General features: G+C 53.1%; 437 protein-coding genes, 11 tRNA genes, 2 other RNA genes, 8 pseudogenes and 1 riboswitch (1 of these 459 only partly in view). Of the genes and pseudogenes, 238 read left to right on the plus strand and 220 right to left on the minus strand.

Annotated elements, in window-relative coordinates:
• Together dnaA and ispD are read left to right on the plus strand one after the other, a co-directional pair.
• Entirely contained in the window at positions 1 to 1362 is a 1362-nt protein-coding gene (dnaA, locus tag NBE99_RS00005; protein ID WP_305879880.1) for a chromosomal replication initiator protein DnaA, read from the plus strand.
• Between the two features lie 44 nt (positions 1363 to 1406).
• On the plus strand, positions 1407 to 2114 hold the full coding sequence (gene ispD / locus NBE99_RS00010) for a 2-C-methyl-D-erythritol 4-phosphate cytidylyltransferase (protein ID WP_250682492.1): 708 nt from the start codon (positions 1407 to 1409) through the stop codon (positions 2112 to 2114).
• On the opposite strand, the gene NBE99_RS00015 is transcribed toward ispD, so the two are convergent.
• Both NBE99_RS00015 and NBE99_RS00020 read right to left on the minus strand, forming a co-directional pair.
• Entirely contained in the window at positions 2111 to 2500 is a 390-nt protein-coding gene (locus NBE99_RS00015; protein ID WP_250682493.1) for a hypothetical protein, read from the minus strand. The genes ispD and NBE99_RS00015 overlap by 4 nt on opposite strands.
• A 94-nt stretch (positions 2501 to 2594) precedes the next feature.
• The gene (locus NBE99_RS00020) at positions 2595 to 3782 is read right to left on the minus strand and encodes an aldo/keto reductase (RefSeq protein WP_250682494.1); all 1188 of its coding nucleotides are present in this window, start codon (positions 3780 to 3782) and stop codon (positions 2595 to 2597) included.
• A gap of 146 nt (positions 3783 to 3928) precedes the next feature.
• On the opposite strand from NBE99_RS00020, the gene NBE99_RS00025 reads away from it, so the two are divergent.
• The 5 genes from NBE99_RS00025 (at position 3929) to lipA (ending at position 8910) form a co-directional block, all read left to right on the plus strand.
• On the plus strand, positions 3929 to 4966 hold the full coding sequence (locus tag NBE99_RS00025; RefSeq protein WP_250682495.1) for a PstS family phosphate ABC transporter substrate-binding protein: 1038 nt from the start codon (positions 3929 to 3931) through the stop codon (positions 4964 to 4966).
• 92 nt (positions 4967 to 5058) lie between these two features.
• The gene (locus NBE99_RS00030) at positions 5059 to 5775 is read left to right on the plus strand and encodes a helix-turn-helix domain-containing protein (protein ID WP_250682496.1); all 717 of its coding nucleotides are present in this window, start codon (positions 5059 to 5061) and stop codon (positions 5773 to 5775) included.
• A 70-nt stretch (positions 5776 to 5845) separates the two neighbouring features.
• Positions 5846 to 6991, plus strand: a complete 1146-nt coding sequence (locus NBE99_RS00035) for a sugar phosphate nucleotidyltransferase (protein ID WP_250682497.1) — start codon at positions 5846 to 5848, stop codon at positions 6989 to 6991.
• Between the two features lie 15 nt (positions 6992 to 7006).
• Positions 7007 to 8011 (plus strand): permease, encoded by a 1005-nt coding sequence (locus tag NBE99_RS00040; RefSeq protein ID WP_250682498.1) that lies wholly within the window; start codon positions 7007 to 7009, stop codon positions 8009 to 8011.
• 2 nt (positions 8012 to 8013) lie between these two features.
• The gene (gene lipA, locus NBE99_RS00045) at positions 8014 to 8910 is read left to right on the plus strand and encodes a lipoyl synthase (protein WP_250682499.1); all 897 of its coding nucleotides are present in this window, start codon (positions 8014 to 8016) and stop codon (positions 8908 to 8910) included.
• Positions 8911 to 9045: 135 nt separating this feature from the next.
• On the opposite strand, the gene NBE99_RS00050 is transcribed toward lipA, so the two are convergent.
• A complete protein-coding gene (locus NBE99_RS00050; RefSeq protein WP_250682500.1) occupies positions 9046 to 9576 on the minus strand; it encodes a Dps family protein in 531 nt (176 codons plus the stop codon).
• A gap of 105 nt (positions 9577 to 9681) precedes the next feature.
• Between NBE99_RS00050 and NBE99_RS00055 the strand changes: the two genes are divergently transcribed.
• Entirely contained in the window at positions 9682 to 9948 is a 267-nt protein-coding gene (locus NBE99_RS00055) for an Asr1405/Asl0597 family protein (protein ID WP_250682501.1), read from the plus strand.
• On the opposite strand, the gene NBE99_RS00060 is transcribed toward NBE99_RS00055, so the two are convergent.
• The 7 genes from NBE99_RS00060 to NBE99_RS00090 form a co-directional block, all read right to left on the minus strand.
• Complete coding sequence (locus tag NBE99_RS00060; protein ID WP_250682502.1) at positions 9945 to 13640, minus strand: right-handed parallel beta-helix repeat-containing protein; 3696 nt, start codon at positions 13638 to 13640, stop codon at positions 9945 to 9947. The two genes, NBE99_RS00055 and NBE99_RS00060, sit on opposite strands and share 4 nt — an antisense overlap.
• Before the next feature lie 115 nt (positions 13641 to 13755).
• Positions 13756 to 14916, minus strand: coding sequence for a PQQ-dependent sugar dehydrogenase (locus NBE99_RS00065; RefSeq protein WP_250683748.1), 1161 nt, complete (start codon positions 14914 to 14916; stop codon positions 13756 to 13758).
• A gap of 28 nt (positions 14917 to 14944) precedes the next feature.
• A complete protein-coding gene (locus NBE99_RS00070; RefSeq protein ID WP_250682503.1) occupies positions 14945 to 15277 on the minus strand; it encodes a hypothetical protein in 333 nt (110 codons plus the stop codon).
• Positions 15278 to 15292: 15 nt separating this feature from the next.
• Positions 15293 to 16459, minus strand: a complete 1167-nt coding sequence (rpoD, locus tag NBE99_RS00075) for an RNA polymerase sigma factor RpoD (protein ID WP_250682504.1) — start codon at positions 16457 to 16459, stop codon at positions 15293 to 15295.
• A gap of 476 nt (positions 16460 to 16935) precedes the next feature.
• A complete protein-coding gene (locus NBE99_RS00080) occupies positions 16936 to 17715 on the minus strand; it encodes a hypothetical protein (RefSeq protein ID WP_250682505.1) in 780 nt (259 codons plus the stop codon).
• A 9-nt stretch (positions 17716 to 17724) separates the two neighbouring features.
• On the minus strand, positions 17725 to 18774 hold the full coding sequence (locus tag NBE99_RS00085; RefSeq protein WP_250682506.1) for a PstS family phosphate ABC transporter substrate-binding protein: 1050 nt from the start codon (positions 18772 to 18774) through the stop codon (positions 17725 to 17727).
• A gap of 629 nt (positions 18775 to 19403) precedes the next feature.
• Positions 19404 to 20366, minus strand: coding sequence for a transposase (locus tag NBE99_RS00090; RefSeq protein WP_399371026.1), 963 nt, complete (start codon positions 20364 to 20366; stop codon positions 19404 to 19406).
• 275 nt (positions 20367 to 20641) lie between these two features.
• On the opposite strand from NBE99_RS00090, the gene pstS reads away from it, so the two are divergent.
• From pstS to pstB, 4 genes are all read left to right on the plus strand, one after another.
• Entirely contained in the window at positions 20642 to 21679 is a 1038-nt protein-coding gene (pstS, locus tag NBE99_RS00095; RefSeq protein WP_250682507.1) for a phosphate ABC transporter substrate-binding protein PstS, read from the plus strand.
• A 114-nt stretch (positions 21680 to 21793) separates the two neighbouring features.
• Positions 21794 to 22762: a phosphate ABC transporter permease subunit PstC gene (gene pstC, locus NBE99_RS00100; protein WP_250682508.1), complete on the plus strand. Its 969-nt coding sequence runs from the start codon at positions 21794 to 21796 to the stop codon at positions 22760 to 22762.
• Positions 22763 to 22770: 8 nt separating this feature from the next.
• Positions 22771 to 23661, plus strand: coding sequence for a phosphate ABC transporter permease PstA (gene pstA / locus NBE99_RS00105; protein WP_250682509.1), 891 nt, complete (start codon positions 22771 to 22773; stop codon positions 23659 to 23661).
• A 22-nt stretch (positions 23662 to 23683) separates the two neighbouring features.
• Positions 23684 to 24484 (plus strand): phosphate ABC transporter ATP-binding protein PstB, encoded by an 801-nt coding sequence (gene pstB / locus NBE99_RS00110; protein ID WP_250682510.1) that lies wholly within the window; start codon positions 23684 to 23686, stop codon positions 24482 to 24484.
• Between the two features lie 3 nt (positions 24485 to 24487).
• Here pstB and gatA read toward each other — a convergent pair whose 3' ends face one another.
• Positions 24488 to 25936, minus strand: a complete 1449-nt coding sequence (gatA, locus tag NBE99_RS00115) for an Asp-tRNA(Asn)/Glu-tRNA(Gln) amidotransferase subunit GatA (RefSeq protein WP_250682511.1) — start codon at positions 25934 to 25936, stop codon at positions 24488 to 24490.
• 203 nt (positions 25937 to 26139) lie between these two features.
• Between gatA and NBE99_RS00120 the strand changes: the two genes are divergently transcribed.
• The 4 genes from NBE99_RS00120 to NBE99_RS00135 all read left to right on the plus strand — a co-directional run bounded on the left by NBE99_RS00120 (position 26140) and on the right by NBE99_RS00135 (position 30417).
• A complete protein-coding gene (locus NBE99_RS00120; protein WP_250682512.1) occupies positions 26140 to 26523 on the plus strand; it encodes a hypothetical protein in 384 nt (127 codons plus the stop codon).
• Complete coding sequence (locus NBE99_RS00125; protein WP_250682513.1) at positions 26520 to 28076, plus strand: DUF697 domain-containing protein; 1557 nt, start codon at positions 26520 to 26522, stop codon at positions 28074 to 28076. Before NBE99_RS00120 ends, NBE99_RS00125 begins: the two co-directional genes overlap by 4 nt.
• A gap of 80 nt (positions 28077 to 28156) precedes the next feature.
• Positions 28157 to 29632 (plus strand): hypothetical protein, encoded by a 1476-nt coding sequence (locus tag NBE99_RS00130; protein WP_250682514.1) that lies wholly within the window; start codon positions 28157 to 28159, stop codon positions 29630 to 29632.
• A gap of 41 nt (positions 29633 to 29673) precedes the next feature.
• Positions 29674 to 30417, plus strand: coding sequence for a DUF1822 family protein (locus NBE99_RS00135; RefSeq protein WP_250682515.1), 744 nt, complete (start codon positions 29674 to 29676; stop codon positions 30415 to 30417).
• On the opposite strand, the gene NBE99_RS00140 is transcribed toward NBE99_RS00135, so the two are convergent.
• From NBE99_RS00140 to NBE99_RS00155, 4 genes are all read right to left on the minus strand, one after another.
• A complete protein-coding gene (locus tag NBE99_RS00140; RefSeq protein ID WP_250682516.1) occupies positions 30414 to 31556 on the minus strand; it encodes a GNAT family N-acetyltransferase in 1143 nt (380 codons plus the stop codon). The two genes, NBE99_RS00135 and NBE99_RS00140, sit on opposite strands and share 4 nt — an antisense overlap.
• A gap of 105 nt (positions 31557 to 31661) precedes the next feature.
• On the minus strand, positions 31662 to 31958 hold the full coding sequence (gene petF1 / locus NBE99_RS00145; RefSeq protein WP_011056851.1) for a ferredoxin PetF1: 297 nt from the start codon (positions 31956 to 31958) through the stop codon (positions 31662 to 31664).
• A gap of 198 nt (positions 31959 to 32156) precedes the next feature.
• Positions 32157 to 35540, minus strand: coding sequence for a glycosyltransferase (locus NBE99_RS00150; protein WP_250682517.1), 3384 nt, complete (start codon positions 35538 to 35540; stop codon positions 32157 to 32159).
• Between the two features lie 104 nt (positions 35541 to 35644).
• A complete protein-coding gene (locus NBE99_RS00155) occupies positions 35645 to 36103 on the minus strand; it encodes a type IV pilin protein (RefSeq protein ID WP_250682518.1) in 459 nt (152 codons plus the stop codon).
• Between the two features lie 465 nt (positions 36104 to 36568).
• Between NBE99_RS00155 and hemE the strand changes: the two genes are divergently transcribed.
• From hemE to NBE99_RS00170, 3 genes are read left to right on the plus strand one after another with little or no spacing between them, the layout of a single operon-like run.
• Entirely contained in the window at positions 36569 to 37600 is a 1032-nt protein-coding gene (gene hemE, locus NBE99_RS00160) for a uroporphyrinogen decarboxylase (RefSeq protein WP_250682519.1), read from the plus strand.
• Positions 37600 to 38547 (plus strand): NAD(P)-dependent oxidoreductase, encoded by a 948-nt coding sequence (locus NBE99_RS00165; protein WP_250682520.1) that lies wholly within the window; start codon positions 37600 to 37602, stop codon positions 38545 to 38547. Before hemE ends, NBE99_RS00165 begins: the two co-directional genes overlap by 1 nt.
• Positions 38548 to 38569: 22 nt before the next feature.
• Positions 38570 to 39037 (plus strand): EVE domain-containing protein, encoded by a 468-nt coding sequence (locus tag NBE99_RS00170; RefSeq protein WP_250682521.1) that lies wholly within the window; start codon positions 38570 to 38572, stop codon positions 39035 to 39037.
• On the opposite strand, the gene NBE99_RS00175 is transcribed toward NBE99_RS00170, so the two are convergent.
• The 4 genes from NBE99_RS00175 to folB are packed head-to-tail and all read right to left on the minus strand — an operon-like array spanning position 39034 to position 43130.
• Positions 39034 to 39576 carry a hypothetical protein gene (locus NBE99_RS00175; RefSeq protein ID WP_250682522.1) on the minus strand — a complete coding sequence of 181 codons (543 nt, stop codon included), beginning with the start codon at positions 39574 to 39576 and terminating at the stop codon, positions 39034 to 39036. The two genes, NBE99_RS00170 and NBE99_RS00175, sit on opposite strands and share 4 nt — an antisense overlap.
• Before the next feature lie 60 nt (positions 39577 to 39636).
• A complete protein-coding gene (gene gcvT / locus NBE99_RS00180) occupies positions 39637 to 40713 on the minus strand; it encodes a glycine cleavage system aminomethyltransferase GcvT (RefSeq protein ID WP_250682523.1) in 1077 nt (358 codons plus the stop codon).
• Positions 40706 to 42757 carry a thioredoxin domain-containing protein gene (locus NBE99_RS00185; protein WP_250682524.1) on the minus strand — a complete coding sequence of 684 codons (2052 nt, stop codon included), beginning with the start codon at positions 42755 to 42757 and terminating at the stop codon, positions 40706 to 40708. The genes gcvT and NBE99_RS00185 overlap by 8 nt, the downstream gene beginning before the upstream one ends.
• Entirely contained in the window at positions 42741 to 43130 is a 390-nt protein-coding gene (gene folB, locus NBE99_RS00190; protein ID WP_250682525.1) for a dihydroneopterin aldolase, read from the minus strand. Before folB ends, NBE99_RS00185 begins: the two co-directional genes overlap by 17 nt.
• 6 nt (positions 43131 to 43136) lie before the next feature.
• Between folB and cax the strand changes: the two genes are divergently transcribed.
• Entirely contained in the window at positions 43137 to 44207 is a 1071-nt protein-coding gene (cax, locus tag NBE99_RS00195) for a calcium/proton exchanger (RefSeq protein ID WP_250682526.1), read from the plus strand.
• Positions 44208 to 44211: 4 nt separating this feature from the next.
• Here the strand turns inward: cax and NBE99_RS00200 are convergent.
• A tRNA-Leu gene (locus NBE99_RS00200) sits at positions 44212 to 44292 on the minus strand.
• Between the two features lie 132 nt (positions 44293 to 44424).
• Here NBE99_RS00200 and NBE99_RS00205 point away from each other — a divergent pair.
• Complete coding sequence (locus NBE99_RS00205; RefSeq protein WP_250682527.1) at positions 44425 to 44841, plus strand: heavy metal-responsive transcriptional regulator; 417 nt, start codon at positions 44425 to 44427, stop codon at positions 44839 to 44841.
• Position 44842: 1 nt separating this feature from the next.
• Here NBE99_RS00205 and pxcA read toward each other — a convergent pair whose 3' ends face one another.
• Positions 44843 to 46228, minus strand: a complete 1386-nt coding sequence (pxcA, locus tag NBE99_RS00210; protein WP_250682528.1) for a proton extrusion protein PcxA — start codon at positions 46226 to 46228, stop codon at positions 44843 to 44845.
• 71 nt (positions 46229 to 46299) lie between these two features.
• Here pxcA and NBE99_RS00215 point away from each other — a divergent pair, with 71 nt between their 5' ends.
• The 8 genes from NBE99_RS00215 to NBE99_RS00250 all read left to right on the plus strand — a co-directional run bounded on the left by NBE99_RS00215 (position 46300) and on the right by NBE99_RS00250 (position 55918).
• The gene (locus NBE99_RS00215) at positions 46300 to 48405 is read left to right on the plus strand and encodes a hypothetical protein (protein WP_250682529.1); all 2106 of its coding nucleotides are present in this window, start codon (positions 46300 to 46302) and stop codon (positions 48403 to 48405) included.
• Between the two features lie 13 nt (positions 48406 to 48418).
• Positions 48419 to 50008, plus strand: a complete 1590-nt coding sequence (gene metG / locus NBE99_RS00220) for a methionine--tRNA ligase (RefSeq protein WP_250682530.1) — start codon at positions 48419 to 48421, stop codon at positions 50006 to 50008.
• 65 nt (positions 50009 to 50073) lie between these two features.
• Positions 50074 to 50772 (plus strand): NYN domain-containing protein, encoded by a 699-nt coding sequence (locus NBE99_RS00225; RefSeq protein WP_250682531.1) that lies wholly within the window; start codon positions 50074 to 50076, stop codon positions 50770 to 50772.
• Positions 50759 to 51988: an LPS export ABC transporter periplasmic protein LptC gene (lptC, locus tag NBE99_RS00230; protein WP_250682532.1), complete on the plus strand. Its 1230-nt coding sequence runs from the start codon at positions 50759 to 50761 to the stop codon at positions 51986 to 51988. The genes NBE99_RS00225 and lptC overlap by 14 nt, the downstream gene beginning before the upstream one ends.
• A gap of 33 nt (positions 51989 to 52021) precedes the next feature.
• The gene (locus tag NBE99_RS00235) at positions 52022 to 52615 is read left to right on the plus strand and encodes a 2OG-Fe(II) oxygenase (protein ID WP_250682533.1); all 594 of its coding nucleotides are present in this window, start codon (positions 52022 to 52024) and stop codon (positions 52613 to 52615) included.
• Between the two features lie 43 nt (positions 52616 to 52658).
• Positions 52659 to 53189, plus strand: coding sequence for a hypothetical protein (locus tag NBE99_RS00240; RefSeq protein ID WP_250682534.1), 531 nt, complete (start codon positions 52659 to 52661; stop codon positions 53187 to 53189).
• Positions 53190 to 53220: 31 nt separating this feature from the next.
• Positions 53221 to 53673 (plus strand): hypothetical protein, encoded by a 453-nt coding sequence (locus tag NBE99_RS00245; protein WP_315897274.1) that lies wholly within the window; start codon positions 53221 to 53223, stop codon positions 53671 to 53673.
• 217 nt (positions 53674 to 53890) lie between these two features.
• Positions 53891 to 55918 carry an IMS domain-containing protein gene (locus tag NBE99_RS00250; RefSeq protein ID WP_250682535.1) on the plus strand — a complete coding sequence of 676 codons (2028 nt, stop codon included), beginning with the start codon at positions 53891 to 53893 and terminating at the stop codon, positions 55916 to 55918.
• On the opposite strand, the gene NBE99_RS00255 is transcribed toward NBE99_RS00250, so the two are convergent.
• From NBE99_RS00255 to glgA, 5 genes are all read right to left on the minus strand, one after another.
• Complete coding sequence (locus NBE99_RS00255) at positions 55911 to 56789, minus strand: carbohydrate ABC transporter permease (RefSeq protein ID WP_250682536.1); 879 nt, start codon at positions 56787 to 56789, stop codon at positions 55911 to 55913. The two genes, NBE99_RS00250 and NBE99_RS00255, sit on opposite strands and share 8 nt — an antisense overlap.
• Positions 56786 to 57934 (minus strand): glutamine-hydrolyzing carbamoyl-phosphate synthase small subunit, encoded by a 1149-nt coding sequence (gene carA, locus NBE99_RS00260; RefSeq protein WP_250682537.1) that lies wholly within the window; start codon positions 57932 to 57934, stop codon positions 56786 to 56788. Before carA ends, NBE99_RS00255 begins: the two co-directional genes overlap by 4 nt.
• A 93-nt stretch (positions 57935 to 58027) precedes the next feature.
• A complete protein-coding gene (hrcA, locus tag NBE99_RS00265) occupies positions 58028 to 59086 on the minus strand; it encodes a heat-inducible transcriptional repressor HrcA (protein ID WP_250682538.1) in 1059 nt (352 codons plus the stop codon).
• Between the two features lie 348 nt (positions 59087 to 59434).
• A complete protein-coding gene (locus tag NBE99_RS00270) occupies positions 59435 to 60733 on the minus strand; it encodes a recombinase family protein (RefSeq protein WP_250682539.1) in 1299 nt (432 codons plus the stop codon).
• A 14-nt stretch (positions 60734 to 60747) separates the two neighbouring features.
• Positions 60748 to 62175, minus strand: a complete 1428-nt coding sequence (gene glgA / locus NBE99_RS00275; RefSeq protein WP_250682540.1) for a glycogen synthase GlgA — start codon at positions 62173 to 62175, stop codon at positions 60748 to 60750.
• Between the two features lie 121 nt (positions 62176 to 62296).
• Here glgA and NBE99_RS00280 point away from each other — a divergent pair, with 121 nt between their 5' ends.
• From NBE99_RS00280 to NBE99_RS00300, 5 genes are all read left to right on the plus strand, one after another.
• Entirely contained in the window at positions 62297 to 63592 is a 1296-nt protein-coding gene (locus NBE99_RS00280) for a glutamate-5-semialdehyde dehydrogenase (RefSeq protein WP_250682541.1), read from the plus strand.
• A 374-nt stretch (positions 63593 to 63966) separates the two neighbouring features.
• The gene (ppsA, locus tag NBE99_RS00285; RefSeq protein WP_250682542.1) at positions 63967 to 66405 is read left to right on the plus strand and encodes a phosphoenolpyruvate synthase; all 2439 of its coding nucleotides are present in this window, start codon (positions 63967 to 63969) and stop codon (positions 66403 to 66405) included.
• Between the two features lie 123 nt (positions 66406 to 66528).
• Positions 66529 to 67194, plus strand: coding sequence for a HEAT repeat domain-containing protein (locus NBE99_RS00290; protein ID WP_250682543.1), 666 nt, complete (start codon positions 66529 to 66531; stop codon positions 67192 to 67194).
• 5 nt (positions 67195 to 67199) lie between these two features.
• On the plus strand, positions 67200 to 68303 hold the full coding sequence (gene cbiD, locus NBE99_RS00295; RefSeq protein WP_250682544.1) for a cobalt-precorrin-5B (C(1))-methyltransferase CbiD: 1104 nt from the start codon (positions 67200 to 67202) through the stop codon (positions 68301 to 68303).
• Between the two features lie 41 nt (positions 68304 to 68344).
• Positions 68345 to 68431: transfer RNA gene (locus NBE99_RS00300), tRNA-Ser, on the plus strand.
• A 67-nt stretch (positions 68432 to 68498) separates the two neighbouring features.
• Here the strand turns inward: NBE99_RS00300 and NBE99_RS00305 are convergent.
• The 3 genes from NBE99_RS00305 to NBE99_RS00315 all read right to left on the minus strand — a co-directional run bounded on the left by NBE99_RS00305 (position 68499) and on the right by NBE99_RS00315 (position 70283).
• Positions 68499 to 68936, minus strand: a complete 438-nt coding sequence (locus tag NBE99_RS00305; protein ID WP_250682545.1) for a peroxiredoxin — start codon at positions 68934 to 68936, stop codon at positions 68499 to 68501.
• Positions 68937 to 69008: 72 nt separating this feature from the next.
• Complete coding sequence (locus NBE99_RS00310) at positions 69009 to 70034, minus strand: ABC transporter permease (protein ID WP_250682546.1); 1026 nt, start codon at positions 70032 to 70034, stop codon at positions 69009 to 69011.
• Between the two features lie 21 nt (positions 70035 to 70055).
• The gene (locus NBE99_RS00315; RefSeq protein WP_250682547.1) at positions 70056 to 70283 is read right to left on the minus strand and encodes a hypothetical protein; all 228 of its coding nucleotides are present in this window, start codon (positions 70281 to 70283) and stop codon (positions 70056 to 70058) included.
• A gap of 135 nt (positions 70284 to 70418) precedes the next feature.
• Here NBE99_RS00315 and NBE99_RS00320 point away from each other — a divergent pair, with 135 nt between their 5' ends.
• The gene (locus tag NBE99_RS00320; protein WP_250682548.1) at positions 70419 to 71231 is read left to right on the plus strand and encodes a lipopolysaccharide assembly protein LapB; all 813 of its coding nucleotides are present in this window, start codon (positions 70419 to 70421) and stop codon (positions 71229 to 71231) included.
• 9 nt (positions 71232 to 71240) lie between these two features.
• Here the strand turns inward: NBE99_RS00320 and NBE99_RS00325 are convergent, their stop codons facing one another.
• Positions 71241 to 72233 carry a glycosyltransferase family 2 protein gene (locus NBE99_RS00325; RefSeq protein WP_250682549.1) on the minus strand — a complete coding sequence of 331 codons (993 nt, stop codon included), beginning with the start codon at positions 72231 to 72233 and terminating at the stop codon, positions 71241 to 71243.
• A 101-nt stretch (positions 72234 to 72334) separates the two neighbouring features.
• On the minus strand, positions 72335 to 72874 hold the full coding sequence (locus NBE99_RS00330) for a peroxiredoxin (protein ID WP_250682550.1): 540 nt from the start codon (positions 72872 to 72874) through the stop codon (positions 72335 to 72337).
• 102 nt (positions 72875 to 72976) lie between these two features.
• Here NBE99_RS00330 and NBE99_RS00335 point away from each other — a divergent pair, with 102 nt between their 5' ends.
• The 8 genes from NBE99_RS00335 (at position 72977) to NBE99_RS00370 (ending at position 85146) form a co-directional block, all read left to right on the plus strand.
• Positions 72977 to 75820, plus strand: coding sequence for a UPF0182 family protein (locus NBE99_RS00335; protein ID WP_250682551.1), 2844 nt, complete (start codon positions 72977 to 72979; stop codon positions 75818 to 75820).
• A gap of 61 nt (positions 75821 to 75881) precedes the next feature.
• The gene (hemW, locus tag NBE99_RS00340) at positions 75882 to 77081 is read left to right on the plus strand and encodes a radical SAM family heme chaperone HemW (RefSeq protein ID WP_250682552.1); all 1200 of its coding nucleotides are present in this window, start codon (positions 75882 to 75884) and stop codon (positions 77079 to 77081) included.
• A gap of 37 nt (positions 77082 to 77118) precedes the next feature.
• Entirely contained in the window at positions 77119 to 79047 is a 1929-nt protein-coding gene (gene htpG, locus NBE99_RS00345; RefSeq protein WP_250682553.1) for a molecular chaperone HtpG, read from the plus strand.
• Positions 79048 to 79072: 25 nt separating this feature from the next.
• The gene (locus tag NBE99_RS00350) at positions 79073 to 80539 is read left to right on the plus strand and encodes a site-2 protease family protein (RefSeq protein ID WP_250682554.1); all 1467 of its coding nucleotides are present in this window, start codon (positions 79073 to 79075) and stop codon (positions 80537 to 80539) included.
• Entirely contained in the window at positions 80540 to 81301 is a 762-nt protein-coding gene (gene larB / locus NBE99_RS00355) for a nickel pincer cofactor biosynthesis protein LarB (RefSeq protein ID WP_250682555.1), read from the plus strand.
• A gap of 42 nt (positions 81302 to 81343) precedes the next feature.
• Positions 81344 to 81640 carry a 30S ribosomal protein S20 gene (rpsT, locus tag NBE99_RS00360; protein WP_250682556.1) on the plus strand — a complete coding sequence of 99 codons (297 nt, stop codon included), beginning with the start codon at positions 81344 to 81346 and terminating at the stop codon, positions 81638 to 81640.
• A 5-nt stretch (positions 81641 to 81645) separates the two neighbouring features.
• The gene (locus NBE99_RS00365) at positions 81646 to 82443 is read left to right on the plus strand and encodes a TatD family hydrolase (protein ID WP_250682557.1); all 798 of its coding nucleotides are present in this window, start codon (positions 81646 to 81648) and stop codon (positions 82441 to 82443) included.
• Positions 82444 to 82707: 264 nt separating this feature from the next.
• Positions 82708 to 85146, plus strand: coding sequence for a phosphoketolase (locus NBE99_RS00370; protein WP_250682558.1), 2439 nt, complete (start codon positions 82708 to 82710; stop codon positions 85144 to 85146).
• Between the two features lie 37 nt (positions 85147 to 85183).
• On the opposite strand, the gene hisF is transcribed toward NBE99_RS00370, so the two are convergent.
• Both hisF and NBE99_RS00380 read right to left on the minus strand, forming a co-directional pair.
• Entirely contained in the window at positions 85184 to 85978 is a 795-nt protein-coding gene (gene hisF, locus NBE99_RS00375) for an imidazole glycerol phosphate synthase subunit HisF (RefSeq protein WP_250682559.1), read from the minus strand.
• A 15-nt stretch (positions 85979 to 85993) separates the two neighbouring features.
• Positions 85994 to 86653: a hypothetical protein gene (locus NBE99_RS00380; protein WP_250682560.1), complete on the minus strand. Its 660-nt coding sequence runs from the start codon at positions 86651 to 86653 to the stop codon at positions 85994 to 85996.
• Between the two features lie 123 nt (positions 86654 to 86776).
• On the opposite strand from NBE99_RS00380, the gene mrdA reads away from it, so the two are divergent.
• From mrdA to NBE99_RS00395, 3 genes are all read left to right on the plus strand, one after another.
• Entirely contained in the window at positions 86777 to 88555 is a 1779-nt protein-coding gene (gene mrdA, locus NBE99_RS00385; protein WP_250682561.1) for a penicillin-binding protein 2, read from the plus strand.
• 77 nt (positions 88556 to 88632) lie between these two features.
• Positions 88633 to 89601: a M23 family metallopeptidase gene (locus NBE99_RS00390; protein ID WP_250682562.1), complete on the plus strand. Its 969-nt coding sequence runs from the start codon at positions 88633 to 88635 to the stop codon at positions 89599 to 89601.
• Between the two features lie 11 nt (positions 89602 to 89612).
• A complete protein-coding gene (locus NBE99_RS00395; RefSeq protein ID WP_250682563.1) occupies positions 89613 to 91721 on the plus strand; it encodes a M3 family metallopeptidase in 2109 nt (702 codons plus the stop codon).
• 8 nt (positions 91722 to 91729) lie between these two features.
• Here the strand turns inward: NBE99_RS00395 and NBE99_RS00400 are convergent, their stop codons facing one another.
• On the minus strand, positions 91730 to 91942 hold the full coding sequence (locus NBE99_RS00400; protein WP_250682564.1) for a DUF2949 domain-containing protein: 213 nt from the start codon (positions 91940 to 91942) through the stop codon (positions 91730 to 91732).
• Positions 91943 to 92142: 200 nt separating this feature from the next.
• Here NBE99_RS00400 and NBE99_RS00405 point away from each other — a divergent pair, with 200 nt between their 5' ends.
• The 3 genes from NBE99_RS00405 (at position 92143) to ssrA (ending at position 95187) form a co-directional block, all read left to right on the plus strand.
• Positions 92143 to 92952 (plus strand): TPM domain-containing protein, encoded by an 810-nt coding sequence (locus NBE99_RS00405; protein WP_250682565.1) that lies wholly within the window; start codon positions 92143 to 92145, stop codon positions 92950 to 92952.
• A gap of 91 nt (positions 92953 to 93043) precedes the next feature.
• Positions 93044 to 94747, plus strand: coding sequence for a helicase HerA domain-containing protein (locus NBE99_RS00410; RefSeq protein WP_250682566.1), 1704 nt, complete (start codon positions 93044 to 93046; stop codon positions 94745 to 94747).
• Between the two features lie 54 nt (positions 94748 to 94801).
• Positions 94802 to 95187: a transfer-messenger RNA gene (gene ssrA / locus NBE99_RS00415) on the plus strand.
• Here ssrA and NBE99_RS00420 read toward each other — a convergent pair.
• Positions 95185 to 96990: an N-acetylmuramoyl-L-alanine amidase gene (locus tag NBE99_RS00420; RefSeq protein ID WP_250682567.1), complete on the minus strand. Its 1806-nt coding sequence runs from the start codon at positions 96988 to 96990 to the stop codon at positions 95185 to 95187. The genes ssrA and NBE99_RS00420 overlap by 3 nt on opposite strands.
• A 273-nt stretch (positions 96991 to 97263) precedes the next feature.
• Between NBE99_RS00420 and NBE99_RS00425 the strand changes: the two genes are divergently transcribed.
• On the plus strand, positions 97264 to 97755 hold the full coding sequence (locus tag NBE99_RS00425) for a metal-binding protein (RefSeq protein WP_250682568.1): 492 nt from the start codon (positions 97264 to 97266) through the stop codon (positions 97753 to 97755).
• On the opposite strand, the gene NBE99_RS00430 is transcribed toward NBE99_RS00425, so the two are convergent.
• Positions 97752 to 97997 carry a DUF6439 family protein gene (locus NBE99_RS00430; protein WP_250682569.1) on the minus strand — a complete coding sequence of 82 codons (246 nt, stop codon included), beginning with the start codon at positions 97995 to 97997 and terminating at the stop codon, positions 97752 to 97754. The two genes, NBE99_RS00425 and NBE99_RS00430, sit on opposite strands and share 4 nt — an antisense overlap.
• Before the next feature lie 141 nt (positions 97998 to 98138).
• On the opposite strand from NBE99_RS00430, the gene NBE99_RS00435 reads away from it, so the two are divergent.
• Positions 98139 to 98723 (plus strand): GerMN domain-containing protein, encoded by a 585-nt coding sequence (locus tag NBE99_RS00435; RefSeq protein WP_250682570.1) that lies wholly within the window; start codon positions 98139 to 98141, stop codon positions 98721 to 98723.
• On the opposite strand, the gene NBE99_RS00440 is transcribed toward NBE99_RS00435, so the two are convergent.
• The gene (locus NBE99_RS00440) at positions 98693 to 99949 is read right to left on the minus strand and encodes an APC family permease (RefSeq protein WP_250682571.1); all 1257 of its coding nucleotides are present in this window, start codon (positions 99947 to 99949) and stop codon (positions 98693 to 98695) included. The two genes, NBE99_RS00435 and NBE99_RS00440, sit on opposite strands and share 31 nt — an antisense overlap.
• A 104-nt stretch (positions 99950 to 100053) precedes the next feature.
• Between NBE99_RS00440 and NBE99_RS00445 the strand changes: the two genes are divergently transcribed.
• The 7 genes and pseudogenes from NBE99_RS00445 (at position 100054) to NBE99_RS00470 (ending at position 106642) form a co-directional block, all read left to right on the plus strand.
• Entirely contained in the window at positions 100054 to 101079 is a 1026-nt protein-coding gene (locus NBE99_RS00445; RefSeq protein WP_250682572.1) for a hypothetical protein, read from the plus strand.
• 62 nt (positions 101080 to 101141) lie between these two features.
• Positions 101142 to 102089: a F0F1 ATP synthase subunit gamma gene (locus NBE99_RS00450; protein WP_250682573.1), complete on the plus strand. Its 948-nt coding sequence runs from the start codon at positions 101142 to 101144 to the stop codon at positions 102087 to 102089.
• 91 nt (positions 102090 to 102180) lie between these two features.
• Positions 102181 to 103170 (plus strand): glycosyltransferase family 4 protein, encoded by a 990-nt coding sequence (locus NBE99_RS00455; RefSeq protein WP_250683664.1) that lies wholly within the window; start codon positions 102181 to 102183, stop codon positions 103168 to 103170.
• 118 nt (positions 103171 to 103288) lie between these two features.
• The gene (locus tag NBE99_RS00460; protein WP_250682574.1) at positions 103289 to 104293 is read left to right on the plus strand and encodes a SpoIID/LytB domain-containing protein; all 1005 of its coding nucleotides are present in this window, start codon (positions 103289 to 103291) and stop codon (positions 104291 to 104293) included.
• A 19-nt stretch (positions 104294 to 104312) separates the two neighbouring features.
• Positions 104313 to 104933, plus strand: a complete 621-nt coding sequence (locus NBE99_RS00465) for a hypothetical protein (RefSeq protein ID WP_250682575.1) — start codon at positions 104313 to 104315, stop codon at positions 104931 to 104933.
• 128 nt (positions 104934 to 105061) lie between these two features.
• Positions 105062 to 105160 (plus strand): annotated as a pseudogene (locus NBE99_RS13385) (hypothetical protein); the annotation flags it as partial.
• A gap of 222 nt (positions 105161 to 105382) precedes the next feature.
• The gene (locus NBE99_RS00470) at positions 105383 to 106642 is read left to right on the plus strand and encodes a hypothetical protein (protein ID WP_250682576.1); all 1260 of its coding nucleotides are present in this window, start codon (positions 105383 to 105385) and stop codon (positions 106640 to 106642) included.
• A 40-nt stretch (positions 106643 to 106682) separates the two neighbouring features.
• Here NBE99_RS00470 and NBE99_RS00475 read toward each other — a convergent pair whose 3' ends face one another.
• Positions 106683 to 107318: a TMEM165/GDT1 family protein gene (locus NBE99_RS00475; RefSeq protein WP_250682577.1), complete on the minus strand. Its 636-nt coding sequence runs from the start codon at positions 107316 to 107318 to the stop codon at positions 106683 to 106685.
• A 45-nt stretch (positions 107319 to 107363) separates the two neighbouring features.
• Here NBE99_RS00475 and NBE99_RS00480 point away from each other — a divergent pair, with 45 nt between their 5' ends.
• A complete protein-coding gene (locus NBE99_RS00480) occupies positions 107364 to 108803 on the plus strand; it encodes a TldD/PmbA family protein (protein ID WP_250682578.1) in 1440 nt (479 codons plus the stop codon).
• 4 nt (positions 108804 to 108807) lie between these two features.
• Here the strand turns inward: NBE99_RS00480 and NBE99_RS00485 are convergent.
• A tRNA-Leu gene (locus tag NBE99_RS00485) sits at positions 108808 to 108889 on the minus strand.
• Between the two features lie 24 nt (positions 108890 to 108913).
• Positions 108914 to 110581 carry a hypothetical protein gene (locus tag NBE99_RS00490; RefSeq protein ID WP_250682579.1) on the minus strand — a complete coding sequence of 556 codons (1668 nt, stop codon included), beginning with the start codon at positions 110579 to 110581 and terminating at the stop codon, positions 108914 to 108916.
• Positions 110582 to 110694: 113 nt separating this feature from the next.
• On the opposite strand from NBE99_RS00490, the gene NBE99_RS00495 reads away from it, so the two are divergent.
• Both NBE99_RS00495 and NBE99_RS00500 read left to right on the plus strand, forming a co-directional pair.
• Positions 110695 to 110768 (plus strand) — tRNA-Arg (locus NBE99_RS00495).
• A 105-nt stretch (positions 110769 to 110873) separates the two neighbouring features.
• Entirely contained in the window at positions 110874 to 111041 is a 168-nt protein-coding gene (locus NBE99_RS00500) for a hypothetical protein (RefSeq protein WP_250682580.1), read from the plus strand.
• Positions 111042 to 111046: 5 nt separating this feature from the next.
• Here the strand turns inward: NBE99_RS00500 and NBE99_RS00505 are convergent.
• Both NBE99_RS00505 and miaA read right to left on the minus strand, forming a co-directional pair.
• Positions 111047 to 111416: pseudogene (locus NBE99_RS00505) on the minus strand (IS701 family transposase); the annotation flags it as partial.
• A 203-nt stretch (positions 111417 to 111619) separates the two neighbouring features.
• The gene (miaA, locus tag NBE99_RS00510; RefSeq protein ID WP_250682581.1) at positions 111620 to 112543 is read right to left on the minus strand and encodes a tRNA (adenosine(37)-N6)-dimethylallyltransferase MiaA; all 924 of its coding nucleotides are present in this window, start codon (positions 112541 to 112543) and stop codon (positions 111620 to 111622) included.
• A gap of 198 nt (positions 112544 to 112741) precedes the next feature.
• Between miaA and NBE99_RS13270 the strand changes: the two are divergent.
• From NBE99_RS13270 to NBE99_RS00590, 14 genes and pseudogenes are all read left to right on the plus strand, one after another.
• Positions 112742 to 114175, plus strand: a pseudogene (locus NBE99_RS13270) (ATP-binding protein); the annotation flags it as partial.
• A 1050-nt stretch (positions 114176 to 115225) separates the two neighbouring features.
• A pseudogene (locus NBE99_RS13275) lies at positions 115226 to 117541 on the plus strand (helix-turn-helix domain-containing protein); the annotation flags it as partial.
• A 38-nt stretch (positions 117542 to 117579) separates the two neighbouring features.
• Positions 117580 to 117766, plus strand: a non-coding RNA gene (ssrS, locus tag NBE99_RS00540) — 6S RNA.
• 10 nt (positions 117767 to 117776) lie between these two features.
• Positions 117777 to 118394: a pseudouridine synthase gene (locus NBE99_RS00545; RefSeq protein WP_250682582.1), complete on the plus strand. Its 618-nt coding sequence runs from the start codon at positions 117777 to 117779 to the stop codon at positions 118392 to 118394.
• Between the two features lie 71 nt (positions 118395 to 118465).
• Positions 118466 to 119629, plus strand: coding sequence for an ABC exporter membrane fusion protein (locus NBE99_RS00550; protein ID WP_250682583.1), 1164 nt, complete (start codon positions 118466 to 118468; stop codon positions 119627 to 119629).
• A 9-nt stretch (positions 119630 to 119638) separates the two neighbouring features.
• Positions 119639 to 120793 (plus strand): ABC transporter permease DevC, encoded by a 1155-nt coding sequence (gene devC, locus NBE99_RS00555; RefSeq protein ID WP_250682584.1) that lies wholly within the window; start codon positions 119639 to 119641, stop codon positions 120791 to 120793.
• 9 nt (positions 120794 to 120802) lie between these two features.
• Positions 120803 to 121498, plus strand: a complete 696-nt coding sequence (locus NBE99_RS00560) for a DevA family ABC transporter ATP-binding protein (RefSeq protein ID WP_250682585.1) — start codon at positions 120803 to 120805, stop codon at positions 121496 to 121498.
• Between the two features lie 41 nt (positions 121499 to 121539).
• On the plus strand, positions 121540 to 122184 hold the full coding sequence (locus NBE99_RS00565; RefSeq protein WP_250682586.1) for a Uma2 family endonuclease: 645 nt from the start codon (positions 121540 to 121542) through the stop codon (positions 122182 to 122184).
• Between the two features lie 40 nt (positions 122185 to 122224).
• Positions 122225 to 122353: a hypothetical protein gene (locus NBE99_RS13205; protein ID WP_256468054.1), complete on the plus strand. Its 129-nt coding sequence runs from the start codon at positions 122225 to 122227 to the stop codon at positions 122351 to 122353.
• Positions 122354 to 122419: 66 nt separating this feature from the next.
• Positions 122420 to 125746 (plus strand): DNA-directed RNA polymerase subunit beta, encoded by a 3327-nt coding sequence (gene rpoB, locus NBE99_RS00570; RefSeq protein ID WP_250682587.1) that lies wholly within the window; start codon positions 122420 to 122422, stop codon positions 125744 to 125746.
• Positions 125747 to 125822: 76 nt separating this feature from the next.
• Complete coding sequence (locus NBE99_RS00575) at positions 125823 to 127691, plus strand: DNA-directed RNA polymerase subunit gamma (RefSeq protein WP_250682588.1); 1869 nt, start codon at positions 125823 to 125825, stop codon at positions 127689 to 127691.
• 19 nt (positions 127692 to 127710) lie between these two features.
• Entirely contained in the window at positions 127711 to 131691 is a 3981-nt protein-coding gene (locus NBE99_RS00580) for a DNA-directed RNA polymerase subunit beta'' (protein WP_250682589.1), read from the plus strand.
• 215 nt (positions 131692 to 131906) lie between these two features.
• Positions 131907 to 132737, plus strand: a complete 831-nt coding sequence (locus NBE99_RS00585) for a M48 family metallopeptidase (RefSeq protein ID WP_250682590.1) — start codon at positions 131907 to 131909, stop codon at positions 132735 to 132737.
• A 2-nt stretch (positions 132738 to 132739) separates the two neighbouring features.
• Positions 132740 to 133405, plus strand: a complete 666-nt coding sequence (locus NBE99_RS00590) for a cytochrome b/b6 domain-containing protein (protein WP_250682591.1) — start codon at positions 132740 to 132742, stop codon at positions 133403 to 133405.
• On the opposite strand, the gene NBE99_RS00595 is transcribed toward NBE99_RS00590, so the two are convergent.
• The 3 genes from NBE99_RS00595 to NBE99_RS00605 all read right to left on the minus strand — a co-directional run bounded on the left by NBE99_RS00595 (position 133389) and on the right by NBE99_RS00605 (position 134430).
• Positions 133389 to 133991, minus strand: a complete 603-nt coding sequence (locus NBE99_RS00595) for an HAS-barrel domain-containing protein (protein WP_250682592.1) — start codon at positions 133989 to 133991, stop codon at positions 133389 to 133391. The genes NBE99_RS00590 and NBE99_RS00595 overlap by 17 nt on opposite strands.
• A 3-nt stretch (positions 133992 to 133994) precedes the next feature.
• Positions 133995 to 134327: a photosynthetic/respiratory NAD(P)H-quinone oxidoreductase subunit S gene (gene ndhS / locus NBE99_RS13390; RefSeq protein WP_250683665.1), complete on the minus strand. Its 333-nt coding sequence runs from the start codon at positions 134325 to 134327 to the stop codon at positions 133995 to 133997.
• Between the two features lie 11 nt (positions 134328 to 134338).
• A tRNA-Ser gene (locus NBE99_RS00605) sits at positions 134339 to 134430 on the minus strand.
• 225 nt (positions 134431 to 134655) lie between these two features.
• Between NBE99_RS00605 and NBE99_RS00610 the strand changes: the two genes are divergently transcribed.
• The 4 genes from NBE99_RS00610 to NBE99_RS00625 are packed head-to-tail and all read left to right on the plus strand — an operon-like array spanning position 134656 to position 138823.
• Positions 134656 to 136413 carry a TolC family protein gene (locus NBE99_RS00610; RefSeq protein WP_250682593.1) on the plus strand — a complete coding sequence of 586 codons (1758 nt, stop codon included), beginning with the start codon at positions 134656 to 134658 and terminating at the stop codon, positions 136411 to 136413.
• Positions 136414 to 136416: 3 nt separating this feature from the next.
• Entirely contained in the window at positions 136417 to 137496 is a 1080-nt protein-coding gene (gene gmd, locus NBE99_RS00615; protein ID WP_250682594.1) for a GDP-mannose 4,6-dehydratase, read from the plus strand.
• A gap of 2 nt (positions 137497 to 137498) precedes the next feature.
• Complete coding sequence (locus NBE99_RS00620; protein ID WP_250682595.1) at positions 137499 to 138440, plus strand: GDP-L-fucose synthase; 942 nt, start codon at positions 137499 to 137501, stop codon at positions 138438 to 138440.
• Positions 138437 to 138823: a GxxExxY protein gene (locus tag NBE99_RS00625; RefSeq protein ID WP_250682596.1), complete on the plus strand. Its 387-nt coding sequence runs from the start codon at positions 138437 to 138439 to the stop codon at positions 138821 to 138823. The genes NBE99_RS00620 and NBE99_RS00625 overlap by 4 nt, the downstream gene beginning before the upstream one ends.
• On the opposite strand, the gene NBE99_RS00630 is transcribed toward NBE99_RS00625, so the two are convergent.
• The 3 genes from NBE99_RS00630 to NBE99_RS00640 form a co-directional block, all read right to left on the minus strand.
• Positions 138820 to 139290, minus strand: coding sequence for a hypothetical protein (locus NBE99_RS00630; RefSeq protein ID WP_250682597.1), 471 nt, complete (start codon positions 139288 to 139290; stop codon positions 138820 to 138822). The genes NBE99_RS00625 and NBE99_RS00630 overlap by 4 nt on opposite strands.
• A 29-nt stretch (positions 139291 to 139319) precedes the next feature.
• Positions 139320 to 139682, minus strand: coding sequence for a hypothetical protein (locus NBE99_RS00635; protein WP_250682598.1), 363 nt, complete (start codon positions 139680 to 139682; stop codon positions 139320 to 139322).
• 181 nt (positions 139683 to 139863) lie between these two features.
• On the minus strand, positions 139864 to 141321 hold the full coding sequence (locus NBE99_RS00640; protein WP_250682599.1) for a pitrilysin family protein: 1458 nt from the start codon (positions 141319 to 141321) through the stop codon (positions 139864 to 139866).
• A 368-nt stretch (positions 141322 to 141689) separates the two neighbouring features.
• Here NBE99_RS00640 and NBE99_RS00645 point away from each other — a divergent pair, with 368 nt between their 5' ends.
• Entirely contained in the window at positions 141690 to 144218 is a 2529-nt protein-coding gene (locus tag NBE99_RS00645) for an EAL domain-containing protein (RefSeq protein ID WP_250682600.1), read from the plus strand.
• Here the strand turns inward: NBE99_RS00645 and NBE99_RS00650 are convergent.
• Positions 144171 to 145589 carry a sugar transferase gene (locus NBE99_RS00650; protein ID WP_399371017.1) on the minus strand — a complete coding sequence of 473 codons (1419 nt, stop codon included), beginning with the start codon at positions 145587 to 145589 and terminating at the stop codon, positions 144171 to 144173. The two genes, NBE99_RS00645 and NBE99_RS00650, sit on opposite strands and share 48 nt — an antisense overlap.
• A 147-nt stretch (positions 145590 to 145736) precedes the next feature.
• Between NBE99_RS00650 and NBE99_RS00655 the strand changes: the two genes are divergently transcribed.
• From NBE99_RS00655 to dxs, 3 genes are all read left to right on the plus strand, one after another.
• On the plus strand, positions 145737 to 146249 hold the full coding sequence (locus NBE99_RS00655; protein ID WP_250682602.1) for a cofactor assembly of complex C subunit B: 513 nt from the start codon (positions 145737 to 145739) through the stop codon (positions 146247 to 146249).
• Positions 146250 to 146353: 104 nt separating this feature from the next.
• Positions 146354 to 146914, plus strand: a complete 561-nt coding sequence (locus NBE99_RS00660) for a DUF3375 domain-containing protein (RefSeq protein WP_250682603.1) — start codon at positions 146354 to 146356, stop codon at positions 146912 to 146914.
• A 104-nt stretch (positions 146915 to 147018) separates the two neighbouring features.
• On the plus strand, positions 147019 to 148932 hold the full coding sequence (gene dxs, locus NBE99_RS00665) for a 1-deoxy-D-xylulose-5-phosphate synthase (RefSeq protein WP_250682604.1): 1914 nt from the start codon (positions 147019 to 147021) through the stop codon (positions 148930 to 148932).
• Here dxs and NBE99_RS00670 read toward each other — a convergent pair.
• Positions 148929 to 150023: a beta-ketoacyl-ACP synthase gene (locus tag NBE99_RS00670; protein ID WP_250682605.1), complete on the minus strand. Its 1095-nt coding sequence runs from the start codon at positions 150021 to 150023 to the stop codon at positions 148929 to 148931. The two genes, dxs and NBE99_RS00670, sit on opposite strands and share 4 nt — an antisense overlap.
• Positions 150024 to 150054: 31 nt before the next feature.
• Here NBE99_RS00670 and cutA point away from each other — a divergent pair, with 31 nt between their 5' ends.
• From cutA to cobU, 13 genes are all read left to right on the plus strand, one after another.
• Positions 150055 to 150432 carry a divalent-cation tolerance protein CutA gene (gene cutA, locus NBE99_RS00675; RefSeq protein ID WP_315897275.1) on the plus strand — a complete coding sequence of 126 codons (378 nt, stop codon included), beginning with the start codon at positions 150055 to 150057 and terminating at the stop codon, positions 150430 to 150432.
• Positions 150433 to 150434: 2 nt separating this feature from the next.
• On the plus strand, positions 150435 to 151601 hold the full coding sequence (locus NBE99_RS00680; protein ID WP_250682607.1) for a DarT ssDNA thymidine ADP-ribosyltransferase family protein: 1167 nt from the start codon (positions 150435 to 150437) through the stop codon (positions 151599 to 151601).
• A gap of 70 nt (positions 151602 to 151671) precedes the next feature.
• A complete protein-coding gene (locus tag NBE99_RS00685; RefSeq protein WP_250682608.1) occupies positions 151672 to 152853 on the plus strand; it encodes an FtsX-like permease family protein in 1182 nt (393 codons plus the stop codon).
• Between the two features lie 3 nt (positions 152854 to 152856).
• Positions 152857 to 154326, plus strand: a complete 1470-nt coding sequence (locus NBE99_RS00690; RefSeq protein WP_250682609.1) for a glycosyl hydrolase family 57 — start codon at positions 152857 to 152859, stop codon at positions 154324 to 154326.
• Positions 154327 to 154354: 28 nt separating this feature from the next.
• Positions 154355 to 155923 carry an NYN domain-containing protein gene (locus NBE99_RS00695; protein ID WP_250682610.1) on the plus strand — a complete coding sequence of 523 codons (1569 nt, stop codon included), beginning with the start codon at positions 154355 to 154357 and terminating at the stop codon, positions 155921 to 155923.
• A gap of 7 nt (positions 155924 to 155930) precedes the next feature.
• The gene (locus tag NBE99_RS00700) at positions 155931 to 156635 is read left to right on the plus strand and encodes a biotin--[acetyl-CoA-carboxylase] ligase (protein WP_250682611.1); all 705 of its coding nucleotides are present in this window, start codon (positions 155931 to 155933) and stop codon (positions 156633 to 156635) included.
• A 69-nt stretch (positions 156636 to 156704) separates the two neighbouring features.
• Positions 156705 to 158048, plus strand: coding sequence for a hypothetical protein (locus NBE99_RS00705; protein ID WP_250682612.1), 1344 nt, complete (start codon positions 156705 to 156707; stop codon positions 158046 to 158048).
• 9 nt (positions 158049 to 158057) lie between these two features.
• Positions 158058 to 158462, plus strand: a complete 405-nt coding sequence (locus NBE99_RS00710) for a DUF3119 family protein (RefSeq protein ID WP_250682613.1) — start codon at positions 158058 to 158060, stop codon at positions 158460 to 158462.
• The gene (locus NBE99_RS00715) at positions 158452 to 159420 is read left to right on the plus strand and encodes a DUF3086 domain-containing protein (protein ID WP_250682614.1); all 969 of its coding nucleotides are present in this window, start codon (positions 158452 to 158454) and stop codon (positions 159418 to 159420) included. The genes NBE99_RS00710 and NBE99_RS00715 overlap by 11 nt, the downstream gene beginning before the upstream one ends.
• Before the next feature lie 24 nt (positions 159421 to 159444).
• Positions 159445 to 160080, plus strand: a complete 636-nt coding sequence (plsY, locus tag NBE99_RS00720) for a glycerol-3-phosphate 1-O-acyltransferase PlsY (RefSeq protein WP_250682615.1) — start codon at positions 159445 to 159447, stop codon at positions 160078 to 160080.
• Between the two features lie 135 nt (positions 160081 to 160215).
• Entirely contained in the window at positions 160216 to 161130 is a 915-nt protein-coding gene (gene argF / locus NBE99_RS00725; protein ID WP_250683666.1) for an ornithine carbamoyltransferase, read from the plus strand.
• Between the two features lie 4 nt (positions 161131 to 161134).
• Positions 161135 to 161986, plus strand: a complete 852-nt coding sequence (locus tag NBE99_RS00730) for an ABC transporter permease (protein WP_250682616.1) — start codon at positions 161135 to 161137, stop codon at positions 161984 to 161986.
• Positions 161987 to 162001: 15 nt separating this feature from the next.
• The gene (cobU, locus tag NBE99_RS00735) at positions 162002 to 162568 is read left to right on the plus strand and encodes a bifunctional adenosylcobinamide kinase/adenosylcobinamide-phosphate guanylyltransferase (protein ID WP_250682617.1); all 567 of its coding nucleotides are present in this window, start codon (positions 162002 to 162004) and stop codon (positions 162566 to 162568) included.
• 8 nt (positions 162569 to 162576) lie between these two features.
• Here cobU and radA read toward each other — a convergent pair whose 3' ends face one another.
• From radA to NBE99_RS00750, 3 genes are read right to left on the minus strand one after another with little or no spacing between them, the layout of a single operon-like run.
• Positions 162577 to 163968, minus strand: a complete 1392-nt coding sequence (gene radA / locus NBE99_RS00740; protein ID WP_250682618.1) for a DNA repair protein RadA — start codon at positions 163966 to 163968, stop codon at positions 162577 to 162579.
• An 8-nt stretch (positions 163969 to 163976) separates the two neighbouring features.
• Positions 163977 to 164465: an FKBP-type peptidyl-prolyl cis-trans isomerase gene (locus tag NBE99_RS00745; protein WP_250682619.1), complete on the minus strand. Its 489-nt coding sequence runs from the start codon at positions 164463 to 164465 to the stop codon at positions 163977 to 163979.
• On the minus strand, positions 164459 to 164779 hold the full coding sequence (locus tag NBE99_RS00750) for a phasin family protein (RefSeq protein WP_250682620.1): 321 nt from the start codon (positions 164777 to 164779) through the stop codon (positions 164459 to 164461). The genes NBE99_RS00745 and NBE99_RS00750 overlap by 7 nt, the downstream gene beginning before the upstream one ends.
• A gap of 109 nt (positions 164780 to 164888) precedes the next feature.
• Between NBE99_RS00750 and secG the strand changes: the two genes are divergently transcribed.
• The gene (gene secG, locus NBE99_RS00755; RefSeq protein WP_250682621.1) at positions 164889 to 165122 is read left to right on the plus strand and encodes a preprotein translocase subunit SecG; all 234 of its coding nucleotides are present in this window, start codon (positions 164889 to 164891) and stop codon (positions 165120 to 165122) included.
• Positions 165123 to 165132: 10 nt separating this feature from the next.
• On the plus strand, positions 165133 to 165630 hold the full coding sequence (locus NBE99_RS00760; protein ID WP_250682622.1) for a GNAT family N-acetyltransferase: 498 nt from the start codon (positions 165133 to 165135) through the stop codon (positions 165628 to 165630).
• Here the strand turns inward: NBE99_RS00760 and NBE99_RS00765 are convergent.
• The 3 genes from NBE99_RS00765 to NBE99_RS00775 are packed head-to-tail and all read right to left on the minus strand — an operon-like array spanning position 165614 to position 168403.
• Positions 165614 to 167008, minus strand: coding sequence for a serine/threonine-protein kinase (locus NBE99_RS00765; RefSeq protein ID WP_250682623.1), 1395 nt, complete (start codon positions 167006 to 167008; stop codon positions 165614 to 165616). The genes NBE99_RS00760 and NBE99_RS00765 overlap by 17 nt on opposite strands.
• Positions 167009 to 167036: 28 nt before the next feature.
• Positions 167037 to 167687 carry a hypothetical protein gene (locus tag NBE99_RS00770; RefSeq protein WP_250682624.1) on the minus strand — a complete coding sequence of 217 codons (651 nt, stop codon included), beginning with the start codon at positions 167685 to 167687 and terminating at the stop codon, positions 167037 to 167039.
• Positions 167684 to 168403 (minus strand): CPBP family intramembrane glutamic endopeptidase, encoded by a 720-nt coding sequence (locus tag NBE99_RS00775; protein ID WP_250682625.1) that lies wholly within the window; start codon positions 168401 to 168403, stop codon positions 167684 to 167686. The genes NBE99_RS00770 and NBE99_RS00775 overlap by 4 nt, the downstream gene beginning before the upstream one ends.
• Before the next feature lie 487 nt (positions 168404 to 168890).
• Between NBE99_RS00775 and NBE99_RS00780 the strand changes: the two genes are divergently transcribed.
• From NBE99_RS00780 to NBE99_RS00805, 6 genes are all read left to right on the plus strand, one after another.
• A complete protein-coding gene (locus NBE99_RS00780; protein ID WP_250682626.1) occupies positions 168891 to 169946 on the plus strand; it encodes a phytoene/squalene synthase family protein in 1056 nt (351 codons plus the stop codon).
• A 93-nt stretch (positions 169947 to 170039) separates the two neighbouring features.
• Positions 170040 to 170912: a 6-carboxytetrahydropterin synthase gene (locus NBE99_RS00785; protein WP_250682627.1), complete on the plus strand. Its 873-nt coding sequence runs from the start codon at positions 170040 to 170042 to the stop codon at positions 170910 to 170912.
• Between the two features lie 3 nt (positions 170913 to 170915).
• Positions 170916 to 171326, plus strand: a complete 411-nt coding sequence (locus tag NBE99_RS00790) for an MAPEG family protein (protein WP_250682628.1) — start codon at positions 170916 to 170918, stop codon at positions 171324 to 171326.
• Between the two features lie 50 nt (positions 171327 to 171376).
• Positions 171377 to 171862 carry a Fe-S cluster assembly sulfur transfer protein SufU gene (gene sufU, locus NBE99_RS00795; protein ID WP_250682629.1) on the plus strand — a complete coding sequence of 162 codons (486 nt, stop codon included), beginning with the start codon at positions 171377 to 171379 and terminating at the stop codon, positions 171860 to 171862.
• Positions 171862 to 172350, plus strand: coding sequence for a Ycf51 family protein (locus tag NBE99_RS00800; protein WP_250682630.1), 489 nt, complete (start codon positions 171862 to 171864; stop codon positions 172348 to 172350). The genes sufU and NBE99_RS00800 overlap by 1 nt, the downstream gene beginning before the upstream one ends.
• Before the next feature lie 29 nt (positions 172351 to 172379).
• Positions 172380 to 172453 (plus strand) — tRNA-Val (locus tag NBE99_RS00805).
• Between the two features lie 105 nt (positions 172454 to 172558).
• On the opposite strand, the gene NBE99_RS00810 is transcribed toward NBE99_RS00805, so the two are convergent.
• The 3 genes from NBE99_RS00810 to clpS all read right to left on the minus strand — a co-directional run bounded on the left by NBE99_RS00810 (position 172559) and on the right by clpS (position 174807).
• Positions 172559 to 172640 (minus strand) — tRNA-Leu (locus NBE99_RS00810).
• 56 nt (positions 172641 to 172696) lie between these two features.
• Positions 172697 to 174412, minus strand: coding sequence for a diflavin flavoprotein (locus tag NBE99_RS00815; RefSeq protein WP_250682631.1), 1716 nt, complete (start codon positions 174410 to 174412; stop codon positions 172697 to 172699).
• Between the two features lie 110 nt (positions 174413 to 174522).
• The gene (gene clpS, locus NBE99_RS00820; RefSeq protein ID WP_250682632.1) at positions 174523 to 174807 is read right to left on the minus strand and encodes an ATP-dependent Clp protease adapter ClpS; all 285 of its coding nucleotides are present in this window, start codon (positions 174805 to 174807) and stop codon (positions 174523 to 174525) included.
• 131 nt (positions 174808 to 174938) lie between these two features.
• Between clpS and NBE99_RS00825 the strand changes: the two genes are divergently transcribed.
• Genes NBE99_RS00825 through NBE99_RS00835 form a run of 3 tightly spaced genes read left to right on the plus strand, consistent with a single transcriptional unit; the run spans position 174939 to position 178184 of the window.
• On the plus strand, positions 174939 to 175316 hold the full coding sequence (locus NBE99_RS00825) for a DUF2237 family protein (protein ID WP_250682633.1): 378 nt from the start codon (positions 174939 to 174941) through the stop codon (positions 175314 to 175316).
• Positions 175317 to 175334: 18 nt separating this feature from the next.
• Positions 175335 to 177404, plus strand: a complete 2070-nt coding sequence (locus NBE99_RS00830; RefSeq protein ID WP_250682634.1) for a zinc metalloprotease HtpX — start codon at positions 175335 to 175337, stop codon at positions 177402 to 177404.
• A gap of 3 nt (positions 177405 to 177407) precedes the next feature.
• Positions 177408 to 178184, plus strand: a complete 777-nt coding sequence (locus tag NBE99_RS00835; protein WP_250682635.1) for a PD-(D/E)XK nuclease family protein — start codon at positions 177408 to 177410, stop codon at positions 178182 to 178184.
• Here the strand turns inward: NBE99_RS00835 and NBE99_RS00840 are convergent.
• The 4 genes from NBE99_RS00840 to NBE99_RS00855 form a co-directional block, all read right to left on the minus strand.
• Positions 178149 to 178784: a ribonuclease H-like domain-containing protein gene (locus NBE99_RS00840; protein ID WP_250682636.1), complete on the minus strand. Its 636-nt coding sequence runs from the start codon at positions 178782 to 178784 to the stop codon at positions 178149 to 178151. The genes NBE99_RS00835 and NBE99_RS00840 overlap by 36 nt on opposite strands.
• A 14-nt stretch (positions 178785 to 178798) precedes the next feature.
• Positions 178799 to 179128, minus strand: coding sequence for a hypothetical protein (locus tag NBE99_RS00845; RefSeq protein WP_250682637.1), 330 nt, complete (start codon positions 179126 to 179128; stop codon positions 178799 to 178801).
• A 75-nt stretch (positions 179129 to 179203) separates the two neighbouring features.
• Positions 179204 to 179929: an amino acid ABC transporter ATP-binding protein gene (locus NBE99_RS00850; protein ID WP_250682638.1), complete on the minus strand. Its 726-nt coding sequence runs from the start codon at positions 179927 to 179929 to the stop codon at positions 179204 to 179206.
• Complete coding sequence (locus NBE99_RS00855; protein ID WP_250682639.1) at positions 179916 to 181316, minus strand: ABC transporter substrate-binding protein/permease; 1401 nt, start codon at positions 181314 to 181316, stop codon at positions 179916 to 179918. The genes NBE99_RS00850 and NBE99_RS00855 overlap by 14 nt, the downstream gene beginning before the upstream one ends.
• A 233-nt stretch (positions 181317 to 181549) precedes the next feature.
• On the opposite strand from NBE99_RS00855, the gene NBE99_RS00860 reads away from it, so the two are divergent.
• Positions 181550 to 182890: a TldD/PmbA family protein gene (locus NBE99_RS00860; RefSeq protein WP_250682640.1), complete on the plus strand. Its 1341-nt coding sequence runs from the start codon at positions 181550 to 181552 to the stop codon at positions 182888 to 182890.
• On the opposite strand, the gene deoC is transcribed toward NBE99_RS00860, so the two are convergent.
• Positions 182891 to 183544, minus strand: a complete 654-nt coding sequence (gene deoC / locus NBE99_RS00865) for a deoxyribose-phosphate aldolase (protein WP_250682641.1) — start codon at positions 183542 to 183544, stop codon at positions 182891 to 182893.
• A gap of 197 nt (positions 183545 to 183741) precedes the next feature.
• On the opposite strand from deoC, the gene NBE99_RS00870 reads away from it, so the two are divergent.
• Genes NBE99_RS00870 through NBE99_RS00880 form a run of 3 tightly spaced genes read left to right on the plus strand, consistent with a single transcriptional unit; the run spans position 183742 to position 186009 of the window.
• Positions 183742 to 184056: a DUF760 domain-containing protein gene (locus NBE99_RS00870; protein ID WP_305879882.1), complete on the plus strand. Its 315-nt coding sequence runs from the start codon at positions 183742 to 183744 to the stop codon at positions 184054 to 184056.
• 3 nt (positions 184057 to 184059) lie between these two features.
• Positions 184060 to 185163: an A/G-specific adenine glycosylase gene (mutY, locus tag NBE99_RS00875; RefSeq protein ID WP_250682643.1), complete on the plus strand. Its 1104-nt coding sequence runs from the start codon at positions 184060 to 184062 to the stop codon at positions 185161 to 185163.
• Positions 185164 to 185217: 54 nt separating this feature from the next.
• Positions 185218 to 186009 (plus strand): site-specific DNA-methyltransferase, encoded by a 792-nt coding sequence (locus NBE99_RS00880; RefSeq protein WP_250682644.1) that lies wholly within the window; start codon positions 185218 to 185220, stop codon positions 186007 to 186009.
• 139 nt (positions 186010 to 186148) lie between these two features.
• Here NBE99_RS00880 and pgl read toward each other — a convergent pair whose 3' ends face one another.
• From pgl to NBE99_RS00940, 12 genes are all read right to left on the minus strand, one after another.
• The gene (gene pgl / locus NBE99_RS00885; protein ID WP_250682645.1) at positions 186149 to 186874 is read right to left on the minus strand and encodes a 6-phosphogluconolactonase; all 726 of its coding nucleotides are present in this window, start codon (positions 186872 to 186874) and stop codon (positions 186149 to 186151) included.
• A gap of 12 nt (positions 186875 to 186886) precedes the next feature.
• Entirely contained in the window at positions 186887 to 188836 is a 1950-nt protein-coding gene (locus NBE99_RS00890; RefSeq protein ID WP_250682646.1) for a DUF3769 domain-containing protein, read from the minus strand.
• Between the two features lie 68 nt (positions 188837 to 188904).
• Positions 188905 to 189021: a photosystem II reaction center protein I gene (locus tag NBE99_RS00895; protein ID WP_011056917.1), complete on the minus strand. Its 117-nt coding sequence runs from the start codon at positions 189019 to 189021 to the stop codon at positions 188905 to 188907.
• A 64-nt stretch (positions 189022 to 189085) separates the two neighbouring features.
• Positions 189086 to 189559: a Tic20 family protein gene (locus tag NBE99_RS00900; RefSeq protein ID WP_250682647.1), complete on the minus strand. Its 474-nt coding sequence runs from the start codon at positions 189557 to 189559 to the stop codon at positions 189086 to 189088.
• Positions 189560 to 189584: 25 nt separating this feature from the next.
• Positions 189585 to 190025: a hypothetical protein gene (locus tag NBE99_RS00905; RefSeq protein WP_250682648.1), complete on the minus strand. Its 441-nt coding sequence runs from the start codon at positions 190023 to 190025 to the stop codon at positions 189585 to 189587.
• A 49-nt stretch (positions 190026 to 190074) separates the two neighbouring features.
• Entirely contained in the window at positions 190075 to 190671 is a 597-nt protein-coding gene (locus NBE99_RS00910) for an ATP-dependent Clp protease proteolytic subunit (protein ID WP_297047399.1), read from the minus strand.
• A gap of 92 nt (positions 190672 to 190763) precedes the next feature.
• Positions 190764 to 191735 (minus strand): L-histidine N(alpha)-methyltransferase, encoded by a 972-nt coding sequence (egtD, locus tag NBE99_RS00915; RefSeq protein WP_250682649.1) that lies wholly within the window; start codon positions 191733 to 191735, stop codon positions 190764 to 190766.
• 30 nt (positions 191736 to 191765) lie between these two features.
• Positions 191766 to 192434: an amino acid ABC transporter permease gene (locus tag NBE99_RS00920; protein WP_250682650.1), complete on the minus strand. Its 669-nt coding sequence runs from the start codon at positions 192432 to 192434 to the stop codon at positions 191766 to 191768.
• Between the two features lie 33 nt (positions 192435 to 192467).
• Positions 192468 to 193385 carry an ABC transporter substrate-binding protein gene (locus NBE99_RS00925; protein ID WP_250682651.1) on the minus strand — a complete coding sequence of 306 codons (918 nt, stop codon included), beginning with the start codon at positions 193383 to 193385 and terminating at the stop codon, positions 192468 to 192470.
• A gap of 65 nt (positions 193386 to 193450) precedes the next feature.
• Positions 193451 to 196339, minus strand: coding sequence for a translation initiation factor IF-2 (infB, locus tag NBE99_RS00930; protein WP_250682652.1), 2889 nt, complete (start codon positions 196337 to 196339; stop codon positions 193451 to 193453).
• A gap of 200 nt (positions 196340 to 196539) precedes the next feature.
• Positions 196540 to 197091: a ribosome maturation factor RimM gene (gene rimM / locus NBE99_RS00935; RefSeq protein ID WP_250682653.1), complete on the minus strand. Its 552-nt coding sequence runs from the start codon at positions 197089 to 197091 to the stop codon at positions 196540 to 196542.
• On the minus strand, positions 197072 to 197686 hold the full coding sequence (locus tag NBE99_RS00940; protein WP_250682654.1) for a precorrin-8X methylmutase: 615 nt from the start codon (positions 197684 to 197686) through the stop codon (positions 197072 to 197074). The genes rimM and NBE99_RS00940 overlap by 20 nt, the downstream gene beginning before the upstream one ends.
• A gap of 179 nt (positions 197687 to 197865) precedes the next feature.
• Here NBE99_RS00940 and NBE99_RS00945 point away from each other — a divergent pair, with 179 nt between their 5' ends.
• From NBE99_RS00945 to mtnA, 3 genes are all read left to right on the plus strand, one after another.
• Positions 197866 to 198357: a CGLD27 family protein gene (locus tag NBE99_RS00945; protein WP_250682655.1), complete on the plus strand. Its 492-nt coding sequence runs from the start codon at positions 197866 to 197868 to the stop codon at positions 198355 to 198357.
• Between the two features lie 43 nt (positions 198358 to 198400).
• The gene (locus NBE99_RS00950; protein ID WP_250682656.1) at positions 198401 to 199348 is read left to right on the plus strand and encodes an asparaginase; all 948 of its coding nucleotides are present in this window, start codon (positions 198401 to 198403) and stop codon (positions 199346 to 199348) included.
• 77 nt (positions 199349 to 199425) lie between these two features.
• On the plus strand, positions 199426 to 200496 hold the full coding sequence (gene mtnA, locus NBE99_RS00955) for an S-methyl-5-thioribose-1-phosphate isomerase (RefSeq protein ID WP_250682657.1): 1071 nt from the start codon (positions 199426 to 199428) through the stop codon (positions 200494 to 200496).
• Here mtnA and NBE99_RS00960 read toward each other — a convergent pair.
• Positions 200493 to 200840: a hypothetical protein gene (locus NBE99_RS00960; protein ID WP_250682658.1), complete on the minus strand. Its 348-nt coding sequence runs from the start codon at positions 200838 to 200840 to the stop codon at positions 200493 to 200495. The two genes, mtnA and NBE99_RS00960, sit on opposite strands and share 4 nt — an antisense overlap.
• A 93-nt stretch (positions 200841 to 200933) precedes the next feature.
• Between NBE99_RS00960 and NBE99_RS00965 the strand changes: the two genes are divergently transcribed.
• Genes NBE99_RS00965 through ilvD form a run of 3 tightly spaced genes read left to right on the plus strand, consistent with a single transcriptional unit; the run spans position 200934 to position 203930 of the window.
• Positions 200934 to 201239, plus strand: coding sequence for a hypothetical protein (locus tag NBE99_RS00965; protein WP_250682659.1), 306 nt, complete (start codon positions 200934 to 200936; stop codon positions 201237 to 201239).
• Entirely contained in the window at positions 201229 to 202206 is a 978-nt protein-coding gene (locus NBE99_RS00970; RefSeq protein WP_250682660.1) for a stage II sporulation protein M, read from the plus strand. The genes NBE99_RS00965 and NBE99_RS00970 overlap by 11 nt, the downstream gene beginning before the upstream one ends.
• A 41-nt stretch (positions 202207 to 202247) precedes the next feature.
• Entirely contained in the window at positions 202248 to 203930 is a 1683-nt protein-coding gene (ilvD, locus tag NBE99_RS00975; RefSeq protein WP_250682661.1) for a dihydroxy-acid dehydratase, read from the plus strand.
• Here the strand turns inward: ilvD and NBE99_RS00980 are convergent.
• The 12 genes from NBE99_RS00980 to NBE99_RS01030 form a co-directional block, all read right to left on the minus strand.
• A complete protein-coding gene (locus NBE99_RS00980) occupies positions 203893 to 204684 on the minus strand; it encodes a cobalt-precorrin-6A reductase (RefSeq protein ID WP_250682662.1) in 792 nt (263 codons plus the stop codon). The two genes, ilvD and NBE99_RS00980, sit on opposite strands and share 38 nt — an antisense overlap.
• The gene (locus NBE99_RS00985; protein ID WP_250682663.1) at positions 204685 to 204861 is read right to left on the minus strand and encodes a hypothetical protein; all 177 of its coding nucleotides are present in this window, start codon (positions 204859 to 204861) and stop codon (positions 204685 to 204687) included.
• A 21-nt stretch (positions 204862 to 204882) separates the two neighbouring features.
• Positions 204883 to 205845: an aldo/keto reductase gene (locus tag NBE99_RS00990; RefSeq protein WP_250682664.1), complete on the minus strand. Its 963-nt coding sequence runs from the start codon at positions 205843 to 205845 to the stop codon at positions 204883 to 204885.
• Between the two features lie 24 nt (positions 205846 to 205869).
• Positions 205870 to 206217, minus strand: coding sequence for a GGDEF domain-containing protein (locus tag NBE99_RS00995; protein WP_250683668.1), 348 nt, complete (start codon positions 206215 to 206217; stop codon positions 205870 to 205872).
• Positions 206177 to 206509, minus strand: coding sequence for a response regulator (locus tag NBE99_RS01000; protein ID WP_250682665.1), 333 nt, complete (start codon positions 206507 to 206509; stop codon positions 206177 to 206179). The genes NBE99_RS00995 and NBE99_RS01000 overlap by 41 nt, the downstream gene beginning before the upstream one ends.
• Positions 206510 to 206625: 116 nt before the next feature.
• Positions 206626 to 207183: a 16S rRNA (guanine(966)-N(2))-methyltransferase RsmD gene (rsmD, locus tag NBE99_RS01005; RefSeq protein WP_250682666.1), complete on the minus strand. Its 558-nt coding sequence runs from the start codon at positions 207181 to 207183 to the stop codon at positions 206626 to 206628.
• A gap of 151 nt (positions 207184 to 207334) precedes the next feature.
• Complete coding sequence (gene ftnA, locus NBE99_RS01010) at positions 207335 to 207886, minus strand: non-heme ferritin (protein ID WP_250682667.1); 552 nt, start codon at positions 207884 to 207886, stop codon at positions 207335 to 207337.
• A complete protein-coding gene (locus NBE99_RS13395) occupies positions 207852 to 208106 on the minus strand; it encodes a FeoC-like transcriptional regulator (RefSeq protein ID WP_399370709.1) in 255 nt (84 codons plus the stop codon). The genes ftnA and NBE99_RS13395 overlap by 35 nt, the downstream gene beginning before the upstream one ends.
• On the minus strand, positions 208103 to 210400 hold the full coding sequence (gene feoB / locus NBE99_RS01015; RefSeq protein WP_250682668.1) for a Fe(2+) transporter permease subunit FeoB: 2298 nt from the start codon (positions 210398 to 210400) through the stop codon (positions 208103 to 208105). Before feoB (NBE99_RS01015) ends, NBE99_RS13395 begins: the two co-directional genes overlap by 4 nt.
• Before the next feature lie 14 nt (positions 210401 to 210414).
• Positions 210415 to 210879, minus strand: a complete 465-nt coding sequence (locus tag NBE99_RS01020) for a ferrous iron transport protein A (protein WP_250682669.1) — start codon at positions 210877 to 210879, stop codon at positions 210415 to 210417.
• Positions 210880 to 211295: 416 nt separating this feature from the next.
• Positions 211296 to 211496: a hypothetical protein gene (locus NBE99_RS01025; protein ID WP_250682670.1), complete on the minus strand. Its 201-nt coding sequence runs from the start codon at positions 211494 to 211496 to the stop codon at positions 211296 to 211298.
• Between the two features lie 45 nt (positions 211497 to 211541).
• Positions 211542 to 211859: a hypothetical protein gene (locus NBE99_RS01030; protein ID WP_250682671.1), complete on the minus strand. Its 318-nt coding sequence runs from the start codon at positions 211857 to 211859 to the stop codon at positions 211542 to 211544.
• A 294-nt stretch (positions 211860 to 212153) separates the two neighbouring features.
• Between NBE99_RS01030 and NBE99_RS01035 the strand changes: the two genes are divergently transcribed.
• From NBE99_RS01035 to NBE99_RS01045, 3 genes are all read left to right on the plus strand, one after another.
• Positions 212154 to 212227: transfer RNA gene (locus NBE99_RS01035), tRNA-Pro, on the plus strand.
• Positions 212228 to 212284: 57 nt separating this feature from the next.
• Positions 212285 to 212938, plus strand: a complete 654-nt coding sequence (locus tag NBE99_RS01040; protein WP_250682672.1) for a DUF3318 domain-containing protein — start codon at positions 212285 to 212287, stop codon at positions 212936 to 212938.
• Positions 212939 to 212940: 2 nt separating this feature from the next.
• Positions 212941 to 213162: a hypothetical protein gene (locus NBE99_RS01045; RefSeq protein ID WP_250682673.1), complete on the plus strand. Its 222-nt coding sequence runs from the start codon at positions 212941 to 212943 to the stop codon at positions 213160 to 213162.
• A gap of 61 nt (positions 213163 to 213223) precedes the next feature.
• Here NBE99_RS01045 and NBE99_RS01050 read toward each other — a convergent pair whose 3' ends face one another.
• Entirely contained in the window at positions 213224 to 214255 is a 1032-nt protein-coding gene (locus tag NBE99_RS01050) for a chlorophyll a/b binding light-harvesting protein (RefSeq protein WP_250683669.1), read from the minus strand.
• Between the two features lie 289 nt (positions 214256 to 214544).
• Here NBE99_RS01050 and NBE99_RS01055 point away from each other — a divergent pair, with 289 nt between their 5' ends.
• Both NBE99_RS01055 and NBE99_RS01060 read left to right on the plus strand, forming a co-directional pair.
• Complete coding sequence (locus tag NBE99_RS01055; RefSeq protein WP_250682674.1) at positions 214545 to 216221, plus strand: diguanylate cyclase; 1677 nt, start codon at positions 214545 to 214547, stop codon at positions 216219 to 216221.
• Between the two features lie 67 nt (positions 216222 to 216288).
• On the plus strand, positions 216289 to 216933 hold the full coding sequence (locus tag NBE99_RS01060; protein WP_250682675.1) for a response regulator transcription factor: 645 nt from the start codon (positions 216289 to 216291) through the stop codon (positions 216931 to 216933).
• Between the two features lie 63 nt (positions 216934 to 216996).
• Here the strand turns inward: NBE99_RS01060 and NBE99_RS01065 are convergent, their stop codons facing one another.
• The 3 genes from NBE99_RS01065 to NBE99_RS01075 form a co-directional block, all read right to left on the minus strand.
• A complete protein-coding gene (locus tag NBE99_RS01065; RefSeq protein ID WP_250682676.1) occupies positions 216997 to 219423 on the minus strand; it encodes a sucrose synthase in 2427 nt (808 codons plus the stop codon).
• Between the two features lie 82 nt (positions 219424 to 219505).
• On the minus strand, positions 219506 to 220936 hold the full coding sequence (locus NBE99_RS01070; protein ID WP_250682677.1) for a sodium/glutamate symporter: 1431 nt from the start codon (positions 220934 to 220936) through the stop codon (positions 219506 to 219508).
• A 54-nt stretch (positions 220937 to 220990) separates the two neighbouring features.
• Complete coding sequence (locus NBE99_RS01075) at positions 220991 to 221896, minus strand: alpha/beta fold hydrolase (RefSeq protein WP_250682678.1); 906 nt, start codon at positions 221894 to 221896, stop codon at positions 220991 to 220993.
• Positions 221897 to 221979: 83 nt separating this feature from the next.
• On the opposite strand from NBE99_RS01075, the gene sat reads away from it, so the two are divergent.
• Positions 221980 to 223176: a sulfate adenylyltransferase gene (sat, locus tag NBE99_RS01080; protein ID WP_250682679.1), complete on the plus strand. Its 1197-nt coding sequence runs from the start codon at positions 221980 to 221982 to the stop codon at positions 223174 to 223176.
• A gap of 759 nt (positions 223177 to 223935) precedes the next feature.
• On the opposite strand, the gene NBE99_RS01085 is transcribed toward sat, so the two are convergent.
• Positions 223936 to 224079: a hypothetical protein gene (locus NBE99_RS01085; protein WP_181495457.1), complete on the minus strand. Its 144-nt coding sequence runs from the start codon at positions 224077 to 224079 to the stop codon at positions 223936 to 223938.
• Positions 224080 to 224328: 249 nt separating this feature from the next.
• Here NBE99_RS01085 and NBE99_RS01090 point away from each other — a divergent pair, with 249 nt between their 5' ends.
• The 3 genes from NBE99_RS01090 (at position 224329) to rlmB (ending at position 228214) form a co-directional block, all read left to right on the plus strand.
• On the plus strand, positions 224329 to 225891 hold the full coding sequence (locus tag NBE99_RS01090; protein WP_250682680.1) for a glycoside hydrolase family 3 N-terminal domain-containing protein: 1563 nt from the start codon (positions 224329 to 224331) through the stop codon (positions 225889 to 225891).
• Positions 225892 to 225987: 96 nt separating this feature from the next.
• The gene (locus NBE99_RS01095) at positions 225988 to 227298 is read left to right on the plus strand and encodes an META domain-containing protein (RefSeq protein ID WP_250682681.1); all 1311 of its coding nucleotides are present in this window, start codon (positions 225988 to 225990) and stop codon (positions 227296 to 227298) included.
• Between the two features lie 28 nt (positions 227299 to 227326).
• Positions 227327 to 228214 carry a 23S rRNA (guanosine(2251)-2'-O)-methyltransferase RlmB gene (rlmB, locus tag NBE99_RS01100; protein ID WP_250682682.1) on the plus strand — a complete coding sequence of 296 codons (888 nt, stop codon included), beginning with the start codon at positions 227327 to 227329 and terminating at the stop codon, positions 228212 to 228214.
• On the opposite strand, the gene NBE99_RS01105 is transcribed toward rlmB, so the two are convergent.
• Positions 228211 to 229419 carry a 4-hydroxy-3-methylbut-2-enyl diphosphate reductase gene (locus NBE99_RS01105; RefSeq protein ID WP_250682683.1) on the minus strand — a complete coding sequence of 403 codons (1209 nt, stop codon included), beginning with the start codon at positions 229417 to 229419 and terminating at the stop codon, positions 228211 to 228213. The two genes, rlmB and NBE99_RS01105, sit on opposite strands and share 4 nt — an antisense overlap.
• A gap of 41 nt (positions 229420 to 229460) precedes the next feature.
• The gene (locus NBE99_RS01110) at positions 229461 to 230648 is read right to left on the minus strand and encodes a 1-deoxy-D-xylulose-5-phosphate reductoisomerase (RefSeq protein ID WP_250682684.1); all 1188 of its coding nucleotides are present in this window, start codon (positions 230646 to 230648) and stop codon (positions 229461 to 229463) included.
• A gap of 118 nt (positions 230649 to 230766) precedes the next feature.
• Here NBE99_RS01110 and NBE99_RS01115 point away from each other — a divergent pair, with 118 nt between their 5' ends.
• Positions 230767 to 231945, plus strand: coding sequence for a DNA double-strand break repair nuclease NurA (locus NBE99_RS01115; protein ID WP_250682685.1), 1179 nt, complete (start codon positions 230767 to 230769; stop codon positions 231943 to 231945).
• Positions 231946 to 231955: 10 nt separating this feature from the next.
• On the opposite strand, the gene NBE99_RS01120 is transcribed toward NBE99_RS01115, so the two are convergent.
• Positions 231956 to 233452 carry a hypothetical protein gene (locus NBE99_RS01120; RefSeq protein WP_250682686.1) on the minus strand — a complete coding sequence of 499 codons (1497 nt, stop codon included), beginning with the start codon at positions 233450 to 233452 and terminating at the stop codon, positions 231956 to 231958.
• A gap of 117 nt (positions 233453 to 233569) precedes the next feature.
• Here NBE99_RS01120 and NBE99_RS01125 point away from each other — a divergent pair, with 117 nt between their 5' ends.
• Positions 233570 to 234271 (plus strand): YggS family pyridoxal phosphate-dependent enzyme, encoded by a 702-nt coding sequence (locus NBE99_RS01125; protein WP_250682687.1) that lies wholly within the window; start codon positions 233570 to 233572, stop codon positions 234269 to 234271.
• Between the two features lie 204 nt (positions 234272 to 234475).
• Here the strand turns inward: NBE99_RS01125 and NBE99_RS13285 are convergent, their stop codons facing one another.
• The 4 genes from NBE99_RS13285 to NBE99_RS01135 all read right to left on the minus strand — a co-directional run bounded on the left by NBE99_RS13285 (position 234476) and on the right by NBE99_RS01135 (position 236058).
• Entirely contained in the window at positions 234476 to 234874 is a 399-nt protein-coding gene (locus NBE99_RS13285) for a type II toxin-antitoxin system PemK/MazF family toxin (protein ID WP_315897277.1), read from the minus strand.
• Between the two features lie 57 nt (positions 234875 to 234931).
• A complete protein-coding gene (locus tag NBE99_RS01130) occupies positions 234932 to 235195 on the minus strand; it encodes a ribbon-helix-helix domain-containing protein (protein ID WP_250682688.1) in 264 nt (87 codons plus the stop codon).
• Between the two features lie 99 nt (positions 235196 to 235294).
• Positions 235295 to 235423: a hypothetical protein gene (locus NBE99_RS13210; protein WP_256468057.1), complete on the minus strand. Its 129-nt coding sequence runs from the start codon at positions 235421 to 235423 to the stop codon at positions 235295 to 235297.
• 86 nt (positions 235424 to 235509) lie between these two features.
• Positions 235510 to 236058, minus strand: coding sequence for a hypothetical protein (locus NBE99_RS01135; protein ID WP_250682689.1), 549 nt, complete (start codon positions 236056 to 236058; stop codon positions 235510 to 235512).
• A 155-nt stretch (positions 236059 to 236213) separates the two neighbouring features.
• On the opposite strand from NBE99_RS01135, the gene cysH reads away from it, so the two are divergent.
• The 3 genes from cysH to NBE99_RS01150 are packed head-to-tail and all read left to right on the plus strand — an operon-like array spanning position 236214 to position 238788.
• Positions 236214 to 236924 (plus strand): phosphoadenosine phosphosulfate reductase, encoded by a 711-nt coding sequence (gene cysH / locus NBE99_RS01140; protein WP_250682690.1) that lies wholly within the window; start codon positions 236214 to 236216, stop codon positions 236922 to 236924.
• Positions 236925 to 236928: 4 nt separating this feature from the next.
• Positions 236929 to 237816, plus strand: a complete 888-nt coding sequence (glyQ, locus tag NBE99_RS01145) for a glycine--tRNA ligase subunit alpha (RefSeq protein WP_250683670.1) — start codon at positions 236929 to 236931, stop codon at positions 237814 to 237816.
• A gap of 24 nt (positions 237817 to 237840) precedes the next feature.
• The gene (locus NBE99_RS01150) at positions 237841 to 238788 is read left to right on the plus strand and encodes a polysaccharide deacetylase family protein (protein ID WP_250682691.1); all 948 of its coding nucleotides are present in this window, start codon (positions 237841 to 237843) and stop codon (positions 238786 to 238788) included.
• Here NBE99_RS01150 and NBE99_RS01155 read toward each other — a convergent pair.
• Positions 238785 to 239291, minus strand: coding sequence for a hypothetical protein (locus NBE99_RS01155; RefSeq protein WP_250682692.1), 507 nt, complete (start codon positions 239289 to 239291; stop codon positions 238785 to 238787). The genes NBE99_RS01150 and NBE99_RS01155 overlap by 4 nt on opposite strands.
• 103 nt (positions 239292 to 239394) lie before the next feature.
• On the opposite strand from NBE99_RS01155, the gene NBE99_RS01160 reads away from it, so the two are divergent.
• From NBE99_RS01160 to metH, 5 genes are all read left to right on the plus strand, one after another.
• The gene (locus NBE99_RS01160) at positions 239395 to 240015 is read left to right on the plus strand and encodes a flavin prenyltransferase UbiX (protein ID WP_250682693.1); all 621 of its coding nucleotides are present in this window, start codon (positions 239395 to 239397) and stop codon (positions 240013 to 240015) included.
• Complete coding sequence (locus NBE99_RS01165; RefSeq protein WP_250682694.1) at positions 240015 to 240542, plus strand: hypothetical protein; 528 nt, start codon at positions 240015 to 240017, stop codon at positions 240540 to 240542. The genes NBE99_RS01160 and NBE99_RS01165 overlap by 1 nt, the downstream gene beginning before the upstream one ends.
• 30 nt (positions 240543 to 240572) lie before the next feature.
• Positions 240573 to 241235: an SDR family oxidoreductase gene (locus NBE99_RS01170; RefSeq protein WP_250682695.1), complete on the plus strand. Its 663-nt coding sequence runs from the start codon at positions 240573 to 240575 to the stop codon at positions 241233 to 241235.
• Between the two features lie 56 nt (positions 241236 to 241291).
• Complete coding sequence (locus NBE99_RS01175; protein WP_399371021.1) at positions 241292 to 241915, plus strand: lysozyme; 624 nt, start codon at positions 241292 to 241294, stop codon at positions 241913 to 241915.
• Between the two features lie 773 nt (positions 241916 to 242688).
• Positions 242689 to 246240, plus strand: a complete 3552-nt coding sequence (gene metH, locus NBE99_RS01180) for a methionine synthase (protein WP_250682697.1) — start codon at positions 242689 to 242691, stop codon at positions 246238 to 246240.
• A 3-nt stretch (positions 246241 to 246243) separates the two neighbouring features.
• Here the strand turns inward: metH and NBE99_RS01185 are convergent, their stop codons facing one another.
• From NBE99_RS01185 to NBE99_RS01205, 5 genes are all read right to left on the minus strand, one after another.
• Positions 246244 to 249405: a DUF499 domain-containing protein gene (locus NBE99_RS01185; protein WP_250682698.1), complete on the minus strand. Its 3162-nt coding sequence runs from the start codon at positions 249403 to 249405 to the stop codon at positions 246244 to 246246.
• Complete coding sequence (locus NBE99_RS01190) at positions 249402 to 252119, minus strand: DUF1156 domain-containing protein (RefSeq protein ID WP_250682699.1); 2718 nt, start codon at positions 252117 to 252119, stop codon at positions 249402 to 249404. Before NBE99_RS01190 ends, NBE99_RS01185 begins: the two co-directional genes overlap by 4 nt.
• A gap of 85 nt (positions 252120 to 252204) precedes the next feature.
• Positions 252205 to 252444 (minus strand): ADP-ribosylglycohydrolase family protein, encoded by a 240-nt coding sequence (locus NBE99_RS01195; RefSeq protein ID WP_250682700.1) that lies wholly within the window; start codon positions 252442 to 252444, stop codon positions 252205 to 252207.
• A 458-nt stretch (positions 252445 to 252902) separates the two neighbouring features.
• Positions 252903 to 253634 (minus strand): type 1 glutamine amidotransferase, encoded by a 732-nt coding sequence (locus tag NBE99_RS01200; protein ID WP_250682701.1) that lies wholly within the window; start codon positions 253632 to 253634, stop codon positions 252903 to 252905.
• 6 nt (positions 253635 to 253640) lie between these two features.
• On the minus strand, positions 253641 to 255236 hold the full coding sequence (locus NBE99_RS01205; protein WP_250682702.1) for a DUF6930 domain-containing protein: 1596 nt from the start codon (positions 255234 to 255236) through the stop codon (positions 253641 to 253643).
• Positions 255237 to 255277: 41 nt separating this feature from the next.
• Between NBE99_RS01205 and NBE99_RS01210 the strand changes: the two genes are divergently transcribed.
• The 5 genes from NBE99_RS01210 to NBE99_RS01230 are packed head-to-tail and all read left to right on the plus strand — an operon-like array spanning position 255278 to position 260391.
• Positions 255278 to 255709 carry a resolvase gene (locus NBE99_RS01210; protein ID WP_250682703.1) on the plus strand — a complete coding sequence of 144 codons (432 nt, stop codon included), beginning with the start codon at positions 255278 to 255280 and terminating at the stop codon, positions 255707 to 255709.
• Between the two features lie 38 nt (positions 255710 to 255747).
• Complete coding sequence (locus NBE99_RS01215) at positions 255748 to 257784, plus strand: ribonuclease catalytic domain-containing protein (protein WP_250682704.1); 2037 nt, start codon at positions 255748 to 255750, stop codon at positions 257782 to 257784.
• 5 nt (positions 257785 to 257789) lie between these two features.
• The gene (locus tag NBE99_RS01220) at positions 257790 to 258173 is read left to right on the plus strand and encodes a YkgJ family cysteine cluster protein (protein WP_250682705.1); all 384 of its coding nucleotides are present in this window, start codon (positions 257790 to 257792) and stop codon (positions 258171 to 258173) included.
• A gap of 28 nt (positions 258174 to 258201) precedes the next feature.
• Positions 258202 to 258594, plus strand: a complete 393-nt coding sequence (locus NBE99_RS01225; RefSeq protein WP_250682706.1) for a hypothetical protein — start codon at positions 258202 to 258204, stop codon at positions 258592 to 258594.
• A 27-nt stretch (positions 258595 to 258621) separates the two neighbouring features.
• Positions 258622 to 260391: an ABC transporter ATP-binding protein gene (locus tag NBE99_RS01230; RefSeq protein WP_250682707.1), complete on the plus strand. Its 1770-nt coding sequence runs from the start codon at positions 258622 to 258624 to the stop codon at positions 260389 to 260391.
• 111 nt (positions 260392 to 260502) lie between these two features.
• Here the strand turns inward: NBE99_RS01230 and NBE99_RS01235 are convergent, their stop codons facing one another.
• On the minus strand, positions 260503 to 260649 hold the full coding sequence (locus tag NBE99_RS01235) for a hypothetical protein (protein WP_250682708.1): 147 nt from the start codon (positions 260647 to 260649) through the stop codon (positions 260503 to 260505).
• A gap of 139 nt (positions 260650 to 260788) precedes the next feature.
• Between NBE99_RS01235 and NBE99_RS01240 the strand changes: the two genes are divergently transcribed.
• Positions 260789 to 261532, plus strand: coding sequence for a pseudouridine synthase (locus NBE99_RS01240; protein ID WP_250682709.1), 744 nt, complete (start codon positions 260789 to 260791; stop codon positions 261530 to 261532).
• Here the strand turns inward: NBE99_RS01240 and NBE99_RS01245 are convergent.
• Entirely contained in the window at positions 261529 to 263844 is a 2316-nt protein-coding gene (locus NBE99_RS01245) for a heavy metal translocating P-type ATPase (RefSeq protein ID WP_250682710.1), read from the minus strand. The two genes, NBE99_RS01240 and NBE99_RS01245, sit on opposite strands and share 4 nt — an antisense overlap.
• Before the next feature lie 265 nt (positions 263845 to 264109).
• On the opposite strand from NBE99_RS01245, the gene eno reads away from it, so the two are divergent.
• Together eno and rsmA are read left to right on the plus strand one after the other, a co-directional pair.
• Positions 264110 to 265390 carry a phosphopyruvate hydratase gene (gene eno, locus NBE99_RS01250; RefSeq protein ID WP_250682711.1) on the plus strand — a complete coding sequence of 427 codons (1281 nt, stop codon included), beginning with the start codon at positions 264110 to 264112 and terminating at the stop codon, positions 265388 to 265390.
• Positions 265391 to 266230, plus strand: a complete 840-nt coding sequence (gene rsmA / locus NBE99_RS01255; protein WP_250682712.1) for a 16S rRNA (adenine(1518)-N(6)/adenine(1519)-N(6))-dimethyltransferase RsmA — start codon at positions 265391 to 265393, stop codon at positions 266228 to 266230.
• Here rsmA and NBE99_RS01260 read toward each other — a convergent pair.
• The 7 genes from NBE99_RS01260 to NBE99_RS01290 all read right to left on the minus strand — a co-directional run bounded on the left by NBE99_RS01260 (position 266165) and on the right by NBE99_RS01290 (position 273761).
• A complete protein-coding gene (locus NBE99_RS01260) occupies positions 266165 to 266953 on the minus strand; it encodes an E3 ubiquitin ligase family protein (protein WP_250682713.1) in 789 nt (262 codons plus the stop codon). The two genes, rsmA and NBE99_RS01260, sit on opposite strands and share 66 nt — an antisense overlap.
• Before the next feature lie 59 nt (positions 266954 to 267012).
• Complete coding sequence (gene bioB, locus NBE99_RS01265) at positions 267013 to 268023, minus strand: biotin synthase BioB (RefSeq protein ID WP_250682714.1); 1011 nt, start codon at positions 268021 to 268023, stop codon at positions 267013 to 267015.
• A gap of 9 nt (positions 268024 to 268032) precedes the next feature.
• Entirely contained in the window at positions 268033 to 270498 is a 2466-nt protein-coding gene (pheT, locus tag NBE99_RS01270) for a phenylalanine--tRNA ligase subunit beta (protein WP_250682715.1), read from the minus strand.
• Positions 270499 to 270538: 40 nt separating this feature from the next.
• Positions 270539 to 271183, minus strand: coding sequence for a ribonuclease HII (locus NBE99_RS01275; RefSeq protein WP_250682716.1), 645 nt, complete (start codon positions 271181 to 271183; stop codon positions 270539 to 270541).
• Between the two features lie 2 nt (positions 271184 to 271185).
• Entirely contained in the window at positions 271186 to 272565 is a 1380-nt protein-coding gene (locus NBE99_RS01280; protein ID WP_250682717.1) for a UDP-glucose/GDP-mannose dehydrogenase family protein, read from the minus strand.
• Positions 272566 to 272578: 13 nt separating this feature from the next.
• Positions 272579 to 273535 carry a UDP-glucuronic acid decarboxylase family protein gene (locus NBE99_RS01285; RefSeq protein ID WP_250682718.1) on the minus strand — a complete coding sequence of 319 codons (957 nt, stop codon included), beginning with the start codon at positions 273533 to 273535 and terminating at the stop codon, positions 272579 to 272581.
• A 73-nt stretch (positions 273536 to 273608) separates the two neighbouring features.
• Positions 273609 to 273761: a hypothetical protein gene (locus tag NBE99_RS01290; RefSeq protein ID WP_250682719.1), complete on the minus strand. Its 153-nt coding sequence runs from the start codon at positions 273759 to 273761 to the stop codon at positions 273609 to 273611.
• Positions 273762 to 273808: 47 nt separating this feature from the next.
• Between NBE99_RS01290 and NBE99_RS01295 the strand changes: the two are divergent.
• Positions 273809 to 274483: pseudogene (locus NBE99_RS01295) on the plus strand (alpha/beta hydrolase).
• A gap of 68 nt (positions 274484 to 274551) precedes the next feature.
• Here NBE99_RS01295 and NBE99_RS01300 read toward each other — a convergent pair.
• The gene (locus tag NBE99_RS01300; protein ID WP_399371023.1) at positions 274552 to 275802 is read right to left on the minus strand and encodes a dihydroorotase; all 1251 of its coding nucleotides are present in this window, start codon (positions 275800 to 275802) and stop codon (positions 274552 to 274554) included.
• Positions 275803 to 276056: 254 nt separating this feature from the next.
• Here NBE99_RS01300 and nuoH point away from each other — a divergent pair, with 254 nt between their 5' ends.
• The 15 genes from nuoH (at position 276057) to NBE99_RS01375 (ending at position 292509) form a co-directional block, all read left to right on the plus strand.
• The gene (nuoH, locus tag NBE99_RS01305; RefSeq protein WP_250682721.1) at positions 276057 to 277175 is read left to right on the plus strand and encodes an NADH-quinone oxidoreductase subunit NuoH; all 1119 of its coding nucleotides are present in this window, start codon (positions 276057 to 276059) and stop codon (positions 277173 to 277175) included.
• 29 nt (positions 277176 to 277204) lie between these two features.
• The gene (gene ndhI / locus NBE99_RS01310) at positions 277205 to 277795 is read left to right on the plus strand and encodes an NAD(P)H-quinone oxidoreductase subunit I (RefSeq protein ID WP_250682722.1); all 591 of its coding nucleotides are present in this window, start codon (positions 277205 to 277207) and stop codon (positions 277793 to 277795) included.
• A gap of 11 nt (positions 277796 to 277806) precedes the next feature.
• Positions 277807 to 278409, plus strand: a complete 603-nt coding sequence (locus NBE99_RS01315; RefSeq protein ID WP_250682723.1) for an NADH-quinone oxidoreductase subunit J — start codon at positions 277807 to 277809, stop codon at positions 278407 to 278409.
• A 9-nt stretch (positions 278410 to 278418) separates the two neighbouring features.
• The gene (nuoK, locus tag NBE99_RS01320) at positions 278419 to 278724 is read left to right on the plus strand and encodes an NADH-quinone oxidoreductase subunit NuoK (protein ID WP_011056517.1); all 306 of its coding nucleotides are present in this window, start codon (positions 278419 to 278421) and stop codon (positions 278722 to 278724) included.
• Positions 278725 to 278799: 75 nt separating this feature from the next.
• A complete protein-coding gene (locus NBE99_RS01325) occupies positions 278800 to 279969 on the plus strand; it encodes an HhoA/HhoB/HtrA family serine endopeptidase (RefSeq protein WP_250682724.1) in 1170 nt (389 codons plus the stop codon).
• Position 279970: 1 nt separating this feature from the next.
• Complete coding sequence (locus NBE99_RS01330) at positions 279971 to 280984, plus strand: DUF3326 domain-containing protein (protein WP_250682725.1); 1014 nt, start codon at positions 279971 to 279973, stop codon at positions 280982 to 280984.
• Between the two features lie 76 nt (positions 280985 to 281060).
• Positions 281061 to 281198 carry a hypothetical protein gene (locus NBE99_RS01335; protein ID WP_250682726.1) on the plus strand — a complete coding sequence of 46 codons (138 nt, stop codon included), beginning with the start codon at positions 281061 to 281063 and terminating at the stop codon, positions 281196 to 281198.
• A 331-nt stretch (positions 281199 to 281529) separates the two neighbouring features.
• Complete coding sequence (locus NBE99_RS01340) at positions 281530 to 282291, plus strand: Rpn family recombination-promoting nuclease/putative transposase (protein ID WP_250682727.1); 762 nt, start codon at positions 281530 to 281532, stop codon at positions 282289 to 282291.
• A gap of 3 nt (positions 282292 to 282294) precedes the next feature.
• Positions 282295 to 283224, plus strand: coding sequence for an Rpn family recombination-promoting nuclease/putative transposase (locus NBE99_RS01345; RefSeq protein WP_250682728.1), 930 nt, complete (start codon positions 282295 to 282297; stop codon positions 283222 to 283224).
• 3 nt (positions 283225 to 283227) lie between these two features.
• On the plus strand, positions 283228 to 284133 hold the full coding sequence (locus NBE99_RS01350; protein WP_250682729.1) for an Rpn family recombination-promoting nuclease/putative transposase: 906 nt from the start codon (positions 283228 to 283230) through the stop codon (positions 284131 to 284133).
• Positions 284134 to 284351: 218 nt separating this feature from the next.
• Positions 284352 to 289535, plus strand: coding sequence for a hormogonium polysaccharide biosynthesis protein HpsA (hpsA, locus tag NBE99_RS01355; RefSeq protein WP_250682730.1), 5184 nt, complete (start codon positions 284352 to 284354; stop codon positions 289533 to 289535).
• A gap of 20 nt (positions 289536 to 289555) precedes the next feature.
• Complete coding sequence (locus NBE99_RS01360) at positions 289556 to 290221, plus strand: hypothetical protein (RefSeq protein ID WP_250682731.1); 666 nt, start codon at positions 289556 to 289558, stop codon at positions 290219 to 290221.
• Positions 290222 to 290232: 11 nt separating this feature from the next.
• Positions 290233 to 291249, plus strand: coding sequence for a prepilin-type N-terminal cleavage/methylation domain-containing protein (locus tag NBE99_RS01365; protein ID WP_250682732.1), 1017 nt, complete (start codon positions 290233 to 290235; stop codon positions 291247 to 291249).
• Between the two features lie 13 nt (positions 291250 to 291262).
• Positions 291263 to 291850, plus strand: a complete 588-nt coding sequence (locus NBE99_RS01370) for a prepilin-type N-terminal cleavage/methylation domain-containing protein (protein ID WP_250682733.1) — start codon at positions 291263 to 291265, stop codon at positions 291848 to 291850.
• A 53-nt stretch (positions 291851 to 291903) separates the two neighbouring features.
• The gene (locus NBE99_RS01375) at positions 291904 to 292509 is read left to right on the plus strand and encodes a type IV pilin-like G/H family protein (RefSeq protein WP_250682734.1); all 606 of its coding nucleotides are present in this window, start codon (positions 291904 to 291906) and stop codon (positions 292507 to 292509) included.
• A gap of 2 nt (positions 292510 to 292511) precedes the next feature.
• Here the strand turns inward: NBE99_RS01375 and NBE99_RS01380 are convergent, their stop codons facing one another.
• From NBE99_RS01380 to NBE99_RS01405, 6 genes are all read right to left on the minus strand, one after another.
• Positions 292512 to 293126 carry a hypothetical protein gene (locus NBE99_RS01380; protein WP_250682735.1) on the minus strand — a complete coding sequence of 205 codons (615 nt, stop codon included), beginning with the start codon at positions 293124 to 293126 and terminating at the stop codon, positions 292512 to 292514.
• A 66-nt stretch (positions 293127 to 293192) separates the two neighbouring features.
• The gene (locus NBE99_RS01385) at positions 293193 to 295436 is read right to left on the minus strand and encodes a heavy metal translocating P-type ATPase (protein ID WP_250683671.1); all 2244 of its coding nucleotides are present in this window, start codon (positions 295434 to 295436) and stop codon (positions 293193 to 293195) included.
• Positions 295436 to 295630, minus strand: coding sequence for a heavy-metal-associated domain-containing protein (locus NBE99_RS01390; RefSeq protein WP_250682736.1), 195 nt, complete (start codon positions 295628 to 295630; stop codon positions 295436 to 295438). The genes NBE99_RS01385 and NBE99_RS01390 overlap by 1 nt, the downstream gene beginning before the upstream one ends.
• Positions 295631 to 295705: 75 nt before the next feature.
• Positions 295706 to 297040 carry a cytochrome c biogenesis protein gene (locus tag NBE99_RS01395; protein WP_250682737.1) on the minus strand — a complete coding sequence of 445 codons (1335 nt, stop codon included), beginning with the start codon at positions 297038 to 297040 and terminating at the stop codon, positions 295706 to 295708.
• Positions 297041 to 298060, minus strand: a complete 1020-nt coding sequence (gene hemF / locus NBE99_RS01400; RefSeq protein WP_250682738.1) for an oxygen-dependent coproporphyrinogen oxidase — start codon at positions 298058 to 298060, stop codon at positions 297041 to 297043.
• A gap of 66 nt (positions 298061 to 298126) precedes the next feature.
• Positions 298127 to 298768 (minus strand): cofactor assembly of complex C subunit B, encoded by a 642-nt coding sequence (locus NBE99_RS01405; RefSeq protein ID WP_250682739.1) that lies wholly within the window; start codon positions 298766 to 298768, stop codon positions 298127 to 298129.
• 85 nt (positions 298769 to 298853) lie between these two features.
• Here NBE99_RS01405 and NBE99_RS01410 point away from each other — a divergent pair, with 85 nt between their 5' ends.
• Positions 298854 to 299381: a L,D-transpeptidase gene (locus NBE99_RS01410; protein WP_250682740.1), complete on the plus strand. Its 528-nt coding sequence runs from the start codon at positions 298854 to 298856 to the stop codon at positions 299379 to 299381.
• On the opposite strand, the gene NBE99_RS01415 is transcribed toward NBE99_RS01410, so the two are convergent.
• The gene (locus NBE99_RS01415; protein ID WP_250682741.1) at positions 299378 to 300742 is read right to left on the minus strand and encodes a CPBP family intramembrane glutamic endopeptidase; all 1365 of its coding nucleotides are present in this window, start codon (positions 300740 to 300742) and stop codon (positions 299378 to 299380) included. The genes NBE99_RS01410 and NBE99_RS01415 overlap by 4 nt on opposite strands.
• A 125-nt stretch (positions 300743 to 300867) precedes the next feature.
• Between NBE99_RS01415 and pheS the strand changes: the two genes are divergently transcribed.
• The 3 genes from pheS (at position 300868) to acnB (ending at position 305260) form a co-directional block, all read left to right on the plus strand.
• On the plus strand, positions 300868 to 301878 hold the full coding sequence (pheS, locus tag NBE99_RS01420; protein WP_250682742.1) for a phenylalanine--tRNA ligase subunit alpha: 1011 nt from the start codon (positions 300868 to 300870) through the stop codon (positions 301876 to 301878).
• A gap of 12 nt (positions 301879 to 301890) precedes the next feature.
• Complete coding sequence (locus NBE99_RS01425; RefSeq protein WP_250682743.1) at positions 301891 to 302526, plus strand: ParA family protein; 636 nt, start codon at positions 301891 to 301893, stop codon at positions 302524 to 302526.
• Positions 302527 to 302653: 127 nt separating this feature from the next.
• Entirely contained in the window at positions 302654 to 305260 is a 2607-nt protein-coding gene (acnB, locus tag NBE99_RS01430; protein WP_250682744.1) for a bifunctional aconitate hydratase 2/2-methylisocitrate dehydratase, read from the plus strand.
• Here acnB and NBE99_RS01435 read toward each other — a convergent pair.
• Genes NBE99_RS01435 through NBE99_RS01445 form a run of 3 tightly spaced genes read right to left on the minus strand, consistent with a single transcriptional unit; the run spans position 305257 to position 307674 of the window.
• Positions 305257 to 305646, minus strand: a complete 390-nt coding sequence (locus NBE99_RS01435; RefSeq protein WP_250682745.1) for a CrcB family protein — start codon at positions 305644 to 305646, stop codon at positions 305257 to 305259. The two genes, acnB and NBE99_RS01435, sit on opposite strands and share 4 nt — an antisense overlap.
• Positions 305633 to 306055 (minus strand): fluoride efflux transporter CrcB, encoded by a 423-nt coding sequence (crcB, locus tag NBE99_RS01440; protein WP_250683672.1) that lies wholly within the window; start codon positions 306053 to 306055, stop codon positions 305633 to 305635. The genes NBE99_RS01435 and crcB overlap by 14 nt, the downstream gene beginning before the upstream one ends.
• A 5-nt stretch (positions 306056 to 306060) precedes the next feature.
• Positions 306061 to 307674 carry a sodium:proton antiporter gene (locus NBE99_RS01445; RefSeq protein ID WP_250682746.1) on the minus strand — a complete coding sequence of 538 codons (1614 nt, stop codon included), beginning with the start codon at positions 307672 to 307674 and terminating at the stop codon, positions 306061 to 306063.
• A gap of 138 nt (positions 307675 to 307812) precedes the next feature.
• Here NBE99_RS01445 and NBE99_RS01450 point away from each other — a divergent pair, with 138 nt between their 5' ends.
• Complete coding sequence (locus NBE99_RS01450; protein WP_250682747.1) at positions 307813 to 308604, plus strand: proteasome-type protease; 792 nt, start codon at positions 307813 to 307815, stop codon at positions 308602 to 308604.
• A gap of 12 nt (positions 308605 to 308616) precedes the next feature.
• The gene (locus tag NBE99_RS01455; protein ID WP_250682748.1) at positions 308617 to 309024 is read left to right on the plus strand and encodes a ferredoxin; all 408 of its coding nucleotides are present in this window, start codon (positions 308617 to 308619) and stop codon (positions 309022 to 309024) included.
• Here NBE99_RS01455 and NBE99_RS01460 read toward each other — a convergent pair.
• The 3 genes from NBE99_RS01460 to NBE99_RS01470 all read right to left on the minus strand — a co-directional run bounded on the left by NBE99_RS01460 (position 308906) and on the right by NBE99_RS01470 (position 310986).
• The gene (locus NBE99_RS01460; RefSeq protein ID WP_250682749.1) at positions 308906 to 309487 is read right to left on the minus strand and encodes a helix-turn-helix domain-containing protein; all 582 of its coding nucleotides are present in this window, start codon (positions 309485 to 309487) and stop codon (positions 308906 to 308908) included. The genes NBE99_RS01455 and NBE99_RS01460 overlap by 119 nt on opposite strands.
• Positions 309484 to 310656, minus strand: a complete 1173-nt coding sequence (locus tag NBE99_RS01465) for an ABC transporter ATP-binding protein (protein ID WP_305879883.1) — start codon at positions 310654 to 310656, stop codon at positions 309484 to 309486. The genes NBE99_RS01460 and NBE99_RS01465 overlap by 4 nt, the downstream gene beginning before the upstream one ends.
• Positions 310657 to 310725: 69 nt before the next feature.
• The gene (locus tag NBE99_RS01470) at positions 310726 to 310986 is read right to left on the minus strand and encodes a ParB N-terminal domain-containing protein (RefSeq protein ID WP_250682750.1); all 261 of its coding nucleotides are present in this window, start codon (positions 310984 to 310986) and stop codon (positions 310726 to 310728) included.
• A gap of 145 nt (positions 310987 to 311131) precedes the next feature.
• On the opposite strand from NBE99_RS01470, the gene NBE99_RS01475 reads away from it, so the two are divergent.
• Entirely contained in the window at positions 311132 to 312466 is a 1335-nt protein-coding gene (locus tag NBE99_RS01475) for an alkaline phosphatase PhoX (RefSeq protein WP_250682751.1), read from the plus strand.
• A 99-nt stretch (positions 312467 to 312565) separates the two neighbouring features.
• Here the strand turns inward: NBE99_RS01475 and NBE99_RS01480 are convergent, their stop codons facing one another.
• The 6 genes from NBE99_RS01480 to NBE99_RS01505 form a co-directional block, all read right to left on the minus strand.
• A complete protein-coding gene (locus NBE99_RS01480) occupies positions 312566 to 313009 on the minus strand; it encodes a DUF4278 domain-containing protein (RefSeq protein WP_250682752.1) in 444 nt (147 codons plus the stop codon).
• Positions 313010 to 313048: 39 nt separating this feature from the next.
• Positions 313049 to 313161, minus strand: a riboswitch (Glutamine riboswitch).
• A gap of 174 nt (positions 313162 to 313335) precedes the next feature.
• Complete coding sequence (rpmA, locus tag NBE99_RS01485) at positions 313336 to 313599, minus strand: 50S ribosomal protein L27 (RefSeq protein ID WP_250682753.1); 264 nt, start codon at positions 313597 to 313599, stop codon at positions 313336 to 313338.
• Position 313600: 1 nt separating this feature from the next.
• Positions 313601 to 313936, minus strand: a complete 336-nt coding sequence (rplU, locus tag NBE99_RS01490) for a 50S ribosomal protein L21 (RefSeq protein ID WP_250682754.1) — start codon at positions 313934 to 313936, stop codon at positions 313601 to 313603.
• A gap of 118 nt (positions 313937 to 314054) precedes the next feature.
• The gene (locus NBE99_RS01495) at positions 314055 to 314453 is read right to left on the minus strand and encodes an FHA domain-containing protein (RefSeq protein ID WP_250682755.1); all 399 of its coding nucleotides are present in this window, start codon (positions 314451 to 314453) and stop codon (positions 314055 to 314057) included.
• A gap of 63 nt (positions 314454 to 314516) precedes the next feature.
• On the minus strand, positions 314517 to 314963 hold the full coding sequence (locus tag NBE99_RS01500) for an Rrf2 family transcriptional regulator (RefSeq protein ID WP_149820677.1): 447 nt from the start codon (positions 314961 to 314963) through the stop codon (positions 314517 to 314519).
• The gene (locus tag NBE99_RS01505; protein ID WP_250682756.1) at positions 314960 to 316501 is read right to left on the minus strand and encodes a SagB/ThcOx family dehydrogenase; all 1542 of its coding nucleotides are present in this window, start codon (positions 316499 to 316501) and stop codon (positions 314960 to 314962) included. Before NBE99_RS01505 ends, NBE99_RS01500 begins: the two co-directional genes overlap by 4 nt.
• 98 nt (positions 316502 to 316599) lie before the next feature.
• On the opposite strand from NBE99_RS01505, the gene NBE99_RS01510 reads away from it, so the two are divergent.
• Complete coding sequence (locus NBE99_RS01510; protein ID WP_250682757.1) at positions 316600 to 317151, plus strand: pentapeptide repeat-containing protein; 552 nt, start codon at positions 316600 to 316602, stop codon at positions 317149 to 317151.
• Here the strand turns inward: NBE99_RS01510 and cbiE are convergent.
• A complete protein-coding gene (gene cbiE / locus NBE99_RS01515; protein ID WP_250682758.1) occupies positions 317142 to 318389 on the minus strand; it encodes a precorrin-6y C5,15-methyltransferase (decarboxylating) subunit CbiE in 1248 nt (415 codons plus the stop codon). The genes NBE99_RS01510 and cbiE overlap by 10 nt on opposite strands.
• Positions 318386 to 319000: a cobalt-precorrin-8X methylmutase gene (locus tag NBE99_RS01520; protein ID WP_250682759.1), complete on the minus strand. Its 615-nt coding sequence runs from the start codon at positions 318998 to 319000 to the stop codon at positions 318386 to 318388. Before NBE99_RS01520 ends, cbiE begins: the two co-directional genes overlap by 4 nt.
• A gap of 36 nt (positions 319001 to 319036) precedes the next feature.
• Here NBE99_RS01520 and NBE99_RS01525 point away from each other — a divergent pair.
• Positions 319037 to 319121: transfer RNA gene (locus NBE99_RS01525), tRNA-Ser, on the plus strand.
• A 146-nt stretch (positions 319122 to 319267) separates the two neighbouring features.
• On the plus strand, positions 319268 to 319564 hold the full coding sequence (locus tag NBE99_RS01530) for a hypothetical protein (protein ID WP_250682760.1): 297 nt from the start codon (positions 319268 to 319270) through the stop codon (positions 319562 to 319564).
• On the opposite strand, the gene murQ is transcribed toward NBE99_RS01530, so the two are convergent.
• Positions 319561 to 320487, minus strand: a complete 927-nt coding sequence (murQ, locus tag NBE99_RS01535; RefSeq protein ID WP_250682761.1) for an N-acetylmuramic acid 6-phosphate etherase — start codon at positions 320485 to 320487, stop codon at positions 319561 to 319563. The genes NBE99_RS01530 and murQ overlap by 4 nt on opposite strands.
• The gene (locus NBE99_RS01540; protein WP_250682762.1) at positions 320484 to 321053 is read right to left on the minus strand and encodes a glyoxalase-like domain protein; all 570 of its coding nucleotides are present in this window, start codon (positions 321051 to 321053) and stop codon (positions 320484 to 320486) included. The genes murQ and NBE99_RS01540 overlap by 4 nt, the downstream gene beginning before the upstream one ends.
• A 405-nt stretch (positions 321054 to 321458) precedes the next feature.
• On the opposite strand from NBE99_RS01540, the gene NBE99_RS01545 reads away from it, so the two are divergent.
• Positions 321459 to 321950 carry a phosphatase PAP2 family protein gene (locus NBE99_RS01545; RefSeq protein WP_250682763.1) on the plus strand — a complete coding sequence of 164 codons (492 nt, stop codon included), beginning with the start codon at positions 321459 to 321461 and terminating at the stop codon, positions 321948 to 321950.
• A gap of 37 nt (positions 321951 to 321987) precedes the next feature.
• On the opposite strand, the gene pdhA is transcribed toward NBE99_RS01545, so the two are convergent.
• The 3 genes from pdhA to NBE99_RS01560 form a co-directional block, all read right to left on the minus strand.
• Positions 321988 to 323016, minus strand: a complete 1029-nt coding sequence (gene pdhA / locus NBE99_RS01550; protein WP_250682764.1) for a pyruvate dehydrogenase (acetyl-transferring) E1 component subunit alpha — start codon at positions 323014 to 323016, stop codon at positions 321988 to 321990.
• 109 nt (positions 323017 to 323125) lie between these two features.
• Positions 323126 to 323602, minus strand: coding sequence for a DUF1877 family protein (locus NBE99_RS01555; RefSeq protein ID WP_250682765.1), 477 nt, complete (start codon positions 323600 to 323602; stop codon positions 323126 to 323128).
• A 38-nt stretch (positions 323603 to 323640) separates the two neighbouring features.
• Positions 323641 to 323973 carry a DUF565 domain-containing protein gene (locus NBE99_RS01560; protein WP_250682766.1) on the minus strand — a complete coding sequence of 111 codons (333 nt, stop codon included), beginning with the start codon at positions 323971 to 323973 and terminating at the stop codon, positions 323641 to 323643.
• Positions 323974 to 324030: 57 nt separating this feature from the next.
• Between NBE99_RS01560 and NBE99_RS01565 the strand changes: the two genes are divergently transcribed.
• On the plus strand, positions 324031 to 324990 hold the full coding sequence (locus NBE99_RS01565; protein ID WP_250682767.1) for an alpha-E domain-containing protein: 960 nt from the start codon (positions 324031 to 324033) through the stop codon (positions 324988 to 324990).
• Between the two features lie 56 nt (positions 324991 to 325046).
• Here the strand turns inward: NBE99_RS01565 and NBE99_RS01570 are convergent, their stop codons facing one another.
• A complete protein-coding gene (locus NBE99_RS01570) occupies positions 325047 to 325685 on the minus strand; it encodes an ATP synthase F0 subunit B (protein ID WP_250682768.1) in 639 nt (212 codons plus the stop codon).
• Positions 325640 to 326146, minus strand: coding sequence for a pantetheine-phosphate adenylyltransferase (gene coaD, locus NBE99_RS01575; RefSeq protein ID WP_250682769.1), 507 nt, complete (start codon positions 326144 to 326146; stop codon positions 325640 to 325642). The genes NBE99_RS01570 and coaD overlap by 46 nt, the downstream gene beginning before the upstream one ends.
• Positions 326147 to 326809: 663 nt before the next feature.
• Between coaD and NBE99_RS01580 the strand changes: the two genes are divergently transcribed.
• Positions 326810 to 327502 carry a hypothetical protein gene (locus NBE99_RS01580; RefSeq protein ID WP_250682770.1) on the plus strand — a complete coding sequence of 231 codons (693 nt, stop codon included), beginning with the start codon at positions 326810 to 326812 and terminating at the stop codon, positions 327500 to 327502.
• Between the two features lie 18 nt (positions 327503 to 327520).
• Here NBE99_RS01580 and NBE99_RS01585 read toward each other — a convergent pair whose 3' ends face one another.
• Positions 327521 to 328252 (minus strand): hypothetical protein, encoded by a 732-nt coding sequence (locus NBE99_RS01585; protein ID WP_250682771.1) that lies wholly within the window; start codon positions 328250 to 328252, stop codon positions 327521 to 327523.
• 77 nt (positions 328253 to 328329) lie between these two features.
• Here NBE99_RS01585 and NBE99_RS01590 point away from each other — a divergent pair, with 77 nt between their 5' ends.
• A complete protein-coding gene (locus tag NBE99_RS01590; protein ID WP_250682772.1) occupies positions 328330 to 329010 on the plus strand; it encodes a response regulator transcription factor in 681 nt (226 codons plus the stop codon).
• Position 329011: 1 nt separating this feature from the next.
• On the opposite strand, the gene NBE99_RS01595 is transcribed toward NBE99_RS01590, so the two are convergent.
• On the minus strand, positions 329012 to 329920 hold the full coding sequence (locus tag NBE99_RS01595) for a ChaN family lipoprotein (RefSeq protein WP_250682773.1): 909 nt from the start codon (positions 329918 to 329920) through the stop codon (positions 329012 to 329014).
• 113 nt (positions 329921 to 330033) lie between these two features.
• Here NBE99_RS01595 and NBE99_RS01600 point away from each other — a divergent pair, with 113 nt between their 5' ends.
• From NBE99_RS01600 to NBE99_RS01610, 3 genes are all read left to right on the plus strand, one after another.
• Positions 330034 to 331293: a bifunctional oligoribonuclease/PAP phosphatase NrnA gene (locus NBE99_RS01600; RefSeq protein WP_250682774.1), complete on the plus strand. Its 1260-nt coding sequence runs from the start codon at positions 330034 to 330036 to the stop codon at positions 331291 to 331293.
• 34 nt (positions 331294 to 331327) lie between these two features.
• Complete coding sequence (gene sixA / locus NBE99_RS01605) at positions 331328 to 331846, plus strand: phosphohistidine phosphatase SixA (protein WP_250682775.1); 519 nt, start codon at positions 331328 to 331330, stop codon at positions 331844 to 331846.
• 90 nt (positions 331847 to 331936) lie between these two features.
• Complete coding sequence (locus NBE99_RS01610) at positions 331937 to 332311, plus strand: hypothetical protein (protein WP_250682776.1); 375 nt, start codon at positions 331937 to 331939, stop codon at positions 332309 to 332311.
• Here the strand turns inward: NBE99_RS01610 and NBE99_RS01615 are convergent.
• Both NBE99_RS01615 and NBE99_RS01620 read right to left on the minus strand, forming a co-directional pair.
• Complete coding sequence (locus tag NBE99_RS01615) at positions 332280 to 332696, minus strand: nuclear transport factor 2 family protein (RefSeq protein WP_250682777.1); 417 nt, start codon at positions 332694 to 332696, stop codon at positions 332280 to 332282. The genes NBE99_RS01610 and NBE99_RS01615 overlap by 32 nt on opposite strands.
• A 79-nt stretch (positions 332697 to 332775) precedes the next feature.
• Positions 332776 to 333273 carry an orange carotenoid protein N-terminal domain-containing protein gene (locus tag NBE99_RS01620; RefSeq protein WP_250682778.1) on the minus strand — a complete coding sequence of 166 codons (498 nt, stop codon included), beginning with the start codon at positions 333271 to 333273 and terminating at the stop codon, positions 332776 to 332778.
• 303 nt (positions 333274 to 333576) lie between these two features.
• Here NBE99_RS01620 and NBE99_RS01625 point away from each other — a divergent pair, with 303 nt between their 5' ends.
• Genes NBE99_RS01625 through NBE99_RS01635 form a run of 3 tightly spaced genes read left to right on the plus strand, consistent with a single transcriptional unit; the run spans position 333577 to position 337473 of the window.
• Complete coding sequence (locus tag NBE99_RS01625; protein ID WP_250682779.1) at positions 333577 to 334674, plus strand: glycosyl transferase; 1098 nt, start codon at positions 333577 to 333579, stop codon at positions 334672 to 334674.
• Positions 334675 to 334682: 8 nt separating this feature from the next.
• Complete coding sequence (locus NBE99_RS01630; protein ID WP_250682780.1) at positions 334683 to 336557, plus strand: tetratricopeptide repeat protein; 1875 nt, start codon at positions 334683 to 334685, stop codon at positions 336555 to 336557.
• Positions 336541 to 337473: a 5'-nucleotidase gene (locus NBE99_RS01635; RefSeq protein WP_250682781.1), complete on the plus strand. Its 933-nt coding sequence runs from the start codon at positions 336541 to 336543 to the stop codon at positions 337471 to 337473. Before NBE99_RS01630 ends, NBE99_RS01635 begins: the two co-directional genes overlap by 17 nt.
• Here NBE99_RS01635 and NBE99_RS01640 read toward each other — a convergent pair.
• The 4 genes and pseudogenes from NBE99_RS01640 to rpiA all read right to left on the minus strand — a co-directional run bounded on the left by NBE99_RS01640 (position 337458) and on the right by rpiA (position 339465).
• Positions 337458 to 337775 (minus strand): hypothetical protein, encoded by a 318-nt coding sequence (locus tag NBE99_RS01640; protein WP_250682782.1) that lies wholly within the window; start codon positions 337773 to 337775, stop codon positions 337458 to 337460. The two genes, NBE99_RS01635 and NBE99_RS01640, sit on opposite strands and share 16 nt — an antisense overlap.
• Positions 337776 to 337840: 65 nt before the next feature.
• Positions 337841 to 338002, minus strand: a pseudogene (locus NBE99_RS13400) (hypothetical protein); the annotation flags it as partial.
• A gap of 207 nt (positions 338003 to 338209) precedes the next feature.
• The gene (locus NBE99_RS01645; protein WP_250682783.1) at positions 338210 to 338644 is read right to left on the minus strand and encodes a hypothetical protein; all 435 of its coding nucleotides are present in this window, start codon (positions 338642 to 338644) and stop codon (positions 338210 to 338212) included.
• Positions 338645 to 338757: 113 nt separating this feature from the next.
• Entirely contained in the window at positions 338758 to 339465 is a 708-nt protein-coding gene (gene rpiA / locus NBE99_RS01650; RefSeq protein WP_250682784.1) for a ribose-5-phosphate isomerase RpiA, read from the minus strand.
• Between the two features lie 197 nt (positions 339466 to 339662).
• On the opposite strand from rpiA, the gene NBE99_RS01655 reads away from it, so the two are divergent.
• Positions 339663 to 341321: an alpha/beta hydrolase gene (locus NBE99_RS01655; RefSeq protein ID WP_250682785.1), complete on the plus strand. Its 1659-nt coding sequence runs from the start codon at positions 339663 to 339665 to the stop codon at positions 341319 to 341321.
• Here the strand turns inward: NBE99_RS01655 and pgsA are convergent.
• From pgsA to NBE99_RS01670, 3 genes are all read right to left on the minus strand, one after another.
• Complete coding sequence (pgsA, locus tag NBE99_RS01660) at positions 341306 to 341812, minus strand: CDP-diacylglycerol--glycerol-3-phosphate 3-phosphatidyltransferase (RefSeq protein ID WP_250683674.1); 507 nt, start codon at positions 341810 to 341812, stop codon at positions 341306 to 341308. The genes NBE99_RS01655 and pgsA overlap by 16 nt on opposite strands.
• Positions 341813 to 341878: 66 nt before the next feature.
• Positions 341879 to 342922 carry a class II fructose-bisphosphatase gene (gene glpX / locus NBE99_RS01665; protein WP_250682786.1) on the minus strand — a complete coding sequence of 348 codons (1044 nt, stop codon included), beginning with the start codon at positions 342920 to 342922 and terminating at the stop codon, positions 341879 to 341881.
• Positions 342923 to 343116: 194 nt separating this feature from the next.
• Positions 343117 to 345351 carry a glycoside hydrolase gene (locus NBE99_RS01670; protein ID WP_250682787.1) on the minus strand — a complete coding sequence of 745 codons (2235 nt, stop codon included), beginning with the start codon at positions 345349 to 345351 and terminating at the stop codon, positions 343117 to 343119.
• Positions 345352 to 345730: 379 nt separating this feature from the next.
• Here NBE99_RS01670 and NBE99_RS01675 point away from each other — a divergent pair, with 379 nt between their 5' ends.
• The 7 genes from NBE99_RS01675 (at position 345731) to NBE99_RS01705 (ending at position 352651) form a co-directional block, all read left to right on the plus strand.
• Complete coding sequence (locus NBE99_RS01675) at positions 345731 to 346375, plus strand: Eco47II family restriction endonuclease (RefSeq protein WP_305879893.1); 645 nt, start codon at positions 345731 to 345733, stop codon at positions 346373 to 346375.
• Between the two features lie 37 nt (positions 346376 to 346412).
• Positions 346413 to 347147 (plus strand): DNA cytosine methyltransferase, encoded by a 735-nt coding sequence (locus NBE99_RS01680; protein ID WP_250682788.1) that lies wholly within the window; start codon positions 346413 to 346415, stop codon positions 347145 to 347147.
• Positions 347144 to 347665 carry a DNA cytosine methyltransferase gene (locus NBE99_RS01685; RefSeq protein WP_250682789.1) on the plus strand — a complete coding sequence of 174 codons (522 nt, stop codon included), beginning with the start codon at positions 347144 to 347146 and terminating at the stop codon, positions 347663 to 347665. The genes NBE99_RS01680 and NBE99_RS01685 overlap by 4 nt, the downstream gene beginning before the upstream one ends.
• Before the next feature lie 75 nt (positions 347666 to 347740).
• The gene (locus NBE99_RS01690; protein WP_250682790.1) at positions 347741 to 348793 is read left to right on the plus strand and encodes a zinc-dependent dehydrogenase; all 1053 of its coding nucleotides are present in this window, start codon (positions 347741 to 347743) and stop codon (positions 348791 to 348793) included.
• Positions 348793 to 349101 carry a DUF2499 domain-containing protein gene (locus NBE99_RS01695; protein WP_250682791.1) on the plus strand — a complete coding sequence of 103 codons (309 nt, stop codon included), beginning with the start codon at positions 348793 to 348795 and terminating at the stop codon, positions 349099 to 349101. Before NBE99_RS01690 ends, NBE99_RS01695 begins: the two co-directional genes overlap by 1 nt.
• 185 nt (positions 349102 to 349286) lie before the next feature.
• Positions 349287 to 351164 (plus strand): sodium:proton antiporter, encoded by a 1878-nt coding sequence (locus NBE99_RS01700; protein ID WP_250682792.1) that lies wholly within the window; start codon positions 349287 to 349289, stop codon positions 351162 to 351164.
• A 128-nt stretch (positions 351165 to 351292) separates the two neighbouring features.
• Positions 351293 to 352651: an S-layer homology domain-containing protein gene (locus tag NBE99_RS01705; RefSeq protein ID WP_250682793.1), complete on the plus strand. Its 1359-nt coding sequence runs from the start codon at positions 351293 to 351295 to the stop codon at positions 352649 to 352651.
• A gap of 3 nt (positions 352652 to 352654) precedes the next feature.
• On the opposite strand, the gene NBE99_RS01710 is transcribed toward NBE99_RS01705, so the two are convergent.
• Positions 352655 to 354043, minus strand: a complete 1389-nt coding sequence (locus NBE99_RS01710) for an NAD-dependent malic enzyme (protein ID WP_250682794.1) — start codon at positions 354041 to 354043, stop codon at positions 352655 to 352657.
• Positions 354044 to 354089: 46 nt separating this feature from the next.
• Positions 354090 to 354530 (minus strand): hypothetical protein, encoded by a 441-nt coding sequence (locus NBE99_RS01715; protein WP_250682795.1) that lies wholly within the window; start codon positions 354528 to 354530, stop codon positions 354090 to 354092.
• 607 nt (positions 354531 to 355137) lie between these two features.
• On the opposite strand from NBE99_RS01715, the gene NBE99_RS01720 reads away from it, so the two are divergent.
• The 7 genes from NBE99_RS01720 to NBE99_RS01750 are packed head-to-tail and all read left to right on the plus strand — an operon-like array spanning position 355138 to position 362634.
• A complete protein-coding gene (locus NBE99_RS01720; protein WP_250682796.1) occupies positions 355138 to 355410 on the plus strand; it encodes an RNA-binding protein in 273 nt (90 codons plus the stop codon).
• A gap of 39 nt (positions 355411 to 355449) precedes the next feature.
• Positions 355450 to 356001, plus strand: coding sequence for a DUF3172 domain-containing protein (locus NBE99_RS01725; protein WP_250682797.1), 552 nt, complete (start codon positions 355450 to 355452; stop codon positions 355999 to 356001).
• 9 nt (positions 356002 to 356010) lie between these two features.
• The gene (locus NBE99_RS01730) at positions 356011 to 356814 is read left to right on the plus strand and encodes an MlaE family lipid ABC transporter permease subunit (protein WP_250682798.1); all 804 of its coding nucleotides are present in this window, start codon (positions 356011 to 356013) and stop codon (positions 356812 to 356814) included.
• Positions 356815 to 356825: 11 nt separating this feature from the next.
• Positions 356826 to 357206 (plus strand): DUF1818 family protein, encoded by a 381-nt coding sequence (locus tag NBE99_RS01735; RefSeq protein ID WP_250682799.1) that lies wholly within the window; start codon positions 356826 to 356828, stop codon positions 357204 to 357206.
• Between the two features lie 30 nt (positions 357207 to 357236).
• On the plus strand, positions 357237 to 360116 hold the full coding sequence (locus NBE99_RS01740) for a GAF domain-containing protein (protein ID WP_250682800.1): 2880 nt from the start codon (positions 357237 to 357239) through the stop codon (positions 360114 to 360116).
• Positions 360113 to 361903, plus strand: coding sequence for a ferrous iron transport protein B (feoB, locus tag NBE99_RS01745; RefSeq protein ID WP_250682801.1), 1791 nt, complete (start codon positions 360113 to 360115; stop codon positions 361901 to 361903). Before NBE99_RS01740 ends, feoB (NBE99_RS01745) begins: the two co-directional genes overlap by 4 nt.
• Positions 361894 to 362634 (plus strand): precorrin-2 C(20)-methyltransferase, encoded by a 741-nt coding sequence (locus tag NBE99_RS01750; RefSeq protein WP_250682802.1) that lies wholly within the window; start codon positions 361894 to 361896, stop codon positions 362632 to 362634. Before feoB (NBE99_RS01745) ends, NBE99_RS01750 begins: the two co-directional genes overlap by 10 nt.
• Before the next feature lie 85 nt (positions 362635 to 362719).
• Here the strand turns inward: NBE99_RS01750 and NBE99_RS13405 are convergent.
• The 10 genes and pseudogenes from NBE99_RS13405 to NBE99_RS01800 all read right to left on the minus strand — a co-directional run.
• Positions 362720 to 363671, minus strand: a pseudogene (locus NBE99_RS13405) (Fic family protein); the annotation flags it as partial.
• Between the two features lie 47 nt (positions 363672 to 363718).
• Positions 363719 to 364174, minus strand: a complete 456-nt coding sequence (locus NBE99_RS01760; protein ID WP_250682804.1) for an NUDIX domain-containing protein — start codon at positions 364172 to 364174, stop codon at positions 363719 to 363721.
• Positions 364171 to 364641, minus strand: coding sequence for a thioredoxin-dependent thiol peroxidase (gene bcp, locus NBE99_RS01765; RefSeq protein WP_250682805.1), 471 nt, complete (start codon positions 364639 to 364641; stop codon positions 364171 to 364173). Before bcp ends, NBE99_RS01760 begins: the two co-directional genes overlap by 4 nt.
• 80 nt (positions 364642 to 364721) lie before the next feature.
• Positions 364722 to 365846, minus strand: a complete 1125-nt coding sequence (locus tag NBE99_RS01770) for a M50 family metallopeptidase (RefSeq protein ID WP_250682806.1) — start codon at positions 365844 to 365846, stop codon at positions 364722 to 364724.
• A 3-nt stretch (positions 365847 to 365849) separates the two neighbouring features.
• A complete protein-coding gene (locus NBE99_RS01775) occupies positions 365850 to 367154 on the minus strand; it encodes a hypothetical protein (protein ID WP_250682807.1) in 1305 nt (434 codons plus the stop codon).
• 140 nt (positions 367155 to 367294) lie between these two features.
• The gene (locus NBE99_RS01780) at positions 367295 to 367888 is read right to left on the minus strand and encodes a peroxiredoxin (protein ID WP_250682808.1); all 594 of its coding nucleotides are present in this window, start codon (positions 367886 to 367888) and stop codon (positions 367295 to 367297) included.
• 95 nt (positions 367889 to 367983) lie between these two features.
• Complete coding sequence (locus tag NBE99_RS01785; RefSeq protein WP_399370754.1) at positions 367984 to 368829, minus strand: amino acid ABC transporter permease; 846 nt, start codon at positions 368827 to 368829, stop codon at positions 367984 to 367986.
• 22 nt (positions 368830 to 368851) lie between these two features.
• A complete protein-coding gene (locus NBE99_RS01790; RefSeq protein WP_250682810.1) occupies positions 368852 to 369646 on the minus strand; it encodes a TlyA family RNA methyltransferase in 795 nt (264 codons plus the stop codon).
• A complete protein-coding gene (locus NBE99_RS01795) occupies positions 369643 to 371265 on the minus strand; it encodes an ABC transporter substrate-binding protein (protein ID WP_399370756.1) in 1623 nt (540 codons plus the stop codon). Before NBE99_RS01795 ends, NBE99_RS01790 begins: the two co-directional genes overlap by 4 nt.
• 14 nt (positions 371266 to 371279) lie before the next feature.
• Positions 371280 to 371352 (minus strand) — tRNA-His (locus NBE99_RS01800).
• A 46-nt stretch (positions 371353 to 371398) separates the two neighbouring features.
• Between NBE99_RS01800 and NBE99_RS01805 the strand changes: the two genes are divergently transcribed.
• The 5 genes from NBE99_RS01805 (at position 371399) to NBE99_RS01825 (ending at position 376313) form a co-directional block, all read left to right on the plus strand.
• Positions 371399 to 371782, plus strand: coding sequence for a DUF4359 domain-containing protein (locus tag NBE99_RS01805; RefSeq protein WP_250682812.1), 384 nt, complete (start codon positions 371399 to 371401; stop codon positions 371780 to 371782).
• Between the two features lie 30 nt (positions 371783 to 371812).
• On the plus strand, positions 371813 to 372622 hold the full coding sequence (locus NBE99_RS01810) for a hypothetical protein (RefSeq protein WP_250682813.1): 810 nt from the start codon (positions 371813 to 371815) through the stop codon (positions 372620 to 372622).
• 28 nt (positions 372623 to 372650) lie between these two features.
• Positions 372651 to 373043 carry a hypothetical protein gene (locus NBE99_RS01815; RefSeq protein ID WP_250682814.1) on the plus strand — a complete coding sequence of 131 codons (393 nt, stop codon included), beginning with the start codon at positions 372651 to 372653 and terminating at the stop codon, positions 373041 to 373043.
• Positions 373044 to 373127: 84 nt separating this feature from the next.
• Positions 373128 to 375722 (plus strand): AAA-like domain-containing protein, encoded by a 2595-nt coding sequence (locus NBE99_RS01820; RefSeq protein ID WP_250682815.1) that lies wholly within the window; start codon positions 373128 to 373130, stop codon positions 375720 to 375722.
• A gap of 153 nt (positions 375723 to 375875) precedes the next feature.
• On the plus strand, positions 375876 to 376313 hold the full coding sequence (locus NBE99_RS01825; protein WP_250682816.1) for an ATP-binding protein: 438 nt from the start codon (positions 375876 to 375878) through the stop codon (positions 376311 to 376313).
• Here NBE99_RS01825 and NBE99_RS01830 read toward each other — a convergent pair.
• From NBE99_RS01830 to NBE99_RS01855, 6 genes are all read right to left on the minus strand, one after another.
• Positions 376310 to 377221 (minus strand): branched-chain amino acid transaminase, encoded by a 912-nt coding sequence (locus NBE99_RS01830; RefSeq protein WP_250682817.1) that lies wholly within the window; start codon positions 377219 to 377221, stop codon positions 376310 to 376312. The two genes, NBE99_RS01825 and NBE99_RS01830, sit on opposite strands and share 4 nt — an antisense overlap.
• 92 nt (positions 377222 to 377313) lie before the next feature.
• Positions 377314 to 378324 carry a DUF389 domain-containing protein gene (locus NBE99_RS01835; RefSeq protein WP_250682818.1) on the minus strand — a complete coding sequence of 337 codons (1011 nt, stop codon included), beginning with the start codon at positions 378322 to 378324 and terminating at the stop codon, positions 377314 to 377316.
• A gap of 47 nt (positions 378325 to 378371) precedes the next feature.
• Positions 378372 to 378836: an MEKHLA domain-containing protein gene (locus NBE99_RS01840; protein WP_250682819.1), complete on the minus strand. Its 465-nt coding sequence runs from the start codon at positions 378834 to 378836 to the stop codon at positions 378372 to 378374.
• A 3-nt stretch (positions 378837 to 378839) separates the two neighbouring features.
• Positions 378840 to 379994, minus strand: a complete 1155-nt coding sequence (locus NBE99_RS01845; protein WP_250682820.1) for an alanine--glyoxylate aminotransferase family protein — start codon at positions 379992 to 379994, stop codon at positions 378840 to 378842.
• A gap of 34 nt (positions 379995 to 380028) precedes the next feature.
• On the minus strand, positions 380029 to 381042 hold the full coding sequence (locus NBE99_RS01850) for a type I glyceraldehyde-3-phosphate dehydrogenase (protein ID WP_250682821.1): 1014 nt from the start codon (positions 381040 to 381042) through the stop codon (positions 380029 to 380031).
• 87 nt (positions 381043 to 381129) lie between these two features.
• A complete protein-coding gene (locus tag NBE99_RS01855; protein WP_250682822.1) occupies positions 381130 to 382692 on the minus strand; it encodes a photosystem II high light acclimation radical SAM protein in 1563 nt (520 codons plus the stop codon).
• A gap of 214 nt (positions 382693 to 382906) precedes the next feature.
• On the opposite strand from NBE99_RS01855, the gene NBE99_RS01860 reads away from it, so the two are divergent.
• A complete protein-coding gene (locus NBE99_RS01860; RefSeq protein ID WP_250682823.1) occupies positions 382907 to 383263 on the plus strand; it encodes a DUF1830 domain-containing protein in 357 nt (118 codons plus the stop codon).
• A complete protein-coding gene (locus NBE99_RS01865) occupies positions 383260 to 384009 on the plus strand; it encodes a RibD family protein (protein ID WP_250682824.1) in 750 nt (249 codons plus the stop codon). Before NBE99_RS01860 ends, NBE99_RS01865 begins: the two co-directional genes overlap by 4 nt.
• On the opposite strand, the gene NBE99_RS01870 is transcribed toward NBE99_RS01865, so the two are convergent.
• Positions 383931 to 384698: an HAD family hydrolase gene (locus NBE99_RS01870; protein ID WP_250682825.1), complete on the minus strand. Its 768-nt coding sequence runs from the start codon at positions 384696 to 384698 to the stop codon at positions 383931 to 383933. The two genes, NBE99_RS01865 and NBE99_RS01870, sit on opposite strands and share 79 nt — an antisense overlap.
• A gap of 56 nt (positions 384699 to 384754) precedes the next feature.
• On the opposite strand from NBE99_RS01870, the gene NBE99_RS01875 reads away from it, so the two are divergent.
• The 8 genes from NBE99_RS01875 (at position 384755) to NBE99_RS01910 (ending at position 393112) form a co-directional block, all read left to right on the plus strand.
• Complete coding sequence (locus tag NBE99_RS01875) at positions 384755 to 385357, plus strand: aminodeoxychorismate/anthranilate synthase component II (protein WP_250682826.1); 603 nt, start codon at positions 384755 to 384757, stop codon at positions 385355 to 385357.
• A 51-nt stretch (positions 385358 to 385408) separates the two neighbouring features.
• The gene (locus tag NBE99_RS01880; RefSeq protein ID WP_250682827.1) at positions 385409 to 386158 is read left to right on the plus strand and encodes an MBL fold metallo-hydrolase; all 750 of its coding nucleotides are present in this window, start codon (positions 385409 to 385411) and stop codon (positions 386156 to 386158) included.
• 166 nt (positions 386159 to 386324) lie between these two features.
• Entirely contained in the window at positions 386325 to 387296 is a 972-nt protein-coding gene (locus NBE99_RS01885) for an ABC transporter ATP-binding protein (protein WP_250682828.1), read from the plus strand.
• Positions 387289 to 388116, plus strand: coding sequence for an ABC transporter permease (locus NBE99_RS01890; RefSeq protein ID WP_250682829.1), 828 nt, complete (start codon positions 387289 to 387291; stop codon positions 388114 to 388116). The genes NBE99_RS01885 and NBE99_RS01890 overlap by 8 nt, the downstream gene beginning before the upstream one ends.
• Before the next feature lie 12 nt (positions 388117 to 388128).
• Positions 388129 to 389670, plus strand: coding sequence for a Gldg family protein (locus NBE99_RS01895; RefSeq protein ID WP_250682830.1), 1542 nt, complete (start codon positions 388129 to 388131; stop codon positions 389668 to 389670).
• Between the two features lie 82 nt (positions 389671 to 389752).
• Complete coding sequence (locus NBE99_RS01900) at positions 389753 to 390943, plus strand: chloride channel protein (RefSeq protein WP_250682831.1); 1191 nt, start codon at positions 389753 to 389755, stop codon at positions 390941 to 390943.
• Positions 390944 to 391127: 184 nt separating this feature from the next.
• The gene (gene psbA, locus NBE99_RS01905; protein ID WP_181495653.1) at positions 391128 to 392210 is read left to right on the plus strand and encodes a photosystem II q(b) protein; all 1083 of its coding nucleotides are present in this window, start codon (positions 391128 to 391130) and stop codon (positions 392208 to 392210) included.
• 101 nt (positions 392211 to 392311) lie between these two features.
• Positions 392312 to 393112: a hypothetical protein gene (locus NBE99_RS01910; RefSeq protein WP_250682832.1), complete on the plus strand. Its 801-nt coding sequence runs from the start codon at positions 392312 to 392314 to the stop codon at positions 393110 to 393112.
• Here NBE99_RS01910 and NBE99_RS13290 read toward each other — a convergent pair.
• From NBE99_RS13290 to NBE99_RS01930, 5 genes are all read right to left on the minus strand, one after another.
• On the minus strand, positions 393082 to 393498 hold the full coding sequence (locus NBE99_RS13290; RefSeq protein WP_315897300.1) for a transposase: 417 nt from the start codon (positions 393496 to 393498) through the stop codon (positions 393082 to 393084). The genes NBE99_RS01910 and NBE99_RS13290 overlap by 31 nt on opposite strands.
• The gene (locus NBE99_RS01915; protein WP_250682833.1) at positions 393428 to 394030 is read right to left on the minus strand and encodes a transposase; all 603 of its coding nucleotides are present in this window, start codon (positions 394028 to 394030) and stop codon (positions 393428 to 393430) included. Before NBE99_RS01915 ends, NBE99_RS13290 begins: the two co-directional genes overlap by 71 nt.
• Positions 394031 to 394207: 177 nt before the next feature.
• Entirely contained in the window at positions 394208 to 394972 is a 765-nt protein-coding gene (locus NBE99_RS01920; RefSeq protein WP_250682834.1) for a hypothetical protein, read from the minus strand.
• 3 nt (positions 394973 to 394975) lie between these two features.
• Positions 394976 to 396322, minus strand: coding sequence for an AAA family ATPase (locus NBE99_RS01925; RefSeq protein ID WP_250682835.1), 1347 nt, complete (start codon positions 396320 to 396322; stop codon positions 394976 to 394978).
• Between the two features lie 246 nt (positions 396323 to 396568).
• Complete coding sequence (locus tag NBE99_RS01930) at positions 396569 to 396895, minus strand: SMI1/KNR4 family protein (RefSeq protein WP_250682836.1); 327 nt, start codon at positions 396893 to 396895, stop codon at positions 396569 to 396571.
• Between the two features lie 252 nt (positions 396896 to 397147).
• Here NBE99_RS01930 and NBE99_RS01935 point away from each other — a divergent pair, with 252 nt between their 5' ends.
• Genes NBE99_RS01935 through NBE99_RS13260 form a run of 3 tightly spaced genes read left to right on the plus strand, consistent with a single transcriptional unit; the run spans position 397148 to position 399138 of the window.
• A complete protein-coding gene (locus tag NBE99_RS01935) occupies positions 397148 to 397351 on the plus strand; it encodes a DUF751 family protein (RefSeq protein WP_250682837.1) in 204 nt (67 codons plus the stop codon).
• A 9-nt stretch (positions 397352 to 397360) separates the two neighbouring features.
• On the plus strand, positions 397361 to 397963 hold the full coding sequence (locus NBE99_RS01940) for a DUF3038 domain-containing protein (RefSeq protein ID WP_250682838.1): 603 nt from the start codon (positions 397361 to 397363) through the stop codon (positions 397961 to 397963).
• Entirely contained in the window at positions 397963 to 399138 is a 1176-nt protein-coding gene (locus tag NBE99_RS13260; RefSeq protein WP_305879884.1) for a DUF4335 domain-containing protein, read from the plus strand. Before NBE99_RS01940 ends, NBE99_RS13260 begins: the two co-directional genes overlap by 1 nt.
• A gap of 4 nt (positions 399139 to 399142) precedes the next feature.
• Here NBE99_RS13260 and NBE99_RS01950 read toward each other — a convergent pair whose 3' ends face one another.
• The 7 genes and pseudogenes from NBE99_RS01950 to NBE99_RS13295 all read right to left on the minus strand — a co-directional run bounded on the left by NBE99_RS01950 (position 399143) and on the right by NBE99_RS13295 (position 408619).
• Positions 399143 to 400564 (minus strand): protein kinase domain-containing protein, encoded by a 1422-nt coding sequence (locus tag NBE99_RS01950; RefSeq protein ID WP_250682839.1) that lies wholly within the window; start codon positions 400562 to 400564, stop codon positions 399143 to 399145.
• Between the two features lie 42 nt (positions 400565 to 400606).
• Positions 400607 to 401251: an FHA domain-containing protein gene (locus NBE99_RS01955; RefSeq protein ID WP_250682840.1), complete on the minus strand. Its 645-nt coding sequence runs from the start codon at positions 401249 to 401251 to the stop codon at positions 400607 to 400609.
• A gap of 162 nt (positions 401252 to 401413) precedes the next feature.
• The gene (locus NBE99_RS01960; RefSeq protein ID WP_250682841.1) at positions 401414 to 402211 is read right to left on the minus strand and encodes a phosphate ABC transporter ATP-binding protein; all 798 of its coding nucleotides are present in this window, start codon (positions 402209 to 402211) and stop codon (positions 401414 to 401416) included.
• Positions 402212 to 402270: 59 nt separating this feature from the next.
• Positions 402271 to 405459, minus strand: coding sequence for an efflux RND transporter permease subunit (locus tag NBE99_RS01965; protein WP_250682842.1), 3189 nt, complete (start codon positions 405457 to 405459; stop codon positions 402271 to 402273).
• A 170-nt stretch (positions 405460 to 405629) separates the two neighbouring features.
• On the minus strand, positions 405630 to 406964 hold the full coding sequence (locus NBE99_RS01970) for a GGDEF domain-containing protein (protein ID WP_250682843.1): 1335 nt from the start codon (positions 406962 to 406964) through the stop codon (positions 405630 to 405632).
• Between the two features lie 24 nt (positions 406965 to 406988).
• Entirely contained in the window at positions 406989 to 407807 is an 819-nt protein-coding gene (locus tag NBE99_RS01975) for an alpha/beta fold hydrolase (protein WP_250682844.1), read from the minus strand.
• Positions 407808 to 407984: 177 nt separating this feature from the next.
• Positions 407985 to 408619 (minus strand): annotated as a pseudogene (locus NBE99_RS13295) (Uma2 family endonuclease).
• A gap of 133 nt (positions 408620 to 408752) precedes the next feature.
• Between NBE99_RS13295 and NBE99_RS01990 the strand changes: the two are divergent.
• From NBE99_RS01990 to NBE99_RS01995, 3 genes are all read left to right on the plus strand, one after another.
• Positions 408753 to 409568, plus strand: a complete 816-nt coding sequence (locus NBE99_RS01990; protein ID WP_250682847.1) for an FAD-dependent thymidylate synthase — start codon at positions 408753 to 408755, stop codon at positions 409566 to 409568.
• Between the two features lie 64 nt (positions 409569 to 409632).
• Positions 409633 to 409767, plus strand: coding sequence for a hypothetical protein (locus NBE99_RS13220; protein WP_256468078.1), 135 nt, complete (start codon positions 409633 to 409635; stop codon positions 409765 to 409767).
• A gap of 32 nt (positions 409768 to 409799) precedes the next feature.
• Positions 409800 to 411422, plus strand: coding sequence for an MBL fold metallo-hydrolase (locus tag NBE99_RS01995; RefSeq protein WP_250682848.1), 1623 nt, complete (start codon positions 409800 to 409802; stop codon positions 411420 to 411422).
• Here NBE99_RS01995 and NBE99_RS02000 read toward each other — a convergent pair.
• From NBE99_RS02000 to NBE99_RS02015, 4 genes are all read right to left on the minus strand, one after another.
• On the minus strand, positions 411419 to 412852 hold the full coding sequence (locus NBE99_RS02000) for a hypothetical protein (protein WP_250682849.1): 1434 nt from the start codon (positions 412850 to 412852) through the stop codon (positions 411419 to 411421). The genes NBE99_RS01995 and NBE99_RS02000 overlap by 4 nt on opposite strands.
• A gap of 79 nt (positions 412853 to 412931) precedes the next feature.
• Entirely contained in the window at positions 412932 to 414101 is a 1170-nt protein-coding gene (locus NBE99_RS02005) for a PP2C family protein-serine/threonine phosphatase (protein WP_250682850.1), read from the minus strand.
• A 47-nt stretch (positions 414102 to 414148) separates the two neighbouring features.
• On the minus strand, positions 414149 to 415285 hold the full coding sequence (locus NBE99_RS02010) for an ABC transporter permease (protein WP_250682851.1): 1137 nt from the start codon (positions 415283 to 415285) through the stop codon (positions 414149 to 414151).
• A 490-nt stretch (positions 415286 to 415775) separates the two neighbouring features.
• Entirely contained in the window at positions 415776 to 416738 is a 963-nt protein-coding gene (locus NBE99_RS02015; protein ID WP_399371026.1) for a transposase, read from the minus strand.
• Between the two features lie 118 nt (positions 416739 to 416856).
• On the opposite strand from NBE99_RS02015, the gene NBE99_RS02020 reads away from it, so the two are divergent.
• The 3 genes from NBE99_RS02020 to NBE99_RS02030 are packed head-to-tail and all read left to right on the plus strand — an operon-like array spanning position 416857 to position 418728.
• Positions 416857 to 417222 (plus strand): AbrB family transcriptional regulator, encoded by a 366-nt coding sequence (locus tag NBE99_RS02020; protein ID WP_250682852.1) that lies wholly within the window; start codon positions 416857 to 416859, stop codon positions 417220 to 417222.
• Positions 417203 to 417958, plus strand: a complete 756-nt coding sequence (locus NBE99_RS02025; protein ID WP_250682853.1) for a pantothenate kinase — start codon at positions 417203 to 417205, stop codon at positions 417956 to 417958. Before NBE99_RS02020 ends, NBE99_RS02025 begins: the two co-directional genes overlap by 20 nt.
• An 8-nt stretch (positions 417959 to 417966) precedes the next feature.
• Complete coding sequence (locus NBE99_RS02030) at positions 417967 to 418728, plus strand: carbon dioxide-concentrating mechanism protein (protein WP_250682854.1); 762 nt, start codon at positions 417967 to 417969, stop codon at positions 418726 to 418728.
• Here the strand turns inward: NBE99_RS02030 and NBE99_RS02035 are convergent.
• The 3 genes from NBE99_RS02035 to NBE99_RS02045 form a co-directional block, all read right to left on the minus strand.
• Entirely contained in the window at positions 418662 to 419939 is a 1278-nt protein-coding gene (locus NBE99_RS02035; protein WP_250682855.1) for an NAD(P)/FAD-dependent oxidoreductase, read from the minus strand. The two genes, NBE99_RS02030 and NBE99_RS02035, sit on opposite strands and share 67 nt — an antisense overlap.
• Positions 419939 to 421672 (minus strand): mechanosensitive ion channel family protein, encoded by a 1734-nt coding sequence (locus NBE99_RS02040; RefSeq protein ID WP_250682856.1) that lies wholly within the window; start codon positions 421670 to 421672, stop codon positions 419939 to 419941. The genes NBE99_RS02035 and NBE99_RS02040 overlap by 1 nt, the downstream gene beginning before the upstream one ends.
• 74 nt (positions 421673 to 421746) lie before the next feature.
• The gene (locus NBE99_RS02045; RefSeq protein ID WP_250682857.1) at positions 421747 to 421986 is read right to left on the minus strand and encodes a hypothetical protein; all 240 of its coding nucleotides are present in this window, start codon (positions 421984 to 421986) and stop codon (positions 421747 to 421749) included.
• A gap of 258 nt (positions 421987 to 422244) precedes the next feature.
• On the opposite strand from NBE99_RS02045, the gene aspS reads away from it, so the two are divergent.
• Positions 422245 to 424056 (plus strand): aspartate--tRNA ligase, encoded by a 1812-nt coding sequence (gene aspS / locus NBE99_RS02050; RefSeq protein ID WP_250682858.1) that lies wholly within the window; start codon positions 422245 to 422247, stop codon positions 424054 to 424056.
• Here the strand turns inward: aspS and NBE99_RS02055 are convergent.
• Complete coding sequence (locus NBE99_RS02055) at positions 424053 to 424475, minus strand: gamma-glutamylcyclotransferase (RefSeq protein ID WP_250682859.1); 423 nt, start codon at positions 424473 to 424475, stop codon at positions 424053 to 424055. The genes aspS and NBE99_RS02055 overlap by 4 nt on opposite strands.
• Positions 424476 to 424543: 68 nt before the next feature.
• On the opposite strand from NBE99_RS02055, the gene NBE99_RS02060 reads away from it, so the two are divergent.
• The gene (locus tag NBE99_RS02060) at positions 424544 to 425224 is read left to right on the plus strand and encodes a response regulator transcription factor (protein ID WP_250682860.1); all 681 of its coding nucleotides are present in this window, start codon (positions 424544 to 424546) and stop codon (positions 425222 to 425224) included.
• Positions 425217 to 426464, plus strand: coding sequence for a cell wall metabolism sensor histidine kinase WalK (locus tag NBE99_RS02065; RefSeq protein ID WP_250682861.1), 1248 nt, complete (start codon positions 425217 to 425219; stop codon positions 426462 to 426464). Before NBE99_RS02060 ends, NBE99_RS02065 begins: the two co-directional genes overlap by 8 nt.
• On the opposite strand, the gene NBE99_RS02070 is transcribed toward NBE99_RS02065, so the two are convergent.
• On the minus strand, positions 426461 to 427093 hold the full coding sequence (locus NBE99_RS02070) for a MarC family protein (protein WP_250682862.1): 633 nt from the start codon (positions 427091 to 427093) through the stop codon (positions 426461 to 426463). The two genes, NBE99_RS02065 and NBE99_RS02070, sit on opposite strands and share 4 nt — an antisense overlap.
• A 247-nt stretch (positions 427094 to 427340) precedes the next feature.
• Between NBE99_RS02070 and NBE99_RS02075 the strand changes: the two genes are divergently transcribed.
• Together NBE99_RS02075 and NBE99_RS13225 are read left to right on the plus strand one after the other, a co-directional pair.
• Positions 427341 to 427829: a HEAT repeat domain-containing protein gene (locus NBE99_RS02075; protein ID WP_250682863.1), complete on the plus strand. Its 489-nt coding sequence runs from the start codon at positions 427341 to 427343 to the stop codon at positions 427827 to 427829.
• 21 nt (positions 427830 to 427850) lie between these two features.
• Positions 427851 to 427973, plus strand: a complete 123-nt coding sequence (locus NBE99_RS13225; RefSeq protein ID WP_256468065.1) for a hypothetical protein — start codon at positions 427851 to 427853, stop codon at positions 427971 to 427973.
• A gap of 100 nt (positions 427974 to 428073) precedes the next feature.
• Here NBE99_RS13225 and NBE99_RS02080 read toward each other — a convergent pair whose 3' ends face one another.
• A complete protein-coding gene (locus NBE99_RS02080) occupies positions 428074 to 428502 on the minus strand; it encodes a PepSY domain-containing protein (protein WP_250682864.1) in 429 nt (142 codons plus the stop codon).
• Between the two features lie 436 nt (positions 428503 to 428938).
• Here NBE99_RS02080 and NBE99_RS02085 point away from each other — a divergent pair, with 436 nt between their 5' ends.
• From NBE99_RS02085 to NBE99_RS02095, 3 genes are all read left to right on the plus strand, one after another.
• A complete protein-coding gene (locus NBE99_RS02085) occupies positions 428939 to 429859 on the plus strand; it encodes an esterase family protein (protein ID WP_250682865.1) in 921 nt (306 codons plus the stop codon).
• Between the two features lie 35 nt (positions 429860 to 429894).
• Complete coding sequence (locus tag NBE99_RS02090; RefSeq protein WP_250682866.1) at positions 429895 to 431577, plus strand: phosphatidylglycerol lysyltransferase domain-containing protein; 1683 nt, start codon at positions 429895 to 429897, stop codon at positions 431575 to 431577.
• 653 nt (positions 431578 to 432230) lie between these two features.
• Positions 432231 to 432740 carry a hypothetical protein gene (locus tag NBE99_RS02095; protein WP_250682867.1) on the plus strand — a complete coding sequence of 170 codons (510 nt, stop codon included), beginning with the start codon at positions 432231 to 432233 and terminating at the stop codon, positions 432738 to 432740.
• Positions 432741 to 432754: 14 nt separating this feature from the next.
• On the opposite strand, the gene NBE99_RS02100 is transcribed toward NBE99_RS02095, so the two are convergent.
• Both NBE99_RS02100 and NBE99_RS02105 read right to left on the minus strand, forming a co-directional pair.
• Positions 432755 to 433180: a hypothetical protein gene (locus NBE99_RS02100; RefSeq protein ID WP_305879885.1), complete on the minus strand. Its 426-nt coding sequence runs from the start codon at positions 433178 to 433180 to the stop codon at positions 432755 to 432757.
• Positions 433181 to 433208: 28 nt separating this feature from the next.
• A complete protein-coding gene (locus NBE99_RS02105) occupies positions 433209 to 435254 on the minus strand; it encodes an NAD(P)/FAD-dependent oxidoreductase (protein WP_250682868.1) in 2046 nt (681 codons plus the stop codon).
• Positions 435255 to 435366: 112 nt separating this feature from the next.
• On the opposite strand from NBE99_RS02105, the gene NBE99_RS02110 reads away from it, so the two are divergent.
• Complete coding sequence (locus NBE99_RS02110) at positions 435367 to 435636, plus strand: hypothetical protein (RefSeq protein WP_250682869.1); 270 nt, start codon at positions 435367 to 435369, stop codon at positions 435634 to 435636.
• Here the strand turns inward: NBE99_RS02110 and ruvC are convergent.
• From ruvC to psb29, 4 genes are read right to left on the minus strand one after another with little or no spacing between them, the layout of a single operon-like run.
• On the minus strand, positions 435586 to 436065 hold the full coding sequence (ruvC, locus tag NBE99_RS02115; RefSeq protein WP_250682870.1) for a crossover junction endodeoxyribonuclease RuvC: 480 nt from the start codon (positions 436063 to 436065) through the stop codon (positions 435586 to 435588). The genes NBE99_RS02110 and ruvC overlap by 51 nt on opposite strands.
• A 5-nt stretch (positions 436066 to 436070) precedes the next feature.
• Positions 436071 to 437273, minus strand: a complete 1203-nt coding sequence (locus NBE99_RS02120) for an NAD(P)/FAD-dependent oxidoreductase (RefSeq protein ID WP_250682871.1) — start codon at positions 437271 to 437273, stop codon at positions 436071 to 436073.
• Positions 437270 to 438016 carry an HAD family hydrolase gene (locus NBE99_RS02125; protein ID WP_250682872.1) on the minus strand — a complete coding sequence of 249 codons (747 nt, stop codon included), beginning with the start codon at positions 438014 to 438016 and terminating at the stop codon, positions 437270 to 437272. Before NBE99_RS02125 ends, NBE99_RS02120 begins: the two co-directional genes overlap by 4 nt.
• The gene (psb29, locus tag NBE99_RS02130) at positions 438003 to 438671 is read right to left on the minus strand and encodes a photosystem II biogenesis protein Psp29 (RefSeq protein WP_250682873.1); all 669 of its coding nucleotides are present in this window, start codon (positions 438669 to 438671) and stop codon (positions 438003 to 438005) included. The genes NBE99_RS02125 and psb29 overlap by 14 nt, the downstream gene beginning before the upstream one ends.
• Positions 438672 to 438745: 74 nt before the next feature.
• On the opposite strand from psb29, the gene NBE99_RS02135 reads away from it, so the two are divergent.
• Entirely contained in the window at positions 438746 to 439090 is a 345-nt protein-coding gene (locus NBE99_RS02135) for a DUF309 domain-containing protein (protein ID WP_250682874.1), read from the plus strand.
• Positions 439091 to 439134: 44 nt separating this feature from the next.
• Here the strand turns inward: NBE99_RS02135 and dnaX are convergent, their stop codons facing one another.
• The 5 genes from dnaX to NBE99_RS02165 form a co-directional block, all read right to left on the minus strand.
• Positions 439135 to 442227, minus strand: a complete 3093-nt coding sequence (gene dnaX / locus NBE99_RS02140) for a DNA polymerase III subunit gamma/tau (protein WP_315897279.1) — start codon at positions 442225 to 442227, stop codon at positions 439135 to 439137.
• 177 nt (positions 442228 to 442404) lie between these two features.
• Positions 442405 to 442665, minus strand: a complete 261-nt coding sequence (locus NBE99_RS02150) for a TM2 domain-containing protein (protein WP_250682875.1) — start codon at positions 442663 to 442665, stop codon at positions 442405 to 442407.
• Between the two features lie 129 nt (positions 442666 to 442794).
• On the minus strand, positions 442795 to 443247 hold the full coding sequence (gene ndhN / locus NBE99_RS02155; protein ID WP_250682876.1) for a photosynthetic/respiratory NAD(P)H-quinone oxidoreductase subunit N: 453 nt from the start codon (positions 443245 to 443247) through the stop codon (positions 442795 to 442797).
• Positions 443248 to 443316: 69 nt separating this feature from the next.
• Positions 443317 to 443988 carry a DUF1614 domain-containing protein gene (locus NBE99_RS02160; protein WP_250682877.1) on the minus strand — a complete coding sequence of 224 codons (672 nt, stop codon included), beginning with the start codon at positions 443986 to 443988 and terminating at the stop codon, positions 443317 to 443319.
• A 17-nt stretch (positions 443989 to 444005) separates the two neighbouring features.
• Entirely contained in the window at positions 444006 to 445250 is a 1245-nt protein-coding gene (locus tag NBE99_RS02165; protein ID WP_250682878.1) for a protein kinase domain-containing protein, read from the minus strand.
• A 242-nt stretch (positions 445251 to 445492) separates the two neighbouring features.
• On the opposite strand from NBE99_RS02165, the gene NBE99_RS02170 reads away from it, so the two are divergent.
• From NBE99_RS02170 to NBE99_RS02185, 4 genes are all read left to right on the plus strand, one after another.
• Positions 445493 to 445565, plus strand: a tRNA-Thr gene (locus NBE99_RS02170).
• A gap of 108 nt (positions 445566 to 445673) precedes the next feature.
• Complete coding sequence (locus tag NBE99_RS02175) at positions 445674 to 447170, plus strand: protein kinase domain-containing protein (protein WP_399370777.1); 1497 nt, start codon at positions 445674 to 445676, stop codon at positions 447168 to 447170.
• Positions 447171 to 447180: 10 nt separating this feature from the next.
• Complete coding sequence (locus NBE99_RS02180; RefSeq protein ID WP_250682880.1) at positions 447181 to 447936, plus strand: MBL fold metallo-hydrolase; 756 nt, start codon at positions 447181 to 447183, stop codon at positions 447934 to 447936.
• Positions 447937 to 447938: 2 nt separating this feature from the next.
• Positions 447939 to 448430 (plus strand): phosphate-starvation-inducible PsiE family protein, encoded by a 492-nt coding sequence (locus NBE99_RS02185; protein ID WP_250682881.1) that lies wholly within the window; start codon positions 447939 to 447941, stop codon positions 448428 to 448430.
• On the opposite strand, the gene NBE99_RS02190 is transcribed toward NBE99_RS02185, so the two are convergent.
• Positions 448407 to 449267 carry a prephenate/arogenate dehydrogenase gene (locus NBE99_RS02190; RefSeq protein WP_315897301.1) on the minus strand — a complete coding sequence of 287 codons (861 nt, stop codon included), beginning with the start codon at positions 449265 to 449267 and terminating at the stop codon, positions 448407 to 448409. The two genes, NBE99_RS02185 and NBE99_RS02190, sit on opposite strands and share 24 nt — an antisense overlap.
• A 155-nt stretch (positions 449268 to 449422) precedes the next feature.
• On the opposite strand from NBE99_RS02190, the gene NBE99_RS02195 reads away from it, so the two are divergent.
• Entirely contained in the window at positions 449423 to 450550 is a 1128-nt protein-coding gene (locus tag NBE99_RS02195; protein WP_250682883.1) for an HhoA/HhoB/HtrA family serine endopeptidase, read from the plus strand.
• Between the two features lies 1 nt (position 450551).
• Positions 450552 to 451814, plus strand: coding sequence for a phospholipid carrier-dependent glycosyltransferase (locus NBE99_RS02200; protein ID WP_250682884.1), 1263 nt, complete (start codon positions 450552 to 450554; stop codon positions 451812 to 451814).
• A gap of 2 nt (positions 451815 to 451816) precedes the next feature.
• Here the strand turns inward: NBE99_RS02200 and NBE99_RS02205 are convergent, their stop codons facing one another.
• From NBE99_RS02205 to NBE99_RS02225, 5 genes are all read right to left on the minus strand, one after another.
• Complete coding sequence (locus tag NBE99_RS02205; protein WP_250682885.1) at positions 451817 to 452179, minus strand: response regulator transcription factor; 363 nt, start codon at positions 452177 to 452179, stop codon at positions 451817 to 451819.
• A 116-nt stretch (positions 452180 to 452295) separates the two neighbouring features.
• The gene (locus NBE99_RS02210; RefSeq protein ID WP_250682886.1) at positions 452296 to 453156 is read right to left on the minus strand and encodes an energy-coupling factor ABC transporter ATP-binding protein; all 861 of its coding nucleotides are present in this window, start codon (positions 453154 to 453156) and stop codon (positions 452296 to 452298) included.
• Between the two features lies 1 nt (position 453157).
• Complete coding sequence (gene cbiQ / locus NBE99_RS02215; protein ID WP_250682887.1) at positions 453158 to 453949, minus strand: cobalt ECF transporter T component CbiQ; 792 nt, start codon at positions 453947 to 453949, stop codon at positions 453158 to 453160.
• 7 nt (positions 453950 to 453956) lie between these two features.
• The gene (locus NBE99_RS02220) at positions 453957 to 454262 is read right to left on the minus strand and encodes an energy-coupling factor ABC transporter substrate-binding protein (RefSeq protein WP_250682888.1); all 306 of its coding nucleotides are present in this window, start codon (positions 454260 to 454262) and stop codon (positions 453957 to 453959) included.
• Entirely contained in the window at positions 454255 to 455031 is a 777-nt protein-coding gene (locus NBE99_RS02225) for an energy-coupling factor ABC transporter permease (RefSeq protein ID WP_250682889.1), read from the minus strand. Before NBE99_RS02225 ends, NBE99_RS02220 begins: the two co-directional genes overlap by 8 nt.
• A 246-nt stretch (positions 455032 to 455277) precedes the next feature.
• Between NBE99_RS02225 and NBE99_RS02230 the strand changes: the two genes are divergently transcribed.
• A complete protein-coding gene (locus tag NBE99_RS02230) occupies positions 455278 to 455583 on the plus strand; it encodes a cell division protein SepF (protein WP_149821405.1) in 306 nt (101 codons plus the stop codon).
• 7 nt (positions 455584 to 455590) lie between these two features.
• Entirely contained in the window at positions 455591 to 455977 is a 387-nt protein-coding gene (locus tag NBE99_RS02235; protein WP_250682890.1) for a hypothetical protein, read from the plus strand.
• On the opposite strand, the gene recF is transcribed toward NBE99_RS02235, so the two are convergent.
• From recF to NBE99_RS02255, 4 genes are read right to left on the minus strand one after another with little or no spacing between them, the layout of a single operon-like run.
• Complete coding sequence (gene recF / locus NBE99_RS02240) at positions 455916 to 457055, minus strand: DNA replication/repair protein RecF (protein WP_250682891.1); 1140 nt, start codon at positions 457053 to 457055, stop codon at positions 455916 to 455918. The two genes, NBE99_RS02235 and recF, sit on opposite strands and share 62 nt — an antisense overlap.
• Positions 457056 to 457544, minus strand: coding sequence for a DUF427 domain-containing protein (locus NBE99_RS02245; protein WP_250682892.1), 489 nt, complete (start codon positions 457542 to 457544; stop codon positions 457056 to 457058).
• Positions 457545 to 457591: 47 nt separating this feature from the next.
• Positions 457592 to 458245, minus strand: coding sequence for a response regulator transcription factor (locus tag NBE99_RS02250; RefSeq protein ID WP_250682893.1), 654 nt, complete (start codon positions 458243 to 458245; stop codon positions 457592 to 457594).
• A 7-nt stretch (positions 458246 to 458252) separates the two neighbouring features.
• Positions 458253 to 459461, minus strand: coding sequence for a M20 family metallopeptidase (locus NBE99_RS02255; protein WP_250682894.1), 1209 nt, complete (start codon positions 459459 to 459461; stop codon positions 458253 to 458255).
• A gap of 268 nt (positions 459462 to 459729) precedes the next feature.
• On the opposite strand from NBE99_RS02255, the gene NBE99_RS02260 reads away from it, so the two are divergent.
• Positions 459730 to 459951 carry a DUF4327 family protein gene (locus NBE99_RS02260; RefSeq protein WP_250682895.1) on the plus strand — a complete coding sequence of 74 codons (222 nt, stop codon included), beginning with the start codon at positions 459730 to 459732 and terminating at the stop codon, positions 459949 to 459951.
• Between the two features lie 46 nt (positions 459952 to 459997).
• On the opposite strand, the gene NBE99_RS02265 is transcribed toward NBE99_RS02260, so the two are convergent.
• Together NBE99_RS02265 and NBE99_RS02270 are read right to left on the minus strand one after the other, a co-directional pair.
• Positions 459998 to 460351, minus strand: a complete 354-nt coding sequence (locus NBE99_RS02265; RefSeq protein WP_250682896.1) for a hypothetical protein — start codon at positions 460349 to 460351, stop codon at positions 459998 to 460000.
• Between the two features lie 67 nt (positions 460352 to 460418).
• Positions 460419 to 461373, minus strand: partial view of a bifunctional pantoate--beta-alanine ligase/(d)CMP kinase gene (locus NBE99_RS02270; protein WP_305879894.1) — the 3' portion only. Its footprint extends 590 nt past the window's final position; 955 of the gene's 1545 nt are visible here — the last part of the coding sequence; the start codon falls outside the window, past its right edge; it ends in the stop codon at positions 460419 to 460421.

The following is a 461373-nucleotide window of genomic DNA, read 5'->3' on the forward strand; positions in this document are numbered from 1 at the left end:
GTGATTAGCTCTGCCGAAGATCTCTGGCACCAAATTTTGGAGCGGTTGCAACTATTGCTCAGTCGCCCGACGTTTGAAACTTGGATTAAGACAGCAACAGTGCAGTCCTTTGATGGTCAGACGTTGACCATTTGTACCCCCAATCCCTTTGCCCGCAATTGGCTACAAAAGTACTATTTGAAAACTATTGCCGATGTGGCACGGGAAATTGTCGGTGAGGCGGTGGAGATTGAGCTGGCGATCGCCCAAGGGGCAGAGCATGACACCAGTATTCGCCCGACCAGTCGTGCTGAGGTAGAGGCCACCACCCCACCCGCTCGCCATCGCGGCACTGAACTGAATCCTAAGTATGTCTTTTCCCGCTATGTTGTTGGCCCCAATAACCGCATGGCCCATGCCGCCTGCTTGGCAGTGGCAGAATCGCCGGGGCGGGAGTTTAATCCCCTCTTTCTCTGTGGTGGTGTTGGCTTGGGCAAGACCCATCTGATGCAGGCGATCGGTCACTATCGCTTGGAAATTGACCCCAATGCCAAGATTTTCTATGTCTCGACCGAGCAGTTTACGAATGATTTAATTGCCGCCATTCGCAAAGACAGTATGCAGAGCTTTCGCGAGCACTATCGGGCGGTGGATGTGATGCTCGTGGATGACATTCAATTTATTGAGGGCAAGGAGTACACCCAAGAGGAGTTTTTTCACACCTTCAACACGCTGCACGAGGCCGGTAAGCAGGTGGTCTTGGCCAGCGATCGCCCCCCCAGTCAAATTCCCCGCCTGCAAGAGCGCCTCTGCTCCCGCTTTTCCATGGGGCTGATAGCGGATATTCAACCTCCCGACTTGGAAACCCGCATGGCCATTCTCCAGAAAAAAGCGGAGTACGAAAATATCCGCCTGCCCCGCGATGTGATTGAGTATATTGCCGCCAGCTACACCTCCAACATTCGGGAACTAGAGGGAGCACTGATTCGAGCCGTGGCCTACATTTCCATCTCTGGACTACCAATGACGGTGGAAAATATTGCCCCAGTGCTCAGTCCATCCATCCGCAAAATTGAGACCTCCCCAGAGGTGATCCTAAAGGTGGTCTCTGAAACCTTGAACGTGTCCATCAGTGATCTCAAGGGCAACTCCCGCCGTCGCGAAATTAGCATGGCGCGCCAAGTGGGGATGTATCTGATGCGCCAATACACGGGCTTGAGCTTGCCGAAAATCGGTGAAGAGTTTGGCGGCAAGGATCACACCACTGTGATGTATAGCTGCGACAAGGTGGCCGAACTCCAGCGCACCGATCCGGAAATGGGCAGTTTGCTGCGACAAATCAGCGATCGCATTAACTTGGCCAGCCGCCCCAGTGAGCCATAGTCCCTTCCTATGCAAAGATAAAAATAGTCTGCAAAGGGGCATAGATGCACATCCTGATTCCCGCCGCCGGCATGGGAAAACGCATGGGAGCCAGCCACAATAAACTGCGTTTGCAGCTGCTTGGTAAGCCCCTTTTGGCGTGGACATTGGAAGCGGTTGCTGCGGCTGAGCGCATTGAATGGATTGGTGTCATTGGCCAACCTGAAGACTTTCCCCTTTGGAAAGCTCTGCTTGCAGACCTAAAGCTACGGCAACCCGTGCACCTTATCCTAGGGGGCAAGACCCGCCAAGCCTCCGTTTTTAATGGTTTACAGGCGCTCCCCGAAACGGCTGACCATGTCCTGATCCACGATGGTGCCCGTTGTCTTGCCACCCCTGATCTGATTGATCGCTGTGCCCAAGCCCTAGAGACCTATGCGGGACTGATTGCAGCGGTGCCTGTTAAAGATACAATTAAAATTGTCAATCGTGAAGGGGTTGTCGTCCAGACTCCAGAGCGAGATTCCCTGTGGGCGGCTCAAACTCCCCAAGGCTTTCGCGTCGAACCTTTGCGTATTGCCCATGAAATGGCGGTGGCTAAAGGCTGGGAAGTCACAGACGATGCTGCCCTCTTTGAACGCTTAGGCTATGCCGTACACATTGTCTTGGGCGAAGAAACCAATCTCAAGATAACGACTCCTAGCGATCTCCCCCTTGCAGAACGAATCTTGCAGCATCGCCGGGAGCAAGGCCACAGGGACACACTACCCTAGGCCAAGGTTTCAGGGCAGTAGCCCAAGCCTTGAATAAACTGTTTGCGAAATGCTTCGATGTCATCGTAGTTGGGGTAGCCATGGGAGACAATCGCCACTTGATAACGGCGCATTACATCCACCATTGACTGTCCGGTTTCCAGTGCCCAGAGAGCCATTTTGAGTGAAATCCCTGGTGTGTAGGGGAATCCCAATTCGTTCAAGAAGGCGCGGAAATTCCCTGCTTGTTCGGCGGAGAGGGGAGAATGCATTTTAATGCGAATCACCCACCCATCCACTTGATGAATCACTGTAACAAACTGAACTGGTAGCTTGGCGTATTCATGCAAGAATTGCACAACCCGCAGGGTAAGGCTGGCATTGCTGAGGTGATAGATGAAATCCATGGTGTTGACCTCTTACCCTTGATACTTTCATTGTCGGCGGCAGGTGGGGCGATCGCCTAGGGGAATTGTCCGCGATTTGCTGGGGGAAACTCCCCTATCCTGAGGACTGGGACAATCGCTGCTGGGGAGTCCCACTCAGCAGATCATGAGCCGCTTGCAAAATCTGTGGGATCTTCTGGCGATGGGGACTGTTCTGTAAAGAGGGCGCTAAATCCAAGTGTTTCACCTGTGCCGCATTCGCTCCCGGAAACCAGTGGCCGCCGTTGCCGAGCAGGTTATAGCGCATACGGGCGTAGTCGAGCAAATCGTAGGCCTGCGCTAGATTCCACAGCCAGAGGATCACTGGGATATTCACTTCAGCGGGAGTGTGCCGATAGTCGGGCAGTCCCTGATGCCAAGTGCGGTACCAGTCTTCCCCTAGGCGCTCAATGGCGGCTTGCTCCAGCTGTGCCAAGATCGGCGGTAGAATCTCCTCCGCCTGATCCAACAGATCTAGGGCCTTGAGGTGCTCATCAAAATCACTGGGACGCGCCGCACCAATACTCAGGGTATGCACTTGGGGATGGGACAGGCAAAAGAGATCGTTAAAAAGCATTGGGCTTAAGGGGGCGCACAGTTCCACAAGGCGTTGGGGTGGTTTGTAGAGCATTCCCCCCTTATCGGCAGGGCTAATGATAAAGACGCCCATATCGCGGGCTTGGGCATCGAGAATCGCCGGCCAATTCTGCTGATTGATGTAGTACCAGTGCAGGTTGACATAGTCAAACACATCGCTGGCGATCGCCTGCCGAATCACCTCTAGGCTGCCGTGGGTAGAAAAGCCAATGAAGCGAATCTTGCCCGCTGCTTGAAACTCCCGCGCCACCTCTAGGCATCCCCGCGGTCGCAGCACCTGTTCTAGATGCTCGGGTAGGTTAATGCCATGGATCCCCAGTAAATCAATGTAGTCCAGCCGCAGATTGCGCAGCGAGGTTTCCAAGGTTTCCCGAAATTCCTTGGCGGTGGGTCGCGGACCCACTTTGGTTTGCACAATCAGTTTTTCCCGAGGTAACCGAGGCAGAATTTTGCCCAACTGCACTTCTGAGGTGCCATAGCCACGGGCGGTTTCAATATGGTTAATCCCCAGCTCCACGGCACGGCGAATCGTCGCCTCTAAATTGCGTTGATTCTCCTCAGGAATTGTACTCGGACTGACATCCTGCCATGAAAACTGATAGCGCATGCCGCCACAGGAAAAGACAGGCATCGGTAGTTGGGTGCGACCAAAGCGACGGTAGCGCATGTTGAACTTAATGAACCTTCCTTCACTATTTTGTCGGAATTGTCAGCCTCTAGTCATTAGCGGCTAACTCAGGAAGACTCAACCGAGCCGCCAACACCAGCCATTGGTTTGGGCTAGGCTAGAAAAAATTACAGCAATTTTTTGGTATGTCTCAAGGGAAAAGTCATTCTCTTCTACCCTTACTTCTTTCCCTGTTTGCCACCCTGGGTCTTTTGGGGATTGGTGGGGTGTTGGTGCTGCGTCTGCTCAATAGTGGCCAGACCATTTCTTTCAATGGGAGTTTGAATCCAAGCACAGGCGGTCAATCCACCTTTAGGCAAGTCAAGGATGTTCCCAGTGGTCTTTTCAATTATGGCGGTAGCACCACTTGGGCACCCATTCGCCGCGATGTCGATCCGCTGCTGCAAGCCGCTTGGCCGAATTTTCAGTTGCGCTACGTGGATCCCCCCGCGGGCACTCCCGGATCGGGGAGTGGTATTCGCATGTTGCTAAACAATCAACTGGCCTTTTCCCAGTCTTCGCGCCCCCTCAAGGAGGAGGAGTTAGCCAAAGCGCAAGCTCAAGGGCTGAAATTACAGGCTATTCCGGTGGCAATTGATGGGCTGGCGATCGCCGTCAACCCGAGGCTGGGGATTCCCGGCCTGACCGTGCAACAGGTGGTGGACATTTACACCGGCAAAGTGACCAATTGGCAGCAGGTGGGCGGGCCAAACGTCAAGATTACTCCCTTTTCCCGTCGTCCTGAGGATGGCGGTACCGTCGAATACTTTATTCAGGAGGTTTTAGGCAAGCAGCCCTTTGGCAGGAATGTAGTCATGGTTCGAGATACCACTGATGGCCTGCGGCGGGTCGCAGCGACCCTTGGGGGCATTTATTATGCCTCTGCTCCAGAGATAGTCGGTCAATGTCGTATCCATCCTCTGCCCCTTGGACGCCAAGCCAACGAATACGTGCCTCCCTATCAAGACCCCTATGTTCCCCCTGAACAGTGTCCCCAGCAGCGCAACCAACTCAATCATCGGGCTTTTCAAGAGGGCACTTATCCCATCACCCGCCGCCTATTTGTCATTACCAAGGAGGACAATAGCCTTGATGCCCAAGCAGGTCGTGCCTACGCTGCCCTCTTGCTTACTGATCAAGGACAAGCGGCCATTGAAAAGGCAGGGTTTGTGCGCCTGCGCTAGGGGATAATCCGTCTAGAAAAAGAAATCTCCTGTTTTGGCACCGCCACCACAGATAATAGATCCTGTCACCTGCTCTCTTCAACTCTGGATCCATGACCTACAAGCGACTCAGTGACAGCGAACGCCAGTGTATCTTTCAACAGTACACCGCTGGGCAAACAATTAAAGCGCTCGCAGCGGCATTTGGTGTGAGTGAAAACACCATTCGGCGTGTCATTAAGCAAATGGAAGAGGACATCGCTGCTCCTGATGCCCAAGAAGCCCCCTTACCCGCTGGAGCGACCGCTGATGCCATAGCTGAGGAGGAGGAGCTGGATGTAGAGATAGCGACGGCAGAGGCCGTTGTCCTTGGCGAGGACGACTACAGCGATGACGCGGATGACGATCTTGAGGACGAAGAGGAAGAGGAACTTGAGGGGGACATTCCCCTGCCGGATTTGGCCGATGTGGAAGTGGTGGAGTCGGTTGAGGTCATTCCCCTTTCGGAAGCGGTGTTGCCCCGTCCCTGTTATGTTGTGGTTGATCGGCGAGCGGAATTGCTGACTCGTCCCTTGGAGGCTTTTCGCGGCTTAGGGGCGCTCTCCAGTGAAGAGGCTCAACAAAGCACCCTGCCTATTTTCGATAGTCGTCCGGTGGCGCTGCGGTATTCCCAGCAAAATCAACGTCTCTATAAGGCGAACGATGTGCAGTGGCGCAAGACGGTGGTTAAAGTACCAGATGGGGAAATGTTACGAAAAGTGCGCAGCTATCTTCAGTCGAAGGGGATTACCCGATTGCTCTACCATGGACGAGTGTATGCCCTTGATTGAGGTAAGCTAGGGGCATTGATAATCATGGGGACAATGTCCCTCGACGTTTGAGGAGATTGGTAAAAGTTTTATGAAAGCAATGATCTTGGCGGCTGGAAAAGGCACGCGGGTACGCCCGATTACATACACCATTCCGAAGCCAATGATCCCAATTCTGCAAAAGCCAGTGATGGAGTTTTTGGTGGAACTCCTGCGGCAGCATGGCTTTACTGAGATTATGGTGAACGTGAGCCACCTTGCCCACGAAATTGAAAGCTATTTTCAGGATGGGCAGCGCTTTGGTGTAGAGATTGCCTACTCCTTTGAGGGCTACATCAAGGATGGGGAACTCGTGGGCAAAGCCCTAGGATCGGCGGGTGGCATTAAGCGAATTCAAGATTTTCACCCCTTTTTTGATGACACGTTTGTGGTACTGTGTGGGGACGCCCTCATTGACTTAGATTTGACGGCAGCGGTGGCTTGGCATCGCAAAAAGGGGGCGATCGCCACTGTGATTATGAAAACAGTGCCTAAAGAGGATGTCTCTAGCTATGGCGTAGTCGTTACCGATGAGAGCGATCGCATTGTCGCCTTTCAGGAAAAACCGGCTGTCGAGGAAGCCTTGAGCAACAATATCAACACCGGTATTTATATCTTTGAGCCAGAAATTATCGACTACATTCCTTCCAATCAAGAGTACGACATTGGCAGCCAGCTGTTCCCTAAATTGGTGGAAATGGGTGCTCCCTTCTATGGCCTAGCAATGGACTTTGAATGGATTGACATTGGTAAAGTCCCCGACTACTGGCAGGCAGTGCGCGGCGTTCTCAATGGCACGATCAAGAATGTCTCGGTTCCCGGCCATGAGCGGTTTCCCGGCATTTACACTGGGCTGAATGTGGCGGTCAATTGGGATAAAGTCACGATCCAAGGCCCCGTGTACATTGGTGGCATGACCAAGATTGAAGATGGAGCAACGATTATTGGGCCGACGATGATTGGTCCCAATTGCCACATTTGTAGTGGCGCTGTCGTCGATAACTGTGTGATTTTTGAGTATTCTCGCCTTGGTTCAGATGTCCGGTTGGTGGACAAATTGGTCTTTGGGCGCTACTGTGTCGACAAAACCGGCACAACAATTGATCTAAAGGCTGCTGCCCTTGATTGGCTGATTACCGATTCGCGCCAAACGGATATTCAGCCCAGTCCCCTTGAATTGAGGGAGATTGTGTCCTAGACGCCGCTCAAGCCCATGACACTTGCGAATCAGTTGCAAAGCGGTTTGACGCTGTTTCTCAGCCTCTTGGTGGAGGCACTGCCCTTTTTGCTGCTGGGCATTTTGCTCTCTAGCGTGCTGCTGCTGTTTGTAGATGAGCAGGCGCTCATTCGTCGCTTGCCGCGATCGCCCCTGCTGGGAGCGTTGGTGGGCAGTTGTATTGGGTTTCTGTTTCCTGTGTGCGAGTGTGGCAATGTGCCGGTGGCGCGGCGGTTATTGGTGCAAGGACTCCCCCCCTCGGTGGCCATTGGCTTTTTGTTGGCGGCACCCACGATCAATCCAATTGTGATCTGGGCTACTTGGACGGCCTTTCGCGATCAGCCAGAGATTGTGGTGTTTCGGGTGCTCTTCTCGCTGGCGATCGCCACGATTATTAGCTGGGTTTTTAGTTTCCAAAAGAATCTAACCCCCTTTTTGCAGCCTACGGTAACCAGTCTGATGCGTCGCCCCCAACCTCAAGCAACGGCTGTGCCGGCCCTGCTCCAGTCGGGCACCTACCTATTGGGGATTCCCGGTCAACCCCTTGCCATGGAAACCCTAACGCTTTCCCCACCTACTGCAACAATTCCTTGGCAGCAGCGTCTGCCCCAAGTCCTAGAGAATGTAGTGCAGGAATTTCGTGAACTGGGGGGAATTTTAGTCCTTGGTAGCCTAGTGGCGACGATCATTCAGGTAGCCGCCCCCCGTGAACTCATCCTCGGCCTTGGCCAAGGGCCGGTGATCTCCATTGTGGCGATGATGATCTTGGGCACCGTAATTTCCATTTGCTCGACTGTTGATGCCTTCTTTGCCCTTGCCTTTGCTGCCACGTTTACGCCGGGGTCAATTCTTGCTTTTCTCGTCCTCGGACCCATGGTGGATCTCAAGGGACTGGGGTTATTGCTGACGATTTTTCGTCCCCGTGCCCTGATGTACATCTTCCTGTTGGTGGCACAATTGACGTTTTCCTTTTGTTTATTTTTGAACTTGCAGTGGAGTTAGCCGTGGTTGTTAAGCCAGAGTGGTTACGGGTCAAAGCCCCTCAATGGCAGCGGGTGGGTTCGGTCAAGGAACTGCTGCGGGACTTAAACCTGAATACCGTTTGCGAAGAGGCCTCCTGCCCCAATATTGGCGAGTGTTTCCATGAGGGAACGGCCACCTTTTTAATGATGGGGCCGGCCTGTACCCGATCTTGCCCCTACTGTGACATTGATTTTGCGAAAAAGCCACTGCCTTTAGACCCCACTGAACCCCAGCGACTGGCGGAAGCGGTGGTGCGGATGCGTCTCAACCATGTTGTCATTACCTCGGTGAATCGCGACGATTTACCCGATGGTGGAGCCTCCCAGTTTGTGGCCACAATTGAGGCAGTGCGGAAGCGATCGCCCCAGACGACCATTGAAGTGCTGATTCCCGATCTCTGTGGCAATTGGCAAGCCTTGGATCAAATTCTCGCCGCCAGTCCAGAAGTGCTGAACCACAACACCGAGACGGTGCCGCGTCTCTATCGGCGGGTGCGTCCCCAAGGCAACTATCAGCGCAGTCTGGAACTGCTGCAACGGGTGCGCGATCGCGCCCCTTGGATTTACTCCAAGTCAGGAATGATGGTGGGCTTGGGAGAAACCCCTGCGGAAGTGACGGCAGTGATGGCGGATCTGCGCCAAGTGGGCTGTGACATTCTCACCATTGGCCAGTACCTCCAACCCAGTGCCAAACACCTACCTGTGCAAGCTTTTATTCCGCCAGAGCAATTTGAAGCATGGCGCCAACTTGGCGAATCCATGGGCTTTTTGCAGGTGGTGTCCTCTCCTCTGACCCGCAGTTCCTACCATGCCGAACAGGTGCGTGCCCTGATGCAACAATATCCTCGCCAGCGTCCTGCAACAAACTCCATCCGATAAATTTATTGCAATTTAATTGCAACTAGGTTAGGCTAAGCAGTAGGAAAATTCTGCATTAAGAAACCCCCAAGATGGGGGAATTTTATGAATAACTGTCATCTTGTGTTAGGGTTCGTTAACCAAAATTGCGAAAGACTACGCCTTCAGGCTGTCATTGGCCAGAAAATGGCCAATATGATAAGCGCGTTCTTCCGTTTGCAGGAGGATTTGATCATACAGATAAGCCGTGGCGCGATCGCCCAAACTTTCTGCTTGGGTCGCCTGTTGCCGCAGAATACTAATAATGGTCTGCTCCGCTTGCAAATCATTGTTAAGCATTTGCCGGCAGTTAAAAGCCCCTTCCGGTTCAGGGGTAAAGCAGCAGAGAGCAGCCAACTGTTGGAAACCAGCCACAGGCACGCCCCCCAGACCATTCAGGCGTTCTCCCAAGTTATGGACATGACCTTGCACCTGCTCATAGCAGTCTTGGAAAAACTGATGCAAGGGATAAAATTCTGCCCCCTCAACGACAAAATGATGTTTTTGGTACTGCAAATACAGGGCTTGAAAACTGGCCAAGAGGCGATTCATCCCCTCGCATACCGGCGTGGTGGTGGCTTTCTCCAGCAACACAACGGTGTCACCCATCTCGCCAAAGGCTTGGCGTGGCACTGCACTGGTCGTCATAGCACGATGCTCCTTTGCGGACACTAGTGAGCTAACTAACTTAGCTCTGACAGCCCGATCTTAAACTACCCACCTGTACATTTTCAATAATGGAGTGCTTATTGAATGTCTATAAACCCCCACGTTATTGCAGTTCAGTGGCAATTACGCTGGCCAATTTACCAACGGTTGACTGAGCTAGAGGTGCCCTGTGAGTACCTTCCCTATCAACCCCTGACCGTGGAGGTCAATTCCCCCCTAGCAGCGCTGCAAGTATGGTCAGTCGTGCGGCAGATGTCTGCTGCCCGTGATACCCTAGTAGATTGGCTGGAACAGTGCTGGCAGTGCCCCTTGACCGATTTAACCGAATACCAAGATTCTGCTGAGCATTAGGGGAATGTACAGCCAGCAGGAGGTGCAGCATTGAATGTGGCAGTCGTGATATTGGTGACTGTTCCTGCGCCACTGGTGCTGATAGCCACGCCACCATTGTTCAAACTGAGGCTAGGAGCATTAACAACACGGAAGGTAACAGGAACATTCTGGGGTTGTAAGCGGAAACCCGCACCACTTGTTTGGATATTACTCAATACGTTTGCACACAGTGTTGCACTATTATCAGCCCGCAGCTCTAAACTTCGGGTGGCAGGGTTCCCTTGAGTGAGGGTGTTGTTACTGAGGGTGGCATTGAGGCGAGAAGTATTTTGAGCACGCAGTCGCACTGCTTCACCGCCAGCCGTTGTTTGGATACTGTTATTGCTCACTTCAAGTTGCAAGCCAGCATTGTTAGTGGTGTCAATTTCTATCCCGCGATCGCTGACACCAGACAGCTGATTGCCGACAATTCTGACCCGTGCCGGTGCTGGACTAGCAGCCGTCGTCGTGAACTCAATGTCAATGCCATCATTACCACCACCAATATTTTGCATCACATTATTTTCAATGTTCAGCACCACCTGTCCCGCACTATTCGACTCTAGGGTGATGGCATCATCATTTAAGATATTGCGTATCTCATTGTTGCGAATCGTGATATTCGCACTGGGATTTGCAATTGGAGCTGCACTGCTGACGATATCAAACGTAATCCCCGCATCAGAAATACTGTCAACCACGTTGTTTTCCAAGACAGCTGTGAGGCTAGCGCCATCCCCAATGTTGAAGTCAATGCCATCACTGCCATCAGCCCCCGTACCAATGTTGCGAATCTGATTGTTCCGAACGGTAACCGTTGCACTCGCGGGAGCCGCACAGTTCGCAAACTGATTATCACTGAAGCGGTCAGGCACCGCAAAGCTATCTCCACGGCAGAGGTTGAATTCAATTCCATCCACACGATTCCCTGCCGTCAGGTTGTTTTCAGTCACGTTATTTTCGATGGTGATATTGGCATTCCCGCGGTTGTTGCGGATGAAGATACTGGATTCTAGATTGGTATCTGTTGCCGTTTGCCCAACATTACGCACAGTATTACCGCGAATAATGACGTTTCCAAGGGCGTTGTCTAGACCAATTCCCTCACCAATGCCACCATTGACAGTGTTATTTTCAATCGTTGCGTTGGTACTTTCAGTGAGGCTGATGCCACGGCGGTTAAAGGCAGGGGCAGCCGTACTGGTAATTGTAACGGTGTTATTGCGGATGACTGGCGATTGGACATTCTGTAAGACAATACCTGCGGCATTTGTTACGGTGATCGTATTATTGTTGACTTGAGGAGTTAACACAGAGTTATTTTGACCACGTAAGCGAATTGCTTCACCTGTATTCGTTAACGTATTGTCGCTGATTTCAATCTCTAGACGAGCATTGTTACTTGTATCGACTTCAATCCCGCGATCGCTGACACCAGACAGCTGATTGCCGACAATTCTGACCCGTGCCGGTGCTGGACTAGCAGCCGTCGTCGTGAACTCAATGTCAATGCCATCATTACCACCACCAATATTTTGCATCACATTATTTTCAATGTTCAGCACCACCTGTCCCGCACTATTCGACTCTAGGGTGATGGCATCATCATTTAAGATATTGCGTATCTCATTGTTGCGAATCGTGATATTCGCACTGGGATTTGCAATTGGAGCTGCACTGCTGACGATATCAAACGTAATCCCCGCATCAGAAATACTGTCAACCACGTTGTTTTCCAAGACAGCTGTGAGGCTAGCGCCATCCCCAATGTTGAAGTCAATGCCATCACTGCCATCAGCCCCCGTACCAATGTTGCGAATCTGATTGTTCCGAACGGTAACCGTTGCACTCGCGGGAGCCGCACAGTTCGCAAACTGATTATCACTGAAGCGGTCAGGCACCGCAAAGCTATCTCCACGGCAGAGGTTGAATTCAATTCCATCCACACGATTCCCTGCCGTCAGGTTGTTTTCAGTCACGTTATTTTCGATGGTGATATTGGCATTCCCGCGGTTGTTGCGGATGAAGATACTGGATTCTAGATTGGTATCTGTTGCCGTTTGCCCAACATTACGCACAGTATTACCGCGAATAATGACGTTTCCAAGGGCGTTGTCTAGACCAATTCCCTCACCAATGCCACCATTGACAGTGTTATTTTCAATCGTTGCGTTGGTACTTTCAGTGAGGCTGATGCCACGGCGGTTAAAGGCAGGGGCAGCCGTACTGGTAATTGTAACGGTGTTATTGCGGATGACTGGCGATTCAGCATTGACTAAAATGATGCCACTGCCATTGGTACTCGTAATTTGGTTATTTGTAATTTGTACACCAGTACTATTCGTTATACTGATACCGCTTGCATTAATAGTCGTAATTTGGTTGTTGAGAATCCGGGGTGGGTTGACGTTATTACCAATAATTGCAGGCTGGCCAAGGGGCGGTGTAATATTAAAGCCATCAATTGTATTATTTCTAGCTAAAACAATAGTGGCAGCAATGGTAGGCTGTTGGTTGCTCGGTGTAAGCGCAGGGATAGTAATCGTTCCGAGTGTACTTGGAAGTTGTCGGTTCACAGTGGCTGCAAGCAGTTGAACTCCATCTTGGAGATTAATGGTGCCTTGACCTCCCGTGTTACCATCCGTGTCAGCAACACCAACCAAGACAATGTCATTTTGAGCAAGGGATAAATCATTAATACGGGCAGCACTACCAGCTCCAGTATCAACTGTAAAAACTCGATAGGGTTGACCCGTGGCAGGATTAATTGCCGCAATTTGATCCTGAACCAGTTCGTTATCAACGGTAATAAAGCTGAGACGCTCTGGGGATTCGCCTAAACGGGCTGCGATATTTTGGCCAATTTCAGGAGCACGGCGACGACTGCCGGTCACGCCCGGAAAAGAAACCCCAATGCCAAACCAAGCCTTTGTACCAAAACGATCATCATTTTGCACAGTCGCACTTAAGCTCAGATATTCGATGGGGCGCATGGCTAAGCGTGCACGGACGCCAATAAAATCAGCAATACTCTCCCCACTGTAGTAGTACAAGCCTGCATAACCCCGCAAATAGTCTTTACCGACTGGAACCAAACGGGTGCCTACTTCCACGTCAAAACCAGTCAGTGCTTCTTGGAAAAGACGATTGCGATCAAGGAGAATCTGGTTATTTTGAATGGTGCCAATAGAGCCAATTGCTTGGTTGAGGAGCACTTGCCGAGTACCTAGGGGAATATAACCGTTGATACGAACATCAACATCGCCTAAGAGTTCTAGACCAAGTCCCAGCTGGTTAAAACCAGCGTCTCCCGTATTGCGAAAGTCATAGGATACATAGCCACCAAGGGAAAATTTTTGATTAGCTATCAGTCCACGGTAGCCCAGCATCAGATTGTAACCCAAGGCCGTATCAGGTGTGGCCATGAGAAGTTTGCCTTCAAAGAAACCAACACTAGCACCCGTCTGCTGAAAGAAAGGAATAAATGTCTCTGCACTGAGGTAGTGGTCAAAGCCAGCGCCTTCACTGTTGAAGCGAATGGTTCCACGGGGCTGAATTCGAGGTCCTAAAATTTCCTCTGCTGAAGATTGACCAATGGCTGCATTGCTGAACCCTAAAATCACACCCAAGCCAAGTAAGCAGCTCCCTAAAAGCTTGCCCCAAGAACCCATATTCACTCCTCAACACCCAAATTGACGGTAGCCGATGATGTGCGACTGCTTTTTATTCCTCGATAAGCGTATTGGTTTACATTTAAGGAGCGATAAAGAACTGCTTAGCTCAACGTTAAGGAATTAGACGCAACAGTCGGCCATTTTGGGGATCATCAGTGAGAACGTATAGGTAGCCATCAGGGCCTTGGCGCACATCCCGTACTCGCTGATCAATGGGGATGCGTCCTTGGCTTGTGACCCTGTTATTGACATTGACCCGAATTTTGCGCACATCTTGGGAGACAAGACCACCGGCAAAGAGGGCACCTTGCCACTGGGGAGCGCGATCGCCCCAATAAACTGCCAGCCCGGACGGCGCGATCGCAGGCGTCCACACCACCAGCGGATCAATCATGCCCGGACGGCGCCGCTCTGTGGTAATTTCTGCGCCCCAATACTCACGGCTGTGGGTGACCACTGGCCAACCGTAGTTGGCACCCCGTTCAATGCGGTTTAGTTCATCCCCCCCTAGGGAGCCATGCTCCGTTGACCACACTGTTTCTGTAACTGGATCAAAGACCAGTCCTTGAATGTTGCGATGACCATAGCTCCAGAGTTCGGGTGCTGCCGTGGGATCACCCACAAAGGGATTGTCTGCTGGAACAGTGCCATCGTCCCGCAGGCGAATAATTTTACCTAAATGACTACGGCGGTTTTGGGCTTGCTCGCGAATTAATTTACCCTCTAGTTCAATTGGGGGATTGCCGCCATCGCCAATGGCCATGAGCAATGTGCCGTCGGAGAGCCAAGTCAAGCGGGAGCCAAAATGTTGTCCCCCACTTTTCGCTTGCGAGACTTCAAAAAGAACTGTCACGTCCTCAAGGCGATCGCCCACTAGACGCCCCCGTGCTAGGCAAGTACGATTAGTGGATACCGTGCCATGGGCATAGGTAAGATAGACCCACTGGTTTTCGGCAAAGCGAGGGTGAAGGGCGACATCCAATAAGCCCCCTTGGCCTTGGGCAAAGACCGGCGGCACCCCACGAATGGGGGCTTCCAAACGCCCTTGGTGAAATCGCCGCAACCGTCCAGGGCGCTCTGTAATCAAGGCACTGCCATCGGGTAACCAAGCCACTGCCCAAGGATGCTCCAATCCTTCGACAACGGTTTCAATGCGTACCGCTAATGTTGGTGGTGGCTCCGATTCTAAGAGTGGTTCAGATGTTGATAAAGACAGCGGGGTATCTGACTGCGCCATCGGACTACAGCCAAGGAATACCCCGATCGCCCCCATAAGGGAGAGTAATTTGATAAATCGATAACTAGGCAATGGGTGTCACATCTTCAGAACGCTCTGCACCTTCAGACTCCGGTAAGACCACCGGCAGTTCCAAAGAGGCAGCATCAGAAGCAGGGGTCGGGGCATCAGTTTGCTGCCGCCGTTGCCAGAGGGTCACCCCCACTGCCGCTGCTGTAATTGCACCTGCACCCAGTCCAAGGGCGATCGGCAACTTGTTGCTATCGAAGAATGAGGAATTGCTCAGACTTTGACTCAACCCCTTGGCATAAGCACAGGCTTGGGCAGAACTGGGTTGCGGCATTGCCACGAGGGTGGCAGACAGACCAACAGTCAGGGCAATGAGGGGACGCAACATAAATGACTCGACTCCTTAACGAATGTATTCTTTGAGGACACTGTTGCGGTTGGGATGGCGCAGTTTCCGCAGGGCCTTGGCCTCAATTTGGCGAATGCGCTCACGGGTGACGTTAAAGAGTTGACCAATTTCCTCCAACGTTTTCATGCGACCATCGTCCAAGCCATACCGCAGTTTTAACACATCTCGCTCGCGGGGGCTAAGGGTGCACAATACCGTTTCTAAATCTTCGCGCAGCAGGTGCTTCGACACTTGATCTTCAGGGGTTTCACCGTCGGATTCAATGAAGTCTCCAAGACGGGAATCCTCTTCTTTACCGATGGGGGTTTCTAGGGAGATGGGGAGTTGTGCCGATTTGGCAATGAAGCGCAGTTTTTCAATCGTCATTTCCATGCGATCGGCAATTTCCTCTTCGGTGGGTTTGCGCCCCATTTCCTGTGAGAGGAGCTTGGTGGTTTTCTTAATCCGCGAAATGGTTTCGTACAGGTGCACGGGCAGACGGATGGTGCGGGATTGATCGGCAATAGCGCGGGTAATCGCTTGGCGAATCCACCATGTAGCGTAGGTGGAAAATTTATAGCCCTTTTCGTGGTCAAATTTCTCGGCAGCGCGGATTAGCCCTAGGCTGCCCTCTTGAATCAAGTCCTGAAAAGATAGCCCCCGGTTCATGTATTTTTTGGCGATCGACACTACCAGTCGCAGGTTCGACTGCACCATTTTTTCCTTGGCTTTGCGACCGACAAAGAGACGATGGCGAAATGCCTGCACCGTCATCCCCAGTTCTTTGGCCCAAGGTTCGGGATTGCGCTCTAGTTCCTCAGGGGTACAGCCCAGTTGTTCGCACAGGCGATCGCGCACTCGCTCCATTTCTAGGAGATCGGCAATTTTACGAGCGAGTTCAATTTCCTCGTCGGCACGCAACAGGCGAATGCGGCCAATTTCTTGCAAATAGAGGCGAATTGAGTCCTCAGTGTAATGTTTTTTCTTGACCTGTGTCCGTCGTCGGCTGGCACGACCTTTTGTGGGCTTGCCGTCAAGATCATCGCTGACCTCCTCAAAGTCCTCGCTCTCCTCTTCCTCGATCTCTACCGCATCAAGGCCATAGTCACTGAGTAGAGCCACCTCATCTTCAAGGGGGGCTGTTGCGGGGTCGTAAACGTCAAGTACATTCGCTTGGGTCATGCCGTTGTCCTCGTAAAATCTCCCTAAAAGTGTATTGTCAGTGTGTTGTCGGCAACCGTTGCCTTCGGTGACGCTAGAATCGTCAGCCACATTTCAATCATGGAATGCAGCTAAGGAAAGCGGTTGGACGGGGGAATAGACTCTAGATTCCACATCCTCAGGAGCTCTGCCGCTGGATCATCTTGAAAAATTTCCTGTGTGACCCACGGGGTCAGGGAGCAGGCAGTAGGGAGCGGTTGAGACTGTGCAGGAATCTTTTGACTAATTTTAACTAAAACCTCATTGATTGTAGCCTTTCTAACAGAAATCGCCCACAGCAAAGGGATAAATTTTTCGGAAATTCAGGGCTAGCGATCGCTTGCGTCAACAACCGCTAACAAATTCTAATTTACTGTTCTCAGATAAAATTTCTATCCCTGCTGAGGGAAATTTCTTGCTTCTAGCCTAGCTAATTTATGCCCGTTTCGCCGCACCCGTTACGTTTGATCACGAACGACACGAAACGCTCGAATCGTGGCTTGCAGTGCCTGAGTGCCCCTGACATCACTGCTGTAATAGAACCGCAGGGGAATCACCCAACCATTCTGCAATTCCAGAGCCAAACGAGCTGATAATCTGCCCTTCTTACCACGGGAGAGCTGTACGACGACATCCTTGAGGTCATGCCAAGGGAAGGTTTTCTTTTCTGTTCTGAGAAGACTACTATATTGCAGCGATACCACGCCTGCACTTTTATCAAAAACCAGCACCAGCACCTTGGCACCGATAAAGATCAGGGGTAAGCCTAGGCTCCAGCCAACAGCTAAGATCAAAAATCCCCACCAGTGGTTGTCTTCCACTAATGTCAAAGGGGGATGTTGCGGTTGCTGCAAAAAGCGACGGATGCGTTCAGCAACGGCTTCCCGACTCTGGCGATCGCGGGTAAATTCACCAAAGGCAATGGAACCCCCGGTGGTTTGTAGATGCACCTGATAGACACGGTAGCGTCGTCCGCGACTAGAGCGCCACTGCTCGATAATGCCCACTTGGAGCCGATTCAGGGGAATGTGGGTGATCTGTACCCCCGTTGCCCCAGATCGCACCCAGCGACAGCGACTATCAATAACGCGAACCTCATGGCGGCACACCAGCTCATAGCGGACTGCAAACCAAATCGGTACAGCAGCACCGACGCAGAATATCAGACCTGCCAGCCACACTCCCCAAGGGCGACTGCGCAAAATCAGTCGCTGCTGAGATTTTTCAATAATTTCCATGCCCCTATTCTAGGGGGTTGGATTATTGGCATGGGCTTCTTGGAAGATCACCTGACGCCGCAGCACCTCTTCAATTGTCACATTGGGTTCAGGCACTCCCTTGAAGGCAGTCCCCACCTCTAGACGAATAAACTGAATGCCTGCCAAGCGATAGCCTTCGGGCGTAAGGGGGACATAGCCGACCTTGGGAACCACTGTCGGTGCCTGCTGGATGTAATACTCCACAAATTGCCGCAGCAGGGGCTTGTCTTGGGCATATTTGGCATTGACATAGAGGAAGAGAGGGCGCGAGAGGGGCTGATAGGTACTGTTTTGCACCGTTTCCACTGAAGGCAGAATGGCGCCTCGGTCATCACTGACCGGCACAGCCCGCACACGATTCTGATTGGCCATGTAGTAAGCATAGGGAAGATAGCCAAGGGCATTCACATCCCCAGCAATACCCGCTACGATTTCGTTATCGTCTTCACTAGCTTTGTAGTCAGTGCGAGAGCCGCGCTGATTGCCAAGAATGGCCTCGTTGAAATAATCAAAGGTACCTGAATCTTGACCCGGTCCCCAGAGCACAATGGGTGCATTCGGAAAGTCGGGGCGTAATTGGTTCCAGCGAGTGAGTTTTTTCTCCGCCGCTTTTTCCCAAAGTTTTTTCAGCTCAGCGACAGAAATTTCCTTCAGCCAAGTATTTTGGGGATGGACGGCGATCGTCAGCGCATCAAAGGCAATGGGCAACTCAATAAAGGGGACACCATTGGCAATGCACTCATTCATTTCGGTAATGAGGATTGGGCGGGAGGCGTCACTAATATCCGTTTTGCCGCTACAAAAGGCTCGAAAACCAGCAGATGTCCCTGAAAAGGCAACAGCAATATCGGCCTCTTGACCATTGGGCGTGGTCTTAAACCCTTCCGCGATCGCCTTGGAAATCGGATAAACCGTGCTCGAGCCATCCACCCGAATCACCCTCAGCATTGGATCATTGGAGGCGGCCTCTGTTGCACAGCCCACAAGGGTGATGGCCACAAGGGGTAAAACTCCGCGCCTCAATTCCTGAAACTTCATAACTCAAGCCTCACTCTAAAAATGACAGGTATTGTATCAATTAGAAAATTAGTAGATTCAACTATTTTTCCACTAAAAAAATCACTAAAAACAATGAAAAAACGCTCTATTCATGCTTCAAAAATGCTTCAAAGATGAGTTGATGATATAAATCCCTCTAAATTAAATTTAGTAGCTTCAATTCAAAAAGTTGAGAATTAATCAAATATTATCTTAAAGAACTTTGTTAGCTCTTCTCCCCAAGGAAAGTATTGCTGAGAATACATCAGAAAACTAACCCTAGAGCTAATTTTAGGCTGCTTTTGGTCTGGGTGGCCTAGAGATTAAGAAAATTTTTATAAATTGCTTCCTTGAAAGTATTCCTCACTACACTTGACAACAAATTAAGCTTAGACTATCCTACCCAAGCTTTGGTTCGGAGCGATAGGCGCTGCAAAACAATAAAAAAACTTAATTAACAGATAGAGTCGTTCTTAACCTAACCTTTACATCGTTCCGGTATTATCTCCCTAGCTTGTTTTTGAGTTGCGATAGATTTGTCGTTGCTATCGAGCAAGCTGTCATGCAGCCCTTGTTCTAAAAACTATGGAGTACCAGAAGTGTTGAATTCTGCAACAAAACTTAACATCCTAAGTGACAAGTAGCTCTGGCTGCCAATCAAAGCTCCAATGCACTATCGAGCAGCGGCGACTCAGTTCCAGTTGCAAATATCGCAATTTGTCTAATAGCTTCCTGCCAAAGTATTCAGGTATCTCCATTAGCTCTAAAATTAAGTACCCAATCAAAACCATATAAATCTGATTTATCACCCCATTCAAACTCTTCGTAATCAGCTTGTCTAATGATAAATGCATCTTTAGAAACTTCCATAAGTTCTCAATCCCCCACCGATGCCGATACAGCTCACTCACTTCCTCATCACTTAGATGCATTAGATTCGTCGCAATACGAAACTCTGTTCCATGCTCATCAAAAAATTGAACCACTCGGTATCTCTCATGATTGAGCTTCATTCTCATGTTATTCTTGATACGCACAACAAATAAACACTTCCTCTCACTCAGCCGCTCTAAAAATCTCCAACTCGCAAACCCTCTATCCATGATGGCAACGGCATTCTCAGGGATCATTTCTAAAATCTCGTCTTGAAAGCTTAGGTCATGTCTCTCCCCAAAAGAGACTACTGCCTTACCCAGGATGTTCTCTGTTAAATCAAATCCTGTAATTAACTTCACTTGATGGTATTTGTAGAACCAAAAGAGCTTACTCGTCAGGGTAATGACGGTTGAATCAATAGGAAACAGCATCAGACTTGAACAACGATGTCTCTTGCGAGCTTGAGACATGAGATGAGTGTAAATCCTCTCAAATAAGGTGGTTGTTCGAGTTTTGTTCGCCTTGGAAAACGTGGACATATCCACTGTAATCCCCGAATGATTCAAGCGATAAAATAAGGCTCTCATGCTGGTTAATCCTTGGTCGAGAATGTAGGTCAACCAGATTTTGAAGAACAATTGAGAGTTGAGGACGGGGTAGTCGCAAGGGCTGAGCTGCTTGAGAATAGACTTGACAAGAACTGAAAAAGATGCCATAGTAAGCTGATTAATTTTTCTTCTTTTGAGGGAAGAATACGACATTTCTTCCCTTTTTTCTAGCCTCTTAAACTATCTTTCAACACTTCTGATGGAGTACATGAACGGGGATGAAATCCTCGTGCCTGCTGTCAGTGCACAGTAGTTCTAACTGTTTTGAGTAGTCTCAATCCTCACGAGAGGGGCTGTAGGTACTGATGCGTCAATGCATTTGTTCATTGTTCTTACTGGCGATCGCGCTTATGATCTTCAAACTCAGAAAATCTCGAATTCTTATGATCCTCTCCGCTATTATTACCGCTGGCATCGTTGTTGCTTGCGGTCCTCAAGGAAATGGCGGTGCACCAACTGGCGAGGTCATTAGCATTAATGGTGCAGGAGCAACATTTCCAGCACCTCTCTACCAAAACTGGTTCAAAACCTACGCCCAAAACGTTGATCCCAAGGTTCAAATCAGTTATCAATCCGTTGGTAGTGGGGCTGGCCTAGAGCAGTATATCAATGGCACGGTGGATTTTGGTGCTTCCGATGCGCCGATGAAAGGCGATCGCCTGAAATCCTTTCAGGAGAAATACAAGGCGAATCCTATTCAGGTTCCCATGACTGGTGGTGCCGTTGTCTTTGCCTACAACCTACCCGGTGTGGATGAACTGAAGCTACCCCGTGAAGTCTACTGTGGCATTGTTACGGGCAAAATTACCCGCTGGAATGATGCGAAACTCGTGGCTGCCAACCCCGGGAAAACTCTGCCAGACAAGGCGATCACCTTTGCTCACCGCTCTGACGGCAGTGGTACCACATTTATCTTTACGAACCACATCAATACTGTCTGTCCTGGCTGGCCGGCGGGTGTCGGAACCTCTGTGAATTGGCCTGTCGGTGTTGGTGGTCAAGGAAATGAAGGGGTGGCTGCTCAGATTCAGCAAAATGAAGGCACCATCGGCTACGTGGAGTATGCTTACGCCAAGCTCAACAACCTCTCGCGGGCACTTGTAGAAAATAAGGCCGGCAAATTTATTTACCCTTCTCCAGAGGCAGCCTCCAAAGCCTTTGAAGGAGCCACGATTCCTGAGGACTTTGGTTTGTTGGTGCCTGACCCCAAAAATCCGGAAGCCTTCCCAATTGCCGGTTTGACTTGGATTATGGTGTACCCTGAGTATGCTGATGCTAAAAAATGGCAAGCGCTGAAAGGTGCCTTGACTTGGGCACTAACCGATGGCAAGTCCATTACTGAAAAACTGGACTATGTGCCGATGCCTCCCGACATCGTCGAGCGGGTTAAAGCAACCTTGGAGAAAGTGAAAACTGCCTAATCCAAGGGGAGGGGGTCAACATGCCCCCTCTAGTCATCGTTGAAATTCATCCCCTAGGATAAGAAGAAACCAATCTTTAGCATTAAGAAATCCTAACTTCCCCAACACAAGACCATGTCTGTCTCAGATAACTCACCTGAAGCTCCTGATGTAGCTGCCATTGAGGCGCGAAAAAATCTACGTTATTACCTTGACCAAGCCTTTTACTACACAACAATGATCTTTGCCCTCGCTCTTGCGGTTGTCTTGGCGTGGATCATTATTCAAATCGGCATTACAGCACTCCCCGCTATTAGCAGATTTGGCCTAGACTTTCTGGCGAGCACCACTTGGGATCCGGTGCGAAATATTTATGGCATTCTACCACAGATCTATGGCACCCTTGTCAGCGCCATTATTGGCCTAGTAGTCGCTGTTCCCCTCGGGCTAGGCATTGCTGTTTTTCTAAGTGAGGACTTCCTGCCGACTTACGTTAGCACCCCCATTACCTTTGCCATTGAGTTGTTGGCGGCCATTCCCAGCGTCGTTATTGGCCTGTGGGGTATTTTTGTCCTGATTCCCTTTCTGCGGCCATTTTACGCTTTTCTGCGTCAATACCTCGGCTGGATTCCGCTCTTTGGGACGGAGCCGCGGGGCAATAGTCTGCTGACACTAGGCCTCGTTCTAGCCTTTATGATCTTGCCCCTGATTACCTCAATCTCGCGGGGCACGTTAGTTTCCCTACCCCCTCACCTGCGTCAAGGGGCGATGGCTCTAGGCGCCACCCGTTGGGAGACCATTTTACGGGTGCTGATTCCCGCTGGATTTTCAGGAATTGTGGGTTCGATTATGCTTGCCCTCGGCCGGGCGATGGGAGAAACGATGGCCGCAGCCATGCTGGTTGGGAATGCTAACCGTATCAACATTTCTATCCTTCAACCTGGCTCGACGATCGCTTCCCTGATTGCTTCTCAGTTTGGTGAGGCCGGGCGCGATCAGGTGGCCGCTCTGCTCTACGCGGGTTTAATCTTGATGATTTTGACACTGATCGTCAATATCTTGGCAGAAATGATTATTAAGAAGTTTCAAAACGTTGAGCGATAGGTTCCACCATGACAGAGAGCAGTCAACCCCATTCTTCAGGCTCGGAGAATATTCAACTCGATCTAGTTTTGACGGCACGTACCCTCTTTGGCTTTTTCATGACAGGCCTAACGGGGCTGTTTGCGGCGATCGCTATTATTCCCCTCGCCGCCATTATCATTAATGTGGCCTCTCAGGGGCTACCTCTGATTAACTTGAACTTGTTTACAAAGCTGCCGCCGCCGCCCGGCTTGAGTGGTGGGGGTCTTGGCAATGCCATTGTGGGCACGTTGATTGTCTTAGCAGTGGCCGTCGTCATTAGTGTTCCCATTGGTGTTTTGGGCGCTGTGTGGCTGTCCGAATTTGGGCGGGGGAGTAAAATCGCCTATTGGGTGCGGTTTTCGGCAAACGTTCTCAGTGGGGTGCCCGCTATTATTGCGGGTTTGTTTTCCTATACGATTGTGGTAATGACCATGGGCACCTTTAGTGCCTTTGCAGGTGGGGTTGCCCTTGCAGTTGTCATGCTGCCCATCGTGATGCGAACCACAGAGGAGGGGCTAGTCTTGGTTCCTGAAGAGGTTCGTCTGGCGGCATTGGGGTTGGGGGCGACTCGTTTTGAAACTGTCAGTCGAGTCGTGCTTCCTGCGGCGTTGCCCTCTATCGCTACTGCGGTAACTCTAGCGGTGGCACGGGCAGGTGGCGAGGCGGCACCTCTACTCTTTACGGCTCTGAATAATAATTTCTGGTCAACGGATCTGTTTCGCCCCATTTCTACGCTTTCAGTGCAGGTTTATTTCTTTGCCATCATTCCCTACAAACCCCAGCAGGAACTGGCATGGGCAGGCGCGTTGGTGTTGCTGAGCATCATTTTGATCGTGAGTATTGGCTCCCGCTTAGTCACTCGTAAGAAACGCTACTAAAGACTTAAAAGGTAACTGTTCTATGACGACTCACCCTAAACCCACTCCCAAAGTGGTTCTCCAAGTCCAGAATGCCTCGATTTTTTATGGCTCATTTCGGGCAGTACGGGATGTGACGATGGACATCTATGCCAATGAAGTGACGGCTCTCATTGGCCCATCGGGTTGTGGTAAGAGCACGCTGCTGCGCTGTTTTAACCGCATGAATGATCTGGTGCCGGGTGCCCGAGTCGAGGGCAAAATTACCTACCACGGTAAAGATCTCTACGCCCCAAAGGTGGATCCCGTGGAGGTGCGGCGGCGCATTGGCATGGTGTTCCAAAAACCCAATCCCTTTCCCAAGTCTATTTATGACAATGTCGTGTTTGGGGCACGGGTCAATAAGTACAAGGGAGACTTAGACGAGCTTGTGGAAACGTCGCTGCGGCAAGCGGCGCTTTGGGATGAAGTAAAGGACAAGCTCAAAGAAAGTGGCCTGTCTCTATCGGGGGGTCAGCAACAACGGCTCTGTATTGCGCGGACGATCGCCACCAAGCCCGATGTCATCCTCATGGATGAACCCTGCTCTGCCCTTGACCCGATTTCTACCCTCAAGGTGGAAGAATTGATCCATGAATTAAAGCAAAATTACACAATTGTGATCGTGACCCACAATATGCAGCAGGCGACTCGGGTGAGCGATCGCACCGCCTTCTTTAATGCCGAGGCCACAGAACGGGGCAACCGAGTGGGCTACCTCGTTGAGTATGATTACACTAGCGTCGTCTTCAATAACCCCAAAGAGCAAGCCACGATGGATTATGTCAGTGGCCGCTTTGGTTAAAGCCTAAAGTTGCGGCTGCTGCTGGTGCCAAGGGGTTGCCTGTTCATAGGCATAGGCAACGTGAAATAGGGTCTCTTCTCCTAGGACGTTGCCAATCAATTGCAGACCAATGGGCAGCCCTTCCTGATCAAAGCCACAGGGGAGGCTCAAGCCCGGTAGCCCGGCAAGGTTGACGGGAATGGTCATCAGGTCTGACAGGTACATACTCAGGGGGTCGGCGGTTTTCTCCCCAGCTTTGAAGGCAGTGGTGGGAGCTGTGGGACAAACCAAAACATCCACCTGTTCAAAGGCTTGGGCAAAGTCTTCTTTGATCAGGGTGCGTACCTTTTGTGCCCGTAGGTAGTAAGCATCATAGTAGCCAGCGGAAAGGGCGTAGGTGCCAATCATGATCCGCCGCTTCACCTCAGCCCCAAAGCCTTGGGCACGAGTTTTCATGTACATTTCAAGGAGATCGCTGGCTCCTCCAGCGCGAAAACCAAAGTTCACGCCATCATAGCGGGCTAGGTTCGCCGATGCTTCCGAAGGAGCAATGATGTAGTAGGTGGGCAGGCCGTAGGCAAAGCGGGGACAGGAGAGTTCAACAATCGTTGCCCCTAATTCCTCTAGGGTTTTTAGGGCGGCCTCAAGGGCAGATTTCACTTCTGGTTGCAACCCTTCACCCACGGTTTCTTGAATCACGCCAATGCGCCTTCCTTTGAGATCGGGTTTGAGGGCTTCGGTGTAGTCGGGAATTGAGACGCTGAGACTGGTGGCATCCTTGGGATCATGCCCCGCGATCGCCCCCAAAAGAATTGCAGCATCGGTAACCGTGGGTGCCAAAGGTCCAATTTGATCTAATGACGACGCATAGGCAACAAGGCCATAGCGCGAGACTAAACCATAGGTGGGCTTAAGGCCGACGACCCCACAAAAGGCAGCGGGTTGACGAATGGAACCGCCCGTATCGGAACCAAGGGCAGCAGCACATTCCCCGGCAGCAACGGCGGCAGCAGACCCCCCAGAAGACCCCCCAGAGACGCGCTCTGGATTCCAAGGATTGGTGGTGAAACCAAAGGCAGAATTTTCAGTGGAGCTGCCCATGGCAAATTCATCGAGATTGGTTTTGCCCACCATAATCGCGCCAGCGGCCTGCAATTTTTGGGTCACGGTGGATTCATAGGGGGGAACAAAGTGCTCCAGCATCTTAGAAGCACAAGTGGTGCGCACGCCGTAGGTGCAAAGGTTATCCTTGATGGCCAAGGGAATCCCTGTGAGTAAACCAATCTCTTCACCGGCCGCAAGACGTTGATCCACCTCAGCAGCTTGAGCAAGGGCGCGATCGCCCGTCACCGTCAAAAAGCTATGGAGTGTTGGTTCGACTTGAGCAATACGGTCTAGATAGGCTTGGGTAATTTCAGTGGCGGAGCGTTCTTTGCGAACGAGTTGACGGTGTAGCTCCTGAATCACTGACATAAATGCACATTCCCTAGTGACAATGCAACACTGGCGATCGCGGGCATGGCCGCAAACAGGCCAATCTTCAGTTTAGCAATGTGGCTGATCATTTATCGCCCAAGATCCAGCACTTCGGCACGGGGCTGTCTCTTAATCAATCAGCGATATATTAGGAATCAAGAAGCCCTGACGACGGTGCTCATGCCCCTGCGGAGTATTTGATGGAACCGCTCGACCCCGTGGATCGGGACGCTTTTACCAACCCGACATTGCAGCGATTGTGGTTCTTTGTCTATTTGCTGCCCATTTTTGGCATGATTCCGGCGCTGTGGCAGTTGAGCCGCCGGGGGAGCGATCGCCAGACCCGACAAGTGAGTCGCCTTGCTGTTCTCATTGGTCTCATTTGGCTGTTGGGCTATGGTCTGCTGAATGGGGCTGCCAGTGTGAGTGAAGCCCAGTCCCTGCATCATGGCCTGTTGCTGTTCCTCAATAGTCTCTGGGGATCCGCTTACTTTCTGGTGAACTTGGGGCTAATGGTGCGCCTATGGCGGGGCCGATCGCTGAAATTGCCCTTCTTACAGCGTCTGATGAAATACCTGCCATGACCCCTAAGCGTTGGTTTTGGCCACTATTGGGATTCAGCGCCATTCTGGTGCTCATCCTCTGGTTAATATCGGCACTCACTTGGCTCTATGTGCAGGTGGCTTTTACGGCGCCCTTTTTGGCCAATCTCTTGGTGCTGATTTTCATTGGTCTATTGGGGGGACTGCTCTATACCTTCTTTCGTTACCTGTATTTACTTGAACGCAAGGGCAACCACAAGCCCGCCACCGCTGTGTCCCAAGCCCCCCTCGATAAAACAGAGGCCGCCGCTGAAAACCTCAAAGCCCTACGGCAGCAACTGAGTCAAATTGAAGATGAGGTGGCACGGCAGGCGCTGTTGGCACGGGCACGGGAGCTAGAGGAGGATTTTTACCGCCAAGAATTGCGCATTGTTGTCTTTGGCACCGGTTCAGCGGGTAAAACCTCTCTCGTTAATGCCCTCATTGGGGAGATGGTGGGGGAAGTGGCACCAACGATGGGCACTACGGAGGTGGGGCAAACCTATCGCTTTTGGCTACCCCATACAGATCAAGAAATTCTCATTACCGATACCCCCGGTATCTTAGAAGCGGGTGTTGCGGGAACCTACCGCGAGCAACTGGCTCGACAACTCGCCGCAGAAGCAGACTTACTCCTTTTTGTTCTTGATGATGACCTGCGCCAGTCGGAATATACCCCCTTGGTCAACTTGGTGGAAATGGGTAAGCGATCGCTCCTAGTCCTCAATAAAATTGACCTGCGCTCCGAGGCCGATCAACTCGCCCTTTTGCGCCATTTACGGCAGCGAGTTAAAGGATTGATTCCGCCCCAAGATGTGGTGGGCATTGCCGCCCGTCCTCAACCCATTCGTTTAGAAACCGGCGAGTGGCTAGAACCCGAACCCCATATTTGGCCGCTGATTCGGCGGATGAGTGCGATTCTCCGCGAGGAAGGAGATGACTTGGTGGCAGACAATATCCTCTTACAGTCGCAGCGCTTAGGAGAGCAGGCGCGCAAAATCATTGATCAGCAACGCCGCCGCCAAGCGGATAAGGTGGTGGAGCGCTACCAGTGGATCAGTGCGGGTGTGGTCTGTGTCACGCCGATTCCCGGAGTAGATCTGCTGGCTGCCGCCGCTGTGAATGCGCAAATGGTGATGGAAATTGGCAAGGTCTATGGCTGTGACCTGAATCGCGATCGCGCCCGCGAATTAGCCCTTTCTTTGGGCAAAACCTTGGTCAGTCTCGGCATAGTCAAAGGTGCCATGAATCTGGTGGGGACGGCTCTACAGTTGAGTGTCGGGGGGCTGGTGGTTGGCAAAGCAGTCCAAGGGATTACAGCCGCCTACCTCACTCGCATTGCCGGCAAAAGTTTTATTGAGTACTTTCGCCACAACCAAGACTGGGGGGATGGTGGTATCGGTGAAGTGGTGCAACGGCAGTTTCAACTCAATCGCCGTGATGAATTTATTCGTTCCTTTGTGCAGCAGGCGATCGCCCGCTTACCCTCACACCTCGGCACCATGATTCCTGAGGCGGTGAAAACTCCCTTATCCCATGAGGAAGAGCGGTCTTAAGGTATTCTTAGGATTCCCCCAAGGGTCTCGGCAAAAACCGCTACTATGTTCAGTAACTATTTTCATGTTGCCGATTTCGGATGAGTCTCTTGACCCGCAGTCCTGATCTTGAGGTGGAACAACTGCCGCAGTTATTGCAGGCGGCTCGGTCTCGTTATTTGGCTGGGGAGCGATCGGCCGCTGTGATGAAGCCCCTCTCTCAAGCCCTGCGAGCCATCCTCGAGCGCAACATTGATGCCCAGCTTAGTCAACGCGGCGGCTATCTCCAACGCCTAGTGGAAGCCTATTTTCGTCTCTTTCCCCGCTGCCTAGAAAACCTGAGCCGCGATCAACTTCAACAGCAGGCGGTGCAAAAAACGGTACAGCGGCTACTGCAAATTCCTGCCACCGTCATTCAAGATGAGTACGATCGCCTGAATCGTGCTCAGTACAACCAGCCCCTCAAGCAACTGGTGCTTGCCTTTAGTCGTCCAGCGCTAGCCAACCGCAATCCCACCCCCGCACTGACCGAGGCCGAGTGTTTCCTTGCCTTTTTTATTCAGTGCCTGCGCCAAGAACTGGGAGCAACCGTTCTCCTTGCACCCCAATTTCGCAACGAGTACCGCGATTTGCTCCGTAGCGTGTGTTTGGCTAGTCCTGATCCGGAACAGTGCCAAAATAACCTCACGGGCTGGCTCTGGGAAGCGATGAAATCCTTTGATCCCCTCAAACCCTTTGGAGCCACCGGCCATGGTCGTCCCACCTTTGAAGCATGGGTGCGCACAGTTATCAGCAACAAACTCGCAGATGAAAAACGCAAACTCCTCAAACGGGAGGCGGATGAACTGCTCTTTTATGACAACCGCGCTCTCCAAGTTTTTCAGGATCGCTATCGAGCGGCTCCGCCTGAGATAAAGCGGGAAATTGATCCCCAAGCTTGCTGTCAGTTGATTACGATTGTGCAAACGGAGATTACCGATCCCCGCATCCGCGCTTCAACGGCTCGTTTGCGCCAGCAAATTGCCCAACTCTTGGGCTGGACGATTGAATACACGCGGGAGACTCATCAACAGGTACGACGAATTCTCGGACGCTATGTCCAGTCCACCCGCTCTCTGAACATTTGCTCCACCGACAGCAACCAAGAGTGGATTGACAACTACCCCGATGCTCGCACCCTGCCAAGTGCCAATGGCCAAGGAGTGGAGTGCATGGTGGAGTTTCTCAATGATCCGCAGACGCCCACGTGGGTCAGGGATTGGTGTGAGCGTCGCCGTACCCAAGCAGAAATTGCTCGCGAACTCTTTGTCAGCCAGCCCACGATTTCTCGCTGCCTTGGTCGTGAATATCGCCTTTGGCTTTACCGTAAATTCTTTCAGGATCCCCAGATTCCGCAATGGATGAGGCGATGGTATGAAACCCAATCAATTCCGAGTCCCCACCAACGACGGCAAGCCCGCCGTGAAATTCACCCTGACTATGCCCGTGGCACCTGCACAGCAAAACAAATCGATGAGCAAATAGAAGCCAAACTTGCCCAGTGGTGTGAGCTGAACGGCATTTACTACCTGCCCTAGGCAGCCTCGCTTTTTCGTACTTGCTTTGGATAACGACAGCTATGACTTCCTTTTTGGCACCGACGGTTCCCATTCGTTCCCTGATATTGGATGCCGCCCATGCGGTGCTTCAGGGATGTCGTCCCACTCGGCAACGGCAGGTGCTGCCCTATTTGGTTGCCCTCTATGCGTTCATTGACTGGTGGGAAAATGAGGGAGTTCCTAGCAAGCAGGATGATTTTGAGGAACTGTTAGACGCTCTCACGTTAAGTACCACATGGTGCGAGCGGCCAGAGGTTCTTGACCTTGTGAACATTGCGGATCTCAATTTGGAAGGGGTGCAGTTATCTATCTATCCTGTCGAGACGGCAGAGTCCCTGTGGATTCATTGCCCGACATTTTTGGGGGTGATTAACGCCGATTTGGCGGTTGCTGTTGGTTTGGATCGCGATCGCCGTCAGGCACAGATGCTGGGTTTTTGCGATCGCCAGACGCTCTTGGACTACTGGCAACACCATCCAGCGGATGCCCAAGGCTATGGCACCTTCCCCCTAGAGCAACTACAACCCATCTTCTACTTGCCCGAGCAGATTAGCTTCCTCAATCCGCTACCCCAAAGTACACCGCTGGCCACCAAGGGCAATACCTACGGTCAACCCCTCGAAAATCTACCGCAGCTCCCGCAGCGCACCGCTGTTGCTGAGCCTGAACGGCTACCCCTCGACAATGAAACCGCAATCCAGCGTCTCCTGCAAGCCCTCCAAGGCTATACTGAAACCTCAGAAATTTCCCTCTCCCAAGATTAGGATTGGGCTTCTGGGGGCGACGTGTTTTCGGGGGGATGCTCGTGGTAGTAGGCCTGTGCTCCCTCTTTGGTATTAATCTGACCCGGTTGAGGACGGCGATGGGTTTGCAGGCCTTGGAGGACTTCTGATAAGGTCAAGCCTTCCGGCAGGGGCGATCGCACTTCCCGTACCTTGTGCCACACCGAGCGCGACATCATTAAACTGCGGCGGATAGGCTCAGCCCAGCGTTCAAGGTAGGCTTCTCGCTCCCCTTGGTAATCCGTCGAAGACAGCAGTAGAGGTACGGGCGAATAGGCCTGCACCAAGCGAGCAATGTGGGTTAGTACCCTTGGATACAGATTTGTATAGGCAGGATGCACCGTTAAGTCTAGCCAGTGGGGCGTGTGTCCATCTTGGCTGGTATGGAGTGTGTAGGAGGCGATCGCCACCTTCCGCTGCGGTTCAAACACGTAGGCACGATGCACTTGTACCTGTTGTGACCAACTGGCCAAACCGTGGTGTAGCCAATCCAAAAGACTCGTTTGAAAGTCCCGATAATGGCGATTAAAGACTTGGCGCACCAATGCCGGCATCGACATCGTATCCAACTCATGTAGCAACCGTGCATCGGCATTCGTGACCTTGAGCAAATTAGGCAAGCAAGGCGTGCCCTGTGCCAGTTCTGCCAACTGATCCGCTGAAATCTGCCAGTAGGTGAGATGTGCCAAGGGTTGAAAGCCATTTTGGCGGTAGAGGTCTAGTGCCTCACGGTGGTCAATATTGATTTCCACCATCCACGTACGGGCTTCCACAAGGGTACTAAAACAGTGGCGTAGGAGTTGTGTACCCACCTCCGTAAACTCTTGGGCGGCCAATTGCTGCACCTGCCATGTGGTGCGACTTTCATTAAAGGGAGCCACCTGCACAACGCCTAACACTTGGTTGTCCCGCTCCGCAACATAGATGCGCTGCTTGCTCATCCCCGTTAGCCACTGCAGGAGATGCAGCGGTGAGGTCATCAGTCCGCCCGCCAAGGACGGCAGACCAAAAGGCTGATCGTGTACCCCTTCATGGCACAGCCGCTGTTCCACCACCTCCACATCCCGATAGGTCAAGGGACGGATAATCAAATCACCAGTGGGGGGCAAGTCGGAAACCATTAGCGGGCACCAATCACTACCTCTATCTTAAGGACTCCAGCCTCAAAATAAAGGGGCGATGCCCAACGACAACCGCCCCAGCAAGATACATTGTGCAAAATTGCCCTAGTAGAGTTCTTCCTCTTGGTTGGTGAGGATTTTGCAGTCAGAGCGGGGATAGGCCACACAGGTGAGCACAAAGCCCTTTTCAATTTGATCATCATCCAGGAAGGACTGATCCGACTGATCGACTTCCCCTTCCAGCAGCTTCCCAGCACAGGTGGAGCAAGCACCGGCACGGCAGGAGAAGGGCAAGTCTAGACCTTGCTCCTCGGCCACATCCAGAATGTACTCATCTTCAGGCACATCAATAGTCGTTTCACTTCCATCAGGACGCACTAGCGTTACTTTGTAAGTTGCCATGAATCTTGTCCTCTCATGTATGGAAAAGGCAGGGAGCCATCACGCTCCAATTTAGATACTAGGGGAAAACCTCAGCCTTGATGGTTGGATTCAAGTCACTCTTTGTATCGTTTTCGTAATTTGAGGCTCCCAAGGTATCTGAAATACTTATAGACATTGAACTCTATGGCGAAAATTAAACAAACTCGATAGCATGAGCTACTCCCCCACTCGATGCCGTGGTGGCACAACCATCTCCCCTGTCCGATACCGATTTACCATTGCAGCTAGCGCCTTCTCCATCTCGCGGCTAAACCGTTGCGGGTTCCACAGGGGCGCATGGCGCTTAGCCTGCCGCAGTTTCCAGCTCACCCGCTGTCGCAGTTCTGGCTCTGTTCCAAAACGAATCCCCCAATTCACATACTCCTCATCATTGAAGGCAATCCCCTCCTCAACCCCGACATTTTTCAGGAAGGTGTAGGTGTGACGCGCTACAAACTGCTGACCCACCTTCGTAACAATCGGCACCTCTAACCACAGGGCTTCGAGACTCATTGCCCCACCTGCATAGGGATAGGTGTCGAGTACCACATCTACATCGTAGAGATTGGCGCGGTGGATCTCGCTTGGATTTGGGGTCAGAAAATAAAGTTTGTTAAGGTCAAAGCCATAAGCTTCCGCAACACTGCGGCACCACTCTTCAAAAACCGAGCTGCTAGCATGGTACTTGATAATGAGTACGGCATTAGGAACTGCTTCAACAATGGCAAATTGCAGCTTAAGCATTTCTGGTTGAATTTTGCTAGCTCGCTGGGCACAGAGAAAGATTACTGTATCGGCACTCAGCCCCAATTGATCGCGAATTCCTGTTTTATTAGCGACCTCATAGCCATCAAGGGAGAGATAACAAGCCGGCAGTCGCCACAGCGTCTCTGTATACCATGCTTGCGCCCCCTCAGGGAGAATGTAGGGGTCAACAATAAAGTAATCTACTGTTGGTATTCCGCTAGCATCAAAACCTACCCATGTTGCTTGTACAGGCGCTGGCTTCAGATGGAGAGCCATCCAAGACATATCAATAGTGCAGCTATCAAGGTCAATCAAGACATCCAAGTCGTCATCATGTATGATAGTAGCAATTTTTTCTGGATCAGGTTCCGTAAGAGGTCGAAAGTAATCAAAAGAAGCCTTGAACCATTCACGCATGCTATCAGATGATTCTTTTCTGTACTCAATGCTGTAGGCGTATAATGTAAGGGTATCTCTATTGCGCATGCGGATAAAAGAGCGGATTTGATTTCCAGCGGGATGTGTTTTGAAACAAACACCAATAAAGCCCACTTTTATTTTTTCAAGTTTAGAAATGTTGTATAAGGAACTTTTCTTTATGCGTTGATACTTATCAAGCTGGTAAAAGAGAGGAACTTTTTCCTGAGCTAATTGGTTTCTGTGGTTGAAAATTGGTTTTAGAAAATCTGGCTGATCAATATGATGTGTTAATGCAAAATAAGAAGAAACGGTATAAAACAAAGTAGGAAGAGTAATATTCTCGCTATTTAAATGTTCATAATAGCTATTAAAATTATCAATGTTATCTAGCCACTGCCTGCACAAATAATCAATTTCTTGCAACAACTTTATATTGTATTTATAAGTCTGCAAAACTTCTATTTTACGGGTCAAGGCCAAATCTTTACCAATTGGAGTTAAATTCAAGGAATCTTCTAGAAGTGAGTTAACACACACTAACGCTAGCTCTGGTGACTTTGACCTAATGAGAGCTGAAGCCAGAAAATGATAGGCAGCAAAGTCAACCACTGAGATTTTCATATAGGTTTTCGCTATACTTTTTGCGATTTTCTCTGGATTATTTAAGATCAGCTCAAATAGCAAATGGCTCATTTCTTTTTGTAAGTTTAGCTGCTCTGCCCAGTTTTCGATCAATTTATTAGTTTCTTCATCAATTTCATAATCAACTAATAGTTTTCTTAATATTTCTAAAACAAATATTTTATCATCTTCTGTTATTTCACTATTTTCAAAGCGAACACTGTTCAAACTACTAATCAGAGACTTAATATCATCAGGCGGTAAAGATAGTTTAATAAATAAATCCAAAAGAGTAGCGGATGTTTCAAGAGTAGCTTGGAACTCATAAGCATAGCTCGCAAAAGCAAATCTATTTTCCAATGAAAACTTTTCATAATTTGCTAAATTAATTAAGATTTTAGACCAATTATGACTAGCATTAAGATACTGCTCCTCAGGATATTCAGTCATACAGAGAGACCATAACAATTGTGCTTCTGTTTCTTTTCCTTGTAGAATGTACGCAGCACCTTGATATGCAAACCAAACAGAATCTTCGGGAAATTTCTCAATCAACTGAATACAAGTATCAATAACTAGTTGATAGTGCCCACTTTTAAGGTGAAATTCAAGACGGCTTTTCCAACTCTCAGCAGTTAATATAACAGGTTGACTATTTATTAAGGACTCTAAGCAATTGATCCACTCATCTGCACGACGTTGCCAAGTATAGTGATCATGGATATATTCGACCTGACTTCGTAAATGACTTTCTAACTTGATATGATTCTCTGGGCAGTAGAATCGCTCTACAATTCGTGCTAGAGCCTGACCATACCTTGCTTGGTAAGTTGGCCAGTCAGTTGTGAATTCCACCAATTCTGCAAAGCCTGCTGTTGTTTCTGGAAGTGCACCTAGTGTAGATGTAACAATAAAGCAACCACTAGCCATTGCTTCAAGGGCAGAAATACAGGAAGTTTCAGGAAAAGTATTGGGATAACTTAAAATAGCAATCTTCTTTAAGGCTTCCGCTAATGTTCTTTGGGAACACGAGCCATGGTAGTTGACTCCTGGAAGATTTTTGAATTTTTCATAGAGTGCCTGCCACCTGTCTTCGGCAGGGCTGACTTGATAAACATTCATACTAGAGTAAACTTGTAACTCTAGATTTGGGTACCTCTGGTACAGCCTTGGATAAATCTCTAATAACTGCTCTAGTCCACGAAAAGGGGTACTTGTGTAAGCAAGCCTTATGTTAGGTAGCTTTTGTTCTAAGATGGATTCTTCTGGAGAAAATAGATGTTCAAAATACGGGCTAACTGCATTACGTAAGACAACGAGCAGGTCAGGCTCAAGCTTAAACTTAGTTAGGTATTGCTGCCGCTGCCATTCGCTGACAACAACAATACGATCTATTAAAGATACAACTACAGGATCACTTAAGTCTTGCACTCCTGGTTGATCAACGTGATGCTGCGTCCACAAAACCAAGCTAGTACTTGTGGGTAGTACTGTTCGTAAATCTTGAATAGAAGAAGTGCTGTTGAGCACAATACAAACATCAGGTTGAATAAAAGTCAAAGTTGCCTTAGAAAGAGCAGATAGTGGTAGATGGAGAATTCCATCAACAACAGCTATCTTTTGACAGTTATTAGCTAGAAAGACCTCCTGCCCTTTCTCATGGAGGGTAGATAGCAAGTAGCAGAGTGCCGATTGTGATCCTCCCAAAGGATCTTTTTTTGGTGTCTCAACTGTATAAGAGAGTGATGAAGGATCAACGAACAGTAAGCGCATAGATATTACTAAGTAGTGGTAAACATATGATAAACAAAAAAGCTAGGAAAAATATTCCTAGCTAAGCTTAAGAGTTATTTTATTCTTGACTGGTTTAACTAGCTTTAGGTGCAGTTAGTTGGTGCATTATTGTTACTACCTGTTACCACAGTTGCACTTGTCGTGCCGGTAGTAGCAGTAACGCAGCCTTGAACACCTGTACCAGCAGTGTCAGTGGCAGTGAGAGAAATTTGTGCTGTTGTCGGGTTGCCACCAGCCATGGATACACTATATCCATCAACAGCAGTAATGGAGGTACCTACACCCAATTCAGTTACGTTGTTAGCAAAGGCGGTCTTCTCCAGACGATAGGCCTGCTGAGCACGGTTGACGGCACCAGCCGCGTTTTTGGCAGCAGATAGGCGGGCTTTGGCGGCTTGGTTGAGCATGGAGGGCAGGGCAATGGCGGCCAAAATACCGATGATGATGACCACCACCAGTAGTTCAATTAGGGTGAAGCCTTCGTTGGCTTTTTTCTTGGCCAGCAGGTGCTGGAGGAATTTCGCTTTCAGTTCGGTTTTCATATTGTTGAGACTCCTTAGGTCAAGACATATTCGCCTCTAGCAATCAACATACCCACCTTCTGCGACAAAATTAACACCCCTGCTAAAAATTTCCTTTACTCCCTCCGATGAGCTTCAGGAAGGGCAGAGAAACAGCGTAGCTGATGATGTGGCTAGGTACACTCCCTTCAACTATGATTCATCGAGCAACGCAATCTGAGCTTGTCTAGGTTCCTGCGGCCATTCAAGGGGGCTATTTGTGTTGGCACAGTCGGCAGATGGCGTGGCGATTCTCAACGAGCCGCAGTTTCAGCCCCGCGCATGGTAAGGCAAGGGAATTCTCTTCTGAGGTGTGGGAGCGATCACCCCCTACGGTATGATTGTAGGGTTAAACTCTGTGAATCGCAGGCAACACCTGACTTCAATAGGGCTTGCTGAGCGAGTCTTCCAGAGCCATTGAAAATGATTGGAATTACACATTTTAGGATGACCACCCCTTTACTTCTACGTGCTGCCCGTGGTGAAAGTGTTGAGCGTCCCCCCATCTGGCTGATGCGGCAGGCTGGACGCTACATGAAGGTCTATCGTGACCTGCGCGATCGCTACCCCTCCTTTCGCGAGCGATCGGAAATTCCTGAACTCGCCATTGAAATTTCGCTCCAACCTTTCCGTGCTTTTGCTCCCGACGGCGTGATTCTCTTTTCGGATATTCTTACGCCCTTGCCGGGGATTGGTATTCCCTTTGACATTGTTGAGAGTAAAGGCCCAATCATCGATCCACCGATCCGCACCCTTGAGCAGGTGCAACAACTCCATCCCTTGGAAGTGGAGGCGGCTTGTCCCTTTATTCGTCCGATTCTCGCGACCCTGCGCCAAGAGGTGGGCGATCGCGCCACGGTGCTGGGATTTGCCGGTGCCCCTTGGACCCTTGCGGCCTACGCCATTGAGGGCAAAAGCTCCAAGGACTACATTGAAATTAAAACCATGGCCTACCGCGAGCCAGACCTGCTCCACAAGTTCCTGAACCATTTGGCCACTGCAATTGCCGACTACCTGTGCTATCAAATTGACTGTGGTGCTCAGGTGGTGCAGCTCTTTGATTCGTGGGCAGGTCAACTCAGCCGCCGGGACTACGATACCTTTGCCTTCCCCTACCAAAAGCAGGTGATACAACAGGTCAAGGCCGTCTATCCCGATGTGCCCATCATCCTCTACATCAATGGCAGTGCGGCAGTTGTAGATCGCATGGCGGCAGCGGGGGTGGACATCGTCAGCCTTGATTGGACCGTGGATATTGGCACGATTCGGCAGCAGTTTCCTGCCAGTGTTGGCCTTCAGGGAAATTTAGACCCCGTGATGCTCTTTGCCCCGCAGCCGGTGCTCAAGGAACGTGCTTTGGAGATTATTGAAGCGGGTCGCAAGGGCAAATATATCTTTAACCTTGGCCATGGCGTTCTCCAAGGAACCCCTGAGGAGAATGTGGGTTTTCTCTTTGATCTGGTGAAGTCCCTCGGCTAATGCGCATCTTGATCACGGGTGCCAGTGGTTGCATTGGTCAATACATCGCTGAGGCGCTGATCCAAGAGACGGATCACCAGCTTTTTTTGCTGGTGCGAGATCCGGCACGGCTGCAAATTAATCCTCACCAAAGAGCCGGGGTGAACGTGATTCAGGGGGATTTGATGGATTTGACCCCCTTGGAACCCTTGCTGCCAACCCTCGATATTGCGATCCTAACGGCAACTGCTTGGGGTGGGGACAATGTCTTTGCCATCAACTACGAGCAAACCTGCCATCTCCTCAAGCAATTGGATCCGCAACGCTGCCAGCGGGTATTTTATTTTTCAACGGCGAGTATTCTCAATCATCAGATGCAGCCGCTGCCAGAGGCAGGTACCCTAGGCACAGAGTATATTCGCTCCAAGTACAAGTGTCTTCATGCGATTGAGCAGTTGCCTGTGGGCGATCGCGTGATTGAACTGTTTCCAACAATGGTGTTTGGCGGTGGTCCTGATGGCAAGCGTCCCTCGTTTATCACCGAAGGCATCCGCGAAATCCTCAAGTGGTTGTGGTTGGCTCGCTTTTTCCGCGCTGATGCCAGTTTTCACTTTATCCATGCCCGCGATATTGCCCAAGTGGTTCTCTACCTGTTGCAGCATCCTGACTATCCGGTGCCGCGGCGGGTGGCTCTGGGTAACCCGCCAATTACTGTCAATGAGATGTTGGCCCAGTTGTGCGCTGCTGCAAAACTTCCCATTTATCTGCAAATCCCTTTGACATTGCCAGTGATCAACTTCTTTGTGCGAGTATTTCGAGTGCAGATGTCGCCGTGGGATTATTTTTGCTTGAACTATCGCAACTTTACCTATGAGACGGTGCTCAATCCTCAAGTCTTGGGCCTGACTCCTTACTGTGCAACCGTTGAGGATTTGCTACGCTGTAGCTTGGGGACGGCAGACCTCTAAACCGACGCTTACCAATGGTTTCATGGCAGGGATTTGGTTACTAAAGTCGGAGCCAAGCGTTTTTTCTTGGCAGGATTTGCAGGCAGCACCCCAACAGACCACTTGTTGGGAAGGGGTACGCAACTACCAAGCGCGCAATTTTATTCGCGATCAGATGCAGGTGGGCGATCGCGTGCTTTTTTATCACAGCAATGCTCAGCCGACAGCAATCATGGGGATTGCCGAAGTCGTTAAGCCCGCCTATCCCGATCATTTTGCTTGGAACCCCGACAGTCGCTACTTTGATCCGAAAAGCACCCCTGACAATCCCCGCTGGTTTATGGTGGATATCCAATATCGCCGTGACTTTGTGCCCCCGATTACGCTTGCGGAACTCCGGCAAACCCCCGGCCTAGAGGGGATGCTGCTGCTGCAAAAGGGCTGTCGTCTCTCGGTACAACCGGTCACTGAACAGGAGTGGCAGATTATTCTCAGCCTACGATCGCCCTAGGGTTGGCGAGGCAGACGGCGCAGATAGGGTAAATTTTTTAGGTGGCGATCGCTAGAGTATTGAAAGCCAAAATCTGCGTACTCTGCGGTATTCACCAGTCGTCGAAAGGCCGATAAGCCAATCCGCCGCTTGCCATCGAGGGTGCTAACCTTTGAACGGGGATTCGCTGGGTCTCCCCCCAACAGTTGAAAAGCCTCTTCAGGAGTCAACCACTCTTTGTTGGGGTCACCAGTGGGAATTTTCTCCTCTAGGTGTTTGAGTTTGATGACGAGGCTTTCCCATAGGTTGCGCCGAGGTTGTTGCTGCTGAGAACGGGAGGTCAGGGATCGCCGCAAGAGTTGCAGTTGTACTCCTAGATACTGGAAAAAACGCTTGATCAACCGCCCGATCTGACTCAAAAGCAGGTGCAATCCCGTGGGTGGCGGTGGCGGCGATCGCTCAATGACCACCATACTCCAACCGCAGGCACTACACACTTGACGGCCAGAAGACAGCGGCTTTCCTAAACGGGCAGAACAGCGAGGGCAGGTTTCCAGCATTCGTTGCGCTTGACCCCTGATGAATCAAAGTTGAATCAAATTTTAGCGGAATTGCAGCGGCTACCGAGGACGGCGATAGAAAGGGCGAGGAACCACCACGGCTGGCACGCGGCGATCGCGCACCTGCACCTCCAGTTCACGACCGATGTGGGCAAACTCTGGAAAAACATAGCCAAGGGCGATCGCCTTCCCCAAGGTGGGAGACAATGTGCCACTGGTGACCTCCCCCACGGCCTGTGCCTCCGCATAGATAGGATAGCCGTGGCGAGCAATGCCTTTGCCCAGCAGTTCTAAACCCACCAATTGGCGTTCAATCCCCTGCTGCTTTTGCGTCAAGAGGGCGTCACGACCGACAAAATCGGGCTTTTGCCAATCAATCAGCCAATCGAGACCCGCCTCTAGGGGCGTTGTTTGCTCATCCATGTCTTGGCCGTAGAGGAGCATGGCTGCCTCTAGCCGCAGCGTATCCCGTGCCCCCAAACCGCAGGGACTAACCCCCGCCGCCAATAGTGTTTGCCACAACTGTTGCCCCAGTTCTGGTGCGACAAGAATTTCCCAACCCTCTTCGCCCGTGTAGCCCGTACGCGCAATCCAAGCGGGCTGTTCCAAGAGCTTGACCTCGCAGTGGCGATAGGTTTTGATCTCCCCTAGGGGGCGATCGCACAAGGGAGCCAGCGTTGCCGTTGCCGCCGGGCCTTGGAGCGCAATGAGCACCTGTGTTGCCGACTCATCAATGAACTCAATGCTAGGGGGCAAGTACTTCTGAAACCATGCCCAGTCCTTGGCAGTGGTGGACGCATTGACAATACAGCGCACTTGGTCATCACCAATGTAGAGAATGACATCATCGACAATGCCCCCAGCCTCATTGAGGAGAACGGTGTATTTTGCTTGGCCGGGTTGCAGACGGCTGAGATTGGTGGGCACCCGTTCTTGCAGTGCGGCAATCGCCTCAGGGCCGCGCAGGAGAAACTTGCCCATGTGGGAAATATCAAACATCCCCACCCGCTGCCGCACCGCTTGGTGTTCCTGCAAAATGCTGCTGTACTGCAAGGGCATCTCCCACTCGCCAAAGGGGGTAAATCGTGCTCCTTGATGCAGGGGATAGAGGGGCGTACGACGCAAGGACTCAGCCATAGTTCACCGCAGGAAATAGAGTCTCCAGTTGTTGTTGCAGTTGGGTGGGGGTCAGCGCCGGTTCACGGCAGCGCAATCCTTCACAGACGAGAGCCACAGGCGCTAGGTCATCGCGAACCTTGAGCACAGCAGTGGGTAGATACCGATCTAAGAGTGAAGTCACCTGCTCAGGGCGGGCTTGGACACAGACAGGGTGGAGATACCACTGCAACGCTGCCAATAGGCTGGGACAGCTCTGGGGGGAGTCCTGTATGAGTTGGCTAAAAAAGCGCAGTCCCTGTTCTGCCTGTTCGAGATACGCAGCATTCTCCGTGAGCAAAAAGAGTTGGATCAGGTTAGCGATCGCCACCCCATTGGCAGAGGGGGTCGCATTATCCACGCCTTCCCGCTGGCGGACGATCAAGTCGGCTCGCTCGGGTGCATTGTAGTAGCCACCATCCCTAGCTCCCAATTCCTGATCCAACAGCGTTTGATACCGACAGGCCAGCTCCAGCCACGGCTGCGCCGCTTCTCCCACGGCTAAACTGGCTTGATGCAAGGCAAGGAGGGCTTGGATCCAGTAGGCATAATCCTCGGCCTGAGCCACCTCGGCCACAGTGCCGCCATAGTTGAGGCGGTAAAGTTTGCCCTGTTGATATTGGTGCTCGTGGAGCCATTGGGCTGCTTTGGCCGCTCGTTGCCAGTAGGCATGCTGTCTCCAGACTTGGGCTGCCGTGGCTAAGCCAGTAATCATCAGGCCATTCCACGCCAAAATCATTTTTGTATCGGTGACCGGAGGAATCCGTCCTGGCCAAGCCCGCTCTTTTGCGCTTGCATTATCGGTGGCCACGGGAAAGGGCTGATCCATGGGCGTATCGGCACCATAGCGGCGGGCAAAGAGGTTGCGCAAAATTGGCACCAGTACCTCAGGATTCTCCGGGGGGCGCACTTGCTTGAGCACAATCTTGCCCTCGAAGTTGCCCTGAGGAGAAATGTCAAAATAGGTTTGCAGTTGCGCAAATTCTGTGGAGGTTAAAACTGCCTCTAATTCTGCATACTGCCAGCAGTAAAAGGCACCCTCCTCGGGTTCCGGATCATGAGCACTAACGAAGCTATCGGCATCTTGCGCCGCATAGAAGTAGCCCTCAGGGGCAGTCATTTCGCGATCGAGCCACTGAATGGTTTGGGCAATTGCCGCCAGAATTTGGGGGGAGCGATCGCCCTGCTGCCACAGCCGCGCCAGATACGTCACAATCTGGCCATTGTCATAGAGCATTTTTTCAAAGTGGGGCACTGTCCATTGGGGATCCACGGTGTAGCGATGCCAACCACCGCCCACATGGTCATAGATGCCCCCCTGCAAGAGGTTGTATCCCCGCAGCCGACACAGGTGCAATAGTTCGGGAGGGTTGGGACTGAAAGCCAAGTCCTGGAGCAGCATTTGGGCATAGGGCATCATCGGAAAGCAGGTGCCTTGGGGGCGATCGCGCAAAATCGGCGTTACTTGGCGAATCCCTGCCCTTAGGAGTTCTTCAGTCAGGGGGACGGCCTCTCCCATCTCAGCGGGGGGGGCGAGATATTGCCAGAGGGTGGCCTGTTGGGCAGCGAGCTTGTCCTTTTCTTGGTCATAGAAGCGGCGCACTGCCTGCAACACCTGTAAAAAGCCCGGACGACCGTAGCGCGGTTGCACAGGAAAATAGGTACCGCCATAAAACGGACGGCGATCCTGAGGCGTGAGAAAGATATTCAGCGGCCAGCCCCCTTGACCCGTCATCAGTTGCAAGGCCTGCATATAGATGCTGTCAATATCGGGACGCTCCTCGCGATCCACCTTAATCGGCAAGAAATAAGCATTGAGATAGGCGGCAATCTCCAGATCCGAAAAGGCTTCCCCCTCCATGACGGTGCACCAGTGGCAACTAGAATAGCCAATCGAGAGAAAAATCACCCGATCCTCCGCAGCCGCCTTGGCGAGGGCTTCATCACACCACGGCCACCAGTCAATGGGGTTTTCGGCATGCTTGCGCAAATAAAGACTTTGGCACTGGCTAAGGCGATTTGGCATGGGGGCGTACCATTTCGACACTAATTTGACCCGTAAAGTTGGGCACTGGCGGGGCAAGTTTCGTCACACGCACAGCAGCCCGCTGCACTTGGGAAGGGGCAAGGCAAAGGTTCAGAATCGCTGCCGCTAGGGTCTCGATTAACTGAAAGCGCTGCTGCTGCATTAACTGTTCAATGGCCTGCAAAAGGGGGCGATAGTCAAGAGTGTCCTCTAGGCGATCGCTGGCCGCTGCTTGTGTCATATCAAACCAGAGCTTAATATCAATCTCAAACCACTGGCCGAGAATTTGTTCCTCTGGTAGGGCGCCCGTATAGCCGTAGTAGCGAATTCCCGAGAGGTGGAGACAGTCAGTTGATGATTCGCTCAAGGGCATGGATCCATGACAACACAGGAAAAAATTCTGCTAGGCCTACTGATTTTTGTACCCCTTGCTCTCCTTAACTTTATCGTCAAAATGCCGCCAATGGTGAGCTTTATCCTCAGTGGCCTTGCCATTGTGCCCCTTGCGGCTTGGATTGCCAATTCTACAGAGGCAATCGCTGAAGTCATTGGCCCTGCCCTTGGGGGACTCTTGAATGCCACCTTCGGTAATGTGACGGAGATGATTATTGCCATTGTCGCCCTGCGTCAGGGTCTTGCAGAGGTGGTGAAAGCCAGTCTCAGCGGTGCCATTATTGCCAATTTGCTTTTGGGATTGGGGCTGGCCATTGTTGTGGGGGGCATCCGGTTTCCAGAGCAGCAGTTCTCGGCACCTGTGGCACGCATTAATGCCTCTGCCCTCACCCTCTCGGTGATTGTGCTGATGACCCCGACGGCGATTCAGGCGGTAGCGCCCAGTGTGCAGCTTCACTTGATTGATCGCTTTTCCTATGCGTCGGCAATTTTACTGCTGATTTTTTACGGTCTGATGTTGCTCTTTTCCATGAAAACCCATCGTCACCTCTACTTGCTGGATGAGACGATCGCTGGCCAGGAACCCTCCCCCGCCGTCAATCTCAAGGTGGCCGTTGCCATTCTGCTGGTGGGTACGATTTTGCTGGTCTTTGTTTCCGACATCCTCGTGGATAGCTTGCAGGACAGCATTAGTGAAATGGGACTGACGCAGTTATTTATAGGCGTATTTCTCATTCCCGTGTTCAGCAGTGTTGTCGAGTTCATCACCTGTATCAAGTTTGCCCTCAATAATTGTATGGAAGGGGCAGTGGCGGTGGCGATTGGGTCTAGCTTGCAGATCATCCTTTTTGTGACGCCAGTGCTTGTGCTGGTGGGCTGGTTCTTGGGTCAACCGCAGATGAACCTGAGCTTTAATGTTTTTGAGTTGTTGGCCGTTATGGCCGCAGTTGCCATCACCAACTCCATTAGCAATGATGGGCGCACGAATTGGCTAGAGGGTGTTTTGCTGATGATCACCTACCTCGTGCTGGCAATCGCCTTCTTTATTCACCCATAAAAAATGCGGATGGCGAGACTCGAACTCGCAAGGCAAAGCCACACGCCCCTCAAACGTGCGCGTATACCAATTCCGCCACATCCGCGTAGCTTCATGATTATAGCGCAGATTAGGCAATTTCTTAAAGGGGTGACCTAGCTGCTAGGGGGCAAAAAATTTAGGATCAAGAGTGGGTCTTCTATGAAATCACTTTAGGATTGATCTTGGGAAAACGGCGATGAATGCTGCCGCCTATCGAATTGGTACTGTTGCCCACAGCAGTGGCCTGCCCGTCAAGACCATTCGCTACTACGAAGAATTGGGGCTGTTGCGAACTGTTGGCAGAACTAGTGGTGGCTATCGCCTCTTTGCTGAGGATGTTTTTGCTCGCCTGAGTTTTATTAAGCGCGCCCAGTCCCTCGGCCTCACCCTGAGTGAAATCAAAGTTTTTCTTGAGGTGTACGATCGTGGTGAGATTCCCTGTGACCGCATCAAGGAAAAGTTAGGGGAAAAATTGGCGGCGATTGAGGCGCAAATTCAGCAGTTGCACATTCTCAAGCAGGAACTCCAAGGCCTCCTGTCCGGCTGGCGATCGCCCGCGCAACCCCTAGAGGGTACCATCTGTCCCATCCTGCAACCCATCGTTCCGTCCTAAGCTATTCGTTCATATTCTTGTAAGTGGCCACCGCTGAAGGGGAAATCTGGTTGAGATAGCGGAAAATCCAGTACTTAAACACCGTATCGAGCATCACCGGAAACGTGGCAATAAACATATTGATAAAGTCCTCATTGCGAGGAAAGCCAAAGTGCTCGAGGGTATTGTTGACCAATACTTCCCAGCCATGGGGGGAGTGGAATCCGACAAATACATCGGTGAACAGGATAATGATAAAGGCTTTGGCACTGTCACTGAGGCCATAGACGACTTCATCCAAAAAGGCCTTGACAATGGCCAGTTGCCGCTGACCTGTGAAAACCAGCACTAGAAAGACGGTAAACCCCAAGGCATCGGAGAGGATATTTTTGAGGGGTTCAATAAGTTCCTTTTGATACTCTGTGGATAGCTCGATTGCCTTCTCGCGGATGCGGGCTTGAATTTCCTCGGCGGAAACAGGGACATTGCTCACCAGACTTTCAAAGCGAATTTTATTTTCAAAGCGAGCCAGTTCATCGAGAATGTTGTCTTCCAATTGTGAGTTAATGATGCGTTCAATCTGCCCTACTGCCTTAAAGTGGTTGACCAAGGGACTGACAATCAGTGCTTTGGAAATTTGCTGAGTTAACAATGGCAGAATTACCAGCAACAGCATAAAGCGCACTGCCAGACGGGTGCGCAGCTTGGAGGTGCGAAAGTCGCGAACGACTTCAGCTTCGGTGGTTTCATCAGAATTGAGTTCACGCCGAAAGCGATCGGCGGTGCGCAAAATCGAGCGGGGAATAAAACTGCTGCTGTCCAGCTTGGAATCATCGGTGAGATCATCACTGATATATTCCGATAGGTAGAGAGAATCGTCCTCAATTTTGTCGAGGGCATCCGCCTGCTGGCGTTGTTGGGGGTCTTGGCGACTGAGGCTGGGACGGGCGAGGGCATTGAGTTCCTTTTTGTGCTGCCGTTTATAGCGGTTGAGAGTGGCGTCAATGACCCGCAGCTTTTCATAAACGCTGGGTTCCGCCGTCGTGCTACTGACGGTAGCCGTCACCGTATAGGTTGCCGTTGCGTCATTGATACTGCCATTCACAGGAGTGGGGGAACTTTGGGGGGGGGCAAGGGGCAAAATTTGACGGCTCGCGCGAAACTCCGTCATCCGTATACGAATGGTTTTCAGCAGTTGTTTTAGCTCTGTCTCGAAATAGCTAGAGACTTCGCCCACGGGTAGATTGAGGGGACTAATGGGTTGACCGTCAAAGTGTTCCAGTTCAATGGCGCGAATTTTCAGAGCGGCTTCATAGGCTTCCTGTAGGGCGCGGTTAGGAGTTGTGAGATACCACTGTTCTGCACGCTTGATCCAGTCTCTGAGGCGAATAAAGGGATTGCTGGACATTGCTGTTGTTCTTAACGGCTACCGCAAAAGCAATAAATCGATAGGATAGATAAAATCGTAGCAAATTGACTTTGCGGGCTTTGTTGGCGGTGTTGCAGTGGATTAGTGGCGGTAGTCGCAGTGGCAAAACCTATGCCCTCGTGAGGGAGTTTGCTGAGTGGCTCCATGAAGGGCAGGACACTTCCCAATCGGTTATTCCCCGCGAGCGATCGCTCCTCTTTTTGACGGATACGGTGGAGGGTCGCCAAGCAATTCAGAGGGAAATTCAGTCTCAATTGGGCAGTGGCTACGCTCCCTACATCGCTACACCCGTGGGATTCATGCAGGACGAAGTGGAACACTTTTGGCCCCTGTTGGTGCAAGTGGGTGCGGTTCATCCCCATCCGCCTTTGCATCTTCCGCCGGAAACGGAACTGGTGTGGGCACAGCGGCTGTGGCAGCCTTGGCTTGAGAAGAATACCTTTGCTGTCCTCAGTGAAAATCGCGATCGCGCCACTCGCCATCTCCTCGATATTTTTCAACTGGCTGCCTTTGCTCGCCTTAGCCTTGATGACCTGCCCCAACTCATTTGGGATCAGCAGCTTGAGATGCCTTCAGAAACCGTGGGGGCGATCGTCAGTGTCCTGAAACAGTGGCAAAGTTGGTGTACTGCCCACAGCCTGCTCACCTACGGCATCACCACGGATTTATTCGGGCGGGTTCTCCTTGACCATCCCCGATACCAAACCTCCTTGGGGCAACGGTTTCAGTGTCTCTTTGCCGACAACACCCACAACTATCCAGCGGTGATGGCAGACTTGCTAGAACGTCTCAAGGAACAGGGGATTAAAATTGTCCTCACCTACCAACCCGTGGGCGCCGTACGTCTTGGCCTCGGAGCCGATCCCAATGCCTTTCTCAGCCTAAAAAACCAAGCGACGGTGACTGAACGACCCCACTGCTCAGAAACCATTTTTGGCAAGACCAATCTCCAAGCTGAAATTCAAGCACGGCTGATGACCCCCCAATCCACCCTGCCTGAGAAAATTACGGCAATTCAAACCACCTCGCGGATGCAACTGTTACAGGAGGTTGTTGAAACCATTGCCACTGCCGTTCATCAGGGGATAGTGCAGCCGACGGAGATTGCTATCCTTGCGCCGGGTTTAGATAGTATTGCCCGCTATGTCCTCAGCACTGAGCTAAAAAAACGCGGCATTCCCCTTGTGATCTTCAATGAGCAACGCCCCTTAATTCAATCCCCCCACGTGCGTGCCCTGTTGACTCTGTTGATTTTTGTTTATCCGCGAACGGGCATTTACCCAGAAGCTACGGCAGTTGCGGAGATGCTCACCGTGTTTCGGCCCCGCGAGATCGATCCAGTACGTGCTGGCTTGCTCTCCCACTATTGTTTTCAGCCGGATCTCGAGCAACCCCAACTGCTGCCGGCCACGCAGTATCGCCACTGGGATCGCTTTGGCCATCGTGCCACCGCGGCCTATGAGGACTTTCGCCATTGGCTGAGGAACCTTGATCCCCAGCAGCTCCCTGTGTATCTCCTTGAGGCTGCCATTCAGCGCTATCTCTGGCCGCAAAATCTAACGACCAGTGAATTGACTCCCCTGCGATCGCTCCTTGAGAGCACCGCCGCCTACTGGCAAATTTATGATCACCTCCCAGAGCACCGAGCCACGCCAACGGCTGAGCGACTGCGGGAATGGATTTATCTGCTACGGCGGGGAACAGTGACGGCAGATCCAGCACCGCCATTGCGGCAATCCCAAGGGGTGCTCCTTGCCACCACGTTTCAATACCGCAGTGCCCAACTGGCTCATCGCTGGCATTTTTGGTTAGATGTTGGAAGTCCGCGCTGGCAGGAGGGCGGTTTGCAATGCCTTTGGCAGGCACCGATCTTTTTGCGTCAAGGAGCGGCCAGTCCTAGTGCGCGGCTGTGGCAATTAGAATCGGAACGTCTAGCGCATCTATTGGTGGATTTATGCTCACGGGTGAGCGATCGCCTGTACCTGTGCCACAGTGATTTGGCGGCCAACGGGAGAGAACAGGAAGGCTCCCTGAGTATATGGGTGGATCTGGCGGTGGGCGATCGCCTCCCCGATTCTCAAGAGGATCAAGCCCAAGCTACGACCCTCGGCACTGATGGCACTATGATAAATAACGCGATTTGCTCAACCCCATAGGGAGAAACACCGCTTGTCACCGCGCTTTTCACTGACTACCCCCCTGTACTACGTCAATGCTCTTCCCCACATTGGCAGTGCCTACACCACAATTGCTGCCGATGTACTGGCTCGTTTTTATCGGTTGCAGGGCTATCAGGTGCGGTTCATTACCGGTACCGATGAGCATGGCCAGAAAATTGAGCGTACAGCACAACAGCGAGGTCTCAGTCCTCAAGCCCACTGTGATGAAATTGCCGCTGGCTTTCAAACCCTCTGGCAGCAACTGCATATCCAGTACGATCGCTTTAGCCGCACCACTAGTCCTCGCCATCAGGCAATTGTCACTGAGTTTTTTCAGCGGGTCTGGGACAACGGCGACATTTACCTCGGTCAGCAGCAGGGTTGGTACTGCGTCGAGTGCGAGGAGTTCAAGGAAGAACGGGAGTTACTTGACGGTCAGCGCTGTCCCATTCATGTCAACCGCGCGGTGGAATGGCGAGACGAGCGCAACTATTTTTTCCGTCTCTCGAAGTATCAGCAAGCGCTGCTGGACTACTACGCTGAACATCCTGACTTTGTGCAGCCCCCTAGCCGTCGCAATGAGGTGCTGAGTTTTATTGAGCGGGGGCTTCAGGACTTTTCCATTTCGCGGGTGAACTTGGCCTGGGGCTTTCCCGTGCCTACAGACCCAGAGCAAACCCTCTATGTCTGGTTTGATGCCCTCTTGGGCTATGTCACGGCGCTCCTTGAACCGGAGGATGAGCCAACCCTCGCCAATGCCCTCAAAACGTGGTGGCCAATTAACCTGCACATGATTGGTAAGGATATTCTGCGCTTCCATGCGATTTCTTGGCCTGCAATGTTGATGTCTGCGGGTTTAGCGTTACCGCAGCAGATCTTTGTCCATGGCTTTCTCACGAAGGATGGTCAAAAAATGGGCAAAAGTCTGGGGAATACCCTTGATCCCTTTGGCTTGGTGGCACAATACGGTGCCGATGCGGTGCGCTACTACTTCATGAAGGAGGTGGAGTTTGGTCGCGATGGGGACTTTAGTGAGACCCGCTTTGTCAATATCCTCAATGCGGATCTGGCCAATGATCTAGGGAATTTGCTCAATCGCACGCTGAAAATGGCGTGGAAATATACCGATGGGAAGGTGCCCAATGTCCAAGGGTCAGCGATTCCACGCGAGCATCCCCTGCGGCAACTGGCAGAACACCTCTGCCAAACCTATGGCCAAGGGTATCGGCAACTGGCCTTCCATGAGGTGTGTCAACAGGCACTGACGCTGGCACGGGCAGGGAATAAGTTCCTTGATGAAGAGGCACCTTGGAAACGCTATAAGGCTGGAGAAACTCAAGCAGTTGCGGAAATCCTCTATTGTGTCTTGGAGTCAGTGCGCCTTGTGGCCTATGTCCTGGCCCCGATTATCCCCCAACTGAGTGAGGCCATCTATGGACAGTTGGGCTACAATGTGAAATTTAAAGGATCAGTTGCCCCAGACCTTTTGGGCGATCGCCAAGCCCAGTGGGGTGTTTTACCTGCGTCACAATCTCTGGCCAATCCAGAGCCGATTTTCCAAAAACTGTCGCTCCCTGCAACCGTCGCCGATTCCCCTTGACGCGCGATACGCTAGAGGTATGACTTCATATTTCGATAACACACTTTTTTTGAGATGATTTCTACATGGTTACATCTTCGTCTTCAGTTATTTACACACCAGAACAGGTGTTACAAAATCGCGGGCGCGTTGCCATCTTTATTGATGGCTCGAACCTCTTCTATGCAGCACTGCAACTGGGTATCGAAATTGACTATTCAAAGCTCCTCTGCCACCTGACCCAAGGCTCGCGGCTCTTTCGCTCCTTCTTCTACACGGGGGTTGACCCCACCAATGAAAAACAGCAGGGGTTTTTGCTGTGGATGCGCCGCAATGGCTATCGTGTTGTCTCCAAGGAACTCGTCCAACTCCCCGATGGTTCTAAAAAGGCGAATCTTGACGTGGAAATTGCCGTGGATATGATGGCACTGGTGGGCTGCTATGATACTGCCATCTTGGTCAGCGGCGATGGCGATTTGGCCTATGCGGTGGATGCGGTGAGTTATCGCGGGGCACGGGTTGAGGTGGTGAGCTTGCGATCGATGACGAGCGATAGCCTCATTAACGTTGCTGATCGCTACATTGATCTGGAGAGCATTCGCGAAGAAATCCAAAAAGCACCCCGACCGACCTATACCTACCGCCCCGTCACGGGTAGCCTGACGCCACCCCCCATTGTGACTCCCCATTGGGGTCAAGAACCTCCTGAAACCCAAGAGACGTCTGCTGCTGAAGACTCACCAGAGACCCTAGACAACCTCGACAATAACAATGCGTCTGCTTAGAAGCACCCTACCACTCTGTCTTTTGCTGGCCTTAGCCGGCTGTGGTTGGGTGGATCAATGGGTAGGCGAGGAGCCATCGCCAGAACCAGAGATTACGGGTGAGGTGCAGCTCCAGAATCTCACCCTGCGCCAGACCAATGAAAAAGGTCAACTCCTCTGGCTTCTGCAAGCGGCGGGAGCACGCTACCAAGATGACGATCGCCAGCAACTGGAGATTCAAAACTTAACGGGAGAATTAAAGGCAGAGGGCAAGCCCGCCTACAAGGTGGCAGCCAAGGTGGTCAAGGTGCGACAGCGGCAGGGACAGCTCTGGATTGAGGGCCGCACCACGCTCACCGATCTCCAGCACAAGGGCAGGATTGTGGCCGATCAATTGGTTTGGCAGGGCGATCGCGGGGTGCTCATTGCCCAGAAAAACCTACAAGCCCGCTATCCCCAAGTCACCGTTACCGCCAAGCGCCTCGAAGCCGATAGCCAACGCCAAGAACTGCGTGCCCTCAATGCTGTTCAGGTGACTTCAGCAGCCAAGGAGGTTAAAGATCTGCGGCTCAACACCGAGAGTCTAGTCTGGCAGCAGCAGCCCAATCGCCTATTGGCAGGGGTTGTGGGTGAAGGGGGCGTCACAGTTGTCGGTGTGGCGGGCGATCGCCAAGGGCAGCGGCTACAAGCCCAAAGGGCGATTTGGTCAATTAGTGATCAAGTGGTCACCCTTGAGGGGGGCGTACAGGTGCAACTTCCTGACCCTGCCCTACGGGTTGATGGAGAAATGGTGCGCTGGTTGATTCCCCAGCAGCAATTGGTGAGCGATCGCCCCCTGCGCGTAGCGTACCCCACCCAAGGAATTCAAGGACAGGCCAATCGCGGTGTCTTCCTGATTGCTGAAAACCGCGCCATCTTTGACAATGCCCAAATCAATAGCCAACCCCAACAGGCGCAACTGCGTGCCCAACGCCTCAATTGGTGGATTCCTCAACAGCGGGTGGAAGCCAGTGGTCAAGTGGAAATCCAGCGCCCCAATGCCCACCTACGCACCGCTCAACTGATCTGGCGCATTCCCCAACAGGAAGTGGAAGCCCAAGGGGGGGTCTTTTACCGCCAGAGCCATCCCCGTCTCCAAGTTCAGGGACAGCGGGCAAAAGGGTGGCTCGATCGTCAGGAGGTGATTGTCAGTGGCAATGTTCAAAGTGAAGTGCCGGTGCAACTACGCCTCCCCTAAACCTATGGTAGAGATAGCGACAATCTTTGCCCTATGAGTGCTGCACCATTGCAAATTCTTGACTTGGGGGGTGAGATTCTCCTCTTCCAGCGTTTGATTCCGGCTCGCCAGTGTCAGCAAGTGATTGCTACGGCTGAGAAGGTGGGGTTTGAGGATGCGCAAATTCTCATGGGGACGGTGGATCGCTCGGTGCGCGGTGGCGGCCTACTACGCTTTGATCCCCAAGACCCTCAACAGGACAAGATGCGGCAGATTCTTCTCCAAGCCACACAAACGATTCAAATCGTCCTCTACCAGCACTATGGCATTCGCTTTCCTGAAATTGAGAACTTCTCGATCCTGCGCTATCGGGTGGGTGAGGGCTATCGCCGCCATGTGGACAACCTATTGCTGGCCAGTCGGCAAATGGAACTGGCACAAGGTATTCCCACGCGGGATGTGAGTCTTGTGGGCTACCTGAACGAGGACTTTCAAGGGGGAGAAACCTACTTCGATCGCCAAGGGGTGAAGGTCACGCCTCGCACCGGTGATGTCGTTGTTTTTCCCGCCTACTACACCCATCCCCATACGGCTTTACCAGTGGTGCAGGGCACCAAATATGCCTTTGCCACTTGGTTATTCTATTGATGGATGAATGATGAACCCTTTAGGCAATAACTAGGCAACGACAATGACTAAACCCCTGCGCTTCAAAACCTCGCCCTTGATTTCTGGAACGCTCATTGCCCTTTATGGTGCCCTCACGCTTCCCCTCCCCCTGCTGGCAGTGCAGACGGCGGCTCCGGTGTCACCTCAGCTGCTTTGGGGAGCGATCGCCCTTGGCGGCCTTTTGCTCTGGGGTGCGCTGAGTCAACGGGTAGAGCTAGATGCTGAGGGCATCCGTCTCACCTATCCCCGCTGGGTCCCCCCCTTCTTGCGGCGGCAGTGGCAACTGGCTTGGTCAGACATTCAGGGTCTTCAGCCCCGCCGTACTAGCCAAGGGGGCTTGGTTTATTACCTTGTGACTGCCACAGGTCAGGGGTATCTCTTGCCGATGCGAGTGGCGGGGTTTGCCCAAATGATGCGTGCCATCGAAGCCCATACGGGGTTGCCTACAGAGGGTGTTAAACCCCTTGCTCAGCCATGGATGTACGGTATTTTGGCAATTTTTACCCTACTGTTGGCAGCGGTTGATCTGTGGGTTTTGACCACTGTGGGATAATAGGGGCGTGTTGAAGTGCTGAGCGATAACCATGAGTGCGAATCGGTTTGTGGCATACCTGCGCCGGGGGCTGCTGTGTGTGCTCCTAAGTGTGTTGTGCTGGTCTAGTATTGCAACTTTGCCGGCGATCGCCACCATTCAAGTGCGACTTTTTGACCTAAGTTACCACGGATGCCCGCCGGAGATTGGTGAAGGTTCAGTCACACCCGGAGGCACCACCCTCAAGGCCAACTGCTATTTGATTACGGGCAAAGCAGAAAATAAATCAGGTAAGACGGTGGTGGATGCTGATGTCTTTGGTCGCATTTATGATGCCAATGGCAATCCTGTCCTGCAAAACCGCACACGGGTTGGCACCATTGAGGTGATTCCACCGGGGATCAGCGATTTTGAAATTCGCATTAGTGTCCCCTACGACCAACCGCCACCTTTACAACTGGAGCAATTTAAGGCCTCTGGCTTTACGGCAAAAGTACGGGGTTAAGCCACTGAGTGCCTCCACAAACTCGCGCTGACGGGTAAAAATTGTGATACCCTAGAACGCTTGATGCTCCCTTTTTTCTGGGAATACTTTGTAGTTATATTCCCAAAGGATCGCGTGTGATTTCTAAACGCTTAGCCATTTTGGGAGGGGTTCCCTGTTCTTTGAGTGCCAATGTTGTGGTTGCTGGACTGGTTCATCTATAGAGGTTTGGGTTCAGGTGCGCATTCCCCTCGATTACTACCAAGTGTTGGGTGTGCCAATTCAGGCAACGCCGGAGCAAATTGAGCAAGCGTTTCAGGATCGGCTGTTGCAACTGCCCACCCATCAGCACTCCCCCACCACCGTTGCCACCCGTCGTGAACTCATTGAGCAAGCCTATGCAGTTCTGCGGGAACCTGAGCAGCGCCATGCCTACGATCGCCAGTGCCGCACCGTTGATTCCGATGATTTGATTGCCCAGTTGGATTCCGATGCCACTGCTCCCCAACTTGAAATCAGTGATCAGCAATTTTCGGGGGCACTCCTCCTGCTCTATGAACTGGGGAACTACTCCCAAGTGGTCAAACTGGGAGAACAATTTCTGAAGGGGGATGCTTTTGATCTCAACCGCCCCTATACTTCCTCTGCCGCCGTTGCCGACATTACCCTCACTGTGGCTTTGGCCTATCTAGAATTGGGACGCGAGGAATGGCAGCGGCAGTCCTACCAAGCAGCCGCCTCTCGCCTAGAAGCTGGTCTCAGGGTACTTCAGCGGGCGAACCTTTTTCCCGACCTCCAGGAGCAATTTCAGACGGAACTGAATCGCCTACGTCCCTACCGAATTCTGGAGTTACTGGCTCTGCCTCTATCCGATAGTGTCAATCGACAGCGGGGTATTTTATTGCTGCGGGAGATGCTCAGCGATCGCGGAGGCATTGAAGGTCGCCATGATGACTACTCTGGCCTAGGGGTGGAGGATTTTCTCAAGTTTATTTTGCAACTGCGCAGCCATTTGACCACCGCAGAACAGCAGGAACTCTTTGAGCGGGAATCGCGGCGTCCGTCAGCGGTGGCGACCTATCTAGCGGTGCATGCCTTGGTGGCACGGGGGGTGCATGAACTTCAGCCAAGCTATATCCGTCGCGCCAAGGATTTACTAGAGCGGCTTCTCCCCAATCAAGATATCTATCTCGAACTGGCCAGTTGCCTGTTGCTATTGGGACAACCCACTGAGGCATTGGCAGCCCTTGAAAAAAGTCAGGATCAGCAGAGCCTCGCCTTTATCCGCCGCCATTCCAGTGATTCCCCAGATCTACTGCCGGGGCTTTACTACTACACCGAACAATGGCTGAGGGAGGAAATTTATCCAGCCTTTCAGGATTTAGGCGAAACCCCCGTTGCCTTGGAGACCTACTTTGCTGATCCCAATATCCAAACTTACCTAGAGGCTCTCAGTGACGACTCTATTGCCCCTGAGCCAACTAGCACCACTGCCTCTGCCCTACCCGAAGTCATTAGACCCACGGTGGCTGTGCCGCCGCCCGTCTCCTTCACAGCGGAAACGTTGCCCTTAGAGTATCATACTGGGCTGGGTCAAGGCTTGTCGGCATCGGCTGCTACCGCTTCTTCAACCGCAACGCAGACAGTCACGCCCCCAGCATCCACTCGCAAACGGCGCAGCCCTCCAACCAGTTGCCATAAAAAACGTCAGGCTTGTTTTTGGATGGGTGCAGGGGTTGTTCTTGTTGGGTTAGGAGCTTTAGCAAAAGTCTATTGGCCAGCCAAAACGGCTGAAGCCCCCACCCCGCCACTGCCAGTGACCCCGATGCCAACTCCTGTGGCAACGCCGACCCCGACGCCACAACCAACGACCTTAGCCACCACCTTAACGCCCGAGATGACGCGCGCTCGCCTCCGTACGTGGCAGCAAATTAAAGCCCAAGCCTTGGGTAGGACGTTTCAAGTGGACAAACTCGCAACCATTTTGGCAGAACCAGAACTCAGCCGCTGGCGATCGCGGGCACAAAGCCTTAAATCTGAGGGTAGCCATTGGGTGTATACTCTGCGGAACCTAGAGGTGAAGGCAGTGCGTCCTCAAGGGGGCGATCGCGTGGAGGTGTTGGCAGAAGTGGATGAGGATGCCCGTTTTTATGAACAGGGGACACTGCGCAATGATATTTCCTATAGCGATCCCTACCGCGTGATCTACACTTTTACTCGGCGGGGCGATCGTTGGCTGATTCAACGGATGCAGGTGGTTAGCTAAGGGGCATGTCTAGCCGTCGGCCAAACTTGAGATTGAAGAGGGACAACGACAGGATAAACAGGAATAAGACCAGTCCCATCGTACAGGCGTAGTTAATCTCCAACCGCTGAAAGGCAGTTTCATAAATGTAATAAACAATCGTCTTGGAGCTATTGAGGGGCCCCCCCTGGGTCATCACATAGACTTCTTCAAAGACCTTCGTGGCAGAAATTGCTGAGATAATGCTCACCAAAAAGATATAGGGACGCATCAGCGGTAAGGTAATGTCCCAGTGTTGTTGCCAGCCCTCACTGCCATCGAGCGCCGCCGCTTCGTAGAGTTCACCGCTAATCCCCTGAAGCCCCGCTAGGTAGATCACCATGTAGTAGCCCAAGCCTTTCCAAACCGTAACCGCCATGACACTAAAGAGCGCCAAGTGGGGACTTGTCAGCCAAGGAATGGGGGTGTCCCGCAGATGCAGACCCTGTACCAGTTGGTTTAGGAGGCCATTAGGGGCATAGAGCCAGCGCCAGGCAATCCCCGCCACCACCATTGAGATAATCACGGGGCTGTAGTAGGCAGCACGAAACCAGCGGATGCCCCGCAGGGGCTGATTGACCAGAATGGCCAGCAGCAGGGGCGCGATCGCCAGAATTGGCACCACCACCACGAGATACAAAAAGGTATTGCCTAGGGTTTTCCAGAAGACGCCATCGCGCCACAATTGGACAAAATTGGCCCATCCCACCCACACGGGCGGACTCAGGAGATCCGTCTCATAGCGGGTGAAACTGAGGAAAAAGGCCTGTAGCGCTGGCCAAAAGACCGTCAGTGTGAGTAACCCCAAGGCAGGGGCAAGAAAGAGGTAAGGGGTGAGCGATCGCCCTTTCATTGGTTGCGGGGATGTTGTTGACGGTAAGCGCGCATTTGCGCCACAAACTCGCCAAAGAGATAATCAGCATCATGCGGCCCGGGGCTGGCCTCCGGGTGATACTGCACTGAGAAAATCGGTAATGTTTGGTGCTTCAGACCGGCAACGGTTTTGTCATTAAGGTTAAAGTGGGTAATCTCAACGGGCGTTTGGGCAAGGGATTCTTCAGTAATGGCAAAGCCGTGGTTTTGGCTGGTAATTTCCACTTCCCGCGTCAGGCCAGCGGGCTGGTTCAACCCTCGGTGACCAAACTTCAGCTTGAAGGTTTCCGCCCCCAAAGAAAGTCCCAACAACTGATGCCCCAGACAAATGCCAAACATGGGACGCTGAGCGGCCAATAATTTTCGTGCTGTCTCAATGCCCTCTTGAACAGCAGCAGGATCACCCGGACCATTCGAGAGGAAAATACCATCGGGGTCATAGCTGAGAATGGTTTCTGCTGGTGTATCCGCCGGCACGACAATCACACGGCAGCCATAGCTGGCCAAGCGACGGAGAATGTTGCGCTTCACGCCAAAATCAATGGCCACAACCGTCAAGGGTGGCTCTTCGGTGGCCGTTTGGGGACGAAATTCCCAAGCTGGGGGCGTCGGTTCTGTCCATTCATAGGGGGTGCGAGTGGTCACCACCTTGGCGAGGTTTTGTCCCTGCATACTGGGAGCGGCAAGGACTTTTTGCAGCAGTTCAACGGGGTCAAGGATTTCCGTGGAGATGCCGCCATTCATGGCACCGACGGTGCGAATTTTGCGGGTGAGGGCGCGGGTGTCAATGCCATAAATTGCAGGAATGCGATGGGCTTTGAGGTAATCAGGTAAGGATTGTTGCGATCGCCAGTTACTAGGCACGTCACAGATGTTGCGAGCAACCGCACCCCGCACTTGCGGCCGATCCGACTCATCATCTTCGGGGGTGGTTCCGGTATTGCCTAGCTCAGGGTAGGTAAATGTCACAATTTGTCCACAATAGCTAGGGTCGGTGAGCACCTCTTGATAGCCCGTTATGCCGGTGTTAAAAACCACTTCGCCAATGGCCGTTCCCGGTGCCCCAAAGGAAAAACCGCGAAAGACGGAACCATCGGCAAGAACCAGCAAGGCGGGTGTAGGCATTTCAATATCTCCAACTGGGAAAGCCCAATAGTTTATTGTGCATGATAAAGTCAGCCGTTGACTGCACAAGAATTCTCTGATGTTTTGATTTCTTTACTTGCGGCGACTCACCTGCTCAGTTAAATAATCTGCCGCTGTGGCCACTAGGGGAATAATCCGTGCATAGGGCATCCGGGTCGGCCCTAGAATGCCAATACTGCCCACGGGCGAGTTCCCGTAGCAATAGCAAGAATACACCAATGTACAAGACTGCATGGGAGCTAGGGTATTTTCGCTGCCAATGCGAATTTGCACCTGCGAGGGGGCTTGGCTATTTGCACCGATTAGCGGGGCGAGTTGATCCTGTTGATCCTCAAGAAGATGCAGCAGCATTTGTACCTGCTCCACTTGGGAGAACTCCGGCTGCTGGAGAACACCGGCAAGACCACTCATGACAAAGGAGGTTCCTTGGTGGCTGTAGCGATCGCTCAATTGCTGAAGCAGGGTTTGCAGCTGCTGGCCGTAGGCCTGAAACTCCAAGTCCAGTTTTTGCCAGTCAATGGCACTGAGTTCCACTAGCGATCGCCCCTGCAACTGATGGTTGAGGAAGTTGGTCAGTACCTGTAGGGTGCGCTCCCGTAGCTCAGGGTTTTCTTCCCCTTGACCCAATTGGATGAGGGCGGATTGGGTTTCGTAGGTATCGAGAACAAGAATCACCATCACCTGATGGGGATCCAAAGCGACCAGTTGAATCACCCGAATCTGCCGCTCCAAACGATTGGGCAGCGTAATCAGCGTAATGTAACCACTGAGATCCGAGAGTAACTGCGCGGCTTGCCGCAAGATCACCTCAAGGCGTTGTTGTCCCCAGATAAACCGCTCACTCAAAAGACTCTCAGCTTTACGGGCGACATCGGGAATGGGCTGGACAAGTTCATCCACATAAACGCGATAGCCAGAATCAGAAGGGACTCGTCCTGCGGAGGTGTGGGGTTGATAGAGCAGGCCACTTTTCTCTAGCAGCAGCATCGTATTGCGCACCGTGGCCGGGCTGACGTTGAGGTTGTATTCGGTGGCGATCGCTTTTGAACCGACAGGTTCTGCCGTGGCAATGTAATGGTTAATCGTGGCGCCAAGAATTTGCTTTTGGCGATCGCTGAGTTCAATCGTCATAACCCCTTACACCTGCGATTTCTTATTGCTGTTTTTTATTTATTTTATTTATCTATAAACTAGCCTTCCCATTTCAGCAATGATGCCCTGCAACGACTGCGGGGGGCGATCGGGTTTTTGTAACCAAAAATAATGAGACTATTAAAGTATATCAATTAAGATTGTGAAGTTTTTTATGCTAAGTCAGCGAAAATTCTCAGTCGCTAGGATCACCTAAGTACAAGCTGCCGCTGCTTTTGTACCCTGATTTAGAAAGGTTGCTCAGCCAACCCTATGAAACCGCAGAACTGCCACAGGAGCGGGAAGCCTATCTCCTCTCTTGGGAGCCAAACACGGCACTGGAAATGGTTAAGAAACACTGCCAATAGGGGATTCCCAAATAAATCGCAGATGGATAGACCAAGGCTGTGGGGGGCGGCTGGTGACCTCTATGGCATGTAAAAACTCCCGTAGATAGAACCGTTGCTCTGCTGCCGAGAGTTGGTACCAAAATTGCGGCTGACCAAGGGTAACCGCCAGTTGCAACAGATTGCTAGGGGGCAATTGTAACCGTTGAGCCTCAAGCTGTGCCCGTTCCCCCGCCAGTTTATAGCGGCGCAGTTGAGCAGTTTCGGTATCCAAAAGGCCTTGGGTTTCTAGTTCGCCAAGGTGGTGCAGTTGGGCTTCAATCGCCTGAATTTCAGCGGTCAGCGGTGGCGTCGGCACCGACAGTTGGGCGATCGCGCGCGGCAGGCGTTGGGCAATTTGATCAATCACAGCAGTCAGGGCTGCGTTGTAGGGGATGCTGCGACACTTGGGGGAGAGGGGACAGTGCAGGGGACGCAAATAGGCGTATTGACTGGGTTGACGATAGGGTTGCACCTGAGTCCGCCCAAAGCGTTGCTGACACTCGCGGCAAACTACCAAGCCTGCCAGCGGATGGGGGGCACTGGCACTGCGACGGGGTAAAGAGCGTTGCCGCCGCAATAACCGATCCACCTGAGCCGCTTCCTCAGGGGCAATGAGGGGGGGATGGGTTTGGGGAATCACCGTATGCCCTTGGTAGTAGAGATGTCCCCGATAGACAGGATGCGTCAACCAGCGGCGACCCGTTGCAATGCTAATCCGCTTGTGATGGGTATTGGCAATAAAGCGCACCGCGGCACTGAGGGAGCCATAGAGGAGAAAATGCTCGACAAAATCCTTGACAACAGCTGCTGCTGCTCGATCAATCACATAGTGCTCCTTGCCGCGGCGATAGCCATAGGGGGCACGCCCAGGGGGAGGACGGTGCTTCAGGCGATTGCGGGCATGGCCATGGCAAAGAGTTTGCTGGTGGAGTTGCTGCTTGACCTGCTCCCAAAGGGATAACAGTTGATCCCCAGTGGGGGGGCGATCGCTCACGTAGCCTTCGGCTAGGGCAATCACGGTAATACCCGCTACCTCTAGATGCCGCAGGCGATCGCTCACTTCGGTAACAGTTCGACCCAAGGCGCTTAACTGCTGTAACAGCCAATAGCCCGGCTCTAGTCGCTGCAACCAGTACCGCAAGTGCGGACGGCTAGCCTCCACATCCAGTAGCCAGTAGTCAATCTCCTGCCCCCACGCCTGGGGATCAGGTAGGGGCTGCCAGAGGGGATCAATGTACTCGTAGGCAAGAATGACCACACTCTACACAGCCATTATCCGGTCATTGCCGGTACTAAGGTTGGACTAGGATTGGGCATGGCGTCTGGGGGCAACCCATAAATCGAGTTATACAGTGCATTGTAGGCTCGTGCTGATTTTGTCCAGCTGAAGTCCTCGCGCATGCCCCGCTGCTGGAGGGTGTGCCACTCCCGTTTGTAGCGATACCCCTCCCATGCCCGCACTAGACAGGTATAGAAGTCAAGGGGTTCATAGCGGTCAAAGCAGTAGCCCGTTCCCGTTTGCCTCTCTGGATCATGGTGAGAAACGGTATCGACAAGGCCACCGGTGCGACGGACAATCGGCACACAGCCATAGCGCAAGGCAATCATCTGGGCAATGCCACACGGTTCAAAGCGACTTGGCATGATGAAGGCATCGGCACCGCCATAAATCCGCCGCGAGAGGACATCACTGTAGAGCAACTGCACACTACAGCGACCGGGAAAACGGGAGGCAATTTGCCACATCTGGGTCTCATAGTAGCGATCGCCCGTGCCCAAGAGAACAAACTGGCTATCGGTGTAGGCTAAAAAGCGATCCAAGACCTGAATGAGCAGATCCAGCCCCTTTTGCTCCACCAAGCGGGTGACCATCCCCACCAAGAAAGCACCGGAGTTCACCTCTAGTCCCAGTTCCTCTTGGAGGGCGATTTTGTTGGCCTTACGCCGCTCTAGGGTATCGGCGGTGTAGTTTTGCACAAGGGCGCGATCGGTAGTGGGATCAAAGACCTCTGTATCAATGCCATTGAGAATCCCCGAAAGCTTACCGCTAATAAAGGACAGCAGCCCCTCCAACTTCTCGCCATATTCCGGGGTTTTAATCTGCTCGGCATAGGTGGGGGAAACGGTATTCACGCGATCGGCATACTGCACCGCTGCGGCCATTGTATTGTGCCCCTGCATATACCACGGGCACCACGTAATTTGCTCGAGGCGCCACCGCCAAGGTCCTTGATAGGCCAAGTTATGGATCGTAAACACAGTGGTAATGTCGGGATCCTGATGCATCCACACTGGGATCATTCCCGTGTGCCAGTCATGGCAGTGGATAATCTGCGGCTTCCAGTAGTTCCAAGCAAATTCTGCTGCCCCATTGGCAAAGAAAGTGAACCGCCAGTCCTCATCCTCCCCATAGTAGATGCGGCGGGGATTAAAGCAGGGATGGCCAAAAAGGTAAAGGGGAACATCCGACCCCGGCAACATGGTTTCATAGACATGGAACGTCTGAAACATGGCATGGCCAATCCAGATGGGATCCTTGGGAATCTCCACCTTGTCTGGCAAGAAGCCATAGTAGGGCATAAAAATGCGCACATCATGCCCCATGCGGCGCAACACCTTTGGCAGGGAGCCAACCACATCTCCCATTCCCCCCACTTTCGCAAGCGGTGCTGCCTCAGCAGCCACAAATAGAATTCGCATGATCCTCCTGAACCTGTCCTTTGGCCAATTCTAGGGCAACGTAATTGCCGTTAACCTACCACAAGTGCGGGACAATTTGGCGTACGATCGCCCTTATAGGTCTTTGGAATTGGCAACCCCTATGGCAGATTCTCCCCTCGTGCAACGGGTCAAAGAAGTTCATGAGCAGGCGCGTCTGTTGGCCACCCTAGATACTGCTGCCCGCAATGATGCCCTAGAACAGGTCGCCTGTGCCCTTGAGGATGCGAGGGAAGAGATTCTGGCTGCCAATGCTGCCGACTGTGAGCAGGCCAAGGCTAATCAGCTCAATCCCTCTCTCTATGCACGGTTGGAACTGAGTCCTAGTAAACTAGCGGCGGCGATCGCCGGCGTACGGCAAGTGGCTGCCCTCCCCGATCCCCTTGGTCAGCGCCAACTCCATCGAGAATTGGACACAGGGCTAGTTCTGAGTCGCGTTACTTGTCCCTTGGGAGTGTTAGGGGTGATTTTTGAAGCGCGTCCCGATGCCGTCGTACAAATCGCTTCCTTGGCAATTAAGTCGGGGAATGGCGCCATTCTCAAGGGAGGCCAAGAGGCCAGTCGCTCTTGCCAAACGATTATGCAGGCCATTCACAGAGGGCTAGAGAAGTCGGCGGTGCCCGCTGGGGCGATCGCCCTCCTGATGCGGCGGGCAGAAATTACGGAATTGCTGCAACTGGATCAATGGGTTGATCTCATCATTCCTCGGGGATCCAATGAATTTGTGCGTTATATCCAGAACAACACGCGGATTCCCGTGCTGGGGCATGCCGATGGTCTGTGTCATCTCTATGTGGATGTGGCAGCGGATCTCGAGAAGGCGATCGCCATTACCCTTGATGCCAAAACCCAGTACCCTGCCGCCTGTAATGCCATTGAGACCCTCCTTGTCCACCGCGGCATTGCCGAAGCATTTTTACCTAAGGTTGCCGTGGCGCTGCAAAAAGCCGGTGTTGAACTCCGCGGCGATGCGATCGCCTGTCACCTTGTGCCCATGACCCTTGCCAGTGAAGCCGACTGGGCGACAGAATACTGCGATTTGATCCTCTCCATCAAAGTCATTCCCGATCTCGATGCTGCCTTGAGCCACATTGCCACCTATGGATCGGGACACACCGAAGCCATTGTTACCGAGGATGCAGCCGCCGCCACCCGTTTTCTCCAAGAGGTGGATGCCGCTGGCGTTTTTCACAATTGCTCCACCCGCTTTGCCGATGGCTTCCGCTATGGCTTTGGCGCTGAAGTCGGTATCAGCACCCACAAATTACCGCCGCGAGGACCGGTAGGGCTAGAGGGATTAGTGACCTACAAATACCAACTGGTCGGGAATGGCCACATTGTGGCGACCTATAGCGGCGCCAATGCCAAACCCTTTACCCATCGTGATTTGGAATCCTGACCAATTTAAGGGATTGTTAAGCAACAAACAAAGCCAATTTTTCTGTTTCAGAATGGAGATGTAGGGCAATAGGGATTTACCACCTTAGCAAATAGAGGCGGCTGCAAACCCTACCCATAAAGTCTCCGTTGGGAATCAATTGCGAACCAGACCGCAATGGCTTTACCCACTGTCCTGCAAAAGGGGGGGCTGGTGTCTGTCAACGGATAAGTGGGACTTGGGAATTGCGTGCAGTTAGGTGATTGACAGATTCACGATAGCAAAGGGAGCCAAAGACACTCAAAACTTTAACGGCTCAAGCACTGCTGTTGCCTCCCCAGAGGGACAGCAAACGGCAATTTAATCAATGAAACTTAATGTTTGGGAGCATAACAATGACTCAATCCATCCCTAGACCGACCAGTGAAATTACCAATCGGGAAACAGCATTTGTTTTAGAACTGAATTCCCTCAGCTGCAAAGACCTGCCCTTGGTGGGAGGCAAAAACTCTTCCTTGGGGGAAATGCTCCAACAACTCACGCCCAAAGGCATTAATGTCCCCGATGGTTTTGCAACCACGGCCTATGCCTACCGCTACTTTATCCAGTCGGGCAATCTCGACACACAACTGCGGCGGCTCCTTGAAGGCCTCGATGTCGAGGATGTAACAGAACTCCACCGGGTGGGGCAAGCGATTCGCTCGCTGATTTTGCACACGCCCTTTCCCCAAGAATTGACGGATGCGATTGCTGCCGCCTACCAAAAAATGTGCGATCGCTATGGCTCGAATACCGACGTAGCGGTTCGCTCCAGTGCCACCGCTGAAGATTTGCCCGATGCTAGCTTTGCGGGTCAGCAGGAAACCTACCTCAATGTCCATGGCCTCAAGGGCGTGCTCGATGCCTGTCATCGCTGCTTTGCCTCACTCTTTACGGATCGCGCGATTTCCTATCGCCAAATCAAAGGTTTTGACCACTTCAGTGTGGCGCTGTCGGTGGGGGTGCAAAAAATGGTGCGCTCCGACTTGGCCTGCTCTGGGGTGATGTTCTCCATTGACACGGAAACGGGCTTTAAGGACACTGCCCTGATCACGGCTGCCTATGGGTTGGGCGAAAACGTTGTTCAAGGCGCCGTCAACCCCGATGAGTACTTGGTCTTTAAGCCCACATTGAAGGCGGGCTATAAACCCATCCTGAAAAAAGCCCTCGGTACCAAAGAAATCCGTATGGTCTATGACCTCGGCGGTACCAAGCTCACGCGCAATGAACCTGTACCGGACACGCTGCGGAAACAATTTGCCCTCACTGACGAAGAAATCCTCACCCTCGGTCGTTGGGCCTGTCTCATTGAGGAGCACTACTCTGCCCTGCGGGGAACCTACACCCCCATGGACATTGAGTGGGCAAAAGATGGCATCACGGGTGAACTCTTTATCGTGCAGGCGCGTCCTGAAACCGTCCAATCCCAAAAAGCCACGAACGTCCTACGCACATACCATCTCGAAGAAAAAGGAACGCTCCTTGCCACGGGGCGTGCTGTGGGGGAAATGATTGGCCAAGGCCGTGCCCGCGTCATTCTCAATGTCAGCAATATCGATCAGTTCCAAGCGGGGGAAGTGTTGGTGACCCACCGCACGGATCCCGACTGGGAGCCAATCATGAAAAAAGCCAGTGCCATTGTCACCGATCAGGGGGGACGCACCTGCCATGCGGCGATTATTGCTCGTGAGTTGGGCATTCCTGCCATTGTCGGTTGTGGTGACGCTACAGAAACGATCCCCAACGGTGCAGAGGTGACGGTCTCCTGTGCCGAAGGCGAAGAGGGTCATGTCTATCAGGGATTGCTGCCCTTCCATGTGGAGGAAGTGGCTCTTGAAAATCTGCCGCGTACCCGCACCCAAATCCTGATGAATGTGGGTAACCCAGAAGAAGCCTTTAGCTTGGCGGCAATTCCCAATGATGGGGTGGGTTTGGCACGTATGGAGTTTATTATTGCCAACCACATTCAAGCGCACCCCTTGGCATTGCTCCACTACGATGAACTCACCGATGAGGTGGCGAAGCTGAAAATTGCCGAGCTAACCCAGAACTACACCGATAAGGCGGAGTACTTTGTCGATAAGTTGGCTCAAGGCATTGGGTCGATCGCTGCTGCCTTTTATCCCAAGCCCGTGGTGGTGCGGATGTCGGACTTCAAGAGCAATGAGTACGCCAATCTCCTTGGTGGGCGGCAGTTTGAACCCCATGAAGAAAACCCAATGATTGGCTGGCGGGGTGCTTCCCGTTACTACGACCCCAACTATGCCGAAGGCTTTGCCCTTGAATGCCGCGCCATGAAGAAAGTCCGCGATGAGATGGGTCTGACGAACGTGATTTTGATGATTCCCTTCTGTCGCACCCCAGAGGAAGGACGGCGAGTGCTGGCAGAGATGGCCAAACATGGGCTGAAGCAAGGGGAAAATGCTCTTCAAGTCTATGTGATGTGCGAACTCCCCAGTAACGTGGTGCTAGCGGATGCCTTTGCCGAAGTCTTTGATGGCTTCTCCATTGGCTCCAATGACCTCACTCAACTCACATTGGGGTTGGATCGCGATTCCGCCTTGGTGGCGCACTTGTTTGATGAGCGCAATGAGGCAGTCAAACGGATGGTGGCGCAAGCCATTCAAACGGCGAAGGCCAAGGGGCGCAAAATTGGCATCTGTGGTCAAGCCCCCAGTGACTATCCTGAGTTTGCCCAATTCTTGGTGGCTCAAGGGATTGACTCCATTAGTCTCAACCCCGATTCCGTCCTGAAGACCATGCTGCAAATTGCTGAGGCTGAAAAACAAGCCTAGAACGCACAACCCAGTGACAACTCCTAAGCTTGAGGGCAGGGAATCACAGCCACGATCGCTCTGCCCTTTTCTGTGGGTAACGCAACCCAGTAGGATCAAAAGAATCAAGTTGAGGACGTTGGCGTGGACACAGCGGCAATTCAGGAACTCATTGCCTCAGCGGATGTGGGCGATCGCCTGCGGGGCATCAATCAACTGCGCAGCCTTGATCCCAATGATGCCTTTCGACTGATCCAACCCCTCAGCCAAGATGAAAATTCCCGTGTCCGCTATGCTGCTGTCAGTCAAATTGCCACCCTAGGGCACGTCAACCGTGATCTCGCCCATGAGCTGTTGCGCGATCGCCTGCTCCATGACAGTGAAATTGATGTCCGTGCTGCCGCAGCGGATGCCATGGCTGTATTACAGGTTCCCTTTGCCCTCGAAGATTTAGAAACGGCCTACCACAGTACCAACGATTGGCTGCTGCAATTCAGTATCATTGCCGCCTTGGGTGCCCTTGGGAATCCTGCCGCTGTTGATCTGCTGATCGAAGCGCTCCACAGTCCCCAAGAATTGGTGAAATTAGCCGCCATTGGTTCCTTGGGTGAACTAAAACAACCTGAAAGTATTGAGCACTTGCGGCCATTTGTTGAGTATCCTGATTGGCAAGTCCGCCATCGGCTGGCGATCGCCCTCGGGCAAATTGGCACTCCAGAGGTTTGCCCCTTGCTTGAACAATTAGCCACTGACCCTGCCGAAGCAGTTGCTGAAGCGGCTCGCACTAGTTTGGCGCAGTTCACTGCTTAGCATCTGTGGGTTACACGCTACCGGTTTTTGCTACTGCTGCTGCTGTCGCTGCCCTACGATGCCTGACCGAAGGCACCTGTCCTCAAGAGGTCACCCTTGCGCTGCTGCGCCCGAATTGCTGTGACAGGTTACCCATTGCCCAAGGGGCACCCTTAGATGACCAGCAGGCTCTAGCTATTACCTATAGTGAACCCAGTGATCCCCTTGATCTCACCCACCATACCCCTATTTGGGCTTGGGTACGCTGGCAAGACCCCGCAACTTCTCCCAAAATTCACATTGAAGGAGGCTTTGGGGTTGGGCGCGATCGCGCCACGGGCGAGGCGGCTATCTATCGCTATGCCCGCTTGTTGCTAACCACCAACCTACTTTTTTACTGTCCTAAGGATCGGGCGATCGCTGTTACGATTCTCCTGCCCCAAGGGCGAGACTTGGCAGAGCGCACCTCCAATGCAGCCTTTGGCATTGTTGACGGACTATCCCTCTTGGGCACAACTGCCTTAGCCCAACCCCTCACAGCCCCTGAGCAACTGGATCGCTATCGCAAGGACTTAGCCGAGAAAGCCGCTCAATCGCCCACCCTCGTCTTTTGCATTGGTGAGAATGGCCTTCAGGTAGCGCAACAACTTCAGATTCCCCCTTCTCTTTGCGTGAAAACCGCCAATTGGCTAGGGCCAATGCTCGTGGCCGCCGCACAGCACAAAGTGCAACAGTTGCTCCTCTTGGGTTACCACGGCAAATTAATTAAACTCGCCGGCGGTATTTTCCATACCCATCACCACCTTGCGGATGCTCGCCAAGAAATTCTCACCGCTTTTTGTGCCCTTGCAGGCTTAAACCCAGAGATTCTACAGCAGGTGTGGCAAGCACCAACGGTTGAAGCTGCCCTCAAATTTTTAGAAACAATGGCTCCCCAAGCCTTACCTGAGATTCTTAGCCAAGTTGCCAACCGCATTGATCAGCGTGCCATTGTCTATATCCATGCCCATTGTGCCGCTCCCATCGGCCGGTCATTACAGGTAGGCTGTGCCTTGTTTGGGCGCGATCGCCAAATTGTCGCCATCAGCGAAGTCGGAAGAATCATTTTAGGCAGAGTTGGCAGCGGCTAGATTTGTCGAAAGCGATCGCTAACGTAAAATATAGAATACTGGGAGAGATGGCAGAGTGGTCGAATGCGCTCGACTTGAAATCGAGTGTGGCAGTGATGTCACCGAGGGTTCGAATCCCTCTCTCTCCGTCTAGTTAGCAAAAAGGCAGCTAGAACTCCTCCAGCCGCCTCACTTAACCCTGACTTTGGGAACGACCTAAAGACCCAGATCCGCCAAAATGTCGCTGGCGTGGGTGTCGGTTTTCACGTTGGTATAAACATGGGAAATGATGCCATTGCCGTCAATCACATAGGTGACTCGCTTGGCATAGCCGCCCCCATCCACGTCATAGGCTTTGATGATGGATTTATCGACATCTGCCAGCAGTGGGAAGGGGAGGTTGAATTTCTCAGTGAACTTTTGGTGTGAGGTTTCGTCATCGGTGCTGACGCCCAAAACGACAATGTCTTTGCCCTGATAAGCCGCATAGTTGTCGCGGAAGCTACAGGCCTCTTTGGTGCAGCCGGGGGTGTCATCCTTGGGGTAGAAGTATAGCACCACGGTTTTGCCTGCGAAGTCGCTGAGGGATACGGTGTTGCCATGGGTGTCTTTGGCAGTAAAGGCCGGTGCGGGTGTACCAACGGCTAGAGCCATGACGGATAACCTCCTAACGTTAAGATTTGTTACGTTGTTTCGTTCTTTATTCTATCGGCAGGTGCCAAAAAGTTAGTAGTGAATGCGAGGGTCAATCCAAGCATTCAGCAGATCAATGAGAATACTGGCGGCGACCACAATCACAGCAAAGAAAACCACAATCCCCTGTACGGTGGGATAGTCCCGCAGAGTAATGGCTTCGTAGAGTCGTTGACCTAGCCCCGGCCAAGAAAACGTCACCTCGGTCAAAACTGCTCCCCCCAAAAGACTGGCAAGGGTCAGACCCAAAACCGTGATCACGGGAATCAGGGCATTCTTGAGGGCATGGTGAATGAGAATCCGATGTTCAGGGATGCCACGGGCACGGGCAGCCTCGACATAATCTGCCACTAAGGTTTGCTTGAGATTTACTCGCACAATCCGCTCAAAGATGCCACTGAGGACGATCGCCAGCGTGAGGGCAGGCAGGAGCAAGTAGGTAGCAGCCGTTAGGAATTGATGGAGATTGCCGTTGAGAAGGGCATCAACAATGTACAAGCCCGTAGGACCTTGGGGGGGTGTTTCGGTGATGGGGTAGCGGGTGCCCAAGGGAAGCCAGCGTAGATTCACGGCAAAAAGCAGTTGTAGTAGCATCCCTAACCAAAAGAGCGGCAAGGCATAGGTGATGATGCCAAAGAGACGCCCACCCATATCCCAAGCGGTTCCAGACTTAACCGCAGCCAGACTGCCAATGAGCACTCCTAAGGCAAAGGCGATCGCCAGACTGGCGAGGCCTAATTCTGCTGTGGCCGGAAAATGCTTGGCAATAATCCCAGTTACTGCTTCCCCCTGACTGGTTAAAGAAGTCCCCAAGTCCAAGCGTAGGAGTTGTCCAAGATAGTTCAAGTATTGCTGCCACAGGGGTTGAGCTAAACCCAATTGCTCTCGCAAGGCCTCCTTGACGGCAGTCGGTGCACGCGGTCCCAAAATGGCATCCACAGGATCACCGGGGGTAGCTCGCAGCAGCAAAAAGACGACGGTGACAATCGTCCACAGCATTAGCGGAGCCAGTAAAAGACGCAGAAGCAAGTAGCCCTGCAACGCACGCAGACGAGACATGATCAAAGCATCTGGAAATACCTATTCTTGGGGCGGGTTAGCCGCTCGCTGGCGATCGCGCTCAATTGAGGCCAAGAGCCGTTTGGGATAGCTATCCGCTGCAATTTGCAAAATTTGATCTAGAGGCGTCTCATTCATAAATTTGCTGGCGGCAGCAATGTACTCGCGGTTGGGACAGCGATCGCCCAAGACACAGCCATTGACACAGGCCTCCGCACAATTGATGGTTTCCGGCGTTAGTTCGCTCATGACACCTCTCCAAGAAATTGCTCAAATTTTAACAAGGGGAAGGCCGCCGACATGAAAATTGGCAACAATTCCTCTGATTCCCTAGGCTAAAATCATACTGGCACAGGCAACGTTGGGCATGCAGTAGGAGGCGAAATGCGCAAGAAATGGATCACCCTGTTAGTGTTGGTGTTGGGCATGATTCCTTTCATTGCCATTTCTGTGATGCCCCTGCTCACCAGTGCCTTTACGGCACCACAAACCACCCCTAGTCCTGTGGCCAGCCCCCCTGCGGGTGACAAAGTTGCCGAACTGCAAGCTCAAGAAAAGGGCTACCAACTGGTGCTAGAGCGTGAACCTAACAATGCCACGGCATTGGAAGGCTTAGTGCTGGCTCGACTGCAATTGATTCAACTGGGCAAAGGGGAAATTGCCAGTGTCATTGACCCCCTGCGACGCTTGGCTGCTCAGCGACCCGAACAAACAGATTATGCGATCTTGCTGGCACAAGCGCAACAACAAACGGGCGATCGCGAGGGGGCTGCCCAAACCTTTCAGGGGGTTCTTGCCAAATCCCCCGGTAACCTCAATGCTCTGCGGGGTCTGGTGGATCTCTACCTCAAGGAAAATCGTCCCCAAGCGGCCATTGGTCTGATTGAAGAGACCCTTCAAGGGGCGGAGCAAGCCAACAAACTCCAGCCGGGGAGTGTGGATATTACGGCGGTGCAGCTTCTCCTTGGCGATGTCTATATGGCGCAAAAACGCTACGATGAGGCCCTGACCCTCTTCCAAAATCTGGGCAAAGAAAACCCCAACGATTTTCGCCCGGTTCTTGCCCAAGCAATGGCGCTAACGGAACAGGGGAAAAAGACAGAAGCTGCTCCCCTGTATGCCAAGGCAGTGGAACTTGCACCTGCCAAGTATAAAGATGCGATTCAGCAAGCTGCTCAGAAGATTCAGCAACCTTAACTTACCCTCCTAAAGGAGCTTAGTAGTCACACTTTTTCTTAAGGTCATGCCAACCGTAAAACCAATGATGAGCACTAGGGCTTGAGTAGCAAGTACCGGATAAAAAATCCAGCTTAACCAAAAGAACGGGTATTTTTCTTTCATTTTTAGACTCAACGTAAAAACGGTCTTGAAAGAAACAGCAGCTTCATCACCAATGTTTTTCATCAGGTCAAACAAAAAACCGTTAAACATTCTCAAAACACACTTTCTGCATAGATAGACAGCTAACCATTTGCTAAAGCCCAAATCTCTAGCGTAATTAAAAATGCGATCCCAAATCTGTAGGTTTTCAAGAAGTTCATATACATCCAACTGCTTTGAAGCATTAGCACCGTGAATACGCCATATGGCTACAGTTTTTTTTAGGTACCTAACCCTGCCATGTTGAGCTAGGCGATAGAGAGATTCCCAATCAGAACTAGGGCTATCAAAAGAGTAAAAGTTGATTAAGGTCGCTTCTTTTCTTTGATAAAGAGTTGCTGCATGTTTGAAAAAGTAACGGCTGTCTGGCAGCTTTTTAAGTAGCTCCTGCCCTAAAATCTCACTTTCTGCTGGTAAACGATAACTGACTGTCTCTCCGTTGGGCAACAATTTGAAGATATTTGCCGCAATAATAACAACCCGTTCATCAATCAGGTCTATAGCGTCACTTACAAAGTGATCATCAATTAAATAGTCATCGCCATCAAGGCAGAGAACCCATTCCCCAGAGGCATAGTTGTAGAGTAAATTCTGATAATTTCTCACCCGACCTAAGTTTTGCTGATTACGAATGTAAATTAATCGAGGATCAGTGATTTGACGAATTAAAAAGGGAGTTTTGTCGGAAGAGTTATCATCACCGACAATGACCTCTAAATTTGGATAAGTTTGACGTAAGGCTGAATGAACTGCCTCAAGAATAAATTGTTCTTGATTATAGGTGGGAATCAAGATGGAAACTTTAGGTAAGTTGCTCATTCGCACCCTTGAGTATTAGGAAGGGAATCAGCAGTCATATCGGGAAATGACGAAAGTCTCATGATGAATGACGATAAGCTTCTCCTTGTTTCGTGACTTCTCTATATTTGCTCCTGCAGTTTTTTTAGGTGCTCTAAGACCTCTTGACTATGAATTGCGGGATTCACTTTGACAAACCGCTCTCGTAATATCCCCTCAGGATCGATGATAAAGCTGTGGCGCAGTGAGACAAACCCCAACCAAGAACCATAGGCCTTGCTGACGCGGCCATCAGGGTCAGACAGTAATGGAAAGGTCAGGCCTTCACTGTCACAGAAATCCTCATGGGAATCCACAGAGTCGGCACTGACGCCAATCACTTCAGCATTGTGGGCATGGAACTGCTCAATATCCCGCTGAAAGCGTTGGGCTTCGAGGGTACAGCCAGAGGTAAAATCCTTGGGGTAAAAATACAGCACCACCCACTTGCCGCGATAGTCTTTCAGAGAAATAGGCTGACCATCAATACTGCTAGGGAGGGAAAAATCGGGTGCGGGAGCATTCAAGGGCGGCAGCTCCCCTCCAAGTGCCAAACTCGGAGCAGTAGAGCTGAAAAGCAAAATGAAACTCAAAAGGCCAACAAGTAGGGAGCGTAAGAACATGGTTGAATCGCTAAACTGGCGTTAGGACAACATCTAGCAGCACTGTACCGTAGTTTTAGCGCTTTTTCGAGGTTGATGCCGTCACTGCCTCTTGTACACTTTATGCCCTGTTGGCTGCGCTGGCTCTGTGCCCTAGTGCTGGCGATCGCCCTTGGGGTGGGGTTGTGTCGCCTAATTGCCGAAAGCCTCTGGTTTGAACAACTGGGGTATCTAGAGGTCGTATGGCAGCGCTGGAGTGTCCAAGCCCTCCTGTTTATTGTGATTACGGGTTTATCGGGGCTATTTTATAGCTGGCAACAACACTGGCTGCGGCGTCAACGCATAGTAACCTTCGATCCCACCCTGACAGCACAGAGTACTTACCGCGGACTGGGGCTATGGCGACTCTTGCTGTGTGCTAGCGGTCTCATTTGGCTACTCATCGTGGCGACTTATCACATTGGGGCGATCGCCCTGCAACTGTGGTATCAGCGCTCAGAAATTACGTTTAACAGCCCTCTGCTACCGCAATTGAGTGTTTGGCGGGTGGCGGACCTATCGCTGCAAGTGGTACAGAATCCTTGGCTACTGGTGCCGAGTTTAGCGGCCTTGGTAGTGGGGCTGTGGTTGCCCCTGCACCTCTTTCAGGGAATAGGCATTCTTTTAAGCCTCGCCATGGGGGCGATCGCTAGCCTCAGTTGGTCAGTGGTTCTCAAGGGACTGTTTGCCGCCAGTGATCCCCACACAGAGCCGCTCTTTCACCATTCGATTAGCTTTTACCTGTTTCAAATCCCGCTGTGGGAACTGCTGCGCCTCTGGTTGGTCAACCTCAGTGTTGTGGGTTTAGCGGGCACAGCTCTCGGTTACCTGCTCGCCAATGAAAGTCTCAGTCATGGCAAGTTCCTTGGCTTCGGGCGATCGCAACGGCGACATTTACAGGGCTTGAGTGCCTTTGTTTTTGCCACAGTGGCTTTGAGTTTTTGGCTAGAACGCTACAAACTCCTCTACTCCACAAATGGCGCTGCTTTTGGGGCAGGTTATACCGACATCACGGTGCGCTTACCCCTCTATGGTTGGCTCTCAGCCTCCGCTTTAGGAGTGGCTTGTTTGCTTGCTTGGTCAGCCATTCGACGGGGTGGAGAACGACAGCGACGGCTCGGCCCCATCGCCCCCGGACTGTTTGGCTTTACATTGGGCTATTTGATCTTGATTGTTGTGGCAGACTGGCTCTTGCCCACAGCGGTTGAAGCAGCCATTGTTCAGCCTAATCAACTAGAACGGGAACTCCCCTACATTCAACGCACCATTACCCACACCCGCGAAGGCTTTGATCTCGAAAAAATGCGGGTGGAACCTTTCCAACCCGAAAATAACCTCAATGCCGAGATCATTGCCGCCAACGCCGCCACCACGCGCAATATCCGCCTTTGGGATACGCGCCCCCTTTTGGAAACGAACCGCCAACTGCAACAACTGCGCTCCTACTATCGGTTCCCAGCGGCCTTTTTGGATCGCTACTATCTGAAACTGGATTCTGAGCAAGACCAATCAGAAATTCGCCAAGTCCTCATTGCCGCCCGTGAAGTGGACTACGGTGCTGTTCAGCGATTTGCCCGCAGTTGGATTAACGAGCACTTGGTCTTTACCCACGGTTATGGCTTCACGATGAGTCCTGTCAATACCGCCGAAGCCAATGGTTTGCCCAAATACTTTGTTCGCGATATTGGCGACACGGGTGAGCTACTGGTCAATCCCCCGCAAATTCGTGAGAGCATTCCTTTTTTCTATCCACGGATTTACTACGGTGAACTCACCAATACCTATATCTTTGCCCCCTCCGATGTTCCCGAACTCGATTTTCCTCGTGGAGCTGAAAATGTCTATAACCACTATGACGGCACCGGGGGGGTTCCCATTGCCAGTTGGTGGCGCCGCTTGGTCTATAGTGTCTATTTTGGTGACTGGCAACTGCTTTTGACTCCCAATTTGCGACCAGACTCACGGGTTCTCTTTCGGCGGTTGATTCAAGACCGGGTGCGGGCGATCGCCCCTTTTTTACGTTTCGACAGTGAACCCTATCTTGTCGTCGCCGATCCACGCTCTGAACACGACATTGCAACTAGTCCGAGCACTGCGGGGGTCAGCTATCTCTACTGGATTATTGATGCTTATACGGTCAGTCGCTACTATCCCTATAGCGATCCGGGCGAGCACTCATTTAACTACATTCGCAACTCTGTCAAAGTCGTTGTGGATGCCTATAACGGCAACGTCACATTTTATGTGGTGGAACCCGACGATGTCATGATTCGCACATGGCAGCGGGTTTTTCCAACGCTCTTTCATCCCCTGAGTGCCATGCCCCACCGCCTCTACCGCCACATTCGCTATCCCATTGACCTGATGCAGGTGCAGTCGGAGCAGCTCCTGAAATACCACATGACAGATCCCGTGGTCTTTTACAACCGCGAAGACCTCTGGCAAATTCCCAAGGAGATTTACCGCGAAAAATCCCAAGCCGTTGCTCCCTACTACTTGATTACCAAACTACCCATTGGCTACACTGAGGAGTTTATTCTCTTGGTGCCCTTCACGCCCGTGAATCGTCCGAATCTGATTGGTTGGCTGGCGGCTCGCTCCGATGGTCAAAACTACGGTAAGCTCCTCCTCTACGTTTTTCCCAAGCAAGAACTGGTGTTTGGCCCCGAACAAATGGAGGCGCGGATCAATCAAGATCCAGTGATTTCACAACAAATCTCTCTCTGGAATCGCCAAGGATCCAGATCGGTTCAGGGCAATCTCCTCATTATCCCCATTGAGCGATCGCTCCTCTATGTCGAACCCATTTACCTTGAAGCCGATCAAAACCAGCTGCCTACGTTAGCGCGAGTCATTGTCATGGACAATCAGCGAATCGTCATGGCGCCCACCCTAGAGGAAGCCCTGCAACAACTCTTTCCCAAATAGGTAAAGTCCTGAAATCCTTCATGACTACAAAAGTGAACGATACAAAGCAGCTAGGAAAACAATGACTACAGCCGCATACATTCATCTGCCCTTTTGTCGGCGCCGCTGCTTCTACTGTGACTTTCCGATTACGGTAGTGGGAGATTCTCCGACGCTCGCAGAATCACTCATCCAAGAGTATGTGGCTGCGCTGCGTCAAGAAATTGCCCACACCCCTGCTGAGCCGCTACCGCTTCAAACGATCTTTTTTGGGGGGGGAACACCGTCTCTAGTACCGCCTCAATACATTGGCCAACTGCTGGAAGCCCTCGATCGCCAGATCGGTATTATCCTAGGGGCAGAAATTTCCATGGAAATGGATCCGGGCACCTTTGACTTAGAACAATTGCAGGGCTATCTCAGGGTGGGGGTGAATCGTGTCAGTTTGGGTGTCCAGGCCTTTGATAATGAGCTATTGCGCGTGTGTGGCCGCAGTCACGATGTGGCCGATGTTGAGCGGGCAGTTGAGATGATTCATAGGGCGGGGGTAGAAAATTGGAGTATAGATTTGATTTCAGGATTGCCACAACAATCCTTAGCGGATTGGCAGTTCTCCCTAGAGCAAGCGATCGCCCTCAACCCAAAGCATCTCTCTATCTATGACCTCATCATTGAGCCAAAAACCGTCTTCAGCAAACGCTATCAACCGGAAGCTGCCCCCCTACCGACCCAAGAGCAGGCCGCCACTGCCTATTGTCTTGGCCACGAGATGTTAAGCGCAGCGGGCTACGACCACTACGAAATTTCCAACTATGCCCGACCGGGGTTTCGCTGTCGCCACAATCAAGTCTACTGGCACAATCAACCCTACTATGGCTTTGGCATGGGCGCCACCAGTTATCTCAGGCATCGTCGCCTCAGCCGTCCGCGTACCCGCCGTGAATACTATCAATGGCTGCAAAGCTTACCAGAGAGCCTCAATCAAGTCAGTCCAGATTCCCTGTGGGATCGCTGGTTGGAAACCCTGATGCTGGGCTTGCGCCTCAGAGATGGCCTCTCTTTAGTTGCTTTAGCGGATGAATTTCCAACGTCGTGGGTTGAGGCTTTGCAAAGGGTAGCCGCAAAAATGTCTCCAGAGACGCTTTCTTTGGCGGGCGATCGCCTGCACTTGACCCAGCCAGCAGGATTTCTGATGGCCAATACCGTCATTGTCACCCTCTGGGAGGAAATGGAGAGATCGGTTTTCCACCAACAGCAAGGGCAGTCGCTACCGATACACTAGAGGGTGTCTGACCAAGAATACACTCACGGGAAGCATCATGTTGGAACAGGGAACCATTTCAATCCACACTGAGAACATTTTTCCAATTATTAAAAAGTGGCTCTACTCCGATCATGAGATTTTCCTGCGGGAACTGGTCTCCAATGCCGTGGATGCCATCCAAAAGCTGCGGATGGTGGCTCGCTCTGGGGAATATAGCGGCGATGTGGATCACCCCGAAGTCACGATCACAATTGACAAGGAGAATAAAAAGCTGGCGATCGCCGACAATGGCATTGGCATGACCGCTGAGGAAGTGAAAAAGTATATTACCCAAGTGGCCTTCTCCAGTGCCGAGGAATTTGTTCAAAAATACAAAGGCGAAGGGGAAGACGCAATCATTGGTCACTTTGGCCTTGGTTTTTACTCCGCCTTCATGGTCTCAGAACGGGTGGAAATTGATACCCTCTCCTACCGCGAAGGTGCCGTCTCGGTGCATTGGATCTGTGATGGTTCGACCGAATTTACCCTCTCCGATGGCCAGCGCACTACTGTGGGTACAACCGTGACCCTCACGCTCCAAGACAGTGAATTGGAGTATCTAGAGCCGGGGCGCATCCGTGAACTCATCCGCAAGTACTGTGACTTCTTGCCTGTGCCCATCAAGCTCGAAGGCGAGCAAATCAATAAGCAAATTGCCCCTTGGAAGAGTTCCCCCAATAGCCTCAGCAAAGAGGACTACCTAGAGTTTTATCGCTATCTCTATCCCTTCCAAGAAGACCCTCTGCTCTGGGTTCACCTCAATACCGACTATCCCTTTGTGGTCAATGGCATTCTCTACTTTCCCAAGCTGCGCCCCGATATTGACGTCACCAAGGGGCAAATTAAGCTCTACTGCAATCAGGTTTTTGTCAGCGATAACTGCGAAGAGATCATTCCTCGCTTCTTGTTGCCTTTGCGAGGGGTCATTGACAGTAGCGACATTCCCCTGAATGTGTCCCGCAGTTTCCTGCAAAATGATCGCACGGTGCGCAAAATTGCCGACTACATTGCCAAAAAGGTGGGCGATCGCCTGAAGGAGCTGTACCGCGAAGACCCGGCGGCCTATGTGCGCTCTTGGCAAGACTTGGGCACCTTTGTCAAATTCGGCTCGATCAATGACGAAAAGTTCAAAAAGCAGGTGGAGGACATTCTCATCTACCGCACCACCGCTGAACTGACCTCTAAAGAAAGTGAGGATGTCTGGGCCAGTGAGGGGGGCATTCACGTCGATGGCAAAACCTACACAACCCTGAAGGAGTACTTAGAGCGCAACAAAGAGCGCCAAGGCAATCGCGTCTATTACTGCACCGATGAGGTGAACCAAGCCACGTACGTGCAGCTTCTCAAGAGCCAAGGGATTGAAGTCCTCTTTATGGACAGTTTCATTGATACCCACTTTGTGCCGTGGCTGGAGCAGAACTACCGCGATGTCAAGTTCCTGCGGGTGGATGCTGAACTCGATGAAACCCTGATTGACAAGAGCAAAGAGAGCGAAATCATTGACCCAGCCACCAACAAAACCCGCAGTGAGCAGATCAAGGCTCTCTTTGAATCCGTGCTGAAAAAGCCGAAACTGACGATTCGCCCTGAAGCCCTCAAAGCCGATGCACCACCGGCAATAATCCTGTTGCCCGAAACCAGTCGGCGGATGCAGGAAATGATGGCGATGATGCAGCAGCAACCCAATGTCCAGTTGCCTGAGGAGCATACCCTTGTTGTCAATACCGCTCATCCCTTGGTGCAAAATCTCCTCAGCCTCAACCAAGGAACGATTATTCAAACCAGCGGCCCCTCGGAAACGGGTGCATTGGTGGAGAAGCTGTGTCAGTATATCTACGATTTGGCCTTGATGTCACAGCGGGCCTTTGATGCCAATGGTATGCAGCAATTTACGGAGCGTGCCAGTCAAGTGCTCACCCAACTGACAACTATGGCCACGCGCTAACGTTTGCAGACGTGGGAGGTAACGCATGATTATTACGGTAGGCTTATTGGCGGGAGCGATCGCCCTACTGGCTTGGGGACTGTACCGCAACCTGCCCTACGGCAAGCTGGGGATTGTGGCTTGGCTGCAAACCTTGGTTCTCATGCTCCCTTGGCTAGTGGTTTTTGGCAGCCTCAGCTTTGGGATTGTGATCAACTTTGCTGCCGTGCTCTTTGGGCTGGTGGTCTCGATCGTGGCCTATGTTGCCCTTGGCCGTTGGTTGCGATCGCTAGCGGCCACCGCAGAACTTCCCTTGCCCTCTGCCCCCTCTGGCCGTTCTGAACTGGAGCAAGCCACCACCGAACAGACTTCTCCCGCGCCGCCTGCCGAAAAACCCAGCCTCCCTGCTGAAGATTTGCAAGCCATTCAAAGCATCTTTAGCGTTGATACCTACTTTGCCACCGACTACATTCCCTACAAAGGGGGTGTGATCTGCCCAGGGAATCTGCGGGGAGAGGCCAAAGTAGTGCATCAGCAACTCACCGAGCGCCTACAGGCCGCCTTGCCCAGTCGCTATCGCCTCTTTATGGTACCCAATAGTGACGGCAAGCCCATGGTTGTGATTTTGCCCATGACGACCGAACCGATTCGCTCTGGCAATCTCCAGAAGCTAGCAGCGGTTTTCTTGGCGGTGGCCACCCTCGGAACCTGTTTGGAGACCAGTGCCATTTTGCAGGGGTTTAGTTTACTAGGGAATCCCACCACTGGCCTCTTTCAGCGATCCCTCCCTTTTGCCCTTGGACTCTTTGGAATTGCTGCTGTGCGGGAACTTGGCCACTGGTTCATGGCGAAACGCTATCAGGCACGCTTGGGGCCGCCCATCTTTTTGCCAGCGTGGCAGTTGGGTACCTTTGGGGCAATGACTCGGCTAGAGTCCTTCTTGAGAAACCGCAGTCAACTCTTTGACATTGGTGCCGCGGGGGCGATCGCCGCCGGTAGTGTTTCGCTGCTGCTGTTGGCCATTGGCCTTGTCCTCTCGCCCACGAGTCAAGGGTTAGAGGTGCCGACCCTCTTTTTCCAAGGATCAATTTTGGTGGGGACGATTGCCAAGCTCTTTTTGGGGTCACAACTGCAAAGCGAGGTAGTGATGGTACATCCCCTCGTCATTCTGGGCTGGCTGGGGTTGATCATGACTGCCTTGAATTTGATGCCGGCAGGGCAACTGGATGGCGGGCGGATTATTCAAGCCATTTACGGTACGAAAACCGCCAAACGACTCACAATTATTACGCTTGTGGTGTTGGGCTTGGTGGCGATCGTCAACCCCTTGGCCTTGTATTGGGCGTTGGTGATCCTGCTGTTGCAGCGAGATGTGGATCAGCCCAGTCTCGATGAGATCACCGAACCTGATGATACCCGTGCGGGTCTTGGTCTGCTGCTGTTGTTCTTGATGGCAGCCACCCTGATCCCGATGGCGCCGGGGCTGGCGGGTCGCTTGGGAATTGGAGGCTAAATGCCCGATTCACTGCGGCAAATTTTAACGGCGATCGCCCAAGGGCAACTGAGCGTAGAAACCGCCTATCGCCAACTGCAACACCTTTCCTACGAGCCTATCGGTGATTTTGCGCGCATTGATCACCAGCGGCAGCAGCGCACCGGCTTTCCAGAGGTGATTTGGGGACCCGGCAAAACCCCGCAGCAGATTGCCGAGATTTTGGAGCGGATGCGTCCCCACTATCCCTGTGTGATGGCGACGCGGATTTCTCCAGAGGTGTTTGAGGCCGTGCGATCGCGCGTCGGGGGACTGCACTATTTTGAAAAAGCACGGATTTGCAGTACAGCCCCCATTTTGCCCCCTCAGTTTCCCCTTCAGGTGGGCTTGGTCTGTGCGGGTACAGCGGATCTGCCCGTGGCTGAAGAGGCAGCAGTGACGTTGCAGCTCTCAGGATTTGGCGTTGAGCGGTTTTGGGATGTGGGGGTGGCGGGGATTCATCGGCTGTTGAGTGTCCGCGATCGCCTGGAGGAGATGGCCGTGCTGATCGTGGTTGCGGGGATGGAGGGGGCACTCCCCAGTGTGGTGGCGGGGCTGGTCTCAGTGCCCGTGATTGCGGTGCCCACCAGTATTGGTTATGGCGCGAACTTTGGCGGTTTGGCGGCGCTGCTGACAATGCTCAACTCCTGTGCTCCCGGCATTGGTGTCGTCAATATTGACAATGGCTTTGGGGCGGCAATGCTGGCAGCCAAGATCTTGCGATCGCTCCGTCAACGGTTATAATGATTATTTGTTCTTAACGTGTGATTGATCATCAGGTGACCTGTGGCTAACATCAAATCTGCCGCTAAACGTGCCCAAATTGCTGAGCGCAACCGTCTTCGCAACAAAGCCTATCGCTCGGCAGTGCGGACGCTAATTAAAAACTACTTGAATGCCATTAGTCAGTACAGCGCCGACCCCACGCCGGAAAACTTGGCGGAAGTCCAGCGGCGACTCAACTTGGCCTTTAGCAAAATTGACAAAGCCGTTAAGCGTGGCGTTCTCCATCGCAACACTGGCGCTCGGCGTAAAGCACGGCTAACCCGAATCCTGAATAAGACCTTGCAACCCGCTGCCTAATCCCCATGTTGGTGGATACCCACGTCCATCTCAACTTTCCAGAGTACGCACCCGATCTGGAATCAGTAGCTGAGCGCTGGCGATCAGCGGGAGTGGTGCGGCTCGTTCATTCCTGTGTCGAACCCGGTGAATTTCCCACCATCCAGAGCCTTGCAGCGCGGTTTCCAGAGCTGTTTATGGCAGTGGGTCTCCATCCCTTGGATACCGAACAATGGCAGCCCGATCTCAAGGAGAAAATTGCCAGCCTTGCCGCCAGCGATCCCAAGGTGGTTGCCATTGGCGAAACGGGTTTAGATTTTTACAAAGCCACCAACCGCGAGCAACAGGAAGCAGCCTTTTGGGCACAGTTAGAGGTCGCCCACACACTGAATTTGCCGGTCATCGTTCACTGTCGGGAGGCTGCTGCTGCCGCACGGGATTTGCTTCAACAGTTTATTCGCGATCGCGGGCAAGTACAAGGGGTGATGCACTGCTGGGGCGGTACCCCCGAAGAGACAGAATGGTTCCTTGACTTGGGTTTCTACATTAGCTTTAGCGGCACCGTCACGTTTAAGAACGCCAAACAAATTCACGCCTCAGCACAAATAGTTCCCAGCGATCGCCTGCTGGTTGAGACGGATTGCCCCTTCCTTGCTCCTGTACCCAAGCGGGGTGAAAAACGTAATGAACCCAGCTATGTGCGCTTTGTGGCCGAAGCCGTCGCCCGTCTGCGACAGTGTGACCTCTTGGACTTAGAACGGCAAACGACCCTCAATGCCTGTCACCTCTTTCGTCTGCCCCTGCCCGCAGAACTAGCGCCCTAACTTTTAAGGATTGTCACAGCCGAACTGGCAAATTCAACGCATTCATATTAAAAAATCTAGCGCATTTGCTGGCCATCCCTTTTGAGCACCTTAGGATGGGGCTATAAGTTAAAGACGGCGGTTTAGGATGTGTCTTCATCACACATGCTTTGGGTAACCTCTGGACGCTTTTGAACGCCTTTGAATGCCGTTGAACCTTGATCGATGGATCGAGGTGGATTTTCTGTTTTCTAAATACTCATGCCGACTTGACGAGGATCCTGTATGGTAAGCTCTCCTCCCCGTCCCACCCAACTCACCGATGATATTCATGCCTTTGGGCCAGCTCGCGCCACGATTCAGGGACAGCCCCTGAGTGCCAGTGAAGTTGAGGCCATGGATGCCTTCTTCCGCGCCTGTAACTATCTGGCAGTGGGCATGATCTATTTACTGGATAATCCCCTGCTCAAAGAACCCCTGAAGCCCGAACACATTAAAAAGCGCCTCCTTGGTCACTGGGGATCGAGTCCGGGTCTGGCCTTTTGCTATCTGCACCTGAACCGGATTATTAAAAAATATCAACAGGAAGTGATTTTTTTGGCGGGGCCTGGCCATGGGGCGCCGGGTGTATTGGCTCCCGTCTATTTGGAGGGCAGTTACACCGAGATCTATCCCAATATCAGTGAAGATGCCCAAGGGCTAAAAAAATTCTTTAAGCAATTTTCCTTCCCTGGGGGTATTGGTAGCCATTGCACCCCCGAAACCCCCGGATCGATCCATGAAGGGGGAGAACTGGGTTATGTCCTCTCCCATGCCTGTGGCGCTGCCTTTGATAACCCTGATTTGATTGTGGCCGCGGTTGTGGGTGATGGCGAAGCCGAAACGGGACCTTTGGCCACCTCATGGCACATCAATAAGTTCTTGAACCCAGCGCGGGATGGGGCAGTCTTGCCCATTTTGAACTTGAATGGCTACAAGATTAACAACCCAACGATTTTGGCACGCATTCCCCACCAAGATTTGGAAAGCTACTTCCGCGGTCTAGGGTACGAACCCTGCTTTGTTGAAGGCTCCGATCGCCCCTCGATGCACCAAGCAATGGCGGCCACCCTCGATTATTGCGTCACTAAAATTAAGGAGATTCAGCGAGCCGCCCGTGAGGAGGGCGTGACGACTTTACCCCGTTGGCCGATGATTATTCTGCGCACGCCCAAGGGGTGGACAGGCCCTGCCGAAGTCAATGGTCACAAGGTAGAAGGTTCTTGGCGAGCACACCAAGTTCCCTTAGCTGATGTTCACACCAACCCCAACAATCTAAAGCTGCTGGAAAACTGGCTGCGTAGCTACCGCCCCGAAGAACTCTTTGATGACAATGGCACCTTCCGCCCCGAACTCAAGGCTTTAGCGCCGACGGGCAACTACCGTATGGGCATGAATCCCCACGCCAACGGGGGTCTGTTGCGCAAAGACCTGAAAATGCCAGACTTTCGTGAATATGGCATTACATTTGACAAACCCGGCCAAATTGAGGTGGAAAACACCCGTCACCTCGGCGTCTTTCTGCGGGATGTGATGCGCAATAACATGACGAATTTCCGCATCTTTGGTCCCGATGAAAATACCTCGAACAAACTCAATGCTGTTTACGAGGCCAGTAAGAAGTTTTGGATTGCCGAGTACTTTGAAGAGGATGCCGATGGCGGTGAATTGTCCCCCAATGGTCGCGTCATTGAAATGCTCAGCGAGCACACCATGGAGGGGATGCTGGAAGGCTACCTGCTGACGGGGCGCCATGGGTTCTTCTCCACCTATGAGTCCTTCGTCCATGTGATTGACTCGATGTTTAACCAACACGCCAAGTGGTTGAGCATTTGCAATGAGCTGTCGTGGCGGGCGGATGTGGCCTCGTTGAACCTACTGATTACGTCCACGGTGTGGCGGCAGGATCACAATGGCTTCACCCACCAAGATCCGGGATTTTTGGATATTGTCTGCAACAAGAGTGCCAAGGTTACGCGCATTTACTTACCTCCTGATGTGAATTCACTGCTGTCGGTGGCAGATCACTGCCTGCGGAGCAAAAATTATGTGAATGTGATTGTTTCCGACAAGCAGTTGCACTTGCAGTACCTGAGGATGGATCAGGCGATTATCCACTGCACCAAGGGAGTCGGCATTTGGGATTGGGCCAGCAATGATCAAGGCCAAGAACCCGATCTGGTGATGGCAAGTGCCGGGGATATTCCCACCCAAGAGGCATTGGCAGCGGTTGCCTTGCTGCGGCAGGAGTTCCCAGAGCTGAAGATTCGCTACATTAACGTGGTGGATCTGTTTAAGCTGCAACCGGAAACCGAACACCCCCACGGCCTCAGCGATCGCGACTTTGATAGTCTCTTTACCCTCGATCGCCCGATTATCTTTAACTTCCATGGCTACCCTTGGTTGATCCACCGTCTCACCTACCGCCGCCACAATCACCGTAATTTGCACGTGCGCGGCTACAAGGAAAAGGGCAATATCAATACGCCCCTTGAGTTGGCCATTAATAATGAGATTGATCGCTTTAGTCTGGCGATCGATGCCATTGATCGTCTGCCGGCTCTTCAAGTAGCGGGTGCCCATGCCAAGGAGAAATTCCGCAACATGCAAATTGAAGCCCGCAACTATGCCTACGAGTACGGTGTGGACAAGCCGGAGTTTAGCCACTGGACGTGGCCGTTCTAGCTAATTGTCTAAGTTGAGGCTCTGCCCCTCTCTTCGCTTATCGGCAAGGGAGGGGTTCTTCTTGGCGCACGGGCACTTGATGCTGATGCAAATAGTCCTTAATTTGGGCGATCGTCAGTTGGCCATAGTGCAAGAGTGAAGCAAGGAGTGCCGCTTCGGCTTTCCCTTCCACAAGAGCAGCGCGAATATGCTCACAGGTGCCCGCCCCCCCGGAGGCAATGACGGGAATTTCGACTCGTTCGGCGATCGCCCGCGTCAGCGCTAAATCATAGCCCGCTTGGGTGCCATCGGCATCCATACTCGTCACCAATAGTTCCCCTGCCCCGCGCTTAGCAACTTCCACAGCCCACTCCACGGCATCTAACCCTGTGGCTTCGCGGCCACCACGGACATAGACTTGCCAACGGGGTTGGTCAGGATCACAATGGGGTTCGCGACGCGCATCAATGGCAACAACAATACACTGGGCACCAAAGCGATCGCTCGCCTGATTCACCAGATCTGGTTGCCGCACTGCTGCCGAGTTCAGGCTGACTTTGTCTGCTCCTGCCCGCAGGAGGTCTTTGATCATCGTCAGAGACTGAATGCCGCCCCCCACCGTCAGGGGAATAAACACTTGATCCGCTGTGCGATAGACGACATCAATAATGATGTTGCGCTCTTCATGGGTGGCCGTAATATCCAAAAACACTAGCTCATCGGCACCCGCTGCATTGTAGGCTTGAGCCAGTTCTACGGGATCTCCAGCATCTCGCAGGTTGACAAAGTTCACGCCCTTGACGACGCGACCTGCCTTCACATCTAAACAGGGCAAAATTCGTTTTGCCAGCATTATGCCTCCTTGGGGCTACTGCACAGTAACACGGCGACCACCGCCACTGACAAAGATAATGGCACGCCCCTCCGCCATCGGTTCCCAACCCACATCAAAGCCACTGCGCCAAGCAATGGCACGGGCTGCGCGAAAACAATCAAAGCTATCGGGACGCACAAAGAAGACGAGGGAATGCCGGCTGGGGGAGAGGCGATCAAGGGTACGGCGAAAGTTGGACGAAGGTTTTTCCAGCGTGCTAAAGGATTCACCACCGCTGCGATCGCGGGGTTCAAAGAGGGTCTGTAAAATGGGTTGCCCTTGGCTGCGCCCTAGACTCAGACGCACATCGTAATAGCGGGTACGGTGGCGAAAGGATTCCAGTTGTTGCTGAATTTGGCGGGAATCCGCAAAGGGGTTTTCACTGAGCCGTCTGAGATGGCGATCAATCGCCTCACTGGCTTGATCCTCCTCAAGGGGCAGGGCGCGATTTTCACGACACTCAAAGAAATACACCTGCTTGCGGGTTTCGCGGGCAATGGGTGTACGTACCAGAGCAGGGGACACTGCCGCCGTCAAGCTAGCAAAGAGGCAGACAAAGATCATCACCCCCACCGTATTGGTGAGGACATCGAGGAACGAGTCCAGATTTTGACTGGGGGCTTGGACTTGGGGACGGGAGCGCGATCGCCTCATGAACCCGCAATATACTGCAATACTCAAGACTTCTTCTAGGTTATCGGAATTCTTGAACGCCTGTCTCAACGCATCTGATACAGTGGCAATTGATATAGATTTAGTCCTCAACTCCTCCCACCTATGGCAATGCTGAAAACGCCCCCTTCTCGTCCCCTGACCTACCAAGCCTACGATCGCGGGGTTGGCAAACAGGGTCGGGTCTTGGTGCTGCTCTCACTCATGACATTGTTTTTGCTGGGGGGCATTGGGAGTCGCTTGGCCTACCTGCAAATTGTTGAAGGCGATCGCAACCGCCAAATGGCTGATGAAAACCGCATTCGCCTCATTCCCAAGCCCCCAGAGCGAGGAAAAATTCTGGATCGCAAAGGGCGGATTCTGGCGGGAAATAAATTTTCCTACTCGGTATTTCTCTGGCCCCTTGCAGCCAAAAAGCCCGAATGGCCGCGAACCGTGAAAATTCTCTCGCGGGTGCTCAATATCCCTGCCAGTGAGATCGAAGCGCGGGTGAAGCAAGCGGGTGTCAATTCTCCCTCTCTGATTCGCATTGCCCAAGGGATTAGCCAAGCCCAAATTGTTGCCCTTGAAGAACACCGCAATTTCCTGACGGGGGTGGAAATTGACCGCGAAGCCATCCGCTTTTATCCCCACGGCGAAACTGCTGCCCACATCATTGGCTACATCGGTGAACTGAATGAGGAAGAACTAGCGGCTCGTCGAGATCAGGGTTACCGTCTTGGCGATGTCATGGGCAAAATGGGCGTGGAGGCCAGCTATGAACAGGTGCTGCGGGGAACTTGGGGCGGTCAGCAGGTGGAGGTGGATGGCCAAGGCAAAGTGATCCGCATTCTGGGGCAAAAGGTGGCGCGACCCGGCAATGACATTACGCTTTCAGTGGATTTAGACTTGCAAAAAGCGGCGGAAGCAGCCCTAGGGAGTCGACCGGGGGCGATCGTGGCCATGGATCCCCGTGATGGCGCAATTCTGGCTCTGGCCAGTTACCCCGCCTTTGATCCCAACTGGTTTGCCCGCCGCATGACCCAAGCTCAGTGGGAGGAACTGCAACGGCGGCAGTTTCCCTTTGTTAACCGTGCCCTTCAGGGCTTTCCTCCCGCCAGTACGTTCAAAATCGTGACAACGGTGGCCGGCTTGGAGTCGGGGAAGTTCAGCCCCGATACCGTACTAATGACATATCCTGCCCTCTACACAGGGGGCTTTGCCTTCCACGATTGGAACCGGGCGGGCTTTGGCCCTCTGGGCTTTGCCGGTGCCATGGCGTGGAGTAGTAACACCTTTTTTGGCCAAGTGGCACGACGCATTGGACCTGAAACCCTCATTCATTGGGCCCATCGCTTTGGTATGGGGTCGAAAACGGGTATTGACTTACCCGGCGAAGCCCCCGGATTTGTGCCAACGCCTCAGTGGAAGCAGGAAACCTTTGGCGAGGGGTGGTATGATGGCGACTCTTTGATTACGTCGATTGGCCAAGGAGCCTTGCAGGTGAGTCCGCTTCAAGCCGCGGTCATGTTTGCAGTACCTGCGAATGGGGGTTACAAAGTGCGTCCGCACCTCATTGCTTCCGACAATCCCCATCGCTGGCGGCAATCCCTGAACCTAAAGCCCTCTACCATTCAAGTCTTGCGTCAAGGCCTACGCCAAGTGGTGACGAGCGGCACAGGGGCTGCCCTGAATGTTCCTGAGGTGGCGATCGCTGGCAAAAGTGGTACGGGGGAAGATCCACCTCGCCCTCACCATACTTGGTTTGGCGCCTATGCCCCTGCAGATAAACCGGAAATTGTTGTTGTTGCCTTTGCTGAAAACTCTGGCGGCGGTGGCGCTTCCGTCGCGGGGCCAATGGTGGTCAAGGTCATTCAAACCTACATGAAGATTCGCGATCGCTAGCCCCTTGCCCGCTAGAAGATTGTCATTCCCCAAGGTTGCGCCTAGAATTTGAAGGAATGCGTGTGGTGAGATTAATCATGATGGAGCAGCGCGTTATCGCCTTTGGGCTAACTGTGGGGCTATTGGCAACAGGCTTAGCTACTCGCCAGAGTCTTGCAGAAACGGCGCCTATCGAAGCAGAAGCGCCTGCAGCGGCTGCCCCTCTTTTGGTGAATCCTGTCCAACCGGTTGAAAGTGACCCCCTTGTTTTCTCCACAGAACCGGTGGATCCACCCCCCGGCAGTGAACCCCTCGAAAACCTGAAGCCCGCCCGCTCCATCCCCGTGGTGATCCAAGAGCGCTCTACAGGCTGTCAAGCGATCGTTAGCGAAGGCATTCCTAATAACATTTGTCAAGCCCAAGGTACTCAACAACCCCCCGTCACCCCTGCCGCCCGCCAACCGTCTGCTCCAGTCTCCCATCGCCCTGTGGTTGCTGCAAAGCCAAGAAGTTTTGTGTCATCTGCCCCAGCGGCTGCGCCGGCCTATGTACGCCAGCCCTTTCCGGGAGCCAATCCCTTGCGTTGGCTGAAAGTCAACAATGGTCAAATGCTCTTTCCCTTGCCTTTTCCGGTGCCCATTACCTCAACCTTTGGCTGGCGCATCCATCCCATTTTTGGCGATCGCCGCTTCCATTCGGGCACGGATTTGGGCGCTCCTGAAGGCACACCGGTGCTGGCGGTTTTTGATGGCCGCGTGGTTGAGTCCAACTGGCTAGGGGGCTATGGCCTCACCGTGATTTTGCAGCACCCACCAGCGCAACACCAAACCCTCTATGCCCACCTTTCACAGCGCTTTGTCAATTCCGGTCAGTGGGTCAAGCAAGGGGATGTCATTGGCCTTGTGGGTAGTACAGGCAACTCCACGGGACCCCACCTCCATTTTGAGATCCACGAAATGACGGCCCAAGGGTTGATTCCCGTGGCTCCTGAAGCGCGGTTAGAATTGGCATTAGCACAGTTAAAGCAGGCGATCGCCCAAGCGCGTCAGCAGTCAAATCGCAGTTAGATAGGATACCCATGGTTATTGCGACCTCCCCTCAGACCGATAATCCGCTTTTGCGGGGCGATGGCTTTCCCCCCTTTGACCAGATTCAGGTGAGCCATGTTGAGCCAGCCGTGCGCCAACTGTTGCAGGAACTCACCCAAGAATTAGAGACCCTTGAGCAATCCTTCACCCCCACATGGGAGGGGTTGGTGGAACCCCTTGAACGTTTGAGCGATCGCCTCGGTTGGACGTGGGGCATAGTTAGCCATCTAACCGGGGTCAAAAACAGTCCCGAACTGCGCCAAGCCTACGAAGCCGTCCAACCTCAAGTGGTCGAGTTCTACACCCGGTTGGGACAATCCCGCCCCCTCTATGAAGGCTTTAAGACCCTTGCTGCCAGTCCTGAATTCCAAACCTTTTCCCCTGCTCGCAAACGCATTGTCGAAGCTGCCATTCGCAATGCCGAACACAGTGGTGTGAGTCTAACGGGGGCTGCCAAGGAGCGCTTCAATGCCATTCAACTGGAATTAGCCGAGCTATCCACCCAGTTTGCCAACAACCTTTTGGATGCCACCAAGGCTTTTCGCCTCAAGCTCACGCAACCCGATGAAGTGGCAGGACTCCCCCCCAGCCTCCTCGCTCTCGCTGCCCAAACGGCTCGCCAAGATGGTATTGAGAATGCTACACCCGAAACAGGTCCATGGCACATTACCCTCGACTTTCCCAGCTATGGCCCCTTTATGCAGCACAGCCAACGGCGGGATCTGCGGGAACAACTCTATCGCGCCTACGTTTCCCGTGCCAGCAGTGGCGAATGGGATAACCGCCCCATCCTAGAGCGCATCCTTGCCCTACGGGTGGAAGAGGCACAGCTCCTTGGGTTTAATACCTATGCGGAACTCAGTCTTGCGAGCAAAATGGCCGACAGTGTGGCCAGTGTGGAAAAACTCCTAGAAGAGCTGCGTCAAGTTAGCTATAGTGCGGCTGCGCGGGAACTCGAAGAACTCAAAGCCTTTGCCGCCGCTCAAGGGGCATCCGAAGCGAATGATCTTCAGCACTGGGACATTGTCTATTGGGCAGAACGGCAGCGGAAGGCGCTCTTTGACTTCAATGATGAGGAACTGCGTCCCTATTTTCCTTTGCCCCAAGTGCTTGAGGGCTTATTTGGGCTAGTGAAGCGACTGTTTGGCGTGACGGTGGTGCCTGCGGATGGGCAAGTGCCCGTTTGGCATCCTGATGTGCGCTTTTTTGCCATCCTTGATGAAAACAATCTGACGATCGCCCACTTTTACCTTGACCCCTACAGCCGTCCTGCGGAAAAACGGGGTGGCGCATGGATGGACGATTGCCTTGGCCGCGCCAAATATCGCATTCAGGGGGAATGGCGCACCCGCTTGCCCGTTACCTATCTTGTCTGCAATCAAACCCCGCCAGTGGATGGCAAGCCCAGCCTAATGACCTTTAGCGAAGTGGAAACCCTCTTCCACGAATTTGGTCATGGCCTGCACCACATGCTGACGCGGGTCGATGAAGCGGGCGCAGCAGGGATTAACAATGTGGAGTGGGATGCGGTTGAACTCCCTAGCCAATTTATGGAAAATTGGTGCTACCATCGGCCGACCCTTTTTGGCATGGCGTGCCACTATGAAACTGGGGAACCGCTGCCAGAACATTACTACGAAAAACTGGTTGCCGCCCGAACCTATCGCGCTGGCAGTGCTCTCTTGCGCCAGTTGCACTTTAGTTTGTTGGATTTGGAACTGCACCACCGCTATCGACCGGGTCAGGGGGAAACACCCCAACAGGTGCGCGATCGCATAGCCCAGACGACAACAATTTTGCCCCCTCTACCAGAGGATGCGTTTCTCTGTAGCTTTGGCCACATTTTTGCCGGTGGCTACGCAGCGGGTTATTACAGCTATCTGTGGGCAGAAGTGCTCAGTGCCGATGCCTTTGCTGCCTTTGAAGAAGTTGGCCTAGAGAATGAGCAAGCCGTTGCTGAAATGGGACGACGCTATCGCGAAACCGTACTTGCCCTTGGCGGTAGCCAACCTCCGATGGAGATCTTCAAAGCCTTCCGCGGTCGTGAGCCGATCACTGAACCTCTACTACGGCACCGAGGATTGTTGTCGAATACTTAGTTTGCGACTTATGGAGCCTTAGGCAGGCGATCGCCTCGCGTTTGATCCAGCCACTCAAAAATCCGATCTAGCTGCTCCAAGGTAATGAAGCCATACTGCCAAAGAATAATCGGCAGCGATCCCCGCTGCTGTTGCCATTGACGCACCGCCATTGCAATGCTCTCTGGGGGGAGTGCCAGCTCCTGTTCAAGATAGTGCAGTAGTTGAGGAGAGTAGGGCATCGCAGGTGAGGAGTGACTGATGAAACAGGGAGAACGGGTTAAGTATTTAGACTTGCAGTATAACAACGGGATGCGCAGGATAGGGCGAGTTTAACAAAAGCTGCATATTGTCTGAGAAGACGGCAGCGCTGATTGCAATGTTTCGCAGCATACCCTTAAGATAATTAAAAAAGATGCCCTATTTGTAAATTTTTATTACGATGCTTCAGCAATTCCGCCGCTGGTTTCGCCAAATTGGTTTAGTGATGGTGCTGGTCAGCCTCTGTTGGTTGGGAGCGATCGCGCCTGCCCACAGCTTCAATAATCCTGAATTGTTGCCGGCAGAACCGACCAACGTTATTGACCTAGCCCAAATCCTCACTCCTGTGCAAAAGGAACGCCTTGACAGCGAGCTAGCAGAGTTTGAAGCCCAGACCGGCTGGAAATTACGGGTTCTCACCCAGTACGATCGCACCCCCGGCCTCGCAGTGCGAGATTTTTGGAACTTGGACGATCGCAGTATTCTCTTGGTGGCCGATACCCGCGGGGGCAATCTCTTGAACTTTAATGTTGGCGACACCGCCTACCGAGTGCTCCAGCGCACCTTTTGGGTTGAGTTGCAAACCCGCTTTGGTAATCAATACTTTGTCCGCGACAACGGCGAAGACCAAGCCATCCTGCAATCTCTCCAAGCCATTGAAACCTGCCTCGCCCAAGGGGGCTGCCGCGCTGTCCCAGGATTACCCCAAGAGCAATGGCTTCTCACCCTTGCCACCTCCATCTTTGGCGGCATCATTTTGGGCTTTGTGGCGCGTCCCCGCCGGGCTGATCAAAAAGTGGCTTGGACATGGATTCTTCTTTTTTCACCGCTGTGGGGCATGCTTTTCTTTGCTTTTGGTTTAGGGCCAGTATTGGTACGCACCCAAGAATGGCTACCCGTTCTCCGTAATGTGGCTGGTTTTGCCCTCGGTGCCATTGTTGCCTTTTTAATTCCTGCCCCTAGTGGTCCCCCGCCCGTTCTAGAAGAATAGGCGCCGTCAGGCTCTTAATTGGAAAATCGCGTAGGATTGAGGTTAACGACATTAGCTCTCTTGACTCTCTTTGGGGTACCCGTCCTGTGCGATGAACAGTAGCCACCCTTCTTCTCGCCACATTGTCGGCATTGTCAAAGGCCCCGGTGACAGCGGTAGCGAGTACGTCTTTATTACCGCCGATGCTCAGCCCGTGCGCATTGGTGAATTTGTCTATTATGAGTTCAGCGATCGCCCAAATGTCTCATTGAATTCTCACACCGAGACGGTTCACCAAGTCCTCGGCAAGATTAGCGGCTGCCGTCTGATTGAGCATCTGCCGGATCGCATGTTTGCCGATCATGAACTCAATCCCGGTGCAGTGGCTGCCCTGATTGGTTTTACCTGTGAACCGGCGGAACTCTACGAAATAACCGTAGAAGTGATGGGGGAATTTCATTCGGTTTTTGGCTTCAATAATTTGCGGCGACTGCCCCTGCCCGGTGCCAAGGTCTATTTGGCTGACGATGCGCTGCTGCGGCACGTCCTCAATAAGAAAAAGCCAGAGGAGCCGGGGGCTGCCCATATCGGTTCACTGTTGTTGCGGCAGGAAGGCGCTGTCCCCATTGCTCTTGATGTCAAGGAACTAGTCAGCACCCACGTGGCCATCCTTGCTGGCACAGGTTCCGGCAAATCCTATACCGCAGGGGTATTGGTGGAGGAATTGCTGTCGCCGAAAAATCGCGCCGCGGTGCTGATCCTCGACCCCCATGGGGAATACCACACGCTGGCGCACCTGAGGGGACATCCCGCTTTTCAAGGGGCGGATGGCTATCAACCCCAAGTGAAGATCATTACCCCAGAAAATGTAAAAATTCGCGTCTCCTCCCTCGAGTTTCACGATATTCTGACACTGCTCCCGCAAATGAGCGATCGCCAGCAGGCCATTCTCAAAAAAGCCCACGATGAAGTGCGCCGCCTCCACAAAAATGGCCATTGGAGTACGCAGGACTTAATTACGGCGGTCTATGCCGTGGATCGCGTTGAAGACGAAGAGGGCAATGTCAAGCAGGGATCCTCTGCCGATGCCTTGGCTTGGAAACTGGAAAAAATGCAACGCTCCGACTATTTCCATGCCTATGAACATTTGCCACCACGAGAGTTATTTGCCCCCGGCCAAGTGACCATCCTGCAAATGAATGAGATTCCCCTTGAGGAGCAGCAGGTGGTTGCCACGGCGATTTTGCGCCAAACCAACCATGCCCGCATCAACACCCACAAAGGCCGCGTGTCTGAGGGGGATGAGCAGTACCTACCCTACCCGGTGTTTATCTTGATTGAAGAGGCGCACCGCTTTGCCCCTGCCCATGAACCTTCCCAATGTAAGCGGGTGCTGCGCACCATTCTCAGCGAAGGCCGCAAATTTGGCCTTGGGGTGGGACTGATTACCCAGCGTCCCGGCAAACTCGATAGCGATGTGCTTTCCCAGTGTATGAGCCAGTTCATGCTGCGGATTGTCAACCCCGTCGATCAAGAGAGCCTTAAGCATGGCGTCGAGGCCGCCGGTCGAGATCTCCTCAAAGAACTGCCTGCCCTCAGCAAGGGTCAAGTGATTATTGCCGGTGCCTGTGTGAACACCCCCGTGCTCTGTCGCGTGCGGCAACGCTTGACTGCCCATGGTGGTGAGACATTGGATGCGCCGGCTCTGTGGCAAGCCTATTTTGACAAGCATAAACAGTTGGATCGCATGGTGGCGATGGCCAATCCGGCGCCGCGTCCTAAACCGCGAACCATTGGCCGGCGATCGCTCGAATAATTAGCCGTTGTCAACTCCAAAAAAATACGCTAGCTTAGGAGTAGCTCTATACAAGGGGCTGAAACGGCTTCGACGTCCTAGTGAAAGTTGGACTGTGAGGCAGGTCGAGAGTGGGCTATCTCTCGTTAATCCAGAGTCCAAACCAAAAGTAACTGCGAACAACATCGTTCCTTTCGCTCGTAAAGCTGCTGCGGTAGCCTAAGACCTCTATACAGGTTCGAGCACTCGTTGTCCGACTCCGTTAAGGGCAGCGGGTTAACCCCAACGGATGCGCTAGACAGTTCTCTCTGGTGGGCTGTTTAGCAAAGACTTGACCAGAGCATCCTACTGTTCGGGATAAGGAACAGTCCCCGCCTGAGGGTCAGAAAGGCTAAACCTGTGAATGAGCAGTCGATGAATAGCTAGGGCGGACACGGGTTCGACTCCCGTCAGCTCCATCATCTTCCACTCAAAAAGTTCAAAATGCCTTGGGCGATCGCCCGCGCCATCTGCGTTCGCCACGCCGGATTCTGGAAGTTGGCAGCATCCTCGGCGCCGGTGACAAACCCTGTCTCCACAAGGGTAGAATCCATTGAGGTGTTACGGATCACATAAAATCGCGCCGAGCGTACTCCGCGATCGCGAATGTTCAAGGAACTGAGAATACTATTGTGAATGGCAGCCGCTAGGCGACTGGAGCGTCCAGGGGCAAAGTAGGTTTCCAAGCCATTCACATCGGGGCGAGCCATACTAATCGCATTGGCGTGAATACTCACAAAGGCATTTGCCCGTGCCCGTTCCGCAATGGCCACACGGGGAGCCAAGTCTAAATCAATATCGCTGGTGCGGGTCATAATCACCTGCACCCCTTGCTGCTGTAAAAATTGAGCCACTTGCAGGCCAATATCTAGCACAATATCCTTTTCGCGAATGCCGCCAATGCCAACCGCCCCCGGATCCCGTCCGCCATGTCCGGGATCAATGACGACGACAAAACGGCCACGGGGAAGGGGTTGACTGGGGGGTTGAGTTGTGGCTGTGGGGGGGACATCAATTGGGGTGGGCGTACTCCTAGGAGGATCATTTGCCCCTTGAAGTTGGACAACAAAGGCTTCAGCCGATAGGGGACGGGGGCCAAGGATGCGAAAATTGGGTGCTGGCGTCAGAAGAATCGAGACCGTTTGATTATCCTCTTGGCGAAATTCAATATTGCTCAGGGGACTGCCGGTGACAAGGCGGGGTTCGCGCAGATTACTGTCCAACTGGGCTTGCCGTAGGCGAATGCGATAGCGATTGCCCTCCCAACCCACGTTATAGAAAAGGGTGCGATCGCCCTGAATCAGTAACTCTCGTCCCCCCAAATCAATGCGTTGAATCGTGGTCAGGGGTGTTTGAGCGCTGGCGGGAGGAATCACACTAGGGCGCGGCAGCGGTGGCGGGGGAGGTGGGGGTGTAATTGCCGTAGTTGAAGGCACAATCACAAAGCCATCATTACGGGGCGTCACTTGCCAATCGGCATCTTGAGGGTCAATGTCGAGGGTAATTTGGACTTGGCGATTGCCTTGGGCACGCATTTCTGCACGGACGCGATCGCGACCAAAGCGGCGCAGTTCCAAGCGCCGAGGACTAAAGTTGCGAATCAGTTCACTATTGCTGAGGAGAATTTCAATGCGATCGCGCCGAGGGCGGCGAATGGTGTAACTTCCTTCGGGCAGGGGGCGATCGGTCAAAACTAAAAAACCGGTGGCATCGGCACGCCAACTGCGGATTTGCAGTGAACCTGTGGGCGTTACTGAAGGAGTGGAAGGAGGAGACGGTGGCGTTGGCGTCGGTAGTGATACTGTTTGCTGCTGGGGTGGGGGCAGTTGCACCAGCCAGTTATTGGCGGTTATGCCGCGAAAGCGCACCTGCTGCGGGTCAATCGTAAAACCGGCCGCATATTCCACCACAATCCGTGTGGTCTGGGGGTCAAACTGGGCAACTCGCACTTGGCGAATGGCACCACTGTAGTTTTGACTAATCTGGGGGCTACCGAGAACTACGCCGGGCAAGTCAATGACAAGACGGGTCGGGTTATAGACCAACTCAGCACGAGGTTGCACAGCGCGCTCTGTGCGAATCTCCAGTTGATTAGTGGCAGGGTTGAGTCGCCAAAATTGGAGGCGGCTGGCCAAAGCAGGTTGAGCCATAACTAAGGCAGCAGCGGGTGCCCATAGGCAGCTCACCACAGCTCGAAATTGCCAAGAACGCCATGGTTGATCCATTCACCTTCCTCCACCAGCGATGCACTATGATACTGTCAAGTTGGCTTGCCAAGCCGCTCGCTCAAACGTGCTCAGCATACTCGATCAGGGACAGGTATGTGAACTGGCACATCCTGCGATTTAGTTTTGCGCGATCGCCCTCGGTTAGATTCAAATTTCAGCCGAGTTGCTTCAAGCTCACTTAGACGCACACCACCCGCAATGGGTTCTCCGATTGCATGATCCAGCGTGCCAGCCCGTAGCTTTGGACAGATAGCGTTTTCGGAGCAATGGATGGCCAGTGGTCGCACCCACGATCGCCTGACGTGGATCGGAATGCCAATTATTGGCTTTACCACGAGCGCCCTTACCCGTGACTGGCTGTGGGGGGCAATTGCCAGTAGTAGCTTTGGTATTGGTGGTTTTCTCCTTAGCCCTGATCTCGATACGCTCTCCTTGCCCTACTACCGTTGGGGCTGGCTACGGGGAATATGGCTACCCTATCAAAAAGCTTTTCGTCACCGCTCCTTTTGGACCCATGGCCCAGTAGTGGGCACGATGATTCGGTTGCTCTATCTGAGCCTTTGGCTGGGGTTAGGACTAGGTCTTGTGGCCGGGGTTGCCGCATTTACAGGACACCTTCCCCTCATGCAAGAATGGCTACATCGCTGGCAGGAAATCGACTGGCACTGGGGACTCGCGATCGCCCTTGGCTTGGAGCTATCGGCGCTGGTGCACGTAATCAGTGATCTGATGGTTTCCCAGTGGCGGCGCTGGCAGCGTTAATGGTGGTGCGTAGGGCAAGGAGGCGCATTAATGGAGCGATCGAGCCAACCCACTGCCTGTTGGAGATGCGCCAACGCTTCAGCCTCATTTTCCTTGAGGAGATAGACAAGAGCCGCGGCTGCTTGTTCGAGGGCACGGGCACGGCGATTCCCCTTGAGGCGATGCCAATCTTGGGGAGTAATTTTAACCGCATCAAGGAGAGCACTAGCTAGTTCTTCTGCACGAGAGGTCGTTGGCACCATAAATGTGGATTAAAAGGAAACTCTACCCCTATTAGTTTAGAAAGTTTCTAGCTTGCCTTAACGCCCTGAACACTGGAACCTTGCCCTTCAATGATGGCGTCTAGACTAAAGGCAGGTGCATCCCGCCAAGGAGAGATAGTGATGGTATCAAAAGTCACCCGCTCCCGCCCCACCTTGATTGTGCTGACTGTCATTGGTCTGGCCTCGGCTGGCACAGCAGCATGGCTAACCCTAAATCCTCCCCGACAGGGAGATTCGGTGCCCAATCCGGCCGAAGTTGCTCAGCAACAGGAAACCCAAATCTTTTGGGTAAAAAATGAGGGAGACAGGTTGGTTTTAGTCCCCTCAACGGTACGTATTAATAGCGCGGCAGCTCGACCGGAACTCTTTATCCAATCCCGTCTGGAGCGGCTCTTGGCAGGTCCTGCCAATCAAGATGTCACCACCAGCATTCCAGAAGATACCCGCGTCAATCGTGTAGAAGTCAAAGCCGATGGCATCCATGTGGATCTCTCCCCAGAATTTACAAAGGGCGGGGGAAGTGCTTCGATGCAAGCGCGGTTAGGGCAGGTACTGTACACAGCCACAGTGAATGATCCCAATGCACCGGTTTGGATTTCCATTGGCGGTGAACCCCTGCGCGTCTTGGGGGGTGAAGGCCTAGAGGTGACGCAACCGATGACCCGTCGCGACTTTCAAACGGCCTTTGCCCTCCGCACCCAATAGTGCCAAGCAAGTCCAAGAAGAATGAGACCACACCCCGATAGCCACACCTCGACTTCGACCCAAAAGGCCAGCCCTAGACAGCTGATTAAACCTGCAACGGCAAGCCAGCGGGGAAATTGTGGCTCCTCCAGTTGCAGTGTGGCAAGGTTGGTAATGGCGTAGTAAATCAGGACGCTAAAGGCACTAAACGACCACGTCGTTTTCACATTGCCAATCAAGATCAATAGGGCAATGCCCCCACTGACAGTCAGGATGGCAGCGATAGGTTGTTTTCCCTTAGCTGGAATCTGAGCCAGCAGGGGAGGTAAGTCTCGCCGTCTTGCCATTGCCAAAACCACGCGGGAGAGACCCAGCAATAGGTTCAGCAAAATCCCCACCATGGCAGCGATCGCCCCCAAAGCAATGAAAGGGCGTAGCCAAGGCACGCCAAAGGTACTAGCTACAACCTCTAGGGAGGCAGCAGTTGTGCGGTTCGCTAGATCGTGACTGCCGAGGACAACGAAGGTGACACTCAGGTACAACAGCAAAACAATGGCAATGGTGAGCAAAATAGCGCGGGGAATGGTTCGACGGGGGGTCTTGACCTCCTCCGCCAGCACAGCAATACGGGCATAGCCGGCATAGGCGACAAAGAGCAGTGCCGTTGCTTGGAGAAGATTCTTGAGCGAGAGCGGTTGCGATGCTGCCGACCAAAGTGACCCTCCTTGCTGTTGGAGATGGCCAATGCCTAGTAGGACAAAGAGCAACACGCTGGTGAACGTGACAAGGAGAATCACGAAATTCACTTGAGCCGATCGCCGGATCCCCAAAAGCACCACGCAGGTCAAGACCGCCAGTAGCCCCAGAGCAGCCATGACTTGCCAGCGCCCGCTGTTGTCTTCTAGGCCGAGCCATTGGAAGAGATAAGCCATAGATCCAAGGGCAGCAGTGGCTGCGGAAGCGCATTTAGCCAGTAAAAACATCCACCCCGCTGTAAAGCCGAAAGGGGGAGAAAGATAGCGATACCCATACTCGTAAGTGCCCCCACTCACAGGATGGGAGGCGGCCAATCGGGCACTACTGAGGCCATTACACAGAGCGATCGTTGCTGCTAGGATCAGGGCTATCAACACCCAAGGGCCGGCGAGGTCAGTGGCAATGCCTAAACTGACAAACAGCCCCGTACCAATCATTGAGCCTAGCCCCATTAAAATGGCGCCCCGCAGTCCCAGTTCGCGTTTGAGCATTTTGGTCTAGTTGGTTCAGGAATGCACGCCTTCTAGCCTAGAGGATAGAGGCAGCGATCGCTATAATTGGAGCAATTCTTAGCACTTGCGCAGGTATTAGGATCATGGCCAGTCCAGAACCCCCTAGCAACCAACCCGACGACCTCCTAGAAAACATCATCAGTGATTTGGGTGAGTTGGACGAGCCTCCCGCACAGGATATTGATCTAAACTCCCTGACGGCTGAATTGGAGTCGCTCACCCTTACCGCAGAACAGCGAGCGATCGCCCAAAACCAAGCCCTACAGGAGCAAATTAGCCAGCTCACCGCAGAACTGAACAACGTTCAACAGCAGCGGGATCACCTGAGCCAAGAGCTTGACCGTCTTCGGCAGGATCATGAAGCCCTCCTAGCCAAGCTCAAAGAATTAGAGACGCACGCAACACCGCCAACTGTAGCAGCCGCCTCCCTTGAAACTGAAATTGCTCGCCTCAGGGAGGAAAATACCACCTTGAGTGGCCTCCGGCAAACCCTCGAACAGGAACTGGCTCAAGCACTCATTCAGCAAGAGGAACTTCAGCAGCAACTGGCTGCACTGCAACTTCAAGCCTCCCAAGTGCAGGAACTCCAAAACCAGCTTGCCTCACTGCAAACAGAAAAGGCCGCTCTCGAACAGCAAATTCAAACGCTCTTGGCTGCTTCACCACCCGCTCCCTTGGAAGATACAGCACTCCTAAGCAATCCACCTGACGTAGGCCTTGCTCAACGATTGGCAGAAGTGACACGCCAATTAACCCAAGTGGAAGGGGAGCGCGATCGCCTGCAAGAGGAACTTGCCCAAGCGCAAAATGAACTGTACGGTCTGCAGCACGATTTAGAGGTGCTGCGCAACCAATCCGCAACCGCTGTTCCCACCGAACTCACCCTTGCAGCGCAGGAAAATCGCCAACTGAAGCGACAACAACAGCAGCGAGAAAAGGTACTGTGGATCAGTGGCATTGCAGCAACAGTCGTCTGCGCCTTGAGCGTGAGCTTGAATCTACCGCAGCCCATTGGCCGCCTCATTCCCCCGATCGCCGCTTTGGCCATTCCCGTGATCACAACGCTGGCTGGTAAGGGGGGGTCAACCGCCGAGCAAAAGACTGCTTAGGCGATCCCCCTCTGGGCTAAAATCTTAGGGCAGGGACGCTTTGCTTAGGAGTTTAAATTACCGTGCCCAATCTCAAAGCTATTCGCGATCGCATCAAAACGATTAAAGATACCCGCAAAATCACCGAAGCTATGCGCCTCGTGGCAGCAGCAAAAGTTCGCCGTGCTCAAGAGCAAGTGATGGCGAGCCGTCCCTTTGCCGATCGCTTGGCGCAGGTACTCTATGGCTTGCAGACCCGACTCCGCTTTGAGGATGCCAATTTACCGCTATTGGCCAAGCGTCCTGTGAAGACGGTGGCGCTCTTGGTGGTGACGGGCGATCGCGGACTCTGCGGCGGTTATAACACCAATGTCATTCGGCGGGCTAAAGAACGCACCCAAGAACTGGAAGCCGAGGGCATCAAATATATTCTGGTGATTGTTGGTCGCAAGGCCGCTCAATACTTCCAGCGCCGTGATTATCCCATTGATGCAGTCTATTCTGGCCTAGAGCAAATCCCCTCCGCCAGTGAAGCGGGTCAAATTGCCAGTGAGTTGCTCTCCCTGTTTCTTTCGGAAACGGTGGATCGGGTAGAGCTAATCTACACCAAGTTTGTCTCCCTCATCAGTTCAAAACCCGTTGTCCAAACCCTGTTGCCCTTGGATCCCCAAGGACTAGAGACTGCGGATGATGAAATTTTCCGCCTGACCACCCGTGGCTCCCATTTGGAAGTCAACCGCGAGAAAGTGACCTCGACGCTGCCCGCTCTACCCCCCGACATGATTTTTGAGCAGGATCCAGTGCAAATTCTCGACGCCCTGCTGCCCCTGTACTTGAATAACCAGTTGCTACGGGCACTGCAAGAGGCCGCCGCCTCGGAATTGGCAGCACGGATGACGGCAATGAATAACGCCAGTGACAATGCCCAAGCACTGATTGGTACCCTGACTCTCTCCTACAACAAAGCGCGTCAAGCTGCCATTACCCAAGAGATTCTCGAAGTGGTGGCGGGTGCTGAGGCTCTTCGCTAGGAGTTGACCTCTGAAGCTGCTTTTTGTCTCCACCTCGGTCGGCCCTCTGGGAACAGGAAAAGGGGGCGGTGTGGAACTGACGATCCTCAATATGGCTCAGGCCTTGGGCGATCGCCAGCACTCAATCCATATCCTTGCCCCGGAGGGTTCCCACTTGCCGGTGATGGCTACTATTGAACCGGTGCCGGGTACTCTTCAAGTGCCGGCGCAGCATCAAAGCCGCGATCAACCCATTACCCTGCCAGTCAATAGTGTGTTAGCCAACATGTGGGCACGGGTGCGACAGCGCCAGCATCAATTTGATGTCATTGTCAATTTTGCCTACGACTGGCTGCCTTTTTACCTGACGCCTTTTCTCAGCCGTCCTGTGGCGCATCTAGTGAGCATGGCCTCGGTTTCTGATGTCATGGATCAGGCGATCGCCCGTGTCATTGACGAATATCCGGGAACCATTAGCGTCTATACCCGTACCCAAGCCGCTACTTTTCCCTTTGGCGATCGCTGTGTCTGTTTGGGCAGTGGTCTTGATCTTTCCCTCTATGACTTTTGTGCAGAGCCAGAGGATGCCCTGTGCTGGCTGGGGCGGATTGCTCCCGAAAAGGGCTTAGAAGATGCCGTTGCTGCGGTCAATGTCACCGGTACCCCTTTGAAAATCATGGGGCAACTGCAAGATATGGACTATTGGCAGCGCATTCAAGCCGACTACCCCGATGCCCCCATTGAATATCTGGGGTTTTTCCCGACACGGGAAATGCAAGCACGCTTGCGGCGGTGTCGCGCCCTCCTGCTCACCTCCCGCTGGGTCGAAGCCTTTGGCAACGTTATCATTGAAAGCCTTGCCTGTGGTGTCCCCGTCATCGCCTACGATCGCGGTGGGCCGAGCGAAATTGTCCGCAATGGTGAAACTGGCTTTCTCGTGACGCCTGATTCGGTCGAGGCCTTGATTACTGCCATTGGCAAAATTGAGCAAATTGATCGGGCAGCCTGTCGGCAGCAGGCAGAACAGGAGTACAGCTTGGGCGTGTATGGGGATAGGGTTGAGCAGTGGCTCCAGCAGGTGGCCGCCCAGTCTCTGTCCTAAATCAGCAAACCTGTATGGCAAATTCCATACTCCCCTATACAATAGGCGAGGTGCTAGTGGAGATAAAACCTAAATGGGCTGGGTTCTGTTCCATGGGACAAAGCAAGGACACGCACCCTTGCTCATTTCATTGGTGATGGCCACTGCGACTAGTGCTGGCTTAGGCGTCGGGTTGTTGCGAAGTTTATCCCCCCCACCTGTTTCCCTGTCGGAACCCCTTCCTTTACCGGATCCCGTTAAACCCCAACGGCCTCTGCCCCGACGAATTTTAGATGGCCGCGATCCCTTACTGGCTCCCCTGCCCAGCAACCCCCCTCAGCACGCAGTCGCTGCCTCCAACTACGCCAAGACGATGCTACCGATAACGCCCCCAGCGGCGCTGCAACCGGTACCCCCTAGCCAAGGCCCTGCCCCTCAAGTGCGGGTGGCGATCGCCCGCGATCAACATCAACTGACCGTTGGCACTACAGTGGCCGCCGCCGTTACGAATGATCAACAGCAAGTAATGACCCAGCTTGCCCCTTCCCAAGGGGTCGTAGTGATGGCTCAGGCGGGTCTTTTGCTCTGGAATGGCCAACCCCTTGCCCCCTCCCTCTGGATTCGCCCCAGTAATTACCTCACGTTTGTTGGCGATAAATGGTATCGTGGGGTTGTCCGCCTCATTGCTCAGGGAAACACGGTTACAGCCGTCAATCAAGTGGACTTGGAACAATACCTCGTGAGTGTTGTGGGTGCAGAGGTCTATCCCGACTGGCCGATGGAGACCCTCAAAGCCCAAGCGATCGCCGCCCGTTCCTACGCCCTTGCCCAAATGTTTCAACCCGCCAGCCGCTTTTTTGATCTAGGAAACGATGAGCGTTGGCAAGTGTATCGTGGGATTGAAACGGAGTGGAACACCACTCAAGCAGCAGTGCAAGCCACGCGGGGTATTGTTCTCACCAAAAGTGGACGAGTGATGGTTTCGATGTATGCAGCAACCAACGACATTGTGCGGGATGTGTTTGCCGGACGTGGGATGAGTCAGACCGGTGCCTATGAACTGGGCAAGCGCGGCTACAACTACCTGCAAATTTTAGGCACCTACTATCCGGGGGCGGGTCTATCGCAACTGCAAACCCAATAACTGTATAGAGGCCAAGTCCATGAAATCTCCTCTTTTAGCGACTGCCCTTGCCCTGACAACGGTGGTCTGCCTTCAGCACAGTGGTCGAGCAGATTCACCCTTAACCTCCACTCCCTTCTACGAAGCCTATACCGATGTGCCCATGGTGATGCGAGCCAAGCGCAGTGGCCGCCTTGATTTGAAAATGTCGGAGTGGCTCTCCTCGCCGCAGGTGCCCACAGATCACAAAGCTGCCCTGATCAACGCCCTCGGCTGGGATTTTAACGGCAAAACCAATGGCCAAGCCTACCGCGCCTATCTTGCCCTAAGACACGGCACCACTCCTGAACATATCCCACTGGAGAGCCTTACCGCTGATGAGTTGATGGCTCTAGGGTATCTAACCGCAATGGATAACTATTTTCAACCGCAACGGGGGATGCCTTTTTTGAATGCAGCACAGGAACGTGACCCCCAGAGCTACACGATCGCTCTAGTACGCGGCCTTGTGGAGGCACAAACCCTATTTGACGTGAGTTGGTGCCAAGTGTGGCAAGCTGTCAATCGGGTGGATGAAAATCGGCAACTAAAGCGAGATTTCCGCCCCAAAGCACGGGAGATCATCCTCAAATATCTGCGCTTATACCGTCGGGATTGCTAGGATTTTAACGATGGGGTGCATCGAGGCATTTATTCAACAGACGGCTCAGCAAAAAAGTCATCTTGCCTTTGCCAAAGGATGGGAAAAGCTAGCGATTAACTAAGTGGCATCAGAACTACTATCGAGCAGTGATCGCAGCTCTCAAGCATGCCTTAGCGATAGATCCCAGTCTAGCCAGATGTTGGTACCTTCTGGGAATCATTAATGGGATTGATAGTGATTTTGAAAAGGCTATCGCAGCCTATGAAAAAGCTATTGAAATCAGACCTGACTGGCAAATTGGCATTGACTTTCTCAAGTGTACGAGGTACTTGATTTACGTTTATAAAGATGTAGAAGAGCTACAGGATTGCCGCCAAAGAATCCGAGAATCGGTTGCCGAGTTCTATCAAACATTTCAAAATTTATCTCTAGATAAAAAACAATATCTCTCTAAATGGCTAGGGAATGTGGGCACATTTTTATTGCCCTACCAAGGGGAGGAAACCCGTGATGTCCAGCAGCAGTACGGGCAGATGCTCCATGAAATTATGACCAGTGTCATTCCATCTGCCAAAGAATGCCCACCAATGCCACCAGTGAAGGCCAATGAGCCATTGCGGATTGGATTTGTTTCTGGTCACTTTCGTGAGCATACGGTTTGGAAATTGATGCTTCACGGCTGGCTTAAACATCTTGATCGAAAACAATTTCAGCTTTATGGCTACTACGTGCGAGATTATCGCGATCGCTGTACGGAGCAAGCAAAAACCTACTGTCATCGCTTTGTCATGGGCAGCAAATCACCCCAAGAATGGTTTGAGCAAATCCGTGCTGATCAATTGCATCTGGTGATTTTCCCGGAACTGGGGATGGATCTGGAACTGATGAAGATTGCTGCTCTAAAACTAGCGCCGATTCAATGTATGTCTTGGGGGCATCCCGACACCTCTGGCCTGCCGACGATTGACTATTTCCTCAGCAGTGAGTTGATGGAGCCGCCTGATGGAGACAAGCATTACACAGAAAAGCTGGTGAGGCTGAAAAATCTGGGAATTGCCTTTAGTCCGCTGCCGCCAGACCCACGATCGCCCATTACCCGCGAGGAATTTGGCCTCAAAGGTGATGGCGTTATCTACGGTTGCCTTCAAAGTGTCTTTAAGTACCTGCCACAGTTTGACAACATCTACCCAGAAATTGCCGCAGCGGTAGGCAATTGCCAATTTGTCTTTATTAGCCACTTGATGACCAAAAATAGCCGCCAGCGGTTTGAACAACGTCTAGAACGTGCCTTTGCAGCCAGAAACTTTGACTATAGGGAGTACTGCTTTTTCTCACGCCCCCTAAACTTCTACGGTTTTACGTCCATGTTGCATTGTCTTGATATTTTTTTAGACAGTCTAGAATGGTCGGGGGGAAACTCTACCCTCGAAGCCTTGTACTATGCTCAAGTCCCTATGGTGACCACACCGGGACGCTTTATGCGGGGGCGGCATACCGCTGCCATTCTCACACTCTTAGGGCTACCCGAATTAATTGCTCCAGATGTCTCTACCTATATTCAAAAGGCCATTGAACTAGGTCAAAACGCTGACTATCACCAGTTCATCCGTGAAAAAATCCAAGACAACCTACCAAAAGTGCTTGAGGATTTAACGGGGGTGCGCTCCCTTGAGGACTTTATTCTCACTGCGGTGCAGGAGTTTGCCACCTCTGGCCGTCTCCTCTAACTGATGACAGATCCTGAATTGGCAGCAGCATCATTAAGGCTCAAGAAAGCTCTGGCATCCCTTGCAAGGCGGTGACAATCGCAAAGATTAAAAATAAAGCACCACCCCCCAATGTCAGTGTCCGCTCTGAGATGCGTCCAGCCATGAGGCCGCCGCCGAGGACAGCGATCGCGGCACAAATCCCGTGGCCAACAATGGCACCGACGGCAACGCCCAAAGCATGGCTAGCGGCCGCAAGGGTAATCGTGGTGATTTGGGTGCGATCGCCCCATTCAGCAACAAAGGTGAGACTAAAGGCCTCCACAAAAGTTGCCCAAGCAGGGTTACTGCCCCAACGGCTGAGATTGGCTTCCGCTTTTTCAACTGTTTCCACTGCCGCTTCACACTCGTCCTCACAGGGGCTATTTCCCATCCGCCAGCCTTGGAACAACATCTTGAGACCAAAAACCGTGAATAGGAGAATTGCGGCGTAAAAGGTAAACGATTTAGGTAAAAGCTGAAAAACCTTGCCCACGGCCACTGAGAGCAGCGTCATCACAATGAGAGCTGCCCATGACCCAAGGAAGACCCACCGCTTGCTATGACGGGTCGCTAGAATCATGGCAATAAAGAAAGTCTTGTCGCCTAGCTCAGAAATCGTGATTAGGGTCAGCCCCGCAGTAAAAGCCGTTAGCATAGGAAAAGAAGCAGATTTCACCATTCCTTAAAGTAGCACGCTGCCATGACTGCACCGAATTTGACTGCTATTTTGAATCAGATTGATTTACCCCTCGATTGGCTAGGGCTGCGTTACGTTGAGGAGATTGTTACGACTCGCAGTGCTCGGGATGGTCATCCTGAAGTGAACCAGCGATCGCGCCAACGGGGTGTCATGGTCGAGGTGCTCGTCAATGGTCAATTTGCCTATACCGCAACCCCAGATTTGCACCCCAGTGTTATCCATCGGGCGATTCAGCAAGCCTATCAACAGGCGAAAACTGCTGCCCATTGGCGAGTCTTTAACTTTACCCCCGCTGCACGGGGCAAGGGCAAAGGACACTATCGATCGCCCCAACAGCAGCCCTTTGATCACCTTTCAGCAGCTGAGTTGAATCACCTCCTCAAGGACATTTGCCATAGCCTCAAGGTGAGTGATGAGATTGTGCAAACCCGTGCCTTTGTGCAAACCGTAGAAACCACCAGCCAGTGGCTCACTAGTGATGGCGGTGAAGTTGAACAGCAGTTTTATCAAGTGCTCACTGACATGAGCGCCACGGCTCAGGGGGCAGGGGTGGTTCAGCAGCGAACCGATCATGGTTGGCTAGCCCGCTGCTATCAAGGGGGGCTAGAGTGGCTCACTGCTGATCAATTGAGCGATCGCGCCCGCCACATTGGCGAGCAGGCCGTTGAACTCCTCAGTGCCCAAGAGTGCCCAGAAACAACAACAACGCTGGTACTTGCCCCCGATCAAATGATGCTGCAAATCCACGAGAGCATCGGCCACCCCCTAGAGCTAGACCGCATTTTGGGCGATGAACGCAACTATGCCGGCAGTAGCTTTATTCGCCTTGAGGACTTTGGTCAGCGGCAGTACGGTTCCCCCCTCTTGAATGTCACGTTTGATCCGACCGTTGCCGGTGAGCTGGCCAGCTACGCCTTTGATGACTTGGGGGTGCCGGCTGAACGCATCTATCTCATCAAGGAAGGACGCCTGCTGCGGGGTTTGGGCAGCCTTGAAAGTCAGCAGCGAGCCGGGGTTGCCGGAGTTGCCAATGCCCGTGCCTGTTCTTGGAATCGTCCCCCCATTGACCGTATGGCCAATCTGAATATCGAGCCGGGCACACAGTCCTTTGCCGAGATCATCGGCAACATTGAGTCAGGGGTGTACATGGAGTCCAATCGCTCTTGGTCAATTGATGATTATCGGCTCAAATTTCAGTTTGGCTGTGAATATGCCAAGCTCATTGAAAATGGCCGCCTCAGCCGCACACTGCGCAATCCCAACTACCGCGGTACTACGCCCGAATTTTGGCACAGTCTCATTGCCGTGGGCGATGCCTCCACCTTTGGTATTTTTGGTACACCATTTTGTGGCAAAGGCGAACCCAACCAAGCCATTCGTGTGGGTCATGCTTCCCCCGTCTGTGCTTTTGCCAATATCCAAGTCTTTGGTGGTGGTTAGTCAATGGGCGAGGTCAGACTCGAACTGACATGGGGAAACCCCGCTACATTTTGAGTGTAGTGCGTCTACCATTTCGCCACTCGCCCTCAGATTTATTACTATACCATGCTTTAGGACGACTGAGCCATCTCCAGAGCGTGACAAGCGCGATCCACAAGGGTCTGTAGGGCAGGAAGGTGCTCGGTGTGTTCTGAGTAGTACAAATTGGCATTGCCGCGATCGGTGTCCTCCCAAAACTTTGGCTGAGCGTGGCGCAGGCGATCGCAATTTTGCTGAAAGAGACGCTTAAACCCCGCCAATCCGAGAATCGCTGCATCCTCCACCATGTCTTCAACGATCCGCTGAGCAAAGTGCGCTTGCTGCCGCGCTAGGTAAAACAGGGCTAGCCCCATTTGCAGAAGGCGGACGCCTGTGCTTTTACCATAGGGGCGATCGCCATTTTGGGGGTGCCGCAGTTCCGGTGGGTTATCTAGGCGGAGCATTTCCTCCAGAAGTTCTAGTTGAAGCTGTTCCTCCCACTGCTGCTCGTTCACGAGGATCAAGACCTTTTTTAGCTCCGCCGCAAAGACATCAACAATGAAGTAGAGGGCAGGACTGTTTTGCGCCAACTCATACACCTCATTGCCATAAGCCCGCAGATAATTCACACATTTTTGAGTGAGCTGTGGCCGCTGGTAATGGACAAGACTTTCGATAAACCGCCGATAGTGAAAGGCCAAGTTATAAAGATTGCGTGCCTCATTGTGACGGCTACCATGTTTGATGGCAAAGCGCATCATCGTATTGAAACGAATAATGATTAAATCCAGCAAAGTGTCATCCCCCATACTGAGAATGCGGTGGGCGATCGCGCACATCTCAGACCCACACAGCGACGCTAGAGGAAACTGCTCCTCCTCCAAAAAGCGCACATAGGCATTTCCTAGTAGCCGAAAACACTTTTGCTCATAGAAGGTATGGTTCTCCTCAATCTGGCTAAATTGGTCAAACATCGTCTTGAAGGCAATATCCCCCATCACCGCACCGCTGAGGCGAAAGAAATAGGCTGGATAGTTGGGCTTGCAACTGATGTAGTGCTGAAGCAGTTCACTGACTGCGCCAATAATCTCGGCCTGCGCTCCCCGAAACGCCACATAGGCCAGCAAATCATCTAATTGGTTCAATCCCGCGATCAGGTGGGCTTGACTACGGCGCAAAAACTGCGGTTGATAGGACACCCCATCCTTAAGAACAACTCCGAGTTGCGTCATGTAGCGATACTGGTGGTGGTAAATTTGCTGCACGACACTTTCCGGTTGGATGGACTTAAGGATGTAAAAGATGTAGGGCAGCGCTGTCAAAATTGCCAAGGGCAAGAGGCCGTATAAATTCAACAGGATGCTGCCAACGGGATGCCTGCCCAAGTCCTGCAAAATCTTGATGTAGAAGATATGGGCACCCCCCAAAACCAAACACCAGACATAGATCAGGCTCGTCCAGTCCTGCATGTACAGTTCAGTAATCTTGGGAATATTTTGCGCCGCAATGGAAATCACAATGATTAACGTGCCGAGGGTAAGGCCAATCACCGACAGCCACACCTCTGGGGCAAAGCCAGTGTCAAAGGTACCGGCAACCAAGCCAGCAAAGAGCCTTGGGGCAGTTGCTTTCAGATGAGCGAGGACAAGGTTAGCACCGCTATCCAACAGGGCAAGGGCAGTCAGACTCAGACCAAAGGCCACCAGCGATCGCGGCAGATGGGGAGTGGTCAGGAACCAGCGGCGGAGTTGCTTCAGCATCTATCCGTTTGGGTCAAGGGTCTCCGTTCCCGACTATGGCACACCAAGGGACAAATTTTCTGTTCCCCCTTTGATATCTCTGAGAATTCATGCTAGGATAATGTTCCTGACTTGGGCTTGTAGCTTAGTGGATTAGAGCGGCTGACTACGGATCAGCAGGTCGGGGGTTCGAGTCCCTCCAAGCCCGTAAAAATTTACCAAAAAAATTGGGTCTAAAGCCCTGCCCTGCTACGCACAACCTAACGGTCTATAGGGTGGCTTTATATAGTCTTTTATGGGATAAAATAAACCCATGCTAGTCAAAGAAGCCAAGCTCCTGCACCGGTCTCCAGCGCAATACCAAACCCTCGATGAAGCTATCCGCACTGCACAGTTCATTCGCAACAAGTGCATTCGCTACTGGATGGATCATCAGGGAGTCGGTAAATCCGCTCTTTATACCCTCTCTAACCGTCTTTAGTCACTTTAGGCAGATGAAAAGATACGTTGCTGGTTCCATTGATGCAAAAGTGGACAAATAAAGGCATTCATCTGATGAATGAGTTGGGCAAAGCCAAACTGTAACGATGGCATCGGAAAGACCCCTAACCAGCGCTTCAGCCCATTGAAGCAAATTAGGGGTTGGATAATCAGTCGCAGGTTGTTTAATAAGTTCTTCCACCTCCGTTGGTTATTCCACCCAGGATGCTGCGCAAACTGCTGCTGGGTGAGCGGACACGACTCGTTGAAATTGCTCAGCAAATAAACTGGCCATCAGAAACGCCCTCATGACTAACTCCCACCATTGCTCGATTTGCTCATAACGGGTCATGCGAAAGTCCGCCAAGGCATCTTTTCTACAAACTGAAGGGTGGGTTGAGCAGGTCTGCTGGTAGACATAGGTTCCTCGATAGTTTCTGCCTATTCTAAATTTCTTCTCTTAATGTGACTCAAGAGGGATATACCTGAATATTTTGCGAGAAAGGTGTTAGATAAATTGCGATATGTGCAACTAGAACTGAGTCGGCGGTGTTCGATTGCCTTGAACTCTCTTGATGCTTAAAAGTTATCTTCTGCCGCAGAACTGTGCCGTTGGCTGTGAACCTCTGCCAGTTGCTCCTCTAGGGTGGTGGCTTGCAGCCAATGAATCCCCGGTTCTGCTCGAAACCATGTCCGCTGACGTTTAGCAAATTGCTGTGTGTGCTGCACTGTGAGGGCAATAGCCTCCGCGAGTGTGACTTCTCCCCGCAGATATTGGCGCATTTCGCGATAGCCCAGTGTATCTAATAGGGGCAGTTCATCACCGTACTGTGCTTGCAGTTGCCGAATTTCATCGAGCCATCCCATGGCTAGCATCTGGTGGGTGCGTTCTTCAATCCGTGCCCGCTGCTGTTGGCGATCGCCCCCCGCTAGGGCAAAGTACCAAATCGGGTAGGGAGGCGGTTCACGTCGCTGCTGCTGGCTGAGGGGCACCCCCGTTACGTAATAGACTTCCAAGGCCCGCAGGGTACGCACTTGATCGTGGGCATGGATGCGTTGCGCCGCCAGAGGATCCACCTGCTGGAGCCATTGATAGCATTCCTGCTGCCCCAGCGCCATCAACTGTGCCCGTAGATGTGGTTGCGGTGGGACTTGGGGCATCGTCAGCCCCTGGGTAATACTGCGGATGTACAAGCCTGTCCCCCCCACCAAGAGGGGCGTGATTCCTTGGGCGTGGTAGTGGGCAATCAGGGCTTGGGCTTTGGCTTGGTAAATCGCTAGGGTCAAAGTATCGCGGGGGTCACAAATATCAATGAGGTGGTGAGGCACCTGCTGTTGCTGGGCTGGGGTGGGCTTGGCGGTGCCAATATCAAAGCCGCGATAGACTTGGCGGGAGTCGGCACTCAAAATCACACTGTTCAATTGCTGCGCGAGGGCGATCGCCAGCACCGTTTTACCTGTGGCCGTTGCCCCCCCGATAACAATTAGCCCTGCATCCCCCACTCAAATACAGCCTGAAAATTTCCTAGAATCGCCTATAACCCTTATGTGCTAAAATTTAGGTCAGATTTGACATTTAGGCAAGTAAAGACGCATTTGCCTCGATTCTATAGCAGTTAGGGAGTTGCCATGACCGCCGAGTATTCCTCTGCCCAGTTGCGGGTGCTAAAAGGCCTTGAACCCGTGCGGACACGACCGGGGATGTACATCGGCAGCACCGGCCCCAAGGGACTCCACCACTTGGTCTATGAAGTCGTGGACAACTCCGTTGATGAAGCCTTAGCAGGATACTGCTCCACTATTTTAGTCCAGATCAATGCCGATGGCTCCGTCACTATCACCGACAATGGGCGCGGTATTCCGACGGATATTCACCCCGATACAGGGGTTTCTGGAGTTGAAACGGTGATGACGGTGCTCCACGCAGGGGGCAAATTTGGCGATGGCGGCTATAAAGTTTCAGGGGGGTTGCACGGGGTTGGTGTCTCTGTGGTCAACGCCCTCTCGGAATGGTTAGAGGTAACGGTGTGGCGCAATGGTTTTGTCCATCATCAGCGCTATGAACGGGGGGTTCCCATCACGCCTCTCGAAAAGACCCCCGATACTGAGGAACAGCGGGGTACGTCAGTGACATTCTTTCCCGATCGCCAGATTTTCACAGAAACGATTGAATTTGACGCCAAAGTGCTGATGACACGGCTGCGGGAACTGGCCTACCTCAATGCTGGCATCCGCATTGACTTCAAGGATTTGCGCGTTACACCCCCTCTGAGTGAAACCTACTGCTATGAAGGCGGCATCCGTGAATATGTCCGCTACATGGTGCAGGAAAAGGAACCGCTTCACCCAGAGATCATCTACATTCAGGGGGAAAAAAACGATGTGCAAGTAGAAGCAGCCCTACAGTGGTGTGCCGATGCCTACAGTGAAAACCTGCTGGGATTTGCCAATAATATCCGCACCATTGATGGCGGTACCCACATGGAAGGACTAAAGGCGGTGCTGACGCGGACGCTCAATGCCCTTGGCCGCAAGCGCAATAAACTCAAGGAAAACGATGCCAACCTTGCCGGCGAAAACATTCGTGAAGGTCTGACAGCCATCATTTCCGTCAAGGTGCCCAATCCCGAATTTGAAGGGCAAACAAAAACCAAGCTGGGTAATACAGAAGTGCGGGGGATTGTCGATGCCATTGTGGGCGAAGCTCTAACGGAATACCTTGACTTTCATCCGACAGTCACCGACACGATTTTGGAAAAAGCCATCCAAGCCTTTAATGCGGCTGAAGCAGCGCGGCGGGCACGGGAAATGGTGCGGCGCAAGTCGGTGTTGGAGTCCTCAACGCTGCCGGGGAAATTAGCAGATTGCAGTTCGCGGGATCCAGCTGTCTCAGAAATCTTTATTGTCGAAGGTGATTCTGCCGGTGGCTGCTTTGCTGGTGATACAAAGGTGGCTCTCGCCGATGGCCGCTACCTCAGTTTTGTGGAGTTAATAGCAGAACAAGCGGCAGGCAAGGAGCATTTTGGCTACACGATTCGCCACGATGGCACAATTGGTATTGAGCGACTGATCAACGTCCGCAAAACCAAAACAAATGCTGAAGTCATTAAGCTCACCCTTGATAACGGTGAGGTGATTATTTGCACCCCCGATCACCGTTTCATGCTCCGTAATGGTCAGTATAAAGAGGCACAGGCGTTAACTCCTGATGATTCCCTAATGCCACTTTATCGAAAAGTATCTAGCAGCGCTGATTCGGGAATGACGATCGATGGCTACGAAATGGTTTGGGATCCTCGATCAAATTCTTGGCTGTTTACCCACATGCTTGCAGATTGGTATAACCGCTGGCAAGGAAAATACACCTTAGAAAGTGGTGAGCATTGTCATCATGTTGACTTCAATAAGCGGAACAATAATCCCACGAATCTGATTCGTCTATCTGCTGATGCACATCTTGAACTTTATCGCCAGCACATTGATAAAACCTTACATCGTCCTGAAGTTAAGGAGAAGTGCCGTCAACTGCGAAAAACAGATGAATTTCGCCTCTACATGAGTCAGCGAATGAAGCACACTGAGACTGCGACTAAGCTGTCTCACAATCCCCAGCAGCAGTGGCAAGATCCTGAGTATAAGGAATTTGTGAAATCAAAATGGCAACAGTTTTATCTAACCCATCCTGAGTATCAAGCTGCAAACCGAAACCAGTTAAATCAAAATCAGAAGACCTACTGGAGTAGTTCAGCTCATCGCCAAGCTCATTCTGAGCGAGTTTCTGCTTACTTTGCTGAACATCCTGAATTTAAACTTTGGTATTCTAAGGTGGCAGCTGCCCAATGGAGTAATCCTGAGCTGCGTCAGTGGCGATCTCAAAAAACCTCTGAACAATGGACTCCTGAGTTCCGTCAGAAGGGGAAAGAAGCACTATCAAAGACCTACTTTGACAAGACAATTAAAGCCCTCAAGAAAATTGAGTTAGAACAAGGTAATATTGATTCAGAGTCTTATCATGAATATCGTTGCCAAACACGTTATACGTCGCTCTTACACTTTGAAACCTTCTGTCATCGTTACTTTGATGGGGATTCAAGCCGCGCCTTAGAAGCAGTCAAAAATTATAACCATCGTGTTGTCTCAATTGAGGCTGTGAATGAAACCATTGATGTTTATGATTTGGAAGTGCCGGGAACCCACAACTTTGCTTTAGCTAGCGGTGTGTTTGTTCACAACAGTGCCAAGCAAGGGCGCGATCGCCGCTTCCAAGCAATTTTGCCGCTGCGGGGCAAGATTCTCAACATTGAGAAGACCGATGATGCCAAAATCTACAAGAATAACGAGGTGCAGTCCTTAATTACTGCCCTTGGTTTAGGGGTGAAGGGGGAGGAGTTTGACCCTGCTAAGTTGCGCTATCACCGCATCATTATTATGAGTGTGGCTGGGGATGAACCGACCCTTGTCATGAATGCCTACGGGCAGGTGGAATTGGTCAAAATCGGTGAGTTTATTGACCAGTGCATTGAGGGACAGCGGATTGCCCAGCACTATCAGGTGATGTCCTTTGATCCACAGACGGGGCAAACTCGCTTTCAGCCCCTGAAGGCGGTGATTCGCCATTCCCATGAGGAACCAATGTATGCGATTCAAACCCGCTACCATCGCTCCATTAAGGTGACAGCCTCCCACAGTGTTTATGTCTATGAAGACGGCCAGATCAAGTTAAAAAAGGGCAATGAGATTCGGGTGGGCGATCGCCTCGTTGCCAGTCGTCGTTTACCGCGTCCTCCAGTCGTTGAGCGCATTGATCTGCTGCACTTGTTTTACCAAGCGGGTCTGACGGAGGGACTGTATCTCAAGGGGGAAGGTGTCAAAGCCCTGTGTGGCCAACAACTGCTGGCACGGGTCGAGTGCTCCTCGGAGTGGCAAGAACCGCGTGTTGCCTATGATCCCCATCTGTGGGAACTCCTACGGCAAGCTCGTCAAGTCCAAGGGCTAAGTCAACAGGCCGTTGCTGCCCAAGTCGGGGTAAAACAGGCCATCACTATTTCCCAATGGGAACGGGGTCAAACCACGCCGACCCTAGAACACTTCCTCAATTATCTAGACGCCATTCAGTGGCAGCACCCACTGCAATACCAAACACTACCGTCAGGGCTTGAGAGTATTCAAAATCAAAGTGACGACAGCCGAAATGCCCCCTACTGCCAAATCAGCGGTTATAAGCCCCTCGATAGCTTTACCCTTGCGGAACTAGCGTACCTCACTGGGGATGTGCAACTCGTAGCCCACCATGACAAAGCCTTTGATCGGTATTTAGCGGTCAATCGGGAGTTACTGTGGTTTTTGGGCTGGTATGTGGCCGAGGGAAGCCTGAGTCAACATCAGGTGAGCCTGAGCCTAGGGCGAAAAGACCAGCCCTTTATCCCTGAACTCTGCCGTACCATTGAAACCCTCTTTGGCGAGTCTCCCCGCTGCTATGCTGACCCTGAAAGTCAAGGGCAAAAACTCTACGTCCACAGTGTCTTGGCAGCCTGCTTACTCAAAGCCCTGGGGGTGGGGGGCAAAGCCCACGAGAGGTGCCTTCCCTCCTTGGTGTGGCGGGTTCCACTAGAGCTACAGTTGGCCTTTTTGGAGGGGTATTTCCTCGGCGATGGGGCGATCGCCCGCAGCCACATTTCTATGACCACCACCTCTCCCACGCTCAAGGATGGCCTTCTCTATCTGTTTGGCCAATTGGGCTGGGTGGCAGGCTGCACAACCTTACCAGCAGAAGCAGTGGCGAATTCACGGGTACAAACCCGCCACGAAGTCTATTGCCTCACTCTGAGCGGCAAGCCCCAACTGGAAGCGGCGCTGCCCATGTGGTATCGTCATCCTCACAGTAAACCCCTGAAAGCCTATGTGGCTTCGCCCCACCGCAAGTCATTGGCTTTTACCCCCATTAGTGAGGACTTAATGGCGCTAGAGGTGACCCAAGTCACGGAAATTCCACCGGTCGGCGAGTATGTCTATGACTTCTCAGTGGAGGGGGATGAAAACTTTATTTGCGGTGTAGGTGGCTTGTGTGCCCACAATACGGACGCTGATGTGGATGGCTCGCATATCCGCACCCTACTACTGACCTTTTTCTATCGCTATCAGCAGGAACTGATTAACCAAGGCTTTGTCTATATTGCCTGCCCACCCCTGTACAAAGTTGAACGCGGCCGCCAGCACTTCTATTGTTATAGCGATCGCGAGCTGCAACAGCAGATTGCCTCCTTCCCAGAAAATGCCAATTACACAATCCAGCGCTTTAAGGGGCTAGGGGAAATGATGCCAGAGCAGTTGTGGGAAACAACGATGAACCCAGAGACGCGCATTCTCAAACGAGTAGAAATTGAAGATGCCGCTGAGGCCGATCGCATTTTCACCATCCTGATGGGCGATCGCGTGGCACCGCGGCGCGAGTTCATTGAAACCTATGGCCCGCAGTTGGCCCTAGAGAACCTCGATATCTAACGCTGAGCCTCCAGAATAGATGTGCTATAGTAGCTCTAGTTTGGCTGCGACGTTGGTGACTGCCAATATTGTTTTGTGATCTACAATTGCAAAACATTTGGGAATCAACACTGTGGGCGGCAGTAAACTGGTCTTCGAGCCAGAAACTTCTAAGTCTGCGGTTAGCATTCCCCCCTAGTCTTTACTAGGTCATAAACTGAGGTAAAACGGCGTCGCGGTTAGACTTTTCCTAACCATGAATCATCGCTACATTCTTCTGTACAAGCCCTATCGGGTTTTGTGCCAGTTTCAAGATCAAGAGGGGCGGTCTACCCTCAAGGATTACGTGCCAGTTCCCAATATCTATCCCGCCGGACGATTGGACTATGACAGTGAGGGACTGGTTTTGCTGACTAACGATGGCTGGTTGCAACACCGCTTGACGGCTCCCCGCTATGGCCATCCGCGCACCTATTGGGTGCAAGTGGAAGGTGACCCCAGCCCAGCAGCCTTGACTCAATTAGCAGCAGGCGTTGTCATCCAAGGCTATCGCACGCGACCTGCCATTGTAGAACTCCTAGAACAAGAGCCACCCTTACCCCCTAGGGAGCCGCCCATTCGTTATCGCCGTTCTATTCCTACCCACTGGTTGAGTCTGACATTGCGGGAAGGTCGCAATCGCCAAGTTCGCCGCATGACGGCTGCGGTGGGGTTACCCACTCTGCGCTTGGTACGGGTGGCGATCGCCAACCTGCAATTGGGTGACCTTGCCCCCGGCGAATGGCGAGAGATTTTGCCCCAAGAACGGCAAGCCCTTTGGCAATCCTGCGGTCGGCGACCGGCTCGATTTGCTGAGCATTCCTTAATCACTTAAGGCGTCTATATTAAATTAGGATGAGGTAATAGTTGTTATTTTTAACTTCACTGCATTCACGAGGTCGTTCCATGGGACATCCGTTTCTCAGCAAAATTGGTCGTCCATGGCTGATCGGGGGGGCGATCTCCGTCGGATTAGGAAGTTTAGTATTCAGTTTGAACTATTGGCAGCAGCTTCAACGTGCCAATGAAGAACAAGAAATTCAGGCAGCCCTTGCCAATCCTATGAGCGATCGCATTACAGCGCTGGGTCGCTTGGAACCGGAAGGGGAAGTTGTCGCTATCAGTGCCCCCTCGATGACCGAACGATTAGGGCAATTGCTAGTACGCGAGGGCGATCGCGTGGTGGCCGGTCAACCCCTTGCCTATTTAGATACCTATCCGGAGCGCAAAGCCGAACGCGATTTGGCCGCCAGTCAGTTGCAGGAAGCCCGCCTACGCTATGAAGCCGAAACCCGCTTAGCCCTTGCTCAAATTGCCGAAGCCGAACGCCGTCGCGATCGCGCCAATGAACCGGCGATTGCCGCCATTCAAGCCCAGCAGGCCACGATTCAACGCATCCAAGCGGAACTTGAGACCGCCAATCGGGAGTATCAGCGCTTTGCCCAACTCTTTGCCGATGGGGCAGTGTCGCAACAGGATCTCGACGATCGCACTGTCCGCGTCCGTAGCCTACAGGAAGAACTACGCAACGCCCAAGCCAACCTTGTTCGCCTGCAGGAAGAGCGCCGCACCGAACTCGCCACTACAACCGCTCAGATCGAAGCGGCTCAAGCCAATCTCGAACGGGTGCAAACCCAAGTGCAACTCCTCTCAGCGGAACGGAATTTGCAACTGGCGGAAGCCCGCCTTGAGCGTACTATTATTCGGGCGCCGCAGAATGGCCGTGTTCTGCGCATCCACACCCGTGCTGGCGAAACCATTAACGAACGCGGCATTCTCGAACTGGGCAATACCGATCAAATGTATGCCGTTGCTGAAGTCTATGAAACCGATGTCCCCCGTGTGCGGGTGGGTCAGCGGGCTGAAATCCGCAGCAGTGCACTGAGTGCCCCCATTACTGGCCGTGTAGCGCAAGTGGGTCTGGTGGTGGCTAAAAATGATGTAACCGATACCGATCCAGCCGCAAAAACAGATGCGCGAGTTGTGGAAGTGAAAATTCGCCTTGATAACAGTGAGCCAGTGGCAGGTCTGACGAATATGCAAGTGGAAATTGCCATGGATCCGCGCTGAGGTTCAAGGATGATTTTTGCAATTCCCTTGGGTTGGTTACAACTGATTCGGGAGCGAATTCGCCTCTTGGTGGCGATCGCTGGCATTGCCTTTGCGGTGGTGCTGATGCTGATGCAGTTTGGCTTTCGTGATGCTCTCTTTAAGGCGGCAGTGCGCTTCCACGAGAGCTTAAACACCGATATTGTCCTCATTAGTCCCCAATCCACCGCGCTGATTGCCATGCGCAGCTTTCCCCGGCGGCGACTCTACCAAGCAGCGGGCTTTGAAGGGGTCAAGTCCGTTTCTCCCCTTTACCTGAGTTTTGGTCTCTGGCGCAATCCCATTAACAAAAGTACTCGCCAACTGATGGTAATTGGCGTGGATCCGATGGCGGTGTCCATTTCCGTCTCCGATACCCCCCATTGGCAGGATGCCATTAAGCTAGCGGATCACGTTCTTTTTGATGCCCAATCGCGAGCCGAGTTTGGTCCGATTCCTGAGCTATACCGCCAAGGGGAAGAGGTCACGACTGAAGTCTCTGGCCGCAAAATCACTGTGGCAGGCTTGTTTCGCATGGGAGCCAACTTTGGTGCCGATGGTAATTTGCTCACGAGCGATTTGAACTTTTTGCGCCTTTTCCCCGAACGTAATCCGGGGCTGATTGATGTGGGTTTAGTACGGGTGCAGCCGGGGGTAAATACCAAGGCACTGGCACGGCGGATGAATGCTTCCCTCGGGAATGATGTGCTGGTGATGACCCGTGAGGAGTTTGCTGCGTTTGAGCGTAGGTATTGGGAAAACAGTACCTCCATTGGCTTTATTTTCTCCCTTGGTGCCCTGATGGGATTTATCGTTGGCTCTGTGATTGTCTATCAAATTCTCTACACCGATGTCACGGATCACTTGGCGGAGTATGCCACCCTCAAGGCCATGGGCTACCGCGATCTGTTCTTCTATGGCGTAGTCATGCAGGAGTCCTTGATTCTTTCCTGTATGGGCTATATTCCCGGATTCATCGTTTCGTTTTTACTCTATATCGTCATTGCCGATGCCACATCACTGCCAGTGTGGATGACAGTAGAGCGCGCCAGCTTGGTCTTTACCCTCACGGTGCTGATGTGTACCCTTTCAGGGGCGATCGCTATGCGGCGAATCCAAGCGGCTGATCCTGCCGATATTTTCTAGGATGGTGTTATGGAGCCAGTGATTCACATCCAAGGCCTCAATCACTACTTTGGTCAAGGGCAACTGCGCAAGCAAATTCTCTTTGATCTGTATGCTCGCATTGAGGCGGGTGAAATTGTGATTATGACCGGGCCTTCGGGGTCAGGGAAAACCACACTTCTAACTCTGATTGGCGCCTTGCGATCGGCCCAAGAGGGCAGTCTGCGGGTTCTGGGTCAGGAACTCCGTAACGCCACCAAAGAGCAACAGATTCAAATTCGTCGCCAAACAGGCTACATCTTCCAAGGTCACAATCTGCTCCATGCCCTGACCGCTCGCCAAAATGTGCAGATGGCGCTGGATTTGCAACCCCAGCTGAGTCCACAGGAAGTTCGAGAACGAGTGGAAGCAATGCTCTGTGCCGTCGGCCTTGGAGACCGCCTCGATTACTATCCCCATGAACTCTCGGGGGGGCAAAAGCAACGGGTGGCGATCGCCCGCGCTCTTGTGGGACACCCCAAAATTGTTCTAGCAGATGAACCCACGGCTGCCCTCGATAAAAAATCTGGTCGCGACGTGGTGGAAATCATGCGTACCCTTGCCCGCGAACAGGGCTGCACCATTTTAATTGTGACCCACGATAACCGTATTCTCGATGTCGCCGATCGCATTATTCACATGGAAGATGGCCGCCTCTCAGAAACCACGATTGGCATTTCCGCCTAGCCTAGAATAGAGGCAGGCAGTGCAGGGCAAATCCGCTGATCATGTTTGCAGCTCCGCAGGGGACAGTGCCAATGTTGGAGAGTGGCGATCGCCTCAGTCGCGAGGCCTTTGAGCGCCTGTATGCCCAATGTCCCCACATTAAAAAAGCGGAACTGATTAACGGAGTCGTGTACGTGGCCTCCCCTGTGCGGGTGGATTCCCACATCCGTCCCCACAGTCTCGTCATGGGCTGGTTGATGGCCTTTGAAGTAGCAACGGCAAACGTCATGGTGCTCGATAATGCCACCGTCCGCTTAGATGCCCAAACAGTGGTGCAACCCGATGCCCTGCTGCGCCATGTCAATGGCACCTCTCGTATCAGTGAGGATGATTATCTTGAAGGGGCACCTGAACTCATTGTCCAAATTGCCAGTCGCAGTGCCGCCTACGACCTCCACGACAAACTAGAGGTTTATTGTCGCTGGGGGGTTCAGGAATACTTGGTCTGGGTGGTACTGGAGCAGGATTTTCACTGGTATCTCAAAGAAGGAACAAGCTACCACCGTCAAGCGCCCGATGACCACGGCATTTTTCGCAGTGGGCACTTCTCTGGATTGTGGCTACACTGGCCAGCCCTGCGAGAGGGTCATTTACCCCTAGTGCTGGAAACCTTGCAAACAGGATTGAAATTGCGGCAAACCCCATAACTATTAGTAAACTGTCGCTTAACTGTAAGAACTCTGTGCTATGGTCATAGGTAGCGGCTTGCAAGCGCGGCAGTGGCACTTGTCAACTCTTCTCGTCTCCAACAGCTTCATCTTGCCAGAGGTCTCCGGCGGCAGTATTTGCCGTAAGCGGGGCTTTTGGTGTGCTTGACAGTGCAATGCCCTTTCCTTTAAGATGCAAGATCCGCGTTTTAGCGATACCCTCTAGAGGATATACATGGCTAGTAATCAGATTTACACGCCACCCGCTTTTACCTTGCCAGACCTTGTCGAGATTCAGCGGGCCAGCTTCCGATGGTTTCTTGAAGAAGGACTCATTGAAGAGCTAGAGAGTTTCTCCCCCATTACTGATTATACCGGCAAAATTGAGTTGCACTTTTTGGCCAAAGACTACCGACTCAAGGAGCCGAAGTATAGCGTCGATGAGGCCAAGCGGCGGGATGCCACCTACTCAATGCAAATGTATGTCCCAACTCGCCTCATTAACAAAGAAAACGGCAATATCATTGACCAAGATGTGTTCATCGGCGATCTGCCCCTGATGACCGATCGCGGGACGTTTATTATCAATGGTGCAGAGCGCGTCATTGTCAACCAGATTGTCCGCAGTCCCGGCGTTTACTACAAATCAGAAACCGACAAAAATGGTCGCCGTACCTACAATGCCAGCCTGATTCCCAACCGGGGCGCTTGGCTGAAATTTGAAACCGATAAAAACGATCTGCTCTGGGTACGCATTGACAAAACCCGTAAGCTCTCAGCGCACGTTCTCCTCAAAGCCTTGGGATTAACTGATAGCGAAATCCTAGAGCGGCTGCGTCACCCTGAGTACTACCAAAAAACCGTAGAAAAAGAAGGGAAGTTCTCTGAGGAAGACGCGCTCATTGAACTGTACAAAAAACTGCGGCCAGGGGAGCCACCCACGGTTTCAGGGGGACAACAGCTTCTGGAGTCGCGCTTCTTTGATCCCAAACGCTACGACCTTGGCCGGGTGGGTCGCTACAAGCTCAACCGCAAGTTGCAGTTGAATATTCCTGACTCGGTGCGCATCCTCACCCCAGAGGATATTCTTGCGTCCATTGACTATCTGATTAACCTAGAGTTTGATCTGGGAACGATTGATGACATTGACCACTTGGGCAATCGCCGCGTCCGTTCTGTCGGTGAATTGCTGCAAAACCAAGTGCGCGTTGGCCTCAATCGCCTAGAGCGCATTATTCGCGAGCGGATGACGGTGTCTGACACAGATTCTTTGACGCCCACTTCACTGGTCAACCCGAAGCCCTTAGTGGCGGCCATCAAGGAATTCTTTGGCTCTAGCCAGCTTTCCCAATTTATGGATCAGACCAACCCCCTCGCGGAACTGACCCACAAACGGCGCTTGAGTGCCCTAGGCCCCGGTGGTCTCACCCGTGAGCGGGCAGGCTTTGCAGTGCGGGATATTCACCCTAGCCACTATGGTCGCATCTGTCCCATTGAAACCCCTGAAGGTCCCAACGCCGGGTTGATTGGCTCCTTGGCGACCCATGCCCGCGTCAATGAATATGGCTTTATTGAGACGCCTTTCTATCCGGTAAAAGATGGTCGCGTCCTGAGGGATCAGCCGCCTATTTACATGACTGCCGACGAAGAGGATGATAAGCGGGTAGCACCGGGGGATGTGCCCACCGATGAAAATGGCTACATCCTTGGGGATGTGGTGCCGGTGCGCTATCGCCAAGATTTTACGACCACAACCCCCGATCAGGTGGACTACGTGGCGGTTTCGCCAGTGCAGATCATCTCTGTGGCCACATCGCTAATTCCTTTCTTGGAGCACGATGACGCCAACCGTGCCCTGATGGGATCGAACATGCAGCGGCAGGCAGTCCCCCTGTTGCGATCGCACCGTCCCTTGGTGGGTACCGGCCTAGAGGCTCAAGCAGCACGGGACTCTGGGATGGTGATTCTTAGCCAGACCAATGGCGTGGTCACCTATGTGGATGCCAATCAAATTCGTGTCAAAACCGATAATGGCCCTGAGATGACCTACACGCTGCAAAAGTACCAGCGCTCCAACCAAGATACCTGCTTGAATCAGCGACCAATTGTCTTTGTCGGCGATCGCGTCCAAGCGGGGCAAGTGATTGCCGATGGCTCCGCCACTGAGGGGGGTGAACTTGCCCTTGGCCAAAACATCCTTGTCGCCTATATGCCTTGGGAGGGCTACAACTACGAAGACGCGATCCTGATCAGTGAACGGCTGGTGCAAGAGGATGTCTATACCTCCATCCACATTGAGAAGTACGAGATTGAGGCGCGGCAAACTAAACTAGGTCCTGAGGAAATTACCCGCGAAGTGCCCAACGTCTCTGAAGATGCCCTGCGGCAGTTGGATGAAAACGGCATTATCCGCATCGGTGCTTTTGTAGAGGCGGGGGATATTCTTGTCGGTAAAGTCACCCCCAAAGGGGAATCGGATCAGCCCCCCGAAGAAAAACTCCTGCGTGCCATCTTTGGTGAAAAAGCGCGGGATGTGCGGGATAACTCCCTGCGGGTGCCCAATGGTGAAAAAGGTCGCGTTGTTGATGTGCGCGTCTTTACCCGTGAGCAAGGAGATGAGCTACCCCCCGGTGCCAATATGGTGGTGCGGGTCTATGTGGCCCAGAAGCGCAAAATCCAAGTGGGAGATAAAATGGCTGGCCGCCACGGCAACAAGGGGATTATTTCCCGCATTCTCCCTGTAGAGGATATGCCCTTCCTGCCCGATGGTCGCCCCGTGGATATTGTCCTCAATCCCTTGGGGGTGCCCTCTCGGATGAATGTGGGGCAAGTCTATGAGTGTTTGCTGGGCTGGGCTGGGGAGTGCCTTGGTCGTCGCTTCAAAATCACCCCCTTTGATGAAATGCACGGCAAAGAAAAATCCCGCGAAACCGTCCATGCCAAGCTCCAAGAGGCCAGGGAGGTCACGGGCAAGGATTGGGTCTTTAACCCCAATGATCCCGGCAAAATGGTGGTCTATGATGGCCGCACGGGTGAACCCTTTGACCGCCCCGTTACCGTAGGGATGGCCTATATGCTGAAGCTCGTGCACTTGGTGGACGATAAGATCCACGCCCGCTCCACGGGGCCCTACTCCTTGGTCACGCAACAGCCCCTCGGTGGTAAAGCCCAGCAAGGTGGTCAACGCTTTGGCGAAATGGAGGTGTGGGCACTGGAGGCCTATGGTGCCGCCTATATTCTCCAAGAGTTGCTGACGGTCAAGTCCGATGATATGCAAGGACGCAATGAAGCCCTCAATGCCATTGTCAAAGGGCAATCGATTCCCCGACCGGGCACGCCAGAGTCCTTCAAGGTGCTGATGCGGGAGTTGCAATCCCTGTGCTTGGATATTTCTGTGCGCAAGGCCAGTATTCCCAGCTTTGATGAGGATGGCGAAATGAAACCTGACCCCGAGGTGGATTTGATGGTGGATGTCAGCCCTCGCCGTACACCGGCACGACCCACAATTGACTACAGTGCCCTCGACGACACGGACGACAAAGAAGGGGCAACGACATTCTAAACACTCAGAACTGAGTCAGCTTGTTTGGGGGCGATCGCCCCCTTGATCCATTCACCGCCAAAGGATTTGTGAGTTTATGCCCAGAATCGAGCAACGCTTTGATTATGTAAAAGTGTCTCTCGCATCACCGGAGCGCATCATCCAATGGGGACAGCGCACCCTCCCCAACGGTCAAGTGGTGGGCGAGGTCACCAAGCCAGAAACGATTAACTATCGCACGCTCAAGCCAGAGATGGATGGCCTCTTCTGTGAGCGGATTTTTGGTCCTGCTAAGGATTGGGAGTGCCACTGCGGTAAATACAAGCGAGTGCGCCATCGCGGCATTGTCTGCGAGCGCTGTGGCGTTGAAGTCACCGAATCGCGGGTGCGCCGCCATCGCATGGGCTACATTAAATTGGCTGCTCCAGTGACCCATGTCTGGTACCTCAAGGGGATTCCCAGCTACATGGCGATCCTGCTCGATATGCCCCTGCGGGATGTAGAACAAATTGTCTATTTCAACTCCTACGTAGTGCTAGATCCGGGCAATCACCCCGCCCTCAGCTACAAGCAGCTCCTGAGCGAAGATCAGTGGCAGGAGATTGAAGAAGAGATCTACAGCGAAGACTCGGAGCTAGAGGGCATTGAGGTGGGCATTGGGGCTGAAGCCATTCAACGCCTGCTTCAGGATTTAGATCTGCAAGCGGAGGCCGACCAACTGCGGCAGGAAATCCTCAACTCCAAGGGTCAAAAACGCGCCAAGCTGATCAAACGGCTGCGGGTCATTGATAACTTTATTGCCACTGGTTCCAAGCCGGAATGGATGGTCTTGACGGTGATTCCCGTGATTCCACCGGATCTGCGGCCAATGGTGCAGTTGGACGGGGGGCGCTTTGCTACCTCTGACCTCAATGACTTGTACCGCCGCGTCATTAACCGCAACAACCGCCTTGCCCGGCTGCAAGAGATCCTTGCGCCAGAAATTATTGTCCGCAATGAGAAGCGGATGCTCCAAGAGGCTGTGGATGCCCTGATTGACAATGGTCGTCGCGGTCGTACGGTGGTGGGCGCCAATAACCGTCCCCTGAAGTCCCTTTCCGACATTATTGAGGGGAAACAGGGTCGCTTCCGCCAAAACCTGCTTGGGAAACGGGTGGACTACTCTGGTCGTTCGGTGATTGTGGTGGGGCCAAAACTGCAAATGCACCAGTGCGGCCTGCCTCGGGAAATGGCCATTGAACTCTTCCAGCCCTTTGTGATTCACCGCTTGATTCGCCAACAAATTGTCAACAACATTAAGGCAGCGAAGCGGATGATCCAGCGCAACGACCCCCAAATTTGGGATGTGCTGGAGGAGGTGATTGAGGGTCACCCGGTGCTGCTCAACCGTGCGCCGACACTCCACCGTTTGGGGATTCAGGCCTTTGAGCCAATTCTGGTAGAAGGGCGTGCCATTCAACTGCACCCCTTGGTGTGTCCTGCCTTCAACGCGGACTTTGACGGTGACCAAATGGCAGTGCACGTGCCCCTCTCGATTGAGGCCCAAGCGGAGGCGCGGATGCTGATGCTAGCCTCAAATAATATTCTGTCGCCGGCCACGGGCAAGCCGATTATTACCCCCAGCCAAGATATGGTTTTGGGCTGCTATTACTTGACAGCAGAAAATCCGAAGCTGCCGGATTATAGCGATCGCTACTATGCCAACTTTCAAGATGTGGTCATGGCCTACGAACAGGGACACTTGCCGCTCCATGCCTTTGTCTGGGTGCGCTACGACGGTGAGGTGGACGATGGCGACACCAGTGAACCCCAAATTACGACCTATGAAGATGGTTCCCGTTTGCTGGAGTATCCCCTGCGGCGGGTCAAGGAGGATGCCAACGGTCAACTGATTTCCCAATACATCCGCACCACTCCGGGTCGCATCATCTACAACCAAACGATTCAAGAAGCCCTAGCCAGTTAATTTGGGAGACCCCAACACCATGACTGAGAAAAAGCCTGTTTTCTTTAACCGCATCATTGACAAAAAAGGCTTGCGGAACCTGATTGCTTGGTCGTTTAGCAACTTTGGCACCGCCCGCACAGCGGAAATGGCCGACAAAGTCAAAGACCTTGGCTTTCGCTATGCCACCCGCGCCGGCGTCTCCATTAGTGTGGATGACCTGCTCGTGCCCCCGAAAAAACAGGAACTCCTCGAAGCCGCCGAAAAGGAAATTAAAACCGCTCAGGAGCGCTACTCGCGGGGTGAAATTACGGAGGTGGAACGCTTCCAAAAGGTGATTGACACTTGGAACACCACCAACGAAGAACTGAAAAACGAGGTGGTACGCCACTTCCGCAGTACCGATGTCCTCAACTCCGTGTACATGATGGCCTTCTCAGGGGCACGGGGGAATCTCTCGCAGGTGCGTCAGTTGGTCGGAATGCGGGGGTTGATGGCCAATCCCCAAGGGGAAATCATTGACCTGCCGATTAAAACCAATTTCCGCGAAGGGCTGACGGTAACGGAGTACATTATCTCCTCCTACGGTGCGCGTAAAGGACTGGTGGATACCGCCCTGCGGACAGCGGACTCCGGTTACCTGACCCGTCGCTTGGTGGATGTCTCCCAAGATGTGATTATCCGCGAAGAGGATTGTGAAACGGAGCGGGGCATTACGCTGCGCAGTATGATGGTGGGGGATAAGGTACTGGCGCTAGAAGACCGCCTTTTGGGTCGGGTGGTGCTCAATGATGTCTGCCATCCGGAAACAGGCGAAGTGCTGGTGGCCAAAAATCAAGCCATCTCTGCTGATCTGGCGAAGAAAATTGTTGATGCTGGTATCGAAGAAGTAGTGGTGCGATCGCCCCTCACTTGCGAGGCTACTGGCTCTGTATGTCGTCTCTGCTACGGTTGGAGCCTTGCCCATGCCCAACTAGTGGATATGGGGGAAGCCGTAGGGATTATTGCTGCTCAATCCATTGGTGAACCCGGCACGCAGTTGACTATGCGTACGTTCCACACCGGCGGGGTGTTTACGGGGGAAGTGGCTCGCCAAGAACGTGCTCCCTTTGCTGGCACGGTGGAGTACGGCAAGAAATTACGGGTACGTCCCTACCGCACTCGTCACGGTGATGATGCCTTTATTGTCGAAACCGCTGGCAAGCTTGTGATCAAAGGTGGTCAGCAAAGCCAAGAATTTGACCTCTCCCAAGGGTCAATTGTGCTAGTGGCGGATGGTGAAACCGTTGAAGCCGGTCAATTGTTGGCGGAAGTGGCGCAGGCCTCCCGCAGTGTCCGCAAGTCCACGGAGAAAGTAACCAAGGATGTGGCCTCGGATTTGGCGGGTCAAGTGAAGTTCGTCAACCTCGAGGCAGAGGAGAAGCGCGATCGCCAAGGCACCACAACGCGCATTGCCCCCAAAGGTGGGTTGATTTGGGTGCTGTCTGGGGAAGTCTATAACCTACCCCCCGGTGCTGAGCCGGTTGTGAAAAATGGCGATCGCATTGAAGCGGGAGCAGTGCTAGCAGAAACCACGGTGAAAACTGAGCATGGGGGCGTGGTTCGTCTCCCTGAACAACAGGACAGCAAAGGGGGTCGCGAGGTGGAAATTATTACCGCCTCGGTGATGCTCGATAAAGCCAAGGTGCTCAAAGAAACGCAGCAGGGACGCGAGCATTACATTATTGAAACCGCTACCGGTCAGCGGTTCTCCCTGAAGGCTGCCCCCGGTACGAAAGTCGCCAATGGTCAAGTGGTGGCTGAACTCATTGACGATCGCTACCACACCACGACCGGCGGTATTCTCAAATATGCCGACATCGAAGTGGCCAAAAAAGGCAAAGCCAAGCAGGGCTATGAAGTCCTCAAGGGGGGGACGCTCCTGTGGATCCCCGAAGAAACCCATGAGGTGAATAAGGATATTTCCCTACTGATGGTCGAGGACAACCAATACGTCGAAGCGGGGACTGAGGTTGTCAAGGACATCTTCTGTCAAAACAGCGGTGTCGTCGAAGTCATCCAGAAAAACGACATCCTGCGGGAAATTATTATCAAGCCCGGCGAACTACACCTTGTGGATGATCCGGAAGCCGCGCGGCTGAAGCATGGTGTGTTGGTGCGTCCCGGTGAAGAGGTACTCCCCGGCCTTGTGGTCGAAACCCTCTCGCAAGTGGACTATCTTGAGGACACCCCCGAAGGACCAGCGATTCTGCTGCGCCCCGTCCAAGAATTTAGCGTGCCTGATGAGCCATCGGTACCCAGCCAAGACTCCAGTGATAGCTCAGGGCAGTCCATTCGCCTGCGGGCCGTACAGCGGTTGCCCTACAAACACGATGAGCGAGTTAAATCCGTTGATGGCGTTGATCTGCTGCGGACGCAGTTAGTCCTTGAAATTGGCAGCGAAGCCCCACAACTGGCCGCTGACATTGAAATTGTGACGGATGAGGTGGATCCAGAAGCCCAGCGCCTCCAACTGGTGATTTTGGAATCCTTGGTGATTCGCCGTGACATTGCTGCGGATCAAACCCAAGGCAGTACGTTTACTTCCCTCTTGGTCAAAGATGGCGATCACATTGGCCCCGGTGCCGTGATTGCCCGCACGGACATCAAAGCCAAGCAGGCGGGTGAGGTGCAGGGGATCTTGCGCAGTGGGGAATCTGTTCGCCGCATTCTGGTCGTTACTGAGAGCGATCGCTTGCGGATCGAGACCAACGGGGCTAAACCCACGGTTAAAGTTGGCGATCTCGTGCGTCCCGGCGATGAACTTGCCACGGGGGTGAGTGCCCCAGAAACAGCAGCGGTAATGGTGGTGGCCGATGGCCACGTGATCCTGCGCTTAGCCCGTCCCTACCTTGTCTCGCCGGGGGCAGTGCTGCAAATTGAGGACGGTGACCTTGTGCAGCGGGGGGATAACCTCGCCCTGTTGGTGTTTGAGCGGGCGAAAACGGGCGACATCATTCAGGGGTTACCTCGGATTGAAGAACTCCTTGAAGCTCGCCATCCCAAAGAAAAATGCGTGCTGGCTGTGCGCCCCGGCACCTGTCAAGTCACCTACAATAGTGATGACAGCGTAGATATCAAAGTCATTGAAGAGGATGGCACAATTCAGGAATACCCTGTCCTGCCGGGTCAAAACCCCTTGGTGGTGGATGGTCAAAAGGTCAATCTCGCTGACCCCCTCACCGATGGCCCTGTGGATCCTCACGACATCCTCTCCATTTACTTTGAGTACTACAAACCCCAAGGGTTACTCAAAGCCGCCCAAATTAGCCTTGAGAAGGTGCAATCCTTCTTGGTCAATGAGGTGCAGTCGGTATATCTCACCCAAGGTATTGAGATTGCCGATAAACACATTGAGGTGGTCGTCCGCCAGATGACCTCCAAGGTGCGGATTGATGATGCGGGCGATACAATCGTTCTCTCCGGGGAACTCATGAGTCTGCGTCAAGCGGAGCAAGCCAACGAACCCATGGCACTCACCGGTGGTGCACCTGCCCAATATACCCCTGTCCTCTTGGGGATTACCAAGGCCTCCCTGAATACCGATAGCTTTATTTCAGCGGCCAGTTTCCAAGAAACGACACGGGTGCTCACGGAAGCGGCTATTGAAGGCAAGTCCGATTGGCTGCGGGGACTCAAGGAAAACGTGATCATTGGCCGTCTCATCCCAGCGGGCACGGGCTTCAATAGCTACGAGGAAAGCACTAACGGCGACGAAGAGTGGGAAGAGGGTGAAGATCGCTTGGGGCAAACCCATGTCATCAGCCCTGAACCTGAACCCCCTTCAATGACGGTCAATGTGACCGCTGACCTCGGTGAGGATGTCCTCATTGACGATGAAACGGCGCCCCACGTGATTGAAAAAATCACTGGACGGACTCGCGATTTTGAATTCGCCAGTAGTGATGCTGACGATGAGGAGGATGACTTCACAGACGAGGACGATGACTATGGGGATGAAGAGGAGGATGACGCCCTCTAACTCAAATTCCCTTGATTGCAGAAGGCTACGGTAGAGGTTAGCACCTAATCTAGGAGTGTCCTGAGGACAAGCTATAGGTGCACTTGCCGTAGCTTCTTTTGGTCTCAGGTCGGAGATCATGCCGAGCACCGCCGAACGTTTTGGCAGGGATGCGAGAAACCTGTGCCATGCCCTAAAATTGGCAGTAGAGGGGTCAAAGTAAAAGTTACTATTTCATGCCTGTTTCAGCGTATTCCAGCCTCAGGGCTGATCAGTTTCGTCATCCCCGCGATCGCGAGGCCACGCAAGCGCTACAACAAGTGCCGGGCTTGGATATTCTGGTGCGAACGCTCTTAGGCTCGGTGGCGGAGCAGGCGTTTTATCTTGAAAACATTGGCAGTAGCCTTCGCCTGAGTGAGCAGCAACTGCCGGAGATTTATGCCCTGCATATGGAGGCTTGCCGTATTTTAGGCTTAGAGCCACCCCAACTGTATCTTAAACAACACCCAGTTCCCAATGCCTATACCTTTGCCATGCGGGGTAAGCAGCCCTTTGTGGTCTTGCACTCTTCGCTGGTGGAACTGCTGACGCCAAAGGAATTGCAGGCGGTGCTGGCGCATGAGTTGGGACACCTGAAGTGCGAACATGGGGTGTATCTGACGATCGCCAACCTACTGCTGTTTGCCACCAGTCAACTCTCCCCTTGGGGCTTGCTCTTGGCGCAAGGACTACAAACCCAATTGATGCATTGGCTGCGCTGTGCTGAACTGACCTGCGATCGCGCTGCCTTGTTGGTGACCCAAGACCCGCGTACTGTGGCCTCGGTGCTAATGAAACTCTGTGGTGGCTCCCCCCAGTGGAGCGATCGCCTGAATCTCGACGCCTTCATTGCCCAAGCCCGCGACTATGAGGCCGCTGATCGGGGTTGGTATTACCTCTTCAAGGAATTGCAAGCCAGTCAACTCACCCACCCACTGCCAGTTCTGCGGGCACGGGAAATTCTGGATTGGGCGGAAACCCAGCAGTACGATTACCTCGTCAAGCAATTACACTCCGCTCGTGAATAACGATGGCCAAGTCCACTCCCTATCAACCCCTTCTGCTGCGCCTTGCCCATGGGGCGATCGCGATTTTGGCACTCCTCGCTCTCATCTCAGGATTTTGGGTCTATAACACCTACGATGGCCGCTGGGGAGCACTGCCCCTACCAAAGATTCCCGATATTCAAGGCCTCCACGGGACGATTGCCCTCGTCCTTTTATTGCTGTTTCCCTTCTTTGCGCTCTACTGCTTTCATTGGGGCGATCGCCGGCTCTTGCACAAGAAATCCTTGGCGCAACTTTCCCAAGGGAATTGGCGCGCTTGGCAACGGTTGGCAAATACCCTAATGCTGGTGGCCGTCACGTTTGCCCTCATCACCGGGCGGATGATGCAGGAGGAGTGGTTGCCCACAGGCGAGCTAAATCGAGGCTGGTACTTGGCTCATTTAGGGGCTTGGAGTGTGGTGCTCCTGAGTTTGCTATCTCACTTGATTCTGGGGGCAAAGGCAGGGGGGAGCCCACTTTTGGTCTCAATGGTAAGTTTTGCAATCCGCCCAGAGGATCGGCGGATCGGAAACTGGTGGCGTGGCGGTAGGCTCAGGCCTTCCAATCAACTGTTGTTGGGTCTAGAAATCATTATTTTTCTGGGGATTGTGATCGCTTTTGTTTTGCCCGCTATCATAACTGCTCGATAATGCCCCGCAGGCGATCGTAGTCATCCTTGAGGAGTCGGTTCAGGTATTGGGCTGCCTGCACCAGCCATTGGCGATCGCGCTGGCGGAGTTGATACAAGGAACGCAACGTTGCCGCTACCAAGGCATCGCCGGGACCATAGCGCAGGGTCAACAGCGTTCGCAAAAAGGTCAATGTGCCACTCAAGGCAATCACTTCCTCAGCGGGACACCCATAGACCTGCTGGTGCATTTGGGGGGGGCGGGGGGGCAAATGGTGATAAAAGCGTTCCTGTTCCTGAAAGCCAATGAGGGCGATCGTGATCTCAGTTTTCAACAGGGCAAAAATATGGGGCTGCTCTTGCCGTAGTTGCTCTAGGGATAGCCCCAAGGCGGTGGCACGGTGAATGGTGTCAATGGGAGCCGTCACCACATAGGCAACAATACCATAAATGACGCGATCGCCGTCAGGAATCCGCACCCAACTACCCAAGGCTGGCACCACGGGAAAATCGAGGCTAGCGGGTTCGTGGCACTGGGCAATGCAGTGATCCGTCGCTGTCTGGATAATTTCCGCAAAGGGCTGGGGGGGAGGCGATCGCCGCGCCATCGTTTACTTTTTGGCTTTCGCTTTTTCCTTGGGCGTGGTCACGACTGGCTCTAGCTCACTGGTCTGAAAAGTAACCAATTTATCCCAGTTTCCTCCCTCAAAGAGCACCGCCACTTTACCATCAGTGACCCGCTGTACAATCCCCTGAAATTGGTAGTAGGTATCGTTGGGATTGGTGACCTTCACGGTCATACCGGGGAGAATCGTCATTGCTAAGTCGCTGGCCATCGTCTTATCCCAAAGATGTTTATGTGAATTTATTATCTCCTGCCCCTGCCCCGTTCGTGCTTTGCTGAGGGGTAGCCAAGGATAAGTGTCAGCTATTGGTTTGATGATATTTTCTTTAACGGAGAGGGAGGGATTCGAACCCTCGGATAGGAGTTACCTGCCTATCAACAGATTAGCAATCTGCCGCTTTCGACCACTCAGCCACCTCTCCTTTTTGAGGGTTCCTTATTCTAGATCAGTTTTCTCCCCCTTTTCAATCCTCGTGGTCTGCGGCTGTTGCTCTAGGGGGCGATCGCAATCGAGAATCCATGCTAGAGTTTTGCAGAATGGGTGTGTTGTGGGAGTGAAGCAGATGGCTGGATGCTGGCAATCTTCAGCGGTGCTTGGGCGAATTCCTACAGGGGTTGAGTTGAGTAGGTTGTGCGTCTAAGTCCTCATGATGAATGATCTGGCCTTGAATCCCAAGAAAATCCTGATGGCGGGACTCCTCGCGATCGCCCCCATGACGTTGCCTAGCCTTGTTCAAGCTACACCCACAACGACTCCAGTGGCACAGGCATCTTCCCAAACACCAACCTCGGATGCCCTCACGCCTCTCAACCCCAATCCCGATAGACTGGCGCTTCCTGAGACGGTCAAGATTGATCTCAATCAACCCCTCACCCTCGAGCAAGCGATTGAGGTGGCCATTCGCAATAACGTTGGCCTACAAATTAGTGAGCTACAACTGCAACGGGCACGGGCACAACTGCGACAGGTGCAAGCACAGCTTTATCCCACCCTTGCGTTTCAAGCCAGCATTGGCCAAAATACCTCCCCCGGTGGCCAGCCTGCCTACCTTCCCCTCAACTTTCAGCAGCAGCTCTCCCTGCAACAGCAGCAACAGCAACAAGCCCAACAACAGCTTCTCGCTCAGCAACTGGCCGCCAGCAGTATTTTGAATACTCAGGTGCAACGGCTGCAACAGCGATTTCAAGGCCCCCAACTAACGGCGTTTACGGATCAGCAGAATCTTGAATTGCAACAGCAACTGCAACAACTACAAAACAGTGCCAGCCAAGCGGCTACGCCCACCAACTTCAGCCCAATTACCCTTGCACCAGTCAATCAGCTGAACTACAGAAATTTTTTCACTAACCTTTTTGGTGCCACCAGTGGCGCAACTGCTAACGCAGCCTTGGTGATGAACTATACGCTTTTTGCTGGGGGCGGGCGATCGGCGGCCGTTCAGGCGGCCCGTGACCAAGTGCGCTTCAGTGAACTGGAGGTGCAGCGTCAACTCCAACAACTGATCCTTGATGTAACCAATGACTATTACTTGGCGCAACAGGCCAAGGTTCAGGTGCAAATTGCTGAAGCAGCAGTGGCCAATGCCCAAGTGACTCTGCGGGACGCGAGAGCCTTTGAGCAAGCAGGGATTGGTACGCTATTGGATGTGTTGACCGCGGAGGTGAGCCTTGCCAATGCTCAGCAAAACTTGAGCCAAGCTCGCAATTTGGAAATCACGACCCGGCGACAGTTGGCACAGCGATTGAATGTGAATCAGACGGTGGATGTGGCGATCGCTGAGCGTGTTGAACCCACAGGGGAGTGGAACCTTTCTCTAGAGGAAAGTATTATCCTTGCCTACGAAAACCGTGTTGAGTTAGAGCAGCGGTTACTCCAGCGCACGATTGCCCTGAAAAATCGTCAGGTGGCATTGGCGGCCAGCCGTCCTCAACTGAGTCTCTTTGCCAGTGGCAATCTGCTGGACAAGGTCACCGATGAGCTGGCACCTCGTTTTGGCTATGGGGTGGGGCTACAAATGCAATTAGCCCTCTTTGATGGTGGGGATGCCCGTGCCAGTGCAGCTCGTCAAGAAGCGCTTGCCGCCAGTGCTGAGGAACAATATGCCAACCAAAAGGATCGCATCCGTCTAGAGGTGGAAACAGCTTACACCAATCTCAGAGCCAATCAGAAAAACATTGCCACCGCCCGAACTGCCGTTACCCAGGCTACAGAAGGACTGCGTCTAGCGCGGTTGCGTTTTCAAGCGGGGGTAGGGACGCAACAGGAGGTGACCAATGCGGAAACCAATTTGACCCAAGCCCAAGGGAATCTTCTCGCCGCCATTTTGAACTACAATCGCTCCCTAGCAGCACTAAAGCGTGCTGTCGGTTATCCAGAACAAACACGTTTAGGTGGAAGACAATAGCGGATGGGCGATCGCAAGCGGGCATTAATCACAGGTATCACCGGTCAAGATGGCTCCTATTTGAGTGAGCTGCTCCTAGAGAAAGGCTACGAAGTTCATGGCATTATTCGCCGTACCTCGACCTTCAATACCGATCGCATTGATCACATTTACGTTGACCCCCACCAAGAGGGCGCGGCTCTACGCCTGCACTACGGTGATCTCACCGATGGCGGTACTCTACGGCGGATTTTAGAGCTGAGCCAGCCGGATGAAATTTACAACTTGGGGGCGCAATCCCATGTGCGGGTGAGCTTTGACGCTCCGCAATACACCGTAGAAACAGTGGCCATGGGCACGCTGCGACTCCTAGAGGCGATTCGGGAATACCAAGAGCGCACGGGCAAACAGGTGAAATTTTACCAAGCGGGATCTTCCGAAATGTTTGGCTTGGTGCAGGAAGTGCCGCAGCGGGAAACAACCCCATTTTATCCCCGCAGTCCCTATGCCTGTGCCAAAGTGTATGCCCACTGGCAGACGGTGAACTATCGGGAAGCCTACAACCTTTTTGCTTGTAATGGGATTCTTTTCAACCACGAAAGCCCGCGGCGGGGTGAAACGTTTGTGACCCGCAAAATTACCCGTGCCGTTGCCCGCATTGTCGCTGGCCAGCAAAACAAGCTCTATTTGGGCAACCTAGATGCCAAGCGGGACTGGGGCTACGCCAAGGACTATGTGCGGGCGATGTGGCTAATGCTGCAACAGGAGCAACCGGATGACTATGTAGTGGCAACAGGAGAAACCCACTCCGTGCGGGAATTTCTAGAGCTGGCCTTTGGGTATGTGGGTCTCAACTGGCAGGACTATGTGGAATTTGACCCGCGTTATCTGCGTCCTACGGAGGTGGACTTACTTTTGGGGGATCCGACCAAGGCAAAAACGGTGTTGGGCTGGCAGCCCTCGGTTACCTTTCCTGAACTGGTGGCGTTGATGGTGGAAGCGGATCTCCATGCTGTGGGCATCCAAGGAACAAGCCCCAAAACCACCTCCGACACTGTGCTGGATCTCATTGCCCAGCGGCAGTTTATCAGTAAGGCAGACTAGCCATGGATCTCAGTGAAAAAAGGATTCTCGTCACGGGTGGGGCGGGATTTTTGGGACGCCAAGTGGTGGCGCAATTGCAAAAAGCAGGAGCCGTGCCTGAGCAGATTACCGTAGTGCGATCGCGCGACTACGACCTACGCCAACTATCTGCCTGTCAAGCGGTTGTTCAAAACCAAGATATTGTCATTCACCTTGCTGCCCATGTGGGAGGGATTGGCCTCAACCAAGCCAAGCCGGCTGAGCTGTTTTATGACAACTTGATGATGGGGGCACAACTCATTGACTGTGCTTATCGCGCTGGCGTCGAAAAATTTGTCTGTGTGGGCACAATTTGTGCTTATCCCAAATTCACCCCCGTTCCCTTCAAAGAAAGCGATCTTTGGAACGGCTACCCCGAAGAAACCAACGCCCCCTACGGGATTGCTAAAAAAGCCCTTCTCGTGCAGTTGCAAGCCTATCGGCAGCAGTATGGCTTTAATGGCATCTATCTCTTGCCGGTGAATCTCTATGGGCCGGGGGATAACTTTGACCCCTTGAGTTCCCATGTGATTCCTGCTTTAATTCGCAAAGTTTACATTGCTCAGCAACACGCGGAGAGGGTGATTCCCGTGTGGGGGGATGGTAGTCCTAGCCGCGAATTTCTCTATGTTGAGGATGCTGCCCGCGGCATTGTCATGGCCACTCAAGCCTACGATCATCCCGATCCGATTAACCTCGGTACAGGCGAGGAAATCACCATTAAGAAGTTAGTTGAACTCATCTGCAACCTAATGGACTTTCAAGGGCAGATTGAATGGCAAACGGATAAGCCCAATGGCCAGCCCCGCCGCTGCCTTGACACCACTAAGGCAAAAGAGGCTTTTGGGTTTCGTGCCCAAGTTTCCCTCAAGGAAGGCCTAGAACGGACAATTGCTTGGTACCGTCAGCAGGCTGCATCGCTATGAGACACTGGCTCCAGCTCATTCAAGAGATTGCCGAAGACATCTTCCAAGAACTGGGAAGTGGTTTTAGCGAAGCCATCTACCAAAAGGCCTTTGAGGTTGCCCTGCGGGAGCGGCAAATTGAGTACGAAGAACAGCGCAAGGTACCGATTTTCTTCCACGGCTATTTTGTGGGTGAGGCCATTCCCGATCTGATTGTGCGTGACAATGGCCAAGCGGTTGTTGTGATTGAACTCAAGGCTGTTCAGAATATTGGCGATAAGGAAGTCAAGCAAGTCAAGAAGTACATGGAGACCCTAAAAATTCCGGTGGGGGTTGTGGTCAACTTTCCGACTTCTACAGCTGTAGATCACCCGCAAATGATCGAGGTAAGCCTCAATTCTTAATAACCATTCAGGCTTGGTATATCCCAGAGGCTCTGCCGATACTGAGCTAGTAGGGCAATGACCTGCATCAGCACCTCTCCGTTATGGGGCGAGGGGTCAACTAGAAAGTTGAGGAATGCAAGATCGCGTTCAGCTTGGATTCTAGCTCGGCGAGCCGCTCGTTCTGCTTCTGCAATTCGGCGTTGTTCCTCAATAATTCTTCGTTGCTCTTCTGCAATTCTTTGAGCTTCTGCTCGTGCCCAGCGATCTGTTTCTCGATTTCGACGGTTCCACTCAACGCCGAGATTAACCACTGCCACTAGGAGGGCTGCCACGGTGAGTCGGTTGCTCCAGATGCGGGGGTGGGCAAGGTATCCGAGGAGGGTGAAGTCGGTTTGGTCATAAAATCTCAGAAAAGCAATGCTGATGACTAAAATCGTGAGGATGGTATTAGGGAGCAGGGCAAGCAGGTTAACCCAACGGCTCATACTCGGATCCTACTCCCTTGTATTCAGCATTACCCCAGTTGATTGAGGGGAGGCTGGCCACGCAGTTGCCGTAGGGCATTTAGACACAGGGGACAATCACAGCCAAATAGCGCGATCGCGGCATTGCTCTCCTCCTCCGTAAACTCCAGCACAGGAGGTGGTAGTGAACCATTATCACGGCTAGCTTGCAGAGTTGTTTCCTGAGCACCTAGGCGGGTGCAGACCAATTGAAATTTTTGGTGAGGATTTGAAATACATTCGCCCGTTTCTGGGGGTAGCACGGGAATAGGCGTGCTGAGTTGGGCATGGGCAGGTGCAATCAATGCGACCAAGCTGAGGACGGATCCCAAAAAGGTAGGGCTGACTAAAAAAGCCAGACGCAAAGCTGACATAGGTTTTCCTCACAACTTGTTACTTGATGATGAGCAATGTAAGTTACGACCCTTTTCGCAACGGTAGAGCGTGTTCAGCAGTACCGCATATTTTGGAAAAGGTCCGTACCGCTAGTCTAACGATGATTGCTTGATTTGGTGCACCCGCGCAATATTCTGAATGCCAAGACTCATCGTGCCCTTAGGATTGATGTTGTCGTTGCTGGCAATTTGTCGTAGGGCAGGGGATAGGAGCGCCCACAATCAGGGTACGCCACTGTTCTGGCTTTAAGCGGGTTTGTGCCACCCGTTGCAGATCCGCTGCTGTTGCTGCTTTGACGGCTCGCTGATAGCGGAAGATAAAATCCTTGGGCAAATCATAGTATTCGTAGCGTAGGAGGCGATTCAAAATTTGTAGGCGATCGCGAAAATTAAAAACAAAGGAATTGAGAATACTATCCTTGGCGTAGTTTAGTTCTGCGGCACTCACGGGTTCTTGTTGCAGTCGCTGGATTTCCTGCCGTAGGGCGTTGAGAAACTTGGCTGTGGTCTGGGTTTGGGTTTGTCCCACCCCATAGAAGACTCCCGGATAGTCAAATTCAGGACTCCAAGCGGCATAGACACTGTAGGCCAAGCCTTGGCGCGATCGCACTTCATTGAAGAGACGCCCGCCAAAGCCATTGAGAACCCCATTGAGGACATAGAGGTTAAACACGTCCGCATCCTTGAGCGTCCCTCCCAACTGCCCCGTGTAGATATAGCTTTGGGAGAGATAGGGGCGATTGATCACCACCGTTGTGGGCGAGGTATCCACGGTTACAGTCGGTACAGGGGGCAAGGGCGGTAAGTCCGGCAAATCCTGCCATGAGCCAAAAATCGCTTCAAGGCGATCGCCCATTTGCGAGGCATCAAAATCGCCCACCAAGCCCAAAATACAGCGGGAGGGAGCGAGGTACCTGCGGTAAAACTGCTGCACATCCGCTGGTGTGATCTTGGCAAGGGTCTCTAACTCTTGGGTGCGGGCATAGGGACTCTCAGCACCGTAGATCAGCTTGGAAAATTCCCGTTCTGCTTGGGCATTGGGTTGATCATCGCGGCGTTGAACCATCCCTTGCCGTCGGCGAATGGCCAGTTCAAATCGCTCTGGTTCTACTGCTGGCGCTTGGAGCATCTCCGCCAGTTGGTTTAGAACCGCTTCACTGTGTTCCTTGAGGCTGTTGAAATTGATCCGTCCTAAGCTTTTGCCGACACCCGATTCAATGGCTGCTGCTCGATCCTCAAGCCACTGGTCAATTTCGGCAGCACGGTGAACTTGGGTGCCCCCTGTGCGAATCAGATCGCCACTCACTTCTGCCAAACCCACTTGATCGGGTGGATCCCAGCGACTACCTGCCCGAAAAACTAAGGTTCCGCGCACGAGGGGCCACTCGTGATCCTCAAGGAGATAGACCACCATGCCATTGGTCAACTGACGCCGCTCATAGGGCGGGAGCTGAATGTCTGGTAAGGGGGGAAATGTCAGCTCGGTGTAGTGCTTGGGGGTCATGGCTGTGGCCGCTGGCGGTGGGATCAAACATAGCAGTAAAGTAGAGAGAACAAAAAGGCAAAGCGATCGCCCCAAGGAGCGGTAGGGTTGGGCACGGACAGCCATGGTGAGCATCGGCGAGGAATGAAAACAATACAATCGGGTGAAGTCAATTCAGTATCGATATGGTAAGCGAAGATGACTCTACTAGAGAACGGCTAACTTACAGCCCTTTTCTGAAATAGGAGATCCATCAAGCGAATAAAATGCTTTCAGGCAATGGCTTTCACCGCTTCGAGTCTGTTCCATCCTTGTGAACAGGGCTGTCTTTATAGGAAGTGTAGTGTTAAGAAAACATTGCATTACAATCAAGAAAATTTCCTGCAAACAGGATAAAATCTCACGCCCTAGAATAGTCAAGTGGGTCTCTTCTCAATGTTTTTTACTTGGGAAGTTTCTAGCCAAAACGGTTCCCTCAACTCCAACTTGCCGAGGCCATTGATGTGAAGTCTGATCCCCCGAAGAAGTGGCGCCATCTCCTCGTTATTGAGGATCAGGAGGGTCGGCGTACCATTCCCCTAGAAGCCAGCACCTATACGATTGGGCGACATCCCAGCAACACGATTGTCCTCAAGTCGCCGATGGTTTCCCGTCAGCACGCTGTGTTGCTACGGGTGTTGGATCCCAGCAGTGGTAATTTTTTCTTTCGCCTGATTGATGGCGATTTACAAGGGAAGCGCAGTGTCAATGGTCTGACAGTCAATGGCAAGCCCTGTCAATCCCACATTCTCCAGCATAAGGATTTGATCGTCTTTGGCGGTGATGTGCGTGCCCGCTACCACGCGATCGCGAATATTTCTGACTCCGGATTCAATCGCTACACCCGTGCCCTTGAAGCATCAAGCATCTCGGATCAAGACGTGGCCTCTTTGGGGGGCGCCTTCATCAGCAGTGAAATGTCTGAGGTGACCGAAATCCAACTGCTACGGTTGTCCTCCTTTCCAGAGTTAAGCCCCTATCCCATCATTGAACTGGCTCCCAACGGCCAAATTACCTATCTCAACCCAGCCGCCATTCAGGAATTTCCCGATCTAGGGGAACCAGATGTGAAACATCCGCTGCTATCGCGCCTCAAAAGCTGGTCGTTGCAGGAAAAGCGATTTTCTGTTGAAGAAATCAACGTTGGCGATCGCACCTACGAAGTGACCATTCATATCCTGCGGGAGAGTCAGTTAATTCGCTGCTATATCACCGACATTACCGAGCGTAAACGTTCAGAACTGGCTCTGCGCATTAGTGAGGAACGCTACGCCCTTGCGGCTGAAGCGGCAAATGATGGTCTTTGGGATTGGCAGATTAGCGATCGCTCAATGTACTATTCCCCCCGCTGGGAACTGCTGATTGGCGAAACCCCCGGTACCCTACAACCCACCATCGAGGAATGGTGGCGGCGTGTCCACCCCGATGACCTAGAGCGGTTGCGCCTGAACATAAAGGAACACCTCTTGGGCACCCGTCCCTACTTCGAGTGTGAATTTCGGATTAAACATCGCGATGGCAGTTACCGCTGGATGCGATCGCGGGGCAAAGCCCTGCGCGATGAGAAAGGCCAGCCCTACCGCATGGCTGGTTCAATGACCGATGTCACGGAGTACCACCTGATTCAGGAGCAAATTCTCCACGACGCGCTGCACGATGCGATGACGGGTCTGCCCAACCGCGTTCTCTTTATGGATCGGCTGACTCAAGCCATTACCCGCCGGGTGCGGCGTCCCAACTCCCTCTTTGCGGTGCTGTTTTTGGATGTGGATCGCTTTAAGGTGATCAACGATAGTTTGGGGCACTTGGCAGGGGATCAACTCCTGATTGGCATTGGCCAGCGACTCACGACCTGTACTCGCGCTGAGGATACGATCGCCCGCCTTGGGGGGGATGAATTTGCCATTCTCTTGGAGGAGTTAACGAATCCCGCTCAAGCGATCGAAGTGGCAGAACGAGTGCTGGCGGCCTTGAGCCGTCCTTTTCTCCTTGAGGGGCATGAAGTTTTTACAAGTGCCAGTATTGGCATTGCCTTCCTTAGTGAGGAAAGTAAGACAGCTGAGGACTTACTGCGGGATGCAGATACGGCGATGTACCGCGCTAAATCCCTTGGCAAAGCTCGCTATGAGGTCTTCAGTATGACGATGCGTGCCCAGAGTGTTGCCCTGATGCAAATGGAAACGGATCTACGACGGGCAGCAGAGCGGGATGAATTCTTGGTATACTATCAACCAATTGTCGATCTGTCAACCCTCAATATTGTTGGCTTTGAAACGCTGCTGCGCTGGCAACATCCCGAACGAGGGATTGTCTCCCCCGGTGAATTCATGACTGTGGCCGAAGAAACGGGGCTGATCCTACCCATTAGTTGGTGGGTGATGGCAGAGGCCTGTCGCCAAATGCAACGCTGGGCAGCGGTCTTTCCCCGCAGTCGAAGTCTAAGTATTAGTGTCAACCTCAGTGGTCGTCATTTCCAACAGGCAGATCTGCTACTTAATTTAAGATCCATTTTGTCAGAAACTGGATTTCCAGCTGAGCGGCTGCGCCTTGAGGTGACGGAAGGGATTCTCATTGATAACAAGGAAGTGGCGATCGCCACCCTTGAGGAAATTCGTGCCATGGGCATTGGCTTGTATATGGATGATTTTGGCACGGGCTATTCTTCCCTGAGCTATTTGCACCGTTTTCCCATTGACACGCTAAAAATTGATCGCACGTTTATTGCAGCCCTCAATAATGAGGAATCTTCGGCAACAATTGTACACACTATTCTTATGTTGGCTCACTCCTTGCGCCTGAAGGTGGTGGCGGAGGGGATTGAAACCCGTCAACAGTATCGCGTTCTCCAAGCCCTAGGGTGCAACTATGGTCAAGGCTATTTCTTTGCCCGCCCCCTTTCCGCCCAACAGGTGGAACAATTATTTGCGAGCCAATCTTTGCCGCACCTAGTACGCTCCGCTGCCAAAAAGCACAATACGCACGGTCTCCACTAGAATTTCCAAATCCAGATTAAGAGACCAATTGTCAATGTAGTAGAGATCAAGGCACGCCGCTTCATCAAAGTTACCAATCTCAGAGCGGCCAGAAATTTGCCACAGCCCCGTAATTCCCGGCATGACCTGATGGCGAATATGATGCCAAGAATGAAAACGGGCAACATCCCGCAGGGGAAGCGGACGCGGCCCCACCAAACTCATGTCTCCCCAGAGGACATTAAACAGTTGCGGCAGTTCATCAATGCTGGTCTTGCGCAGGAAACTGCCGAGGCGGGTGCGGCGGGGGTCGTTTTTCACCTTAAAGAGAATGCCATCGGCGGATTCATTTTGTGCCTCCAACTGAGCTTGGAGTTGGGGTGCATCGGCACGCATGGTGCGAAATTTCCACATCTGAAAGACCTGTCCATGGAGTCCCACCCGCTCTTGGCGGAAGAAGATAGGGCCAGGGGAGGTGAGTTTGATGGCGATCGCCACCACGATAAATAAAGGCGCGAGCACGACAATGCCAATGAGTGCCAAGATCACATCCAAATAGCGCTTCAGCCGATACTCCCAGCCATTGAGGTAGGTCATATCCACCCGTAGGGTCGGCAAAGCGGCAACAATTTCTGGCGTACCACGGCGGTAGAGCATTTCCAAGCTGGAGGGGATTAAGCGTAGGGCAATGCCATGTTGTCGTAGTTGCCAATAGAGTGCTGAAGCAAGATGGGCTGGGGGGAGGCCTTCCACAATCACCTCTTGGGCTTGACAGTTGAGAATCTCGGTCAAGGTTTCTGGTTCATTGGCCATGGTGGCGATCGCGCTGCCGACAATTTTGTAATTGGAACGTTGCTCCAGCAGGCTACTGAGATACGCCTGCCGCTCTGGAGGCGCTACGAGAAAAGCCCGTATCGGTCGCCGTAGGGTCCAAATTTTGAAGGCTAAACTCACGCCTAAACGCAGGATCACGGGGAATAGAACACTGAGACTCCAAGCACTAAAAAACAGCGAGCGCGGCAAATCTACCTTGGGATCATAGAAGTAGGCGATCGCCAGCGCCAACAAATAGCCCAAGCTCAGCACCTTGGCCAGCCGCAGATAATTTTTCCAATGGCCGCGCGGGTGATACAGCCCACTCACGGCAATCAAAAACAACAGACCCGCTGCAAAGAACCAAAAAACACTGGGCAATCCCAGCCAGTACCAAGCCGCCAGATCAGGAGGTAACGGCGCATAAAAGCGATTCAGTTGCAGCCCGAGTTTCCAAGCTAGCACCAACCCCACTAAATCACTTGCCAATAGCAACAGGGCAAAGGCGGTTTCTGAGCGCAACCACATCCGACGGCAGCGAGGTGCCCGAATATCACGGGGAGAAGCTTGAGACCGCATCATGGAGCAGCACAACAACAATGGCTAGGGTTTAGTATTCCGCAGAACCGCAGGGGGCGATCGCGGTGCAATATCTCTTTGCAGACTCCAATAAATGCTTGAGAATGAGGGATAGACAGCCTATGAACCAAAATCCCTCAAGCGCCCATGTCCAGCGATTTCATTTACCCTTCCACCCTCTTGCTCACCAGCCTCCTGGCCGTCGGATTTGTGTTTTTTATTCGTGCCTCTACGAAAGAACGCATTGAAACCAAAGAATGGCTCATTGCCCAGCCCATTGCCGAGCTAGCTCCCCGTCTCAAGCAGTATTTTCAGCAGCGTGGCTACCGCCTGCACAGCGTCAGTGCCGATGGCAGTGAAGTGACCTTTCAGGGAAATGTTGCCGCCAGTCCCTTTGTGGCCGCATTGCTCCTTGCCTTGGCCGTTTCCAGTGCCACCGCCATTGCCCTTGTACTGACCGTTCTCTTTCCCGATCGCGGCATTCTTGCCTTTGGCCTGATTGGTCTGACCCCCATTGCCCCTTGGTTTTATTGGCGAGGTGCCCAGCGACTTGAAACGGTTAGGCTCTCGTTGCAACCCCAATCGGATATCACCCAAGTCACCCTAGAGGGACATCGCGATGAACTAATCACCTTCGAGGATACATTGCTGCGGGCTTAGGCCTAGGTGGGGGGTATTCTCAAGTCAGGTGCATAACCAAGGAAACAGCACAGGATAATCTTTTGACCACCTGTGATAGAAGGACAATAACTTACTCCCCAACCATGACTGACACCGACCAGCGCACCTTTGGTCAGCTCCTTCTTGACCTTGACATTCACCTTAGTCCAGAAGCGGTGGATCGTTTGGAGGGCAAATTTCGGGTTTATTTAGCCTGTAGGGGGTATCCCTTAACGACAGTGCCCTACTGTAGTGTCGAGCGCCACACTGACAGCAATGGTCGCTTGATTGCCGAAACGGTCAAGCCCAGTTCCCTTGAAATGAGCGCCTCCTTTGAGCGGGCTTGTCAATGTGCTCAGATGTCCCTGAGTCACCTCAGTGCGATGACCGAACGCTTCCTAGCGGACTTGCACGAGTTGGCAACTGGCCATGGCTATCCGCGACGGTTGGGCACTGACTTAGCACGGGGCATTTTGGCCAATTATTGGCAGGACTGGAGCCAAGAGCGTTTTTACCAATGGGCAATGTGGCTCGTGGAAAATTACACCAATGAATCGACGGAAGAAATTCGTGAATTGAGCGAACTCTATGAAACAGCCTTAGAAATTTATGATCAGTTGTTTCGGGATTATTGCGGCTTTTCACCACGTCTAGGGGCGAAATAATGCCCAACTTCGGTGGGGGACTTTGCTAGAATCAGTCAACAGATAGTTTTTCTGTGGTCAGTGGTAAGCTATCCCCCCTAGGTATCTTGCGAGGTCGGGTTTCTATGCACTTAAGTGAACTCACCCATCCCAACCAGTTGCATGGGTTGTCTATTGCCCAATTAACCCAAATTGCCGCCCAAATCCGTGACAAACATTTGGAAACGGTGGCAGCAACGGGGGGACACCTTGGACCGGGCTTGGGGGTTGTCGAACTCACCCTCGCACTCTACCAAACCCTTGACTTAGACAGAGATCGCGTGGTTTGGGATGTGGGACATCAAGCCTACCCCCACAAGATGCTAACGGGTCGCTACAACAATTTCCATACCCTGCGGCAAAAAGGGGGGATTGCTGGCTATCTCAATCTACGGGAAAGTCCCTTTGATCACTTTGGGGCAGGTCATGCCTCCACGAGTATTTCGGCAGCTTTGGGGATGGCGATCGCCCGCGATCTCAAAGGAGAGAAGTTCAAAGTCGTGGCCATTATTGGCGATGGTGCGCTGACGGGGGGAATGGCGCTAGAAGCGATTAACCATGCCGGCCACTTGCCCCACACTAACCTGATGGTGGTGCTCAACGACAATGAGATGTCCATTTCCCCCAATGTGGGCGCGATTCCCCGCTATCTGAATAAAATCCGCCTCTCACCGCAGGTGCAATTTATTACTGATAACCTCGAAGAGCAGTTCAAACATATCCCCTTCTTTGGTGAAAATCTAACCCCGGAGATGCAGCGCATTAAGGAGGGCATGAAACGCCTTGCGGTTCCTAAGGTGGGTGCCGTCTTTGAGGAATTGGGCTTTACCTACGTTGGTCCGGTGGACGGCCACAATTTGGAAGAACTCATTACCACATTCCAACATGCCCATACGATTCCCGGTCCTGTGCTGGTTCACGTGGCAACGGTTAAGGGCAAAGGCTACGCGATCGCCGAAAAAGACAAGGTGGGCTACCATGCCCAAAATCCCTTTGACCTAGTGACGGGCAAAGCCAAGCCCTCCAGCAAACCCAAGCCCCCTAGCTATTCCAAGGTCTTTGGTGAAACCCTGACCAAATTGGCGGAAAATGACCCGCGCATTATTGGGATTACGGCAGCCATGGCGACGGGAACGGGTTTAGATATTCTGCAAAAACGGGTACCGAAGCAGTACATTGATGTTGGGATTGCCGAGCAACACGCTGTCACGATGGCCGCAGGCATGGCCACCCAAGGAATGCGCCCTGTCGCTGCGATTTACTCCACTTTCTTGCAGCGCGCCTACGATCAAATTGTCCACGATGTCTGCATCCAAAAACTGCCAGTCTTTTTCTGTATGGATCGGGCGGGGATTGTCGGTGCCGATGGCCCAACCCACCAAGGGATGTACGACATTGCCTATTTGCGCTGCCTGCCCAATATGGTGCTGATGGCACCCAAGGACGAGGCGGAACTGCAACGGATGATTGTGACCGGGATCAACTACATCGAGGGCCCGATCGCCCTGCGCTACCCACGCGGCAATGGCTATGGTGTCGCCCTCATGGAGGAAGGCTGGGAACCCCTCGAAATCGGCAAAGGGGAACTCCTACGCCCTGGTGAAGATATTCTCTTGGTGGCCTACGGCTCAATGGTCTATCCGGCGATGCAAGTGGCGGAAATCCTCAAGGAACACGGCATGAGTGCCGCAGTGATCAATGCCCGCTTTGCCAAACCGCTAGATACTGAGTTGATTCTGCCTTTGGCGAAACAAATTGGCCGCGTGGTCACTTTAGAAGAAGGCTGTCTGATGGGGGGCTTCGGCTCAGCGGTACTCGAGGCGCTCCAAGAGGCGGATATTCTGGTGCCGGTGTTGCGTTTGGGAGTACCGGATATCTTGGTGGAACACGCTAGCCCCGATGAATCAAAAGCTGACTTAGGACTCACACCCCCACAAATGGCTAAAACGATCATGCAAAAGTTTGGGGTTGCTCAACCAACGGTTGTCACTGCCTCTTAGGGATGGGCGAGGACAATCACGGCGTTTTGCCCGCCAAAGCCATAACTACAGCAGAGAATGTGCTCTAAATGGGCAGAACGTGTCTGTTGGACAATGTCCAAGTTGAAGTCGGGGGTCTGACAGCCAACGCAGGGGGGAATTTGCTGCTCCCGTAAGGATAAGCATGAGAGGGCAATCGCGATCGCGCCCGCAGCACCGAGGGTGTGCCCAAGGGCACCTTTGTGACTGGTGACGGGAATGGCTTGGCCAAAGAGGGTCTGAATCCAAGCCGCTTCAGCAGCATCATTGCGCAGTGTGCCCGTACCGTGACTATGGATACAGTCAATGTCTGGCGGTGTCAGCTGAGCCTGAGCCAAGGCTTTTTGAATGGCAAGGAGGGCACCTGTCTGGTTGACGCTGGGAGCGGCGATATTCTCGGCATCGGCACTTAGACCCACCCCAACAATTCGGGCATAGGGTTCAATGCCTCGCGATCGCGCCCGTGCCTCGGACTCTAAAACCACAATGGCACCGCCGGCCGCTAAGCCAAATCCCTGCCGCTGGCGATCGAAGGGAGCTGCCCGCTCCTGAGCCAATACCCCCAACTGGCGAAACCCGGCTAAGGTTAAGGGCGAGACCGCCGACTCGACCCCGCCCGCCAACACTAGATCACACCTGCCCTGTTCAATGAGGAATGCCCCTTGGGCAATCGCCCATAATCCTGTGGCACAGGCGGCTGTGGGGTTGAGAACTATCCCTTGAATGCCGGCAATTTGTGCCACTTGCTGAGATACAGCGGCGGGTAAGGTTTGTAACCAAGTCTGTCGCGAAAGAGAAGGCTGCCGTAACCATCTTTCCCACTGAGCTTGAAAGCCCCGACTGGATCCGACCACTACCCCAGCACCGCCCAGGGGAGCTGTTAATTTTGCATCGTTGAGCGCTTGAGTCGTCGTCGTTGCAATGATTTTCTCGACCGCCAAGGTTGTTGCTCCCACCAGCCCGTCAGGCGTGGCTATCAGTGCCGTTTTCCCCTGACAATAGCGCTGCCACGTGGCGATCGCACTCTCCCCCAGCGCTGTCCACAGCCCAATGCCAGTAATAACAACATTCACTGCACGATTTTATTGAAGATTTGTTCAGGATATGATCGACATCATCAAGGGTGACGCGAGGACAGTAGGCTTGGAAACGGCAACAGAGTACTGTGTGGTGATTGTTACCACTGCTACGGAAACTGAAGCACTCTCTTTAGCCGATCAACTGGTGGCTGAGCACCTAGCCGCCTGTGTGCAGGTTCTACCTATTCGATCAATATACCGCTGGCAGGGGGCAGTGCATCGCGATTCCGAATGGCAACTGCTGATTAAAACCCGTACTGCCCTGTTTGAGCAGGTGCGCGATCGCCTCCTGACATTACACAGTTATGAAGTTCCAGAAATCATTGCCCTGCCAATTATTGCCGGTTCTCCTACCTACTTGAGTTGGATCAAAGACCAAACTCAAAAAATCTCTAGAGGTTAAGAATGCCTGAATTCAAGATCAAAAGCTTGTATTACATTACCCATGTGAACAACCTTCCCTCTATCTTCCAACATGGAATCCTTGCACATGAGCAAGTCGTAGAACGCGGTCTTTCCCCCACACCCATCTATAACGCAGAAATCGTTGCGCGTCGGCAACACCGTCTCACGCCAAATGGTCAGAGTCTATGGCAGTATGCCAACCTCTATTTTCAACCCCGAAATCCCATGCTTTATAAAGTACTCAGTGAAATCAATAAAAGCAATGTTGTCATTTTAGGAATTAAACCCCGTGTCCTAGATACCAAAGGAACCTTGATTGCTTTAGGGAATGCAGCCCACTCAGTTACTGAAATCCGCGATGTTAAAACTGGATTACAAATCATCTATCGCGATTATTGGAGCATTCTCTATAATGACTGGTGGAAAACTGAAGATGGCACAAAACGAAAAATTATGGCAGAATGCCTGATTCCAAAAGTGGTTCCCCCCACTGAGATTCATTCTGTCTATGTTGTAAATCAAGAGATGGCAGAGCGCCTTCGACAACAGTTCAGTTCTGTCGAAGTCGTAGTTGAACCACACATGTTTTTCCAGCCCCGACGACGTGCTGCAATTACGAGCCATCTATCTTGGGTGGATGGAGATATGTTCTTCTCCCAAATGCAAACCTTAACAATTAGTGTCAATACTGTCGGTGTGATGGGTAAGGGATTAGCCTCACGGGCAAAATATCAATTTCCGGATATGTACGTCGTCTATCAAGATGTCTGCAAGAAAAAGCAACTTACAATGGGCAAACCATATTTGTATAAACGTGAAGCTTCCCTAGACAGCGATTTAGCGGATGAGCCTTTGAGCTTACCCAACTTGAATGCTAATAAATGGTTTTTACTCTTTCCGACTAAAACTCACTGGAAACAATCGTCTGACATTACAGGAATTGAGCGAGGCTTGCAATGGTTAGTGGATAGCTATCAAGCAGAAGGCATTCAATCTCTTGCTGTTCCCGCCCTTGGCTGCGGCTTGGGGGGTCTAGACTGGAGAGAAATAGGACCACTGATGTGTCGTTATCTTTCACAAATGCAGATTCAAGTTGCTATTTACTTGCCCCAAGAACAAGAGGTGCCGGCAGAGTTTTTAACGAGGGATTTTCTACTAGCCGCCTAAGGTGGCCGTTATTGCCCCAACTGCCTAGCAGGGTCTAGACATGCCCCCACCGCAAACTTAAGATAGAAAAATGGTCTCCCTTGCCCGCAAAAATCTCTTAGAAGACTTTAGCCGCTTTCTTGTTGCCCAACTAGGTATTACGTTTGCCGTTAGCCTCGTCACGGTTCAAACTGGACTCCTTGAGGGATTTGGTCGCTCCGCCACTCTCTTGGTGAATAGAAGCCAAGCGGATTTCTGGATTGCCTCGAACGAGCTGCGTTATTTTGGCCTGACGTTACCCATTGAGTATCAAGTTGTCCTCGATGCCCAAGCAGTTGAAGGGGTTGCAGCCGCAGAACCGCTCCTGATCCAATCAGCTATGTGGCGGCGTTCAGAGACAGAGGCGATCGATCCGGTGCAAGTGGTTGGCCTTGAACCTAGGGGAACGTTGCTGCCTTTGACAACCGTTGCTGGTGCAGCCCTGACGGAGCTAGAGAAACCCTACAGTGTCATTGTGGATCGCATTGACCTCAATGCCCTTTCCCTCACAGCTCTAGGGGAGCAAGGTCGCGTGAATAACTACCCAGCGACGGTCATTGGCTGGAGCCGTGGTGTGAAATCAATTGTCTCTAGCCCCTATGTCTTTACTTCCCTAGAAACTGCCAATCTTTATCTAAATTTTCCTCGATTTGACACGAGTGAACCGATACCGGAATTTTTGCCCCTTGTCTCCCCTAGTACCCGTATCACCTATGTCATGGTGAAAGCTAAGCCGGGAGAAGATTTAGCAAAGGTACAGGAGCGATTGCGGGCAGCCTTTCCCAACTATCAAGTGCTCAGTCGTGCTGCCCTGACTGAAATGACGCGGCGCTATTGGTTGGCCAGTACCAGTGTGGGGTTCATTTTGGGACTAGGAGCAGGGGTGGGCATGGTTGTAGGGGTCGTGATTGTTAGTCAGATTCTCTATTCCTCGGTGAGCGATCGCCTCCAGGAATATGGCACGCTCAAAGCCATGGGTGCCTCTGACTGGTATTTGTATCGAATCATTATTGAACAAGCTCTCTGGATGGCTGTACTGGGGTACCTACCCGGCCTAGGCCTCTGCTGGGGACTCGGCATCTGGACCATGCACGCCCGTGCCATCCAAATTGTCATTACACCCCAACTTGCCTTAGCCGTTTTTAGTGCCACCGTGGCCATGTGTGTCAGTGCTTCGCTATTGGCGATTCAAAAAGTGATGCGTCTTGATCCCGCCCAAGTTTTTCGAGCTTGAATCATGCCCCGCCCTACCCTCCCTTGGTCAACCTGTCCGCCTCAAGGGGAACCTGTTCTCAGTGGTTGGGAACAGCAGCTGAGCCAGCTCCCTCGCCAATCTCCTTTGCCGCCTCAAACGATCGCCCCCATTCGCGCCGCCTTTGCCTGTGCGCTCCACATGCACCAACCAACCATTCCGGCGGGGGAAGGAGAACGCCTGATCAGTCACTTGCAGTATATGCTGCTGCATCCCGAAGAGGGAGACAATCACAACGCGACTCAATTTCTCTGGTGTTATCGGCGCATGGGGGACTGGATTCCCCAGTTAGTGGCTGAAGGTTGTCAACCCCGCATTATGCTGGATTACTCTGGCAACCTTCTCTGGGGTCTAGAGCAAATGGGACAGGAGGATGTGCTCGACGCCCTGCGGCGGATTACCGTCGATGCTTATGCTCCCTACGTGGAATGGCTGGGCACCTGCTGGGGACATGCGGTGATTCCCTCCACTCCAATCGCCGACATTGAGTTGCATATTCGCGCTTGGCAGCATCAATTTGTGGCACTCTTTGGCGTTAAGGCGCTGCAACGGGTACAGGGCTTTTCGCTGCCAGAAATGCACCTCCCGAACCATCCGGATATGCTCTTTACCTTGGTGACCTGCCTCAAACGCTGTGGATACAGTTGGTTGCTGGTACAGGAGCACAGTGTCGAACAGTTGGACGGTTCACCCCTGCCCGATGCTGCTAAATATGTGCCCAATGTGTTGGTGGCTCGTAACTCCCAAGGGCAGGTGGCGGAAATCCCGGTGCTGATTAAAACCCAAGGCTCGGATACGAAACTTGTGGCGCAAATGCAGCCTTATCACGAAGCTAGGCAGCTGGCCACTCACTGGCAAGCCCCCCTGTCTCCCCCCTGTGTGAGTCAAATTGCCGATGGTGAAAATGGCGGTGTAATGATGAATGAATATCCCCGCGATTTTATGCCGGTGTGGCATGAAATCAAGGCCAATCCACAGGCGGGTGTGGTGGGTCTCAATGGCAGTGAGTACCTTGCCCTCTTGGCGGCTCAGGGGGTGACTAGTGATCAATTTCCTCGCTGTCAAGCGGTACACCAACCTCTACTCTGGCAGACCTTAGGGGATAGCCCAATGACGCCAGAAAGGGTTGCGGCGGCGATCGCCCACCTCGAACAAACCAATCCCCACTTCTCCATGGAGGGTGTCTCTTGGACGAATCACCTCAGTTGGGTCAAGGGCTATGAGACAGTTCTGCAACCGATGGAACGCCTGAGTGCCGAGTTTCACCGCATCTATGATCCTTTAGTGGCGGCCAATCCCCAAATCACCCAAACCCCTGCCTATCGGGAGGCACTGCTCTATGTGCTCACGTCACAAACGAGTTGTTTTCGCTACTGGGGGAGTGGTCGCTGGACAGACTATGCAAAAACGATTTGCGATCGCGGGATGGCACTGCTGAAGGAAACTAGCTTTTGAGGGGAGTTTGCTAAGGCGCTGTAGAACGATGACATGGCAGCACTGGTACATACCGCCTTTGGGGGCGATTGTGGCGGGTTCGCTCGCCGTTACTCTAACCCGTGAACCACTGCCTGTGGTGGTGGTCAGTTCTGCGGGGGCCTTGGTGGGCACATGGGTGCAAGATCGTCAACGTCATTCCCTAACCCCCCAGATTGAAGACCTCCTCCAACGTTTAGAGGAAAGACTGGAACACCTTGAAACCCAAACTTCTGGGAATGGCTCGCGTTGTACCGCTATTTTCTACGACATTGAAAACCTGATCAAAGGCTACAACATCAAAGCCGCAGATGTGGCCAAAATCTCCCTCGCTGCCATCCAAGCCCATATTCGCCAAGCGTATCCCATTGAGCGGGTGCTGCTGCAACGTGCCTATGCCAACTGGAGTGATGCCCGCCTTGGGTCGCTGCGCCGGGAGATGCACCAATTGGGCATTGAACCTGTACAGGTCTTTGGTTTTTCCTACGAAAATCGCAAAAATGCTGCTGATATTCAATTGGCCATTGATGTGGTGGATTTGATTTTTCAGGATGACCGCTTTGATACGTTTGTGATTGTCTCCGGCGATGGTGGCTTTGGCTCCCTTGCCAAGAAGTTACGGCAGTACGGCAAAACAGTCATTGGCTGTGCCTACGAAGATGCGGCGGGCAAGAGTTTTCAGGCCATTTGTGATGCCTTTGTCCACATCCCTGATCCAACCCTAAAACCCCGCCCGCCTGTCCCTAGTCCCGCTTCCCCCATTGAAGCTCCGCCGCCGAGCATCCCACCCTCCGCCATTCCCTTAGATCCCGATAATCGTCGTTTGTGTGCGGATTTGAGTGTCAGCTTGGCTCGCCATGCCGAGGGGGCGATCGCCAAAACGCGGGAGATTCTCGATTGGTATCGCCGTGATCCAGAGTGCAGTAAACTCCTGCGGGAAGAAGGGCTACCCATTAGCAAAGTCCAAGGGGCGGTGCAAGCCCTACTGCCCAACTTTGACATTTTGCTGTTGGGGATGGTCAAGTTCTCGGAATACTTGCGCTACGTCTGCAAAAACACGATCTTCTGCGTTTTTCATCGTCAGGGCAGTGCCAATCAACTGCGTCTTGGCCTACGGGAGCATTTACCCCCTGCTGCTGTGGTGATGGCCAATTTTGAAAAGCGTCCCCTCCATAGTCTGGCAACCTATCGCGCGCTCTTGAGTCACGCACGGGTGGCGATCGCCCCGCCGCACACCTTGGCCTATGTTTTGGCTTGCCTCCTTGACCATCGCGATCGCGCTGCTACTCTAGAAGAACTGGCCACCATGATTGAGAAAACCGCGCCAACGGAGCTTAGTCGCAGTCAAATTGAGATTGCTTTGAATAACTGCCAAGCGGCGAATATTCTCGTGCCAGCTCCCCACACGGGCGATCGCTATTTTGTCGCTGCGAAAATCACAACACTCCCCGAAGGCTATGCAGCACTGGCGCAGTGGCTAGATCAGACCCTTCGGGTGTTTTTTGAACGGGTGGGGGGACAGCCGAAACCAGAACTCTTGCGGGCATTAATTGAGCCATCGGTTTCCGTTCCTAAGTAGGTGAGCCATGACCTTTCCTTGGTTGGTGTGGCTAGAAACCTGTGAGAGCACGAATACGTGGGCATTGCAGCATGCCGATCAACTCTATGGTGGTCAAGTCATCTATACTCAGGCTCAAACCCACGGCCGCGGTCAGTACAACCGCTCTTGGCAATCTCCGAAGGGGGTGTTAACAGCCTCATTTATCCTCCCCCAATCGCGGACGATCGCCGCCCCAAGTCTTCAAGCAGGAATAGCCGTGATGCGAGCGCTAAGTGCATTGCGACCGCAGGTGGATCGGGAGTTACAACTGAAGTGGCCAAATGATGTGATAGCACGGGGCAAAAAACTCGCGGGGATTCTCTGTGAAAGTCGCTCCCCTTGGCTGGTGGTGGGAATTGGTCTCAACCGCTGTGTTGATGTTGCAGCAATGGGTCTTCCTCAGGCCATTAGCCTCCACACGCTCCTCTATCCGTCTCAGGAGGTTCCTACGGATTTGGAACTCTTAGCAGCAATTCGCGCTGAACTCCTTTGGTGCTGGCAAGGGTTACAGTGGGCGGGGATCTCGGCGGAACGCGATTTTTTACGCGGGCGATCGCTCACCCTTGTCCAAGGAGAACAGGAATGGCAAGGAATCGGCGTGGGCATTAGCGATCGCGGGACATTACAGGTGCGCCTCAGCAATGGCGAAGTGCGGGAATTTAGCAGTGGCCATGTGATCTACAACCCCTAGAATTGATTGCTGAAGTGGGTAGTCCGTCTGCGAAAATTGTCCTTGGTACTACAACAGTCTGAGGTTGGCATGAAGGGTTGGCAGGTCTGTTGGCAACGGGCGATCGCTTTCGTTCTCAGCATCGTTCTCCTGTGGTCAGTGGGAGGCATCGCCGCGGCAAAATCCAGTGGCTCGCTGGCAGAGGTGGCGGCTCCTGTGGCTATTGAGGATATGAAGGATTGGTTCGATCGCTACGAACCTCGGCTAAAAATTCTCACCCCCGCCGCTAACCAAACCCTCGAAAGCCGCGACGTCACCGTCAAGCTGAGTGTCCAAGGGCTACGCCTTTTTCGAGATGAACGCACCAGTCTAGGTCCCCATGTGGAGGTGGTACTCGATGATCTGCCCAGCCGCAGTGTCTATGACCTGAGCACCCCCATTGAATTTACTAATCTTGAGCCGGGAACGCACCTTCTCCGTGCTTTTGTCGTCTATCCGTGGGGTGAAAGCCTGAAAAATCCCCTTGCCTACGCCCAAACCGTCTTTCATCTTTACACCGCAGATGAGGACACTCGAATTGCCAAGCTGCCTCTCCTCACCTACAACCAACCCGCCGGCACCTACGGGGCTGAGCCGGTGCTCCTCGATTTTTATCTCAGTAACCTGCCTTTAGATCAGCAATTGAACAATGAAAAAGTATGGCAGGTGCGGTGCACGATTAATGGTCAATCCTTCACCGTCGATCGCTGGCAGGCGTACTATCTCACCGGACTCAAGCCGGGAGACAACTGGGTGCGCCTCGAACTCCTTGATGGCAATGGTCAGCGTATCCCCTCTCCCTACAATCCCATTACCCGCCTCGTGACCTATCAGCCCAATGGTAAGGATGTCCTCTCACGCTTACTGCGGGGAGAACTGGCAGCCAAAAATCTCCAAAGTAGCCTCAGTCCGGATCTCCCCAGCAACCTACCCCCTGAACCGACCCCAGAGCCACCACCTGTCGTTGAGACATCTCCCCCTCCCTCCGAAGCGACCCCAGAGCCACCACCCATCGTTGAAGAATCTGCCGCTCAGACCCCCGTTGCTGAGGAATCTGCACCAACGTCAGCGGTAGAGGCACCGACACCCACTGTTGAACCTGTAGAGGAAACGCCCGTTGCACCAGAGCCAACGCCAGAACCCGCCGTCAAAGCAGCCGAGGAGACACCGCCCCCCACGCCGCAAAAACCCTTCTGGCAGCGCCTGAATCCCTTCAAGAAAGCAGAAAGCCCGACTCGTTCTGTTCTTGTCAGCCCGCGAGCTCTATCCAAGCAGTCCCCACCTTTGGAACAACCGACTCCAGCGACCACTGCGCCTGAGGTTACTGAACAGGAAACTGCTGCCACTGCAGCGGATTTGCCAAAATTAGAAGAGCCAACTACCCCTCAGGAGTAGAGTAAAACCATGCAAGGAACCTCCTTGGCCACTGTTCGTCTTCAACCCTCATTTGCTGTCCCTATGGGGGTTCTGCTGTTGAGTTTGCCCCTGTGGTGGCTGCGCTGGTGGCTGGGCTTGCCCCTTGCCCTGTTTGCGCTATTCTTGGCTGTGCAGGCGGCGACGCTGCGCTTGGAGTTTACGGCAACCGCTCTCGATGTCTATCGCGGCAGCCAACAGATTCGCCACTTTCCCTATCAACAATGGCAGCACTGGGAGGTCTTTTGGCCAGCCTTTCCCGTCCTCTTTTATTTTCGGGAGGTCAAGAATATCCACTTTCTGCCGATTCTGTTTGACGCCAAAACTTTAGTACAATGCCTGCAAGAACGCTGCCCACGCACAGCCTTTATTTCCACGGTTCGCAATGACGGATGACCCTACGGTGACCGCTCCCTCTGAACCCACCCCAGAGGAACTAACTGCCCTCAAAGCTCAACGCGATGCCCTCAAAGCTGAAATTCAAGCCCTCGATGCTGAGTTTCATCGTCTCGTCCACGATCGCCTCAAGTCCCTTGAAGAGCGGCAACAAAGTCTGCAACTCACCATTGAGCAACTAGAACGGCGCAAGGAACGCATTGAACAGGAGCTACGCCGCAACTTTGTGGGTGCCTCCCAAGAACTCGCGATTCGAGTGCAGGGGTTCAAGGAATTTCTAGTCAAGAGCATGCAGGAGTTGGCGGCCACGGTTGAGGAAATGGAATTGCTGCCCCCGACGCCGGCTATAGCGGAAACTGCCCCTGCTCCAGAAGAAACAGCGACAACGCCGCCCAAGTTAGTTCTTGATGAGGGATTTCAGGAGGAAGCGGATCGGATTCGCCGTTTGCTAGAGCAATATCGCAGTAGCCCCAACTACTATGGCCCCCCTTGGCAGTTGCGACGCACGTTTGAGCAAGTTCACGCTGAGCGGGTAGAAAGTTGGTTCTTTGATCTCGGAGGACGGGGTGCTCTGCGATCGCTCCCCAGTCGTTTGCAGAACATCCTTGTTGCCTCGGCGATCATCTCAATCCTGCGGAACTTCTATGGTGATATGCTGCGGGTCTTAGTCTTGGCAGACTCGCCAGAGCGTCTAGGAGACTGGCGACGGGGCTTGCAGGACTGCTTAGGAATTAACCGTCAAGATTTTGGCCCCGATCAGGGGGTGGCGCTCTTTGAATCTGCGGATGCTTTGGCCTTTCGGGCCGATCGCCTCGAGCAGGAGGATTACATTCCCCTAATTCTCATTGATGATTCCCAACCCCAAGTCAGCCTTTCTCTGCTGCAATATCCCTTGCTCTTGGGCTTTGCCCCTGGACCCCAGTTACGTCCTAGCCGTAGTTCTGATTTCTTTGAGTAGTTTCAGTCACCCTTGGAGGCTCCCGTGACCACTGCATTGATCCTTGGACTACTGGCGCTCATTAGTTACCTGCTCGGCTCGATTCCCACAGGCTACCTCTTGGCGAAAGCACTGCGGGGAATTGATATTCGTGATCATGGCTCTGGCTCAACGGGGGCGACCAATGTGCTGCGGGTGGTGGGCAAAGGCCCCGGACTGGTGACGTTTTTAGTCGATGTGGGCAAAGGGCTAGGGGCAGTTCTTTTGGCGCGATGGGTCTTGGGGCAATCGTGGAATACAGTACCGGCCAGTGGGGTTGAATTTGTGCTGCTGGCGATCGCCTTCATTGCAGTTCTAGCCCACAGTAAGCCAATTTGGTTGGGCTGGCGCGGTGGTAAGTCCGTTGCCACTAGTTTAGGGGTGCTCCTTGCCCTCAATGCCCCCACGGCTTTGGCCACCTTTGGGGTGTTTCTAGTAGTCTTGGCGGCCAGCCGCATTGTCTCCCTAAGTTCAATCACTGCTGCTATCGCCTTGCCCTTCTGGTTTTGGTTCTTTACGCAGTCGTGGCCGTTTGTCGGCTTTAGCGTGATTGCAGGTGTCTTTGTGATTTGGCGACACCAGAGTAATATTCAGCGCCTCCTTGCAGGGACAGAACCACGGTTGGGTGCCTCGGAGGGATAGACCTCTGAGAAGGTCACTTTTGGACAGGTTCGGAGTTTGCCCCCCACATTTGAGAAAAGGGTTGTATTTGTACATTTGGAAGGCCTCTGAGGTTGCTACCATGAGTGGATACCAGTTGTGGTGGGGAGATTTGTGATGGAAACACTGCGGGGGCGTGATTTGCTGAGCATTGCTGACCTTTCACGGGCAGAGGCGGAGTATCTGCTGGATTTAGCAGCACAGATGAAAATCGGCAAGGTGGCTCCCCATTGTCCCAAGGTGCTGGGGCTATTGTTTCAAAAGGCTTCAACCCGCACGCGCGTCAGCTTTACGGTGGCAATGTACCAACTGGGAGGGCAGGTGATTGATCTCAACCCCCAATCCACGCAAGTAGGGCGCGGTGAACCATTAGCCGATACGGCACGGGTACTGGATCGCTATCTAGATGCGGTGGCGATCCGCACCTATGGTCAAGCAGAACTGCAACTCTTTGCCGACTATGCACGGATGCCTGTCATTAATGCCCTCACGGATCGCGAGCATCCCTGTCAAATTTTGGCGGATCTGCTGACGCTGCGGGAATCCTTTGGCACACTGGCAGGACTGACCCTCTGCTACATTGGCGATGGCAACAATGTGGCGCATTCTTTACTACTGGGCTGTGCCCTGTTGGGGGTAAATATTCGTGTAGCTTCACCACCGCAGTTTGCACCCTTGCCTGATATTGTGGCGCAAGCCAAGGCATTGAGTGGCGGTAAGAGTGAAGTGACTGTTCTCACGGATCCCCAAGAGGCGGCGAGGGGTGCCCATGCGCTTTATACCGATGTGTGGGCAAGCATGGGACAGGAAGCAGAAGCGGGCGATCGCCAGCCCATTTTTCAGCCCTACCAAATTAATGATCAACTGCTAGCCCTTGCCGACCCTCGAGCGGTTGTTCTCCACTGCCTGCCGGCTCACCGCGAGGAGGAAATTACCGCCAGTGTCCTTGAAGGGCCACAGTCTCGCGTTTGGGAGCAGGCGGAAAATCGTCTCCATGCCCAGAAGGCTTTGCTTGCCAGTCTCTTGGGATAGGGTGATGCTCTACTACCGTTGGCAGAAATTCAGCCTCTCGGATCGGCTATTGCTGGTGGGAGCGGTTATTTGTGGAACTTTTGTGCTGCTGGCGGTTCTTGCTCCCCTTGGCCAAGCCCTCGGTTGGATTGCCAATCCCCAGGAATTTCTTGACTTTCCCATTCACGCGCCGCCTTCGCCACAGCATTGGTTTGGCACGAATCGCTTGGGCTATGATGTCTTTTCCCGCACGATCTTTGGTGCTCAAGCGGCTCTACAGGTGGTCTTTGTCGCAACCCTCCTCAGCTTAGGGATAGGCGTACCCCTAGGATTGCTCAGTGGCTACCGCGGGGGCTGGCTCGATCGCGGGCTGCTCTTTGTGATGGATACGATCTATACGTTGCCGGGGCTACTGCTGGCAGTCACGGTTGCCTTTGTCGTGGGCAAGGGGATTCTCAATGCCGCGATCGCCCTCAGTGTCGCCTACATTCCCCAGTACTATCGTGTTGTCCGCAACCACACGGTGAGCCTGAAAAATGAGGTCTTTATTGAAGCTGCCCGCGCCCTTGGTGCTTCTACACCGCGAATTCTTCAACGGTATCTCTTTGTCAATGTCCTTCCCAGTATTCCTGTGCTCTTCACCCTCAATGCTGCAGATGCCATCCTGACATTAGCGGGACTAGGGTTCTTGGGCTTGGGGCTACCACCTGAGGTGGCGGAGTGGGGGCACGATTTGCGACAGGCCTTGGATGGGTTATCCGTGGGCATTTGGTGGACCACCCTCTTTCCTGGACTAGCCATGAGCTTACTGGTGGTGGGTCTCTCACTCCTTGGCGAGGGGCTAGGGGAGCGTCTCGATCCGCGACACTTGAATTAACGTGAATTACCAACAATGCCTGATCATGTCTTGGTGACTGGACCCAGTCGCAGTGGCAAAAGTGAGTGGGCAGAATGCCTTGCTGCCCAAAGCCAACAACCAGTGATTTATATTGCGACGGCGATCGCCCCCCCAGAGGACACGGAATGGCTGCAGCGGATTGAACAGCACCGTGCTCGCCGCCCCCCTGAGTGGGAATTGCGGGAGTGTCCCCATGGGCTTGCTCCTCTCCTGCGTGAGCTGCCGTCCAATGCCTGCGCCCTAGTGGACTCGCTGGGAACATGGGTGGCGAATTGTCTAGAGCAATCCCAAGATCAATGGCAAGAAACCGTTACTGAATTGCTAGCGAGTGTCCAAGGGTGTGCAGCTCAACTCATTTTTGTCGCCGAAGAGGTGGGCTGGGGCGTTGTTCCTGCCTATGCCAGTGGTCGCTGTTTTCGCGATCGCCTTGGCGAACTCTGTCAGTCCCTGAGTCCCCTGATGGCGGCAGTTTATCTCGTCACTGCTGGGTTTGCGCTGCCGCTGCACAAATGGGCAATTCCCCTCAAACGTCTTGGGAGCAATCGCGACTTGTTGCCCTAAATACCTTTTCACGAGGATTCATCAGAGGTGAGCGGTGCAAGGGCAGCAACAATGGCATCACTGACACGACGCACCGGATAAATATCTAAGCCAGCGATCGCACAGGCTTGGCTTTCGGGAATAATGGCACGGCGAAAGCCCAACTTCAGCGCCTCCCGCAGCCGTAACTCCAACTGGGAGACTGCCCGCACCTGACCCCCCAAGCCGACTTCACCAATAATCACCGTTTGGGGTTGTACCCAGCGATCGCGAAAACTAGCCACAACAGCCACCGCCACCCCCAGATCAGCAGCGGGTTCCGCCACATTCAGCCCCCCAGAGGACGCGACATAAGCATCCAGCTTTGAGAGGGGAACCCCTAAGCGCTTTTCCAAGACCGCTAAAATTTGCAAAAAGCGGTTGTACTCAATGCCCGTGGCCGTGCGGCGAGGAGAGGCATAACTGGTGGGACTGACCAAACTTTGCAATTCAACCACCAGAGGACGGGTGCCTTCACAGGCGACAATGGTGGCGGTACCAGGGGTAGGCTCGCGATCGCCCAAAAACAGTGCGGAAGGATTGGTTACTTCTACTAAGCCCTGCGCTCCCATTTCAAAAACACCAATTTCTTGACTGGCACCAAAGCGGTTTTTTACGGCGCGTACGAGGCGGTGACTGGCAAAGCGATCGCCCTCAAAGTAGAGGACAGTATCCACGAGATGTTCCAGCACCTTGGGGCCAGCGATCGCCCCCTCCTTTGTGACATGACCCACAATAAAGAGACTCATCTGCTCCCGCTTGGCCAAGCGCATCAAGGCTGCCGTTCCCTCGCGCACCTGAGATACTGATCCGGGAGCTGCCGTCAGCTGGGGCAGATAAACTGCTTGGATGCTATCAAGAATCGCCAGATGGGGTTGCAGATGGCTCAGTTCCTGCAAAATAACGTCTAAATCCGTTTCTGCCAAAAGGTAAAGGGAAGGGGGGGCAGCAATGCCCAAGCGTTGCGATCGCAATTTCACCTGTTGCGCCGATTCCTCAGCACAAACATAGAGCACCCGCCACTCTTGCCCCAAAGAGGCTGCCATTTGCAACAACAGTGTGGACTTGCCAATCCCCGGTTCCCCTGCCACCAACACCAGTGAGCCAGCAACAATTCCCCCTCCCAAGACGCGATCCAACTCGGCAAATCCAGAGGAAGAACGACTTTGTGCCTGTTCGCTAATCTCTCCTAGAGCTTTGGCACTGAGGGGTTGGGGAGTTGTCGATTTTCGGGGGGTTGTGCGTCGAGCAGCGGTCTCTACTGGGGTAACCACCTGCTCATCAAGGGTATTCCACTGACCACAATTGGGACAGCGACCAAAGTATTGCAGAGACTCGGCACCACACTCGCGGCAGATGTACAGTACTTTAGGCTTGGGCATTCCTTGCCCTATTGCACAGCCAACAGTTCAACGTCAAAAATCAGTGTCGCATTGGGTGGAATCACCCCGCCGGCACCGCGTGCACCATAGCCTAAGTTTGGGGGAATAATCAGCCGCCGCTGCCCCCCCACCTGCATCGAGCCAACTCCTTCATCCCAGCCTTTGATGACTTGACCGACACCAATTTGGAACTGGAAGGGTTGACCGCGATCGCGGGAGCTATCAAAAATGCGGCCATCGGTGAGCATCCCTGTGTAGTGCACTGTCACCCGATCGCCCACTTGGGGCTGTACCCCTGAACCAACAACAATGTCCTCGTATTGCAAACCTGAGGGGGTAGTCACCACCTTTGAAGAACCCATCAGTCCCGCAGCCTCCGTTGACGCCTCTAGCGGTACACTGGCGATCGCGCTCGGAGCGGCCACCATCCATACCACCACTAGGACAATACCACAGAGAAGCCAGCCGTAGGCTCGATGCACCTGTTGTCTTACCATGAGCGATTTCTTAACTCCCTAACATCCCGTTCTAGGCGGTCAATACGTCCCCGCAGTTCGTCAATTTCCGACTGCTTTGGCACCCCCAAGCTTTCTAAAAATTGGCGCGTTTGCCGTTGTACGGCTTCATCGAGGGAGGCGGCATCTTCCCTGAGGTGAGCAAGGACATCCTCCACCATTGCCTTGGCTTGGTCGGCATTGAGGCGTCCCTCCTTTACCCATTGGTCGCTCACTTGACGCAACTTTTCGGCCACGAGGGAAGTGGTGCCAACACCAATTAAAAGCAATTGCTGAAGCAGATTGTGCTGGTTCATGGGGCACGTTCAAAACGCCTATCTTGTATTGTGCCACCGCCTCCTAGGCTTGGGTTAAGATGAGAAGGATATCAAGTTGTACGGGTTGGCATTGCCAGCGAGGTTGAGGATGGTTGAAAAAATTGCCATGGGTCTGTGGGCGTTTTCAGCAGTCGGCCTGATTGTCTTGGTCTTGCTCCACAGTCCGAAGGGGGATGGCCTTGGTGGTATTGGTGGTCAGGCACAGCTCTTTACCAGCACCAGAAGTGCAGAAACCACATTAAACCGTGCCACTTGGACATTGACAGTGTTGTTCATGGCACTTACGGTTGCCCTGAGTGCCGGTTGGTTGCGCTCGATTTAGCTGAAGTCGGGTGTCTCTCTCCTTTGCGATTCGCGCCGCTACACCAGCGGATGTGCCCACTATTTTCCAACTGATTCAGGCGCTTGCCGCCTATGAAAAGCTCAGCCATGCGCTAAGCGGTACAGAGGAGGCGCTGCGGCAGCACTTGTTTGGCGATCGCCCCTATGCCGAGGTACTCCTTGCCCACACCCCCTCAGATGTCATTGGCTACGCCCTCTTTTTCACCACCTACTCCACGTTCCTGACTCGCCCCGGTCTTTGGTTAGAGGATTTGTTTGTCCTACCCGCCTATCGTCGCCAAGGGGTGGGCACAGCATTACTCAAAGCCCTAGCACAACTAGCCAGCGATCGCGACTATGGCCGCATCGAGTGGAGTGTTTTAGACTGGAACACGACGGCAATTCAGTTCTATGAACGCATCGGTGCCACCGTTCTACCAGACTGGCGCATCTGTCGTCTCAATGGTGAACCACTCCAGCGTTTGGCAAGTTCTAAGAAGGCTGAATGACCTGTCGCCCTACATACCGCCCAAGAGTATAGGCCAACCACTCTAAATCCCTTGGTGTTAAGTACACGGAGCTTTCTACCAGTTCAATGGCTTGGCTGCCGGCCCGAATCACCAGTTTACTAGGTACCTCCTCGCGATCGCCCTCCCTACTGCGGCGGATGTGCCGAGGCTGAAATTCAATGTGGTCAATCACATCAAGGGGTAAGACTTTTGGCGGATGCCAGCACAGGCCTAGGATGTGTTCTTGGAATCGCACCTCTTTTGCTGTCACCGTCAGTACCTGCCATCCCAAGAGGGTGTAGAGAATCGTGCCAATCAGACTCAAGCCAACGGCAAGGTGGCCAATGGCAAAAACAGCCATCAACCAAAAGCCGGAGCTAATGGCCAAGCTGTACCAGACCACCAAAAAGGCATTCCATCCTAGGGCAAAGGGAATTAAAAAGAAAAGGCCAGGATGAAACCCCAAGGGTGGAATGCGGACAAGTAAGCGTTGCGGTGTTTCTTGAACCCGCAGGCGGCAACCATAAGGGGAATCTGTGGTGGTCAAGGATAGACTCGCAGGAGCATCCTCCAGTTGCTTGAGGGCTTGGCGTGCCGCTGTGGCTGAATCAAACCGTTCCTCAAGGGCAGGGGCGACCATTTTTTCTAACCAACGAACAAAAGGAGGACTGAGGGAAACCAAGGGTTGAAACTGAACCCGCAGTTCCTTTTGCGGCAACTCAGCGGGGGGCGTGCCCGTTGCCAAGTGAATCAGCGTCATCCCCAAGGCATAGAGATCACTGGCGGGCAGGGTTTTGCCACCAAATTGTTCGGGGGGCATATAGCCGTAGGTACCGACCACGGTTCGGGTATTGCCGGCGATCGCGGTTTGTACCGCCCCAAAATCCACAAGATAGACTTGGCCAAGATCATGACCGGAGCGATCGCCCAAGAGAATATTCGTCGGCTTAATATCGCGGTGAATCACTGGTGGCTGGCGGCTATGGAGATAGATCAAAATGTCGAGCAGGCGATCGGCCAGTAGCCGCAAATCCTCTTCACTAAAAACGCGCCCTTCCACTTGCCAAGTCGCGAGGGATTTTGCCTCAATGTAGGTTTGGACGAGGGCAAAGCCCTTGAGATCAGGGGTATTGATTTCAAAATAGTCGAGATAACGGGGAATAGCTGGATGATCTAATGTTTGCAGGACAGCGGCCTCTCGTTCAAAGAGCTTAAAGTCCTCCCACGTCATTCCACCCCCAAAGAGCAGGAGCTTCAGCACCACCGGTTCATAGCGCCGCCGATCCAAAGCGAGATACGTCCGCCGCCCTGGATGAGACCCCAGTTCCCGCAGCAGTTCATAGCGATCGCCCAAAATTTCACCGACGAGCTGCCCCACAGCATTCTCCAAACTGGCCACCCCTATCTTAGCTATTGAGTTGCTGCACAATCGCCGGCGCAATTCTTTCTAGCACCTTGAGGGCTTGAAGACTCCCTTGAATTAACCGTGCCGCCGCAACGGGGTTGCGAACCATTGCCATAGTGAGTGCCCACGGGCGCAAATTGCCCTTTACATCAAAGGCTTGACTCAAATCCGGCAGGTCGCGATCGCCCCCATCACTAATGACACGCACCATGACCACTGGAATCCCCGCTAAAGCCTTGAGCAGCGGTACCCCCTCCATATCCACCACCTCCACCCCCCAGCGGGCAGCAAGATCTTGCTTTTCCTGCACCCTAGAAAGGGTTTTCTCAGTTGTAATTGCCTTGACCCGTCGCCACGCCGGCTCTAACTTTGCCACCAACCTCTCGTCCAAGGGATAGGCCTGCCCAGCCTCATCCTGACAAGTTGTATAGACGACAATGTCACCAACTCGATCATCAGGATGCAAGCCCCCACAGACCCCCAAGACCAGCACCATTGGCGGCGGATTTTTGAGGGCAGCGATGAAGGCAGGTGTGGTCACGACAGCTGCTCCGGCTCGTAGGGGAATAATAGGGATGCTGTACGGCTGTAAGCCCCGCTGTACCGCTTGGGATTCTGCTCCTTGGGGCACAAGGACAAGGCATGGACTCATTGTTTGGTCATAGGGAGCGCTACTGCTAGGACATGGGCAAGCGCGTGGGTCAACATCGCTGCTTCTAGACCATACTGCCAAAACAAGTACCCCGCCAAAAGGCCAAAGAGCGTATTGCCGCTGAGCATTAAAGACACGCTTGTTAAGCTTGGGTGACTTCCTGAACTATCGAAGACTGGCAAATGGGATAGCCCAAAAATGACCGCACTCAGGAAAATAGCCGTACCCATCCAAACCACCGAGATTTGACCAACTCCCCCTTGACCCATCCGCCACCCTAGCCAAGCCAAAAATGTCATCACTCCCCAGCGCATCAAGACTTCTTCGGTAATGCCGCCATAGAGCAAACCCACAATTAAGGGGAGCGATCGCGATGCTGGTAAAAGCTGCGAAAAGCCCCAGATAATTACACCCCCCATTACCCCGCCGACAAAAACAGGTAAGACTTGAGAGTGCAGAGGCATTAAAATGTCTTGGTCCTTCAGCAAGGCAAACAATAGGGGGCAGCGCAGTCCGACGTCATCCGCTAGCCTTGTGCCCACAACCGCAGCAGTCGCTGTCAGAAACGCACTTTGTGCCAGCGTTATGATTTGCAAACTCGTCAGCGAAAGGGGCAAACTGCGCCCATCCAAGAGTACAGGCAGAGCCAAGGTAGCGGTCACAATGCTCCCCGGCAGCGCCATGAGAAAGAGACTAAAAGCGAGTTGCCAATTCATAGATCACTCCATGTCGATGAACTTTGCTGTGCTGCCCTGCTAACAGAACCCGCTACGCTGGGAGTACACCTTTTCGAGCTGACCAACGTCTTAACTTTTGGATAGGCCGATCGCGGGCAATTTAGAAACTGACCAATAGAAAGAGTGTCACACTCAAGCGTCCGCTATGGTGGACGAAAGGCAGTTTCCGCCAAATCTGATACCGTTAATTGTTGAAGCTATGTTATTGTTCTGGCAACTCGTTACCTATCCCCTATGCGACTGGAGACAATCTGGGCAACTGTCACAGGCCACCTAGACAAACAAATATGAGTATGATAGCTATAGATTTTGCTCAATCCTTGTTTGTGGAAAGTGTGTCCTGTTGGGTTGCGATCGCGAGACCTCTTCAGAGAATCGCGAGTGGAGTGTCTTAAAGCGTTGGCTTGAGTAAGGGTCGAGGATTGACTCAACTATCGATCAATTATGTGTAGGAGTGAACCCCCATATGATTCAAATGGTGCTGGAGAACCCAGTTTCCGTCAAGGATGCCGAGCGCTTTTGTCAAGAGATATTACCCCAAGTCTCGCGCACATTTGCCCTCAGTATTCGCTTTCTCCCCGGAAATCTGGGTCGGGCGGTTCTGGTTGCCTATCTGATTTGTCGCATTGCCGATACCGTTGAGGATGATCCCGTCGCCAGCGTCCCCGCGAAAACCGCCCTCTTGGATCACTTATTGGAGTGCTTTGACAGTCCCGATCTGGCCAATAGCTATGGTGAAACGGCACGGGGGGTTCAGGGGGAGCCAGCCCATGTAGAACTGGTGAAAAATACCGGCCTTGTCTTTGCCCTCTACCGGTCTTTACCGCTCACCTCTCAACAGCATGTCCAACGCTGGGTGAGCGAAATGGTGCATGGGATGAAAAAGTTTGTCAACCTCTATCCCAATGGCATCCGTATTCAAACCCTTGAGGAATATAAAGAGTACTGTTATTACGTTGCTGGAACCGTTGGCTATCTGCTCACGGATTTGTGGTACGAGCATTCCCCCAGCATTGGCACCGAAGAATATCAGGTGCTGCTCAAGCGCTGTGGAGCCTTTGGCGAAGCTCTGCAAACCGTGAATATTCTCAAGGATATTGCTTGGGATGCGGAGCACGAAAACTCGATTTATATCCCCAATGAATCTTTACTGCTTCAAGGCAGTAGCCACCAGTCCATCCTCAGTGCCGAGTACCTTCAACAAAATCATGCGGCCATTAAGGAATTGATTGCCCTCGCTTGGCACGATTTGGATGAAGCTCAAGCCTACTTACTATCGGTACCCAAAGCCGCTATTCCCATTCGTCTCTTTTGCGTCTTACCACTATTGTTTGCCTATGCCACGTTGCGGGAGCTAACCCATTCGACCGCCATGCTCCAACCCGGCGGGGTCGTTAAAATCAGTCGCTCAGAGGTAAAATCGCTGATGGTCATGGGGCCTCTGTCCATTCTCAGCAACCACAGCCTCCGCTGGCTGATTGGCCAAGTGCGGCAAAAACCCTTCATCCTTGGCGGACTTTAGGGAAATGCGTTAAAAAAGCCAATGGTTGGAGGAACCAGAATCCGCTAGGATAGGGGAGGATGGCTGAATTGTTACAAATCTTCATAACCCGACATGGATTGCATTATTCACCGCCGCGCTGAGTTTGCCGCCAGTCATCGCTACTGGTTGCCGGAGTGGTCTGAAGTGGAGAATTTGGCTCGGTTTGGTGCCAATAGTCGCTTCCCCGGTCACGGCCACAACTATGAACTGTTTGTTTCCATGGGGGGCGCAGTGGATGAGTTGGGCATGGTGTTGAATCTATCGGATGTCAAGCACATCATTCGCCGTGAAGTCATTGAACCCCTGAATTTTTCCTACCTCAATGAAGTGTGGCCAGAGTTTCAAGCCACGTTACCAACCACGGAACACATTGCGCGGGTGATTTGGGATCGATTGACCCCCCATCTACCCCTTGTGCGCATTCGCCTGTTTGAACATCCCCGCCTTTGGGCGGACTACACGGGAGACCCTATGGAAGCCTATCTTTCTGTTGGTACTCACTTTAGTGCGGCGCATCGCCTTGCCCTTGAAGATCTTAGCTACGAAGAAAACTGCCGCATCTATGGCAAATGTGCCCGCCCCCACGGCCATGGCCACAACTACCACGTGGAGATTACGGTTAAAGGGGCAATCCATCCGCGGACGGGCATGATTGTTGATTTGGTCAAGCTCGAGGAAGTTCTCAAGGAACAGGTGATCGAACCTCTAGATCACACATTTTTGAATAAAGATATTCCCTACTTTGCGACGGTGGTGCCGACGGCAGAGAACATTGCCATTTACATTGCCCAGTTGTTGCAGGAGCCGATTCGCCAGTTGGGAGCGACACTCCACAAGGTGAAGTTGATCGAAAGCCCCAATAACGCCTGTGAAATCCTCTGTGAGGAATTGCCCTCTAGGGAGGGGGTTCTCAGTGGTGCCCTACCAGTCTTGGAGCGAGTTTAGGTGATGCTGAGCAATATCCCTTGGCTACTGGCAGTAAGTTTACTCACAGCAACGTTGTTGATCTATTTTCCCTACATTTTTGTTGTGGTCGGTCGCTTACAGGCGGGCTTTGATATGGCGGCTCCCCGTGCCCTTTTTGAGAAGTTGCCTCCCTTTGCCCAGCGGGCGGTGTGGGCACACGAAAATAGCTTTGAAACGTTTATGCCCTTTGCAGCGGCGGTGTTGCTGACTCTCTTTGCAGGGGTGAATAATTCAATGGTGGCGATCGCCAGCCTCAGTTTTGTTGTTGCCCGCTTTTTGTACAGTATCTGCTACATTGCCAATTTTCCCCTTGGTCGCTCGCTCATGTTTGGGGTGGGAACCGCGGCAACGCTGACGCTCTTTTGGCAAAGTCTCACCACCCTTGCCCGTTAATATCGTTTATAAAACCCTTGAGGAAATGCACTGAGCATAGAGTATTCTAAATGTCTCTTGATAATCTCCGCACCCTCTACCAGCAGGTCATTCTAGAGCACTACAAAAAACCCCGCCACCGTGGCCGCACGCAGCCGGTGGATCGCCAACAGCGGGGGCATAACCCCTCCTGTGGAGACACGATTGATTTAACCGTTGCCCTAGAGACCAATGAGCAGGGGGAAACGATCATTAAGGATATTCAGTTTGAGGGGGAAGGCTGCGCGATCGCCATGGCCTCAGCAGATTTGATGGCCGATGCCCTGCGAGGACAACCCGTGAGTCGCGCCCTACAAATGGTGGAGCAGTTCCAAGCAATGATGAAGGGGCAATTTGAGTTTCCCCGCGAATTCCGCAAGCTGAACGTGATGCAGGGAGTGGCGCAGTTTCCCGTGCGCATTAAATGTGCCACATTGACATGGCATACCCTGCGCGCAGCATTGCAGCAAGATCAAGCCCCGGTGAATGGCTTTGTCAGTAATGAGGAGGAAGAGTAGTGCTGACGCCCGCCGATTTTGCCACCTATAGCCGTTGGGCAGGAATTGCCACCCTTGTCATGGCGGCTTTGACTGTCCTCACCTTTGTTTTCCGCTGGGGCGTGCGCTTTCGCTTTGTTGGTATCACGGGTTTCTTAGGGGTAGTGACCGTAGGCTTGTTTGCCCTGAGTATTGTGCCCATTGTTCACTCCCCTGTACCCGGCGCCGGCAAATACACCCTCGTCTATGACAATGGGGCGACTCAAGTGGTCATTAAAGTGCCGGCTGACATTGACAGCCCTACCCTTGAGGCAACGCTGGTACAGGCCGCTAATGATTTATTTTCCTTGGGACGGCTAGGCCGAGGGGGCGATCGCCTGACCGTGATTGCCCGAACCATCGAACATCCTGAACCGGGGGTGACTGAACCCGTCATTTTAGGGGTGGCCACCCGTTCCTTGAGCGATCGCACCGATACAAATGTAACGGTTAGACTACTTAAAACCTAACCGCAGGTGTGGTATATTAGTAAGTCCGAGGACGCATAGCTCAGTTGGTTAGAGCACCACGTTGACATCGTGGGGGTCACTGGTTCGAGTCCAGTTGTGTCCATCTTTACAAAATCTTCAAGCTCCCAAGAGGATTCAGGGAAGGCTTTTGCCAACGCTTTCTTGGCTGCTAACTGTAAACTTTGCCCTTAAGTGCTGATCTTTTGAATGCGGACGGAGGGACTTGAACCCACACACCTTGCGGTACTAGAACCTAAATCTAGCGCGTCTGCCAATTCCGCCACGTCCGCAGCAAACCTAGTTTAGCGCACTTTTGGTAGGGGACGATCGCCCTCATGGCCGAAGTTTAGTAATGATTCCCCACTTTGCGATGGTGAACAGCGGTCATGCCATCGGGCTTTGAGACACGGCCATTGTCCACAGTACTATAGACAATCCAGTGATCGTGGGCATCCAGACGGCTGACAACGGTACATTCCATATAGGCAAGGGCATCAGCCAAAATGGGACTGCCATTACTGGCCGGATAGGTCTTCACATGGGCAAAGCGATCAGCTCCCGGTGGGAATCGCTTCAGGAAGTGGCGCATCAGGGGCTGGTAGTTCCCTTCTTCGAGAACGTTGAGCACAAAGGTATCCCCCACGTGCAGAAAGGACTCAATGGCCCGATCCTTGGCCACTGCAATGGAAACGCCAAGGGGTTCGGTACTGGCCTGCGCCACCCAAGAGGCCAACATGGCACTGTTGATAGCACCTTTTTGGGCGGTGATAATGTACAGCCCACCACTCAGCCGCCCAAGGGCTTTATCGAGGTCAGTGTCCAAGGCTTTCATCTGCTTGACCGTGCGATCGCGCAACAGCCATTGACCCATGTCGGTACCCGCTTCTTCCGCCTCTTGAAAGAGGGCATCGGTGGGAGTTGCTGTTACTCGAATCACAGGAAACGAGGGCGTCAAACCGGCATCCCGAAACTGGTTGAGTAGGGGATAGGCGGGTTCAGCATCAGCCACGCCACTTTCAAAAACACCAATCGCCTGTTTGGCATGGGCAGCGGCGCGAATCGTACTCAAAGCAGTTTTAGCCACAGCGGTGGTGGGGGGGGTGCCAATAATAATCCCAGCGGCAATCTCGGTGAGTTCGCGAATATCTTGGGGTTCAGCGGTGAGTAGATCCATTTTTTCAACCACCACACCGGTTTTGGCTGCCCCCCGTTCGATCGCTTCTGCTAGGGCATTGGCATAGCCATAGTTGGCCGCATAGAAAATGGCCACCGTGGTCGCAGCTTTGGCCTGCTCTTGACTCCAACTGCGGTAAGACTCTAGCCATTGCTCCAAATGATGGCGCAAAAGAGGGCCATGGCCTGTGGCGACCAGTTGTACTGGGGGAAGCGGTTCCAAGCGCTTGAAGGCGGAGAGCACGGAGCGGGCATTGGGCCCCATCAGACAGTCGTAGTAAAACTTGAAATCGGGTTCTAGCAGTTCTGGCTCGGTGTCAAAGGGATCATCATTGCAGAAGTGGGCACCAAAGACATCGCAGGTAAATAGAGTCTGGGTGCCGTGGTCATAGGTGAGGATGGTATCCGGCCAGTGGAGATTGGGCGCCATGATGAATTCGAGGGTATGCCCTTTGCCCAAGTCAAGGCGATCGCCATTTTTCACTTGGCGCTGACTAAAGGGCTGGTGGATCAGATCCCCAAGAAACTGTAACGCCACCTTTGAGGCCACCACGGTCACATGGGGTGCTTTGGCCAACACCTCCTTGACCAAGCCACTGTGGTCTGGCTCTGTATGGCTGACAATCAAATACTCAAGGTCATTGGGATCCACTAGTTGCCACAGTTGCTCTAGGTAGCGATCGCCAAACTTGGCATGGGAAGTATCCACAAGGGCAATGTGGTCACCCCTGATGAGAAACGAATTGTACGTGGTGCCATTTTCCAGGGCAAACTCAATATCAAAACGATCGCGATCCCAATCCAGGCAACGAATTGCCGTCGTATCAGTGGCGATCTCCAACACCTGAAGGGTTAAGCGCAGTGGACGCTTAGGCGTACTGACGGCCATCGGTAGTTCCTCAACGTTATGAAACTACCTTTTATCCTGACATATGAAGAAAGGTAACAGGATTCAAAGTTTTTAATGGCGGTGATAATACTCGTTACAAACGGCAGTGCCTATTCGGGTTCGAGGGGCGCCATCGTCAGACCCGCCCGTAGGAGCTGCTCATGGTACAGTTCAGCCTGTTCTTGCGGCCCTATCCAAACAATGGCTTGGCCTTCATAGTGCACCTGATTGGTTAATTCCCAAGCGCGATCGCTCGTCATGTTGGGAATATATTTCATCAAACAGGCAGCCACGTGCTGAAACGTGTTGAAGTCGTCGTTCAGGACAATGACTTTATAGTTGGGGTAGTGCTTGCGAGTAACCTGTTGCCGCTCTTGGGGAACAACGCTAGGCATAGGTCAAACAGGACGATAGCAGTACTGCCTCCTAGTTTAGCTCATAGGGCACAGATTGGCTGCGACTAGCACGTTGGGCGAATGGCTATGCTATAGCTAAACTTAGGGTTGAGGACTTGGGGGCATCTGTAATGACGGCATTGAACGTGTTGGGAACACCCTTGGTGTGCTGCTGTCAAAATCCACTCACAGGATTCTATCGCGATGGTTTTTGTCGAACAGGGGCAGGGGATGTGGGTGCCCATGTGGTTTGCGCCGAAATGACCGCCGAATTTCTCACCTTTACCCGCTCGCGGGGCAATGATCTTTCCACTCCGGTACCTGCCTACCAATTTCCCGGTCTGAAACCGGGCGATCGCTGGTGTCTGTGTGCCTCCCGTTGGCGTGAAGCCCTAGAGGCTGGCGTAGCACCACCCGTCATTCTAGAGGCGACCCATGTCAGTGCCCTTGAGTACGTCTCTCTAGAGGATTTGAAAGCCCACGCCCTTGGTGGTCGCCAGCAACCGTGATCGGGGAAATACTGAGGTATGCCCGACCCAGCAGCGGATTTTCGCCTAGATCCTCGCTATGTTGCCGGTTTAGCGGCCTTCAACCGCGGCGATTATCAACTGGCGATCGCTGCCTTCAAAGCCGTGATTGCCACCCATGGTCAACGCCGTGAAGGTCTCAAGGCTCACCTACACCTGATTAAAGCCTATGCCCACACCCACCAGTGGCAAGAGGCCATTGATCTGTGTCAACTCCTAGCGCGATCGCCCCTCCCCCCCATTCAGGCTTGGGCACAAAAGCATCTACCAGAGTTAGAACGCTGCTTGGATGAGGAACCCACCTCCCCCCATCTTGAGTTTGTCCCAACGCCTAGTTCAAGACCGCCTATTCAACTGCGGCGAGTGCCTCGCCTCTATCTATGGCTGAGTCAGGGGGCAACGCTGCTGCTAATCGCTTGGCTGCTCCAAAAACCGCTACAGGGACTGATCGCCAGTCTCCTTAGCTACCCCAATGATCAACTAATGCTCCTGCGGGGTTGGGAAGGGGTAATAGCGTGGTTTCTGCTGGGCTGCTTGGGGGTGGGGCTACTCAGTGGTGGCAGTTGGTTCTGGTCGTGGCGATTGCGAACCTGCTATGGCCTGCGTCCCGTCAGTCTTGGAGAGTTAGAGGAGTACAGCCCCGAAACAGTAACATTGTTGGGACGCTTACAGTGGTCGTGGTGGCAACCCCGTCCTCAAGTAGGCTGTCTGGTGACGGCAGCACCAATCATTTTTAGCTATGGACGCTGGCAACCCCGAATTATTGTCAGTGAAGGCCTATTGCGATCGCTCTCTAGCGAGGAACTGTTGGCCTTAATGGCCAGTGAGATTGCCCAAGTGCGATTGGGGCTGAATACCCTAGTAACCCCCTTGGTTCTGCTGTTGCAACTGCCCTATGACCTCTACTGTTGGTGTAGCCGTTGGGGCGATCGCCTTGCACCGCCTTACGGCAAGGATTGGGGCGCGTGGTTTGTCAAAGGTGTAGCCTATCTCCTCTGTGCCCTCGTTAGTCAAAGCAGCTACCTCCTCTTTCGCGGCCTAGAAATGCTCTGTTTCTCGAGCAATCAACTGCGCCAGTCCTATAGCGATCGCCACGGCGCTGCCCTGATCAGTAATCCCAATACCCTTGTGATGGCTTGGTTTCGCCTCATGGAAGCCACAGCAACGACGGCGCGTGCCCAAGGGGAAATTGGTGCTCCCCTAGAGTCCTTGCGTCTCCTTCTCCCTCTCAACCCCACCCAAGCCGCCCTTTGGGGCGATCAACCCCTCGATTGGCCAACGCTGATCCGCTGGGATACCGCCCATCCACTGCGGTATTGGTTTCGCCTGACCTCCTCCCATCGTCCCCTTGGACTGCGCCTGCAAGCCCTCATGACCGATGCCCGTCAATGGGGACTGCGCCCCCTCCTCTCACTGCCTACCCTTTCCTCCCCTCGCTGTCAACGGGCTGGGCAACAACTGGCACCCTTCTGGGGAGCGATCGCGGGAGTCATCATGACGATTATCCTCACGAGCATTGGTCAATTTGCGCTGCGGGCGGGGACGATCGCATCTCCCCTTTGGTGGTTAGCAGATGGGTCAACCTTGGTGCGCAGCTTCATTTCCATTGGCATTGGTTTAGGTCTATTTCTGCGGTTCAATGCCTACTACCCACCCCGGCAACCCCAAACCTACACCCTTGGTCAACTCCTCTATCATCCTTTAGCTTTGCCCCTCGATAGTACCGTCGTTAAGCTAGAGGGGGTTTTGTGTGCCGCTAAAGGACTGCGCAATGGCTTAGGACAGCACCTCTGGCTCGATACAAAAGCGGGTCTGTTTCCGCTGCGCTGCTACAGAAGTTGGGGATCGATTTGGCCACTGCTTGAGCCAGCCTATCTCAAAAACTTAGGGGGGCGATCGCTGGTCATCCACGGTTGGTTTCGACGGGGTACGGTGCCCTTTGTTGAAGTGAAGGAGTGGCACACCCTCGACCAACAGCACCAACGATCCTGGGCAGCCCCCTATTGGGCGATCGCCATTGCCACGCTCTGGATCCTCTACGGCATCATGACACTATTGGGTTGGCTCTGAACGATGCAACTTTCCCAAGCCCACTTGCGCACCCTCCAAACCTGCCCACGGCAATATCAATACCGCTATCTCGATAGCTTAATCCTGCCAGACGCCACGCAGTTGACAGAGACGACAGCCCAAAAGCGCGGTCGCGATTTCCACCGCTTAATGCAGCAGCACTTCCAAGGACTGGATATTTCCCCGATTCTTGAGGCGCAGCCCAAATTGCAACCGTGGTTCGAGGCCTTTCAAACCATGCCACCGCCGATGATTGAGGGCCAAGGGGAAGCAGAGCATGTCCGCAGTCTGGGTTGGCAGGAGTTCACCCTTGTCGGCGTTTACGACTACATCATTTTTGGCCAAGGGCAAGCCCAAATTCTTGACTGGAAAACCTATGCCCACCCCCCCGCCCCAGAAACATTCACCCGCCATTGGCAAACTCGCCTTTACTGTTATCTCCTAGCAGCCACCAGTCGCTACTCCCCCAGCCAGATTTCTATGACCTATTGGTTTGCCCAAGGAGAGAAGGGTGCCAATGCCTACACATTTACCTACAGTGAGGCTATCCACCAGCAAATCCACCAGACTTTAGAGCAGTCCCTCACCCAACTGCGCCAATGGCTGCAAGCCTATGCACAAGGGCAAAACCTCCCTCAAGTTCCCGAAGCCCAGAGGTCGAAATACTGCTATGAGTGCGCCTTTTGTGAACGGTGCCAACGGTGTGAGCCAAGTGCAAGTGCTGTCTCGACCCTTGATCCGTTTCTAGCCATGTTCAAAGACTTGGGTATAACCCGCTAAGTCCAGATCCACAATGGCGGGTAGGCAGCTCAGGGCTGTTTGGACTAACTCAAACCGTTCCTCCCGCTTCAGCATGGCTGTGAGGTGCTGGCGCAGGGGAATTAGATAGCGCACATCATTAGCGGCATAGCGGATTTGATCTTCCCGCAGTGCCATCGCATTGCCCCAGTCCGAGCTTTGGGCAGATTTATCAATCTCTATGCCCAGCAAGTCCAAGACCAAATCCTTGAGGCCATGGCGGGGTGAATAGGTGCGGGCAATTTTACTGGCAATTTTCGTGCAGAAGACGGGGTGAACCCGAATGCCCAAGTGGTAGCGCAACGTGGCCATATCAAAGCGGGCATAGTGAAACACTTTGGTAATGCGGGGATGCTCTAGGAGTTGCTGAAGGTGGGGTGCCTCCCGCTGCCCACGGCCAATTTTGACGACCGCCACTTGCCCCTCTGGATCGCACAACTGTACCAAGCACAGGCGATCGCGGGGGATATTCAAGCCCATGGTTTCCGTATCCACGGCCAACTGATCCGCATTGAGAAAGTGAGCTAAGGCCGTAGCACTTAAATCGTAGTCAAAACACTCCAAAGGGAAATCCAGCTCCATGACTCGCTCGCAAACTATGTGGGGGGCACTTCTGAGGACGGCTCTTTGGATACATCAATCCGTTCCAACTGCCAAAGAATTTGATTGCTTTCGCGGCGAACGCGGGAGATCTGCCAGTTGCGCCATGTCCATTCTTCACCGCGGCTTGTCACCGCACTAGCGTGTACATCCATTAACTCTGCCAATTCCCCACTGGTAATCAAATACTTACCAGCGGCCAGTTCATCGGCAATCCGCAGGGTCACAATTAGTTCTTCAAGGCGGGAACGGCGCTCAGACCACTGGGGTGATTTTCCCCCCAACCATTCACCGTCACCATCAAGCCCCAAGGATGGTTGCACCATGGCTCTTTTCTCGCGATCAACCTTGCTCCAAAAATCTTAGCGAGAAATGGCGCGTTCACCAAGGTGACTCCCTGCTCAGGTCAGCATTTGCTCTAAAAATTGGCGGGCGCGATCGCTCTGGGGAGAACGGAAAAAAATTTCAGGAGGCGAATCTTCAGCCACAACGCCGCGATCCAAAAAGAGAATTCGGCTGGCCACTTGCCGGGCAAAGCCCATTTCATGGGTCACAATGGCCATGGTCATTCCCTGTTCGGCGAGCGATCGCATCACCTCTAGCACTTCCTTCACCATTTCTGGATCCAAAGCAGACGTGGGTTCATCAAACAGTACCATCTCCGGTTCCATCGCCAAAGCGCGGGCGATCGCCACCCGTTGTTTTTGTCCGCCAGAGAGCATAGCGGGATAGACCATTGCCTTATCTGCCAGTCCCACTTGGCTCAAGAGCCTCATAGCCAGTTCTTCAGCAACAGCGGGTTTGAGTTTGCGCACCTTGATGGGTGCATAGGTGAGGTTTTGCAGCACCGTCATATGGGGAAACAAATTAAAATGCTGAAACACCATCCCCAACCGCTGACGAATCTGGCGAATATTTAGACCGGGTTCGAGAATGTTGACCCCATTAAAAAAAATTCGTCCTTGGGTGGGTTCCTCGAGCCGATTGAGACAGCGCAAAAACGTTGATTTGCCGGAGCCTGAAGGTCCCAAAATCGCCACCACTTCCCCTGCATGAATCTCCGTACTCAAGCCCCGCAATACCGGCAGCGGCCCATAGCATTTGTGCAAATTCTCAACCCGAAGCACTACGATTCATCCTTTGTTCTAGACGGCTAGTGGCGAAGGTCAACAGCATCACCATTCCATAGTAGATAGCGCCCACCAGAATCAATGGCTCAAAGTACAGGTACGTTTCTGCCCCGACCACATTGGCACGGCGCAATAGATCCGCAGCTCCAATCGTTGACACGAGTGCCGAATCCTTGAGTAAGTTAATGAGTTCATTGGCAAGGGCAGGCAAGATATTTTTAAGTGCTTGGGGCATGATAATGTCCTGCATCATCAGCCAATAGTCCACCCCAAGGGACTGAGCGGCCTCCCACTGCCCCCGATCCACGGCCAAAATGCCACCGCGTAGCGTTTCAGAGACGTAGGCGCCTGAATTGAGGGTAAAAGCAATGACTCCCGCTTGGAAGGCTGGAATATTGTAGCCCGTCAGTTGGGGAGTGGCAAAATAAACAAGGGCAATTTGCAAGATCAAGGGTGTACCGCGAAAAACCGAGGTATAGGCTGTGGCCAACCAGCGCAAAGGAGCGACTTTGCTAATTTTCGCTAGCACGAGCACGATCGCCCAAAGAAACCCACCAATGGCAGACACTACGGTAAAGGAGAGCGTTACAGGGAGACCTCCTAAAATATATGGAATTGAGCTGGCAATCTGCTGCCAACCGCTTGGGCGTTGGGCGTCAGTATCCGTAAGCCATTTTTGGGTCAACCTTGTCAGTGTGCCATCCGCTTTCATTTTGGCAATGACCTGATTAAAGGGCGCCACAAGGGGTGACCCCTTGGGAAACGCAATGGCATACCCCCCACTGCTCTGCGGTAACACGGTAAACATCAGATCTGGAAAGGCCTGAGTGTAGCCTAGGGCAACCGATTCCTCAATCAGGGCAGCATCAACACGACCGGCTTTCACCTCTTGAATTAAATCCGGGATACGATTGTAAACCCGCACTTGCGCTTGGGGAATGCGGCTAGCTAGCTCCTGTTGCGTACTGCCCAACTGTACCCCCACTGTTTTACCCTCAAGGCTAGCCAAGGTGGTGAGGGGGCGGTCTTTTGGCGTCACAATCGTGTCGTACACCTCGTAGTACAGCTCTGAAAAGTCCACATTTTGGCGCCGCTCCGGAGTAGGGGTCATTCCCGCAAGGACAAAATCCACCCGTTTGGCACTCAACGCAGGAATGAGGCCATTAAAGTCCATATCCTTAATTTGCAGGGCAAACCCCAACTCAGCCGCAATGTGTTTGGCGACATCAATATCAAAGCCAACGATTTGCTCGCTACCTGCCGTTGTTTCGTAAAAGGCAAAGGGTTTATAGTCTGCTGAGGTTCCCATCGTCAATTCCTTGGGAATGGCCGTTGCGCTGCTGATCCACAGTCCCCACCCCAGCAAAAGGCCAAAAAGAATCATCCTTTGGTGTTTTCTACTGAACCACTTCACGTTGGCCACCCCGCGCATACACCCCTTTTCTAAGATATTCGCCACACCCAGAGCTTTTTGCCAATTTTGAGGGTTTGCTGACCGTGCTCAATCCTTGTGAAACGGTTGATTGCTGGACTTGTGGCAGTGTTCACGATCGCCCCCAGTGCCAAGGATAGGGCTAGAATAAGCTTAAGATTTGTTAATTAGTGGATCCAAGCGCCATGACGGTAACTTTGACCCCTGCCTTAACCCTCCATGAGCGGGTCGCCATGATCGCCCGCCGCCTTGGTATTGAAAAATTTGACCTTGGTGGCTCCCATGTGGATGAGATCAGTGTTCAAGTGCAGCAGGGGGAACCTAAACAGGTGAAGGCCTCCCAGCGTTCAGGAATTACCGTACGGGTGTGGAACGCAACGGGTCGCTTGGGCGTGGCCAGTACAACACAACTCGATGATCGCGGTCTGGAAACAGCCCTAGAAATGGCAAAAGAGGCCAGTGCCTTTGGCGTCACAGAGGACATCCCCAACTTTAGCCCCTTGGCCACAGCGCCCCTTGGTGACTCAACGGTCATGATGGCGGATTTGCCCCTTGCCTCGGCAAAAACTCTCTTGGATCAACTGATTGCTGCGGAACGGGAGCTGTTGGGACGCCACCCAGCGATCGCCAGTGTTCCCTACAATGGTCTCAGCCAGCGGCGGTTAGAACGGTTTTATCTCAACAGTGAGGGGGCCAATCGTCAGCAAACCACCACCACGACCACGCTCTACCTCTACAGCAAAACCGAGGAGGCCGGCCGCAAGCCCCGCAGTGCCGCTGCCATTCGCATCAGTGCCGACCTTGAACACTTAGATATTACGGGTTGTATTGATGAGGTGGCCGACAAAACCATTCGCCACTTGGCCTATGAACCGATTGCCTCTGGCCAGTACCCAGTGCTCTTTTCGCCTTCAGCGTTCCTCAGCTTGCTCAATGCCTTTAGTAATCTCTTCAATGCCCAAAACATTTTGGATCGCCAGAGCCTTTCAACGCCGGAGTCCCTCAATCAGGCGATCGCCAGCCCCCTTTTGAGCGTGTACGATGACGCCCGCCACCCCCAGAATGTGGGTCAGCCCCTCTTTGACGGCGAAGGTACGCCCACCCGCCGCACCCCCTTGATTGAGCAGGGGATTCTCACAGGTCTCTACCACAGTGCCGGTACTGCCCGTCGCTTTCAAACCCAGCCCACGGGTCATGCCAACTTGGGGGCAAAAGTCACCGTCAGTGGTCACTTCTACGATGTCCCAGCGGGTGGGGGGGGCGATCGCCCCGATGGCCTTGTTTGGATTGACGAACTCCATGCCCTCCACGCCGGTGTCAAAGCCTTGCAAGGGTCATTTTCCCTACCCTTTGACGGCTGGCTATGGCGCAACGGTGAAGCCATTAGCATTGAAGCCGCCACAGTGGCTGGAGACATTCGCAGCCTGCTGAAAAATATTCTCCATCTGGGCACTGAGGTTGAAGTCACCCCCTACGGCTGCTGTCCCCCAGTATGGGTGAGTCCCCTTGCCATTACCGGTGAATAGCTAGACCTGCATCAAGTCAAGACTGCGGGACGTGCCCAAGCGAGTGGCACCCGCATTAATCAGTTCAAGGGCTTGTTCCCGGGTACGAATGCCACCAGAAGCCTTAATGCCCACGCGATCGCGACTCAAATGTTTGAGAAGACGCACATCGGCAGCCGTTGCGCCCCCGCGCCAGCCCGTACTGGTTTTCAAGAAAGCCACCCCCGCATCTAGGCAAATATCTACGGCCAGTTGTTTTTCCTCTTCCGTCAGCACCGTCGTTTCTAAAATCGCTTTAACCGTTACACCCGTTTCAGCACAAATTTGGGCAATATCGCGATAGACGGCCTCCGTGTTTCCCTCCTTCAGCCAACCCAAGTTGATTACCACATCCAACTCAGTCGCACCACTGTCAACCGCCTCTTGAGCCTCATAAAGTTTGGTCGGACTGGTGTGGGCACCACTGGGAAAGCCAATCACAGTACAGACTTTCACGGGTGTGCGATGGAGCAACTGGACTGCCGTTTTCACCCATACGGGCATGACACAGACGGCGGCAAATTTCCATTGTTCCGCTTCTGCACAGCAACGTTCAATGTCAGCGGTGGTTGCCAAGGGGTGAAGCTGGGTATGATCAATGTAGGGTGCAAGGTCAAACAAATCATGTTCCGTCATACGGACTTACCAAGAACAACCCTATTTTTAGTACTTGAATAATAATAAAAATGGGGACGGAAAATGAGACCTTGGGAGATCGGTTCTCCCACCCCCCACTGAAAATTTACCCTTGCTAGATTAAATCTAGGCTATCACAGGCAAAAACACCTGTGCGCCGAACTACCTTTTTGGGAGGACACTCTATGGAGCCAACCATGAACCCTCGCAATCTTCAGGAAAGTGCTGATTCCCTCTGGAACTATCTGCAAAGTTTGGATGCAGAAGTGGTGGCTCGCCTGTCCCGTCCCGCGTCGCCAGAAATGGCTATTGTGATGGAACGTCACATTGGTAACCTGCTGGGCTACTTGCCACCGGAGGGGTTTGAGGTTTCCATTACGACCAATCGGGAGCACCTTGGGCGTCTTTTGGCTTCAGCGATGATGAGCGGTTACTTCTTGCGAGGTGCCGAACAACGCCTTGAATTCGAGCGATCGCTCCAAGCGGCTGCCCAAGCAGAAGACGGCAAATAACCCATGCCAACAATCCAAGACAGTGAGGGCGGGTATGCAGGACCTGCCCTTCGTTTTGCGCTTTTACAGTGGTACCAGCAGCAGGGACGGGATTTACCTTGGCGGCACACTCGCGATCCCTACGCCATCTGGGTCTCAGAAATCATGCTCCAGCAAACCCAAGTGGCCACCGTGATTCCCTACTACCAGCGTTGGCTAGCCACCTTTCCCACAATTGCCGATTTAGCCGCTGCGGATCTAGAAACTGTCCTGAAACTGTGGCAGGGATTGGGCTACTATGCGCGGGCACGTCATTTGCACCAAGCTGCCCAGCAAATCGTGACAAACCATGGGGGTGAATTTCCCCGTACCTACGAAGCAGTTGTGGCCTTGCCGGGGATTGGTCGCAGTACCGCAGGAGCCATCCTCAGTGCTGCCTTTAATCAGCCACAGCCGATTCTCGATGGCAATGTCAAACGGGTGCTTGCCCGTCTCTATGGACTCACTATCCCTCCCAAGCAAGCAGAAGCCCAACTGTGGCAGTGGTCAGCACAACTGCTCTGTCCCCAGTCCCCTCGTGATTTTAATCAAGCGCTGATGGATCTAGGGGCAACCATCTGTACACCCCGTCAACCCCTGTGTCATGCTTGTCCTTGGCAACACCATTGCGTGGCGCATCGCCACCAGTTAACCCATGAAATTCCCCGCAAAATGAGTCGTTCCCCCTTACCCCATAAAAAAATTGGTGTCGCTGTTATCTGGAATACTGCGGGTCAGATTCTTATTGATCGCCGGCCACCCACGGGTTTATTGGGAGGACTCTGGGAATTTCCGGGGGGCAAAATTGAACCCGGCGAGACCGTTCAAGAATGTATTCAACGGGAAATTCGTGAGGAATTGGGCATTGAGATTAGTGTGGGTGAGCATCTCATTGACATTGATCATGCCTACACCCATTTTCGGGTGACGCTCCATGTCTATTACTGCCAGTATCTTTCAGGAACTCCTCAGCCCTTGGGGTGCGATGCCATCCGTTGGGTCACCCCTGAGGAATTAGATCAGTTTCCCTTTCCGAAGGCCAATACTGCAATTATTCAGGCCATTCACGAGCGGGGCATCCCCAGCTAGTACTCGTTGGATCAAAAACGAGGAGTATAATTGACGCACTGAGGAGCATTTGCATTGGAAACATCAAAAACATTTTATTCTAGTGAAAACATTATCATTATTAATGATGATATTCTGACGACGAGCGCTATTGAACCAAATAGCATCGATCTGATTGTCACTTCTCCACCTTACAACGTTGACATTCAATACAATTCCCATCGGGATGATATTTCATACCCTGAATATTTAGAATTTACTCGCGCTTGGCTATCAAGGTGCCTGCAATTCTTAAAAGATGATGGCAGATTTTGCTTGAACGTTCCACTGGACAAAAATAAGGGAGGGCAACAAAGTGTAGGAGCCGACGTTACCACGCTTGCTAAGCAAATCGGCTTTCAATATCACTCCACCATCATATGGAACGAAGGCAATATCTCGCGGCGCACAGCGTGGGGTTCTTGGATGAGTGCGACTGCTCCATTTGTCATTGCCCCTGTCGAACTGATCATTGTTCTGTATAAGAAAAGCTGGCGCAAAGCCAATGGCACTAGAAAGTCAGATATCACCAGATCTGAGTTTATGAACTGGACGAATGGTCTTTGGACATTTAGCGGCGAAAGCAAGAAAAAGATAGGACATCCAGCGCCATTTCCCCTTGAATTGCCACGTCGTTGTATAAAGCTCTTCAGTTTTGTTGGCGACTCTGTACTAGACCCTTTTGCTGGTAGTGGCACTACTTTGATCGCTGCATCAATGCTGAACAGAACTGGAATCGGTGTAGAAATTGATCCTCAGTATTGTGAATTAGCTAAAGAGCGTATTTTATCTGCACCGGAATTGATCCAGCCTAGTTTACCTTTTTGAAAGACTCATGGTCAATAAAACGATTAGTGAACTCGTTAATGTCTGTTCAACATCCCCTTTCGTCAAATGCAGCCCTTGTCACAATGTTTGGACAGACTCAAACTAGTCAAACGAAAGGACATGGCTCATGATCACTTGACTAGGTATGCTCAACCACACCCTCAGCTGCTGACTGATCTAAAAACCAAAGGGCATTCCCCGTAATTAGCCGCGCCGGATACTGCTGCGGATCACCCGTTCCAGAGAGAATATGACGCAGGGCGGTTTGTTTATTGGCACCCGTCACGAGAAAGAGAATTTGACGCCCATGGTTAATGAGGGGAACCGCGAAGGTGAGGCGGGGTTGGCCATCTTTGTTGCCCACAGTAATCAGGCGATCGCTCACCGTCAGCGCTGCGGTGTGGGGAAAAAGCGAGGCCGTATGCCCATCGGGTCCCATGCCTAGCAAAATCAGATCAAAACTGGGAAACTCCCCTTCACGGACACCAAAGGTGTGGCGCAGGATTTGCTCATAGCGATCGGCAGCGGTCTGTGGATCGGCATCCTCTGTGGGCATTGGGTGAATCTGAGTTTTGGGAATCGGTACATGATTGAGCCATGCCTGAAAGGCCATCCCCGCATTGCTATCGGGATGATCAGGGGGAACATAGCGTTCATCGCCCCAAAAAATGTGCCACTGTGACCAAGGGGTATCGGCAGAGACAAGGCTCTCATACAACGGTTTAGGCGTGTTGCCACCGGCCAAAGCAAGCATGAATTGTCCCCGTTGAGCGATCGCCCCAGTGGCCTGCTCAAGAACAAACTGCTTTGCCGCCGCCGTCAGAGCAGCCAAATCTGGAAAAACACGTACGTTGGCTGTAGGCATAGAAGAACAACCCTAATTGGAGCGAATCACACCATCAGTCGCCCTGCCCAGTCCAGGACTGGAAAAGGGATCAGCATTGCCACGCCAGTTAAAACCATTAATGCGCAAAAGAATCGTCGCTAACTGGCGATCGAGGTTATAGCGAAACACCACCCCATAGGTGCGACGGCTATATTCCACAATAATGTCGGTATCGAAAACTGTGCCAGTATCCACATTAATCTGCATTTGGGCACCCGCTCGCAGCGGACCGTAAATCTGCTGCAACAATCCCACATTGAGCACACTAAAGTCCGTAATCCGATCAAAAAGAAAAGGTGAGGATGGCTCACTCAATGTCTGTGTAAATCCCACATCAAAACTGGTGTAGTCAAACCAATTACGGGAAAAATGACCCACTTGACCACGAAAACCTGCCCCTGCAACTAACGCGGGTTGGGTACTGCCATTGGTATAGTAGTTCGCTACACCGCCCAACTGACTATAAAACTGCAAGAAGGGTTGTACAGGACGGGGGCTATAGCGCAGGCCTTGGGTTCGCGTAGGCGGTAAGGGAGTGCCCCGCCAAATGGGCATGGCCCAGTTAAGACTTGCGGCAGCTTGAAGACGACCTAGGCTTGGCTTAGGAGGTAGGGATGGATCATCACTGGCCGCCGTGACGTATTGACCTCCCAGAAGATAACTGAGTGCTAGGCCTTGAGTTAAGGGAATGCCTGTACCGCTAAACGTGCCCCCAAAGCTACTGGTAATTTCCTGCTCCCCAAGGGAACGATTAAAGACGCGCTGACGATAAATGGCAGAGACGGTCAGCAGATTGCGGGCATCAAGATTGTGGAATAAGTCTGCCCCTGCCCGTGACGTACTCGGCCAGTCGTTAGGGTTTAGTGTATTCAAGAAGCCGTAACCGCGTACACGAGTCTGCGGAGTGAACCGATGCCCTAGCTCGATCGCCCCTCCATAACTTTTGGCATCAAAGAGATCAAAGTCGTTGTTAATGATGCGCTCTAAGTAAATGGATGGCAGGAAGGTAACTTGGGTATTGGGGGTATTGATTGCTCTGTACCGATAGGCAAGAAACACCCCGCCCCGGTCTTGCTCATCATAGCCAAACTCAAAGGGCAACACTTCGTAGGGGCGACCGACAACAAATCGCCGAAGCACAATTGGTAAGGCCACGCGCTGATCAAAAACGACTCTGCCCCGTTGTACGTTCAGCACGGTTTCATCGGCACTGAGGGGTTCGGCGGTGGCTTCCTGTGCCCGTGCTTCCAGTTCCGGCGGACTAAAGGGATCATTGGTAATCCGCAGATTGGTCGCCAACCAGCGACGGCCATCAAATTCTAGGCGATCGGCCTCAAAGCGCAACCGATCAAATGTTTCCGTTACTTCTGCTTGGGGAGCTGTGCCCTGTGCGCCAAAGCCAAGAAGGGTACTAATGGGTAGAGGGTCAGGAGAACGAGTGAGGCTGAAGTCTTGATCCACCCGCGCGGTATTGACCACGCCGCGGGCATTTGTGAGAGAGCCTTGATCGAGTCTGAGGTTATATTCCAAGCGATCGCCTTGCAAGACCTGATCACCGCGTGTAATCGTCACATTGCCTTCCGCCACCAGAATTTGGGCGTCAATGTCGGTTTGAATACGATCAGCGGTGAGTTCGGCTTCCTTGAAGCGGAGAAAGACATTGCCAATGGCATTAAACAATCGCCGCATCAGGTCAAACTCTTGGCGATCGGCCGTCACCTCTAAGGGTTGATCACGGACAACGGGCGTTTCAGCATTGGCCTCCCCAAGGCGGAGGGGGGATTTAAAATCCGGTGTTGGCCTAGGGCTGATCGGCGTTGTACTGCTGAGATCAGGGGCTACTGTCGTTCCCAGTAAATCCGCTTGTGATGCGCCGATGACCTCAGTAATTTCTGCGGGTTGTGTCGGGGGGGGCAGACTAGCAAAAAGGGGTAAGAACAACAACGGCCAAACTTCCTCACGACCACTGCCTAGTTACGTTACCCGATGCCCACCCCCTTTGGCGAGGATTACTCAAGATCCTTACGTTTGGGGTTACGCGCTGGGTCACCCGAAAGGAACCCGAAAACAAACAGCAGGACAAAGAAGGTCACAACGATATAAACAGTGATTTTGAGTGTTTCCATGATGTTGTCGTTTCTCGTAGCGTCAACTTCTGATCATACGGGATGAGGGACTCCCTCGCATCCCCTAAAACACTTGGCTTTTTGTGGCATCCGACAGCGTGGGAATTTCGGCATAGATACCCCGCACAGACTGCACCACCGCATAGACGACGCCAATCACCGTGGCAATAAAGACAAAGTTGAAGAGCACTTTAATCAGCAGGTCAAAACTAGCAACGCGGATCAGCAATTGTACCAGTAGTTGGACAATAAACAGCACAATCCCCATCAACAGTGCCTGCATGGTGTTGTAGCGAATAAAGAGACTCATACGGTTGTTGCGTACCACTAGCAGGTACAACAGCATAAAAACAAGTAGCCCCGCAAAGGGAATTGAGTAGATCAAGGCAACGGGCAGTACCACCAACACCAGTGCTTGCAGCGGCGGAAACAACTCAAATAAAAAGCCGCCAAAGGGCATGACGTAAAAGAGCGGTAGCAAATACGCCAAGCTGGCAAAAATCCGATCTGGGACGGTGGTGGTGGCACGCCAAGTCATGGGGTTCTCCTTGTAGTTGTGACAGTTATCGGCTCATCACCTGCATAATTAGCTCAGGGGCAATCATATTGCATTCCACTGCTTTGCTAATCAGCGGTGGTCCAACCCGCGAGGCAATGATGGATTGCAGATCGGGGCTGTTTTTAATTGAGAGCATGACCGCACCAATGATCGAGTTGGGATCGGGTGCTGGATTGCTGCCATTGGTGGGGAGCATTTTGATCAACTGGGCAATGTCAGTACAACTAGCTCCCGACACGTATTTGGCAAGGGAGTCACTCACCTGCTGAACCGTGGTCTTCATCATTTCTGGTGGCAGAGGGCTAGCGGCTTGGGCACGCACGGGCTGACTCGTTCCCAAGGTGATGAGGGCACCCGCCAGGAGAGGGAGGCTGCTAGCAGATAAGCTAATGCCTACGGCACGCTTTGGCGAATACCTACAGCACGCTTGCGCGACTTGCAACATAGTAAACCTCAATATTTCAATAATGTTTTATGTCACTAGTGCAGGCAAACTAGTTGGGACGCTCCTCAATCACCCGATCAATCAAGCCGTAGTTTTTTGCCTCTTCGGCAGACATGAAGAAGTCGCGATCCATATCCCGCTCAATTTTTTCGAGGGGCTGGCCGGTATGGTAGGCATATAGCTCATTGAGTTGCCGCCGTACCCGTAAAATTTCGCGCGCTTCGATTTCAATATCCGTGGCTTGACCACGGGTGCCACCAGAGGGCTGGTGGATCATGATGCGGGAGTGGGGCAGTGCCAACCGTTTGCCTTTGGTGCCGGCTGCAAGGAGGAAAGACCCCATCGAGGCAGCCAGACCCACACAAATGGTGACGACGTCGGATTTAATATGTTGCATGGTGTCATAGATTGCCATGCCAGCGGTGACGGAGCCACCGGGGGAGTTGATGTAAAGCATGATGTCTTTGCCCGGATCTTCGGAGTCAAGGTAGAGCATCACCGCCACAATTTGGTTGGCAATCTCATCATCGACTTCTTTACCAAGAAAAATAATCCGCTCGCGATAGAGACGGTTGTAGATGTCAATCCATTGGGTGTAGGGTTCACCGGGCATCCGGTAGGGGACTTTGGGTACTCCGATGGGCATAGAATCCTTCCACGCTGAGCTATCAACGCCGCAACCTGAGCCATGAAGGCGGCTTTTCTCCCTGATTCTAACCTATTCCAAAGGCCTTCGCTCTAAACCTGGCAGAGGCAGAGGGCAAACCACTGCTGCGGATCAGTAAAGGCGTTGATCCATCGAAATCCAGCAGCGGTTAATGCCTCCTTGAGGGCAGCAAGGTCAAACTTACGGGAGATTTCAGTGAGGATGGGTTCACTGGCGGCCAGTGTGCACTGAAAATCAAGGGCAGCCAAAGTGATGGTTTGCTGCTGCTGTGAGTCGAGATACATCTCAATTTGCTGGGCAATCGGGTTATAGATGGCGCGGTGGGCAAAGGCTTCGGGCTGAAAGTTTCCTTGGAATCGCCAGTTGAGGTGATGGAGGATATTGCGGTTAAACGCAGCCGTCACTCCTTGGGCATCGTTGTAGGCGGGGAGCAAAATGCTGGTATCTTTGATGAGATCGACGCCTAACAAGAAATAGTCCCCAGCCTTGAGGACGTGGTGAATTTGCTGAAACAGATTTTGACAGTCTTCAGGGGAGAGGTTGCCAATGGTACTGCCAAGAAAGCAGAGCAAGCGCCGCGGCGCTAAGGACGGTGGTAAGTGTTCTAATCCCACTTGATAAGTGCCAACAAGGCCATGAATGGTGAGCTGGGGATAGTCAGCAAGGAGAGCCATGGCACTGGTTTTGAGGATCGAGCCACTGACATCGATGGGACGATAGTAAAGCCGAGGTTGTACATGGGCATAGGCGGACAGGAGGAGGCGAATTTTGCGATCGCTGCCACTGCCTAGTTCCACGAGTTCACAGGCTCCCGTCAATTGGGCGATCGCCGCGGCGGCAGTCTCTAAAATGCCCAATTCTGTCCGCGTAGGATAGTATTCCGGTAGCTCACAGATTTGCTCAAAAAGGCGCGATCCCGCTGCATCGTAGAAGTAGTAGGAGGGAAGAGACTTGAGCTGCTGAGTGAGACCTCGGATCACATCTTGGCCGTCTCCTGCGGTGGAGAGGCTGGGTAAATGGGTGAGGTGCAGGCGATCGCTCACAGAGAAAGCAGCTCCAGAATGATATAGGCTCTAGGACATTTTAGCCTTTAGCCGTTGCTCCAAACGTCGCCCCCACGACGCAATCGGCAAACTCATCAACAGGTAGAGGATTAAGGCGAGAGTATAGAGGGGAAAGGGATTGCTACTGTTGCGAATCACCCATACCCGCATCACAGACGTCAAGTCGACCCCAGCAATCACACTGACAATGGCTGAATCCTTCAGCATGTAGATAAAGTCATTAATCAACGGTGGGATCACAATCTGAATCGCTTGGGGGAGAATAATGCGGACAAATCCCTGTTGCTGGCTCATGCCTAAAGAGAGGGCAGCTTCCCGTTGACCCACGTCCACCGCCTGCAACCCCGCCCGAAAGACCTCTGCTTCATAGGCGCCATAGTTCAAAGCCAAGGCCGTCACCCCTGCTGTCCACGCATTCACCCAAGAGGCAAGGTTCATTTGGGCCAATACTGCACCGACACCGTAGTACAGGAGCAAGAGTTGGGTAATCATTGGGGTGTTGCGCATCAATTCAATAAAGCCTACGGCCGGCCAACGCAGAAACAGAAAGGGTGAGGTGGTCATGGCTGCGAGGACAATGCCTAGCAACACGGCTAGGGGAAAGGAAATGCCACAGTAAATTAGCGTATTCAGTGCCCCCCGCAAAAAGGCCGGTAGGGCGGCTTGGATGAGTTCCATTGAAACTTCTGGGTTACGCCTATAAGTTACTGCCTAAACAATACCAATTTGAGTCTGTTGATCATTCCATAGTTTCCAGTTTTCATAAATGCGTCGCAATGTGCCGTCTTTTTTGAGGAGGTCGAGGGCTTGGTTGACCTCCGTTTTTAGGGTTTCCCCCTTAGGACTATTGGCGTTAAAGGCAATCACATAGTTATTCAAAAAGATTGGGGCACCAATCGGACGCAAAGCAGGATTGACGGTTCCCCCAGGGCCTGAACCTAGAATATAGTAGGCAATAATCGGGTAGTCCAGCATCACTGCATCAATGCGCCCCTGAGCTAGATCATCAAAGGGTAAGTTGCCATCGTAGGCACGGGTTTTAATCTTGGGGTCTTTCTCAAGAATTTCTTGGGCTTTGTAGCCAATGCCAGTGCCAACAGTCATGCCTGCCAGATTCGCAAGTGTGACTTCACTGGTGGCAGTGTATTGCTGAAAACGGGGATCATCTGCTCGCACCACAATCTGTTGGCCATAGCGATAGTAGGGCTGGGAAAAAAGTTGCGTGCGCTCGCGATCCGCGGTAATTTCCCAACCGTTGAGAATCATATCAAAGCGGTTGGCGGCAAGGGCAGCCGACAGTTGATCATAGGCAGTGGCCACAAAAACCGCATTCACCCCCATTAAGTGGGCGATCGCGTCGGCAATTTCCACCTCAAAGCCAATCAACTTACTGGGATCAACTGGGTCGTAAAAAACGTAGGGAGCACCACTAATGGCCTCAGCCCCCCAAGCCAATGTACCGGGATTGAGGAGACCATTGCTGGAGACGGTGCCCGTAGTTGAGGTTCCAGAGGTTGAATCTACGTTGCCAGCACAGGCCGTAAGTAGGGTTTTACTAGTGGTGGCGATCGCGATCGCCACCATCCCCTGTGCCATACGGCGCAAAAATGTACGACGGTGCAGTCCCATAGCGCTCTCCTCACATCAGGTTGATCATGAATTTAGAGTTATCAATTGATCAACTCTGACTCAGTTTAGTTTCTATCGCTACCGCTGCCAAGACTACGACGTTTTGTCACTGTTTGGAAGGCGTAAATAATATCTCCTTCTTGCCATTGTTGGAAATCATCCAAGCGCACACCACATTCGTAGCCCGCCGCAACTTCGCGGACGTCGTCCTTCATCCGTTTAAGCGAACTCAAGATGCCCGTGTGAATGACATTTTGCTGGCGCAGCACCCGCACTTTGCAGTTGCGCACGAGCTTGCCATTGAGGACATAACAACCGGCCACAGCCCCTTTGCTGAGGGGGAAGATAGCTCGCACTTCAGCTTGACCCAGTTCTTCCTCAACCAGTTCGGGTTCCAGCATCCCCTCCATTGCCCCTTGAATATCATCGAGGAGCTTATAGATGATGTTGTATTCGCGAATATCAACGTTGTGCTGTTCTGCTGCCTGGCGTGCCCCTGAGGCAAGGGTAGTATTAAAGCCAATGATGACAGCACTACTAGCGGCGGCAAGGTCAACATCAGTTTCAGTAATTTCGCCGGGGGCAGCCAACAAGACTCGCAACTGTACTTGATCTTGAGGCAGTTGGTTGAGGGCCGCCAAAATCGCCTCGACGGAACCTTGAACGTCGGCTTTGAGAATGAGATTGAGTTCTTTGAGTTCCCCTTCGCGGGCTTGACTGGACAACGAGGTAAGGGAGACCCGTCGGGCGGCTGCGGCTTGGGCAAGGCGGGATTGGCGTTGGGCGGCAGCTCGCTCCTCCGCAAGGGCACGGGCGGCTTTTTCATCGCTGAGGACTTCAAATTCATCCCCGGCAGCAGGGACATCCGCCAGACCCAAGACTTCGACTGCAAAGGAGGGGGTTGCTGCCTCGACACGCTGCCCGCGATCGTCAATCATGGCGCGAACTCGACCAAAACAGGCACCTGCCACCAGAATATCACCGACCCGCAGGGTACCGTTTTGTACCAGCAATGTGGCCACAGGTCCGCGTGCCCGATCCAAGTGGGCTTCAATGACGGTGCCTTTGGCGGGGCGATCGGGATTGGCGTAGAGATCCTCCACTTCAGCCACAAGCAGGATCATTTCTAGGAGCGTATCGAGATTTTGCTGTTGCAGGGCACTGACGGGCACCATAATCGTGTCGCCGCCCCACTCTTCGGGCACCAGACCGTATTCAGTGAGTTCCTGCTTGACCCGCTCCGGTTGGGCAGACTCTTTGTCAATTTTGTTGATGGCGACAATGATCGGAACTTTGGCTGCTTTGGCGTGACTAATGGCTTCAATGGTTTGGGGTTGTACCCCATCATCGGCAGCAACAACAAGAACGGCAATATCGGTGACCCGTGCCCCCCGTGCCCGCATAGCGGTAAAGGCTTCGTGACCGGGGGTATCGAGAAAGACCACCTGATGTTTCTCGCCGTTGTGTTCGACATCCACGTGGTAGGCGCCAATGTGTTGGGTGATACCGCCTGCTTCCCCTTGGGCAACCTTGGCATTGCGGATGGCATCGAGAAGGCTGGTTTTGCCATGATCCACGTGACCCATAATCGTAACCACGGGCGGACGCCGTTGCAGGTGATCGAGGTCGCTCGACTCCAGCATTTCGGTGACTTTTGTGGCCTCGGCTTTGTGCTGTGCCGTTTCCACCGTGATCCCTAATTCTTTGGCCACGAGTTCAATCGTTTCCACCTCAAGGGTTTGGTTGATGGTGGCAGCAATCCCCTTAAAGAAGAGAATTTTAATGATTTCCGCTTCGGGTCGACGCACTAAACTGGCCAACTCCTGCACTGACATCGGGCCTTCAATCGTAATGTGATCGGGCGGTGGTGCTTCGGCTGGCTCTTCGTGACGGCGATCGCGGTGGCGGGGTTGTTTTTTCTCGCTGCTTTTTTCGGTTTTCGCCGCTGGCGTGACGGGGCGGGCGGGACGAGGCGCCTTGGGCTTGGGTGGCCGTTGCAGTGATTGACTGACATCGACCGTTACTTGGTGTACCCCGACCAAACGGCTGGTGAGTTCGAGTTCTTCTTCTTCATCAATAACTTCTTCCCGCAACTTGACGACGCGGGAGGATTTCCGTTTGTTTTCCTCATCATCAAAGTCTTTGTGACGGTGGCGGTCTTTGATAACTTTGCTAACGGACTTGTCATCGAGTACCTCAACGGTCTCTATGACGGGCTTCGGTGGATTCGGTGGCCGCAGGACTGGGGGAATGGGTTTTGCTGGTGGCGGTTGTAGCTCCGGCATGGAGGGCTTGGGCGCTATTTCCGAAGGCTTGACGGGTGCAAGGGGAACTGCCCGCTGGACAATTTCAATGCGATCTTGACTGCTGGGTTTGGCGGGAGCGATCGCCACCTTTTCTTTTTTAGGGGGTTCCTTTAGCTCCTTGCGGGGCGGGGGAGCCGCAGCGACTTTTTCCACTTTCTTCGTGGGGCGGGCGGGCGGAGGGACTAAAGCAGGGGCTGGGCGCGGTGGTGTCGGTTCGGGTTTTGTGGGGGGTGTAGGGGGCTTGGGCGCCACAGGTTCCACTGGCTTCGTGGCAACAGGTTCAGGGGGAGTGGGTCGCGCAGGGGGTTGCGGCGGTTGGGGGCGAGCGGGAGGTTGTTGTAATTGAGGCTTGGGCGCTTCTGGCATCTCAGAGCGGGGTTGAGTGTGCACAGCAACAATCTGCTGTGTTTTTGGAGGGGCTGAGGCTTTCTTCACTGGAGGCGGTGTTTTTGAAACTTTACGGGGAGGGGCACTATGGGGTTGATAGGTTTTGGCAGCGTCGCGAATGCGATCGGCATCGGCATCGGAAATTGTGCTGCTGTGACTCTTATAGGCAATTCCCAACTGTTCACAGATCGCCAATAAATCTCGATTATCTAGGTTGAGTTCTTTTGATAGGTCATAAATGCGAACTTTACCAATGCTCATGCTGTCTCTCAAAGGCTCTGAAATCTCTACGAAAGGGCAAACGGTAGGGCGATCGCGATCGCTCAGGTAAAGGCTACCGTCAAGGTGGAATTAACGGGTTTTAAGGGATGGGTTGGGGCAACTCACTCAACAACAATCTCAAGAGTCGGGGCTAAAAAAATAGAAGTATCCCTATTATTAACGATTTTGGTAGGGATTGATCAGGGCAACAGCCCCAAGGGGGGATCAATTTCAATTCTTCGGGCTGCTAGATCAACCACCGGCACGATGGCTGGCACAAAGGGAATATACACCGATCGGGGGGCTTCTTGCGCTGGGTCGAGTAACTGCACTTCTAGTAAGTCATTGCCCGCATTGACCAAGCCCACCACTTCGCCAACCCTCTGACCTTGGTGATACACGGCGAGTCCAATCAAGTCCATGAGGTGGTATTCATTAGCCGCAAGGGGTGGGCGATCGCTGGCGGGGACTAAAATTTCTGCCCCCTTGAGCGCCTCCGCTGCGCTGCGATCGCTGACTTCCGCAAAGGTAACCACAAACTGTTCGGCACGGGGTAAAAATCGCCCGCGCAAGAGCGTAACAGCATAGGGTTGGGGCTGCCGGGGCGATCGCAACCAACGAGAACCCGCCACTGTAAAGCGTTCGGGAAAATCACTCAAGGGCTTGACCTTGACCTCCCCCCGCAGGCCGTGGGCGCCGACAATTTGGCCAATACAGAGCCAGTCACTCGCCTCAGGGCAGGGGGTCACCATAGGCCGTCCAAGCTAACTTCAGTAAACCGTTCATAATGGCTGTGGCAACGCTCACACCCCCCTTGCAACCCTTAATGGAGATGTGGGGCACCCAAGACTTTTGCAGCCGATCCAAAATGGGGGGGAGAAAATTGGGGGCAGCGTCAATAATTAAGGCAGGACGAATTTCCTGAGCTTCCACTAGGGTCAGTAGGGGTTCTAGGGCTGAATGATCACTACTGAGGACAAAAATGGCTGTGGGATGGCGCCGTGCCAAGGTTTCAATGCCAAAGGCAATGCGAGACTTCTCCTGCTGCGGACGGGTAAAGGTTTCAGCACCGCAGTAGATGGGGTTGCCAAAGGTGTTTTGGGTGTAGGAGAGCACCCCCACCTGCACCATCGTGACATCGACCACAATCGGGGTATGAGCGGCAAGGGCAGCTACACCGGATTGCAGAGCCTGCTCTGAATAGACAATCAAATTCAGATATTCTAAATCCCCCGTCGCATAAATCACACGGCGCGTAATATCGTACTGTGCTGGACTCAGGTTGTGCCCGGCCAGCAACTGGTCAATCAGCCGTAATTGCGCAACATCAGATTGGTGCCATTCCATCAACGGTGCCGCAAGGGAGTTAGGGAATAATCAATATAGCAACAAAGTTTCCGCCCCACTAGGCGAAAGTGACACCCTCTAGTGTACGGGGCGATCGCCCGATTTCATGCATACTGTGGCGATCCACGATTTCAGCGAGACTGGTATGCTGGAAACAGCGTCCTTGAACTTGTGCCACTGTGTCTCAGATTCTCTGTCCTGTCCCGGCAGATCAACGACCGATCAACGAATATCGTGACCTCAAAGCCTCTTGGTTTTTTGAATGGTCGAGTTGGCCGCGTCCGCGTTTTCAACGGCGTTTGCTACTGCTGTGGGGGATGGCTTGGCTGGTCAGTGGACCGGTGGCGATCGCCAGCTTTTCTCTGAAAGAGGCACCCATTCAGACGTTCTTGGCCGGTGCCCTAGGCGCCAATTTCCTGCTGTTACTCATTCTCCTGCGCCTTGTGTTGGGTTGGGCCTACGTCGGCGATCGCCTGCAACGTCCCACCGTGGTCTATGAAGAAACGGGCTGGTATGACGGTCAAGAGTGGCAAAAACCCGAAGCTGAATTGGCCCAAGATCGCCTGATCTATACCTACGAGTTGCGCCCGATTTTGCAACGGTTACAGATGACCCTTTTGGCGCTTGTGATCTTTTCGTTGGGACTGGCCCTTTCTTGGGCACTCCTGTAGCTGTTGCTGATATTGTTGCTCATTTACCCGCATGACCGAACCTATGTCCAAACGCACCCAAGCCCCTGCCCTCGATATTTGCTTACTGCGGGAAGGGATTGTTGAGTCGCGCCATCATGCCCATGCCGTTGTCTGTGATGTCCGAGGTCGAATTCTTGCCCTTGCGGGAAATGCTGAAACCGCTGCGTTTATTCGCTCTGCCCTCAAGCCCTTTCAAGCCTTGGCAGTGACCACCACGGGAACGATGGAGCGGTTTGATTTGAGCGATCGCGACCTTGCGATTATCTGTAGCTCTCACCAAGGCCGTATTGAGCAAGTCCGCCAAGTCTTTAACATCCTCTGGCGTGCCGATGTGGATCCCACCGCTTTGCAATGTCCCGTTCCCCCCGGCCGTCAAGGGGCACTTCAGCACAACTGTTCGGGTAAACACGCGGGAATGCTGGCGGTTTGTCAACAGCGCAATTGGCCATTGGCAAGTTATCTCCACAAAAATCACCCCGTCCAGACCTTAATCCTCTCGAAGGTGGCGGAACTGCTGAAGATGCCAGCGGCCGAGTTTATCTGTGCCCACGACGACTGTGGGGCGCCCACGTACTTGATGCAACTGGTGCAGATGGCTACCCTTTACGGCCAACTGGCCTCGGGCAATGACTGGGCAATGGAGCGCGTCGTTCGTGCCATGACCCATCACCCTGATTTTGTTGCCGGTCCTGGTGCCTTTGATAGCGAGCTGATGCGCCTTACGGAGGGGGAAATCCTCAGTAAGTCCGGGGCTGAGGGGATTCAGTGTGTAGGTCGTGTCGGTGAAGGGATGGGATTGGCAATTAAAGTCAGTGATGGTGCTAAGCGTGCTAAATATGCCGTTGCCATTCAACTATTGAAGCAACTGGGCTGGATTACTCCCAGTGTGGCGGAAGCCTTGGGAGAGCAGTTTCTGATTCCCAACCAATTTACCCGTCTCGAGGTGAATGGTGAACTGACCTTTGCCTAGGGGGCTAAATTCTAGCCTGAATAGGCTCTCCCTTGGGTTATGATTTGTATTCAATTTTAGTGAGCACGGAGGCTGTTGTGGCTGTTACGGCAAATATTGGTATTGGAACGATCTTTCCCGTGGTGTGGGCGGGCGATCGCGTGCAATTAATTGATCAAACCCGCTTGCCAGAGCAGTATGAACTTAGGGACATCACCACCGCAGCAGAGATGGCCACCGCCATTCGGACGATGATTGTACGGGGTGCACCAGCGATTGGTGTAGCAGCAGCTTTTGGTATGGTTTTAGGGGCACGGGAATACAGGGGGAGCGATCGCGAGGGGTTCTTGGCACACCTTGAAAAGGTTGCCTCAGAATTGCGGCAAACCCGCCCAACAGCCGTGAATTTATTTTGGGCCATCGATCGCATGCTAGCAGCAGCCCAACAGCCCACAGCCACTGTTGAGGAACTCCAGAACCACCTTCTAGAAACCGCCCAAACCATTGCCCGTGAAGATGTGCAAACCTGTCAAGCCATTGGTGCAAATGGTCTTCATGTCCTGCCGAAAACCCCTGAGAAATTACGCCTGCTTACCCACTGCAATGCCGGGGCCCTAGCAACGGCGGGCTATGGCACTGCCCTAGGAGTGGTGCGTGCGGCTTGGGCAGCGGGTCGCTTAGAGCGGGTCTATGCCGATGAAACCCGTCCCCGCCTTCAAGGGGCTAAGTTAACCGCTTGGGAATGTGTCCAAGAGGGCATTCCCGTCACCGTGCTTGCCGATACGATGGCGGCGCACTGTATGCAGCGGGGGATGATTGATGCGGTGGTGGTGGGTGCCGATCGCATTGCCCTGAATGGCGATACCGCCAACAAAATCGGTACCTACAGCGTTGCCCTAGCCGCCAAAGCCCACAACATTCCCTTCTTTGTCGCCGCACCCCTTTCAACAATTGACACCAAAATTGCCACTGGAGCGGAAATTCCCATTGAGGAGCGACACCCCCAAGAAATTTATCAGGTGGGGTTTAGCCGCATTACCCCTGCTGGGGTAGATTTTTACAATCCTGCCTTTGATGTTACCCCTGCCCATTTAATTAGTGGCATTATCACAGAGCTAGGGGTTTTTGCTCCCGCTGACCTCGCACGGGGTATTGGCGCAGCAGGTTAACGGCGGCAGACCGCACGGGCAATATCACCCGCTATCGTCCCGGCAGGATAGCTTTTGGTTCCCGTCCAATCCCAGCCGTAATAATCACTCTTAACATCGTAGGGATTACAGGAGGCCGTTGCCCGATGCCAGTAATCGTCGCCAAGGGTTGAGAGGCTAAAATCCACTTGGATAATGCCATTGCTGTTTCTATAAAAGCGACGGGAATCCATATCCACAGTGTAAACACGACCTTTACTGTCGCGAGCCACTTGCACTTCCATTTCTGCTAAAACAGGGGGGGCGATCGCCAGACCAAGGCTCAACGTTGCTGCCCCCACAAAAGCAACAGATGTACGAGACATCGTTTTAAAACCTCATTTATCTTGTTGTGTCGCCATCCTAGCAACTGTGCTAGAAAATCGTTATTCCCAATTCAAAAAGCTTTATAGATAAAGATGATTTCCTCGCCATCCTCCTTAAGCACAACCGACCTCAACGCCCTCGCCGAACGCATTCGTATGGCGGCTGCCCAAGCGAATGGAGATGTTCATGCTCTTTTAGCCCTGCTGCGGCTTTTGGAGCAATTGCATCGCGAAATTTGTGACAATCGGTTTCAGGCGGCTTTGCCCACCAACCGCCAAGCTCTGTATAAACTCCTGCGGGATATTGAAACCAATGGCGGCTGGCCCTATATTCCCCGCAAACGCCTAGAGTCCTTTTTGGGGGCGATTCAAGAGGAATCCCATCAGCATGAATGTTGAACGCTGGCTGATCCGCCAAGAGCCACAATGGCTAGAGCTGGAGCAACTCCTCAACCGTGCGGAGACGGAGGGGATTCAGAGGTTATCCGCCGCTGAAATTTGCCGCCTCAGTCAGTTGTACCGCCTTGTCAGTGCCGATTTAGCACGGGCAAAAACGCGCCGCTTGGGCAGCAGCATCGTCAACTATTTGCAGGGTCTCACCTTGCGGAGCTACAGCCAAGTCTATCAGGGTCAGCGCTCCCAAGATTGGCGCAAGGTCTGGTGGTTTTTCCAGGGGGGTTTCCCGGCAGTTGTCCAGCAAACATGGGTCTATACGGCCTTTGCTTTGGGGGTGTTTCTGGTGGCGGCTGCGATTGCTTGGTGGTATGCTTGGCGCGATCGCCCGTTTTTGGAACTGCTGGTGCCCGCAGACATCCTTTCCCTTGTGGAAGAGGAGGGCAAGCTATGGATGGGATCGATCGTGGGGGTTGAACCCTTGGCCTCTAGTGCCATTATGACCAATAACCTGAGTGTTGCCTTTGCAATGTTAGCGGGAGGCATTCTTGGGGGACTAGGAACGCTTTATATCCTCTGGAACAACGGTCTGCACATCGGAGCAATCGCTGCCCTTGTGGCGCAAAACAACCTAGAGTATCCCTTTTGGGCCTTTGTCAGTCCCCATGGTGCTTTGGAGTTGCCCGCCATTTTTCTAGCCGGTGCTGCGGGTCTATTGCTGGGGCAGGCGATTCTCTTGCCGGGGCGATACCCCCGCTTTAGGGCTTTGAAACGCAATGGTGCCTTAGCCGCGCAACTGATGTTTGGGATTGTCCCGCTCTTGGTGATTGCGGGTATTATTGAGGGGTTTTGGTCGCCCAATCCGTTAATTCCCAACAGTGTGAAGTATCTTTCTGGTCTAGGCTTGTTTGCTGCTTTAGGGTTTTATTTGGCTTGGCCTCTAGAGCGATCGCCCACGGGTGAGGGAAAATAGAAGAATGCTTTATTGACGTTTAGGCCGATCGCGAGAACACTATGGCAGAAAACTGGCGCAGTCGCATCATCACAGAAGGCATTCAACGCACCCCCAACCGTGCGATGTTGCGAGCCGTTGGCTTTAGGGATGAGGATTTCAACAAGCCCATTGTTGGGGTGGCCAGTGCCCACAGTACGATTACCCCTTGCAATATGGGGATTGCCGCCCTTGCCAGTCGCGCCGAAGCAGGCATTCGGGCAGCGGGGGGGATGCCGCAGTTGTTTGGCACAATTACGGTCAGCGATGGGATTTCCATGGGCACGGAGGGGATGAAATACTCCTTGGTCTCGCGGGATGTGATTGCTGATTCGATTGAGACCGCCTGTAATGCCCAAAGTATGGATGGGGTGCTGGCGATCGGTGGCTGCGACAAAAATATGCCCGGCGCGATGATTGCCATGGCACGGATGAACATTCCCGCCATTTTTGTCTATGGGGGCACGATTAAGCCTGGTCATTGGCAGGGTCAAGACCTTACGGTTGTTAGCGCCTTTGAAGCGGTGGGTCAGTTTAGTGCCGGCAAAATGGATGAGGCGACGCTCCATGCCATCGAGCACCATGCTTGTCCGGGGGCGGGTTCCTGTGGTGGCATGTTTACCGCAAACACCATGTCCTCAGCTTTTGAAGCCATGGGCATGAGCCTGATGTACTCCTCAACAATGACGGCAGAGGATGCTGAAAAGGCTGACAATACAGAGCTAGCGGGCAAGGTGCTGGTGGAGGCGATTCGCAAGAATATTCGACCGCGCGATATTATCACCCGCAAATCCATTGAAAATGCCCTCAGTGTGATTATGGCGATCGGTGGCTCGACGAATGCCGTGCTGCACTTTCTGGCGATCGCCCACAGTGCCGAGGTACCTCTCACCATTGATGACTTTGAAACCATTCGCCAACGGGTGCCCGTTCTCTGCGACCTCAAGCCCTCCGGTAAATACGTCACCGCCGATCTACATCAGGCAGGGGGTATTCCCCAAGTGATGAAAATACTCCTCAATGCCGGCTTGCTCCACGGGGATTGCCTGACAATTACGGGGGAAACCATTGCCGAGCGGCTGCGGGATGTGCCCGATACCCCTGACCCCAAGCAAGATGTGATTCGTCCTTTCGATCAGCCCTTGTATGCCACGGGTCACCTGACCATTCTCAAGGGCAATTTAGCCAGTGAGGGGGCTGTGGCCAAAATCTCCGGGGTGAAAAATCCCCAAATTACTGGGCCGGCTCGCGTCTTTGACTCCGAGGAAGCCTGTCTTGATGCCATTCTTGCCGGCAAGATCAATCCCGGCGATGTCATTGTCATTCGCTATGAAGGCCCTGTGGGTGGTCCGGGGATGCGGGAAATGCTGGCTCCCACCTCTGCTATTATTGGTGCCGGTTTAGGGGATAGCGTCGGCCTCATTACCGATGGTCGCTTCTCTGGTGGGACCTATGGCATGGTCGTGGGTCACGTGGCTCCGGAGGCGGCGGTGGGTGGGACAATCGCCCTTGTGGAGGAGGGAGACTCGATCACCATTGATGCCCACCAGCGGCTGCTGCAACTGAATGTCAGTGAGGAAGAATTGGCGGCGCGGCGGGCTAAATGGCAGCCCCCTGCTCCCCGCTATACCCGTGGGGTATTGGCCAAATATGCCAAATTGGTGTCTTCTAGTAGCCTTGGGGCGGTGACTGATCGCTTTGTCTAGAGCCGGCTAATTCCTGTAAAAAGGCCTCGATACCAGCGAGATCCCTCGTTTGGCGTGGATAAATCATAGGCGGGCGTTGCAGCGTAATCAGCTTCACCCCCAGCTCACGGGCAAGGGTCTGCTTGATCTGCTCACTCTCGGTGCCTGAGGCCTTGGTGACCACCGTTGTAATCTGCCACTGTTGCCAGAGGGCACGCTCTAGCTCGAGGGACACGGGTGGGAAAATGGCAATTAAGCGCTGGCGATCGAACCCCGCCGCTAGGGCAGCTTCCAAGGCAGTGACTGTGGGCAAAATCCGTGCAAAGAGCGTTGCTTGACGCTGGAGAGGGGCAAAGGCCGCCAACAGTTTTACCCCCAAGGTTAACAACACCCGCTCACCCACCAAGAGCTTACCTTGCAGCAGCGTCGCTACATCTGTATAGATACCCGCTGCTTGGGGCAAATCTGGGCGTTCAAACCGCAGGTAAGGCAGCCCCAGTTCTTGACTGATCTCAATGGCAAGGGCAGAAATGTCAACTGCAAAGGGGTGGGAGGCATCCACAATCCCTTGAATGGCGTGTTGCTGAATTAACTGGCGGACGCGGTCAGGAGTCAGGCGCTCCACATGGCACGTGAGCAAGGGATGGGCTGCATAAAGCTCAGAGGCGGCTGGTGTGGTTACGCTCACCCAGCAAGGAAACCCTTGGCATAGGATTAAATCAGCAATCCAGCGACTCTCATGGGTGCCGCCAATCAGCCAAATCGCCCCCCTCACCTAGCCCAGCAGTGCGCGGCGAAAGTTTTCCCGATAGGACTTATTTATGAGCAGCGGTAGCCACAGCACACTGAGGACAAAGCGCGATTGTGTGTAGTAGGTGCGGTGAAACCCTTGCCAAAAGCGCAGGGCAATCAAGAAGTAGAGAACAATTGCACCCAGACCAAGGAGTTCCATAAAGACATTGGTGAATCTGAACTACCACTTCCACATTACTGGATTTTCCAGATCAAGGGTGGCGATGACCGGCTGGCTAATTTCATCGAGCATGGCCAAAATCGACTCATCCAAGTGGAGGTCAGCCGCTTTGATATTTTCTAGCACCTGCTCTGGATGGCGGGCACCGACAATGGCACAGGTTTGCGGTTGATGGAGTAGCCACGCCAAGGCTAAATTCCCTACCGTTGTGCCCAAGCTGGTGGCAATGGGTTTCATCAACTCAATGGCTTCGAGGGCACGGGCGTAGGTTTCCCCCTGAAAGAGTTGGTTTTTGGCACGGTTATCTTCAGGATCAAACTGGTGGCCGGGGCCAAAGCGACCCGTGAGTAACCCTTGGGCAAGGGAGGAGTAGGCCAAAACCGTAATCTCATGCTCAATACAAAAAGGAATTAATTCTGTTTCTGCCCAGCGCCAAAAGAGGGAATAGGGGGGCTGGATACTGTCAATGCGTCCGTACTGCATTGCTTCGGCCAGTTGGGCACGGGAGAAGTTGGAGACACCAATGGCACGGATTTTGCCGGCGACTTTCAACTCCACCATTGCCTGCATGGTTTCCGCAATGGGCACGATTTCTGAGCCAAAGGAACCGGCTGGCCAGTGAATTTGGTAGAGATCAATGTAGTCGGTGTTGAGGTTGCGGAGTGATCGCTCGCAGGCGGCAATCACGTCTTTGTAGCGCAAGTGATTGGCAAAGACCTTCGTCGCATAGACACAGCGATCGCGCAAGTTGCCCACAGCAGCAGCCACAATCCGCTCTGAATGACCATCCCCATAGACCTCAGCCGTATCAATGGTGGTCATCCCTGCTTCGACAGCGGTACGAATCGTGCGAATGGACTCCTCATCTTCAATACTGACCCACCAACGTTTGCCCGCTTGCCAAGTGCCAAGAATCAGCGGTGTGATTTGAATTTCTGTGCGGCCGAGGAGACGAGTTTGCATAAAATTCTTCCCTTAAAGGAACAGCTAGTGAGGGACGGTGGGAGACTGCACAATGGGTTTGACGACAACGCGGTTGCGCCCTTGGCGTTTGGCATCATAAAGCGCCTGATCCGCTGCATTAAAAAGCTCTAAAGGAGAATCACTGCCCCTCGGAATCAGAACTGCTACCCCAAAGCTCAGACTCACACAACAGCCCACTGAAGAATATTCATGGACAATGTATCTCCCTTGAATAACCTCCTGCAACTGCCGCGCCACCAACTCCGCACCGCCAATGTCTGTATTCGGCAAGATGATCACAAACTCTTCACCGCCATAGCGGGCAACAAAATTACGGGGACGGCGTACCCCCTCCCGCAAAGCCTCTGCCACCTGCTGCAAGCATCGATCGCCTGCATGGTGGCCATAATTGGTGCATCCGTGCTAGGAGTTCGTCCCCCTTGATATTTGGCATGATGTAGCCGAAGAGCACCAAGGCAATCTCGTACTCCTCTTGCTGTAGCTCACTCATCAAGGCAAGGGCATCTGCACCATCTTCTGCGGTTTCCACAATGCACTCCTCTCCGAGAGCACGCCGCAGTTCAATCCTTAAGCTCTCAAGTACGGCTGGCTCATCATCCACACAGATGACAACAGGCTTACGGTGTATTGGTTGATTTTTCACGGGGGTGGGCAATATGTGTAGGAGCTTTTGAAGGGTACTGAGGAAACTTTACTTACCATAGCCTAGGAGAGTGATCATCTTCCGTATTCTTTGCTATCAAGTTCGCTCCTTGAATGTCAATTTTTGCAACAAGCCAAGAAGAGTACTGTCGTGCTGCCATAAGTTTTAATGCGTTGCTGCTGCCAACCGATCGCTAGAATCGCCTCCAAATCTGGTGGATTTTTTGTGCGGCACTCAACAGCAATTTCCCCCTCAGGGCTGAGACGCTCCTCCTGCCAAAGCAACTGGAGAACGGGTAGATATAGGTCACTATTGTAGGGGGGGTCAAAGTAGATAAAGTCAAACTGAGGCACAGGGACTTGGGGCAATTTCTGGCGTACATCCCCCCGCAAAACCAAGGTGTGCTGGTGGGGTTGGGCAAGGGCTGACCAGTTTTGACGGATGACTTGACAGGCTTGGGGAGACTGTTCGATCGCCACCACCCATTGGGCACCACGCAGCAGGGCTTCTGCTCCCATTGCACCAGTGCCGGCACACAAATCGAGCCAATGACATCCCTGAAGGCGACCCTGCCAGATATTGAAAATGGCTTGGCGGACTTTGGCACTCGTGGGGCGGGTGCTGTGACCCGGCAGCGTTTTGAGCGATCGCTGGCCAGAAATTCGCAAGGGCATATTTTTTAACGTAGCGGTTTTCGCCCCAAATAAAAAGCCCCGGGAGTCTTGCCGTGTTTCGACCCCAGGACTTTTGTTTGCGAATCACTCCTCACTACCTAAAAGATACGCTGAGTCCTTGGGAATGCCTATAGCGACACATGACACTTTCTCAAGCGGCACCCTTTTCTCTTTGGGCTGCGGGTGTTGACTGCATTGTAGTGGTTGCTTTGGTTTGAGCTAGCTTGCCGATTTCCTGATCAATAAAGAAGAGTCCTTGCCCCTGTATGCCAATCAGTTCAATTTTGTCAAGGATACTCTTGAACAAAAACTCTTCTTGATGCTGCTCGGCCACATACCACTGCAAAAATTGCAACGTCGCATAGTCAGGCTCCGTATCCGCTAACTGTACTAACTCATTAATCTTGCGAGTCACAAACTGTTCATGCTCATAAACTTTACTGAACATCTCCTTCAGGGACTGAAATGTGTGGGGGGGAGCCTCCATACCGCCTAGGATTGCCAAGGCACCGGTTTCATGCATGTAGTTCAAGAGCTGCCGCATGTGTGCCATTTCCTCATCAGCATGTTGACTGAGGAACGCCGCACAACCCTCGAGGGCTTTGTGGGCACACCAAGAACTCATCTGCAAGTAGAGATGTGCCGAGTAAACCTCAAGGTTGATTTGTTCATTGAGCCGATTGGTCATTGCTAGGGATAGCATTGTTTATTCTCCATTCGTAAAGTACAAGAGCGTGGGAGCCGCACTGATGACAGCTTCCACAGCGGCTAGGGATGATTTTTTTCACACGTCCTTTTCGGATGAGTTGGCTAAGGATCAGTTCAATCATCGCTGGCGGTACCTGAAAATGGGCAACCAATTCTTCCAAGGAAACCACGTGGTGCTTCTGAATATAGTCCTGTAGTTGCAAGAGCATCATCATGTCCCCTGTGGCGAGGAAACCCGCTGGCGATCGCCCCAATACTTCAGGGCCATGATCACCACCCCCATCACTGCCCCTAGGCCTAATAACCAGACCAGCGAGAACATTGGATGCGCTGCAAATGTCATGAGTTGGTAGTAGGCAGTGGCGACCCAGTAGGCCAATCCCGTTGTCCAAACCGATACAAACATGGTCCAGCCCAAATTGGTTTCTCGATAGACAGCGGCAGTGGCCGACACACAGGGGAAGTAGAGTAAAACAAAGAGTAGGAAGGCGATCGCCGCCGCGGGCGTACCGAACCGCCGTGCCATCTGGCCAAAGGTCGTGTAGTGCACATTCTGAATTTCAGCCGCTGCTTCGGGGTTATCCGCCTTTTGCAACACATGGAACCCTAAAGGATCAAGCACCCGTTGCCCCAGCTCACTGAGATTTTTGGGAATGCTGAGCACTGCTTCCTTCAATCCCCCCAAAACTGAAAAGGGTTCTTCTGGTGTATCCCCAGCTTCAGTGCTTTGAGCTTCTTGGCGAGCTAACTCTGTATAGAGGGCATCCATTGTTCCCACCATCACCTCCTTGGCAAAGATCCCCGTAAAGAGTCCCACGGTTGCTGGCCAGTTCTCAGACTGAATCCCCATGGGTGAAAAAATGGGTGCGATTTGGCGACTAAAGGCGCTCAAAATCGATTGAGTACTATCCTTTTGGCCAAAGCTACCATCGGTGCCGACAGAGTTGAGAAGTCCGAGGATGACCACAAGGACAACAATCATCTTGCCCGCTCGACTAATAAAGGTTTTTAGCCGCTCCCAAGCCCGCAGGAGTATCCCCCTGAAGGTAGGTAAATGGTACGGGGGCAATTCCATCACAAAAGGGGCAATCTCTCCTTGAAAGAGGGTGCACTTCATCAGGAACCCTGTGAAGATGGCTGCTGCAATTCCCAACACATAAAGCAAAAACACGATATTTTGGCCGTTGTGGGGGAAGAAAGCAGCAACAAACAGGGCATAGACCGGTAGGCGGGCACCACAGGACATAAAGGGATTCATCAGAATCGTCATTAGGCGATCGCGCCGATTCTCCAGTGTGCGGGTGGCCATAATGCCGGGGATATTGCAGCCAAAGGAGACCATCATCGGTACAAAGGACTTACCGGGTAAGCCCAGCCAGCGCATCAGCCGATCCATGACAAAGGCTGCCCGTGCCAAGTAACCGGAGTCCTCAAGAAGCGTGAGAAAGATAAAGAGCAAACCAATTTGGGGAATAAATGTTGCCGTTGTTTGGATACCGCCCCCCACACCCTCTGCCAGAAGACCAATGAGCCAACCGGGGGCATTTAATGTTTCCAGCACCTGTGTCGGCCAACCCACGACCAGCGTTCCTACACCAATATCAAAAAAGTCAATAAAGGCACCCCCCACGTTAATTGAGATGAGAAACACCAAGTACATGACGGCTAGGAAAATGGGAATTCCCAACCAGCGGTTGAGCACAATGCGGTCAATACGATCAGAGACTGTTGCTGTCAGGCGATCGCCCTGTTCCAAAACGCCAGTCATCAACTGCTGAATCCAGCGATAACGACTATCGGCAATCAGAAGGTCAATGTCTTCTCCTAGGGTGCGGTGAATTCGCTCTCGCCATTTGCGCAGTGGTGCGACAACATCATTGGGAACTGATTCAACATATTGCAGCCAAGCCAAGGCCTGTGCCCGATCTTTGACACCTTGAGTCAGCAAATCAGCAATAGCCTCTTCAATCACAGCGGGTTGGGGCACTTTGGCAGGGGAGATGGGGGGCGCCTCCAAGCCTGTGCGAATGGCTTGCCGCAGTTGAGCAAAATGCTGTTGTTGTTTGGCACAAAAGGGTAGAACTGGAAGACCTAAGCGCTGGCTCAAGGCCTTGATATCAATCTTGATTTTGGCGGCACGAGCCACATCCATCATGTTGAGGACAAGGATGAGGGGGACTCCCAGATCAAGCAACTGCGATGTGAGGTAAAAATTGCGCTCTAAGTTAGCGGCATCCAGAATATTCACTACCAAGTCATATTCCCCCGCCAACAGAAACTTGCGGGCAATTTGCTCGTCTAAGCCAGTGCTATCCTCAGCATCGAGGGCATAGACCCCCGGTAGATCCACGACTTGGACAGTGAGGTCGCGATCGCGATAGCGGCCTTCCTTGCGCTCAACAGTAACTCCTGGCCAGTTTCCCACCCGCTGATTTGCCCCTGTAAGACCATTGAAAATGGTTGTTTTGCCACAATTTGGGTTGCCAATCAGAGCAATTGTTGCTGCCACGTCACACTCCTTTGCTAGAGCAGATGAACTTTGAGAGCATCAGCTTCATCCTTACGCAAGCTCAAATGAAAGCCTCGCACCCTAATCTCTGTGGGATCACCCAAGGGGGCATGGCGGACAACCTCAACTTCGGTGCCAGGGGTTAAGCCCATTGCTAATAATTTGCGTTTGTAGCTGGGGGCAGTGGAGGCATAGCCAATAATGCGTAGGCGAGTCCCAATGGGGGCAGTGCGTAGGTTCACCACTGGTAGTTCTAGTAGCTTGAGGAAGATGCTTTGGGCTAGCTCATGGTTAATGCAAAACCGCTTTGAGTCAAGAGCCACCATGACTGCCCCGCGATCGCTCCGATGTAGGATACTGATTATTGCCCCCGGTGCCAGACCCATCCCCAACAGTTGCTGAGTATTGCTGCACATTAATTTCACAAGGCAATAGCGATCGCCCACCTTAGCTTCAGCAAGGGAAATCAGGTTAGACACGCTGCGTCTCCAGCGCTGCCTTTGAGAATGGAGGTCGGCGATATAGGTAAAGGGGGACCACAAGGGTGATGACATATTGCATTTGATAATTCTTTGGAAGCTTCTTGTTGCGGATAATTCTCAATTTATAGCACGGTTTTGCAATGAAACTACGACTTTAGCAAATCTTAATCTGTCTGCGATCATCCTGAGAGCTGGAGCTATTTGAAAGTTTTGGTGTAGCGTTCGTCTTGAATGAGATAATTAGACTTACAATAATTCTTTTTATGAGACACTTAATCTCATAAGAGATATTATAAAAAACTAGCCTGAAGGGACGGGCAAAGCTGCTGTAATATCACCTCAGCGTTAGGGCACGGGGATCAAACGTGCTCAAAACCACGAAAGTCCCTATGGGTTTAGAAACCACCCTTATCTCATAGAGGCAGTTTGAAAAGTTGCCTGAGTTTTGTCGTCAGCCAAGTTTTGATGGTCTTTTTCTGAGCTTGGGTCATCTCCGCCTCAATGAAACAAATAAACAGACGAGCGAGGTCAACGCTTTTGATTTCCAAGTAGCGCAAGTAGCGTTTGAACTCATTGGGTTCCTCAGGCCAGTGGGGTAGCGTGTCATCGCCCATGCCTAGGGCTTTGGCAGCAACGATTCAATCGTAGTAATCGGTGTACTAAACCTCTGGATCTTCCATGTCGGGAAAGAGCCGAGCGTTGCTAATCAGATGCAGGAGAGCGACTAGGATAGCCTTTCTGGTGCGGTAGAGCTGTCTCGGCGGACAATGTTCTGCTGTAAGCAGATGAACAAGACGCATCAGGGCAAACACTCGATCTACGGTGATCTCAAAGTCTGACCGCCCTCGAGCGGGAGGATGCTTTTCTCCTTGGCCATAGGTCGTTTGCGGTAGGTTATCGTGCTGAAGCCGTGCTGCTTTTAGCTTTGCCGTAGAAACATTGGCCGTGGATCGCAAGAGAACCGCAAAGAAGCGCATCTTACTCGTTCCTAGGAAGGAATTTTGTCATGGAGTCTTCATCAAGGTTTACAGTTGCCATCACTAGAGACAACGGTTGGCATCGAACACTTGGAAAACGGCTCCACCTGACTGGTTCTCTCTGACCGATTGTGGGTGCCACAATAGAGCAGATTTTTCAAACTCGCTTCTAAAAAGGGTTTTTACTGCCCTAGTTTAGACTATGGACTAAAACTGGACTAAATTTTTTTCTTGCCCCAACTGCTCCATCGCGATTGAGGAAAACCCTAGCAAGTGTTATCTTAGATAAGTTGTCGGGATGTAGCGCAGCTTGGTAGCGCACTTCGTTCGGGACGAAGGGGTCGCAGGTTCAAATCCTGTCATCCCGATTCACTAGCCTTAAGCTGTTAAGATAGGTAAGAAATACCCTTGGATTTTCTTGTGCTATGACCTCGGCTGCATCCTCAGTTGCCCGTTCTGACTTAGCAGAGCTGCGTCGTCTCAAGTCTCTCTTGCCACCAGAGCTGCAAAGCTGGGTGACGATCGAACCGGCCAGTGGGGTGAATCCTCCTCTGATTACCTGTGAGGAAATTGGCAAGGATGAGGTGGAAATTCAAATTGATTTAGCCCGTTGGGATCAATTGGCCAAGGATCAGCGCAATCTCCTCTTTTGGCATGAGGTCGCCCGCATTCAAAATGACACCATTCCCCGTGATGGCTGGGAGATGGCCGCCTTGGCCATTGGTCTGGGGGGTGCAGTAGGGGAACTCTGGGTTCAAGATGGCCTACTGCTGCTGCTCGCCCTTGGGCTGTGTGGCTTTTCGGGCTGGCGGCTTTACCAGCGCAATAATGGTGAAAAGGTTCTCAAGGAAGCCATTGCTGCCGATGAGCGGGCGATCGCCCTCGCCACCCGCTTTGGTTATGAACTCCCTAATGCCTACAAAAGTCTCGGCAGCGCCCTTAAGTTCTTGATTGAGCAAGCCCCGAATCGCCGCCAGCGCAAACGCTATGAACTGCGTCTGCAAGCCCTGAAAAAGAGTGCGGCCAAAGCGAAAGCCCGCATGCAGGCGATGCAAAACGAACCCCAAGGCGAATCCTGATCATGGCTCGGCCAAAACGCCAACTGCTGCTACCAACCATCATTCTCCTATGGACAGTGGCGAGTCTAGGTTTTATGGCGCAGTGGGAGTTACATCCTGTCCTGCGCTACTATGGCTGGGTCTTCACGGCTCAAATTGCTTTTTTGATTTTCTTTGCGCCAGCGATCGCGCGACAGCTCAGGGGTGCCAAACGTTCCCAAAAGAATGAAAGCCTGCATTCATAAAAAACCCTCGATCGCTCTGACCGAGGGCAGCACCTATGGCTCAACAGGACAACTATTGCGATTAGCTTTCAACAGCTGGATTGAGAAAATTTTCTAATTCCTTGAAATTGAAGCCCATGGCTCGTAGAGCGTGCCAAAGATGCCCCTGTAGGAAGAAAAAAGCAAGGAAGAAGTGAGCATTGGCTAACCAAGCACGAGGAGTATGCTGCCCAAGGGGCAGATCAATGGTGTCTGCAAAGTAGGGGGCAATTCCCAGTTTCACTTCTAGGGGTGGCCCGTAAAACTCTACAGGATAGGCGAGGGTATTGACTGCACAGAAATAGGCCGCCACAAATCCCGCGAGGGCAATACCGCCAAGGGAGTAGGAAAGGATAGCTTCAGCATTAAACATCAGCACTTTCCGTGCCCAGTTCAGCGGCGGCACAAGGATATGCCAAATGCCACCTGCAATGAGCAAAATCGCGACGTAGATATGACCGCCCACGAGGTCTTCCAGATTGTCAATAGTGGCAAAGTGGGTTTGGTAGCCGTAAATGACAAAGGGATCCAACGTGGGTTGAGTAACAAGGCGTACGGTTTGCAAATTGGTATCGTAGAGTCCACCCCAGATTGTTGCTTTGAGTACCAATAGCAGGGCACCGAATCCCAAAAAGAGCAAATGATGCCCCAGAATAATCCCCAGTTGTTTCGGATCGTCCCAGCGGAAATGGAAGCGCCGCGCCCGCCCTGTGGCGGTACTGAGATCATGAGGAGCACGAAATGTGTGGAAGAGGGCACCCGCACCGAGCACTGCCGAGGAAATGAGATGCACTGCCCCAATCACAAAGTAGGGGTATAGATCTACAACTTTACCCCCCTCACCGATGCCGAATCCCAATGTTGCCAGATGGGGCAGCAAAATCAAGCCTTGCTCACCCATGGGTAGATTGGGGTTGTACTGTGAAATTTCGTAGAGCGTAAAGGCACCCGCCCAAAATACAGTTAGGGCTGCTTGGGCTACATGGGCAGCAATGAATAGGCCGGACAGGTTCACAAATCGAGCATTGCCCGCCCACCAGTCGTACTTGACATTGGCCTGACCGTAGGTTTGCAAGCCGGCACCTGTTGGGGGTGACCCAGTCCTAGAAGTTGAGGGTTCACTGGCGATCGCCATACATTCCTCCTTTGATAAAAACATGCCATCAATGTCAAGCTTATTGAGTATAAGTCTCAATAAAGCCTAGGCATACTATAGCATCACTATTGAGAATTAGTAGCATTTAATAAGGATACAAACGTAAAGATATGTAACTAGCCTCCGGTAGTACTCTGTATCTCTAAGAACTTGAGCAGAATCCTGTCAAGGCAGTAGGGTAATAGCAATAGGCTATTGGCAGGCAGGTATGGCCATTTTGCTTTATCACGACGATGTGGCAACGGCGGCAATGTTGGTCTCCATCCTGACCAATGCCGATCATCGGGTGGATGTGGTTGCCCGATCGGAAGACCTCTGGGGATTATTGGCCAGTAGTCGCTATCACCTCTTGATTGTGGATGAGTCCCATTTGGGCACAGCAGCGGATGCCTTTTGCCAACAGGTGCGCGATCTTGGATTCCAAGAACCGATTTTGATCCTCACCCAACAAGATTGGCCAACTCAGCCGGAAAGCCAAGTCATTTATTACCACTATCCTTGCTCGCCAGCCGCCCTCCTCGAAATTGTCCAGCAACTCCTGAGCGCGATCGCCACCTCCCAACCCGAGAACAATACTGATTCGGGACTGCCCCTTGTCCTCCACATTGACAACGACACCGAGTTAATCCACTCCCTTGAGGAGCATTCTGCGGATGGAGGGTTTCGCTACGTGGCCATGGATAGCTGGCCCCTAGTCAATACCTTCCTGCAAGAGTGCTGGCCGAATGCCGTCATTCTCAATCCTGAAGTGATGCCCGATGAGGTCACTACCCGCGAATTTTTACAGCAGTTGCGGCAACATCGTCCCCCCATCCCCGCCCTTGTGTTTACCGCCCATGACACATGGCGCGATCGCCTAGCAGCCATTCGCCTTGGCTCGCGGATGACCCTGAGTAAGCCTGTGGATGTTGAGCGGCTCCTGCAAACGCTCGAACAGTTGTTGCAACCGCAAGAGATCACCTCTGCCAATATCCTGACCGTGGATGACGATGCTGTCACGTTGGCTATCTTGAAACGACTCTTGGAACCTTGGGGGATGAATGTCACCGCCCTTCAGAACCCCGATCAATTTTGGGATGTCCTAGAGGCCACCAACCCTGAATTGGTGATTCTTGATGTCCAAATGCCCGGTATTAACGGCTTAGAACTCTGCCAAGTGGTGCGCAATGATCCCCGCTGGAACCAGCTGCCAATTCTCTTTCTCACCGCGACCACTGACCCCGCCCTCGTTACCCAACTCTTTGCCGCGGGTGCCGATGATTTCGTCAATAAACCAATTGTTGGCCCTGAGCTGATGACGCGGATCATTAACCGCCTAGAGCGTACCCGCCTCCTGAAACGCTTGGCAGAAGTAGATCCCCTCACGGGATTGAGCAATCGTCGTAAAGCCACAGAAGATATTGAACGCTTTCTAACCCTTGCCAGCCGCCAACAGCAAACCCTCTGCATCGCCGTTTTGGATTTAGATTACTTCAAACGCATCAATGACACCTATGGCCACGATGTCGGTGATCAGGTGCTGGTGACCACCGCTCGAATGTTGCGACAGTCCCTGCGGATGGAGGACGTGGTGGCTCGCTGGGGAGGCGAGGAGTTTTTAATTGCCCTCTATGGCATTTCCCTTGATGTGGCCAAGCACCGCCTTGCTATCTGTTTACAGCGATTGCGCAACCATACCTTCCATGCCCCCAACCACGACAGCTTCAAGGTGAGTTTTAGTGCCGGTATTAGTCAATTTCCCAACCATGGGGAGACCTTACTGCAACTGGTGAAGATAGCCGATGATGCCCTCTATGCTGCTAAAGCCGCAGGACGTTCCCAGATTGCAACAGCACCCAAGGAGATGCCCCCAGAGCTTGCCAATACTTCCCCCCAAGAATCATAAGCTATCCTAAAGGAGCACCTGATTCTCTGTAAAACCTTCCACTGGTATTGTTGAGTTCTCTAGATCTATGAGCCTTGAGGCGTCCCCTGCCCAAAATGCCACCATTCTCCTAGTAGATGACGATCCTAACCTTGTGCTCTTGGTGAAGGATTACCTTGAGATGCAGGGGTACCGAGTGCTGACGGCAGCCCATGGCAATGAGGGGCTGGCTATCTTACAGCAGCAGACGCCAGATTTAATCATTTGTGATGTGATGATGCCCCAGATGGATGGCTATAGCTTTGTCAGTGCTGTCCGACAACAGACACACCTGAGTTGGTTACCGGTGCTCTTTCTCTCGGCGAAGGGTCAAACCCACGATCGCATTAAGGGGTTGCAAACGGGGGGTGATGTCTACCTTGTCAAGCCCTTTGAACCCGACGAACTCTTGGCTCAAATTCAAGCTCTCCTCAAACAAACGGCTCGCTTGCGAGAGACTCAAGGACTTCAACCGCCTGCGGTGCCCACCCCGCCCCCCGGTGTCGAACTCACCCCCACAGAAACACGAATTCTGTGGTACGTTGCCCGTGGCATGTCCAACCGTGAAATTGCGGCGGAGCTACATGTGAGTCAGCGCACAGTGGAAAGTCACGTTAGTAACATGTTAGGGAAAACGGGATGCCATAATCGCACCGAATTGGCTCGCTGGGCGATCGATTACCATTACGTGTGAGCTTCTTCCCCGCGCTTTTTAAGTCTATATCTCAAACACCTTAGTCCATGGGCATATCCTGTATCACCGCTGCATGTGCTCTGCCAATAGGGCTTGGGCACGGGGTTTATAGAGCAAGTAGAACAGGGCTTCCATGTAGCGCATCATGTCTTCGCGATTTTCTTGGGAAGAGAAGTTCCAAAAGCCGTAGATCTTGGCGAGGGAGAGCAGGCGTGTACAGTGAATTTTCCAAGTGTAGGTGCTATAGACCCGCTCAATACCGGCTTTGGAAATCCGCTGCCACTGTTCGGGATCGCGATCGCAAGCGTCTAAAAAGCGGACAATGGTTTCAGCCATTTCTTCTAAGTGGGGGGGATTGATATAAAAGCCATTCACCCCATCTTGGATAATTTCCAGAGGCCCACCAAAACGAGTCCCAAAGGTGGGCAGACCACTGATCATGGCTTCCAGAATCGTCAGGCCAAAGGCTTCAAACAACGCCGGCTGGACAAACATCCCTTGGCGATCGGCAATAATGCGATAAACTTCGCCGGAGTCTGCCTTGGGCAAACGAATCCCTAGCCAGCGAATTTTGCCATGGAGGTTGTACTTGTGAATAATTTGATAGAGCTTCTCAATTTCGGCAATTTCCTCGCGATCGCTAGAGTCTTCGGCACGCAACTTACCCGCCACCAAAATCAAATTGCAGCGGTCTTGGAGTTCTTGACTGCGGCCAAAAGCTTCTGCCAGTCCTGTGAGGTTTTTAATCCGATCCAGCCGTGCCATCGAAAAGAGAGGGCGTTTGTTCGGATCCTCTAGGTAACCATAAATTTGCTGCGGATCCTCAAGGGTAAAGAGCAGTTCCTCCAACCGCTGGCGATCGCCCTCCAGTCGCTCTGTGTAGTGGTAGTAGGGAAAGTAAACCTGTTCATTCACTCCCGGTGGCACCACATTAAATTTGGGGCTAAAGAGTTCAATACCATTCACCACATGGTAAAGGTCAGGCATGGTGAAGGATTGGTAGGACTCATACTGGCCAATACTGTCCGGCGTCCCCACAATCTCTTGGTAGGTACTGCTGATGATAAAGTTGGCGGCATTCATGGCAATCAGATCCGCCGTAAATTGCAGTGAGAAGTGATACTTGTCCTCCAAATCCTGCCAGTAGAGGTTACTAAAGAGGTATTTCGATTTCTCCAAGGCATGGGCAATGTTACACTGGGTCACCTTCAGGCGCCGTGCCAGCAAAAAGGCCACTAAATTGCCATCGGAATAATTACCAATAATCAAATCAGGGACATGGCCAAATTCTGCCCGCAACTCCCGCTCTGCATCAATGGCAAAGGTTTCCAAATAGGGCCAGATCTCAAAGCGAGAAATCCAGTTTTGCGTCACCTTCGGATTAAATTCGCGGAAGGGCACCCGTAGGATCCACGCATCGTTGGTGCCATAGATTTTCTCAAGGCGTTGGTTGCACAGTGTGCCCTCGGCATTGGGAATCAGACGAGTCAGGACAATAATTTTAGGCCGTGCCTCCAGTACCCCCAACCCCGCCAGTTCTAAATCCTCCCGCATTTGTTTTTCGAGGTTTTTCACTTGGTCGAGGATATAGACCACCTGCCCACCGGTGTCGGGTCGCCCCAGCACCCCCTCTTGGCCAAACCAACCGTGGGGAGAAATCAGGGCAATGCGAAAGAGCATCGGAATCCGCGAGACAAAGGCCTCTAGTACTTGGTGATCCGGCGAGTCGAGGAGTTGATCGAGAATTTCTAGAGTCTCCCGCACCCGTGCGGCGGTATTGCCCCAACCCGGTTCAAAGCCGAGATTTTGCAGTTCAAAGCGAAACTCACTGTAGGCCTCGTCGGGGGCGCGATCGCTCAGTGCTACGAGGGCTTGTTTGACTTGTTCCGACAGCTGTTGAGGAGAACGAATGCGATCGTTTAGCAGCAGTTGATAGCCGTTGTAGCGATGAATTTTCAGGAAGTTAAAAAGATTTTGCTGCCACTGCCGCGGATCTTGGAAGAGTTTACTAGATAGATAACGATTGAGGAATTCCACCCCCTTACCGATATTCTTGGCATCGCGGATGATCGGGGAATAGTCGTAAAAGGGCTGGACATCAATTTCAAAAACATCCCCTTCGTTGGGATGGTAGCGGTTGACCAAGCGATCGCGCAGATCCAATAGCTCCGGAATCGTCATTGGCACAATCGTCAAATCCTCCACCAGCAGCCGACACACCTCCTGCTGGGCAATGCGTGGCCGAATGATCCAACAGAGACTTTCATTGTCAACAATGATCTCTTGGGTGTAAAACACCAGCTTGCTGAGGCGGGATTCTAAGGGCGTAGGCACCAAGCGATCGTTGTCCCGACAGTAATCGGCAAACGCGGTCAGAATCTCGTTGCGCAGGAGATAGCGCTTTTCCCCCAATTGCAAAATGCGTGAAAACTGACGCAGATCGGTACGTTCGTCACTTTCAACAACGGATTTGAGGAGGACAGAGGTCATCGGTAAACTCAGAACACGGCTTTTACTTGAGACAGCCCACGGGCAAAGCTCGTTTCCATTCTAGGTATCTCCTTAGATGGGGTCAATTTTGCAGGAGCGATCGCCGGATGTGCCGACAGTTCCATAAGCCAAACACTAACCACAGGCCTAACAGCCCACCCGTAAGTGCCAGTACGGGCACGACACCAAAATTACGGATGAGAATGGGTGCTGCTGCTGTAAATAAACCACCCCCGACAATCGGCTCGAAGAGAATTTGTTTGTAGGCAAAACTTTCCAAGGCGCCCGATTGATTATGCGGATCCACCATGCGAATCAGTAACAACCCCGTGGAGGTCACCCCCATCGATTGTCCCATGTCGCCAATACCGCGCTCAAACCAAAAGGTGGGGAAAATTCGCGGCGCTAGATACAGCATGACAAAGAGATTCCAAGCAATTCCCCCCAAGCTCAAAAGAATAAAGGGGATCAGGTTCTCACCGATAGCTGCCAACGAAAGGGTTGCTAAAGCGGTAACAATGGTTACGTCCAAAGCCACACCGCCGATGTGGTTAATCAATGGCCGACTAATCAAGTACTGTTTGCGCCAACGGGTCAGGATTAACTGAACAATAATGCCACCAATCAGGGCAAGGGGAAACAGGGGCACGTAAGGCATTAAGGTCAAACTCGTTTGTCCCCAAGTGACACGCTCCAATAGCCGCAGGGCTTCGAGAATCACCCAGCCCACAATAATCGCCAAGCCCACAAAACAGAAATTCAATGACAGGGGATCAATGAGCAAATCCCGCAGCAGTTGTTGTCGTCGTGCCCGTGTCTCCGGGTCATCCTGGGGATGGGGGTCTGCCTTCTCCTGTTCTTCCCAGTTCAGTAAAGGTTTCACCTGCAAGCGTCCTGTGCGCCGCGCCCAGTTGATCAGTGTCACCCCAAAAACTACCCCAGAGACTAAACCCACAGTGGCCAAGCCCAACGCCATATCGGCGCCGGCTGCAAAACCCAACTCCTTGAAGGTCTCAGCCATGCCAGCGGCAGTCCCATGTCCACCCTCAAAGGTAATTTCAATGAGCGTACCAGCAATGGCATCCATGCCAAACAGGGGGCTTAGAACGAGCAAGACCAGCAGCAGACCGACCACGTATTGTCCCCAAGCCAGAATCTGACCAAAGGCCACCTGCGGTGAGGCTTTCTGCCAAATGTCCCGCGGCGTGGGAATGATTTCACCCAAGAATAGACAGGCAAAAACGATATTGATGAAAATACTGGGAGACTGTTTCCAGACTTCCCGAATGTCTTCGGCAAAAAGACCATTGGCCAGACCAGAGTCGGGTGCAATTTGACTGGCGATCGCCCCCAGCACACTAGGACCAAGGATGAGTCCCAAGACGCCCGCAATCACTGAACTGGGCATATAGAGCGATCGCATCAGTGCCCAGCGCTGCCGCACAATGCGCCCCAACAGCAGCAAAACACCAATAAAAATAAACGCCCAGAAAACCGTAATCAGCCTAAACATGAACCCCGCCAACTCCTAAGGTTGTGGTGATCATAGAGCCTGCAACGGCAAGACTCAACTCTGCGCAAGTTTGTGGCGGCGCAACCAATCCAAAAGCAAGGCATTCACGCGATCGGGTTGCTCATCGTGGGGACAGTGACCCGTGTGATCCAACTCCACCACCTGCATCATTGGCTGTACCTGTTGAAACTGCTGGCTCAGTATCGGCGGGATGAAGCGATCCTGCTTGCCCCAGATCAGCAATAGGGGTTGGGACACACTTTTGAGCATGGTCTTGGCACTCGGTCCAAAATCCGTGCGGCTCATGGCGCGGATGATGTGCACAAAGGCGCGATCGCTATCACGGTCATAGGCAGGCGTGAGCAAGATTTCTAGCAATTCATCATTCACACAATCGGGGTTGGCGTAGGCCAGTTGTGCCCAACCCTTGACAATGAAGGGACGGCGAATCGTGTAAAAAAGGGTGCGCAGCAGCCAAGGAGCCGTAAATATCTGTTCAATTCCGCTCACAAGGGGGGCGATCGCCCTCGGAATCAACTCCTCGCGCACGGCTGGATCCGGCAGGCTCAACATCACTACCCCCGACACCATCTCTGGGTAGCGATAAGCACAGGTAAGGGCAATCAAAGCACCAATGGAGTTGCCAACAAGCACGGCTGGTTGCCCAACAATTCCTTGCCAAAAGGCATGAACCTGAGCCGCCCAAAACTCAGCTCCATAGGCAGCAATGGGTTTTTCTGACGCTCCCAACCCCATCAAATCAAGGGCATACGTCGGCTGATGCTCTCCCAAAGCCCGAAGATTGTATCGCCAATGCCGTAGAGAGGCCCCAAAGCCGTGCAGCAAGATCACAGGAGACCCCCCATGAGTGGATCGCCAAAAACTATAGCGACTCTGCCACCCCCGCCAGCACCACTCCCGCTCGACGCCATAACGATAGGGTTCGACCAGTTGTCTCATGCACCCATTCGTCCAATAATGACTTCTATCTTAGTTATGAAGTTTTGCAACAGGTTCATCCAGCCCCAAAAAGGAGTTCCACATTGAGTCCATCAGCAACAGTACAGACAAAGGATGCGATCGCCCCCCACGGCGGTATCCTTGTAAATCGAATCCTCTCCCCTGAACAAAAACAGGCGTGGCTGGCCCGTGCCGATCAATTGCCCCGCATTACCCTCGATGAGCGCGCTGTCTCTGACTTAGAACTCATTGCCATTGGTGGCTTTAGTCCGCTGACGGGGTTTATGGGACAGGCCGACTACGAGCGGGTGGTTGAGGAAATGTACCTTGCCAATGGCTTACCTTGGTCAATTCCCATTACCCTCTCGGTCAGTACTGAGGTGGCTGCTCGCCTAGAAATTGGCCAAACCATTCGCCTCGATAATGCAGCGGGTCAGTTTTTGGGCATTCTTGAACTCACCGAAAAATACACCTATGACAAACGCCGTGAGGCGCGCTGTGTCTATCGCACCGAAGATGACAAACACCCCGGCGTCAAAGTGGTCTATGAACAGGGAGAAATCAACCTTGCAGGCTCGATTTGGCTCCTAGAGCGGCATCCTCATCCTCAATTCCCCAACTACTGCATTGATCCGGTGGATTCCCGTGCCCTCTTCCGTGCAAAAGGGTGGCGCACGATCGTCGGTTTCCAGACCCGCAACCCCATCCACCGTGCCCATGAATATATCCAAAAATGTGCCCTTGAAATTGTGGACGGCCTCTTTTTGCATCCCTTGGTGGGTGCCACTAAGGAGGATGACATTCCTGCCGATGTACGGATGCGCTGCTATGAAATTATGCTGGAGCACTACTTCCCCAAAGATCGGGTGATTCTGGCCATTAATCCGGCAGCCATGCGCTATGCAGGGCCACGGGAAGCGATTTTCCATGCGTTAGTACGCAAGAATTACGGCTGTACCCATTTCATTGTGGGTCGCGATCACGCGGGCGTCGGGGACTACTATGGTACCTATGATGCCCAACATATCTTTGATGAATTTGATCCAGCAGCCTTGGGCATTATTCCTCTAAAGTTTGAGCATGCCTTCTACTGCACCCGCACCCAGTCTATGGCCACCAGTAAAACCAGTCCCAGCCAACCTGAAGAACGCATTCACCTCTCAGGCACCAAGGTACGGGAAATGCTGCGTCGCGGAGAATTGCCCCCCCCAGAGTTTTCGCGGCCAGAAGTAGCCGCAGAACTGGCACGGGCGATGCGACAACCCCAACTGACTCAATAGCCTAAGAATAAAACGAGGGGGTCAAGCTGACGGCAGCAAGACCCCTAACGAAGTTAGCAATGACGAATCAACTCAACAACTAACGTGGACAAAATGTGGTTTTAGCTGGCGATCCAAACCCCCACTAGGCGATCTCAACCGATCAAGCTTGGAGCATGGACACTAGGTAATGGATTGCTGTCAACGTTGACGACCTTGGATACTGGGAGGTTACCTAGCTTTGCCTTAACTCCCATGGACGACAGGATGGGGACTTCGGCAGTAACCACACAAACGACAAGGCTGGATAAAGCGAGAGGACAACTATACAACGGTGAAGCTCAAAGGATTGATTTTGATATTACTCGCAAGACAGGAGTGAAATTTATCTTGGAGTAACTTTGCTTTATCCCGAACTCAAGGACTGGGAGGCACAAGCCTTAAGTTCACTCTTATCGTTAACCCTTCTTTGCTGTGCCTACTTTTAAGTTAGCATAGACCTTGGGGAATGCTCAAATGTTAACGGGAAATTCAATATCTGAAATATTCCTTAATTGATTCTGCAATATGCCGTTAGATTCAGTGGTTGTGACCTTTTAGTGGTATCTCCAGTGCCGAACGTTATCTCTAGGTTTTAACAGTTTGGGCGATCGCCCCAAGCTCATCAAAAAAACTGCACCAGCCCCATGATTGCCGCTATGGCGGAGCTGATGCCGAACTAATACTAGTTATTTTTACCTGTAAAGTCTCTACAGGGATTCTGCTTGCGGAAGACAGTAACTAACTCTTACGGGAGGGTGTTCCCGTGAAGGGCTGCGCTCCTGTGGAAGGATAGTGATCATTGCGAGGGGTGAAGATGCGCCCAAATGCCTCCATCAAAAAGACCATCATACTTTGCAGTTTCTCACGTAGTGCTTTTAACATAGGTCAACTCCTAAAGAAAGCGATTTAGGCTTCAGCCTTTGGCTTAATGATTGAACACCGCAGGAAAAACTTGAAACTTGCTCTACCGGAGCAACGGAATCGGACTTCGCCTCAAGATCATTAGGTAAAGGCTGTACTTTTAGTATAAAAAATCAGACCAGTTACCTGAGAGAGTTTGAGACAATTTTTTATATGCTGAATAAGGAAGTTATTGATTTGTGAAATTTTGTTCTAAATGAGATTACGCCCATGACATTTATTCCCCCTCTTGCTGATCTTTCGCTGCGGGCACAGGTAGCGCAGATGGTGGTTGTGCGAGCCAGTGGCTACCTCTACGATCGCCAGATTCAGTACCCCGCTTGGGAGCCGCCCCAAAACACCTTAAAACACTGGCTTAAAGACTGGGGAGTTGGCGGGGTGATCCTTGTGGGGGGCAGTGCCGTCGAAGCGGCAGAACGCTGTCGGCAACTTCAATCTTGGGCGACGATTCCCCTATTACTAGCGGCGGATATTGAGGAGGGGGTTGGTCAACGCTTCAGTGGTGCGACACAATTTCCCCCGCCAGCGGCTTTAGGAGCCATTGCCCAAAAGAACCGAGAACGGGCAGTTGACCTTGCAAGGGCAATGGGGGCATCCACCGCAGCCGAGGCTTTAGCCATTGGTTTGAATTGGGTTCTTGCTCCGGTGGTGGATGTGAATAATAACCCCGCGAACCCGGTGATTAATGTGCGTGCCTTTGGTGAGGAACCAGACATTGTCAGTACCCTCGCAACCGCTTTTATTCAGGGGGCACGTGCCTATCCAGTGCTAACAACGGCAAAGCACTTTCCTGGCCATGGGGATACAGCCACGGACTCCCACTTGGAACTGCCGGTGATTCCCCACGATCGCGATCGCCTGCAAGCCATTGAATGGCCGCCCTTTGTTGCTGCCATTGCCGCAGGGGTGGATACCGTCATGAGCGCCCATGTCCACCTACCCGCCTTGGATGCCGAGCGACCCGCTACCCTGTCTTCGCAGATTCTCACGGGAATCCTGCGCCAAGAGATGGGGTTTAATGGTCTAATTGTGACCGATGCATTGGTCATGGGGGCGATCGCCAACACCTACGGTACCGCCGAAGCCGCTGTCAAAGCTGTAGAAGCCGGTGCTGATATTTTGCTCATGCCCCTAGATCCCCCCGCCGCCATTGAAGCGGTGGTTGCCGCCGTTGAGTCAGGCCGCATTTCCCCTGAACGCATTCAAGCCTCTGTGAATCGCATCCAATCCACTAAGGCGCGCCTTCAGCCTTTGGCATTGCAGTTGGACTATTTCCAAACCACACCAGCAGTTGAGGTGACTACTGCCATTGCCCAAGAGAGTATGGAACGTGCCGGCCAAGCCTTGCAACCCGTGACCTCAGGGGTGAATTGTCTGATCGTGGATGATGCCTTGGACGCCAGCTTTTTGAACCGCACCTGTCCCGCATTGACACTGCCCCCCACTTGGGGATTTCGCCAACGGCTGGTGATTGATCAGCAAACACCGCTGACCATGATTGAGGGTCTGCCCAGTGAACCCACACTCCTCCAAGTGTTTAGTCGCGGCAATCCCTTCAGAGGTAAAGCCGGTTTAAGCGCGCCAGCGATCGCCACCCTCGAACGACTGCAAACCCAAAATCAACTGGCAGGTCTGGTGGTTTATGGCAGTCCCTATGCCTACCGCAAGATTGCCCAGCATCTGCACCCCGATGTGCCCCGCGTCTTTAGCTATGGGCACTACAGCAGTGCGCAAGGTTTGGCACTAGAGTGCTTGGTTCAGGGAATCGCCTAAAGGTTTCTGGATCTTTATCTTGGGAAACATTTTGGAACCCTTATACTGGCCTTACGTCCCTAGAGATAGCGCCATAGTTATTGGTCTTTGCCAACAATGATTCAGTTTCCCACAGCGGCTAGCCTAGTTACTCTCTATACAGTGGCCACAACGCTGGCGATCGCCCCCGTCAGTTTTGCCGCACCTCAGTCTTGGCTGGATCAACCCCTGCGTAACTGGAATCCCAACCTTCCTATCCTCGACATTCCCCCAAGGGGCAATCCCAATCCAACTGAACTGAACCGCTGTCGCAGCACCCTGCGCTCCCCCCAATCTATGGCCGATCGCCTGATCCAACAGCGAGGCTGGCATCTAGTGGGTACACCCATTCGCCATCAGAATGTGGAAATTATTCTCGGCAATAGTAGCTTTGATGGCATGTGTCGTCCGATGGGGTATCAGGCCTTTGTCTTTTCCGGGGGACGCTACTTGGGAACCTTATCGCCGAATCTCATGGATTCCCGCACTGATGGCTCATTCCTAGGTGAGGTCAAGTTCCAAAACGATGGCACCTTCACCGCAGACTTTGCCCGCTACACGCCCAATGATCCCCTCTGTTGCCCCAGTCGCATCAGTACCGTGACCTATCGCCTCGAAGGGAGACTACTGCCTGTGCCGCGCTTGGTGCCTGTAGCCGTTTCCACGCAACCAACGGCGAATAACACTCCCTCTCAACCCCCGGAACTAAGCCTCAGCGGTCAACGGTGGCGTCTCAGACGCATTGGCAATCAAGCCGTTCCAGTGGATACCGCCTTTATTGAGTTTGATAGTGCTAACCGCCGTGCCAATGGTTTTACGGGCTGTAATAACTTTAATGGTGGCTACACCGCCAACGGCCCGCGTCTGCTTTTTGCTCCCTTAGCAACCACCCAACGCCTCTGCAGCCAAGAACCGCTTCAGAGGGTGGAAACCCAAATGCTACAGGGGCTGAGCCGCACCAACCGCTACCGCGTTCAAGGAAATACCCTGCAACTCTTTGAGGGCAATCGCCTGCTGTTGACCTTTGAAGCGGGTGCAACTGAAAGTCCGCTCAGTGGCCGCTGGCAACTTCAGCGTCTAGCCAATATGCCGATGCCACCGCGCAATCCCATGGATACGGCATTTATTGAGTTTGATAGCAATGCCCAGCGAGCAACGGGCTTCAGTGGCTGCAATAACTTTAACGGTGGCTACAGCGTCAATGGCCAGCAATTGCGGTTTTCGGCAGTGGCGACAACGCGGCGCGCCTGTATTGGTCAACGGGCTCAAAGGATGGAGATGTCGTTTTTGCAGACCCTTGCGCAAACGAACCGCTACCGCATTGAGGGAAATACATTGACGTTCTATGATGGCGATCGCCCCCTTGCGATGTTTCAGCGAACACCCTAGGGAAGATCTGCAATCTTAGTGACTCTTCATGACCGAGAAACCTCGTCCCCGCAAAAAAAATCGCCCGACAGCGACCCGCCCTCCTCGCCCCCAGCGACGCACCCCAGCTAAACCAATTCGGAAAGCACCCCCAACTGCCCCGACGGAGGATGCCCCCGAACTCCTCTATGGTCGCCATGCCGTGCTCTCAGCCCTTGAAAGTGGCCGCCCCTGCAATCGTATTTGGGTGATTCCCTCGCTGCGTTACGATCCGCGTTTTCATCAACGCTTGAATGAAGCCAAACAGCAGGGAGCGATCATTGATACCGTCACCCCCGAACGCCTCGATCAACTGTGCCAGCGGGGACGACATCAGGGGATCGCCCTTCAGGTGGCTGCCTATAAATACTGGTCCCTTGAGGATCTCTTGGCCAAGGCCGCAACCGTGAATCAACCAGTACTCTTGGCTGCCGATGGTATTACGGATCCCCAAAATCTTGGTGCCATGATCCGCACCGCAGAGGCGCTAGGGATGCAGGGGGTGATTATTCCCCAACGACGGGCAGTGGGGATTACGGCAACGGTGGCCAAAGCCGCCGCAGGCGCCCTAGAGTATTTACCGGTGGCACGGGTGATCAACCTCAACCAAGCCCTTGAAACCCTGAAGGCGGCGGGCTATTGGATCTATGGCCTCTCGGAGCGTGGAGCGGTGCCCCTACCGAAAATCACCTTCGATCGCCCCACGGTCTTTGTGGTTGGTAGTGAAGGGGAAGGGATTAGCCTGCAAACGCAAAAGCACTGCGATGAAATTGTCGCCATCCCCTTGGCGGGGCGTACCAATAGCCTAAATGCCTCAGTGGCGGTGGGCATTGCCCTCTACGAGATCAGTTGTCAGCGATCGCCCGCTTGGGATTTGACCCAAGAACCAGAGGCCTAGGAAACCGCTACCACAGACCGCAGGGCAAAAATTTTATTGAGAACCTCCTCGACCACCTTATCGGGAGTGGAGGCACCAGAGGTAATACCAATCGTGACTGGGCAATCGGGGAGCCAATTTTCAACCACGGTGAGATCCTGATGCAGCGGCTTGTGCTCAATGCGATTGCCCGGCCCAATGCGATCGGCAGAATCAATGTGGTAGGAAGGAATGCCGTGTTCAATGGCAATCTCTTGTAGGTGCGTCGTATTTGAGGAGTTGTAGCCACCTATCACTACCATCAGATCCAAGGGTTCCTTGACCAAGTTCAGCATCGCATCTTGGCGCTCTTGGGTGGCGTCGCAGATGGTATTGAAGCTCATGAAGTGCTCATTGAGGCGATCGGGACCGTATTTTTGGATCATCGTACGTTCAAACAATTTGCCAATTTGCTCTGTTTCCCCCTTGAGCATGGTGGTTTGGTTGGCAATGCCGACGCGCACCAAGTCGCGATCGGGATCAAAGCCCGGAGAACAGGCCTTGGCAAACTTGGCCATGAAGGCTTCGCGATCGCCCCCCTTGAGGATGTAATCGCAGACATAGCGGGCTTCTTCGAGGTTGAGCACAATCAGATACGTCCCGGCAAAGGAACTGGTGGCAATGGTTTCCTCGTGGTTGTACTTACCGTGAATGATCGAGGTGAAGCTAACTTTTTTGTGCTTCTCAACGCTGTGCCACACCTTTGACACCCAAGGACAGGTGGTATCCACAATCGTACAGCCGCGCTCACTGAGGAGTTGCATTTCTTGGACACTGGCGCCAAAGGCGGGCAAAATCACCACATCTCCTTGGCGTACCTCGCTAAAATCCTTCACCCCATTCACGACGGGGATAAATTCGACGGCCATTTGCCGCAGGCGCTCATTGACCGAGGGGTTATGGATAATTTCATTGGTAATCCAGATGCGCTCCGTGGGAAAGTGGGTGCGGGTTTCATAGGCAAGGGCAACGGCACGTTCCACGCCCCAACAAAAGCCAAAGGTCTCCGCCAAGCGAATCGTCACATCCCCCTGCTGCCAGCGATAGCCATTGGCACGGATTTGCTGAATCAGAGAACTTTGATACTCGCCTTGGAGCTGCTGGTTGACTTCCTCACCGTGACCAAAGCCTTTGCGGTGGTAGTTTTCGGAACTGTGTAGCGATCGCTTGAATGCGCGGGTATCCATTGGCTCTCCTCTGAAGCAATCTGATGGTATTTTGACACACTCTATAGCGCAACCATGGGGCTGACATCCCGTTGTGCCAACTCCTGTACCGTTTCTCGCGCCCAGCGATCGGCAGCCAAAATGTCCTCTAGGGTGGGGTTGCTAATATTTTGGACAGAGTAGCGATCGCAGGTCATCTCAATCAGCCGCGGAATGTCAAGGAAGGAAATCGCCTCGGCAATAAAGAGCGCCACCGCCTGTTCATTGGCAGCATTCAGCACCGCTGGCATCGCTCCGCCAGCCCGACCGGCAGCATAGGCCAGTCCCATACAGGGATACTTTTGGTGATCGGGCGATCGGAAGGTTAAATTTCCAGCTTTCACTAAATCTAGAGCCGACCAATTCGTGGGGATTCGCTCTGGCCACGAGAGGGCATACAACAGCGGCAAGCGCATATCCGGCCAGCCCAACTGTGCCAGCACCGAGGTATCCTGCAACTCAATGAGGGAGTGAATAATGCTTTGGGGATGGATGACAATCTCGATATTGTCGTAGTCCATGCCAAAGAGGTAGTGAGCCTCGATGACCTCTAGGCCTTTATTCATCAGGGTTGCCGAGTCCACAGTAATTTTCGGCCCCATTGACCAGTTGGGATGCTTCAGGGCATCCGCCACCGTCACTTGAGAGAGTTTCTCCACCGGCCAATCGCGAAAAGCTCCCCCGGAGGCAGTGAGAATGATTTTCCGCAGTCCCCCTTCCGGTACCCCTTGCAAGCACTGAAAAATGGCGGAGTGCTCAGAATCGGCGGGCAGAAGCTTGACACCGTACTCCTGAAGCAGCGGCAAGACCACAGGGCCACCGGCAATCAGTGTCTCTTTATTGGCCAAGGCAATATCTTTGCCCGCTTTAATGGCGGCGATCGTCGGCACTAGACCGGCACAGCCCACAATTCCCGTCACTACAATATCGGCATCCCCATAGGCCGCCACCGTCGCAATACCCGCTTCACCAGCCACCAGTTGCGGTTTTTGGGGCAGATCGGCTAATGCTGCCTCTAACTGCGGCAGTTGTTCAGGATCGGCAATACTGACAATCTCCGGCTGAAATTGACGAATTTGGGGAATGAGTCGCTCCAAGTTACGACCCGCCGCAAGGCCAACCACGCGAAAGCGATCGGGATATTGGGCAACAATGTCAAGGGTTTGGGTGCCAATGGAGCCAGTGGAGCCAAGGAGATTGAGTGCCTTCACAGTTTTTGGGGGGAGGGTCAGTGGACACCTTAATATCTACCGCAGGAGGGGACACAAGGCAAACCCATACCTATTCCGATGAGAATAGCAAGAGGCGTTTCTCTAGTCTTTCCCAGTCATGGTGTTACCCCTCTCCCAACTGGTGCAGCAACTGAATCATAAAAAAGCTGAATTTCTCAGCTATGACACCGCCTTGGCTCAGGTGCGACAGGCCTATCAACAGGCTCTAGGGAGATGGCAGCAACAAAGCATTCCCGACATCACCGCTGCCATTGATCCTGAGATCAGGGATTGGGGAGCGCGCCCCATTGAACCTTGGCAACATGGCTGGTGTATTCCCTTGGGGATGCAGTGGCTCCATCGTCAGGCGGCGCGGGAGTGGGCAATGACGCAACTCATGGATGTCACTACTGTTGCTGTAGATGGTTCCCAGATTGTTCCCAGTGAAGAGCTATTTTTGCCTGTGGGTGTGGTACAGGCGGGGTGGTTTCTCAATCCCCATCGGCGCGATCGCCCCTACGCCAAGGAAATTGTTCTTGAACTGATCACACCAGCGGAACTGCGCCAAGCAGAGACAGAACTGGCTCAACCGCAAACATACCGCTTCCACGAACGCTACATTCACCTGCGCCGTTTTGAACTGGAACTAAAAACCCTGCGGGAACGCATGGCAGAGGTCACAGCACCCGCGTTGCTCCTGTTTGATGGCTCCTTTGTCGCCACCTTTGCCGAGTCCTACGCCCCGGAGTGGCAGGGGCGATATGTGGCAGCTCTGCGCCAAACCTTAGAGGCCAGTTTGCAGCAACGTATTCCAGTGGTCGCCTACATTGATAGCTCCCAAGCACGGGATTTAGTGACGCTCTTGGGACATCTTGACCATCTTGCCCCTAGTCCCCATCTCTCGGATGCCCAACTCTTGAACACGGTGCTGACCCAGTGGGGCGATCGCTCCCCCTTATTTATCTGCGATCGCGGCGGTATCCTTGAGAAATATGGTTCTTGGTCTAAGGGCATTGGCTTTTGCTACCTCAAAGCCCATCAGGGCTACCCTGTCCGCCTCGAACTCCCCCTGTGGATCTACGAAGCGGGCTTGCTGGATCAGGTGATTCGCTGGCTTTGCGGTGAACTGATTACCGGTCAAGGGTACCCCTACGCCCTCGAAGCGGCGGATCAGTTGGCGGTTCTGCAAGCGAGCGATCGCCAAACCTTTCTCAAGCAACTACAGGTATGGGCGGAGGATATGGGCATGGAACTGCGCTTTAGCCGCAAATGGGTCAGTAAACAGCAGCGGCGTTAGACAGACCTCCCTACTGCGGGGGATTTTGTAGCGCCTTCAATGCCTGTTCCAGTTCCCGTTGCGACCGAGGCATCCAGTCTTTGCCCCGCAATCGCCGCAGCATCTCTAGGGCTTCCTCACGGGTTTGCCCGGTATTTTGTTGGTGCCGTTGCCAGAAGTCGTCCCACCAGCCGGGGGGTTCTTGCTTGCTGCCGGTGTATTCTGTGGGTCGCCCAGTGTCGCCATCAATCACGAGGCTGCCGACATAATCGGCATTGCTATAGACTTTGGCAATTTGATCATGGATGTGGCGCATATCGGCAGCAGAAACCACACCATTGTCCGTGGCTTTGTAAAATTGCACCGTGACGCGGATGGGAAAGCGGGGATCTCGCTCGATGGGCAGGTTGTCAATTTCGGTAAAGGGGCCTTCCACCTTGCCGTGACTAATGACAGCAGCCTCGACATTGGAACGGCTCAGAGCGGCAGAAGGGGCAGCTTCCTGCGTCAGCGTTGGCATGGAGAATGAGGGAAAGGTTCTTGGCGGGGGTGCCTGCTTCAGGGGCACTTGGATCAGCATCACCATATTCATCCCTGCCGCTTCCGCTTGGGCAGAGGTGATCTCGCCACCGCCGGTTCTCACTCCAAAATCACTGGCGCGTTGTCCCACTAGGCTCGCCCGTTCGCCATTCTTGTTGAAAAATAATCGCTGTCCCCACGTCATGCCGGCTTCAAAGGCATCGCGCTTGTTATCAATGACGGTGGCACTGGTGCCTTGGCGCGTGACGAGAATCGCTAAAACGGCTGGATTTTTTTCGTAGCTTTGGTAGTTAAACAGCACAGGGTTAAAGGTGGCTTCCCCTTGGGGTGGAATGGGTAGGAAACAGGCTTGGGCACTTACCAGCACATGGCTGTCGCGAGGTGCGAGCAGAGACTGACGGTTACCCGCCCATGAGCGGGGATTGTGGAGATAGTTGCGGAAATTGCCGAGAAATTCCTTGAGGTTGACCCGTTGGAGCGGTTTCCCCTTTTCATTGCCCACAAGGATAAAAAAGCGTTCAAGGGGAATATCCGCGGTGCGATCGCTAAAATTGGGAAAGCGAATCACGGGCATCAGACTCAGTTCATAACCCTTGGTGCCTGGGTTGTATTGCTGAATCTGAATCGTCATGTCACTGATATTGGGGCCGACGGCAGAGTTGTGGTAGCGAGCCGTGTCCTCCCATGTGATGTCAAGAATGTTCAAGCCATATTGCTGAGCCAGCCGCTGCGCTTCGGCGTTGTGGATCATGCTGCGGGTGCGCTCAATCACTTGGCGGTAGCGATCGTAGTCGGCTACAGAAACGCGAGGGGGGGGTTCGGGTCTCGCTGGCGGAGCGCTCGAGGGGCTAGATTCAATTCCCCAACTGGGTTGACCTTGGGCAGAGGACATGAGATTTTCTCCTGGGGAGAGCAACTTCCCCGCTAAAAGGGTACCGAGAGCCAGTAAACCAATGAGGCCGAGGGAGAGCTTGAGGGGCACAGGCATAGAACAGTTCTGAATCCTACCCTCTAGCCTAGTCAAGGGAACTAGAAATCCTGCCGTGGTTTCAATTTTTGCAACAGGGTTTTACGATCAAAAAGCATCCTTGCCCGCAAATGGCCTGTGTTATCCGCTGCTGAAATTGGCGATCGCGTTGCCCACCTCAAATCAACCCTTCCTCCCCATGTGCGTCTGATTGCCGTGAGCAAGTTTATGCCAGCGGCCGCCATTCGTGCTGCCTACGAGGCCGGCATTCGGGATTTTGGCGAAAGTCGCGTCCAGGAAGCGGCCAGCAAACGTGCGGAATTGGCGGATCTCACGGATATTACATGGCATCTCATTGGCCACCTACAAACCAATAAAGTGCGGCAGGCGCTGCAACTCTTTGACTGGATCCACACCGTTGACCGCTGGAAGTTGGCTGAGCGCATCAATGCCGTTCTTAGGGAAACCGACACCCCCAGTCCCCACTGCCTATTGCAGGTGAAGCTGCGCCCTGACCCCCAAAAACACGGCTGGGAAAAATCAGAACTCGAAGCAGCCCTCCCCCAACTCGATGCCCTCTCCCATCTGCGCTGCTATGGTCTAATGACGATTCTGCCCTTGGGGTTGTCTCCCTCCGAACAATTGCAGGTCTTTCAAGAATTGCGGGCTTGGGGCGAAGTGCTGAGCACAAAACCATGGCAGCAGCTTCAGTGGCAGGAGTATTCCATGGGTATGACGCAGGACTATCCCCTTGCGGTGCAAGCCGGAGCAACCATGGTGCGCATTGGCACGGCTATTTTTGGCGATCGCCAAGCAACGCTAGAAATTCACGACGACTAAGGCTCTGGGCAGGGAGTGGCTCGGGAATCATCGCCAGTGACGGAAAGAGGGGACTGCCCGGCGACCAAAGCTGGAACTCTCCCTAAAACGTTGAACTGGTTGCCCTTGACCAATGGACAGAGAGTCCGCAGCCCATCAGGTTCCACAGGGGATATTTGGCAATTTGGCCTACTGCATCGAGCGCAAAAGCAAACTCAACAAGGCCTAATCCTGTACCGCGTTCCCGAGGATCTTGAGACTTTGATGCGGATTCTCGTTGAGATTTTGGAGCCGTCTTCTCTTTAGAGCTGATCCAGCGGAGAATAGCGAAATATCTACTCCAATTGCGATTTGAATGCCTTGTTGTACCTGCCTCAATAGCTCTTGAGTAATACGCCCATAGGAACCTCGCTCTAAGTACTTTTTTTGAACAGTCGTGACTAAGTCACACATTGCTACACAGGGATGGTCAAGTCCACCTTCACCTGCTGGAAAGTGAATACGACAAGGGTTTCCTGCGGACGCTGCAAGATCAGTTGAAAAAGGAACAACTAACACAGTAGCAGCATAAGAGTTACGAATATCTATTGAAACTATAAGGATAGGACGTTTTGTTTGTGTCACCTGACTGTCGGAGCGCCTTGGTCAGATAAATTTCTCCTTGCCTTGGGAAGAGACTGGCTAGGAATGCCACGGACTTTCCTGTTGCCAAGCATCAAAAGCATTGAATTGGGTTGCTTGTGCCCACTGGATTTCCTCAGTCTCATCTCGCTCTGGGCGATGCTGATAAAAAGCCAGCAATTGCTCTTCAACTTGATGTGCATGCCATAGTCGAAGTGCTTTCTCAATAGTTGCTGAGCGATTCTTGGATATGCGATCAATCGCCTCTAGTAACTGAGCATCTATCGTTACGGTAATTCGTCGTTTTCCTTGAGGCGTTGTCATACACCCTGATCGTTATTCCCCTCTCATCCTAGCTCAGCCATGTTATCAACTGTCCAAAAGTTCTTGATGCTTACCAGCACATTGCTAGAAGATGAGATTCTATTCCTGCAACAACAATCGTAGTGCTGCCAAGACCCGCCGAGGATTCGGGCGATGCAGTGCCATGCCCAACCAATAGGCCGCCTCCTCCCGTCCCATTTCCTCAATCCCCATCACACAGGCCATCATGGCGTTCTGTGACCTGCTTTGGGGCATTGCCCGCCAACTCTAAGCCTTTGGAAAAGTCGATCTTGTAGGTGGCATGAAGTTCCTTCTCACTGGCTGCTCGCATCTGTGCTGCCAAAAAGTCCTTCACAGACCCTAGATCGATTGAAATCGCCCTCGTACTCAAATTCGAGGTGACTGCCCGCCACCGTCTGATAGCTACCTTGCCACGAGACAGTTGTTTTCGTCTCAGGTAGTTGACGGACATAGGCCAGAATCACAAAGGCATCATTGGGGTCGTAAAGACGAATTTCAAGACTCGCCAATGCCCTCACATTGGTTGCCCGTGCCTGCTCCCAAATCCGCGTCAGTGCTTCGTGCAAGGGGGCTTCGGCCACAAAGGTTTGTTGTGTCTGCGGGGCATGAGGTAGAGGAAGGGTCGGGGTTGCAGGAATGGGGCGATCGTTGACGGTGCCAGTGGGTTCTGGAGATGGGGAGTACGTGATGACTGGGGGGCTAATAGAAATGATTCCCGAGAATCCCGTAGCGATAATGAATAGAGAATTTGCGAGCGGTGGACAAGCAGCCCAACGGGTCGTTACCTCTTTCACAATGGAACCTGATTCTACGGTGACTCGGCCAGCGGCACCAGCCCCCACCTAATTGTCGTCCACCCCAGAGGGCACCAAGAATTGTCTTCTCCAACAACAATCCCCCTGCCGTTGCTAGGCGATCGCGAGTCGCAGGGCGGGGCTTTAGACCCAATTCTTTGGTAAGCTAAAGGATACTTTCTAAAACCGTGCTAAAACCTCCTATGGCTGCATCCGTAAGCTTTGACCTCGATGCCCTGAACCAACGCTTTGAGGGGGCACATCCCCGCGAAATTCTAGCGTGGGCAGTGGATGAAATTCCCCAAGGGCTGGTGCAGACCAGTGCCTTTAATGTGGATGACATGATGATCACGGATTTGCTCTACCGTGATCTGCGCCCCAATCCGCCAGTGCCCGTTCTCTTTTTGGATACGCTGCATCACTTTCCAGAGACCCTTGAATTTGTGCAGCGGGCGAAGGAAAAATACGGTCTGGATTTGCGCACCTACAAAACCCCCGATGTGGACAGCCGTGAGGCCTTTGCTGCTCGCTATGGCAATAAGCTTTGGGAAACCAATGTTGAGCAGTTTCACCATCTCACTAAAATTGAACCGCTGCAACGGGGCTTGGCAGAACTGAATACTGTGGCTTGGATTACGGGACGGCGTCGCGATCAGGCGATCACCCGTGCCAATATGCCCTACGTGGAACTAGACAAAGAGGGTCGGCTGAAAATTAATCCCCTTGCTGCTTGGACACGCAAACAAACGTGGGCCTACGTGATGGAGCACGGAGTGATTTACAATCCCCTCCACGATCGCGGCTATGCCAGTATTGGCGATGAACCCCTCACTACCCCTGTAGCTGAAGGGGAAGATGAACGGGCGGGTCGCTGGCGCGGCATGGGCAAAACCGAGTGTGGTATCCATCTCTAAGTCCATGTATTTTCAAGATGTCATTGCTACATTGCACCAATTTTGGGCGGCTCAAGGATGCCTGATTGCCCAGCCCTACGACGTGGAAAAGGGCGCCGGTACCAAAAGCCCCCATACCTTTTTGCGTGCCCTCGGCCCTGAACCTTGGGCAGTAGCCTATGTCGAACCCTGTCGACGACCTGGAGATGGTCGCTATGGCGAGAATCCCAACCGCTATCAGTACTATTACCAGTACCAAGTGCTGATTAAGCCCTCTCCTGACAATATCCAAGAGATCTATTTAGAGTCGCTGCGTGCCCTTGGCATTCGCCCCCAAGAGCATGACATTCGCTTTGTTGAGGACAACTGGGAGGATGCCGCCGTTGGCGCGTGGGGTGTGGGCTGGGAGGTCTGGCTCGATGGCATGGAGGTCACGCAGTTTACCTATTTTCAGCAGTGCGGTGGCTTGGATTGTCGGCCTGTCTCCATTGAGATTACCTACGGCTTGGAACGGTTGACGATGTATCTCCAAGAGGTGGATGCGATCGCCAGCATTCGTTGGAACCCCACGCTCACCTACGGCGATGTCCATTTGCAGGGGGAAATTGAACAGTCCACCTATAACTTTGAAGCCTCTGACCCGGAACGATTGTTTACCCTTTTTAGTCTCTACCAGCAGGAGGCGGAGCAGCTTCTGGAAAAGCAGTTGGTATTGCCCAGCTTGGATTATGTGCTCAAGTGTTCCCACACCTTTAACCTGCTGGATGCCCGTGGTGTGATTTCGGTGGCAGAGCGCACGCGCTACATTGGTCGCATTCGCGGATTGGCACGGCGCGTTGCCCAAGCCTATGTCCAACAACGGGAAGCTTTGGGATTTCCACTGCTCAAGGAGCCGGCGTCGATCGCCCCCTAACTCACCCTCACTCAAGGAGCATCCATGGGACGGCAGTGGCAGCTGTCGGTAGTCTTGGCTTTGTTTGCAGCATCGGCGACGCTGGCAGCGGATGTGCCGCGCTTTCTCAGTCCCCAGAAGTTTTGGGGGCAGTTGGTCTATCAAGTCAAACCCCTAAAGCCTGAAAAAGTGGTGGCGCTGACCTTTGATGATGGCCCTTGGGGAACCTCAACCCGCCAAGTGCTGCAAATTCTCAAGGAGGAGGATGTCAAGGCCACCTTTTTTGTCCTTGGCAAGCACGCCCTCATGTATCCCGATGTCATTGCTGACATTGTCAAAGCGGGTCATGCCGTTGGCAACCATAGTTGGAGTCATCCCTACAAGCCCGTTGACCCTGAAGTAGCCAAGCAAGAAATTGAAAACACCTCTGCGCTCATTGCCAAGCAAAGCCAAGCGCAAACGCGCCTTTTTCGGCCACCGGGAGGCAATTTGACCACAGGGCTAGTGGATTATGCCAAGTCGAAAAACTACACCATCATCATGTGGTCGGTGGATACCCACGACACCCGCCCCAACACCACAGCCGCGGACATTGTTAAGCGCACCTTTAAGGAAGTGAAACCGGGTAGTATTATTTTGCTCCACGATGGCGGCGGCGATCGCGCCACTACCCGCCAAGCTCTCCCCACGCTGATTCGTCGCCTGCGGCAAAAAGGTTATCACTTTGTTACTGTGCCGGAACTGCTGCAACTGGCAGTTAAAGCCCCCATGCCGAAGCCTGAACCGACACCAACACCCACGCCTCAACCGACAATCACTCCAACACCGACACCCACGCCAACCTCTGAACCAACACCGCCTCCGACGCCTACCCCGCAACCCAGTTCAAGCCCACTTCCCACCCCAGAAAGCCTGCCCAGTCCTGAGCTAACGCCTACCCCTCCCGTCCCCAGTGAACCGCAATTGGAGCCACCCCGCATGCCCCCTCACTAAGGCTCTAGGGGAAATTCACTAATCTGTGGCGTCGAGGTACCATTGAGGGTTTCGCCTAGTTGATGGAGGGGTTCATAGACGGGTTCTAAACTGGCTTGGGTGTGGGCGATCGCCCGCAGGAGTTCAGCCGTGAGATATTCCAAAGGGTGAGGTGGGGGTGGGTGGCGGCGCCGATACTTGGGGGTAGGCACAAACTCACTGGCCACGGCCTGAAGCTGATAGGCCAATGCTTTCACCTTGGCAAGGTAGGTCAGGGTTTCCTCAAGGTGCTGGGTAATTTGCTGGTGCTGAGCTTGGAGTTGTTGCCACTGTTCGGGAGCGATCGCACCCGCTGCTGGTTTGAGATCGAGGGGAGTCAAATCCTGAAACAGGGCTTCTAAGTCCGGGGTTTCAGTGCTCACGAGTCCCTCCAACAAGGCCGCATCAAATAGCTCCCTGAGCACTTCGGGAGACACGGCTGCCCACTCACTGGGGGAAGAAAATGAGGGATCGGGGAGTGTCATGGGCATTTACCAAGTCGCGTTGGGCGGGATTGCAGTGCATCAAAAGGGGGCAGTTGCCCTAACTTTGTTAACCTTATAACGGTTTTGTTTGGTGATCGCGGTTGTGACCTCCTCTTCTTTACCGATTGTTTTGGGTGTAACGGGTGCGTCTGGTCTCATTTACGCAGTACGTGCCATTAAATTTCTATTACAAGCGGACTATCCTATTCAATTAGTGGCATCAAAGGCCGTGCATCAGGTGTGGCAGGCAGAATATGGCCTCACCCTGCCCGTACAACCCGACAAGCAGACCCTCTTTTGGCGCGAACAAGCCCAAGTCTGGACGGGATCCCTCACCTGTCACCGCCCCACGGATGTGGCAGCGGCGATCGCCAGCGGTTCCTTTCGCACCTTGGGCATGGTGATTCTCCCCTGTAGCATGAGTACAGTGGCGAAGTTGGCCGCAGGATTGAGTTCCGATCTCCTAGAGCGGGTGGCTGATGTCCACCTCAAGGAACACCGTCCGTTGGTGCTAGTGCCCCGCGAAACCCCCTTTAGCCTGATTCACCTGCAAAACCTGACCCAATTGGCAATGGCGGGGGCGCGAATTGTACCCGCTATCCCGGCGTGGTATCACCGGCCGCAGACCATTGAGGACTTAGTGGATTTTGTGATCGCCCGTGCGCTGGATCAGTTAGGGTTGGATTGTGTGCCTCTGCAACGTTGGCAAGGACCCCTTTCCTAATGCGCGCTTGGATTTATCTGGGGGCGATCGCCCTGCTTACGATACTGGTGGTGCAAAATTGGCAGCCAGTGGTGCCCCTCCGCTTTTTGGGACAGCAAACGCCGGCGCTGCCCCTTGCCGCATGGATTCTGGTGGCAGCTCTCTCAGGGATCGTGGCGGGGCAGTGTTTACTTTGGCTCACGGCAGAAGCCCCAGTAGCGCGCCCAACCCCGCGATCGCAACCCCCTGAACCTGAACTTGATCCCTCAATGCGTCCACCGCAGGATGAGCCAGAGCCAGATACCAGCGATGTCGAAGATTGGTTTAGTGAGCCAGGGCCAGCCCCCCGCGAACCAGAGATTGAGGTTCAAGACCGACCCCGTCCCAGTGCTCCCTACGCCTACCAATATCGCCCTTCCCGCAAAGCCACCGCCAAAGCCCCACCGCCCCCAGAAGAGGTTGTGGATGCGGAATATCGCATTCTGACGCCGCCGCCCCCCAAAGACTCCACCCCTCAGGATGATGAAGACTGGGACATTCCCCTATGATCATAGGCGTTGCCATCGGAGGGATGCGTTGTGAAAGTTGCAGTGATTGGTGCCACAGGGCGTACAGGTCAGCGCATTGTCAGTGCCCTTCAATCCTCTGAGCATCAGGCGATCGCGGTCGTGCGTAACCCCGCCAAAGCCCAAGGGCGCTGGCCAACAGTGGAGATTCGTACCGCCGATGTCACCCAACCCCAGACCCTGCCCCCCGCGCTCAAAGAGTGTGAAGCGGTCATCTGTGCCACAGGAGTCAGCCCCAGCCTCAACCCCTTGGAACCCCTAAGTGTCGACTATCTCGGCACCAAGAATCTAGTGGATGCTGCCAAGGCTGCCCATGTGCAGCAGTTTATTCTCGTCTCGTCGCTGTGCGTTTCCCAATTTTTCCATCCCCTAAATCTTTTTTGGCTGATTTTGTATTGGAAACAGCAGGCAGAACGTTATCTCCAAGAGAGCGGTCTAACATACACCATTGTGCGGCCGGGGGGTCTGAAGGAAACCGATGACGGTGGCTTTCCAATCATCGCCCCAGCAGATACCCTCTTTGAGGGCAGTATCGCCCGATCGCGGGTGGCGGAAATCTGTGTCGCCGCCTTGGGCGAGCCGAGTGCCTACAACAAAATTTTTGAGGTGGTGAGCCGTCCCGATCAGCCCCCAGTGGCCTATCCAGAGTTATTCCGCTCAGTTGCAGCAGTGTGAGGACAACTTCGGTGCGGTTTTCCCGTTCGTTACTGGCGATCGCCCTGCTTGGGGGCATGGGGTATGCCTTGTTGGCCCATCGTTCGAGCGCCCTGTGGTGGTACTGGTACCGCTGGCAACCTAGTCAGATTGCCCCCTTGGTGATGCAGGGAGGAGACCCCTATGTGCGAGCGCTGATGCGCACCATTTCTGCCAGTGAGGCCAACGACGCCAATCCCTACACCCTCCTCTATGGTGGCGAACACGTCCAAGACCTCAGCCAGCATCCCGATCGCTGTATTCCCATTCACCGCGGCCCCAATCAGCACCTGTGTACCACCGCCGCCGGTCGCTATCAATTTCTCACCACCACTTGGGAAGAAAAAGCCGCCCAGTATCATCCCCAACCGCCAAGCTGGTTTTGGCAGGACTATAGCTTTGCCCCAGAATATCAAGATCAGGTGGTCTATCGCTGGCTGACAGATCCCGCCGCTTGGAATGCCGATATTCCCCAACTCTTGCGGGAGGGTCGCGTGCAGGAAGTCTTTGCCCTACTGTCAGATACATGGACAAGTCTGGGCTACGGCATTGAAAGCAACCGCATCACCCCCCACCTCAAGGAGATCTACCAGCAACTGTTGGCTCAGGAGTTAGCCGCCTCCCAGACTGCACAATCTGCGGCGAGGAGCGCATTACCCTAGTGAATTTTCCCTGCCGACAATTTTACTCAGGCCAATGACCTGGATTCCCTGCGAGAGATGATCAAGGATGCGCTGGAGTGCCATTTCCCCAATTCAGGAGAACGCCCCCAACTCGTCCGTTTGCATTTGTCCGAGATGAGTGTTGTACTCTATGAGCCACCTCGGGACATCACAGGGGCAGAATTAGCCAGCACTCTCAAGTCATTAGAGTATGAAATAGTCCGACAAACAGGCAGTCATATCCGCTTGACAACTCAGCATTGACATACACAAATCTATTTGTCTTAATACTGTTAAGCCGCCCAAGGAAGTGACTGGAACAGAAAAAACAACGGAAACTGGACACTCGATTTACAATCGCGAAGAGTTAGAAAAAAGTGAGTATTGCGGCTGTTTCTACTGTCTTCGAGTCTTTGACCCGTCTGACATTTATGACTGGATTGACGGGGACGATACAGCCCGCTGTCCCTTCTGCGGTATTGATTCTGTGATCGGTTCTGCGTCGGGCTATCCCGTTGACGACGATTTTCTAACAGCCATGCGTCAACATTGGTTTTGGTAGGAAGAGTAGAGAAATACTGTCATCAAAAATAGGTTCACTAGTCAATTTCTTTGAGGGGGGTGTTGGATTCTGGTTTTTCAGCACCCCTATTTTTGTGGCAAGAGGCGTCAAGGCTTAGCTGTCAGTGTCATCCTTGGGAAAAGGGCTGTACCTTGCTCCGACAGATTAAAATCAGAAGAACCCTCTGGTGCAAATCGGCTGGCCTTGGTGGATGTCTATGTCGTTTCTTGAGTATCTTCATGCAGAACCCCGGCGCGTGATTGTCTTTGACGGCGCAATGGGCACGAATCTTCAGGCACAAAACCTGACGGCAGAAGACTTTGGTGGCAAGGAGTACGAAGGCTGCAATGAATATCTGGTCATCAGTAAGCCAGAGGCGGTGGCCAAGGTGCATCGTGATTTTTTGGCAGCGGGGGCGGATGTCATTGAAACGGATACTTTTGGCTCATCCTCGATTGTTCTCAGTGAGTACAATTTGGGCGATCGCGCCTACGAAATTAGCAAGAAAGCTGCTGAACTGGCCAAGTCCGTGGCCGCTGAATTTAGCACTCCCGAAAAACCCCGCTTTGTTGCTGGCTCGATGGGACCGGGCACCAAACTCCCCACCCTTGGCCACATTGACTACGACACCCTCTACACGGCTTTTCGCGAGCAAGCGGCAGGCCTTTTTGACGGCGGAGTTGATCTATTTATTATTGAAACCTGCCAAGACGTGCTGCAAATCAAAGCAGCGCTCAATGGGGTGATGGCTGTCTTGCGAGAGCGGGGAGAACGCCGACCGCTGATGGTCTCGGTAACGATGGAGCAACAGGGCACGATGCTTGTTGGCTCGGAAATTGGCGCTGCCCTGACGATTCTTGAACCCTATCCCATTGATATTTTAGGACTCAACTGCGCCACTGGCCCTGACCTAATGACGGAGCATATCCGCTACCTCTCGCAGCACTCTCCCTTTGTGATTTCCTGTATTCCCAATGCCGGCTTGCCTGAGAATATCGGTGGCCACGCCCACTATAAATTGACGCCGATGGAATTGCGGCTGGCCCTGACCCGCTTTGTCGAAGACTTTGGGGTGCAAGTGATTGGCGGCTGTTGTGGTACTCGGCCGGATCATATTGCCGCTCTGGCGGAGATTGCAGCGACCTTGACCCCCAAGGCGCGATCGCCCCAACGGATTCCTGCTGCCGCCTCGATTTACAGCCCTCAGCCCTACGACCAAGAGAATTCCTTCCTGATTATTGGTGAGCGACTCAATGCCAGTGGCTCGAAAAAATGCCGCGATCTCCTCAATGCCGAAGATTGGGATGGCCTCGTTGCCCTTGCCCGTGCCCAAGTGCGTGAAGGTGCCCACATCCTCGATGTCAATGTGGACTATGTGGGGCGCGATGGCGTGCGGGATATGCGCGAGTTGGTCTCGCGACTGGTTACCAATGTCACCCTGCCCCTCATGCTCGACTCTACGGAGTGGCAAAAGATGGAGGCCGGCTTAAAGGTGGCGGGGGGCAAATGCCTGCTCAACTCCACTAACTTTGAGGATGGTGAACCCCGCTTTTATAAAGTCTTGGAACTGGCGAAAACCTATGGTGCCGGCGTTGTTGTCGGCACCATTGATGAGGAGGGGATGGCGCGGACGGCCGAGAAAAAGTTTGCCATTGCCCAGCGTGCCTATAGGGCTGCCCTTGACTACGGGATTCCCCCCTACGAGATTTTTTTTGACCCCTTGGCTCTACCGATTTCTACAGGGATTGAGGCGGATCGGGTCAACGGTCGGGAAACGATTGCGGCCATTGGTCGTATCCGCGCTGAACTGCCCGACTGTCATATTTTGCTGGGGGTCTCGAATATCTCCTTTGGTTTGAACCCGGCGGCTCGCCAAGTCCTCAACTCGATGTTTCTCCATGAGGCCATGCAAGCGGGGATGGATGCGGCCATTGTCAGTGCTGCCAAGATTCTCCCCTTGGCCAAAATTGAGCCAGAGCACCAAGAAGTATGCCGGGATCTCATCTATGACCGGCGGCGATTTGAGGGGGAGGTGTGCGTTTATGACCCCCTTGCGGAACTGACCCGTCTCTTTGAGGGCAAAACCACCAAACAGGATCGCTCGCAGGTGGAGAACCTACCCATTGAGGAGCGACTCAAACGCCACATTATTGATGGCGATCGCCTTGGCTTGGAGGAAACTTTGGCCAAAGCCCTTGAAACCTATCCCCCCCTAGAAATTATCAATACGTTCTTGCTCGATGGCATGAGGGTGGTGGGCGAACTCTTTGGCTCTGGACAGATGCAGCTGCCCTTTGTTTTGCAGTCGGCAGAAACGATGAAGGCCGCGGTTGCCTACCTCGAACCCTTTATGGAGAAATCCGCCAAGGGGGGTACCGCCAAGGGCACTGTCGTCATTGCCACGGTGAAGGGGGATGTCCATGATATTGGCAAAAACTTGGTGGATATTATCCTCACCAACAACGGCTATCGGGTGATTAACTTGGGGATTAAGCAACCCGTCGAAAATATCATCCAAGCCTATGAAGAGCATCAGGCAGATTGCATTGCCATGAGTGGCCTCTTGGTGAAATCCACCGCTTTTATGAAGGAAAACCTCGAGGTCTTTAATGAACGCGGCATTACAGTGCCGGTGATTTTGGGGGGGGCAGCGTTAACACCCAAATTTGTCTATGAGGATTGCCAGTCCACCTACCACGGTCAAGTGATCTACGGTAAGGATGCCTTTGCCGATTTGCATTTTATGGATCGGCTGATGAGTGCTAAGGCCGCAGGGCAATGGGACGATCGCCGGGGATTTTTGGATGGTACCCCTACCCCATCTCTAGAGGAAGTGAGCACGCCAGCGATCGCCCCCGAATCCACCCCAGTTGTGGAACCAGAGGTACCAGAGGTGGTTGATACCCGTCGCTCTGAAGCGGTTGCGGTGGAGATTCCTCGGCCTACCCCGCCCTTCTGGGGCACTTGTCACCTCAAAGCCGATCAGATTCCCCTGTCAGAGGTCTTTGCCTATCTGGATCTCCAAGCCCTGATTGTGGGCCAGTGGCAGTTTCGCAAACCCAAGGATCAAGACCGCGCCGCCTACGAGGCCTTTCTTGCCGAGAAAGTCTATCCCATCCTTGAGGAATGGAAACAGCGCATCCTCGCTGAAAACCTGCTCCATCCCGAACTCATTTATGGCTACTTTCCCTGCCAAAGTGAAGGTAACACGGTCTATCTCTACGATCCGCAGCAGGTCGGTGACAAAAGTGCCTGCGTCCCTGAGCGAGCGATCGCCCAGTTTACCTTCCCCCGCCAGAAGCAAGGTCGCCGTCTCTGTATTGCTGACTTCTTTGCCCCTGTAGAATCGGGCATCATTGATGTATTTCCGATGCAGGCGGTCACTGTTGGTGAAATTGCCACCCAAGTGGCACAGCAGCTATTTGCTACTAATCAATACAGTGACTACCTCTACTTCCATGGCATGGCGGTGCAAACCGCTGAAGCCCTTGCGGAGTGGTGTCATGCCCGCATTCGCCGCGAATTGGGCTGCACTCCCGATCCAGAGTCGATTCGCGATATTCTTGCCCAGCGCTACCAAGGCTCCCGCTACAGCTTTGGCTATCCTGCCTGCCCCAATATGCAGGATCAATATACGCTGCTCCGACTCCTCCAGAGCGATCGCATGGGGATGTATATGGACGAGAGTGAACAGCTCTACCCTGAGCAATCCACGACGGCAATCATCTGCTACCACCCCACTGCCAAATATTTCAGCGCCTGAGCCTTAGTTTTCTTCGTGCCAGTCGTAGCCAAAGCCGTGTTGGGCAAGTAGTTCCTTGACGACTAGCGCCAGCTTACTCTTGTCGAGGCCAGTGGTACTTTCAGTAACCAGTTCGGCTCTCAATGTCACAGTGCCGCCAGCATCCTTGAGGGCTTGTAGTAAATCAACAAGGGCAGGAACTTGGGGCATTTCCACCGGTTCTAGGTGAATCCGCAGCCGCCTGATTGCCGTGGCATAACCTGTTGTCGGGGCATCTTGCCACGTTTGCTGTTCTGTTGGATCCGTGGGTTCGTAGATTTGACCTGTGCCTCCTTGATTAGGCTTGGCTCTATCCTCCTGAGCTTCAGGGCGTTGCAACACCCCCGGACGGGCGAGGACACAATTGTCTATCCACTGAATGTCCCCTAGGCTGGGCGGTTGGTCTTTATCCCAGATCTGGGAAACACGCTCGCCGTCCTTGAGGCCAAGGGTAAATAGCCCCATCCTCACTCCTTGAATCACGGCTTCGGCAATAATTTTTTGATCCTTGAGCATGGGCAGGCCGGGCAGCCGGAAAAAGTAATCCCGCAGCGTGCCAAGGGGCAAAAAGTTCTCTTCCTCTGGCCACAGACCATAGGCTTGTACCATCAGGGCAGGATCAAGGGCGTTGGGGAGCAAATCGTCCCGCTCGAGGATCTTGACCACTGCCTGCACGAGGGTTGAAGAGGTCTGCACGTAGGCTTGGATGGGCTCCGTGAGGAAGGTTCCCTTGGCATCTGTGGCTCTGGCGAACTCACTGTAGCTCGCACGGACAAGGTTGGGCAGGGCGGATTTCACTTGTTGGAGGCGATCGCGCAATTCCGTTTGCTGTGAGGGCGCCAAGGTGCTCTGGAGGTTGGCACGAATTGCTTCGAGGGCGAGTTCACGGCGGGCTTCCTGTTCAACCCGTGCCCAAGTTTCTCGTCGAGGGTGCAGGTGCAGCAGGGTGTTTTTGTACAGCCGCGGCGAGCCAGTGGCCTGTTGTTGAATGAGCTGGCGAAACTGTTCTCCACTATAGTCTGGGTCTGGGCTGTAAAGAACCAGCTTGAGGCTGCGATCGTCTGTCACATCACGGGGTTCATAGGGCCAAACAATCGGGCGCAGTTCTCCACGCCCCGCAACCTCGGCAACATACTCCCGCAGCTTCTCGCGAATAGCCATCTCAGACACACTTGCCATTTCATTGGTCAACACGGCGTTGAGGTTGGGTTGGGCGCGAAAGAGGAAGCGACCGTTTTCTTCATAGAGGTAAAAGAGTTTGGCGCGCAGTTTTTCGAGGGCATCGCTAATGAGTTCGCGGCTAATGGCCTCCGGTGCCATCAAGGCCAAGTCAAGCAGGGGTTTGGGCATCCCTTCGTGGGCACCCCCGGAGTGGCTGTACATGAAAATGGCGGTTGCCACTGTTTGAGCGATGCGTTGGCGAGCCTGTTCGCCGCTGTGGTCGCGATCGCTCTGGGCGGCCTTGCCGATAATGTCGCTGGTAATCACCGCTTCCCAATTGGCCTCCCGTAGGACACTGACGACCATCGCCCGCAAATCAGGATTTTCAAAGTGAATGTCGCCAAGGCCAATCAAGGGACGAGCAATGGGCGATCGGTAGTTTTCCTCGACCACCCGTGCCAAGAGGCGCAACACCCCCCGCGTGCGTTGAAACCCCTGCAGCGTGCCCCAGCGTTCATACAGGGTACGAATCAATTCGGGATGAAAGGGAAAGGCGCGTCGCAACTGCTGGTGATATTCAGGGCGATAGGCATCCTCATAGAGACCTTTGGTGGCGCGGTAGAGATTGACATAGCGATTGATCACCGCCTCTACCCCCCTCTCATCCACCTGCTCAAAGAGGCGTCGGCGAATTACTTCGTAGATCTCTTCCCCTTGGACAGGGACGCGCACCGCCTGCACACGGCCAAAGATATTTTCAAGGCGAGCAAAGGCCTCCGCAGCCCCCTCTTGGTCGTAATACTCTAGGTGGGATTCAGGGAAGGTGAGTACCAACGTCGTATCGGAGGTACTGCCCACCACCTCACTCAGTTCTTGCAAAAAGGCAAAGGTTTGGGCTTGGAGGGTGGTTTCGCCAACCCGCACACCGGCGGCCTTCACCTGATAGACCAAGATTTCATCCATGAGGATCAAGGCAGGGCCCCACTGGCGGAAGAGTTCTCGCAGGGGTTCTTTGCTGGGGGAAATACGCTCGCGATCGGCGGCGGCCACAAGGGCATACCCGTCTTCACCCCCCAATTGCCGAGCCAATTCTCCCCAGAGGGTGTGCTTCTGCGGTGAGAGATCGGTGCCCACCAAGACGGCTACCTTGGCGGTGGGAATCTCATTCTTTTCTAGTAAATCTTGGATCACGGGTAGATCATTGACTGCCGCTCGATGGGCAAGGAGATGATAGAGGGCAATCAGGGCATGGGTTTTACCACCCCCAAAGGGTGTCCGCAGCTGTACCACCGCCTCTCCGCCCTTGCCTTGGAGTCGCCGCAGCACATCCTGGAGCAGGGCACGCAGTTCACGGGTGAGGTAGGTTTTGCGGAAAAATTCTTGGGGGTTGTTGTACTCAAAGCCAGCCGTCCCGGCCACCACATCATCCAGCTTGGCAGCAAAGGTACTTTCATCAAATTGCCCTGCTCGAATGTCGGCATGGGGTGTGGCAATGTGCCACCACGAGGGCAGATGGTTAAACGTGGGAGTGGAAGGCGCTGCAGGACGGGTTTGGCCATCTCGCAGGGCTTTGACGGTGATTGCTGCCTCTGTCGCGCCAATGATCTCTAGAATGCGGGCAATGGAGTCGAGGGTGCGGTAGCTATCCTCTGGCCGAATGTCATCTTGATGTGCCCACAAATTACGGACTTCAACAATTTCATCGACCCAAGCCACGACTCTTGCATGGCGCTTAAAGGTATCGCGGAAAACCTCCCGCTGGCCAAGGAAGACATCCTTGAGATGGGTAATATCCACCACCTCTTCGGGAAGTGTGCCCTTCTCGAGTTCTTGGAGAACATTTTCGCGGCGGCGCTCACTGAGGCTTTGCAAATAGGCTTCAAACCAAGCGCGGCCTTCGCCATAGTGGGCTTTGAGCTTGTCCACCACAAAGGGACAGACATGATTGGCATAAAGTTTGAAAGCATCGGCAAGTTGACTATTCATAGGCTGAGTTGTCCTTGATCAGGTTGAATCAGTTGCGGCAGACTTTCGCGATAGGCGAGGAATTCATGGAGCAAACGGTCATCGAGAATATCGGCAAGGGCTTGGGTCACCACCCAAAAACTCGGCTGCTGAAGATACCCCACCTCGTCGAGGTACTTGGCAACCCCCTCGCGGCCTTCCTCTGGCAGCAGCAACAGTGACCGATGCAGGGCATCAATGATGGGTACCGCCTCACCAAACCCAAAGTTCTTGTCCTTTTGGCTGCGTTCCTTGGCACTGGGCAAGAGGGTCTTTTCTCCCTTGATCTGCACTAGACTGCCCAGCTCACTCAACTCCACCCCGGTACTTTGGGCCAGCTTGCGGGCTTCATCGGAGGGCAACTCATTGCCATAGGCCCACAGTGCCAAGAGGGCAAATTGCGTCGGGCTATCCACATCAGCGACACTTGTTGTCCCCAGCACCTGCTCAAGGGCAAACTCCAGCACAATTTTGCGTACCTCCATCAAGAGTTCGCCCACGGTGACTGCCCGACCATCGGCACGTTGCACCACATCGTAGGCACTGTAGGCCTCTAGCCCTGGGCCGATCGCCGACATGAAAAAGTCCGCGCCACGAATCCCCGCTTGCCAAAACTGCTCTAGGCGAGGCCGAATCGACGCTTGCATCTGATTGCGCACACTGGTGAACAAGCCCCGCTGACCACCCTCCCGCTTGGTGCAACTGAGGAATGTTGAAGAGGCCAGTGCCGCTGAGTTGCGTGCCCGTAGGCGTGTTTGCATTTCTGTATGCAGTGGCCATGAGGCTTGCACCTGAAAGCCAGCGGCAATGAGGGCGCTAATCAGGGTTTCCCAAGCATCGGTGCTTTTGTGGGCAAAGACAATGGTGGCTTTTCCCCGTGGTTTGAGGACGCGGTGCATTTCCTGAAAGGCCTGCTGCATCATGGTTTCAAAGAAAGCTTTGGCCTTGTCGTTGTCACCACTGTGGCGGACGGGATTTTGGACAATTTCTTGGCCTTTGGGGGTGAGGGGGGTGCGAAAGTGCTCTGGATAGAGATGCCCGACGGTGCGCCGCAGCCAGACATAGAAAAAGTCCGAGAGGTCAGCATAGGGCACAGCATCGTAGTAGGGGGGATCGGTGACAATGGCATCAAAGAAGTTGTCGGCAAAGGGAAGAGATGTGGCAGTTGCGCGTTTTACAGTAACAGGCAAGATACTTGCAAAAGAAAGCGATTGAATAGAGAACCAAACCCACTGAGCTGCGTTAGGCCAACCATTATTAATTAAGGGATTAATTTCCGCATAATCCCAAACCATGGGTAGAGCTTGACGCGAGAAAACGTGAGTTGGGTTATCCCGTGTGTTGTCCCAAACAACAATGGAAGCATTTTTGTCAATCACACGATCAAGAATTAGGCTCAAGTAGGTTGTGACTGCCTTTGCGAACTCCTCCTCCATGCCCTGTTGCAGCATTTCCGTGTGGGCAGCGCGAACCCACTGGGCAAACGTGACCAAGGCCAAGGCTTGCCGCGCGTTAAAGAGGTCTCCCCATCTCTTCATTCCGTACAATGGCGCATTGAAAACACCCGACCACTCCAAAATTGGTTCTTCAGGAATGGCAGATAGGTTGTTCAAAGAAACTTGGGTCTGAGTCTTCTGTAATTGCTGACTAGCTAAAAGAAACCTGTTGTAATCTGCTTGGGTAGCAACACGATAGGTTTTCCCTTCTCTGCCTTCACTCGACAGCACAACGGCTAACAGTCTTTGCCCCATTTTGCCTTCACAGCCTTGGCGGCGCAGGTACTTCCCCTCAGCAACAGAACCACAAATTGGGCACTTGGCATTGTCGCGTTGCATCGTGCCCTCCTCTGGCCAAGTGGCTCCCGCAGGGACTTCCACCACATCAAAGGTGATGGTTTTCGTTGCTGTATCCACGCAGGGTTTGAGGGCAAGGCGCTTTTTCTCTTTTTTCGCTAGCCACCATTGGCGCACAAGCGGGACTTCGGCTCGACAGGTGGGGTTCGTACACGTCACTGTCCGTGCCCAGAGATAGGCTAGCGGCGTCTTGCCATCGCCATCTACTGGATAAAAGTCCGCTAGTTCTGAGCGTGCTCGCTCCAATACCCACTCGCCCCAATAACGCACTTCCGTGGCCAAGGGATTTTGGGCATAGGCCTGCTGCCATTCCCCCGTCTCACCACTGAGCAGCAAAGATTGTTGGGTGCGGTTTTGGGCATCACGGGCGCGAATGTATTCAGGAATCGCACGGCTATTGGGCTGGCCATAGCGTTGGGGGTATTCCAGTGTCCCTTTCAGCAGCAAATAGGCTACAGGATTCAAATCCACGGCATAGGTTTCACAGCCCAAGCGCAAGGCCTCAAGGGGAATCGCCCCACCCCCGGCAAAGAGATCCAATACCCGTGGGGGTGTACCACCAAAAGCTTCTAAAATTTGCTGCCGCGCCTTCTCAATGGCCGGGGTGTTGCCATCTTTAACCGCCTCCCAAGGGACAATCGCCTCCACCAGCTTGTAGTTTTCGTCAGTATCTGGCACCAGTGTGGCAAAGACTGCTGCTCGACTAGCTGTTAGGGGTTTTCTAGTCCACCAGATGTGGAGCGTAGAAATGTGGCCGTGGCGAATGGACTTTTCGCGGGCGGAGGCCTCGGAGATGGGTTGTAGGGGCAAGCGGGACTCAATGAGGCGACGAGGGTGCGACATGAAGCAATCAAAAAAATCAGATTTTCCCTATTTTGTTATCTTGTGGCGAGATGGCTACTATGCACTTGCCCCTGAAAAAATTTCTTTAGTTTTCTGAGATGGATTGGCCAAGCCGCTGCCCCAAGGCCACGATGTCTTGGTAGCGTGCCAAGGTCTGCCACCAATCCGCAGGCACATCGCCAAGCTCAAAGACAAGCGCAGCAATGCCGCCTGTCACTGTTGCTGTTGTATCGGTATCACCCCCCAAGTTGACTGCCTTCAGCACCGCCTCCAAATAGGATTGACTAGTCAAGAGACACCACAATGAGGCCTCAAGGGTATGCACGACATAGCCAGAATTGACGCTCTCGCCGAATGAATTTGGGGGATTCTTACGCAGTCCACAATCGAACTCGTAATGGCGCTGTCAAGACGCCTCTACTGACTCCTCTCAGGTCAAACCTGAAAGTTGCCTCTACTTTTCTATTTCACCGTTCGGTTTTTTCACCAAATTTAGGTCTCTCTCTCTATTTTGAGATACTCCCACGACTAAAGTCGTTGTAGGGCTTTTCCGCCCCGCATTAAAATGACGGAGCTACCAAGCTAAATTGTGGTGTTGAATCCCACAACAAGACTTAACATTCTAAGCCACACGTAGCTCCAGCTGCCAATCAAAGCTCCAATGCACTATCTTAGCTTGCATAGCGCTAGCCATACACTGCCGACTCAGTTTTAGTTGCACATAAAGTTTATGATGGACAGCCACCGAAGAAATGAGCTCAAGGAGCTTGACTTTTAATGTAGCTAGATATAGCCTAGCACCACCTCAACAAAGCGGCGGATCAATTGATTGGCGTAGGGGGTGGGACGGGCTGTTTGCTTGAGTTTTTCCAGTTCGGCAGTGCCCAATTTATAGCGATCGCAATAGCGACTAATGCGGGCAATCAGGTCGCGATCGTCCACCTCAGGATGAAACTGAAAGGCGTAGAAGGGCTTGCCCTCCAACCGAAAGGCATGGTAGGGACACAACTCACTGTAGGCCAGTAAGACAGCTCCCTTGGGCAGCGTCAAGGCGCGTTCCTGATGTCCAGAAATCGCCAAAAAGGGATTGGGAAAGCCAGTAAACAATGGATCCGCAACCCCCGCCGGGGTGAGATACAAAGGATAGGTGCCCATTTCCATGGCCTTGCGATCCACAATCACCTGCCCCCCTAGGGCCTGCACCGCCAATTGAAAGCCAAAGCAAGAGGCCAAGACCGGTATCTCCTGCTCAATACAGGTCAAAATTAAGTCCATTGCGGGCGGCACAAAGCGATAGATTTCTGGCTTGAGCACCGTGGCATCACTGGAGCCACCGATAAAAAGGGCATCAAAGCCTTGCAGACAGTCGGGGGTAAAGTCATCACACTCAAAGCCATTGAGCACCGTAAATTGCTCGGCGGCTAGGCCACTAAAGCGGATAAATTCTGCCAATTCCTCTTGCTGTGTGGTGCGATCGCCCCGTGCCTGAAGCAGTAGAATCCGTAGAGACTTCACAGTTCTCTAGCGTTTAGAAATCTCAATAGGCTGAGGAGTCGGTGGACGTTGAGTGTCCACAAAACTAAATACAAGGGACGTTTCAAAAAGTCCCACAATTTGCTTGAGGGTTGGCTGCATCCGCGTTTTGCCCGTCATGCCATAGGCTACAGCAAGGCCACAGGCGCCCTCAAGTTCATTGACTTCCTTGATCCAGTCGAGGAGCAGTGAACCACTTTCGGGGTCAAAGGTATCCAAAAGCCACAGATGATTGGCGTTGGTTTGGGCAAGGAGCATCACTATTTGCTCCGGTCCTGAGAGGGGAAAGACCGTCAGATGGTGAATGCCGCCCTCCTCCGCAATTTTGGCGGCGAGCGCTTCCGCTGCTGCTTTTTTGGTTTGAATCGTCAACACGGGATAGCCCTCAAACCCCTCGGGAATCTCTCCCCGTTGATGGTAGGAAACGGCTGTTTGTAATTCCTGTAGCTCTTTAGGAGGAAACAACTTAAAGAGGACATAGGCCTCCCCAGGAATCGCTTCCGTATCAATGGGAATCTGGCGCTGTGATTCACTCGCCTCAGTGCCATTGTCAATGTCCGGCATCATCTGTGGCGCTGTTGCCACTTGCACCTGATAACTAAGGGCAGAATGGCGGGGTGAAGGAATCTTGAAGCCGAGGTTTAGTTCAGGGAACTCCTCCTTCTCAAACTGTTTCTTGGTCTTTTTCCAGAATTTGATTAGAGCCTCGATCGCCACATAGACCATTTCCGCTTCCTCAGGGGCGTAAAAGGGTCGCATGCCCTCCAAAGGATGGATGGCTCCCGGTTCAATGGTGTAAGTATGCCCCCTAAGGACAAAAGAGAGATCGTTGCCTAAATCCGCTTCGTCAACCTCGGAAAAATTCAAGAAGAGACAATCGTTGCGCAGAACTGTTTCCTCTAGGCGTTCATCGTCCTCTTCATCAATGTAGGGATACTCCTGATCAATCTGCTGCCAAAAGTTGCGGAGTGCCTCTTCCCCTCGGTAGAGCATCAGACCAAAGTCACGGTTGGCTCCTTGGGGGTTAACCAGTACCGCAAAAAGGGTGGGCGAGTCCCAAGCCTCGCAGTGGAGTTTGAGGGGGGTAACACTGTCTAAGCGACGCCAGATGTCCAGTTGGGCAAATTCTCTAATTTTCTGTTTGTAGAGGGAAACATATTCAGGGGGGAGCACCTCGACATCTTCATCATCGCTGGTTACTTCCGCCGCAATGAATTCAAAAAATTCATCAAGAAGGGGAATGTGGGCTTGATACTCCACCTGAATATCGAGAGGAGCAACCACACCGCGTAAGAAAAACTGCAACTCGCGGTCATCAACGATGATGGTGTAGGGACGGCAGGGCTGAGCTTGGGGATGGCGGGGATGTTCGATGGCCTGCACCAACAGCCGCATCAGTTCCTCTGGGCTGGGTGGAAACTGACCGACCTCCATGCTGCGTACTGCCTGATCTGTGGGATCGAGCCAAGCCGCACAAAAGACTTCCTCGCTGCTGTTGTCGAGTCTGCGGCCACCACCCACCCAAAGGGAAGCAATTTGCGGTACATTCAACAGACGACGGATAGTCGCAGCGGGTAGGCTCACGAGGCGATTGCTCCCAATGGATAACTTCTCCACTCTAGCAAATGACGGAAATGAGTCGCACTAAGTATTTGTTGGGGTTTGATCCGGGGCGGGACAAGTGTGGTTTAGCCCTTGCCCTTGGTCAAGAAGTGGTGCGCCATGAAGTGGTGGCCAGCGATCGCGCGATCGCCTGTGTCCAAGAATGGTATGCTGCCTACCCATTTGAGGCGGTGATTATGGGCAATCAAACCACCTCACGGCAGTGGCAACACCAACTGCAAGCAGCTTTGGCTGTTCCAGTGATTTCAGTAAATGAACGCAACAGCACCCTCGAGGCTCGCGATCGCTATTGGCAACTCTTTCCACCCCAAGGTTGGCAGCGGTTGATTCCAAAAGGGTTGCGAGTGCCCCCCCGTCCCCTTGACGATATTGTCGCCATTGTCCTTTTGGAACGCTACTGTGGTTATCCCCTGCTGCTCAGTAAGAGGCAATAAACTTTATAATTGTCAGGTTATGGTACAGCACGGCAGCCGTGGAGAAAGGCACCCTCATTGAATTTCGGGTCAATAACCAGCGTCGCTTGGCGGTGATCGATCGCCCCGAAGGTAAAAAGCATTGGATTGCCATAGATCAGCATCTCCAAGCCCACACAGTCCACCCGCGCCAACTGACCTTTACGGTGCCGGAGGAGCGGTTTCGTCCCCAAGAGATTCCGACATTTTGGCAGCAGGTGCAGCCCCTCTTGGATGCGGAGAGTTTAGAGGTGGCTTGGGAAATTATCCGTGAGGAAAACCGCACGATTACACCGGCAGATTTAGCGGAACTGCTTTTTTCGGAGCGATCGGCGGTGGCCTGCTATGCTGCCTACTACCTCCTCAGTGAGGATCGCTTCTATTTCAAGCTCAAGGGGGAAGCCTACGAACCTCGGCCGGCAGCTCAAGTGGCGGAACTCAAACACCAAAGTGAGCGGGAAGCCCAACGCTTGGCGGAGGAAGCCAGCTTTCGGGAACATGTGGCGCAAGCCCTCAGGGGCGAAGCAGTGGTGTGGTCGGCGAGCGATCGCAAGCGCCTCGAGCAATTAGAACGTTATGCTATAGCCATTGAACCGAGTGCCCAACACCAAGCTGCTATTGATCTGCTCAGTGAATTGAAGCGTCCCACCCAACCCCTTGGGGCGTTCCAACTGCTGGTGGATCTTGGCCTTTGGTCAGAGCACGAAAATCTGTTCCTGCGCCGTAGTCAAATTGACGTTGAATTCTCTGCCAAGGTACTTGCTGTGGCCCATGAACGCCTCACTTCACCCCCCACGGACATTGACGCTCCCCTGCGCCGCGATCTCACCCATCTAAAGGTCTATACGATTGACGACGAAAGTACCCAAGAAATTGACGATGGCCTTAGCCTCGAAATCGTGGGCGATCGCCAAAAGCTGTGGATTCACATTGCCGATCCTACCCGCTGGGTGATGGTGGATGATGTCTTGGATCAGGAAGCTCGCCGCCGCGCCACAACCGTTTATTTACCCACGGGCATGATTCCCATGTTTCCCACGGAATTGGCCACAGGTCCGATGAGCTTGGTTGCGGGACAAACCTGTTGTGCCCTGAGTTTTGGCATCCTTTTGGCTGAGAACGGCGAAGTGCTCGAGTACGAAATCTGCCCTAGTTGGATCCGCCCCACCTATCGCCTCAGCTATGACGATGTGGACATGATTTTGGAACAGGGGGTCACCGGCGAAGCAGATCTACTGGCGATCGCCCAATGGGGACAGCGGCGCAGTGAGTGGCGACAGCAACGGGGAGCCATTCGCATTAACATTCCTGAACCTAATATTAAAGTAGCTGGAGAAGAGGTGGAAATCTCGCCCCTCCATGACTCACCCGCCCGCCAACTGGTGGCAGAAATGATGATCCTTGCCGGTGAAGTGGCCGCCCATTTTGGCACCCGTGAGGGAATCCCCTTGCCCTTTCGTAGTCAATCGCCACCAGAACTGCCCCCAGAAGAAGAATTATTGCAATTGCCGGCGGGTATTGTCCGTGACTGTGCCATTCGCCGCTGTATGCCCCGCAGTGAGATGAGTACCCAAGCCAGCCCCCATGCCAGTCTGGGTCTTGATGCCTACTGTCAGGTGACCTCCCCGATTCGCCGCTACACAGATCTATTGGCACATCGTCAGATCAAAGCCCACCTGCGGGGGGAAACGCCGCCCCTGACCCCGGAACAACTCAATGAAATTTTATTGGGACTGATGTCTTCGGTTCAGGAGTCCTCGCTGGTAGAGCGGCAAACCAATCGTTATTGGTGCTTGGAGTACTTGCGGCGGCATCGCGAAGAGGTGTGGCGGGGCATTTTGTTGCGTTGGTTGCGTCCTGAGGAGGGACTGGGGCTAGTACTGTTGGAAGATTTGGGCGTGGAACTGGCCATGCGCTTTCAACGGCAGGCAAAGCTGGGAGAATCGGTGCTGGTGCGGGTGAGTCGGGTTGATCCTCGCGGTGATCAAATTTGGCTGGAGGAGGTGCCCAGCGATTCAGTGACATCAACAGAAACCGTTGCTTTGTCTTCAACGTGATCCCAATGCGAAAATGGCAATGTATGCAGGGGTGTGGTGCCTGCTGTTACCTTGAGTTGAGCGATCGCTCAGAAGTGCCGACCATTCTCAATGAGGAAGAATTTGCCCTCTATCAATCCCTCATTGGTGCCGATGGCTGGTGTATTCACTTTGACCCCCTGAGCCGCCGCTGCCGTATCTATAAAAATCGTCCCCGCTTTTGCCGCGTCACTCCAGAAGTGTTTGAGGATTTGTACGGTGTGACGCCTGAGGAGCTGGATGAGTTTGCCATTCAGTGCTGCTGTGAACACATTAGCGATCGCTACGGAGAGCAGAGCTGGGAACTACTGCGCTATGAATATCTCGTGGCTCAGGGCGTAGATCCCCAACAGGGGGAGGAGGCTCCCTAGTCCTGTCCTTTGTGAAGGGACACCTATAATGACAGCAAATGACAACAGTTGTGTTCAGCCAGAGCCTATGGATGACTATCGCATTCGGATTAACTTGGTCGAAGGCTCGGTGAGTTTTCGCTTCTCCCCAGACGCAGCAGAGGCCCTACGGCAAGAGATTCAGGCTTTAATGGAACGGATGCGGGCGATTGCCAACGCCAAGAGTAGAGGGACTCTTCCGCCTCCCCAAGCCGCCATGGAATATCAGCACGTGGGCGAAGTCTTTCTCGAAGTGTTTTGTAATCCCAATCTCTGGCCCAACCCCTACGCCGCCAAGGTTCTATTGACCGTACGCGATGACCGCATTCGCCTGACGACGGAGGCAGAGTTAAATCGCTTAGTGGAAGACCTCAACCAGTTTCTCGCCAGTCTTCCCCCCTAGGGGGACAACATCTGTTAGGTTGAGGATATGGTTACTCTTCCTAAAACTGGCCGCTCTAGCCGTTTTCGTCGCCTGCTGACCTATTTGCGTCCTCACCAAGGAAAAATTTGGGGGGGGATTGTCGCCCTTTTTATCGTCAACCTTTTGGGCACCTATTTGCCCCTGCTCATTGGCACTGCGGTTGATGAATTGCAGGCTAAGTTTGACTTTCAGCGGGTGGTATTTTATGCCCTGCTGCTCATTGGCCTAGCCTCCCTGATGTGGCTGATTCGCATGGCCTCGCGCCTCTGGATCTTTGGCGCAGGGCGATTGGTGGAATTTGACCTCAAGCAACGGCTCTTTGAACATCTCCTGCGTTTAGAACCCAGTTACTTTGCGGAGAATACCCCTGGGGATCTCATTAGCCGTGCCACGAGTGATGTGGACAATATCCGCCGTCTGGTGGGCTTTGCCCTCTTGAGTGCCGCTAACACGGTTTTTGCCTACGGCATGACGCTGCCGGTGATGCTGGCGATTCATCCGGGCTTGAGTTTGGGGGCGATCGCCGTCTATCCCGCAGTTCTCTTTATTGTCCAAACTTTTAGCGATCGCCTGCGGGCCGAACAACTAGAGGTGCAACAAAGCCTCTCGGAACTCAGCGATCTCATTCAAGAGGACATGAGTGGCATTGCCCTGATTAAAATCTATGGCCAAGAAGCCAATGAACAACGCCAGTTTGATCAGTTAAATCAAGACTTACTTCGGAATAACTTGGTCTTGGCCAAAACCCGCAACATTCTCTTTCCCCTCTTGGGGGGGATGGTCAGCTTTAGTTTGCTGATTTTGCTGTGGTTTGGCAGCCGCATGATTGCAGCCAATACGATTCAGGTGGGGGATTTTATTGCTCTGCTGCTGTACATTGAGCGGTTGATTTTCCCGACAGCCCTGCTGGGGTTTACGATTACCACCTATCAACGGGGAGAAGTGAGCATTGACCGTATTGAAGCTATCTTAAGTGTCGAACCCCGCATTACAGATGCGCCAGATGCCATTGCTTTACCCCGCGATCGCGTTCAGGGACACCTGCGTTGTCAAGACTTGACCTTTACCTACCCCAATCGCAGCACCCCTGCCCTCAATCACCTTAGTTTTGAAATTCAAGCGGGAGAAATGGTGGCGATCGTCGGCCCCATTGGCTGTGGCAAATCCACATTGGCCAGTGCTCTCCCCCATTTATTGGAGATTGCCCCCGGTCAGATTTTTCTCGATAGCATTGACATTACGCGCTTGCGCCTTGCCGACTTACGGGCAGCGATTGCCTACGTCCCCCAAGAGAGCTTTCTCTTTAGCACCACGATTAAAAACAACATCCGCTATGGCGAACCGGATGCCACAGACCTAAAGGTGATTGCCGCCGCCAGCCAAGCCCAAATTCACAACGAGATTCTCAACTTTCCCAAGCAGTACGAGACCCTTGTGGGGGAGCGGGGGATTACCCTGTCGGGAGGCCAGCGACAACGAACCGCTTTAGCCCGTGCCCTACTGGCGGATGCACCGATCCTTGTTTTGGATGATGCCCTAGCCAGTGTGGATAATCAAACTGCCAGCCAAATTTTGCAAGCGCTGCGGGAACAACGGCGCACACGCACGGTGCTGTTTATTTCCCATCAACTGTCAGCAGCGGCCACCTGCGATCGCATTCTGGTGATGGATAAAGGGCAGATTGTCCAGCAGGGTACTCACAATGAACTGGTGGCAGCAGAGGGACTATATCAATCCCTTTGGGAGCAGTATCAGTTGGAAAGCTCCCTTGGGTAACTCGATCAGCGGCTGGGCAATTGCAATTAAAGAGGGGCAACCCTGACGGCTACCCCTAGTTTCAACATCATTAAAATAAAAATAGACTCTATCGATAAAAGCTAAAAGGAACTACTGACCTGGAGTTTGCGGACTGGGGGATTGGGTTGGGGTTGGGTTATTGGTTGTACCACCACCGCCACCACCACAGGCAACTAGCGTTGTCGAAAAGCCGACTAAAATTAATCCTAAGGCGGCAAGTTTGTAGAGAGATTTCATAGAACTCCTCACGGCAGATAATTAGGTAAGGATTGAACAGTTCTTTTGTACCAATTCTGCTGGGGGATTGGCAACTCTGCGGCAACGATTGGTCATAGAGATTCCCCTCAAAAATGCAACCTGATCCTAGAGAGCAACCATGACCACGGAGCGGTTACAAAAAGTCCTTGCCCATTGGGGAGTGGCATCGCGACGCCATGCAGAAATGCTCATCCGCAGCGGTCAGGTCTTCGTGAATGGTCAGCGGGCACAATTGGGGGACAAAGTCGATCCAACGCGCGATCGCATTGAATACAGAGGCCGGCGCCTCACCCCCCCCCACCCGCCCCGGCGTCTCTATTTGCTGCTCCATAAACCAAGGGGTGTTCTCTGTACCTGCAACGATCCCCAAGGGCGCACCACCGTTCTTGATCTCTTGCCGCCTGCGTATCAGCGCGTGGCCGGACTGCATCCTGTGGGTCGCTTAGATGCCAACTCTAGCGGTGCCCTCTTGCTCACCAATGATGGGGCTTTCACCTACTATCTCAGCCATCCCCGCCATCACATCCCCAAAACCTACCGTGTTTGGCTGCAGGGACAGCCGCCAGAAAAGGTGTTACAAAGATGGCGAGAGGGCATTCCCTTGGACGGGGTGATGACGTTACCCGCAGCCGTTCAGCTCCTGCGCAGTGAGGGCGATCGCTCCCTCTTGGAAATTATCCTGCACGAAGGCCGCAACCGCCAGATTCGCCGTGTTGCTGATCAGCTTGGCTATCCTGTTGTTGCCTTACAACGGATTGCGATCGGCCCCGTTCACCTTGGCAATCTTCCGCCCAGAGCCGTTCGTCCCCTCAGCAACCGTGAATTGGCAGCCCTCTCGCCCTCCACTCAGCGGCAGTCCTAAGCATGAGTGCCAGTAACTTTGGGGGGAATATGCTGCACCGGCTGAGCCGGGTGGGTGGCTTCCCATTCAGCGAGAAATTCCTGTGTGTCTTTGACGGGCGGTAAGGGCAAGGGGCCACCGGGACCTGCCAAGGGGCGCAACCCATTCAACTCGGCTAGGATGGCGGTGCCATTGTTAATGACCACGGCCAAAATCGGGTCAAGGGCAAAGAACACCCCCGACAGCAGCGCACCGATATTGGGAATGGCCACAATGGCTGTGTTTTGCCAGACGATCTCCATCGCTTGCTTGGCAATGCGAATGGCAAGGGTCAGTCCCCGCAAGTCATCCTCCATCAGCACTACATCGGCGGTTTCACGGGCAATATCGGTTGCGCCGGCAAAGGAAATAGAGACATCGGCATAGGCAAGAGCCGCAGAGTCATTGATACCATCGCCACAGAAAGCAACCACTTTACCGCTGTCATGGAGGGCACGCACCACCTCCACTTTCTTTTCCGGGAAGGCTTCGGCGTAGATATTGTTGGGAGCAATCCCTAAGTCTTTAGCCACCGCACGGGCAACGCGGCCAATGTCACCCGTCAGCATATGGGGAGTAATGCCTGCGCCTTTGAGTTCACGGATGACTTCGGGACTTTCATTGCGGATGGGATCGCTGTAGAGAATCACCCCAATTAACCGACCATCCCCAGCCACATAGACAATTGACGCCCGCCCAGAATCGAGATCAGGGAAGCGTTCATTGAGATCCATCAGGCAAATGTTTTCCTGCTCCATCATGCGGCGGCTACCCACCCGCAGATCCACACCCCGCACTTTTGTGGCCACACCGAGGCCAACGCGGTATTCCCAGTCTTCACAATCAAAGAGGGGCTGATGGGTTTCGCGGGCATGGCGGACAATGGCTTCAGCTACGGGGTGGGTGAGTCCCTGCTCAGCACTGGCGGCCATACTGAGGATGTCATCGGCGCTGAAGTGAGGATCCATGACTTTAATATCTGTCACGCCGGCATGGCCTTGGGTCAGGGTGCCGGTTTTATCAAAGACAATCGTGTCAATTTGAGCCAGTTTTTCGATCGCGCGACCACTGCGAATGAGGACGCCATGTTGAGCGGCATAGGTCAGCGCCGAGAGAATCGTGGTGGGGACAGAAACCCGAATCCCCGTACCGAGGTCAAGGGTCAGCAGAGCGATCGCCCGATTCAAATCCCCAGAGAGTAACCCTACTCCTGCCCCAATGGCCAAGGTAGGCACCACCATCTGGTTAGCGACAGCAGCCGCATAGTTTTCAATGCGAGTATCATGCACCGGTGCCGACTGCATTAAGCCGACAATCACACCCGCGCGGGTATTGTTGCCCACCCGCTCCGCTAAGATGACCAATTGGCCATCCACCAGTAGGGTCGAAGCAAAAACCTCCATTCCCTCAGTGCGCGTTACCGGTACGGACTCGCCCGTGAGTTTGCACTGATCAATGAGACCTGTACCCCGCAAAATGATGCCATCAACGGGAATTTGATCCCCCGGATAGACAACCACGCGATCGCCCTCGACGAGGTCTTTCACTTCAACCTCAACCTCAACCCCATCCCGTTCCACAAAGGTGGTTTTGCCGAGGCAATCCAGCAGATCAAGGTTGGCGCGCTCCGATCCCCTTGCCGTGAGGTCACGAATCACTTCGCCCCCCTCGATCAGACCCAGCATAAAGGAGGGGGCAAAATAGTGCCCTTGCATCGTGTGCAGGGAAATTGCCAAGCCATCGAGGAAGTCAATCGTTAACTGTTTCTCCTCTTGAATGGCTGCCCAAGCTCGCTGAAACACGGGCATTGCCCCTGCAATCACCACACTGGCAATGAGGTAACCGGGAATGGGCACCCCCATCCAAGCTGCCAAACTCAACCCTAGCCCCAACGCCGGCAAGCCCAAGCGTTCCCAGTAGTTAATCTCATGGGTCTCAGTCGCAGCAGCGGTTGTTTCACTGCTGAGGGCTTTCACTTCAGGGTTGGCTGCCACTTGAATCGACTCAAAAATTTGCCCCTGTACCGTTGCCAAGGCTTCGCCAAAGAGCTTCGGGTTATATTCCACCACTAAAGAGCGAGCGGGGGGATTAATGCGCGCCGTTGTGACTGCCGGTAAATTGCCCACCAAATAGAGCAACCGTGCCCCATATTCAGCATCAAAGCCCAACCGCGGAATGCGAATCCGAAAGCGACCCCTAATCCAGTGCACAACCTGATAATGAACAGTTTCTGCGGTGATCTGGCGGCTGGGTAATTCTGATTGTGGGGAACGACTTCGGGTAATGGTGGTCATGACTGATTCCTAGTGATATCGAATGGCCAAAAGGTTCTAAATATCTTTTGTCAGAAGTAAATTACTGAATCGTGTCGACTTGTGCTGACCATCATTCCCTAAACAGGCAAATGGACGAAATCAAGCAAAAGTTGAGTTAAATTAAACCAGTCCAAGGCAACAAAAGCAATCCAGCATAGGACAGTTCCTGCCGAGGCGAACCTTCAGACTTAAGCTTTGTCGGTTAGGTATCGTAGAATTTATCTGCATACTGAGGAACAAGCAGATGATGGATACGGCGATCGCAACGATTCGTGCCCGCGAAATTTTGGACTCCCGGGGGCGACCCACTGTAGAAGCAGAAGTTGAACTCGATTGTGGCATTGTTGGACTCGCTCAAGTCCCCAGTGGTGCCTCAACGGGAAGTTTTGAAGCCCATGAACTGCGTGACGGCGATCCCAAACGCTACGGTGGCAAAGGGGTACTGACAGCGGTCGAAAATATTGAAACCACGATTCTGAATGCCCTCGTGGATCTCAATGCCCTTGATCAAACAGCAATTGACCAGTGCCTGATCGAACTCGACGGCAGTGAGAATAAATCCAACCTTGGCGCCAATGCGATTCTTGCGGTTTCCCTTGCCACGGCCAAAGCGGCGGCAGAATATCTCGGTCAACCGCTGTATCGCTATCTGGGGGGGCCTCTGGCCAATGTCCTCCCCGTGCCGATGATGAACGTGATCAACGGGGGTGCCCATGCCGCCAACAACATTGACTTTCAGGAATTCATGATTATGCCCGTTGGTGCTCCCAGTTTTCGGGAGGGATTGCGCTGGGGAGCAGAGGTTTTTGCCGCTCTGAGTAAGGTGCTGGCTGACAAGGGCTTGCTTACGGGGGTGGGGGATGAAGGTGGGTTTGCGCCTAACCTAGACTCCAACCAAGCGGCCTTGGATATTCTGCTTCAGGCCATTGAAACCGCTGGTTATACCCCCGGCACTCAGGTTGCGCTCGCCCTCGATGTCGCCGCCAATGAATTTTATGAAGACGGCAAATATGTGTTTGATAATACCAGCCGTACTGGTCCTGAGTTAATCCGCTACTACGAAGAACTGGTGAGCAATTATCCTATTGTTTCAATCGAGGATGGCTTGCAGGAGGAAGACTGGGACAACTGGGTACTGCTGACCGAAACCCTTGGCGGGCGCATTCAACTGGTGGGGGATGACTTGTTTGTCACCAACCCGAAGCGGCTGCAACGCGGTATTGACAATGGGGTGGCCAATGCAATCTTGATAAAACTCAATCAGATTGGTTCCTTGACGGAAACCCTGCAAACCATTGATCTGGCGACTCGCAAGGGCTACCGCTCGGTGATTAGCCACCGCTCTGGCGAAACCGAAGATACCACCATTGCGGATCTGGCTGTCGCCACCCGTGCAGGTCAAATCAAAACAGGCTCCCTTTGTCGGAGTGAACGGGTCGCCAAGTACAACCGCCTTCTGCGTATTGAAGCAGAACTGGGAGATCAAGCGGTGTATGCGCCCACGGTCGGCTTGGGACCACGCTAGGTGATTCGTGCCCGCAAACGGTTTGGCCAGCATTGGCTGCGCAGTGAGTCGGTTTTAGCGCAAATAATTGCTGCTGCAGAACTGCAAGCGGGCGATCGCGTGCTGGAAATTGGTCCGGGTCGGGGTGCCCTGACTCGACCCCTCTTGGCGAGCGGTGCTGAGGTGGTGGCAGTTGAGCTGGATCGGGATCTGTGCAGCAAGTTGCGGCAGCAGTTTGGCGGAGATCGATTTCAGTTGATTGAGGGGGATATTCTGAAGGTTGATTTAGCTCCCTTGAACTGCCACAAGGTGGTGGCCAATATCCCCTACAACATCACAGGGCCATTGCTGGGACACCTGCTGGGCAGTATTGCGCGGCCGCGTCGGCCTCCCTTTGAGCGATTAATTCTGCTCGTGCAAAAAGAAATTGGCGATCGCCTGATGGCCGCTCCCAATAGCAAGGCCTATGGTGCTCTTTCGGTACGGGCACAATTTTTAGCCACCTGTGAGACGGTGTGTCACGTGCCCCCCCGTGCCTTTCAGCCGCCACCTAAGGTAGATTCTGTGGTTGTCTGTCTGCGACCCCACGCCACGCTGCCAAGGGTGCGATCGCCCCAATGGTTGGAAACTCTGCTGAAACAAGGGTTTGCCACTCGCCGCAAGATGCTCGCCAATGCCCTCAAGTCCCTTGTGGAACCCGATCAAGTGCGCCAGGCCCTGCTTCAGTTGGGGCGGGATCCTAATAGCCGCGCCGAAGCCCTCCGCCTCGAGGATTGGCTAGCCCTCAGTGAACTGCTACAGCAACCCCACCAAGATCAACAAGATCCCCAACCCCCCACAGGCGGCAGCGCCAATGGTTGAATAGAGCACGGCATTGCTAGTGTCTTGACTGAGGCTGTCTTCGGATTTCAGGGAGACAAAGAACTTTTGCCCTTTAGCAGTGGGACGTTCAATACGCAGCGTTCCCGTCTGATCACTGGCGGTGCCGACAACAAGCACCTGCCGATCCACGGGCAAAATCCACTCTTGGTAGCGATAACCAATGGTATTACCACTGCCAAAGGCGAGAGTACCGAGATTCACTTGAAAACTGCCAAAGGTCAAGCGGCCAGCGGTATTGGCGGGGCGAAATTCATCCAGCACTTGGATGGTTTCAATATCCGCCCCACGGGCATCCACCTCGATTTCACCGTAGCGATCGCGCACACGGAAGGGAATGGTCTGGCTATTGCTGCTAATCGTGTCGGAGCGCCGTTCGGTGCGCCAGCGGGTGCGGCCTTCACTATCGGTTTCGCGCACCTGCTCTTCATATTCGCGGCTGACACACATGCGGTAGTGGACACAGGGCACTTGCCTCAACTCCGAGATCAACGGCTGATCCACAACAATCTGGCCAGAGACCTTGACATATTCCCGCAGGTTGCCGCCACCAATTTCCTCAGCCACTTGCTGTTGCAGATGATGCAAATCTGCCGTTGTCGCGGGTGTGGCCAGCTTCAGGCTGCGGAGCTTTAGGCGATAGTGGCGCTGCACAAAAAAGAGGACGATCGCTGCTATCAGCAAAAGGCCACCAACAACGCCCATGAGAGACTCCGCAACAGTAGTGCCGCCAATCCCTAGTTTAGCGATGCGCAGCGCAGATGTTATGGGGCGATCGCCCGCCCCTCAGGGTCTTCGAGGACAAAGCCGGCATCGGCAATCATTTGCCAGTCTTGGTGGGGAGCTTGCCCAGGGGTGGTCAGATAATCACCAACAAAAATGGAGTTGGCGGCATAGAGGCCCAGGGGTTGGAGCGATCGCAGGTGCACTTCGCGACCACCGGCAATGCGGATCTCCTGACGCGGCAAGAGCAGACGAAATAGCACGAGAATGCGTAAACAGTGGCGAGGATTGAGGCTGTGCTGTGTTCCAAGGGGTGTCCCCGGAATGGGAATCAAAAAGTTCACCGGCACACTGGTGACCTGACGCTGCCGCAGCGAGAGGGCAAGATCAATCACATCGTCATCGGATTCCCCCATACCCAAGATGCCCCCAGAACAGGTTGTGATTCCCGCGGCTTGGACATTGGCTAAGGTTTGGTCGCGATCGCCAAAGGTGTGAGTGGTGCAAATTTCGCTGTAATAATTTTCTGAGGTGTTAAGGTTGTGGTTGACGCGATCCACCCCCGCCGCAGCAAGGCGTGCTGTTTGTTCAGCCGTCAGTAAGCCCAAGCAGGCACAGATTTTCAGGGGATAGCGCTCCTTAACCGCCCGGATAGCAGCAAGCACCTGCTCAAAGACCTTTTCATTGGGCGATCGCCCGGAAATGACCATACAAAACGTCCCGGCCTTGAGTTGAGCAGCGCGATCGGCGGCGGCCAGAATTTTTTCTTGGGAGAGTAGGGGATACTTTTCAATCTCAGCGGTCGAGATTTTCGATTGGGAGCAGTAGTGGCAATCCTCAGGGCAAAGACCACTCTGGGCATTGAGGAGATAGTGCAACCGTACCCGATTGCCCCAGTAATGGTAGCGCACTCGGTAGGCCGCCGCCAGTTGATTCAGCAGTTCAGTATCCGGAGCCTGAAGCACTGCACGGGCTTGATCGCGGCTGAGGCATTCATCGGCGAGGGCTAAATCGGCAAGGCTCTGCCAATCGGTAGTCAAGGCTGTACTCATGGCTCTTCCTTAGCTACGGAGGGTAACGGCATATTTTTCCACAAGGCTGTCGCGGATGCGCTGATGCAATTCGTTGACTTCTGCCTCGGTGAGGGTGCGATCGCTGGCGCGGTACGTCAGTCGAAAGGCTAAACTGCGCTGTCCTGCGGGTACCCCTGTGCCACTGTACTCATCAAAGACTTCCACGCTCTCTAGCAGGGAGGATTGACCACCCGCAGCTTTCCAAATCGTGCGACTCAGTTCAGCCACCGTCAGCTCTGCCGGCGCAAAAAAGGCAAGGTCGCGATCGCTGGCAGGATAGGTTGAAAAGGGTTGAAAGGTAATTTGGCGATAGCGTTCCTCTAGGCGACTCAGGAGCACCTCCAAATCCAGTTCAAAGACATAAACGGCAGCAGGAAGGTCAAGAGTAGCCGCATACTGCGGGTGTAACTGGCCAAAGATGCCAAGGCGTTCTCCACTTAAGCAAAGAGCCGCTGTTCGCCCCGGATGCAGGCGTTCATCTTGGCGATCGCTCTGATATTCCACATTCAACCCAAATCGCTGAAAGACACTCTCAAGAATTCCCTTGGCTTCATACCACGTGAGGGGTTGGGCTTGCTGAGAGCGGCGCACCCACTTGCCTTGCCACGGATCGCCCCCAATGATGCCCCCAAGGCGATCGCTTTCCCAGAGACCTTCCTCATCCTGACCAAAGACACGGCCAATTTCAAAACCATTGAGAGGCGGATTGCCCTGTTCTTGGTTGTAGCGAAACGCTTGGACGAGACCCGTGATGAGATCCGTCCGCAGTGAAGAAAACTCGGACACCAGTGGATTCACCACAGTGACTTGGTTGGGTTGACCACCTTTTACCCATGAATAGTGCATCAATTCCGTCAGACCCGCCCCGCGAAAGGCTGCCCGTAGCTCCCGCAACAGGGTGAGTTCCAGCGGCAATGCCCCCAACTCCGCTTGTGCGGGCAATGTTTCCTCAAAGCGATCGTAACCGTAGAGCCGCGCAATCTCCTCAATCAGATCCACCTCCCGCTCAATATCCCGAAAGCGGTAGGGGGGCACCCGCACCGACCAAACGACCAACTCATCCTCAAAGGTCTCTTGACGGGTCATGTGAAAGCCAAGGCGACTCAGCAACTCTTCAACGGTCTCTGCATCCAAATAGGCCAGTTCGTCGCTGTCTTCATCCTGAGACACCACTGCCCCCAACAGCCGATGCACTTGTTCCAGTCGCAGCGTCAGGGTGCGCTCAAGGGGAGGACGCTGATCCGCCAACGTGGTGTAGGTCACTGTGCCTTGGGCAATTTCGGTCAATAGGGAGATCGCTTCCGCGGTAGCCGCCTCTAGTTCCGCAGGGTTTACCCCCCGTTCGTAGCGAGCTGACGCTTCCGTGCGCAGTCCTTGGGCGCGAGCCGATCGCCGAATCACCGGACTGGCAAAGAGGGCGGCTTCAAGAAAAACGTTTTGAGTGGCATTGTGTACCTCTGTCTCTTCACCCCCCATCACCCCGGCAAGGGCAACGGGCACGTCACCAGCAGTAATCAGCAGATTGTCCGGACTTAGGACTCGCTCCTCGCCATCCAAGGTTTTCAGCGTTTCCCCCGCCTTGGCAAAGCGCACCCCTACGCTGACAGGGGTTTGTGAGGCAACAGCTTGCAGGCGATCCCAGTCAAAGGCATGGAGGGGCTGACCCCACTTCAGGAGAATGTAGTTGGTAATGTCCACCACATTATTGATGGCACGCAAACCCGCAGCCTCTAAGCGTTGCTGGAGCCAATCGGGCGAAGGGGCAATCCGGACATTGGTGATCAATGTGCCACAGTAGGCAGGGCAGGCTTGGGAGTCGGCGATCGCTAGCCGTACAGGCGCCTTCCCACGGGACTTTTTGGGGGCGATCCCAAGTGGCGTAGGTAGGGTCAGAGGGGCACCGGTTAAGGCCGCCACTTCACGGGCAATGCCCACCATACTCAGGGCATCGGCGCGGTTAGCCGTTGAGGTCAGGTGCAAAATCACATCATCTAAGCCGAGGAGAGGACGTACATCTTCCCCTACGGTTACTGAATCAGCGAATGTGTGAATGCCCTCGGATTCTCTGGCCAGACCCAATTCAGCAAGAGAGCAAATCATGCCCTCAGACTTCACCCCCCGCAGTTTTGCCGGCCGAATTTTTAGATCAATTTTTGCCAAATATGCCCCCGGTAGCGCCACGGGTACATACAGCCCTGCTGCGGCATTGGGTGCCCCACAGACAATCGTGCGGGGTTCCCTTTCTCCCACATCCACTTGGCAGACCCGTAATTTTTGCGCATTGGGATGGGGTTCACAGGCCAAAATATGACCCACCACAACCCCTTCCGCCCATGTGCGCCGATCTTCAATTTCTTCGACTTCAAATCCCGCCATCGTCAGGCGATCGGCCAAAGTCGTCACATCGAGATCAACAGCCACTAATTCCCGTAGCCAGCGAAGGGAAACCCGCATGGAATCCTCAACAAAACGTCATCCTTTCCCATTCTTCAGCCTACTCTCCTGTGATGGCATTACACAAGTGTGGGTCAGGATGAAGCAAGGATTTCAAGAACGATCGCCGATGCCAAGGGGTAAGGCCACACTGCTCAAGGGCTTGACGGTGTTGGGGGGTGCCATAGCCCGCATTGCGTTCCCAGCCGTACTGGGGATAGCGGCGAGCCAAACGCGCCATGAAGCGATCGCGCCGTACTTTGGCAATAATCGAGGCACAGGCAATACTGTAGCTGTGGCGATCGCCCCCGATAATTGCCGTTACCTTTTCAAAGGGTGCTGTTTTTGTTAGCTTGCCGTCAATTAGGGCATGATCCCAAGGGGCAACCCGCGCTAGGGCACGCGCCATCGCTCGATAGGTGGCTTGCAGGATATTCACCTGATCAATTTCCGCCACACTGGCACTACCAATGCCAATGGCGATCGCTTGGTTACAAATCTGCCCAAAGAGGCGCGATCGCTGGCGGGCACTCAACTGCTTGGAGTCGTGCACCTCTGGAAGAGGCATACAGTCCACAGGCAAAATTACGGCTGCGGCCACCACTGGCCCTGCCAAACAACCCCGACCCACTTCATCCACACCGACCACGCGATAATAGCCCTGTTGCCAGTAGGCCTGCTCATAGATCAGGCTGGGCGGTTCCATGCTTAATGGCCAATCCCCGCATAGCGGAAGCCTAGTGACTCTAGCCCCTTGCGATCCAAGAAGTTGCGGCCGTCAATGATCACAGGTTGGTGCATCACCTTGGCCAATTCCCCATAATCCACCTGTTGGAACTGCGGCCAGTCGGTCACCAACACTAGAGCATCACAGCCATCGGCGAGGTGTAGCAAATCCGTTTCCACAATCACATGGGAGAGGCCCGATCGCAGACCCGACTGGGATACGAGGGGGTCATAGGCTTTGACCTTGGCACCCAAGCGATGCAGTTCCTCGATCAGATTAAGGGCAGGGGCATCCCGCAGATCATCGGTGTTGGGCTTAAACGTTAACCCCAAAAGGCCAATCGTTTTACCTTTGAGGATTTTTAGCACCTGTTGCAGTTTTTCAATGACAACAAAGCGTTGGCGTTGGTTGACCTGCACCGCTGCTTTGAGCAACTGGGCATCGTAGCCGTAGTCTTCGGCCGTGTGGATGAGCGCCGAAACATCCTTGGGAAAACAGGAACCACCCCAGCCCAAGCCCGCTTGCAGAAACTTCTCGCCAATGCGGGAATCTAAACCAATCCCCTTGGCCACTTGCACCACATCCGCCCCCACGCGATCGCAAATATTGGCAATTTCATTAATAAAGCTAATTTTTGTTGCCAAAAAGGCATTAGCAGCGTACTTAATCATTTCTGCCGAACTGAGATCCGTCACCAAGACAGGCACGGGGGGCAAGGTGGGATCAGCCGCATACTTGCGCTCAATGATCGGCGCATAGAGTTCCTGCATGATTTGAATCGCTTTGCGGCTACTGCTGCCCAAGACAATGCGATCGGGATTAAACGTGTCATAGACAGCGGAGCCTTCCCGCAGAAATTCAGGGTTGCTGACCACATCAAAATCCAAGGGGGGGTGGGTTGCCCCTGCTTTGATGGCATCCGCCAAATCCGGTTCTCGCTCCACCACACCATCGAGAATAATCATCCGCACCCAGTCCCCTGAACCAATCGGCACGGTGGATTTGTTGACAATGACTTTGTACCCCAAATGCAGATGGGCACCAATACCACGAGCAACCGCCTCTACATAACGGGTATCGGTTTCACCATTGGGCAAGGCGGGTGTACCAACAGCAATAAAGAGGACGTCACCAAACTCCACCCCAGCACCAAGGTCACTGCTAAACGCAATGTGGCCACTGGCAATACAACTGCGTAGCAACTCCGCAAGGCCGGGTTCATAAATGGGGGATTCCCCCTGTTGGAGGAGCTTCACCTTATCTGTATTGTTGTCAATGCAAAGTACCTCATGGCCAATATGTGCCAAGCACACTCCCGTGACCAAGCCCACATAGCCGGTGCCAATTACACACACCCGCATTGCCAATTTCTCCCTAAACTTCCACCATCATAGGCGTATAGGGGACGCCCAACCGCTCCGCAAAATCAGGAATCGTCCGCTGCAGCCCCTCTAGCAGGGGAACCGTCGGTTGCCAGCCCAACACGGTTTGTGCAAGGGTAATGTCGGGACGACGGCGCTGGGGGTCATCACTGGGCAGGGGCTTAAACTGAATTTCCACCCCCGGATTAATCAGGGCTTGGATTTTTTGGGCTAGCTCCAGCACGGTGTATTCATCAGGGTTGCCAAGGTTCACAGGGCCAATGTGATCGCTATTCATCAGCCGAATCAGCCCTTCCACCAAATCGCTGACATAGCAAAAACTACGGGTTTGGGAGCCGTCCCCATAAACGGTGAGGGGAATGCTCTGCAAGGCTTGGACAATAAAATTGCTGACTACGCGGCCATCGTTGACCTGCATTTTCGGGCCATAGGTATTAAAAATCCGTGCCACCCGCACATCTACATTGTTTTGGCGGTGGTAGTCAAAGGTGAGAGTTTCTGCCACCCGCTTCCCTTCGTCGTAGCAAGAGCGGATACCAATCGGGTTGACATTCCCCCAGTAGGACTCAGATTGAGGATGCACCAACGGGTCACCATAGACTTCTGAGGTGGAAGCAAGGAGAAACCGTGCCTTCACACGTTTGGCCAACCCCAGCATGTGGAGGGTGCCCATGACATTGGTTTTAATCGTTTTCACGGGGTTGTACTGGTAGTGAACTGGCGAGGCGGGGCAGGCCAAGTGATAGATTTGATCCACCTCAAGGCGAATCGGATCGGTGACATCATGGCGGATTAGCTCAAAATTCGGATGACCCATCCAGCGTAGAATGTTGCGCTTTGTACCAGTGAAGAAGTTGTCTAGGCAAATGACCTCATGACCCGCTTCCATCAGCCGATCAACTAGATGGGAACCAATAAAACCAGCGCCGCCAGTAACCAGAATACGCATTGTGTTGTCTAAATAGAGTTACACTATCCCTTTGCCTCAGATTAGCACGAGTTCATAGGAATCCAGCAATGTCTCATTCCAGTCCGCGATCGCTCCCCCCTCGGTAGTTGCCTGTCCCCGCTGCCGCTAGTCCACAACTACAGCAGGCCGTTGCCCAACCCCTAGAGGACATCATTGAAGCAGTAATCCATGCCCCTACGGATGAACAAGGTTGGCGAGACTTCATTGCCGCCATTGATGGCGCACTATCCAGTAGAAATCCTCGCCACAGGAATGGCGGGAGTTAGAGTCTATCAAATTGTGCCCCCCCAGATACCTGAGCAGTTTCGTCATCACTTGCTCCTCCACGTTCACGGTGGTGGCTATACCCTTGTCAGTGGCGAGTTGGGCATTGGGGAAGCTATCTTAGCTGCCTATCGCTGTCAAAAAAGAGTCCTCAGTGTTGATTATCGTCAAGGGCCTGATGAGGCCTTTCCCGCAAGTTTGGAAGATGCTTTGGCGGTGTGGCAAGCCTTAATCCAAGTTCAAGCACCGGCAACCATTGGTCTTTTTGGCACCTCAGCAGGGGGTGGGTTACTCTTAGCTTTGGTGTGCGAGCTACGGCGGTTAAATTTACCGCTGCCGAGGGCGACTCTCCCCTGACTCCTTAGGGCTGATCTCAGCAAAACCAGTGACACCCTATTTAGCCACGAATATGTTGACAGCACCATCGTCAGCTATGAGGGCATGTTGGCGACGATGGCACGCCGCTATGCAGGCAGCTATGATCTACAGCACCCCCTAGTGTCCCCTTTGTACAACGATTTACAAGGCCTGCCCCCCACCCTGTTAATTTCTGGCACCCGTGATTTGCTCCTCAGTGATACCGTGCGCTTACAACGGAAACTGCGACAGGCTGGCGTTGTCGTTGAGGTACAGTTGTTTGAGGGGATGTCCCACGCAGATTAAAACTCCCGAATCAGAGGACGTTTTTGCAGAGCTGGCGTCTTTTTTTAATTGGCATTTGGCCAATGCCCCTAGCCCAAGCCAAACTTAAGGGCACGCCCGCGCACATCGGTATTCACCCGCCCTTGGCTAAAAACAATCTCACCATTCACAAAGGTGTAAACTGGCCACCCCGTCAATGACCAGCCCTCAAAGGGACTCCATCCGCATTTGGTGAGCAATTCCTCACGGCGCACTGGGCGATAGGTCTGCAAATCCACGAGCACCAGATCCGCATCGTAACCGGGGGCAATTTTCCCTTTATTGGGAATTTCGTAGGCCGCAGCAACGGCAGTGGACATCCAGCGCGCCACTTGGGGCACAGTACAGCGACCGGCCATTGCTTGGGTCAACATCAGGGGCAAAGAGGTTTCCACCCCCGGCATACCCGAAGGGCTTTGGGGATAGGGCTGCGCCTTTTCCTCTAGGGTGTGGGGGGCATGATCGGTGGCAATAAAGTCAATCACCCCCTCCAATAGTCCCTGCCAGAGTTTTTCATTATCTACTGCTGTGCGCAGGGGTGGGTTCATTTGCGCTAGGGAGCCAATCTTCCCATAGGCATCTGTTGTCAGCAACAAGTGTTGGGGGGTGACTTCCACCGTTATCCAAGGAAGTTTGTGCTCGCGCAGAAAGTCCACTTCAATCCCTGTGGAGAGATGGAGAATGTGCAGGCGGCGTTCGTATTTACGGGAGAGCTTCACTGCTAACTGGGTGGCGTTGAGGGCAGCAATTTCATCTTGAATTTGCGAGTGTACGGCTACATCGCTGATGCCGGCGAATTGTTCACGACGGGCACGGATACGCCCCTGATCTTCGGCATGGACAGCAATGAGGCGTTTGCCATCACTAAAGATACGGTCTAAAATTGGCTCCTCATCTACTAGTAGCGGGCCGTGCATTGACCCCATGAAAATCTTGATGCCACAGACGGGGTGGACGGTATTGAGGACGGCAAGGTTATCCTTAGTAGCGCCAATGAAAAAGCCATAGTTAACGACACATTTGGCAGCAGCGCGGGCGAGTTTATCGTCTAAGCTGGCCTGATCAATCGTCAGGGGACGGGTATTGGGCATTTCTAAAAAACTAGTGACTCCCCCCTTGGCACAGGCACAACTGGCGGTAAATAGATCCTCTTTGTGCTCTAAGCCCGGTTCGCGAAAATGCACTTGGGGGTCAATCACCCCCGGCAGTAGCGTTAAGCCCGTTGCATCAATAATCGTATCCTCTGGGTGGACAGTGACGGTTTCTGCCACTTCGGTAATGCGATCGCCCTCAAGGCGCACCTGTTGTTGTCGTAATTCCCCCTCTGGGGTACAAATCACCGCATTTTGGATCGCGATCGCCACCCTCTCTCTCCCTCAAAACTGGCTACCTGCCTTGATCCTACTGACATCTGAGACCCAAAGACACTAGGTGTAAACTATAAACATCTGTAATACCTGTGGTGATAAAAATTTGCCCCAGATCTATCTTCGGAACGGAAATAAAACCCTTATACTGTAGAGCGTGTCTGTAGGTGGGGCGCGATCGAATCGCTATGGAATCTGGTATTGACTTACAGGGGCAGTTTATTAGTGCATTGGAATCCCTTGGCCTCTCCCATGATCTGGCCAAGCTGCTATGGCTACCCCTGCCAATGTTAATGATGCTCATTGTGGCTACCGTGGGTGTACTGGTGGCTGTTTGGCTAGAACGGAAAATTTCTGCTGCTGTGCAACAGCGTATTGGCCCGGAATACATTGGCCCATTGGGGATTTTGGCACCCTTGGCCGACGGCCTAAAACTGATTTTTAAGGAAGATGTTTTGCCCGCGAATACCGATCGCTGGCTGTTTACCCTTGGGCCAGCGGTGGTCGTGATTCCCGTCTTTTTGTCCTATGTTATTGTCCCCTTTGGCCAAAACCTACTGATCTCCAACTTGGCGATGGGGGTCTTCCTCTGGATTGCCCTCTCCAGTATTGCGCCCATTGGCCTGCTGATGTCGGGCTATGCCTCCAACAACAAATACTCCCTACTGGGGGGACTGCGGGCAGCGGCACAATCCATTAGCTATGAAATTCCCCTTGCCTTGGCGGTGTTGGCAGTGGCCATGATGTCCAATGGCTTGGGCACGGTGGAAATTGTTGAGCAGCAGTCTGAGTATGGCATCCTGAGTTGGAATGTCTGGCGGCAGCCCATCGGCTTTTTGATCTTTTGGATTGCGGCTCTGGCAGAGTGTGAGCGCCTCCCCTTTGACTTGCCGGAAGCCGAGGAAGAACTCGTGGCTGGCTACCAAACAGAGTACGCTGGCATGAAGTTTGCCCTCTTTTACCTTGGTGCCTACGTTAACCTTGTGCTGTCGGCGCTCTTGGTGAGTGTTCTCTACTTCGGTGGTTGGAGCTTCCCCATTCCCCTAGAAACCATTGCCAATCTCCTTGGGGTGAGTGAGAGCAATCCCTTTTTGCAGATTGCCTTTGCGGTGCTGGGGATCACAATGACCCTGATTAAGGCCTACTTCTTTGTTTTTTTGGCGATTCTGCTGCGCTGGACAGTCCCCCGTGTGCGCATTGACCAACTCCTAGACCTTGGTTGGAAATTCCTATTGCCCGTGGGTCTAGTGAATTTGCTGCTGACCGCTGGCTTAAAGCTCGCCTTTCCCGTAGCCTTTGGCGGTTAACAAACTCTCCATTCCCATGAGGTGACACCATGAAATTCCTCAATCAGATTACCAACTATGCCAAAGAGGCAGTGCAGTCCGCTAAGTACATTGGTCAAGGCCTCTCCGTTACCTTTGATCACATGCGGCGGCGGCCCGTGACGGTGCAGTATCCCTACGAAAAACTCATTCCTTCGGAACGGTTTCGGGGACGGATTCACTTTGAGTTTGACAAGTGCATTTCCTGTGAAGTGTGCGTGCGCGTCTGCCCCATTAACCTGCCCGTGGTGGATTGGGTCTTCAACAAAGAGATCAAGAAGAAAGAACTGAAGCACTACAGCATTGACTTCGGTGTGTGCATCTTCTGTGCCAACTGTGTGGAATACTGCCCCACCAATTGCCTCTCGGTAACAGAGGAATACGAGCTGGCCACCTACGATCGCCATGAGCTGAACTACGACAGTGTGGCAATGGGACGCATTCCCTACAAAGTGACCCAAGACCCGATGGTGACACCAATCCGCGAGTTTGCCTACCTGCCGGCGGGGGTAATGTCTGGCCATGATTTGCCTGCGGGTGCCCAACGGGCCGGAGAGCGTCCAGAGGCGATCGCCAACACTGCTGAATTATCTGAGAACTAGGAGTTGTTGCTGTGGACTTAGCCACCCTGACCCAAACGATTACCTTCTTTGCCCTTGCCGGTGCGGTGATTGTTGCTGCCCTTGGTGTTGTGCTCCTGAACAATGTTGTCTATTCTGCCTTCTTGCTGGGGGGCGTGTTCCTCAGCATCTCTGGGCTGTATATTCTCATGAATGCTGACTTTGTCTCAGCGGCTCAAATTCTCATCTATGTCGGCGCGGTGAACGTTCTCATCCTCTTTGCGATCATGCTCGTCAATAAGCGCGAGGCCTATACGCCAGTGCCGGGGCGTTGGCTGCGTCAGGGGGGCGCCGCAGTGGTCTCCCTTGGCGTCTTTGCCCTGCTGACAAAAATGATTTTGCAAACCCCTTGGCAACTCAGCTCCCTGCCGCCCACGACTGACAGCATCACCACGATTGGCCAGCACTTTTTCAGCGATTTCCTCTTGCCCTTTGAATTGGCCTCGGTCTTACTGCTGATGGCCTTGATTGGGGCAGTGGTTCTCGCCCGCCGCGAACTGGTCTTGGAACCTGAACCCATCCTAGGGGAAGAGGTGGTACCTCCCTTGGAGTTACCGGAGCGTCCCCGTGAACCTGTAGCCTTGTCTGAAAAATAGGGAAAGACGATGCAGTTAACCTATGTTTTGATCTTGGCAGCACTGCTGTTTTGTATTGGCATCTATGGCCTCGTCACCAGTCGCAATGCTGTGCGTGTGCTTATGTCCATTGAGTTGCTTCTGAATGCTGTCAATCTCAACCTGATTGGTTTTGCCAACTATCTGGATGGCCAGCAAATCAAAGGGCAAGTCTTTGCCGTGTTTGTGATTACGGTAGCAGCCGCCGAAGCAGCCGTGGGTTTAGCCATTATTTTGGCCATCTATCGCAACCGTGACACTGTTGACATGGAGAAATTCAACTTGCTGAAGTGGTAGGCTAGAAACTGGAACTTGCTTCCCTCAATTGCCGTCTATCTTCAAGAACCAGTGTCAGCAAAAGGGCAATCACCTATGACAGTGCGTCTTGGTAAATCGGTCACTTATCTGTCGTTAATGGCATTGGGGGCAGCCGCTGCAATGTTTGCTACCCACTTGATGCCAGCGTCAACGCCCTTGGTGACTCCCAGCTTGGCGCAGTTACCGGCACCGCTACCGGCGGGAAATGACATTAACTTCATTGCCCGTGCTGTTGACCAAGTCGGCCCTGCGGTGGTGCGGATTGATGCTTCCCGTACGGTGCAGACCCGTGTGCCCGCGATCTTTAATGATCCTTTCTTTCAGGAATTTTTTGGGCCAATGATGCCCCCCCGCAGCCGTGAAGAACGGGGTATCGGGTCTGGCTTTATCATTAGCAGTGATGGCTTGATCCTCACCAATGCCCACGTGGTGGATGGTGCCAACCGGGTGCGGGTAACTCTCAAAGATGGTCGCACGTTTGAGGGTCAAGTTCTGGGGCAAGACCAGCTGACTGATGTGGCCGTGGTCAAGGTGAATGCCAACAATTTGCCCGTGGTACGCCTTGGCAATTCTGATAATTTGCGTCCTGGTGAGTGGGCGATCGCCATCGGTAATCCCTTGGGTCTCGATAATACGGTGACTGCGGGCATCATTAGTGCAACGGGACGCTCTAGCGGCGATATTGGCGTGCCCGATAAGCGGGTGGGCTTCATTCAAACCGATGCGGCCATTAACCCCGGCAACTCTGGTGGCCCCCTGTTGAATCAACGGGGAGAGGTGATTGGCATGAACACCGCGATCATTGGTGGTGCCCAGGGCTTGGGGTTTGCCATTCCCATCAATACAGCTCAACGAATTGCCAACCAACTGATTGCCAACGGTCGCGTCGATCACCCCTTCTTGGGTATTCGCATGACCGATCTCACCCCTGAGGTGCAGCAACGTCTCAATGCGAATCCCAATAGTCCTGTCCGCGTCCAGGAAAGTTCGGGTGTTTTGATTTTTCAAGTCCTGCCCAACTCGCCAGCCGCCCGTGCGGGTCTGCAACCGGGAGATGTAATCCGCCGCATCAATGGCCAAAACATCACCAAAGCGGATCAAGTACAGCAAATGGTGGAAAGCACAGGCATTGGTCGCACCATGGAACTGGAAGTGCGCCGTAGTGGCCAAACTGTAACCGTGGCCGTGCAGCCGGCTCCCCTCCCTGCCCAAGCTAGTCGCTAACGTGCTGACGGCAGTTCTGATCATTCCAACCGGCATTGGGGCTGCCATTGGCGGCTATGCGGGTGATGCGATTCCAGTTGTTCGTGCCTTGGCGCAGGTGTGCGATCGCCTGATTACCCATCCCAATGTTCTCAATGGGGCAATGCTTTATTGGCCACTGCCCAATGTTTGGTATGTGGAAGGCTATGCCCTTGATGAATTTGCGGTTGGCCGTTGGGGATTGCTGCCACCCCGTCCAAATCGTATTGGCCTGTTACTAGATGCGGCGATTGAAGCGGCTCTCCAACTTCGCCATCGTCAAGCAGCGGCGGCCTGTTCTGCCACCTTAGGTTTAACCATTACTGAACCTGTTATTACGGATGAACCCTTGGAAGTACAGTTGCAAACCGCTGCCTCCGGCGCAACATGGGGCACGGTGGCGAACCCGGGTAGTTTATTGCGGGCGGCAGAAAAACTGATTCAAGCGGCTCAGGCGGACGCGATCGCGATTGTCACCCGCTTTCCCGACAATCCTAGTACGGCAGCTTTACAGCACTATCGCAGTGGCCAAGGGGTAGATCCCCTAGCGGGGGCGGAAGCCGTGATTAGTCATTTAGTGGTTCAGCACTTTCAGATTCCTGCGGCCCATGCTCCTGCACTGCAACCCCTCCCCCTTGACGAAACGGTGCATCCCCGTGCCCTTGCTGAGGAAATTGGCTACACCTTTTTGCCCTCGGTGTTGGTGGGGTTGAGTTGTGCCCCCCGCTATAGCCCAAGTGCTACTGAGGCGCTGTGGCGACAGGCCGTGGATGCTGTGATTGTACCGGCCACTGCCCTTGGTGGACGGGGAATTCTCGCCTTTGCCCATCAGGGCGTCCCCATCCTAACGGTGGCTAACAATACCACAACCCTCAATGTGACAGGTGCCCATTTGGGGATAGAAACAATCCCTTGCCAGTCCTATGCCGAGGCCATTGGCGTCCTGAGTGCGATGAAGGCGGGGGTGTCTTGGCAGAGCGTCACAGCAGCAACCTAAAAAATTTTTGCCTTCTGTGCATATCGAGCATATCGGCAAAGGATAACTCCATAGACACGAGTGGAGAGGCTGGCCGATGAACCTAATCCTTGACCCCCAAGACCCCATTCAGCACCTTCTGAGTAAACTAGACAGGATTAACAAGTTTTTGCGAACCCTGCCCGTGGACTTCAACCAAAGGGATTTAATTGCCATTGCTGAAAACGAGGGGTAAGAAGTGGTTGGTGGCGGTTATCACACCTGAAATGCGAAGCGGCCGGGGTATCCAACGGTAAGTCTGTGTGGTCACGGCAGTGCTCCCTTACACCCCCTGACAGCCCGAAATATCGTTACCCCCCTGCTACAACCCAAGCAAGACCGCTTGATGAAAACATTGGCGGAACTGGTGGGACTGCGGTTGATGGGGTTTCTTCTGAGGAAAATGTCATTTCTCTGTGGCAAGAGTTAGCGATCGCTAGGGCGCACGTGGAAAAGCTAAAAGCGGATTGCGAGGTGGCATTTTGGGCATACAGACTCCTCAAGGGTATCGTTTTGACTCAGTCGAGTTGAAGCAAACCGCTTTTCGCATTGACGGCGTCTTTGTGCCCCCTGACCCCTCAGGAACCGTCTATTTCTGTGAAGTGCAGTTTCAACGGGACACGACCTTCTACGAACGTTTCTTTGCTGAAATTTTTCTCTATCTGCGCCTGTATCGCCACACCTTCTCTGATTGGCAAGCCGTGGTCATTTATCCCCATCGCCAAGCGGAACAAACCTCCTTTGAACCCTATGACGTCTTGGTGGAGAGCGATCGCCTGCGGCGGGTGTATCTGAATGAACTGGGGTCACCTGAGGAATTACCCTTGAGTCTTGCCCTGATGCAGCTCACAGCCTTACCCGAAGCAGAAATGCCGACAGCGGCACGGTTATTGGCAGAGCGCACTCGCATAGAGGCAGTTCCAAGGCCAGAGGTCATAATGGAGTTGATCACAACCATTGTCCTGTACAAGTTCACCGAGCTAAGTCGGGAGGAGGTGCTGCGGATGCTGGGGTTTACCACAGAAGAGCTGAAGCGGACACGGTTTTATCAAGAAGTTTATGCTGAGGCACGGGAAGAGGGATTACAACAGGGATTGCAACAGGGATTACAACAAGGAGAGACCCTCGTTGTCTTGCGCCTCTTAAGGCGGCGGTTTGGCGATTTACCAGCTAGCCTTGAAGAGGGCATTCGCCAGCTCTCTGCCCATCAGATTGAAGCTTTGGCAGAAGCCCTCCTTGACTTTACTGACCTTAGGCAAGTGTCTGCGTGGCTAGAGCGCTCCCCCTAGCCCATGCACCGCGACTCCCTCTTTTACCAACTGTTTGCCCAGCTACCTCAGACCCTCTTTGACCTCTTGGGCATACAGACTCCTCAAGGGTATCGTTTTGACTCAGTCGAGTTGAAGCAAACCGCTTTTCGCATTGACGGCGTCTTTCTCCCCCCTGACCCCTCAGGAACGGTCTATTTCTGTGAAGTGCAGTTTCAACGGGACACGACCTTCTACGAACGTTTCTTTGCTGAAATCTTTCTCTACTTGCGTCTGTACCGCCAGACCTTCTCTGATTGGCAAGCCGTGGTCATTTATCCCGATCGCCAAGCGGAACAAACCTCCTTTGAACCCTATGACGTCTTGGTGGAGAGCGATCGCCTGCGGCGGGTCTATCTGAATGAGTTAGGGTCACCGGAGGAATTACCCTTGAGTCTTGCCCTCATGCAGCTGATGGTGGTGCCAGAGTCAGACATGCCCAGAGTCGCCCGATTACTTGCCCAGCGGAGTCAGAGCGAAAAAGCGCCAAAGCCAGAAGTGATAATAGAGTTAATCACCACAATGGTGCTGTACCAGTTCACGGAGCTAAGTCGGGAGGAGGTGCTGCGGATGCTGGGGTTTACCACAGAAGAGCTGAAGCGGACACGGTTTTATCAGGAGATCTATGCCGAGGCACAAGAAGAAGGGTTGCAACGGGGTCTACGGCAGGGATTGGAGCAAGGATTACAGCAGGGATTACAGCAGGGATTGCAACAGGGATTGCAACAAGGGTTACAGCAGGGAGAGACCCTCGTTGTCTTGCGGCAGTTAAGGCGGCGGTTTGGCGATTTACCAGCTGACCTTGAAGAGGGCATTCGCCAGCTCTCTCCCCATCAGATTGAAGCTTTGGCAGAAGCCCTCCTTGACTTCACTGACCTTGGGCAAGTGTCTGCGTGGCTAGAGCGCTCCCCCTAGCCCATGCACCGCGACTCCCTCTTTTACCAACTGTTTGCCCAGCTACCTCAGACCCTCTTTGACCTCTTGGGCATACAGACTCCTCAAGGGTATCGTTTTGACTCAGTCGAGTTGAAGCAAACCGCTTTTCGCATTGACGGCGTCTTTGTGCCCCCTGACCCCTCAGGAACGGTTTATTTCTGTGAAGTCCAGTTTCAACGGGACACGACCTTCTACGAACGTTTCTTTGCTGAAATTTTTCTCTATCTGCGCCTGTATTACCACACCTTCTCTGATTGGCAAGCCGTGGTCATTTATCCCCATCGCCAAGCGGAACAAACCTCCTTTGAACCCTATGACGTCTTGGTGGAGAGCGATCGCCTGCGGCGGGTGTATCTGAATGAACTGGGGTCACCTGAGGAATTACCCTTGAGTCTTGCCCTGATGCAGCTCACAGCCTTACCCGAAGCAGAAATGCCGACAGCGGCACGGTTATTGGCAGAGCGCACTCGCATAGAGGCAGTTCCAAGGCCAGAGGTCATAATGGAGTTGATCACAACCATTGTCCTGTACAAGTTCACCGAGCTAAGTCGGGAGGAGGTGCTGCGGATGCTGGGGTTTACCACAGAAGAGCTGAAGCGGACACGGTTTTATCAGGAGATCTATGCCGAGGCACAAGAAGAAGGGTTGCAACGGGGTCTACGGCAGGGATTGGAGCAAGGATTACAGCAGGGATTGCAACAAGGGTTACAACAGGGAGAGACCCTCGTTGTCTTGCGGCAGTTAAGGCGGCGGTTTGGCGATTTACCAGCTGGCCTTGAAGAGGGCATTCGCCAGCTCTCTGCCCATCAGATTGAAGCTTTGGCAGAAGCCCTCCTTGACTTTACTGACCTTGGGCAAGTGTCTGCGTGGCTAGAGCGCTCTCCCTAGGCCATGCATTGGCAACCACTGTGTTATTGGCTCCTTGACCAGCTACCGCAGTGCCTATTTAGCCCCTTGGTGGTAAGTATTACTACTGTTTGCAACAATTGCAAAAATTGCCTAGCACCTGAAATTTTTTACTAAGGAAAAACCATACTAATTACTAGCCAATTTGTGGTCTCTGCTGATAGCAGGTTGTCGCTCCCGTGCCCTGACTAGGTGTCCTTATGAAAAAGAATGACCGACGCTTTGGCCTCTCGAAACGGCAGTATCGTAAGCTAATACGCACAATTCGTCACTTGCTTCACCAGTTGCGCCTCTGGTTGCAACGACGGCTGAGTCCTGTGCTGCGACGGCAACGATTGCGATTTGGCCGCGCTGGTTTTGTGCTGCCCACAGCGGTCATTGTCCTTGTGGTGATCACGCTCACAGTAGGGGCACTCATGTTGCGGACACTTAATCGCACAGCAGAAGTCGGTGCCCAACGACAAGAACTACAGGTGCTAAATGCCACTGCTCCGGCAGTTGACCGCGCGAAGGCAAAGCTCGAGTATTTCTTCACTCAAGACCCGCTGCGACCTCAAGGGGTTCCCGGCGAGGCTCAAATTGAACAAATTATGCTCAACACTGCCAACCGCAACCCCGATCCCTACACCTTTGCTGATGAGCGGCGAATTGACATTAATGGGGATGGCGTTGTTGATAATGCATGGGCCTTTCAGCCGACGGCTGACTCGATTGTGGCCTACTCGATCCTAATGCGGCGACCCAACGATACCCAAATCAATCAAACGGATGCGCAAAAAGCGGCTGGCTTGCTGACCCGTAGTCGTCCTGTAGGAATTACTGAACAGGGCAATCAGTGTGCCAATGTTGGCCCGACGAGTGCAGCAGCGCAACAAGCAGAAGTAGGCTGGGATCCTGTCGGCACGGCAACGCTACGTAAGAATTTCCAAATCAACGCCTTTGTTTATGAAAACCGCAATGGTGGCCAAGCCCTTGCAACCATTGACTTTACCCAAGAGCGGGAACTGGATCGCGGGAATAAATGGGGCGCATGGTTCCGTAATGACCTTGAAATTTTCCCAGGGCCTGTCTTCCGCTGGAATGGAGCGATGCACACCGAGGGGAGTATCTTCTTTACGAGTAACAGTGGCTACACAGCATTCCTTGTCAGTTCGCCCAATTCCTGTATCTACACCCGCACGGCCTCAGAAATCACCACAGCCGAGGTAGTGGATGTCAACGATGTAGATAACGATGGAAATACGACCGAGATTATCTTCCAAGGCCAATTTATGGCAGGGAGCTTGCGGGATAACAACACGAACTCAGGGACGGTTGAAATTCACTCCTATCGTGAACCCCCTGCTGCCCCCTTTACCACGGGGGATGAAAACCCGCCTGCGCAAAACGTCAGACTAACGGCTGCACGGGACTCAGTGATTGATAACCGTAATCCTGCTGACGTTGCCCTGAACCCCGTGGCCATTTTGACCCAAGATCGGAGTATAGCTCGTGGCAGTGACCCAACCAACCTCAGTGTGCGCGATACCAACTGGGGGAATCAGTTTTATGTGCAACAGGGGCGCTTTGCTAACAAGCCCCAACCCAAGCCCTACGTAGATGACACCTATCGCGCTGATGACCGCTATGGTCCTAAACCCGTCTATGACGTTAGTATTCCTTCCTCTGACCCGCGGCGGCAAATTCCAGCGGGTACGAAAGTGGGTGACCCGATTGGCAACCAAGTGGCGGGTGCTCAAGATCTGCTGACGCGCAACATCGCACCCAATGATAGCCCCAACAAGCGTACTGACTTGGGCTTGGATGGCTATTGGGAGCGGCGGGCACGCCAAGAGGGATTGCGGATTATTGTGGGTGAACGACTGGAATTGGGCAAACCTCTTGATCCGCCTGCGGGTAATACCGCTGACAACAACCGTCGCAATGAGTTTTATCAACACCGTACCTTACGGGACAACCTTGCGGCGGTGCAGGCAACGGCTATTTACCACTACAAAGCAAATGGCACAACCATTAACAGCGCGATTCCAGATCCTTTTGTAGAGCCTTATCCGGGGCAAAACACGGGGGGCTATCAACCCATTGCTTGTCTAGCCACAACCCACCACCACGGCACGCCTCAAGCGACTCTGCGCAGCATCATGTTTGATCAGTACAGTGGCATTCAAGGCTTGCCCAGTGGTTTCCAGCTCTTTGACTTCTTTACAGGGCGGGGCACCAATGGTTGGGAGTTTATTCCCCCGAGTTTCAACAGTCCGGCCATGCAACAGGCAATGCAAAACCTGGTGGCCTATGCGAGTGATGGTCTGGATGGGGCTTTTCCACCCAAACAGGAAACAGGCGGTACCCTCATTCACCCCAACCCGGTTACCACCCGTGCCGGCAATTTCTCGAACCTTGCCCGCGCGCTCTCACCGCAAGGGAACAACAGCTTGGCGGATGAAAGTGCGAAACACACCGCAGGGTGTATGTTGGGGATGCTCGCCCACAGTGTGAATACGCTGCAGCAGTTGAGTATAGGCAGCCTCAACGTCGGCAACCAACTGACGAACCTCAACAACGCGATCGCCGACTTGGATGAATACTATCGTCCTAACTTCAACGGCTCGGTTCTCACCAATGGTGAAGTCATTCCCTTCCCTGAAAGTGGTACAACCCACAGCATCCGTACCTATCGCCAAGGGTTTGCCCAAGATCGCCAACTCGCCTATCGCGGAGGCTATTTGGATGCCAATGCCTATATCACCGCCCTCATTCCCAATGCTCGCTGGAGTCAGCGCCCTCTGCAGGAAACCAGTGCCGATGTCAATGCCCGCCTTGCCCGCCTGATTGCCCTTAAGGAGCAGGTGGCCTACGACCGTGATCCAGCAGGCTACACCTGTAGTATTCCCGACACTTATGTTCACTTGCGGAATGCCTTTTGCCTAGGGCGACGAGGATTTGTGATTGGTCAGCAGTTTACTGTGCCGCCGGTCGGTCAAACTGTGACGGTAAATGTTGAAGATGCCCCTAGCTATAACTTTGATGTGCGCGACTCTGATATTAACAATAGTGTTTATGTAACGGGTGTGGGGCGGATGATTTTGACAAACCGTACCACTGATGGCCGAGGTAAAGTTCTCACCGTCACTCTACTAAATCCGAACCCTGCCCAAGTAGGTAATGCGCCAGCGGGCACAACGATTCCAGCGGGAGCCTCTGCTTCGATTATGGGCAGCAATAATCTGGAGGTGGGTACCATTACTGTTGCTGTTGGATTTCCAAATAACCCTCTTCCCACTCTGAACCTTTCAAATACAAGTGCTAATTCTAGTGTAACGATCATCTACACAGGGCTAAGCTCTGCACTTGCAGCGGGAGACGTTGTCGAAATTCGCCGTCCCACTGGTATCTCAGTCCTGCCTGGTCGCCTAGAGGGACGCTTTGTGGTGACTGCCACTCCTACTGGCAATACAGCAACCTTGCGCTACCTTGGCGGCACAGAGCGGAGTGGTAGTGGTAGTAGTAGTCTTAACATTGCGGAGAACTCGACACTAGTGGTGCTCTCGCGCCGAGGGAGCAACCCCACTGCACCGATTCTCGGTACCTTTAATACGGTGATCAAATATCCGGCGCTGCGGGCGATCTTCAACCCACAAGGAGGGACGGCTGTATCACCCGCTGCCATTGCCGCAACCCCCCGTTCTAGCCCAACAGCTTTCCTCACGCCGAATGAGGCCGCCAATGGTGTTTTGGTGAATAACATTCGCTTTCCTGATCGCCTCAATCAAATCATTGACTTTAACGGCAATGCCCGCAACGTGGCCTTCCTTGACAACACCCTCTTCAATGGCCGTGAAGAGATGGCCGTGCGGGAAATGGATATTGACCTCAACCTGCTGCGGCGCACGCCTATTGGTGGCGATACGTGGCTGCCGATGGGGGGGATTGTCTATGCCTTCCGTGAAGATGCAGTGCGGGAGGATGGCATTGCCCGGCCTGCTGTCAGTGGCCAAAATTGGATGAATACCAACCCCAATGGGCCTCATGATCCGATTTTGACGGCGAATGGTATTTCCACGAAGCCGGTGGACTTCTTTGCTGATCCAATGCGGCGTCCCAATGGCTTCCGCCTCTGGAATGGCCAACGCCTTGACCGCCAAGGAATTGCTGCAGAGAAGAATATCGCGGGTTTGTCCTTTATCACGGATAACCCTGTCTATATTCAGGGGGACTTTAACCTCCACAGCACCGATGGCACAACGAATAACCTAATTGAGGAATTTAACCAAACCTTGACAACTGACTGGAGCAACTTCTACGGCCGCAGCACGATCAATAGTAACTTTGCTCGTCCGACAGGGGATACGTGGCGCCCCACGGAAATTCTTGCGGATGCGATTACAATTATTTCCAATAACTTCTGCAATGGCTCAGCCAACGACTACTTTGCTCAAGCCTACCAAGATACGATTCAAGGATGGGGCAACACTTCTCCTGAGAACCTAGCGATCAACTTTGTCCAAGACGTGGGAAGTAGCGCACGGGTTCACAACAGCACCAGTATTGGCCAAATCTACTTGGGGTGTGCCAACACCGATCAACTGCGTACCTCTTTCTTGAATGCCAATCGTCCTAGTGCCAACTTACCGGCAAATACTGTTTGGTTGCGGGAAAGTCCTTTTGATCCCACCTCGCCAGTCTATGTGGATCGCAATGGTACCCCTTGGGCTTTGAACTATCAAACCGGTGAACGAATTGGCGTTACCATCTCAGGTACTCCTCCAGTAGCTAATGCTGTAACTCTTACTCAATATCCCGATGGCCAAACAGCTCAAGCAGTGCCAAATAATGTTTACAACTCGTTCTATGTGTTTGGTGAGAATCGTGCCCGCAACGATACTACAGATACCCGTGTGAATGCGGTGCTCATTAGCGCCACTGTGCCCTCGCGACCGACCCAAGCCTATGGTGGCATCCATAACTTCCCACGTTTTATTGAGTCTTGGGGCAACCTTTGGATTCAGGGGGCATTTATTCAACTGAACTTCTCCACCCAAGCCACAGGCCCCTTTGACCAAGATCAGTGGGAAATTTCGCCAACCATTCCCAGCGATAGTCGCTGCCGCGATGTCAACACCGCCTTCAATTGTGAGGCGCAAGGTGCTGAGCTGATCCGCTACTACAATGCTCCGACTCGACGCTGGGGCTATGACGTGGGTCTGCAACTGGCACCCGCAGGACCTGTGGCCTCACGGTTTATCTCCCCTGCCCGCCAGCGGAGTGAGTACTTCACTGAACTGCCGGCGAGCGATCCCTATATTCTGCGCCTACGCTGTGCCCAACGTCCCAGTGGTATGGGCAGTGGCCGTATTGACCCGGCTGTAACCAGTTGTCCTGCCTAATTTACGGAGGTAATCTCGATATGAATCCTCAATTTGGCCGGCAGCAGCAAGTCAATGGTGGCCTTACCCTAGTGGAGTGTCTGATTGCCATTCTCGTAGTGAACTTGGGGGTGGCCATGTTGGCAGCACCCCTGCTGATGGTGGCAGCGACACGGTTGCGCAATGACCGCATTAACCAAGCTACGGAGCTAGCGCGTGCAGAGGTGGATCGGCTGCGGGTGATGATGGAGCAGGGGGTGGAAATTCGCACCACAACGACCAATGTTCTGCCCCCCGCGAGTTCTGTTTCAGCAACGATTGGCCAAGCAGCTCTGCTGTCGGCACAGCCACCTCCCAATAGCCTTGTGGATTGCTTTAGTTCATCGAACCCCTTGGGGCTGCCAACCAGTGCTACCCAAGCCTGCCGCCGTCGCCTCAACAATACAGAATTTGCCGTGCAGGTGTATCGCGGTCAACTGAGCGTCAACAGTGCTAACCTTGTGCTGGCGTATCCCGTGCAGGTGCGCGTCTATAGCGCTGAGGCTGTTCCCATCACGACAACAGCAACGACACCGATCACCCAAGAACCCGCGGCAATGACCAGCTCATTGGTGGGGGCAGAACGGCGTCCATTGGCAGTGCTGACGACAGAAATTATTCGCAGTGACTCTTCAGAAACCCTGTGTCGGCTAACTAACTGTTCCTAAGGAGAGGCTCTATGAAGCGCTGGCGCTGGCCACGGAAACGGCAAAAAGGCTTTACCCTTGTGGAAATTTTGGTGTCCTTGGTGATGGCCTCAGTGATTGTGGTCTCGCTAGGGGCACTGCTCATTGATATGCTGCAAACGGAGACCCGTGAGGCGTCGTTGAACCAGTTGCGCCAAGACTTGAAGGCGGCGATGGATGTGATCAGCACTGATTTGTCGCAAGCGGTATTTGTTTATAACGGCAACTGCTTGGCAGGTAGCGGCGGTGCGTGTGGTGAAGCAACTCGAAGTCAACCCCTAACCAACTACTTGCCCGCCTTCCCCAGTACGATGCAGCCGGTGCTGGCAATGTGGATCCTTGAGCCAGTGCCCTATGACCAAAACCAACTGGGGTATGACACCTACACCATTCCCGAAAACTGTAACAATGCATGGCCAGAGAATCTGCGACCTGACTGTATTGCTCTGCAAAATGCCCGCCGCGCCCACACCTTAGTGGTGTATTACCTCGATACGACTCCTAGCTCCCTCTGGCAAGGGCGTGCCCGCCTGCGGCGCTATACACTGCGCAAATATCGCGTCTTGACCAACACCTACCTTGAACTCAACCAAGGCTATGTGGAGCCGACGGGCTTCACCAGCTTTGCCCAATGGCCGATTAACGTTAATACGGGTGCTAGCTTGCAGAGTGTTCGTCCCCAAGCCGATATGGCGCGCGCAGTGGTGGTGACGGACTTTATTGACCTCAATTGGGACAATGAGAATGCCCTGATCCCTTGTCAAGAAGGCGTCACAACTCCCTTTGCTCCCGCCTATGTGCGAACTCCCTTGGCCACTCTTGGGGTGCCCAATAGTTTCTATGCCTGTGTACAGTCCCGCGGCGCCAGCTTTAACAATGCCACGTTTGTCTATCTGCGGGGAAACCCTCAGGGAATGCCGGGCATTCGTCCTCAAGATGAAGCGACTCGACCGGTGATTACCACTACGGTGCTGAGCCGCTCTGTGCAGCGCAAAGTCCCCAACTTCTAGAAAGGAGTCTGGTATGCAAGTGTCACGACAGTCAACGCGGGGATATAGCTTTGTTGAGGTGTTGGTCGTCATTGTCCTGATTGGGGTGGTCATTGGCATTGGCACGATGAGCATTTTCCCCTTGTTACAGCGGCAACGGGTGCGGGCAGCAACCAATAATGCCCGTAATGCTTTGCGCCTTGCGCAAGCGGCTGCCAAAAAGGAAAACTTGCCCTGGGTTGTCGCCTTTCGCAATACGGATACGGGTGTGCAGTGGACCATGAACCGCACCACGACGCCTCGCGAGCAGTGGCGGTGGCAACCTTTGGTAGAGGATGATGAGCAAGTGGTAATGGTGATGTGGGGAACAGATTTCAACAGTCCTATCACGAGTTCTAGTGGGTCACGATTAGAGTGCTGGCAGGAGGCGGCGCGGGACACAAATCAGTGCGAGCTGGCCTTTGACCATCAGGGTCGGGTGATTACACCGGTGACGCCACGGCGGATTTCCTTTAGCATCTATGCCTATGAGTATGACTATTTGCGCTGTGTGCGCCTTTCAACCGTGCTAGGTGCGATGCGCACTGAGGAGGGGGATGTCTGTACGCAGTACATGGAATAGATGTCGCTCGTTAACTTAGAAGTAGAAAGCAGTATTGCCAAGGATGAGTTTCTATGTCCCAGCCGATTATTCGTTTGAAATTGCTCTTTACGCTCAATGAACAACTGGAGCGGCGGCGCCAACTGAATCACAATAGCGGGTTGTCATTACCGGAGGTGCTGGCTGTTATTGTCATTATTGGCGTGATTGCTCTGATTGCCTTGCCCTCACTGCTGAATCAGCGCACTAAGGCGCAACTGGCCAGTGCCAAGTCCACGATTGGTGCAGTTAATCGTGCGCAGGAAGCCTACCGTGTGCGTCACAAAATTTTTGCCACCAAGCTATCCTACTTGAAAATTTACGACACCAGTGGCGGTGGTTATAAGATAGAGGGCTATCATCCCCTTGTTCTGACCTATGACCAAATCAAGGATGCCAAGACCAATGCCATTCTCTATGCGGGTGGCAATCCGTGGTACGTGTCGGTGCATGCTCAAGCCATTGATCCAGCGGGAAGAGGTGTTTCCGGCTGTGTCTGGGCAAAGCCCGGTGATCTCGGTGTAACCACGGCTTCTGTGAAGGAGGGGACGACGGCTGCGCCTCCGGGGGATTGCTGGGCAACTGTGCCTCAAGGAACGGGTGAACCGGTGAAGTTTTACGCAATTCAGACGACGGAATAACTTTAAGGGGTCAAAATTTGTACAAGAATTCGCAGGAGGTCTTCCAAGTCGGCGGGCACTCGGTAAAGATTCAAGTCCTGAGTGAAGGTGCGGGTCTGAGGATCAAATTGCCCAAACTGCCAAATATTGCCTGTTGAAATCGCTCCTTGGAGAAGGGGTTGTTCTGATTCAATCCATTGATCAAGGGCAATCAATTCGATCGCTAGTTGCACAAAGCCTCGTTCTAAATCCTCATTTTTGGCTTCAATGACCAGAAAGAACTGTCCGTTTTGCAAAAGATAATCTAGGGAGCCTTTGAGCTGATGACTGACAACGATCGGATACTCAACGTTGAGGGTTGCTTGGGTATAGTGCAGGACATCCATTAATACAGGGGCAATCAGAAATTCCCGCCGTGCGATTTCGCTCGTGAGACTGAGACGGGGCAGGCTTTCTTCGATGCGGGTTTTGAGATCAGTCAGGCGATCGAGGGTTCCAATATAGCGAGGCAAATTCAGGGAACACCGCCTTAAAGCAACGTTGAAGCATGCCAAGATGTCTTGGGGCGCAAAATTGAGTTTGAAATAATCCGCGAACGTATAGGCGCGATCGGGCTGAATGATAGCTGCTTTCGGCACTATGGTTTGATCTCCTGTGAGGGCAGTAGGTCACTACTGAGTAAATTGCGGTCAGTACCCCATATTTTAAGAAAGAGCCGTCAGTTGCGGTCGAAAGTAGCGCAGTCTCAGGGCATTCATGACGACCGAAAAGGAACTGAAGGCCATGGCCGCACCTGCCAGCATGGGGTTGAGGAGCCAGCCGCTCAAGGGGTAGAGAATACCGGCGGCAATGGGAATGCCAGCAACGTTATAGATGAAGGCAAGGAAGAGGTTCTGGCGAATGTTTTGCAGGGTGGCACGGCTGAGTTGTAAGGCGGTGACGATGCCCTGAAGGTGACCGGAAATGAGTGTGATGTCACTGCTGGCGATCGCCACATCGGTGCCTGTGCCAAGGGCAATGCCAACATCCGCTTGGGCGAGGGCGGGTGCATCATTAATGCCATCCCCCACCATGGCTACACACTTGCCTTGCCGTTGCAGATCAGCAATGATGGCTGCCTTTTGATCGGGGCGGACATGGGCAACGTACTGATCAATGCCCACTTGCCGGGCGATCGCCGCAGCGGTTACAGCATGATCACCGGTCAGCAGAATCACCTCTCGTCCCATACGCTTCAGGGTGGCTATGACGGTCGGGGCTTCGGGCTTGAGGGTGTCGGCAATGGCCATGAGACCCCTCACTTCTGCGTTCACAGCCATCCAGACCACCGTTTTCCCTTGTGCGGCAAAGGTTTGGGCTTGGGGCTGCCAAGGGGTGATGTCAATGCCGTGGGCTTCGAGAAAGGCTGGGGTACCCAGCCGCACCCATTGCTCGTCAACCATGCCCTGTACCCCTTGACCAATGGTGGCAACAAAGTCCCGAACCGGTTGTGGTGACACGCCTTGGGCTTGGGCATACTCGACCACAGCGGCAGCAAGGGGATGTTCCGAGTGCCATTCCACACTGGCCGCAAGATGCAGAAGCGTTATCGGATCACTCTCGGTATAGAAATCTGTCACGCTGGGATGGCCTTGGGTCAGGGTTCCTGTTTTGTCGAGAACCACAGTTTGTACCCGATGGGCGAGTTGGAGACTGCGGGCCTCTTTGATCAAAATGCCATACTCTGCTGCTTTACCCGTGGCCACCATGATGGAGGTGGGGGTCGCCAAGCCAAGGGCACAGGGACAGGCAATGATCAGGACACCAATGGTGGTCAATAGGGCAAGGGTGGGATTGCCGCCAACAGTGAGCCACAACAACCCCGTCAGGAGGGCGATCGCCAGCACCGTCGGCACAAACCAAGCCGTGATCCGATCTGCCAGTTTTTGAATGGGGGCTTTTGAGGCCTGCGCCTGCTGCACCAGTCGAATCATGTGTGCCAGAAAGGTTTGCTGCCCCACCCGCGTAGCACGCATTTGCAGACTCCCCGTTTGATTGAGGGTACCACCAATGACCTCATCCCCCTCGCGCTTTTCTACCGGTAGGCTCTCCCCCGTCACCATGGATTCATCTACCGTCGAAGCGCCGGCCACAATCTCACCATCCACGGGAATTTTCTCGCCCGGACGCACCAGCAGTCGATCCCCCCCTTGGACTTCGATCAGCGGCACCTCCACTGCTTCGCCGTTACGAATCACCCGTGCCGTTTTCGGTTGCAGGGCTAGGAGTTTGCGAATGGCGGCGGCAGTTTCCCGTTTGGCGCGACTTTCGAGAAAGCGTCCCAAGAGAATCAGGGTAATGACAACGGCTGAGACTTCGTAATAGACCTCTGGCGTGTGTGCATGGAAGGTGCGGGGAAAGAGCGTCACAAAGAGAGAGTAGAAAAACGCGACACTAGTACCCAAGGCCACAAGGGTATCCATCGTTGCCGTGCGATAGCGGAGTGCCCGCCACGCCCCTTCGTAAAAGGATTCACCACTCCAAAATTGAATTGGCGCTGTGAGCAACAGTTGCACCCAAGGATGGTGCAGCCACGCAGGGATCCACGGCAGATACCAGCCCGTCATCATTGGGAGATTCCCCAGCAGTAGTAGTAGGGTTGCACCACCCGCAAAGAGGAGTCGCCGTTTGAGACGACGGAGTTCTGCCCGATAGGCAAATTCTTCGGCGGCGGTGTCGGTCACCAGTCCTTCTTCGGGGAGTCGCTTTGCGTGATAGCCGGCTTTGGCGATCGCCCCCTGTAGATCTGACCATGTGACCCGTTGGGGGTCATAGGCGACCGTGGCCTGAGCAGCGGCAAAGTTAATTTCGCAGTCCATGACACCGGGGAGCGATCGCAGGGCGGTTTCAACCACATTGGCGCAAGCGGCACACCGCATCCCCTGCACCTTGAATGTGAGGTGAGTCATCATTGCGGGGTATAGCCTGCTTGGCGAATCGCAGCGCGGATCTCTGCGGCTGGGAGGACGGTGTCAATCTCTATCCACTTGGTTGCCAAGTCAGCAGTCACCCTTGCCTGAGGATCAATGGCTTGAATCGCTTGGATGAGGGTATCGCGGCAAGCCCCGCAGGCCATGTCGGGCACGTGCAGTTTGAGAACCATGGTGACATTCCCCTGACGCTCCTCCTATTTATCCTGAAGTCTCCAGTGAACTAGAGAGTCAAGGGGGCGTGCAGGCTAATTTTGTTCAACGGCTAGGGGCTGGCCTTGGGATTTTAAGGCATCGGCGATCGCCACCAATTCTTGCTCAAAGGCCAACTGTGCCCGATTGGTACGTCCACCCACATAGAGAAGATCATTCTCCTGCAGCCCCCAGACTTGAGAGTGGGAGACATAGCTCATGATCACGCCCGCCATCAACAGGGCAAAACCGGCATAGAAAAGGGGAATCCCCGGATCGGATTTAATTTGCAGCCCCGTACTGCCCACCAGTTCAATCAACGTCAGCGTGACCCCATTAATTTCCGTACTCATGCCTGTGCGCAAGCTGGTGAGAAACTCGCCCTTGGGGCTATAGATTAAGACCGTGCCCTGTAAATCCCGCGCAATGAGGGAGATTCCCTCGGAGAGATCGGGTTTCGTAGGCAGCCATGTCCCCCAGAGACGACCTTTCCCTTCTGTGTCGAGTTGTGCCATTGGCAGTTGCAGCACGGGACTGTTGTTGAGGCGAAAGCGGAGCGCCGCAATACTCCAATCCGCTTGATAGAGGGTAACTCCGCCATACTTCAAGGGGTGGTTGACATAAATCGTACCCCGCTTCACTTCCTGACCCTCGGCATTCAAGACGGAGAGATCCGAGTAGAACTGATCAATATCACCCACATCAGTGTAATCAATCCAAAAGCGATTCACCTTCACCGACCAGTGTTGGGGGATCCGCGCCAAAGGACCGGCTTGAACAATGTGCTGAAGATGAAATGTTTCGCCACTGGGAACAAGTTCTTGTGCCATAAAGCCCGTCAGTGCCCCCAAAATCCCCCCCAGCAAAATCAAAATCATACTGGCATGGACAACAATGGGGCCAATGCGACCGACAATGCCTTTGCGGGCATAGAGTTGATTGTCGGTTTGCCAGACACGGTAGCCCTTCGCGTTCAGGGCAGCAGCCAGTTCCTTGAGGGAGCCTTGGGGAATCGTGGTGCTCAGGGCCAGCTTTGTGAACTGACGCGGTTCTTGGTAGTACTGCCAGCGTTGGGCTGTGGTGAGGGCAGGCACCTGACGACTAAAGGTACACGCAGTTAAACTTGCCCCAAAGAGCACCAAAAGAGTGAGGTACCAAGGGGTGCGATAGACATGATCTAGCCCCAGTGCCAGCAGTACCCGCCAACTGAGAAAGCCAAACAGGGCGGGGTCTTCGGGATAGTTGGCTTGATAGAAGCTGAGGGACTGCCCCTGCTCAATCACTGTGCCAGCAATACTGGCGATCGCGATCACCAGCAGCAGGAGAATTGCTAAGCGAAGATCTCCAAGGAGAGCCAGAACACGGCGAAACACAGGGGCACTAATCCTCATTTAGCTTGGCCAATTGACCCAGTCTTGGGGCTTGAGAAAGGTGGTGTACAGTTCCGCTTCGCGGCTGTTGGGTTCCGGTGTATAGCCATATTCCCAGCGCACAAGGGGGGGCAGTGACATCAAAATCGACTCGGTGCGACCATTGGTTTGCAGGCCAAAGATGGTGCCGCGGTCATAGACAAGGTTGAATTCCACATAGCGGCCGCGACGATAGAGCTGAAATTGCCGCTCGCGATCGCCATACTCAAGGTGACGCCGCCGTTCCACAATCGGTAGGTAGGCCTCTAGAAACGCTTGACCACAGCTTTGAATAAAGGCAAAGAGGTCTTCCCACGAACGATTGCCAATGGAACCCACCTTTTGGCTGTAGCGAGCGGCCTCGCCATCGGGATGGGGACCACGGTAAAGCTCGCGATCGCTGCCATCTTGGTAGTCAAAGAAAATCCCGCCCACGCCACGGGTTTCGCCGCGATGCTTCAGGTAAAAGTATTCATCGCACCAGCGCTTAAAAACAGGATAGTATTCGCTGTGGTGGCGATCGCAGGCAGCCTTATGGACTTGGTGAAAATGCTTAGCATCCTCGGCAAAGGGGTAGTAAGGGGTCAAATCTGCGCCACCGCCAAACCACCACACAGGGCCTGCTTCAAAATAGCGGTAGTTCAAATGCACCGTTGGCACATAGGGATTGCGGGGATGGAGCACCATTGAGGTACCCGTGGCATAGAAGCCATGACCCGCCGCCTCCGGCCGCTGTGCCAAGATTGAGGGCGGCAACTGCTCCCCCCACACTTCTGAGAAATTGACCCCTCCCTGCTCCAGAAGCTGGCCATTTTTCATCACCCGCGAGCGACCGCCCCCCCCTTCGGGACGTTGCCAACTGTCTTCATGAAAGCGGGCACCGCCATCGGTTGCCTCTAAGGCCTGACAAATCTGATCCTGTAGGTCTTTGAGAAACGTGGCCACCCGTTGACGCGAGTCGCTCGGCACAGTAGGAGGGGTAGCAGAAGTTGCAATAGTCATAAGTAAATATCGAAATCCTAAATAAACGGTCTTCAGTGTCAAAAAAAAAGTCGCTTCAAAGCGTGTCTAGGCTTTATTGTACTGTTCTGCTAGCACTTGGGCGAACTTGGCGGCAAGGGCAGCCACCCACTGCTCATCCTGCTTGGTATAGCTGCGAGGGGCATTGGTGCCCAGAATCATCACCGTTTGCGCATCCACTGGTTGGCAGATCACCCCTTGGGTATTGGGGGGCAAATAGTCAAATTCAATGCGGCCGGGGTAAAGTGCCAGATCCACTAAATAGATGGGACGTTGGGTTTGCAGTGCTCGCTGAACAATCGCACCGGTGGCCGTCATAGATTTTGGCCCAAGAATACCTCGCCGCAAGAGGGGGCGATCGCCCCGCCAAATGACGATGGACTTTGTAGGCGTATTCGTCAACAACGTGTAGGACAGCCACGCCAGTTCAGTTTTCAACTCAGGGGAGAGATCTGCCGCTAGCTCAAACCCTTCTTCACCTTCGAGGATCACCGCTTGCGGCGGACGGGGTTGCACCTGCTGCCAAATCAGCGTCGTCAAAATCAATACCGCTGCCAAGATCACCCCCACAACATCAGCGCGGGCTTGCGAGGGCGTTAGCATTGGCGTCAAGAGGCGATTGACGAGGAGCAGTGTGCCTCCCAAAACCCCCGTTGCTAGGGGTAAATAGCGCAGAAATTGATCCGTCATCTAAAATTTTGAAAAATTCTCTGACAGTCCCTGTATTTATTATTCAGTAAGCCTGATGTGGCGGTGTTGTGGAGTGAATTTGGCAATGCAAGGACAAGGGTTCCTCCAGGCAGGCCAGCGAGCGATCGCGGCTTTTGGACTAGTGACTTTCAGCCTTTGCGGTCAGCTTTCCTCTACCCTTGCCACCGCCCCCCCACCTACCACAACCGAACCAAGGGTTGCCCCCCTGCGCCTAGAAATTAGCCTATCGCGGCGCCAATTGACCCTCTATCAAGGGCAAACTCCCCTGCGGCGGTATCCAGTGGCCGTGGGTCGGCCGGGGTGGGAGACCCCCACGGGTCAATTTCAAATTCGCGAGATGATTCGCAATCCCGCTTGGAAAAACCCCTTTACAGGTGCCGTCATTGCCGGTGGACATCCGCGGAATCCCTTGGGGCGGCGTTGGATTGGCTTTTGGAGTGACGGCAAAAATTGGGTTGGACTCCACGGTACCCCAAATCCGGATTCCATTGGCCATGCCGTCTCCCATGGTTGTGTGCGCATGTATAACCACCACATTGAGGAGCTTTTTGAAAAAGTAAAGCTGGGTGTGCCCGTAATTGTCGTGCGCTAGAAAGGAGCGACAAGGGCTGCGCCAAAAAAGACAACGGCGATCGCATCCACTAGGCCATGGAGCATGACCCCTGCCCAGAGGCGCTGTGTACAGGCAAACGTCAGGCAGTAAAAGAGGGAGGCCAATGTTGCCATGAGAATATAAACTCCTCGGTAGGCCATGAGGGGCAGTTGAATATCGGCATTCGGCTCATTACCCACATGAAGAACGCCAAAGAGGAGCGAACAAATGAGAATGGCGCCCCAAGCAATGACCACCGGACGCTGGCGATCGCCCCCATACTGCTGCAACAGATCCCGCACGAAAATCATCAAGCCACTGCGAAAGAGTGCCTCCTCAAAAATGCCCACCCGCATTGCAAAGAGGGTGACATAAACAAACACCTCTAGGGGCGAGGGCGTGAAGTTGAATTCCGCCAAGGGCAAAAAGCCCAATAGACTTCCCAAGGGCACCATGGTCACTAGAGCCGCCAAGAACATTCCCGCCAATAAACGGGCATCGCGCCAGCGGGGTTCAAAGCTATAGCCAAAGTGCGATCGCCCCAGCCCACTGCCAAAAATGATCACAAGAATAAACAGTTGCAGCGCCACAAAAGGACCAAAGCGAAAGTAGGGTCTCGAGAACCAGTAGAGGCTAAAAAGCGAGACCGCAATTAAGGGAATGTCGTGCAGTCCCAATCCCTTTGGGGTCGCCCGTGGGGGGTGTCGCCGCTGCCAATCGCCCCAAGCACAGAGGAAGAGATAAATGGGCGTAATGATGAACCCTTCAGTGTACTCCTTGGGAAAGGCTGGCGAGATCAGCCCACTATGGCTGAGCAACAAGTAGAGCGCTGCTCCGCTGATCCAAGCCCACAACAGCGGCGTCGGCGTAGTTTTCTGCCGCAGCAGGCAAGGAACCTGTACCATTGCCCACACTCCCCCGAGAAAGATCAGCAAGTTCAGCCACGGCTGATCAGCAAAGATTAAATTGGTGAGAACCCGCTGCCAAGGAAAGCGGCCTGCTTGGGGGAGCATCAAGCCAATGGCAATGTACAGTGCCAAACTTAGGAGCAACCGTTGCGGCCACCGTTGAGCCATCCGTCTAAAATCCCGCTCGCCGCTTGCCCACCACAGCACGGGGAAACCGCCAATGATCACGATGGCGGCAGCTTCCACGAGACTTTCTGGCCACGGCCAAGGGGTTAATGACAAGTAGTGGAGGTAGAGCAGTTGTGCCAAAAACCACAGACCACAGGCTGCGATCGCTGTCTGTTGCTCTCGGCGCGTTGAAAATCGGGGTAACCTGAGAAAAGCTTGGGGGGCTTTGGTCAACCAGTTCCTGAGCGGTGGTATCAACTGGCTAATCTCTTGAAGAAGCGGCATTGGAGAACCATCGCGATCGCAACTGCGGGCATAGCGTTATAATCAAGGCTTATTCCCAATACGTGGGAATGTTTTATCTTGACCGAAATTGTTGCCATTTGTGCACCCCGCAATCGCATTTTGCCATGACGACCCCCACCCTTGATCGTGACCTGCTCAGCCAACAACTTAAAGATTTAGAAGCCAAAGCCCTGCAGGCGATCGCCACAGCCAGCAGCCTCGATACCCTAGAACAACTGCGTGTGGCCTACCTTGGCAAAAAAGGGGAACTCTCGCAAATTCTCGCCCTCATGGGGAAATTGCCCCCTAGCGATCGCCCCACCATCGGTACCCTTGCCAATACCCTCAAGGAAAAACTGCTCCAAGAACTAGAAGCACGCCGAGAAACCCTCCAAGCCGAAAAAATTGCTGCTCAATTGGCAGCTGAGAGCTTGGATGTGACGATGCCGGGTGTGTTTCGCCCCCAAGGCCACATTCACCCCCTCAATAGCACCATTGACCGCATCCTCGATATTTTTGTGGGTCTCGGCTATACCGTTGCCAATGGCCCAGAAATGGAAACTGACTACTACAACTTTGAAGCCCTCAACACCCCTGCGGATCACCCTGCTCGCGATATGCAGGATACGTTCTACCTGCCGGATGGTAATCTCCTGCGCACCCACACCTCATCAGTGCAGATTCGCTACATGGAACTCAACGATCCGCCCATCCGCATTGTTGCCCCTGGGCGCTGCTACCGCCGCGACACTGAAGATGCCACCCATGCCGCCGTCTTCCATCAGATTGAAATTTTGGCAGTGGATGAGGGGCTGACGTTTACGGATCTCAAGGGCACTGTCACCACCTTCCTCGCGGAACTGTTTGGCGAAGTTCCAATTCGTTTCCGCGCGAGCTATTTTCCCTTTACGGAACCCTCCGCCGAAGTAGATGTGCAGTGGCAGGGGCGCTGGCTAGAGGTGATGGGCTGTGGCATGGTGGATCCCGCTGTCTTGAAAAATGTGGGCTACGATCCAGAGGTCTATACGGGCTTTGCTGCCGGATTTGGCGTGGAGCGGTTTGCCATGGTGCTGCATCAAATTGATGACATTCGCCGCTTTTACACCAGTGATTTGCGCTTTCTGCGGCAGTTTTAGGAGGGCAGAGCCTTGGCTGAACCCCGTCTGCTCGCTGTGCTTAACGGTAAGGGAGGCGTTGGCAAAACCACAACGGCAATCAACCTAGCAGCCACCTATGCCGAGCAGTACAAAGTGTTGTTGGTGGATACGGATCCCCAAGCCTCAGCCACCTGGTGGTTTCAGCGCAGTGGACAATCCATGGGCTTTGATTTGGCGCAGGAGGTCAACCCCACGCTCCTCAGCAAGGTGCGCCAGCTCTCTGGCTATGACTTAATTGTCGTGGATACCCCCCCTGCCTTGGCATCCAGTGCCCTTGCAGCAATTGTACCCATTGCCGACTATCTGGTGCTGCCCACCCCCCCCGCCCCCATTGATCTAGCCGCCCTCATTGAAACAGTGAAGCAAGTGGTGCAACCGTCTAAAGTTCCTCACCGCGTTTTGCTCACCCGCGTTGATCCCCGCTGTGTCAATGAAGCCCTCGAAGCCCAAAATACGCTTTTGCAGTTGGGCGTAGCCGCCTGCCACTCCTTTATCCGCGCCTACAAAGCCCACGAACGGGCGGCTCTCGACGGCGTACCCATTACCCAATGGAAAGGCAAACAGGCCAAAGAAGCCCAAGCAGATTACCGCCGTGTTGCCGAAGAACTACAGCGGGACTGGCGATAACAGGGGGCGATCGCCCCAAGGGTAGCGAAGGTCACCAAACTCCCAAAGGGGAATCTGTACTCTAAAATCTAGATCCGCACTTAAATGATTTTGTTCTCCCTTGTCTCCGAATTGAGGTCAACAGAGCGTGGACACAACCGTACTCAGCCAATACCGTCAGCAAACCCAAGAACGTGCTGCTTTGGGGATTCCCCCCTTGCCCTTGACGGCGGCAGAAACCTCAGCGGTCTGTGATCTACTGCAACACCCCCCAGCGGGAGAGGAAGACTACCTACTGTACCTGATTCGCGATCGCGTGCCCCCCGGTGTGGATGAAGCGGCCTACATTAAAGCTGGGTTTTTGACAGCGATCGCCAAGGGAGAACTGACTAGTCCTCTCATCACCCCCGTTGCCGCCGTTGAACTCCTAGGGACAATGTTGGGGGGTTACAATGTCCAATCCCTGATTGACCTGCTGCGCCATGAGACCCCAGCACTTGCCAGTGCAGCAGCCAAAGCCCTGAGCCACATCCTCTTGGTCTATGACGCCTTTCACGACGTCCAAGATCTGATGCACCAAGGCAATCCCTACGCCCGCCAAGTGATGGAATCTTGGGCCAATGGGGATTGGTTTACCTGTCGTGATCCGCTACCAGAGGCCATTACCGTCACGGTTTTTAAGGTGGACGGCGAAACCAATACCGATGACCTCTCCCCTGCCCCCCATGCCACTACCCGTCCCGATATTCCCCTGCACGCTACAGTGATGCTCGAAACCCGCTTGCCGGGAGCACTACAAATCATTGCCGAACTCAAGCAAAAGGGGTATCCCCTTGCCTATGTGGGGGATGTGGTTGGCACCGGTTCCTCCCGCAAGTCCGCCACCAACTCCGTGATTTGGCACATTGGCCGTGACATTCCCTGCGTCCCCAATAAACGGACAGGGGGTGTTTGTCTCGGTGGCAAAATTGCCCCCATTTTCTTCAACACCATGGAGGACTCCGGCGCGCTGCCCATTGAGTGCGATGTCACCCGAATGAATATGGGGGACGTGATCACGATTTATCCCTATCGAGGCGAAATCACCAATGAAGCGGGAGAGGTGATTAGTCGCTTTACTCTCAAGCCCGATACCCTCTTGGACGAAGTGCGGGCGGGGGGCCGCATTCCCCTTCTCATTGGTCGTACCCTCACTGACAAAGCACGGGCTGCCCTTGGCCTAGAACCCAGTCCCCTCTTTACCCGTCCCAAGCCCCCCGTCGAGAGCAGTAAGGGCTATACCTTGGCGCAAAAAATCGTTGGCAAAGCCTGTGGTCTCCCTGGTGTCCGCCCGGGCACCTACTGCGAACCGGTCATGACCACGGTTGGCTCGCAGGATACGACAGGCCCGATGACCCGTGATGAACTCAAGGAGCTGGCCTGCCTTGGCTTTGGTGCCGATTTGGTGTTGCAAAGTTTCTGCCATACAGCAGCCTATCCCAAGCCCATTGACATCAAAACCCACAAAGAGCTGCCCGACTTTATCACCTCGCGGGGTGGCGTCTCGCTGCGACCGGGGGATGGCATTATTCACTCTTGGCTCAACCGCATGCTGCTACCCGATACCGTAGGCACCGGGGGCGATTCCCATACCCGTTTTCCCTTGGGCATTTCCTTCCCAGCAGGTTCTGGCTTGGTGGCTTTTGCGGCGGCCTTGGGGGTGATGCCCTTGGATATGCCGGAGTCGGTGCTGGTGCGCTTCAAAGGTTCGTTGCAGCCGGGGGTGACGCTGCGGGACATTGTCAATGCCATTCCCTATGTGGCCATTCAGCAGGGCAAGCTCACCATCGCCAAGGAAAATAAAAAGAATGTGTTTTCCGGACGGATCATGGAAATGGAGGGGCTGCCAGACTTGCAACTGGAGCAGGCCTTTGAACTGACCGATGCTACAGCGGAGCGATCGGCAGCAGGCTGCACCATTAAACTCAGTGAAGAAACAGTGGCGACCTACCTGCGCTCGAATGTGGTACTGCTCAAGAACATGGTGGCTCGCGGCTATGGCGATGCCCGTACAATTCTGCGGCGGATGAAAAAAATGGAGGCGTGGTTGGCCAATCCCAGTCTTCTCTCTGCGGATCCGGACGCTGAGTATGCCGATATCATTGAGGTCGATCTCGATCAAATCAAAGAACCCTTGGTAGCGGCGCCCAATGATCCCGACAATATCAAAACCCTCTCAGAATGTGCGGGAGATGCGGTGCAGGAGGTCTTTATTGGTTCTTGCATGACGAATATCGGTCACTACCGTGCCGCAGCCAAGGTTCTTGAAGGAGAAGGCCCCGTCAAAGTTCGCCTCTGGATTGCGCCGCCGACGCGCATGGATGAGCAACAGTTGCGTGAAGAGGGCTACTACAGCATTTTTGCTGCGGCTGGCGCACGAATGGAGCTGCCGGGCTGCTCCCTGTGTATGGGAAATCAAGCTCGCGTTGCTGACAACACCACCGTTTTTTCCACCTCCACACGGAACTTCAATAACCGCATGGGCAAAGGGGCACGGGTCTATCTCGGATCCGCAGAGCTAGCAGCAGTCTGTGCCCTGCTGGGGCGTATTCCCACCCGCGAGGAGTACCTGGCGATCGTGACGCGGAAAATTGATCCCTTTGCAGCGGATCTCTATCGCTACCTCTACTTTGACCAAATTCCCGACTACGAAAACCAAGGCCGCCTCATTTCCAAAGAGGAGGAAGCGAAGCTAGTAGCCAGTATTGGCGGCTAGCCGTTGATCTTAACCCAATGGGAGAAAGCGATACCGGCTTCCACACAAAGAAACCCAAGGATCGGCGTACTGAGCCAATAAAACCACGCAATGCGGGAGTAGCCTTCGCGGCGCAGGTTAGATACCTCGAGGGTAAATGTGGAAAAGGTGGTCAAAGACCCCAAAAATCCCACCGTGATGCCATAGCTGAGCCACAGCGGTGCCCCCCAACGGGCTAAAACATGGCTCAAAAAACCCATGAGAAAGGCACCCATGAGATTCACTGTCAAGGTACCAAACACAAGGGTGCCAAAGCGGCGATCGCTCCACAGACCCACATAATATCTGGTCAAGGCGCCGGGCACTGCCCCAATGGCAATGGCCAATAAACTCTCAGGGGCAATCATCCCACTTCTCCCAGTGGGCTAGACTCCGCAGCGTTAAGCGGCTGCCCAACTCCAGTGCGAGCAACCCTAGTCCCATACTGCCAAGCCAGTAAAAGCCTTGGACGGCGGCATCCCTGATCCCCAATAGCTTATCGTTATCCAACTCGTAGGATGAAAAGGTAGTGTAGGAACCAATGAATCCCGTTGTCAAGAGTAGGCGCAAATCGGGGTGCAGGACAAACGTGCGGGCAAAGGCAAGGGGGGCAATCACCCCCAGCAAAAAGCAGCCCGTGACATTGACAACAAGCGTAGCAAAGGGCACATTGCCGGCAAGATAGGGTTCCAAATAGACCTCTAGTAAGAAGCGACTCAAGGCACCGGGGATGGCTCCAAGACTAACGGCCAACGCAGGGCGCAAGCGGGGATGCATCGAGATCACGAGCGTGGCTCCTCCACAATCAACACAGGTCGAGTTGAGGTCTCAAGAATACTCTGACACACAGACCCCATGAGGACACGCTTGAGACCCTTTTGACCATGTTTGCCAAGAATGATTTCAGTCACATTGTACAGGGCAGCGGTATCCAAAATGGCTTCGGTAATCGGGCCAGCGGTCACAATGAAACGATAGCGAATATCTGCGAGGTACTGCTTAATTTGAGTTTCGAGTGTGGCCACTGCCTTGGGTTCAGGTACGTCCTGCACATGGAGAACAATCACTTCTGCATCGGCACGCCGCGCTAATTCCGCTGCCTTTTGCAGGACGTAGGGGGTGACACTAGAAACATCCACCGGTGTTAAGAGAACCACCCGTGGTTGCAGCAGGACTTTGGTGGGATCCACCTCGCCCTTTTGCAGGAGTTTTGGCGCAAACGTGGGAATCGCCCATGCCCCCAAGGGAGCCGTAATCAGGATCGACAGGACAGCGATCGCCAGCATCGTTTCACCCCCCGCCACCCCAGCGGATAAGGGCAAAGCACCGATCGCCGCTTGCACCGTTGCCTTTGCGGAATTCCCCGGCAGTAAAAAGAGGCGTTCTGAGAGTGTCCAATTACTGCCAAGGGTGGAAAGATACCAACCGATGCCGCGCCCAATCAAGGTACCCACTGCTAAAATCACCAAGCCCACGCCGAGGGAACTTTGCAACACCCCCAACTGGACACTGGCACCCAACAGCACAAAGAGAAAAATCTCTGCCACCTGCCACAGCACATCAAACCCCCCCCGCAATTGCCGCGCTAGGGGCGCATCCATCTCAATCAAGAAGAATCCTGCACTCATAACTGCAAGGTAGCCGGAAAACAACGGCAGGCGATCGGCCAAGCCCACCGCCCCTAAGGCCACTGCTGCTGCCACCAGCGTCGTTTGCACCCGATTTTGACTCCAGTTTTGCTTGACCAACAAAAAGACCAGTGCCCATGCCAAGCCATAGCCCACGATCAAGCCACCACCAATTTCAAGGAGTGCCTGCACACTCACCCCCAAGGCTGGTGGCAAAGCCCCTAGGAATCCTGCCTCATGCTCAGACCCCATCAGCAGACTAAAAAGCAGCAGCACCACCACATCAGAAATGGCACTGCCCGAGAGAATCGCATCACTAATGCCTTTGTCCACGCCCCAGCCTAAACTTTTTAGCCGTAGCATGCCTGGCACAATGACAGCCGGGGACTCTGGTGCCACGATCGCTCCCAATAATAGTCCTTGGCGCAAATCAAATCCCAGTAGGAGCATGGCCACCCCGGCCACAACTGCCATTTCACACAGTGCGGGTAATACACCGAGGCGTAGCGCCACCGTGCCCTGTTGTGCCAACTTCTGGCGATCCAAGCCTAGCCCCGCCTTCATCAAAATCACCATCACCGCAACAGCCCGAAAGGTGGGGGCTGCCGTTAGGACATCGGTTTGCAACAAATTCAAGGCCGCAGGCCCGAGGACAATCCCGACGAGAATCATGCCGATCAAGGCCGGTGCCCCCAGTCGCCGTGCCAACTGACCCGCAAAGAATCCCAGCAGGAGAATCAGGGCAAGGGTTTCTAGAATGGCTGACATTGCTGCAAACCTCACTGTGACACCGAACCCTACCCTATCGGATCATCAGGTCGATTTCCAATCCTCGGCGTCCCTAGCGATCGCCGCAAATCCCTTATATGCTCTATAGTGCTTGGTTATTGGCGGAGCATAGGCAAGATGACATATTGCTTGGGAATTCTCACTACATCAGGTTTGGTGATGGCGGCAGACTCTCGCACTAATGCGGGGGTGGATTATATCTCCACCTATCAGAAGCTCTTTGATTTTTCGGTGCCGGGGGAGCGGGTAATTGTCATTTGTACCGCTGGTAACCTTTCAATTACTCAGGAAGTCCTCACACTCATTCGCCGTGATCTCAAGGGGCAATTGGAGCACAGTCTCAACTCGCTACCCAACATGTATGAGGTGGCGCGTTATATCGGTGGGAAGCTGCGGGAAGTCACAGAAAGTCATCGGCCTTGGCTGGCCAAAGATAACATTGACTACCAATGCACATTTCTCGTGGGTGGACAAATTCGCGGTGAGGAACCTTATCTCTACCTCATTTACAGCCAAGGTAATTTCCTGCAAGCGACCCCTGAAACTCCCTTTCTCCAGATTGGTGAAACAAAGTATGGCAAACCGATTCTCGACCGCACATTGCGCTTTGATACCCCCGTAGATGCGGCAGCCAAGTATGCGCTGCTCTCCTTGGATTCAACGATGAAATCCAATATCTCCGTTGGGCCGCCCCTTGACCTGATCATGTACCGCACCGATAGCTTTGAAATCTGTCACCGCGCCGAATTTGTCCTTGGCGATCCCTTTTTGGTAAAGGTGCGGCAATTTTGGGAAGCCTCTCTACGGCGCGCCTTTGAGGAAATGCCCGATATTGAATGGAATCGGCGACAGCCTTCCCCCACCTCCTCGATAGTCTTGCCGACATCGGAAACCCTGATTGGAGAGTAGGTACAGCAGGTTATGACCTCCCTTTCTTTAGACCAGCAAGTGGCCGCCCTTGGCATTGGTCAGATTCGGCAGCACCTGTTCCTGTGTGCGGATCAAACGAAGCCGCTGTGCTGTGACAAGGCAGTGGGCTTAGAGGCATGGGAGTATTTGAAAAAACGCCTTAAGGAATTGGGTTTGGATCAACCGCGCCCAGAGGGCTGTATTTTTCGCACAAAGGCCAATTGCTTGCGCGTATGTCAACAAGGCCCCATTTTAGTCGTCTATCCCGAAGGTGTCTGGTATCACTCGGCAACACCGGCCGTTATTGAGCGGGTGATTCAGGAGCATGTGCTGGGGGGGCAGATTGTCCAAGAGTATCTATTGGCGTCACCACTGCCCGAAAGAGCAGGCGATCGCCCCACCAATAGCCCGCATGGGTAATGCGCACAGGGGTTCCTTCCTCTAACGGTGCGCGATCGCTCTGGTGCTGGTGCGGATCAAAGGGGACACAGGCGCCGACCTCACCAATGCACTTGACCCCCCACTGCTCCACAAGTTGAAACACTGGCTTCACAAGGGGCAAAATTCCCTGGGCGGGTGCCGTAGGGTTTTGGCTAGCGGCGTAGGCAGCAGTGGGCCAGAACCGCAGGAAAGGTTCAAGAATTTGGAGGGCTTGGTGTTGCAGGGCGGCTTCAGGGGACGCTTCACCATAAAACCACTGCCAAAACTCCAAGGGCGTCACCCCCAGAACTTGGGCAAGGTGTTCAAGGGTCTCTAGGCGCAAGCGGCGCAGTTCCCCTGACCAAATGGCATTGGCTTGGTGGCGGGTGAAGCCGTGGCGACGCAGTTGACTTTTGCGGGTAATGCCGACCATGGCGAGGCGGGCTTGCAGGCGCTGGCTCATGGTTCTAGTCGCTGTCCAGTGGAGTAGTCAAAGAAGTGGAGGTGCTCTGGATCAGGACGCAAATACAGGCGATCGCCCCGCTGAATCGGCTGTTGCCCCGGTAGGCGTACCCGCAACGTTTCTCCTGTCGCAGTGAGGTGAACGCTCAAGCCCGTTTCATGGCCCAGGACTTCCACGAGATCCACTTGAATCGGCAGGGCATCGGTCTCTTCAGCCGTGGCCAACGCAAAATGTTCTGGACGAATGCCCAACCACGCCTTTGCTGTGGAGGGTAAGGGCAGGTTCAAGGACAGCTGCCAATCGTGGTACTGAATCTTGCCTTGGTTGAGGGTCACGGCTAAAACGTTCATCGGCGGTGAGCCAATAAACTCAGCGACAAAGCGATTGGCAGGGCGTTGATAGAGGTCGAGGGGTGTAGCAATTTGTTGAATCTGACCTTGATGCAGCACCACAATGCGATCGCCCATCGTCATTGCTTCCGTTTGATCGTGGGTCACGTAAATTGTTGTAATGCCCAATTGCTGCTGAAGTTGGACAATTTGAGCGCGGGTTTCAGTGCGCAGCTTGGCATCAAGGTTTGACAGCGGTTCATCCATCAAAAAGACTTGGGGATTGCGCGCCATGGCTCGTCCTAGCGCCACCCGCTGTTTCTGACCACCGGACAGTTGTTTGGGATAGCGGTAGAGCAAGTGCTCAATTTGCAGCATCTCCGCAATCTGCATCACCCGTTGGTGAATTGCCCGCTCACGGGGAAAGGAGAGTTGCAGGGGTTTGGGGAGCGATCGCGTCCAACGGGTTAGGGTGGCTTCAATAGGGGCAGGGAGCACACCATGCATCTGGGGGTTGCGGCGCAAGCCAAAGGCCAAGTTGTCATAGACCGTCAGGTGGGGATAAAGGGCATAGCTTTGAAAGACCATGGCAATGTCCCGCGCTTTGGGCGGTAAACCATTGACCACGCGATCGCCCACCCAAATTGTGCCTGTGGTTGGCTCATCTAGACCCGCAATCAACCGCAGCAGGGTACTTTTGCCACACCCTGAAGGCCCCACCAGCACCAAAAACTCCCCAGCCGCCACATTGAGATCAATCCCTTGCAGCACCGTGACAGTACTCCCCCGCTGCGGGTCGCGATAGACCTTGGTCAGTTGTTCAAGGCGTACACCAGTCACGATCGCTGTCCTAGAGATGCTGCGGCTAATTCGGTAGAATCCCACACTAGGGGGAATCTGACAAGATGCCTAGGCAAGATGCAGCTTCAGGACTGAGCGGGGTGCCCGACGAACCCGCGCCCGAATTGTTGGCAGTCCGAGGCGTTGGCAAGCTTCGTAGCGATGGCATCCCGAAAAGCCATAGTATTGCCCTTCGACCTCAAGGACATCAATGGGTTCCTGCTGACCAATCTCGGCAATGGAAGCCATCAACGCTTCGACTTTGGCCGGATCCGTTTGCCGAATCAGGGGACGACGAATAGCATTGAGGGGCAAATCGATAACTCGCATTGACTTATCCGAACTCGTTATGACTTTATTTTAGCAAGCAATCTACAATCGGCAACAAAACTCCCTTGAATAACTTCCTAGATTTGCAGTAAGACAATAGGGGTCGGCTTTTAGCCGTCGGTTGTGGAGTTTAAATGTTTTTTTTATGGGTTTGCAACGTCGTCGCTTCCTCACCCTTGCCGCCGCCGGTATGGGGGCAGCACTTTTTCCCCAAGGATTACAGCTTCTGTATCAGCGGGCAGCCCAAGGTGAACCGCTGACCACACGCGGATTTGGCCCTTTGGTCAAGGATCCCAATGGCCTGTTGGATTTGCCGGCAGGCTTTCAGTATCGAGTCTTCTCAAAGCTGGGCGATCGCCTGAGTGATGGTACCCCCGTCCCAACGCTCCACGATGGCATGGCCGCCTTCCCCGGCCCGGACGGTACAACCATTCTGGTGCGCAACCATGAAATGTACCCCGGACTCCCCCGTGCCTTTCAAGGGGTGGTGGCTCCCAAGGACCGGATGTATGACCCCCTCGCCCCCGGTGGCACCACCACACTCGTGGTGAGCAAAGATCGGCAACTTCTCAAGCATTACGTTTCTTTGGCGGGTACCTCTCGCAATTGTGGTGGCGGCAAAACCCTTTGGGGCAGTTGGATTAGCTGCGAAGAAACGATTTCCACGCCCGAACATCCTGCCAACCGAGGCCCAGTGCAAAAACGCCACGGCTACAACTTTGAAGTACCGATCAGTGCCCAAGGGCCAGTGACGCCAGTTCCCCTCAAGGCAATGGGGCGCTTTCAACATGAGGCGATCGCCATCGACCCGAAAACGAATATCGTCTATCAAACGGAGGATCGCGGCGATAGTCTCTTTTATCGCTTTATTCCCAAGGAACCCACCAACCTTGCCGCCGGCGGCCAACTCCAAGCCCTGAAAATCAAACGCTACCCGAAGATCAACACCGGCCAAGATTTTCCCCTGCGCAAACCCTTCGAGGTGGAATGGGTGACTATCACCCAGCCTGACCCCCCCCTAGATACCGTGCGCTACGAAGGCTATGACAAAGGGGCAGCCCAATTTGTACGCGGTGAAGGCCTCTGCTACCACAATGGCGAATTCTATTTTGCCGCCACCAGCGGCGGTGAAAAACGATTAGGTCAAATCTGGCGATACCGCCCCGGCAGTACCTCAGCGGATGGTGGCACGATTGAGCTATTTGTCGAGTCCCCCGGCAAAGAGGTTCTTGACTATCCGGATAATTTGACAATGGCACCTTGGGGAGACCTAATTTGCTGCGAAGATGGCGAAGATGCTGTGAATCGTCTAGTAGGGGTCACCCCCGAAGGAGAGCTATACACCTTTGCCCGAAATGCCCTCAATGATCAGGAGCTGGCAGGAGTTTGTTTCTCAGCCGACGGCCAAACCATGTTTGTCAATCTCTACCATCCGGGGATGACGTTTGCCATTTGGGGACCTTGGGATCGGCGGGGTTAATGCCCAAAGCAAAAGGGAGCCAAGAATCACCTGACTCCCTCTTTATTTTCCTACTGACTCAACTCAACAGTTCAACCCATTGTCATTGTCACTTCTGCCTTAACTCAGCGCCACATGGGAGCGATCGTAGGTGGCACCAAAGACGGGGTTCACTTTCCCTTGGATTTGGTTCCAGTAGTGGGCTGCTGTCACCGGCATGCCGATTGCTTCTGCCATCCGGGCAAGGAGGGTTTGCTCACGGCTTTTAATCATCACATGATGTGCCATCGCCAGGGAGCGAGCCATTTCGTTAACCGTTGCCGTCATGGGCACAGAAGCCACATTATCGGCTAAGCGAGCAGCGGGAACACCGGCGGGTTGTTTACCTTTTTGATACTTGACGCCACGATAGGTCATGATTTTTAAGGATTCTTCCGGTGGATTTGTCGGAGCCGCCACCCGATAGGTGCTACCGCGATACTTGGCCACGACATCCGTTGCTTGGGTGTTGATCGCTGGAGGAACGTAGTTGTATTGAACGCCACGATAAGTGAGAGTAGTCATAGCTTTCGCCCCATTTTTATTACAAGGTGGACTGGTTGAGGCGCGTTCCTTCGGGATCTGTTTCCCTACTTCCGTCCCTCGCGAAGGTACAACGCTGACAATTAAACTCGCTCTGAAAAGCGTTTACTGATGTCCTGCGAGAGATGAACGATTCATTTCTGTATCTAATTTAACAATTTCTCGACCTTAAAGCAAGCTGTTCATAGAAATTTACAATACTCGGGGCAACACTTCCTTAGGAGGGTCATGGGCTAAGACAACAAAAAAGGCCAACCCAGAGGATTGACCCCATTGCTTGATTTTTGAACGTTTATCAGGGAACGGTTTTAACCCTCGGCTAGGGGATACACACTCACGCGCTTGCGATTTTTGCCATAGCGCTCAAAGGTGACCACACCCGCGATCATTGCAAAAAGGGTGTCGTCACTGCCGCGACCGACATTCGCCCCAGGGTGAAACTTTGTTCCCCGCTGCCGCACCAGAATGTGACCTGCTTTAACCACTTCACCCCCAAAGCGCTTGACCCCCAGACGCTGGGCATTAGAGTCGCGCCCGTTGCGGGTACTACCGGTTCCTTTCTTGTGTGCCATGTTAACCTCCTAGGGATTCACCGTTGAGACGAATCTCGTTGATCATGATGCGGGTGAGTTCTTGACGATGGCCTTGTTTTTTGCGCGTTTTCTTTTTCGGGCGCATTTTATAAACAATCACCTTGGGGCCGCGACGATGCTCCATCACGGTACCACTGACAACGGCACCACTGACGTAGGGCTGACCTACGTGGACTTGGCTATCGGTTTGCACCAACAGCACCCGTTCTAGATCAATAGTGGCCTCTGGCTCAACGGGGAGCCGCTCCACATCGTAAAAGCGTCCGGCTTCGACGCGCAGCTGCTTGCCACCGGTTTCAATGATTGCGTATGCCATAGAAACTGAAAAACTCCTTGCCGTGCAGGTGAGGGCATCCGCGCCTCTTGGAAAACCTGTTCCGCGCAAACTCAACAATTTTCCATCATAAAATTTGTACCCTGTGGCTGTCAAATCCCTAACCAATCCAAGGCAGACTGCCTGTGGAACGTTTGCTCAATTTGCGGCATGCGTCGGCGGCAATCTCCTTAAACATGTCGGGATAGTAAAAAACAATGAGGGTGGTGCCGACACAAATGACATCTTCATGGTGGAGAAGGGTGCTGTGCTGAATGGGAACGCCATTGACGAGGGTGCCATTACGGCTGTGGTAATCACTAATGAAGTAAAGAGGCTGTCCCTTACAGAGAAAGGCATTGATCACGGCATGCACCCGCGAGACATAGGCATCTTTGAGCAGAATACTGCAATCAAGTTGCCGGCCAATGGTCCACTGGCGATCGGGACTGAGGATGACTTCCCGCTTTGGACACCCCCGCTCGCGAATGATCAGCCATGCTTTGTGAGACGTTGGCACTGGCACCTTCAGTCTCCCACTCTGATGGGATGCCCTCAGCTTAGATCACAGATTGACAGATTTTCAGATCACAAAGGTTGCCCCATCCCCTTGAGCAGCTTGCCAACTGCGGGCATCAAAGTATAAATCTTCAAGGGAAATACTGGCCAAGGCATCCTGAAGTTTTTGATGCAGACGTTGCCAGAGGCTCAGGGTCACCCAATCTGCTGTACTGTCTTCTGGTTGGGGGGGGTGCAAAAACAGGGGGGTGGGGGATTCACCGACGGCGGTGAGGATATCGCGCAGGGAAATGGCCGCCGGGGGACGGGCAAGTTGATAGCCCCCATAAACACCTCGGAGCGATCGCACTAAACCGGCGCGGCGCAATTCAATCAGTAGCTTTTCAAGATAGGGCGCAGGAATCTTCTGCCGTTCGGCAATGGCACGCACAGAGGCTGGCCCGTAGTTGGGTAATAGACTCAAGTCCAATAGGGCTTTGATACTGTAGTGACCACGGGTGGTGAGGGTCATGCTGCTTTGCCAACAGTGGTGATATAGAGAACCGCTTCTTCGGGAGGAATACCTAGGAGATCGTTGACCTGATCATCAAAGAAGCCGCCAATGCCACTCACCCCCAGTCCCAAGGCGGTGGCCGCTAAATTCAGCCGCTGGCCGAGGTGGCCGGCATCCATGTGGAGGTAGCGATAAGCCCGTTCGCCATAGCGAGCGATCGCCCGCTCTAGATTGGCGGTATGGAAAATCACCACGGCGGCATCGCGACCGAGGTCTTGATTGAGGCACAGGAAATGCAACTGCTCTTGAAAGTTCTTGAAGCGAATCTGGCGTAGCTCATGCTCAGCCACGGCATAGTAGTAGCACCCCTCCTCGAGATCCCTGACCCGTGTCACGGCAATAAAGGTTTCCACTAGCGTTGGGTCAAAGAAACTGGGGGCTTCGTCCAAGCCTTGATCGCGATAGTCCTGAGGATGGTAGGTAAAGGTGAGCAGGGCGGCCAGTTGATCAATCTCCATCCCTTGGCCACTGTACCGGCGGGTGGAGCGCCGCTGGAGGATGGTTTGTTGGAGAGCAGCTAGATTGGCTTCCCAGTGAATGATGGTTTTGCTGAGACTCACCCGCAGCCCAAAGGGAAAGTTGTATTTACTGGCGGGCGGTGCAGCCGGCTCCTTAGCACGGGAGCTTGGGGTCTCTTCAACTTTGGGCATGCCGTAGACAATGTCACTGTTGGTGAGGGCACTGGCACGATGGCAGGCCTTGAGTAACTCACCACTGGCGATCGCCCCATAGTCATAGCAGGTGGGAGAGGGCAACACCGAGGAAAACGTGGATAAGTTTTCGCCCACTTCTAGCAAATTGGCAAGGGCAGCCACCGCCAAGACTCCCTCCTGCTCTGAGTCAAGGTAGAGCAGCTCATTCATTTGGGCATCGACAAAGCCACCAATGAAGTGGGCACGAAAGTCATGGATATTGGCGGCCAGTTCCACGTTGCCCAACAGGTGCCCGATATCGAGACAAATGCGACGATAGGCGCGATCGCCATAACGCCAAGCGGAACGATAAAAAACCGCTGTGACAATCAGAGCCATATGGGTTGCCTCAAGGGCAGGATGCCACAAACACGCTGCCTGCAACGCTGACCAAGAATAGCTTTGCCACACCTGCACAAGGGCATGGTCTTTGACTTGGTAGTTGTAAATGCCTGCGGGAATCACTGTATCGTTACGGCTCAGTAGATAGACCTCTGCGGGATACAGTCCCCCTGCTGAAGGCGCTGCTCGCATGTAGAAGGGTTGATCGGGATAGGGAACAACGCCGGTAATGCCATAGGTACAGTACAACAGCCGTGAGAGTCGCTGCCAGTAGGGGTGGATAGCCCCTTCCTCTGCTTCTAAGAAGGGCTTCAGGGAAAAGACTTGGCCAAAGGGATAGGTTTTGAAGGGACTGGGCTGACGGCTAAAATCCAGTGGGGCAGCCTGTTGAGCTAAGGTCTCAGGGGCGTACTTGGTGCGTTCGTGGTAGTGCTGTGCCAAGGAAAGCGGTTGAAACCCCATTGTGGTGCCTCACCAAGTTAAGAAACCATTAAGTAATATGAACTTCTGCAATAAATTCCCCTACAGTCAAAAAAGCTTAAGTAGAAATACCTACAACAGTGAAACGCTCTTTTACCATTATGGCGAAATTCAACCCAGAGGAGCTACTCGAAGCCTATGCAGCGGGGGAACGGGATTTTCGCGGCAGGGATCTAACGGGTCTGAGCCTCTTTGATGCCAACCTCAGTGATGCCGATTTCAGTGAGAGTAATTTGGAAAATGCCTATTTGCCCTATTGCCAGTTGAATCGAATTCAGGCGACTGCTACGAATCTGCGCCACAGTGAACTGGGGGATGCTCAGTTGTATCAAGCCAACCTTGCAGCAGCAGATCTCGAAGGCGCCAGCCTTGTACGGGCAAATCTGCGCACGGCCAACTTGGAACGGGCAAATCTAAAGGGTGCCAATCTTCAGGGAGCCGATCTGCGCTATGCCAATTTGCGACAGGCCAACCTCCAAGGGGCAAATCTGCAACAGGCCAATTTAGAACAGGCAGATTTAACAGAGGCTCAGGTGCAGCGGTGCAATTTTTTTCGAGCAACGGGGGTTGATCTGTCAGCGGCGGTGTGGGATCGCACGACTATCTATCCCGATGGCTATTTTTATCCCTGAGTCAGCGTGATCAGGGTGACAGGATTGAGGGGATGGAGGCGGTGGCCTTGGCCAAGGGGGACGGAGCGGCTAATTTGCACGTGCAGCAGGTGCGGGCTGATCTGATGGGTCTGACACCACTGGAGAACTTGGCCTTGGTGTTCAAGGGTGGCGATCGCCAGAACTATCCGCCCATGGGGCCGCAAGTGCGACCAGCAATATTCCAGATTCGCTAGTAACTGGGCACCGCTGCCGCCGATAAAGACGCGATCCGGTTGCGGCAAGCCACTGAGGATCTGCGGCGCTTCCCCTTGGATCGGAATGAGATTGGTGACACCAAAAACCTCGCGGTTCCGTTGGATCAACTGAAAGCCAATGGCGGTTTTCTCGATCGCATAGACAGTGGCTTGGGGGGCAAGGCGGGCAATTTCCACGGCCACACTCCCGGTGCCGGCACCCACATCCCAAACGGTTTCTACAGTGCTGGTGAGGGCTAATTCTGCCAAAGCCAATACCCGTACTTCCCGCTTCGTCATCAAGCTGGGGCGATCGCCAAACGTGAAAAACTGATCATCCCCTAGGCCAAGAACGGGCTGTTCCCTAGGGGGTAGGCGCTGGGGTTGACGCAGGAGCACCACCAAATTCAGCGGATGTACCGGCGGCAGCGTTGTCACTGGTTGGGCTAAGTCCCATGGGAGAATGGCTTCGTCTTCACTACCCAAAGCCTGACACACCCACGCCTGATAGGACACAGGCAGTTGCAACGCTTGGTATAAGCGGCTAATGGCAGCAATATTGGCCTCGCTATCGGTATAGATGGCAATTTTCTCCACCCCCCGCTGCAACAGGGGCACGAGGCCTGCCAGATCCCGTCCGTGGGCACTGCAGATTACGGCGTCCTGCCAAGGGAGCTTCAGGCGACTAAAGGCCAACTGCACCGCACTGAGGTGGGGATGGAAGGTCAACTGTTCAGGGGCAAAGACTTCAAGCAGCCAGCGTCCCAATCCATAAAACAGAGGATCGCCACTGGTGAGAATGACCACTTGGGGGTTGGGGGTTGTTTCCAAGTGCTTTTGAATCGCCTTGAAACTGGCGTTAAAGTCCCGTAGAGACAGGCGGGGAGTCCCTCCTTGGGGAATCAATTGGAGATGGCGATCGCTCCCCACCAAGAGCGTCGCTGAATGGATAATCTCCTGAACCGTTGCCCCCAACCCTGCCAGTCCCTCTAGGCCAATACCCACCACATGAATCGGGGTCACACTGGCTCCTCGCTATAGGCCAACTCCAGTAGGGCATTCACAATCGCCGCCGCCACAGGAGATCCCCCTTTGCGCCCGGCAACCCGAATTTGGGGCACGGGCAGTTGAGCAAGAGCCGCCTTTGACTCCACGACATTGACAAAGCCAACGGGGACACCAATCACCCCTGCCGGAGGCACGCGGGTTTCTTGCAGACAGTTGCACAGGGCAAGGAGTGCCGTTGGTGCATTCCCAACCACAAACAGGGCATAGGGCCATTGTTGCCAAGCGCGGATCATCCCTGCTTCGCTGCGGGTTTGACCGGGAGCGGTGTGGCTGCCATCGTCGAGGGCAGTGATAATCGGGTTTTGAAAGGTGCGGCTGGCCATCGTTTGAATGCCGACACTGACCATTGCCACATCGGTGATAATCGGAACCTTGGAACGTAGCGCTTGGGTCATGTGGGCGATCGCCCCCGGCAAAATCTCCAGTAGGTTCTTAAACTCAAAATCTGCCGTGCTATGGATAATTCGCCGCAAAATCGCATAGCTTGGGGCGTCAAAATGGTGAGCGCCGATCTCGCGATCGATGATGGCAAAACTGGCTTGGGCAATTGGATGCAGCAGAGACACAGGACTTCTGGTAGGATAGTAGAACTGCCTAAACTTGGAGAGATGGCCGAGTGGTCGAAGGCGCAGCACTGGAAATGCTGTGTGGGGCAACTCACCGAGGGTTCGAATCCCTCTCTCTCCGTTCCTATTGCCCTATTCTCACCACAGAGGGCACCCTTTGTCATGCCTAGAAGACAATTAGCCGGACTAAAATAGAGAACAACAGACTATTCCCAACGCAGTTAGGGGTTCTGAATCTTGAATTGTTGCCCCGTTTGAGGATTTTTTATGCGTTTCTCCTCAATTTCCCTAGTGCTACTTGCCAGTGCCCTAGCCCCTTTACCTGCCCTTGCAAACTCTGCGGCCATTGGTACGATTCAGGTTAGCCCAGATCTGCGATCAGCACTACAGTCGGCTCCCGATCCTGCGGCAAACCCCAATGCCGTCCAACCTGCGAGCAATATGGCAGAGATTGAAAACAGCCTAGAGATTTCGCCTGTGCCTACTCGCCCGGATCCAAAGGTGTACAGGCAGTTTGAGGAACCCCGCAACAATCGGGGGTTGGGCTTTAAGGTCGGAATTTAGGCGCCTGTCGCAGCAGTTTTAGCGGCGTGGAGTTGGCCATTGTGTTGATCCAGTAGGGCTTGAGCGGCAAGGGCGTCCAATCCTGTCCAGTGCATTAAGAGGGCACGCTTCACTTGATAACCACTGCGTTCAAGGAGATCTGCTGCCGCTGCGCGATCAATCCCTGTGAGATCAGTGAGAATCCGCAGGGCACGATCCAAAAGCTTACGGTTGGTGACGGCCACATCCACCATGCGGTTGCCATACACCTTGCCCAACTGCACCATCACCCCCGTGGAAATGATATTTAAGGCCATCTTTGTGGCAGTGCCCGCCTTCAAGCGAGTGGATCCAGCAAGGAGTTCTGGCCCAACCAGAAGGCGAATGTCAATGTCGGCAGCACACGGCACCTGTTCTGAGGGCACACAGGCCATAAAAACCGTCAGTGCTCCCACTGCTTGGGCGGCATCCAGTGCCCCATGCACATAGGGAGTGGTTCCCCCAGCGGTAATCCCAATCAGAACATCTTGAGCCGTGATCTGGCGATCGCGCACCACGGCTACGCCATCTTCGTAGCGATCCTCAAGGCCTTCAGAACTGCGGACAAGGGCAGCCTCACCACCCGCGAGAATGCCTTGGACTAAATCGGGAGGGGTACAAAATGTGGGCGGACATTCCGCAGCATCCAACACCCCCAAGCGACCACTGGTACCCGCCCCAATATAAAAGAGTCGTCCCCCTTGGCGGAGGCGGTCTGCGGTGGCAGTAATGGTTTGTGCCAGTGCTTCCCGTGCTTGGGCGATCGCCCGCAGCGTCTGGGCATCCTCCTGATTAAAGAGATCAACCAGTTCCAAAGGCGTTAGCTGATCTAAATGCTGACTGGCGGGATTAACCTGCTCCGTCAAGAGATAACCACGACTGGGAAGCGCCTCGAGATCCATCATGGCCGTGCCGAAATTTCTGCCATTTCAATCACGGTGCCGTCGTAGTCCTTGACTAGGAAATTCAGGGGGCGATCGCTCCGCATTTTGTAACGCAGTTGCCGCCGCTGGATGCGCAATAGCAACAGTTCCAAGCACTCGCGGTCAAAACAGACATGGCGCTGGCGGTTGCGTTCCCCTTTGCTGGCACCACTAATCACATGTAGCTGGGTATTCTTCTTGAGCTGGTACCACAGGCCATCACTAGGACTAGGACGCTTGGGACTGCTGTAGCTCAAGGCCGAGGGTAGATACAGCGGATCCATCGAGGCCACGCCAAGGGTTTGCTCATAGTTGTAGTAGTAGTGCAGCGGCACATCAGCAATGGGTAACTTCAACTCCTGCTCGTAGAACTGCCGAGCATGCTCCAAATCCGAGACCATGATGGTATAGACCTTGGGGGCACTGGACAAAAAGAGCCACATTGCCCCTGCATAGCCCATCAGCAGCATGATCATAATCCCTTGGGTGGAGAATACCCCCTCCCAGAGACCGCCCAGCCAAGCAAACAACAGAGGAGTCAACAACATGCCAATGTTCTAGGGAAAGCTCCTTTCATTCTAGTCATTATCGTAGTCAACAGACCCCGCAACAGTTTATTCACTCCTCACAAGATATTGCTAGCACTGCTTGACCTTGGCTTAGGAATAGCCCCTCCATTTTCCAAGATTACTAGAACCTTTTGCCCCGTAGGCCTGCAATTTAGACGCTAGGGTATAATTGCTTAACCTGAAAATAATGTTTTCTTAAACACACTTTGCCCTAGACCATAGTTTTGAGTCATGCCCCTCAAAGCATTGCGACAGGCCAGTGCTGCACCACAGTTCTCTCCGAAAGTACAAGGCAAACTGGTTTGGGTGTGTTGCTGCTTCCTAGGAATTTGTTCTTTAGTGTTCAGTGGCGTTAGCCAGCAGTAGGATGTTTCCCTATCCACAGTGATCCGCAACACTCTTCCAAGTGAGCTTGTCCCACTGGCAAAGTTATCTTATTTTTCGGGTAATGCTCCTGTTGCTGGCACCTTCGTCTTTCTTTCGCTGGTGATTTTGGGGAAACAGCGGCGCTGGCGTGAAATGAAGGTCATGGCTTTCTCGACATTATTTATCTTGATTCTTATTGATCGGGTGTTTAAACCGTTCTTTGATGTCGCTCGACCCGATAATCCACTGGTATTGCACTTGAGCGGGCATAGTTTTCCCAGTGGGCACGCAGCAGGAAATCTTCTGCTGTACTTTCTATGGAGCTATTTCCTCTCCAAGAACCAGCCAGCGCTAAGGGGATTGACCTATGGCATCGCGATCGCCCTAATGGGTTTAATGGGCATCAGTTCTGTGTATGTGGGTGCCCACTGGGTGAGCGATGTATTGGCGGGATACTGTGTTGGCTATGCCGTTTACCTGCTTGCCGCCGCCTCCCTAGAGCGTCGCTAACGCTATCCCTCTGCTTTTGGGCGTGCGCTCCTGCGAGTTATTCATCGGCAAAAACATAGTCATAGAGTTCTTCGGGTCGGGGTTCAGGACTGGCCTCCGCAAACTCAACCGCATCCTCAACAATGGCTTGCACCTTTTGCTCAATGGCTCGCAGGTCTTCAGCAGTGGCTAGCTCCTGCTCCACAAGGTAAGCTCCCAGTTTCTTAATGGGATCTCGCTTTAGCCAAAATTCTTTCTCTTCTCTGGAGCGCAGTTCATCGGGATCGGCAAGGGAGTGCCCGCGGAAACGGTAGGTTAAAGCCTCAATGAGAGTTGGGCCTTCGCCAGCACGGGCACGGGCGATCGCGGCCTCGGCAACGGTACGTACCGCCAATACATCCATGCCATCCACTTCTTCACCCACCATGCCAAAGACCTTGGCCTTCTTGTAGATTTCAGTATCAGAGCTAGCACGCTCATGGGCCATCCCGATCGCCCACTTGTTGTTTTCGACCACAAACAGGATGGGTAATTTCCAGAGAGCGGCCATATTTAGGCACTCAAAGAACTGGCCATTATTGCTAGCACCATCACCAAAGAAACAAGCCGTCACTTGATCGGCCTTGGCATCCCCCATGACTTGACGGCGGTACATGGTCTGAAAAGCCGCTCCTGTGGCCACAGGAATCCCCTCAGCCACAAAGGCAAAGCCGCCCAGAAAGTTATGCTTTGCTGAAAAGAGGTGCATCGAGCCACCCCGCCCCTTGCTACACCCTGTTGCCTTACCAAAGAGTTCAGCCATCACTTCACGGGCAGGAACACCGGCACTCAGGGCATGAACGTGATCGCGATAGGTACTGCACACGTAATCATCGGGACGCATGGCCTTGATCACACCCGTAGAAACCGCCTCTTGGCCATTGTAGAGGTGCACAAAGCCAAACATCCGCCCTCGGTAGTACATTTCGGCACACTTATCCTCAAACGTGCGCCCCAGTACCATGTCCTCATAGAGCATTAACCCCTGTTCACGGGTAATCGTGGTTTGGGGAATTGACAAAGAGGGCAGACTACGCTCTTGAACCATAGCAGGCAGTGATCAACCTAGGGTAAACGCTGTGCCAACAGACCAAACCGCCATTGGCATCCCCTTATTGTACTCAATTCTGCCCAGTAATATAGATGCTGTTTTTCGTCTAACCAAAATAAATCAGTACCCCTGCTCCTTGCTGCTGCACGTTTGCTAAAAAGTCCCGAACATCGCAATAGGCTTGCCACAGCATTCCCCAGGGTTCTTGGTCGCTGCTCATCCAAATAGAGGAGGGATAGACGTGAGCCGCAGCCATTGCCTCAGGATCAAAGCGTTGGGCTAGGGCTGTTTCAGTAACCGATTGCAGGGCTTGATGCCAAGCGTCCACCTGCTGATGACTGAGGAAACGTGGCGTACCGTTAACCATCTCCCCACTAGTCATTTCTATCCCCCCTTTGAGGAGGTAGCACCAAGGTTCATCACCCCCATCAACAGTGCCTGTGAGCAGCCAATGCAGACCATGCCACTCCACCTCTAGGATGCAACTGGGAAGCTCTCCCTCTTCGGCAGCGGCGATCAGCGCTTCTAGATCCTCTGGCGGTTCGTTTTCAGCAACAGGTATTAAAATGGCGGCAAGACTCATGAGCGGTATTCCCGGAAATTGAACGCGGGGGTTGGCAACTAACTCCCCAAAAGAAAGGCAACGAGGAACAGGCCATAGAGCAAACCAAACTTGAGGGCATTGAGAATTTCGCCAAAGAGCGTTTGCCGCAGTTTCCAGCGATCGCTATAGAACAAGGCACTGATCACTTCAGCAATGATTGCCACAATGCTCGAGGCAACAATATCGAGGTAGGCTAGCTGGCCAGCACTGGAGGCAATTGCCAAGCCCAAGAACACTCCAAAAAGAAGCGCAATGGTCAGGGTGGCGAGCCGTCGCCACGGATTTTTCAATTGCTCCTGAATCCCAGAGCCTAAACGATCAAGCAGGGTATTTAGCCGAGTTTGCTGCATATGTGCAGGGCGGGAAAAGGTTGCTAAAGTGGGCACAGAGGGAATGCTTGCCAGTATATGCTAAGTCGTGTTGCCGATGCGGTCTATTGGTTAAATCGCTACATTGAGCGGGCGGAGAACATTGCCCGTTTTGTGGATGTCAATTTGAATATGCTGCTGGATTTACCCACGAGCGTGTCGAGTCAGTGGGATCCATTAGTGTTGACAACGGGCGATCTGGCGTTTTTTCAGGAGCACTATGGCACGGCTACCGCTGAGAATGTGATTCAGTTCCTCACATTTGATACGACATACCCCAACTCCATCATCTCCTGTCTGCGAGCAGCGCGGGACAATGCCACGTCAATTCGTGAGGTCATTTCTTCAGAAATGTGGCAGCAGGTGAATGCCTTCTATACGATGGTGCGTGAGGCTGCCCAAGCCCCTGATCAAGTGGAGATTGCTAGCTTTTTGGAACGGGTCAAACAGGCCAGTCACCTCTTTGCGGGGGTGATGGATAGTACGATGAGCCACAATGAAGCGTGGCACTTTGGTCAAATGGGACGGCTCTTAGAGCGCGCAGATAAAACGTCACGGATTCTCGATGTGAAATACTATCTGCTGTTGCCCTCGGTGGAGGATGTGGGCACGCCGATTGATGAGTTGGGGTGGATTGCGCTCCTGAAGTCGGCCAGTGCCTATGAAATGTACCGCAAACGGGGTTCGCATCGGATTACGCCCGCAGGGGTGGCCGAGTTTTTGATTCTCGATGCGGAGTTTCCGCGCGCCATTCGCTTTTGTCTGTTGCAGGTGGAAAAGTCCCTCTATAAGATTACTGGTACTCCGTTGGGGAGTTGGCATCAGCCGGTGGAACGCCAACTGGGACGCCTGCGATCGCAACTGGACTATTTGACAATTGATGAAATTATTAGTCAAGGCATGCACGAGTTCCTCGATCACTTGCAGCAGCAAATGAATGAAGTGGATACGCAAATTTTCCAAACCTTCTTTACCCTAGAGCCTCAAAAAGCCCGCTAGAGAGATGATTTTGACCCAACCTGCTGGTCTCCCTCTGCTCCGGTGATGTGCGATCCCTAGGGTTGACGCTGGGCTTGGTGCTGCTTGAGGTATTGGCGACCATTTTGAATCACCGCCAACATTTCCTTGAATTGGCGTTCCATTTCTGCAAGGGTGCGATCGGCATAGGCATCGGCTTCCTGTTGCCGTTCCTGACACTCTTGGCGGGTCACTTGGCGCAGATGAGCCAGTTCTTTTTCCGTGTTTTGCCGTAGCAGATTCATCTCCTCAATCGCCCGCTGGCGCATAAATTCCACCTCTTGCTGCACCTGTTGGCGAATTTTTTGTGCCTCTAGCTCTGCCTGCTGCCGAATGCGCAATTCATCGGCAATTTGGGCAGCGCGCTGCTCTGCGGCACGCAGGATGTCTTGGGCACGCTGTTGCGCCTGTTTAATGATCTCATCGCGCTGATTGAGAATCCGCTGAGCGGTCATGACGGATTCAGGAATCGCCTGTTCAATCTGAGCCAGCTGGTTGAGGACTTGCTCTTCATCAATAAGTTTGCGTCCCGTCAGGGGAATCTTCGTTCCTTCGAGAATCACCAGTTCTTCCAGCTTTTGTAGTTGTTGCAGCAGTTGCAGCGATGCCAAAGGAACATCAGGGGTTTCGTTTACTCCAGTGGTGGTTGAGATGTGATCGGTGTTTGGGTAAAGCATGCTTCTAAATCCTTTGCAACAGTGGCTGGTACTAGATGACGAACATTACCGCCAAATCGGGCAATTTCTTTTACTAAGCTACTACTTAAGAAACTATACTCATTGGACGTGGTGAGGAAGACAGTCTCAATCTCTGGCGAGAGGCTTTTATTGGTGTGGGACATCTGTAGCTCGTACTCAAAGTCGGACAACACCCGCAGGCCCCGCAGGAGAACCGTTGCCCGTTGCGATCGCGCGTACTCAACCGTCAGGCCATCAAAGGTATCCACCCGCACATTTTTTAAGTGAACGGTAGCCGCTTGTACTTGTTTGATCCGTTGGCTGACGCTAAAGAGGGCTTTTTTCTGGGGGTTGTGGGCGATCGCCACAATCACTTCACTAAAGAGACGAGCACCACGCTCAATAATGTCCAAGTGCCCCAAGGTAATGGGATCAAAACTTCCCGGATAGACAGCCAGCATAGACAACTCAATAAGACAGTTAACGGCGAATGCCTAAAACATCATCCCTGATTTCTAGGCACAGTGCATGCCCTGCCTTACATGGGCAAACAACGGGCGATCGCCAAAAAATATTAATGATCCCCACCCCTCTGCCACAATGAGGCTGTCGTTCCACACACAGCTTAATACTAAGAACTATAACTGAGTATAAAGAAAACAAATCATTATTACATTAGTATTGACACTAACTGTAGTCTTGGATACTGATATGCAGGCTGAATATGAACTCAGGTAAAGACTTTCTTAAATTTTGTAGTGTCACATAGCGGTTCTGTTACAGAACGGTGACTCAAAAACTGTTTGTATCAATCAATACTTGACGATCTCAGATCCCAGCCTTTATAAAGGAGATATAGTTTTATACAAACGCAGTTAGGGTTCTCTTGAAGTTAAAGGCAGTCAATTTACCTGTAAACCTAGCTTCTAAAGTGATTTGGTGTTTCCCTGATGATAAGGATTAACTGTTTGAATAACTATTTGGCTATAAATACGCAGCTTACTAACGAGTCAATTTGTTAAAAAATTATTAACCCTTCTTCATTCACCATCAGCCGATAGCCTTTGAAGTCCACCTTTGCTTGTCTTAGTGTGTTCTCGTTCTGGCCTTTAGGGAGGTGCCATATGAATATTTCGCCAGTCAGTCGCTATTATCTGCGGCGCTTGGTGGCCGAGCATCCCGCCATTCAGTCTTATGTGAGTCGTGATCATCACGCAGGGGGAATTGAGGAAGAATACCTAGAGCGTTACATCAATTTAGATCATTTAACCTATCCACAACTCAATCAATTAGAATTTCTCATTGAGTTACATCAAAAAATAAAAGTTAACGAGCCGCATCAAACCCAGCAACTGCAACACATTGAGCAGAGAATTTTTGATCTCATGGGTCTTGAACTCCCTGTCTCCTACAATGCAGTGGCAGAGTTGATGTCTTTCTTTAGCGGGTTGGCTAAGACAGAACAGAGACCCCCTGTTTCTTCCTCGAACCATGAAGCCACAACCCTTGCTGATTACTACGAATACTGTCGGCGAATCACGGAAGTGGCGGTGCGCTACCTTGGCAAGATGATTGTCACCAACTATTGGTTATTGACACGGCCTCGTGAGAGCTGGCTAGCGCAAATTCAAGTGGAAAAGTTCCACAACCGCGACTTTACGCCCCACGATCAACTGCTCACCAACCATGAAGCAGAAACCCTGCAACGGTGGATTCATGATTTCATTCAGCATTGTTGTCGCGTGCTGCCAACCCTTCCCCGTCTCCTCTTGGCTGCAGGGGTGCCTTCCCACCTGCTTTACGATCTGGTTCGTTGACGCCTGAATGGGGGTGATCTATTGCCGAAAGAGTTCAAAGGGTTCTAAAAGGGTTTGCAGTAGGGGTGTTAGCTTCTTGCTTAGCTCTTGAGAATGACTATAAATGAGGCGCTGGCGACTGGGAATTTCAATGGGCAGAGGTGCTCGCTGGTCGGGATGCTCCTGCTGAATGATAAGTATTTGATTGCGGCGTTTACTCGCAAGGGCATAGCCGAGTTCGAGGGCAACCATTGGGGACAAATGTTCATTCCCGCTCCCATCTGCAATAAAGAGCAGTGAGCGACGCAATTGGGTGATGAATGGACTTTCAAGGCGCAGGGGAGCACTGGCTGAGCGTGGGCTTTCTACGAGTTCCAAGGCTAAGCGACTGGGAGTGTGGTTGATAAAGTCTTTGAGGGCGGTGCGAATCTCGTCGCTACTGGGGCTATCGGCTCCACTGAAAAAGAGGGTTGGTTCCAAGTAACTCAGGCGATCGCTCTTGATGAAGTAGATTTCGTGGCTGAGAACATCAATGTTGGCGATCGTATAGCTGCCGCTGCCCTCAATGTAAAATTCCACGGTTTCCCCAAGGCGATAGCGTTGAAACCACTCCGAACGCTGAACTGTTTCTAAGTCATCGAGAAAATCTGCCCGCAATGCCGTTTTCAGCAAGCTACTTTTGTTGAGGCGTAGATCGTGGGGGCGTTGCTCGATGTGTTCGAGGGGTTCATACTGCGGTAGGTACCATGCCCGCAGCGCAATAATTGCCATTAAAACATTCCACGCAGATACTGCCAATAATAGTAAACCATGAGTAGATTGGGTTCTACAGGAGTAGGAGAGATGCAATGACAGCAAAATTATTGCTGGTGGATGATGAGCCGGGGGTGCGCGAGGCGGTAACGGCCTATTTAGAAGACAGTGGCTTTGAAGTGACAGCAGTCGCCAATGGTCAAGCAGCTCTGGAGTACCTAGAAACCAATGTGCCTGACCTGATTATTACGGATATTATGATGCCGCAAATGGATGGCTATGCCTTTTTGGAGACAGTGCGCCAACAGCCCCACCTCAACCATATTCCCGTTATCTTCCTCACAGCGCGGGGCATGAAGCGCGATCGCATCCAAGGCTATGATGCCGGCTGTGATGCTTACCTAGCCAAACCCTTTGACCCCGATGAACTGGTGGCCATTATTAAAAATTTGCTGCGGCGCCAAGCGGCTGCCCGTGATGACGCAGAACCCAATCTGGCCAATCTAGCCCAACAAATTGCCGAACTGCGGGCAATGCTCGTCCAACAGGGCAAACGTACCCCCGCTGCCCCAACCATTCAGCTGGATCTCACGCCCCGCGAAGCGAGTGTCCTGGAACTGGTGGTCAAGGGTCTGATGAATAAAGAAATTGCCAGTCAACTGAATACCAGTGTCCGCAATATTGAAAAGTACGTGAGTCGCCTCTTTGTGAAAACCGGTACCAGTAGCCGTACAGAACTCGTGCGCTTTGCCCTTGAACATGGCTTAGCGGATTAAGTTAGTGAGAGGGATCATTTTGCCAGAACCAGTCGGCAATGCGGGGTTTGGCTTTTTCCGTTGCTGTCGGGTTGAGGAGAATGATGGCTTGGCGGAGGTTGGGGGAGAGTCGTCGCTGTACCCGCTGGGGAATGCCATCGCCAAAATAAACATGACCCCGCCCGGTCAGCACCACAATCAGGCGATCGGGATGCTGCTGATGATGGTGGGCAATGACTTTGGCCATGGTTTCATCCCAAAGCACTTGGGCTTGGTAAAAAAAGTCAAAATTGAGACTATGGCTCATGCCCTGATGGGCAGCAACGAAAATCTCCTTCAGGCGATCGCGATAGGCGGTGTTGCTCAAATCAATGTCCGTTAGGGGCGGAATATAGCGCAAATCGTCTTCCCCTAAGCTCGCTAGACCTTGGCGCGCCACTTGGCGGGTGACTTCGGTGGGCGTATTCAGGGCAATCAGGGGAATCCGCTGCTCCTTGGCAAAGCGAAAAATGGGGGCATAGAACGACCATGGGAAGCCCCAGCGCTGGGCATATTGCGTTTGCTCCAGCAGTTCCATCTCCGTGATCTCGCCGGCAATGTAGGCATCAAGGGCGCTTTGAAAGGGACGCTGAATCATTTCGAGGGCGATCGCGAGGGGACGCCCCCGCCGCTGCAATTCCTGCAAAATCAACAGTTGTGCCTGATGATCAGCAGTGCTGTCATGGGTTTCACCCAAGTAGAGGATGTGTTTCTGCTGCCACTCCTCGTAAGCTCGCTGCAAAGATACCCATTCGCTGCCTCGCCACACCTGCTGCGCTTTCGCGCTGTGGGTTCCCGCCACAAAGAGGGCGATCGCTAAAGTGAGGACTAAGGGCTGCCAAGCAGGGGACGATCGCCACTGGCGCAACCGCTGTCCAAGGGGGGATGCCAAACGATAAAATATCTGCCAAGATCGAGATAGAGTCGTTGACGATATGGTAACGACTGTTCTTTGCTCCGCGTTCCCCATTGGGTTTATCCCTGTCATCCAACGCTGAAACAACTATGCAATCCCCCTATCCAGTTGAACTCAGTGACTCTCTTACCAGTGACGTTAGTACCGCTCATCCTGAACTGAATGGTAACGCACTGGTGAAATCGGAGACGAAGACGACAGATTTGGTGAAGGCGGAAGTTCGCTTGAGTGACCCCCGTGCCGAAGCCCTGCGGCAGATGCTGGAACGCCATCGCGGTACGCGGCAGTTGATTATTCTCCAAGATTTTCCTGATCCCGATGCCCTCTCTTCGGCATGGACTTACAAACTGATCGCTGAGCAATTTGAGATTCAGTGCGATATTGCCTACGCCGGTGCCCTGAGTCATCAGGAAAACATTACCCTAGTGCGGCTGACGGGGATGCCTCTAGTTCGCTGGTCTGTGCAGGGAACCAAAAATAAAGATCAGCGGGATTGTACCTGTTACCAAGGCTATGTGCTGATTGACAACCAAGGCACCACCAGTCAATTGCTGCCCATGGTACAGGAGGCTGGCCTGCCGGCGATCGCCATCATTGATCACCACAGTCTTCAAGAATCTATTCAAGCCGAGTTTACAGACATTCGGCCGACCACCCGCGCCACAGCCACCATCTTTACCCAATACCTGCAAGCGGGTCTGCTCACCCTCGACAGTAGCAATCCGATTCATGTGAAATGTGCCACGGCTCTGATGCATGGGCTGCGCTCAGACACCGACTGCCTCAAACAAGCCAAAGAAGAAGACTTTCTGGCAGCCGCTTTCTTGAGTCGGTTCATTGACTATCAACTGCTGAATACCATTTTGCAGTCCCACCGCTCAAAGCAAGTGATGGATGTGATCGAGCGATCGCTGAAAAACCGCTCTATTCACAACAACTTCTCGATTTCCGGGGTGGGCTATATCCGCTACGAAGACCGCGATGCCATTCCCCAAGCCGCAGATTTCCTCGTCACCGAAGAGAACGTCCACACCGCCGTGGTCTATGGCCTTGTCCACGATGAAGATGAAGAGGTAGAACTGATTATCGGTTCACTGCGCACGACAAAAATTACCCTTGACCCCGACGAATTTATCAAAGAGGCCTTTGGTAAGGATCGCCAAGGACGCTTCTTTGGTGGGGGTCGCTCCCAAGCCGGTGGCTTTGAAATCCCCGTGGGCTTCTTGTCGGGTCTCAATGAAAATCCAGAATACGCTAAACTCAAGTGGAGCGTTTACGATACGCAGATTAAGCAGAAGCTCCTCCACCTCGTTAATCCGAAGAACAATGTCCTCCATGGTACGGAGTAAGGCACTGTTTGCAGTAATCAAGTTTTAGGTTTTTATGACGGAGCTAACAGTCTTTTTTTTCCGCCACGGGATCGCGGTTGAAGGGGAGGTATTTCAAGGCAGTGATGGCGATCGCCCCCTGACGGCCAAAGGGGAAAAGAAAACCCATCAGATTGCACGGCGGTTACTGGATTTGGGCATTGAGGCAGAACTGATTCTCTCCTCGCCACTAGTGCGAGCACGGCAAACGGCAGAAATTCTCCTTGAAGTGGGGGTTGCCCCTGATCTGATGATTTCTGACCTGTTGGCTCCGAGTGGCAGTTTGCAAGAATGGCTCCATTGGCTGAACCACTGGCGTCAAGACCATGAGGGTGCCCTGATTGCCGTGGGCCATGAGCCGAATCTCAGTCACTGGGCAGAACTCCTCATCTGTGGCAAAGCCCTGGGACACCTCCAGCTCAAGAAAGCTGGGATTATTGGCCTCAAGCTGCCCGAAACCGATCCCCTTGGTAATAGCCAACTCTTTTGGCTGACGCCCCCCAAGTTTTTGCTGAACAGCAGTGGCCTTGCTTGACTGCGACCCTTTATTCCCCTGAGCTACCTCTCTAACCCAAATCGTCCCAAAGCGACAAAATAGAAATACAGACTGCCATAGGACGGGAGCATGGATTCTGGGTCGGAAATTACTGCGCACTTACCGCCAGAGGTGCTGAATTGGCTGTATGCCTATCAGCGGGAGCATCAATTTGCCAGCCTTGAGGGCGCCATCGTTGATATTGTTTGCAAGTTTTATGCGCAAGGGAATCATTTACCGGAACGGGTGGCAGATCTAGAGCGACGGGTGAATGCCCTTAGCCGTGAGGTCATCCATCTGCGACAGCAATTGCCAGAAAACTACGATCGCCTGCGGGAACAGTTGGCAGCCGTGCGCTTGAGTCATTCAGGCATTCTTCACAATTTGCGCGATCGCGTGGAGGCTCTAGAAGCAGAAGTCTTTGCCCATCGCCCTAACGCTGTTGACGCAGAGGCTGATAGTTGAGGAGTTCCTCCAAGGTTGCCAGCAGATCCACGGTCACAAACGTGATTTGATCCTCGGTATTGAGACCAAATTGCCACGCCACGTTCACACTAAAGAGCGGCAGTTTGGCTTTGCCCACCAAGCGATAGCAGCGTTCATTGTCCTCTGTGCTCAGACATTCTCCTTTACGGGGTTCGACGCGCAGGCCCACGGCCTCAACGCTCAAATAGCGAGCGATCGCCCCCCGACCCACCACCGCCTCCTCAAAGGGCGGATAGAGCACTCCCTGCTCAGCAAACAGGGCTGCCACAGCCTCGTAGCGTTCGTCGTTGAGGGCAGCAAAATAGGCGGTTATGGTTGGCTCGTCAATGCCGAGAATGGGATTCTCTTGAACGAGAGGGGTCATGGTTTCATTTCCTCAGTGGTTTGTATCAAGACAAAAAAAGGGAGCGCATTGCCCCCTTGCGTAACCCATGGCATCTCAATTAGACAGCAAGCGGATCCACACCCATGGCGACAACCGCATTCCGCAGGACGGTAATTTGTTGACCAAAGTCAAGGGCTTTGATAGCTGCAAACACGCGATCAGCATCGCGGCTGAGGGTGTAACCGGGGGGAACGGGTACCACAAACCCTTGTTTCATCAATTCTGCCAGTTGGTACCAGAAGGCGAGCTTGGTGTTGGGGCTAAACACACCGTAGGCACGGGTGAGAGGGGTGTCCACATTGGCCACCAAGTCGCGCATGAATTGCAGTTGCTCATCAAAACTGAGGGCTTTGACCTGATTGAGCAGCCCTTCCGCCAGTTGTAGGCGAGCCGTACCGGGGGCGGCGGCTGTAATCGAACGACCCGTTTCAGTGTAGATGAACCACAGGAGTCCCAGTTTGTCATCCACACTCAGGCAGTTGAAGAGAGCAGTTACGTCTTGAACCGCTGTGGCCAGTGTCGAGGGATTGAAACGAGTATCGGTGGTGTAGGTCATATAGCTTCAGAGATGTTAAATGTCTAGCGTGTTGCTATGCTTATCTCTGCCTCCTAGTCAACAGTATGTTACATATCTTCATAAAAAGCAACACAATTTTATAAATATCGGTAATAAATCTATCTTATGACTCATTTGAATAGAATGAAATAAATCTATTATAGCCACCCAGAGCGAGACGGGTCTGATTTGAGTCATCTGTCCCCCGCCTGTTGCCACTTCTTCAGAAAAAAGCGGTTTGGCACACCCATCGAGAGTTGTTACAAATGTTAAGATTGCATCTGTTTTGGCAAGAACACGCCTGTGGCTCGACCAACCCTCTACGTGGCAATCACAAACCATGGCTTTGGCCATGTGGCGCGGACAACGGCACTCGTGAATGCCATTCGTCGCCAAGTGCCCGATCTCTTGCCGCTGATCGTGACGACGGCACCCTACTGGTTGTTGCAGGCAAACCTTGAAGGGGAGTTCATTCACCGTCCCCGTGCACTTGATCTGGGAGTGGTGCAGGCTGACAGTCTGCAAATGGATCTCGCCGCCACCCGTGCCAAGCTCTTGGAACTTCAGGCCGCAGCCCCTGAGTTGATCCGCGCCGAGGCGGACTTTATTCAACAAAATCGGGCGCAGTTAGTGTTGGCGGATATTCCCCCTTTAGCTGTGGCGATCGCCCACGCGGCCAGGGTGCCCTGCTGGATGGCTAGTAACTTTGGTTGGGACTTTATCTATCGCTCCTTTGGGGAGCCGTTTCTGGAGATTGCCGATTGGGTGAGTGATCTGTATAGCGGGTGCGATCGCTTGTTTCAATTGCCCTTTGCTGAACCGTTGCGCGCCTTTCCCCACAAGGAAGCGGTGGGCCTGACTGGTGCTGAACCGCGTTTTGAACCAGACGTGCTGCGTCAACGCCTCGGCCTGACTGTTCCCCGCGATCGCACAGTTCTTTTGACCTTTGGCGGCCTGAGTTTGCAAGCGATTCCCTACGAGACCCTTAAGGCGTTTCCCGATTGGCAGTTCCTTACGTTTGATAGCAGTGCCCCTGAGGACTTACCGAACCTACTGAAGCTCTGTGGCCGGCAATTGCGCCCTGTGGATGTGATGCCCCTGTGTGGCCGAATCATCTCCAAGCCCGGTTATGGCACCTATGCAGAAGCCTGTCGCTTGGGGGTACCGGTGGCAACCATTCGCCGCGATGATTTTGCCGAAGGCCCCGTTTTAGTGGCCGGCTTGCAGGCACATCATTACCATCAAATTCTCAGCCATGAAGAATTTTTTGGCGGCCATTGGGACTTTTTGCGAGCGGCACCTCAGCCTCCTTTAGACCCCACGCCTCTTGATCTCAATGGGAATTCTACGATCGCTGCCGCTGTTGCCTATTATTTGAATCAACACAATTACTATTCGTAGCAATCGCCGTGGGTATCTTTGGGTGGCCGACAGCCTTGCCCCTAAAAAAGGCTTGGCAACTTTATCAGCAACAGCAGTGGAGCGGGGCACAGCAATTGGCACGTCAAGTGATTGAACGTTCGCCGCAGCCAGAGGCCTACTATTTGTTGGGGTTGATTGCTGAGCAACTGGGGCAACCCCTTGAGGCACGGCGAGCCTATGAACAGGCGATCGCCCTCGATCCGTGGCATGCCCCTGCCCACTATCGGCTGGCTTTGGTTCTCCATGATCTTCTGGCGCAACCCGCTGCTGCCCTACCCCACTATCAACGCGCCCTTGAGGTGAAGCCGGAGTGGGTGGAAGCCCATAGTAACCTCGGCAATGCCTATCTGGACTTAGGAGACACTGAACGAGCGATCGCCTGCTACCAAAAAGCCCTCTCCCTAAATCCGGACTTGCCCACAACGCTGTATAACTTAGGACTCTGCCTGCACTCCCAAGGCAAACTCACCGAGGCCAGTGCCTGCTATGAACAGTCGCTGTATCTCGAACCCAGTCAGGCGGATGTCCACAACAATCTCGGCAGTGTCTATTTGGAATTAAAAAACTACGCCGCGGCCATTCCGCAGTTTCAAGCTGCCCTCAGCGCCAATCCAGAACTATTGGCAGCCCATTACAATCTGGGTTATGCCCTTCATTTACAGGGAAACCTTGCAGCGGCTCGCGATCGCTACCAAGAAGTGCTCCTGCGGGATAACAAGCACCAACAGGCGCTATTGCAACTGGGTCAAATTTCCCTCAGCGAAGCCGACTTTACGGGAGCAATCAGCTACTACCAACGCTGTTTGAGTCTTGACCCCCTCAATAGTGCGGCTCATGCCGGGTTGGCCACAGCGCTCTTGGAAACTGGGGATCCGCAAGCAGCCCTCCACCACTTTCGCCAAGCTGTCGCCTTGGATCCCGATGTCGTGGATGTGCGCCTCAACTTTGCCCTTGTTCTTCTGATGCTAGGGCACTTTCGAGAGGGATGGGAGGAATACGAATGGCGCTGGCAGCAACCCACGGGCGGATTACGCTCCTATCCTCAACCCCGCTGGCAAGGTCAATCCTTAGAGGGGAAAACCCTCTTTGTCTATAGTGAGCAGGGTCTGGGGGACTGCATTCAATTTGTGCGTTTACTGCCCTTGATGGCGCGGCGTGCCCAATGGGTAATTTTTGCTGCCTATCCGCCCTTGGTGCGCCTCTGTCAAACACTGCCGCGGATTCAGGTGATCAGTACCGAGGAGGTACCGCCGGTTTTTGACTACCACACCCCTCTGTTGAGTTTGCCTCGCTACTTGGGTATTGATAAAGACCACTTTCCCAAGTTCAGTCCCTATTTTCAGTTACCCACCCCCCTGCCCCGGAGTATCTTTAATGTGTCCAAACCGCGGATTGGTCTCGTCTGGGCCAGCCATAGCCAAACACGCACCACGGCGCAGCGGTCTTGTCCCCTTGAGTACTTCCTGCCCCTACTGCGGGAATTCGATGTCCAATGGTATAGCCTGCAAAAGGAGCGATCGCCAGCGGAAGCGGAACAACTACGGCAGGTGGGGGTGATTGACTGTCAGCCCTATATGGGGGATTTTCTGGATACGGCGCTGTTGATCCAGCAGCTCGATGCAGTGGTTACGATTGATACAGCCGTCGCCCACTTGGCAGGTGCCCTAGGGAAACCGCTGTGGATCCTGTTGCCCTTTGTGGCGGATTGGCGGTGGTTCTGGCAGCAATCGCGATCGCCTTGGTATCCTTCGGCGCAGTTAATTCGCCAGCCCCACCGGGGTGATTGGCAAGGGGCGATCGCCCAATTGCGTACTGCCCTTCAGGCCCACTATCGGATGCTCAACAATGGGATACCCAATTGAGAAGAAATTAGTGATTGCGGTGGCCTCTAGTGCGCTATTTGACTTGGGGGAGGCGGATGATGTCTTTCGCAATGAGGGTACCGAAAAGTACCGCCAGTTTCAGCGGGAAAGGAAATACGATGTCTTGCCTAAGGGGGTGGCGTTTCCCTTTATTCGCCGCTTTTTAAATCTCAATCGTGCCTATCCCGAACAGGAGCCGGTGGAGGTGGTGCTGCTCTCTAGAAACGATCCGGATACCGGTCAGCGGGTCTTCTATTCAATCCAACACTACGGCCTCAATATCACCCGTGCGGCGTTTTTAGGGGGGAAATCTCCCCATCCCTACATTCCGGCCTTTAATGTCTCCCTGTTTCTCTCTGCGAATGCAACAGATGTACAGCAGGCGATCGCCGCCGGCTATCCAGCGGGCATGGTGATTCGCTCGCCGATTACGGATCATGAAGACGATGCCGAGTTGCGGATTGCCTTTGACTTTGATGGGGTGCTGGCGGATGATGAAGCCGAAGCGGTCTTTCGTCAAGGGGATTTAGAACAATTTCAAGCCCACGAGTTGCAAAAGGCCGACATTCCCCACAATCCAGGTCCCTTGAGCGATCTCTTTAGAAAACTAGCGGCCTTTCAACAGTTGGAGATGGCCAAGGAGCAGCAGGATGCCAGCTATCGGCGGTTATTACGGATTGCGATTGTTACGGCACGCAACATCCTTGCCAGTGAACGGGTGGTGACTACCCTCAATAGTTGGGGCGTAATGCCCGATGAAACCTTTTTCCTCGGTGGCATGGAGAAAGTGCGCATTCTCAAGCAACTCAAACCGCACATCTTCTTTGATGATCAATTGACCCACCTTGAGTCGGCAGCGGGTTCGATTCCCTCAGTGCATGTGCCCTTTGGTGTGCGCAATTATGGGCAGACCTGACGCCCCTCCATCTGGATCACGGAAACATCTAGCTCGCGATCGCCCCGTTCCATTTTGCCCCTAGCAGTAACAACACTGCCTACCCTCAGAACCCCATTGCGCAGGGCAGGTTTGCAGGCATCGGGTAAATCCAGCTTGTAGCGTTGGTTATTGGCCTCAATTAAGACTTCATCATCATCAACAACCGCCGTAATTCGACCCGTAAGCGTGGCGGGCACCTCCTTACCAGCACGGCTGGCGATCGCCCCTGTGATCAACATTGCTGCCACCATTAATGCCAATACCAACCAACGCAATCGCATGGCACAAATCCTCAAAGATAATTTTTCTCAATAATTTGACCAGCGATCGCCCCCAAGAGTTCATCTTAGAGTGCACCAAACTCAAACAACTGTACTAAAGGGAGGTCGACGGGAATTTGACCCGTGCCAAGAACAAGAATACTGGCTTCGGTGTGGCGGCTGAGCGGATAGATACGAATGTGATCTTTACTGCGTTTAATCCGCCGTTGCAGGCGATCGCACAACTCCTCAACTTGGTAGGTTTCTAAGCGTGCCTCAAATACACTAAACTGGACGCGCCGACCATATTAAAGATGCTCTTGCTTCCTTTCGGGGAAGTAGAATGAATGGAAACTGGAGAAGTACGCCAAAAATAAGCAAAAAAAGGTCAGTGTTGTTGCCACCAACCCTTCAATAAATGAGGAGAAGTCAAGTTTCTAGGAGTTCATTTCTCATTAGCGGGGAACAACGACAGGGCGGACTTGAACCCCCCAAGAACCTAGCGTACCCACATTACATCCACCCTGACGCCCGATCGCCCCAATTTGAATCGTGTGACTCCCCTGTTGCCAGTTGCCACCAATAGGCAAAAATCCTGAGCGGTTGGGGCCAAGGAACTCCGTTTCAACCCGCTGTCCCTCACGATTGGTGGTGAAATATTTCACTTCGGAGCAGTGGGTGGCAGGTGCAGTGACCTGTAGGGCATAGTCAAAGTTCGGGCTTTCAGAGTTGAAGTTATAACGAGCCATTTGATCGCAAATTTGGCCGCCGCTGTTGCAGTTGACGATAATCGGTGGGTTCGCCTGTGCTGCCGTAGTAGCAACCACAAAGCCCGAAACCGCAATGCTGCCTAGTGTGGCCAACCGACGGGTGAAGGAGTGGAGAGACATTAGAGGCTCCTGTGGAGTGGATACTCCGATTATCAGTGGCAGCCCACTCTCCGCCTAAGAACCGAATCACTGCTTGGTTGAGAGATTGATCACAGGGGGCAAGCGGCTTTGTGCTAGCGCATTTCACGCACACGAGGTTGGCCATCCACAATCTCACCAATGAGGATGACATCGGCTACGTTGACAAACAGGCCATTTTCGACAACCCCAGGGATGTTGTTAATCGTTTTTTCCAGTTCAGCAGGGTTTGCAATGTCATCAAATTTGACATCAAGGACAAGGTTGCCTTGATCGGTGACTACTGGGCCATCTTTTTTTATCCCCATGCGCAGTTCGGGCTGACCCCCAAGAGCTTTCAGGGCACGGGTCACCGGAGCCACGGCAAAGGGTAAAACTTCCACGGGCACAGGGAAAGTAGCACCCAATTTCTGCACCAGTTTGCTGCTGTCCACCACCACCAAGAACTGATCTGCAAGGGAGTCAACAATTTTTTCACGGGTATGAGCCGCCCCACCCCCTTTGATCAGGTTTTTGGCGGGATCCACTTCATCGGCACCGTCAATCGCAATGTCCAATTTCTCCACATCATCGAGGGTGACAAGGGGAATGCCGTACTTTTTGGCGAGAACAGAGGCTTGAAACGAGGTAGGCACACCAGCAATATTGCTCAGTTCTCCATTGCGCAGGCGATCGCCCAAAAATTGAATCACAAAGGCCGTGGTTGACCCAGTACCCAAGCCGACAATCATTCCAGACTGCACGCGATCGGCAGCAGCTTTGGCAACGGCCTGCTTCATTTGTTTGACTGCATCATCACTCATGCGCGGGTTCCCTCATTTTTTCCAAAAGCAAGATACCACAGCAAGGAACTTGCCACCCAGGGCAGTGGTCAGGTAATCATGGAAGGTTAAGCGCCTCTTTCACAAGAACGGCACATACTTTTTAGATCAGACCTGTAGTTGCCGTTGGCTTGGTAAACCACGATAATGCTTGAGAACCAAGTGAGGGTGTTTTAGGGATGGCGATCGCACGCACAAGGAAAAAATGGCAGTGGTTCTCCCTCTTGGGCGTGGCTGCAACATTTTGGGGACAGACAGGACTTGCTGCCGAGCAAATTAGCCTTGTTTATCCGCCCTTCGGCACCTTCAACATTCAAGTGAGCGACCTTGCCACATTTGCCAAAACGGGTAATACCAGTCCAGAGCTAAGGTTTTTAATTCAATTGCTTCCTAGTGACCAAGAGCCAAACCTGCGGGAAGGCCTAACAACCCGCATGGACTTAGAACCCACCACCGTCAGTCAGTTTGTCAGCAGCCCTATTGGTCAAGTTTTCTTAGAGCGTATTGGCCAAGTCATTCGTGCAGACAATGATGTCAATGGTGGCCAAGCGCTTGGTGAAGCCCTGAAAACCGCCGCTAGTTCCTCCTCAGGCATTACCCTACTCTCAGTGCTACAGGCCTTTCCTGGCAAGAGTGTTAAAGTCAATGGTGAGTTGGGTCTGAAGGCAGTTGGAGCCTTTACCCGTGCAGTGAATCAAGAACAACGGGCGCAAGACTTTATCGAACGCTTGGCGCAACTCCAACCGAAAACACCTCTGCCAGCCAGTAGCCTTAATCCTGCCCAAAAGGGTTCCTTTCAGTGGCAAAAGCAAAAAATTGAATTTACCAATCCCAATCGCACCACAGGCCCCATTCCCGCAGATCTCTATGTTCCAACAGGAATCACGGCGCCTGCACCTCTAATTGTCATTTCCCACGGTTTAGCCTCAGACCGCACGACGTTTGCCTACTTGGCAGAGCACCTCGCCAGTCATGGATTGGCAGTTTTGGCAGTCACTCACCCCGGTTCGGATGCCAGCCGAATTAATAGTTTTCTCTCTGGGGCGCCCCTCGACTACGAGAACTTGCCAAAGGATTGGGCGCAACGCCCCCTTGACTTGAAATTTGGTGTGGATGCTGTAGCGGCTTTGGTTCAGAAAAATCCAGCCCTGAAAATTGACACCAATAATGTGGGGCTATTTGGCCACTCGATGGGGGGCTTCACCGTGTTGGCGGCAGCAGGGGGTACTGTTGATTGGAATGCAGTGAAACAACGCTGTCTAGCAGCGGCGAATGATCTCTTTATCTTCAATATCTCAGTGCCTTTGCAATGTCGTAGTCTTGGCCTTTCTGATGTGCCCTCTGCACTGGCGGATTTGCGGGTCAAGTCAGTAATTGCTGTCAATCCTGTGAGCAGTATCCTGATTGGTGAAGGGGGGATGGCCAATATCAAGGTGCCCACGCTGATTGTTTCCAGTAGTCGGGATGTCTTTGCGCCACCTTTGGAGGAGCAGGTCTTACCCTTTACGTGGTTGCAGACTCAGCCCAAGTACCTTGCCATGCTCGTGCCCGGTACCCATTTCTCGGTGGTGGGGGTCAGTGAAGCGGGAGTCTTGCCAGTTCCCAATGATCTGATTGGCCCAAACCCACAGTTGGCACAGCCCTTTTTCAAGGGACTGGCGGAGGCTTTCTTTGGCGTCTTCAATCAAAAAAATGAATCCTTGCGTCCGTTTCTGAGTCAAACCTTCGTCAATCAGGTGGCTCAGCCCACTTTTCAAGCCTACTGGGTGGATCGCATCAATCCGCAGCAGTTGCAAGAGGTGCTAGCGGGTCGGATTGGTTCTCAACCAAGGAGGTAAAGTCCGCCAGAGATCAAGGTGAGGGCGATCGCCCCCCCATAAACAATGAGTATTCCCCCCTGCCAACTCGGTGGTAAGGGTGCCAAGAGGAGAGCGACAGCGACGATCTGGCTGACCGTTTTTGCTTTACCCCAGAGATTGGCGCCCTGAATTTGCGATCGCTGAACCCGCCAACTGGCAATGCCTAGCTCGCGAAAGAGGATCAACGCCACAGACCATGCGGGCACCTCTCCCCATTCAATGCACAGCAACAGGGGCACCAAGATCAGCAACTTATCCACGAGAGGATCGAGGACTTTGCCCAAATCCGTGACCTGATTGAGACGACGGGCAATGTAGCCATCTAGCCAATCCGTCAGGGCTGCGCCCAGAAACAGACCCACCCCCCACCAGCGATAGACCGCTCCCTCATTGAAGGAGAGCAAGCCTAGGATCACTGGCACAATCAACAGGCGAGCAAGGGTAATCGTCGTGGCGAGGTTCAAAGGCATGGCACTCATGCAAAAGAAAACCCCCTCACGCAGAGGGAGTTCATTGTCTTTGATCACGGTCAGTGCTTAGTACAACTGGAGCGACTTCAACTGCTTATCGAACATGTGAATGGTATCCACAAAGCGCGCGGTCTTCGACTGCGTGGAAATGACCAAAGATTGGGTACGGGCACCGCCTTTGAAGAAGCGCACCCCTTTCATGAGCATACCGGGCGTAATGCCACAGGCAGCAAAGAGCACCGTTTCCCCGGAGGCCAATTCCTCCGCTTCATAGACCTTGTCGGGATCAGTGATGCCCGCTTTTTTCAGTTCTTCGAGATTGCCTTCGCGGGTGCGATTCGCCCATTCCTTGGTCATGACCACAGCGGGATCATAAACCAGTTGCCCTTGGAAGTGCCCACCCAAGGCCCGTATAGCAGCAGCGGAAATCACCCCTTCAGGCGCAGCGCCAATTCCCATCAGGGCATGAATGTTGGTTCCCGAAAAGGCACAGGAGAGAGCTGCGGAGACATCGCCATCGGAGATGAGTTGGACACGGGCGCCGGCGTCGCGGATTTCTTGAATCAAGTCATTGTGGCGATCGCGCTTCATCACCACCACCACCAACTCATCAATGGCACGGTCAAGGCATTCCGAGAGAATTTTCAGGTTTTCTGTGGCGGAGTAGCGAATATCCACTTTGCCCTTAGCAGCAGGGGGAGCCGCCAATTTCTTCATATAAAAGTCTGGCGCGGCAAACAGACCCCCCTTTTCCGAAATGGCAAGTACCGCCATCGAGCCCGGTTGACCATAGGCACAGAGGTTCGTCCCTTCGCACGGGTCAACGGCAATATCAATTTCAATCAGTTCTTCAGGGTTGCAGTACTGTGCTGCGTCGGGACGGGTGCAGATGCCCACTTCTTCGCCAATGTAGAGCATGGGAGCTTCGTCCCGTTCCCCTTCGCCAATCACAATGCGACCGCGCATATGGATTTGATTGAGGCGCTTGCGCATGGCATCCACGGCCACCTGATCGGCCATGTGTTTGTCGCCTTTGCCCATCCACCGTGCTGAGGCGATCGCCGCCTGCTCGACAACTTCAATAATCTCTAAGCCGATGACGTTATCCACACAACCCTCCTAGACTGCACAAGTTGATCCCGCAGAGGTTTCCTATCTGAGCTTACAGAACTTTGGGGTCGAGAAAATAATTTCTCACTGCAAATTATTCGTTCTTGGTGCCAGTCTCATCTGAGAGAGTTAGCAGTGTCTTTTTGTTGTGGAATGGGGAGCATTGTCGTGGAAAACAGGCTCTCCCCCAAGGCCTAGGGAGTGGTCAAAAAGAGCAGTTGCTCTGTGGGCAAGTGATCAAGGTAATAGCCATCTTGAGCCAACACAATTAACAAATGAAGGCCACAATCGGGACGTAGGTGCAGATCCGCCCAAGGAATCACCACTTCTAGGCAGGTCTCTAGGGCATAGCGGGCATGGCTGGGTCGCTCTTCCCACTGATAGTTGGCGATCGCCTCCTTGAAAGTGATCCGTTGCGGTTCAAAGTGAATCACCAGTTGATGGTGGTACAGGTAGTTCAGCGGCGCTTCATCGGGGCAATCTTGTAGGTCAGCGAGGGGACTATTGTACGTGACCATATTGGGGTAGTACCAGCAAAAATGAATAGTACTGATTTCATGGCCAAAGGGCTGTTTTTGGCTAGGCGCATCGAGACGCAAATAGATATTCAGGTGATCCACCCCATACCAGAGGCGATTGATCAGGGTTTGGCGGTGCATGGTTCCCCGACTGCCACCGATTTGAATGCGACCGGCAAAGTTCCAGTCCTGCTCATCACCGCGCCCATCAATCTCAGGGTGAATAAAGCCTTGGGGCGGGTAGGTATCCTTGGCTTCGTGGACTTCTAAGGGATCGTTGAGCACTTCAGGAATCGGCTCACCCAAGGCCGTGTAGAGCGCCATTAAATGCTCACGAAACAGCTGGTCAAACATGGCGTCGTGATTTGAGGAATGCCCCTCACCAAACCACCAGAACCAGTCGGAGCCTTCAGCGGCAAAAAGGGCTTGCCATGCCGCCGGATTCTTGGTTTCAGTGGCTTCGGGATGGCGCTCAAGGGTTTGGCGGGCAGCCGCTAAATAGTCCCACGCTTTATTTTTCACTGGGTCGCCAATCCACGTGCAGAAATTGCCATCAATCCAAGAGCCGCTGTGGAGAGCAGAACCCGCAATCACCGCACGCGGGGGATATTGTTGCAGATACTCCGCCACAGAAACACAGGCAAAGTGCTGGCTCTCGCTCAGGCTTTGGTAGAGCGCCTGCAAAAATGGCAGACCATCACGGGGGTAGTATTCCCAACAGTTTTCACCATCGAGGGCAATCGTCACTAACCATGGTTGCTCTAGACTGGTCTGGCCGCTGCCTTCGTAGGCAATGAGTTGCTGGCGAATGCCTTCTAGCTGCTTGAGCAAATCCGCTGCCGCCACTTCAGGTGCCATGGCACTGTAGGTAAAACCAATCAAATCCGAGAGGCGATGATCTCGAAAGACAACGTTGAGATCGCCCTTAGCGGTTGTCAGGCGGTAGGGTTGGTAAAGCACCTCTGCCTGTTGCACCACCCCTATCTCATTGCGGTGGAAGTAGGTTCGGGTTGTCCAGCCCAAGATGGCTTCATCGGAGCAAATCCATTCAAATCCCTGCTCAAGAATCGGTTCAAGAATTGCTGGACTGACGGATTGCTCTGACGGCCACAGTCCTCGGGGCGATCGCCCAAAGAATTGTTCATAGAGAACTCGCGCCCGCCGCAAATGACGCGGCACATCTTCAGGATAGTGAAATCGCTGTTGGGGCAAGGCAATGTTGGGAACCGCTACTTTTGCGGCATCCGTATCCACCAGCAGGGGCAAAATGGGGTGAGTGTAGGGGGTTGTGGTGATTTCGATTTGACCGGCCTCTTGGAGGGCACGGTGCTGCGGAATAATTTGGCCAAGGATTTCCCTTTGTTTGGCAATGATCCGCTGGCGATCGCTAAGGCTGAAATTCCGCCCTTGGGACAACCATTGGGCAATCTCTGGTTCATCCCAATACAGCGGATCAATCCACGCTAAATTGTGCCACGCCAACAAATCCCCGTAGTCTTGGGGCTGCCAATGTTGCCAACACCATGTTTTCCCTTGGGTTTGCCGCTGCTCGTAGAGTTCGCGATAGCGGGGATAGGGGTCAATCATCGTGCGGTGGTGGGCATCAAAGAAATGCTCAATGATAAACCAGCGCTGTTGATCCGTGAGTTGCTCGACCGGCGTCAGTGTGGCTGTGAGGTAGGGATCAAGAGCCGTACCGTTGACATAATCCTGAATTTGCAGCAGTAGCGAGGGGACAAGGTTGACGGTTTGCTTGAGGCGCGGATATTTAGCGAGGACAAGAATCAGGTCTAAGTAATCTTTTGTACCGTGGAGCCGTACCCAAGGGAGGAGGTATTGACCCGTGCGGCAACTTTTGTAGAGGGGTTGGTGTTGATGCCAAATGAAGGCAATGTGCAAGGGATACGCCACAACAAACTTGCCCCCATGACTTAAGACTCTTTCTCCAGTATTTCAGGAGCGTTTGCTTCTGTACCACTTTGTTACGTAAGATGTCAAAGGCAGCAAAAATCTTAATATAGCCCTTTTCTAGAGTATGAGTTATGCTCCTGTTTCAGTGCCTGCTATCGGCGCACGGCAGTTTTGGCTGTTTTGAGCCTTTCCTATCCATATAAAAAGAACCACACCATGCTCTATAAGGCTTTTGCGTTTTCTAAAGAGTCGGCCTGTCAACCCAAAATCAGTACCATTTAGGATTTATTAGCGACGAAGATATTCGTGTTCATGTTAAAAAAAAACAATACTGAAGTATCGCTCATCAATTGATTTCACAGAATTTAAGAAACTTAAAATTGATCCAATAAAAGCAACCTTCGATATCGCTGTTTATCATCTCAGTGATAAGGAATTTATTAAAAGACAAATCATCAGACAAATTGACAAATCTAATAATAATCACATTGGCTATTTTCATCAAAACATTTTTCAATGCTTTCAAGATTGGGAAGTTCCTGAATCAGGTTATGACATAGTCAATTTTAAGAAATCTTACTATGCGGAAATCAAAAACAAATTTAACACAATGAATAGCAATGCAAAAGAAAATAATTTCCGTAAAATGAAACAAACTATAAATAGTGAATTAAAAGCAACTTGTTTCTTTATTGAAGTGATTTCAAAAGAATCTAAAAACATTCCTTGGTCTGTTAAAATAGATGATAAAGTAGTCAGGGATGAAAGAATAAGAATAATTTCAATTGATAAGTTTTATAAGATCGCCACAGCTGACAAGGATGCATTCGCGAATTGGTGCAAACACCTACCACAAATCATTCAAGATGTCCTTCAATCTGAAGGAGTTGAAATTGGTTTCTCATCTAAAAATGAAAATATCAGGGAAAGTTTAAGAAAAGTTCATCCAAATCTCTTGGTGGCTCTCTATTATTTGGCATTTTCCAACTATGAAGGATTTAAGGATTTTACACAAGACCAATGATGTTCTATCGGCTGAGCTGATCACTGATATTCTCAGTGTGACAAAAGCCACCGTACAAAAGTGGGAGTGCCAAGGTCTCTTGACCTGTCGTGAAGAGGATGAACGGGGCAAACGCTACTATCCTGTAGCCCAACTGCTTCAGTTTCCAAAATTTCGGGAACTCATTTTTAGTCCTTGGGAGCAGGAGCAATTCATCCAACCCTTGCGGCCTTACCAAACCCTTGAATTGTTTGCCGGGGCAGGGGGATTGGCCTTGGGACTAGAGCAGGCGGGGTTGCACGTTGTCTCCCTGAATGAAATTGATAAAGATGCCTGTGGAACGTTGCGGCAAAATCGCCCGCAGTGGCAAGTGATTGAGGCAGATATTCGCACCTTCAACTGGGAACGTCTGATCGAAACAGAAATTGATCTGTTGACCGGTGGGTTTCCCTGTCAAGCCTTTTCCTACGCGCGGGAAAAGCTCGGCTTCGCCGATATCCGTGGCACTCTATTTTTTGAATTTGCGCGGGCCATCAAAGAAGTAAGACCGAAAGTGTTTTTAGGCGAAAATGTGCGGGCTCTGCTCAGCCACGATCGCGGGCGTACCCTTAGAACGATTGAAGCCGTGCTTTCCGAAATTGGCTATACGCTGATGCCACCACAGGTTCTCAATGCTTTGTTTTATCGCGTGCCCCAAAAACGCCAACGGTTATTCTTTGTGGGCATTCGCAATGACTTGTTGCCCTATGCTCAATTTAATTTGCTTTGCCGAGTCCTTGTCCGCAAATTATGACGTTGGCGGATGCCCTCAAGGCAGGGGTTCTCTATAAGAACGATGTGCCTCCCTCTGCGGCTCAGCGTTACCCTGAACAAAAGGCAGCGATTTTACAACAGGTTTCCGAAGGGGGATGTTGGCGCCACTTGGCTCCGGATCTTCAGCAGGCCTATCTGATGGGGAGTTTTCGCCTTGATGGTGGCAAAACTGGGATGGCACGGCGGTTGGCATGGGATGAACCTGCGTTGACATTGACTTGCTCTCCTGCCCAAAAGCAAACGGAACGCTGCCACCCCACCGAAACGCGGCCGTTGACGGTGCGGGAATATGTGCGTATCCAAACGTTCCCAGATGATTGGCAATTTTGTGGTTCCCTCTCCAGTCAAGATCGCCAGATTGGCAATGCGGTACCCGTGAATTTGGCGGCAGCGGTGGGGCGATCGCTCGTGAATCTATTGAATGCCCTTGAAACCAAATCACCTCAGCCCACTATTTGCTTGTTGGCAGCAAAACAACTAGAGTTTTCCTTTGTTTGAAGAGCGGTATCATCCAGACTTGCCCTCGGTGCAACGGCCAATTATCTTAGGGGTGACGAGTTTGCAAAGGTCTCAATGAAAGCCCAAGTGTTCCGAGGGGTGAACCAACTTAGCTACGAGGACATTCCCATCCCTGAGATTGCGGCGGATGAAGTCCTTGTGCGCGTCAAGGTCGTTGGGTTGTGTCAATCAGACATCAAAAAAATTCGCTATCCCCTCTATGAGCCGCCCCGTATCTTTGGCCACGAGACAGCGGGTGAAATTGCGGCGGTGGGCGAGGCCGTGACGGGTTGGCAGGTGGGTCAGCGGGTGGTGGTCATGCACCATATTCCCTGTATGCACTGCGCCTATTGCTTAAACGAAAACTATTCGATGTGCCATGTTTATAAAACTGTTACAACCACGGCGGGCTTCATTCCCAGTGGTGGTGGCTTCGCCGAGTATGTGAAGGTGCCGGGGCATATTGTGCAGCATGGGGGCTTAATCCCCATTCCCGATGACATTAGTGATGAAGAAGCAAGCTTTGTTGAACCCACCAACTGTTGTCTAAAGGCGGTGAAGAAAGCGGGCGTTGCTCCCGGCCAAACGGTGCTGATTACGGGAGCCGGTCCCATTGGCCTAATGTTTATTATGTTGGTGAATCTCTTTGGGGCACGGGCGATCGCCACCGATTTACTCCCTTCGCGGATTGCCAAAGCCAAGGAAGTGGGTGCTGCGGCTGCCTTTGATGCCCGCGATCCCGATCTCAGTGCCAAGGTGCACGCCCTCACCCATGGCTTGGGAGTGGATGTTAGCCTCCTTGCTGTTCCCAGTGAAAAAGCCTTTTTCCAAGCCCTAGAGTGTACGCGCAAGGGGGGCAAAATTCTCTTCTTTGCAGAGTTTCCCGATGAAGTGGAGATTCCCCTCAATCCCAACATTCTCTACCGCCGTGAGATTGACCTCATGGGGAGCTACAGCTCCTCCTATCGCTTGCAGTCCCTTGCCTGCGACATTATCTTTAACCGCCGCATTGATGTCAAAGCCCTCGTGAGCGATCGCTACCCCTTGGCCAAACTTGCTGAGGCAGTGGAACAGGCTGTGCATCCCACCCCTGAGACTTACAAAATTCTCATTTACCCGGAGGCCTAATGCACGCCCTGTCAATTCCCACATGGATCGTGCACATTTCCAGTGTCCTTGAGTGGATGGCCGCCATTTGGTTTGTGGCGCAATTGGATCGTCGCTTGCCGGGGCGGGGGTGGCGGTGGCTGGCTTGGGCAATGCTGCCGGCATTGGTGAGTGCCATGTGTGCCTGTACGTGGCATTACTTTGACAATGCAGTAACGCTTGCTTGGTTGGTAGATCTGCAAGCCCTTTTTACCTTCATTGGCAACTGTACCCTCTGTGGGGCAGCGGCATGGCTGTGGTGGCGATCGCGAGCCGTTTCCCCCCTCTAGGAAACTTTTACAAAATGGATTGAAATTGGCGGTGTTCAGGGACTTCCAGTATGCTGTAATCAGATTCCCCTATTGAATGGGGTGTGATAAAAACAACAGCTCCATTTTGATCTTTGACGTAGAACAAGGAGGAACGCTTGCCCGTCAGTCTAGCCCTGAATGCCTAAACACCTGTGGAGGCTGCGATGGAAAGTAGTGCCGAACTGACCGCCTTGTTCGTCATGACCGTTGTCCTTGGCATTGGTGCCCAAGTAACTGCCCATTGGTTACACCTGCCGAGTATTGTCCTGTTGTTGCTGGCGGGTATTCTTTCAGGACCGAGCGGGTTGGGGCTAGTCCATCCAGAAGTGCTAGGGGAAGGCCTAGAAGTTTTAGTCCCCCTCTGTGTGGCACTGATTCTCTTTGAGGGGGGCTTGAGCTTAGATCTCAGCCGTGCCGACCAAGATATTACGGGCAGTCTCTGGAAACTGGTGACCGTTGGCGGGTTGGTGACATTTGTGGCGGGGGCAATGGCCGCCCATTGGATCGGCGAGTTTCCTTGGCAGCTGGCGTTTCTCTATGCGTCCTTGGTCGTGGTAACAGGGCCTACAGTTGTGGGGCCGCTGCTGCGTCAAGTGGGTGTAGAGCACAAATTGGCAGTTATTCTCGAAGGGGAAGGCGTCCTCATTGACCCGATTGGTGCCATCTTGGCGGTGATGGTGCTCAACGTGGTTCTCAATCAAGACTTGGGCATGGGAGCGATCGCCCTCGGCATTGTTCAGCGCTTGGCGGTGGGTGCCTTGATCGGCGGTATGGGGGGATGGTGTCTCAGCCGCTTCCTGCGCCGCGCTTGGTTTCTAGGGGATGATCTACGCAACTTGCTGGTGCTGGCCGTCCTCTGGGGCTTGTTTTGGCTGTCGGATCAACTGGTCAGCGAGTCAGGTCTGATGATGGCCGTGGTGCTTGGCTTGGTACTGCGCTGGTGTGAAGTTCCGGGAGAACGACTGCTGCGCCGCTTTAAGGGACAACTGAGCACCCTCTCAATTTCAGTGTTGTTTGTGCTTCTTGCTGCCGATCTCTCGATCGCGGGCCTGTTGGAGCTAGGCTTGTCGGGGGTACTCACTGTTCTGTGTTTGATGTTTGTCATCCGTCCCTTGGGGGTTGTTCTGTGCACATGGGGCAGTGATCTCAGTTGGCAACAAAAAGCTTTCCTCAGTTGGATTGCGCCGCGGGGAATTGTGGCTGCCTCGGTGGCCTCCCTTTTTGCCATTACCCTGACCAATGCTGGAATTAGTGGGGGCGATGCGATTAAGGGGCAAGTCTTTCTAACGATCCTGATGACGGTGTTTGGCCAAGGGTTAACGGCGCGGTGGGTGGCCACCCAACTCAATGTTCGTGCTCAGGGGGCATCGGGGGTGATGATTGCTGGCTGTACCCCCCTCGGCCGGCTACTGGCGCGGATTTTGCGCGATCGCGGTGAAGAAGTAGTGATGATTGACACGGATCCAGAGGCGGTAGAGCAGGCTCGCCGCGAACATTTGCCGGTCTATCTCAGCAGTGCCCTTGATTTGAATATCTTGCAGGAGGCGGGCATTACCCAGTTGGGCACTTATTTAACGGTTACCAGTAATACCGAGGTCAATGCGGTGCTGGCTCAGCGCGTTCTTGAGGAATTTCATCCACCGCGGGTCTTGGCTGCCCTTGAGTTAGAGGATTGTCCCTTGGGGTTGAGTCCGGCCTTTACGACACAACTGTCGATCAAAAAATGGAACCAATACATCAATAGCGACGCGGTTCGCCTTGGGGAACTGGTCATTGAGGAGGAGCGATCGCACCTCCAGCGCCAACACCTCGAAGCCCTTGTGCGTTCTGGAAAAGTTCTTCCCCTGCTTGTAGAACGGCCCGAGGGACTGCGGGTGGTGCGAGCCAATGAAGAGTGGCAAGTGGGCGATCGCCTCATTTACCTGCTCCACAGCCCTAGACCCCATACCCTACCCGCTGCCTTAATTTCGGGTTGGCAAATGAATACCCAAGTGGAATCGGTTCTTGTCCCCACTGAAGCCCCTACCCCCAAGGGAACCTAATCTACGGCATTGCGTCCATAGGCATCAGCAGAGTCAACCATTGACGTGTTTTCCCAATCAAAATTGCTGAGGGGTAGCCAAAACCCTCTCAGATAACTCGAATACCCTCTTACTTGGAGAGATTTGCTATGCAGAGCCTAGCACAGCGCAGCTTGGCCGTTTTGAGCTGTGGTTTAATGAGTTCCAGTCCCCTTGCCCTTCTGGCTGCTGTTCCCGCCCAAGCCCAATCCCGTTTTACCGACACCCAAGGCATTTGGGCACAGGCCTGTATTGACCACCTTGCCAGTCGCAACATTATCAGCGGCTATCCCGATGGCACCTTTCGTCCCTTTGCGGAAGTCACCCGGGCTGAATATGCAGCCATGCTGGGGAAGGCGTTTCCCAATGCCCCAGTGGTGCGTGCTCCCAGTACGTTTAACGATGTCCCCAGCACGTTTTGGGCAGCGAGTGCGATTCAAAATGCCACCCGTACCGGCTTCTTGAGTGGCTACCCCGGCAATGTGTTTCAGCCCAATCAAAACATTCCTCGCGTTCAGGCAATCGTGGCCTTGGCCAGTGGCTTGCAATATCCCACCCCTGCCTCTGTGGAGGGGGTTTTAGCCCAGTTCAATGATGCGGCTGCAATTCCCGCCTATGGACGCGCCGGTGTTGCTGCGGCCACCGCGAAACAAGTGGTGGTCAACTATCCCAATGTGCAGTTCTTGGCGCCGAATCAACTGGCCACCCGTGCCGATATTGCGGCATTCCTCTGCCAAGCAACCCGTGCTCCCGGTGCCCAAGCCCTTGTCCCGACGCAGTACATTGCAGGTGCGGCTACCACCTCGCCCATTGCGCTCCCAGCCGGTCAGCAAATTCCAGCTCGTTTCCCCGATGCAGAGCGGATTGTCCTTAGCCCCAATGAAAGTGTTGCGATCCGCTTGGTGACGGCTGCCGATGTCCGCGATGGCCAAGGTCGTGTTGTCATTCCCGTGGGCAGTGAAATTTTTGGCCAGATTCAGCCGGCTCAAGGGGGATCTCAATTCGTGGCCAATACGGTGGTGATCAATAACCGTCAACTGCCGATCGCCGCCAATTCGCAAGTGATTCGCACAATTCGCGATGCCCGTGATCCCAACATTGGCAATGTCTTCCGTAATGCCGCCATTGGTTCCGCTGTTGCTGCGGGGATTTCTGGCTTGGCGGGAGACCGCAGAATTACGCCCCTAAAAGTGCTCACGGGGACAGTGACGGGGGCAGCGATTGAAACCAACCAAGGACGGCCTGCTACCTCCATTATTCGCGATACGCTGATTGGTGCCGCTTTGGCCACCGGTGCTTCTGCGGTGATTGGCGATCGCAAGATTACCCCCGAAAAAGTGATTACCGGTGCAGCCGCCGGTGCCACGATTGGTGGTGCCATTGATCCAGCCGTGCAGCGACTAGTGGTGATTGATGCCAATACGGATTTGGGCTTGACCCTGACTCAACCTTTTACTGTCTCGCAATAGAGACTAGGCACGCGCTAACCCCAGCGATCGCGCGCATTCCTCGACAGCCTTGGCCACTGCCGCTGCCACCCGTGGGTCAAACACGGAGGGAATAATATAGGCCGAGTGCAATTCCGAGGGACTCACCAAGGCCGCGATCGCTTCTGCTGCTGCGAGGAACATCTCCTCCGTCATGCGGGGTGCCCGACAGGCAAGGGTACCCTTAAACACCCCCGGAAAAGCCAGCACATTGTTGATTTGATTGGGATAGTCACTGCGACCAGTGGCCACCACCGCCACATGGTCATAGATGAGTTCGGGTTGGATTTCCGGCACCGGATTGGCCATCGCAAAAACAATCGCTTTCTTGGCCATGCGTTGTACCATTTCCAATGTCAGGACGCCGGGGGCACTCAAGCCAATAAAGACATCGGCACCATCCAAGGCATCGGCAAGGGTTCCCGTTTGGATAACGGCAAATTCCTGTTGAGCGGGGGTCAGGTCTGCCTGCACTGAGAGAATACCTCGGCGATTACATAAGATTAAGTCTTTGGCTCCGGCTTTGCGCAGGAGTCGTGCCACGGCAATGCCCGCTGCTCCTGCCCCGTTAATGACAATGCGCCCAGTGTCTAAAGATTTGCCCACCAATTGTAGGGCATTTTTCAGGGCGGCGAGGGTAACAATGGCGGTGCCATGCTGGTCATCGTGAAACACAGGGATATCCAGTTCTGCTTGCAGGCGGGCTTCTATCTCGAAACAGCGGGGAGCACTAATATCCTCGAGGTTGACACCACCAAACACAGGAGCAATGCGCTTCACAGTGGCGACGATTTCATCCACATCCTGTGTGCTCAAGCAAATGGGAAAGGCATCCAAGCCAGCAAATTCTTGAAAAAGCATGGCCTTGCCCTCCATCACCGGTAGAGCAGCCTCAGGGCCAATATTGCCCAATCCCAACACAGCGCTCCCATCACTGACAATGGCCACCGTATGGCTTTTGATCGTGAGTTTGTGCACCAATTCCGAATGGTCGGCGATCGCTTGGGACACCCGCCCCACACCCGGCGTATAGGCCATGGCTAGATCGTCATAGTCTTGGAGGGGGTACTTACTTTTAACGGTGATTTTGCCCCCCTCATGGAGCTGAAACGTGCGATCGCTCACGTCTAGCACCGTGGCTTGGGTGTCCGATTTCACGGCAGTGACAATGGCCTCAGCATGATCGCGGCTGGCAGCCACCACCACTAGTTCCCGCAGGATTTTATTGGCGGTTTTCTCGATGAGGGTGATGGAACCCACTTGCCCCTCTTGCCCACCAATGATCTGGAGAACGGTTCCCAATTCCGTCGGATCCAAGGAGGTCTCCAATCGCAGCGTCAGACTATAGGCAGGCGTGGGGGTCAGTTTAACCATCTAAGACTTAACGACAAAAGGTACCGTCTGATAATAGCACCTCTGCCTAGCTTCCTGTTTGGGTGGCAATGGGCAGGGGTTCGGCTTTGCAGGCGGCCAAAATGGCGCGATCGCTGGCACTGAGGCGGCGCAAGCTATAGAAACTAAATAAATCAATTTCTGCTTGGTAGGGTTCCTCCTCGTAGGTGGGTAGAACGGTCACCTGCAATTGGCGATCGTCCACGGTACCCCGAAAACAATCAAAGGAGGAATTGGGCATATAAAACGCCCCATAGACTTTATGATCTTTGACTTCAAAAACAATATAGCTATGACCCACCTGTTGGGGTTGGGGGGACTCGCCAAGGAGATACAGGCCATTGGCCAATGGAGATTGATTTTGTCGTGCCAAGAGCGGTTGAGCGATCGCCAGCCCATTGGTGAACCCAAGGGTAACAACTCCCAATACAACTGAAAGTGACCGACCCAAACGTGCCAACGAAATCATTCTATTTCCCTACCTGAAACGCAAAGTGACCTAAACCAGCGTTTTGAAGCGTCAACCGTAGCGAAGGGCGGTGTCGTTACGCTGATACTTTGATCCTGACAGGTGAATAGCCGTTTTTCGTTGGAACTATGCCAGTAGTGGCACAGGCACAAATTGACCCCTAAAGAGGATAGTCCTTGCTAGCGTTTCCATTTGTTTCCATTTAATCCACTTCCCCGAAGAGAAGCAAGAGCGCCTTTAACATAGCCTCTCCCAGAGCGGATTGCAACGCCCTGTTCCGAGGGATCCCTTGCGAGGGGGGTGAAATTATTTTCTACAAAGCTATTGAAAATACTCAAATCTTCTCCTAGAGCGACTCCGAGGGATTCTGCGAGAGAATGGGCTTGGCGGCGATTTGCTGAATCTGTCGGACGCAGCTCGAACCCGGAGCAAAGGGCTGTAGGTGACATCAAGGGAGTAATTAATTTCTTTTTAACTTTGGTATATTTTGGGGCTGATAGAAAACGTTAATTTTCTTTGCAAGATGTTGGGTTCTGTAGTCTGGATCGCATGGGGAAGGGAAAGCGAGAGGCTATGATGATTGTCAAATTGCTTCTGAGTTCGGGTTATGACACTGTACATCGGCAACCTCTCCTATGAGGCGACAGAAAACGATCTTCGCGAAGTCTTTGAAAAATATGGTGCTATTCGCCGGATTGTGTTGCCGGTGGATCGAGAAACAGGCAAACGGCGTGGCTTTGCTTTTGTCGAACTGGTGGATGAAACTCAGGAGGCCGTTGCCATTGATGATCTTGATGGGGCGACATGGTTAGGTCGAGTCCTGAAAGTTAACAAGGCGAAGCCAAAACAAGCGGGGGGGCAGTCAAACCCCGCCTTCTAAGGGCATACTGGTAGGGAAGTGCTGTTCACTCTTCCTGCTATGCCTCGACGTTCGCCATCGCCACCGCGTCCCCGTCCCCAAACGCGCCGTCCCCCACAGCCAGAATCGAAGTCACCGGTGAACACCCGCACTTTGGCAGTTCTGGGAGGGGTATTCATTATTGGGGTTGGCGTTGGTGTAACGTTTAGCAAAACCACCACCCTCAATCCCGATAACGTTGCCTCGACGCAGTTTATTGATCAGGCGGCGCCCAATCCCGATATTTGTGTGCAATTTGGCGCAAGCGCGATTGCTGTAGATACGCGGATTTTTGTGACCTTTAATCCCTTTTCTGTCTTTGTTTCCCAACCCGTAATGCAACCGGGCTGTGTGATTCGCGCCAATAACGTCGCCCTACTAGAACAGCGACAACTCATTACGGGTGAGCAATTGCGCAGTTGTCGGCAGCGGCTGAATACCTTTGGCTATGTGGGCAACCTAGAAGCCAATCCTGAAATTAGCTGTCTCTATCAGAGCACAACGGATAAAAACCTCTTCCTCAAACTCTCAGGCTTGGGTAATGGTGCTGCGGGTGAAACCGGTAATTTCTAGGACGCAACAATGAAGGCGATGAAATGGCCACGGCTGCGCTGGCGTGTCAGTCAAGGGGTACAACGCTTGGGTACGGCCTTTCTCTTGGCGGGTCAGGTGATCTTTTATCTCGTACGGGGGCGGATTGCGCTGCGCAACTCAATTGAGCAAATGGCCTTAGTAGGCCCTGCGTCCCTCAGTGTTGCCCTGATTACGGCGGCCTTTGTGGGTATGGTGTTTACGATTCAGGTCGCCCGTGAATTTTTGACCTTTGGTGCCACCTCAGCAGTGGGTGGGGTGCTGGCGATCGCCCTTGCGCGGGAACTAGGGCCAGTGCTGACGGCAGTCGTGCTTGCTGGTCGGGTTGGCTCCGCCTTTGCCGCTGAAATTGGCACCATGAAAGTCACAGAGCAAATTGATGCCCTCTATATGTTGGGCACAGATCCTGTGGATTATCTCGTGGTGCCCCGGTTTATTGCCTGTGTGCTGATGTTGCCCATTCTCAATATCTTGGCACTCGTAACGGGGCTGTGGGGGGGCTTGATTATTGCCGATTATCTCTACGGCATTCCCCGTGGGGTCTATATGGAATCCATTCAGAACTTTCTGCAAACTTGGGATCTGTGGAGTTCGATCATTAAATCGGGCATTTTTGGCGGTGTGGTGGCCATCATTGGCTGCAATTGGGGTATTACAACCACAGGGGGCGCTAAGGGGGTCGGTCAATCCACCACGGCGGCTGTGGTGATCTCGCTTTTGGCCATCTTTATTCTCAACTTCTTCCTCTCGTGGGCACTTTTTGGGAACAGCAGCACGCTTGTACCTACTTTTTAGCAGGCTAGCCTATGGAACTGCGGGTGGGGCAAGGCTGGCGGGTGGGCTGGCGCAAGGATCAACCCTATGCAAGTCTAGTGGGCGCCGAGGATTGGGCAACGGAACTTACCGCAGCAGAATTCAAGGCATTTGTGGATTTATTTTGCCAACTCCACGGGCAGCTTCAGGCGATCGCCCCCGAATTGATGGCAGAGGAAAGGATTACCCTCAGTGGCAGCAACGACGCTGTACATTTGGAATTGGAGGGCTATCCCCATGCCTATAGCTTGCATCTAATTGTGTTGGGCGATCGCCGAGTTGAGGGGACATGGCCGGCTCCTGTGCCCGCTGAATTTCTGCTGGCCTGCTGTGAACTACTCCAAGGGATTGAGCAAGGGCAAAGTTTAGAATAGAAGACATCCTTCTCGGTTGCGATCGCCCCTATGACCTCTGCCAAATCCTCGAAGGTCAGCCCCGCTTTGGCCGCACTGGTCAACACCATCAAACAATTCCAACAGCAAGAGCAAGTTAGCGGACTCATTGCTCCCCTCGTCAGCTTTGCCCAAGAAACCCTCGGAATGTCCTTTGTCTGGCTGGGACTATACAATGAAGCCTCCAAACAACTCATCGGGCAGGGAGGCACAACCCCCGTAGGCGATCATCCTTTTCTCAAGCAGAAACTGACCCTTGCCGCCGGTAGTCTTCTCGATCAGGTGCTGATCAACCGCAAGCCGATTAGTTTGCCCAGTCTTAAGGAGGAGGCGCGCCTAGCCGAGTTACGAGAAGCCGCCACCCGTTTGGGGATTCAAGGCGCCGCCATTTATCCCATTCTCCGCCATCGTCAAGCCCTTGGCATTCTCATCGTGGGTTCTACCACTTGGGGGGATACCCTGCGGGGCGATGATTTAGCGCACATGAGCTTACTGGTGAGTGCCCTTGGGGCGGAATTGGAACGCTTGACAGCGGCAAAACCAGCCCCTGACACCAAGCCAGCTGCGGCGCCCACGATGACTAGTGAGGATCCAGTGCGCCATCTCCTCCAGGAGGCCAGCCGTGCCACTAGCTTGGGGCAACGCATTGAAGCCCTGTTGGTGGCACTGCACCAATTCTGTCAACCTCAACGTACCAGCCTCTTTTGGCGCGATTTGGAGCAACCCCTCTATCGGCGCCGCAGCTACACCCTTGGTAAACCCCAGAGCCGCGAGAGCCAGCGGCAACCCTTGGCGATTACACAGCAGGAATTGGCGGGCTGTTACACTGCCCTTGCTAACGGCCAAACTGTGAGCGTCAGCGATAGTCAAAGTGTGGTTAGTGCCACCGCACCCTTACGGCTGATGCAAATGCTGAATTGTCGCGCCCTTGTGGCCACCCCGATTCTGGTGGGCACGGATGTCGTGGGCTTTCTCACATTGGAGCGCAGTGAGCCTTACCCTTGGAATGACAACGAGAAGAAACTTCTCCAAGTCACGGCGGAGCTACTGGCCTTGGCGGCTCCCAGTGAACGTCTCGAACATCTGTTGGCACAGACTCAACATGCCCAAAGCCTCGTTAGTGAGTTGGCGCAAGCCATCTGTGATGAGCAGGACTGGAAGCGGGTGCTCCACCATGCGGGCGAAAAGTTAGCGGCGGATTTAGGGGCACAGTGGGTCTTTTTGTTGACGTATAACTCGCTGACCCAAGCCTTTGATGTCCTGTTTCAGTATCCAGTTCCCCGCGGGCGCGATCGCCATCCGCCCTTCCCGCCACTGCAAAAAATGGATTGGCAGCTCCTAGAAACGGGAACAACAGCGATTGCTCTTGAAGATTACCGCAATGAACTACGCCTCTACTCTTGGAAAGAGGTTCTCGGCAAGCTGAATATCCAGTCTCTCTTGGTGGCGACAACCACGCCGGGTCATGCCCTAGAGGCACTGCTGTTGGTGGGGCGCACTGAACCAACGGTTTGGGGCAAAAGTCAGCAAACCCTGATACAGGAGGTGGCACGCACCCTTGGCCTCATTAGCCATCAGTGGCAACTGCAAAACACGAATACACAGCAGGAGCAGGTGCGATCAGCCATGCTGGCAGGGTTAACGGCACTGCAACGCACCCAAAACCTCGAGCGCATTGAATTGACAGGCTTGCAGCAACTCATGAACTTAATGCAGGTGCCCCTTGTGGCTTTAGTCACGTGGCGACCCGGCCAAACAATTGGCTCAATTGTGGCACCCCCGCCGGGTCATCCTAAATTTGCGATTCGCAATGATGCTGAAGTTGCTATCTATGAGGATCCGCTGATCCACAGTGCCCTAATGGCTTCCCAAGCCGATGTCACCAGCAATCCCTATGCGTGGTTGATTCAAACAACGGCAGCAGAACTGGATCCGCGTACGCGGGAGTGGCTTTCAGGACCAGATATTGGTCAAATTTTGGCGATCGCCCTGCGCACTGATCCAGAATACGAACCCTCTGGAGTTCTCATTGTCGCCGATGGTCGCGATCGCCTGTGGTCAACATTGCACCTAGAGGCCTTTATTACCCTCGTCAACCATTTGGCTTGGGCACACCGCAGTACCTCCCTCATTCAGATGCTGACCCAAGGTTGGCCAAGTCTTGAAACCCTGAACTGGTACAAACACCGTCGCCTTGAACAGACCTACAGCCAATTGGCAAGTCTCTGTCATCAGTTGACGCAGTGGGTTCAGCAGCACCCTGAGGCAGATCCGCTGCTGCGACGGTTGGGAACATTGCTGCAAACGCAACTGGAATCCCTGCATCCCCTGTTGAGCCATGAGGTATGGCAACTGGACAAAGGCAGCGACACAGCGGGGTTAGCGGTGCTCCTCAAACGGGTGATGGATCGCATCGAAAATTGGAAACAGCGCAAGCAGCTGTGGATTCAAGTTCATAATCAACCGGTACTCACGCTCACTGGTGACATTAACAAGCTGGAGCTAATCCTCTACGAATTGCTTCTGTTTGCCTGCCAGCGATCGCCCTCCCAAGGCCGTGTTGACATTTGGTGCCAGCAAATCGAGGGCATGGGTCAAGGGGGCAAGATGCAGTCTTGGCTGGAACTCTCAATTACCGACAACGGTGAGGTGGATCCGCAACTGTTGATCAAGCTGCACCAACTTGAACATCTTGACTGGCTGGCGCCCTCTAGCCTCGATCAGCCGCCCGGCCGACACCTCAAAGTTTGCTTTAACCTGTGTCAACGCCTCGGCTACAGCCTCGACATGTATAAGTTGGAGGATGGCCGCTTCCTCAGTCGTCTGCTGATTCCCCTGAATCATGGCGACACGGGTACCTTTGAACTGCAATCCTCACAGCCGCGCCAATGACCTCTAGCACGATCGCCCTTCTCGGTCTCCCCAACACTGGTAAATCCACATTTTTCAATCGCATTGCCGCAGCCCGTGCCCATGTGGGCAACTGGCCGGGGATAACGGTGGACTTAGCAGAGGCCGAGATTTCTCTCAATGGTGAGATGGTTAAACTGGTGGATTTGCCGGGCATCTACGATCTGGCGGGGACGGCGGCTGATGAAACCATTGTGCGTCAGTTTTTCCAACGGGTGCCAGTGCGGCTGGTGTTGGTCATTCTCAATGCCAGTCAGATTCAGCATCAATTGCGCTTAGCACTTCAGGTGAAGGCTTGGGGACTACCCATGGTGGTGCTCCTGAATATGGCCGATGAAGCTCGGCAACTGGGGATTCAGATTGATACCGAGAAATTGGGCGATCGCCTTGGGGTACCGGTGGTGGCTCTCAGTGCCAAATACGGGGGCGGCTATTGGGAGGCCTATGAAACGATTTGCCATGCCCTCAAGGAGGCACCCATTCCCCAAGCCCCGCTCTTCCAGCCAACGTTGCCAGAAATTGAACCAAGAGCGATCGCGCCCCTATTGGCGGACACCGTTACTTTCCCTAGTTGCACCGTTCGCAGACTGACAGACCAATTGGATCACTGGTTGCTGCACCCCCTGTGGGGACTACCCCTCTTTTTTGCGGGGCTATACCTTGTCTTTCAAGTGGTATGGGTGCTGGGTCTAGGGGTTCAAGGCTGGCTGAGTGATGCCTTTGAGGCCTTTCAGGGCCAAGTGCTAGAGCCATTCCTAGCAGGACTTCCCCCTTTGCTCAGCAGTTTGCTCATTGAGGGCCTCTACGGCGGTATTACCACGGTGGCAGCATTTGTGCCCTTAGTCACCATCTTCTTTATTGTGATGGCGATCGTTGAGGACAGCGGCTACCTTGCCCGTGCCGCCTATCTGATGGATGGCCTGATGGCACGCTTGGGCTTGGATGGGCGTAGTTTTGTGCTCAGCTTGATGGGCTTTGGCTGCAATGTCCCCGCCCTGATGGCCACCCGCATTATTCGCTCGCCGGGGCTGCGGCTGCTGACGATGCTGATCATTCCCTTTTCCCTCTGTTCAGCGCGACTCCAAGTGTTTGTTTTTCTGATTGCCTGTCTGTTTCCACCCCAGTGGGGCGCCGCCGTCCTGTTGTCCCTTTATGGTTGGAGTATTTTGGCGGCATTACTCACCGCTCTATGCTTTCAGGGCTATTTCCCCAACACCGATCCCTTTTTGCTGGAGTTACCCCCCTATCGTTGGCCAACGGGGCGACAGGTGTTCCTGCGGGCGTGGGGTGAGGTGCGGCATTTTCTCTCGCGGGCCACGGGCTTTATTATGATTGGCGTCTTGGTGGTGTGGGCATTGACCCATTTGCCCCTGAATGCAACACCGTCAAGTCCAGAGACGTGGGCGGGTCAACTAGGGATAGCGCTACAGCCGCTTTTGGCACCGGTGGGCATTACACCTGCCCTGACGATCGCCCTCATTGTTGGCTTTGTGGCCAAGGAGATTGTGATTGGCGCGTTGGCAGTTATCTATCACCTTTCGGGGACCTCGCTACAGCAGGCGATCGCCCAAGATTTAACGCCCCTGCAGGCCTACAGCTTTATGCTTTTTACGCTCCTGTACACCCCTTGTCTGAGCACCCTTGCCACCCTCTGGAGTGAATCAAAACGCGGGCAGTTTACGATTTTTGCCACCCTTTATGCCCTAGTGATGGCGTGGGTTGTCAGTGGCAGTGTCTATCAACTGGGGCACTGGTGGGGATGGGGCTAGTGACCACCCTTTGCGGCATTGGCGTAGGCCCCGGCGATCCCGAACTCATTACCCTCAAGGGTTGGCGACGCCTACAGCAAGCAAGGGTAATTGCCTTTCCTGCGGGACGACAGGGACGGCGTGGCATTGCCGAGGAGATTATTTCCCCCTACAAAGAACCGCAGCAAATTTATCTGCCCCTCGAATTCCCCTATGTTCTTGACGAAGATGTCTTAGAACAGGCATGGCAAAAGGCAGCCGAGGAAGTCTATGCATACCTCGCTCAGGGCAGCGATGTGGTCTTTGTCTCTGAGGGGGATGTCAGTTTCTACAGTACGTTTTCCTATCTAGCGGCAGCCGTCCAGAGCTTTGATCCCCATATCGCGATTGAGGTGATTCCGGGAATTTGCTCCCCCTTGGCAGCAGCGGCGAGTGTAGGAGTGCCCCTGACCTTGGGGAGCGATCGCTTGGCAATTTTGCCGGCGATGTACCACGTGGAGGACTTGACGCAGGTATGGGTATGGGCGGATGTGGTGGTGTTGATGAAGGTGCGATCGGTCTATGGCCACGTCTGGCATTGGCTCAAGGAACAGAACCTCTTGGAACAAGCAGCAGTGGTGAGCTGGGCAACAACGCCTCAACAGCAAATCTACACCCCCCTCACAGACTATCCAGAGTTAACCCTGCCCTACTTTTCGCTGCTCATTGTTTGGAAGCGGCGCCCAATCTTGCAGAACTTCTTGGGTGCTTAAGTCAATTCTATGTACAACGGTACCGAATGATTCTTTATTGGCTCCACGGGGGTGGCCGTCTCCTCACTATAGAGTGTGAATTCTCCTAGAGTGTCTCCATACCTTCATTTAATATGTTTAGGTAACTATGATAAGCGAACACACGGTTACGTTCCTGCCCCGTTATCTCACGCACTAAGTCAAGTTTTTCTAGGGATTGCATGGCCTTGGCTGCCGCTGGAAAAGAAAGCCCTGTATGATGGCAGACTTGTTTAAGGTTCAGCAGAGGGCGACGACACATTAAACGAAGTACCCTCAAGACTGTGGAAGCGCTGCGGCCAACGGTGTGAATCTTCTCTCTGTTCATCTTCTTGAAAGAGTATAAACAGTCGCTTAGCTGTTTCCACTGCATTAGTAGCGGTTTGTTCCACCCCTTCAAGGAAAAAATCTAGCCAAGCTTCCCAATCTCCCTCTAAACGTACTTGATCAAGGAGTCGGTAGTATTCGCTACGGTGTTGCTTGAAATCGAGGCTGAGGTAGAGCAATGGGTTTGATAGAAGTTTGTCATGGTGTAAAACAAAAGCAATCAGCAGTCGGCCAATGCGTCCATTTCCATCTAAAAAGGGGTGGATAGTCTCAAACTGCACATGAGCTAAAGCCGCTTTAATTAGAGATGGATAGTCATGTCCTTTCCCGTGCAAGAATCTCTCCAAGTCAGCCATGCAGTCCTGAATATAGGCGGGTGGAGGAGGTACAAAGTGAGCATTTCTTGGTCGAGTACCTCCAATCCAGTTTTGAGTAGGCCGAAACTCCCTCGGTGCTTTTTCACTCCCACGGCCACTGGAAAGTAAAACACCATGCATCTCACGAATAAGTCGTTAGACAGGGGAAAGCCTTCTCTTAGGTATTGGATACCATGATGAAGTGCCCTAACATAGTTGGATACCTCGGTCACATCATCCAAAGGTACGCCGGGGACTTCCTCTAGCTCAAAAAGTAGTAACTGAGTGTAGTAACTGAGTGAGGGACGATTGTGTACCCTCAATTTGAAAGGAAAGAAAAGTGCCTTATCTTTAAATAAGATTTAACAATCTAGCTTTGGTGTTCATGTCAGTCCTAGATGCCCACTCAAATAGTCCTGTAACTGTTGGGCATGATCGTGGGCGAGATCGGCTAAGGGAAGGTCACTCAGGGGAAAGGCTTGTACTGCACGCACTTCCTTGATATCCAAAACCTGCGGCTCACCGACAACGCGGGCAGCGATCGCGATACACACGGCATGGACACGGGGATCTCGCTTTGGGTCAGAGTAAACCCCGACTAAGCCTTCAAAGCTCTTGAGGCGCAGCCCTGTTTCTTCGGCGAGTTCGCGGGCACCGGTATCGAGAATGGTTTCCCCCCAGTCCATCATGCCCCCTGGCAGCGACCATTGACCCGTGTCGCGACGCTGCACCAAAATCAGGCGATCGCCCGCTGTCAAGGCAATCACAGACACCGCTATGAAAGGATGCCGCCACAGTCGTTTCAAGAAAAAACGCACCACTCGCCAAAACCAGTTCACGCTTGCCGTCGCTCCAGATCCGCTAGCACTTGCGCCACATGAGCATCGGGCTTCACCCGCCGATAAATAGCCGCAATTTTGCCTGTGGGATCGATGAGAAACGTATCCCGATAAACACCGAGATAGTCCTTGCCCATGAACTTTTTCGGGCCATAGCTGCCATAGGCTTGGGCGACCGTGGTGTCCACATCTGCTAGCAGACGAAAGGGCAAATTGAGCTTCTGCTGAAACTTGGCATGGGAGGCGACACTATCGGGGCTAATGCCTAGGATAACGACGTTGCGATCGCCCAAAGTGGCACTGACCTCACGGTAGGCACAGGCTTCTTTGGTACAGCCGGGAGTATTGTCACGGGGATAGAAATAGAGAATCACCCACTGGCCTTGAAAGTCAGCCAAGCGCACCAGCTCACCCGTAGCATCCGCCAGTTCAAAGGGGGGGGCGATCGCCCCAACGGTTAGGGACATTTCTGAGCAATTCCCAGTAGTTGGTCACTTCTATCTTCTCCCAGTTTGGCTCCTACGGTGGTGGCCGAGGGGCGTAGCGTCTAGCCCTCAGAGATAAAGAGGCGAATAAATAAATACAGCATGAGTTGGCGATAACGATAGAGGAGGAACGCGATCGCTGGGGTGAGAATCACAAAAAGACCATACAGGCCAACCACCGTTGCCAAATCCGTGTGAAGAAAATCGCGAGCCAGACGAACAAAATCGTGATCAATGCCTCTTTTGCCCATCAGGTACATCTCCCGAAACACGGGATTAAACTGCAACTGCCAAGCAAAGCGCATATTAAAAAACACAATGAAAAACCCCACCATACCGTAGAGGGGACGTTCAATGGGGTAGCGGCACCCCCAACCACTGAGGGCACGGTAGAGAAAAATGACGGCAAAAATGAGTTCAAAGCCATGCCCCATGGCCACAAAGAGCATTTCATGGACAGGACTAAAGGCCACAAGGGTATAAAGCAGCGTCAAGACCCCAAGGCAAATAAGGGTCAGCTGATTGTGGCGGTAGAAGTAGGCCAAGGCCAGCAATCCCGTATAAATGAGCAGGACAATGCCCCCTGCGCGATCGCCATGGAGAGTGACACCGCCACCGTAGCGAAAATCAAAGGCGGGAACCGCTGGATAGCCAAAGAGCCACGCCATCACCGCATGTCCCATCTCGTGCACTAGGGTGATCAAAGGACTGAGCAAAAACGTCACCTGCTCAGACGCAAGGAGGAGAAGCGATAGACCCAATCCCGCTGCGATCACTTGCCAATCTTTGGTGCTGAGGGGTTGGACAGGAATGCCAAACTCTTCCCTGCGGGGGGATGAAGCGATGGGAAGGTTCTGACGCAGATGCTCCCCCTTGGCCAAGCGTTGTAGCTCATGGGGGCTGGTCAGATCAAGCACCTCTTCCCAAAGTTCATGGCTGTCTTGGGAGGCCGTGATCAGGATGCTGCTGTGGGCATAGCTGGGCCAGTGGATCAGTTCGCGAGCGAGTAGCGTTAGCACAATCGCAGCAGGGACAGCCCTTGGACACTGAAGGCGCAACAAGAGACATTCGTGCCGCTGGTTCACTGTGACCCCTATTCCCTTGGGGGCAAGCGCCGCTTCTAGGAGGGCCTGAATGGCCTCAAGATCCCCTGTGGCAGCCACTGGGCGCAGGGCGGAGCGGGTCATGATCTACTCCGATTCCAGTCGGCGTAACCACTCGCGATCAATCGCTTCTGACTGAGCCAATTCCTGTTCCACTAAGTCTTGATCGGAGCGATAGATGACATCCTGTTCCCGGATTTGTCGCTGCTGGGCATAGGCTTGAGCTGCCCGCAATTTAGCCCGCAACTCGGGTGAGGGATGGGCCAAGATATTGGCGTAGCGGTAACGGCGGGCATTGCGATCGCGAATGCGTTGGTTTTGCCACAGCAACCAGTAATACCGCCCCAAGGGAATGCCCAAAAAGCCAATGCCATAGCCAAGCAAAATCCAAAAGATCGAGGCGACAAAGGCCACCAGTCCCCCCAGTTCTTGGGCGATCGCCCCATCCCCCAACAGGTACCCCAGCATTAACGCCCCAATGAGATTGACACAGCCCAAGCCAATGGCCACCATAATTTGCCAAGAGGGTGCCCGACTAAAGCGCCAGAGGTGCTCTTCTAAAATCGGGGGTAGCGTTTGGCGTTGACCTTTGCCAGCCTGAGCCGTCGTTTGTAACTCAGGAAAGCGATAGATAATCTGCCCGGTCTCGGTGACTTCGGGGCGACCATGAAAGTGGGTCAGCACGGGCAGCATATACCACTCATCGTCCCCTAGATCCGTTTCCAAATCCAGATAGGGGGCAATTTGTTCTGCGGTCACTGCTCCCCCATTGTTGCGGATGACTTGGCCAATGAGCTGCCAGCGGCGTTCTTCGAGATCAGCATTGGGATTGCCATCGCCAAAAAGGAAGGAATAGACCCCCTCAAAGAAGTTCATCTCTTCGCCATCTTCCCGTGAGCGAGGCTGCGATCGCCGCGGAGAGGAATATGGATCGCCAAAGAAATACCAAAAGTCAGGAAAGACCCAAAAATTGATGCCACCCCCGCCCCAAGAGCTGCCTTGGTTGCGATCGTCACCGTCTCGCCCTTGACTGGAAAGGGCAATCAAAATGATGGCGATCGCCAAAAAAATCAAAATAATCGAGACAATGAGAAAAATGCCAAAGGAGATGCGAATTAGATAGAAAACAACACCCCAAACCCGCTGCGCCACCGCCCGCAGCCGCAGTTGCCAGTATTTTGCTTGCAGGATACTGCGAAAATTTTTTGGGAAGACGTAGGCAATATCCCCACTTTCGGCCACTTGTAGGGTTCCCCCGACATCGGCAGCCAAGGCCATCAATCCCTGCTCAGCCGCGCGCAGGGGCAGGCCAACCGCACCTGCGACATCCCCTGCCGTGACACGGTATCCCAAGGTTTCTACAGCTTCCATCAAGCGGCGATCCACAGTCATTTTTGCCCCCTTCTTCGGCAAAAGACCTCTTGTTCCACCCTAACGTTTTGCCCATCTCTTGGCGAGATCAAAAAAGAACCCACCTCAACGGCAGGTTCCCAGACCGGATCAGTCTTAAGAATCTGAAACAGCGGGGGGAATTAGCCCACTGCTTCAAAATAGACTTTGGATTTGACGGGATCTGGATTCATTGTTTTGTCGCCCGGTTGCCAGCCCGCAGGGCAGACTTCATCGGGGTGAGCTTGGACGTATTGAATCGCTTGCAGCACCCGCAGGGTCTCATCTACGTTGCGGCCAAAGGCCAAGTTATTGATGGTGGCGTGCTGGATAATCCCTTCTTTGTCAATGATGAAGAGACCGCGCAGTGCCACCCCTTCCTCGGTCAAGACGTTGTAGGCAGTGCTAATTTCTTTCTTCAGGTCGGAAACAAGGGGATACTTGAGGTCGCCCACGCCCCCGGCTTTACGATCCATCTGTGTCCACGCCAAGTGGGAGAACTGGCTATCTACAGACACGCCGAGGATTTCGGTGTTCAGTTTGGCAAATTCGTCGTAGCGATCGCTAAAGGCGACAATTTCCGTGGGGCAGACAAAGGTGAAGTCCAAGGGATAGAAGAACAAAACAACGTATTTACCGCGATAGTCCGAGAGCTTGATGGTTTTGAACTCTTGGTCATAAACGGCAACCGCTTCAAAATCAGGGGCGGGTTGACCCACGCGCAGACACTCAGACATAGAAAACCTCGTACTCCTAACTACGACAGGTTGAATAGGGCTGTTCACATTTTTTAACAGCTATGCCTACTATATCATACTCATAACGGTTTTGATTATGAAATAGCTGATCGCTGCCACCGTCGTTCAAGGAAGCGCGAGAGTCGTGCCAAGGGAAAACAAAGGCCAAAATAGAACATCGCGCCCAAGACATAAACAAAGAGCTTCCGCTGCGGATCCGTAATGGGATTGGCAAAGGTGCTGGTCATGTTTTGCAGTTCTGGAACCCCGATGACCACAAGGAGGGCGCAGTCCTGCATCAGGGTAATGAAGTTGTTGGTAAAAGGGGGCAGAATAATCAAAATGGCTTGGGGCAGAATAATCCGCCATAGGGTTTGCTGACCCGAGAGACCAAGGCTGAGGCTGGCTTCCGTTTGTCCCTTGGGAACCCCCTCTAGGCCACTGCGAAAGACCTCACTGAGATAGGCACCATAGTTAAAGCCCAAGCCAAGAATGCCGTAGAAAATGTAGTTAAAAAGCGGCGACACCAAGCGGTTACTTTGCAGGACAGTCATGATGTCAAAGGCGATTCGCCGCGGATCAAAACCCAACTGACTCAAGAGGCCACCAATGCCAAAGCCCCACACCAGCAGTTGCACCAAGGTCGGGGTACCGCGCACAAATTCAATGTAAACCGTACTGATCCAGCGTAGGGGAGGAGCAGGATGCAGCCTTGCCCAAGTGGCGATCGCCCCCAAAATCACGGCCAAGAGCAAACTAAAGACGGAGATTAAAAACGTTGTGATTGCCGCCTGAAACAGAAATGGCGCGTACAGTACTAACGTGTCGCGAAAGAAATAGAGGTAACCACAAAAGGCAAGAATGCCCAGTCCTAGGCACACCAAAAAGATGCCATTGAGCCATTTTGCCCAAGGAGGAATAAACGGTGCCACTTGCTGCATTCTCGAAAAGCCGTCATTTTTGTCAGGTTGATGATACCACTTCGTTTTCTAGGGAAGCATCCTCCACAGCACCACAGGAAAAATAGGTGAGGAATTCTTGATTGCCCGCAGGCCCCAAAATCGGCGAGGGAGTCACACCGTAGCACTGCCACCCCAAAGCTTCGGCGGCTGCAATCACCTGATCGACGGCTTCTTGACGCGCCTTGGCATCGCGAACCACACCATTTTTGCCCAAGCGATCGCGCCCCACTTCAAACTGTGGTTTAATCAGCGCAATCAAGTCTCGCGGCGGCAGCAGTAATTCCCATAGGGCAGGTAAAACTTTGGTCAGGGAAATAAAGGACACATCCACCACGCCAAGGGTGGGTCGGGGGGCATCCTCGGTGTAGAGTTCCGCAGGCGTCAGATAACGCAGGTTGGTGCGCTCCCTGAGAATGACCCGTGGATCTTGGCGCAGCTTCCAATCCACTTGCCCATAACCCACATCAATGCCATAGACCAGTTTGGCGCCTGCTTGCAGCAGACAGTCCGTAAAGCCCCCTGTGGAAATGCCGCCATCCAAACACACGCGATCGCGCACCACCACAGGAAAGACTCCTAGGGCATGGGCCAGCTTTTCACCCCCCCGCGAGACATAGGCGGATTTCGCCTTGACCTGAATAGTGGCATCCACAGCAACCAGCGTGCCCGGCTTATCAATGGGGATATGGTTGACCTGCACTTCCCCGGCGCGAATCCAGCGTTGCGCCTGTTGGCGGCTCTCACAGAGGTGCCGTTCCACAAGGAGACTATCCAAGCGTTGTTTGCGGGGACTCATTGATCTTTTGGTGCTTTCTGGAGGGGAGCAAAGGCAAAGAGTTGGTTGACATCCAGCGCTAAACCGCGCAAGTTTCCTTGAGCAAAGAGAGTGGTTTCACTCTGCCACAGGGGTATAAAAGCAACTGCCGCGGCATTGAGTTCCTGAAGCTGGCGCAAGAGCTGGCCACGGCGTTGAGAATTGGCCTCACGGCGACTGGCAACAATCAGGTCATTGGCCTCAGGACTGTAGAAAAACGACCCCCATGCCGCACTGGCACCACTGTCGCAGCCCGTTTCTACAGAACCGCGATCGCAACCCAGGAAGGGTTCAAGGTAGTTATCAGGATCGTAAAAATCACCATACCAATCGAGCAAGACCAAGGGGTAAGCCCCACTTTCTAAATTGCGGTAGATGGTAGCGGAGTCGGCACTGTCCAATTGCACCTGCACGCGATCGCCCAAATCCCGCTCTAGTGAGGCCTTAAGAACCGTTGCCGCCAGCACATTACTGGGAACATTGGCACGGTACCAAAGGTTCACCACCAGCGGCTGCTGCGGTGAAATGGTGGTGCTTTGCAACCAGTGATCTATTTGGCTCGAAGCGCCGTCTCCATAGCGATCGCGAAAGACGGGTTCACTCTCAGGAAATAAACTGGGCACCAATGAGTACAGGGGTTCTGCCTCCCCCAAAAAGACCCGTTCTGCCAAGCGTTGACGATTGACACTGGCGGCCAAAACTTGCCGTGCTGCCAATTGATCCCAAGGGGGTTGCCGCAAATTAATGCTCAAGACCGTGATGGCGTTGCCCGCTCCTGTAATCACCTGCCAATGCTGGCGACTGGCTTGGGTTTTAAGGGCATGAATTTGATTGGGATCCAATGCCCCGATCGCCACATCCACTGCCCCGGTGCGAAAGGCATTGTAGAGATTAGCGCTACTGGAAAATATTTGCAGGCGAATCCCAGCATTTTGGGGCTTGGTTCCCCAATAGTCGGCAAAGGGTTCAAGGCGCACGCCATCGGTACTGTAGGCTGCTAAACGATACGGCCCTGTGCCCACAAACTGGGTGGGTAAAAAGCGATCGCCCGCTGCGCCATAGGCCGTGGGGGAAACGGCACACAAACCACTAAAGGCCAGCAAATGGGGGAAAGCCACAAAGGGTTCCTTGAGGCGAACCTCTAGTACATCCTCTCCAATCGCTTTAATTTCCTTGACCCGCCCTGCCAAGAGCGAGGCCGGCTGACCGCCACTGTTCATAAACCGCTCAAGGGAAAAGGCCATGGCAGCAGCATTAAAGGGAGTGCCATCGTGAAAGCGAACCCCCCGCCGTAGGGGAATGCGGTAGGTGAGGCCATCTTCGCTGACATCGGGTAAGGCGGTGGCGAGTTGGGGAATGAGGTCTTGACCCTCGTAGGTATAGAGGCGATCGCCCAAATTAAAAAGCAGCAGTCCCGCCAAATTTTCGTAGGCATCGGCAGGGTCGAGGGTGCGCAGGCGAGCCGTGGTACCAATGACAATACTGTGATCCCCTTGGCGAGGCCCATTACCGCCACAGCCAACCAACAGCAGGCCCAACAACAGTACAAGACATCCCCACAGTAGCCGTCGTGCCACGGACACACCCGCTCGGTACATCATCCACTAGAATAAAGGGCGAGCGATGGGACTCGAACCCACGAATGGTGGAACCACAATCCACTGCCTTAACCACTTGGCTACGCTCGCCATGTTTCCTGAGCTAGTCTTCTAGGATAGCATAGAGAACTCTCCCATGAAAGTGCCTCTCCTGTCCCAAGTCATGGCACGCCCTCTTTGGTGGGGCAGTGGCGCCTTCTCGCTCTTAGGGATTATTGCGGCCTGTCTCACCAATCCCACCCCTGCTGATTATCAACGCCGTGCCGCAGCAGAAATTAACACCTTCCTTTTGACTCAGGTGTGCCCAGAGATCATTGATCGCAGTAGCGCGATCGCCATGGTGGCTTTAGAAGTCTGCGAGCAACTGGAATCCCGCCCTGCGGAGGAAATTGAACGCTACATTGCCTACAACACCCAATCCTACAACCTTGGCGTTGCCACCCTCTTTGTGACAGAATTACCCATTCAAACCGTCTGGAGCCTCGGCCTCTTTGGTCAAATTATTCCGCTAACGTTATAAAGCCCCCTTTCCCCCAGTGGCAGGTGCAACGTGCAAGAATCCATCGCCCAAGATATGCATCTGATTCTTTGGGGCAATGCTGTTTTAGGGACCATGGCTACCGGTGAACCCTCAAGGCAGGAGTTTCCCTCCTCCCTGCCCGTGAACTTTGTCGATCTACGCAAGGAGAATCCCTCGTGGCAGGAAATTCCCTATGCCCCTGACCCCATGACTTGGTTGGAACACCTGCGGGGGGAGGGTGCTGAAGCCTTGCAGTTATTCTATGAAGCCTCCCAAAATCCAGAGATTCCCGATCGCATAGCGGTTGTCTTTCCCGGCGGTGGTGGCCACTGGTTAGTTGAGGTGGTGAAGTCCACGGGGTGTGACTATTGGCGGAGCCGCTGGCGGTGGAGTGAACGCGACCAACACTGGGAGGTAGCCTATGGGCGTATTCTCTGCAATCATCCCCGCTTAGCTTCGCCAATGAGAACCACTCGCCCAGAAACTATCCACGCAGAGTTGCTGACCCACCTCGACCGAATGACTGAGTTTGCGGCTAACCATGACCAAGAGACCTTTGCCCGCACCTTTGACCTTGCCCGACAAATGCTGAGCAGCCGTGGTTCTCTCACTGAGGCGGAAACGCCTTGGCCAGTGAGTCGCTTAGCCGAAATTTGCCAACAACTCCTGAGTGCTGTAGAGGTGGCTTGGGTCTTTGGCGGCATGGGGTCGTGGAATGATTTGACCTTTAGCGGTGACAGCCAAACGGAATACGAAACCCTATCGGATACCCTCTATCAGTTACTGAATACTGCCATTGTCGTCGCTGTTAATTCCAGCGCGATCGTACCCATTTCCTGAAACTCATCGTCGTACAGGGAGTATTTTCATGGCCTCTCATCGTTCACTCCTGTTGCTGCTATTACTCCTCCTCCTTGGGGCGCTAGGGCTGACCTTGATTGCCCATTGGCGGCGCATCTCCCTCTGGAGCTATTGGGCTGTGCCCTTGGGAGCTATCCTGCCTTGGCTACTGGTGACTGCGCTGCTCCTTTTTAGGATTAGCTTCATCCAAGATGCCGATACCAAACAGGCAGCGATCATGACCCTGCTCTTCCCCATCCTAGGGAGTATGGGCTGTTTCCTGCTGAGCCTTGTGATCAGTCTATTCATTGATCCTACGGTGACGGCAACGAGTCGTTTTATCTCGTCCTTTGTAATTTCTGGGGGTGCAGGGGTGGTTTTTCTATCTCCTGTGTTGTACGCCGTCTTTACTGCTGAATAGCCACTGGGGACACTGTCATGGTGGAGCAGGGAAGGGCTGTGTCAAGATATATCAACGAGGAGAAGCCGGTAAAAGACAATTATCATGATTGGGAAAACCCTTGGCGGGCGCTATAAACTCATTCGAGTCTTGGGGGCTGGGAACTTTGGCCAAACGTTTCTTGCTGAGGATGTTCACCGTCCCATTCGTGCCAAGTGTGTGGTTAAGTACCTGCGCCCCGCCCGTACGGATGCGGCCTTTCTCCCTTTGGCGCGATCGCTCTTTCAGCGGGAAGCACAAATTCTGGAGCGGCTGGGCACTCACGAGCAAATCCCCCGCCTCCTTGCCTACTTTGAGGAAGACAACGAATTCTACCTTGTTCAAGATTTCATTGAGGGTCAAGTCCTACGGCAGGAATTGTTGCCGGGCTGTGGGTGGTCAGAGGCACGGGTGATTGAGTTGCTCCAAGATGCCCTTGGCATTCTCGCCTTTGTGCATCAGTGTGGTGTGATCCACCGCGATATTAAACCCGATAACTTGATTCGTCGCCAATCGGATCATCGTTTAGTGCTGATTGATTTCGGTGCTGTGAAGGAGATGGGGGTCTCCATTGGCGGTGGTACCTTGGTGGGAGATACGAATCCGCAGACAATCGCCATTGGTACACCGGGGTATATGGCACCAGAGCAGGCCCAAGGGCGTCCCCGCCCGGCCAGTGATCTCTATTCCCTAGGGATGGTAGCTGTACAGGCATTGACGGGGTTGAGTCCCCTGCAACTCACCCAAGACCCTTACGGCTGTTGGTGTTGGCAAGCCGCTCAACCAGTGAGCGATCGCCTAGTGCAGTTTGTCAATAAGCTGATCCATCCTTCCCCCTACGAACGGTTTGCCACCGCTGCTGATGCCCTTGCCAGTCTGCAACAGGTGGAAGTCCCCAAATCTTTCTGGTTTCGCTTGGGTCAATTCCTAAAAACCCCTGTTCAAGACCTCTGGCGATCGCCAAAGGCAGGTGAGGGTGTTTCTCCAGTGCCCTCCAGTTCGCTACCCCCTGTTTCCACGCTGCCCCCGCAAGCCACCGAACCCAAACTGGTGTCCTCTCCACCGGCAGCCACTGCTGCTCTTCCCAACCAGGGTCGCCATGTTTTTATCAGTCACTCCAGTGACGGCACCGATTTGCAGTTGGCCACTGCCCTCCAAGAGGCACTACAAAAAGCAGGTCACCAACCCTTTATGGCCAGTCAAAGTATTCGCTTGGGGGAGGCCTGGGCACAGCGGATTGATCAGGAACTGAAGCGGTGTGATTTCTTTGTCCTTTTGCTCTCGCAGACAGCGGCGCAAAGTGAAATGGTGCTTGAGGAAGTCCGCACCGTCAAACAGTTGCAAGCCCAACGAGGCGATCGCCGTCCTTTTATCTTGCCTGTACGGGTCAATTTTCCGCTGGATATGCCTTTGAACTATGAGTTGCGGGGGTATCTGCATCGGCTACAACAGCGCTTCTGGCGATCGCCAGCAGACACCGACACCCTACTGCAAGAGATTCTCGACTTGGTGAATGCGACCACTGCCCCCATGGCCACCAGTAGCGATGCCGCCCAAGAAACTATTGCTGAATCCGCTCAAACGGGCACATTGGTGGGTGATGGTGCCCCAGTTCCTGTGGCTGAGCCAGAACTCCCCGAAGGGCAAGTGGAAGTGGCCTCGGCATTTTATATTGAGCGACCCCCCATTGAGCAACGCTGTCGCGAAACCCTCTTGCAACCCGGCTCCCTGATTCGCATCAAAGCCCCCCGCCAAATGGGCAAAACCTCACTCATGGCACGACTGCTGTACCGCGCGACCCAAGAGGGTTATGGCACCGTTCCCCTCAGTTTCCAACTGGCGGATGCCCAAGTCTTCAGTGATTTGGAAAAACTCCTGCGCTGGCTCTGTGCCAGTGTCGGGCGGCGACTGGGGTTAGAAAACCGCCTCAATGACTATTGGGATGACATCTTTGGCAGTAAGTATAACTGCACCGCCTACTTTGAGGAGTATCTCTTACCCAATTGTCAAAAAGCGGGGACGCAATTTGAGGGTCGTCCCCTTGTCTTAGGTCTTGATGAAGTGGATCGGGTTTTTGAATATCCAGAAGTGGCCAGTGACTTCTTTGGGCTATTGCGGGCATGGCACGAGGAGGGTAAAAACCGCGATATTTGGCGCAACTTACGCTTAATCGTCGTTCACGGCACTGAGGTTTACATTCCCTTGGACATCAACCAGTCGCCCTTCAACGTTGGTTTAGCCGTCGACCTTCCCGAATTTAATCAAGAACAAATTGCCGAGTTGTGTCGCCTCCATGGTCTCGCCCTTTCAGAAGCGCAGCTCCAAGAACTTCAGCACTTGGTGGGGGGGCATCCCTATCTGATTCGCCTCAGCCTGTACCATCTCGCCCGCCAAGACCTGACATGGCAGGAATTAATTACTAATGCGGCTTCAGAGACAGGGTTATATCGCGATCACCTGCGGCGACAGTGGTGGCATCTTCAGCAGCAGGCGGAACTGCTGCCGGCTTTTCGGGACATTCTGCAGGCGGAGGGTGGCAGGGTCGTGGATAGCACCCTTGGCTTTAAGCTCCACAGTTTGGGACTGATTACCCTAGAGGGGAACCTCGCTCAGGTACGCTGTGATCTTTACCGCCGCTACTTTGGCGATCGCCTGCATTAGTCTCTCCACCATGGGCAGGGCAGGCAGCGGTTGTGCTGGCCACGACTCCCTTGCTAAGCTAAAGGAGGAGGGGTTCGGTTATCCGCCAATGACTTTCACCAGTCTCGGATCTGCATCCCAGTGCCCAGTGATGTTTCGCGGGTTGTGCCGTCTATGACGTTAATGTACGTTGCGCCTCAATGGCAGACCCTAACATTTCCCTCGACGCTTTTTCTACAACCGATTCTAGAGATTCTACTCACTGATCTTCCTCCCGAGTACAAAGATGAGATTCGGCTGGGTCTCCAAGAAGCCCTTGTGAATGCTGCTCGCCACGGCAATCAACTCAATCCCGAAAAACTTGTTTTTGTGCGCTACACCATCTTCCCGGATGAATGCTGGTGGGTCATTACGGATCAGGGGGAGGGCTTTTCCCCCCCCAGTAACGTTTCTGAAACTGCCGATGAGCTATTACCTGCCGCCGACTGTGAATGTGGTCGCGGCTTATTTTTGATCTATGCCATTTTTGATGAGGTGTACTGGAACGCTAAAGGTACAGAAGTGAGCCTGTGCAAGTATCTTACGCCAACGCATCATAGCCGCTTTAGCTAAAGGGGAATCACATCAATCCAGTGGCGATACTGCGGCTCGCGGCCTTCAACAATGGCCTGTAATTGCTGTTGCAGTTGGCGCGTCAGGGGGCGATCGCTGGGCAGGGTGTACGTTTCAATGCGACTCACCGGCACAATTCGCGCAGCCGTGCCGGTTAAAAAGACCTCATCAGCAATCAACAGTTCCGTGCGATCCACAGGCCGCTCAATGACTTTGACACCAGCCGCTTGCGCTAGCTCAATGACACTGCGACGGGTAATCCCCTCCAGAATGTCTTGATCCACACTAGGGGTTACCAGTTGCCCTTCCCGCACCAAAAAAAGGTTCATTCCCGACGCTTCGCAGACTTTCCCCTGTTCATTAAGGAGAATCGCTTCATCAAAGCCAGAGCAGACCGCTTCTGTTTTGGCCAGTGCAGAGACAATATAAGAGGTGGTCAACTTGCCCCGTAGGGGAAAGGAGCGATCGCACTGCCGCTGCCAAGAACTAATGCGACAGGTGACGCCTGCAGCCGAGAGGTAATCCCCAAGGGGCATGCCGTAAATGAGAAAATCCTTTTCAATATCATGGAGCCGTGGCGCAATGCCTAGCCCAGAGGTATAGACCAAAGGCCGAATGTAGAAGGGCACGGTTGGTTGGTTTTTTTGCACCCATGCAATAATTTTCGACTTAATCTCGCTAGTGGGCAATTCATAGCCCAGATAGTGGGCGCTGCGACTGAGGCGACGACAGTGATCCTCAAGACGGAAGAGGAGAATTTCCTTGGCGTTCGCCGGATTGGGGAGACCGCGCAAGCCACCTAGGGCAGCGGTTCCGTAGTGAAGGGCATGGGTGGCCACAGAAATTTTGGCCTCTTCAAAGGGCACAAATTGACCGTTGAGATAGGCGTAGGGGAGAAAGTCACTCATGCGTCAATGGGAAGCGTTGACAAAAGACAGATGAAACCGAAGATAAGCTGCAATCTCAATAGTCTAACATTTTGGCTTGACGCTCAAAGAAACTAGGGCAATGGCTCCTCTGAGGTAACTTCTTCAATGCTAGACACCTGTAGCACTAAACGAAAAGGGCGATTCATCTGTTGTTGGATAAACTCTTCCATGAGTGCCACTTGTTTTGGGGTCACAGGCTCGCGGGCACGCACATTCACCCGAATTACGGGTGGGTTACTGACCCAATTCGTCTCCATGCCCAATAAGTCAAGACGCTGAAATGTCAGCGTTCCTCGAGTGAGTGCCTCCCGTACTTGCTGTTGCAGCCGCGCTTGTTCAATGAGCCGACTAAAGCTAATGGCGAGGGGAATCACCAACAGACCCGTGAGGGCAGCAGCAATGGTAAGAGGACGACGCCCTTGGTGCAAGGGGATATAGCCAACAATGACAAAAACTACCATGCAGGCCAGCGTAATTCCCAACAGGTTGGTGAGATAGAGCAGCGTTGCCCCCACACTCAGACTCGTATTCAACTGCGCTATGCCGAGACCCACTGTGCAAACGGGGGGCATGAGGGCAACGGCGATCGCTGTCCCTGCCAACGTGTTTGAGACACGGGGTTCCGCTACTGCATAGGCACTCACTGCACCGGCTGCCACCGCAATACCCAAGTCCAGCAGATTGGGCTGCGAGCGTGCCATGATCTCACTGCCATAGACCTCAAGACCCACCATGACGCCGATTGTCCAAGACATGCCAATGGCCATGAGGGTACCCACAATTAGAGCAGTTGCGGCCTCACGAAACATCTTAAATTCGCCAATGAGAGCGGCTAAGGCCAAGCCGCGAATCGGCAGCATCAGCGGTGCAATCACCATCGCGCCAATAATCACAGCCGCACTATTGGACAGCAAGCCAAAGGTGGCGATCGCGCAGGAGCTAATAATCAAAATAATGTAGGGGACACTCAGGCAAGATTCAGCATAGAGAATTTGAATCAGTTGATTGAGACTTTCCGTCGTGCGGCGATGGTAGCGGAAGGCTTGAACCTGATGCAGCCAATGGACAAGGAGTTGTTTCATGAACTATGCGCCCAAATCAGTAGAAAGCAGGATCGGTTAGATCAATCCTACAGGAACTGCCACTGGTCAAAGGTCGCTGCTTGCCCCACTGGAGTGCCCGCTTCATCCAAAACGGTCCAAATCCACGCATTTTCAATGCGAAACCGCCGTCCCGTGCGGGAGATACGAACGCCGCTATAGTTATTGGCATAGCCTTGGCGGGCTGCTTGGGCAAGGAGGTGTGCTCGTTCGGCCTGAGCCATGGGTTCCGCTGTGAGCCGTGAAGGAAGCTGCACGAATTCTGACCAAGAGAGTTCCCACAGGGTGAGGGCGGCTTGGTTGCCATAGTTGAGGATTGGGTCAGCCTCACACCCATGGGAGAGAACGGGCTGTGACCAGTGAAACAATTGCTGCGCTAATCTCCCCTCATCCTGAGCAGGATTAGGTAGGAGCGATCGCCCCGTCCAATGCTGAAAGCTGGCACAAATTCGTCGTGCCTGTTGAATTGCCCTAGGTTCTAACCAAAATTCCATGGCCTAGGCCGTGGTCAATACGCGACTGGCAGCTGCCACCCCCGCGCCGGGACTAAAGTTGGTGTATCCCAATTCGCCAAGCACCACTTCAAGGGCACTCACTGCCGCTAAAATATCGCGATCGCTCACAAAACCCAAGTGACCTAAACGGAAAATCTGTCCCTTTAGGTGATCTTGACCGCCCGCTAGGGCAATGTCAAAGCGTTTTTTCATCAGGCTGCGAATCTTTTCGGCCTCTACCCCTTGGGGTGCCACCGCCGTAATGGCGGGACTGGCGCAGTGATCCGGCGCATAAAGGGGCAAGTTCAATGCCTTCATCGCTGCACGGGTCGCCTGCATCAAGCGATGGTGACGCGCAAAGATATTCTCCAAGCCCTCCGCTTGCATCATCTCCAGTGCTGTTTTCAGGGCAAAGAAGAGATTCACTGGTGGCGTAAAGGGCGTTGTGTTCTTGGCGGCATCTTTGCGGTATTTCCCTAGGTCAAGATAGAACTTCGGCAGCGTGGCTGTCTTATAGGCTTCCCATGCCTTGGCACTGACACTGACAAAAGCCAACCCCGGCGGAATCATATACCCCTTTTGGGAACCAGAACCAACCACATCTAGTCCCCACTCATCAACGGGCACGTTCACTGCACCGAGACTGGTGACCGCATCCACAATGATCAGGGCTTGACCATGGGCTTTGACATGGCGGCTGATTGCCTCTAAATCGTTAATGACGCCCGTTGAGGTTTCACTGTGGGTGATGATTACTGCCTTGATGGTTTTAGCGGTGTCTGCCTCCAAAGCGGCTTTGAAGTCATCGGGGTTGAGAGGTTGTCCCCAAGGGGCAGTAATACGCTCGGTTTTGAGGCTGTAGGCATCGCACACTTCCCCCCAGCGATCGCCAAACTTACCGTTACAGCCCACAAGGACGCGATCGCCCGCACTGAGAAAGTTAATGATCCCGGCTTCCATTGCCCCTGTGCCACTGGCGGTCAAAATCAGCACATCATTCGTAGTCTGATGCAGCCATTTCAACCCTGCCATCACCGCTGCCATGATCTCACTAAAGTCACCGCTGCGATGGCCAATGGGATGTTTGCTGAGGGATAGCAGAACCGACTCCGGCACCGGCGTAGGACCCGGAATCATTAACATCGATTTATCTTGCATCGTGAGTTGCGAACCAATCCTTAAAATGAAACGACTAAGCCCAGTGAGCGGCCATGTGCTCTGCCAAGTCTAGGACCCGCTGGCTATAGCCCCACTCGTTATCGTACCAAGCCACCACTTTCACCAGATTGCCCCCCATCACCATCGTGAGGGACGCATCCAAAATCGAGGAGGCGTTGTGGCCCCGATAGTCCGAAGACACCAGCTCCAGTTCGCTGTAGTGGATAATCCCCTTCATGGTGGTTTCCGAGGCTTCTTTGATCACTTGGTTGACCTGCTCAGCAATAGTGGGTTTCTCCACCTGAGCAACAAAGTCCACCACAGAAACATTGGGGGTGGGTACCCGCAGGGCAATCCCGTTCAGCTTACCTTGCAACTCGGGAATCACCAATCCAACCGCCTTAGCAGCCCCCGTGGAGGTGGGCACAATGTTCATTGCTGCTGCCCGTGCCCGCCGCAGATCGCGGTGACTGGCATCGAGTAGGCGTTGATCCCCCGTGTAGCTGTGGGTCGTCGTCATCATCCCCTGCTGAATGCCAAAGGCTTCATGAAGCACTTTGACAATAGGGGCTAAGCAGTTGGTGGTGCAACTGGCATTGCTGACGATGTCTTCACTGGGATCGTAGGTGTGGTGATTCACCCCGACCACATACGTGGGGATATTGCCTTTGCCGGGTGCGGTGATCAGAACTTTTTTTGCACCGGCATTGAGGTGTTTGCTCGCCCCCTCGCGGCTAGTAAAGACCCCCGTGGCTTCAATGACCAAGTCAATCCCCCAAGCGCTCCAGGGCAGATTTTCAGGGTTGCGATCGGACACACATTTAACCGCATGGCCGTCGGTATAAATGCAGTCGTCGTCAGCGCTAATTTCGGCATCGTGGAAAATGCCTAACATCGAGTCATACTTCAGCAAATGGGCATTGGTGCGGGGATCGGAGGTATCGTTGATGCCTACAATCTCTAGCTTGCTATTGGCTTTCCGCTGTAACCAGCAACGCATGAAGTTCCGACCGATGCGCCCAAAACCATTGATAGCGACTCTAACCACCTGATCCCTTCCTCTGTTTACTAACTCATTGCCAGAAATGATCTAGGAAACATTCTAAGGGGGAATGGTCATTTTATTGCGCTTTTTTTAACGATGCGCCAAAGGGCGTTCCTCAAGAGGCGCAGACAAGGCCTCCTCTAGGGGAGCACAGCCAAAGCGCTCCTCCAGTAGATCCATGACGGTGCGGCCAAAGTCATTGGGATTGAGTCGCCAAGCTGCAAGGCACACCTCACCAAAGACGGATCCCATGGGTTCGGGGTTCCAAAGCAGTTTCTTAGCGGTCCAAGGCATCAGGCTCATGGGGTTGTAGCCGGGGCGCAAAATGCCGCGCTCGAGAGCGTACTCCTCAAGGTGGGTATGGGGTTGCAGGCCAATGAAGAAGATGGCTGGCTCAACGTTGTCCGCACCAAAAATGCGCTCTAGTTCGCGGTGGTAGGCTATCGTCTGGGCAATCGTTTCGGGGCGTTCGTCAATGACATTGAAGGAGTAATTCACAGAAACGAGGGCGTTGAACCCGGCGGCTTTCAAATCACGACAGTTTTGCAGCACCGTTCGCAGGTTGTAGCCCATGCGCATTTTCCGCACTAGTTCTTGGGAGCCACTGGTAATGCCGATTTCAAAGTAGTTCATCCCCGTTTGCACCATCAGGCCGCAGAGTTCGGGGGTGAGGTTGTCGGCACGGATGTAGGCCGCCCAGTGAATATCATTCATGCCTGCTTTGAGGATTTCCCGCAGCAGGGCGATCGCGTCAGGAATAAATTTGCGAGCGGGTATAAACTGGGCATCCGTAAACCAAAAGTTGCGCACACCGCGATCGTAAAGCTGGCGCATTTCAGCGACGACTTCCTCAGCGGGGTTAATGCGCACCTGTTTGCCTTCAACCACGGTATAGACGCAGTAGCAGCAGTTGTGGGGACAGCCGCGCTTGGTTTGCACGCCAATATAAAAGTCGCCCCCCTGAAGGTAATACTCAAATTCTGGCCAAATGGTTTCGATGTAGTCGTAGTTGCAGGCGGTTTTTTCAATCGGGGTTGGCCATTCGTGGATGAGGCGATCGCGGGGCTTTTCAACACCGGCAATGTAGCACCGTTCCCCTGAAATAGGTTGTCCAGTGAGTACCTTGTGAAGTAGCGTTTCCCCTTCGCCCACTGAAACGATCGTTCCCTTGGGCAGTTGAGAGCCGAGCTGCTCATAAAAGACACTGACCGCACCGCCACCGACGATGGTCGTGACTTCCGGATGGTGACGCTTGGCATGGTGGAGTCCCAAACGGATTAAATTGAGGTTTCGCCGGAGTTCACCATAGTAGGCACTCATCACCCGCAACCCCCCGATCGCCCCCCGCAACTTCACCAAGGGATTGCGAGCGTAATAGACCTCAAAGGCATTTTGCAGTGGATTGCCCCCCCGTCCCCCCACAGGGGCATAGATTTGAATATCCCGCCAAGAAAAAACAAGATGTGTGGGTTGAAAGTCATCAATCACTTGGGCAAGGGCACGGCGAAAGTCAAGGGGTGGCACCGTTCCCAAATCAAAAATGCGTTGTTCAACACTGGCTAATTGCTTATGGATATAGTCCGCAAGATAGACGACACCAATGGGAAAAATGGGGTTGCAGGGGAGACGGACGTAGAGGACACGCGGAGACATAGGCTAGCCCAAGATCTATGGAAACGCTAAATTCTTAATAAATCTCTATTGCTGTTTAGGTTTTAACACATTTGCGCCTTTCCAGCAGGGGATCACGGGAACTCAAGGAAAGGATTAACTGTCCATCCTGTAGTTGAGTTTACAACTGTATCGAATTGGCAATGTTAGGCTAACAAGGGTAAAGACACGTCCCTATAAGAAACCATTACTTCCTATGCCGCAAATCTTTGATCCCGTCCCTAGCGATAGTTGCGATCGCATCCTCTGCTGTTATGTCAACGCCACCAGCAAAATTCAGGTGGTGCGGATCACAAATATTGCCAACTGGTATTTCGAGCGGGTTGTTTTTCCGGGGCAGCGACTGGTATTTGAATCGCCACGGGCAGGACAACTGGAAGTTCACAGCGGCATGATGGCAAGTGCAATTCTCTCCGACACGATCCCCTGTAGGGAGCTACTGGTGCAAGAGGGGGGAGATAATTTTTTTCCCAGTGATCCCGTCAGCCAGCAACGGCTAGAATTACTCAATGAAGCCCCTGTGGAACCGACTGAAAAAGTCATGAGTCATTGAGTCAATCGAAATTAATTGCCCGTCCCCATACAATTGCGATTTTGGCCAGCAGTTTAGATGGCCGCCTTGCTCGCGCCGATGCTTTAGGTCAGCGCATTGCCTCAGCCTATGACTTTCAGCACCTTGAACAGCAGGTGGCACAGGTAGATGCGGTACTCTTCGGGGCGACAACATTGCGTTTGGGGGGGACAGCGATGCGCCTTCAATCTCCCCATCTGATTGCTGAGCGCGAACACCAAGGGCGATCGCCCCAACCGCTGCAAATTGTCTGCTCCGCTAGTGGTGAATTAGATTTCAATCTCCCTTTCTTTCGCCAGCCGATTCGCCGTGCCTTACTGACCACCGAGAAAGGCGCCAGCCGTTGGCAAGGATCCACTGCCTTTGATCACTGTTGGTGTGCTGGGGTGGAGGAGATTGACTGGCCACAGGCGTTTACGCACATTCAAGGGGCTAGTGTGCAAACCTTGGCCGTGTTGGGAGGAGGACAGCTTTTCGCTTCCCTGTTGCGGATTGCGGCCATTGACGAATTGTGGTTGACCCTCTGCCCCCTCCTCCTAGGTTCGGCAGCCCCTAGCCTCTATCCAGAGGAGATTGCCTTCTCAGGGAGGTTGACGCTCCTCAATGTCTTGCCTGTGGGCAATGAGGTTTATCTCCACTACCGTTTAAATCAGGGGTCAGCAAGCTGTTCAGACCCATCAAGGCTGATGTGGAGTTCGCAGGGGGATGTGGCAACGCAATCGCAATAATTCAGGACAGGTGGCGAATGCCAACCCCACGTAACACCAATGCTGCCCGCTGCGCCCCCCTGCCGTGCCATGAGGCCATCACTATCGGCATCACCAATAACGACGGTTTGATCGGGTCGCACCCCAAGACGATCGCACACCCTCAGGAATACCTGCGGATCGGGCTTCGTGGGTGGCTCATCTCCCCCCTGCCAACATTGGAAAAAGGGTTTCAAGTGATAGGTGTCTAAAAAAGCCTCGATTTCTGAGGTGCGATCGCTAGAAATAATCGCCAAGGCACATCCTAGTCCATGCAACCGTTGCACTAGCTCAATTACCCCCCGCAGGGGCGGTGTCAACTCTGCTTTGGCGGCAAATTCTCGGTCTACGGCGGCAAAGGCGGCATTCGCCCGTTCTAAGGCGGCAATCCAAGGAACTCCCTGCGTGGCCACAAAGGCTGCGGCGGCAATCAGGTTCTCCTGCTGTGTCCCCACCGCTTGTAATCCCGTTGGATCAAGGTGATCACCCATCACCCCAAAGGCCTGAAGTAACGACGCTTTGAGATTGGGAAAGTGCTCGGCAATTTTCACAGCGCGGGCGATCGCCACCGCCTTGAGGTAATTAGCAACATCTGCTAGAGTGCCATCCTTATCAAATACCACCGCTGCCACAGGGTCAAAAGAGCGTCCGCGACACGACAGCCGTACCATCCGTAAAACCTCTAGGTAGTAGGATCAGAAAGAAAAAGATAGAGGACGTTGCCCCCTTGCTTATCGTTATTGATAACTACGACAGCTTCACGTATAACCTTGTGCAGTACCTTGGGGAACTGGCGCAGGAATTTCCTACGGCCGCTGACCTGCGGGTCTTTCGCAATGACAAGATCACCCTTGATGAGATTGCTGCTCTGTCCCCCGCGGCTGTGGTCATTTCCCCTGGTCCTGGTCGCCCCGCCGATGCAGGTATTTCCGAAGCACTAATCCGCACCTATGCTGGAAAACTACCAATCTTAGGGGTTTGTTTGGGACATCAGGCCATTGGTGAAGTGTTTGGCGGCATGGTCACTCTAGCTCCAACCCTAATGCACGGCAAAACATCCGAGATTTACCACAGTGGTGTCGGCGTATTTCAAGGGCTGCCCCAACCTTTTACAGCGACCCGCTACCACAGCCTCGTGATTGACCGTGCCACTTGCCCCGATGTGCTGGAAATTACCGCTTGGACAACTGATGGGCTAATCATGGGGGTGCGCCATCGCCACTATCCGACACTTGAAGGCGTGCAGTTCCATCCGGAAAGTATTCTCACTATCTACGGCAAAAACCTGCTGCGGAACTTTTTGCGAGGAGTGGCCAGTCCAGCGTTGTGAGCCAGCCACTTTTCGGTACACTGAGCTGGGATAGTCTTGTGGGGAGAGAAAATGGAACGGCGGCAGTTCTTGCGTTGGGCGCAAATTGGGGCGATCGCCAGCCTCGGCGGACACTGGGCAGCCCATGCCCAAAGCAGTGGTCTCTCTCTGCAATGGTTGGGCCACACCTGTTTTCTCTTTACCGGCAGTGGCCAGCGGGTACTGGTGAATCCCTTTCGTCCCATTGGTTGCACCAAAGGATTGCGCCCCCCGCGGGTGGCTGCCGATATTGTCATGATTAGTAGTCGCCTCTTCGACGAGGGGTATATTGAAGGCCTAGCGGGACGGCCAAAGCTACTCTTTCAACCGGGTTCCTATAAAGTCAATGGTCTGAGTATTCAGGGCATCCGTACCAGCCATGATCGCGTCGGTGGCTTCCGCTTTGGCGTGAATGTGGTTTGGCGCTGGCAGCAAGGCGGCATCAATCTCTTGCACTTAGGGGGAATTGCCATGCCCATCACGATTGAGCAGCGCATCCTCATGGGACGGCCTGATGTGATGATTGTCCCCGTGGGCGGCAGTGATAAGGCCTATACAGCTGAGGAGGCTAAGGCAGCCATTGAAGTTCTGGAACCGCGTTTGGTCATTCCTTCCCACTATCGGACGGCTGCGGCTGACCCCAATAATTGTGATCTCAAAGGTCTAGAGGACTTCTTGAAAGTCATGGAGGGAACCCCGGTTCGCCGCAGTGGCAGTGCGTCCCTTAGCCTATCGGCAGCCAATTTGCCCCAGAAGACCACCATCCAAGTCCTCAGTATTTGAGGAAAAAAGCAGGTATGATGGTCTGTCAGTGTTTCCCGTGCAGCCCTTTTCTAAAATACGGGGTACGCTGAGGGACTCTGATCCTTGCCAACAGCGGTTTTGAGGCTTGGGAGTGTGTTCCATCCTTCCTTCGGAAAAGGGCGGTAGGATGAGTTGAGGAAACGCAATGATTCAGGTTGAACACCTGACGAAGGTTTACGGTACAACCGTCGCGCTACGGGATGTCAGCTTTTCAGCAGCCAGCGGTGAAATTCTTGGTCTGCTAGGACCGAATGGTGCGGGTAAAACCACGACAATGCGGATTTTGGCAGGGTATCTACCGGCCACGAGTGGTACCGCGTCCATTGCTGGCTATGAAGTCCACACGGATCCAATGGCGGTGCGACAACGCATTGGTTATCTCCCAGAAAATCCCCCCCTGTACACAGAAATGACGGTGGCGGGTTATTTGCACTTTGTGGCTCGCATCAAGGGCGTCAGTGCCGGCGATCGCCCCCAGCGGCTAGAATATGCCCTCAAAAGCTGTGGCCTTTGGGATCAACAACGGACGATTATTCGCAAACTCTCAAAGGGCTACCGCCAGCGGGTTGGCATTGCCCAAGCGATTGTTCACGATCCACCAGCCATTATTCTCGATGAACCCACCGTCGGTCTGGATCCACGGCAGATTATTGAGGTGCGCAACCTGATTAAAAACTTGGCAGGGCAGCATACCGTCATTCTCTCCACGCACATCTTGGCGGAAGTGAGTATGACTTGCGATCGCGCCGTGATTATTAACAAGGGCGAAGTGGCAGGCATTGGCCAACTGGATGAACTGCTGCAACGCCTCAGTAGTAGCTACACCTATGACCTCGAATTGGCGGGCGATCGCACCCACATTGAACCGCTCCTGCAAGGCCTGCCAGATCTGCAACAGGTCACGTGGGGGAATGCTACGCCCCAAGGACGGCAGCAGCTTCAAGTCAGCAGTCCGAAAGAAATTGGAGCCGATTTGGCCACTCTCCTTGTCCAACATGGAGTGCAACTCTTTGAAATGCGCCGCTCCCGTGCCAACCTAGAGGAGGTGTTCTTGAAGCTAACGACCGATGAACCCACCGCAGAACCCAGCGAACCAACGGCAGAAGCCCATGCTTAGCATTTCTCTCCACGGGCTGCGTGTCCTCCTTGCTAACATTCTCGCCATCTATCGCCGTGAACTTCAGAGTTACTTTAGTGCCCCCTTCTACTATGTGATTGCCGGGGTGTTCTGGCTCCTCAGTGGCCTCTTTTTCCTTGTTGTGATGACGACGATTATTGGCCAAGTCGCCCAGCAGGATTTGCTACAACAACAGTTTGGGGCGCCGAGCCAAGCCGTTGACGTTCCCAAGCTGATTCTCGAAAGCTTCCTTGGACTCCTCGGCTCGATCTCCCAAGTCATTCTGCCCATGCTCTCGATGGGACTGTACACTGAGGAGCGCAAACGCGGCACCCTTGAACTGTTGGCCACCTCACCCATTACCAACTGGTGTGTGGCAACGGGTAAACTACTGGCGGTGCTGACCTTTTATACCACTCTGCTGCTGCCCGTGATTGTCTATCAGTTTGTGGCACTTCGGCAGAGCACCCCCCCCTTATCTCCTTGGTTGATTCTGGCGGGCAATGGGGGACTAATTCTTTTGGCAGCAGCTATTCTCTCGTTGGGCATGTTTCTTTCATCCTTGACGGATAGCACCATTTTGGCAGCTATTTTGGGATTCGCCGTGTTGCTGATTCTCTGGGTACTTGATGTCTTGGCTAAAAATACGGGGGGTAACCTCAGTGATGTGCTGACCTATCTTTCGCCCCTAGAGCACTTTACCAACCTGACGCGAGGCATCTTTCGCAGCAGTAGCCTCGTTGTTTTTGGCAGCTACGTTTTCTTGGGCATTTTCCTGACAGCGCAGTCCATTGATGCCTTTCGCTACCAACGCAATTAGGGGGAACAGGTCATGAAACGCTTTGCCCTAGGCTCGCCTGAAGGATTCTCCACGCTATTGCTCTGGGCAGCTCCACTCCTAATTGTTGCCGGCTTGAGTGCTGGCATCGTCACCAATCGCTGGAATTGGCTGCCCTTGGGACTCTTGGCCTTGGGGGGAGTTGCGCTACTGCTGTGGCTGATTCAACAAAGTCGTGTTTCTACAGGTTTTTGGGGGCGGCGCTCCACTCAAACCAGTACGAATGCCATCCTTACGGTAATTGCCGTGATTGCCCTATTGGGCATCGTTAACTTTTTGGCCGATCGCTACAGTGTTGAGATTGATCTCACCGAAAACCGTGCCTTTACCCTAGCGGCAGAAACCCGTGATGTCCTGCAAACTCTGGATCAGCCGGTGCGGGTATTGGTGTTTGATGCCAATGCCGCCAGTCGCGATCGCCTGCTGTTGGAACAGTACCGCCGTCAGGCCAATCACCAGTTTTCATTTGAGTTCATTGACCCCCAAGCTGAACCAGCCCTTGCCAAAAAGTACAACGTGACTCAAGTGGGGCAAGTGATTGTTGTGGCGGGCAAGAAAACGCAGCGCATTGATGAAGAGCTTTCTGAAAGTAATCTCACGCCAGCCCTGATTCGGGTGACGAGCGATCGCACGATCCGTGCCTATTTCACCACAGGACACAATGAACTCCTCCTTACAGGTGGCTCCGCCAGTCTCAGTGAAGTGGCTAAACTCCTCGAGCAGCGAGATGTGGAACTCCTGCCCCTCAATTTGCTGGAGAAGGGGAAAATTCCCGAAGATACCAATGTCATTGTTGTTGCTGGACCCCGGCAGCCCTTTTTGCGTCTGGAGCAGGATCTGCTCAAGGACTACCTGAATCGTGGTGGTAGTCTGCTGCTGATGCTTGATGTCGATGTCAATGCGGGTCTGGATGATTTACTGAAAAACTGGGGACTCACGCTCGATAATCGCTGGGTCATTGATGGCTCTGGTGTGGGTCAACAGGTGGGACTCGGTCCCGACACGATTATTGTCACCACCTATGGTAATCACCCCATTACTCAACGCTTTGCCCAAGGTCCGAGTGTCTTTCCCCGCGCGCAAGCCATTCGCATTGATCCTGTGAAGGATGATGACATTGTCGAGATTGCCCTCTCGGGCCCGCAAACTTGGGCGAAAACCGACTGGCAGTCGGGCAACCTTGAATTCACTGAAGGCGTAGATACCAAAGGCCCGCTGCCGATTGGCGTGGCGATTACCCGTCAGCTGAGTGAAAATCCGCCCAAGGAAGCCCGTTTGGTGGTCTTTGGGGACTCCGAGTTTGCCACCGATGGCGTGATTGCCTATCAAGGGATTAATAGTGATCTCTTTGTGAATTCCGTGTTGTGGTTGGGCGATCGCGACCAAAAGGCACTTTCCATTCGTCCTCGCGAAACCACCAATCGTCGCCTGCAACTCAATGTCACCACCAGTCGCTGGCTAGAGATTATCAGTGTGTTCCTATTACCCCTTGTGGGCTTTGGTGCAGCCGTTTTTGTCTGGTGGCGGCGCCGCTAACTCTTCTTCTATGGCAAGAGCCTCCTACCCGTATCCCCGTTTGCTCCTGTATGCCCTAATCGTTGGTCTGCTTGGTGGCTGCGTGGCCACAGCTTTTTATCTCGGTCTTAAGCTGGGGTTTGCCCTGTTGTGGGGGACTGATCCTAGCCAAGTGAGCATCAGTACGTGGGCGCACCTCTATCCTTACATTCCGCTTGTCACGGCCTTTGGCGGTTTGTTGGTGGGTTTATCGGTCAAATTCTTGGGGGCAACGGGGGGACTCGCAGATGCGATCGCAGAGTTACACCATGAGGGTCGGTTAAGTTATCGCTTTCTACCGGGTATGGCACTGGCTTCTGGCCTATCCTTGCTCTTTGGCAGTAGTGCTGGTCCTGAAAGTCCAATGATTGATATCAATGGTGGCTTAGGCAGTTGGTTCGCGGAGCGTTTACATCTACCTCCAGAGAGCACCCGTATTCTCACCCTCTGTGGCATGGCAGCGGGCATGGGGGTGTTTTTTGAGTCGCCCATTGGCGCCACGCTGTTTGTTTTGGAAGTTCCCCATCGCCGTAGTGTTGAATTTTATGAGGCGATCATTCCAGCCCTGATTTCTGCTGCTGCTGGGTTTACACTCTTTCGAGTCATCACGGGAACGAGCATTGGTGGGATATATACCTTCCCTGCCTACGACACGCTGCGTCCTGAGGATACTGGCTTTGCAGTGCTGCTCGGCATTATTGGTGCGGCGGTGGGAACGCTCTTTATCTTTTTAGATCGGCACATTCAACGCTGGCTGACCCCCTATCGGCAGTATCCTCTTGTCTTAATTGTGGCGGTGGGTTTTCTGATTGGCTTAATTGCCCTGATTCACCCGATCACTCTCTTCTACGGTGAGCGGCAAATCGAACAAGTAATCCAAGTGGTCAACCGCTATAGCATTGGCATTTTGCTGAGTGTTGCCTTCTTTAAGCTGGTTGCCCTGAGTCTCTGTCTGCGGGGGGGCTTTCGTGGGGGGGTGGTCTTTCCCCTATTTTTCGTAGGCGCCTGTGTAGGGATGGCTGTGCACCAAGCACTCCCGAATACACCCTTGAGTGTGGCCTTGGCTGGCATGATGGCGGCAATCACGGTGGCGGTGACCAAAACGCCTTTGGGGCTGGCGGTGATTCTGACGGTGATTTCCCATACGTCAATGCTGCCCTTGATTACAATCGCGACCTTAACCAGTTATCTACTGACCTTGCCCATTGCTTGGATCCCCAGCCAGCGATCGCGCGAGGACGCCCCTGATCCCTGAGAAATCATTAACAGAATATAAAATTCAGACATAACCCTTTACATTTTCCTGAGAGATTGATTAATATAAGGTTACATTCCGTTGCACAACGCCAGCGGGTGCTCCTGAAGCCTCTCAGGAACCTGATTTGGAAGTGTAAACGGTTTGTAACATTCATTCATCTTGTTCAACAGGACTTATCACTATGACGACTGTTTTACAACGTCGCGAGCAACTGAACCTGTGGGAGCAATTTTGTAGCTGGGTCACCAGCACCAACAACCGCCTCTATGTGGGCTGGTTCGGCGTGTTGATGATCCCCACTCTGCTCGCTGCCACCATCTGCTTCGTGATTGCTTTCATCGCTGCTCCCCCTGTGGACATCGATGGCATCCGTGAGCCTGTCGCTGGCTCCTTGATCTATGGCAACAACATCATCACTGGTGCGGTTGTCCCCTCCAGCAACGCCATTGGCTTGCACTTCTACCCCATTTGGGAAGCTGCTTCCCTCGATGAGTGGCTCTACAACGGTGGCCCTTACCAGCTGATCATCTTCCACTTCTTGATCGGTGTCTTCTGCTACATGGGTCGTGAGTGGGAACTCAGCTACCGCCTCGGTATGCGTCCTTGGATTTGCGTCGCCTACTCTGCTCCTGTGGCTGCTGCTACCGCTGTGTTCTTGATCTACCCCATTGGTCAAGGCAGCTTTTCTGACGGGATGCCCCTCGGTATCTCTGGCACCTTCAACTTCATGCTTGTGTTCCAAGCGGAGCACAACATCCTCATGCACCCCTTCCACCAACTGGGTGTGGCCGGTGTCTTTGGTGGTGCTCTGTTCTCGGCCATGCACGGTTCTCTGGTGACCTCCAGCTTGATCCGTGAAACCACCGAAACCGAGTCTCAAAACTACGGTTACAAATTCGGTCAAGAGGAAGAGACCTACAACATCGTGGCGGCCCACGGTTACTTTGGTCGCTTGATCTTCCAATACGCCAGCTTCAACAACAGCCGTGCCCTGCACTTTTTCCTCGCCGCTTGGCCCGTGATCGGTATCTGGTTCACCGCTCTGGGTATCAGCACGATGGCCTTCAACCTCAACGGTTTCAACTTTAACCACTCCGTTGTGGATGCTCAAGGCAACGTGATCAACACCTGGGCGGACATCATCAACCGTGCCAACTTGGGTATGGAAGTGATGCACGAGCGCAATGCTCACAACTTCCCCCTCGACTTGGCTAGCGCTGAGTCTGCTCCTGTGGCCATGATTGCTCCTAGCATCAACGGCTAATTCCTAGAGCAACTCTAACTAGCGTCTTAGTTAAAGGAACCGCCTCTTCATCAGGGGCGGTCTTTTTTTATGATGATGGTCAAAGGTTAGAGACTGTATTGATGAATGGTTGGACATCCCTCTTGGCAGTGGCAGTGCCCCTTGTGGTTCAAGCAGCAACCCCAGCCCCGCAGATCATGACGCGGGCGATCGCGATCGCTGCCGAGCAGTTTGGTGAGGAACCAGAGCAAATTAGTGTAGTTCAAGTTCAACCCAAGGTTTGGTCTGATGGCTGCTTGGGCTTGGGGGGATTGCGGGTGGATTGTGCTGAGCGCTTGACCCCCGGTTGGGAAATTATCCTCACAAATCCCAATGCTCCTTATCCCCAACAGTGGGTCTATCGTACCAATCAAAATGGCTCGCTCATTCTTTGGGATGCCGCTGGCAGTCAGATGATGGGTACCCTGATTCAGCGACCGCAACGCCTCAGTTCTGAAGAGTTACCGCCCCCCCTTCCTGAGGGCGTGAGTTTTCGTGTGATTCGGCAAAGTGATGCCTCTGGGAATCGTCCACCCTCAACGACAACGACACTGCTCTATAACGATGGTCGCATTGTGCAGCAAACCACCAATGCTCGCGGGGAAACCCTCAGCCGCACCCTGCGCACAGTCACACCTGCTCAAGTCAGTCAATTTAATCAATTGTTGAGCGATCGCCGGTTTGACCGCTTCAATGGCTTTGATTTTATACCCACACCCCTAGAGCGAGCAGTGCCTATTCATCTCGTCTCTACCCCCACCGCAACGGTGCGCTTTGCTGAAGCCAATGAATACCGCCTCGCCTCTGATTTGATTGCTGTTTTGCAGGCATGGGAGCTATTAGTTGCCAAAGGTCAGCTTCCTAGACCGCTTCCAAAAGGCTGAACATTACTGTTCAGTACTGGAACTTGCTGACGCAAGCCTACTGGACTTACCGAGTGGCAAACCACTCGCACCAGCTTCCTGCTTCTTCTGCCCATAACTCGTAAACCGCCCTTCGGATACCAGCGATCAACCACCACCAACTCACTACCGTACAACTCACATTTGTAGGTCAGTTGCCGCCTGATCTCGTACAACCTAATATCGGCAATCGTGCGGGCGAGACGAGGATTCTTCAGCATGCCGCCTACATTCAAGCCCTCAATCACGACCCTGCCGTGGTTCTTGACCAGATAGCTTGTGAGTTTGTGAAGAGCGTCATTGCGGATGCAAGCAATACGGTAGTGCGTCTTGGCCAGCTGGAGTCGGGTCTTGGCATAATTTTTTATTTTTTCCTCCTTTGGTTTGACGAGCCAGCTTCCGCTGAAGACGGCGCAAGCGTTTCTGATAGCGGGCAAAGGCTTTGGGATTCTCAAGCCGCTCCCCTGTGGACAATACTGCCAACTTGCGACTGCCGACATCTACGCCCACAACGGGGGTTTTCTTGGGGGTGGACTGTGGTTCAATGGTGTAACGAAAGGCAATGAACCAGCGATGGGCGCGGCAGCTGATGACGACATTCTTGGGGCAGACCGCAGGCAGAGGTTCGTAGCACTTCACCCAGCCGAAAATGGGCAGCTTGATGCGATTGCCGCTGATGCGGATGTTGCCTTCTAGGTAGAGGTTGCGCAGGGCTTGTTGTGGGGCACATTTGGAAGCATCGTAGTACCAAGGATTTGCCGATTTCACCTCGGCAACGAGTTTCTTATGCAAGTCAATAGCCGAGGGAAACTGGCGCTTTTCGGTTGGGGCTGCTTGTTGGTTGTGTTCTAGGATGGACTGACACAGGGCGAGTGCCCAGTTGTAGGCATGACGAGCCATCCCTGCGTCTTGGGCACAAAGGGTGCGTTGTTTTGAGGTCGAGTTCTGTCTTGAAGGAGAGGAACATGGAGTAGACTGTAACAAAGGACGTGAGGTGAGGTTATTGATTGAGTGATGCACAGTATTGCTTAGTGTTTTTGTTATTAGAGTCAACCTCTTTTCACACAGAATAAGATCTTAACGGAATACGATGCTAACTTCATCCCAGCGGCCTGACGGCGCAATTGCCTTCAGCTCATCCGCAGACTTAAATTTTCTACCTTTTTGAATTTGCTGGATGATTTTTTCAGCTTCTTCCACTTTTAAGCCTAGAACACGCTTGGCAAGATTCTCAGCTTTTTTACAGCGATTGATCGACACAGGCGAATCAAATTTTGTTTTTTTAGAGACACGCTGCTCCAATTCAGCAAAGTTTGTTTTGAGTTCATCCAATTCCTGAGCAATTTTTTCGAGTTTATCTATAATCAGCTTAATTTGGTCATTTAAGCTCTTTTGCAATTCGTTAAATAATGTCATAAATGATTGGGAATTGTGATCAATCAAGTTGCTTCTCTCTGATGTCTGTAAATGAGAGCTACTATTCTGAGAATTTATTTGCAAAATAGACTTCAGTCTTTCTTGGAAGGTTAGAACTTCCTCATCTTCAAGCTCAATTCTTGATGCCCATAGTTGATTGATGCCCAATTCACGGGCAAACTCAACTACCTCCTTGCCAAAGACAACTTCATACGCTCTGTCGCCTTCTGGTGTAGTAACTGGACGAATAATGAGGGGGATGAGGTTGGTTTTATATTTATCCAAGTCCTCACGGATCAGTTGTGGTGAAGTACAGAATAAGTCTTTGGGGTAGGTCTCTGGTACTGTCAGATAATCAATATGAATCTGACCCTGATGTGTCTGATGTAAGCCGAGGTGCTTTGAGATTCGATTGGAGTGACTCATACTCTATGATGCTTGACTAGAAAGATAGCGAGCTAAATTTTCAAATGAAGTCGTTAAATCATCAATGGATTCTTTATCTGATCGATCTAATTCTTCATAAAACTTTCTACTGAATATCGGTTGCTGAGACTCTGTGGCTCGCAACATCACAACTCGGTGTGCAATCCATGTTGATTCGGGCAAAATTTGCACTGTCTGTCTTCCATTAGCTGCTTTTTCAAGAATATTCGACAACTTCTCTTTCATCTCATAGTTAGCTGCCGATGTTCTACGATCATACATACTCACAGCGATTCCAAGGGGTCGAGGCGGAGTTTCCATGGCATCCCTCATGGCCTCAAGGCGGGCTAAAACGTACTCTATTGCCCGTATAGGATAGGGGGCAAATTGTGTCGGTATCAGTACTCCATCAGACGCCATCAAAGCAATGGCATTGACTTTACCAAAGGCGGGTGGTGGATCAATCAGCACAATGTCATAGCCATGATTTTTGAGTTTTCGTTGTAATACCCGATCAATATCAATTGTGCTGATGAGTGCGGGTTCCTTATCGGCTAGGCGAATGTGGGCGGGAACAATGTCAAGATGCAGGTTGCCCCAAGCTCTTTGATAAACTACCTCTTCTAGGCCAACCCTTGGCTCTAGCAATAGGTCAGCAATATCCTTCTTGCCTTGCTCTTCTACATCTTTAAGGGGGTTAATGCCAACGCCAATAGTTAAGTTAGACTGTGGGTCAATATCAATCAAGAGAACTCGCTTGCCCATCGTGGCAAAGGCAGCACCAAGATTGAGGGTTAGCGTCGTTTTACCAACGCCACCCTTGTGATTGAAAATAGTAATGATCATGGGTGACTCCTTAGAAGCGGTTGAGGAGATAGAAAAACTCTTTGCAAGTGCCTTTTCAAAATAATGATAGACTTTGAGCCTTTGCTGGGTTAAGGCAGTCACTAGAGCAGCGGCTACGGAGCGGTGTAAAATTTTAGTCAGTTTCTGAATAGTTTGTTTATCGAGGATACCTGAAGCACATGTCACCTGCTGAAGTGGTTCTCTAAGGGGATTTTGATATAAAAGTTGGTATTCTCGGCCATTGGTAAGTAAGCCAAACACAGCCTGAGCTGCTTCCATGTAGTGCCTCAATTGCTGGCCACCTGTCAGTCGGGACTGCGCTGGGGTTTTGACCTCAATGATCAGATAGTTCAGGGGGCGATCGCCCGTCATCGCTAAGGTCACCAAAAAATCAGGGTAGCCGTTTCCAATCCGAGGTTTCGCCTGATACTCAGAAGACTGATAGCCCCACTGCTTGAGCAACGGTAGGATAATTTTGTGTTCCGTATTTGCTTCATTAGCCATGGGAAGCTGCTATGCAGGGAGCGCGCTTAGAAACACATTCAACAAAATTATCGTTGACAAAAATAAGCAATTCAATTTGTTAACAAATATTTGTAATATAATAAGCGCATGGTCATTCTCTCTTAAGCCAAGCGTGCTAGCCAGTCTGGCATTTCCCGCTCCAGTATATTTTTGGGGGTTTGAAGCATGACTTCTTCATACTCTGGACTTCTTCATACTCTGGATTGAATTGATAATTGCCTGCGATCAACCGCTGAGCATAGTTAAGGAAACGCTAAAGAAATCAGGGTCTTGGCAACTGCGGTCAATGTCTTGATCTAGTTCGTATTGCTGGATGATGTTATCGCAGCAGAGCAGCTTATTCCCATGTCCAAGTAGTGCCCCGACTATACCAGATTCGCCATTGTGCAGACTGAGGAATTCTTTGAAGCAGGGGGGCAGTGATAGGTCAATAGCAGACTCCACTCTGGCAATTTCAGCAGCACTAGCGGGTGGATTCAGTCCTTCTAGGACGTTTGGCGCATGGTTTCTCATCCAGTCAAGGCTGATCGCTAAGCGCTCATGAATGCTCATCAGTCATTCTCCCGTGATACTTTCTGGCAGCAGGCAGAGATATACCATTCTTGTCACTAGGCCTAGAGCAGTTGAAAGACACCTACCAAGAACTGACCCGTGCCGTTGCGAGTCAGGAGAGCTTTGTTCTGGCGTCTAGTTATGTGCCTATGGTATAGGCCAAGGGTGTTGCTTCCCTAGAGTCTCCGCTGGAGTAGTATCATGAAAGCAATTTCAAGCCCACTGGCGTCACCAAGTTAGGAGCATCAATCAATGGATGGCTTTTGGGAAAATGTCCTGCGCTACCAACGGTATTTTGTTACGGTTCTATTGGGCGTAGTGTGGAATGTCGTTGAGCCATTGGTGCCTCTTTTTAAGCGTCCGCTGAGCGCGATCGCCCTCCTTGGCTTCATCGTGGGGTTACTGACATTTGTGGCACTCACGTTACGCGCAATGTTGGGTTTGAGCGCTGCTTAGGGGGGCACGATGGCCTCTTCCCTGCCCATCAAGGCACAAATTGACCTGATTTTGCTGAGTCTCGAAGCCTTGGTTGATGTGGGTTCGGCAGAGGTACTGGCATTGGCAGAAGCCATGGGGTTTGAGGCCTATTTGCCCGATCGCGTGGGGTTATGGCGACTGCGGCAATCGAGTCCTCTGCGGCGGGGTCGCAATGGGCGACGTAAATTGGATGTGGATGAAGCCCGTGCCTTGGCCTTGATCTGCACCCGCTTAGCCCAGCAACACCAGCAAACCATCCGCACAGCCGTTGAACGCTGGCAACAGCAGACGAGTCAGGGTCGCCCCCCCCACTTAGATCCCGTTCTCGGGGATTATATTGACCGCTTCACCAGTTTGTATCAAGAGCGAATGGCCGACGACAGTAGCGATGGTAGTGAATTGGCACAACTGGCCTTAGATTTACTCGTGGATTTGCTCTTTTACAGTACACCCCAAGGGGCACGTCGCCTTTGGATCACCCTGCTAGAACGCACTACTCCTGCGCCCCCATCCCTATCGTTGGTGGAACCTGAACCAGTACCTGCACCAGCCCCTGAATTGCCCACCCTGTTTCCCCATTCCGATGTCTAATGAGTACCACCCTCAGCTACTCTCAACCCACCTGCCAACTGGATGTTGCTGCTGAATTTTTGCCCTTCAGTCAGAAGCTGCGCCGTGCGCCGGTGCGATCGCTCCACTTTAGGCTGGCCTTGGGGGAGAAATTGCGATTTGAGGGCAACGATCGCCAGCTCTATCAACTGAAAACCTTAGTCAACGAGTATATTGATGTTTTCCTCAGTCATCATCAGATACCCACGGAAGTTTCATCAGGGGGCTTTCGTCTGCGATCGCGATCGCCCTTGGAACATGAACTACACCTACCCGATCACTCGGTGATTCCGCTGCAACTGACGGAGTTGTCCGACTTAGTGACGGTTCTGGACGACTGGTCTGCGGCTATGGAACCGTTGCCGGAACTGGTAGATCGCGCCCAATCAGCCTTTGCCCACATTCCCATCTGGGCTAAAAGTGCTGCACTGGCCGTGGGGGTTGTTGCTGCTTTAACCGTCGTCAGCCAACGCTGGCTGCTCCCCCCGGCCGAGATGGTTATGACATCCTCTGAGCCTGCCCGTGAGCAGGCAAACTTGCCACCCCTCACTCTGCCATCCCCCTTGCCAGAATCGCCAGAAATACCCCAACTCGCTCCTCTGCCAAGTCCACCCCCAGCTCCCCCCGAAGCTTCTACCCTAGTGCCGCTCCCTACACCCCCAGAAATGCCCCCACCGGCAACACGACCAGCTCCGCCACCTCCAGCCGCTGCTGTCAAGCCCTTGCCCGCGCCACAACCAGTGACGCCCCCTGCAAACCTCAATCCCAGCTCAGATCAGGGGGATCAAGAGAATGTCATTGTTCAAACTCCCCTAGAGCGTGCTCCCGCAGGCATTGCCTCGGCGCCGATCGCACCCCCAACCGAAACCGTCCCTGTCCCTGCCACTACCCTACGGGAGGTGAAAACTTACTTTCAAGATCGCTGGCGCCCACCATCCAGCTTAGACACGAGTCTGGAATACCGTATTGTCCTCAACCCAGATGGGACACTTGCCCAAGCCCTACCCCTCAATGGTGCGGCAGTTCGCTTTATTGATCGCACACCCATTCCTTTACAGCAAAGTCCCCTTGCCAGTCCCTTTGGGGGCGATCGCCCAGTTTTACTGCGGTTAGTCTTAATGCCCTCTGGAAGCGTGCAAGTGTTTGGTGAAAATTGATGTTCTATGAGGCACTTGAAGAGACGGCGGGGGTAATAGTCGCAATTTCCTGCAAGCGTTTCTTCACTTCTGCGGCACTGGTATAGCGTTCCCGCGGGTCTGGGTGGGTGAGGCAGTTAATCAAATCCACCATGAGCGGGTCTAAATGGGGAATGTCCTCTGCATAGAGACGATACTCCCGGCTACCCCAGCGGAAATAGGTCTCTGGCTCATAGCCCGTGAGCAAATAGACCATTGTTGCCCCCAAGGCAAACAAATCTGAAGCGGGTTCGGGTTTTCCTTCCTGCTGTTCCGGGGCAGAATAGCCGACTGTACCAATAAATGTCCCGGAGTCGGAGGTCAAAACTGAGGCTTTGCCCCACCCCACAAGCACTAGGTTGGTGGTTTCTCGCTGAACATGGGGATGAATGAGATTGGACGGACGAATGTGCAAATGCAACACGGGGGGGGTTTGCTGGTGGAGCAGTTCTAGCAACTCACACACCGGCATGAGCCAACGACTCACCTCGATCACATTCATTGGCCCCTGCTCCTGAACCCGTTGTTTTAGGGATTGGCCATAGACCATTTCTGAAACCAAGTAGGAATCTGAGCCGCACTGAAAGGCTTCCCAAAACTTGGGCAACACAGGGTGTTGGATTTGACACAGTTGCCGCGCTTGGCGTTGAAAGGCGCGAATTTCTTGGGGTGAAGCCGCAAGACTATGTCCCTTGATCACTGCCGTCAGACCACTGCGCCAGCCCAAATAAATGTTGCTTTGGCCAAGGGCACGAATAATCTGGTAATTACCGAGGGTTTTCCAGACGCGCAGGGGCACACCGCACTCAATGCAAAAAAGATCAGTCTCTTGGGCACGGCGATGCTGGCAATCGGGTGGTGCCCGCCACTCGCTCAGTAAATGCACAGGCAGTTGACCCTCAACGGCAAATTCAGCCTCCTCTTCCTCCTCTTGGGTGGTGACACTGGTACTACTAGAGGTGGAGCTACTAGCTTCGGCATTGGAAACGGGTTCGGCAGCGGTACTGAGGGCGGCTTCTTCCCCTGCGTAGGTGCCCTTCTCGGCATCCACTAATCGGCCTTCGGGGACTGTTTCCATACGGGCACTGGGCGTGGCGGGGCGCTGATCAGAACCGAGACGGACTTGGATATTGGGGCCAGAGCGCGCCAAGCGGAGAATGCCGCCATCCATTAAGGTTGCCTGCTGAATGCGTTTACCATCCAAATAGGTGCCGTTGGTGCCAAGATTGACCACTTCCCATTGCAAGCCATTACGGCGGAGTTCCACATGGTGACGGGACACCACCGCGCTATAGAGCACGACGTGATTATCGACTGCTCGGCCAATACGGATGACATTTTCATTTTCAAAGGTCCAGCTTTGGACTGGGGTGGCTTGAACGGGATGGAGTAATGTCAATGTAATCACGTTGTCTAACCGCCTCTTCGTACCTGAATAGACTCGAAAGAACTAGGAGATGCGTTCATAGATGAAGGTGACTAAGTCTCCTTTACCCAAGGCAATGCGATCGCCCGACTGAAGACGGTGACGATTGCCCGGATACAGAGGAATATTGTTAATATATGTACCATTGGCGCTTCCCACATCTTCAATATAATGGGCATCCCCCTCAACCCGCAGATCCGCATGAATACGGGAGACAATTTCTGAGTTGGGGAAGCCAGCGACATCAATATCAGGGGGGATGCGATCGTTGGGCTTGCCAATATGAATCACCGCACGGCCGGTGGGAATTTTCAGTTCAGTACGGGTTTGCACGTGGACAAGCTTCGCTTCGATGGTGGCGATCACCGGCGAGAAGACATGGGCGGGTGGGGGAGGCGGCGGCGATAGGGTTGACAGGCGGCCTTGAGACGCCACAGTTTCCAAAGTGGGGGCAGCAGTGGCTCTCGGTTGAATGATCTCTGGCATAGGGGGTGGACTGACAGCCATGCGACGCAGGTTAAAACCGCATTGGCCACAAAAACTGGCATCTGCTTGAACCGGGGCACCACAATTTGGACAAGAATTCATACTGGGCATGGGCGAAAAGCACGCTTCACATTGAACAGCACCAACGGGATTGGGATGGAAACATTCGGAACAGATAATCATCGTAATGATCCCCTATTCCACTGCCAGTCCAACCAACCTACGACAACAGTCCCCATGGCCTGTCTCAGCATCCCTGAGTTAGTCAAAGGTTAGCTGTCCCTATACCTAGGTTAGCTTTTACACTCCAATTCTATACGGGTTCATCGCAAAACCGCTGCGGAATTAAAATCGACCGCTAACGTAATTGCGAGTCAGGGGGTGTTGTGGCTTTTGAAACAGCAAGCGAGTTGGGGCGTACTCAATGAGCTGATTCACAGCGTATCCCTCAGAGGTGGGTTGCACAGCTAAAAAGGCAGTCCAGTCAGAAATGCGTGCTGCCTGTCGCAGGTGATGGGTTGCCATGATCACGGTGTAGGTTTGTTTAAGGTGACACAGACACTCCTCCATGCGGCGGGTGGCGGCAGTATCAAGCCCCATGCAGGGGTCATCCAGTAGTAGAATCTCCGGCTGCAGGGCGATCGCCCGCGCCAAACAGAGGCGCTGTTGCTGCTCTAGGGACAGGTGCAGTGCAGGAGTGTCTAAATGATCCTTGAGAGTCTCCCACAGATCTACTTGTGCCAACGCAGATTGCACAAGGGCATCCAAATCTCCTTGATAGCCACTCACACGGGCGCCAAAGGCCACATTGTCGTAGATGGATTTCGGAAATAGACTCGGCCTGCTGAAAATCATGGGCAGACGGCGGCGGATTTGAAAGGCATCCCAGTCGTAGAGGTTGTGTTGGCGGTAGTAAATGGCACCGGTAACGTGAATCCCCGGCAACATCTCACTGAGGCGGTTAAAGCACTGCAACAACAGACTCTTACCCGATCCAGAGGCACCAATGAACATCACCAGTTGTCGCCTAGGAATCCTCAGGCTGACATTACTCACCAGCAATTGATGGCGGTAGAAGACACTGAGGTGATGCACATCGAGGAGCGTATCTTGGCCAATGGCGATAGGGTCGAGGGCAGTCATCGGTAGGACGGAGGAAACAGTGTCACTCCCACTTATACCGCCCTGTTGAGTCAGGGGGGCTAACCTTCTTGATGTTCCTCAGGAGAAGAACTGGTGGGGGTGATGATTGCTGCTGAGATGACTTCAGGAGAGTGGCGGGGCGATCGCTCGAAGCCATGGAGGATGACATAAAAACAGGGAATGAGAAAGAGGGTAAGCAGGGTAGCAACCGCCAAACCAGAAAAGACCACAATTCCAAGGGGTTGCAAAAACTCTGATCCTTCTCCTAACCCTAGCGCCAAGGGAAACATCCCCACCACCGTGGTAATGGTCGTCATCAGGATCGGACGCAGACGGGCGGGGGCAGCTTTGCGAATGGCTTGGCTACGACTACAACCCTCCTGCTGGTAAATTTCGTTGGCTAGCTCCACCATGATGATGGCATTATTGACAACAATCCCCACAAGCAGGATGGCACCGACAATCACGGTGGCACCAATGGCAGTTTGCGTGAGGTACAGCCCCCAAATGCCGCCGGCCAAGGCCAAGGGAATCGTAAACATGATCACTAAGGGGTCAAGCAGCGAATTGTACTGTACCGCCATGACTACAAAGACCAGAAAGGCGGCCAAGCTGCCCAAGACGAATAAGGCCTGTTGCAATTGCTGATTGGATTGAGCCGCTGCACTCGGCATCAAGGACACCCCCCGCGGAAACTCCAGATCGTTGAGAATATCATTCACTTGGGCAAGGGCAGCACTGAGACTCGCCCCTTCGACAAGGTTGCCCGCCAGCATGAAGACTTGCTGCTGGTTGATCCGCCGAATTTCCGCCGGTGCTTGACTGGGTTCGATGCGAGCGACATCCCCAAGGCGGAGGGGACGGTTGTTAGGGGTAAACAGGGGAATCGTGGCGAGATCCGCCGGCTCTTGAATGCTTTCACTGTCCAATTGGACGCGAATATCCACCAAGCGATCGCCCCGTTGCAGGCGTGTGGGCACAAACCCCTCCAAAGCCGTTTGAATCGTCTGGCCCAGGTTGAGGGTATTCAGCCCCAGTTCACTGACCCGTTCCCAATCGGGCAGAACTTGAATTTCTGGCTGGCGAGGATCGGCATCGGGACGAAAGCGCACCAACGTCGCCTTCTCATCAAGGACTTGGAGCACTTGGCGACCAAAGCGGTTCAGGGTTTGTTCATCATCACCCCGCAGCATCACATCAATGTCCGCCCCTCGCACCGGCGAGTTGGTGAGAATAATGCCGCGCACTTGGCCGGGACTCAGGCGCAGTCGCACGCCCACAAGGTTGAGTTGATCAAGGGCTTTCGTCGCTTCTGTGATATAGCGATCCGCGCTAACACCGCGCCGCAGAATAATGTTGCTATTGGCTCGCAGCGGATTGGCAATCGTATTGGTGCCAAAGAGGGCACCCCCCGTTGTCGTAAAGACGGCCTCGGTACCCGGTTGTGCCATCAGCACCTCATCCACTGCCGCCATGATGCGGCGACTCGTGGGTAGGGGGGTTCCCGGTGGAAAAATGGCCGTTAGGTTCACTTGACCGGTATTAATCCGCGGTAGCAACTCTTGGGGAATTTGCTGCGCTAAGAGCCAACTGCCGCCGCCAAGCAGGGCGATCGCCAGTCCCACCACCAGCCAGCGTGCCCGCAACACTTGTGCCAAAGCCCATTCATAGCGTCCTGTCAGCCAGCGGAATTTTTCATTAAAAAGGCGAATAACGGCCACCTGTCGCAGGCGATTTTGCACCCGCACCCCCAGTAGGCGTGAAGCCAAAGCGGGTACCACCGTCAGTGCCACCAGCAGCGACGCCGCAACAGCAAAACTAATCGTCAGGATCAATTCATTAAAGAGTAGGGCAATCAAGCCCCCCAGCAACAAAAAGGGCAAAATAGCGACCAAGTTAGTGAGGGTAGAGGCCAAAAGTACCGATTCAATACCTTGGCTGCGGCGTTTGACCTCCTCTAGGTACTGTTCTTGGCTCATGTGATGAGGGTCAATATCCGCCAAGGTTTCCAACATCACAATGGCATTATCCACAACAATGCCTACTCCAAGGGCAAGTCCACCCAAGCTAAAAACATTGAGGGAGAAATGAAATAGCCCCATCAGCAGCATTGCTGCCATGGTTGAGAGGGGAATAGCCAGCACAATAATCAACGTCTGCCGCACCGAGCCAAGGAACAGCAGCACAGCGATCGCCGCCAACAGGGTTCCCGTCAGGCCGGCGGTAATCACATTATTCAGCGAGTTACGAATATAAACCGACTCATCAAGAACAGGAATGATCTGCGCATCGCGGGGCACGAGATTGGCGGCTTGTAGCTCGGCTAAACGCCGCTTGATACCATCGGCGACTTCCACCGTATTGGCTTCCGGCTGCTTGAGAATACTGACTTTAACCGCTGGCTGGCCATTGAGCGTTACGAATACCCGCTGCTCGGCACTGCCATCCACCACTTGCGCCACATCCCGCAGATAGACTCGCTGACCATGGGTGCCCGTCAGCACCACATCCTCAATTTCACTGGCATTGCGAAACCGTCCCACTGTTCGCGTCAAGGGTTCTGCCATTGAGCCGCGAATCCGCCCGCCGGAGACATCTTGGTTGCGATCGCTCAAAGCGGTTAACACTTGATTTAGCCCCACCCCCGTAGCTTGCAGTCGATCCAGATCCACTAGAATTCGCACTTCTTCGGTCGTCCCCCCAGAGATATCCACCCCTGCCACGCCGGGGACAACACTCAGTTCGCGATCCAAATCCTCGTCGGCAAAGACCCGTAACTGGCGACCACTGAGCGTTTCTGAGGTCAGTGCAAACTCATAGACTGGCAATTGCGACGGATCAAACTTAAAGAGGCGCGGCGACTCAATCATATCCGGCAAGCTACTGCGGGCACGGTTAAAAGCAGCAGTGGCTTCATTTAAGGCCTGATCAACATCGCCACCGGGTTCAAAGAATAAGTCAATGCTGACTTGACCTTCGCGGGTTTGGGAATAAACCTGCACCACTCCCTCCGTACGACTGAGGGCTTCCTCAAGGGGCTTGGTCACCTCCTCAACAGCGACGCTAGGTACCACCCCTGGAACATCCAGCCGTACACCAATGCGCGGGTAGGTAATTGCCGGTAGCAAATCCACTTGCAGCCGCATGAGAATGAAGACCGCCAAAACAACGACAGTCAGGGTCAGCATCAGGGTACCGATATGGCGGGTCACCGCCAAGCTGCTAAAGCTAAACCGGGAGGAGGTCATGCAAGTTCAACTAGTGTAAAAGTCATCCTTTAGACACCGCTACTCTAACAAATTGTTTCTCAGCTTTCATCGGCGTAATTTTCTTCCTGAGATATTCCTCAGGCCTGCTGACTTGCTGATGCAGCTCTCACTCAATTGAATTGGTGGGTAAGCTTATGAAGAGCAGGGTGTCATACCCAGACCCAGCGATCGCGCCCCCCATGCTTTGCCTGATACAGCGCTTGATCCGCGCGAGGAATTGAGTCACTCAGCACCTGTTCCCCCGGTCGAAAAAGTGTGACCCCTAAGCTAATGGTTGCAGCCAAAAACTGCTGATCCTCTAGTTCAATGGGTTCGTTTCTCACCGCGGAGCAGAGTTCCTCGGCCACTGATTTAGCATGGTCTACATTGGTGGCAAAAAACAAGAGAACAAATTCTTCGCCCCCCCAGCGAACCAAAATACTATCTTGACAGGCCTCTATCACCTGCTTTGCTCTTGCCGCTAAGGTACGCAGAACCACATCGCCCTGATCATGACCATAGGTATCGTTGATGTGCTTAAAGTGATCGATGTCGAAAATCATGACGGTTAGCAGCGCATCCCCTGTCGCTGCTTGGGACTGGTAAGCCTCAACCCGACTCAACAGAAAGCGGCGATTAAAAGCCCCAGTGAGGGGATCTAACCAAGCCAAGGCCAACAGCGCTTGCTCTCGCTGGCGCATATCACTGATGTCAGAAACAATCCACACACGCCCTAGCCGACTGTCGCCTCGCACGGGATGGGTGTCAATGAGGAAGGTTTTCTCACCCATCAGACACTCCCCCTTCGCACTGAAGTTTGCATCAGCACTCAAGCCTTGAAAAATTTGGGTTAATTCGTCGCCGTTATCGCATCTCTGCCGTGCCTGTTTCATTTGCTCGGCAACGACCTGAACAGGATGGCTCCCTGCTGGCAGTTGCAACCACTGACTGGCATAGGCATTGACCATGGCTGTAGAGCCATCCCCCTTGATCAAAACCAAGCCCAGCGGCACGGTGTCGAAAATATCTTGGAATTGCACTTCAAAAATGACGCTGCTTTGCCGTTGGCGATGATGGGTCAACAGTTGCCGATAAAGAGCCGCGATATAGCCTTGTTGTTCTGCGAGTTGCCACAGTAGCCCCTCTACGGGATTCACCAATAGCAACCCTTGCTGCCACTGCTCCGGCTCACCGCATGGAAGGTAAACAATTCGCTCAACTTTGTCTAAAAGGCAGAAAAAAATAGAGGGCAATTTTAGAAAAGGCGTGACATCAATGACAGCCCCCTCAACCAAATCTTGCCACGGGGCGATAATTTCGACGTTGGGAAATCGGGAGGTGCTAGTTGTGGTGATAATTTGTGCCCGATTGCCTTGGTGATCGACTGTTAAGGCCAGGACAAGGTCAGATTGAGACCAATTAGCGACTAGATGACAAAATGCTGTGATAGCATCGGGAGCAGGGAGAAGTTGGCGGGGTAGATGTTCGTGCAAACTTTTGAGCATGCCCTAGTCAGAATGGATTATAAATTATACAATTATATATTTTCTGAGTAAAGAACCAACGACCTCAGGATGGGTCATGTGGGGGAGATGGCCTCGCGCCTCGATCCAATCAAGGGTACTGTTGGGCAATTTCCTATGCAGCCACAGTGCCACCGCTTGGGGAACGACAAAGTCGTCACGGTTAAAAATAAGGTGCACGGGTTGAGACACTTTGCCCACAAACGCCCTTGTGTCAGAGTCAAAAATGACTTGGAGTGTGCGCAAGGCAACGCTTGGCTGCAATCGAAAGAGGGTTTTTGAAAAATCAGCTAGTCGATGATCCTCAGTAACGCCAAACATCAGGGGGACAAACCCCGCAGCCCATGCTTGGTAGTTGGTGACTATGGCGTCATAAATGGCCTGTAGGTCTTCGGGGGTAAGGGTACCGGGATAATTCTCGTCTTTGAGATAGCAGGGGGAAGGGCCAATCCAGATGTGTCGTCGAAACAGGTCAGGTCTGGCGATCGCGGCAATCGCCCCAATCATGCAACTCACAGAGTGGCCAAGATATACACAAGACCGAACGCCAAGGCCATCCAGTAGTTCAATGAGATCATCCGCATAGCCATATAAATGACTGTGTCTTTGCAGGTCGTAACGGCGCAGCGTATCTTCATCAGAGCCACAGCCGGCAAGATCATAGCGGATATAGGTGAAGCCCTTAGGGAAGAAAGGCGTTAGGTAATCCCAAGCACTTTTATCAGTACCAAAACCATGTCCCAGCACAACGGGAACTATCCCCCACTGGTCAATCTGGACATATGGCTTTAGAGACTCGGGAACACAAGCAACTTGACGTGTCATTGGTATAGAAGTTTCGCACTAATAAGCCAATTAGTTAAAATTTTCTAATTTTTAGGGGATGAATGGAGTTAGAAACCTTAAGGGCAATGCTACAAAAAGGATAGCATCTACGAGGAAGAGGACTAGGTGATCTAGCAAAACTCTTTTTTACTTGAGAAAGCAATCTTTAACAATTCCCTATTGACTGGCAAACTGTTGCCGCAGCCGTCGCAGCGCAGCCCCTGTGCCTTGGGTTGCCGCCTCTTTGAGGACAGCACTCATCAACTCTACTAAGTGAATTTCTGGAAAATAGCGGCTTTTGCATTGAGGGACATAGGTCTGACCATGGAGGGCATAAATGCTCAAGCCGATTGACTTGAAGAGCCACACTTCAGGAACGTGATAAAGAAGGTAGTCTTCAGCCGCCGTATAGGTGGTGACATCAATTTCAATCCCCAAGTCGGGCGGCGGATCGGTTTGCTAATCAATACGGTCTTTGCCGACGGCTGCTGTCCAGTTGTCAATATAGAAGCAATAGTCAGGCTCAATGCCGCCAATCTCAGGAATCTCCATGGTGATCGGCGTAAAGGCTTCGTAATTGCGCTCCTCACTATCCAGCAAAATTTTGAGAATATCGGCAACAATATTCGCTTCACGGCCATGACGGGGGAGAGGACTCATGAGTAGAATTTCCCCTTGACGAAATTTGATGCGGGGAATTGAACCATCACCACGGCTGTCCCGTAGGCAACAGTCATCTTGCCAAGTGCGGGCATGCGTAGCACACTGCCAGAGGGAAGAACAATTTTGGTGGGAGAAACAACGGCATACATGAGCGGCATCCGCAATCGGTTTAGTTCCACTGTGCCACAGGTTAGGGATTCAAGGGCTTTGCATGGCCGGATTGCGCGGACTGCCCTCCCATTGCACTAGCCTAGAAAAGGCAGAGATTCAGAAAAGACAAAGATGCAAGACGGGCGTGTGATTGCCGATTCAATTTCGCCAGCAGGGGTGCGCTTGGTGACACTCCAACTCACATATCCGCGCTTTATCCATAGTGAACTCCTTACCCATCGCGTGTTTTCCCGCAATTCCGCTAGTTCGCGAGCCGTTCCTGTAGCCAAACTGATGGAGCAAGTCGAACACAACCCCGTTATTCCCTACCATTGGGGAAAAAATCAGCGGGGGATGCAGGCACACCAAGAAAGTGAACATAAGGAGGCTGCCAAGGAGATTTGGCTAAAAACTCGCCTTGCGGTTCTTGAGGGGGCACGCCAACTCCATGAGCTAGGAATCCACAAGCAGGTGGTCAACCGCATGCTGGAACCGTGGATGTGGATGCAAACGGTTGTCAGTAGTACCGAGTGGGATAATTTTTTGCGCCTGCGCAATCACCCCAATGCCCAGCCAGAAATGCAGGCCTTGGCCAAGCTGATTCAGCATTTGCTTGAGACCCATGCACCCACTCCCATTGCTGTGGGGGATTGGCATCTTCCCTATATCGATCCCAGTGAGCGGGAGCAATATAGCCTTGAAGAATGTAAGTACATGTCTGTGGCGCGCTGTGCACGAGTGTCCTACTATCTGCGGGATGGCCAACGCAGTGATCCGGCCTCGGATCTGGCTCTCTACCAGCGCTTGGCAGGAGCAGAACCCAAGCACCTGTCTCCTCTAGAGCATGTGGCAGAATGTATGGGCGATCGCCAGCCCTATGCCAATTTTGTGGGTTGGCGGCAGTTGCGTTACTTTGAGGAGAGAAAATCAGCACATGCCCGCCAATGATCCACGATACACTGAGTAGCAGAAGACACCATTTACTCAGTTGACAAGAGCGAGGAGCGCAGCCATGGACGTTGCCATTAACGTGAAACCGATCCTACTGGCCATTACGCCGGTGTTTATTTTGCTGTGTTTGGTCTTTGGCACCCGCAATGGCTTCTACGATACCGATAACTACCACGGCAACGGTTCTGCTCACTAAAGCTAACCAAGGAGGGTGACTGATCACGATTCATGATCGAGTGCCTCAACTATGGGGTGGGTCACGCCGATGAGGGGGTGTGCATTGGCCTAGGAATTGGCACCTATCGGATTTTGCTGGACTGTGGTGTGCCGTCCCTTGATGTGTTGCCCCTCGATGAGATTGAACAGCATCCCTTTGACTTGGTGCTGTGTAGCCATGCCCACGCGGATCATGCCCAGAGTCTCTTGGCACTCCATCGCCGTTTTCCCCATATTCCCATCTATGCCAGTGAGGTCACGACGCAACTGTTGCCCCTCAATTGGCCGGATGAAACGGTACCGCCCTTCTGCCGTGCGTTGCCTTGGCGATCGCCCGTTGAGTTTGGCGATGGTCTGACAGCAGAACTCTTTCCAGCAGGACATCTACCGGGGGCAGCCGTCTTTGTCCTCACCTACCAAGACGCCAACACAGAGCAACCGCCCTTAAGTGTGGTCTATACAGGGGATTTTTTCCTCTCCCATACGCGCTTTACGGAAGGATTACCCCTAGCAGATCTGCGGGGTCTGCAACCGGATGTGCTGATCATTGAGGGCAGCTTGGGTACAGCGCGTCACCCCCACCGCCGTCAACAGGAAAACCAACTGGCAGAGCGCATCCGCACGGCGGTTGACCAAGGCTACAATGTGCTGCTCCCCCTGCCGCCCCTCGGTACGGCTCAAGAAATTCTCATCCTGCTGCGCAGTCACCATCTTTTTACGGGACAGCCGATTCAGATTTGGGTGAGTCGAGCGATCGCTCGCGGATGTGATGCCTACCTCACGGTTTTACCCCATTTACCCACGGCCATTCAAAATTTTGCCCAACACCAGTCCCTCTTTTGGGATCAGCGGGTTAAACCCCAAGTGCAGCCCTTAAGCGATTTGGCGCAAATTCGAGGCGAAGCCCCCACCATTGTCCTTGTGGAGGAGGATCAAGACCTGCGTCCCTACGTCACCCAAGGGAGACGGCCTTGGCTCGTGCTCTATCCGCGTCTGCGCTATGGTCAGCCCTTTCGGGGAGGTGATCCTGCCTTAGCCAGATTACCCAATGTAGAGGTGGATACGTTTTTACTCTCCCTCCATGCCGATGGCCCTGCAACGACTCAACTGATTCACAATATCCGCCCGCAGCATGTGGTGCTTATCCACGGCGATCCGAACTACCTTGCGGATTTAGCCAGCCTCAACGAACTGAGCAATCGCTACCATCTGCACACTCCCACCAGTGGCTCCACGATTCAATTTCCCATTGGTCAACTGACGCTTTCTACCCCCAGTTCATTGGTGCAATTGGCCTATGAGGGGGAGGTGAGTGAGTGGAACGATGAAGCGATGATTCGCCTACCGGCAGCGATTACCACCGACCCCCGCTGGCGACGGCTGGCGGACACAGGCTTTGTTTTGGCGTCTTGGCAGGGAGAGCAATTGCTGATTCGCGGTATGACCCCGAAAGAAGTGCTCGGTGGTACCTCAGCCACGATCGCTCCCGATCAGCAGAGCTGCTTTAACTGCCAGTTTTATCGGGGTCAACGCTGCTGGAATGAAGCCTCTGCCCTGTACAACTTCAAAGTGGCACCGGAGGGGTATTGTCCAGCCTTTGAGCGGGCAGAAACGCAACCGGAACCCGAAAGCTAGGCCACTTGGAGTTGCCGCCGCAGGGTGACCGTCGGACTTTCCGCGCCTGTTTTGGGGTCAATGGCGATCGCCATCAGGGCAATGGAACGCACACTTGCCGGGACATCAATGTGGAGAACGGTTTGCCAATAATCACCATAGCGATAAAAATCAAACTCCACGAGCCAGCGCGGACCAGCAATTAACTCCCCGGTTTCACCATTGGTAATCCAGACTTTCACAGAGCACCCCCGTTGGGTGGCAGGCAAATTGACCTTGAGGTGCAAGGGAGAGACTAATGGCTCCGGCGACAGCATTAACTGGGGCGGGGTTAATAGATAGGGACTCTTGGGATCAGTGGGCGGTGTAGGCTCGGCCGGGGACGCTAATTCTGCTAACTGCTGCAACCGCGACCAAAATCGTTCTTGGCGATCAATGGGCAAATCCCGCGGTGGCGGTACTGTGACGGCTGAAAGGGGCTGACAAAAAGTGGGCAAATCCACCATGATAGGTGCTTTTACTGGTTTCAATTGGGGAGGGAGGGAAAAACCGCTCACAGGTACCGGTTCAAGGGCAATATCCGCTAACACGGGCAACTGCGGACCGGCGGTGGTTTTGCTCAGCGGTGGAGCCGGTTTAGGGGCAGGCGGTGGCGCCGAGACAGCAGGAATTTCCGGTGCGGGCAACACCGTGACCATAAAGGCTTGGACTTGGCGTAAATCGCTGCGCTCTAGAGGCTCTTGGGGCTGGAGACGAGCTTCGCCGACCATAACGGGGTAATCCGCTAGGGGGGTCAGCCTACACTGAAAAGACCATTTCCCTTCACGGGCGATCGCCGGCACTGAGTGCTCCTGCACCACATCGCGAGTGACGGGATTGCGCAAGCGAATCACCACGGTACCGGGAACAGCGACGGTTCCCTCCAACACCAAGGTTTCATCGGCAAAGATGGTATAAGCACTTTGGGGCAATTCAATCAGTGTTGTGGGGAGGGCAGGGGCAGCAGCGGTTGGTTCGGGGGGGTTGGGCGGGGGAGAATCACTCACTGGGGTTGATGGCTCTGGGACAGCGGCAATAGTTTTTGGTGCTGGCAAATCCCATTCTTCACTTTGGGCAAGAACATCGAGGGCGATCGCAAAGCGGTCTGAATCGAGAACGCCCTCTTGCACCACACGGCATTGAAATTCCCAGCGCCCCGGCTGTAAATACGTAAAAGGCAGAATCCCCATTAGCCCGGTGGAACTGCTGCGGTGGGTGCGGCGTTGATAGCGTTGCTTGGGTACCCCCTGATCATCGTAAAGATGGGTAATTTGCACTTCCACCGAGGTTTCGGCAACCGGACAACGCGCCATCAAGCGGTAACTGCCCTCCAACACCTCCGCCGATGGTGGCTCTAGGGGCAACCAAGCGCGATCGCCCTCCTTTTGTAACAAAAATTCCCATCCGCCCATAGGTCATTTTTACGCTGCCACTGCTTAGGATATTGCACAGAAGATGCCATATTATGCAATCTGCGACGCCAATTTCGGTTTATTGGAAGGCCACCTGCACCAATGAAACATCATCGCTGCCAAAGGCATTGACTGCTGCATGGCTCTGCACTTGGCGAATCAACTGGGGCAATGCGGGAACAGGTTCTTGGGCGTGAGCCGCAATGAGCAACTCCTTAAAGGCGTCGAGTCCCCAAATGCGATTCTCAGTGGTTTCAAACTCGTAGATGCCATCGCTAAAAAGATAGAGAACCGCCGGGTCGGGCACTTCAATCGTGACTTCGCTAAAGACCATGTCAGCAAACATGCCAATGGGAATGCCCGGTGTCTTCAGGGAGGTCGCTTGCCATTGATCAGCCGCACAGGTGAGCAGCAGGGCAGGGGGATGCCCGCCACTGGCATAGGTCAACTGCCGCCTCTGGCGATCGTACACGCCGTACCAAATCGTGAAATACTTTTCGTGCTGATCCATCATTTGAAAGCCATTGTTGAGGGCTTCAAGGACTTGGGCAGGGTGCAGATAGTCAAACGTACCGCTCGTTTGCTCTCGCGTGGTACTGCGCAGGAGGTTCAAGACGGAGACCGAAGGTAGAGCAGCGCCCAAGCCATGGCCTGAAACATCGAGAATATAGAGCACTAGATAGCGATCGCCCATCCAGAAAAAGTCAAAGCAATCGCCGCCCAACTGACTCGACGGCAAGAAGTAGTAGTTGATTTTGCAGGGAGTGTCTTGGGGCGCAGGCAGGAGCGATCGCACATAGGCCGCTGCTTCGTGGAGTTCCGCTTCAAGGAGTTGTTTTTGCTTAAGCAAGTCTTGGTTGAGTTGGTACAGGCGCAAACCCGCTTGAATCCGTGCCCGTAGTTCATTGGGGTCAATGGGCTTTGACAAAAATTCATCGGCACCGGCATCTAACCCCTGAATGCGATCCTCTAACTCCCCCTTGGCAGTGAGCAGGACAAAAAAACTGCGGGAGAGTTCCTGATCCTGTTTGATTTGGCGGCACACCTCTAGGCCGTCCAGTTCGGGCATCATCCAGTCACAGATGATCAGCGCCGGTTTTTCGACGGTGGCGATCGCGATCCCCTCGCGACCATGGCTAGCAACCGATACCTGATAACCCAAATCCTTCAGCGTTTTCCGCAGCAAGAGTCGGGTGGTGGGATCATCATCAATAACGAGAATTCGATAGGGCTGGCGATCGCCACTCATAGCCTCAGCCTGAGAAATCTCCCCCTAGTGTATCCCAAGGCTCTTGGCTATTTTTGTGTTTGTCTGGGATCAAGGGCATCCCGCAGGCCATCGCCGACAATATTGAAACACAGCACAGTCAGGACAATTAATGTGGCCGGTGCCCAGACCAACCACGGCTGCAAGACCAAAATCGAAGCATTGGTTGCCAAAGAGAGCATATTGCCCCAAGAGGGATCCGGCTGCTGGATTCCCAAGCCAATCAGACTGAGTACCGATTCCGCGACAATAAAGCTGGGAATGGAGAGGGTCGCGGCAATAATTACATAAGTCGCCGTCTGGGGAATAATGTGCCGCACAATAATGTAGAGCGATCGCCCCCCCATTACCTGCGCCGCTTGGACAAAAGCCATTTCTTTGATCCCCAGCACCTGACCGCGAATCACCCGTGCTACCCCCGCCCAACTCACAAACGATGTGATCACGGTAATTAGCAAAAATCGCTCGCCACTACTGAGTCCGACTGGGAGTACCGCCCCCAAGGCCACCAGCAGATAGATGGTCGGCAGCGTCATCAGCACCTCAACACCCCGCATCAAAACTGCATCGAGCCAGCCGCCAAAGTAGCCAGAAATCGCCCCCACGAGAATACCAATCGGGAAGGCGATCGCGACCCCCACAAGGCCAATACTGAGGCTAATGCGGGCACCAAAGAGCAGCCGGCTCAACTGATCGCGTCCTTGGTCATCCGTTCCCAACAGATTCAGATAGCCCTTGCCCACCGTACCAAAGAGATGGCGATCGCTGGGGAACCCCGCAAAAATGGTACGCGGTTCAATTTGCGGATTGCTGAGACTCCAGCGGGTCGGTAGGGGCAGCGTAATTTCTAAGAAGCGATAGGGGCTGCCCTTAACAAAGAGGCGAATCGGCGACGGTTCCTGCCAGTCCACCATCAGAGGACGTTCCCCTGTTTCCAAGTTCACAGGCCCCAAGCGGGTGGGATAGACATGGGGACCTAGCCACTGACCATCGGGCGTGCGCCAGTAAATCCGGGTGGGGGGCAGCAGGGCACCATCCACTTGAAAGGTATAGGGACTATAGGGGGCAATAAAATCTGCGGCGATCGCCAGCAGGTACAACGTCAGCAACACCCCCAAACTAACCATCACTAAGGGGTTGCGCCGCAACGTTTGCCAAGGGGTCATTCGTCACTCATCCGCTAGGGTACAGCCACTATACAGCCTTTTTTCTATCCTAGGGCTGCTCTGACAGACTGAATGCCTACACGTATTCCGCGCTTCTAGAGAGGGACGGTGCTGTAGATAAATTTGACCCAAAAATCAATCAGTGATAAATAAAACTTAACAAAGTAACACGAAATCACTTTTTCTGTTAAATAGATTCGGTATCACTATATGATTATATTGATTATGATTATATTGATTGCTTCAAACTAACATATTGTTAAAAATAATACTTTGTGTTTCAAATAAAGTGGTAGCTTGATTAAATCTAATGATTTCTACTCAGATCATTCTCGCAGACACCCTTTTTCTCTCTAGTGTGGGTACCTGTTGATTAAAGAACAATTTAGTTGCTTTATTCATTTGAATAGCGTTCTGATAGAGGAAATATAGAGCGAATGGAAAAACCAAAGCCCCAGAAGTGTTGAATTCTGCAACAAAACTTAACATCCTAAGTGACAAGTAGCTCTGGCTGCCAATCAAAGCTCCAATGCACTATCGAGCAGCGGCGACTCAGTTCCAGTTGCAAATATCGCAATTTGTCTAATAGCTTCCTGCCAAAGTATTCAGGTATCTCCATTAGCTCTAAAATTAAGTACCCAATCAAAACCATATAAATCTGATTTATCACCCCATTCAAACTCTTCGTAATCAGCTTGTCTAATGATAAATGCATCTTTAGAAACTTCCATAAGTTCTCAATCCCCCACCGATGCCGATACAGCTCACTCACTTCCTCATCACTTAGATGCATTAGATTCGTCGCAATACGAAACTCTGTTCCATGCTCATCAAAAAATTGAACCACTCGGTATCTCTCATGATTGAGCTTCATTCTCATGTTATTCTTGATACGCACAACAAATAAACACTTCCTCTCACTCAGCCGCTCTAAAAATCTCCAACTCGCAAACCCTCTATCCATGATGGCAACGGCATTCTCAGGGATCATTTCTAAAATCTCGTCTTGAAAGCTTAGGTCATGTCTCTCCCCAAAAGAGACTACTGCCTTACCCAGGATGTTCTCTGTTAAATCAAATCCTGTAATTAACTTCACTTGATGGTATTTGTAGAACCAAAAGAGCTTACTCGTCAGGGTAATGACGGTTGAATCAATAGGAAACAGCATCAGACTTGAACAACGATGTCTCTTGCGAGCTTGAGACATGAGATGAGTGTAAATCCTCTCAAATAAGGTGGTTGTTCGAGTTTTGTTCGCCTTGGAAAACGTGGACATATCCACTGTAATCCCCGAATGATTCAAGCGATAAAATAAGGCTCTCATGCTGGTTAATCCTTGGTCGAGAATGTAGGTCAACCAGATTTTGAAGAACAATTGAGAGTTGAGGACGGGGTAGTCGCAAGGGCTGAGCTGCTTGAGAATAGACTTGACAAGAACTGAAAAAGATGCCATAGTAAGCTGATTAATTTTTCTTCTTTTGAGGGAAGAATACGACATTTCTTCCCTTTTTTCTAGCCTCTTAAACTATCTTTCAACACTTCTGCCAAAGCCCCTAACTGGTAAAGCACTCTTGCAGCGATTAAGTGAACTAGGTTCTGCATCCCGTAAAGAAGCCGCAAAGCTCTGTGGTTACTATCGCGTCACAAAATCCGGTGAGGTGCGTGTCAACTTAGGGAAATTTTACGAAGCGGTACTTGCTGCCGGTGGACTAGAAGTCCAGTCATCGGAAAAAGAAGTCAATGCTCAATCAGGACGGGGGCGATCGCCCTCCTATCGGGTGAAGGTGCACCAAAATGGTCAGATTGTCATTGGTGCTGCCTATACCAAAGCAATGAACTTGAAGCCGGGGGACACGTTTAAAATCAAGCAGGGGTATAAACATATTCATCTCTACTTGATTGATTCTGACGAGAGGAATGGCACCGCCGCAGAATGATCAATGGTTAGCACTGATTGTCGGCAATAGTCGGCAGCACTGGGCGTTATTTAGGGGTGAACACTTAAGCCGCACTTGGCACCTCCCCCCTGAGGGATTTGCCTTCAACCCTGCCCAAGAGTATTCAAGACTGCCCTGTTGGGGGGCGAGTGTCGGTTCTGTGCCCTTGCACCATGTTCATCCGACAGCAATTGAACTCACCCTAGGGGATATTCCCATTCCCCAGATGTATCCCACCTTGGGGATTGACCGTGCCCTTGCCCTCTGGGGGGCGCTTCAGGTCTATGGTGCACCCGTGTGTGTTGTTGATGCAGGCACCGCACTGACGTTTACCTTAGCCAATGCCCAAGGGGAATTTGCGGGAGGTGTGATTCTGCCGGGGGTCGGATCAATGGCGCGGGCGCTAGCGGACTATACGGCGGCTTTACCCTGTGTTGCCCTGCCCCCAAACCCACCTCACCGCTGGGGCAACACCACCGCTACGGCCATTGAAAGTGGCCTCTACTACGGCACTGCGGCAATCCTACAGAGCTATCTGGGGGCATTTTTGCAGGACTACCCCCAAGGCACGGTGGTTGTCACCGGGGGCGATCGCCCCTTCATCAGTGAGCTGTTGCGGACATTTTTAGACCCCGATCGCTGGCGTGAAGACGATCATTTGGTTTTTTGGGGGATCCGCGCCCTCCGCAACCCAACCGCTAAGATAGAAATGCACCCAGTAAACAGGATTAACTAATTCCAGCAATGGAGCGGCCTCATGACTTTAGGGATTTGGCCTTGGGGCTAGTCTCAGCCCAGAGTTTTCCGGCGATCGTTGGCATTGCCGATCACATGCTCAAATCCTCCGATGTCCTCCTAGTGGGCTATGAAAAAATTGGCAGTGGCCACTGTACCGCGATCGTGCGCGGGCGAATTGCTGATGTGCGTCTGGCTGTGGAAGAGGGCGCTGAACGGGCGCAGCAGTTTGGTCAAGAACTCAGTACACTGGTGATTCCCCGACCTGACCCCAACCTAGAGAAAATTCTTCCTATTGGCAGTCTCCTCGCCCAGATTGCCTCTAAAAGTCGCGGCCATCGCCTCAGTAGCCACGCAGTTGGCCTATTGGAAACCCGAGGATTTCCAGCTATGGTGGGGGCAGCGGATGCCATGCTCAAGGCGGCAGATGTGATGCTGACAGCCTACGAAACCATTGGCGCCGGTTTGTGTACGGCCATTATTCGTGGCACGGCCTCCAATACCGCGATCGCCCTTGAGGCCGGGATGGCAGAAGCCGATCGCATTGGCGAACTCCATGCAGTGATGTTGGTACCCCGTCCCCTTGAGGATTTGGATCAATCGTTGCCCTTGGCACCCGCCCTACAACGGGAACTGCAACCCCTGCGCCTACCCCTTACCCTCAAGCAAAAAGACACCGAACCCCTTGCCCTCCAAGGCGCAGCTCAAGAAAGTGTGGCTGTGGAAGCTCCTGCCGAAACGGTGCCCGTTGAACCCTCTGCCAATCCCTGACCAGCAATCCAGCCCGTTGTCCACGCACTTTGCAGGTTAAAGCCCCCCGTCACACCATCAATATCGAGAACTTCCCCCGCGAGGAATAGCCCCTCACAGCAGCGGCTAGCCATGGTCTTGAAGTCCACTTCCTTGAGAGCCACCCCACCACAGGTGACAAACTCCTCCTTGAAGGCGCCCTTGCCAGCGATCGCGAATGTCCCGCGCTGCACTGCCTCAGCGAGGGCGAGGAGTTGTTTTTTGCTGAGATGCGCCCAAGTTTGCTCAGCAGGAATTCCTAGGGTCGTTGTCCAGTAGCTCCAGAGACGACGCGGTAACGGCAAGGGACAATGGCGAGCGATCGCTCGCTTGGGGGTATCGGCACGACAGGCTGCCAACTCCGCTTGAATCTGGGGCAGCGATAGATAGGGGAGCCAGTTGATAACCAATGTGCCACGGTAGTTGTGAGCTGCCAAAGCCCGTGCCCCCCATGCCGAGAGTTTCAAGATCACGGGTCCACTCAAGCCCCAATGGGTCACTAGAATCGCACCTGTTTGAGTTAAGGGCGGCTGCTGTGGCAGTTTGAGGGTCGCTTCCACCGGTTCGACACTGAGACCTGAGCGCTCCTGCAAGAGCGGGTCATCAATTTGAAACGTAAACAGAGAAGGGACGGGGGGAATCATCGTGTGTCCCAATTGCGCCGCCAAGCGATACCCTTGGGGACTGCTGCCCGTGGCCAAAAGGACGCGATCGCCCAGAAGGGGTTGATCCTGTTGAGCAACTGTTACCTGAAACTGGCTGCCCACCTTGGCAATGTTCTTTACTGCCGCACGGGTACGGATGCGAATCCCTAAGGCCGTTGCTTCCTGCATCAGACAGTCAATAATGGTTTCTGAATCATCACTGACGGGGAAGACTCGCCCATCGGCCTCAGTTTTCAACTTCACCCCCCGCGCCTCAAACCACGCCATTGTGTCTTGAGGTTGAAAGCGACTAAAGGCACCCCGCAAGGCCTTGCCGCCACGGGGATAGTGCTGCACCAATAGGGCTGGATCAAAACAATGGTGGGTGACATTGCAGCGACCACCGCCAGAGATGCGGACTTTGCCAAGCACCGTTGCCCCAGCTTCTAAAATCGTGACGCGATCGCGGGGATTAGCTGTCGCACAGGCGATCGCCCCAAAAAATCCCGCGGCCCCGCCGCCAATCACCAAAATTCGCCGACCGACCATTAGGATTCCAAAGGATGAGTATTTTCACCTTTGCCGTTGCGATCGCGCGCCAAATGAAGCTGTTGATGCAGCCGACCCACGGCAATCCCCTCTGCGGCCATCAAGTTGAGTACCCGCCGCCGAAACTCCCGCCCCACAGCCCATTGTTGTCCTGGTTGGGTTTTAATCCAAATGCGCACGAGTAAACCACTGGCAGTAATTTGATCAATCCCTAGAACCTCTGGCTGCTCCAACATCTTGAGTTGCCACTCAGGCTCCTCGTAAAAACGAAGACTCAAGTCATTGAGCAACGACAAAAGGCGATCGGGATTCGTCTCAATATCCACCCACAGTTCGAGATTAACCCGCGACCAAGTGCGGGTGAGATTGGCCACTTTGGTAATCGTACTATTGGGAATAGTGATCAGGCGACCCTCGGCATTGCGCAACTGAGTAATGCGTAAATTGAGATTCTCCACCATCCCTGAATAGGGTTCAATTTCCACCACATCGCCAATGCCATACTGATCCTCCCAGACAATCAACAGCCCATTGATAATGTCCTTAACCAAGTTCTGGGAGCCTAGAGAAATTGCCAAAGCTAAAAAGCCCCCCACTGCCAAAATTGACGAGACTGGTACCCCCAGTGAGCCTAGAATGACTACCAAACGAGTCAGGTAAATAACAGCGGTCTTAACGCTCCGCATAACTTCAACGGTGGTGCCAATCCGCAAGGTTTTGCGCTGGGTATCAGCAAACTTGAGAAGATTGTAATGCTCCCAAAAGACGCGGATGCGATCAAAAGCCAAATCGGCAAATTGATTGAGCAACCCCGTTCCAAACCAGACAACCATCCAGAGAATCGGCAAGCCATAGACTTGGGAGCTCAGCCAGCGGGTCATGGGAAAGAGGCGCAAAATGGCAGCGGCGCCCAACAGCCACAGAGCCACTTGTCCCCACAGAAGGAGATAACGCACAAGGCGAATCAGTTTGATGCGCTGCTTGAGAAAAAAGTTGTGCCGCAGATGGGGCAAGAGAGGTAACACCCAATTGGGTTCTGGGGTCTGCGGTGCCATCGTCTCAAGTTGCCGTTGCAGATGCTCCTGTTGGTGCATAAGGAACCGCTGCACCATCAATAGGATGAAACTCCCCCCAGCAACCTTGAGGAAGATCAGCGTGGCAGTCTGAATTTGCGACCTTAGCGCCGTGTGGGTGCGTTCCTGAATGGCTCGATTCATCTGCTCCTGCAAAATGTCCCGCCACTGCTGTGCAAGGCTCTCGGGAGGCAGTTGATGGTAGTCGCTATCCGCTTCTGTCACGCTGAGTAGGCGAGTGGTGCGTTCTGCTTGGCCAATGCGGGCACTGATTACCAAAACCTTATTGAGGCGAGCAACACCAATGTTCACAAGTTCGGGCGATCGGCGGCGTTGATGGATGGCACTATGGAGGACTCGCCGTAGATTTGATTCAATGAGTTCAGCGCGAACTTCAACGGGAATGGCCTCACCGGGATCAGTGCGATCGCGCACCGTCGGCGCAGCAATGGTAAAAAGGGTGCTGCCATCAAAGCGAACATCGGCAATTTCCAGTTCACCAATGCGGGTGACGCCGGGGGGTGGGGGGGTGGCTGCGGTTTGACTGATGCCGGGTATGTTGAGCTGCGCCACACTCGGCCACGGCGAGAGAATGGCTAAAAAAAATCCCACAAGGGCGATCGCTCCCCACCGCCACAGTCGTTGATGCACCTTGATCATCCGCTGTTACTGCTGTTCTGCGAGGCACCGTTTGTCAAGAGGATCCTCTCACCTTTTGAGCGCTTGACCGAGTGTCAGGAGGGGCGATCGCCAAGGGCATGGGGAACGCGATCGCTAACCACCTCACGGATCAGGGAAAGGCGAGAGGAAATATAGCGTTCTAGATGAGAGCGCTGGTGGTGTTCTAAAGGATAGACATGGCTAAACTGGGTCACTAGCCACCCCTGTAGGGCGCGATCGTCCAAACTGAGCAGTCGTGCGACTTGTGCGTGTTCCACAAAATGCCAGAATTGGCGAAGGAGAGAGGGGGTCATGCTGGCCCTCCTTTAAGATTGTCTTTAGATTTGTCTATCTACTACCATACGTTGCCCCCTCACGATTGGGGATGAATCTGCCGAAGCTGCAACTAAAGTTAGGGAATCCACATGAAGTTATGTAAACTTCTGTCGCGATTTCCAAAGCTCAGCCCTCACACCACCATGGTCTTCAGGGGGAGGGGTTCCCAAGGGTAGGACAGTGAACCGCTAAAATAATAAGGCTTTACCAATCTATCAATTCAATTACTGGGGTCTATGCGCACACACTACTGTGGCGATGTTCGGCTAACGGATCTAGGGAAGACCGTCACCCTCTACGGCTGGGTGGATCGGCGGCGAGATCATGGCGGCGTGATCTTTATTGACCTGCGCGATCGCTCGGGCATTGTCCAAATTGTCAGTGACCCCCAGCGCACCCCCGACGCCTATGCTCAAGCGGATCGCCTGCGCAGCGAGTATGTGGTCAAAATTGTCGGTCGCGTCAGCAAGCGCCCTGCCGATTCTGTCAACCCGAAATTGGCCACAGGGGACATTGAAATCTATGCCGATCACATCGAAGTGCTCAATACGGTGCGCCAACAACTCCCCTTTGCCATCTCCAGCACCGAGAATGAGCAAGTCCGCGAAGAAGTGCGGCTGCGCTACCGTTATCTCGACCTGCGGCGGGAACGAATGGCACGGAATTTACGCTTACGCCATCGGGTGGTTCAAGCGATGCGACGTTTCCTAGAGGATGAGGCGGGCTTTATTGAGGTGGAAACTCCCATTCTCACCCGCTCGACCCCAGAGGGTGCCCGCGATTATTTAGTGCCCAGCCGCGTTAACCCTGGCGAATGGTTTGCCCTGCCCCAATCCCCGCAGTTGTTCAAGCAGTTGTTGATGGTGGCGGGGTGCGATCGCTACTACCAAATTGCCCGCTGCTTTCGCGATGAAGACTTGCGGGCCGATCGCCAGCCAGAATTTACCCAACTGGACATGGAAATGAGCTTCATGAATCAAGACGAAATTATTGACCTCAACGAAGCTCTGATTTGTCACATTTTCAAAACCGTGAAGGGCATTGAGCTGCCTCGCCCCTTTCCTCGCCTGAGTTATCAAGCGGCCATGGATCGCTACGGTACCGACAAGCCCGACACTCGCTACGGCCTCGAACTGGTGGATGTTTCCGATATTCTCAAAGATTGCGGTTTCAAAGTCTTTAGTGGGGCGATCGCCCAAGGGGGCATCGTAAAAATCCTGCCCATTCCCAACGGCAACGATCGCATCTCCAACGTGCGTATCAAACCCGGCGGCGATCTATTCCAAGAGGCCACCACTGCCGGTGCCAAGGGCTTAGCCTACATTCGCGTGCGTGACAACAGCGAGATTGATACGATTGGCGCCATTAAGGACAACCTCTCCCCAGAGCAAAAAGCCACGCTTCTAGAGCGCACGGGGGCTGCGCCGGGACATCTCCTCCTCTTTGGAGCAGGGGATACCGCAACGGTGAATAAAACCCTTGATCGCCTGCGCCAGACCATTGCCCGCGAATTTGATCTCATTGATCCGACCGCAACCCATCTGCTGTGGGTGGTGGATTTCCCCATGTTTGAATGGAATGCCGAGGAAAAGCGACTTGAGGCCTTGCACCATCCCTTTACAGCCCCCCATCCTGACGACCTTGAGGATCTGAAAACCGCCCGTGCCCAAGCCTACGATCTCATCTTCAACGGCTACGAAGTGGGCGGCGGCAGTCTGCGCATTTATCAACCGGAATTGCAACGGCAGGTGTTTGAAATTATCGGCATTGATGAAGCAGCTGCCCAAGAAAAATTTGGCTTTCTTTTAGAAGCCTTTGAATTTGGTACCCCGCCCCACGGGGGCATTGCCTATGGTTTGGATCGCTTAGTCATGCTCCTTGCCGGCGAAGACTCCATTCGCGACACCATTGCTTTTCCGAAAACCCAGCAGGCGCGTTGTCTCCTCACCGGTGCCCCCAGCAGTGTTGAGCCACAGCAACTCAAGGAACTCCATGTAGCTCCCGCAAAACCGGCTAAAACAACCGCCAAAACAACTAAACATGCCTAAGCCCGCAGATCGGTTGGCCGATTCCACACCCCCTCTGGTAGCCATTCGCCGTTGGCCTCCCGCACCCATTCAGTGCTCATGATGTAAGCCCATGCTGTGCCCAAGGGTTGATGATTTAAGTCATACACCGGCACCTCTTGGCGATTGTAGACATTCAAGTGGGGCGCCAAGCTGGGACTGTAGCCTTCAAAGGCATCGATACGGGACAAAAGAGTCGCAGGGGAGTCATTGAAGATGAGCAGCTCCCCCTGCACCCAGCCCTCTTCTGCCGTCATACCGGGATACCCCATTGGCAGGTGATAAATGCGACCCTTGACCAGCGCCGGTTGATGGGCACTTAACCATGGCCGACAGAGTTTATCATGGGGCTGATAGCCAGGCTTGAGAGTGCCATAGACAAAAAGGCGCAGGGTTGTCACTCGTCAATGAGGGTTGATTTTATCCACAATACAATTTAAGCCTAGTCAATTTAGCAAGGGCAAGAGCAATGAAAATTCTCATTGTTGAAGATGATCCCCGCATTGCAGCACCTTTGGCGAAGGATTTACGACATCAACACCACACTGTTGATATTGCCGAGGATGGCCTGAGTGGCTGGGACTATGCCCAAGCAACTGCCTATGACCTCATTTTGCTGGACTTAATGCTACCCCGCCTAGATGGCATCACCCTTTGTCAACGGTTGCGGGCGGTAGGTTGTCAGGCGCTGATTTTGATGTTGACGGCCAAGGATACAACCACTGATAAAGTCATTGGCCTAGATGCAGGTGCTGATGATTACCTTGTCAAACCCTTCAAGTTGGAAGAACTGGCGGCACGGATTCGGGCACTGCAACGCCGCAGTCGTGAACTGAAACCCCCTGTGCTGTGTTACGGGGCACTGCAACTGGATCCGGCGAGTCAGATGGTGACGTACGATCAAACGGTACTCTCCCTTACCCCCAAGGAATATCTACTCCTAGAGCATTTTCTGCGGCATCCGGGGCAGGTCTTTAGTCGCACAGTCCTCCTAGACAAACTCTGGGCATTTGACCAAGAGGCTGGTGAAGGCACCGTCAAAACCCACATCACCAATCTGCGGCATAAGCTCAAGGCAGCAGGTTGCTCCCAAGAACTGATTGAAACGGTCTATGGTGTTGGCTATCGTTTTGTGCCCCCCCATGTCTAGCCCAATGTTTACCCATATTCGCCGCCGCTTACTGTTCTTTAATCTCCTCGTGTTTGCAGTCGTCCTTGGGGGTTTTGCGATCGCTGTCCGCATGGTCTTTGTTCACAATCTCAGGGAGCAACTCACCAATCGTCTCATTGCCGTTGCCCAAGGCGCTGCTGCTAATGTTGATATTGAGAATGGTCAGCTCAAGATTGAGGAGCACGGTTTGCCCCATGAGCTAAAAAAGCAAGCAGAAACCTTAGAATGGTTTGATGCCCACGGCCGACTTCTCAAGCAACAGGGCGAAGCACTTCCCTACATCCCACTCAATCCAAAGCTTACAGTAGCTATTCACACCCATGATCCCCCCTTACAGTTAGTCACACTGCCAATTTTGCGCGAGGAAACCAAGGAAATCATTGGCTACATCCGCATTAGTCAAGAATTGGATGAATTTAATGAGACTATTTGGCAATTCGATACTGGTCTCATTGTCGGGGTGATTACAGGCATCCTCCTCAGTGCTGTTGGTAGTCTGTGGCTCAATCGCCAAGCCATGCAGCCTATTGAAGCAAGTTTTGAGCGGTTGCGACAGTTTACGGCCGATGCCTCCCATGAGCTCCGCAGTCCCCTGATGGCCATTTCCAGTAATACTGAAGTCGCCCTCAAGTACGATGAAGGAATGCGACCAGAGGATCGAGAAGTCCTAGGGGCGATCGCCAGTGCCACAGATCAAATGACCCGCCTCATTGACGACTTGTTGATTCTGGCAAGAACTGATCGTCAACAGCCAATGACCATGCGGACGATCAACCTCTCAGAGACCTTGGCACAATTAATTCAACTCTATAAACCACAGGCACAGCAACAGCAAATTAGCCTAGAGTTTAGTACCGATCCTCAACTACTGCTGCGGGGCGACGAAGCGGCCCTCATACGGGCTTTCACCAACCTTTTACAAAATGCGCTGCGCTACACTTCTGAAGGGGGCAAAGTGAGTGTGACTGCCAAGCGGCTCATGCACTATATTCAAGTGACTATCGCTGATACGGGCATTGGTATTGCGCCTGAGCACCTCAGTAAAATTTTTGAGCGCTTTTGGCGAGCAGATCCCTCCCGTCACTATGTGGATGGGGGAGCAGGGTTAGGCCTATCCATTGTCCAAGCAGTTGTTCAGAGCCATGGCGGCAGCATTGATGTCAAGAGTCAAGTGGGTCAGGGAACCTCATTTACCGTCAGGCTTCCCCTCAGTCATTAACTTATTTGATATTTGATAAAGGTGATCACCCCATCCGCAATGAGCTGTACAGCGATCGCTAAAATCAAAAAGCCCAAAATCCGATTCAGTGCCCCTATGCCTGTTGTTCCTAAGCCCTTAATCAAAGGCTCCCCTAGAATTAAGCAAAAGTAGGTGATAAAGCTAAACAGGGTAATTCCCAGAACACAACCAAGATACTCTGGCCATTGATGGCAGCGGGTTGAAAAACCAATTACAATACCAATCGCCCCCGGCCCACTAATGATGGGCATTGCCATAGGTGTAAAGGAAATATCCTCTTTGTCCACTGCCTCCAGTTGCTCTTGATTGCTAAGACGCGGTTGAGGAGTAACCATCTGCCAAGCTGTATGAGCCACAATTAATCCACCAGCAATTCGCACCACTGCTAGGGAAATTCCAAAAAAGCTGAGAATAAACTTGCCCACTAAGAAAAAAATTGTTAAGACAGCAAAAACATTAAAGGTAATTTTTCGTGCTTGTCGCAGGCGATATTTCGCAGTATTTTTAGCAGTCAAACTATAGAAAATAGGAATGGCTCCAATTGGATTTGCAATGGGAAAGAGAGCTGTCAATATGCCAAACATGAAAGAAAAGAGGGTGTTGACCATAATTGGTACTGCTCAATTGAAGCTACATACAACCCTTTTTACATATGGAACAAGCTCAAAACTGCGAAAGCCCCTATGAGACAGTATGACATCCCCTTTACGGATTCCATATTGCTAATATCAGGACTGTAGTCAGTGGTACGAACAGAAGTTAATGACGGACTCACCCGTGGAGCCAAAGAAGGGTTTCAATGCTCCGGAAGATGTAACTATCTTATGTTTGAGTCTAACAGGCTTGGTGTGACACATGATCAGCCGACAGCACATTCAACTGGTCTCACTTTTGGAATTGGGCGTATATTGGGAGTATCCTTTGGGGGGTAAAAAGATGGATCACGCCTATTTTTGTCCAGCATGTTTTGCGGAGATTGCTGCGAACGACTTAATCTGTCCTGTATGTGGTGTCAACATTCACCAGTGGGAACAGGAGCATCCCTCCTATGAAGATCGACTGATCAATGCCCTGAAGCATCCCAACTCTGAAGCACGCATGGGTTCAATTATTACCCTTGGCAATCGTGGTAATCCCAAAGCAGCCATTCCCCTTGCTGAATGTGCTCTAACCTACTCCATTGACGTTTGGCAAGCCATGGAAATTGTCCGAGCCCTAAGAAAGCTACCTGACTCTCCTGAGAAAACCACAGCCTTGCAAATGTTATTGGATCATCCTGCCCGAGTCATTCGTGAAGAAGCGGCGGCCACTCTAACTCAAGTCACCCATGAAACATATTTCTAATGGATTGGCGTTCCCCTTGAAGTGACTATTAGTGGTCTGCGCAGTATGGCGATCGCCCTTAGTTTTGCGCGCCGACTTCCCAGTCTTCGCCAAATCGTGAAAATGACCCATCCAGAACTCTTTTCACCACAAACCCATCCTTAGGCAAAAAATTAGGGTAGATATTTGTGCCTGTTAATCTACCCTAGACAGCTTGGCAATTTCAGTAAAATTTAGAGAACCATAAGGATGGTTACCATTATTGCTATGGACGATCAGAATTGGGCACTTGGATACTGCCACCCAAGGGGGCTTCATGGAGGTCATTTTCCTCTTGACCCGCTAGCTCCGTTTTGAGGATATGCCCATTACCGGCATCCACCTTGACTTCAGCATTGGGAAAGCGCACTTCATAAACCAAGCTACCGTTTTCTGCCCCTAGGGCAACCCGTATCGCCTTCTGGCCTTGAGCGGCTTCTGCGATTTGCTGAGCTTGTTGGGGACTAATTTTAGCAAGGCTACGGTATTGGGCTTCGTCTTGCATTTCCTCAGCCGTATTTTTCGCTTCGTAGCGATCGCTCTCGTCATACCCACCCTTTTGATCCGTTTGTGCTGCGAGAGCATAACTAATGTGTCGTTGTGGCTTGAATGCCATTGCCCCACCACCAATAGCCACCGTTCCAAGTAGTCCCAAAGCGAGTATTGTCCTAGTGAAGGTCTTCATAGCTCTTGTCTCCAGTAAATTCGACTGTCCCCTTAGGGAGCTATCCTTAAAGTAAGGTACTATCGTCAAGAAAGCGTCAAGATGATTCGTTCATTTACAATTAACTGAAAACTTATGTTTAGACAAAGCTTTTTTCACATAGATAGAATATACTCAAAACTGTGAAAGCTTCTATAAAAGAGAGTTGCATTTGCTTTGTATGATCTAGATTTTAGAAAATGGCTGTATTAACGAGTTCTTGACATTTGTTTGCTTTTCTATTGATAATCAAGTAGAGACCTTTTTGCGAAGATGCAATACACTCAAATACAGTCAAATTTTTGTAGAACAGGTCACATAAACCTTAAGTACTCCATATTTCAGGAGAAGTCTACAAATACAAATGATTCCATCACTCTAACCAGTTATGAGAAATTATCAGCGTTTAGTAACAGCTTTAGGTTGTTTGGGTATTCTTTTTGTTGGCAGCTACTGGTATGTATTTATTGCGGGAGCGCCACAACTTGATGCGCCGTCGGTAGCCAGCAACACAGGTTTATCCTTTGAGGTGCAAAGCTTTTTCAGCCCAGCGATGGGAACCGAGCGTAAATATGGCATTATCTTACCCTATGGCTACTATCAAAATGTACAAGAGCGCTATCCCGTGATTTTTCTACTGCACGGTGGTCATGGGAATGATTATGATTATGATAAAAAGGCTGCTTTGACAACAGTTCTGTATAAATTATATGAAACAAAGCGCTTACCCCCCTCAATTGTAGTGACACCAGATGGCAACGATCGCCGGGGCAGTAGTCCTTTTTGGGATCCCCAGTATTATGATGGGGAAAATGGCAAGATAGATACATTAATTGGCCAAGAGCTTGTTCAAGTTATTAAGTCCCGTTACCGCACGGTCGATGATCCCAAGCTGTGGGCAATTGGTGGTCTATCCTCAGGCGGTTGGGGAGCACTTAATATTGGCTTACACCATCGCAATCAATTTAAGATTTTATTTAGCCACAGTGGTTACTTTACAGATAAAAGTGGTGTCAACAATAGCCCCTTGATTTATATCAAACAAATACCAAAATCAGAGCGACAGCAGCTTCATATCTACTTAGATGCTGGCTTGAGTGATGGTATTTTCTTGGTTTCAACGAAAAATTTTCATCAAGAGCTTCAGAAATTAGGGGTTGATCATGAGTACCACACCTTTCCGGGCGGCCATGGTCTTTTTGGTGCAGATATTGGCTGGAATTACTGGCATAAACATTTATTTGATTCCTTATCCTATGTTGGCCACCATTTTCAACAAGTCTTAAAGGCAAGTAGCCCAACTCACTAAGTAGTCTATCAATCTATTGATGAGGAGTATTCACTATGATTTTGGCTCGTATGAGACTTCAGCTTTGGATTACGGCTATCTTTACAGCAATAGTAGGAATTACTAATCTGGTTTCTGCGGTTACACCAAGCCTACCAGAACGTATCCATATCCTGAGGGAAGTTTTTCCTTTTCCTATTCGTGCAAGTGGGCATCTATTTGCGGCAATTAGTGGTTTTATACTCTTACTACTGTCTAATAGCTTGTTGAGACGCAAACGTATTGCTTGGTTAATTACGGTTGGCTTACTTGTTATTTCAATCGTTAGTAACCTCATTAAGGGATTAGATTACGAGGAAGCAGTTTTAGCAGGTTTATTACTCATTCAACTATTAAGCATGCGATCGCTATTTACAGCACGCTCAGACTCCCCTTCTCTACGACAGGGAGTAGTGGTCTTGATTGTGGCACTACTATTTACCTTAGCCTACGGAACCCTTGGATTTTATTTTTTAGATGGACATTTTAAGATCAATGGAGAGGTGATTAACTTCAACTTAACTGGGGCAATTATACAAACATTTGCAATGTTCTTTACAGAGGATAATGCAGGTTTGGAACCCCAAGGACGATATGCAAGTTTCTTTGCAAATTCTATCTATATCGTAGGGGCATTTACCCTCACCTTTGCACTGTTTATGATGCTGCGCCCAGTGCTACTACGCAAAGAACCTGCAACTCCTACTGAACGAGAAGCAGCAAAACGAATCATTGACGAGTATGGAGAAACTTCCTTAGCCCGACTGTGTTTGCTAAAGGATAAGGCTTATTACTTTAGTCCCTCCAGAAAAAGTGTAGTGGGCTATGTTGCCAAAGGACGAGCGGCAATTGCCTTAGGTGACCCGATTGGTCCTGTTGAAGACCGAGTAGAAACTATTATGGGCTTTCAAAAGTTTTGTGAATTGAATGACTGGTTTCCTGCGTTTTATGAAGTTCTTCCCAATTATTTAGAACTGTATTTCTCCTTAGGATTTGATTGCTTACAAATTGGTGAAGAGGCTATCCTAAATCTAAAAAATTTTTCTCTGAAAGGAAAGTCAAATCAGAGTCTGCGCACTGCAATTAATAAATTTAGAAAAATGAATTATGAAGTTTTGGTGTATGAGCCACCTATTCCAAGTCGTCTCTTTAAAGAAATCAGAGCCATCAGTGATGAGTGGTTAAAAAATAAAAAAGGTGCTGAAAAGTCGTTTTCCGTTGGCTGGTTTGATTTAGATTATTTACAAAGGTCCATGATTAGTGTGCTGTATAGTGCCGAGGGAGAAGCAGTTGCGTTTATTAGTATGATATTTGGCTATCATAAATCAGAGGTCACTGTTGACCTCATGCGCTATCGTAGTGATCTACCGAATGGCGCAATGGAATTCCTATTTGTTTCTACCTTCGAGTTACTTAAGCCTCATTGGGAAGGGTTTAGCTTTAGTCTGGCTCCTTTAGCAGGAGTAGGAGAGTCTGTTCACTCTCGCCGTGTTGAAAAAGCACTGTGTTATTTATCGAAGCACTTAAACCAGTTTTATAATTTCCAAGGGTTACATCGGTTCAAGCAGAAATTTAATCCCACTTGGGAGCCACGCTACCTTATCTATCCTAGCTGGAGTGCACTCCCCGATGTTGTTGTTGGCTTGGTACGAGCGGATTCCGGCGATCGCCTCCTAGATTATTTGAGATTAGGATGCTAGCAAAAAGGGGCGAGGGAGAAATCCCCTCGAGTCCCCTGCGAGGAGCAATGAGTTAGGACGAATTTACTTAGTTGTGTTTGTCATTGGTTTTGGAGGAGATTGAGTGTGGTGCTTTTGGGTTTCTTTGGTTTTAGTTTTATTTTTGTGGGTTTGGATTGAGTGATCATTGGTTGGCTTTGTGTGTTGGGTAGTCATGGTACCCTGAGTGGGTTTTGAGTTGCTTGGCATTTGGGATAGAGGGCTTAAGGGAGCAGCCATTGCTGCACCAGTGGTTGCCACTGCTGAGAGCAAGCCCAAGGTAAGGGTTGCCTTGATTAACTTTTTCATCGTTGTTTTAACTCCGTTGAACCTGACTTTGATGCTCTGTTGTAGAGCCAACCTTCAAGGTAGGGGAGAATTGTCAAGAAATCGTCAAGATATGAGAAATCCTCTGGAGTGATCCCTCTTCCAGAAAAGGGTCGCAACTGAGCTTTCTTGCAGAGTTTTTGACAGTTGATCTCTAAAGTAAGGCTGAGGTATTGGAAGCATCCCCCAATGAAAAAGCCAATTTTGATCACAACTGCCCTCCTAGGACTACTGGGCACTAGAGTTTTATTCCAAGCTGAGCATCAACTCGAAAACGTTTTCAAATAAATCTGTGGAGGAATAGGCGGATGACTTTAGACCTTTTGCCGATTCTAGTACCAGCACAGTTTGAACGCGCCTTGGCGCTGCCTGCGCAATCCCGTTGGCTGGGCCTGTATTGGGAGCCACAACTGGGGCATCCCTGCTACACTGATGGCCAGACAGTGGGCACAGCAAATCTGCAAGGATGGCAATTATTTTGCCAACATCCAGAGATACAACCCCGCCTGTTGTCCTATCAACTAACGGCAGGAGAACGGGTGCCCCGACACGGATTGCTCTTCGATCGCCAACATCGCCGTCTATACATTGGTGAACTAGAACGCATCCAAGAGTATTTGCAGCATCCAGTTGCCTTGGAAATTTTAGAGCCACTGACGCCAACACATCGCTTTTCCCTAAAAGAGGGTTGGCATTTCCTCAGGGAGAAGTGGTTAGTAGGGCTAGCCCTCCTGTTGTCGGCAATCGTGGGGGTGGGTGTTGTGCGTACGGCTGGAGAATACGTTTACGAGGTGGTCGAGGAGGTCTTTGACGATTGATCCAATAGCCAAAATCAAGTGTTCAATAGGGCAATGATCTCATGGCTAATGACCCGCAGTTGGTTTTGCAGATCTTCGCTGGGCAGATTGTTGCCACTAAAAACCCCCTGACCAATACTACTGAACCGCCACTGCTCACTCATATAGCTAAACCCCACGATGTCTAGACCAATGGCACGGCGTTGGGGAGAGTCTGGATCGCCATAGAGGCGGATTTGCAGGAGCAAACTGCGGGCTTGCCAGCGGCGACTCCAGCCGGGTAGGTGAAAGCCAATGTCAATCGAATCGGGATCCACCAAGTTACGGGTGTGGGGGTCATCCGCCCAAGGATGCAGGTCTGCCCGCAGATCCGGATTGCACTGCCTAAAGAGGTGGACGATCGCCCCCAATTTGCTGGCCATTTGCACCGTCACTGCCTGCTCTGCTGCATTCACCGTCATTCTCTCCGCAACACCTTTGTTCCCAAGGTTAGCGAGGGGAAACGGCTTGATCAACTCTAGGGGTTGGCAGCGGTGCCAAAGGACGCTCAAGGCGGGGTTGTCCCACGGAGTAACTTAGGGCATAGCTTTGCACCAAGAGCCAAAACCAAAGTTGCGGTGCTAAGGGTTCTAGCCATGGTTGACAACGGCGTACTAAAGCGGGTAGCCAAAAGCCAAAGAGGGCATGGTACAGGGCATCCAAGCTAAAACTCAGGTAGCTTTGCAGCCAGCGTAGCAGATCCCCAAGCCCGACCATTTCGTAGATCCACCAGAGAAGGCCGGGGTTTTGCCAAGCGGCTCGCAGTGCCATACGGTTAAAGGGCAACCAGCCAGCGCGGTCTTTGATAAAGCGATCGGCCAATTCGGGGGATTCCTGTCCGAGGATGCCAAAAAAGGTGTTTAACATGGCATTGACCCGCTCGGGGGGGAGGGGGCGATCGCTGGGCACCATCATTCCCCGCGAAAAGAGCCATGTCACGGCTGTATTGCTCTGATAAGCGCGAATTTGGTTGAGGAATTGTTTTTGCACAAGGTCGTGACGCAATGCCGTATCTAGCAAATCCGTGAGTCGCGGTAGGTTGCGCACCAAAGACCCAAACCCCGTAAACACCAAAGGAGATTGGAGGGATGCGGCATCACCAATGGCCAAAACGCGATCAAATGCCACCGCGCGATCGCCCGAATGGTGGCTAAAGTAACCGGGGATGTAACCAAAGGTGGGTTTGACCCAAGTGAGTTGATCGAGATCGCAGCGGCGGTACTCTGGCAAGATGGTAAAAAAGTCCTCATACAGTTCCAACAGCGATCCGGGAAACTCGCGCTGGATGTGATGGTAGTGAAAAAGATAAATGGTGCGCTCTTCCCCTGCTCCCGGAAACAGTTCCCAAATCAGTTGGCGTCCCCGCGAAATATCACCGTGGCTAAAGAGGACATCCCCATAATTGCCATCCCAAACTTCTGGGGCAATGCCCTTGACGATCGCCCCCACCGTGGGACAAACACTATCATAGGCACGACCGCCGTTCAGCTGACGGGCAATAGGGGAAGCAGTGCCCATCGCATCAATGAGGACACGGGCGATCGCCTGCCGTTGTTCTTGGGTCTGACGGTGCTGCGTTTGGAGAACCACGCCATTGGGATGAATCGTCGCTGTCTCAAATTCCGTCCAATCCCAAATCTCACCGCCCGCTTGGCGCAGTTTCTCACCACACAGATGCAGAAATTTTGCCGAATCAAGGGCAATGTTGAGAACGGTGGGAGTGTGCAGTACGGGTGCCCGACAATGGGCAGGGCTAGTGGCATCAAAGAACTTGTTAAAGCCATCGCGGTACTCGCGGGCAATCAGGCTCTCAAATTCCGCTGCCGTAAACAACCCCAGATCAATGACGCTCTGAAATTCCATGCGAGAGATATTCCACTCCCGATTCATGCGGCCAAAGGGTAGTCGCTCGATGACCAGAACGCGATAGCCTAACCGCGCCATCACTGCTGCATGGATCACCCCCAAGGCACCGCCCACATAGACCAAATCATAGGTAGGCGCCTCACAGAGGGTCGTTGCCCTGTGCAAAACAGGCACTGGGGAGGTGGGCTGTTGTACCCCTTGGCGCCAGCGTTGCTCCCACCAATAGACGCGCTCTAGATCCGCTTCTCCTTGGGGCATGCGTTGGAAGTATTTCACCGTTAGGGGATAGCGATCGACCAAGGCCTCAAAAATTGTCTTATCAGCAGGCCAAGGAGGAAGCACCTCAGGTTTGAGGGGAAAGGCCAAACGCAGCTCCCGCTGAAGGTGTTGGACACAGGCACGCTCTTGGGGGAAAGGCCGCTCTCCCCAGCGCATCACCTTGAGGTACGTGGTTCGCTGCAAGCTCCATAGGAAAATGGCCAGTTCTGTTGCGGTCTCAGGAACCTGCCAACAACCCCCAGTTGGTTTTGGCGCAATAGTGCCAATGCGCGGCTCAAAGCTGTGGTGCAGCCAGTGAATTACCGCTGCGGTATTGGGGGTGGGTACCTCAAGGTATAACAGTTCTTGCATTTTGTTTCAAAAGTCCGCTACGGCACTTGACAACGGCACGATTTGGCGTAAACTGCACTGTACTAAACAGTTTAAGAGAGTTTACGATTTCTCAGAATTGCCCTGTTGCCCTATGCATTATCCCATTCCTCGGAGTCTCGAAGAAATGACTGCCCTAAGCCAGCAACCTGTCAATGGCGATCTGGTAGCGGCAGCGATCGCTGGCGTGATTACGATTTGCCGTGCCCAAGGCTATAGTCTGGCGGAGGTTCAGGAATGGGTGCTCGCTGAGGATGATCTGCTGGATCAAAAAACGCGCCAATGGCTGAGTGAGGCGGTGGAAATGGCTTGGTCAAGCGTGGAAGCAGGGGCAGTGACGACTGGCCGTGAGGGCGATCGCTAGGGCATCGGCAGCGTCATCGGGCTTGGGCAGCGTGCTGAGATTGAGTTCCCGTTGCACCGCCTGTTGAACGTCTATTTTTGCGGCATTGCCATAGCCAGTGAGGGCTTGCTTCACTTGGGGAGGAGTGAATTCCATTAGCTGACAGTGCAGTTGACTCAGGACTAAAAGAATCACGCCCCGGGCTTGAGCAACCACAATCGTATGGCTCATTTTGTAGAAAAAGAGTCGCTCCAAAGCCACTAAATCCGGTTGGAGGGCAGGAATGAGCATGTGCAGATCGGTGTAGAGACTCTGGAGGCGATCGCCCATGGGGAGATTGGCAGGGGTGGTAATGACGCCAAAATCCCCCACTTGGCAAGTGTTGTTCTGTACTTCAATACAGCCATAGCCAAGGGTGGCTAAGCCGGGGTCTAGGCCAAGGATACGCACTCGCCCTAATTGGCAATGCCGGTAAAAAGATCCAACAGAGGCTTCGCCATCCAGTTCAACCCCACCTTCAGTTGATGTTCAAAAGTGGGCATGCGGTAGAGGTAGGCCAGTCGCCGTGCCAAGTAGGCCAGAGGGCCATCGAGGGTCAGTCCCAACCCTGCCAAGGCGGCGCGATCGGTACCGAGGGTGAGCATTTCACCGAGATGGGAGTAGCGACAGGGGAGTAGCGGGCGATCCCTCAGACTGGCCCAAAGATTCCAAGCGGTATAATCCGCCTGTTGAAAGGCCGCCTGCGCCGTATGGGGAATGGGGTCTCCCTGTTCATCCACTGCATCGGCAGCATCCCCAAGGGCAAAAATCTCTGGGTGATCAACCACTTGCAATGTTGGCGTGACTTGGAGGCGGCCTGTGGGCGTTTTCGGTAAATCAAGGGCAGCAATCACCGGCGAAACTGCCGTACCCACCGTCCACAGAACAATATCAACGGGCAGCTCATCCACGCGGTCTTTATATTGCAGTGCAATCTGATCGACAGTGACAGCAACCGGGGTGGTCTCCAAATCAATCCAAACACCCCGCTCTTCAAGGGCACGCAGAGCCGCCTTGCGATTAAATTCCGGGGAAGACTTGAGAATCTCCGTATTGCGATCCACCAGACGAATGCGACCTCGGCTGCCCAGTCGCTCTGCTAGCTTACAGGCCAATTCCACGCCACTCGGCCCCGCACCGACCACCACCACCCGGATGCGATCGCGATCGGAGCGCTCCTGCCGTTGCAGTGCTTCTTCAAGACGGTAGGCATCACTCAGGGTTCGGAAGGTCAAGGCATACGCTGCAACACCGGGAATACTGTTTTTAGGGGTTTCTCCCCCCAAGGCAAGAACCAGTTTGTCGTAGGTGAGCGAGGCGCCCTCGCTCAAGTGCACTGTTTTTTCCTTGAGATCCACAGCGCTCACAGTTCCCTGATGGAAGACCCCTGGAGTATCCTTGAGCAACTCCACAAAAGGCGGGGCAATTTCCCATGCCTGTAGCTCTCCAGTAATGAGTTCATAGAGTAAAGGCGTAAAGACAAAGCGATCGCTATGATCCACAAGGGTGATCTCTGGAGGTGAAGACCAAGGGAATTGGGCAAGGCGGAGGGCAGTGTAAAGGCCGCCGAACCCACCACCGAGAATGCAAATTTGGCTTTTCACCGCTGATTCCGTCATGATGCTATCCCTCTCAGTATAACTTGGGCATCTGTGAGGTCAGTAAGTTGGGGTACGGCTAGGGTCTCGTGGATGACTGGCTCTGGTAGCAAGGGGCGATCGCGCCGCAACCAAATCGCTTGCAGACCGGCACCTTGGGCACCAAGGACATCATCCTCCCAACTGTCGCCAATGTGCCAGACCTGAGAGGTCGCATAGGAAGCCACTGCCCGCTCAAAGATCAGCCGATCCGGTTTCGCTGCCCCCACCTCACTGGAAATCCACACCTCCTTGAAAAACGGTGCTAACCCCAAGGCTTCGAGGACACCATACAAACGGCTATCAAAATTCGACACCACCCTCAGGGGAATATCCTGCGCTTGCCAATCCTTCAAAGCAGGCAAGACATCTTGGTAAACGAACCAAGGTTCAGCCGTGGCGTAGTAGGCAAAGACAGGGGCAAAAAACCTATCAAAATCAGCAAATTGATCCAAGACACCTGCACGGCGAAATGTCTCTGCCGCAACCCCTTGCCACCACCGCAATTCTGCCTCTGCCCGTTGTGCAGCCTCAAGCTCAGGGAAAGCACAGGGCGGAGCGGCCTTAAAGGCCTTAAAGAAGGCCACATCCAACGCGGCTGGATCAACCTGAACCCCCGTCGCGGCCGCAAAGCGACCATAAACCGTGCCCACCGATTCCCGTAAACCAAAGAGAGTGCCGACGGCATCGAGGGTAATGAGTTGGGGTGGATCAAGCGGGAGCATCGGAACTGGCATCCACAGCGGGTGGGGGAGAGGCCTGCTGGGCACGGCGCTTGCGCTCTTGCTCTACGAGTTCTTTCATGAGACTGCGAGCTTGATTAATTTTGTCGAGGTTACTGCGGTAGAGTTCAAGGTCGCGCTTGACTTTTTCGATGGGGAGCTTGATGACCGGAGCCAGTTGATCTAAGGTGTCATTGAGATTAGTCGTGAGATCCCCTGCCAACTCCTCCAGCAAAGCATACAGTCCTACGGCATGGAGGCGGCTATATTTGCCCTCATGGTTGAGGCTGTTGAGGGGGGCGCTGGGGTGGTCGCTGTTGAGTTCGTCAAGGATTTGACTGAGAGGACGGCCTTGATATTGTTGCCAACTGGCAGCATCGTCCTTCAGCTGTTGCGGGTTCATTTCCTCAGCCACACAGAAGGCATGGAAAATACTGGCGCGATCGCTCTCTAGCTGATAACCGTCCATAAATTGGTTAAAGGCGGTAACGACCCCAAGGGCAAACAGGGGAGAGTAGCGAAAATCTACATTAACGCGCAGTAGGTGAACTTCAACAAGGAGTTCTTCAATAAAGCGGCGGTAGATCGAGTGAATCGGTCGCGTGTGGGCCGCATAAAAAGCGCGTTTGGTATCAGAGACAGTTCGAGGATTTTGCACAAGCTCTGCCGATATTCGTTAAAAAATGTCATGATTCTTTACTATTATCCCCCATTGTGCTCCCCCAATCAAACATGCCGCCTGAGCTTGCCTTAGCCATTGGCCAATTCAACAGTGGTGAATTCTATGCTTGCCATGACACCCTCGAAGCCCTCTGGATGGAGGCCAGTGAACCTGAGCGCACGTTCTACCAAGGACTCCTGCAAATTGCCGTGGCTTGCTATCACCTCAGTCGGGGTAACCAGCGAGGGGCGATGTTGCTTTTGGGAGAAGGACGGCGGCGTCTTGAACAGTCTGATCCTGACTTTTACGGTTTAGACTTAGCAGCCTTCTTGACGGCAGTTGCTGAGTTACAGGCGCAGCTTCAGACCCCTCTTGAATCGCCGCCGAAAATCCCATTGCAGATTCTCAAACCATAGATCCCATAGATCAAGCCTAAACCCCTGCCGTGGCGCGGCGGTACTCAAAACTCCAGATCATCCTCCTCAGGCAGCGGCACGTCAGGACTGTCTTCCCCATCTGGTAAACGAATCAGGACACCGTTAAAGAACCGCGCGAGTTTTTCTGCGGACTCACGCACTGGATCAGCAGTAGTGGTCAGCAGGGATGAGGGGGGGGCAGGGGGGGGCTGTGGCGGCGGTGGCGCTTCCCGTGGCCGCAAGGGAATCACAACAGCGGATGGAGACGGTTCCTTCGCCTTTGGGGCAGGAGAGGTTTTTGAGGGCAAGGGCGCAATCTCAAAGATGACTTTGACGCGTCGGCCGAGCACTTGGGAAAAGGCAGCTTCAATTTTGGCTTGGTTATTTTTTGTCAAGTTGAGCAGGGTTTGGTTAACAATACCGATGTGCACCTCGCGATCGCTAATTTGTCGCAGGTGACCGTGTTGGGACAGCAGTGCATAGGTACTCATTTGTATCTGCTGCAAGGCCTGTAGTGCCTGTTGCCACACCTCCTCGCGATGATCGGCTGGCGACTCAGAGGATGGCTCTGGTTGAAGCGTTGGCGAAACAGTGTTTTTAATTGGAGCGGGTTTAACTGGCGATTCAGAGTCCTTGGGAGGTGGTTCTGAGGGCTTGACGGGCGCAGCAACGGCTTTAGGTTCAGTCCGAGGGGGTGCGGCGATTGTAAGTTGTGGACGCCTGGTGGGCGTTACTGGCGTTGCAGGGGCTTGCAGAACGGTCTGCGGTATCAGCCCCAAAATGCTAATTTCCAGCCAGAGACGGGGTTGATTGCTCTGTTTGATTTGGCCTTCGCAAGTGCGCAGATGTTGTTGGGCGTGCAGAATCTCCTCAACTGACCAAGCCTCAGCAAGGGCAATCAGTGCCTGCCACGTTTCCGCGGTCAGGGCAACCAAGTCCTGTCGTTCAGGAACGGTTTTTGCCAAGAGCAAATCGCGATAAAGACTGGCTAGATTTTGCAGAATCGTCAGTGGATCGCGACCCCGTTCCAGTAATTGGCGGGTGTGCTCAAGAACGGCCACCACATCGCGACGGGCGATCGCCCCCAATAATTGCCGCAGATCCTGCTCTGGCACGGCTCCTGCCAGTTGCCATACGTGTTCTACCGTGATGCGTTCAGGATATAAACTCAACTGATCCAAGAGGCTTTCGGCATCCCGCAGTCCTCCTTGGGACAATTGCGCCACCAGTGTCAAGGCCTCAGGCTCAATGTCAATTTGCTCCTTGTCGGCAATGTGCTGAAGGTGGGCAACCATCTCCCCTAGGGGAATACGGCGAAAATCAAAGCGCTGACAGCGGGAAATAATCGTTGGCAAGACTCGCTGTGGATCCGTGGTGGCAAGGACAAAGACGACATGGTGCGGCGGCTCCTCTAGGGTTTTAAGGAGGGCATTGAAGGCTGACACACTGAGCATGTGGCAGTTATGCACCAATAGCCCATTGGCAACAAAGTTGTGGTTATCTTCCACCTCAATGTCGTAAACTGGCTCAGCCCCAGCGGGGGTCACAGCTATGACCGTCTCCAAACTTGTATTCCATTGCAGGGATGGCAAACTGTCGGATGTCTGCCAAGAAGCTGCGGGCAGCGTCTGCTCCCAAGGCAATGTAGTTGTACTGCTTGTTAGTACGTACTCTTGTGTAGGATCGGACTTTTGCAGTGTATCCCAGATTGGTAAGCCACTCAGCGATGAGGTAGTTCTCGTCCTCGGAGTAGCCTTCAGTGTGAAACTGGATTTGGGGGCTGCCCTGTGGGCTAAGGCTGAGCAAACCGTCGTCCAAGTACCACCAAGCCAGTCCTGCCAAGGTGATTTGAGAGAGCCAAGCCATCGAGACAGTCTTTTGTCCAGCCTTGCCTTTAACACAGGCGAAAACGGTGACAAGATCTGGATAGCAGACAGTTCGGCAACAGATTGAGCGATCGCTGTATCCAGAATTTGCGGTTGTGCAGATTTTGGGTCGCAAGTCAGCCAATTTTGAAGCCTTGTACTCCATCCACAGCTGCTGCTGCTCCCCGTGAGTCCAAGCGAGTCGAGGGAAGCGGCTGTGTTTATTAGGGTAAGTAATGAATCCATCCCCCAGAAGCGTGCCGTAAATACATCCGAGAATATCAGGCTTAAGAGGGTTGAACTGGTTGCAGAAGTGTTTAGTGCGGATGTCCCAAAGCCCATGCCCTTTTTTATAGGGATGCCTGCTCCAGTAGCTTTGAATACTTTTGAGTCCTTTTCCGTTTTGCTGAAGAAAGTCTGGAATAGCCAGTTTTTCACCACAGCCACATTTGCAAATTGGCCGCAAAGGCTCAGTGTGTTCGAGGATGGATTCCAAGTTGTAGGACTTTTGCCCGTAGGTATTGCCCCTAAATTGGTGTCCTCGAATGAAGCGACGCGGTCGTCGGTCGGAACTGACACTGTCAACAAGGGTGCCGCATCCACAGGCGCAGGGGACAAGATTTGGCTTCCTACTGTGATGTCCCTTGCGGCTATCCATCCCCGATTCGTCCTAATTGGGTGATTTTCAGTACACCTGATCCTACGATGGGTCGTCTGAATTTCCAAGACATCGCGGGTGCCTTGGTCAAGCCAGCGGACAATTCGCTTGAACTCCCATCGGCCACTTTGCTCGTTATAGCTGAGCACCTGCTTGCCCCTAATCGCTGGATCATCAATCCTCATCAGTCCATTTTGGGTCAGCACGAGGGAATCACCCGTGAGGCATTCGTCAATCACATAAACTTTGTAGCGACACTGCACGGGGGCAAATTGCGCCTTCTCAATTAGTTCGCGAATGTTGTCCACCCCCGTGTGGCTGGCAGCATCAATTTCAATCACATCTAAACTGGTGCCATTGGCCACCTGCTGACAAACTTCGCACTGGCCACAGGGATCAGGGGTAGGCTTAGGGCTACTGAGGCAGTTCAAGGATTTGGCCAAGATGCGAGCACTAGAGGTCTTACCTGTGCCGCGGGGGCCAGAAAAGAGATAAGCCGGGGCAATGCGCTCCTTGAGGAGGGCTTGGGTGAGGGTGGTGGCGATCGCCCCTTGACCCACTAGATCCGCAAAGCGTTGGGGACGGTATTTGTGATGCAGGGGTTCGTAGGTCACTGCTAGGCTGCAATTGATCTGCCAAAGGAATTTTGTGCTTGGCTCACTGTACAAAGCGCATACCACCTGCCAACGCGAGAATAGGGGCGTGCAGGTTAAGAGGGTTCAATCCGCGCATGTTATTCTAGCAGGCCAACGATGATCCTTCCTGTCCCCTGATGGAATCGCTACTAGGCTCTAGAACCAGCCTTTTTTGGCAGCGATGTAGGTATTGTAAAACTCCTGATCGCTCTTGGTGAGGTAGATAATTCCTTCGATCAAGCCAATAATGCCCATGACAGGGGCGACCAAACCGCAGGTCAAAAGGCTGACCAGTAGCATGATCAAGCCTTCCGTATTGTAGCCGAGAACAAATTTGTGGATGCCGAGGGCACCCAAGAGAATACCACAAATGCCGGCTGCAATTTTTTTCCCTGAAATATCGGAATTCGAGGTCATCGTCCCTTCCCCAATGGTTATTTTTGATACAGCGCGATCGCACCCGCCTCGCCTCTATCCTTCAGGGTTTGGCAGGGACTGTCAAGGGGCAGGTAGGCAGTTTGCTGATTGACGTAGAGATATCCAGTTCTAAGCAGCGGCAACCCAATCGGCAAGGGGTTCCCAGCGCACATAGCGATCGCCCCCCACTTCCACCACCACTTTGAACTTCGGTAGGGTCTGGGTTAACTGTGCCAAGTAGGCAAATTCTTGCCTTGAGAGACGCTTACCATCAATCAGCCAGAGCACCAGTCCCTTGGCATTGGGGGGCAGGTTTTCCAAGTGGTAGGTCACTAAGGGGGGCTGGAAATAAACGCGAATGTCTTCTTTGCCTGTATGAGCCGGACGAATCCCGTGCTCTTGGGTCAAGTAGGCTGCTAAATCCCCTAAGCCCGGTGCGCTCATATGCAAGGTGGTATAGCCCTTGGAACGCAGTCGCCGTTGATAGCGACCCTCAAAACCGCCCTCCGGGGGAACAAAAAGTGCCAATGCCCCCGCAGATTCTAAATCTTTGACAAATTGATAGCCAGCCAGCAGACCCATAGATCTTTTCTCACAGGTTTTAGCATTCCATTCAGCACTTTACCATGGTCATTCCTACTGCGGGTATGCCTAAGTTAATAGCAGTGCAAATAACCCACATAAGGCAATACCATCAAAGACACCCGCACCACCAATACTCAGCACTCCCGCCGACATCCGCTCAATTTCCCGTAGATGGAGTAAATCTGCGCCAATCAGGGTTCCCAGCACACCTCCAGCAAAGGCAATGGGTGCCGCCGCCACGCCCCCGGAAATCAAAATGGCTGTCATTGCTGCTGTCAGGGGCGCGACCAAGGCATTCATTTGAATACCAATCCCCGGTACCACCTGAGCAGAGTAGTAACTGACAACGGCCACAATCGCCGTCACCAAGAGAATTGCCAAGGGACTGACGCGGGTAAATTGATAGAGCGCCAGCACCGTCGGGATCAAGCCGCCCCCCACATTCAACGCCACAATGGTTTTTTGCTGAATTTTGCGCAGGGGAATTCCCCAAAACCGACTGAGCCAGAGTTCTTCAAAATCAGGGACAATCGCCACTGTTGAAACTCGTTCATAGAGGGGGATATTGATTGTACTGCCGAGAATCACCAGCAGTAGTAAGACAGAAGCGGCAGTGGGTGAAAAACCCAACTTGGCAACCGCCGCTTGCAAGGCATCGAGGGCGATCGCTAGCCAAAGAAAGGGCAGCAACAGCAGCAGCAGCACAAAAAGCAGGGCAGTAACCGGCAGATAAATCATAGGAATTGACGATCACGTTAAACTTGCGAGGATTCTTGGGGCAGTGCCGCAAGGGCTTCCTTGAGGGCTTTAGCCAAGGCGATCGCGGAAGGGTAGCGATCGGGCAACAGGGGAGCTGTGGCACGGTGTATCACGTCTTTCAAAGGATCGGGGATTTCTGGGCGATCGGATACATCGAGGCGATGAAAGCCCTCACGGTGGTGATAGAAACGAATTGGACTATCCCCCAACAGTAAAAAAGCCAACGTTGCCCCCACCGCAAACAGATCTGACTGAATGGTCGGTTGACCCATCATCTGTTCGGGGGCGCTGTAGCCCTCCACGGCAATGCGGGTGCTATCGGGGGAATGTCCCAGTTCTTTGACCGCCCCAAAGTCAATCAAAACAATTTGGTTATCCCGCGATCGCACCAGTAGGTTACTGGGTTTGAGATCCCGATGAATCACCGGTGGCTCCTGATTGTGCAGATAGTCCAAGATGCCGCAGGTTTGAATCATCCATTGCACTGCTTGGGGAATCGGCACCGTACCATTGCGCAGTACCCAGCGTTCTAGGTCAATGCCATGAATAAGTTCCATGACCAAATAGCTCTTGCCGTCCTCGACAAAAAAATCATAGAAGCGGGGAATGCCGGCATGATCTAGGAGTTGCAAAATTCGTGCTTCCCGTTCAAATAGCTCCTGGGCTTTCTCATTGTCCTCCATATCAGACTGCAGTTCCTTGAGCACCCGCACCTCCGGTATCTTGCCAGTCCATCCCCCAAGGGGTTGCGCTTCACAGGCCAAGTAGGTGGTGCCAATTCCGCCATGCCCTAAAAGGCGCAGGATGTGATAGTTGCGTACGGTGCGCTGCACATTCAGGGGTTGACCGCAGTGAATGCAAAACAGGTTGCCTGGCATGTTGCCTGCATGGGTACACTCACTGAGAGTTGGCGCACTGCGGCGAAAGGTTTGCTCATGGAATTCGAGAATCGGACCTGTAGGCCCCAGTTGAATCAAGCTGCCATTAGCGAGCCTACTTTCATCCACAAGGCGACCATCGACAAATGTCCCGATCGCCCCCAAACTTTTGAGATACCACCGACCGAGATTTTCTGGATCCCGATAACAAGATAGTTCCGCGTGATAGCGGCTAATGAGAATATCGTTGAGAATGACATCGTTATCTGCAGCACGACCAATGCGAATGGTTGTTTTAATCGGAAAACGCCATGTTTTGACCGGAGTGCGTTTCCAAGGATTCAACAGGTGCAGGATAATCACAGGTGTGCAACTGCCACAGCAAACTAATCAGAATTTAGCCTATTTTCCTACGCTTTGCCGATGTCTGCGGTGGTTTGCAATGAATCATCAACAGCTCAAGACTCCGCTGTCACTGTTCTAACTGGGCATGCCGCCTTGTTCTATCTAGATTGACCAAAAAAATTGGGATACAAGCCCCGTCCTAAGAGGGCTATAGTCTAGGGTTCCCTGCTGCTGTCAAAGCGTAGTACACTAGGAATAGTGCTGGTGTAGCTCAGTTGGTAGAGCAACTGACTTGTAATCAGTAGGTCGTCGGTTCGAGTCCGACCATCAGCTTTGATCAACTTCCATTCATTTCAGCACAAAAGGATTGTCCCTTGGGCTAAGCCTTGCTCGCAACGACAGGTCTATCATGATCAAGGAAGCGATCTTGCCACCCCTGCCATGCTCGTCTATTGCACCCGTCCCTACTGTAGTCACCCCCAGAACGATGTTCCAGAGCTAGACAACCCCAACAAACGATACAGTCGTGTGGCTGAACGATTTTGTACAGCCTGCGGAATGCCTCTGATTCTGCGGGGACGGTATGTGGCAGAGCGGGTTTTGGGGCAGGGGGGGTTTGGGGCGGCCTATCTAGCACGGGATTTGGATACCCCCGGTCGGCGGGAGTGCGTGATCAAGCAATTTCGCCCTAATGTGTCCGATCCCCAGAGTCGGCAAAAGGCTCAGGAACTCTTTGAGCGAGAAGGACAAGTCCTTGATCAACTGGGGCAGCATGCTCAAATTCCGGATTTACTGGCATTTTTTGCTGAAGAAGTTCCCAGTGCCAATGGACAAGGAGTCGAGCAGTATTTCTACTTGGTGCAGGAATATATTGACGGCGAAACCCTCGAGGATGAACTGGCTCAAAAGGGATGCTTTAGTGAGGAAGAGGTGCGGCAGGTGCTGCGGGAACTCCTACCCGTGTTGCAGTACGTCCATGACCACAGCTCGATCCACCGTGATATTAAGCTCTCGAATATTATGCGCCAGCACCCCAGCAAGACAAAGTTTCCCGGCCAAGGGCGGCTCTACCTGCTGGATTTTGGGGCTGTGAAGCAAATTTCCCAAGCAGGGGGACAGCAAGGACACTTTACAGGTATTTATACCCAATACTATGCGCCACCGGAACAAGCACGGGGGGAACGGGTCTATCCCAGTTCTGATCTCTATGCTTTGGCAGTGACCTGTATCATATTGCTGACCGGCAAAGATCCCAGTGAGCTATTTGATGCCTATAACAACCGCTGGCATTGGCATTCTTATGCCCAAGTCAGTCCAAAATTGCAAGCCATTCTGGATCGCATGCTACAACCCGCTCCTAGCGATCGCTACCAATCGGCAGCAGAGGTCTTAGCGGACTTAAATACTTCTTCTACCCCCGCCCCAGCACCGCCCCCACCGCCACAACCGGTAACACCCCCCCCCGTCTCTCCTCCCGTTGTGTCGCAAGCAATACCAGCGTCGCCTTCACCGGTGCCAGTCACGCCTCCGACAACTACGCCCCGACCTAGGGTCAGACCGCCGCGGCAACCGCCCCCACCCTTGCCCGCATTAAAAATTCTCATTGGTGCCGGCTTTACGGGCTTTGAAATGACCGCCTTGGGGCTGATGATTTTTAGTTTGATGACGGCTTGGCAGTTGCCCGTGGGTGTGAGTGCGGGGCTGATTGGCGCTCTATTTGCCTTTTTGGTGTTTTTGCAGTACAAACGCTGGATCGAACACTGGGAGCAGTTGATCATTGCGGTCATTTCAGGGGCAGTTCTCTTTTTTGTCCCCCTCTTGCAAGCAGGCCTAGGGGGTGTGACAGCGCTACTCATTTGTGGTTTAGTGGGGTTGGGTTGCGTCGTCGTGGGTAATCTCTTTTTGCTGATTTACAACATCTTGGCGCGGTTACTGTAGGAGCGGGGCAATGCAGTTGACGTGGTTGGAGAGCAATACATGGCTGTGGGAGTTGGGTCATACTAGGATTTTGGTCGATCCGTGGTTGGTTGGCTCGCTGACCTTTGGCAATACCCCTTGGCTATTTCAGGCAGAGCGATCGCGCCCCTGTGCTATGCCAACCGATGTGGATGTCATTTTGCTCTCCCAAGGGCTACCGGATCACTGTCATGAACCCAGTCTACGCACCTGCGATCGCACCCTACCGGTCATTGCCTCCCCCAGTGCCGCCAAAGTTGCCCAGAGCCTTGGCTTTGAAACGGTGATTTCCCTGACTCCCCACCAAACCCACACCTACCGCGATCTCACCATCCAAGCCACCAAGGGCGCCAGTATCGGTCCTAGTCAACAGGAAAACGGTTATCTTCTGCGTTGGGGAACGCAAAGTCTCTACTATGAACCCCATGGCTGCCATGATCCGTGGCTGCGCAGCCACGGCACGGTGGATGTCGTGATTACCCCCCTACTCGATGTCTGTTTGCCTCTGGTGGGTGCAATTCTGAAGGGGGGCAAAGCAGCGTTGGAATTGGGGCAATGGCTGCACCCCAAGGTGATGATCACCACCGCTGGCAATGGTACCCTCCACCTTCAGGGATGGCTACCGCGACTGCTCTCGGTCAAAGGCACCTTTGAGGAACTGCAAGTGTCGTTTCAGCGGCTGGGTCTGAACACTCGTTTGGTGGAACCAGTGGCCTACACTCCCCTTGTTCTTCTAGCTGAGGTCTAGGGATGCGACGCTGGCTACGGCCTTTGTTTCTCTTTTGGCAAGAAACGATCCTTCTACTTCAGGACAATCAGCGGTTTTTGCAGTTCCTCAGTCAGATTGAGGGGATTGCAACTCGGGTGCTGGCGATCGGGATGCTGCTGGTGGTCATCGTCGCCATTATTGATTTGGGGCGGATTTTAACCATAGAGCTATTCTCACCCCCTTTAGGGCAGTTTAGCCTTGAACTGGTGAAAATCTTTGGCCTCTTTCTCAACGTGCTTGTGGCTCTGGAGATTCTCGAAAATATCACCGCCTACCTGAAAACCCACGTCTCGTCGCAAATCGTTGAGCTGGTGATTGTTACGTCTCTGATTGCCATTGCCCGCAAAATTATCATTCTGGATATTGGTCAACCGGAAACGGTGGCGAAGCTCTTGGGGCTGGCGATCGCCATCTTGGCCTTGTCTGCCAGTTACTGGATTGTGCGTCGTCTAAACTACCGGCGGCGTCCCTGAGGGATAGACCTGCTCGCGGTAGGCTTGCGCCTGTTCCAGCGTTGTTTGCAGCCGCTCCCAGTCCTCCTGTTCCACTTGGCGAATCAGATCATCAAGGGTGGCACGGTAGTGGACCAGGCAGTGGCGCAACGCCGCGCGGTTATATTCCGCCATCATCCGTCCCAACTCTGGATTGCCACCCCCCACCCGGCTCGTGTCCCGAAAACCGGAGCTAGCCAACCGCTGTGCAAGCTTCCGAATCGGCTCATTGGCTTCTTGGGCATTCGCAAGAATTAGTGCTGCACTCACTAGGACAGGCAGGTGGGAAATCCAAGCAACGGCGCGATCGTGATCCGAGGGGGTGGCATAGAGTAGCTTTGCGCCGAGATCATTGACCACACCAGCCACACAGTCAATGGCCGCACTGTCAGTGTAGAGGGTTGGAGTGAGAACATAGGGGGCATTCTCAAAGAGATGGGCTTGCGCCGCTTCAATGCCAGATTCTGCGGTACCGGCCATCGGGTGACCACCGACATAGCGAGACCAGAGTTTTTCAAGGGCAGGGACAATTTCTCCCTTGACGGATGCCACGTCTGTCAGCACTGTTTCTGGACTGAGATAGGGGGTAATGTCGAGTGCCACACTGAGGATGCTGCCAATGGGAGGACAGAGAAACACCAGATCAAGGGCACGCAAAATTTCTGGCTCGGTACTGCCCCAGTCAATGGCACCCTTGGCGATCGCCCGCTCACAGGTTTCAGCCCGCCGGCTCAGCCCAACCACATAGTGCCCCTTTGCCCGCAAATCAATCCCAAGGGAACCGCCAATCAGTCCCAACCCCACGATGCCAATGCGCAGCATGCTGCCTCTAACTTGAACTCCTTTCCAATTGTGACATTGATTCTTGTTTTGAGGGACAGTCCCTGCCCATGCAGATTTGCGTTTTGGATTTACAGCTAGAGGGGATGCCTTGGATACAATCAAAAATGAATCTGTTGCACTTTAGGCCATCCATGATGAAACGCCTTGCCCATTTACTTCAGCAGACCCTCAAATTCTGCCTTGGCCTTGCCCTTGTCGGGTGCCTCAGTAGCGGTACACCAGTGTGGGCAGCAGCAGCTCACCATAGTTTTGTCGCAGCCGCCGTGGAACGAGTTGGCGATGCGGTCGTTCGTATTGATACCGAACGCACGATTGTACGCACACCGGATCCCCTTTTGAGCGATCCCTTCTTTCGCCAATTTTTCCCCGGTCTAGCCTTGCCCCCCCAAGAGGATCGGCTACGGGGTCAGGGGTCGGGGTTCATCATTGATCCCAGCGGCATTGTCATGACCAATGCCCATGTGGTGAGTCAAGCGGATACCGTGACGGTGCGCCTCAAGGATGGCCGAGTCTTCGAGGGAGAAGTGCGCGGCGTGGATGAGGTATCCGATCTAGCGATTGTCAAACTCAAAGGGGTCACCGAACCATTGCCCACTGCGCCCCTCGGTGATTCCAGTGACGTGAAAGTGGGGGACTGGGCGATCGCCGTTGGGAATCCCCTTGGCCTTGATAACACAGTAACATTGGGGATTGTCAGTACGCTGCACCGCTCCAGCGCCCAAGTGGGCATCCCCGATAAGCGCCTTGATTTTATTCAAACGGATGCTGCGATTAACCCCGGCAATTCTGGAGGACCGCTGCTCAATGAAGAGGGGGAAGTGATTGGCATTAACACTGCCATTCGTGCCGATGCCATGGGGATTGGCTTCGCCATTCCAATCAATAAGGCCAAAGCCCTGCAAGCCCGCTTGATTCGCGGTGAAAAAATTCAACACGCCTACATTGGCATTCAAATGACCACCTTCACACCGGCAATGGCCAAGGAAAACAATGCTAACCCCAACTCACCAGTGATTCTGCCAGAGGTCAGTGGCGTCCTCGTCCTGCAAGTGTTGCCCAATACGCCTGCGGCAAAAGCCGGTCTGCGCTGGGGGGATGTGATTACATCCGTGGATGGGGAACCGATTACCAGTGCGGATCAGTTGCAGGGCATTGTTGATAGTGCCGCTGTGGGGCAAGTTCTCAACCTAACGATTCAACGGGGCGATCGCAGCCAACGGATTGCGGTGCGCACAGCGGAGTTGCAGGGAGCGGCTTAGGATGCCCTTGGGGCTACTGCTGCTGTGGCTCTTTGCCCTTGCCACCCGCTTTTGGGGGCTGACCCGCTTTCCCACGCTGGTATTTGATGAGGTCTATTTTGCCCGCTTTGGCCGCAACTATCTCGCCGGTGTCCCCTTCTTTGATGCCCATCCCCCCTTGGGAAAATACCTGATTGCCCTGAGCATTTGGCTGGGGGGTGGTTTTCACCCTTGGGGCTATCGCTGGTTGAATGCCCTGATGGGATCGCTGATTCCCGTGGCGGTGGCGGTGTTGGCCTACCTCCTGACGCGGCGATCGCGCGTGGCGTTGTTGTCGGGACTCTTTGTTGCCCTCGATGGCCTCTTTTTGGTGGAGTCCCGCTATGCTCTCATCAATATCTCCCTTGTGCTTTTTGGGGTGGTGGCACAGATTCTCTGGCTCTGGGGGTTGCGCTACCAAGGCAGGGCGCGATCGCTCTGGCTGATGGCCGCAGGAGCTGCCTTTGGTGCCTGTGTGGCGGTGAAGTGGAGTGGCTTGGGATTCCTGTTGGGCGTAGGTCTGTTCTGGGTTCTCCAGCAGGGGTTACCCCTATCTGCTGAGTGGAAGACCACGTACCAGTGGTGGCAGATGTGCCTACTGTTGCCCCTTGTTGTTTTTGTGGTTTATACCCTGCTCTGGCTACCCCATCTCCAGTTTCATCCCCACCAGAGCCTACTTGACCTCCATCGCCAAATGTTTAACTTTCACCGCAGTGTTGCCAGTACTGCCCATCCCTACTGTTCACCCTGGTGGTCTTGGCCGCTGTTGCTGCGCCCCATGAGCTACTTTTTTCAGCGAGTACAAACCCTTGGTGAACCAGTTCCCGTGATTGGCCCGCCCCTGCCAATGGCAGATACGCAGTGGGTTTATGCTGTTTATGCCCTCTTTAATCCCCCCCTCCTGTGGCTTGGCACCTTGGCCACATTGGCTCTTGTACCCCTTAGATTGACCACAACCGCAGGCCGTTTTGTGCTCTTAAACTATGCTGCCAATCTCCTGCCTTGGGTACTAGTGAGTCGTTGTGTTTTTATCTATCACTACCTCCCCGCTGCCCTCTATAGCTTTATGGCCTTGGCCTTGGTCTGGGAAGCCAGCCACGATTGGGGAGCGTGGGCACGCTGGGCACGGATTGCCGTCTTAGGGGTGGTTGTTGGGGGTTTTCTTTACTGGCTCCCCCTGTATTTAGGATTACCCCTGACGCCCCAAGGCTTTTTTAGGCGGATGTGGTTGCCCTCTTGGATTTAGAGCTATCCCAAGAGCCGTTTGACGGTGGCAATGAGTTCTGCGGGATCAAAGGGTTTGGTGATGTAGGCATCTACCCCCTGCTTTTTACCCCAGTGAATATCAAACTCTTCACTTTTGGTGGTGCACATGATCACGGGCACATTTTGGGAGGCCGCTTCCCCCTTAATCCAGCGGCACAGTTCATAGCCATTCATGCGCGGCATCACCACATCGAGAATCACCAAATCAGGGCATTGAGCCTTGATCTTTTCTTGGGCTTCGACACCATCCTCGGCCTCAACAACGTCGTAACGTTGCTCTTTCATCAGTTCAACAATCATTGCCCGCAGGGTGGGGCTGTCATCAACAACCATAATTGTGGCCATAGAGGTTCTGCCTGATGCCGCAAATAATACGCTGGTAATTAGTGAACAGTTGGATATCCTATCCATCGCCTAGCTTATCATTTTCACCTGAGTCCTGAACATTGGCACCTTGGTCTTTAGGCGCGATCGCTGCGCTGGAATTCCTGAAAGAGGGCGGCCAATTCTTGACTCAAGGCTAGGGCGGTACGGGGCAAGGGTCGCTGGCGACGCCAAAAGGGCGGAAATTGTTGCCACAGGTGCAGTAGAATAGGGGTTCCCAATTCCGGGGCAAGGGTCGGCCACTGCCCAAAGACGTGGGAAGCGCGATCGCTCACGGTGACCTGACCATTGACGAGCACCATGATCCAGTCTGCCCAGCCATAGGCAAAATCAAGATCATGGGTGGCAATCATAATCGTGGTTCCCTGCTGGTGAATGTTCTCTAGGGCTTGCTCCAGTTGCTGCCGCTGCTGAGAGTCCAGATAGGTGGTGGGTTCATCGAGCAGTAATAGGGTCGGCCCTAAGGCCATTACTCCCGCCAGTGCCACTCGCCGTTTTTGCCCCAAACTGAGATGATGCAGGGGGCGATCGGCAAGATCAACTAAATCAAAGTCCTGTAGGGTTTGGTACAAGCGTGCTTCAATTTCGGCGGTGGGTAGGTCTAAGTTGCACAGCCCATAGGAAATGTCTTCCGCCACGGTGGCTGCCACCAATTGCTGTTCGGGGTCTTGAAAAGCCAAGCCAATCCGTTGCCGCCACTGCCGCAGTCGTTCTGGTTGATAGAGGAGCCGTTGCCCTTGCCAATAAATTTCACCGCGATCGCGCCGATAGAGGGCCGCCGCCAAATAAAAGAGCGTTGATTTGCCTGAGCCATTCAGTCCCAGAAGAACAACTTTCTGTCCCGCCTCGAGGGTAAACGAGCAGTCCTGAAGCACGGGGGTGGTTGTATTGGGATAGCGAAAGCCAACCTGACGAAATTCGAGGAGGGGGACAGACATCTCAGCCCATGATTGTGTTTAGCAGGAGGAGGGCACTGCCACCAATGACGATTTCGAGGCCATAGCGTTGCGAATAGGCATAGGACTGGGGACGTAATACCCGAAACTGCCCCTGAAAGCCACGACTCAGCAATGCAAGGTTGATTTGTTCATAGCGGTACAGAGACTGCCGCAGGAGTTGAGCGGCCAATAAACTGACACTAAACAACCAGCGCGATCGCCGTTGATAGCCGCCCCGTGCCCGCTGCGCCAACTGAAGCGTGAGAGCCGTCTCTAGGAGGGTGAAAATATAGCGGTACATCAGCATCAGGATATCGAGGATAAAATGGGGCATGCCCCAGCGCTCAGCCACTGCCAACAGTGCCGGAAAAGGGGTGGTCAACAGAATCAATAGTAAACAAGTGCTAGCAACAATTGTCCGCAGTCCCACCGTTAAACTTTGGTCGAATTTCTCGGCACTGATAAAGAGAGACCAGCCCATTAGGGAGATTTCACTCAGAACCGGTTGCCCTGAAGCCCTCAGTGTCTCCGTAGGAATGAGTTGCACGAGAAATCCCGGCAAACTCACGAGCCAAAAGAGGGCGACTGCGGCTAAGAGGGTGAAATAAACCCGCCACGGAATGCGGGCATAGCCGAGAATCCACAGGCTCAACCACAGCCAAAGCAAACTCTGGACAAGGGGACGAGCAAAAAAACTAAACAGCAGGCTGGCGATCGCGAAAATCAGCTTTTGCTCGGGGTGTAGATGCCGCAGACCATTGGTGTAGGTATAGGTATCGAGGTGATGGTGCATTGAGGCCTTAGGACTGTTGCGACTTTGAGGCGGCGGCTGCCTTTTGGCGATGGCGTTCGCGGTACTGCCCCAAGATAAACCCCATCGCCCCTGCCCCTAGGGCTGCTTGCAGAGCAAAGAGCAGCGACTCGACTTCCGCGCTCGGTGGTTCAAACAATGGCTCTGCCCAAGGTTCAAAGTTTGGCGCCACCTCACGAATCAAGGCTTCGGCTTGGGCGTCAGCACCTTCAAAGTCACTCTTGACAAACAGCAAAGGGAGTCCCCCCAAGAGAATCACTCCCCCCAGTAGGAGTGCCACTGTTTTTTTATTCATCGCCTTTCCCTGCGGATAACAGTTTTAAGGTTTGCAATTCTGCTGTGCAGTACGTGGTCAACCAGTTCCACACCAACACTGTGAGTAACCCTTCACTGATGGCGAGGGGAATCTGCGTCACGGCAAAGAGCGCTGCAAACTTGGCAAAAGCCGTCGCCACCCCACCCATGGGATCCGGAAAGGCCAATGCCAATTGCAAAGCAGTTACTGAGTACGTGGCCAAGTTGCTGACAAAAGCCGCACTAAAAAGAGCGATCCCTAGCTTAGTCGTCACACGAGACAATCCTCCATAGGTCAGCCAAGCCAACCACGAGCCTACAACGGCCATCGAAAAGGCATTGGCTCCCAGCGTGGTTAAGCCGCCATGGGCAAGCAGCAAGGCCTGAAAGAGCAGCACCAATGTCCCCAGCACCGCCATCAGGGGTGGCCGAAAGAGAACAGCGCCAAGGGCAATTCCCATGGGATGGGAAGAGCTACCCGTGACGGAAGGAATCTTCAACGAGGAGAGCACAAAGGCATAGGCGCCCGCCAAAGCAATCAGCAGAGTTGACGCTGGCTGGTATTTGATCTGTTGACGCAGTGCCCATAGTCCCCATGCCAAGAAAGGAAGGAAGGCAAGCCACCAGCCCACCGCCCACCCTAGGGGCAGAAAGCCCTCACTAATGTGCATTGCCAAGGCAGAGTTGGGACTTGCGACCACGAGATAGGTGGTTAGGAGGGCGATCGCCCCAAGGGAGCCATATTGCCTTGCTGGGCTGCTCTTGCTCATGAACACATTCCTCAACCTAAGTGCGCCTATTCTAGTGCGCAACGGGCGACTTGGATATGCCCAGTGGGGGCTGAAACAGATATTAGCAACGGCGATCCATTCTCAAGAATTCATTGGTGGCAAGACTGTAAGCCTGAAATTTGCATAAATCTTGATGTAGTCGGTATAACAGGATGAAGTCTAATGTCATTAAATGTCATTATTGAATCGTAGGTACTGTTGCTATGTTCCCAAGGGGGAGTTGTCATGAGTGAACTGACTGCCTTTGGTCATTCCTTGAGTAGTGGCTATGAAGTCGTGGTGATCAAGCCGCAGTCCCTCAGTGATACGACCCTGATCGTTCAAGCGCTGCGGGCTGACAAGGCAGTGATTCTCAACCTAGAGCACCTCGATGTCACCGAGGCACAGCGCATTTCTGATTTTGCCGCTGGTAGTACCTATGCCATTAATGGCCATCAGTCGCGCCTTGGGGATGGTGTCTTTCTCTTTACGCCCAATGTGATTAATATCCAAGAATCCACAGCAGCACCCACACCTGCTGGACTGGCTTAAGCCGTTCATGAACCCTGAGGATCTGCTCACCGTCAGTGAGTGTCAAGAGATTGATCAACTGCTCTTGCCAGCAGCAGATCGCTTTGCAATTCGAGTAGCGGTGTATGCCCAACGCTATCTGCGAGCCAAGACAGAGGTGACCCGCCTCGAAGACCTGACAGAAGCCCAAGTCTATGAACTCGTTGCCGCCGATCCCCAGTTGCAAGCAGAGGAGCAACGCCAAGGGGGATTCCTGACGTGGTATGGCCAAATTCTCATCAGTGCCCTCAAGCAACTACGGCAAATAGCTGAACAGGAGGGGGTGCCCATTGCTGAGCTAACGATTCCGCAGATTAGTTGCTGGTTTCAGCAGCAGTGTCAGGCACGCTTGCGATCCTCCCCGCCGTCACCTTAAGAATTTGGGCATGTTTGCGCCAAGGGGTGGCAAAGGGGGTGAGGTGGGTGGTGGTAATCAGCGTTTGGTAGCGATCGCCCATCACTTCTAGCAAAATTCCCTGTCGCTGCAAATCCAATTCTGCGAGGACATCATCTAAGAGCAAGAGGGGGGTGTCGCCCACCACACTTTCGACAAGAGCCAGTTCCGCCAGTTTCAGTGCCAATACCAGCGTGCGCTGCTGCCCTTGGGAGGCAAATTGGCGAGCATGTTGCCCATTGAGACAAAAGCCGACATCGTCCCGGTGTGGCCCCACAAGGCTAGTTTTTTGCAACAGTTCAATAGCCCGCCGTGCCGCCAAAACCTCGTTAAAGGCTGCAACAATGGCCTCGGAGGTGCCATCCCCAAGGGGCACATGGCTTTCGTAGGTCAAGGTCAGTCGCTCGCGATCGCCACTCAACACCCGATGCCAATCCTGTGCCAAGGAAGCCAGGCGTTCAATGAGGCGCTGTCGGCGGCGGATGATACGGGTGCCATTGATCACCAATTGCTGATTCCATGCTTGCCAGAGGGCCTCATCCCATCCTCGGCTGCCTGTCTGTTTGAGGAGAGCATTCCGTTGGCGCAGGGCTTTTTGGTAGGTTTGCAGAAGTTGGCTATAGAGGGGTTCCAACTGCACCAATATCCGATCCAACCAGTTGCGGCGAATGGCCGGTGTGCCCCGCACTAGTTCCAAATCCAAGCAGGAAAATTCCACCGCATTGAGTTGACCCAGAAATTCCGCAGTGCGCTTAACAGTACAACCATTGACCCGTAGAACACGGCCTGCGAGGGGGCGCAAACTCACCGCCAGATCAAGGGGCACACCTTGGCGTTCAAGGGTGGCTTCAATTTGAGCACTCTCTTGTCCCTGCTGAATCAAGTCGCGATCGCGATGGGTGCGATGGGACTGCAACGTGGCGAGCCACTCTACGGCCTCTAATAAATTCGACTTCCCTTGGGCATTGTCCCCCACAAGAATTGTTTTCGGGGCGGCAAACGTCACCCATTGCTCGCTGTAGTTGCGGAAGTGGCGCAGATAGAGTGATTTCAGAAACACCTACCAACCCCAAGTCCCCGGCGCTCCCTTAAAAGGGCCAACAATGTCCGGGGTAATCCAGCCGCCATAAAAGCCCCCCGGTTGGGGAATGACAACCACGCCATCCACCGTACATTCATCCATCAGACTCGCATAGAAGGCAATGAAGTTGCGGATTGGGGCAAAAGGGGGGGTGGGGTTGGGGTAGTACCAAGCAGCATTATTGGCTTGGCGATCGCCCACCTTGACATGGTAGTAGGCGCCTTGTCCCTTCCATTCACAAAAGGTTTGCCGCGGCGAGGGCACCAGATACTGTGACTGCACATCCTCTGGCGGAAAGTAGTACACAGGGGGGTGACTGGTCTCTAGCACCCGCTGTCCCCGCTGGGTATCGGCAATCACCACATCATTAAAGACCACCCGTAGGTGTTTTGACGTGGGTTCAACACGGGGCGGACGGGGGTAGTCCCAAACCGATTCTTGGCCGGGGGTAGGGGGAATCCGTTGCATCGGGTTGCAGTTCCTGAACACTCTTCTTTGACCGTAACAGCTATGGCTCAAGCTTGGGAACTGGTTTGCCGCTCCACCAAGCCCTGTTCAATGGCCAGTCGCACCAGCTCTGCCCGATTGTGAACTGCGGTTTTCTGAAACAGGCTACTGACGTGTTTTTCAATGGTTCGGGCACTCAGGTGCAGGCGATCGCCAATCTGGGCATTGGAGAGTCCCGCCACCAGCAAAGCCAAAACGTCTTTTTCCCGCTGCGTCAGATCAACCGTAATCTGCTGAGTTTTCGGTGCCGCGAAGGGTTGCTGTCGCTGTTGCCATTCCATTTGTATCAGCTGCGCCCGATCCAACAGGTTACGTACCACCGCTGCCAACTCATTTAAGTCAAAAGGCTTGGAGAGATAGACATCGCCCCCAGTGCGATAGGCGCGAATCCGCTCCTCCAGTTCTGTGCGTGCGGTGAGGTAAATCACTGGCAGTAACCGTAACGAGGGATGCTGGCGCACCTGCCGCACCAACTCATAGCCATTCATATTCGGCATGGCAATATCCGTAATCAGCAGGTGAGGCTGATAGCGATGGATCATTTCGAGGGCTTGGGCACCATCTCCCGCCGTCAGACAACAGTACCCTTCGGATTCCAAAAAGCGACTCACCGAAAGGCGGATGCCGGCATCGTCGTCAGCAATGAGTACCGTGAGGGACATAGGGAATTTATGTCTCCACTAGACCACAGTATTTCTCCACACAGCGGACAAACAGCTCAACCCCAATACTTAAAACGGTTTCGTCAAAGTCAAAGCGGGGATGGTGGTGGGGGAAATCTAACCCCAGTGTGCCATTGGCTGACCCCAAAAAGAAGTAGCAGCCTGGAACAGCTTTCAGAAAAAATGACATATCTTCTGCGGCCATCGTTTGACAATGGGATGTGACCCCAGCCGGCACTTCGACCACGGATTCAGCAACAGAGCGCACTAATTTCGCCATCTTGGCATCGTTGACAGTGGGGGGATACATCCGCTCGTAGTGAAAGTCATAGGTTGCACCATGACTCTGGCAGATGCCGGCAATCACCTGCTCAATGCGCTGGGGCAACCATTCTCCCAACTCTGGCTTAAAGTATCGCACCGTTCCCCGAAACGTCGCGGTATCGGCAATCACGTTCTTTGCGGTGCCTGCATGCACTGCCCCCACGGAGATCACCGCCGTCTCTAGGGGATCCACGTTGCGCGAGACAATGGTGTGCAATGCCGTAATAATCTGCGCAACAACGAGAACCGTATCCACGGTAAACTGGGGTAAAGCTGCGTGTCCCCCCTTGCCGTGTACCTCACACTCAAAGAATTCTGCCGCCGCCATCAACGGCCCACTACGCACCCCCACCGTACCAACGGGCAGAAAGTTCCAGAGGTGTAGGCCAATAATGCCATCCACTTTCGGAGCATCGAGAACCCCCCCTTCAATCATGGGTTTGGCACCACCGGGGCCTTCTTCCGCCGGTTGAAAGATGATTTTGACCGTACCAGCAAAATCGCGGTGCTGAGCAAGGTATTTCGCCGTCCCAAGGGCGATCGCGATGTGACCATCGTGGCCGCAGGCGTGCATTTTCCCCTCATGGAGAGAGCGGTAAGGCTTATCGTTTTCCTCCTGTATTGGCAGGGCATCCATATCAGCGCGAATCGCCAGCACAGGCCCTGGACGTGTTCCTGGAATGACTGCCACAACACCCGTCTCGGCAATGCCCGTGCGATGCTGAATGCCCCACTCCCGCAGTTTCTCACTGACGAAGGTCGCCGTCAGGTGTTCCTGAAAACCCAATTCGGGTCGCTGGTGCAAATGGCGTCGCCACTGCACAAGTTCTGGCTGTAATGCAGCTATCTCTGGACGCAGTTGGCAGCTCAGTTGCGGGAGATGGAAAGGCATGGGGGCAATCTTTAGATTTTGTTTAGCATTGCTCTTATCTAGGATAAACGATGCTCTTGGGCAGCGGCAGCAAATGCCACCTCAAGACCAGGTTAAGAGCAGTTTACTTCCACCAACAGTAGGATTTTTTCGTCAGAACCCCCTGACTTAGGAAACATTTGTTATTATGGCAGGTAGCTCCCTAGGGCAAAAATTAAAATAGTTCAGTATTGGAAATTACACTTTACCCATTCTGAACGCTAGGGTCTCTTCACCAAACGAGGATGTTATGGTTCAATCCCTTCAATATTCCATCGAACTCGTCAAAGAGGAAGCACGGCGACTGGTGGCCAAAGGTGTGGTGAGTCGGCAGCAGCCCATCTACACCCTCTGCCAATTTGTCCCCGTTCGGGAGTGGCCCCTCATTGAAGCCGAGCTAGAGCGCTGTGACTTTATGTTGCGCGATCGCATTGGTGACCTTATTGGTCGTGAGTGCTGGGACAACGACTAAAAAACTCAAAGTGCTTTAGGGCACCTGCTCCCCCCAACTTCAAATCTTAGGAAGTGGGTGCCTCTGAATCCTGCTGTAGGTCTTGACGAATGGCGCGTAGGGTTTCTAAGAGAGTTTGCAGATCGGCAGCCAACTCAGCACTCTCGCGAGTGGCAGAGGGGGGAGCCGCAGAGGATTGCTGTTGCTGGGCAATAAAGGCTTGAATGAGTTCCCGCGCTTGCGCCTCTGTAAGACGCCCTTTTTCGGCACAGACGGTAGCGAGTTGGCGAGCATCCACCCGCAGTTGCGTCAGGTATTCTTGACGCTTGGCTTCATCCTGTAGAGATTCAATGGCAGCAGCGGCAGCCCCAATACTAGTGTAGTAAAGTTGCTGTGCTAGTTCAAAGGGATTGCGATCCATAGGGTTGACCCTGAAGGGAGTGAACTCTCCTTTGTTACTCTACGGGAAATGCCCCTAACTCAGCAAGTCAGCAAGATTGAGGGAAGCGGCTGCGGTACAAATGAACAATCTTACTCACGACCTCATCGATCCCTAGGTTGTCGGTACAGACTTCAATGGCATCAGCCGCTTTGCGAAAGGGGGCATAGGTACGTTGCCGATCAGCAGTATCGCGAGCAGTAATTTGGCTCAACAGCTCCTCGTAGGAGAGGTCGCATTCTCCCTGCTGCTGTAATTCCTGCCAGCGGCGTTGGGCACGCTCTTCCGGAGAGGCTGTCAAAAAGATCTTCAAACCCGCGTCAGGAAACACATGGGTACCAATGTCTCGGCCTTCGGCAGCAATTCCGCCATTGGCCCCAATCGCCCGCTGTTGTTGTACCATGAGTCGTCGCACACCCCGCAGGGCGGCAATTTGGGAGACTCGCTGCGTCACCTCTAGGGAACGAATCGCTTGGCTGATGTCGCGCTCGTTGATCCATACCCGTGGGGGTTGGTGGGGATCACTGCTTTCTAAGCGCAATTGACAGTGGGCAATCGCCTCCACTACGGCTGGTTCATCGTCGAGATCAATGTGGTTTTCTAGACACCACCAAGTTACCGCTCGATACATGGCACCGGTGTCAAGGTACTGCAACCCTAGGGCTTGGGCAGCGCGTCGTGTGACGGTGGACTTCCCCGCCCCCGCAGGGCCATCGACTGCTAGAATCGGTAACCGCCGATCCAATAGACAATTGTCAATGAGGCGCGTTTGCCCCACCCAACCAGCGATCGCCAGCAGCCCCACGGTCTCAATGCGTTCCAAGGGCACAAGGGTCTGGGGATGCACCAATTCGGCATAGTCGAGGCGCAACTGCGGAAACTGGCGCAGATGGTTGTGAACCTGCTGCAAGAGATCGCTGGCGGCAAAGCAGCCCTGATGAAAAGCAGCAGTCGCTACCTCTAGGCTCTGGCTTAGGGCTAAGGCCGTGGCGCGATCGCGCTCA

The organism is Thermosynechococcus sp. HN-54 (assembly GCF_023650955.1).
GTDB lineage: Bacteria > Cyanobacteriota > Cyanobacteriia > Thermosynechococcales > Thermosynechococcaceae > Thermosynechococcus.

Excerpts from the sequence above, each read along its gene's own strand:
- ispD (WP_250682492.1), top strand. The coding sequence starts at position 1,407 with ATGCACATCCTGATTCCCGCCGCCGGCATGGGAAAACGCATGGGAGCC.
- NBE99_RS00015 (WP_250682493.1), bottom strand. The coding sequence starts at position 2,500 with ATGGATTTCATCTATCACCTCAGCAATGCCAGCCTTACCCTGCGGGTT.
- NBE99_RS00020 (WP_250682494.1), bottom strand. The coding sequence starts at position 3,782 with ATGCGCTACCGTCGCTTTGGTCGCACCCAACTACCGATGCCTGTCTTT.
- NBE99_RS00025 (WP_250682495.1), top strand. The coding sequence starts at position 3,929 with ATGTCTCAAGGGAAAAGTCATTCTCTTCTACCCTTACTTCTTTCCCTG.
- NBE99_RS00030 (WP_250682496.1), top strand. The coding sequence starts at position 5,059 with ATGACCTACAAGCGACTCAGTGACAGCGAACGCCAGTGTATCTTTCAA.
- NBE99_RS00035 (WP_250682497.1), top strand. The coding sequence starts at position 5,846 with ATGAAAGCAATGATCTTGGCGGCTGGAAAAGGCACGCGGGTACGCCCG.
- NBE99_RS00040 (WP_250682498.1), top strand. The coding sequence starts at position 7,007 with ATGACACTTGCGAATCAGTTGCAAAGCGGTTTGACGCTGTTTCTCAGC.
- NBE99_RS00050 (WP_250682500.1), bottom strand. The coding sequence starts at position 9,576 with ATGACGACCAGTGCAGTGCCACGCCAAGCCTTTGGCGAGATGGGTGAC.
- NBE99_RS00055 (WP_250682501.1), top strand. The coding sequence starts at position 9,682 with ATGTCTATAAACCCCCACGTTATTGCAGTTCAGTGGCAATTACGCTGG.
- NBE99_RS00060 (WP_250682502.1), bottom strand. The coding sequence starts at position 13,640 with ATGGGTTCTTGGGGCAAGCTTTTAGGGAGCTGCTTACTTGGCTTGGGT.
- NBE99_RS00065 (WP_250683748.1), bottom strand. The coding sequence starts at position 14,916 with ATGGGGGCGATCGGGGTATTCCTTGGCTGTAGTCCGATGGCGCAGTCA.
- NBE99_RS00070 (WP_250682503.1), bottom strand. The coding sequence starts at position 15,277 with ATGTTGCGTCCCCTCATTGCCCTGACTGTTGGTCTGTCTGCCACCCTC.
- rpoD (WP_250682504.1), bottom strand. The coding sequence starts at position 16,459 with ATGACCCAAGCGAATGTACTTGACGTTTACGACCCCGCAACAGCCCCC.
- NBE99_RS00080 (WP_250682505.1), bottom strand. The coding sequence starts at position 17,715 with ATGGAAATTATTGAAAAATCTCAGCAGCGACTGATTTTGCGCAGTCGC.
- NBE99_RS00085 (WP_250682506.1), bottom strand. The coding sequence starts at position 18,774 with ATGAAGTTTCAGGAATTGAGGCGCGGAGTTTTACCCCTTGTGGCCATC.
- NBE99_RS00090 (WP_399371026.1), bottom strand. The coding sequence starts at position 20,366 with ATGGCATCTTTTTCAGTTCTTGTCAAGTCTATTCTCAAGCAGCTCAGC.
- pstS (WP_250682507.1), top strand. The coding sequence starts at position 20,642 with ATGATCCTCTCCGCTATTATTACCGCTGGCATCGTTGTTGCTTGCGGT.
- pstC (WP_250682508.1), top strand. The coding sequence starts at position 21,794 with ATGTCTGTCTCAGATAACTCACCTGAAGCTCCTGATGTAGCTGCCATT.
- pstA (WP_250682509.1), top strand. The coding sequence starts at position 22,771 with ATGACAGAGAGCAGTCAACCCCATTCTTCAGGCTCGGAGAATATTCAA.
- pstB (WP_250682510.1), top strand. The coding sequence starts at position 23,684 with ATGACGACTCACCCTAAACCCACTCCCAAAGTGGTTCTCCAAGTCCAG.
- gatA (WP_250682511.1), bottom strand. The coding sequence starts at position 25,936 with ATGTCAGTGATTCAGGAGCTACACCGTCAACTCGTTCGCAAAGAACGC.
- NBE99_RS00120 (WP_250682512.1), top strand. The coding sequence starts at position 26,140 with ATGGAACCGCTCGACCCCGTGGATCGGGACGCTTTTACCAACCCGACA.
- NBE99_RS00125 (WP_250682513.1), top strand. The coding sequence starts at position 26,520 with ATGACCCCTAAGCGTTGGTTTTGGCCACTATTGGGATTCAGCGCCATT.
- NBE99_RS00130 (WP_250682514.1), top strand. The coding sequence starts at position 28,157 with ATGAGTCTCTTGACCCGCAGTCCTGATCTTGAGGTGGAACAACTGCCG.
- NBE99_RS00135 (WP_250682515.1), top strand. The coding sequence starts at position 29,674 with ATGACTTCCTTTTTGGCACCGACGGTTCCCATTCGTTCCCTGATATTG.
- NBE99_RS00140 (WP_250682516.1), bottom strand. The coding sequence starts at position 31,556 with ATGGTTTCCGACTTGCCCCCCACTGGTGATTTGATTATCCGTCCCTTG.
- petF1 (WP_011056851.1), bottom strand. The coding sequence starts at position 31,958 with ATGGCAACTTACAAAGTAACGCTAGTGCGTCCTGATGGAAGTGAAACG.
- NBE99_RS00150 (WP_250682517.1), bottom strand. The coding sequence starts at position 35,540 with ATGCGCTTACTGTTCGTTGATCCTTCATCACTCTCTTATACAGTTGAG.
- NBE99_RS00155 (WP_250682518.1), bottom strand. The coding sequence starts at position 36,103 with ATGAAAACCGAACTGAAAGCGAAATTCCTCCAGCACCTGCTGGCCAAG.
- hemE (WP_250682519.1), top strand. The coding sequence starts at position 36,569 with ATGACCACCCCTTTACTTCTACGTGCTGCCCGTGGTGAAAGTGTTGAG.
- NBE99_RS00165 (WP_250682520.1), top strand. The coding sequence starts at position 37,600 with ATGCGCATCTTGATCACGGGTGCCAGTGGTTGCATTGGTCAATACATC.
- NBE99_RS00170 (WP_250682521.1), top strand. The coding sequence starts at position 38,570 with ATGGCAGGGATTTGGTTACTAAAGTCGGAGCCAAGCGTTTTTTCTTGG.
- NBE99_RS00175 (WP_250682522.1), bottom strand. The coding sequence starts at position 39,576 with ATGCTGGAAACCTGCCCTCGCTGTTCTGCCCGTTTAGGAAAGCCGCTG.
- gcvT (WP_250682523.1), bottom strand. The coding sequence starts at position 40,713 with ATGGCTGAGTCCTTGCGTCGTACGCCCCTCTATCCCCTGCATCAAGGA.
- NBE99_RS00185 (WP_250682524.1), bottom strand. The coding sequence starts at position 42,757 with ATGCCAAATCGCCTTAGCCAGTGCCAAAGTCTTTATTTGCGCAAGCAT.
- folB (WP_250682525.1), bottom strand. The coding sequence starts at position 43,130 with ATGCCCTTGAGCGAATCATCAACTGACTGTCTCCACCTCTCGGGAATT.
- cax (WP_250682526.1), top strand. The coding sequence starts at position 43,137 with ATGACAACACAGGAAAAAATTCTGCTAGGCCTACTGATTTTTGTACCC.
- NBE99_RS00205 (WP_250682527.1), top strand. The coding sequence starts at position 44,425 with ATGAATGCTGCCGCCTATCGAATTGGTACTGTTGCCCACAGCAGTGGC.
- pxcA (WP_250682528.1), bottom strand. The coding sequence starts at position 46,228 with ATGTCCAGCAATCCCTTTATTCGCCTCAGAGACTGGATCAAGCGTGCA.
- NBE99_RS00225 (WP_250682531.1), top strand. The coding sequence starts at position 50,074 with ATGGTTACATCTTCGTCTTCAGTTATTTACACACCAGAACAGGTGTTA.
- lptC (WP_250682532.1), top strand. The coding sequence starts at position 50,759 with ATGCGTCTGCTTAGAAGCACCCTACCACTCTGTCTTTTGCTGGCCTTA.
- NBE99_RS00235 (WP_250682533.1), top strand. The coding sequence starts at position 52,022 with ATGAGTGCTGCACCATTGCAAATTCTTGACTTGGGGGGTGAGATTCTC.
- NBE99_RS00240 (WP_250682534.1), top strand. The coding sequence starts at position 52,659 with ATGACTAAACCCCTGCGCTTCAAAACCTCGCCCTTGATTTCTGGAACG.
- NBE99_RS00245 (WP_315897274.1), top strand. The coding sequence starts at position 53,221 with ATGAGTGCGAATCGGTTTGTGGCATACCTGCGCCGGGGGCTGCTGTGT.
- NBE99_RS00255 (WP_250682536.1), bottom strand. The coding sequence starts at position 56,789 with ATGAAAGGGCGATCGCTCACCCCTTACCTCTTTCTTGCCCCTGCCTTG.
- carA (WP_250682537.1), bottom strand. The coding sequence starts at position 57,934 with ATGCCTACACCCGCCTTGCTGGTTCTTGCCGATGGTTCCGTCTTTCGC.
- hrcA (WP_250682538.1), bottom strand. The coding sequence starts at position 59,086 with ATGACGATTGAACTCAGCGATCGCCAAAAGCAAATTCTTGGCGCCACG.
- glgA (WP_250682540.1), bottom strand. The coding sequence starts at position 62,175 with ATGCGAATTCTATTTGTGGCTGCTGAGGCAGCACCGCTTGCGAAAGTG.
- NBE99_RS00280 (WP_250682541.1), top strand. The coding sequence starts at position 62,297 with ATGGCAGATTCTCCCCTCGTGCAACGGGTCAAAGAAGTTCATGAGCAG.
- ppsA (WP_250682542.1), top strand. The coding sequence starts at position 63,967 with ATGACTCAATCCATCCCTAGACCGACCAGTGAAATTACCAATCGGGAA.
- NBE99_RS00305 (WP_250682545.1), bottom strand. The coding sequence starts at position 68,936 with ATGGCTCTAGCCGTTGGTACACCCGCACCGGCCTTTACTGCCAAAGAC.
- NBE99_RS00310 (WP_250682546.1), bottom strand. The coding sequence starts at position 70,034 with ATGTCTCGTCTGCGTGCGTTGCAGGGCTACTTGCTTCTGCGTCTTTTA.
- NBE99_RS00315 (WP_250682547.1), bottom strand. The coding sequence starts at position 70,283 with ATGAGCGAACTAACGCCGGAAACCATCAATTGTGCGGAGGCCTGTGTC.
- NBE99_RS00320 (WP_250682548.1), top strand. The coding sequence starts at position 70,419 with ATGCGCAAGAAATGGATCACCCTGTTAGTGTTGGTGTTGGGCATGATT.
- NBE99_RS00325 (WP_250682549.1), bottom strand. The coding sequence starts at position 72,233 with ATGAGCAACTTACCTAAAGTTTCCATCTTGATTCCCACCTATAATCAA.
- NBE99_RS00330 (WP_250682550.1), bottom strand. The coding sequence starts at position 72,874 with ATGTTCTTACGCTCCCTACTTGTTGGCCTTTTGAGTTTCATTTTGCTT.
- NBE99_RS00335 (WP_250682551.1), top strand. The coding sequence starts at position 72,977 with ATGCCCTGTTGGCTGCGCTGGCTCTGTGCCCTAGTGCTGGCGATCGCC.
- hemW (WP_250682552.1), top strand. The coding sequence starts at position 75,882 with ATGACTACAGCCGCATACATTCATCTGCCCTTTTGTCGGCGCCGCTGC.
- htpG (WP_250682553.1), top strand. The coding sequence starts at position 77,119 with ATGTTGGAACAGGGAACCATTTCAATCCACACTGAGAACATTTTTCCA.
- NBE99_RS00350 (WP_250682554.1), top strand. The coding sequence starts at position 79,073 with ATGATTATTACGGTAGGCTTATTGGCGGGAGCGATCGCCCTACTGGCT.
- larB (WP_250682555.1), top strand. The coding sequence starts at position 80,540 with ATGCCCGATTCACTGCGGCAAATTTTAACGGCGATCGCCCAAGGGCAA.
- NBE99_RS00365 (WP_250682557.1), top strand. The coding sequence starts at position 81,646 with ATGTTGGTGGATACCCACGTCCATCTCAACTTTCCAGAGTACGCACCC.
- NBE99_RS00370 (WP_250682558.1), top strand. The coding sequence starts at position 82,708 with ATGGTAAGCTCTCCTCCCCGTCCCACCCAACTCACCGATGATATTCAT.
- hisF (WP_250682559.1), bottom strand. The coding sequence starts at position 85,978 with ATGCTGGCAAAACGAATTTTGCCCTGTTTAGATGTGAAGGCAGGTCGC.
- NBE99_RS00380 (WP_250682560.1), bottom strand. The coding sequence starts at position 86,653 with ATGAGGCGATCGCGCTCCCGTCCCCAAGTCCAAGCCCCCAGTCAAAAT.
- mrdA (WP_250682561.1), top strand. The coding sequence starts at position 86,777 with ATGGCAATGCTGAAAACGCCCCCTTCTCGTCCCCTGACCTACCAAGCC.
- NBE99_RS00390 (WP_250682562.1), top strand. The coding sequence starts at position 88,633 with ATGATGGAGCAGCGCGTTATCGCCTTTGGGCTAACTGTGGGGCTATTG.
- NBE99_RS00395 (WP_250682563.1), top strand. The coding sequence starts at position 89,613 with ATGGTTATTGCGACCTCCCCTCAGACCGATAATCCGCTTTTGCGGGGC.
- NBE99_RS00400 (WP_250682564.1), bottom strand. The coding sequence starts at position 91,942 with ATGCCCTACTCTCCTCAACTACTGCACTATCTTGAACAGGAGCTGGCA.
- NBE99_RS00405 (WP_250682565.1), top strand. The coding sequence starts at position 92,143 with ATGCTTCAGCAATTCCGCCGCTGGTTTCGCCAAATTGGTTTAGTGATG.
- NBE99_RS00410 (WP_250682566.1), top strand. The coding sequence starts at position 93,044 with ATGAACAGTAGCCACCCTTCTTCTCGCCACATTGTCGGCATTGTCAAA.
- NBE99_RS00420 (WP_250682567.1), bottom strand. The coding sequence starts at position 96,990 with ATGGATCAACCATGGCGTTCTTGGCAATTTCGAGCTGTGGTGAGCTGC.
- NBE99_RS00425 (WP_250682568.1), top strand. The coding sequence starts at position 97,264 with ATGGCCAGTGGTCGCACCCACGATCGCCTGACGTGGATCGGAATGCCA.
- NBE99_RS00430 (WP_250682569.1), bottom strand. The coding sequence starts at position 97,997 with ATGGTGCCAACGACCTCTCGTGCAGAAGAACTAGCTAGTGCTCTCCTT.
- NBE99_RS00435 (WP_250682570.1), top strand. The coding sequence starts at position 98,139 with ATGGTATCAAAAGTCACCCGCTCCCGCCCCACCTTGATTGTGCTGACT.
- NBE99_RS00440 (WP_250682571.1), bottom strand. The coding sequence starts at position 99,949 with ATGCTCAAACGCGAACTGGGACTGCGGGGCGCCATTTTAATGGGGCTA.
- NBE99_RS00445 (WP_250682572.1), top strand. The coding sequence starts at position 100,054 with ATGGCCAGTCCAGAACCCCCTAGCAACCAACCCGACGACCTCCTAGAA.
- NBE99_RS00455 (WP_250683664.1), top strand. The coding sequence starts at position 102,181 with ATGGCTCAGGCCTTGGGCGATCGCCAGCACTCAATCCATATCCTTGCC.
- NBE99_RS00465 (WP_250682575.1), top strand. The coding sequence starts at position 104,313 with ATGAAATCTCCTCTTTTAGCGACTGCCCTTGCCCTGACAACGGTGGTC.
- NBE99_RS00475 (WP_250682577.1), bottom strand. The coding sequence starts at position 107,318 with ATGCTAACGGCTTTTACTGCGGGGCTGACCCTAATCACGATTTCTGAG.
- NBE99_RS00480 (WP_250682578.1), top strand. The coding sequence starts at position 107,364 with ATGACTGCACCGAATTTGACTGCTATTTTGAATCAGATTGATTTACCC.
- NBE99_RS00490 (WP_250682579.1), bottom strand. The coding sequence starts at position 110,581 with ATGCTGAAGCAACTCCGCCGCTGGTTCCTGACCACTCCCCATCTGCCG.
- NBE99_RS00500 (WP_250682580.1), top strand. The coding sequence starts at position 110,874 with ATGCTAGTCAAAGAAGCCAAGCTCCTGCACCGGTCTCCAGCGCAATAC.
- NBE99_RS00545 (WP_250682582.1), top strand. The coding sequence starts at position 117,777 with ATGAATCATCGCTACATTCTTCTGTACAAGCCCTATCGGGTTTTGTGC.
- NBE99_RS00550 (WP_250682583.1), top strand. The coding sequence starts at position 118,466 with ATGGGACATCCGTTTCTCAGCAAAATTGGTCGTCCATGGCTGATCGGG.
- devC (WP_250682584.1), top strand. The coding sequence starts at position 119,639 with ATGATTTTTGCAATTCCCTTGGGTTGGTTACAACTGATTCGGGAGCGA.
- NBE99_RS00560 (WP_250682585.1), top strand. The coding sequence starts at position 120,803 with ATGGAGCCAGTGATTCACATCCAAGGCCTCAATCACTACTTTGGTCAA.
- NBE99_RS00565 (WP_250682586.1), top strand. The coding sequence starts at position 121,540 with ATGTTTGCAGCTCCGCAGGGGACAGTGCCAATGTTGGAGAGTGGCGAT.
- NBE99_RS13205 (WP_256468054.1), top strand. The coding sequence starts at position 122,225 with ATGGTCATAGGTAGCGGCTTGCAAGCGCGGCAGTGGCACTTGTCAACT.
- rpoB (WP_250682587.1), top strand. The coding sequence starts at position 122,420 with ATGGCTAGTAATCAGATTTACACGCCACCCGCTTTTACCTTGCCAGAC.
- NBE99_RS00575 (WP_250682588.1), top strand. The coding sequence starts at position 125,823 with ATGCCCAGAATCGAGCAACGCTTTGATTATGTAAAAGTGTCTCTCGCA.
- NBE99_RS00580 (WP_250682589.1), top strand. The coding sequence starts at position 127,711 with ATGACTGAGAAAAAGCCTGTTTTCTTTAACCGCATCATTGACAAAAAA.
- NBE99_RS00585 (WP_250682590.1), top strand. The coding sequence starts at position 131,907 with ATGCCTGTTTCAGCGTATTCCAGCCTCAGGGCTGATCAGTTTCGTCAT.
- NBE99_RS00590 (WP_250682591.1), top strand. The coding sequence starts at position 132,740 with ATGGCCAAGTCCACTCCCTATCAACCCCTTCTGCTGCGCCTTGCCCAT.
- NBE99_RS00595 (WP_250682592.1), bottom strand. The coding sequence starts at position 133,991 with ATGGCGCGGCGATCGCCTCCCCCCCAGCCCTTTGCGGAAATTATCCAG.
- NBE99_RS00610 (WP_250682593.1), top strand. The coding sequence starts at position 134,656 with ATGATGAATGATCTGGCCTTGAATCCCAAGAAAATCCTGATGGCGGGA.
- gmd (WP_250682594.1), top strand. The coding sequence starts at position 136,417 with ATGGGCGATCGCAAGCGGGCATTAATCACAGGTATCACCGGTCAAGAT.
- NBE99_RS00620 (WP_250682595.1), top strand. The coding sequence starts at position 137,499 with ATGGATCTCAGTGAAAAAAGGATTCTCGTCACGGGTGGGGCGGGATTT.
- NBE99_RS00625 (WP_250682596.1), top strand. The coding sequence starts at position 138,437 with ATGAGACACTGGCTCCAGCTCATTCAAGAGATTGCCGAAGACATCTTC.
- NBE99_RS00630 (WP_250682597.1), bottom strand. The coding sequence starts at position 139,290 with ATGAGCCGTTGGGTTAACCTGCTTGCCCTGCTCCCTAATACCATCCTC.
- NBE99_RS00635 (WP_250682598.1), bottom strand. The coding sequence starts at position 139,682 with ATGTCAGCTTTGCGTCTGGCTTTTTTAGTCAGCCCTACCTTTTTGGGA.
- NBE99_RS00640 (WP_250682599.1), bottom strand. The coding sequence starts at position 141,321 with ATGCTCACCATGGCTGTCCGTGCCCAACCCTACCGCTCCTTGGGGCGA.
- NBE99_RS00650 (WP_399371017.1), bottom strand. The coding sequence starts at position 145,589 with ATGCGGTCTCAAGCTTCTCCCCGTGATATTCGGGCACCTCGCTGCCGT.
- NBE99_RS00655 (WP_250682602.1), top strand. The coding sequence starts at position 145,737 with ATGTCCAGCGATTTCATTTACCCTTCCACCCTCTTGCTCACCAGCCTC.
- NBE99_RS00660 (WP_250682603.1), top strand. The coding sequence starts at position 146,354 with ATGACTGACACCGACCAGCGCACCTTTGGTCAGCTCCTTCTTGACCTT.
- dxs (WP_250682604.1), top strand. The coding sequence starts at position 147,019 with ATGCACTTAAGTGAACTCACCCATCCCAACCAGTTGCATGGGTTGTCT.
- cutA (WP_315897275.1), top strand. The coding sequence starts at position 150,055 with ATGATCGACATCATCAAGGGTGACGCGAGGACAGTAGGCTTGGAAACG.
- NBE99_RS00680 (WP_250682607.1), top strand. The coding sequence starts at position 150,435 with ATGCCTGAATTCAAGATCAAAAGCTTGTATTACATTACCCATGTGAAC.
- NBE99_RS00685 (WP_250682608.1), top strand. The coding sequence starts at position 151,672 with ATGGTCTCCCTTGCCCGCAAAAATCTCTTAGAAGACTTTAGCCGCTTT.
- NBE99_RS00690 (WP_250682609.1), top strand. The coding sequence starts at position 152,857 with ATGCCCCGCCCTACCCTCCCTTGGTCAACCTGTCCGCCTCAAGGGGAA.
- NBE99_RS00695 (WP_250682610.1), top strand. The coding sequence starts at position 154,355 with ATGACATGGCAGCACTGGTACATACCGCCTTTGGGGGCGATTGTGGCG.
- NBE99_RS00700 (WP_250682611.1), top strand. The coding sequence starts at position 155,931 with ATGACCTTTCCTTGGTTGGTGTGGCTAGAAACCTGTGAGAGCACGAAT.
- NBE99_RS00705 (WP_250682612.1), top strand. The coding sequence starts at position 156,705 with ATGAAGGGTTGGCAGGTCTGTTGGCAACGGGCGATCGCTTTCGTTCTC.
- NBE99_RS00710 (WP_250682613.1), top strand. The coding sequence starts at position 158,058 with ATGCAAGGAACCTCCTTGGCCACTGTTCGTCTTCAACCCTCATTTGCT.
- NBE99_RS00715 (WP_250682614.1), top strand. The coding sequence starts at position 158,452 with ATGACGGATGACCCTACGGTGACCGCTCCCTCTGAACCCACCCCAGAG.
- argF (WP_250683666.1), top strand. The coding sequence starts at position 160,216 with ATGGAAACACTGCGGGGGCGTGATTTGCTGAGCATTGCTGACCTTTCA.
- NBE99_RS00730 (WP_250682616.1), top strand. The coding sequence starts at position 161,135 with ATGCTCTACTACCGTTGGCAGAAATTCAGCCTCTCGGATCGGCTATTG.
- cobU (WP_250682617.1), top strand. The coding sequence starts at position 162,002 with ATGCCTGATCATGTCTTGGTGACTGGACCCAGTCGCAGTGGCAAAAGT.
- radA (WP_250682618.1), bottom strand. The coding sequence starts at position 163,968 with ATGCCCAAGCCTAAAGTACTGTACATCTGCCGCGAGTGTGGTGCCGAG.
- NBE99_RS00745 (WP_250682619.1), bottom strand. The coding sequence starts at position 164,465 with ATGGTAAGACAACAGGTGCATCGAGCCTACGGCTGGCTTCTCTGTGGT.
- NBE99_RS00750 (WP_250682620.1), bottom strand. The coding sequence starts at position 164,779 with ATGAACCAGCACAATCTGCTTCAGCAATTGCTTTTAATTGGTGTTGGC.
- secG (WP_250682621.1), top strand. The coding sequence starts at position 164,889 with ATGGTTGAAAAAATTGCCATGGGTCTGTGGGCGTTTTCAGCAGTCGGC.
- NBE99_RS00770 (WP_250682624.1), bottom strand. The coding sequence starts at position 167,687 with ATGAGTCCATGCCTTGTCCTTGTGCCCCAAGGAGCAGAATCCCAAGCG.
- NBE99_RS00775 (WP_250682625.1), bottom strand. The coding sequence starts at position 168,403 with ATGAATTGGCAACTCGCTTTTAGTCTCTTTCTCATGGCGCTGCCGGGG.
- NBE99_RS00780 (WP_250682626.1), top strand. The coding sequence starts at position 168,891 with ATGATTCAAATGGTGCTGGAGAACCCAGTTTCCGTCAAGGATGCCGAG.
- NBE99_RS00785 (WP_250682627.1), top strand. The coding sequence starts at position 170,040 with ATGGATTGCATTATTCACCGCCGCGCTGAGTTTGCCGCCAGTCATCGC.
- NBE99_RS00790 (WP_250682628.1), top strand. The coding sequence starts at position 170,916 with ATGCTGAGCAATATCCCTTGGCTACTGGCAGTAAGTTTACTCACAGCA.
- sufU (WP_250682629.1), top strand. The coding sequence starts at position 171,377 with ATGTCTCTTGATAATCTCCGCACCCTCTACCAGCAGGTCATTCTAGAG.
- NBE99_RS00815 (WP_250682631.1), bottom strand. The coding sequence starts at position 174,412 with ATGGCCGTCAGTACGCCTAAGCGTCCACTGCGCTTAACCCTTCAGGTG.
- clpS (WP_250682632.1), bottom strand. The coding sequence starts at position 174,807 with ATGCCTAGCGTTGTTCCCCAAGAGCGGCAACAGGTTACTCGCAAGCAC.
- NBE99_RS00825 (WP_250682633.1), top strand. The coding sequence starts at position 174,939 with ATGACGGCATTGAACGTGTTGGGAACACCCTTGGTGTGCTGCTGTCAA.
- NBE99_RS00830 (WP_250682634.1), top strand. The coding sequence starts at position 175,335 with ATGCCCGACCCAGCAGCGGATTTTCGCCTAGATCCTCGCTATGTTGCC.
- NBE99_RS00835 (WP_250682635.1), top strand. The coding sequence starts at position 177,408 with ATGCAACTTTCCCAAGCCCACTTGCGCACCCTCCAAACCTGCCCACGG.
- NBE99_RS00840 (WP_250682636.1), bottom strand. The coding sequence starts at position 178,784 with ATGGAGCTGGATTTCCCTTTGGAGTGTTTTGACTACGATTTAAGTGCT.
- NBE99_RS00845 (WP_250682637.1), bottom strand. The coding sequence starts at position 179,128 with ATGGTGCAACCATCCTTGGGGCTTGATGGTGACGGTGAATGGTTGGGG.
- NBE99_RS00855 (WP_250682639.1), bottom strand. The coding sequence starts at position 181,316 with ATGATTCTTTTTGGCCTTTTGCTGGGGTGGGGACTGTGGATCAGCAGC.
- NBE99_RS00860 (WP_250682640.1), top strand. The coding sequence starts at position 181,550 with ATGACGGTAACTTTGACCCCTGCCTTAACCCTCCATGAGCGGGTCGCC.
- deoC (WP_250682641.1), bottom strand. The coding sequence starts at position 183,544 with ATGACGGAACATGATTTGTTTGACCTTGCACCCTACATTGATCATACC.
- NBE99_RS00870 (WP_305879882.1), top strand. The coding sequence starts at position 183,742 with ATGAACCCTCGCAATCTTCAGGAAAGTGCTGATTCCCTCTGGAACTAT.
- mutY (WP_250682643.1), top strand. The coding sequence starts at position 184,060 with ATGCCAACAATCCAAGACAGTGAGGGCGGGTATGCAGGACCTGCCCTT.
- pgl (WP_250682645.1), bottom strand. The coding sequence starts at position 186,874 with ATGCCTACAGCCAACGTACGTGTTTTTCCAGATTTGGCTGCTCTGACG.
- NBE99_RS00895 (WP_011056917.1), bottom strand. The coding sequence starts at position 189,021 with ATGGAAACACTCAAAATCACTGTTTATATCGTTGTGACCTTCTTTGTC.
- NBE99_RS00900 (WP_250682647.1), bottom strand. The coding sequence starts at position 189,559 with ATGACTTGGCGTGCCACCACCACCGTCCCAGATCGGATTTTTGCCAGC.
- NBE99_RS00905 (WP_250682648.1), bottom strand. The coding sequence starts at position 190,025 with ATGTTGCAAGTCGCGCAAGCGTGCTGTAGGTATTCGCCAAAGCGTGCC.
- NBE99_RS00910 (WP_297047399.1), bottom strand. The coding sequence starts at position 190,671 with ATGCCCATCGGAGTACCCAAAGTCCCCTACCGGATGCCCGGTGAACCC.
- NBE99_RS00920 (WP_250682650.1), bottom strand. The coding sequence starts at position 192,434 with ATGGAACTCATCCAAGCCGCCCTACCGGCCTTTTTGCGGGGGGCACTG.
- NBE99_RS00925 (WP_250682651.1), bottom strand. The coding sequence starts at position 193,385 with ATGGGACTGCACCGTCGTACATTTTTGCGCCGTATGGCACAGGGGATG.
- infB (WP_250682652.1), bottom strand. The coding sequence starts at position 196,339 with ATGAGCATTGGTAAAGTTCGCATTTATGACCTATCAAAAGAACTCAAC.
- rimM (WP_250682653.1), bottom strand. The coding sequence starts at position 197,091 with ATGGTGACCCCCTGCCCTGAGGCGAGTGACTGGCTCTGTATTGGCCAA.
- NBE99_RS00940 (WP_250682654.1), bottom strand. The coding sequence starts at position 197,686 with ATGGAATGGCACCAATCTGATGTTGCGCAATTACGGCTGATTGACCAG.
- NBE99_RS00950 (WP_250682656.1), top strand. The coding sequence starts at position 198,401 with ATGTCCAAACGCACCCAAGCCCCTGCCCTCGATATTTGCTTACTGCGG.
- NBE99_RS00960 (WP_250682658.1), bottom strand. The coding sequence starts at position 200,840 with ATGTCTCGTACATCTGTTGCTTTTGTGGGGGCAGCAACGTTGAGCCTT.
- NBE99_RS00965 (WP_250682659.1), top strand. The coding sequence starts at position 200,934 with ATGATTTCCTCGCCATCCTCCTTAAGCACAACCGACCTCAACGCCCTC.
- NBE99_RS00970 (WP_250682660.1), top strand. The coding sequence starts at position 201,229 with ATGAATGTTGAACGCTGGCTGATCCGCCAAGAGCCACAATGGCTAGAG.
- ilvD (WP_250682661.1), top strand. The coding sequence starts at position 202,248 with ATGGCAGAAAACTGGCGCAGTCGCATCATCACAGAAGGCATTCAACGC.
- NBE99_RS00985 (WP_250682663.1), bottom strand. The coding sequence starts at position 204,861 with ATGGAACTCCTTGGTCTGGGTGCAATTGTTCTCTACTTCTTGATTGCC.
- NBE99_RS00990 (WP_250682664.1), bottom strand. The coding sequence starts at position 205,845 with ATGCAAACTCGTCTCCTCGGCCGCACAGAAATTCAAATCACACCGCTG.
- rsmD (WP_250682666.1), bottom strand. The coding sequence starts at position 207,183 with ATGCCCTTGCGAATTTCTGGCCAGCGATCGCTCAAAACGCTGCCGGGT.
- ftnA (WP_250682667.1), bottom strand. The coding sequence starts at position 207,886 with ATGCTATCCCTAGCAATGACCAATCGGCTCAATGAACAAATCAACCTT.
- NBE99_RS13395 (WP_399370709.1), bottom strand. The coding sequence starts at position 208,106 with ATGATGATGCTCTTGCAACTACAGGACTATATTCAGAAGCACCACGTG.
- NBE99_RS01025 (WP_250682670.1), bottom strand. The coding sequence starts at position 211,496 with ATGGGCGATGACACGCTACCCCACTGGCCTGAGGAACCCAATGAGTTC.
- NBE99_RS01030 (WP_250682671.1), bottom strand. The coding sequence starts at position 211,859 with ATGCGCTTCTTTGCGGTTCTCTTGCGATCCACGGCCAATGTTTCTACG.
- NBE99_RS01040 (WP_250682672.1), top strand. The coding sequence starts at position 212,285 with ATGACCTCGGCTGCATCCTCAGTTGCCCGTTCTGACTTAGCAGAGCTG.
- NBE99_RS01045 (WP_250682673.1), top strand. The coding sequence starts at position 212,941 with ATGGCTCGGCCAAAACGCCAACTGCTGCTACCAACCATCATTCTCCTA.
- NBE99_RS01055 (WP_250682674.1), top strand. The coding sequence starts at position 214,545 with ATGGCCATTTTGCTTTATCACGACGATGTGGCAACGGCGGCAATGTTG.
- NBE99_RS01060 (WP_250682675.1), top strand. The coding sequence starts at position 216,289 with ATGAGCCTTGAGGCGTCCCCTGCCCAAAATGCCACCATTCTCCTAGTA.
- NBE99_RS01065 (WP_250682676.1), bottom strand. The coding sequence starts at position 219,423 with ATGACCTCTGTCCTCCTCAAATCCGTTGTTGAAAGTGACGAACGTACC.
- NBE99_RS01070 (WP_250682677.1), bottom strand. The coding sequence starts at position 220,936 with ATGTTTAGGCTGATTACGGTTTTCTGGGCGTTTATTTTTATTGGTGTT.
- NBE99_RS01075 (WP_250682678.1), bottom strand. The coding sequence starts at position 221,896 with ATGAGACAACTGGTCGAACCCTATCGTTATGGCGTCGAGCGGGAGTGG.
- NBE99_RS01085 (WP_181495457.1), bottom strand. The coding sequence starts at position 224,079 with ATGTTAAAAGCACTACGTGAGAAACTGCAAAGTATGATGGTCTTTTTG.
- NBE99_RS01090 (WP_250682680.1), top strand. The coding sequence starts at position 224,329 with ATGACATTTATTCCCCCTCTTGCTGATCTTTCGCTGCGGGCACAGGTA.
- NBE99_RS01095 (WP_250682681.1), top strand. The coding sequence starts at position 225,988 with ATGATTCAGTTTCCCACAGCGGCTAGCCTAGTTACTCTCTATACAGTG.
- rlmB (WP_250682682.1), top strand. The coding sequence starts at position 227,327 with ATGACCGAGAAACCTCGTCCCCGCAAAAAAAATCGCCCGACAGCGACC.
- NBE99_RS01105 (WP_250682683.1), bottom strand. The coding sequence starts at position 229,419 with ATGGATACCCGCGCATTCAAGCGATCGCTACACAGTTCCGAAAACTAC.
- NBE99_RS01115 (WP_250682685.1), top strand. The coding sequence starts at position 230,767 with ATGGTGTTACCCCTCTCCCAACTGGTGCAGCAACTGAATCATAAAAAA.
- NBE99_RS01120 (WP_250682686.1), bottom strand. The coding sequence starts at position 233,452 with ATGCCTGTGCCCCTCAAGCTCTCCCTCGGCCTCATTGGTTTACTGGCT.
- NBE99_RS01130 (WP_250682688.1), bottom strand. The coding sequence starts at position 235,195 with ATGACAACGCCTCAAGGAAAACGACGAATTACCGTAACGATAGATGCT.
- NBE99_RS13210 (WP_256468057.1), bottom strand. The coding sequence starts at position 235,423 with ATGATGGCCTGTGTGATGGGGATTGAGGAAATGGGACGGGAGGAGGCG.
- cysH (WP_250682690.1), top strand. The coding sequence starts at position 236,214 with ATGGCTGCATCCGTAAGCTTTGACCTCGATGCCCTGAACCAACGCTTT.
- glyQ (WP_250683670.1), top strand. The coding sequence starts at position 236,929 with ATGTATTTTCAAGATGTCATTGCTACATTGCACCAATTTTGGGCGGCT.
- NBE99_RS01150 (WP_250682691.1), top strand. The coding sequence starts at position 237,841 with ATGGGACGGCAGTGGCAGCTGTCGGTAGTCTTGGCTTTGTTTGCAGCA.
- NBE99_RS01155 (WP_250682692.1), bottom strand. The coding sequence starts at position 239,291 with ATGACACTCCCCGATCCCTCATTTTCTTCCCCCAGTGAGTGGGCAGCC.
- NBE99_RS01165 (WP_250682694.1), top strand. The coding sequence starts at position 240,015 with ATGCGCGCTTGGATTTATCTGGGGGCGATCGCCCTGCTTACGATACTG.
- NBE99_RS01175 (WP_399371021.1), top strand. The coding sequence starts at position 241,292 with ATGGGGTATGCCTTGTTGGCCCATCGTTCGAGCGCCCTGTGGTGGTAC.
- metH (WP_250682697.1), top strand. The coding sequence starts at position 242,689 with ATGTCTATGTCGTTTCTTGAGTATCTTCATGCAGAACCCCGGCGCGTG.
- NBE99_RS01185 (WP_250682698.1), bottom strand. The coding sequence starts at position 249,405 with ATGAATAGTCAACTTGCCGATGCTTTCAAACTTTATGCCAATCATGTC.
- NBE99_RS01190 (WP_250682699.1), bottom strand. The coding sequence starts at position 252,119 with ATGTCGCACCCTCGTCGCCTCATTGAGTCCCGCTTGCCCCTACAACCC.
- NBE99_RS01210 (WP_250682703.1), top strand. The coding sequence starts at position 255,278 with ATGACGGAAATGAGTCGCACTAAGTATTTGTTGGGGTTTGATCCGGGG.
- NBE99_RS01220 (WP_250682705.1), top strand. The coding sequence starts at position 257,790 with ATGCGAAAATGGCAATGTATGCAGGGGTGTGGTGCCTGCTGTTACCTT.
- NBE99_RS01225 (WP_250682706.1), top strand. The coding sequence starts at position 258,202 with ATGACAGCAAATGACAACAGTTGTGTTCAGCCAGAGCCTATGGATGAC.
- NBE99_RS01230 (WP_250682707.1), top strand. The coding sequence starts at position 258,622 with ATGGTTACTCTTCCTAAAACTGGCCGCTCTAGCCGTTTTCGTCGCCTG.
- NBE99_RS01235 (WP_250682708.1), bottom strand. The coding sequence starts at position 260,649 with ATGAAATCTCTCTACAAACTTGCCGCCTTAGGATTAATTTTAGTCGGC.
- NBE99_RS01240 (WP_250682709.1), top strand. The coding sequence starts at position 260,789 with ATGACCACGGAGCGGTTACAAAAAGTCCTTGCCCATTGGGGAGTGGCA.
- NBE99_RS01245 (WP_250682710.1), bottom strand. The coding sequence starts at position 263,844 with ATGACCACCATTACCCGAAGTCGTTCCCCACAATCAGAATTACCCAGC.
- eno (WP_250682711.1), top strand. The coding sequence starts at position 264,110 with ATGATGGATACGGCGATCGCAACGATTCGTGCCCGCGAAATTTTGGAC.
- NBE99_RS01260 (WP_250682713.1), bottom strand. The coding sequence starts at position 266,953 with ATGGGCGTTGTTGGTGGCCTTTTGCTGATAGCAGCGATCGTCCTCTTT.
- bioB (WP_250682714.1), bottom strand. The coding sequence starts at position 268,023 with ATGAGTACAGCCTTGACTACCGATTGGCAGAGCCTTGCCGATTTAGCC.
- pheT (WP_250682715.1), bottom strand. The coding sequence starts at position 270,498 with ATGCGGGTTTCCCTTCGCTGGCTACGGGAATTAGTGGCTGTTGATCTC.
- NBE99_RS01275 (WP_250682716.1), bottom strand. The coding sequence starts at position 271,183 with ATGGAACCGCCCAGCCTGATCTATGAGCAGGCCTACTGGCAACAGGGC.
- NBE99_RS01280 (WP_250682717.1), bottom strand. The coding sequence starts at position 272,565 with ATGCGGGTGTGTGTAATTGGCACCGGCTATGTGGGCTTGGTCACGGGA.
- NBE99_RS01285 (WP_250682718.1), bottom strand. The coding sequence starts at position 273,535 with ATGCGTATTCTGGTTACTGGCGGCGCTGGTTTTATTGGTTCCCATCTA.
- NBE99_RS01290 (WP_250682719.1), bottom strand. The coding sequence starts at position 273,761 with ATGAAGTCTCGCCAACCTTGTTCATCCGTAGGGGCATGGATTACTGCT.
- nuoH (WP_250682721.1), top strand. The coding sequence starts at position 276,057 with ATGGAATCTGGTATTGACTTACAGGGGCAGTTTATTAGTGCATTGGAA.
- ndhI (WP_250682722.1), top strand. The coding sequence starts at position 277,205 with ATGAAATTCCTCAATCAGATTACCAACTATGCCAAAGAGGCAGTGCAG.
- nuoK (WP_011056517.1), top strand. The coding sequence starts at position 278,419 with ATGCAGTTAACCTATGTTTTGATCTTGGCAGCACTGCTGTTTTGTATT.
- NBE99_RS01325 (WP_250682724.1), top strand. The coding sequence starts at position 278,800 with ATGACAGTGCGTCTTGGTAAATCGGTCACTTATCTGTCGTTAATGGCA.
- NBE99_RS01335 (WP_250682726.1), top strand. The coding sequence starts at position 281,061 with ATGAACCTAATCCTTGACCCCCAAGACCCCATTCAGCACCTTCTGAGT.
- NBE99_RS01345 (WP_250682728.1), top strand. The coding sequence starts at position 282,295 with ATGCACCGCGACTCCCTCTTTTACCAACTGTTTGCCCAGCTACCTCAG.
- NBE99_RS01350 (WP_250682729.1), top strand. The coding sequence starts at position 283,228 with ATGCACCGCGACTCCCTCTTTTACCAACTGTTTGCCCAGCTACCTCAG.
- hpsA (WP_250682730.1), top strand. The coding sequence starts at position 284,352 with ATGAAAAAGAATGACCGACGCTTTGGCCTCTCGAAACGGCAGTATCGT.
- NBE99_RS01360 (WP_250682731.1), top strand. The coding sequence starts at position 289,556 with ATGAATCCTCAATTTGGCCGGCAGCAGCAAGTCAATGGTGGCCTTACC.
- NBE99_RS01365 (WP_250682732.1), top strand. The coding sequence starts at position 290,233 with ATGAAGCGCTGGCGCTGGCCACGGAAACGGCAAAAAGGCTTTACCCTT.
- NBE99_RS01370 (WP_250682733.1), top strand. The coding sequence starts at position 291,263 with ATGCAAGTGTCACGACAGTCAACGCGGGGATATAGCTTTGTTGAGGTG.
- NBE99_RS01375 (WP_250682734.1), top strand. The coding sequence starts at position 291,904 with ATGTCCCAGCCGATTATTCGTTTGAAATTGCTCTTTACGCTCAATGAA.
- NBE99_RS01385 (WP_250683671.1), bottom strand. The coding sequence starts at position 295,436 with ATGACTCACCTCACATTCAAGGTGCAGGGGATGCGGTGTGCCGCTTGC.
- NBE99_RS01390 (WP_250682736.1), bottom strand. The coding sequence starts at position 295,630 with ATGGTTCTCAAACTGCACGTGCCCGACATGGCCTGCGGGGCTTGCCGC.
- NBE99_RS01395 (WP_250682737.1), bottom strand. The coding sequence starts at position 297,040 with ATGAGGATTAGTGCCCCTGTGTTTCGCCGTGTTCTGGCTCTCCTTGGA.
- hemF (WP_250682738.1), bottom strand. The coding sequence starts at position 298,060 with ATGACTATTGCAACTTCTGCTACCCCTCCTACTGTGCCGAGCGACTCG.
- NBE99_RS01405 (WP_250682739.1), bottom strand. The coding sequence starts at position 298,768 with ATGACGGATCAATTTCTGCGCTATTTACCCCTAGCAACGGGGGTTTTG.
- NBE99_RS01410 (WP_250682740.1), top strand. The coding sequence starts at position 298,854 with ATGCAAGGACAAGGGTTCCTCCAGGCAGGCCAGCGAGCGATCGCGGCT.
- NBE99_RS01415 (WP_250682741.1), bottom strand. The coding sequence starts at position 300,742 with ATGCCGCTTCTTCAAGAGATTAGCCAGTTGATACCACCGCTCAGGAAC.
- pheS (WP_250682742.1), top strand. The coding sequence starts at position 300,868 with ATGACGACCCCCACCCTTGATCGTGACCTGCTCAGCCAACAACTTAAA.
- NBE99_RS01435 (WP_250682745.1), bottom strand. The coding sequence starts at position 305,646 with ATGATTGCCCCTGAGAGTTTATTGGCCATTGCCATTGGGGCAGTGCCC.
- crcB (WP_250683672.1), bottom strand. The coding sequence starts at position 306,055 with ATGCATCCCCGCTTGCGCCCTGCGTTGGCCGTTAGTCTTGGAGCCATC.
- NBE99_RS01445 (WP_250682746.1), bottom strand. The coding sequence starts at position 307,674 with ATGTCAGCCATTCTAGAAACCCTTGCCCTGATTCTCCTGCTGGGATTC.
- NBE99_RS01450 (WP_250682747.1), top strand. The coding sequence starts at position 307,813 with ATGACATATTGCTTGGGAATTCTCACTACATCAGGTTTGGTGATGGCG.
- NBE99_RS01455 (WP_250682748.1), top strand. The coding sequence starts at position 308,617 with ATGACCTCCCTTTCTTTAGACCAGCAAGTGGCCGCCCTTGGCATTGGT.
- NBE99_RS01460 (WP_250682749.1), bottom strand. The coding sequence starts at position 309,487 with ATGAGCCAGCGCCTGCAAGCCCGCCTCGCCATGGTCGGCATTACCCGC.
- NBE99_RS01470 (WP_250682750.1), bottom strand. The coding sequence starts at position 310,986 with ATGCGAGTTATCGATTTGCCCCTCAATGCTATTCGTCGTCCCCTGATT.
- NBE99_RS01475 (WP_250682751.1), top strand. The coding sequence starts at position 311,132 with ATGGGTTTGCAACGTCGTCGCTTCCTCACCCTTGCCGCCGCCGGTATG.
- NBE99_RS01480 (WP_250682752.1), bottom strand. The coding sequence starts at position 313,009 with ATGACTACTCTCACTTATCGTGGCGTTCAATACAACTACGTTCCTCCA.
- rpmA (WP_250682753.1), bottom strand. The coding sequence starts at position 313,599 with ATGGCACACAAGAAAGGAACCGGTAGTACCCGCAACGGGCGCGACTCT.
- rplU (WP_250682754.1), bottom strand. The coding sequence starts at position 313,936 with ATGGCATACGCAATCATTGAAACCGGTGGCAAGCAGCTGCGCGTCGAA.
- NBE99_RS01500 (WP_149820677.1), bottom strand. The coding sequence starts at position 314,963 with ATGACCCTCACCACCCGTGGTCACTACAGTATCAAAGCCCTATTGGAC.
- NBE99_RS01505 (WP_250682756.1), bottom strand. The coding sequence starts at position 316,501 with ATGGGGTTTCAACCGCTTTCCTTGGCACAGCACTACCACGAACGCACC.
- NBE99_RS01530 (WP_250682760.1), top strand. The coding sequence starts at position 319,268 with ATGCGTTTCTCCTCAATTTCCCTAGTGCTACTTGCCAGTGCCCTAGCC.
- murQ (WP_250682761.1), bottom strand. The coding sequence starts at position 320,487 with ATGATGGATCTCGAGGCGCTTCCCAGTCGTGGTTATCTCTTGACGGAG.
- NBE99_RS01540 (WP_250682762.1), bottom strand. The coding sequence starts at position 321,053 with ATGTTGTTGACTCCTCTGTTGTTTGCTTGGCTGGGCGGTCTCTGGGAG.
- pdhA (WP_250682764.1), bottom strand. The coding sequence starts at position 323,016 with ATGGTTCAAGAGCGTAGTCTGCCCTCTTTGTCAATTCCCCAAACCACG.
- NBE99_RS01555 (WP_250682765.1), bottom strand. The coding sequence starts at position 323,602 with ATGAGTCTTGCCGCCATTTTAATACCTGTTGCTGAAAACGAACCGCCA.
- NBE99_RS01560 (WP_250682766.1), bottom strand. The coding sequence starts at position 323,973 with ATGCAGCAAACTCGGCTAAATACCCTGCTTGATCGTTTAGGCTCTGGG.
- NBE99_RS01565 (WP_250682767.1), top strand. The coding sequence starts at position 324,031 with ATGCTAAGTCGTGTTGCCGATGCGGTCTATTGGTTAAATCGCTACATT.
- NBE99_RS01570 (WP_250682768.1), bottom strand. The coding sequence starts at position 325,685 with ATGCTTTACCCAAACACCGATCACATCTCAACCACCACTGGAGTAAAC.
- coaD (WP_250682769.1), bottom strand. The coding sequence starts at position 326,146 with ATGCTGGCTGTCTATCCGGGAAGTTTTGATCCCATTACCTTGGGGCAC.
- NBE99_RS01580 (WP_250682770.1), top strand. The coding sequence starts at position 326,810 with ATGAATATTTCGCCAGTCAGTCGCTATTATCTGCGGCGCTTGGTGGCC.
- NBE99_RS01585 (WP_250682771.1), bottom strand. The coding sequence starts at position 328,252 with ATGGCAATTATTGCGCTGCGGGCATGGTACCTACCGCAGTATGAACCC.
- NBE99_RS01590 (WP_250682772.1), top strand. The coding sequence starts at position 328,330 with ATGACAGCAAAATTATTGCTGGTGGATGATGAGCCGGGGGTGCGCGAG.
- NBE99_RS01600 (WP_250682774.1), top strand. The coding sequence starts at position 330,034 with ATGCAATCCCCCTATCCAGTTGAACTCAGTGACTCTCTTACCAGTGAC.
- sixA (WP_250682775.1), top strand. The coding sequence starts at position 331,328 with ATGACGGAGCTAACAGTCTTTTTTTTCCGCCACGGGATCGCGGTTGAA.
- NBE99_RS01610 (WP_250682776.1), top strand. The coding sequence starts at position 331,937 with ATGGATTCTGGGTCGGAAATTACTGCGCACTTACCGCCAGAGGTGCTG.
- NBE99_RS01615 (WP_250682777.1), bottom strand. The coding sequence starts at position 332,696 with ATGACCCCTCTCGTTCAAGAGAATCCCATTCTCGGCATTGACGAGCCA.
- NBE99_RS01620 (WP_250682778.1), bottom strand. The coding sequence starts at position 333,273 with ATGACCTACACCACCGATACTCGTTTCAATCCCTCGACACTGGCCACA.
- NBE99_RS01635 (WP_250682781.1), top strand. The coding sequence starts at position 336,541 with ATGGGATACCCAATTGAGAAGAAATTAGTGATTGCGGTGGCCTCTAGT.
- NBE99_RS01640 (WP_250682782.1), bottom strand. The coding sequence starts at position 337,775 with ATGCGATTGCGTTGGTTGGTATTGGCATTAATGGTGGCAGCAATGTTG.
- NBE99_RS01645 (WP_250682783.1), bottom strand. The coding sequence starts at position 338,644 with ATGTCTCTCCACTCCTTCACCCGTCGGTTGGCCACACTAGGCAGCATT.
- rpiA (WP_250682784.1), bottom strand. The coding sequence starts at position 339,465 with ATGAGTGATGATGCAGTCAAACAAATGAAGCAGGCCGTTGCCAAAGCT.
- NBE99_RS01655 (WP_250682785.1), top strand. The coding sequence starts at position 339,663 with ATGGCGATCGCACGCACAAGGAAAAAATGGCAGTGGTTCTCCCTCTTG.
- pgsA (WP_250683674.1), bottom strand. The coding sequence starts at position 341,812 with ATGCCTTTGAACCTCGCCACGACGATTACCCTTGCTCGCCTGTTGATT.
- NBE99_RS01685 (WP_250682789.1), top strand. The coding sequence starts at position 347,144 with ATGACGTTGGCGGATGCCCTCAAGGCAGGGGTTCTCTATAAGAACGAT.
- NBE99_RS01690 (WP_250682790.1), top strand. The coding sequence starts at position 347,741 with ATGAAAGCCCAAGTGTTCCGAGGGGTGAACCAACTTAGCTACGAGGAC.
- NBE99_RS01695 (WP_250682791.1), top strand. The coding sequence starts at position 348,793 with ATGCACGCCCTGTCAATTCCCACATGGATCGTGCACATTTCCAGTGTC.
- NBE99_RS01700 (WP_250682792.1), top strand. The coding sequence starts at position 349,287 with ATGGAAAGTAGTGCCGAACTGACCGCCTTGTTCGTCATGACCGTTGTC.
- NBE99_RS01705 (WP_250682793.1), top strand. The coding sequence starts at position 351,293 with ATGCAGAGCCTAGCACAGCGCAGCTTGGCCGTTTTGAGCTGTGGTTTA.
- NBE99_RS01710 (WP_250682794.1), bottom strand. The coding sequence starts at position 354,043 with ATGGTTAAACTGACCCCCACGCCTGCCTATAGTCTGACGCTGCGATTG.
- NBE99_RS01715 (WP_250682795.1), bottom strand. The coding sequence starts at position 354,530 with ATGATTTCGTTGGCACGTTTGGGTCGGTCACTTTCAGTTGTATTGGGA.
- NBE99_RS01720 (WP_250682796.1), top strand. The coding sequence starts at position 355,138 with ATGACACTGTACATCGGCAACCTCTCCTATGAGGCGACAGAAAACGAT.
- NBE99_RS01725 (WP_250682797.1), top strand. The coding sequence starts at position 355,450 with ATGCCTCGACGTTCGCCATCGCCACCGCGTCCCCGTCCCCAAACGCGC.
- NBE99_RS01730 (WP_250682798.1), top strand. The coding sequence starts at position 356,011 with ATGAAGGCGATGAAATGGCCACGGCTGCGCTGGCGTGTCAGTCAAGGG.
- NBE99_RS01735 (WP_250682799.1), top strand. The coding sequence starts at position 356,826 with ATGGAACTGCGGGTGGGGCAAGGCTGGCGGGTGGGCTGGCGCAAGGAT.
- NBE99_RS01740 (WP_250682800.1), top strand. The coding sequence starts at position 357,237 with ATGACCTCTGCCAAATCCTCGAAGGTCAGCCCCGCTTTGGCCGCACTG.
- feoB (WP_250682801.1), top strand. The coding sequence starts at position 360,113 with ATGACCTCTAGCACGATCGCCCTTCTCGGTCTCCCCAACACTGGTAAA.
- NBE99_RS01750 (WP_250682802.1), top strand. The coding sequence starts at position 361,894 with ATGGGGCTAGTGACCACCCTTTGCGGCATTGGCGTAGGCCCCGGCGAT.
- bcp (WP_250682805.1), bottom strand. The coding sequence starts at position 364,641 with ATGTCCCTAACCGTTGGGGCGATCGCCCCCCCCTTTGAACTGGCGGAT.
- NBE99_RS01770 (WP_250682806.1), bottom strand. The coding sequence starts at position 365,846 with ATGACCCGCTCCGCCCTGCGCCCAGTGGCTGCCACAGGGGATCTTGAG.
- NBE99_RS01775 (WP_250682807.1), bottom strand. The coding sequence starts at position 367,154 with ATGACTGTGGATCGCCGCTTGATGGAAGCTGTAGAAACCTTGGGATAC.
- NBE99_RS01780 (WP_250682808.1), bottom strand. The coding sequence starts at position 367,888 with ATGTCTGAGTGTCTGCGCGTGGGTCAACCCGCCCCTGATTTTGAAGCG.
- NBE99_RS01785 (WP_399370754.1), bottom strand. The coding sequence starts at position 368,829 with ATGCAGCAAGTGGCACCGTTTATTCCTCCTTGGGCAAAATGGCTCAAT.
- NBE99_RS01790 (WP_250682810.1), bottom strand. The coding sequence starts at position 369,646 with ATGAGTCCCCGCAAACAACGCTTGGATAGTCTCCTTGTGGAACGGCAC.
- NBE99_RS01795 (WP_399370756.1), bottom strand. The coding sequence starts at position 371,265 with ATGATGTACCGAGCGGGTGTGTCCGTGGCACGACGGCTACTGTGGGGA.
- NBE99_RS01805 (WP_250682812.1), top strand. The coding sequence starts at position 371,399 with ATGAAAGTGCCTCTCCTGTCCCAAGTCATGGCACGCCCTCTTTGGTGG.
- NBE99_RS01815 (WP_250682814.1), top strand. The coding sequence starts at position 372,651 with ATGGCCTCTCATCGTTCACTCCTGTTGCTGCTATTACTCCTCCTCCTT.
- NBE99_RS01820 (WP_250682815.1), top strand. The coding sequence starts at position 373,128 with ATGATTGGGAAAACCCTTGGCGGGCGCTATAAACTCATTCGAGTCTTG.
- NBE99_RS01825 (WP_250682816.1), top strand. The coding sequence starts at position 375,876 with ATGACGTTAATGTACGTTGCGCCTCAATGGCAGACCCTAACATTTCCC.
- NBE99_RS01830 (WP_250682817.1), bottom strand. The coding sequence starts at position 377,221 with ATGAGTGACTTTCTCCCCTACGCCTATCTCAACGGTCAATTTGTGCCC.
- NBE99_RS01835 (WP_250682818.1), bottom strand. The coding sequence starts at position 378,324 with ATGAAACAACTCCTTGTCCATTGGCTGCATCAGGTTCAAGCCTTCCGC.
- NBE99_RS01840 (WP_250682819.1), bottom strand. The coding sequence starts at position 378,836 with ATGGAATTTTGGTTAGAACCTAGGGCAATTCAACAGGCACGACGAATT.
- NBE99_RS01845 (WP_250682820.1), bottom strand. The coding sequence starts at position 379,994 with ATGCAAGATAAATCGATGTTAATGATTCCGGGTCCTACGCCGGTGCCG.
- NBE99_RS01855 (WP_250682822.1), bottom strand. The coding sequence starts at position 382,692 with ATGTCTCCGCGTGTCCTCTACGTCCGTCTCCCCTGCAACCCCATTTTT.
- NBE99_RS01860 (WP_250682823.1), top strand. The coding sequence starts at position 382,907 with ATGCCGCAAATCTTTGATCCCGTCCCTAGCGATAGTTGCGATCGCATC.
- NBE99_RS01870 (WP_250682825.1), bottom strand. The coding sequence starts at position 384,698 with ATGGTACGGCTGTCGTGTCGCGGACGCTCTTTTGACCCTGTGGCAGCG.
- NBE99_RS01880 (WP_250682827.1), top strand. The coding sequence starts at position 385,409 with ATGGAACGGCGGCAGTTCTTGCGTTGGGCGCAAATTGGGGCGATCGCC.
- NBE99_RS01885 (WP_250682828.1), top strand. The coding sequence starts at position 386,325 with ATGATTCAGGTTGAACACCTGACGAAGGTTTACGGTACAACCGTCGCG.
- NBE99_RS01890 (WP_250682829.1), top strand. The coding sequence starts at position 387,289 with ATGCTTAGCATTTCTCTCCACGGGCTGCGTGTCCTCCTTGCTAACATT.
- NBE99_RS01895 (WP_250682830.1), top strand. The coding sequence starts at position 388,129 with ATGAAACGCTTTGCCCTAGGCTCGCCTGAAGGATTCTCCACGCTATTG.
- psbA (WP_181495653.1), top strand. The coding sequence starts at position 391,128 with ATGACGACTGTTTTACAACGTCGCGAGCAACTGAACCTGTGGGAGCAA.
- NBE99_RS01910 (WP_250682832.1), top strand. The coding sequence starts at position 392,312 with ATGAATGGTTGGACATCCCTCTTGGCAGTGGCAGTGCCCCTTGTGGTT.
- NBE99_RS01915 (WP_250682833.1), bottom strand. The coding sequence starts at position 394,030 with ATGGCTCGTCATGCCTACAACTGGGCACTCGCCCTGTGTCAGTCCATC.
- NBE99_RS01920 (WP_250682834.1), bottom strand. The coding sequence starts at position 394,972 with ATGAGTCACTCCAATCGAATCTCAAAGCACCTCGGCTTACATCAGACA.
- NBE99_RS01925 (WP_250682835.1), bottom strand. The coding sequence starts at position 396,322 with ATGGCTAATGAAGCAAATACGGAACACAAAATTATCCTACCGTTGCTC.
- NBE99_RS01930 (WP_250682836.1), bottom strand. The coding sequence starts at position 396,895 with ATGAGCATTCATGAGCGCTTAGCGATCAGCCTTGACTGGATGAGAAAC.
- NBE99_RS01935 (WP_250682837.1), top strand. The coding sequence starts at position 397,148 with ATGGATGGCTTTTGGGAAAATGTCCTGCGCTACCAACGGTATTTTGTT.
- NBE99_RS01940 (WP_250682838.1), top strand. The coding sequence starts at position 397,361 with ATGGCCTCTTCCCTGCCCATCAAGGCACAAATTGACCTGATTTTGCTG.
- NBE99_RS13260 (WP_305879884.1), top strand. The coding sequence starts at position 397,963 with ATGAGTACCACCCTCAGCTACTCTCAACCCACCTGCCAACTGGATGTT.
- NBE99_RS01955 (WP_250682840.1), bottom strand. The coding sequence starts at position 401,251 with ATGATTATCTGTTCCGAATGTTTCCATCCCAATCCCGTTGGTGCTGTT.
- NBE99_RS01960 (WP_250682841.1), bottom strand. The coding sequence starts at position 402,211 with ATGACTGCCCTCGACCCTATCGCCATTGGCCAAGATACGCTCCTCGAT.
- NBE99_RS01965 (WP_250682842.1), bottom strand. The coding sequence starts at position 405,459 with ATGACCTCCTCCCGGTTTAGCTTTAGCAGCTTGGCGGTGACCCGCCAT.
- NBE99_RS01970 (WP_250682843.1), bottom strand. The coding sequence starts at position 406,964 with ATGCTCAAAAGTTTGCACGAACATCTACCCCGCCAACTTCTCCCTGCT.
- NBE99_RS01975 (WP_250682844.1), bottom strand. The coding sequence starts at position 407,807 with ATGACACGTCAAGTTGCTTGTGTTCCCGAGTCTCTAAAGCCATATGTC.
- NBE99_RS01990 (WP_250682847.1), top strand. The coding sequence starts at position 408,753 with ATGCAAGACGGGCGTGTGATTGCCGATTCAATTTCGCCAGCAGGGGTG.
- NBE99_RS13220 (WP_256468078.1), top strand. The coding sequence starts at position 409,633 with ATGGACGTTGCCATTAACGTGAAACCGATCCTACTGGCCATTACGCCG.
- NBE99_RS01995 (WP_250682848.1), top strand. The coding sequence starts at position 409,800 with ATGATCGAGTGCCTCAACTATGGGGTGGGTCACGCCGATGAGGGGGTG.
- NBE99_RS02000 (WP_250682849.1), bottom strand. The coding sequence starts at position 412,852 with ATGGGCGGATGGGAATTTTTGTTACAAAAGGAGGGCGATCGCGCTTGG.
- NBE99_RS02005 (WP_250682850.1), bottom strand. The coding sequence starts at position 414,101 with ATGAGTGGCGATCGCCAGCCCTATCGAATTCTCGTTATTGATGATGAT.
- NBE99_RS02010 (WP_250682851.1), bottom strand. The coding sequence starts at position 415,285 with ATGACCCCTTGGCAAACGTTGCGGCGCAACCCCTTAGTGATGGTTAGT.
- NBE99_RS02015 (WP_399371026.1), bottom strand. The coding sequence starts at position 416,738 with ATGGCATCTTTTTCAGTTCTTGTCAAGTCTATTCTCAAGCAGCTCAGC.
- NBE99_RS02025 (WP_250682853.1), top strand. The coding sequence starts at position 417,203 with ATGGCACCGCCGCAGAATGATCAATGGTTAGCACTGATTGTCGGCAAT.
- NBE99_RS02030 (WP_250682854.1), top strand. The coding sequence starts at position 417,967 with ATGGAGCGGCCTCATGACTTTAGGGATTTGGCCTTGGGGCTAGTCTCA.
- NBE99_RS02035 (WP_250682855.1), bottom strand. The coding sequence starts at position 419,939 with ATGGTCGGTCGGCGAATTTTGGTGATTGGCGGCGGGGCCGCGGGATTT.
- NBE99_RS02040 (WP_250682856.1), bottom strand. The coding sequence starts at position 421,672 with ATGATCAAGGTGCATCAACGACTGTGGCGGTGGGGAGCGATCGCCCTT.
- NBE99_RS02045 (WP_250682857.1), bottom strand. The coding sequence starts at position 421,986 with ATGACCCCCTCTCTCCTTCGCCAATTCTGGCATTTTGTGGAACACGCA.
- aspS (WP_250682858.1), top strand. The coding sequence starts at position 422,245 with ATGCGCACACACTACTGTGGCGATGTTCGGCTAACGGATCTAGGGAAG.
- NBE99_RS02060 (WP_250682860.1), top strand. The coding sequence starts at position 424,544 with ATGAAAATTCTCATTGTTGAAGATGATCCCCGCATTGCAGCACCTTTG.
- NBE99_RS02065 (WP_250682861.1), top strand. The coding sequence starts at position 425,217 with ATGTCTAGCCCAATGTTTACCCATATTCGCCGCCGCTTACTGTTCTTT.
- NBE99_RS02070 (WP_250682862.1), bottom strand. The coding sequence starts at position 427,093 with ATGGTCAACACCCTCTTTTCTTTCATGTTTGGCATATTGACAGCTCTC.
- NBE99_RS02075 (WP_250682863.1), top strand. The coding sequence starts at position 427,341 with ATGATCAGCCGACAGCACATTCAACTGGTCTCACTTTTGGAATTGGGC.
- NBE99_RS02085 (WP_250682865.1), top strand. The coding sequence starts at position 428,939 with ATGAGAAATTATCAGCGTTTAGTAACAGCTTTAGGTTGTTTGGGTATT.
- NBE99_RS02090 (WP_250682866.1), top strand. The coding sequence starts at position 429,895 with ATGATTTTGGCTCGTATGAGACTTCAGCTTTGGATTACGGCTATCTTT.
- NBE99_RS02095 (WP_250682867.1), top strand. The coding sequence starts at position 432,231 with ATGACTTTAGACCTTTTGCCGATTCTAGTACCAGCACAGTTTGAACGC.
- NBE99_RS02100 (WP_305879885.1), bottom strand. The coding sequence starts at position 433,180 with ATGACGGTGAATGCAGCAGAGCAGGCAGTGACGGTGCAAATGGCCAGC.
- NBE99_RS02105 (WP_250682868.1), bottom strand. The coding sequence starts at position 435,254 with ATGCAAGAACTGTTATACCTTGAGGTACCCACCCCCAATACCGCAGCG.
- NBE99_RS02110 (WP_250682869.1), top strand. The coding sequence starts at position 435,367 with ATGCATTATCCCATTCCTCGGAGTCTCGAAGAAATGACTGCCCTAAGC.
- NBE99_RS02120 (WP_250682871.1), bottom strand. The coding sequence starts at position 437,273 with ATGACGGAATCAGCGGTGAAAAGCCAAATTTGCATTCTCGGTGGTGGG.
- NBE99_RS02125 (WP_250682872.1), bottom strand. The coding sequence starts at position 438,016 with ATGCTCCCGCTTGATCCACCCCAACTCATTACCCTCGATGCCGTCGGC.
- NBE99_RS02135 (WP_250682874.1), top strand. The coding sequence starts at position 438,746 with ATGCCGCCTGAGCTTGCCTTAGCCATTGGCCAATTCAACAGTGGTGAA.
- NBE99_RS02150 (WP_250682875.1), bottom strand. The coding sequence starts at position 442,665 with ATGACCTCGAATTCCGATATTTCAGGGAAAAAAATTGCAGCCGGCATT.
- ndhN (WP_250682876.1), bottom strand. The coding sequence starts at position 443,247 with ATGGGTCTGCTGGCTGGCTATCAATTTGTCAAAGATTTAGAATCTGCG.
- NBE99_RS02160 (WP_250682877.1), bottom strand. The coding sequence starts at position 443,988 with ATGATTTATCTGCCGGTTACTGCCCTGCTTTTTGTGCTGCTGCTGCTG.
- NBE99_RS02175 (WP_399370777.1), top strand. The coding sequence starts at position 445,674 with ATGCTCGTCTATTGCACCCGTCCCTACTGTAGTCACCCCCAGAACGAT.
- NBE99_RS02180 (WP_250682880.1), top strand. The coding sequence starts at position 447,181 with ATGCAGTTGACGTGGTTGGAGAGCAATACATGGCTGTGGGAGTTGGGT.
- NBE99_RS02185 (WP_250682881.1), top strand. The coding sequence starts at position 447,939 with ATGCGACGCTGGCTACGGCCTTTGTTTCTCTTTTGGCAAGAAACGATC.
- NBE99_RS02195 (WP_250682883.1), top strand. The coding sequence starts at position 449,423 with ATGATGAAACGCCTTGCCCATTTACTTCAGCAGACCCTCAAATTCTGC.
- NBE99_RS02200 (WP_250682884.1), top strand. The coding sequence starts at position 450,552 with ATGCCCTTGGGGCTACTGCTGCTGTGGCTCTTTGCCCTTGCCACCCGC.
- NBE99_RS02205 (WP_250682885.1), bottom strand. The coding sequence starts at position 452,179 with ATGGCCACAATTATGGTTGTTGATGACAGCCCCACCCTGCGGGCAATG.
- NBE99_RS02210 (WP_250682886.1), bottom strand. The coding sequence starts at position 453,156 with ATGTCTGTCCCCCTCCTCGAATTTCGTCAGGTTGGCTTTCGCTATCCC.
- cbiQ (WP_250682887.1), bottom strand. The coding sequence starts at position 453,949 with ATGCACCATCACCTCGATACCTATACCTACACCAATGGTCTGCGGCAT.
- NBE99_RS02220 (WP_250682888.1), bottom strand. The coding sequence starts at position 454,262 with ATGAATAAAAAAACAGTGGCACTCCTACTGGGGGGAGTGATTCTCTTG.
- NBE99_RS02225 (WP_250682889.1), bottom strand. The coding sequence starts at position 455,031 with ATGAGCAAGAGCAGCCCAGCAAGGCAATATGGCTCCCTTGGGGCGATC.
- NBE99_RS02230 (WP_149821405.1), top strand. The coding sequence starts at position 455,278 with ATGAGTGAACTGACTGCCTTTGGTCATTCCTTGAGTAGTGGCTATGAA.
- NBE99_RS02235 (WP_250682890.1), top strand. The coding sequence starts at position 455,591 with ATGAACCCTGAGGATCTGCTCACCGTCAGTGAGTGTCAAGAGATTGAT.
- NBE99_RS02245 (WP_250682892.1), bottom strand. The coding sequence starts at position 457,544 with ATGCAACGGATTCCCCCTACCCCCGGCCAAGAATCGGTTTGGGACTAC.
- NBE99_RS02250 (WP_250682893.1), bottom strand. The coding sequence starts at position 458,245 with ATGTCCCTCACGGTACTCATTGCTGACGACGATGCCGGCATCCGCCTT.
- NBE99_RS02255 (WP_250682894.1), bottom strand. The coding sequence starts at position 459,461 with ATGCCTTTCCATCTCCCGCAACTGAGCTGCCAACTGCGTCCAGAGATA.
- NBE99_RS02260 (WP_250682895.1), top strand. The coding sequence starts at position 459,730 with ATGGTTCAATCCCTTCAATATTCCATCGAACTCGTCAAAGAGGAAGCA.
- NBE99_RS02265 (WP_250682896.1), bottom strand. The coding sequence starts at position 460,351 with ATGGATCGCAATCCCTTTGAACTAGCACAGCAACTTTACTACACTAGT.